Consider the following 337,169-nt stretch of genomic DNA (forward strand, 5'->3'; position numbering starts at 1 on the left):
AGCGTTCAATCTGAGCCATGATCAAACTCTTCAATTTAAGTTTGATGCTCGTGAATTAAACTTCGTAATGAATTACGTATGTTCACTCAGAGACTTGGTATTCATTTTTCGTCCGAGGACGTTAAGAATCCATGTCACTTTGAGTGCCCACACAGATTGTCTGATAAATTGTTAAAGAGCAGTGCAACGCGGCTTTCGCTCACCGTTGCGAGGTGGCGTATATTACGCTTTCCTCTTTCAGAGTCAACCCGTTATTTCAGGATTTTTTCTCTTCAACCGAACCGCTTGTTGTGTGAAGTGATTCACATCCGCCGTGTCGATGGAGGCGCATTATAGGGGGCCGCCGAGGAATGACAAGCGGAAAAATGCATTTTTATTTCAACCGCTCATCTTTTCACCAGAAAGGCTATTTTTGGTGCTTTTTAATCTCTTTTGGCAGCTCGGCCAGACTATTAATTACCCAATCCGCCGCATTCTCAGCTTCTGGCGTCACAGGCTTGCCGGTGCGTACTAATATTTTGGTCCCTACACCCGCTGCTGTGGCTGCCTGCATATCTTCCAGTTTATCGCCCACCATATAAGAAGCCGCCATATCAATGTGCAGGAACTCCTGCGCAGAGATGAACATCCCCGGATGCGGCTTACGGCAATCACAGGTCTGACGATACTCTTCTACGGTTCCCTGTGGGTGGTGTGGACAATAATAGATGCCATCGAGATCCACACCGCGGTCGGCCAGCGACCAGTCCATCCATTCCGTCAGCGTTTCGAACTGCGCTTCGGTGAATTTACCGCGTGCAATACCGGACTGGTTCGTCACGACCACCAGCGCATACCCCATCTCTTTCAGCTGGCGCATGGCATCTATTGCGCCCTCGATAAACTCGAACTCATCAATCTCATGGACATAACCGTGATCCACATTAATAGTGCCATCACGATCGAGAAAAATTGCGGGTACTGATTTTGCCACCGGTTTGCTCCTGAAAAAGGCATGTTCAACTAGTATCTCATGAATCGCAGCGCAATAAAGTGCTCATCGTGCATAGTTGGATTGATTTAGACGTCTGGATGCCTTAACATCCGTTTTGTTTACGGTCATCACCCGTATCTGGCAGAAGAAAATGCCACGGCTAACTTACATACGATAAAAATAATCTAATGATTAAACTTTCCAATATCACCAAAGTGTTCCAGCAGGGGAACCGAACCATTCAGGCGCTGAACAATGTCAGCCTGCATGTTCCTGCTGGTCAAATTTATGGCGTCATTGGCGCATCGGGTGCAGGTAAAAGCACGCTGATCCGTTGTGTTAACCTGCTTGAGCGTCCAACCCAGGGCAGCGTAGAAGTTGGCGGCCAGGAACTCACCGCCCTTTCAGAGAAAGAACTCACCAAAGCGCGTCGTCAGATTGGCATGATTTTCCAGCACTTTAACCTGCTGGCTTCCCGCACCGTGTTCGGCAACGTTGCCTTACCGCTTGAGCTGGATAACACGCCAAAAGAAGAAGTGAAGCGTCGCGTCACCGAGCTGCTCGACCTCGTGGGTCTGGGCGATAAACATGATAGCTACCCGGCAAATCTGTCCGGCGGGCAAAAACAACGTGTGGCCATCGCCCGCGCGCTGGCCAGCAATCCTAAGGTACTGCTGTGCGATGAGGCCACCAGCGCACTGGATCCCGCAACCACGCGTTCTATTCTGGAACTGCTGAAGGACATTAATCGTCGTCTGGGCCTGACGATCCTCCTTATTACGCACGAGATGGATGTGGTGAAACGCATCTGCGACTGCGTGGCGGTCATTAGCAACGGTGAACTGATCGAGCAGGACACGGTAAGTGAAGTGTTCTCGCATCCGAAAACCCCGCTGGCGCAGCAGTTCATCCAGTCCACCCTGCATCTGGATATCCCGGAAGACTATCTGGAGCGTTTGAAGACCGAACCCGCTGCTGACAGCGTCCCGATGCTGCGCATGGAGTTCACCGGTCAGTCCGTTGATGCTCCCCTGCTTTCCGAAACCGCGCGTCGCTTTAACGTGAACAACAACATCATCAGCGCGCAGATGGATTACGCCGGTGGCGTGAAGTTCGGCATCATGCTGACAGAAATGCACGGCACACAAGAAGAAACCCAGGCAGCTATTGCCTGGCTGCAAGAACATCACGTAAAAGTAGAGGTACTGGGTTATGTCTGAGCCGATGATGTGGCTGCTGGTTCGCGGCGTTTGGGAAACGCTGGCAATGACCTTTGTCTCTGGCTTCTTTGGTTTTGTGATTGGCCTGCCGGTCGGCGTGTTGCTGTACGTGACGCGTCCGGGTCAAATCATTGAGAACGCGAAGCTGTACCGTACGCTCTCTGCGCTGGTGAACATCTTCCGTTCTATCCCGTTCATTATTTTACTGGTGTGGATGATTCCGTTTACCCGCGTGATCGTCGGAACGTCTATCGGTCTGCAGGCGGCGATCGTTCCGCTGACCGTTGGCGCTGCTCCGTTTATCGCCCGTATGGTGGAGAACGCCTTGCTGGAGATCCCAACCGGTTTGATCGAAGCTTCCCGTGCGATGGGTGCCACGCCGATGCAGATCGTCCGCAAGGTTCTGTTGCCTGAGGCGCTGCCAGGGCTGGTGAATGCGGCAACTATTACGCTTATCACCCTGGTCGGTTATTCCGCGATGGGCGGTGCCGTTGGTGCCGGCGGTTTAGGTCAGATTGGTTACCAGTACGGCTATATTGGATATAACGCGACCGTGATGAATACCGTTCTGGTATTGCTGGTTGTTCTGGTTTACTTAATCCAGTTCTCTGGCGATCGCATCGTCCGGGCTGTTACGCACAAATAACGTTACACACAACACAAACTCTACGAGTTAAGGATAAAACATGGCGTTTAAATTAAAGACCTTCGCAGCAGTAGGCGCGCTGATCGGCTCTCTGGCACTGGTGGGTTGCGGTCAGGACGAAAAGGATCCAAACCACATTAAAGTGGGCGTTATCGTGGGTGCAGAACAGCAGGTTGCAGAAGTTGCTCAGAAAGTAGCAAAAGAGAAGTATGGCCTGGACGTAGAGCTGGTCACCTTCAACGATTACGTTCTGCCGAACGAAGCGCTGAGCAAAGGCGATATCGACGCGAATGCCTTCCAGCATAAGCCATACCTGGATCAGCAGATTAAAGATCGCGGCTATAAACTGGTGGGCGTGGGTAACACCTTCGTTTATCCGATTGCCGGTTACTCTAAGAAAATTAAATCACTGGACGAACTGCAGCCAGGCTCTCAGGTTGCCGTGCCTAACGACCCGACTAACCTTGGTCGTTCCCTGCTGCTGCTGCAGAAAGTGGGCCTGATCAAACTGAAAGACGGTGTTGGCCTGCTGCCAACCGTTCTGGACGTCACCGAGAACCCGAAAAATCTGAAAATCGTTGAACTGGAAGCACCGCAGCTGCCACGTTCTCTGGACGATGCACAGATTGCTCTGGCCGTTATCAACACCACGTACGCCAGCCAGATTGGCCTGACGCCAGCCAAAGACGGTATCTTCGTTGAAGATAAAGACTCCCCGTACGTTAACCTGATCGTGACTCGCGAAGACAACAAGGACGCGGAAAACGTGAAGAAATTCGTTCAGGCCTATCAGTCAGATGAAGTTTACCAGGAAGCCAACAAAGTGTTTAACGGCGGCGCTGTTAAAGGCTGGTAATCTCACCTCAGTGTAATATCATCAGGACGGGCTTATGCCCGTCTTGTCATTTGTGCAGTCAACTGATTCAATATCTGACGTTTTGATTATCCATTGAGGAAATATTATGCGTGCTTTACCGATCTGTCTTTTAGCACTCATGCTGAGCGGCTGTTCTATGCTAAGCAGATCTCCCGTTGAACCTGTTCAAAGCACGGCAACCCCGCCAAAGACCGAGCCTGCGAAACCGAAAGTGGTTCGCCCTGCGCCGGTTCGCATTATCACGAAAGCGGACGAACTCGTCGGTAAACCGTTCCGTGAGCTGGGCGAAGTGAGCGGCGAATCCTGTCAGGCGACCAATCAGGACTCACCACCAAATATTCCGACAGCGCGTAAACGCATGCAGATTAATGCCGCAAAAATGAAAGCTAACGCGGTTCTGCTGCACAGCTGTGAAGTCACCAGCGGCACGCCGGGCTGCTACCGTCAGGCGGTTTGCATCGGTTCTGCGCTGAACATCACGGCGAAATGAGTGCATTTCAGTTCGAGCAGATAGGCGTTATCCACTCTCCTTATAAAGAGAAGTTCGCCGTCCCTCGCCAGCCCGGTCTGGTCACCAGCGGAAGCGGTGAGCTTCACCTGATTGCGCCTTACAATCAGGCCGATGCGGTACGCGGGCTCGAGGCTTTCAGCCATTTATGGGTGGTGTTCGTGTTTCACCAGACGATGGAAGGCGGCTGGCGACCTACCGTGCGTCCTCCTCGTCTTGGCGGCAATGCGAGAATGGGCGTGTTTGCAACGCGCTCGACCTTCCGTCCAAACCCGGTTGGCATGTCGCTGGTTGAACTGAAAGGCATACGCTGCCAGAAAGATCGGGTGATACTGGAGTTAGGTAGCATGGACCTGGTCGACGGCACGCCGGTTATCGACATCAAGCCCTATTTGCCCTTCGCCGAAGCCCTCCCGAACGCGCGTGCAAGTTATGCTCAGGACGCACCACAGGCGGACATGCCGGTGTATTTTACGCCTGAGATAACCGCACAGCTCGGTCAGCTGGAGAAACGCTATCCTCGCTTACGGGATTTCATCACCGAAGTTCTGGCACAGGACCCGCGCCCGGCCTACCGTAAAGAAGAGGAAGCAGGAAAAACGTACGCCGTCTGGCTGATGGATTTTAACGTTCGCTGGCGCGTCACCGGGGCAGGTTTTGAAGTGTTTGCCCTTGAACCCAGGTAATTTTGTTCTCCTCTCTTTTGGCATCTTTACCACACTGGTAAACTAAACCACTTTTTTTGTGTCAGGCTGGTGTTTCAGCCTGTTCCAATCGTCGAAATGGAACCGTAACAACATGCGTACTAGCCAATATCTGCTCTCCACTCTGAAGGAGACGCCTGCCGACGCCGAAGTGATCAGCCATCAGCTGATGCTGCGCGCCGGGATGATCCGCAAGCTGGCCTCCGGGTTATATACCTGGCTGCCGACCGGCGTGCGCGTCCTGAAAAAAGTCGAAAACATCGTGCGTGAAGAGATGAACAACGCCGGTGCTATCGAGGTGTCCATGCCTGTGGTTCAGCCCGCTGACCTGTGGCAGGAGAGTGGCCGTTGGGAACAATATGGTCCTGAACTGCTGCGCTTCGTCGATCGCGGCGAGCGTCCGTTCGTTCTCGGCCCAACGCATGAAGAAGTTATTACCGACCTGATTCGTAATGAGCTGAGCTCTTACAAACAGCTGCCGCTGAACTTCTTCCAGATCCAGACCAAGTTCCGTGACGAAGTTCGCCCGCGTTTCGGCGTCATGCGCTCTCGCGAATTCCTGATGAAAGATGCCTACTCTTTCCATACCTCTCAGGAATCACTGCAAGAGACTTACGACGCAATGTACGCGGCATACAGCAAAATCTTTTCCCGCATGGGTCTGGATTTCCGTGCTGTGCAGGCTGATACCGGCTCCATCGGCGGTAGCGCATCCCATGAGTTCCAGGTTCTGGCGCAGAGCGGTGAAGACGATGTGATCTTCTCTGACTCTTCAGACTACGCGGCGAACATCGAATTTGCAGAAGCGCTGGCACCAAAAGAACCGCGTGCTGCGGCAACGCAAGAGATGACGCTGGTTGATACGCCAAACGCGAAAACCATCGCTGAGCTGGTTGAGCAGTTCAATCTGCCGATCGAAAAAACCGTGAAAACGCTGCTGGTGAAATCCACCGAAGGCAGCGCTTACCCGCTGGTTGCCCTGCTGGTGCGTGGCGATCACGAGCTGAACGAAGTGAAAGCCGAGAAGCTGCCGCAGGTAGCCAGCCCGCTGACGTTCGCCACGGAAGCGGAAATCCGCGCCGTGGTCAATGCGGGTCCAGGTTCACTGGGTCCAGTCAATCTGCCGGTGCCTGTTGTTATTGACCGCACGGTAGCCGCGATGAGCGACTTCTCCGCTGGTGCGAACATCGACGGTAAACACTACTTCGGCATCAACTGGGATCGCGACGTGGCGACGCCGGAAGTGGCTGACATCCGTAACGTGGTCGCAGGCGATCCAAGCCCGGACGGCCAGGGTACCCTGATGATTAAGCGCGGCATCGAGGTCGGTCACATCTTCCAGCTGGGCGATAAATACTCTCGTGCGCTGAACGCCGCCGTTCAGGGCGAAGATGGCCGTAACCAGATCCTGACCATGGGTTGCTACGGTATCGGGGTGACGCGCGTGGTGGCTGCGGCGATTGAGCAGAACTACGACGAGCGCGGCATCGTCTGGCCGGACAATATCGCGCCGTTCCAGGTCGCCATTCTGCCAATGAACATGCACAAGTCTTACCGCGTGCAGGAGCTGGCCGAGAAGCTGTATGCCGAGCTGCGCGCTCAGGGCATCGAAGTGCTGATGGATGACCGTAAAGAGCGTCCGGGCGTGATGTTCGCCGATATGGAACTGATCGGCATCCCACACACCGTCGTTATCGGCGACCGTAATCTCGACAGCGATGAGATTGAATACAAATACCGTCGCAGCGGCGAAAAACAGATGATCAAGACCGGCGACATCCTTGATTACCTGGTGAAAGCCATTAAAGGCTAAACAAAAAAACCCCGCTCAGGCGGGGTTTTTTAATGGTGCTACGTCAGCTTATTTACTGTTACAGTCTTTGCCCGCAATAAATTTCGCGCCTTTATCCGCCACCAGCGTTTTCACCATCTCTCCGCTATCCGGGTTTGGTTCAAGCGTAAAGTGACCGTCAACCGTCAGCAATACCGGCTTGCTGTCATTACCGCGTGCTACGGCGTAATCACGTTCAAGCTGCGCATTGTTTGCCACGCTAACCTTCCTGCCGGTTGCGCAGTCGGTAAAGATCGCCGCATCCGCCATATAGAAGTACATCCCCCGCATTGCCATAGGCGTGGCAGGCAGAGCCGCTTTTACCGGCGCAAGCGTGTAGTTGAACTGGGATTCAATCGGGTTGCCTTCGCGGTCAAGCATCTCCATCCCCTCGCCTTTGGCGCGGAAAAAGGTTTTCTCACCGGAGGTATCCGTCAGAACCAGCTTCTCAGCCGTACGCGCCCATGTTCCGTAAGTTGCAAATGACGAGGGTTCTTTAGCGCCCTGATAGCGCTGGTTCATTACCCAGGTGCCGTCTTTTTGCAGGAACAGAGACGTTTCAATGCCTTCGCAGTCTGCGCAAGGCAATACGCCGCGCCAGCTCTGCTGCATTGGTTTTAACTCTTCCGTTTGCGTGGGTTGTAACATCTGCGTTTCGGAGCGGTTGTTACAACCGAAAAGCGCAAACAGCGTGCTCACTGCCATCGCTGACCATAATGCTTTTTTCACAATGAATTCCTTATGAAAATTGTGTTCCCTTTCGTCACTCTGTTGGGCGACGAACTTTACCGCGTAGTGCTTTCACTGTGGATTTTTGGGCCTTCGAGGACAGCCGACGCTCTTTCGATGCGCGGGTTGGCCGCGTTGCCCGGCGGCTTTTTTGTACTGCCGTTAATTCTTTGATGACCGCCACCAGCCTGGCTATCGCCGCTTCCCGGTTGAGCTCCTGGCTGCGGTACTCCTGGGCTTTGATCACAATCACACCATCGCTGGTGATCAGGTGATGGCTGGCAGCAAGCAGGCTTTCTTTATAATACTCTGGCAGGCTCGAGGCCCGAATGTCAAAACGCAAATGGATAGCCGTCGACGCCTTGTTGACGTGCTGCCCACCGGCCCCCTGAGCACGGATGGCGGTAATCTCCAGCTCGTTGTCAGGAATGCTGACGTTACGGGACAAGACGATCATGACGCGGGCTGCCACGCCGTCAAATGAATTTCCAGATTATTCTGAGAATCAGAGAGCCAGATGGCGCCATCCTGAATCGTCGCCTGCAACACCATGGTCCGGCTGGCAAACTCGCTCAGCTGAGCCAGCTGCTCATCATCCAGATACCAAACCGTGAGATTTTTAAACTGTCCGCACTTGCTCTTGTTTTGCTGCCACCAAATCTCCGCAGCACGCTGATTATACGCGAATAAGGCCACTTCAGCGGACTGGGTGCAGGCCTTCTTAATTCTGCGCTCGTCAGGCAGGCCGAGTTCGATCCACAAGTCGATACCCAGATGATCGTTGCGCAGCCAGGCTTCAGGCTCGTCTTCTGCGCTTAACCCACGGGTAAACTGCAGACGCTCGTCGGCGTACTTAATCCACGCCAGCAGGCGCAGCATCATGCGCTCCTGGGTTTCGGAGGGATGGCGTGCCAGCGTAAGCGACGCGTCGAGGAACTGGTTGCGATCAAGATCGGCCACATTGACCACTGCTTTATAAATTGTCGCTTTCAGCGCCATGAGAGAACTCCATTCGAATCAGGCACTCATTGTAGCGAAAACCGCGGCAAAAGGCTGTTATGGGATGATAAATACACCGCTATCAAGGCGCTGATATTGCTTAAATGAGTATGGTATAGTCACCTTGCTAAACCGAGTTTATCTTCGTAGGCTTAATGATATCTCACAGTAAGTCAGTGCGCTGGCGGGAGGGGATGTGAATAATTATTGTGAGTTAATTCGCAAACGGTATGCGGAAATCGCCAGCGGAGATCTGGGGTATGTCCCGGACGCGTTGGGCTGTGTATTGAAAGTGCTTAATGAAGTGGCCTCTGATGAGAGCCTTTCAGAGTCAGTCAGGGAAAAAGCAGCATATGCTGCGGCGAATTTACTGGTGAGCGATTATGTCGATGAATGATACTTATCAACCCATCAATTGTGATGACTATGACAACCTCGAACTCGCCTGCCAGCATCATTTATTACTGACGCTGGAGCTAAAAGATGGCGAAGTGTTGAAGGCAAAAGCCAGCGATCTGGTTTCACGCAAGAATGTGGAATACCTGATAGTGGAAGATGCCGGTGCGACGCGTGAGCTGCGTCTGGACAAAATAGCCAGCTTCAGCCACCCGCAAATCGGCACCGTCGTGGTGAGCGAATCCTGATGACACTAACGGGCAGCCTGGCTGCCCGTTACGCTTTCTGCCACTCAAAACGGACACCCTCTTCTGTCCAACCCTCTTCCGTAATGAAAACCCCTGCCGCAGCAATCAACGTTTCACCATAGAACAGCAGCGGCGTGGTGTCGCGCAGCCACGGCGGCACGTTGCACTCCTGCCAGATTTTCTTCAGCTTGCGTCCCCCGTTGCGCCCGACAATATGCAGCACGCCGCCAGCCTTGAAGCGCACGGTGACCGGTTCACCGGGCTTCGGCAGCCGCACATGACCAGACGACAGGAGAGAAACGCGTCCTGCCTCACCGGGCAATACCAGCGGTGCGTCAGGAGAAAGCCAGTCGAGCACTACATCAGTCAGCGAGGGCATGGACTTTATCCACCAGAGTTCCCCTTTATAGCGTCTAACGTCAAAACCATTCAGGTGGACGCACGGGGAAGCATCATCCCGCGCCATGGCAACTTCGTCCCAGATACGGCTCAGCATCGCCCGCGATGGCATTGCCGCATGATGAGAGGCCAGCCAGCGGCGTAACAGCGCGGCGCGACGTACCGGGCTCATCGCTTGCATCGGGGCGATCGCCAGCCCTCCGTCGGCAGAAATCAGCCCAGCCAGCTCGCCGCTCAACAGCTCGTCCAGCAACGACTCCTGTTCGGCGCACAGCATGGCGCTTCTTGCCGTCGCGTCGGCGAAATGCGGCCAGCGCTCGCTTAAAAGCGGAAGGACGCGCAGACGAAGGAAGTTGCGGTCATAGCCGTCATCCCGGTTGCTCTCATCTTCAATCCAGTTCAGCTGATATTCTCGCGCCCAGGCTTCAAGCGAGGCGCGCGTCTCGCCAAGCAGCGGACGCAGTAACGTTGTACCGGCAAAGTCAGAACGCGCCGGCATGGCAGAAAGCCCCGCCGGCCCGCTGCCCCGCTTAAGCGCAAGTAGAAAGGTTTCACACTGATCGTCCAGGTGCTGGGCCGTGACCAGCGCTTCTCCGGTACGTAATGCCCCGGCAAACGCGGCATAGCGGGCTTTACGTGCCTGCGCCTCGATGCCCAGCCCTTCCTCCGCAAGCATGACGCGTTCAACGATGAGCGGGATCGCCCAGGCCGCACACAAGGCTTCGCAGTGCGCCACCCACTCCTCTGCGTGAGGACTTAATCCGTGATGAATATGCATCGCCCGGAGCTGGACGTCAGGTTCCCGATCGCGCCAGCGCTTAAGGCGATGGAGCAGAACGGTGGAATCCAGGCCACCGCTAAACCCCACCAGCAGCTGGCGGTACGGTGAAACGGCTTGTGCGATAGCGGGTAAGGTCATAGGGAATTACACATAAAAAATGCCCGAGCTGAGCGGGCATTATCACACAGGACGAACATTACTGCTGATAAAGCTCCAGCGGCAGGCCGTCCGGGTCGTTGAAAAAGGTAAAGCGCTTGTCGGTGAACGGATCGACGCGAATCGCTTCGCACGTCACGCCGTGTGCTTCCAGATGCTTAACTGCGCTATCCAGGTCATCGACGCTGAAGGCGAGATGGCGCAGGCCGCAGGCTTCCGGGCGGGACGGACGAGCAGGAGGAAAAGGAAAAGAGAACAGTTCAATCACATACTGCCCGTTTAACGCCAGGTCACCCTTCCAGGAGTCACGCTCCTCGCGGTAGGCCTCACTCATAAGCGTGAAGCCAAGGATGTCGCAGTAAAAGGCCTTACTTTTCGCGTAATCGGTCGCAATGATCGCAATATGATGAACAGCTTTTAAACCCAGCATAGCTTCTCCTTTTTATGATCCCTGAACGTTACAACCGAAAACCCGCACCATGCAAGCGGTCACCCTTATTTTAGGACTCGCACCCAGTAAACGCCGTTTTCGTCGCGCTTCGCACCGTGGATATCCGTCTCAAAACCGGGATAGTGACGCCCTACCGAACAAAGCATCAGCAGGAAATCGAGCACGGCCCGACTCTCTTCGGTAATCATCTCTCCCGGCATCAGGAGCGGTACGCCCGGTGGGTAGGGCAGGATCATGTTCGCCGATACGCGCCCGACCAGGTTTTCCAGCTCAACGGTTTCGACCTCCCCTTTCACCTGGCGCTGCCATGCCTTGTGCGGGGTAAACTTCATCTCCGGTAAGACATCGAACGCCTGAAGCATCAGACGCGGCAGATCGTGCTGACGGATCAGCCTGTGGATCCCCTGGGCCAGATCCTGAATGCGCATATTACGGTAGAAGTCAGGATCCTCCGCGTAGAGATCCGGCAGCATGTTCTTTACCCGCAGGTTGAGATCGTAGGCTCGCTTAAACTCCATCAGCCCGCGCAGCAATCCCATCGCCCGGGTTTTGTCGATCCCAATGCTGAACAGGAACAGCAGGTTATAGGGACCGGTTTTCTCCACCACCACGCCACGTTCATCAAGGAATTTCGCGACCAGCGCGGCCGGAATACCTTCATCGCTCATCCTGCCCTGCTCGTCCATGCCCGGCGTCAGGATCGTCACTTTTACCGGGTCGAGGAACATATGGTCGCTATCGGCATCCCGGAAACCATGCCAGTCTTCGCCGGGCGAGACGGGCCAGCATTCTGCCTCATCAATCTCTTCCGGCTGCCAGATATCAAAGAACCAGCCGTCGGCTTCATCTTTCAGCCGCTGCACCTCTTTACGGAAATGCAGCGCGCGCTCCACCGAACGGTTGATGAGACGTTTACCCGGGTTGCCGCGCAGCATCGCCGCGGCCGTTTCGATAGACGCCACCAGCGGATAGCTCGGCGAGGTGGTGGTATGCATCATAAAGGCTTCGTTAAAGGTCTCCTCGTCGTACTCGCCTTTAATGTGAATAAGCGAAGCCTGGGAAAACGCGGCCAGCATTTTGTGCGTCGACTGCGTTTCGAAGAATACTTTACCCGGCACGCGCTCGCCGCTCATGCCGCTTTTACCCGCGTAAATCGGGTGGAAATTAGTGTACGGTACCCACGCGGAATCGAAGTGGATCGACGGCACGTCCAGCGTCTTTTTGATCCAGTTTGTGTTGTACAGCAGACCGTCGTAGGTCGAGTTGGTGATGACCGCATGAACAGGCCAGCTTGCGCCAGGAATTGCCGCGACCTTACTTTCAATGGCTTCATGGGTAAACTCCCGGCGCGGAATGCCGCCAAGAATACCGAGCGCGTTACGCGTGGGCGACAGCCAGAGCGGTACGACGTCGCTCATCATCAGCAGGTGCGCCAGCGATTTATGGCAGTTACGGTCAATCAGCAGGGTGCTGCCGGCAGGCGCGGCGTACATCCCGACGATTTTGTTCGAGGTCGAGGTGCCGTTGGTCACCATATAGCTCTGCTCGGCCCCAAAGGTGCGGGCGATATACTCTTCGGCTTCCAGATGAGGGCCGGTGTGATCCAGCAGAGAGCCTAATTCGGTGACCGAAATTGACACGTCCGCTTTCAGCGTGTTGCCACCAAAGAAATCATAGAACAGGCAGCCCACCGGGCTTTTTTGGTAGGCCGTCCCCGCCATATGGCCTGGCGTACAGAAGGTATATTTCCCCTCCTTCACGTAGGTGAAGAGCGCGCGGGTAAACGGCGGAGTGATGTTATCGAGATATTCATTCGTGTATTGCTGAATTCGGGTCGCAATATCGTCCGCTACGCCGAGGGAATATTCAAAAAACCACAGCGCCATACGCATATCATTGGCGCTGACGTCCATGGTTGAGTGAGTATTAATAAATGCGTACAGCGGGAGGTATTCGTTCAGCTTGTTGATATCGCTGCACAGTTCGAGATCATATTCGTCCCAGTCGAAGATCACGCCGCAGATGCGCGGGTTGTGCTCGATGAACTTCAGCAGGTCGGCGCTGTTGTGCGGCCAGATTAGCTGATACCCGCGCGACTGCAGGGCTTGCTCCAGCTCCTTAATCGGCTCATCTTTATAAAAGACGCCGTGTGGCCCCATAATGGCAATGATATTCATGGGCTTCCTCCCTTAAAAACATTAGCTAAGCATAGCCCGGCTAAACCGCAGGTATAAAAAAAGCCGCAACAGTGTGCGGCTTTTCAGATAATTGTGAAGCTTACGCGTAACCGTAGGTCATCAGACGCTGGTAACGGCGGTTGAGCAGATCTTCTGTACTCAGCACGTCCAGGTCCGCCAGGTCTGCCAGCAGTTGCGCTTTCAGAGACGCTGCCATCACTTCCGGCTTACGATGTGCGCCACCCAGCGGTTCCGGGATGATGGAATCGATCAGCTTCAGCTCTTTCAGGCGTGGCGCAATGATGCCCATTGCTTCTGCAGCCAGCGGCGCTTTGTCGGCGCTTTTCCACAGAATGGATGCACAGCCTTCCGGGGAGATAACGGAATAGGTACTATACTGCAGCATATTCACTTTATCGCCCACGCCAATTGCCAGCGCACCGCCGGAGCCACCTTCACCGATAACTGTACAGATGACCGGCACCTTCAGACGAGACATCTCGCGCAGGTTGCGCGCGATGGCTTCAGACTGACCGCGCTCTTCCGCGCCCACGCCAGGGTATGCACCCGGTGTGTCGATGAAGGTGATGATTGGCATGTTGAAACGCTCAGCCATCTCCATGAGACGCAGGGCTTTACGGTAGCCTTCTGGTGCTGGCATACCGAAGTTACGACGGATTTTCTCTTTGGTTTCACGACCCTTCTGATGACCAATGATCATCACCGGGCGTCCGTCCAGACGCGCGATACCGCCAACGATAGCTTTGTCGTCAGCGTATGCGCGATCGCCTGCCAGTTCGTCAAATTCGTCAAACGCCAGGCGGACATAATCCAGGGTGTACGGACGCTGTGGATGGCGAGCCAGCTGGGCCACCTGCCATGCGCCAAGATCGGCAAAGATTTTGCGCGTCAGCTCTACGCTTTTCTCGCGCAGACGATGCACTTCTTCGTCGATGTTAATATCCAGTTTTTCATCCTGACGGCTTACCGCTGTCAGAGAATCGATTTTCGCTTCCAGCTCAGCAATCGGCTGTTCGAAATCAAGGAAATTCAGACTCATAGTATTCCTGTATTAGTCAAACTCCAGTTCCACCTGCTCCGAACCAATGAGGCCACGGAGATCGTTCAGTAAACGATCGCTCGGAGAGACACGCCACGTTGCACCAAAGCGCAACCGCGCACGTGCATCCGCCCTCTGATAGTAGAGATGTACTGGAATTGTCCCCGAGCGGTGGGGTTCCAGAGACTGACGGAGTCGGTTTAAAAGCTGGTCATCAATTTGCCTGTCCGTCAGCGAGATAGCAAGCCCGCGAGCATATTTTTCCCGGGCTTCGTCAATGTCCATCACTTCGCGGGCGGTCATTTTAAGCCCCCCACTGAAGTCATCAAAGCTGACCTGTCCGCTGACGATAAGTATGCGGTCTTTTTCCAGCAATTGCTGGTATTTATCCAACGCGTCGGTGAACAGCATCACCTCCAGACGCCCGGAACGGTCATCCAACGTACAGATGCCGATACGATTGCCGCGCTTGGTGACCATAACCCTTGCAGCAATCACGAGCCCCGCAGCCGTAGTGATTTTACCACGTTCTGTCGGATGCATGTCTTTAAGCCTGTGGCCGCCGACATAGCGCTCAATTTCTTTAATGTACTGGTTGATCGGGTGTCCCGTCAGGTACAAGCCTAACGTTTCACGCTCCCCATCCAGTACCACCTGTTCTGGCCACGGCTGGCAGTTGGAATAGGATTGCTCGATCTGCTCTGGCTCTTCCGCCAGCACACCGAACATATCTGCCTGACCAATGGCTTCCGCTTTTGCGTGCTGATCCGCCGCTTTCAGGGCGTCGCCGAGGGAATTCATCAGCGCGGCGCGGTGCGGCCCCAGCCTGTCAAACGCGCCGGACATGATCAGTTTTTCCAGCACGCGACGGTTCAGTTTTTTGGTATCGGTACGGGCGCAAAGATCGAACAGCTCGCGGAAATACCCGCCGTTGTTGCGCGCTTCGATGATCGCCTCGATCGGACCTTCGCCTACGCCTTTGATCGCGCCGATCCCGTAAACGATCTCTCCGTCATCGTTGACGTGGAAGTGGTAGAGCCCTGAGTTAATATCCGGCGGCAGGATCTTGAGTCCCATGCGCCAGCACTCGTCCACCAGGCCAACCACCTTCTCGGTGTTATCCATATCCGCGGTCATTACCGCCGCCATAAACTCAGCAGGATAGTGCGCCTTCAGCCACAGCGTTTGATACGACACCAAAGCATAGGCGGCGGAGTGAGATTTGTTAAATCCGTACCCGGCGAATTTCTCCACCAGGTCGAAGATTTTCATCGCCAGCTCGCCGTCAACGCCGTTTTTCTTCGCCCCATCTTCAAAAATGGAGCGCTGCTTGGCCATCTCTTCCGGCTTTTTCTTACCCATCGCACGACGCAGCATGTCCGCGCCGCCGAGCGTATAGCCGGAAAGCACCTGGGCAATCTGCATGACCTGTTCCTGATACAGGATGATGCCGTATGTTGGTTCCAGTACCGGCTTCAGGCTTTCATGCTGCCACTGAACGTCCGGGTAAGAAATCTCTTCGCGACCGTGCTTACGGTCGATAAAGTTATCTACCATCCCTGATTGCAGTGGGCCCGGACGGAACAGGGCTACCAGTGCGATCATATCTTCGAAGCAGTCAGGCTGCAGACGTTTAATCAGATCTTTCATGCCGCGGGATTCAAGCTGGAAGACGGCTGTCGTCTCCGAGCGCTGCAGCATGTCGAAACTTTTCTTGTCATCCAGCGGGATGGCGGCAATGTCTATCGGCTCAAGACCCTGCTTTTCCCGGCGCGGGTTGATCATCTTCAGCGCCCAGTCGATGATCGTCAGCGTACGCAGGCCGAGGAAGTCAAACTTCACCAGCCCGGCGTATTCCACGTCGTTCTTATCAAACTGAGTAACCGGATGCTCACCGGCTTCATCGCAGTAGAGCGGCGCGAAGTCGGTAATTTTGGTCGGCGCAATAACCACGCCCCCCGCATGCTTACCGGCGTTACGCGTGACGCCTTCAAGCTTGCGCGCCATGTCGATCAGCGCTTTGACCTCTTCGTCCGCCTCGTAGATTTCCGGCAGCTGCGGCTCGGCTTCAAACGCTTTTGCCAGCGTCATGCCCGGATCGGGCGGCACCAGCTTAGAAATGCGATCGACAAACCCGTACGGGTGACCCAGCACGCGGCCCACGTCGCGGATAACCGCTTTTGCCGCCATCGTACCGAACGTAATAATTTGCGATACCGCGTCACGGCCGTACATATCGGCCACGTGCTCAATCACCTGGTCGCGTTTCTCCATGCAGAAGTCGACGTCGAAGTCGGGCATCGAGACACGTTCCGGGTTGAGGAAACGTTCGAACAGCAGGTCGAATTCCAGCGGATCGAGGTCGGTAATTTTCAGCGCATACGCCACCAGCGAACCTGCACCGGAGCCACGCCCCGGCCCGACCGGCACGCCGTTATCTTTCGACCACTGGATAAACTCCATAACGATCAGGAAGTAGCCCGGGAAGCCCATCTGGTTGATCACCTGGAGTTCAATGTCCAGGCGTTCGTCATACTCAGGACGACGCTTTTTACGCTCTTCTTCATCCGGGAACAGGAATTCCAGACGCTCTTCCAGACCTTCTTTTGATTTCGCGACCAGGAAATCTTCCGTGGTCATGTCACCCGTCGGGAACTGCGGCAGGAAGTATTCGCCGAGGCGGACGGTAACGTTGCAGCGCTTGGCGATCTCTACGCTGTTTTCCAGCGCTTCGGGAATATCGGAGAAGAGTTCACACATCTCCTCCTCGCTGCGCATGTACTGTTGAGCGGAGTAATTACGCGGCCGCTTCGGATCGTCGAGCGTAAAGCCATCGTGGATCGCCACGCGAATTTCGTGCGCGTCAAAATCTCCCGGTTCGAGAAAGCGTACATCGTTTGTCGCGACGACGGGCAGACCGCGTTCTTCCGCAAGTGCGACCGCCGCATGAAGATAGCTCTCTTCGTCCTGGCGACCGGTGCGGATCAACTCCAGATAATAACGATCCGGGAAATACTCTTCGTAGAACGAGACGCATTGATCCACCAGCGCGCTGTTACCGCGCAGCAGTGATTTGCCGACGTCACCCATACGGCCACCGGAGATCAGCAGCAGCCCTTCGTTGAGCTCGGCCAGCCAGTCGCGGTCGATCCACGGGCCCAGCGCACCATATCCGCGCTGATAGGCTTTTGAGATAAGCAGCGTGAGGTTTTGGTAACCCGTGTTGTTCATCGCCAGCACGGAGATTTGCGTCAGTTCATCCCCGATGAGGTCGCTCTGCACGTGGAAATCCGCGCCGACGATGGGCTTTATCCCCGCGCCGTGCGCTGTTCCGTAGAACTTCACCAGGCCACACAGGTTGGTAAAATCGGTGATCGCCAGCGCAGGCATGCCAAGGGAGGCCGCCTTTTTTACCAGCGGCCCGGTCTTCGCCAGCCCATCGATCATGGAGTAGTCGCTATGCACCCGCAGGTGTACGAAACGTGGTTCAGCCATCTTCAGATTCCGCGTTACTTAATTGCTTGCGTATTGATTCAGGACACCCGTCCCAGCGCGCGTTTCACCGGGCCGAAACTGCGCCGGTGGTGTTCGGTTGCGCCATGTTCAGCCAGCCTCTCCAGGTGGAAAGGTGTGGGATACCCCTTGTGCTGGGCGAAACCGTACTGAGGGTAAGTGAGGTCCAGCGCGGCCATTTCAGCGTCGCGCGTCACTTTGGCAATAATAGAAGCTGCGCTAATTTCTGCGACCCGGCTATCGCCTTTGACTACCGCCATTGAAGGCATGGGCAATGCCGGACAGCGGTTGCCGTCAATCAGGACATATTCCGGGGAAATTTTCAGGCCCGCTACCGCACGCTGCATCGCCAGCATCGTGGCGTGCAAAATATTCAGTTCATCTATTTCATGCGGTTCAGCGCGCCCCAGGCTCCAGGCCAGCGCCTTCTCCTGAATCTCACTAAACAGCGCCAGCCGGCGCTTTTCAGACAATTTTTTAGAGTCGTTCAGCCCGACGATCGGCCGAGCCGGATCGAGGATCACCGCAGCGGTCACCACTGCCCCGACTAACGGACCACGACCCACTTCGTCCACGCCCGCCACAAGGTGGGTGTGAGGATAAACAAATTCCATCATTTCGCTAGCTCCAGCACCGCATCGGCCGCTTGCTCATCAGCATTACAGCGGATCAGTTGATGCAGTTCGCGGAAGGTATCGTGCATCTGGTGGCTGGTCTTGCCGTTGGCGAGCAGCGGCAGCAGCGCATCGGCAAGCGCCTGCGGCTGGCACTCATCCTGCAGCAGTTCTTTCACCAGCTCGCGCCCGGCAAGCAGGTTCGGCAGGGAGACATAATCCGTTTTCACCAGACGTTTTGCCAGCCAGAAAGTGAACGGCTTCATGCGATAACCGACCACCATCGGACATTTCGCCAGCATGCATTCCAGCGCCGCCGTGCCGGAGGCCAGCAGTGCGGCATCGCTCGCATACATCGCTTCCCGCCCTTTGCCGTCCAGAAGACGGACGTGGAGATCCGGGGCGACGTCAGCTTTGATGCGCTCAAACTGCTCGCGGCGTTTGGCATTCACCAGCGGCACTACAACTTCGAGATCGGGGTACGTCTGGCGAAGAATTTGCGCTGTCTTGAGGAAATCGGCGCTCAGCATCTCAACCTCTGCGCCACGGCTGCCCGGCAGCAAGGCCAGACAGTGCACATCATGGGGAATGCCCAGCACGTCGCGCGCCGCGTTTTTATCCGGATCCAAGGGCATCGCATCAGCCATGGTATGACCGATAAAACGGCACGGAACATTAAATCTGTCGTAAAACGCTTTTTCGAAAGGCAGAAAAGCCAGCACCAGGTTGGTGGACCGTCCGATTTTGAAAACGCGTTTCTGTCGCCACGCCCAGACGGACGGACTGACGTAGTGAATCGTTTTGATACCCTGCTTTTTCAGATTCCCTTCGAGGGTAATGTTGAAATCAGGTGCATCGATACCGACAAACACATCGGGTTTGAGTTCGGTAAAACGACGGGTGAGATCGGCGCGGATGTGCAGCAAACGGCGTAGCCGCCCCAGCACCTCAACGATGCCCATCACGGCGAGCTCTTCCATTTCATACCAGGCTTCACAGCCTTCGGCCTGCATTAGCGGGCCAGCAACGCCGATAAAGCGAGCATTGGGTACACGCGCCTTAAGCGCGCGGATGAGACCTGCACCAAGAATATCGCCGGAGGTTTCTCCGGCGACCAGGGCTATCGTAAGCGGACGACTGTCGACCATTAACGAATCAGACCCCTAGTAGAACGGTCAAAGAATTCCATGAACGCGTTCACTTCCGGGTGCTTATTCGCCAGCTCGGCAATTTCCGGCTTCGCCTCTTCCAGCGTTTTACCGCTACGGTACAGCAGTTTGTACGCGTTGCGGATGGCAGTAATCGCTTCGCGACTAAAACCACGACGCTTGAGGCCTTCGATGTTCACGCCAAACGGCGTGGCATGGTTGCCCTGCGCAATCACATACGGTGGGACGTCCTGCGCCACACCGGAGCATCCGCCAACCATCACGTGCGCACCAATGATGCAGAACTGATGGACTGCGGTCATGCCGCCAATAATTGCGAAGTCATCAACCGATACGTGTCCTGCCAGCGTTGCGTTGTTGGCAAGAATACAGCGGTCACCTACGGTACAGTCGTGCGCGATATGCGCATTAACCATAAACAGGTTATCGCTGCCCACCTTCGTCAACCCACCACCCTGTACTGTTCCACGATGAATGGTGACGCTTTCGCGAATACGGTTACGATCGCCAATTTCCAGACGGGTCGACTCACCAGCATATTTCAGATCCTGGTTAACTTCGCCGATGGAAGCGAACTGATAGATCTCGTTATTGCAGCCAATGGTCGTGTGACCGTTCACGACAACGTGAGATTTCAGTACTGTACCCTCACCAATTTCGACATGGGGTCCAACAATACAAAACGGGCCAATATGGACGTTAGCGCCAATGATGGCACCGGTTTCCACAATAGCGGTAGGATGAATAAAGGCGGATTTATCAATCACGTATCAGGACTCCCGGCTACGAGCACACATCATCGTCGCTTCGCAAACAACTTTGCCGTCAACCAGCGCTACGCCTTTGAAGCGAGTCAGGCCACGACGCGTTTTTTCAAAAGTGACTTCCATGATCATCTGATCACCAGGCACGACAGGGCGCTTAAAGCGCGCTTCATCAATACCCGCGAAGTAATACAGCTCACCTGGCTCCAGTTTACCGACGCTTTTAAACGCCAGAATACCGGTAGCCTGAGCCATCGCTTCCAGAATCAACACACCCGGGAAGATAGGCTTACCAGGGAAGTGCCCCTGGAAGAACGGCTCGTTCACGGAAACATTTTTCACTGCGCGCAGAAAACGACCTTCTTCAAAATCCAGCACACGGTCTACCAGCAGAAACGGGTAGCGGTGCGGCAGAAGTTCTAAAATCTCTTCAATATGCAGAGTATGAGTGTCAGTAGTCAAAATACTCTTCCTGTCAAAATGTACTGATAACAATAATAACACGGCCTGCCGGTTTATTAGAAAGCCGACAGGCCGGGAAAAATAGCGTTAAACGGATGACGCTTAATCTTGTTGATCGATCTTACGCTCAAGAGACTTGAGGCGCTTGTTCATATCATCAATGTTCATCACCAGAGCTGCTGTTTTACGCCATACCTTGTTGGGCTGAAGCGGAATGCCGGAGGAATAGACGCCAGGTTCAGTGATAGGACGCATTACCATGCCCATTCCCGTCACGGTGACCTTGTCGCATATTTCCATATGGCCATTAATCACGCTCGCGCCGCCAATCATGCAATAACGGCCAATTTTCAGGCTGCCTGCCATGATGACGCCACCCGCAACCGCGGTATTGTCGCCAATCACAACGTTATGCGCAATCTGGCACTGGTTATCGATGATAACACCATTGCCAATGATCGTGTCGTCAAGCGCGCCACGGTCAATGGTGGTACAGGCGCCGATCTCTACGCGATCGCCAATAATAACGCGACCAAGCTGCGGGATCTTAACCCAGTTACCGCGATCGTTAGCGTAACCAAAGCCATCGGAACCAATCACGGTGCTGGACTGGACGAGGCAATTTTCGCCAATTTCAACGTCATGATAAACGGACACGTTGGCCCATAAACGGGTCCCGGCGCCGATTTTCGTATTTTTCCCAACGAAGCAACCTGGGCCAATGACGACGTTATCGCCCAGCACAACGCCGGATTCGATAACCGCATTCGCGCCAACGGCGACGTTGTTACCCAGCCTGGCCGTCGCATCAATCGCTGCACTGGCAGCAATGTTCTGGGCCGGCTGCGGCGTGGTATCGAGAATTTGAGCCATGCGTGCATACGTCAGGTAGGGGTTTTTCACTACCAGCGCGCTTACAGTGGCAAATGGAAGATCGTCCTGCGTCAGTACAACAGCTGACGCCTGGCATTGAGCCAGTTGCTCACGGTACTTAGGGCTTACCATGAAGGTAATCGTGCCAGCTTTAGCAGATTGCATGGACGCAACAGCGGTGATGACGATATCGCCATCACCGTGTAATTCTGCATCCAACTGCTGAGCTAAATCAGCCAGTCGAATTGAAGGCATTACTTATTTAACCTGTTTCAGAACATCAGCAGTGATGTCTTTAACATCTTTGCTGTTGAAAGCAACGGCGTTCGCATCAACAACCAGATCGATGCTCTGATCGGCAGCCACTGCTTTAACAGCGGTCTGAATGCGAGTCACCAGCTTGCCGCGTTCTTCGTTAGAACGACGCTGACGATCCTGCTCGAAAGCCTGCGCTTTCTGGGAGAACGTCTGGCGCTGAGCCATTACGTCTTTTTCCAGCTTGCTGCGGTCGCTTGCTTTCATGGTAGAACCATCACGCTGCAGACGCTGCATTTTGGACTGAAGATCGTTTTCCATACCCTGCAGTTCGCTTGCACGGCCTTTGAATTCGTTTTCCAGAGTCGCAGAAACACCTGTTTTCTGTGCAACCTGCTGGAACAAATTACCCATGTTGACGATTGCAATTTTGTCTGCTGCCTGAGCAGAAGTTGCCATCGCTAAACCGAGACCTGCAGCTAATAACCACTTTTTCACAATTAACTCCTTACCATCCCATTGGCACCAGAAGGTACCGTTCTTTGCGTGGCAAGGCGACCGTGTTACCGATCGCCAGTTGTCAGCGCTACACTGCCAACGCATTCCTTTGCAGCGGATTATTACCAGGTTTTACCAATGTTAAACTGGAATTGCTCCGCTTTGTCTCCATCGTATTTCTTAAACGGCTGGGCGTAAGAGAAGACCAACGGCCCCAGCGGTGACATCCATTGTAATGCGATACCGGCAGACATGCGAATATTGCTCGGATCGCTGTAGTCTGGAACGCCCTCTGCGCGCATCTGGGCAGTATTCTGCCAGTTGGTATCCCACACGGTACCTGCATCCCAGAAGAAGGACGTACGGACCGAGTTCGCGTATTTATCACTGATAAACGGCGTTGGCGTGATGAACTCCAGGCTGGCAACGGCCATGGCGTTACCGCCCACCGCGTCATCAGAGCTACAGACTTCGGAAGAGGAAGACTTATTACAGTTATCTTTGTCGTTCCCGCCGTAGTAAACCGCTTTCGGACCAATGTTGTTGGACTGGAAACCACGAACGGTGCTGGAGCCACCCGCATAGAAGTTTTCATAGAACGGCAGTTCTTTGCCACCCAGACCATCGCCATAGCCCCAACGGGTACGACCCAGAACCACCCACTTATGATCGTCATCGATCGGGAAGTAGGATGCGGTATCAAGCGTGACCTTATAGAACTCGTTATCGGAACCCGGAACTGTAACTTTACCGTTCAGGTTGACGCGAGAACCTTCCGTTGGGAAGTAGCCGCGGTCGAGACGGTTATAGGTCCAACCGTAGTTAAAGGTGAAGTCATCCGCCGCGAAGCCATTGTCATGACCAGTTTTGCTGGTTGACTGGCCGATAGAGTCCAGATAACGCCACATCGCCACCTGAGGTTGCATGTTGGACAGGTCGTTATGCACGTAACCTAAGCCCGCACGCAGGGTGTTGTATTCGTTAACCGGGAAGCCAAGCGTACCGTCTACACCGTAACTCTTGTTGGTGTAAGAAGACAGATCCGCGTCGTCTGCTTTAAAGTCGTTATAGAAAATACGACCGCCCAGGCTCACACCGTCTACGGTGAAGTATGGGTTAGTTACAGAGAACTCAGAGTAGGTCTGGTAGTCGTTTTTGGTGCCGTTAATACCGACAGAGTAACCTGTACCCAGCCAGTTATCCTGCTGCACGCCGACCTGGAAGCTGACGCCGCTTTCAGTACCGTAGCCCACACCGAAGTTGAAGCTACCGGTGTTGCGCTCTTTCACTTTATAAACGACATCAACCTGATCCGGGCTGCCCGGTACGCGCTGGGTATCGGTATCCACCGTTTCAAAATAACCCAGACGGTTCAGACGCTCTTTACCCTGATCAACGAGGTCGCTACCCAACCATGCGCCTTCCATCTGACGCATTTCGCGACGCAGAACGGAATCTTTGGAGGTGTCGTTACCGACGAAGCGGATCTTACGCACGTAGAAACGGTTGCCCGCATCAACATTCACATGCAGCTTAACGGTTTTATCCGCATCATTGATTTCAGGCTGAGTCTGTACGCGCGGATAGGCATAACCATAGCGGCCGAGCAGCTTCTTGATGCTGTCTTCCATTTTGGTTACCTTGGAACCGCTATACAGGTCGCCTGGCTGAATTTTGGTCAGTGATTCGATTTCAGCAGAATGCCCCGCCAGATTACCACTCACTTCAACACCAGAAAGCTTGTACTGCTCGCCTTCAGTGATGTTAACCGTAATGTAGATGCCTTTCTTGTCCGGAGTCAGACTGACCTGAGTCGAGTCGATGTTGAAACGCGCATAGCCACGATCGAGATAGTAGCTGCGCAGGGTTTCAAGGTCGCCCGCCAGTTTCTGTTTCTGGTATTTGCGATCGCCTACCACGTTCCACCATGGCACTTCATCGCGCAGCTGGAAGGTGGAGATCAGTTCGTCGGTGCTGAACGCATGGTTGCCGACAATGTTGATCTGCTGGATCTTCGCAGAAACACCTTCCTGGAAGACCAGCTTCAGGTCAACACGGTTACGTGGCAGCGGAGTGACAACCGCTTTCACGCTGGCACTGTATTTACCGACGCTGTAGTAGAAGTCTTCCAGACCTTTTTCAATGTCTGAAAGGGTTGTGCGGTCCAGAGATTCACCCACACGAACACCCGATGCTTCAAGGTTCTGCTTGAGCATGTCATCTTTCACCGACTTGTTACCGGAGAAAGTGATACTGGCGATCGTTGGACGTTCTTTTACCTGTACCAGCAGCGTATCACCATCGCGCAGGACGCGAACGTCCTCAAAGTTGCCGGTGGCAAACAGAGCACGGATGGTGTTACTGATATCATCATCATTAACCGTATCGCCGGGGCGTACAGGCATACTGAGGAGGGCCGCACCAACGGCGACACGCTGGAGGCCTTCGAAATGAATGTCTTTCACTACGAACCCGTCAGCACCGTATACGGTGGCGCTGCTAAACAGCAGCGACGCTATGAGCAACTTTTTCATCGCCATCGTTATTATGCGTTCTTCCTAACACTCTCTTACAACCGAGAGAAATCATTGAAAAGTGCAAGCCCCATTAACAGCACCAGCAGAATCGAGCCAATGCGATAACTAAAGTCTTGAACTCGCTCGGATACCGGTCCGCCTTTTAGCTTTTCAATCGCTAAAAACAGCAGATGACCCCCGTCTAAAACGGGAAGCGGGAACAGGTTGATTATCCCAAGGTTCACGCTAATGAGCGCGAGGAACATGAGATAGTAAATCACCCCGAATTCCGCTGACATCCCAGCCCCCTGAGCAATCGAAATTGGCCCACTGAGGTTGTTCAGTTTCACATCACCGGTTATCAATTTCCCCAACATGTTGACCGTCAGCTTCATCAGTTGCCATGTTTTATCCGTGGCTTCAAGGATGGCGCTGAACGGCCCATACTGGCGTATTGTCTTGTACTCATCTGGCAGCGGGATCACTTTTGGCACAACGCCTGCAAACCCTTCTGCCTTTTTGCCGACCGACTTCGTATCCGGAATCAGCGTCAGCGAAAGCGGACTACCCTGCCTTTCAACTTCCAGCGCGAGAGACGTTCCCGGATTATCGCGCACCAGAGTAACAAAGGTCATCCACTCTGTTAATGGTTGACCATCGACTTTAACGATCCTGTCGCCCGCTTGCAAACCCGCTTTGCTCGCTGCCGAATTTGCCTGTACTTCGGCTAATACCGGCTCGATCTGCGGGCCGCGCGGACGAATGCCCAGCGCAGCGACGGGATCCTCTTTGTCTGGCTCGAAACGCCAGTGGCGTAAATCAAGTACTTTGTCCTGACGCGTATCAGAACCAAACGGCGATACGCTGATGGTGGTCTGCGGATCGCCAATTTTGGCTACCAGCTGCAGTCGCACGGCATCCCAATCAGGGGTTTCGATGCCATCAATCGCTTTAAGTTCCATCCCGGATGTAATTTGCGCACTCGCCGCAATGGAGTTGGGGGCAATTTCACCCACCACAGGACGTACGCCAGGAACGCCGATGATAAACACCAGCCAGTACGCAAAAATCGCAAAGATAAAGTTGGCTACCGGTCCGGCAGCAATGATGGCAGCGCGTTGTCCAACGGTTTTATTGTTGAATGCGCTGTGTCGCAGCTCGGGAGCGACAGGCTCGACGCGTTCGTCGAGCATTTTGACGTAGCCGCCCAGCGGAATAAGGGCGATGACAAACTCTGTGCCATGACGGTCTGTGCGCGTCCAGAGTGATTTACCAAAACCGATGGAAAACCGCTCTACGCGCACGCCACAGCGGCGAGCAACCCAGAAATGGCCAAATTCATGCACGGTAATCAGTACACCCAGTGCAACAATGAACGCCGCCAGATTCCAGAGAATGCTCAGCATAAAACCTTCCGTTAAATCGTCCCGAATACCAGTAAAAGCAAACACGCAAACACTGGAACAGCCGCTGTCAGGCTATCAATGCGATCCAGTATACCGCCATGCCCTGGAATCAGGTGTCCGCTATCCTTAATCCCTGCTTCGCGCTTAAACATACTTTCGGTCAAATCACCGAGCACGGAGGCAAGGGCAGCAAAAATCGAGCACACCAGCAGTATTGACGGTGCCACTTCAAGATTCGCCCAGACGCCGTAGCCCCAAGAGATGATCGCTGCCGTAAACAGGCCGCCGATGAATCCTTGCCAGGTTTTGCCCGGAGAAACCTTCGGTGCCAGCTTATGTTTACCAAACAGTTTACCAAACATATAGGCCCCGGAGTCAGCACCCCAGACCAGAATCATTACATAAAGCAGCCAGATCGCACCGCTATAGTGGTTTTCGTCGTAGTGCCAGGCTCGCAGCGCAACCATACCCCAGAAAAAAGGAATAATTGTGAGCAAACCAAAAATCAGTCGCAGCACTTTTGAATTACGCCATAATGCCGCAGAACCTGGATAAAAAAGAACCAGCAACAGCGCGGCAACCCACCAGGCCAACGATATCCACAAGGAACCGGCAACCAGTGGCTGATGAATATCATGGTGATATTCAGGCAACGTAAACAGCATTATGGCCAGGATAAAACCACAAAGTACCGCAAGCCATACTCGCTGAGTGCGCGAGGTAAAGCCGCTAAACTGTCCCCATTCCCACGCAGCGAGCATACACACCACCAGCGTGACAATAGCGAATCCCACCGGGGGCAGTAAAAACAGCGCCGCAATGACAATGGGTATTAATACAAAAGCGGAAATCAGGCGATACTTCAGCAAAAGCTACCCCCATCAGGCTTTGTCGCCACCAGGCTCGGTGCCGCCGAAACGACGCTCTCGATTGGCAAAGGCATGCAGCGCACCTTCAAAGTCTTGTTCATCAAAATCGGGCCAAAGAACATCCGTAAAGTAAAGTTCGGCATAGGCAATTTGCCATATCAAAAAGTTACTTATGCGATGTTCCCCCCCTGTCCTAATTACCAAATCCACGGGAGCCTGTTCATTCATGCAGATTTGCTTGCTCAGCGCCTCTTCATCAATTTGGTCGGGTCTCAACAGCCCTTCCTGAACCTGTTCGGCTAGATGCCGAACGCCCTGGATAATATCCCAGCGTCCGCCGTAATTCGCCGCAATATTCAGCGTAAGACCGGTATTATTTTCCGTCAGCGCTTCTGCTTTACGAATCCGTTCCTGCAAACGTGAGTTAAAACGACTGGTATCGCCAATGATACGCAGGCGGACGTTGTGGCGGTGCAGGCTTTTTACTTCGCTGTCTAGCGCCCACACAAACAATTCCATCAACGCAGTCACTTCCTGCAGAGGCCGATTCCAGTTTTCACTGCTAAAAGCATAGAGCGTTAACGCATCAATGCCGTTGTTGGCGGCAAAAGAAACGGCGCGGCGAACGGATTTCGCCCCCGCTTTATGCCCAAAGGCTCGTATCTTCCCTTGTCTTTTCGCCCAGCGGCCATTGCCATCCATAATGATTGCTACATGACGGCAGCCATGAGCTGGCAAATTTTCGCTTATTGGTTGATTCGCAGACAACATAACGCGTTTTTTGTCCCTGAAAAGGATTTAACGGTACTCAGGAATACTGAAGCCTATACATAAAAAAGCCGTGTCAAACCACGGCTCACCTGACCACATTAAGTCAAATACCTGCGATCAGGTGGCGCAGACTATATCACTGAAGCCCAACGCTAACAAATAGCACGACGACTAGTGCTTGCTTTATCACCAGCTTGCGAGACGTGTCACCTGTTGGCGCGCAATATTACGCGCAGCTGCATCCACCGCCAGCACCTCTTCCACGCTTTGTGGTTCGCGCAAATCCATCATCTCCAGTACCGATAAATTTAACGACGCGATATCGGTAAAACGAATTTGCTGATTCAGAAATGCCTCAACGGTAATTTCATTGGCTGCATTAAGTGCCGTTGTCGCCGCCTGCCCCTGGTCAAAGGCAGTCATCGCAAGCTTCAGACAAGGATAGCGATCGTAATCTGGTTCACTGAACGTCAGGGAACTTAGCTTGCAGAAATCAAGCGGCTTCACGCCGGATTTCACTCGATTTGGCCACGCCATTGAATGGGCAATCGGCGTACGCATGTCCGGCTCGCCCAGCTGCGCCAGCACGCTGCCATCCTGATAACGCACCATCGAATGAATGACCGATTGCGGGTGAATCAGTACTTCCATCTGTTTCGCTGACGCATTAAACAACCAGCGCGCTTCAATGTATTCCAGACCTTTGTTCATCATGGTGGCAGAGTCAACGGAGATTTTACGCCCCATCGACCAGTTCGGATGACGGCACGCCTGATCCGGCGTCATGGCGCGCAGTTCAGACAGTGGCGTTTCACGGAACGGGCCACCAGACCCGGTAAGCAGAATCGACACGACGCCATTCTGCTCCAGGTCAGCGTACCCCAGGTTCTGTTGAAAAGGTTGCGGTAAACTCTGAAAAATCGCGTTGTGCTCGCTGTCGACCGGTAGAAGACGCGCGCCGCGCTGCTTCACCGCGTCCATAAACAGGCGTCCGCAGGTGACTAGCGACTCTTTATTGGCCAGCAGAACGTCCTTACCGGCATCAATCGCGGCAAGCGTCGGCAATAATCCTGCCGCCCCGACAATGGCCGCCATCACCTGATCCACCTCATCCAGCGCCGCCATCTCGCAGGCCGCCTGTTGGCCACTCAGCACCTCGGTTCGGCTGCCCTGTTCAATCAGCCGTGCTCTGAGCAGACGCGCGCTCTCTTCGTCATCCATCACCGCATAGCGGGGCGTAAACTCCAGGCACTGCTCAACCATTCGCTGCACATTCTTACCGGCCACCAGCGCTGTCACGGTGTAAAGTTCAGGATTATGGCGAACAACGTCGAGAGTGCTGCAACCGATGGAACCAGTTGAGCCGAGGAGTGTTAAATGCTTCATGGGATGCCCGAAAAGTTAGACCAGATAAAAGCAAAACGCCGCCAGCAAGACCCGAAGTCCCTCTGAACGGCGTTTATCAGTGTACGACAGAAATCAGAACTGCATCAGTTCCGCTTCTTTATCTGCCAGCGCCGCATCAATTTTCTTGATGGCAGCGTCGGTCATTTTCTGAATGTCGTCCTGAGAACGACGATCGTCATCTTCACTGATCTCTTTTTCTTTCAGCAGCGCTTTTACTTTATCGTTCGCGTCGCGACGGACGTTACGCACGGATACACGACCCTGCTCAGCTTCGCCACGAACCACTTTGATCAGATCTTTACGACGCTCTTCGGTCAGCGGTGGCAGTGGAACGCGGATGTCAGCACCCGCAGAGCTTGGGTTCAGACCAAGGTCAGACGCCATGATCGCTTTCTCAACCGCCGGGCCCATAGAACGATCGAACACGTTGATTTTCAGCGTACGGGTATCTTCTACCGTTACGCTCGCCAGCTGACGCAGAGGAGTTGGCGTACCGTAGTACTCAACAATGATGCCATCCAGCAGGCTTGGAGAAGCACGGCCAGTACGGATTTTGCTGATTTGGGTTTTGAACGCTTCTACGCATTTTTCCATGCGTACTTCAGCATCTTTTCTGATGTCGTTAATCACGTTACGAATCCTTGAAAACTTGTCTCAGGCAGACTATCCGCCAGCACAGCGCTACAGGTGTGCTAAGTATAGTCGCGTTTAATTCATGACAACGCCAAAGGCGTGCCCGGGTAAGATACCACTACAAAATAAAGCGGAATCTTACCTGTATTTATCGTCGACGGAAATTATTCCGTGATCAAAGTGCCTTCTTTTTCGCCCATGACCACGCGACGCAGTGCGCCTGGTTTGTTCATGTTGAAGACACGGATCGGCAGTTTGTGGTCGCGAGCCAGCGTGAAGGCGGCAAGATCCATCACTTTCAGCTCTTTATCCAGCACTTCGCTGTAGCTCAGCTGATCGTACATGGTGGCAGAAGGATCTTTTGCCGGGTCGGCAGTAAACACGCCGTCAACTTTGGTCGCTTTCAGTACCACATCGGCTTCGATCTCGATACCGCGCAGGCAGGCAGCGGAATCGGTCGTAAAGAACGGGTTACCCGTACCGGCGGAGAGGATCACCACGCGGTTGTTGCGCAGCAGGCTGATGGCTTCTGCCCAGCTGTAATTATCGCATACGCCATTCAGTGGAATAGCGGACATCAGGCGGGCGTTCACATAGGCGCGATGGAGCGCATCACGCATCGCCAGGCCATTCATCACGGTTGCCAGCATACCCATGTGGTCGCCCACAACGCGGTTCATCCCCGCTTTCGCCAGACCAGCACCACGGAAAAGGTTGCCACCGCCAATGACCACGCCAACCTGGATACCCAGTTCGACCAGTTCTTTGATTTCCTGTGCCATGCGATCAAGGATGCTTGCGTCAATACCGAAGCCTTCCGATCCCTGCAGCGCTTCGCCACTCAGCTTAAGCAGAATGCGTTTGTACACGGGTTTTGCATTGGTAGCCATGTTTCTTTCCTGAGACTGTCAACGATTAAGATGGGGGTTAATTCTGGCGACATGATATGCCGCAAATCAGTACAGCGATACTGGAGCCTGTCTGATTTCCTGTGACGGGTGACAAAAAGAAGCCGCCCTCAGGCGGCTCCTTTTCAATCATTAAGACTGCTTGGACATTGCAGCAACTTCTGCTGCGAAGTCAGTCTCAACTTTCTCGATGCCTTCGCCCACTTCGAAGCGGATGAAGCCAGTTACGTCAGCGTTGTGCTCTTTCAGCAGCTGAGCAACAGACTTGCTTGGGTCCATTACGAATGGCTGGCCAGTCAGAGAAACTTCGCCGGTGAATTTCTTCATGCGGCCTTCAACCATTTTCTCTGCGATTTCTTTTGGTTTACCAGACTGCATCGCGATGTCCAGCTGAACCTGGTACTCTTTCTCAACCACTTCAGCAGACACGTCTTCTGGCTTAACGAATTCTGGCTTGCTTGCAGCGATGTGCATTGCCAGCTGTTTAACCAGCTCTTCGTCAGCGCCTTTAGCCGCAACCAGAACACCGATACGTGCACCGTGCTGGTAAGAGCCCAGAACGTCACCTTCCAGAGAAGATACGCGACGGATGTTGATGTTCTCACCGATTTTAGCAACCAGCGCAACACGTTCTTCTTCGAACTGTGCTTTCAGAACTTCAACGTCAGTGATTTTACCAGCAACAGCTGCGTCCAGAACTTTGTTAGCAAATGCCTGGAAACCGCCATCTTTAGCAACGAAGTCAGTCTGGCAGTTAACTTCCAGAATGATGCCGTAGTTGCCGTCGATCTTAGTGATGATCACGCCGTCAGCAGCAACGTTGCCTGCTTTTTTAGCTGCTTTGATCGCACCGGATTTACGCATGTTTTCGATTGCCAGCTCGATGTCGCCGTTCGCTTCAGTCAGCGCTTTTTTGCAATCCATCATGCCTGCGCCAGTACGCTCGCGCAGCTCTTTTACCAGGGATGCGGTAATTTCAGCCATTCTTAAATCCTCGGGAGATGTGAACTGCCCGGCCGGGGGCCAAACAGTGTAAATTGAAAAAAGGGGCCGGTAATGGGCCCCTATTCATACACGGTACTAATAAGGGGTAAAACCTTATTATTCAGCTTCTACGAAGCTTTCTTCCGCCTGAGAAGCCAGATCCTGGGAACGGCCTTCACGAACGGTAGCAGCTACAGCGCTCAGGTACAGGCTAACAGCACGGATTGCGTCGTCGTTACCCGGGATAACGAAGTCAACACCGTCCGGATCGGAGTTGGTATCAACGATAGCGAATACCGGGATACCCAGGTTGTTAGCTTCTTTGATAGCGATGTGCTCGTGGTCTGCATCGATTACGAACAGCGCGTCTGGCAGGCCGCCCATATCTTTGATACCGCCCAGGCTGTTTTCCAGCTTGTCCAGTTCACGAGTGCGCATCAGCGCTTCTTTCTTAGTCAGCTTGTCGAAAGTACCGTCCTGAGACTGGGTTTCCAGATCTTTCAGGCGCTTGATGGACTGACGAACAGTTTTCCAGTTGGTCAGCATGCCGCCCAACCAGCGATGGTTCACGAAGAACTGGTCGCAGCTGTTAGCAGCATCTTTCACAGCTTCGCTTGCAGCGCGCTTAGTACCAACGAACAGAATCTTACCTTTACGGGAAGAGATCTTGTTCAGCTCAGCCAGGGCTTCGTTGAACATTGGTACAGTTTTCTCAAGGTTGATGATGTGAACTTTGTTACGTGCGCCGAAGATGAAAGGCTTCATTTTCGGGTTCCAGTAACGGGTCTGGTGACCAAAGTGAACACCAGCCTTGAGCATGTCGCGCATGGAAACAGTTGCCATGTTTAAAACCTCTATATTGAAAGTTGGGGTTATGCCTCCACGTATCCCATATTACCGACCCCAAAGGGCACCCCGGAATATGTGCCGATACGTGTGTGTTGTTACACAAAGTGAGATTTGTCGCTTCCGTCCAGCCTGTGTATCTGAGATGGATCGGAAGTCCGGCGCGCTTTATACCACAAAACACGACCAGAAACCAACAGTTGTTGGCGGAGTGTGCTGTTAATGATTCTCAATTTGGCACGGAGCGTGCCTGACTGATACCATTGACGACACTTAGACTAGTATTGTCGAAAAAATCGACACCGATGGACAGATTACATGGCTATCTCTATTAAGACACCTGAAGAAATTGAAAAGATGCGCGTCGCCGGTCGTCTGGCCGCGGAAGTGCTGGAAATGATCGAGCCGTTCGTGAAGCCGGGCGTCAGCACCGGTGAACTGGACCGTATCTGTAACGACTATATCGTGAACGAGCAGCACGCGGTTTCCGCCTGCCTCGGCTACCACGGTTTCCCGAAATCCGTCTGCATCTCTATTAATGAAGTGGTGTGTCACGGTATTCCGGACGATGAGAAACTGCTGAAAGACGGCGACATCGTTAACATCGACGTGACCGTCATTAAAGACGAGTACCACGGTGACACCTCAAAAATGTTCATCGTTGGCAAGCCGACTATTCTTGGCGAGCGTCTGTGCAAAGTGACGCAAGAGAGCCTCTATCTGGCGCTGAAAATGGTTAAACCGGGTATTCGCCTGCGTACCATCGGTGCGGCAATCCAGAAGTTTGTGGAAGCAGAAGGTTTCTCCGTGGTGCGCGAGTACTGCGGTCACGGCATTGGTCGCGTCTTCCATGAAGAGCCGCAGGTTCTGCACTATGATGCAGACGACGGCGGCGTGGTGCTGCAAAAAGGCATGACCTTTACCATTGAGCCGATGGTCAACGCGGGTGATTACCGCATCCGTACCATGAAAGACGGCTGGACGGTGAAAACCAAAGACAGAAGCTTGTCTGCACAGTACGAGCATACTATTGTGGTAACAGACAACGGCTGCGAAATTATGACGTTGCGCAAGGATGACACCATCCCGGCGATACTGACGCACGACGAATGATAAAAAAGCCGGCAAATGCCGGCTTTTTTAATGGCTATAGCTTTTTCTTATGGGTGGCGCACGATGAGTAATCTTTTACCCGAACAGTATGCTAACACAGCACTTCCCACCCTCCCCGACCAGCCCGATAACCCGGGCGTCTGGCCGTCGCACGAGCTGACCTGCGCGCATATTAAAGCCCATATGGATGTTTTCCATCGCTGGCTGGGCAGCGCGTTCGACGCAGGCGTGTCGGCCGAGCAGCTCATTGAAGCGCGCACCGAATTTATCGACCAGCTGCTGCAGCGCCTGTGGATCGATTACGGGTTTGGGCAAATCAGTGATGTTGCGCTGGTTGCCGTCGGGGGCTATGGCCGCGGTGAGCTGCATCCGCTTTCCGATATCGATCTGCTGATCTTAAGCCGCAAAAAGCTGCCGGACGAACAGGCGCAAAAAATTGGCGAACTGCTGACGCTGCTCTGGGACGTGAAGCTGGAAGTCGGCCACAGCGTGCGCACCCTGGAAGAGTGCCTGCTGGAAGGGTTATCGGACCTGACCGTCGCTACCAACCTGATTGAAACCCGCCTGCTGATTGGTGATGTCGCCCTGTTCCTGGAGCTGCAAAAACACATCTTCAGCGACGGCTTCTGGCCGTCAGAAAAGTTCTTCGCCGCGAAGGTCGAGGAGCAAAACCAGCGCCACCAGCGCTATCACGGCACCAGCTATAATCTTGAACCGGATATAAAAAGCAGCCCCGGCGGCCTGCGCGACATCCACACTTTACAGTGGGTCGCCCGCCGCCATTTTGGCGCCACCTCGATGGACGAGATGGTCGGCTTCGGCTTCTTAACCGAGGCCGAGCGTAACGAGCTAAACGAGTGTCTGCATCTGCTCTGGCGCATCCGCTTTGCCCTGCATCTGGAAGTTACGCGCTACGATAACCGTCTGCTGTTTGACCGCCAGCTCAGCGTGGCTCAGCGCCTGAATTACCAGGGCGAAGGTAACGAGCCGGTTGAGCACATGATGAAGGATTTCTTCCGCGTCACCCGTCGGGTGACCGAGCTAAACCAGATGCTGTTGCAGCTGTTCGACGAGGCCATTTTGGCCCTGACGGCCGACGAAAAGCCGCGCCCGATTGATGACGAATTCCAGCTGCGCGGCACGCTTATCGATCTGCGCGACGAAACATTGTTCATCCGCGAGCCGGAAGCGATCCTGCGGATGTTCTATACCATGGTGCGCAACAGCACCATCACCGGGATCTATTCTACCACCCTGCGCCATCTGCGCCATGCGCGTCGTCATCTGACGCAGCCGCTGTGCTTTATCCCGGAAGCGCGTTCGCTGTTCCTGAGCATGCTCCGCCACCCGGGTGCCGTCAGTCGTGGGCTGCTGCCGATGCACCGTCACAGCGTGCTGTGGGCCTATATGCCGCAGTGGTCGCACATCGTCGGGCAGATGCAGTTCGATCTGTTCCACGCCTACACGGTGGATGAACACACGATCCGCGTGATGCTCAAGCTGGAGAGCTTTGCGAAAGAAGAGACGCGCTCCCGCCACCCGCTGTGCGTGGAGCTGTGGCCGCGCCTGACCCATCCGGAACTGATCCTGATTGCCGCCCTGTTCCACGATATCGCCAAAGGTCGCGGCGGTGACCATTCGGTGCTGGGCGCGCAGGACGTACTGAAATTTGCCGAACTGCACGGCCTGAACTCGCGTGAAACGCAGCTGGTGGCCTGGCTGGTTCGCCATCACCTGCTGATGTCGGTCACCGCCCAGCGTCGGGACATTCAGGACCCAGAAGTCATTAAGCAGTTCGCCGAAGAGGTTCAGACTGAAAACCGTCTGCGCTATCTGGTCTGCCTGACGGTGGCCGATATCTGCGCCACCAACGAGACCCTGTGGAACAGCTGGAAGCAGAGCCTGCTGCGCGAGCTGTACTTCGCCACAGAAAAACAGCTGCGCCGCGGGATGCAAAACACCCCGGATATGCGCGAACGCGTACGCCATCATCAGCTGCAGGCGCTGGCGCTGCTGCGGATGGATAACATTGATGAAGAGGCGCTGCATCAGATTTGGGCCCGCTGTCGCGCCAACTATTTTGTCCGCCACAGCCCAAACCAGCTGGCGTGGCACGCGCGGCATCTGCTCAAGCACGATCTGTCCCAGCCGATGATCCTGCTGAGCCCGCAGGCCACCCGCGGCGGGACGGAGATTTTCATCTGGAGCCCGGACCGCCCTTATCTGTTTGCTGCGGTCTGCGCCGAGCTGGACAGGCGTAATCTGAGCGTTCACGACGCGCAGATCTTCACCACCCGCGACGGTATGGCGATGGACACCTTTATCGTGCTTGAGCCGGACGGCAGCCCGCTCTCGGCGGACAGGCATGAAGGGATACGTTTTGGTCTGGAGCAGGCGATTACCCAGCGCAGCTGGCAGCCTCCGCAGCCGCGTCGCCAGCCTGCGAAATTGCGCCACTTTACCGTCGATACCGAGGTCAATTTCCTGCCGACCCACACCGACCGAAAATCGTTCCTGGAGCTGATCGCGCTCGACCAGCCAGGGCTGCTTGCCCGCGTCGGCCAGGTTTTTGCCGATCTGGGAATTTCGCTTCATGGGGCCCGAATTACAACGATTGGCGAGCGAGTAGAAGATTTATTTATAATCGCCACCGCCGACCGGCGTGCCCTTAATAATGACCTGCAGCTTGAAGTGCAACAACGGTTGACAGCAGCCCTCAATCCAAACGATAAAGGGTGATATGTTTTTTAGTGAAATGGAAAGAGTAAACAATGCAGCAGTTACAGAACGTTATTGAGTCCGCTTTTGAGCGTCGCGCCGAGATTACCCCGGCAAATGTGGATACCGTGACCCGTGAAGCGGTAAACCAGGTGATTTCCCTTCTGGATTCCGGCGCGCTGCGCGTGGCAGAAAAAATCGACGGTCAGTGGGTCACTCATCAATGGCTGAAGAAAGCCGTGCTGCTCTCTTTCCGCATCAACGATAACCAGGTTATCGACGGAGCAGAAAGCCGCTACTTCGATAAAGTGCCAATGAAATTCGCTGACTACGACGAAGCGCGTTTCAAGAAAGAAGGTTTCCGCGTGGTACCGCCTGCGGCTGTGCGTCAGGGCGCCTTCATCGCACGCAATACCGTGCTGATGCCATCCTACGTGAACATCGGTGCCTACGTTGACGAAGGCACGATGGTTGACACCTGGGCGACCGTCGGTTCCTGCGCGCAGATCGGTAAAAACGTTCACCTGTCCGGCGGCGTGGGCATCGGTGGTGTTCTGGAGCCACTGCAGGCTAACCCGACCATCATCGAAGACAACTGCTTCATCGGCGCGCGCTCTGAAGTGGTAGAAGGCGTGATCGTTGAAGAAGGCTCCGTGATCTCCATGGGCGTTTACATCGGTCAGAGCACCCGTATTTATGACCGTGAAACCGGCGAAGTTCACTACGGTCGCGTTCCGGCGGGCTCCGTAGTGGTTTCCGGTAACCTGCCGTCAAAAGATGGCAAATACAGCCTCTACTGTGCGGTTATCGTGAAGAAAGTGGATGCGAAAACGCGCGGTAAAGTGGGCATCAATGAATTGCTGCGCACCATCGATTAATCGGGTATAACAAAAAGCGGGGGCAACCCCGCTTTTTTTATATCTTAGGGTGGCGAAAATAGATTTTTTCGTTAATTATTCAAAGGTTATGTTGAGATCAAGGGTACCGCTATGTACGATAATCTGAAAAGTCTGGGCATTACCAATCCTGATGAAATTGATCGTTACAGCCTCCGCCAGGAAGCCAACAACGATATTTTGAAAATCTATTTTCACAAGGACAAAGGAGAGTTTTTCGCCAAAAGCGTGAAGTTTAAATACCCACGCCAGCGTAAAACCGTTGTTGCTGACGGCGTAGGTCAGGGATACAAAGAAGTACAGGAAATCAGCCCTAACCTGCGCTATGTGATCGATGAACTCGATCAGATCTGCCAGCGCGACCGTACCGAAGTCGATCTCAAGCGTAAGATCCTTGACGATCTGCGTCACCTTGAAAGCGTTGTAACTAACAAGATCAGCGAGATTGAAGCGGATCTTGAGAAATTAACCCGGAAATAAAAGCAAAACGGCAATCCTTGATTGCCGTTTTTAGTGTTTGCGCCCTCTCCCCGTGGGAGAGGGATGGGGTGAGGCCACCAGACCGCACTCAGTCATCTCTGCTCGTCCAGCTGCAGCGCCACATACAGCAGCAGCCTGTCGTCGAAATTCCCCAGGTCCAGCCCCGTCAGCTCCGAAATCCGGTTTAACCGATACTCCAGGGTATTGCGGTGAATAAACAGCGCCTTCGAGGTCGCCAGCGGCTGCACGTTATGGCGGAACCACGCCTGCAGCGTCCGGCGCAGCAGGCCATTGTTGTCCATGGCTTTCAGACGCGCTAATGGCCGCGCCAGCTCATTGGCCTGCCAGCCCCCGCGCAGGCTGTCGAGCAGCACCGGCAGCATCAGATCCTGATAGAAATAACTGCGGCTCTCCGGCATCCGCTGCTTGCCCACCATCATGGTGGTTCGCGCGGTACGCCAGGAGCGGGCAATACTGCCCGGCCCGGTAAAGTAGTTGCCCAGCGCAACGCGAAAACGCAGCTGACCATTCTCCTTCATACGGGAGATCAGCAGCTCCACGCGACGACGATGATCGTCCGCATCCCAGCGGCCAAACGCATTGAGCGCCGGTTTGAGCACCACCATTTCCGTCAGAGAAACGATCGCCACCAGGTTATCGCGTTCCGGCGTTGCCAGCGCATTTTGCAGCTGCTGCAGCTCGGCCATCGCGCTATCTACGCCCAGCTGGCCGCTATCGACCTCAATGACCGCCACCACGCGCGGCTGGTTCAGATCGATCCCCAGACGCTGGGCCCATTCACTCAGTGCAGGCGTATGCTCTTCCGCCTGAATAAGGTTCATCACCAGCTCTTCGCGCAGGCGGCTGTCCTGAGCGAGCAGGTGCATCAGGCGCGACTGCTCGAGCATCATCTCCGCCGTCATGCAGACCAGCTCACCGTATTTTCGCAGCGACTCGGGCTCGCCGGTGAGGCCGATGACCCCCACAATCTCACCTTCAAGGCGCAGCGGTAAATTGATGCCCTGACGGACGCCGTGCAGGTGTTTCGCTACCGCATCGTCGATATCCACTACCCGCCCCTGAGAAAGCACGAGCAGCGCACCTTCGTGCAATTCCCCAATACGCTCGCGATCGCCGCTGCCGATAATGCGCCCGCGAGCATCCATCACGTTGATATTGGTATCGATGATGCGCATGGTGCGCGCCACGATATCCTGCGCCATTTTGGTATCAAGATGCCAGCCAGCCATAGAACCCTCCCGTGAGCAGAGCTCAAGCATAGGGAAGTTCAGCGACGGCTGCATTGTGCGAATGCACAAAGAGAGAGGGAGAAGTATGGAGTTGTGGTTACAGTCACAGAAACGAGAAAGCCCCTGCGAACAGGGGCTTCAGAGGATTACTGCATCAGCAGATAAAGAGAGGTATCGCCACGCTGGATATTCAGCGCCAGCACGGAAGGCTTGCTGTCGAGAATTTTGCGCAGTTCAGCGATGTTTTTAACCGGCTGCTGGTTAGCGCCCATGATCACATCGCCTTTTTTCAGGCCGATACGGGCTGCCGGTGAATTCGCTTTCACGTTATTCACCACCACGCCTTTGTCTGCGCCTTTATTGCTCATCTCGGCACCTTCAATCCCGCTGAAGATGGTGCTGGAATCCACCTGATTCTGGCTGCTCTGCTGCAGCTCCAGGCTCACGTTAACCGGCTTACCGTCGCGCAGCAGGCCGAGGGTGATTTTACTGCCAACCGGCATGGAGCCCACTTCGGCACGCAGGGCGGCAAAGCTGCTGATCGGTTTACCGTTCAGGGAGGTGATCACATCCCCCGCTTTAATGCCCGCTTTCGCCGCAGAGGAATTCGGCATCACCTGGCTGACGAATGCCCCGCGCTGGGCGTCAACTTTCATCGCCTTCGCCAGCTCGGAGTTCAGCTCAGTCCCGAGGATACCCAGCTCACCGCGTTTCACCTGGCCATACTGCACCATCTGCGCGGTCAGGTTTTTCACCATGTTACTTGGGATAGCAAAGCCGATCCCGATGTTGCCGCCGTCCGGTGCCAGGATCGCGGTGTTGATACCGATCAGCTCACCGTTCAGGTTCACCAGCGCACCGCCGGAGTTACCGCGGTTGATCGCTGCATCCGTCTGGATGAAGTTTTCGTAGTTTTCCGCATTAAGGCCGCTACGGCCCAGTGCAGAGACGATACCGGATGTCACGGTTTCACCCAGACCAAACGGGTTACCGATCGCCACGGTGTAGTCACCCACGCGCAGCGCGTCGGAGTCGGCAATTTTAATCGCCGTCAGGTTTTTCGGATCCTGGATCTGGATCAGCGCGATGTCGGAGCGCGGGTCTTTACCCACCACTTTGGCGTCGAACTTGCGGCCATCGCTCAGCTGAACCTTAATGCTGTTAGCGTTATCGACAACGTGGTTGTTGGTAACGACGTAGCCTTTCGCCGCATCAATAATTACCCCCGAGCCAAGCGCCATGAACTTCTGCTGCTGGCCGCCGCCCTGGCTGTCATCCCCGGCACCTCCGCCCTGACAGAATGGAGAGCTCTGGAATGGCGAACCGTCCTGGCAGAACGGCGAGTTGTCGCCGAAGAACTGCTGGAAGTTACGCGGCATACGCGGCGTATTGACGGTCGTACTGCCCTCAACGTTAATACTCACCACCGATGGCATCACTTTTTCGAGCATCGGTGCCAGGCTTGGCATCTGCTGCGCGGTTGCTGCCGACGACGCGGTCTCGGCTGCAGTAGCAGTCAGAGGAGACAGCGCTAAACCTAAACTCAGAGCCAGTGCACTCATTGCTAATGTGGTTTTTTTCATGTTTCTCAATCTCGATTTACAGGTAACGCAAAATTGCTGTGTAACTCAGATTCGTTTTATACCGCTTAGTTCCGGCGATAAGTTTATGGAAAAGGTAAAAATTTATTGGCCGTCTTTACAAAACTCCGGGATTATTCCACCGCCATCAGCTTGCGGTATTCATCCCAGGCATACAAATCCGTCATGCCGCTGATATAGTCCTGGATAAGACGGCAGCGATAATAATATTCCATCACTGGCCATTCGGGAGAGTTGCGTTCCACCTTGCCAATCGCTTCGACATACGCCAGACGATGCCGGGTAGAGAGTTTTTGATAAAGCCGCGATTCGATGGGTATTCTGCGCACGCGCTCGTGTTCCACCAGCTCGCTGAATTCGTCGACAGAAAGCTGGAGCAATGGGGAATAAATTTCCAGTAACCCACTGATTACCCGATAGCCCTGCAGCTCTAGCTGCTCGACATCCGGATGGCTGAATACATGCCGCATCGCCACATGTTTATAAAGCTCAAGGAGCTGGCTGAAACTGCTGTCATCTTCCAGCAGCGCGTGGTTGAATTCCCCGCTGAAAATGAGCGGCAAATTATCAATAAAGCGCGACGCCGCGTATGGCACCAGTTTATTTAATGTATTGACCCGCAAATACATAAAGAACTGGTCTTCCGTACTGCGGCTTAATGTATTTGACCGCGATTTTTCCCAGGCATTTTCGACAACCTGCGCAAACAGCGAGCCTTTTTCGTGAGTACCCCAGGCCGCATAAAGATGCTGATAAAGCTCCTCGACGCTGAAAATTCTTTTCTCAACGGCATCTTCCAGATCGGCCACGCAATAGGAGATATCATCGGCGGCTTCCATAATCCAGGTCAATGGAAAACGACCGTTTGGCGTCAATGAAAGTTCTTTACGCAGTCGCTCAATATAGGCCTCTTCGGAAAGGTAATAGCCCGGTTTTTTCATTAAATAACTGTGGGACGCGGGGGGATCCCCCATCCACCACGCGGGGCGCGTATATTTTAGAATGCAGCCGACCTGTGCCCAGGTCAGGTTCATGCGCATCAGGGAGTGGACCAGACGGATCCCCTGCGCGTTGCCCTCAAAATGACAGAGATCCTGACGTACCTTGCGGCGCAGATCGTTCAGCCCCTCTTCGCCTTCACGCAGGCGTAAATCGCGTACGATGCAGCGATCGTCGCTCAGCGGCTGGCTCACCGCATCCGAAGGGTAAAGCCGTTGTTTAAACCAGTCATTGATAGCCGCCTCACCAAAGTGACCGAAAGGCGGGTTGCCGATGTCATGCATCAGGCAGGCCATCTCAACGATGCTCTCAAAAGGCCCCGTCAGCTCGTCCAGACCATAGGTTTCCAGTAAACGCTGCTCTTTAAGACGGCTCAAAACCTCCTTGGCAATGTAGCGCCCGACCTGCTGCACCTCCATGGAGTGGGTTAAACGCGTGCGCACCGCGGCGTTACGTTCCAGCGGAAAGACCTGGGTCTTTTGCTGTAGACGGCGGATGGCAGGCGAGTTAACGATCCGCCCGCGATCGCTTTCAAAGATACGCAGGATCTCATGTTCGCTCTTGTCGCCCTGCGGCGAACGGAAACGTCGGTGCCAGTTAATTTTGGTGCGAAAATCGATTGGTGACATGTGCTCCCCCGCGTGAGAATGCGTTTCCCCTTAACCGCATGATAGACTATGCATCTTAACAAGGCACATCGCGAGTAAATCTATGAAAATCGGCATTATTGGTGCAATGGAAGAAGAAGTTACGCTCCTGCGTGACAAAATTGAGAACCGTCAGACCCTCTCTCTGGGTGGTTGTGAGATCTATACCGGTCAGCTAAACGGTGTTGACGTGGCTCTGCTGAAATCAGGCATCGGTAAAGTCGCTGCGGCGCTGGGTGCCACCCTGCTGCTTGAGCGCTGCAAGCCGGACGTAATCATTAATACCGGCTCTGCGGGCGGCCTGGCGCCGACGCTGAAGGTGGGTGATATCGTTGTTTCCGACGAAGCGCGCTATCACGATGCGGACGTCACCGCGTTCGGTTACGAGTACGGCCAGCTTCCTGGCTGCCCGGCAGGATTTAAGGCTGACGACAAACTGATTGCGGCGGCAGAGACCTGCATTACAGAGCTCAACCTCAACGCGGTACGCGGTCTGATTGTCAGCGGTGATGCGTTCATCAATGGTTCCGTGGGTCTGGCGAAAATCCGTCATAACTTCCCTCAGGCGGTAGCCGTTGAGATGGAAGCGACCGCGATTGCTCACGTTTGCCATAACTTCAGCGTACCGTTTGTGGTGGTTCGCGCCATCTCTGACGTGGCAGACCAGCAGTCCCACATCAGCTTCGACGAGTTCCTGACCGTTGCGGCAAAACAGTCCACCGTGATGGTGGAACGCCTGGTGCAGAATCTGGCACGTGGCTAAACATACCCTCAGGGCGCTTGCCGCCCTGCTTCTTTTCGCACCGCTGTGGCTCTATGCGCTACCGCGCGTAATTACCCTCTCTCCCGCGAATACGGAACTGGCATTTGCCGCCGGGATCACCCCCGTTGGCGTGAGCAGCTTTTCGGATTACCCACCGCAGGCCGCGGGTATTGAACAAGTAGCAACCTGGCAGGGGATGAACCTTGAGCGCATCGTGGCGCTTAAACCGGATCTCGTGCTGGCCTGGCGTGGCGGCAACGCCGAGCGGCAGGTCAACCAGCTCACTTCCCTTGGCATAAAGGTGATGTGGATAGATGCCGTCAGCATTGAGCAGGTCGCTCAGGCGCTCCGCGCCCTGGCACCCTATAGCCCTACGCCCAAAAAAGCAGAGGCTGCGGCGAAACAGATGCTGAGCGACTATGCGGCGCTGAAATCCCGATACGATACCCCTGTTAAAAAGCGCATCTTCCTTCAGTTTGGCAGCCAGCCGCTGTTTACCACCGGGAAAGGGTCGATTCAGAACCAGGTGCTGGAAGTCTGTGGCGGTGAAAACATCTTTGCAGCCAGCCGGGTGCCGTGGCCTCAGGTAAGCCGTGAGCAGGTTCTGGCGCGCCAGCCACAGGCCATCGTCGTGGTCGGAAATGCGAGCGAAATTCCCAAAATTGAGCAATTCTGGCAAAGACAGCTAAAAATACCGGTGATCCCCCTCAACAGCGACTGGTTTGAACGCGCCAGCCCGCGTATTATCCTCGCCGCAAAACAGCTCTGTGCCGCACTGGCAGAGAGCCACTAACATAAGACCCTTTTCGAGGATTTAACGATGCTCGTTTATTGGCTGGATATTCTTGGCACAGCCGTTTTTGCTATCTCCGGCGTCCTGCTCGCCGGAAAACTACGCATGGATCCGTTTGGCGTGCTGGTGCTGGGCGTCGTGACCGCCGTCGGCGGCGGGACTATCCGCGATATGGCGCTGGCGAATGGGCCGGTGTTTTGGGTGAAAGATCCGACCGATCTGGTGGTCGCAATGGTCACCTGCCTGTTAACCATTGTGCTGGTTCGCCAGCCCCGCCGATTACCAAAATGGATATTGCCGGTACTGGATGCCGTCGGTCTGGCCGTGTTTGTCGGGATTGGCGTCAATAAGGCGTTTAATGCGGGCACCGGTCCGATGGTGGCAATCTGCATGGGCGTATTAACCGGCGTGGGCGGCGGCATCATTCGCGACATTCTGGCGCGTGAAGTGCCGATGATCCTGCGTACTGAAATTTACGCGACGGCCTGTATTGCGGGCGGCATTGTCCACGCGACCGCGTACTACACCTTTGCAATTCCGCTGGAAAACGCCGCAATGCTGGGGATGGTCGTGACGCTGGTGATACGTTTAGCGGCGATACGCTGGCACCTGAAGCTGCCGACGTTTGCGCTGGATGATAATGCAAGATAAAAGCAAAACGGTAACCGTCAGGTTACCGTTTTTAGTATTTATCCCCCTTCCTGTGAGAGAGGGCCGGAGTGAGGGCATCAGCCCGCACTCTCTTAGATGCTGAACGAAGACCCACACCCGCAGGTGCTTGTCGCGTTCGGGTTGGTCACCACAAAGCGCGAACCTTCCAGACCCTCGGTGTAATCCACCGAACCGCCCACCAGATATTGCAGGCTCATCGGGTCAACCACCAGCGCGACGCCCTGTTTCTCGATAGTCATATCGCCGTCGTTAACCTGGTCGTCAAAGGTAAAACCATACTGGAAGCCGCTGCAGCCACCACCGGTAATATAAACACGCAGTTTCAGATCCGGATTGTCTTCGTCGGCAATCAGGGTTTTCACTTTATTGGCTGCTGCTTCGGTAAATTCCAGCGGCACAGCTACGTCATCACTCATCTTATGCTCCCATGAATACTGCTGTTGGGTAAAATTCACCCAATTCTTTTCGTCATTATCTAATACCCTGGTAATTCATTCAAGTATTCTGCGTGGCGGCCCGCTCCGCCTCTTGTTTCGCCAGGGTACGCGCAAGGATGGTGGAGTATAACGGTTTTCCACCCAGGAACTGGGCTAATAGTGTCGCGCCGAGACAGGTAATGATCATTGGCAAAATGAGCTGGTAATTGTCCGTCATCTCCAGTACCAGCACGATCCCGGTCAACGGCGCACGAAGGGACGCGGCCAGCAGCGCCCCCATTCCGGCGATGGCAAACGTCCCGGCGTCAAGATGATAGGCGGGAAACCCCGCTTCAGCCGCCATACCAAACGCGGTCCCGAGCAGCGTACCCAGCGCCAGCATCGGGGCGAAAATCCCGCCGGGCGCGCCGGAGGAGAAGCACAGCACCGTCGTGATGACTCTTGAAATAAACATAAACAGCAGCAGGCCCACGCTGAAATTCCCCGCCGCCGCAATGGGAATCAGCCCGAACCCGCCGCCTGCGGCATTCGGCTCAATAAACCCGAGTACGCCACACATTCCCCCCAGCAGGCCGCCCATCAGCACCCATCTGGTGGTGTTCCCGCCGTGAATGCGCTGGAACATATCCTGAGCGCACAGGATAAAGGTGTTAAACAGCGGTCCCACCACGCCAAAAATCATGCCGAGGATCAGATAAAGCCACAGGGTGTTGACCGGCGCGTTGGTCAGTTTACCCACCTCAATAACCGCCCCTTCGCCATTAAAGATGCGAAACACGATGCTCGACATAATGACGCCGGTAAACACCGCTTTAATGGAGATCAGATTGTAGCGAAACTGCGCGCGCATCTCTTCGATGATGAACAAAATGCCCGCCAGCGGCGCGTTAAACGCGGCTGAAAGCCCCGCCGCAGCGCCGGTTGCCAGCAGCGTATGGCGCGCTTCGGCGCTTCGCATCCGAAACAGATCGCCTACCATGCGGCCGACGTTTCCCCCCAGCTGTACCGTGGGTCCTTCCCGCCCAAGCACCATGCCCGCGCCCAGGGTACCCATGCCGCCGATAAATTTAACCGGAATCACCCGCCACCAGCGCACCGGACGCAGCTCCTCCAGCGCACCTTCAATTTCCGGGATGCCCGATCCCCCGGCTTCCGGTGCGAATTTACGCACCAGAAAATACCCCACCATGGCAAACAGCGCAGACAGTCCGAATGCCCACACCCAGACCAGCCATTCGCTATTGGCGAAACCGGCCACGGTGCCCACTCGCCAGTTGAGCACGGCATTAACCGCTTTTTCAAAAGCCACGCCCACCAGCCCGGCGAGTGTTCCCACCACGGCAGCAGCCAGAAGGATCGCCAGCGGCGTTTTATCGCGGTTAAGCAGCCGCCGAATGCTGATTCGGTGCTGGGCGCGCGTAAACTGTTGTTCTTCAAAAGACGGAGAATCTGATTTCATGTCCTGCACTTATTCGTCATACAAAAGCCGCGTGGATTTTACCAGAGACTGCCCTACCGTCTCCTGAAAATTACTTAACAAATCTTAAAGCATTACCCGGCTAAAAATTTCATAACCATCCCCGAATCACTTAGAATAGTGGGCTTAACCATTTTATACGAACCAGGAACGACGCCATGAGCAAGTCTGAAAACCTCTACAGTGCAGCCCGCGAGCTTATTCCGGGTGGCGTGAACTCACCTGTGCGCGCCTTCACCGGCGTGGGCGGTACGCCGCTGTTTATCGAACGTGCTGACGGCGCGTATCTGTATGATGTCGATGGCAAAGCCTATATCGATTACGTCGGCTCCTGGGGCCCGATGGTGCTGGGTCACAACCACCCGGCTATTCGTAACGCGGTAATTGAAGCCGCCCAGCGCGGCCTGAGCTTCGGCGCGCCAACCGAAATGGAAGTGAAAATGGCGGAGCTGGTGACTGAACTGGTGCCTACCATGGACATGGTTCGTATGGTGAACTCCGGTACCGAAGCCACCATGAGCGCCATCCGCCTGGCGCGCGGTTTTACCGGCCGCGATAAAATCATCAAGTTTGAAGGCTGTTACCACGGTCATGCGGACTGCCTGCTGGTGAAAGCCGGTTCCGGCGCGCTGACGCTCGGCCAGCCGAACTCCCCGGGCGTACCGGCAGATTTCGCGAAGCATACCCTGACCTGCACCTACAACGATCTTGCTACCGTTCGCGCGGCGTTCGAGCAGTATCCGCAGGAGATCGCCTGCATCATCGTTGAGCCGGTTGCCGGCAACATGAACTGTATCCCACCGCAGCCTGACTTCCTGCCGGGCCTGCGTGCCCTGTGCGACGAGTTCGGCGCGCTGCTGATCATCGATGAAGTCATGACCGGCTTCCGCGTGGCGCTGGCGGGTGCCCAGTCTTACTACGACGTCGAGCCGGACCTGACCTGCCTCGGCAAAATCATCGGCGGCGGCATGCCGGTCGGCGCATTCGGTGGGCGTAAGGACGTGATGGAAGCTCTGGCGCCAACCGGCCCGGTTTACCAGGCGGGCACGCTCTCCGGTAACCCAATCGCCATGGCGGCGGGCTTTGCCTGCCTGACCGAAGTGGCTCAGCCAGGCATTCACGAAACCCTGACCGACCGTACCACGCAGCTGGCAAACGGCCTGCTGGAAGCGGCAGAAGAGGCCGGTATCCCTCTGGTGGTCAACCACGTGGGCGGGATGTTCGGGATTTTCTTCACCGACGCGAAAACCGTGACCTGCTATCAGGACGTGGTGAAGTGCGACGTTGAGCGCTTCAAGCGCTTCTTCCACCTGATGCTGGAAGAAGGCGTGTATCTGGCACCGTCAGCGTTCGAAGCGGGCTTTATGTCCGTGGCGCACAGCGAAGATGATATCAACAACACCATCGACGCCGCGCGTAAGGTGTTTGCGAAGCTGTAAGATGTGCGGCTTGATGCCCACACCCCACCCCTATCCCTCAGGGAGAGGGAGCAAACACTAAAACGGCAATCTAAGGATTGCCGTTTGCTTTTATTACCGACTCTGCTTTCTCAACAGATAAATAAAGTACGGCGCACCGATAAAGGTCGACAGCAGTCCCGCCGGGATCTGATACGGGAACAGCACCATTCTTCCGCACCAGTCCGCAAACACCAGCATCACCCCGCCCGTCAGGGCCGACATAACAATATGCGGCATCGTCCGGCGAAATCCCATCATTCTGGCAATGTGCGGCGCCATTAACCCGACAAAGCTCAGCGGTCCAATCGTCAGGGTTGCCGTCGCCGTCAGGCACGCCGCCAGCAGCAGCAAGGCCACACGCGCTGGCGTCAGCGCCATTCCCACCGCACGCGCGCTTTCGCCGCCGAGCGGCAGAATAGTCAGCCAGCGTCGGCACAGCGGCACCATCGCCAGCAGCACGACCATCACCATCCCGGACCAGATCACCTGGCTGCCGGTGGCGTTGTACGTTGAGCCGGAAATCCAGGTCAGGATCTTCGCCATACGCGGATCGCCGCTCGCCTGCAGCATCATCAGCAGCATCGTGAACGCGGTGCTGAGCGCCATCCCCGCCAGCAGCATGCGGTGCGGTGAAAACCCGCCGCGACCGGCGGCAATCAGGATAATCATCAGCGTAACTGCCGCACCGAGACTGCCGGCAGGCATCAGCCAGCCAAACGCATTCCCCGGCACAAAGAACAGCATCAGCACCACGCCAAAGGCGGCGCCGGAGCTGATCCCAAGCACTTCCGGGCTCGCCATCGGGTTGCCGGTAAGACGCTGAATAATGCACCCCGCTACCGCCAGCATTACCCCTGCGATCAGCGCAGCAAAGATACGCGGCCAGCGCCACTGCAGCAGGTCGTTGAGTAAATCGCCCGTTGCCCAGTGCCAGCCCGAGGCATCGCGTCCGAATGAGAGCGCCGCGAACGAGGCGATAATCAGCACCGCCAGACCGGCAAGGCTAAACCACAGCACCGACTGACGTTCAGCGTAGACTTTGTCGCCAGCGTCCATCGCCGGTGCGCTCATGCTGCGCAGGCGCGGGAGCAGCCACAGCAGCAGCGGCGCCCCGATAAGCGCGGTCACAGAGCCAGTAGACACTTCCCTCCATACCTGCGCCATCCAGAGAATGAGCTGATCGGAAAGCCAGAGGATCAGCGCCCCAATGAGCGGCGCCAGCATCAGACGCGCCAGCAGGCGACGCGCGCCGAGCATTTTCGCCAGCAGCGGCGCAAACAGGCCAATAAACCCGATAATGCCGACCGCGTTCACCAGCAGGGCGCTCAGTACGATCGCCAGCGTCAGCGCCGCCAGACGAGCCAGAGACAGGGCCAGACCGAGATTGCGCGCCACGCCATCATCCAGCCCCATGAGCGTCAGGGGACGCAGGAGCAGCAGCGTCAGCACGACACCGCCAGCCAGCTGCGGCCACAGGCGCAGCACAACGCTCCAGTCGGTCTGGGTGAGCGTGCCGGTACTCCACAGGAACATGCTTTGCAGCCGATCGTGATGGAACAACACCAGCAGCTGGTTAATCGCCCCGCAGTACAGGCTCACCACCAGCCCGGCCAGGATAAGCGTCACGGGAGAAAGGCGTTTGCCCCAGGCCACGCCAAAGACCAGCGCGCCCACCACGCACGCCCCCGCGAGTGCTGCAAACTGCGAGGTTAACGCTCCCGGCAGCGCCCACAGCGTGGTGATGGTGATCCCAAGCTGCGCGCCGGTCGCGACGCCGAGCGTGGTTGGCTCTGCCAGCGGGTTACGTAAAACCTGCTGGAACAGCACGCCCACCAGCCCTAAACCGGCACCGACTAACAGGGAGATTGCCAGACGCGGCAGCAGGCTGTAGTGGAACAGCATCTGCTGAATATTGTCGATATCCGGCGAGGCCAGCGCGGCTCCCCATTGCGCGCGCGGTAACGCGGCAGAGAGGTTGAACCCGGTTAACGCCAGCGCGGCAAGAAAAATCAGCATCAGCAGAAGCGCCGGGAAACGGGCGATACGCGTACTCATGCTTTACCTCCCAGAGCGTTATCAAGCACGCGGGCAAAATGCATGGCCGACAGCGTCGCGCCGTAGAACCAGACCGCCGGAGCGCGCTGGAAGCGCTTCTCGCGCACAAACGGCATCGCCTGCCAGAGCGGAGTCGCCATCAGGGTTTGCATGTCGCGTTCGTTGCCGTGGTCGAAACACAGCACGTCCACGTCGCGAAACGCCGCCAGACGGTCGATACCCACGGCGGTACTGCCCCAGAACGTCATCTCCCCTTCCCAGGCATTACGAATGCCGAAGCTGTCCAGCACCTCCTGGAACAGACAGTTTTTACCGAAGACCAGCATATGGCGGGCATCCAGCAGCGTCACCATCAGCAGCGGACGATCGCCCCGGTGAGCAAAGCGCGGCTTCAGGGAGTCGATCAGGGCATCAAATTCGTCGAGGTGTTTTTTGGCCTCCGCCTCGCGGTTGAGGAAATGCGCCATCTCGTTAATCGAATTTTTCGCTACGGCCAGCGGTTTTTTACCGTCGCTGAAAGCGAATCCGCGCCCGGGCGCAATGCGCGCCATGACCTCCTCTGAGGGACCGTAGCCCGCAGACCAGAACAGGAACGAGGGTTTCATCTGGGTGAGCAGTTCGAGATTTGGCTCAGTTCGCAGGCCGACGTCGATCACCGAGTCCGGCAGCTTCGGCTCGTTCACCCAGAGGTTATAGTTGGGAATGTCCGCGACGCCGTAGGGCGTGACGCCGAGCGCCATCATCAGTTCGACCGGCAGCCATTCCAGGGCCACAATACGGTGCGGATCGACGGTGGCAGCACGCGCCGTATTCATTTTTAACAGCAGCGGTGAAAGGGCCATCGCCGTCAGCAGGCGACGGCGGCTAATGCGTGTGTTATTCAGCATCAGTAGACAAAGCTCACCGGTGCAGCCCCGGCCGGGTGAGGCAGAATACCCATCGGAATACCGTAAATATGTTCCAGCGTTTCGCTGCGCATCAGATCGGATGGTGTACCCTGCGCAATCATTTCGCCACCGCGCAGCGCGACAAGGTAGTCACAGTAGCGCGCCGCCATGTTGATATCGTGCAGGACCGCAATGACCGTCAGACCACGCTCCTGGCTTAAGCGGTGCACCAGCGCCAGCACGTCGACCTGATGTGCGATATCCAGCGCCGAGGTTGGCTCATCCAGCAGCAGGCAGCGGCTGTCCTGCGCCACCAGCATCGCAATCCACGCGCGCTGACGTTCGCCGCCGGACAGGCTATCCACCAGACGGTGCGCCAGTGGTTTCAGCCCGACCAGCGCAATCGCCTCTTCCACTTTCTCTCTGTCAGCAACGCCAAAGCGCCCAAGCGCCCCGTGCCAGGGATAACGCCCAATTGCCACCAGCTCACGCACCGTCATCCCTTCCGCCTGCGGCAGCTGCTGCGGCAGATAGGCCACTTTGCGGGCAAACGCTTTGCTGCTCCAGCTCTCCAGCGGCTGGTCATCCAGCAGAATATCGCCTTCAGAAGGCGGCTGATGGCGCCCCAGCATCTTGAGCAGCGTAGATTTACCGGAACCGTTATGACCAATCAGGCCAGTGACTTTACCTGCGGGAAACGTCAAAGAGAGCGGATGCAGCAAGGTGCGCCCGGGTACGCGAAAGGAGAGATGGTTAAGCGTAAAGGTGGTGTCGGGTTGCGTTTGATTATCCTGCATATCAGCCAACTTAAATAAAAAGGGCACGGCGAACCGTGCCCGAAGAGAGATTAGAAGCGGAAGGTCGCGGTGGCAACAACCTGACGTTCAGCACCCCAGAAGCAGCCGTAAGTATTAAAGCAGCTGGCAACGTACTCACGATCGAACAGGTTGTTCACGTGTAGCGCGACGTTTGAGCCAGCCATGCCAACGCGTGCCAGATCGTATCTGACCAGCGCATCGACAACGGTGTAGCTGCCTACTTTGAAGGAGTTCGCCGGATCGCCATAGCTTGAACCCGTGTAACGGACGCCGGTACCCAGCGTCAGGCCAGACAGCGCACCGTCAAACAGCGTGTAATCACCCCACAGCGATGCCATGTGTTTTGGAACCTGAGCAGGCGTGTTGCCTTTATAAGTGGTGTCTGTGGTGTATTCGGCATCGGTATAGGTATAAGAACCTACCAGGTTAACGCTCGCAGACAGGGCCGCTTTCGCTTCCACCTCTACGCCACGCGCGCGGATTTCACCGCCCTGTACCGAGAAGAAGGAGCCCGCCGGGTCCGCCATCAGGTTGTTGGTTTTGGTCAACTGGTACAACGCACCGGTGACGACGATCGGACGATCGTTCGGCACGTATTTCACGCCCGCTTCGTACTGTTTGCCTTTAGACGGTGCAAAGACGTTGCCGTTCGCTCCGGTCTGAGAAGCCGGTTCAAACGACTCGCTATAGCTAAAGTACGGGGTTACACCGTTATCAAACAGGTAGTTAACGCCACCGCGCCAGGTGAACTGGGTATCATCACGTTTGGAGGTGGTGTTCGTCACGCGGTTGTAGGATTCCTGATCGGCCCAGTCATAACGACCGCCCAGGGTTACCAGGACTTTGTCCCACTCAATTTGATCCTGAGCGTAAACGCCGGTCTGTTTTTGCTTGTTCAACACCTGATAGGCACCTGACGGTCCAGGATGTGAACCGAAATCGAAATCGCTACGATCGAGGTTATAGATATCAGATGGCGCAACGGAACCGGCATAGCCGAACCACGAGTCGATGTCATTACGCATGCGCATGAAATCCACCCCAGTCAGCAGAGTATGATCGAGTGAACCTGTCGCGAACTTGCTCTGCAACTGCGTATCAACAGTGAAGTTTTCCAGCTTCTCATTATCGATCACATACTGGCGAGTCAGCGTATGACCCCACTGCGACTGAGGAACGCTCGCGCAAGGGCTGGATGCCGGATTACTCGAGTAGAGCGGATCGGAACACATGCCGTAGCCGTAGACGCTGTTTTGGGAAGTTTTATTCTGCGCATAGCGCAGGTTCTGACGCACGGTAAAGGTATCGTTGAACTCGTGGTCGAAGCTGTATCCCACCATTTTCTGGTTACGGGAATAGGTATTGTTCTTCGCGCCTTCGTTGAAGTTAGTCGGCAGACGATCGCCGTTCGGCAGCGGATCAACCGTTCCCTCTTTTGGCAGCCAGCCGTAGTAGCCCGTTTCAGGCTCGTTCTGGAAATAGGAGAGGAACGTGAAGGTGGTTTTATCATCCGGACGCCAGGAGAACGATGGCGCGATGGCGTAACGCTGCTCGCCCTTACCTTCCTGCTGGGAATTATTAGAACGCGCAACGCCCGTTAAACGGTAAGAGTAAACGCCGTCATCGTCGATTGCATCGCTAAAGTCGAACCCGGTCTGGAACAGGCTGTCCGTGCCGACTTTGAACTGGATCTCTTTCAGGGACTCGGTTGTTGGGCGCTTACTGACCATGTTCAGCAACCCGCCAGGGCTGCTTTTGCCGTACAGAACGGAAACCGGACCGCGCATGATCTCGGCGCGCTCCAGCATATACGGATCAATCACCGCGTCGTTATAGAAGTTCCCCTGCATTTTCATGCCGTCGAGGTAGTTATTCTGCGTCTGACCATCGGCTGCGAAGCCGCGAATAATCAGATAGTCATAGGTGTTAGACGCACCGCGCGTGCCTACCGCAACGCCCGGCGTATAGCTCAGGGCTTCTTTCACCGAGCGCGGCTGATGCAGCGCCATCTCTTCGGCAGTGACGACAGAAATAGACTGCGGAACCTTTTGAATAGGGGTATCCGTTTTGGTTCCGGTCGCGGATTGCCTTGCGGCGATGGTAGCAGCAGGACCCCAGGCACTTTCCTGTGCCGCAGGAGCTGCTGTTACCGTAATGGTTTCTTCTTTTTTCGGGGTTTCGGCAGCATGTGCATAAGTTGACATGCCAGCAACCGCTGTGGCGACGACGACCGCGAGTTTACGCAGCGACGTGTTCATTGGCTGAGCAGTATTGGAAAGCGCCATGTTGAATCTCTGATGTGAAAGTGAATGATAACGTAAACGAGAATTATTATTATGAGCGCCAGAATAATATGCGAAACGCTGGTTGCATAGCAAGCAGTAAGCGGCCCTATGAGAATTAAGGGTTTAAGAAATCATCAAGAGAAAACGAAGGGTTAATCAGAGTTAAAACGAGGGTTAACGAAATGAGGTCTACGGGTAAAAAAAGCCCCCTTCCGGGGAAGAGGGCTTTACAAGGTTAGTTACCGCCGAACATGTCTTTAATCCAGCCCGCAACACCGTCGCTGTCTTTCTTCTCATTCTGCTGCTGCGGCTGTTGCTGCTGCGGCTGCTGTGGCTGAGAAGACTGGTCGAACGGGTTACCGGTCGGCTGTTCAGGCTGGCTCTGCTGGCACAGGGAATCCGGGTTGGTTGTCCAGACCGGGAGCGTACGCATCCCGCCGCCGCAGACGAAGTTACCGGAGCTGTCCACGCCCATATCGACGATATCTTCCGGCGCGACAAGGTTCAGCGGCACCGGAGACTGATTTGCCAGATAGCGCTGGTAAATCGACATCGCCCCGCTCGCCCCGTACAGCTTGGTCGGCTGGTTGTTATCGCGGCCTACCCAGGTGATCACCACTTCACGGCCATCAATCCCGGCAAACCAGGTATCGACGTTATTGTTGGTGGTCCCGGTCTTACCTGCCAGATGCAGGCCCGGATACTTCGCACCCAGCTGACGCCCGGTACCGCGCTGCACTACCTGCTGCATCGTCCACAGCGTCATATAGGCGGCCTGAGCAGGAACTGCACGCTCCGCCTGAGGGAAGCTCTGATACAGTACGGAGCCATCTTCGGCAATCACCGAACGCAGGGCAGACAGCGGCGCGCGGTTACCCCCGCTGGCAATGGTCTGGAACGCCTGCGCCACTTCGATCGGCGTCAGGTTAAGCGCGCCCAGGATCATCGCCGGTACCGGGTGCAGCTGATCTTTCGCCACGCCAAGTTTTTGCCAGGTATCGACAATCGCTGGCAGTCCCAGCGACATGCCCAGGTTCACCGTTGGCACGTTCATGGAACGGGTCAACGCATCCACCAGCATGACCTGCCCGCTGAACTGTTTATCATCGTTCTGCGGTGACCAGACCTGGCCGTTGGGCTGGCGCAGGGAGATCGGCGCATCCGCAATCCAGGTATTCAGGCGATACTGATTTGGCTGACTCAGGGCAGTGAGATAGGTTGCTGGTTTTGCCAGAGAACCGATTGAGCGACGCGCCTGCATGGCGCGGTTATAGCCAGCAAACTGCGGCTCGGCACCGCCCACCATCGCGCGAACTTCGCCAGTGTTACGGTCAACCACCACCATCGCGGTTTCCAGATCGGAGAGCTTACGCTGTTTCTTCAGCGCCGGAATGCCTTCTACCGCTGCTTTTTCTGCCGCATCCTGCGCCACGGAGTCAAAGGTGGTGAAGATCTTCACGCCGGAGAGATCTTTGACCTTATCGCCAAGCTTGCTTTGCAGCTCCTGACGCACCAGCTGCATAAACGCAGGCTGAGGCGAGATCACCCCACCGCGCGGCTGAACCCCGAGTGGACGCGCGCTCAGCATGTCGTACAGCTCCTGGTCGATCACCTGCTGTTGTTGCAGCAGACGCAGCACCAGGTTACGACGCTCCAGCGCAAGTTTCGGGTTACGCCACGGGTTATAAATGGACGCCCCTTTCACCATGCCCACCAGCAGCGCCTGCTGGTCCAGGCTCAGCTCTTCCACCGGGCGACCAAAGTAGTACAGGCTCGCCAGCGGGAAGCCGCGGATTTCGTTATCGCCGCTCTGACCGAGGTAGACCTCGTTCATGTACAGCTCAAGGATACGATCCTTGCTGTAGCGCGCATCCATCAGCACGGCCATGTAGGCTTCGTTCGCTTTGCGCCAGTAAGAGCGTTCGCTGGAGAGGAACAGGTTCTTCACCAGCTGCTGGGTCAGCGTACTCGCCCCCTGCACGGTCCGACCGGCAGTCAGGTTAGCCAGCACCGCACGACCAATCGAGTAGAGGCTGATGCCATCGTGCTCGTAGAAGTGACGGTCTTCGGTTGCCAGCAGGGTATCGACCAGCAGATCCGGGAAGCCATTACGCGCCACGAAAAGACGCTGCTCGCCGTTTGCTGACGAAAGCATGGTGATCAGACGCGGATCGAGACGGAAGAAACCGAACTGACGGTTGTTATCCATGTTCTCGATGGTATCCAGACGATCGCCGTCAAAGGTCAGACGCGCTCGCACCTGTCCTTCTTTACTGTCCGGGAAATCAAACGGACGACGGATCATCTCAATGCTGTTGGACTGCACGGTAAATTCGCCAGGCCGCGTCATTTTTGACACCTGACGATACTGGGTGGCTTCCAGCAGTTTAACCATCTCGTTCTTAGTGATGGACATATCTGGCTCAAGGTTCACCATACGGCCATACACTGCCGCAGGTAGCTGCCAGACTTTACCGTCGATACGGCTGCGGATCTTCTGATCGAGATACACGCCGTAAATCGCCATCAGCACGACAAAAACAATAAACAGCTTCAGCAGCAGCCAGAACCAGCCGCGCTTGCCCCGAGGCTTACGCCCTTTGCCTTTTCCATTACGCGGCATCGGTTCTTCATCCTCATAATCGTCTTCATAGTCATCGTCATAGTCCTCATCTCTGAGGCGACGACGGCCTACCTTTTCTTTCGCCGGACGCGCTGGTTTTCCCTTACGTCCTATTGGCTCGCGGTCATTCCCCGCCATGCTTTTTCTCCGCAACTTTCAGGCGCAAAGGCCAGATTTTCTTTTCTTTCACAGGCCTGTGAAAGAAGAAATCTCTCAAAATGTGTTTTCTCCCTCTCCCCGCAGGAGAGGGGCGGGGTGAGGGCATCAGGCCGCACTCCCCTTTCACGAATATTTCTTTGTTCGCCGCGTCGGCGCCGTATTCGCCGGATCGTCCGGCCAGACATGTTTGGGGTATCGCCCCTTCATCTCTTTCTGCACTTCACGGTAGCTTCCCGCCCAGAACGCCCCCAAATCTCGGGTGATTTGCAATGGACGATGCGCAGGGGACAGCAGCTCAAGCACTAACGGCACGCGCCCTTCTGCAATGGACGGCGTGGCGGCCTCGCCAAACATCTCCTGCATCCGAACCGCCAGCGCCGGCGGATTATCCTCATGATAACGGATGGCAATCCGGCTTCCGGTCGGCACAGTGTAATGCCCTGGCAGTTCACTATCCAGACGTTGACGTAATGACCAGTCCAGTAAATTCTGTAACGCGGTCTTAACATCAAGCGCCTTAAGGGCTCGCAGAGAGTGTACGCCGCTCATTTGCGGCAGTAGCCAGCGCTCAAGCGTAGCGAGCAGCGTCTCGTCATCCACCGCAGGCCAACTATATTCCGGTAGCCACTTCGCGGCGCAGTGCAGACGAATGCGGTACTGATCCGCTTCCGGCGTCCAGTTCAGGGCACTCAACCCTTTTTCCCGAATACCGTTCAGCATCGCCTGATGCAGCTCTTCTTCCGACGGCTTCGCCAGCGGCTTCGTTCCAAGCGTCAGCTTTCCAATCTGGCTGCGACGAAACGCCTTAAGCGTGCCCTGGGCGTCATCCCACTCCACGGTATCAGATTGCTGAAGCAGCTGCGGACAGGTACGCGTCAGGGCGTCAATATCTACGGCTATCGCCTGCAGGATACGCGCATCCGGAGAATGGCTGCCCTGCAGCAGGAGCGGCGCAATCAGCCACTCATGACGCGTCAGGGCGTCATCGCTGTCCAGCATCGCACCCATGCCGTTTGCCAGCTGGTAGCGACCGTCCAGCCCGCGCCGACGCGCAATCCTGTCAGGGAAGCCCTGGGACAGCAGGAAGGCAATCTTATCGCTGTCAGGCGCTCCTCCCCGGCTATTCAGGCGTTTGCACAACTGCTGCGCCCGCTGCTGCCAGTTTCCCTGATTGCGCGAAAAAGCCTGCCCCAGATCGCTGTTGCCTCCACGCGGCGGCTCCTCAAGAATAGCCGCCAGTTTTGCCGCCGTGGCAATTTCATCTTCCCCTTGCGCAGCCACCAGCATCGCGGCCAGACGCGGATCGTTGCCCAGCGCTGCCATTTTCTGGCCGCGCGCCGTCAGACGCTCGCCTTCCAGCGCGCCAAGCTGGGTCAGCAACGTGCGCGCAGCGGTGAGGTTTACGACAGGGGGAGGATTGAGCCAGGTGAGCTGCTCAGGGTTCGGGCAGCCCCACTGGAGTAGATCCATTACCAGACCAGACAAATCACTTTGTAAAATTTCTGGCGTGCTTTGCTGTGCAGCACGTTCAGCCTGTTCCGCGCTGGTCAAATGCAGGCAGATACCCGGCTCAAGACGCCCCGCTCGGCCAGCGCGCTGCACCATCGACGCCTGGCTGATGCGCTGCGTCAGGAGTTTAGTCAGCCCGGTACGCGGGTCAAAGCTTGCTACCCGCTCCTGCGCGCTATCCACCACCAGGCGAATACCTTCAATGGTCAAACTGGTTTCAGCAATGTTGGTTGCCAGCACCACCTTGCGCTGCCCAACCGGAGCAGGAAGGATAGCTTTACGCTGATCCTGCAGCGACAGCGCGCCGTAAAGCGGGCAAAGCAGCACATCGCCGCCTACGCGGGTAGATAGGTGCTCCTGCACGCGCTGGATCTCACCGACACCCGGCAAAAACAGAAGCAGCGAGCCGGGTTCCTGACGCAGCAGTTCTGCGGTTGCGATGGCGACCGCTTCGTCAAAACGCTGGTGGGTCGGAAGCGGTTGATAGCGGCGTTCAACGGGATACGCCCGCCCTTCAGAGCTGATAACAGGCGCATCGGGTAGCGCCTGCCGTAGCCGCTCATTGTCCAGCGTGGCCGACATTATCAAAAGCCGGAGATCGTCGCGCAGCCCCTGCTGAACGTCCAGCAACAGCGCGAGGGCCAGATCCGCCTGCAGGCTGCGCTCGTGGAATTCATCCAGGATCACCAGCCCAACGCCGTTCAGCTCCGGATCGTTTTGCAGCATGCGGGTAAGAATGCCCTCGGTGACCACTTCAAGACGCGTGGTCGGGCCAACGCAGGTCTCGGCACGCATCCTGTAACCTACCGTTTCGCCCGGTTTTTCATTCAGCAGCTCCGCCAGACGCTGCGCCACGTTGCGCGCGGCCAGCCTGCGCGGCTCCAGCAGGATAATTTTCCCGCTGATGTTCCCGTCTTTCAGAATCTGCAGCGGAAGCCAGGTGGACTTACCCGCCCCCGTCGGGGCACTGAGCAAAACCTGCGGGGAATGGCGTAAGGCAGCGAGAAGGTCAGGAAGAACGACGGCGACCGGCAATGAGGACACTAACAGCTCCAGAGGGTTAACATTAGTCGGCGTACATTGTAGCATCGGCGCATATCATTACCGAGTCCTCCGTATGCCTGAGTCGAAACGGCTGTTTTTTGCCATTGAATTGCCCACCACGATACAGCGTCAAATTGTTCGCTGGCGTGCCGACAACTTCGCTCCGGAAGCAGGCCGTCCTGTTGCGGCGGCTAACCTGCACCTGACGCTGGCCTTTTTGGGCGACGTCAGCGCCGAAAAACAGCGGGCATTAGCCGCAATGGCCGGGCGTATTGCCCAGCCGGAATTTACGCTGCAACTTGACGACGCGGGTCAGTGGCTACGTTCGCGCGTGGTCTGGCTGGGAACGCGCCAGCCGCCGCGCGGATTATTACAGCTGGCGAACATGCTGCGCGCGCAGGCGGCGCGCAGCGGCTGTTATCAGAGCCCACAGCCGTTTCATCCGCATATCACGCTGCTGCGCGATGCCGGTCAGGCCGTTGCCATCCCGCCGCCGGGTTTTCACTGGGCGTTTCCGGTCAACACATTCGCGCTTTATGAATCCGTCTTTGCACAGGGACGCACCCGCTATACGCCACTACAGCGCTGGACGCTGGGCAACACCGAAAGGAATTCTGATGAAGTTTAGTCCTCCTCTGCAGCACGCCACGTTAATCCAACGCTACAAACGCTTCCTCGCCGACGTGATTACCCCCGAAGGGGTTCAGCTCACCCTGCACTGCCCCAATACCGGTGCCATGACGGGATGTGCGACGCCGGGTGACAGGGTCTGGTATTCCACATCAGAAAATAGTAAACGGAAATATGCCCATACCTGGGAAATGACCGAAACCCAAAACGGGGCATTTATTTGCGTTAATACCCAGCGCGCCAATCAGCTGGTTAAGGAAGCGCTGACCCTTGGCACAATTCCCGAACTGGTGGGATATGGCACGCATAAAAGTGAAGTGAAATATGGCGATGAGGGCAGCAGAATTGACTTCATGTTACAGGCGGAAGACAGGCCGGAGTGCTATATTGAAGTGAAATCAGTGACGTTAGCGGAACAGGAAAATGGCTACTTCCCGGATGCGGTAACGCTACGTGGCCAGAAGCATCTGCGAGAGCTAATGAGTGTTGCGGCGGCGGGCAAACGCGCCGTATTGCTGTTTGCGGTGTTGCATTCAGCCATTGAACGTTTCTCCCCTGCCCGCCATATTGACCCTAAATACGCGCAATTGTTGAATGAGGCACAAAAGCAGGGGGTAGAGGTTTTCGCTTATAAAGCGGAACTTTCTGCCGATAATATGACTCTGAGATCCTCTCTTCCCATTGTCTTGTAAGGGATTAGACGATTGACGAATAAGTGTTCTGGCCGCGTGCGCAAATACGCTTTTCCTCACAGGCTTGTCAAGTGTTACGTTTAGATAATTGCCATACGGAAAAGCATCTGCTATTTATAGCGACCTGATTTTTCCCCCAACACGGGGATCGATAGTGCGTGTTAAGGAGAAGCAACATGCAAGAAGGGCAAAACCGTAAAACATCGTCCCTGAGTATTCTCGCCATCGCTGGGGTGGAGCCGTATCAAGAGAAGCCGGGCGAAGAGTATATGAACGAAGCCCAGCTGTCGCACTTCAAGCGTATTCTTGAAGCATGGCGTAATCAACTCAGGGATGAAGTCGATCGCACCGTTACTCATATGCAGGATGAAGCTGCCAACTTCCCGGATCCGGTAGACCGTGCCGCTCAGGAAGAAGAGTTCAGCCTCGAACTGCGTAACCGTGACCGCGAACGCAAACTGATCAAAAAGATCGAGAAAACGCTGAAAAAAGTCGAAGACGAAGATTTTGGCTACTGCGAATCCTGCGGTGTTGAAATCGGTATTCGTCGCCTGGAAGCGCGTCCAACCGCCGATTTGTGCATCGACTGTAAAACGCTGGCCGAAATCCGCGAAAAACAGATGGCCGGTTAACACCAGCGCTGTTTACACACTCCAAAGGCGGGAGTCTCTCCCGCCTTGTTACTGTTGATATGTCTGAATCACACTATATTGGGCGCTTCGCGCCATCTCCTTCCGGTGAATTACACTTCGGCTCATTAATTGCCGCGCTCGGCAGCTACCTGCAGGCTCGCGCCCGCCTGGGAAAATGGCTTGTCCGCATTGAAGATATTGACCCTCCGCGTGAAGTTCCCGGTGCAGCAGAGACTATTCTGCGTCAGCTGGAACATTACGGTCTTCACTGGGATGACGAGGTTCTCTGGCAGTCAAAACGTCACGATGCTTATCGGGAACGTCTGGCCTGGCTTCGAGATCGGGGGCTTTCCTATAACTGCACCTGCACCCGCGCCCGTATCCAGAGCGTAGGAGGGGTCTATGATGGCCACTGTCGTACGCTCAACCTTCCCCCGGAAAATGCCGCCGTGCGCATCAAGCAGCGCTCCCCGGTGACGCGCTTTAACGATCTTCTCTCCGGTGAGATTCATGCCGATGAACGTCTGGCGCGTGAGGATTTTATTATTCACCGTCGTGACGGCCTTTTCGCCTACAACCTGGCCGTGGTCGTCGACGATCGTTTTCAGGGCGTGACGGAGATTGTGCGCGGGGCGGATCTGGTCGAGCCCACCGTGCGACAAATTTCGCTTTATCACCAGTTTGGCTGGACGGCGCCGGATTACATTCATCTGCCGCTGGCGGTTAATGCGCAGGGTTTAAAATTGTCAAAGCAGAACCACGCCCCGGCACTGCCAGAGGGCGATCCGCGCCCTGTTTTGATCGACGCGCTGCGGTTTCTCAACCAGAATGTAACCAACGAATGGCAGGATCTGCGTATTGACGAACTGCTGAAAATGGCCGTTGCCAACTGGACGCTCGCGGCAGTGCCAAAAATCCAGCATTCTCAAATGCGTTGCGCTGAGCTATGATTAGCCGCTTTTTTCATAACAAAACACACTACGAGGTGTACCATTTTTACCCGAGTCGCTAATTTTTGCCGTAAAGTGCTAAGCCGCGAAGAGAGCATGGCGAACGATGCTATTGCACAGCCACACATGTCGGTTATTCCGCGTGAGCAGCACACAATTTCCCGCAAAGATATCAGTGAAAATGCCCTCAAGGTGCTCTATCGTCTGAATAAAGCGGGCTACGAGGCCTATCTCGTAGGCGGTGGAGTGCGTGATTTACTGCTGGGCAAAAAACCGAAAGATTTCGACGTGACGACAAGCGCCACGCCTGAGCAGGTGCGCAAACTATTCCGTAACTGCCGTCTCGTTGGCCGCCGTTTCCGTCTGGCTCACGTGATGTTTGGCCCGGAAATTATCGAAGTGGCAACCTTCCGCGGCCACCACGAAGCCGGCGCGTCCGATCGCACCACGTCACAGCGCGGCCAGAACGGTATGCTACTGCGTGACAATATCTTCGGCTCTATCGAAGAAGATGCCCAGCGTCGCGACTTCACCATCAACAGCCTTTATTACAGCGTGGCGGATTTCACCGTGCGCGATTACGTCGGCGGCATGCAGGACCTGAAAGAAGGTCTGATCCGTCTGATCGGCACGCCGGAAACGCGCTATCGTGAAGATCCCGTGCGTATGCTGCGCGCCGTGCGTTTCGCCGCCAAGCTGAACATGCGCATCAGCCCGGAAACGGCAGAGCCTATTCCGCGTCTTGCGACGCTGATTAACGACGTGCCCCCTGCCCGCCTGTTCGAAGAGGCCCTGAAGCTGCTGCAGGCCGGCCACGGCTTTGAAACCTACAATCTGCTGCGCGAATACAACCTGTTCCAGCCGCTGTTCCCGACCATTACCCGCTACTTCACCGAAAACGGTGATAGCCCAATGGAGCGGATGATTGCGCAGGTGCTGAAAAATACCGATACCCGCATTCGCAACGACATGCGCGTGAACCCGGCGTTCCTGTTTGCCGCGATGTTCTGGTATCCGCTACTGGAAACGGCCCAGCGCATTACCCAGGAGAGCGGGCTCGCCTATTACGATGCTTTCGCGCTGGCCGCCAACGACGTGCTGGACGAAGGCTGCCGCACGCTCGCCATTCCGAAACGTATTACCACTCTGGTCCGCGACATCTGGCAGCTTCAGCTGCGCATGTCCCGTCGTCAGGGCAAACGCGCCTGGAAGCTGATGGAGCATCCTAAATTCCGCGCCGCCTTCGATCTCCTGTCGCTGCGCGCGGAAATTGAACGCAACCAGGAGCTGCAGCGTCTGGCACAGTGGTGGGCAGAATTCCAGGTTTCCGCCCCGCCAGAGCAAAAAGATATGCTCACCGGGCTGGATGAAGAGCCGGAACCGCGTCGCCGTCATCGTCGCCCGCGCAAACGCGCGCCGCGTCGTGAAGGGACAGCATGACCCTCGCCTGTATCGCCATCGGCAGCAATTTAGCCTCTCCGCTGGAGCAGGTGAATGCTGCCGTAAAGGCGCTGGGTGAGATCCCGCAAAGCAAGATTGTGGCTGTCTCCTCGTTCTACCGCACTCCGCCGCTGGGTCCGCAGGATCAGCCTGATTATCTGAACGCCGCCGTGATCCTTGAGACTGAACTGGGCCCAGAAGAGTTGCTGGACAATACCCAGCGCATCGAACTGCAGCAGGGCCGCGTTCGCAAAGCCGAGCGCTGGGGACCGCGCACGCTGGACCTCGACATTATGCTGTTTGGTCACGAGACCATTAACACTGAACGTCTCACCGTTCCGCATTACGACATGAAAAATCGCGGGTTTATGCTCTGGCCGCTGTTTGAAGTCGCCCCCGATCTTATCTTCCCGGATGGCACCCCACTTAAGTCCATTCTGGACAGCCTCAACGCGGAAAGACCCACTCGCTGGTGATCGGGTTCCCTTGCTGATTAGCCTCAAAATAATTGTGGCTAATCGGTTACCTAAAATCATTGTTCCCTCGAATGTTACTGTTAGAATGCGCAAAGATTCGCTTTGGGCTATCAGGAAACAGTATGAAACCAACCACCATCTCCTTACTGCAGAAATGCAAACAGGAAAAAAAACGCTTCGCCACCATCACCGCGTATGACTACAGCTTCGCCAAACTGTTTGCCGAAGAGGGGATCAACGTCATGCTGGTCGGAGATTCGTTAGGGATGACGGTACAAGGACATGATTCCACCCTGCCGGTGACGGTTGAGGATATCGCTTACCATACCCGCGCCGTGCGCCGTGGCGCCCCAGCCTGCCTGCTGCTTTCCGATCTGCCGTTTATGGCCTACGCCACGCCGGAGCAGGCATTTGAAAACGCGGCAGCGGTGATGCGTGCGGGCGCTAATATGGTCAAAGTTGAAGGCGGCGCATGGCTGGTGGATACGGTGAAGATGCTTACCGAGCGTGCCGTGCCGGTGTGCGGCCATTTGGGTTTGACGCCGCAATCCGTCAACATCTTTGGTGGATATAAAGTGCAGGGCCGTGGTGATGCAGCCCAGACGCTGCTGGATGATGCCCTGGCGCTGGAAGCCGCAGGTGCCCAACTGCTGGTGCTGGAGTGCGTGCCGGTTGAGCTGGCGAAGCGCATTACTGAAGCTCTGTCGATTCCGGTGATTGGTATTGGTGCGGGCAACGTGACTGACGGTCAGATTCTGGTGATGCACGACGCCTTTGGCATCACTGGCGGACATATTCCAAAATTTGCCAAAAATTTCCTCACCGAAGCGGGCGACATGCGCGCTGCGGTCAGGCAGTATATTGCCGACGTTGAATCCGGTGTTTACCCGGGTGAAGAACACAGTTTCCATTAAGGAGTCTCGTTGTGCTAATCATTGAAACCCTGCCGCTGCTTCGCCAGCATATCCGTCGTGCGCGTCAGGAAGGTAAACGTATCGCACTGGTCCCGACCATGGGCAACCTGCATGACGGTCATATGAAGCTGGTTGACGAAGCAAGAGCCCGTGCAGATATCGTGGTGGTCAGTATCTTCGTTAACCCAATGCAGTTTGACCGCGCCGACGATCTGGCACGCTATCCGCGTACCCTGCAGGAAGATTGCGAGAAGCTAAAAAAACGCCATGCGGATATCGTCTTCTCACCTGCACCGGCGGATGTTTACCCGCAGGGTACTGAAGAGGCAACCTACGTTGACGTCCCGGGCATTTCCACCATGCTCGAAGGCGCGAGCCGCCCGGGTCATTTCCGCGGCGTTTCCACTATCGTCAGCAAGCTGTTCAACCTTGTGCAGCCGGACGTTGCCTGCTTCGGTGAGAAAGATTTCCAACAGCTGGCGCTGATCCGCAAGATGGTTGCGGATATGGGTTACGATATCGAGATTGTCGGCGTACCGATTGTACGCGCCAAAGACGGTCTGGCGCTCAGCTCGCGAAATGGCTACCTGACCGCCGACCAGCGTAAAATCGCGCCTGGCTTAAGCAAGGTCATGAATACCATGGCAGAACAGCTTCTGGCGAAAGAGTTAACTGCCGAAGAGATTATTGCTCTGGCTGAACAGGCGCTGAACGATAAAGGCTTCCGCGCTGATGATATTCAAATTCGCGATGCCGACACGCTTCTGGAGCTTACACAGACCAGCAAACGTGCAGTCATTCTGGTGGCGGCATGGCTTGGTCAGGCCCGCCTAATCGACAACAAAGTGGTTGAACTGGCGTAGGTTTCTCTACCCGGAAGATGAAAGGTAAACATAATGATTCGCAAAATGCTGCAAGGTAAGCTTCACCGTGTGAAAGTCACCCAGGCCGACCTGCACTATGAAGGCTCCTGCGCCATCGACCAGGATTTCCTTGATGCCGCGGGCATCCTTGAAAACGAAGCGATTGATATCTGGAACGTTAACAACGGCAAACGTTTCTCAACCTATGCCATCGCCGCCGAGCGCGGGTCTAAAATCATCTCCGTTAACGGCGCGGCAGCGCACTGCGCGGACGTGGGCGATATTGTGATTATCGCCAGCTTCGTGATGATGTCTGATGAAGAGGCACGCCGCTGGCAGCCGAAAGTCGCCTATTTTGAAGGCGACAACGACATGAAACGTACCGCGAAGGCGATTCCGGTTCAGGTTGCTTAAGCATTATCCCTGCGGCTGATTGCTGATCAGCCGCGACATTGTTTCCAGCGAATCCGTTCTTAAGATGTACAGGCGTTTCAGTAAGAACGGATTATCCCCCGGCTTCACCTTCCCTTTCACCGTCGTCACTGCCAGATGGAAACCGGCATCATTTGCCGCCTTTATCGCTTTATTGTCGTAGCCGCCAAACGGATAGGAAAGATAGAGCACGCGCGGGTTAAACTGCGCCAGCGCGCGACGCGAGCGTTCAAAATCAAACAAAATCACGTGATAGCTGCGGCTCAGTAAAATCGGGTGCTTATACCCATCCACGCGGTGCAGGAAGTGGGTATGAGACTGAATATCAAACACATCCTGAATGCCCTTAATCTCCTGCACGCTCATAAACTGCAGCGATTTAGGATCCCATTTCTGCGGGTGGCCTTTAATGCGGGAAGAGATAATAAATGCGGTAGCGTTGAAGCCGTACTCTTTCAGCACAGGATAGGCATAGCGGCTGACAGATTTCAGGCCGTCGTCAAAGGTTATTACCACCGATTTTGCAGGCAGGTTCATTTTGTTACGCACGTACCCTTCCAACTGGTACATCGTCAGGGTGGTATAGCCTTGATCGCGTAACCAGGCCATCTGGTTGTTAAACGCACGTACGCTGGTCGTCGTGGACGTATGTCGAAAGCGCGTGTTTTCTTCATCACGCAAAATATGATGGTAGGTCAGAACCGGAAGTCCATTATCTTCCTGCGCATCCAGGCTGCTGATCCAAGCCAGACGATTGCCGATGCGGATCTGGAACCAGGTCTGATTCAGGCGGTCTTTCAGTTTGTTTAATATGGGATAGCGAAGATTGGCGCTTAATGTGCCGAACGGCGCGCTACCGCTCGACGGCGCGTTATAGACCGGCGTGTCTTTCCAGGTAATGAGATTCTGATTGCTCAGGGGTTTATTGAGATCCCCGAGGCTGTCCTCAACGCGCTGTTTCCCCTGAACCGGCTCCAGGTGCCCTTTATCGATAAAACCCGTGCCAAAACCGAAGCGAAATTCATAGTAGTCCGCCGCCGCGGGCACAACGGCGAGGATCTGCCCGGCGCGCACGTTACCGACGTTGATCACGCTGTTTCCCACCTGCGCCCAGATTGCCGCGTCTTCGGTGGTTTGCATGTACTGGGCAGGCAGCGTTTGCTGGCTGAGTAAACTGGCTGAGCTGACGCCGGAAATGAGCATCAATAGCAAGAAAAGAATGCGCGGTAGCATGGTGTCTTAATCGGTGCGGAAAACTGCCGCTATTGTAACAAATGAGACATCAATACCAACGTTTAATTCTTATACAAATCGTGGAGCAGGACGAAAGGAGGATTTTTTTGCTGCTGATGCCACAAGCTGCTGACGCCCGGAACGCCCTGCGCCACGATGGCCTGACGAAACTCAGCGCTGCTTAAGGCTTCACGCTGCGGATACATTAACGCCAGCAGGGAGAGGTTAATACCCGAGATCACTTCACAGCATGCATGCTTATGGCTGAGCAAAGCGGCTGCACGGTAAGGCGCCGCGCCCGATTTATCGGTAAGGAAAATCACACCATCACCGGTGTCCGTTTCATGCAGGGCATCGCACATCATGCGGCTAAGCATGTTGGTGCTCAATCCGCGCCAGTAGTTTACCGCCCGGCATTGCACCAGCGGGCCAAATCTGGCTTCAAGCTTATCCAGCATTTCCTGCGCCTGTTCATCGTGGCAGGTGATAACCCATCCCAGCATAACTCTCTCCTTAGCAGGCAAGTAGTTTAGCGAAGTGAAGGTTAGCTTTCGGTGATAACTGTCAAAGAAAGTGCCCGGCAAACTAAACGTCGCCGGGCAAAAGATTAGCTGCGCAGACCGCGTCCGCGCTGGATCAGATACCAGCAGAGCAGGTAAAAGGCGATGATAAACACCACCAGCACCGCAACCGTGGTAAACAGCGGCACATCGGTAATGCCGAGGAAGCCAAAGCGAAAACCGCTGATCATGTAGACAATCGGGTTCAGGTGCGACAGCGCCTGCCAGAACGGTGGCAGCAGCGTCAGGGAGTAGAACACCCCGCCGAGATAGGTCAGCGGCGTCAGCACGAAGGTCGGAATCAGGCTGATATCGTCAAACGTCTTAGCGAACACAGCGTTCAGTAATCCGGCCAGCGAGAAGAGGATTGCCGTCAGGAGCAGCGTCAGCGCGACGAACAGCCACGAGTGGACCTGGAACGGCACGAAGAACAGTGAAATCGCCGTGACCAGGATCCCCACGCACAGCCCGCGCGCTACGCCGCCGCCAACATAGCCCGCGATAATGACGTGCGTCGGCACAGGCGCAACCAGCAGCTCTTCAATATTGCGCTGGAACTTAGCGCTGAAGAATGACGACGCTACGTTGGCGTAGGCGTTAGTAATCACCGCCATCATGATCAGACCCGGCACGATAAACTGCATATAGGTAAAGCCGTGCATTTCACCAATCCGGGAACCAATCAGGTTACCGAAGATGATGAAATAGAGCGTCATCGTGATGACCGGTGGCACCAGGGTTTGCACCCAGATACGCATAAAGCGGTTAATCTCTTTCGCCCAGATACTTTTCAGCGCGACCCAGTAAAGATGCGTCATGCCTTGTCTCCTTGTTTGTCCTGTACCAGAGAGACAAACAGCTCTTCCAGTCGGTTCGCTTTGTTACGCATACTTAAGACCTGAATCCCCTGCGCGCTCAGCTGCGAGAACACGCTGTTAATCCCCTGCTCGCGCAGCACTTCCACTTCCAGCGTCGAGGTATCCACCAGACGATACTGATACCCTTCAAGCTTCGGCAGCGGGCTTTTAGCCGCCAGATCGAGAATGAAGGTTTCTGATTTCAGCTTGGAGAGCAGATTCTTCATCGAGGTGTTCTCCACCAGCTCACCGTGCTGGATGATGCCGATGTTGCGGCAGAGCATTTCAGCCTCTTCAAGGTAGTGGGTGGTCAGAATAATGGTGGTGCCTTTGTCGTTGAGATCCTTCAGGAAGCCCCACATGGAGCGTCGCAGCTCGATGTCTACGCCCGCCGTTGGCTCATCAAGAATCAGCAGTTTTGGCTCGTGCATAAGCGCACGGGCAATCATCAGCCGGCGCTTCATCCCGCCGGATAACATCCGTGCGCGTTCGTTACGCTTTTCCCACAGGTCGAGCTGCTTGAGGTATTTTTCGCTCCGTTCAAGGGCTTCTTTACGCTCGACGCCGTAATAACCCGCCTGGTTAACGACGATCTGCTGCACCGTCTCGAACGGGTTGAAGTTGAACTCCTGCGGTACCAGACCCAGTTGGCGCTTGGCGTTCACCACATCTTTTTGCAGGTCGTAACCAAAGACGCTCACCCGGCCGGACGTTTTGTTGACCAGCGAGCTGATAATCCCAATGGTGGTCGATTTCCCCGCGCCGTTCGGCCCCAGAAGCGCGTAAAAATCACCGGCCTCTACTTTAAGATCTATTCCGCGTAGCGCCTGAACGCCGCCCGGATAGGTTTTTTTAAGCTGTTCAAGCTCCAGTGCAATTGCCATGAAATTAACTTACCTTCAGTTCTGACACACGTTGTGTGGTTTCATTAAAAGTCGGGTTACCCTATAGTAGCGCAACGCAATTACTCGGTTACAGGTCGCTAACCTCCATGAACAACATAGATACACTCATCAGCAACAATGCACTATGGTCAAAAATGCTGGTGGAGGAAGACCCCGGATTTTTTGGAAAACTCGCGCAGGCGCAAAACCCACGCTTTCTCTGGATTGGATGCTCCGACAGCCGCGTACCGGCGGAGCGCCTGACAGGCCTTGAGCCCGGCGAACTGTTCGTTCACCGCAACGTTGCCAATCTGGTGATTCACACCGATCTCAACTGTCTTTCTGTTGTTCAGTATGCCGTTGACGTTCTGCAAGTCGAGCACATCATCATTTGCGGCCATTACGGCTGCGGCGGCGTGCAGGCGGCGGTTGAAAACACGGAACTGGGGCTCATTGATAACTGGCTACTGCACATCCGCGATATCTGGTTCAAACATAGCTCACTGCTGGGTGAAATGCCGCAGGAGCGTCGCATGGATACCCTTTGCGAACTCAACGTGATGGAGCAGGTGTATAACCTGGGCCACTCAACGATCATGCAATCAGCGTGGAAACGCGGGCAGAAGGTCTCTATCCACGGCTGGGCGTACGGAATTCACGATGGTCTGCTGCGCAATCTGGAAGTGACTGCCACCAACCGCGAAACGCTGGAGCAGCGTTACCGTTCTGGGATTGCCAACCTTCAGCTTAAGCATGTGAATCATAAATAAAGCCGGGGATGTTCTCCCTCTCCCTGCGGGAGAGGGCCGGGGTGAGGGCATCAGCCCGCAATTACTCGTCCAGCAATACCACTTTCCCAACATACGGCAGATGGCGATAACGCTGCGCGTAGTCAATGCCGTAACCGACGACGAATTCGTCAGGAATTGAGAAACCCACGAACTCTACCGGCACCTGCACTTCACGGCGGTCAGGCTTATCCAGCAGGGTGCAAATCGCCAGCGATTTTGGCTCACGCAGGCTCAGGATCTCGCGCACTTTTGACAGCGTGTTGCCGGAGTCGATAATGTCTTCAACGATCAACACATCTTTGCCACGAATATCTTCATCCAGGTCTTTCAGGATTTTCACATCACGGGTGGTGGACATGCCGCTGCCGTAGCTGGAGGCGGTCATAAAATCGACTTCGTGGGGCACATGCACTTCACGGCACAGGTCTGCCATGAACATGAAAGAGCCACGCAACAGACCGACCAGCACCATTTCGCTGCCGCTGTCCTTGTAATGTTCGGTGATTTGACGACCCAGTTCGGCGATACGCGCTTTGATCTCGGCTTCCGGGATCATCACTTCAACAGTATGTTTCATATTACTAACCAAATGATTTTAATGAAAATCTCTCAATACGGATGAGTTAATATCCAGCACTGATACGCAAGCCCCTCATTATATCAGCAAATGGATAAGCCTGGCGTATGAGTTATAAAAAGCAAATATTGTGATTCCGATCACACTTGTTAATACCTATAATTAGTTGCTAGCAAATTATTAACAAAAACTGACGAGTACACTTTCTATGGCTGAAACAAACTCTAAACAGCCGCGTCTACTGGTGACATTAACAGCAGCGTTCGCAGCCTTCTGCGCGCTGTATCTGTTAATCGGTGGCGTCTGGCTGGTCGCTTTAGGCGGCTCCTGGTACTACCCGATTGCGGGCCTGGTGATGGTTGCCGTAACCGTCCTGCTGTTGCGTAGAAAACAATCCGCACTGTGGCTGTATGCCGCATTCCTTCTTGCCACCATGATCTGGGGCGTCTGGGAAGTCGGCTTTGACTTCTGGGCGCTGACGCCGCGCAGCGATATTCTGGTCTTCTTCGGTATATGGCTGATCCTGCCGTTTGTCTGGCGTCGCCTGATCGTGCCGTCCAGCGGTGCCGTTGCGGCGCTGGTAGTAGCCCTGCTGATCAGCGGCGGTATCCTGACCTGGGCCGGCTTTAACGACCCGCAGGAGATCAACGGTACGCTGAACGCAGAATCGACGCCTGCGGCGGCGATCTCTCAGGTCGCTGACGGCGACTGGCCTGCCTATGGTCGTAACCAGGAAGGCCAGCGTTACTCCCCGCTGAAGCAGATCAACGCGGACAACGTTAAAAACCTGAAAGAAGCCTGGGTATTCCGTACCGGCGACCTGAAGATGCCGAACGATCCGGGTGAACTGACCAACGAAGTGACGCCAATTAAAGTCGGCGATATGCTTTATCTGTGTACGGCGCACCAGCGTCTGTTCGCGCTCGACGCGGCCACCGGTAAAGAGAAATGGCACTTCGACCCACAGCTGAACTCCAACCCGTCCTTCCAGCACGTGACCTGCCGTGGCGTCTCTTACCACGAAGCGCGCCCGGATAATGCGAGCCCGGAAGTCATTGCCGACTGTCCTCGCCGCATCATGCTGCCGGTCAACGATGGTCGCCTGTTCGCCATCAATGCCGAAACGGGCAAGCTGTGCGAAACCTTTGCCAACAAAGGTATCCTGAATCTGCAGACCAACATGCCTGACACCACGCCGGGTCTGTATGAGCCAACCTCACCGCCAATCATCACCGATAAAACCATCGTGATTGCCGGTTCGGTAACGGATAACTTCTCCACGCGTGAAACCTCCGGCGTTATCCGTGGTTTCGACGTGAATACCGGTAAACTGCTGTGGGCCTTCGACCCGGGCGCGAAAGATCCAAACGCGATCCCGTCTGACGAGCACACCTTTACCTTTAACTCGCCAAACTCCTGGGCACCAGCGGCGTATGACGCGAAGCTGGACCTGGTCTACCTGCCGATGGGCGTTACTACGCCAGATATCTGGGGCGGTAACCGCACGCCGGAGCAGGAACGTTATGCCAGCGCTATCGTGGCGTTGAACGCAACCACCGGTAAGCTGGCCTGGAGCTATCAGACCGTACACCACGATCTGTGGGATATGGATATGCCGTCCCAGCCAACGCTGGCGGACATTACCGTTAACGGCAAAACCGTGCCGGTGATTTACGCCCCGGCGAAAACCGGCAACATCTTCGTGCTGGATCGCAGCAACGGCAAGCTGGTTGTGCCTGCCCCGGAAAAACCGGTACCGCAGGGTGCGGCGAAAGGCGATTACGTCAGCAAAACCCAGCCGTTCTCCGACCTGAGCTTCCGTCCGAAGAAAGACCTCAGCGGGGCAGACATGTGGGGCGCCACAATGTTTGACCAGCTGGTGTGCCGCGTGATGTTCCATCAGCTGCGCTATGAAGGCATCTTCACCCCGCCTTCTGAGCAGGGCACGCTGGTCTTCCCGGGTAACCTGGGGATGTTCGAGTGGGGCGGGATCTCCGTTGATCCTAACCGTCAGGTGGCAATTGCCAACCCGATGGCGCTGCCGTTCGTTTCCCGTCTGATCCCACGCGGTCCGGGCAACCCAATGGAACAGCCGAAAGACGCGAAAGGCAGCGGTACCGAAGCCGGCATTCAGCCGCAGTACGGCGTACCGTTCGGCGTAACGCTGAACCCGTTCCTGTCTCCGTTTGGTCTGCCGTGTAAACAGCCTGCCTGGGGTTACATCTCCGGTCTGGATCTGAAAACTAACCAGATCGTGTGGAAAAAACGTATTGGTACGCCACAGGACAGCATGCCGTTCCCTATGCCGGTTCCGGTGCCGTTCAATATGGGTATGCCAATGCTGGGTGGCCCAATTTCCACCGCCGGTAACGTGCTGTTCATCGCGGCAACCGCAGATAACTACCTGCGCGCGTACAACATGACCAACGGTGAGAAACTGTGGCAAGGCCGTCTGCCAGCGGGTGGACAAGCCACGCCGATGACCTATGAAGTGAATGGCAAGCAGTACGTTGTCATCTCTGCGGGCGGTCACGGTTCGTTTGGCACGAAGATGGGCGACTATATTGTCGCGTATGCGCTGCCTGACGAAAACAAGTAACTGAAAAGCCCGGTGGCGCTTACGCTTACCGGGCCTATGGATACGCTATGTAGGCCGGGTAAGGCGAAGCCGCCACCCGGCTTTTTTTATACGGTAAAGCCCAGCATCATCCCCGTATCTTCATGTTCCAGCAGATGGCAGTGCGCCATGTAGGCAAACTCCCTCGGCGCGTCGTGGTCAAACTTCACCAGCACCTCGCTGACGCCGCCCTCCACCTTCACCGTATCCTTCCAGCCCGCGCGATGCGCGTCCGGCGCTTTACCGTTCTCAGAGAGAATGCGGAACTGGGTGCCGTGGATATGGAACGGATGCAGCATCATGTCCCCTTCGCCTGAAATCACCCAGCGCTCAAACTGGCCCTTTGTCGCAGCAAACATCGGCGTATTCATATCGAACGCCTTGCCGTTGATCATATTGGCGTTGTGGAAATCAAAGCCATGGTCGCCGTGATTCATGTTCCCCATGCCGCCCATTTTTCCATGGTCCATATTCATATGGCCCATCATCTGCCCGTGATGCATTCCCGCCATCGCCTTATCGCCATATTTCGCCATCAGCGCCTGCATGCCCATCATATCGAGCATCGGGTTCATAGAGAGCTGCAGCTTGCGTTGCGTAAGCCCATCAAGCGACGGAAGTGCTGGCATAGTGGTTAACGTATCAGGGAGCGTGCCGGAAGCGGTCACCGGTAAAGGCTGGATACGCAGCACCGGGTGCGGCTTGTCAAACGGCGCGACCGCCATCCCCATCTGGCTAACCGGCAGCGTCACGAGGTCAAACGCCTTGCCGTCGCTGATGTCCACCAGCACCTCAAAGCGTTCGCCCATCAGCATCGGCAGCTCACTCAATTTCACCGGCTCCGGTAGCAGGCCGCCGTCACTGGCGACCACGTACAGCGGACGCTTATCGCTGGTGGCGAAGTTGAGGGAACGCGCGTTACAGCCGTTAAGCAGACGCAGGCGCAGCCAGCCCTTCGGCGCGGCGTGCTGAGGATAAATGGCGCCGTTGGTCAGCAGCGTGTCGCCAAACCAGCCTACCGCCGCGCTCATCACGTCCAGCTGGTAGTCAATTTGCCCGTCAGCGGTGAATTTCTTGTCCTGCACAATCACCGGCACATCGTCGATGCCCCACTGCTTCGGCAAGCGCAGCAGGCGGCTTTCGTCGTCTTCAATCAGCACCAGCCCCGCCAGCCCCATCGCCACCTGATGGCCCGTTTTACCATGCTGATGCGGATGGAACCAGCAGGTCGCCGCGCGCTGGTCGGGCGTAAAGGTGACGATGCGCGAACCGCCCGCTTTGATGATGCCCTGCGGCCCGCCGTCCACCTCTCCCGGCACTTCCAGCCCGTGCCAGTGCAGCGTCGTCTCTTCAGCGAGCGTGTTGTGGATATCCACCGTCACCGCTTTCCCTTTACGCAGCTGAAGCGCCGGACCGAGCAAATTACCGTTATAGCCCCACGTCGTAGCGTTGTGCTCGCCGAACGTCGTGTTACCGGCCTGAACCACAAGCTGGATACGGCTTCGCGCATCAGCGGTCACTAAATCAGGAATGGGTAAGGCTGGCCTGTCGGCCGCGAAAACCGCGCGGCTCCAGAGAGGTAATGCGCTGGCAGCCCCCAGCACAGCGGAATATTTTAAAAAATCACGACGTTGCATGTTCATTTCCTTATTTCCAGCAGGCGATCTTTTGAGCATAAACCCTCCCCTTACCGGAAGGTCAAGTAAAGCGGCAATAATAAAGATCGTCGCACTGGCATCAAGTATGCTAACGTTAATTTTCCGTGAAGAAGTGGTAGAAGCAATGAAGACGTTTTTCAGGACAATTTTGTTCGGTAGCCTGATGGCAATGTGTGCGAACAGCTATGCGCTAAGTGAAAATGAAGCGGAAGATATGGCCGATTTAACGGCGGTTTTTGTATTCCTGAAAAATGATTGTGGCTACCAGAATTTACCCAACGGGCAGATTCGCCGCGCGCTGGTCTTTTTTGCCCAGCAGAACCAGTGGGATCTCAGCAACTACGACAGCTTCGACATGAAGGCGCTCGGCGAAGACAGCTACCGTGACTTAAGCGGTATTGGCATTCCCACTGCTAAAAAATGCAAAGCGCTGGCTCGCGACTCACTCAGCCTGCTCGCCTACGTTAAATAACCTTCCCGACGCCTCCTGTTGAACCTCTGGCCGTGCAACCACGGTTAGAGTTAGCTATCATGTTTCGCTCATTTTTTGCGAGCGTAACGGATGTTTACACAGGAGGAGTTCGCTATGGCCGACCACACGTTGTGGCATGAAACATTGCATGACCAGTTTGGTCAGTACTTTGCCGTTGATAACGTGCTCTATCATGAGAAAACCGATCACCAGGATCTGATCATCTTCGAAAATGCTGCCTTTGGCCGCGTGATGGCGCTGGACGGCGTGGTGCAAACCACCGAGCGCGACGAGTTTATTTATCATGAAATGATGACCCACGTCCCGCTCCTGGCGCACGGTCACGCGAAGCATGTTCTGATTATCGGCGGCGGCGACGGCGCAATGCTGCGTGAAGTGTCCCGCCATCGTTCCATTGAAACCATCACCATGGTGGAAATCGATGCGGGCGTCGTCTCTTTCTGCCGCCAGTACCTGCCCAACCACAATGCCGGCAGCTATGACGATCCCCGCTTTAGCCTGGTGATTGACGACGGCGTTAACTTTGTTAACCAGACCTCGCAGACCTTTGACGTGATTATCTCCGACTGCACCGACCCTATTGGCCCAGGCGCGTCGCTGTTCACTTCCTCGTTCTACGAAGGCTGCAAGCGCTGCCTGAACCCGGGCGGGATCTTCGTCGCACAAAACGGCGTCTGCTTCCTGCAGCAGGATGAAGCGCTGGACAGCCATCGCAAGCTCAGCACCTATTTCGAGGATGTCAGCTTCTATCAGGCGGCCATTCCGACGTACTACGGCGGGATCATGACCTTTGCCTGGGCAACGGATAACGACGTATTACGCCATCTCTCCACCGAAATTATTCAGGCCCGCTTCCATCAGGCAGGTCTTCAGTGCCGATACTACAATCCGGCTATTCATACCGCAGCGTTTGCTCTGCCGCAGTACCTGCAAGACGCATTATCCACTAAGGGGGTGAGCTAATTGAAAAAGCTTAAACTGCATGGCTTTAACAATCTGACCAAAAGCCTGAGTTTTTGTATTTACGATATCTGCTATGCCAAAACAGCGGAAGAACGCGATGGTTACATCGCCTATATCGACGAACTCTACAACGCCAACCGTCTGACCGAGATCCTGTCAGAAACCTGTTCCATTATCGGCGCAAATATCCTGAATATCGCCCGACAGGATTATGAACCCCAGGGCGCGAGCGTGACCATTCTGGTCAGCGAAGAGCCGGTTGACCCGAAGCTTATCGACAAAACGGAACATCCGGGCCCGCTGCCGGAAGTGGTTGTTGCCCACCTGGATAAAAGCCATATCTGCGTCCATACCTACCCGGAGAGTCACCCGGAAGGTGGGCTGTGTACGTTCCGCGCCGATATTGAAGTGTCGACCTGCGGCGTGATTTCCCCGCTGAACGCGCTGAACTATCTCATCCACCAGCTGGAATCGGATATCGTCACGATTGATTATCGCGTGCGCGGTTTTACTCGTGACGTCAACGGCATGAAGCACTTCATCGACCACGAGATCAACTCCATACAGAACTTTATGTCCGAGGACATGAAATCGCTGTACGACATGATGGACGTGAACGTGTATCAGGAAAACATCTTCCATACCAAGATGTTACTTAAGGAGTTCGACCTTAAGCACTATATGTTCCACACGAAGCCGGAAGATTTAAGCGAAGAAGAGCGTAAGGCGATTACTGACCTGCTCTGGAAAGAGATGCGCGAGATTTACTACGGCCGTAATATTCCGGCCGTGTAAGAACAAGCCGGAGCAGGGATGCTCCGGGCTGTTATTTCTGTTTCATGAAATCACGGTATGCGTTCACCACCTGAAGGAAGTCTTCTACGCCACACATCGACAGGCTCTCTTCGTCATAGTAGCTCATTCCCTCTTCCATCTCGTCACCTGAAAACTCGAGCTGGTTGGCACGCACCATGACCTCTTCACCATCCATCCACAGCGTATATTCATGCCCGGCGCGCTGCCAGGATCGTTCACTGCCTTTTACCGTATTTGCCGCCAGTTCAACCTCATCAAGAAGTGCGAGGTTTTCTTTCACCTCTTCGTTAAACCAGTGTCCAACGGCTTCGTGGCCCATCGACATACGCACTTTCACCACTCCGGTGATGTCGCGCAGAAATTCGTAATCCATAGTGTTTTCCTCTGCAAAGCCATTAAGGTAATTATCGCAGCAGCGAGGAAGAAAAAAAGCGTGAGAGGTGGGAGGAATGAAAATAAAAAGGTGAGAGCAAGACCCTGCGGCCTGATGCCCTCACCCCGCCCCTCTCCCGTGGGAGAGGGTGCAAACACTAAAAACCGTCTCGTGGAGACGGTTTTGCTGTTTATACTGCCGTCTGGAAGATAACCCCGTCAGCCTTCTCGGTGTACTGAGAGAGCTGGTCGAAGTTCAGATAGCGGTAGGTATCAACCGCAGTCTTATCCACCTGAGCCACGAAGGTCTGGTACTCTTCCGGCGTTGGCAGTTTGCCAATCAGCGCCGCAACCGCCGCCAGCTCAGCAGAAGCCAGGAATACGTTCGCACCGGTACCTAAACGGTTCGGGAAGTTACGGGTCGAGGTGGAGACCACCGTCGCGCCGTCGGCTACGCGCGCCTGGTTACCCATACACAGGGAACAGCCAGGAATTTCGATACGTGCACCGCTCTTACCAAACACGCTGTAGTATCCCTCTTCGGTCAGCTGAGCCGCGTCCATACGGGTCGGCGGCGCCACCCACAGACGGGTTGGCAGCTGTCCTTTGTGGGTATCCAGCAGCTTACCGGCTGCGCGGAAGTGACCAATGTTGGTCATGCACGAACCGATGAATACTTCGTCGATCTTCTCGCCCTGAACTTCAGACAGCGGACGCGCGTCGTCCGGATCGTTCGGTGCACACAGGATTGGCTCTTTGATATCCGCCAGATCGATGTCGATCACCGCCGCGTACTCTGCGTCGGCATCGGCTTCCAGCAGTTGCGGATCGGCCAGCCATTTTTCCATGCCCTGGATACGACGCTCCAGCGTACGACGGTCGCCGTAGCCTTCTGCAATCATCCACTTCAGCAGCACGATGTTAGAGTTCAGGTACTCAATGATCGGCTCTTTGTTCAGCTTGATGGTACAGCCCGCGGCTGAACGCTCGGCGGAGGCATCGGTCAGCTCGAACGCCTGCTCAACCTTCAGATCCGGCAGACCTTCAATTTCCAGGATACGGCCAGAGAAGATGTTTTTCTTCCCTTTCTTCTCAACGGTCAGCAGACCCTGTTTAATCGCATACAGCGGGATCGCGTGAACCAGGTCGCGCAGGGTGATACCCGGCTGCATTTTACCTTTGAAGCGCACCAGCACCGATTCCGGCATATCCAGCGGCATTACGCCGGTCGCCGCAGCAAACGCCACCAGACCGGAACCCGCCGGGAAGGAGATACCGATTGGGAAACGGGTATGGGAGTCACCGCCGGTACCCACGGTATCCGGCAGCAGCATACGGTTCAGCCAGGAGTGGATTACGCCGTCACCCGGACGCAGGGAAACACCGCCGCGGTTCATGATGAAGTCTGGCAGCGTGTGGTGCGTGGTCACGTCAACCGGCTTCGGATACGCCGCAGTGTGGCAGAAGGACTGCATCACCAGATCGGAAGAGAAGCCCAGGCACGCCAGGTCTTTCAGTTCGTCGCGGGTCATTGGGCCAGTGGTGTCCTGAGAACCTACGGAGGTCATCTTCGGCTCGCAGTATGCGCCAGGACGAACGCCGGCGACGCCGCAGGCGCGACCGACCATTTTCTGTGCCAGAGAGTAACCGCGATTGCTTTCCGCCACGTCTTTCGCGTGACGGAATACATCACTGTGCGGCAGACCCAGCGCTTCACGCGCTTTGGTGGTCAGGCCACGGCCGATGATCAGCGGAATACGACCACCGGCACGCACTTCGTCGATCAGCACGTCGGTTTTCAGTTCAAAGCTTGCCAGCAGATCGTTGGTTTCGTGGTTACGCACTTCACCTTTGTAAGGGTAAACGTCGATCACGTCGCCCATGTTCAGGTTAGAGACGTCCACTTCGATCGGCAGTGCGCCCGCATCTTCCATGGTGTTGAAGAAGATTGGCGCAATTTTACCGCCGAGGCACAGACCGCCGCCGCGCTTGTTTGGCACGTGCGGAATATCGTCGCCCATGAACCACAGCACGGAGTTGGTCGCGGACTTACGGGAAGAACCGGTACCCACAACGTCACCCACGTAGGCCAGCGGGAACCCTTTTTTCTGCAGGGCTTCGATCTGTTTGATCGGGCCAACGCTGCCCGGCTGATCCGGCTCAATGCCTTCACGGGCGTTTTTCAGCATCGCCAGGGCGTGCAGAGGGATATCCGGGCGAGACCACGCGTCCGGTGCCGGAGAGAGGTCATCGGTGTTGGTTTCACCGGTTACTTTGAAGACGGTAACGGTGATTTTTTCAGCCAGCGCTGGACGGTTCAGGAACCATTCGGCATCGGCCCAGGACTGCATCACCTGTTTCGCATAGACGTTGCCAGCTTTGGCTTTTTCTTCCACATCGTAGAAGTTATCGAACATCAGCAGCGTAGAAGAGAGCGCTTTAGCGGCAATCGGTGCCAGCTTGTCGTTATCCAGCGCGTCAATCAGCGGATGAATGTTGTAACCACCCTGCATGGTGCCGAGCAGTTCAATGGCTTTTTCAGGAGTAACCAGTGGGGAGGTGGCTTCGCCTTTGGCGATAGCAGCAAGGAATCCGGCTTTTACGTAGGCAGCTTCATCTACGCCAGGCGGTACGCGGTTGATCAACAGATCTAACAGAAATTCTTCTTCGCCCTTAGGCGGGTTCTTCAGCAGCTCGACGAGCGCGGCCATTTGGGTTGCATCTAAAGGTTTGGGTACAATTCCCTCGGCGGCACGTTCTGCTACGTGCTTACGGTATTCTTCTAGCACGACGGTTCTCCTCGCTCTCATTGTCATATGCGGCGGGCGTTCTCTTCACGCTCCTGTGAGACAGCAGTTTGTAGGGTAAATGCCCGATACCGCGTCGGGCAGCATAGCAGGATTTCTGCACAGTGTTAATCCGTTTACAAAAAAGCAACATTAAATAATTTGCTGAATCGTTAAGCATGGTGTAGCGGGGATTTAGGCCATCATTTGCGGTTTCTTCTGCACCGTGACGCTTCAGGTTTTCCTTCATCAGATATAATTGTGTAATAAATACTCACACTCTTTATCCGGACGTACCGGACGCTTCCCAATAAAAGTCAAAACGGTAAAAGGCGGGTGAATAATACTCACGCCAACCGTAACGCCTCACGGCACAGCGCTTGTCTCGTTGGAGTCATTTATGAAGTTGCCCTTTAAGCCACATCTGCTCGTCCTTCTGTGCAGTGCCGGGCTGTTTGCCGCCTCGGGCGTCATGTTTGTCAAAAGCCGCGCAACGGAACCCGCTGCGACAGCCCCCGTCGCACAACAACCGGCTGCATCGGACGCGCCTGCCGCAGCGCAGCCCGCCCCTGCTGTCGCGCCAACCTACACAGCCGCACAAATCGATCAGTGGGTTGCCCCCATTGCGCTCTACCCTGACGCCCTGCTGTCGCAAATTTTGATGGCGTCGACCTATCCGGCCAACGTGATTCAGGCGGCGCAGTGGTCCAAAGACAACCCTAAAATGGAAGGAGACGCCGCGATTCAGGCCGTTGCCAGCCAGCCCTGGGATCCGAGCGTGAAATCGCTGGTCGCGTTTCCTCAGCTTATGTCCCTGATGGGTGAAAACCCGCCGTGGGTACAAAATCTGGGCGATGCGTTTCTCGCGCAGCCTAAAGACGTAATGGATTCCGTTCAGCGCCTGCGCGCGCTGGCACAGAAGACCGGCGCTTTACAATCCACGCCTCAGCAGACGGTCACCACCGTGACAAAGCCAGCACCAGCGAAAACCATCGCCACCGAGGCAACAACAACCACGTCTGCGCCCGCCCCTACGGTTATCAAAATTGAATCTGCGGATCCGCAGGTCGTTTACGTCCCCACCTATAACCCCAATACGGTTTACGGTACCTGGCCAAATACCGCCTATCCGCCCACCTATCTCCCGCCCACGCCCGGAGAGCAGTTTGGCAACAGCTTCGTTAACGGCTTAGGTTTCAGCCTGGGCGTTGCCACAACCTATGCCATTTTCAGTAATATCGACTGGGATGACGATGACTGGGACCACCATCATGACGGTGACTGGGATAATCACGGCGGCTATAACCGCAACGGTGATAACAACATCAATATCAATGTTGAGAACTTCAATAAAATCAGCGGTCAGCGTCTGACGGACGCCAACCGTACCTGGCAGCACAACCCGGCCTATCGGGAAGGCGTGCCCTATCCGACTAACCAGCTCAACAGTCGCTTCCACTCCACCAGCACGGCGACAGGGCTCAGTTCAACGCAGCAAAAACCGGTTAACCGGGACAGCCAGCGTCAGGCGGCCCTGAGCCAGATGGAGAAATCCACGGGTAAAACCTTCCCCCAAACGGCGCGCACCGGCACGAAAGATGTTCAGCGTCAGGCCTCAAGTGAACAGCTGAAGCAGATTTCCCAGCGCAATAACTACCGTGGCTACGACACCAAACCGCAGACGACGAGGCGGAGCACCACGCAGCAGCGAGAAAATCGCCAGACCACCGCGCAGAGACAAGAGAAACGGGTTTCGCAGCCCGCGCAGCAACGCACTCTGCAGCAGCGAAACAGCCAGCCCCGGGCCAATGCGCTGAGCGGCAACGACAGCCGTTCCGCGAACTGGCAGGCGCAGCAGCAGCGTGGTGCGCAAAGCAGGCAGCTTGCCGCTCGCCAGCAGCAGCGTCAGGCGTCTGGTGGACGCGCTGAACGCCGTGAAATTCGACATCGCTAAGGGAACCGACATGAAAAGTAAACTACTCAGCGGAATGGTGTTGTTCATGCTTTCGGCCCCTGTGATGGCGCAGCAGTCCTTCAGCACGCCCGATCGGGCGACCGATGCGCTGGCCAACGCCATCAGTGAGCAAAATGAGAGCGCGATGAGCAATCTGCTTGGAGAGAACTGGCGCGATTTTCTGCCCCCTGAAGGCGTTGATCCTGATGCCGTCGATCGCTTCCTGCGCGACTGGAAAGTCCGTCATAAGACCGTTATCGAAGGGGATACGGCGCATCTGGTTGTCGGAGAGAGCGGCTGGCAGCTTCCCATCCCGGTGATCAAAACCACTGCAGGCTGGCAGTTCGATATTAAAGAAGGGGCTGAAGAAATCCTGACCCGAGAAATTGGGCGTAACGAACTCGCCGCCATTGAAGCCTTACATGCCTATGTTGATGCGCAGCAAAGCTACTTTGCAATGAACCAGAAATACGCGCAGAAGATTGTCAGCTCGAAGGGGAAAAAAGACGGTTTGTACTGGCCCGCCTCCCCCGGCGAAGCGCCCAGTCCGCTCGGACCGGCATTTAGCCCAAAAGAGTCGGGTACCGGCTATCACGGCTATCGCTTCCGCATCCTGCCGGATAATAACGGTTTCGCGATGGTGGCCTGGCCGGTCAGCTACGGCCAGACGGGCGTCATGAGCTTTTTGATAAACCAGGACGACAAGGTGTACCAGTCCGATCTCGGCAGCGATTCAGAGCAGAAAGCCCGTGCGCTAGCCGCCTATAGCCCTGATAAAACCTGGCAGCCTGTAGCACCCTGAACGCAGCGCATAAAAAAAGCGGCCATTGGCCGCTTTTTTCATCTGAAGAAACTTATTTCTTCTTCGCTTTCGCGTTTGGCAGGTCGGTGATGCTGCCTTCAAACACTTCTGCCGCCAGGCCCACGGACTCGTGCAGAGTCGGGTGAGCGTGGATGGTCAGCGCGATGTCTTCAGCGTCACAACCCATTTCGATAGCCAGACCGATTTCACCCAGCAGCTCGCCGCCGTTGGTACCGACAATCGCACCACCGATCACACGGTGAGTCTCTTTGTCGAAGATCAGTTTGGTCATACCGTCTGCGCAGTCGGATGCGATAGCACGACCAGAAGCAGCCCACGGGAAGGTGGCGGTTTCATAGCTGATGCCTTTCTCTTTCGCTTCTTTCTCAGTCAGACCAACCCATGCCACTTCTGGCTCGGTGTACGCGATAGATGGGATCACTTTCGGATCGAAGTAGTGCTTCATGCCGGCGATAACTTCAGCGGCAACGTGACCTTCGTGAACACCTTTGTGCGCCAGCATTGGCTGACCGACGATATCACCGATAGCAAAGATGTGCGGCACGTTAGTGCGCAGCTGCTTGTCAACGCGGATGAAGCCACGGTCGTCCACTTCCACGCCAGCTTTGCCCGCGTCGAGGTTTTTACCGTTCGGTACACGACCGATAGCCACCAGCACGGCGTCGTAACGCTGTGGTTCGGATGGGGCTTTTTTGCCTTCCATGGAAACGTAAATACCGTCTTCTTTCGCTTCAACGGCAGTCACTTTGGTTTCCAGCATCAGGTTGAATTTCTTGCTGATGCGTTTGGTGAAGACTTTAACGATGTCTTTGTCGGCAGCCGGGATAACCTGGTCGAACATTTCAACCACGTCGATCTCTGAACCCAGCGCGTGGTACACGGTACCCATTTCCAGACCGATGATACCGCCGCCCATAACCAGCAGACGCTTAGGAACGGTTTTCAGCTCCAGCGCATCGGTGGAATCCCACACGCGTGGATCTTCATGTGGAATGAATGGCAGTTCGATTGGGCGAGAGCCTGCCGCGATAATCGCGTTGTCGAAGTTGATCACGGTTTTGCCGTTTTCGCCTTCCACTTCCAGGGTGTTCGCACCGGTGAATTTACCCAGACCGTTTACCACTTTCACTTTACGGCCTTTGGCCATACCCGCCAGACCGCCGGTCAGCTGAGTGATAACTTTCTCTTTCCAGGTACGAATTTTGTCGATATCGGTTTTCGGCTCGCCGAAGACGATACCGTGTTCAGCCAGCGCTTTGGCTTCTTCGATAACTTTCGCTACGTGCAGCAGCGCTTTAGAAGGGATACAGCCGACGTTCAGACAAACACCGCCGAGGGTGCTGTAACGCTCTACGATGACGGTTTCCAGACCTAAATCCGCTGCGCGGAATGCTGCGGAGTAACCTGCCGGGCCTGCCCCAAGTACTACGACCTGAGTTTTGATTTCTGTGCTCATCATGACCTCTTAATTTATACCCGTCGTCCACCGGGTCGTTCTATCCGCCCGCAGTTTACAAAATTGTTAACAATTTTGAAACAACAAACGGCTCACGAATTGTCGCTTTCGCCAATAACCTCACAAACGCCATGAGATTATCAGAAAAAAGCCGGCCGACTGGCCGGCTTTTCGATTACATCACCAGGCGGCGAATGTCGCTCAGCATGTTGTTAATGATGGTGATGAAGCGCGCACCATCAGCACCGTCGATCACGCGGTGGTCGAAGGACAGAGAGATTGGCATCATCAGACGCGGTACGAACTCTTTGCCATTCCACACCGGCTCCATCGCGGACTTAGACACACCGAGGATAGCCACTTCCGGCGCGTTCACAATCGGCGCGAAGTGGGTGGTACCCAGGCCGCCGATGCTGGAGATAGTGAAGCAGCCGCCCTGCATTTCGCCGGCAGTCAGCTTACCATCGCGCGCTTTCTTGGAGATCACGGTCAGTTCACGGGACAGCTCAGTGATGCTCTTCTTGTTCACGTCTTTGAAGACCGGAACAACCAGACCATTTGGCGTATCAACCGCAACACCGATGTTGATGTATTTCTTCAGCGTCAGCTTCTGGCCGTCTTCGGACAGGGAGCTGTTGAAGCGTGGCATCTGTTCCAGAGCCGCAGCAACCGCTTTCATGATGAAGACCACTGGGGTGAATTTCACGTCCAGTTTACGCTTCTCAGCTTCGGCGTTCTGCTGTTTACGGAACGCTTCCAGATCGGTGATATCGGTTTTGTCGAAGTGCGTAACGTGCGGGATCATCACCCAGTTACGGCTCAGGTTCGCACCAGAGATTTTCTGGATACGGCCCAGTTCCACTTCTTCGATTTCGCCGAACTTGCTGAAGTCCACTTTCGGCCATGGCAGCATGCCCGGGATACCGCCGCCAGCGGCTGCAGCTGGTGCAGCTTCGGCGCGTTTCACCGCGTCTTTCACGTAGGTCTGAACGTCTTCGCGCAGGATACGACCCTTACGGCCGGTCCCTTTCACTTTCGCCAGGTTAACACCGAATTCGCGCGCCAGGCGACGAATCAGCGGCGTCGCGTGGACGTAAGCGTCGTTTTCAGCGAACTCTGATTTTTCTGCTTTTGCAGCAGGGGCAGCGGCTGGTTTAGCAGCTTGAGCCGGTGCAGCAGCCGGTGCTGGAGCAGCCGCGGCAGCCGGAGCTGCGGCAGGCGCAGCGCCTTCCACTTCGAAGACCATGATCAGAGAGCCGGTAGACACTTTGTCGCCGGTGCTGATTTTGATCTCTTTAACGGTACCCGCGAATGGCGCAGGGACTTCCATAGAAGCCTTGTCGCCTTCAACGGTGATCAGTGACTGTTCAGCGGCAACTTTGTCGCCCACTTTTACCATCACTTCGGTGACTTCAACTTCGTCACCGCCGATGTCCGGTACGTTAACGTCTTTCGCGCCGCCAGCAGCGGCCGGTGCTGCGGCAGGAGCCGGAGCAGCGGCCTGTGCAGGCGCGGCAGCAGGGGCAGCACCCGCCACTTCGAAGATCATGATCAGGGAGCCGGTAGACACTTTGTCGCCGGTGTTGATCTTGATCTCTTTAACGGTACCCGCGAACGGAGCCGGCACTTCCATAGAGGCTTTGTCGCCTTCTACAGTGATCAGTGACTGCTCGGCCGCAACGGTATCGCCCACTTTCACCAGGATCTCAGTGACTTCAACTTCGTCACCACCGATATCCGGCACGTTCACTTCTTTTGCAGCTGCGGCAGCTGCTGGAGCAGCGGCGGCCGGAGCGGCTTTCTTCTCTTCCTGCGCAGGTGCAGCAGCTGCTGCACCGTCGGCGGAATCGAAAATCATGATCAGTTTGCCAGTCTCGGTTTTATCGCCAACAGAGACTTTGATCTCTTTAACGATGCCAGCCTGAGGAGACGGGACTTCCATAGAGGCTTTGTCGCCTTCTACGGTGATCAGCGACTGTTCAGCTTCAACTTTGTCGCCTACTTTGACCAGGATCTCGGTGATTTCAACTTCATCAGCCCCGATGTCCGGTACATTGATTTCGATAGCCATTATTCTTTTACCTCTTACGCCAGACGCGGGTTAACTTTTTCTGCATCGATGTTGAATTTGGTGATTGCGTCTGCAACCACTTTCTTATCGATTTCGCCACGTTTAGCCAGTTCGCCCAGTGCTGCTACAACCACGTAAGAAGCATCAACTTCGAAGTGGTGACGCAGGTTTTCGCGGCTGTCAGAACGACCGAAGCCGTCAGTACCCAGTACGCGATAATCATCAGCTGGAACGTAAGTACGAACCTGCTCAGCGAACAGTTTCATATAGTCAGTAGACGCCACCGCTGGCGCGTCGTTCATCACCTGAGCGATGTAAGGAACGCGTGGGGTTTCCATTGGGTGCAGCATGTTCCAGCGCTCACAATCCTGGCCATCACGCGCCAGTTCAGTGAAGGAGGTAACAGAGTACACATCGGAACCGACACCGTAGTCTTTCGCCAGGATCTGCGCTGCTTCACGAACGTGACGCAGGATAGAACCGGAGCCCAGCAGCTGAACTTTACCTTTGCTACCTTCGATGGTTTCGAGTTTGTAGATACCTTTACGGATACCTTCCTCGGCACCTGCTGGCATTGCCGGCATGTGGTAGTTTTCGTTCAGGGTGGTGATGTAGTAGTAAATGTTCTCCTGCGCTTCACCGTACATGCGCTGCAGACCGTCATGCATGATGACAGCCACTTCGTACGCGTAAGACGGGTCGTAAGAGATACAGTTAGGGATAGTCAGAGACTGAATGTGGCTGTGACCATCTTCGTGCTGCAGACCTTCACCGTTCAGGGTCGTACGACCGGAAGTACCACCGATCAGGAAGCCGCGAGCCTGCTGGTCGCCTGCCTGCCAGCACAGGTCACCGATACGCTGGAACCCGAACATGGAGTAGTAAATGTAGAACGGGATCATCGGCAGGTTGTTGGTGCTGTAAGAGGTCGCAGCAGCCAGCCAGGATGCGCCTGCGCCCAGCTCGTTGATACCTTCCTGCAGGATCTGACCTTTCTCGTCTTCTTTGTAGTATGCAACCTGCTCACGGTCCTGCGGGGTGTACTGCTGGCCGTTCGGGCTGTAGATACCGATCTGACGGAACAGACCTTCCATACCGAAAGTACGCGCTTCGTCGGCGATGATTGGCACCAGGCGATCTTTGATCGACTTGTTCTTCAGCATCACGTTCAGGGCACGAACGAAAGCGATAGTGGTAGAGATCTCTTTGTTCTGCTCTTCCAGCAGCTGAGAGAAGTCTTCCAGCGCTGGCAGTTCCAGCTTCTCGGTGAAGTTAGGCTGACGAGCTGGCAGGTAGCCTTTCAGCGCCTGACGACGTTCGTGCAGGTACTTGTGCTCTTCAGAACCTTCCGGGAAGGTGATGTAAGACAGGTTTTCTACCTGCTCATCGGTGACTGGAACGTTGAAACGGTCGCGGATATAACGCACACCGTCCATGTTCATTTTCTTAACCTGGTGAGCGATGTTTTTACCTTCTGCGGTATCACCCATGCCGTAACCTTTGATGGTGTGGGCCAGGATTACAGTCGCTTTACCTTTGGTTTCACGCGCTTTTTTCAGTGCAGCGTAGATTTTCTTCGGATCGTGACCACCGCGGTTCAGGGCCCAGATCTGCTCATCAGTCCAGTCTGCAACCAGGGCTGCGGTTTCTGGATATTTGCCGAAGAAGTGCTCACGCACGTAGGCACCGTCTTTGGATTTGAAGGTCTGGTAGTCACCGTCAACGGTTTCGTTCATCAGCTGGATCAGTTTACCGCTGGTGTCTTTACGCAGCAGTTCGTCCCAACGGGAACCCCACATCACTTTGATCACGTTCCAGCCAGCACCTGCGAAGATGCCTTCCAGTTCGTTGATGATCTTGCCGTTACCGGTTACCGGACCATCCAGACGCTGCAGGTTACAGTTGATGATGAAGCACAGGTTGTCCAGCTTTTCACGGGTTGCGATGGTGATCGCACCTTTGGATTCTGGCTCATCCATTTCGCCGTCGCCCAGGAAGGCGTATACGGTCTGCTCAGAGGTGTCTTTCAGACCACGGTGTTCCAGATACTTCAGGAATTTCGCCTGGTAGATCGCACCGATTGGGCCCAGACCCATAGATACGGTTGGGAACTGCCAGAATTCAGGCATCAGTTTAGGGTGCGGGTAAGAAGACAGACCTTTACCGTGAACTTCCTGACGGAAGTTGTTCATCTGCTCTTCAGTCAGACGACCTTCCAGGAATGCACGTGCATAGATGCCCGGAGAGATGTGGCCCTGGAAGTACACCAGATCGCCGCCGTCTTTCTCGTTCGCTGCACGGAAGAAGTGGTTGAAGCACACTTCGTAAACGGTCGCAGAAGACTGGAAGGACGCCATGTGGCCACCCAGTTCCAGGTCTTTCTTGGATGCGCGCAGAACGGTCATAATGGCGTTCCAGCGAATTGCAGAACGGATACGACGTTCCAGATCCAGATTGCCCGGGTATTCCGGTTCGTCTTCGACGGCAATCGTGTTTACGTAGTTGCTAGCCCCTGCACCTGAAGCAACCTTCACACCGCCTTTGCGGGCTTCAGAAAGCAGCTGATCAATCAGATACTGAGCGCGCTCAACACCTTCTTCACGGATGACCGATTCGATCGCCTGTAGCCAGTCGCGAGTTTCGATCGGATCCACGTCATTTTGGAGACGTTCTGACATGGGGGTATTCCTTATCTATCTAATACGTTGATTTGTCTGGAACCTGTCCCATTGTGCTCTTGGGCAAGAACACAATAAGACAGGTTCTGCGTTTAGTTGCCGCGCTCTAAAAGTACCTGGCGCTTAATCCTTTCGTTGCTGTATGCGGCGTAATGAACGTTCGCGACGCGATTGTTCACGGCTGCGGTCCAGCAAGATTTCCTCAATGAAAGCCAGATGGCGGTGCGACGCTTCGCGCGCCTGCTCCGGTTCCCCGGCCATTATCGCCTCGAATACTCGGGTGCGATGGTTGCTTACCAGTGGGAGCATGTCCCGACGGGCATACAACAATTCAAAATTTTGACGAACGTTCTGGGCCAGCATCGGCTCCATGCAGCGTAGCAGATGGAGGAGCACCACGTTGTGGGCCGCTTCGGTGACGGCGATTTGATACTGGACGACGGCGCTGGACTCGGCGTCTAAATCGCCGGACTGCTGTGCCCGTTCAATGGCCTGATGCAGTTCGCGGATACGCACGCGATCTTCATCAGTGCTGCGAAGGGCGGCGTAATAGGCCGCAATACCTTCAAGCGCGTGACGGGTCTCAAGCAGGTCAAACTGGGATTCTGGGTGGTCAGAGAGAAGTTCTACCAGCGGATCGCTGAAGCTCTGCCACAGGCTGTTTTGCACAAAGGTTCCGCCGCCCTGACGACGAAGCAGCAAGCCCTTTGCTTCGAGACGTTGAATCGCCTCACGCAGAGAAGGACGTGAAACGTCGAACTGTTTTGCCAGCTCGCGTTCTGGCGGAAGTTTCTCACCCGGGCGCAGAGTCCCTTCGAGGATTAAAAACTCCAGCTGCTGCTCAATCACATCAGATAGTTTTGGTTGGCGAATTTTGCTGTAGGCCATATTCCCTGTCTTACGCCTTTTTGCCCGGAGTCAATTGGTCTTACCAATTTCTATTTCGTATCGCTAAAGTAACAAAGTATTCACCTTCTGTCCATATTGGTTTTGATTGAAATCAGTAAACCCTGCACATTTTAACAACCTTACAGAAATAACGTTTCAGAAATGTAACTTTGCACAAATGAGTTGATTACTCCCAAAGAGGGAGTTTTAACCATAATGAAACGAGGGTTTTTGCAATCTGAAGCGATTCAACAAGGCAAATAATGAAAATTCGCCCACTTACGGCGCATTTCTATTCTATAGGTTGGGAGAGGAACAACGAGCGGGCCGATTTACAAATGCTTTCTTTTTATTCAAGTCGTCATCACCCCTTCATAAAGCAGGTGCATTCGCAGGCACTTACCACTATTCTGGCGCTTACGGAAGTCATATCCGCTTTTTTCGGTCTCGTTAACCGTAAAGAAATAAATACAGAATATGGATTTTCATAATTACACACGCTCAGCGTGAACATAACAACCACACACGAGGTTTCAAATGGAAGCTCAACAGCACGGCGATCAGCTAAAGCGCGGGCTTAAAAACCGCCATATTCAGCTCATCGCACTGGGCGGTGCGATTGGTACCGGCCTGTTTCTGGGCAGCGCATCCGTTATCCAGTCTGCCGGTCCCGGCATTATTTTGGGTTACGCGATTGCGGGTTTCATTGCTTTTCTGATCATGCGCCAGCTGGGCGAAATGGTAGTGGAAGAGCCGGTCGCGGGCTCGTTCAGCCACTTTGCCTATAAATACTGGGGCAGCTTTGCCGGTTTCGCCTCGGGCTGGAACTACTGGGTGCTGTACGTTCTGGTTGCCATGGCCGAACTGACCGCCGTCGGGAAATACATTCAGTTCTGGTATCCCGAAATCCCAACCTGGGCTTCTGCTGCGGCCTTCTTCGTCATTATCAACGCCATTAACCTGACCAACGTTAAAGTGTTCGGGGAGATGGAGTTCTGGTTTGCCATCATCAAGGTCATTGCCGTGGTGGCGATGATTATCTTTGGCGGCTGGCTGCTGTTCAGCGGCAACGGCGGCCCGCAGGCCACCGTGCGCAACCTCTGGGAACAGGGCGGATTCCTGCCTCACGGTATGACCGGCCTGGTGATGATGATGGCCATCATTATGTTCTCCTTCGGCGGCCTGGAACTGGTGGGCATAACCGCCGCTGAAGCCGACAACCCGGAGCAGAGCATCCCGAAAGCCACTAACCAGGTTATCTACCGCATTCTGATCTTCTATGTGGGCTCATTGGCCGTGCTGCTCTCCCTGCTGCCGTGGACGCGCGTCACCGCCGACACTAGCCCGTTTGTGCTGATCTTCCACGAGCTGGGCGACACCTTTGTCGCCAACGCCCTGAACATCGTTGTACTCACCGCCGCGCTCTCCGTATACAACAGCTGCGTATACTGCAACAGCCGCATGCTGTTCGGCCTGGCCCAGCAGGGTAACGCGCCAAAAGCGCTGCTCAACGTCGATAAGCGCGGCGTGCCGGTAAACACGATTCTTGTTTCGGCGGTCGTAACCGCGCTGTGCGTGCTCATTAACTACATGGCACCGGAATCGGCGTTTGGCCTGCTGATGGCGCTGGTGGTCTCTGCCCTGGTCATCAACTGGGCGATGATCAGCCTGGCGCACATGAAGTTCCGCCGCGCAAAACAGCAGCAGGGCGTCACCACGCGCTTCCCTGCCCTGCTCTATCCGCTGGGTAACTGGATCTGCCTGCTGTTTATGGCAGCCGTGCTGGTGATTATGCTGATCACCCCGGGTATGGCGATTTCCGTCTACCTGATCCCGGTCTGGATTGCGATCCTTGGCGTGGGCTATCTCTTCAGTCAGAAAAGCCGTAATGCCATGAAGGCACACTAAGCCTCTCTTCGCGGCACCTGCTTTTGCGGGTGCCGCGCGTTGTTACCTCCTTCACACTTTCACGTCCACAGCGCATTTATCCATATCACCGCCCTGATACTGCAACGCATATATTCCTTTGCCAGCAAATAATTCTCTCCATACCGTAAACCGGAGAGCTGTCGATGGATAACAACAAACTGTCAGTAAAAGAAAAGATCGGCTATGGGATGGGCGACGCGGGATGCAACATCATCTTCGGCGCCATCATGCTGTTTGTTAACTATTTTTATACGGATATTTTTGGCCTCGCCCCTGCGCTGGTCGGCGTGCTGCTGCTTTCCGTGCGCGTGATTGACGCCGTAACGGACCCGATCATGGGCGCGATTGCTGACCGTACCCGCAGCAAATATGGCCGGTTTCGTCCATGGCTGCTGTGGATCGCCTTCCCCTACGCGCTGTTCAGCATCCTGATGTTCACCACGCCTGAGTGGAGCTATAACAGCAAAGTTATCTATGCGTTTGTCACCTATTTCCTGCTGTCGCTTACCTACACCGCCATCAACATCCCCTATTGCTCGCTGGGCGGGGTGATCACCAACGATCCAAAAGAACGTGTGGCCTGCCAGTCCTATCGCTTCGTGCTGGTCGGCATCGCCACGCTGCTGCTCTCATTAACGCTGCTGCCGATGGCCGACTGGTTTGGCGGGGACAACAAAGCCAAAGGCTACCAGATGGCGATGACCGTTCTGGCGCTGATTGGCACATGCATGTTCCTGTTCTGCTTCGCCACCGTGCGCGAGCGCGTGCGTCCGGCGGTGCAGACCAATGACCAGCTGAAAAATGACCTGAAAGACGTGTGGAAGAATGACCAGTGGGTGCGCATTCTGCTGCTGACGCTCTGCAACGTCTGCCCGGGCTTTATCCGCATGGCGGCCACCATGTATTACGTTACCTGGGTGATGGGTCAGAGCACTCATTTCGCCACGCTGTTTATCAGCCTGGGCGTCGTCGGCATGATGCTCGGCAGCGTGCTGGCAAAAGTGCTGACCGACCGCTGGTGCAAACTAAAGGTCTTCTTCTGGACCAATATCGTGCTGGCGATTTTCTCCTGCGCCTTTTATTTCTTCGACCCGAAAGCCACCGTCACCATCGTGGTGCTCTACTTCCTGCTGAACATCCTGCACCAGATCCCGTCTCCGCTGCACTGGTCGCTGATGGCCGACGTGGACGACTACGGTGAGTGGAAAACCGGGAAACGCATTACCGGGATCAGCTTCTCCGGCAACATCTTCTTCCTGAAGCTGGGGCTGGCGATTGCCGGGGCGATGGTCGGCTTCCTGCTCTCCTGGTACGGTTATGATGCGGGAGCAAAAGCGCAGAGCGCGGACGCCATTAACGGGATCGTGCTGCTCTTTACCGTCATTCCCGGCATTGGATACTTAATTACCGCTGGCGTGGTACGACTGCTGAAGGTGGATCGTGAAACCATGAAGCAGATCCAGTCCGATCTGGAAAAACGCCGCAACAACTATCAAGAGCTGAACGATTATCAGGAACTGAAAGCTGCTGAGACTAAATAAGGAAAGCCGAATGCAAACCTGGCCAAACCCGTTTATCGAACAACGCGCCGATCCGTACATTTTACATCACGAGGGGCAGTACTATTTTATCGCCTCCGTGCCGGAGTACGACAGGCTGGCGATCCGCCGCGCAGCGTCGCTGGAAGGCTTACGTCATGCCGAAGAAGTGGTGGTCTGGCGTAAACCCGAGACCGGACCAATGAGCCAGCTGATTTGGGCGCCGGAACTGCACCACATTGACGGGAAGTGGTACATCTATTTTGCTGCGGCGCACACCCAGGCGCTCGACGCGCTCGGGATGTTCCAGCACCGCATGTTTGCTATTGAATGTGCCGACAGCGATCCGCTTACCGGCACGTGGGTGGAAAAAGGGCAGATCAAAACGCCTTTCGATACCTTCGCCCTGGACGCCACCACCTTTTTGCATCAGGGGAAACGCTGGTATCTGTGGGCGCAAAAAGCGCCGGATATCACCGGGAACTCCAACCTTTATCTGTGTGAAATGGCGAACCCGTGGACGCTAAAAGGCGAGCCGGTGATGCTCAGCAAGCCGGAATACGACTGGGAGTGTCGCGGGTTTTGGGTCAACGAAGGCCCGGCGGTACTGGTTCACGGCGATAAGCTGTTTATCAGCTATTCCGCCAGCGCTACCGACGAGAACTACTGCATGGGGCTGCTGTGGATAGACCTGAACGCGGATCCGCAAAACCCACTGAACTGGCAAAAATCTCCGCATCCCGTATTCGTGACCAGCTACGAAAACCGCCAGTACGGCCCGGGCCATAACAGCTTTACGCAAACGCCGGAAGGGGGCGATGTGCTGGTGTATCACGCGCGGAATTACACCGAAATTGAGGGCGATCCGCTGTACGATCCGAATCGCCATACCCGCCTGAAGCTTGTCCGCTGGAATGAAAACGGGATGCCTGATTTCGGCATCCCGTCCGCGGATACGCTTTAGACTTTGCGGCGCGCTGGCTTACACCAGCGTGCCATAGATAGTCAGCAGCGCCACGATAACCACCACCACAAACGACGTCTTCTTCGCCATGGAGACAGCGGCTTTCGGCGTTTCAATCTTGTCGGTATGCGGCTCACGTGCCAGCGAGAACTGCGCCAGACGCGTTAGCACCTGATACTGCGACGTATGGCGATCGGCAAGAGAAGCGAACCATGCGGGCAACGCTTTTTCACCGTGGCCAATTAACGCATAAACCACGCCCACCAGACGCACCGGGAGCCAGTCGAGCACGTGCAGGATGGCATCGATGCCGGACAGCAGGCGCTCATGCGGCGTCAGATAGCGGGCAAGCCAGGTCTGCCAGGCGCGCAGGAACGCATACCCCATCAGCAGTACCGGCCCCCACGGGCCGCCCACTACGAACCAGAACAGCGGCGCCAGGTAGTAACGGAAGTTAATCCACAGCAGCGCGTTTTGCAGCTCGCGCAGAAACTCGCGCTCGTCGCAGTCAGGCGGCACGCCGTGGATCATAGTCAGCTCGCTCGCCATGGCACTGCGCGCATGGGCATCGTCACGGGAAGCGGCTTTCAGGTAGGCGTGATAGTGCAAACGCACCTTGCCCGCACCAATGCACAGCACGCCGAGCAGGATCCACACCACCAGCAGCGGCACGTTGAAAAACAGTCCGTACAGCGAGCGCAGGAGCAGGAACGTAATGACCATCATCCCTGCCATCATCAGCAGCGTGCGCAACATGGAAAAATGCTTAATCCGGCGGAAAAACACCTCCAGCCGGTGATCCAGATGCCAGTGCTCACCGAGCTTGAACAGGCGTTCAGCGATGATGACCAGCAGCATGGTAAACAACGTCATGGTATCTCCTTATTCTGACGACGCGGTAAGCATGGCGCGAAAGCGGGGCCAGTCGAATGCCGGGCCGGGATCGGTTTTTCTCGCCGGGGCAATATCGCTGTGTCCCGTAATATTGTCGGCAATGGTCGGGTAAAGTCCGATAAGCGTGCGGGTCACAGCCGCTAGCTGTTGATACTGTGAATCGGTGTAGGGCGTGGTATCCGTGCCTTCCAGTTCGATCCCGATAGAAAAATCATTGCACCGCTCGCGCCCGTGATACACCGACACCCCGGCATGCCAGGCGCGCTTATCAAAAGGAACATACTGAACCACTTCACCATCGCGACGAATCAGGCAGTGAGCCGATACGCGCAGATGTGCAATTTCAGCAAAGAAGGGATGAGCATCGGGATCAATCGTTCCCGTGAATAACGCATCAATCCACGGGCCGCCAAATTCACCCGGCGGGAGACTAATATTATGAACCACCAGCAGTGTGGGCTTTTCATCCTCCGGGCGGCAATCGTGGTGCGGCGAGGGCACACGCCGCGCATCCACCAGCCATCCGTTTTCTAACAACATGCTGGAACTCCTTCTGTATGGTGCAATGACTCGGTTCAGAGTAGCATGTTTCAATATTATGATTCGTTACCAATTTGGAGTTTTATCATGCCGCCTCGCCGCTACAACCCCGACCACCGACGTGAAGCGCTTCTGGAACGTATTAATATGGATATTCCGGCAAGCGTCTCCCATGCTTTGAAAGAAGATCTGGGCGGTGATGTTAATGCCGAAAAGGATATTACCGCACAATTGTTGCCGAAAGAGACGCGCTCCCACGCGGTCATTATCACCCGCGAAGAGGGTGTTTTTTGCGGCAAGCGCTGGGTTGAAGAGGTCTTTACTCAACTGGCGGGTGATGATGTGCAGATTATCTGGCACGTTGAAGACGGCGATGCGATTACGGCAAACCAGCCGCTGTTTGAACTGGACGGACCTTCCCGCGTCTTGCTGACTGGCGAACGTACCGCGCTCAACTTTGTACAAACGCTCTCTGGTGTCGCCAGTGAAGTACGTCGCTACGTTGACCTGCTGGCAGGCACCCGCACCCAGCTGCTGGATACCCGCAAAACGCTGCCGGGCCTGCGCACGGCGCTGAAGTATGCGGTGCTGTGCGGCGGTGGCGCAAACCATCGTCTGGGCCTGTCCGACGCCTTCCTGATTAAAGAAAACCATATTATTGCCTCTGGCTCCGTGCGTCAGGCAGTGGAGAAGGCCTTCTGGCTGCACCCTGATGTGCCGGTTGAAGTGGAAGTGGAAAACCTGGACGAGCTGGAGCAGGCGATTAAGGCCGGGGCCGATATCATCATGCTCGATAACTTCGAAACCGAGCAGATGCGCGAGGCGGTAAAATTGACTAACGGCCGGGCCCAGCTTGAAGTGTCCGGGAACGTCACCTTCGAAACGATCCGTGAATTCGCCGAAACCGGCGTGGATTACATCTCCGTCGGCGCGCTGACCAAACACGTTCGCGCCCTCGACCTCTCAATGCGCTTCAAATAATGCATTGTCCCCTCTCCGCCCGGAGAGGGGAAATTCAGCCCCGCTCGCAGATTCACTGTTCTTCGCTGCAACGCTGCATAAATTCTCTGAAGACCCCTTCCCGTTCCCTTTTTTGCCTCTCGTTTCTGCTCTTTCCCACTGACAAAGTAGCGCCACTTTGCATAAGGAGCAGATATGGACAGACAAAAAGGATTCACACTCATTGAACTGATGGTGGTCATTGGCATTATCGCGATTCTGAGCGCCATCGGCGTACCAGCCTATCAGAACTACCTGCGCAAAGCGGCGCTGACCGATATGCTGCAAACCTTCGTTCCTTACCGCACTGCCATTGAGCTTTGCGCACTGGATCACGGAGGCGTGGAGAGCTGCGATGCCGGCAGTAACGGTATTCCTTCCCCCACCACGACACGCTACGTTTCAGGAATGAGCGTGGCAAAAGGGACCGTGACCTTAACAGGACAGGAGAGTCTTAACGGGCTGACGGTAACCATGACGCCACGGTGGAACGACGGCAACGGTATGACGGGCTGGACGCGCGACTGTAAGATCGGTGCTGATAGCGCCCTGGAACAGGCCTGCGAAGACGTTTTCCGCTTCGACAACAACTGAGGAGCGGATAATGAATACCGAGCAACTCGTGGCGCTTTGTCTGCGCCACCGCGCGCTGCTGCTCACCAGCGACAGTGACATGGTCAGCATTGCCGTCGTGGGAAGCCCCGCGGCTGAACTCATGGAGGCGCTGCGCTTCGCGACCCAGAAACGAATTGATATTGAGTGCTGGAGCGCTGAGCGCATGGAAAAACACCGGCAGCTAACGTCCCAATCGCATCTGCCCGGCATTTCGCAAACATACTCAACAGTAGATGTCCTCAACCACACGCTGCTGCAGGCAATCAACCGGCGCGCCTCTGATATTCATATCGAACCGATGGAGCACGCGTGCCAGATTCGTTTACGTATCGACGGCGTACTTTGTCCTCAGCCTCCTCTTGCCGCTGAACTGGCAAGCCTGTTCAGCGCACGTTTAAAGGTGCTGGGTAACCTGGATATTGCAGAACGTCGTTTGCCCCAGGACGGTCAATTTACGATTGAGCTGGCAAACGAGCCGGTCTCATTTCGGATCGCGACGCTTCCCTGCAGCGGTGGTGAGAAAATTGTGCTGCGTCTCTTGCATCAGGTTCAGCAGGCCCTTGAGCCTGAAGCGCTTGGTATGAGTGCTGAACAACTGGCCCGTTTCAACGAGGTGCTCCACCAGCCGCAGGGGCTGATTCTGGTCACCGGCCCTACAGGCAGCGGCAAAACCGTGACCCTGTACAGCGCGCTGCAGGCGCGTAACACCCCTGACGTCAACATATGCAGCGTGGAGGATCCCATTGAGATCCCCCTTACGGGTTTAAACCAGACGCAGATTAATCCCCGGTCGGGTTTAACATTCCAGAGCGTGTTGAGGGCGCTGCTACGTCAGGATCCCGACATCATTATGGTCGGCGAAATCCGTGACGGTGAAACGGCAGCAATTGCCATTAATGCCGCCCAGACCGGTCATCTGGTACTGTCAACGCTTCACACCAACTCGACGACAGAAACCCTGATTCGCCTTGAGCAGATGGGCGTCGCGCGCTGGATGATATCTTCCGCGCTGTCGATGGTGATTGCCCAGCGACTGGTCAGGCGCCTGTGCCCACATTGTCGTCGGGAAGCCAGCGAGCATGCTGAATTACCGCGCGCCGTATGGCCCAGACCGCTTCCACGCTGGCAGCCCACCGGCTGCGAACGGTGTTATCACGGTTTTTATGGTCGCGTGGCCATTTTTGAAGTCCTGACGATCGACAATGCCCTGCGGCAGGCCATTGCCAGTGGAGCGGGAACAGAAGTGATAGAAGCGAGCGCCCGGCAGGCGGGAATGATTTCTCTTTACGAGCACGGTTGCATGGCCGTTGAACAAGGGTTGACCACGGTCGAAGAACTGGTGCGCGTGCTGGGAATGCCGGATGGCGGCTAATCAACTCTGGAGCTGGCGAGCGCTCACCAAAGAAGGAGAACCCCGAAGCGGGACACTCTGGGCCACAGACCGCAATGCCGCCTTCACCAGGCTAATGCGGAGCGATCTCCATCCTTTGACGCTGACCCGATGCACTCAGCGACACCGCTGGCGGCCACATCACTGCTACGAGATGTTTCGCCAGCTTGCAACGCTTTTGCAGGCCGGGCTGACGTTGTCCCACAGCCTGCAGATGCTGGCAGAGCAACATCCGTTAAAACCGTGGCAGGCACTGCTGCAAAGTATTGCCGATGAGCTCAGTGAGGGAGCCCCCTTTTCTGAGTCGCTAAAAAAGTGGCCAGCCGTTTTTAGCCCACTGCATGTCTCGATGGTGAAAACCGGTGAGCTCACAGGGAAACTGGAGGAGTGTTGTCGCCAGCTCGCGCAGCAGCAAAAAGCGCAGCAGGAGCTCAGAGCAAAGGTAAAAAAAGCCCTGCGCTATCCGGCGATTGTCCTGACGCTGGCCGTGCTCGTGGTGCTGGCGATGGTCATCCTGGTCTTGCCGGAGTTTGCCGCGATCTATAAAACGTTTAACGCTCCGCTTCCGCTGCTGACTCAGATGGTCATGGGGCTGGCCGCCTTTATCCAGTCCTATGCCCTCGCGTTGTTCGCCGCGTTATTAGCGCCCTTAGCCGCTGCCTGGGCTCTGCGGCAGAACCCTCGGTGGCAGCGCATGCTGATGTATACGCCCGTGATGGGCGCGCTGGCAAAAGGACAAAAACTGGGGCACATCTTTACCGTGCTGTCACTCACGCAGCAGTCCGGAATCCCCTTTCTACAGGGCCTGGAGAGTGCAGAGGAGACCGTTGAAAGTCGGTACTGGCAGGGAATACTCCGTGGCGTTCGGGAGGACATTGAAAAAGGTCTCCCCGTCTGGTCATCCTTTAATAAAGTGGACATCTTTACCCCGCTGTGTATTCAGCTTTTACGAACCGGCGAAATGTCAGGTGCGCTGGATATCATGCTGGCAAACCTCGCCCGGCATCACACGGAACAGACCTTTCAACGAGCAGATAATCTGGCGGCACTTCTCGAGCCAGTGCTTCTGATTGTGACAGGGGTCATCATCGGCACGCTGGTGGTGGCAATGTACCTGCCAATTTTCCATCTGGGGGATGCGTTGAGTGCGGGATAGTACAGTAGGGCTGGCGCACGGGCATGCGCCAGCGAAAGCCATTACAGGCTATTGAATACGCGGTTTTCTTGTTCCTGAACGCGAATAAACGTCGTACGCTTTGTCAGCTCTTTCAGACGGGATGCCCCAACGTAGGTGCAGGCAGAGCGCAGGCCGCCGAGGATATCGCGTGCAGTGTTTTCAACCGGGCCGCGCAAAGGCAGCTTCACGGTTTTGCCTTCTGCCGCACGGTATTTTGCCACGCCACCGACGTGACGGGTCATCGCAGACTCAGAGCTCATGCCGTAGAACAGCATGAATTTCTCGCCGTTCTCTTCAACTACGGTACCACCGCTCTCTTCGTGACCTGCCAGCATACCGCCGAGCATCACGAAGTCCGCGCCGCCGCCGAAAGCCTTTGCGACATCACCCGGCATGGTGCAACCGCCGTCGCTGATGATCTGTCCGCCCAGCCCGTGCGCCGCATCGGCACATTCAATGACGGCGGAGAGCTGCGGATAACCGACGCCGGTTTTGACGCGTGTCGTGCATACAGAGCCCGGACCAATGCCCACTTTCACGATATCGGCACCGGAGAGGATCAGCTCTTCACACATTTCACCGGTCACCACGTTGCCCGCGATGATGGTTTTCGTCGGCCAGGCCTCACGCGCCTTGCTGACGAACTGCACGAAGTGCTCGGAGTAACCGTTCGCCACGTCAATACAAACGAAGTTGAGCGCCGGGTTAGCGTTCAGGATCTGTTTGGTCTTCTCGAAATCCGCATCGGAGGTGCCGGTAGAAACCATCACATGCTTCACTACGTCAGCAGATGTGGACGCGACAAACGCATTCCACTCTTCAGGGCTGTAATGTTTGTGCACGGCGGTGAGAATATCAAACTGTGCCAGGGCGGTTGCCATCTCAAAGGTACCCACAGTATCCATATTGGCAGCAATGATCGGCACGCCAGACCAGGTCTGACCGGAATGCTTAAAGGTGAATTGACGTTCGAGTTCAACGTCTGAGCGACTTTTCAGTGTAGAGCGTTTAGGGCGGATAAGAACGTCTTTGAAACCTAACTTCAGATCTTCTTCGATACGCATGTGCGGATTCCTGGGGTTAGAGGCAAATATGTTAAAAGCACAACTCCAGTGACGCTATCATACGCACTAATACCTGCTCCGCAAGACTGCGAAATTCTCTTTTTTTACGCTACAATCCTATAAATTTACCTGGTCAAAAGCCGGTAAACAGGGCTAAACAGTTGCTGGCGCACCTGAGAGTTTTAATCCACTGATTTTAATAATGAATAATTCCCAGGATTTGATTTAATGGGGTATATCGTCGCATTAACCGGCGGCATCGGTAGTGGCAAAAGTACCGTTGCGGACGCGTTTTCTCGTTTGGGTATCACGATTATTGATGCCGATATCATTGCCCGCCAGGTGGTAGAGCCCAATACACCCGCGCTAAAGGCCATAGCAGAACATTTTGGTCAGGCAATCATCAATGCCGACGGCACACTGAATCGCCGTCAGCTTCGCGAATGGATTTTTTCTGATTCTGCGGAAAAAGCCTGGCTTAATGCCCTGCTCCACCCCATCATCCACCAGGAAACTCAGCGTCAGATAGCCGCAGCCCGCTCGCCCTATGTCCTGTGGGTGGTCCCGCTGCTGGTGGAAAATCAGCTGCATCAGAAAGCCGATCGGGTGCTGGTGATTGATGTTGAACCCGAAACGCAAATCCAGAGAACCATGACGCGCGATCGCGTTTCGCGGGAGCATGCTGAACAAATTCTTGCCGCTCAGGCTACGCGCGCTCAGCGTCTTGCCGTGGCGGATGATGTTATTGATAATAACGGCGCACCAGATGCCATTGCATCGGATGTTGCCCGTCTGCACGCGCAGTATCTGACGTTCGCCGCGCAGGCCGTTGCACAGGAAAAACCATAATGTCGACACACATCCTTTTTGAGCATCCGCTCAACGAAAAAATGCGCACCTGGCTGCGTATCGAATTTCTTATTCAACAACTTTCACAACATCTGCCGGTTAACGATCATGCCACCGCATTGCACTTCTTCCGCAACGTAGGCGATCTGCTGGATGTGATTGAACGCGGTGATGTCCGCACAGAATTACTCAAAGAGCTGGAGCGCCAGCAGCGTAAATTGCAGGCATGGACAGAAGTCCCCGGCGTAGATCAGAGCCGTATCGACGCGCTCCGCCAGCAGTTGAAAAGCAGTAGCGCCGTCCTGATGGCCGCGCCACGCGTCGGGCAGTTTTTGCGCGAAGACCGCCTGATTGGTCTGGTGCGCCAGCGCCTGAGCATCCCTGGCGGCTGCTGTAGCTTCGACCTGCCGACGCTGCATATGTGGCTACATATGCCACAGGCTCAGCGTGACGCGCAGGTGAACAGCTGGCTGGCAAGCCTGGAGCCTATGCACCAGACGCTGTCGCTGATCCTCGACCTGATACGTAACTCTGCGCCGTTCCGCAAGCAAACCAGCCTGAATGGTTTCTACCAGGATAACGGTGATGATGCCGATCTTCTGCGCCTGAATTTATCGCTTGGCGAACAGCTTTACCCGCAGATTTCCGGGCATAAGAGCCGTTTTGCGATTCGCTTTATGCCGCTGGACAGTGAAAATGGCACCGTGCCGGAACGTCTCGATTTTGAACTGGCCTGTTGTTAAGGAGTGCCGATGTCTGATGTCACCACCGTAAGCTGCCCGACCTGCGGCAAAACCGTTGTATGGGGCGAAGTGAGTCCGTTCCGCCCATTCTGCAGCAAGCGCTGCCAGCTCATTGATCTGGGCGAATGGGCGGCGGAAGAGAAACGCATTCCAAGTGAAGGCGGTCTCTCGGACAGCGACGACTGGAGCGAAACCCAGCAGTAATCAGTAACGCCTGCTGGCCTTCGCTTAGCAGGCCTACGATTGTGCGGCTAACCGGAGGATCACAGGCTCATTGGCTGGCGGGAATTTTTCGGCATCACTTGCCTGAAGTTCCACCCAGTTACCCGGCTGTCCCTCTTTTCCCCAGGGTTCACCCTCCCAGTTTTCCACCAGCCAAAACCACAGCGTGATGTGCCTGTCCGGAAACTGGTATTCAAGCTTATCAAACAGCGTTGCGCCATGCGGGGTGATCCCCACCTCTTCCTGAAGCTCGCGAACCAGCGCCTCTTCCGGCGTTTCACCTGACTCGATTTTACCGCCCGGAAACTCCCACTTGTTTGCCATGTGGGCGTCGGCAGCGCGCTGGGTGATGAAGATTTGGTTTTGCGGGTTGCGGATAATCCCGACGGCAATTTGCAGTATTTTCATAGTGTCGCTTCCATAAAAAAGGCGCAGAAATCTGCGCCTTTTTGTTTTTTTATGAACTTAGCTCAGACGGCCGTGGCACGCCTTGTACTTTTTACCGGAACCACACGGGCACGGATCGTTACGACCCACTTTACGATCGCCGGTCTGCGCGGCGATCGCCGCTGCAGCTTCGCTGTCGTCGGTTTGGTGGCTCAGCTGTTGCATTTGTGCCAGACGCTCGGCTTCTTCACGACGCTGCTGCTCCATCGCTTCTACCTCTTCCGGCATGCGCACCTGAACCTTGCTCAGGGTGCTAATCACTTCATACTTCAGTGACTCCAGCATAGACGCAAACATGGAGAAGGATTCACGCTTGTATTCCTGCTTCGGATCTTTCTGCGCATAGCCACGCAGGTGGATACCCTGACGCAGGTAGTCCATCGCCGCCAGGTGCTCTTTCCACAGGGAGTCCAGAGTCTGCAGCATCACGCCTTTTTCAAAGTGACGCATCATCTCAGCGCCAACAACCTCTTCCTTACGCTTGTATACGTCCAGCGCGGTTTCAAAGATACGTTCACGCAAGGTCTCTTCGTGCAGCTCAGGCTCTTTATCCAGCCACTCTTTGATTGGCAGATCGAGGTCAAAGTCGTTTTTCAGGCGTTCCTGCAGGCCTTCGATATCCCACATTTCTTCCAGAGACTGCGGTGGAATATGCGCGTCGATGGTGGCTTTAAACACATCTTCACGAATGCTATTGATGGTTTCGCTCACGTCGGAGACGTCCAGCAGTTCGTTACGCTGGGTGTAGATCGCACGACGCTGATCGTTAGCCACGTCATCATATTCCAGCAGTTGCTTACGAATATCAAAGTTGCGGCTTTCCACTTTACGCTGTGCGTTCGCGATCGCTTTGGTCACCCACGGGTGCTCAATGGCTTCGCCAGGTTTCATCCCCAGCTTACGCATCATGCCGGATACGCGGTCGGAAGCAAAAATACGCATCAGCGCATCTTCCATAGACAGGTAGAAGCGGGATGAACCGGCATCACCCTGACGACCCGCACGACCACGCAGCTGGTTATCAATACGACGCGATTCGTGACGCTCCGTACCGATGATGTGCAGACCGCCGGAAGCCAGAACGGCGTCATGACGAACCTGCCAGTCGGCTTTGATCTGCGCAATCTGTTCTGGCGTTGGGTTTTCCAGCTCAGCCACTTCAGCCTGCCAGCTACCGCCCAGCATAATATCGGTACCACGACCCGCCATGTTGGTGGCGATGGTGACGGCAGCCGGATAACCCGCCTGCGCAACAATGTCTGCCTCTTTAGCGTGGAACTTGGCGTTCAGAACGTTGTGCTTGATGCCTGCTTTGGTCAGCTCGTTGGAAACCACTTCGGATTTCTCGATGGAGATGGTCCCCACCAGAACCGGCTGGCCTTTTGCGGTACGTTCGCGAATGTCTTCAATGATTGCCTGGATTTTTTCCGCTTCGGTCATGTACACCAGATCCGGCATATCCTTACGGATCATCGGACGGTTGGTTGGAACAACCACGGTATCCAGCTTGTAGATGGAGCTGAATTCAAACGCTTCGGTATCGGCGGTACCGGTCATCCCTGCAAGCTTCTCGTACAGACGGAAGTAGTTCTGGAAGGTGATAGACGCCAGCGTCTGGTTTTCATTCTGAATATCCACACCTTCTTTGGCTTCCACAGCCTGGTGCAGACCGTCAGACCAGCGACGTCCCTGCATAGTACGGCCGGTGTGTTCATCGACGATGATCACTTCACCGTCTTTCACGATGTAATCGACGTCGCGGGTAAACAACGCGTGCGCACGCAGTGCAGCGGTCACGTGGTGCATCAACATAATGTTGCTTGGGGAGTACAGGGACTCACCCTCTTCCATGATGCCTTCAGCGACCAGCAGCTCTTCAATTTTCACCAGACCGCGTTCGGTCAGGTTTACCTGGCGCGCTTTTTCATCAACGGAGAAGTGGCCTTCACCCTGGAAGGTGTCGGAGTCCTCTTTCTCCTGACGCAGCAGGTGTGGAATGATTTTGTCGACTTTACGGTACATCTCGGAGCTGTCTTCAGCCGGGCCGGAGATGATAAGCGGAGTACGCGCTTCATCGATCAGGATGGAGTCCACCTCATCCACCAGCGCGTAGTGCAGCTTACGCTGGACGCGCTCTTCAGGGCTGAACGCCATGTTGTCACGCAGGTAGTCGAAGCCGTATTCGTTGTTGGTACCGTAGGTAATATCCGCGTTATACGCTTCACGCTTGGCTGGCGCAGGCAGGCCGGACATGTTGATGCCGACAGTCATACCGAGGAATTCGAAAAGTGGACGGTTGTTTTCGGCGTCACGCTGCGCCAGATAGTCGTTGACGGTAACGACGTGAACGCCTTTACCGGTCAGCGCGTTCAGGTAAGCCGGCAGCGTTGCGGTCAGGGTTTTACCTTCACCGGTACGCATTTCCGCGATGCAGCGCTCGTTGAGCACCATACCACCCAGCAGCTGAACGTCGAAGTGACGCATGCCGAATACACGCTTACTCGCTTCGCGCACGACAGCAAACGCTTCCGGGATCAGGCTTTCTAAGGTTTCACCTTTTTCCAGACGCGCACGAAATTCCGCTGTTTTCGCTTTAAGCTCGTCATCAGAGAGCTTCTCCATCGCCGGTTCCATACCGTTGATGACGGCAACTGCTTTGCGCATACGGCGCAGGGTACGATCGTTACGACTACCAAAAACTTTAGTTAACAATTTGATTAGCATAATAAATTCTCAAACGCCCCATTGTGGGCAGATAAATTAAGGTATTGAAAAAGTTAATTTAGCTGAGGCGTTGCGGCCCGGCGCGAATGCCGTGAGCCTGGCTAATCCAGGTTGAAACAGAGAATGAAACAGGTGAAACAAACTCACGTTGCGTCGACTGACGAGCTATGACCGGCGGCTGGCTGTCCTGCGTGAGCAGCGCGTTGAGCGTGTCCAGCAGGGCAAGATGCTGAGCCTGCACCGGCAGCGCCTCTTCCGCAACAGGCATGGCCTGCGGTGCCATCGCAAACGACAGATGGCGGATAACCGTGCGGATAGCGTGCTGGTGCCAGTAATCGACGGTGAAGTTTGGACGGCGGCTGGCTTCAAGCCACGCAAGATTAGTGAAGTTAACCCGCGTGTTGAAATCGTGTTTAGTCGTGGAGGTTTTTGCGGGCGTCGCCGCTTCGGCACTGTTGCTGAGCGCAGGCAAGCCAAAGCTCGCCGCGACCATCCCTAATAAGAGATGCGGCCAGAAGTAACGTCTGCCAAATTGTCGCCAGCGCGTCAGTATTCCGCTCACCTGCTCCACCCAATAAGCCAGCCTTGCAGAGGCTGAGTTCAGTTATTCTTTTAGCGCCCAGATAGTATCACTAAAGCCAATGCACATCAGCAGGAATGAGGTGCCGCCGCGGGGAAAAACGGTCAAGAATGCAGCTAACGCACACATTTTCTGCGAAAGACAAACAAGAGATAACGCTGGGGCAAACTAAGAAGGGTAAAAATAAAAACGACTGGTCTTCCTGGTCGGAGAGAGTACCAGGTTAACCAGTCGATTTTTTTACGAAACGGCGTGAACCGTTACGCCAGAACCATGCTCGGTGCTTTGAAAGCCAGCGGCAGCTCAGCTTCGTCTTCGAAGGTCACATATTCCCAGGCTTCCTGTTTTGCCAGGACGGCCTGCAACAGTTTGTTGTTCAGCGCATGACCGGATTTGAACGCGGTAAATGCACCAATGATGTTGTGACCACACATGAACAGGTCGCCGATAGCATCCAGCATTTTGTGACGAACGAATTCATCTTCGAAACGCAGGCCGTCTTCGTTCAGTACGCGATAATCGTCAACAACGATGGCACAATCGAAGCTGCCGCCCAGGCACAGGCCGCGGGACTGCAGATATTCGATATCACGCATGAAGCCAAACGTACGGGCTCGGCTTATCTGGCGCATAAACGCATCGGCAGAGAAGTTCATCGCATAGCGTTGGGTGCTGGAGTCAATCGCCGGATGGTTAAAGTCGATGGTAAAGTCCAACGAGAAACCATTGTACGGTTTGAATTCAGCCCATTTGTCGCCATCTTCGACGCGAACGGTCTCTTTGATGCGAACAAATTTCTTCGCGCAGTTCAGTTCTTCGATGCCAGCATCCAGCAACAGATAGACGAACGGTGCAGCACTGCCATCCATAATCGGGATTTCTGGCGCATCGACTTCAACAATAATGTTGTCGATACCCAGTCCCGCCAGGGCGGCGTTCAGGTGCTCAACGGTAGAAATCCGCACGTCATGCTCGTTAACCAGACAAGTACAGAGCATAGTATCACGCACAGATTTGGCATCGGCCGGAAAATCTACCGGTGGATTCAAGTCGGTGCGACGATAGATGACCCCGGTATTGGCCGGCGCAGGGCGTAACGTCAGCGTGACTTTCTTGCCGGTATGTAAACCGACACCCGTCGCCTGAACGATACGTTTAAGTGTCCTTTGTTTGATCATCGTATAATCTCGCCAAATTAACTATCCAACCGAGAGTGTATATCACTAACGGTGGGCCAGTTTAGCACAAAGAGCGCAAATCCCCAAATTCCAGCCAATTCTTAGTCAGCTTGCTTACGCAGGAACGCCGGGATATCCAGATAATCTGGCTCTTTCGCCGTTTGCGGCGTTGGGTCGTTCACCACTTTCGCGGCCGGTTTCTGCTCCTGAGTCAGAGGAGACATACCGTGCTGCTGGTAACGATCCATTACCGGTTGCTGAGTCTGCTTGTTAGTCACTAAGGTGATCTCAGGACGTTTATCCATGCCGATACCGGTAGCAACAACGGTAACACGCAGCTCGTCGTTCATTTCAGGGTCAAGAGAAGTACCGATTACCACGGTAGCGTTGTCAGAGGCGAACGCACGGATAGTGTTACCCACGGTTTCGAACTCATCCAGACGCAGGTCAAAGCCAGCGGTAATGTTGACCAGCACACCGCGCGCACCAGACAGATCGATATCTTCCAGCAGTGGAGAAGAAATGGCCATTTCAGCTGCTTCTTCTGCACGATCTTCACCGCTCGCCACGCCAGAGCCCATCATCGCGTAGCCCATTTCGGACATCACGGTGCGAACGTCTGCAAAGTCAACGTTCATCAGGCCAGGACGGGTAATCAGTTCAGCGATACCCTGGACCGCGCCTTTCAGCACGTCGTTTGCTGCACCGAATGCGTCAAGCAGGGAGATACCGCGCCCCAGAACCTTCAACAGCTTGTCGTTAGGGATGGTGATCAGCGAGTCCACATGCTTGGACAGCTCGGTGATACCCTGCTCCGCGAACGCCATACGCTTCTTGCCTTCAAAGTTGAAAGGCTTGGTCACGACAGCAACGGTCAGGATACCTAAATCTTTAGCTACTTCAGCCACAACAGGTGCTGCGCCGGTACCCGTACCGCCACCCATACCTGCTGCGATGAAGACCATGTCCGCACCTTCCAGTGCAGCGCGCAGCGCTTCACGATCTTCTTCAGCCGCATTGCGACCAACTTCCGGGTTAGCCCCTGCTCCCAGCCCTTTGGTGATACCACCGCCGATCTGGATAGTCTGGCCTACAGCCGTCTTACGCAGTGCCTGCGCATCGGTGTTAACTGCGAAGAATTCAACACCTTCAATGCGTTCACGCACCATATGCTCTACGGCGTTACCGCCGCCGCCACCGACGCCGATGACTTTAATCACCGCGTCGTTGGTCAGTTCCATAGGTTCAAACATAATTTCTCTCTCCGTTGTGCCTGTCGCCCGAGACCGCTAATTCTCTCCGGTCTCTTAAAAAAATTAAAACTCTTTTCGCAACCAGTTGTTCAGTCGTTTGACCCACGACCCCACTGAGACGCGTTTTTCCACTTCTGCTTCACCACTGAGATGAGATTCCTTCCCGTAGTGAAGCAGGCCCACAGCCGTTGAATAATACGGCTCCTGAGCATAATCCGTTAAACCGGTGATATTCAGCGGCGCACCAATACGCACCTGCGTATGGAACACGCGCTGAGCACAGGCCGCAAGACCTTCAATTTGCGCTGCACCGCCGGTTAATACAATCCCCGCCGCAAGATGATGCTTAACACCCTGCTGACGAAGCTGTTCCTGTAACTGTAAAATCTCTTCGTTGACCAGGTTGAGCAGCTCGGTATAGCGCGGCTCAATCACCTCTGCCAACGTCTGGCGCTGCAGGCTACGCGGTGGACGACCACCGACGCTCGGCACTTCAACGCTCTCATCTTTGCCAACGATAGACCCCAGCGCACAGCCGTGGCGCACTTTAATTGCTTCTGCATCGCTCGGCGGCGTACCAAAAGCGTAAGCAATATCGCTGGTCACAACGTTCCCGGCATAAGGGATCACTTTAGTGTGGCGCAACGCACCGCCGGTATAGACGGCGATATCCATTGTACCACCACCAATATCGACCACACAGACACCCAGTTCACGTTCATCTTCGGTCAGCACGGAATAACTTGCCGCCAGACCCGCGAAAATAAGTTGGTCAACTTTCAGGCCACAACGTTCAACGGCTTTTACAATGTTCTTCGCCATATCGTTGTGACATGTGATCAGGTGCACTTTTGCCTGCATACGTACGCCAGAAAGACCGACCGGGTTCTTGATCCCTTCCTGGTAGTCAATCGCATATTCCTGCGGAATGACATGCAGCACGCGATGTTCGTCGCGGACACGCACGGATTTCGCCGTGTGCACTACGTTTTCAACGTCTTCCTGCGTCACTTCTTCTTCGGAAATCGGCACCATACCAATTTCGTTCTGGCAGCTAATGTGCTTACCAGAAAGGGCCAGATAGACAGACGAAATCTGGCAATCTGCCATCAGTTCAGCCTGATCGATGGCGCGCTGAACGCATTTCACCACCGATTCAAGATCGTTTACCCCACCTTTATCCATACCACGGGACGGGCAACTGCCTACGCCAATGATATTGACCATACCGTCGGGCAGAACTTCCCCTACTAAAGCGGCAACCTTCGCGGTGCCAATCTCCAGTCCAACTACCAGTTTTCTGTCCGTCGCCTTGATCATTGTTGTTCTGCCTGTACCTGTGCCTGATTCTGTTGCTGATTAGGTTCCTCGACCGGAGCCGGTACCCAACCGACTGCTGCGCCTGAGTCATAGCGCAAATCAACGTAGCTTATCCGTTTGCCGTCAGTCTGTGCCTGCTGCTGTAAAACCGGGTAAAGTTCGACAAAACGCGCCAGACGCTTCATGGTGTCCCCGCGTCCCAGGTTGAGCTTAATGCCGTTCGTTAACGTCAGCTGCCAGGAACGGCGCGCCGTCATGGCAGCATCTTTTAACGTAAACCTGTCCTTCGCCAGCACCTGACCCATTTCGCGAAAACCCTGTAACACTTCGTTTTCGCTGCCTTCAGGGCCATACAACATCGGTAAATTTTGCTTGTTGACACGATCGGCCGGGACGCTGAAGGAATTTCCGTCTGCGTCAACCATGTGCTGATCATTCCAACGCGCAATGGGCACATATTCAACCAGATGAATCTTCAATTCATCAGGCCATTGCTTTCTTACGCTCGCCTGTTTTATCCATGGCAGACGTTCTATCTGACTCTGAATAATATTGACGTCCTGCGTCATAAAGGTGCCAGGCGAACCCAGCGCCAGTATTGACTGGCGAATATCGTCGTTACGCGTGTAGTGACGCTCACCGGTGACCACCAGCTTAGAGAGCGGCAACCGCTGCGCATCTTCCATCCAGCCCAGGACCATCCAGCCGCTGATAAACACGGTGCACAGCACCCCGAGCAGGAAAATGATGCCTGCAAGACGCGTTCCATTGCTGCGGCGTGAAGAGGTGTATTCGTCCTCGTCATCGCGGTTGCGCGTGTTCAATGCAGCCTGAGACATATCAGCCCGCCTGGTCCAGAATGCGTACGACTAACTGCGAGAAACTCATCTCCGCCTGACGCGCGGCCATCGGCACAAGGCTGTGGCTGGTCATTCCCGGAGAGGTATTGGCTTCCAGCAGATAAAATTGTCCATCACTATCCTGCATCACGTCGATGCGTCCCCAGCCCTGACAACCCAGAATATGCCAGGCTTTAAGCACCAGGGACTGTAAATCGGCTTCACGCTCAGCTTCAAGACCACTTGGGCAGAAATATTGCGTCTCATCAGAGAGATACTTCGCCTCATAATCATAGAAGACTCCAGCGGGTTGGATACGGATTGACGGTAAAATTTCTTCGCCAAGCATCGCGACGGTAAATTCCGGCCCGCTGAGCCATTTCTCTACCAAAACTTCATCATCATGTTGAAATGCCAGTGCTAAAGCGGACGAAAGATCTTCAGCTTTGTCGACTTTGGACATTCCCACGCTGGAGCCTTCCCGGCTTGGCTTTACAATAACCGGTAAGCCCAGTTCAGCAATGCGTGCATTAACGCTATCCGGCAGGCCCAATTCAAATTCGCGACGCGTCAGTGCCACCCATGGCGCAACAGGTAAACCTGCGCCCTGCCACAGCAGCTTGCTGCGCAGTTTGTCCATTGAGATAGCGGAAGCCATCACGCCGCTGCCGGTGTATGGCAGACCTATCAGATCCAGAAGCCCCTGCAGGGTGCCGTCTTCGCCGCCACGACCGTGTAAAGCGATAAAGACTTTATCGAAGCCCATGGCCTTTAACTGCGTCACGTCGACCTCTTTTGGATCGACCAGGTGCGCATTGACGCCACCTTCACGCAGGCCCGCCAGCACAGCCGCGCCGGAATTCAGGGAAACCTCACGTTCTGCCGAGGTGCCGCCAGACAGGACAGCAATCTTATCAGCCATGATGCTCATCCTCCTGGGTTTGCGGCTTCAGTTTGATTTCAGCTAAGGTACGGGCGATTTTGCCGATATTTCCCGCGCCCTGAATCAGAATCAAATCGTTACCCGTCAGGACCGGTGCCAGAATTTCCGCCACCTGTACAGGGTCAGAAACCAGAATAGGGTCAACCTTACCGCGTCCACGGATTGTACGGCACAGGGAGCGGCTGTCGGCCCCTGGAATCGGCGTCTCGCCTGCGGCGTATACGTCCAGCATTAACAGGGTGTCTACCTGTGACAGGACGCTGGCGAAATCGTCATACAGATCGCGCGTACGCGTGAAGCGGTGCGGCTGGAAGATCATCACCAGATTTTTGTCAGGCCAGCCCGCGCGTGCGGCTTTAATGGTGGCGTCCACTTCGGTCGGATGGTGGCCGTAGTCGTCCACCAGCATCGCTGAGCCGGCTTTACCGTTCACGGCATCCAGCGGGAATTCACCGAGGAAGTCGAAACGGCGACCGGTGCCCTGGAAGCTTTCCAGCGCGCGCAGAATTGCATCATCATCAATGCCTTCTTCCGTCGCGACGGCCACTGCCGCTGCGGCATTGAGGGCGTTATGGCGCCCTGGTGCATTCAGCGTGACGTGCAGCAGTTCTTTGTCCTGACGCGCCAGCGTGAAGTGTCCCTGCGCACCAATCTGTTTGTACTCCTCCACGCGAACGTCAGCGTCTTCGCTGAAGCCATAGGTGGTGATTTGACGACCCACGCGCGGCAGCAGCTCGCGGATCACCGGATCGTCTACGCACATTACCGCACGTCCATAGAACGGCAGGTTGTGCAGGAAGTTGATGAAGGTCTGCTTTAAGTTCTCGAAGTCGCCCTGGTAGGTATCCATATGGTCAGCTTCGATGTTAGTGACAATCGCCACCATCGGCTGCAGGTGCAGGAACGACGCGTCGCTCTCATCCGCTTCAGCTATCAGATAACGACTGTGGCCCAGACGTGCATGCACGCCCGCGGCTTTTACCAGACCGCCGTTGACGAACGTCGGATCGAGCCCCGCTTCCGCATAAATACTGGAAACCATCGCCGTGGTCGTGGTTTTACCGTGGGTCCCGGCAATGGCGATGCCGTGACGAAAACGCATCAGTTCCGCCAGCATTTCTGCACGGCGGATCACCGGAATGCGCGCTTCGTGCGCAGCAACGATTTCAGGGTTGTCAGAGGAGATGGCGCTTGAGACCACCACCACGCTCGCATCGCGCACGTTTTCCGGACGATGGTTGAAATAGATAGTCGCCCCAAGCGACGCCAGCTGCTGCGTAACAGGGTTTGGCGCCAGGTCAGACCCGCTGATCTGATAGCCTTCGTTAGCTAACACTTCGGCAATACCGCCCATGCCAGCACCACCGATGCCAACAAAGTGAATGTGCCGGACGCGACGCATCTCGGGCACGATTGAACGCAGTTTTGCCAGTTGTTGTGTATTCATTCTCTAAACGCCATCGACTACTTAAAATTCGTGCAGCGCAACACGCGCTGCGAGGGTTAAGCCTGGGCTGCCAGGCTCACTTCTTTTGCCACCCGTTCCGTCGCATCAGGGATAGCGGCCGCGCGCGCGCGTTGTGCCATCTCCAGCAGTGCGTCTCTGTCCCAGCCCGCCAGGGTGGTGGCGACCGCGTCGGCGGTAAATTGTGGCTGCTCAAAAATTTTCGCGGCACCGGCTTTCTCAAGCGGCAGCGCATTCCAGTACTGCTGTCTGTCTTTGTGCTGGAACGGCACAAACAGGGCCGGCAGACCCGCGGCGGCGATCTCGCTCACCGTCAGCGCGCCTGAGCGACAGACCACGACATCGGCCCACGCATACGCTGCCGCCATGTCGTCGATAAACTCTGTGACTTTATGCTGCGGCTGACCTTCGTCTGCGTAAGCCTGCTCAACGGTCTGCTGAGCGCCTTTCCCGCTCTGGTGCCAGATGGTCACGGTATCGCCCAGCTTTGCAGCTACCTGCGGCATCGTCTGGTTCAAGATACGCGCGCCCTGTGAGCCACCGACGACCAGCACACGAACCGGCCCTTCACGGCCCGTCAGGCGAGCATCCGGCAGCGGCAGCGCCAGCACGTCGACACGCACCGGATTACCCACTACGTCCGCTTTCGGGAACGCGCCGGGAAACGCCTGCATGACTTTAGTGGCGATTTTCGCCAGCCATTTGTTGGTCAGACCGGCAATACCGTTCTGCTCATGCAGAACGACGGGAATACCTAACGACCACGCCGCCAGCCCGCCGGGCCCCGAGACATAGCCGCCCATGCCCAGCACCACATCGGGCTTAAAGCGCTTCATGATGGTGCGCGCCTGACGCCAGGCGTTAAAAATACGCACCGGTGCCAGCAGCATTGCCTTGAGTCCTTTGCCCCGAAGGCCGGAAATACGAATAAAGTCGATCTCGATACCGTGTTTCGGCACCAGGTCGGCCTCCATGCGGTCTGCGGTTCCCAGCCAGCGTACCTGCCAGCCCTGATCCATTAAATGGTGCGCAACCGCAAGTCCCGGGAACACGTGTCCGCCGGTACCGCCTGCCATCACCATTAACCGCTTCGGTTGATTCATCGTGAACCTCGTGTAAACGCCTGGGCTTTCTCCAGACGCGTTTCATAATCTATGCGCAACAACAGCATGATGGCCGTCGACATAATCAACAGACTGGAACCACCATAACTGATCAACGGCAACGTCAGACCTTTGGTCGGCAGCATACCCGCTGCGGCCCCGACGTTAACCAATGCCTGGAAGCTAAACCAGATACCAATTGAGCAGGCCAGGAAGCCTGAGAAGCGGTGATCGATCTCCAGCGCTTTCCGGCCGATGGACATGGCGCGGAAAGCGACGAAGAATACCATTAATAGCGCTAATACCACACCGATATAACCCAGTTCTTCCGCAATAATGGAGAAGATGAAGTCAGTATGCGCTTCCGGTAAATACTCGAGTTTCTGTACCGAGTTCCCCAGCCCCTGTCCCCAGACTTCACCGCGACCAAAGGCCATCAGCGACTGCGTCAGCTGATAACCGCTACCGAACGGATCTTCCCAGGGGTTCCAGAACGAGGTCACACGGCGAATACGGTAAGGCTCGGCGAGGATCAGCAGCACAACCGCCGAAATCCCCATCCCGATAATAGCGATGAACTGCCACAGCTTCGCGCCCGCCAGGAACAGCATGGCCAGGGTGGTAACGAACAGCACGACAACGGTACCGAGGTCAGGCTGCGCCAGCAGTAATACCGCCAGCACCAGAATCACGCCCATCGGTTTTAAGAAGCCGCGCAGGTTGTTACGCACCTCATCTACCTTACGCACCAGGTAGTTAGCCAGGTAGCAGAACAGGGAGAGTTTGGTAAATTCCGCAGGCTGAATACGCAGCGGGCCGAAGGCGATCCAGCGGGATGCCCCGTTAACGGAGCTGCCCACCACCAGTACGATCAGCAGCATAATAATCGACGCGATCAGCATCGCCGTGCTGTGCCGCTGCCAGAACTCCATCGGCAGACGCAAGGTCACCAGCGCCAGACAGAACGCCAGGATGATGTAAAGACCATCACGTTTGGCAAACAGGAAAGGATCGTTCGCCAGACGCTGCCCGACGGGCATTGATGCCGACGTCACCATAATAAAGCCTACCGCCGCCAGCCCCATCGTGAGCCAGAACAGCGTGCGGTCGTACATGATCAGGCTGTCGTTATCTTTTTGACGAGAGCCCATCACCCAGCCTTTGAGCGCCGCAAACAGCCATGCCAGGATCCCAAATCCTGGCATGCGCGGCATTTTCAGGCGAGGGAGAGATAAACGCATCAGCCTAACTCCTTCGCCAGGCGGGTAAAGACATCACCACGCTGTTCGAAATTCTTGAATTGATCGAGGCTGGCACAGGCCGGAGAGAGCAGCACCATATCGCCTGGCTTCACGCGAGGGGCAATCAACCGCATCGCCTGTTCCATGGTTTCGGTTTGCTCGGCAACTTCAGGGCGCAGTTCAGCCAGTTCGCTGCCGTCACGGCCGAAGCAGTACAGGCGGATGTTATCGCCGGAGAGATAGGGCTTCAGCGAGGAAAAATCAGCTGATTTACCGTCGCCGCCCAGCAGTAAATGCAGGGTGCCGTCAACGTGCAGCCCGTTCAGCGCGGCCTCCGTGCTGCCCACGTTGGTGGCTTTGGAGTCGTTAATCCAGCGCACGCCGTTGTGCTCCAGCGCCAGCTGGAAACGGTGTGCCAGACCAGAAAAGGTGGTTAACGCTTTCAGGCTGGAGGAGCGCGGCAGCCCTACTGCATCCGCCAGCGCCAGCGCCGCCAGGGCATTGGTGTAGTTGTGCTGACCTGTGAGCTTCATCTCTTTCACGTTCAGCACTTTCTCACCCTTCACGCGCAGCCAGGTTTCGCCCAACTGGCGGTTCAGGTGGTAGTCCCCCATCGTAATACCAAAGCTAATACAGCGATCGTCTGCGCCACGCACCGGCATCGTCAGAGCGTCATCGGCATTAACAACGCAGACTTTGGCATTTTCATAAACGCGCAGCTTAGCGGCACGGTATTGCTGCAGGCCAAATGGATACCTGTCCATATGATCTTCAGTCACGTTGAGGATCGTCGCAGCCGCAGCATGCAGGCTGGAAGTCGTTTCCAGCTGGAAGCTGGAGAGTTCCAGCACGAACAGCTCGCAGCCTTTGTCCAGCAGCATCAGAGCAGGTAAACCAATGTTACCGCCAACGCCGACGTTCATGCCTGCCGCTTTCGCCATTTCACCCACCAGAGTGGTGACGGTGCTTTTACCGTTAGAACCGGTAATAGCGATAACGGGCGCCTGCGCTTCACGGCAGAACAGCTCGATATCGCCGACAATTTCCACACCCGCATCCGCGGCAGCGCTCAGCGAAGGGTGCGCCAGCGCCATACCCGGGCTGGCGACAATCAAATCGGCTGCCAGCAGCCAGTCATCATTCAGACCACCAAGGTGGCGTTCAACCTGTTCCGGCAGTTTGTCCAGACCCGGCGGAGAGACACGCGTATCCATCACGCGCGGCGTCACGCCGCGCGCGAGGAAAAAGTCCACGCAGGAGAGCCCCGTGAGGCCCAACCCGATGATAACGACTTTTTTGCCCTGGTAATCTGCCATGATTAACGTACCTTCAGCGTTGCCAGGCCAATCAGCACCAGCATCAGCGAAATAATCCAGAAGCGCACAATCACGCGCGGCTCCGGCCAGCCTTTCAGTTCATAGTGGTGGTGAATCGGCGCCATACGGAAGATGCGCTGACCGCGCAGCTTGAAGGAACCGACCTGCAAAATCACCGACAGGGTTTCCACCACAAACACGCCGCCCATGATCACCAGCAGGAACTCCTGACGCAGCAGTACGGCGATAATGCCGAGCGCACCGCCCAAAGCCAGAGAACCGACGTCACCCATAAAGACCTGCGCCGGATAGGTGTTGAACCACAGGAAGCCCAGCCCCGCGCCGACAATCGCCGTACAGACGATCACCAGCTCACCCGCGTGGCGCAGATAAGGGATGTGCAGGTAGTTCGCAAAGTTCATGTTACCGGTCGCCCACGCCACCAGCGCAAAACCGGCGGCCACAAAGACGGTTGGCATAATGGCCAGGCCATCCAGACCGTCGGTCAGGTTAACGGCGTTGCCCGTGCCGACAATCACAAAGTAGGCCAGCAGAATGTAGAACAGCCCCAGCTGTGGCATCACGTCTTTAAAGAACGGCACAACCAGCTCGGTGGCCGGAGTGTCTTTGCCTGCCAGATACAGAGCGAAGGCAACGCCCAGCGCGATGACCGACATCCAGAAATATTTCCAGCGCGCGATCAGGCCCTTAGTATCTTTACGAACGACTTTGCGGTAATCATCCACAAAACCGATGATCCCGTAACCCACCAGTACCGTCAGAACGCACCAGACGTACGGGTTGGAGGGGTACGCCCACAGCAGCACGGAAACAACGATGGCGGTCAGGATCATGATTCCGCCCATGGTTGGCGTGCCGCGCTTGCTGAAGTGCGACTCCGGACCGTCGTTACGCACAACCTGGCCGAAAGAGAGTTTTTGCAGACGGGCAATCATGCGCGGGCCCATCCACAACGAGATGAACAGCGCAGTCAGCAGGCTGACGATGGCGCGAAACGTCAGATATGAAAAGACGTTAAAGCCTGAATAATATTTGACCAAATGTTCGGCCAGCCAAACTAACATGTCCCGTTCTCCTGTAATGCGTGCACAACCTCTTCCATGGCGGCACTACGTGAACCTTTCACTAACACAGTCACAATTTGTTTTTCTGTAATCAACGCTTTAAGGCGCTCTATCAACGCGGCTTTATCAGCAAAATGCTCGCCAACGCCGCTGGCATGGCTAATCGCCTGACTCAGTTTTCCTGCGCTCAGCACGCAGTCCAGCCCCGCCGCTTTCGCCGCTTCACCGACCTGGTTATGACAGGCTTCGCTTTCGTCGCCCAGCTCTGCCATGTCGCCAACCACCATGATGCGGTAGCCCGGCATTTCGGATAACACCTGCACCGCCGCAGTCATTGAACCAACGTTCGCGTTGTAGGAGTCATCCAGCAGCAGTTTGTTTTCCGAAAGCTGAATCGGGAACAGACGACCAGGCACGGCTTTCAGGTTCGCCAGCCCAGTTTTGATCGCCTCATGTGAAGCGCCCACCGCCGTTGACAGCGCCGCCGCCGCAAGGGCATTGGCGATGTTATGGCGACCCGGCAGCGGCAGCAGAACCTCCACGCCCCCCGTTGGGGTCGTAAGGGTGAACTCGGTGCCGTGGGACGTCACATGGATATTAGTCGCCGTAAAATCACTGTTGGCCGCATTTGGCGAGAAGCGCCAGGTTTTACGCGAGCCAATGATGCTCTGCCAGTTCAGCCAGTCGTTGTTATCGGCGTTCAGAATAGCGATACCGTTATCCGGCAGGCCGGTATAAATCTCACCTTTCGCTTTCGCCACGCCTTCCAGCGAGCCAAAGCCTTCCAGGTGCGCAGCCGCGAGGTTATTCACCAGCGCAGCTTCCGGGCGAGTCAGGCTCACGGTCCAGGCGATTTCGCCCTGGTGGTTTGCTCCTAACTCGATCACCGCATAGTCATGTTCTTTGGTCAGGCGAAGCAATGTCATCGGCACGCCGATGTCATTATTGAGGTTGCCCGCGGTATAAAGCGTATTGCCGCACTGGCCGAGGATCGCCGCCGTCATCTCTTTCACCGACGTTTTGCCTGATGACCCGGTCAGCGCGACGACGCGAGCAGGCACCTGCTGACGCACCCAGGCGGCCAGCTCACCGAACGCGAGGCGCGTATCTTTCACCACAACCTGCGGCAGATCGATTTCGAGCTTGCGGCTGACCAGCAGCGCACCGGCGCAGTTCTCTTTGGCCTGTTCAGCAAAATCATGCGCGTCAAAACGTTCGCCTTTCAGCGCCACAAACAGACACCCCGCGGTGATTTTGCGGGTGTCCGTCGTCACGGCATCAATGGTCAGGTCTTGCCCGTGCAGGTCGCCCTTCAGGATTGCAGCGGCCTGACGTAACGTGATGCTAATCATGCCACGACTCCCAGCAGACGAGCTGCCGTTACGCGGTCCGAGTAGTCCAGACGGCGATTGCCAACGATCTGATAATCTTCATGCCCTTTGCCCGCTAACAGGACAACATCATTCTCCTGCGCCTGCATAATGGTATTGGTCACGGCTTCCACACGGCCTTCCACCACGCGAGCACGGCCCGCGTCCAGCATGCCCGCCAGAATGTCATTGATGATGGCGCGCGGCTCTTCCGTACGCGGGTTGTCATCGGTTACTACCGGAATATCTGCGAACTGCTCGGCAATAGCCCCCATCAGCGGGCGTTTGCCTTTATCGCGATCGCCGCCGCAGCCAAACACGCACCAGAGCTTCCCGGCGCAGTGCAGGCGCGCCGCTTCGAGCGCTTTTTCCAGCGCATCCGGCGTATGGGCATAATCAACCACAACGGTCGGTTTGCCCGGCGCGCTGAACACTTCCATACGGCCGCAAACCGGCTGCAGACGCGCTGAGGTTTTCAGCAGTTCAGCCATCGGATAACCCAGCGCCAGCAGCGTCACCAGCGCCAGCAGCAGGTTGCTGACGTTGAACGCGCCCATCAGGCGGCTTTCAATTTCGCCTTCACCCCAGGAAGAGGCAAAGCGGATTGTCGCCCCGCTGTCGTGGTAATTCACCTCAACCGCCTTCAGCCAGCGGCCGTGGCAGTTCGGATTGATATGGTCTTCCATCGACACCGCAACCGCATCCGGCAGCTTCGCCAGCCAGCGGCGGCCCACTTCGTCGTCGGCGTTGATGATGGCTTGTCCGTAATGGTGAGTGGAGAACAGCAGCCATTTCGCGGCTTCGTAATGCTCCATATCACCATGATAATCAAGATGATCGCGGCTCAGGTTAGTAAACACTGAAGCGGCAAATTTCAGCGCCGCAACCCGATGCTGTACCAGACCGTGCGAAGAGACTTCCATTGCAGCAAAGGTTGCCCCCTGCCCAGCCAGACCTGCAAGCACATGCTGTACGTCTACCGCCGAGCCGGTGGTGTTTTCCGTCGGGCTCACTTTGCCCAGCAGGCCGTTACCTACGGTACCCATCACTGCACCGGTTTCACCCAACAGCTGGGCCCACTGCGCCATCAGCTGCGTGGTGGTGGTTTTACCGTTCGTGCCCGTCACGCCGACCAGACGCAGCTGGTCGGAAGGTTCGTGATAAAAACGTCCCGCCAGCGCGGAGAGACGCTCGTTTAACTGGCTGAGATAGATAACCGGCACCCCGTGCATTTCACGGATCTCACCGTCGGTTGCCTCATCTTTGGCCTCAGCAATAATGGCAGCCACACCTTGCGCAATCGCCTGCGGGATATAACGACGCCCGTCCGCCTGATGACCGACCACCGCCACAAAAAGATCGCCAGAAGCAGCCACGCGGCTGTCCAGTACCATCTCTCGCAGTGCTCGCTCCGGTGCATTTGGCACCCACGGAGCGAGAAGGTCGCGCAAATTACGATCTGCCACCTGTACCCTCGCCTTGATTAATTACAAATTCACTTTTTTCGCCCGTCGCCAGCGCATCCGGTTCAATGTTCATGGTGCGTAACACGCCGCCCATGATAGCCCCGAACACAGGCGCGGAGACGGCGCCGCCGTAGTATTTACCCGCCTGTGGATCGTTTATTACGACCACCAGCGCAAAACGCGGATTGCTTGCAGGCGCAACGCCTGCGGTATAGGCAATATATTTGTTGATGTAGCGGCCGTCTGGCCCCACCTTTTTCGCTGTACCGGTCTTGATGGCAATGCGATAACCTTTGATCGCCGCCTTCACGCCGCCGCCGCCAGGCAGCGCCACGCTTTCCATCATGTGCACCACGGTACGAACGACAGATTCCGGGAAGATACGCTCGCCCGGAACCGGTGGATCAACTTTAGTAATCGACAGCGGACGATAGACGCCATAGCTGCCAATCGTTGCATAGACTCGCGCTAGCTGTAACGGAGTTACCATTAGCCCGTAGCCGAAAGAGAAGGTGGCCCTCTCTATGTCAGACCACCGTTGTTTTTGAGGATATAAGCCACTGCGTTCTCCGACCAACCCCAAATTGGTCGCCTTTCCAAGTCCAAAACGTGAGTAAGTCTCTACTAACGCTGAGGACGGCATCGCTAACGCCAGCTTTGAAACGCCGACGTTACTCGACTTCTGTAATACCCCGGTCAGGGTCAATTCGCTGTAGCGCGCCACGTCTTTGATTTCGTGACCGTTAATTCGGTATGGAATGGTATTCAGTACGGTGTTTTCGTTGACGATACCGCGCTGAAGTGCAGTCATGACCACCATCGGCTTAACCGTCGAACCCGGTTCGAACACGTCGGTGATGGTACGGTTACGCATAACATCCTTCTGCGTGCCGGTAAGATTATTAGGGTTGTAGGACGGGCTATTGGCCATCGCCAGCACTTCACCCGTGCTGACATCAACTAACACAGCACTGCCCGATTCCGCTTTGTTGAAGGCCACGGCATTGTTCAGTTCGCGGTAAACCAGCGCCTGTAATCGCTCATCAATACTCAGCGCAAGGTTGTGTGCGGCCTGGCTGTCCGTTGAGGAAATATCCTCGATCACGCGACCATAGCGGTCTTTACGCACAATGCGCTCGCCGGGCTGGCCGGTAAGCCATTTATCAAAGCTTTTTTCAACGCCTTCAATCCCCTGGCTATCGACGTTAGTAAAGCCAATGAGGTGAGCAGTCACTTCGCCGGATGGATAGTAACGACGGGATTCTTCACGCAGATGGATCCCCGGCAGCTTCAATTTTTTGATGTAGTCCGCCATGTCAGGGTTCACCTGACGTGCCAGATAGATAAAGCGCCCTCTCGGGTTCGTATTCACGCGTGAAGCTAACTGGTCCAACGGCATCTTCAGCGCATCCGCAAGGGCCTTCCAGCGGTTATCAAGCGTGATACCGCCAGCATCATGCAGTTCTTTAGGATCGGCCCAAATCGCCTTCACCGGCACGCTCACCGCTAGCGGACGACCCGAGCGATCGGTAATCATCCCACGGGATGTCGACACTTCCTGAACGCGCAGGGAACGCATGTCACCCTGGCGTACCAGCATGTCAGGAGCGATGATTTGTAGCCAGGCCACGCGTCCAAGCAGAAAACCCAGAGCGAGTAAAATGCAGCCGCAAAGCAACGCAAAACGCCAACTGATAAAGTTGGCCTGTTCTTCCTGACGTTTTGGTTTTAGCGTTTTTGCCGCTGCTTTCATGCGTCGCGTTTTCCCTTATTTTTGTACTACGATATTTTCCTGCGAAGGATCAACATGCTGCAATTGCAGCTTTTCCGTTGCGATCCGTTCAACCCGGCTGTGATCGCCGAGCGCGTTTTCTTCAAGGATCAGATTTCGCCATTCAATATCCAGCGCATCGCGTTCCAGTACCATCTGCTCGCGTTGCGCAGTCAATAAACGTGTATGGTGGGCGGTGGTCACCACCGTAACTGCCGTGACAATGATGCAAATGAACAGACAGAGTGGCAGTTTCCCAAACCGCAAAAGATCGTCGCCGATCACGCCAGGCAAGGCATGGCGCTCGTTGCTTCCTAACGAATCCTTAACTTTGCTTAGGGTCTCTGTCACTCTGCCGATCATGCGTTCGTCCTCTCTGCAACACGCAGCACTGAACTACGGGCGCGTGGATTCTCTGCCACTTCTTCTTCGCCCGGCATCAACTTGCCTAATGCTCGCAACTGACGGCCACCCAGCTTCCTGAGTTGTTCTTCCGTCATCGGCAGCCCCGCTGGCACCTGTGGACCGCGGCTTTGTTCACGCATAAAGCGTTTCACAATACGGTCTTCCAGCGAATGGAAGCTGATGATGGATAACCGCCCCCCCGGGGCCAGCACGTCGAGCGAGCTTTTTAGCGCCAGCTCTATTTCCTCCAGTTCACTGTTTACCCAGATGCGAACCGCCTGGAAGGTACGGGTCGCGGGATGTTTGTGCTTATCCTTCACCGGTGTCGCCGCCGCGATCACTTCGGCCAACTCTTTGGTGCGGGTCATTGGCTCAATGCGATTACGCTCAACGATGGCGCGCGCGATTCGTTTGCCAAAGCGCTCTTCGCCAAACGTTTTGATGACCCATGCAATATCGGCTTCGTCAGCGGTCTGTAACCACTCAGCGGCAGACTGACCGCGCGTTGGATCCATCCGCATATCCAGCGGACCATCACGCATAAAGGAGAAACCACGTTCGGCATCATCAAGTTGGGGTGAAGAGACGCCAAGATCGAGAAGAATCCCGTCGATCTTACCCGTCAGGCCGCGCTCAGCAACATAATCTGCAAGCGCAGAAAAAGGTCCATGCACGATGGAAAAGCGTGGGTCATTGATGGTCTGAGCAACCGCAATTGCCTGCGGATCGCGATCGATTGCCAGCAGGCGGCCTTCCTCTCCGAGCTGGGAGAGAATCAAACGCGAGTGACCACCGCGACCAAACGTGCCATCAATGTAGATGCCTTCCGGACGAATATTCAGACCGTTTACGGCCTCGTCCAGTAACACCGTTTTGTGTTTATAATTTTCCATCATATTTATAGAGACAAGTCCTGCAGCCGTTCCGATAATGTCGCGGAATCAGACTGCTCAGCGTCGATATCTTCCTTGACCTGTTGATACCAGGTCGTTTCATCCCACAGTTCAAATTTGTTGAACTGCCCGACCAGCATCACTTCTTTGGTCAGACCGGCATGTTGCCGTAACACAGGGGCAATCAGTAACCGCCCTGCGTTATCCATCTGACATTCACTGGCATGTCCCAATAACAGCCGCTGCACGCGGCGTTCCTGCGGGTTCATGCTCGACAGTCGCGACAGCTTTTGCTCAATAATTTCCCATTCAGGCAAGGGGTAAAGCAGCAGGCAGGGGGAGTTAATGTCAATGGTGCAAACCATTTGACCCGCAGCGTTCTCGATCAGCTGGTCGCGATATCGGGTTGGTACCGATAAACGCCCTTTGCTGTCGAGATTGACTAACGTTGCTCCACGGAACATGCCAGTCTCACCCCTCCTCACCACTTTAACCCACAAATTCCCACCTAAAGGAGTTTACGGAGCGAGGGAAAAGCTTGTCAAGCCAGGACTCTCCCTGTAAGGACTCGAACGCCCTCTATTTACAGAGATAAACAGTCCTGGTTAATAACTGCACAACTGGCGAGGCAAAATTAACGTTATGAATATTTGTAAGAAAAAAACCGAATATGCACACTAGCGTTAAAGCTCACTCAATATCATCGCAGATAAATATAAAGTGTCAGTTTGCGACGCGGGCAGCATTTTATGACAGATTCTCAGGGGATAACAGCGCCAGATTCACTCTGGCACCGGGTAAGCGCGGCAGTTGCCACGTAAGCAGCTACAGGAGGAGGAAAAACGTCTGAATATTCATCGGCCGAATAGGGTTTGTAACAAAATAATACAAAGATAGCTGTTTAAAATCGCTGAGATGTTCTTTAAAGGACAATTTAAAAGCCAAAATGAATTAAGAAAAATTGGCGATTATCATCTCACAAGAATTATCCTAATTTCTCTCCGGGAATTATCCGGACGATTTATCGCAGCAAAATGGGGCAGACTTTCCCGCCCCGGTCATTTCATTTTTGGCGGCTTAAAATTCCGCGATGATAGAGATTACGTTTGATACGCGTCAGGCCCGGCTTCGGTTTGCGCGGCTCATCCAGGCTTGCCAGCACAATCTCCAGCACGCGTTCAGCCACATCACGGTGACGCTGTGCTACCGCCAGCACCGGACACTGAAGGAAGTCGAGCAGCTCGTTATCCCCAAACGTGGCAATCGCCAGGTCAGAGGGAAGTTTACCTTCACGGCGTAAGGTTACATCCATGACACCCTGCAACAGCGCAAACGACGTGGTGAATAGCGCCTGCGGCATCGGGTGTGTCTCTAGCCATTTTTCGAACAGCTGCGCTGCGGCTTCACGTTCGTAACTGTTGGCATAGAGATAGTTAACCTCGCGCGGATCGTCTTTCCACGCGGTTCTGAACCCCTGCTCACGCAGGAAGCTAACGGAAAGCTCGGGCAGCGCGCCAAGATACAGCACAGTTTCTGCAGGAAAAGTTCGCAGCTCTGCGGCCAGCATTTCTGCATCATCCTGATCCGCACCCACGACGCTGGTGAAATGCTCGCGATCGAGCGCGCGATCCAGCGCAACGATTGGGAACGGGTCGTTCGCCCAGCGCTGGTAGAACGGATGTTCTGGCGGTAGGGAGGTCGAAACAATAATGGCATCCACCTGGCGCTGGAGAAGATGTTCAATGCAGCGCATCTCGTTGTCGGGCTGATCTTCAGAGCAGGCAATCAGCAGTTGATAGCCGCGCTGGCGCGCCTGACGTTCGAGATAGTTGGCGATACGGGTATAGCTGGTATTTTCCAGGTCAGGGATCACCAGACCAATAGAGCGGGTACGCCCGGCACGCAGACCGGCTGCGACAGCATTCGGATGGTAGTTATGCTCACGACCCACCGCCATAACTTTTTCAACGGTCTTGTCGCTGACACGGTACTGCTTTGCTTTACCGTTAATCACATAGCTGGCCGTTGTTCGTGACACGCCGGCTAGCCGGGCGATTTCATCCAGTTTCACAATTGCCCCTTAAAAAAAGAAAAGAATCCATGGCCCTGTCAAGGTTATGGTTAAATCTTTTAACATCTAAACGCAGAAAAGCCTTCGCGGCAACCGCTTTTATCTGCGTTGTCGGCTGATTACGCAAAAAAAAGCCCGGCTTTGGTGACCGGGCAGAAAGAGGCGAACCTTTTTGATAACTAACGCATGATTTTCTCGCCGCGTGACAGACCCACTACACCCGATCTCGCGACCTCGACAATTTTTGCAACATCCCGCACGGACGCGAGAAAAGCATCCAGCTTGTCGCTTGTCCCGACCAGCTGAACCGTATAAAGAGAAGGCGTGACGTCGATAATTTGTCCGCGGAAAATATCCGCATTGCGTTTAACTTCTTCACGCCCGTAGCCGCTGGCCTGGATTTTCACCAGCATGACCTCACGTTCAACGTAGGCCCCCTGCCCCAGCTCGCTCACGCGCAGCACATCAACCAGCTTATGCAGCTGTTTTTCAATTTGCTCAAGCACTTTCGCATCGCCGACGGTTTGGATCGTCATGCGCGACAGCGTTGGGTCTTCCGTCGGGGCAACGGTCAGGCTTTCAATGTTATAGCCGCGCTGCGCAAAAAGGCCAATGACGCGCGACAGTGCGCCAGACTCATTTTCCAGTAAAACCGATAATATCCGGCGCATATCAGGTTCTCTCCGTTTTGCTTAACCACATTTCATCCATACCACCTCCACGAATATGCATCGGATAAACGTGCTCGGTCCCATCAACAATCACATCCATAAAGACGAGGCGGTTGTTTTTAACGTGCTCAAGCGCTTGCGCGAGCTTTGTTTCCAGATCTGCCGGATCGGTCACCCGCATGCCAACATGGCCGTAAGCTTCAGCAAGGCGAACAAAATCTGGCAGCGATTTCATGTAGGATTGAGAGTGACGGCCAGAGTAGATCATATCCTGCCACTGCTTCACCATACCGAGATACCCGTTATTCAGGTTTAGCACCAGTACCGGCAATTCATATTGCAGCGCAGTAGACAGCTCCTGAATGTTCATCTGAATACTGCCGTCCCCCGTTACGCAGACGACGGTTTCATTCGGCAGCGCCAGCTTCACGCCCAACGCGGCAGGCAGACCAAAGCCCATTGTTCCTAAACCACCGGAGTTGATCCAGTGTCGCGGCTTATCAAACGGGTAATACAGGGCGGCAAACATCTGATGCTGCCCCACATCTGAGGTTACGTACGCCTCACCTTTCGTCAGTCGCCACACCGCTTCAATGACCGCCTGCGGCTTAATATTTTCACTTTGCGTGTCATATTTCAGGCACTGACGCGCGCGCCACTGTTCAATCTGCTGCCACCAGTCGCGGATCTCATCCAGCGGCTGGGTTGCACTCTCATGGGCCAGCAGATCCAGCATTTGCTCCAGAACCTGCCGGGCATCACCGACGATAGGCACATCAGCCGATACCGTTTTTGAAATTGACGTTGGATCGATATCAATATGCAGTACGGTGGCGTTAGGGCAGTACTTCGCCAGGTTATTGGTGGTGCGATCGTCAAACCGCACGCCGACGGCAAAAATCACATCGGAATGGTGCATCGTCATGTTGGCTTCATAGGTACCGTGCATGCCCAGCATACCCAGCGCCTGACGATGGGTTGCGGGGAACGCCCCCAGCCCCATCAGCGACGATGCAACGGGAAGGTTGAGTTTTTCAATCAGTTCACGAAGCTGGACTTCACAGGCAGCGTTGATCGCCCCGCCACCGACATAGACCACCGGTTTTTTGGCTGCCAGAAGCGTTTGCAACGCTCGCTTGATCTGACCTTTGTGCCCCTGCGTTGTGGGGTTATAAGAGCGCATGCTGACAGCTTCCGGCCAGACATAAGGCAGCTTGTTTGCCGGGTTGAGGATATCTTTAGGCAGATCGACCACCACTGGTCCCGGGCGTCCGCTCGCCGCCAGCCAGAAAGCTTTCTTCAGTACGCCAGGAATGTCTTCCGTTTGCTTGACCAGGAAGCTGTGCTTCACAACGGGACGCGAAATCCCGACCATGTCGCACTCCTGAAACGCATCGTAACCGATCAGTGAGGTTGCTACCTGCCCGGAGAGGATCACCAGCGGGATAGAGTCCATATACGCTGTCGCAATGCCGGTAATGGCGTTTGTCGCGCCGGGGCCGGAAGTGACTAACACCACGCCCACTTCACCCGTAGCCCGCGCCAGACCGTCAGCCATGTGTACCGCCGCCTGCTCGTGACGTACCAGAACATGGTCAATGCCCCCTACCGTGTGCAGCGCATCATAAATATCGAGAACTGCACCACCAGGGTAGCCGAACACTTGCTTTACGCCCTGATCGATCAGTGACCGAACGACCATTTCCGCGCCAGACAACATCTCCATGGTTTGCCTCCAGGCATATTGTTATAGACGGAATGCCGAATTCATTTCCGCACCGTCTTACGATTGGGAGAAACCAATCTTATATTTTGCAGAGTGTTCTTTACCTTAACCGCTCGTTATGAGGCAGGCAATTAGCAAACCCGGAGAGATAAACGGTGCGTAAAGCAGAAAAAGCAGCTGTTAGCAGAGGATATGGTTAATTCCTCTGGGAATAGAGGATGGGGTGATAAATCATCACTGAAAAGCGCGGCAATGCAGGAAATCATCTATTTTTGCGAGCCGGAGAGCAGCTCCAAAAAAAGAACAACAGAACAAAATATCAATTATCTAAAAAAAACCAGGATAAATCACACAATCCGATGCGATTTATCCTGATGCGTTTTACCGGCGGCAGATGCCCACCAGCAACTCTTCCATCCACTGATGTCCTTTATCTCGCCCCGCCGCTTCATGCCAGGAAAGATAACAGGTACGGCTATTTAGCTTGAGTGGCAGAGGCAAAATTTGCAGATTTAAAGGGTCAGAAAACTCTTCTGCCAGCCAGCGCGGCGCAATCGCCACCAGCTGGGTCTGGGACACCACGTTTAATACGCTGACCATCGCCATGCCCTGATAAGCCACGCTCGCCTGTTTATCCGCAGTGTCATACCACGGCAGGCTAAAAGAAGCATACCTGTCGAGTGCAACAACGGCATGCTGCTCGTTATAAACATCGTTTTCTCGCATCGGAGAATTCAGACGTGGGTGTTTTTTGCTGGCGACCAGAACCATTTCATCTTTAAACAGCGGCACACAGGAAAATTCCGGGCGACGGAACTCTTCATACCCCAGAACAAATTCGATCTCCTGATAGCGTAACTGATGTTCCGTGTTTTGATTCAAGGATGATTTAAAAACAAGATTGATATTTGGTGCGATTTCTTCAACTTTATTATAAATAATTGACGTTAAATAATTATCTAATGGGCTACAGACACAAAGATGGAATACGCGCTCGCTGCTTAAGGGTTCAAACCCCGATCCTGGCAGCTCATTTTGGACCAGTTGCAACGCCTGACGAATGGAGCCGAATAGCTGGAATGCGCGCGCCGTAGGCTGGATCCCCCTCCCGTAGCGAACAAATAATTCGTCGTTAAACATGAGCTTAAGCCTGGCAACGGCATTACTCACAGCAGGTTGTGACATCCCCAACGATTGGGCTGCACGGGTGATATTCTGTTCCTGCATGACCGCATCAAAAACCGTCAGAAGATTAAGATCCACCGTGCGTAACTGCGGTTTAATCCCATCAGCAACTTGAGGTTTTTTAATATTATTTTCTGGCACTTCTGACTCCACTGTCACGCTACACTCCTTTGCCAACGCACGATAATAACCTTAAAGGTGCATTATCATGCAAATACGATCAGCGAAAGAGAATTATTTAAAATTCAGAATATATAAAGACTTTATATTAACAAACATTAATCAGCGAAAATGATATGTTTGACTTCAGGAACTGAATGAAACCATAAACCAAACAAATATACAATTGCCGACAGGTTAATGATGACTTAAGTATGATTAAACTATTATTGCTATCACCCTACAGTTAGTTAACAATCTGTTATCTCAGCTCGTTTTTCAGTGTTCTGGAATAGATCCACTTCATTTATAACTTTATGATATTAAAAATCTTTAAGCTCTAAGCATCCTCTTCAACACATTTCACTCATTTTTAAAAAAATTAATTTATTTGTTTCTGCAACTCTTTTCTTAAGTCCAAAATTAGACAATTAGTCGGTTCGAAAAAGCTAAAACCAGCACAATTAGCTAAAGTGAATAGCCTATTGATTCAGTCTGTCGGGCCCGTTTTCATCATCAGGGGTTGACATGAACAGCCGTATCCAGTACCACTAAAAGTATATTGAATTTAACGGAGCACGATTCATGACACGCACCATTCGTTTCACCGGTCTACTACTACTAAACGCATCCACTGTGCGCGGTAGACTGGCGGGCGAAATTCAGCGTTGAATCGTCACCAGTAAGACTAAAAACCCGCGCCACTGCGCGGGTTTTTTTATGCTCGTAGCAAGGCGCCCTAAGACTGACAAGGACCAAACCCATGAGCCAGCAAGTCATTATTTTCGATACTACTTTACGTGACGGTGAACAGGCATTACAGGCAAGCCTGAGTGTTAAAGAGAAACTGCAGATCGCGCTGGCTCTCGAACGTATGGGTGTCGACGTGATGGAGGTCGGTTTCCCTGTCTCGTCTCCCGGTGATTTCGAATCCGTCCAGACTATCGCCCGCACCATTAAAAACAGCCGCGTGTGTGCCCTGGCGCGCTGCGTAGAGAAAGATATCGACGTTGCCGCTGAGTCATTGAAGGTGGCTGAAGCGTTCCGTATTCACACCTTCATTGCGACCTCTCCTATGCACATCGCAACCAAGCTGCGCAGCACGCTGGATGAGGTGATTGAGCGTGCTGTCTATATGGTTAAGCGCGCACGCAACTATACCGATGACGTTGAATTCTCCTGTGAAGATGCGGGTCGTACGCCAATCGAAGACCTGGCGCGCGTCGTCGAAGCCGCCATCAACGCGGGCGCGAAAACCATCAACATTCCGGACACCGTCGGCTACACCATGCCGTTTGAGTTCTCCAACATCATCACCGGCCTGTATGACCGCGTACCAAATATTGATAAGGCAATTATCTCCGTCCACACCCACGATGATTTGGGTCTGGCCGTGGGCAATGCCATCGCCGCCGTCCACGCCGGGGCACGTCAGGTTGAAGGCGCGATGAACGGCATCGGCGAACGTGCGGGCAACTGTTCTCTGGAAGAAGTGATCATGGCGATCAAAGTGCGCAAAGACATCATGGACGTGCACACCCGCATCAATCACAACGAAATCTGGCGCACCAGCCAGACCGTCAGCCAGATTTGCAACATGCCCATTCCGGCTAACAAAGCGATTGTCGGCACTGGCGCCTTCGCACACTCTTCCGGTATTCACCAGGATGGCGTGCTGAAGAACCGTGAAAACTACGAAATCATGACCCCGGAATCCATCGGTCTGAACCAGGTCCAGTTGAACCTGACCTCCCGTTCCGGCCGTGCGGCGGTTAAGCACCGTATGGAAGAGATGGGTTATAAGGACAGCGATTACAACATGGATCAGCTGTATGACGCGTTCCTGAAGCTGGCCGACAAAAAAGGCCAGGTCTTCGACTACGACCTGGAAGCACTGGCCTTTATCAACAAACAGCAGGAAGAGCCGGAGCACTTCCGTCTGGATTACTTTAACGTGCAGTCCGGCTCCAGCGACATCGCTACCGCCTCGGTCAAGCTGGCCTGCGGAGATGAAATTAAAGCAGAGGCAGCTAACGGTAACGGCCCTGTCGATGCGATTTACCAGGCGATTAATCGCGTCACCGAGTACGACGTTGAGCTGGTCAAATATGACCTGACGGCCAAGGGCCACGGCAAAGATGCGCTGGGTCAGGTAGATATCGTGGTCAATTACAACGGCCGCCGCTTCCATGGCGTGGGCCTGGCGACAGATATCGTTGAATCCTCCGCGAAGGCGATGGTGCATGTTCTGAACAACATCTGGCGCGCCGCCGAAGTCGAAAAAGAGTTGCAACGCAAAGCTCAGAATAAAGAGAACAACAAGGAAACCGTGTAATGTCGAAGAATTACCATATTGCTGTGTTGCCGGGTGACGGTATTGGCCCGGAAGTGATGGCACAGGCGCTGAAAGTACTGGAAGCCGTTCGCGCGCGTTTTGCGATGAAAATCACCACCAGCCACTACGACGTGGGCGGTATTGCAATTGATAACCACGGTACGCCACTGCCAAAAGCGACCGTGGAAGGCTGTGAAAATGCCGATGCCGTGCTGTTTGGTTCCGTCGGTGGCCCGAAATGGGAACACCTGCCGCCAGCAGAGCAGCCAGAGCGCGGCGCGCTGCTGCCGCTGCGTAAACACTTCAAGCTGTTCAGCAACCTGCGTCCGGCGAAGCTGTATCAGGGTCTGGAAGAGTTCTGCCCGCTGCGCGCGGATATCGCCGCCAACGGATTCGACATTCTGTGCGTGCGTGAACTGACCGGCGGGATCTATTTCGGTCAGCCAAAAGGACGCGAAGGCAGCGGACAACACGAAAAAGCGTTCGACACCGAGGTGTATCACCGTTTCGAAATTGAACGTATCGCCCATATCGCCTTTGAGTCTGCGCGTAAACGCCGCCATAAAGTGACCTCCATTGACAAAGCGAACGTGCTGCAATCTTCCATTCTGTGGCGCGAGATCGTCAGTGAAGTCGCTAAGCAGTATCCGGACGTCGCGCTGTCGCACATGTACATCGATAACGCGACCATGCAGCTGATTAAGGATCCGTCCCAGTTTGACGTGCTGCTGTGCTCCAACCTGTTCGGCGATATTCTCTCTGACGAGTGCGCAATGATCACCGGCTCCATGGGGATGCTGCCATCCGCAAGCCTGAATGAAGAAGGCTTTGGTCTGTATGAACCGGCTGGCGGTTCTGCACCGGATATCGCGGGTAAAAACATCGCTAACCCGATTGCGCAGATCCTCTCCCTGGCCCTGCTGCTGCGCTACAGCCTGGATGCAGACGATGCAGCAACCGCAATTGAACACGCCATTAACCGGGCGTTAGAAGAAGGCGTCCGTACCGGCGATTTAGCACGCGGCACGGCGGCAGTCAGTACCGATGAAATGGGCGACATCATTGCCCGCTATGTCGCTGAAGGGGTGTAATCATGGCTAAAACGTTATATGAAAAGTTGTTTGATGCGCACGTTGTTTACGAGGCACCAAACGAAACCCCGCTGCTGTACATTGACCGTCATCTGGTACACGAAGTGACCTCTCCTCAGGCATTTGACGGCCTGCGCGCGCACAAGCGTCCGGTACGTCAGCCGGGTAAAACCTTCGCGACGATGGATCACAACGTTTCCACCCAGACCAAAGACATTAATGCCTCGGGTGAGATGGCGCGTATCCAGATGCAGGAGCTGATTAAGAACTGTAAAGAATTTGGCGTTGAGCTGTACGACCTGAACCATCCTTATCAGGGCATCGTCCACGTGATGGGGCCTGAGCAAGGGATCACCCTGCCGGGCATGACCATCGTCTGCGGTGACTCCCATACCGCGACACACGGCGCGTTTGGCGCTCTGGCGTTCGGGATTGGCACTTCTGAGGTTGAACACGTTCTGGCGACGCAGACCCTGAAGCAGGGCCGTGCCAAAACGATGAAGATTGAAGTGAAGGGCAAAGCGGCACCTGGCATTACCGCGAAAGATATCGTGCTGGCGATTATCGGTAAAACCGGCAGCGCAGGCGGTACAGGCCACGTCGTTGAGTTCTGCGGAGACGCTATCCAGGCGCTGAGCATGGAGGGCCGCATGACCCTGTGCAATATGGCCATTGAGATGGGCGCCAAAGCCGGTCTGGTCGCGCCAGATGAAACGACCTTCAACTATGTGAAGGGCCGTCTGCACGCGCCGAAAGGTCAGGATTTTGACGACGCGGTAGCATACTGGAAAACCCTGAAAACCGACGATGGGGCGACGTTTGATACCGTTGTCACGCTGCAGGCAGAAGAGATTGCGCCGCAGGTGACCTGGGGGACCAACCCGGGTCAGGTGATTTCCGTCAACGACTCCATTCCAGATCCTGCTTCCTTTGCCGATCCGGTAGAGCGCGCCAGTGCGGAAAAAGCGCTGGCCTATATGGGGCTGAAGCCCGGCGTGCCGTTGACCGACGTGACCATTGATAAAGTCTTTATCGGTTCTTGCACTAACTCCCGTATCGAAGATTTGCGCGCGGCGGCAGAGATTGCCAAAGGCCGTAAAGTCGCGCCGGGCGTGCAGGCGCTGGTGGTTCCAGGCTCTGGTCCGGTGAAAGCCCAGGCGGAAGCCGAAGGTCTGGATAAGATCTTTATCGAAGCGGGCTTCGAGTGGCGCCTGCCTGGCTGCTCGATGTGTCTGGCCATGAATAACGATCGCCTGAATCCGGGTGAGCGCTGCGCCTCCACCAGCAACCGTAACTTTGAAGGCCGTCAGGGCCGCGGTGGGCGTACCCATCTGGTCAGCCCGGCAATGGCCGCCGCTGCGGCAGTCACCGGCCATTTCGCCGATATTCGCAGCCTGAAATAAGGAGACAATCATGGCAGAGAAATTTACCCAACATACGGGCCGGGTTGTCCCGCTGGACGCCGCTAACGTCGATACTGACGCTATTATTCCCAAACAGTTTCTGCAGAAGGTGACGCGTACCGGCTTTGGCGCGCACCTGTTCAACGACTGGCGTTTCCTGGACGACAAAGGCGAAGTGCCTAATCCGGAATTCGTTCTGAACTTCCCGGAGTACAAAGGCGCCTCCATTTTACTGGCCCGAGAAAACTTTGGCTGCGGCTCATCCCGCGAACACGCTCCGTGGGCGCTCACCGATTACGGCTTCAAAGTGGTCATCGCCCCAAGCTTCGCGGATATTTTTTACGGTAACAGCTTCAACAACCAGCTGCTGCCCGTCACGCTGAGCGATGAACAGATCGATGAGTTGTTCGCGCTGGTTAAGGCGAATCTGGGTATTTCGTTTGAAGTGGATCTGGAAGCGGAAGTGGTGAAAGCCGGGGATAAAACCTACAGCTTCAGCATTGATGCGTTCCGCCGTCACTGCATGCTGAACGGTCTGGACAGCATAGGTTTAACTCTCCAGCACGAAGCGGCGATTGCCACTTACGAAAACAAACAACCTGCATTTATGAAGTAATCCTCCGGCCTGCAGTGCACTCTGCAGGCCGCGTTTTATCCCGATACCCGCCCTCCTTCTGTAAATATTCCCAAACCCAGCCAATAATGACGTTATATTTAACGTCAATTTAATGTTCCCTGCGCAGAATAATCGCTCAATCAGTTGGTAGCGGAAATTATCATGAAAAAGAAAAATGGCAATGAGTCTCATATCCGTTCTCGGGAAATACATAAATGCACATTAGTAAGCGTGATAATAAATATTTTACTCACCTGCTTTCAGATAGTTGCAGGAATATTCTCCGGCTCACAGGGGTTAATTGCTGATGGGATTCATTCTCTTTCCGATTTATCTTCTGACTTTGTCGTTCTGATTGCGAATAAAAAGAGTCAGAAAGCCTCTGATATCGATCATCATTACGGTCATCTGCGTTTCGAAAACGGTGCAAAGCTTATTATTGGCGCTATTCTGCTGCTCGTGGGGGTCGGGATGCTCTGGTCCGCTGGCAATAAACTGCTTAATCCCGAGACGCATCAGATGGTGAAAGGGGCCGCTTTGTGGGTGGCGATACTGGCGCTGGTGGTGAAGGAGAGTCTGTTCAGATACATGTTTGCCACGGGAAAACGTATTCAGTCCTCGCTGCTGATAGCCAATGCCTGGCATGCCCGTTCTGACGCAGCGTCGTCAGTGGTTGTCGCTATCGGTATTGCCGGAAATTTAGTGGGTTTTCACGCGATGGACCTGATTGCGGCCCTGATTGTCGGAGTGTTCATCGCCCATATGGGTTACAAATTCTCTGCCGATGCCCTGCACGATCTGATGGACCGTTCGCTTGAACCCGAGCTGGAGCACGATATCAAAACGTGTCTTCTCTCAACCGAAGGCGTCACCGGACTCCATGATTTAAAAACCCGCAAGATGGGCGATTTAGCCCTTGTCGATGTCCATCTGGAAGTGAACGGCGAATTAAGCGTAAAAGAAGGGCATCAGATTGCCGTCAATGCCAGAAACAACGTGATGCAAAAATTCAATGTGCTGAACGTGATGACGCATATTGATCCTGCCCACTAATCGGAACGCATAAATACAGTGTGACGCTACTCATCGTTAAGGTTTCGTTAATTAATCTGCGTCACACTGCATCGCATCAGCTCTCTCATTATTGAGGTAAAAAGCGATGAACCCAACGCTACGTAATACGCTTCCCCATAAAGAAACGCCTTTTCTTCGCGTACTGCACATTCTTGTAGCCATACTGGTGCTAGCCCAAATTATCAATTCTAATTTCACCGAAAGCGAGGCCCTCCACGAATCCGGACTGAACGGAATTGTCACCTGGATCCATGTTATCTCAGGGTTTGGTTTAATTTTTTGTGGTATTGCCATGATGGCATGGATGTTAACCCAGCGCGGATTTAAGTATTACTTCGCCTGGCTGGCGCTGGATTTTCGTGGAATCGTTGAAGATATTCGCACCCTCACGCAGCGTCAGTTACCTGACGCGCATGCTGGCGGTATGGCGGCAACGGTGCAAGGTCTGGGTGTGCTGGCGCTGCTGGGCGTTGCACTCTGCGGCGCGGCCTGGTTCGTGCTGAACGCCACGCTTGGGCCGGTTTCGTCCGTCACGGAATCCATCTTAGACTTGCATAAATTCCTGACAGTTTTTATTGAGACATATTTCTGGGCACACGGCTTCATGGGACTCGTTCATATGTACCTGACGCTACGCGCGCAGCGTAAATATCAGTATTCCGAATAAAACGGTTCGCAGAGCCCGGTGCTCCCGGGCTCTGTTTCACTCATCCGATCACACGTCTTTTACGCGGCAGGTCAGCAGGAGCGTCACGACGGAGAGCGCCGCAATCATCCAGTAGACCGACGCATGGCCATAGCTTTGCGCCAGCGCCCCCTGAATCACACCCGCCAGGATCACGCCGGTTGAAATACTGTTGGTAAAAAGCGTCGTTGCCGAGCCTGCACGGCCGGGCATCAGATCCTGGAACCAGAGCATGCCGATCCCGGCAACAATTCCAATAAACACGGCGTTAAACAGCTGCAGCGCCAGCAACGCTTCACGCGAATGGAAAAGGATCAACCCTGCGTAGAACAGTACCCCGGCCGCCACGGCGACGATCATCATCCGACGCTTTCCAAAGCGCTTAACGTAATAGCCCGCCAGAATCATCGCCGGAATTTCCAGCCCGGCGGCGGTTCCCATTAAGATCCCCGCGAGCTTGTCCGGTAAGCCCAGATCGCTGCTGATCCACAGCGGCATATCAATAATGTACATGGTGTTGCAGGTCCACATCAGCGTCGAGGCAATAAACAACATGCGGACGTTCTTGTCCTGCCAGCCGCTCACCTGGGTAACAGGTTTATCCGTCGCCTGTTCGACGCGGGCCACGGACGGCAGTGCGAAGGCTATCAGCGCCAGGCTGATGACAAAAATCCCTGCCGCAATGGAGAACATGGTGGTAAAGCCATAGTTCAACGCCAGCATAAAGGCCAGCGGCGGACCAATGACCCACGCCAGCGAGAGTTGGGCACGCATCACCGAGCTGAACATCACCACTTCCCGCGCGGAGTTATCCGCATATTCACGGGCCAGGGCGAACAGCTGCGGCATAGCGGTGTTCGCTAGCGACGCCAGCAGCACGCCGCAGGTAATGAGCGTCAGATAATGACGATTGAAAGCAAAGAGCAGCGCGTTACCCACGGCCATGGCGCAGCAAAAGAGGATCAGCTTGCGGCGATCGCCCTGGCTGTCCGATCGTTTCGCCAGCGCGAGGCTGACCAGGATCCCGGCAATGGCATTGACGGTATAAAACAGGCCGACCCAAAACGGCTGAGCCCCCACCTCGCGGCTGAGAAACAGGCTCAGCGTCGGCGCCTGAAGCCCCCCCGCCACGCCCATCATAAAGGCCACCAGCATAAAAGCGGCATACACGCCGTTCAGGCGTCGCCCCATCGTCATCAACCACAGCATGCGCAAGTCCTTGTGAAAGCGAATCGAAATTGGGTGAATAGTAAACGAAAAAAGCCAGCAAAAACATTTTGCTGGCGGGTGATAAGCACCAATACTCAGTCACACATGATCGAGGCGAGTTAGCGGGAAGAGGTCGGTGTCGTAACGTCCCACTGCATCAATTCTTCTAACGTTTTCAGCCGTTGCTCTGCACACCGGCGGGCCAGCCAGGACGATCCTTTTGTCGCTGAAAAGTACTGCTGATAAAACTGACGTGCGGTAGACCTCTTCATAATTTACCTCCTCGCTTCATCGAGGAGAATTATTGGCCTAATATAGGGATAAATAAATTGCTGGTTTTTTGTCAGGAGTTCCCCTTTTATGCCTTCCGGTCGTCTGCAACAACAGTTTATCCGCCTCTGGCAGTGCTGCGAGGGACAATCGCAGGAGACCACGCTCAACGAGCTGGCGGACCTGCTTAGCTGTTCCCGCCGTCATATGCGCACGCTGCTCAACACCATGCAGCAGCAGGGGTGGTTAAGCTGGGAAGCGGAAGCGGGACGCGGCAAACGTTCGCGGCTGACCTTCCTGTATACCGGACTGGCGTTGCAGCAGCAGCGCGCAGAAGATCTGCTCGAACAGGACCGCATCGATCAGCTGGTCCAGCTGGTGGGCGACAAGGCCGCCGTGCGCCAGATGCTGGTCTCCCATCTCGGACGCAGCTTTCGTCAGGGCCGACACATTCTGCGGGTGCTCTATTACCGTCCGATGAAAAATCTGTTGCCCGGCACGGCGTTACGCCGCTCGGAAACCCACATGGCCCGACAAATCTTCAGCGGCCTGACGCGCATAAATGAGGAAAACGGGGAACTGGAGGCGGATATTGCGCACCACTGGCAGCAGCTTTCCCCGCGCCACTGGCGCTTCTTCTTACGCCCCGGCATCCACTTTCACCACGGCCGCGAGCTGGAGATGCACGACGTCATCGCCTCTCTGGAACGCGCCCGCAGGCTGCCGCTCTACTCGCATATTTCGCGCATCCATTCCCCCACGGCCTGGACGCTGGACATTGAGCTGTCGCAGCAGGACAAGTGGCTTCCCTGGCTGCTGGGCTATGTGCCGTCGATGATTTTGCCCGGCGAGTGGGAATCATTGAACAATTTTGCCAGCCTGCCGATTGGCACCGGGCCCTACTCCGTGTCCCGCAATAACAGCAACCAGCTGAAAATCCGCGCGTTCGATGACTACTTTGGCTATCGGGCGCTGATCGACGAAGTGAACGTGTGGGTATTGCCTGATCTCAATGAAGACCTGAGCTGCGGTCTGACGCTTGAAGGCCCCACCACCGGAGAAAAGGCCGTGGAGAGCCGCCTGGAGGAAGGATGCTACTATCTCCTGTTTGACCGCCGTACCCACCGCGGGGCAAACCAGGGCGTCCGCAAGTGGATCAGCCACGTGCTGTCCCCTTCCAATCTGATCTACCATGCGGAAGAGCAGTACCAGACATACTGGTTTCCGGCCTACGGCCTGCTTCCGCGCTGGCACCACGCCCGGCCGTCGCACTGCGACAAACCCGCAGGGCTGGAGTCCATCACCCTGACCTACTACCGCGAGCACGTGGAGCATCGTTTTATCGCGAGGATCATGACCCGCCTGCTGGCAGCCGAGGGGGTCAAGTTAGAGGTAAGAGAAGTGGACTATGACGAATGGCATCAGGGAGAGATCGCCAGCGATATCTGGCTCAACAGCGCTAATTTTACCCTGCCGCTCGATTTTTCATTATTTTCACATCTGTATGAAGTACCGCTGATCCAGCACTGCATCGATCGGGACTGGCAGCAGGACGCCGCCCTGTGGCGATCGGGCGAGATGAACCTTGCCGTTTGGTGCCAGCAGCTGCTGGCCGAGCAGGCGATCGTCCCGCTGATCCACCACTGGCTGATGATTCAGGGCCAGCGCAGCATGCGCGGCCTGCGGATGAACACTCTGGGCTGGTTTGATTTTAAATCCGCCTGGTTTGCGCCCCCGGAGCCATAACGCTTTCGTAATATTCACCAAATCATTACAATAGCGCCGTTCTCAACGGGGTGCTGCATCACAGATGTGCGCTGAGATAATACCCGTCGAACCTGATCCGGATAACGCCGGCGAAGGGATTTGAGGCTGTCGCTCAAAATCCTTTGCCACTCAACCCTGAGGTGCAAAGTGTTAAAAAAAGTTCTCCCCCTGCTGGCGCTGTTCGCGCTGCCTGCTTTTGCCAAGCCCGTCCTGACGGTCTACACCTACGACTCCTTCTCTGCCGACTGGGGTCCTGGCCCGGTTGTCAAAAAAGCCTTTGAAGCGGACTGCAACTGCGAGCTAAAGTTCGTGGCGCTTGAAGATGGCGTGTCGCTGCTCAACCGTCTGCGCATGGAAGGTAAAAACAGTAAAGCCGACGTGGTGCTCGGGCTGGATAACAACCTGCTGGAAGCCGCCTCGCAAACCAAACTGTTTGCCAAAAGCGGCGTCGCGGCAGATGCCGTTAACGTGCCGGGCGGCTGGAAGAACGACACCTTTGTGCCGTTCGACTATGGCTACTTTGCTTTTGTTTACGACAAAAATAAGCTGAAAAACCCGCCGAAGAGCCTGAAAGAGCTGGTCGAAAGCGATCAGAAGTGGCGCGTAATTTACGAAGATCCGCGGACCAGCACGCCGGGCCTGGGCCTGCTGCTATGGATGCAAAAGGTCTACGGGGATAAAGCACCGGAAGCATGGCAGAAGCTGGCCGCTAAAACCGTCACCGTGACCAAAGGCTGGAGCGAAGCCTACGGCCTGTTCCTCAAAGGCGAAAGCGACCTGGTGCTGAGCTACACCACCTCCCCGGCCTACCACATTATCGCCGAGAAGAAAGACAACTATGCAGCCGCAGATTTTGCAGAAGGGCACTATCTGCAGGTGGAAGTGGCCGCGCGTACCGCTGCCAGCAAACAGCCGGAGCTGGCCGAGAAGTTCCTGAAGTTTATGGTTTCACCGGCGTTCCAGAACGCCATTCCAGCGGGCAACTGGATGTATCCGGTTACTAACGTTGCGCTGCCTGCAGGTTTCGAGCAGTTGACCAAACCGAAAACCTCGCTGGAGTTTACGCCTCAGCAGGTCGCCGCGCAGCGTGCCGCATGGGTAAGCGAATGGCAACGCGCCGTCAGCCGTTGATTCCCGGCTGGTTACTTCCCGGGCTGCTCGCCGCCGCCGTGATGGTAGCGGTCAGCCTGGGGGCTTTTCTTGCATTGTGGTTTAACGCGCCAGGGAGCGACCTGCTCGCCCTCTGGCACGACAGCTACCTCTGGCACGTTATCCGGTTCTCCTTCTGGCAGGCGTCTCTTTCTGCCCTGCTGTCGGTGATCCCGGCTATTTTTCTGGCACGCGCTCTGTATCGACGGCGATTTCCCGGCAGGCAGGCCCTGCTGCGCCTGTGCGCCATGACGCTGATCCTGCCCGTGCTGGTGGCGGTATTTGGTATTCTAAGCGTTTACGGTCGCCAGGGCTGGCTGTCTTCACTGTTCGGTCAGCTTGGCCTGGAATGGTCATTCTCGCCTTACGGACTGCAGGGCATTCTGCTGGCGCACGTATTTTTCAATATGCCGATGGCAACGCGCCTCTTTTTGCAGGCGCTGGAAAATATTCCCGGCGAACAGCGTCAGATTGCCGCCCAGCTCGGCATGCGCGGCGTGTCGTTCTTCCGCTTTGTCGAATGGCCGTGGCTTCGCCGCCAGCTCCCGCCCGTGGCGGCGTTAATCTTTATGCTCTGCTTTGCCAGCTTTGCCACCGTGCTGTCACTCGGCGGCGGGCCGCAGGCCACCACCATTGAGCTGGCGATTTACCAGGCGCTGAGTTACGACTACGATCCCGGTCGCGCCGCGCTGCTGGCGATGGTGCAGATGGCGTGCTGTCTTGCGCTGGTGCTGTTGAGCCAGCGGCTGAGTAAAGCCATTCCCGCTGGCAGTCATCAAATAACCGGCTGGCGCGATCCGCAGGACAGCCTGCACAGCCGCGTCAGTGATTTTATCCTGATCGCGCTGGCGCTTCTGCTACTGCTGCCGCCGCTGATGGCCGTTATTGTTGACGGATTGAACCTCAATCTCGGGTCCGTCCTGCAACAGCCCGTTCTCTGGCAAGCCACCTGGACCTCGCTGCGTATCGCCCTCGCTGCCGGATTACTGTGCGTCCTCCTGACCATGATGCTGCTGTGGAGCAGCCGTGAGCTCTACGCCCGCCAGGCGCAAAAAGCCGGACAAATGCTGGAGCTGACGGGCATGCTGATCCTGGCGATGCCGGGCATCGTGCTGGCAACGGGCTTCTTTTTACTGTTTAACAGCACCTTCGGCCTGCCGGAAAGGGCAGATGGCATTGTGATTTTCACCAACGCCTTAATGGCCATCCCCTACGCGCTCAAGGTGCTGGAAAACCCGATGCGCGACGTCAACAGCCGCTACGGTTTGCTGTGCCAGTCGCTGGGGATGCAGGGCTGGCAGCGGCTGAAGGTAGTCGAACTGCGCGCGCTAAAACGCCCGCTGGCGCAGGCGCTGGCGTTTGCCTGCGTGCTCTCTATTGGAGACTTTGGCGTCGTGGCGCTGTTCGGCAATGACGATTTCCGCACGCTTCCGTACTGGCTTTATCAGCAAATCGGCTCTTACCGCAGTCAGGATGGCGCGGTTACCGCGCTGTTACTGCTGCTGCTGTGCTTTGCCTTATTTACCGTTATCGAAAAACTCCCGGGGCGTGATGTTAAAACTGACTGATGTAACCTGGCTCTATCAGCATCTGCCGATGCGCTTCACACTCTCCGTTCAGCAGGGCGAGCGGATTGCGGTGCTTGGCCCAAGCGGTGCCGGGAAAAGCACCTTGCTCAATTTGATCGCCGGCTTTCTGCAACCTGCCAGCGGGTCGATAGCCATCGATAATCGTGATTTCACCAACGCCCCTCCGGCTAAACGTCCTGTGTCGATGCTGTTTCAGGAAAACAACCTGTTTACCCATCTGACGGTGCGGCAAAACATCGCGCTGGGAATGCATCCGGGGCTCAGGCTGAACGATGCCCAACGCGAAAAACTTGAAGTGATTGCCGCACAGATGGGGATCGCTGAATTCATCGACAGGCTGCCGGGCGAGCTCTCCGGCGGCCAGCGTCAGCGCGTGGCGCTGGCGCGTTGTCTGGTGCGCGAGCAGCCGCTTCTGCTGCTGGATGAGCCCTTCTCGGCGCTCGATCCCGCGCTGCGTCAGGAGATGCTCGCCCTGGTGCAGGAGGTCTGCCAGCGTCAGCAGCTGACGATGCTGATGGTTTCGCACAGTATTGAGGATGCAGCACGGATTGCGCCGCGATCGGTGGTGGTTGCCGAAGGGCGAATTGCGTGGGATGGGAAGACGGAAGAGCTGCTGAGTGGTAAAGCGGGGGCGTCTTCACTGTTGGGCATTCGTGCCGTCTGATGCCCTCACCCTGACCCTCTCCCACAGGGAGAGGGAATAAACATTAACGGCTCACCACCTTCAGCAGAATTTCGCCGTACACCGGCATCAGCGGGTGACGAATCAGCGCGACCAGGGCTACCGCAGCCACACCCAGCGTCAGCGGAGCCAGCCAGAGCAGGCGAGTACGCGGGAGGTAGCGCGTCAGGCGATCGACACTGGCTTTAGCGCTGCGCCACAGTCGCCAGCAGAGCCAGACCGCCAGCCACAGCAGCAGCGCCGTGCCCAGCAGCAGCCACTTAAACTCACCGCTTTGCATCCCGTCCGGAATATCAATGGCAGCACCCGCGAGGATCCCCGGCAGGAAGTAGAACGGCGGCCAGAAGACGCAGCCGATAATGTTCGGCACCACGAATTTCGCGACGGGCAGATCCAGCATCCCGGCCACCATTGGCACCAGCGGACGCGTTGGCCCGACAAAGCGCCCGACGAGGATGGTAAACATGCTGTGCTGATGCAGCGCATGCTCGGTTTTATCCAGCAAGGCTTTGTTCTTTTTCATGAACGACCAGCGGTGCAGCGGCTTCTTAAAGCGCCAGCCCAGCCAGAAGGAGATCCAGTCGCCGAGCAGGCAGCCGATAATCCCGGCGAGCCACGCCTGCCAGAAATTAACCTCGCCGCTGCCAATCAGCGCACCAAGCCCTGCCATCATTACGGTGCCGGGCAGGATTAACCCGACGAGCGCCAGCGACTCCAGAAACGCCACCAGCGCCACGGCGATGAGCGAGTACATAACGGACTGGGTAATAAAGTGTTCCAGCAATGCCTGCATAACTATTCCGGTCAGAAAACGAATCAGCGATTCTGCTTAGCGCCCCGCACCGCGTCAAGGCAACAATTGTCTGAATAGTTTACAGGTTGCTTTCCGCATTCACCTGTTTGTTTATCTTTTTTTACCGTTTATTCACATCCCGCGCGGAATTCACTCGGGCTGGCACCGGTACATTTTTTAAATACGCGGGAGAAATAGAGCTGATCCTCAAAGCCTACGTTGCGTCCCACGGTGGCGATGGGCATCCGGGTGGTGCTGAGCAACAGTTTCGCCTGGCTGATGCGCTGATCTTCACGCCAGCTCAATACGCTGACGCCCAGCTGCTGGCGGAACAGATGCGACAGCCGCGACGGCGACAGGCAGACGTGCTGAGCAACGCTGGCGATATCAAACTGGCTATCGGCCAGGTGGTCGCTGATGTACTGGCAGGCGTCGCGCACGCGGTTATCCAGCGGCGGGTTAAGCGACTCGTTAATCGCCTCCATCCGTCGCAGCAGCAGCTGTTCAAGGAGGTTTATCGCCAGCAGTTCGGCATAGCGACCACCGGCCTGCCCTGCCTCGATAATCTGGGCAAAAAGCTCGCGAAACTGCGCAAGATGAACCTCGTCCGGGCGATAAAAACCGGTGTGCGCAAAAATTGCTGGCCAGGAAAGCCACTCCTGCCAGTAGGCGCGCGGACGGAAGTAAACCCACTGGTGATACCACTCTTTGGCCTCAGGATGACGGCCATAGTGGTGGATCTCACCCGGCGGGAACAGCAGGATATCCCCTGGGCGGCAGACAAACTGCTGGTCACCGTTCTTGATGATTCCTTCCCCTCGCACGGTGAGGTTGAGGATATACCCTTTCATCCCAAGCGGTCGGTCGACGTAAAAGTCGAGATATCCCTCAGCCTCGATAGGGGTCAGTCCCGCCACAAGGTGCGCGTTAAACGAGTATCCCGGCAGCAGGGGATCGTTTTGCGTTTCGGCCATAGATTCAGTTCTCCCAAGGGTCCTGAAGGAAACCAATTGTCCATATCACTAAAAGCAGCTTAAAAATGGCCCGCGTAAAGATCTAAAAAGCATCACGCCGCTTTTACGTCCGCCATGTTTCAGCCTTTCCCCCTGATTTCTTCGCCAGAGCAAGCAGATAACCAGTAACAAAAGTGTCTATAAGTGCGGCAGAAATGTCCACATTGAATATTTGCACGGCGTCACACTTTCCGTTGTAACAGCAATTTAGTCCATAAGATTAGCGGATCCTGCCTGACGACTTTTTCCCCCAGTCTCTAATGTTCTTCCATACCTGTTTTTTCGATGGAGCAACACCATGGCAATTGCGATTGGCCTCGATTTTGGCAGCGATTCGGTTCGCGCGCTGGCAGTGGACTGTACGTCCGGCCAGGAGATAGCAACCAGCGTTGAGTGGTACCCGCGCTGGCAAGAGGGGCGCTACTGTGATGCGCCGAACAACCAGTTCCGCCACCACCCGCGTGACTATATCGAGTCGATGGAAGCGGCGATCAAAACCGTCCTGGCCGAACTGACTGACGCCCAGCGAGCTGAGATTGTGGGGATTGGCGTCGACAGCACCGGCTCCACGCCAGCCCCTGTGGATGCCGAAGGACGCGTGCTGGCGCTGCGCCCGGAGTTTGCCGACAACCCGAACGCCATGTTCGTGCTGTGGAAAGACCACACCGCCGTGGAAGAGGCCGAAGCCATTACGCGCTTATGCCATCAGCCCGGCAAAACAGACTACTCGCGCTACATCGGCGGGATTTACTCCAGCGAATGGTTCTGGGCCAAGATCCTCCACGTCACCCGTGCCGACGACTCCGTTGCGCAGGCTGCCGCGTCATGGGTTGAACTGTGCGACTGGGTGCCTGCCCTGCTCTCCGGCACCACCCGCCCGCAGGATATCCGCCGCGGTCGCTGCAGCGCCGGGCATAAATCCCTGTGGCATGAAAGCTGGGGCGGCCTGCCGCCTGCCGCGTTCTTTGATGAACTCGACCCGATTATCAACAAGAGGCTGACATACCCGCTGTTTACCGACACCTTCACCGCCGATGTTCCCGTCGGCACCCTCTGCGAAGAGTGGGCAACGCGCCTCGGTCTGCCGCAGAACGTGGCGATCTCCGGCGGCGCCTTTGACTGCCATATGGGCGCCGTGGGCGCGGGCGCACAGCCAAACACGCTGGTCAAAGTCATCGGGACTTCCACCTGCGACATCCTGACGGCGGATAAAGCCACCGTCGGCGACCGCGCGGTGAAAGGCATCTGCGGACAGGTTGACGGCAGCGTGGTGCCGGACTTCATCGGCCTGGAAGCCGGTCAGTCCGCGTTTGGCGATATCTACGCCTGGTTTGGCCGCGTGCTGGGCTGGCCGTTGGACCAGCTGGCGGCGGCGCATCCTGAACTGAAAACACGGATAGCCGAGAGCAAAAAGCAGCTCCTGCCGCAGCTCACCGAAGCCTGGGCAAAAAATCCTTCTCTCGATCACCTCCCGGTGGTGCTGGACTGGTTTAACGGCCGTCGTACGCCGTTCGCCAACCAGCGTCTGAAAGGGGTGATTACCGATCTCAACCTGGCGACCGACGCGCCTGCGCTGTTCGGCGGCCTGATTGCCGCAACGGCCTTCGGCGCCCGCGCGATTATGGAGTGCTTCACCGGGCAGGGTATCGACGTGAATAACGTGATGGCGCTGGGTGGTATTGCCCGTAAAAACTCGGTGATCATGCAGGCCTGCTGCGACGTGCTGAACCGTCCGCTGCAGATTGTGGCCTCCGATCAGTGCTGCGCGCTGGGCGCGGCGATTTTCGCCGCCGTGGCCGCAGGCGTCCATGCGGATATCCCGACCGCTCAGCAGCATATGGCGAGCGCCGTCGAAAATACGCTCCAGCCGCGTGCCGAGCAGGCACAACGCTTTGAACAGCTTTATCAGCGCTACCAGCAATGGGCAAAAAGCGCCGAACTTCACTATCTCCCTGTCGCCGCCCCGGCCAAAAGCACCGCGGACACTACGGCAACCCTGACCCATTAAGGACACGATGATGACCATTTTTAATAACTATGAAGTGTGGTTTGTGATTGGCAGCCAGCATCTGTACGGACCGGAAGCGCTGCAGCAGGTGACAAAACACGCGGAGCACGTCGTTAACGCGCTGAATGCGGAAGCCAAGCTGCCGTGCAAACTGGTGCTGAAACCGCTGGGCACAACGCCGGACGAAATCACTCACATCTGCCGCGACGCCAACTACGACGATAAATGCGCCGGTCTGGTGGTGTGGCTGCACACCTTCTCCCCCGCAAAAATGTGGATCAACGGCCTGTCTATCCTCAACAAACCGCTGCTGCAGTTCCACACCCAGTTCAACGCCTCCCTGCCGTGGGACAGCATCGACATGGACTTTATGAACCTGAACCAGACCGCGCACGGCGGCCGCGAGTTTGGCTTCATCGGCGCGCGTATGCGTCAGCAGCATGCGGTCGTGACTGGCCACTGGCAGGATGGCAAAGCGCAACAACGTATCGGCTCCTGGATGCGCCAGGCAGTCTCTAAGCAGGATACCCGCCACCTGAAAGTGGTGCGTTTCGGCGACAACATGCGTGAAGTGGCGGTCACCGACGGCGACAAAGTGGCCGCGCAGATCAAGTTCGGCTTCTCCGTGAATACCTGGGCCGTGGGCGACCTGGTGCAGGTGGTGAATGAAATCAGCGATGGCGACGTGAGCGCGCTGGTGGACGAATACGAAAGCAGCTACCGCCTGACGCCTGCGGCACAAATCAACGGCGACAAGCGCCAGAACGTGCTGGACGCGGCGCGCATCGAGCTGGGCATGAAGCGCTTCCTGGAACAGGGCGGTTTCCACGCCTTTACCACCACCTTTGAAGATCTCCACGGTCTGAAACAGCTGCCGGGCCTGGCGGTACAACGCCTGATGCAGCAGGGCTACGGCTTTGCGGGCGAGGGCGACTGGAAAACTGCCGCTCTGCTTCGCATCATGAAGGTGATGTCGACCGGTCTGCAGGGCGGCACCTCCTTTATGGAGGACTACACCTACCACTTCGAAAACGGCAACGACCTGGTGCTCGGCTCGCACATGCTGGAAGTCTGCCCTTCCATCGCGGTAGAGGAAAAACCGATCCTGGACGTGCAGTACCTCGGTATTGGCGGTAAAGCCGATCCGGCGCGTCTGATCTTCAACACCCGCACGGGCCCGGCCATCAACGCCAGCCTGATCGATCTGGGCGATCGTTTCCGCCTGCTGGTGAACTGCGTCGATGCGGTTGAAACCCCACATTCTCTGCCGAAACTACCGGTCGCCAACGCCCTGTGGAAAGCACAGCCGGATCTGCCGACCGCTTCAGAAGCCTGGATCCTGGCCGGCGGCGCGCACCACACCGTCTTCAGCCACGCGCTGGATCTGAACGACATGCGTCAGTTTGCCGAGCTGCACGATATCGAGCTGACCGTCATTGATAACGATACCCGCCTGCCCGCCTTCAAGGACGCGCTGCGCTGGAACGAAGTCTATTACGGTTCAAAACGCTAAAGCACGTAATGCCCGGTGGCGCTGCGCTCGCCGGGCAGGGAGACAACCATGTTAGAAGATCTCAAACGTCAGGTACTTGAAGCCAACCTGGCGCTGCCAAAGCATAACCTGGTGACCCTGACCTGGGGCAACGTCAGCGCCGTTGACCGGGAAAAAGGGGTATTCGTGATCAAGCCTTCGGGCGTGGATTACACGGTGATGACCGCAGAGGATATGGTCGTGGTCAGCATCGAAACAGGTGAAGTGGTGGAAGGAAACAAAAAACCGTCCTCCGATACGCCGACCCACCGCCTGCTGTACCGCTCATTCCCGACCATCGGCGGTATCGTGCATACCCATTCACGCCATGCCACCATCTGGGCGCAGGCGGGCCAGTCCATCCCGGCGACAGGCACCACCCACGCGGACTACTTCTACGGCACCATTCCCTGCACTCGTCTGATGACCGATGCAGAAATCAACGGCGAGTATGAGTGGGAAACCGGCAACGTGATCGTTGAAACCTTCGAAAAACGGGGAATCGACGCGGCGCAAATGCCCGGCGTGCTGGTGCACTCCCACGGCCCGTTTGCCTGGGGGAAAAACGCAGAAGACGCGGTGCATAACGCCATCGTGCTTGAAGAGATCGCCTATATGGGGATCTTCTGTCGCCAGCTGGCGCCGCAGCTGCCGGATATGCAGCAAACCCTGCTGGATAAGCATTACCTGCGCAAGCACGGCGCGAAGGCCTACTACGGGCAGTAAACTGTATATAAACCCAGCATTAAAATCTTAACCAGGCTATAATCAGGCCTGGTTTTGTTTTCTGGGATAACGGCGTGGCGCAGGCGCAAGAAGGCTTTTTACTGACCCGACACTGGCGGGATACCCCTCAGGGCACCGAGGTCGCGTTCTGGCTGGCGACGGATAACGGTCCGCTGCACGTTACGCTCCCGCCGCAGGAATCCGTGGCTTTTATTCCGGAAGCGCACGTCGAAAAAGTGAAAGAGCTGCTGCGCGGCGAAAACGGCTGGCGTATCACTCCGCTTGAGCTGAAAGATTTCCACCGTCAGCCGGTTTATGGCCTCTACTGTCGCGCCCATCGTCAGCTGATGCGCTATGAAAAACTGCTGCGCGAAGCAGACGTGACGCTCTACGAAGCGGATATCCGCCCACCGGAACGCTTTCTGATGGAGCGGTTTATTACCGCGCCCGTCTGGGTGGACGGCATCGCGCATAACGGCAGCCTCGTTAACGCGCGGCTGAAGCCGAACCCGCACTACCGCCCGCCGCTGAAGTGGGTATCACTGGATATCGAAACCACCCGCCACGGCGAACTGTACTGCATTGGTCTGGAAGGCTGCGGCGATCGGGTTGTCTATATGCTCGGGCCGCCGAATGGTAATGCCTCCGCGCTGGATTTCCGGCTTGAGTACGTCAACAGCCGCCCGCAGCTGCTGGAGAAGCTTAACCAGTGGTTTGCCGACTACGATCCCGACGTCCTGATCGGCTGGAACGTGGTGCAGTTCGATCTGCGCGTGCTGCAAAAGCACGCCGAGCGTTACCGCATTCCGCTGATGCTCGGGCGCGGCAACAGCGAGCTGGAATGGCGCGAGCACGGTTTTAAGAACGGCGTCTTCTTCGCCCAGGCGAACGGTCGCCTGATTATCGACGGCATTGAGGCGCTGAAATCCGCCTTCTGGAACTTCTCTTCATTCTCCCTCGAGGCGGTGGCGCAGGAGCTGCTTGGTGAAGGTAAATCCATCGACAACCCCTGGGACAGAATGGACGAGATCGACCGGCGCTTTAACGAAGACAAGCCCGCGCTCGCCACCTATAACCTGAAAGACTGCGAGCTGGTCACGCAGATATTCCATAAAACCGAGATTATGCCGTTCCTGCTGGAGCGCGCGACGGTGAACGGCCTGGCAGCTGACAGACACGGCGGCTCCGTGGCGGCTTTCAGCCACCTCTATTTTCCGCGGATGCACCGGGCAGGATACGTCGCCCCCAACCTTGGGGACGTGCCGCCGCAGGCCAGCCCCGGCGGATATGTCATGGACTCCCGACCAGGATTGTATGACTCCGTTCTGGTGCTGGACTACAAAAGCCTCTACCCGTCGATAATTCGCACCTTCCTGATCGACCCCGTCGGGCTGGTGGAAGGCCTGGCCCAGCCGGATGATGAACACAGCACCGAAGGCTTCCTCGGCGCACGCTTCTCGCGGGAAAAGCACTGTCTGCCTGAGATAGTGGGAAACATCTGGCACGGCCGAGATGAGGCCAAGCGCCACGGCAACAAGCCGCTATCGCAGGCGCTGAAAATCATCATGAACGCCTTTTACGGCGTGCTGGGCACCAGCGCCTGCCGCTTCTTTGACCCGCGTCTGGCGTCGTCGATCACCATGCGCGGACACGAGATCATGCGCCAGACCAAAGCGCTGATTGAGTCCCGGGGCTATGACGTCATCTACGGCGACACGGACTCCACCTTTGTATGGCTTAAGGGTGCGCATTCCGAAGACGATGCCGCGCAAATCGGCAAAGCGCTGGTTACCTTCGTGAACGACTGGTGGCAGGAACATCTGCAGAAAGCGCGCTTAACCAGCGCGCTGGAGCTTGAATTTGAAACCCATTTTGCCCGCTTTTTAATGCCCACCATTCGCGGTACCGATCAGGGCAGCAAGAAGCGCTACGCCGGGCTAATTCAGGAAGGCGACGCGCAGCGGATGGTCTTTAAAGGGCTGGAGACGGTACGTACCGACTGGACGCCGCTGGCGCAGCAGTTCCAGCAGACGCTTTATCTGCGGGTGTTCCGCAATGAGCCGTATCAGGACTACGTGCGCGAGACGATAGCCAGCCTGATGGCGGGCGAACTTGACGCGCAGCTGGTGTACCGCAAGCGCCTGCGCCGTCCGCTGGCGGAGTACCAGCGTAACGTTCCTCCGCACGTCCGCGCCGCGCGTCTGGCAGATGAAGAAAACGTCCGCCGCGGCCGCGCGCCGCAGTATCAGAACCGGGGGACCATCAAATACGTCTGGACGATTAACGGCCCGGAACCGGTGGATTATCAGCACTCGCCTCTGGATTATGAACACTATCTGACGCGTCAGCTTCAGCCGGTTGCCGACGGAATTTTGCCCTTCATCGACGATGATTTTGCTACACTGGTTACAGGGCAACTTGGCCTATTTTGACGCGTGACGAAATGGCTGCCATCCAGTACCATAGCGCCCTTTCCATTCCCGGACCCATTTTTCGATGACCGTTTTTTCTGACGGTAGTCGAACTATTGCCTGCAATTAAAGATTAGAGCCGAACAACTATGCCTTTTACACTTGGTCAACGCTGGATCAGCGATACAGAAAGCGAACTTGGATTAGGAACCGTCGTAGCAATCGATACGCGTATGGTTACCCTCCTCTTCCCTGCCACCGGTGAAAACCGTCTGTACGCTCGCAATGACTCCCCTGTAACCCGCGTGATGTTTAATCCGGGTGACACCGTGACCAGCCATGACGGCTGGCAGCTCAAGATTGAAGACGTAAAAGAAGAGAATGGACTGCTCGCCTACATCGGGACTCGCCTGGACACCGACGAGTCAAATGTCATCCTGCGTGAAGTGCTGCTCGACAGCAAACTGGTGTTCAGCAAGCCGCAGGACCGCCTGTTTGCCGGGCAAATCGACCGTATGGATCGCTTCTCCCTGCGCTATCGCGCGCGTAAGTTCCAGAGTGAACAGTACCGCATGCCGTGGAGCGGCCTGCGCGGCCAGCGCACCAGCCTGATCCCCCACCAGCTGAACATCGCCCATGACGTGGGCCGTCGTCACGCGCCGCGCGTGCTGCTGGCAGATGAGGTGGGCCTGGGTAAAACCATTGAAGCAGGCATGATCCTGCATCAACAGCTGCTTTCCGGCGCTGCCGAACGTGTGCTGATTGTGGTGCCAGAAACCCTGCAGCACCAGTGGCTGGTTGAAATGCTGCGCCGCTTTAACCTGCGTTTCTCCCTGTTCGACGACGAACGCTATGCCGAAGCGCAGCATGATGCGGACAACCCTTTTGAAACCGAACAGCTGGTGATCTGTTCCCTGGACTTCGTGCGCCGCAGCAAGCAGCGTCTAGAGCACCTGTGCGATGCCGAGTGGGATTTGATGGTGGTCGACGAAGCGCACCACCTGGTCTGGAGTGAAGACGCGCCGAGCCGCGAATATATGGCTATCGAGCAGCTTGCCGAGCGCGTGCCTGGCGTCCTGCTGCTGACCGCAACGCCGGAACAGCTGGGTCTGGAAAGCCACTTCGCCCGTCTGCGCCTGCTCGATCCAAACCGTTTCCACGACTTCGGGCAGTTTGTGGAAGAACAGAATAACTACCGTCCGGTTGCGGATGCCGTCGCGCTGCTGCTGGCGGGCAAGCGTCTTTCTGATGATGAACTCAACACCCTGAGCGATCTGATTGGCGAGCAGGATATCGAGCCGCTGCTGCAGGCCGCTAACAGCGACAGCGAGAACGCGGAATCCGCGCGTAAAGAACTTATCGACATGCTGATGGATCGCCACGGCACCAGTCGCGTGCTGTTCCGTAACACCCGTAACGGCGTCAAAGGCTTCCCGAAACGCGAGCTGCACACCATCAAGCTGCCGCTGCCGACGCAATATCAGACGGCCATTAAAGTTTCCGGCATTATGGGCGCGCGCAAAACGCAGGAAGAGCGCGCTCGCGACATGCTCTACCCGGAACAAATCTACCAGGAATTTGAAGGCGATACCGGCACCTGGTGGAACTTCGATCCGCGCGTAGAGTGGCTGATGGGCTACCTGACCGCGCACCGTTCCCAGAAGGTGCTGGTGATCTGCGCCAAGGCGGCCACCGCGCTGCAGCTGGAGCAGGTCCTGCGCGAGCGCGAAGGCATTCGCGCCGCCGTGTTCCACGAAGGCATGTCCATCGTTGAACGCGACCGCGCCGCAGCGTGGTTTGCCGAAGAGGACAGCGGCGCTCAGGTTATGCTGTGCTCTGAAATCGGTTCTGAAGGCCGTAACTTCCAGTTCGCCAGCAACCTGGTGATGTTCGATCTGCCGTTTAACCCCGATCTGCTGGAGCAGCGTATCGGCCGTCTGGACCGTATCGGTCAGGCCCATGATATTCAGATCCACGTGCCATATCTGGAAAAAACGGCCCAGTCCGTGCTGGTGCGCTGGTTCCACGAAGGTCTGGACGCGTTTGAACATACCTGCCCGACGGGCCGCACCATTTACGATCAGGTGCATGGCGATCTGATCGGCTACCTGGCCGCGCCGGAAAACACCGACGGCTTTGACGAGCTGATTAAGTCCTGTCGTGAGAAGCACGACGCGCTAAAAGCGCAGCTGGAACAGGGCCGCGACCGCCTGCTTGAGATCCACTCCAACGGCGGTGAAAAAGCGCAGGCGCTTGCCGAAAGCATTGAAGAACAAGATGATGACACCAGTCTGATCAGCTTCTCCATGAACCTGTTCGACATCGTCGGCATCAACCAGGACGACCGCGGCGAGAACCTGATTGTCCTGACCCCGTCCGATCACATGCTGGTTCCGGATTTCCCGGGCCTGCCGGAAGATGGCTGTACCATCACCTTCGAGCGTGATGTGGCGCTGTCCCGCGAAGATGCCCAGTTTATCACCTGGGAACACCCGCTGATCCGTAACGGGCTGGACCTGATCCTCTCCGGCGATACCGGCAGCAGCACCATCTCCCTGTTGAAGAACAAGGCGCTGCCGGTGGGTACCCTGCTGCTGGAGCTGATCTACGTTGTGGAAGCGCAGGCGCCGAAACAGCTGCAGCTCAACCGCTTCCTGCCGCCAACGCCTGTCCGCCTGCTGCTGGACAAAAACGGTACGAACCTGGCGGGACAGGTTGAATTCGAGAGCTTCAACCGACAGCTGAGCGCGGTGAACCGCCATACCGGCAGCAAGCTGGTTAACGCGGTCCAGCAGGACGTGCACGCTATTCTGCAACAGGGCGAAACCCAGATCGAGAAAGCGGCCAGAGCGCTGATTGATGCCGCACGCGCGGAAGCCGACGAGAAACTTTCTGCTGAGCTGTCGCGTCTGGAAGCGTTGAAGGCCGTGAACCCTAACATCCGTGACGACGAACTGGCAGCGATTGAAAGCAACCGTCAGCAGGTGCTGGAAAGCCTCAACCAGGCTAGCTGGCGCCTGGATGCCCTGCGTCTTATCGTTGTGACGCATCAGTAACCGGAGCGCAAGATGGTGATGGAGCCGTACAATCCGCCGCAGGATCCCTGGCTGGTCATTCTGTATCAGGATGAACACATTATGGTGGTCAACAAGCCCAGCGGGCTGTTGTCCGTGCCGGGGCGTCTGGACGAGCACAAAGACAGCGTGATGACGCGCATTCAGCGTGATTATCCTCAGGCGGAGTCTGTCCATCGCCTGGACATGGCGACCAGCGGCGTGATTGTGGTGGCGCTGAACAAAGCGGCGGAACGCGAGCTGAAGCGCCAGTTCCGCGAGCGCGAGCCGAAGAAGCAGTATGTCGCCCGCGTCTGGGGTCACCCGGCGCAGGCCGAAGGGCTGGTGGATTTACCGCTGATCTGCGACTGGCCGAACCGGCCAAAGCAGAAGGTGTGTTATGAAACCGGCAAGGCCGCGCAGACCGAGTATGAAGTGCTTGAGTACGCGCCGGATAATACCGCGCGCGTCCTGCTAAAGCCGATTACCGGACGCTCGCATCAGCTGCGCGTGCATATGCTTGCGCTGGGTCATCCGATTCTGGGCGACAGGTTTTACGCGCCGCCTGAAGCGCTGGCCTTAGCGCCACGTCTGCAGCTGCACGCGCAGACGCTCACCATCACCCATCCGGCCTTCGGTAACGCAATGACGTTTAAAGCCCCGGTGGACTTCTAAAAAAAAGCCCGACATCGTCGGGCTTTTTTTATTTGAAACCTTTCTTCTCTTTAATCAGTTCGTACGCTTTCTGAATTTCCTGCGCTTTTTGCTTCGCCATCTCCATCATTTCTGGCGGTAAGCCTTTCGCGACCAGTTTATCCGGATGATGTTCGCTCATGAGCTTACGATAGGCACGTTTAATTGTGGTCTGATCGTCAGAGGGCTTAACGCCAAGCACATTGCAGGCATCTTCCAGCGTCGGACCACGCTGCGCCTGCTGCCAGGCACCGCCGGACGACTGCTGGTGATAGCCACCGCCAAACTGTGCCCCGCCCTGCATCATGCGCAGGAACTGGTCGAACTGCATACGGGAGATGCCCAGCTCTTCCGCAATGACGTACAGCACGTCACGTTCATTAGGGTGTAGTGAACCGTCCGCGAAGGCCGCCTGGATTTGAATTTCCAGAAACATCCGAATTAAATCAAAACGTCCAAAACAGATGCTGCGGAACTGACGCATTTTTTCGCGAAGCGGATAGTTATCGGATTTCCCGATGCGAAACGCATTTTGCGCTTCCAGACGGGAGTCGCCGTGCAGGTTCATGCGATCCATAAAAACGCTGGCAATCTGAATATCGGCTTCTGTGACACGCCCTTTGGATTTGGTTAAGTGCCCCATGACCTCAAAGGTGGTGGAGAAAAAGAGTGACTGACGCTCGCGCTGATTGGCAAACCAGGCCATTTTGCGGCTGCGCGCCTTATCAAACATATGGCCAATAATAAGCCCCAGCACAATTCCCCAGAACCCGGCACCCATGATGATGGCGAACGCAACGCCGATTATTTTACCCCAATACTGCATATACTCCCCGGATAGTCATATTCCTTGCCGACGCAACGTCATCATCACTGTGTTCAAGTCACGGTCAATTGAAGGACATCGCCTATAATTTGCTTTATCATACTCGTCATTCGATAGCGAGCCTAACACTCTGGCACGCAAACGGGCAGGATTAACGCTGGTACTGCGCAGATGAGTAAGATAGTCTCTGAGCGTTTATAAGCCGTAGCCACTGATGACGGAACAATAAAATACAACGTATGAAAAAACGTATCCCCACCCTCCTGGCCACAATGATTGGCTCCGCCCTGTACAGTCAACAGGGTCTGGCGGCCGATCTCGCCTCGCAGTGTATGCTTGGCGTCCCAAGTTATAATCGCCCACTGGTGAGTGGCGATACAAATAGCTTGCCGGTAACTATTACTGCCGACAGTTCAAAAGGGACTTACCCTGACAATGCCACGTTTACGGGCAATGTCGATATTAACCAGGGCAATAGCCGCCTGCAGGCAGATGAAGTGCAGCTGCACCAGAAACAACCGGAAGGTGCGGCCGAGCCGGTACGAACGGTGGATGCGCTGGGTAATGTGCACTATGACGACAATCAGGTCATCCTGAAAGGTCCGAAAGCCTGGTCAAACCTGAATACGAAAGATACCAACGTCTGGAAAGGTGATTACCAGATGGTGGGTCGCCAGGGGCGCGGTGACGCAGACCTGATGAAACAGCGCGGTGAAAACCGCTATACGATCCTGGAAAACGGTACGTTCACGTCATGTCTGCCGGGTTCAAATACCTGGAGCGTGGTCGGGAGCGAGGTTATCCATGACCGCGAAGAACAGGTCGCAGAGATCTGGAACGCCCGCTTCAAGCTGGGTCCGGTGCCCATATTCTATAGCCCTTATCTGCAGCTTCCCGTGGGTGACAAACGTCGCTCCGGTTTCCTGATCCCGAATGCCAAATACAGCACCACGAACTACTTTGAGTTCTACCTGCCGTATTACTGGAACATCGCGCCAAACATGGATGCGACGATCACGCCGCACTATATCCACAAGCGCGGCAACATCATGTGGGAGAACGAGTTCCGCTATCTGACCCAGGCTGGTGCGGGTCTGATGGAGCTGGATTATCTGCCGTCGGATAAAGTTTTCCAGGACGAGCATCCAACCGAAGGCGATAAGCACCGCTGGATGTATTTCTGGCAGCATTCCGGGGTGATGGACAAGGTCTGGCGTTTCAACGTCAACTACACCAAAGTCAGTGACCCGAACTACTTCAATGATTTCTCATCCAAATACGGTTCGAGTACCGATGGTTATGCCACACAGATTTTCAGCGTTGGCTACGCGGTTCAGAACTTCGATGCGACGGTAACCAACAAACAGTTCCAGGTATTCTCCAGCCAGACGGCAAGTACCTATGGCGCCGAACCTCAGCTGGACGTTAACTGGTACCAGAATGACGTGGGTCCGTTCGACACTCGTATTTATGGCCAGGCCGTGCATTTTGTGAACACCAATTCTAATATGCCGGAAGCCACCCGTGTTCACCTGGAGCCCGTTATCAACTTGCCATGGTCGAATGACTGGGCAAGCCTGAATACGGAAGCCAAGCTGATGGCGACCCATTATCAGCAAAAAAATATTGATGATTACAATACCAGCAACAACGCCCATCTTGAGGAATCCGTAAACCGTACGCTTCCGCAGTTCAAAATGGACGGTAAGCTGATCTTCGAACGCAATATGGCACTTCTGGCGGATGGCTATACCCAGACGCTGGAGCCACGTATGCAGTACCTGTACGTGCCTTATCGCGACCAGAGCAACATCAATAACTACGACTCCTCGTTACTGCAATCTGACTATAGCGGCCTGTTCCGCGATCGTACCTACGGCGGCCTTGACCGCATCGCCTCAGCGAACCAGTTAACGACCGGGGTCACATCGCGCGTTTATGATGACGCTGCCGTTGAACGTTTTAACGTTTCTGTTGGTCAAATCTACTATTTCACCGAGTCTCGCACGGGCGATGACAATATTAAGTGGGAGAAAGATAACAAGACAGGTTCGCTGATTTGGGCTGGTGACACCTACTGGCGTATGACCGATCGTTGGGGTCTGCGCGGCGGCGTCCAATATGACACCCGTCTCGACAATATCGCCAACAGTACGGCGGCGATTGAGTATCGCCGGGATGAAGATCGTATGGTGCAGTTGACCTATCGTTATGCCAGCCCGGAATATATTCAGGCGACGCTACCGAACTATGGTACTGCCGAGCAGTATAAAGACGGTATTTCGCAGGTGGGTGGCGCAGCGAGTTGGCCAATCGCCGACCGCTGGTCAATCGTAGGCGCTTACTACTTCGATACTAACGCCAATAAAGCTGCTGACCAGATGGTTGGTCTGCAATATAACTCCTGCTGTTACGCGCTGCGTCTCGGCTACGAACGTAAGCTTAACGGCTGGAACAGTGAAAACAATCAGAGCAAATACGATAACGTGATTGGCTTTAACTTCGAGTTACGCGGCCTGAGTTCCAACTACGGCCTGGGTACGCAGAAAATGCTGCGCTCGAATATTCTGCCGTACAGTAGCGCCTTGTAATGTGCTTGATTTGCAACGTAATCCGCTTTGCGGTTAATTGAAATGGAAAAAGTATGAAGAACTGGAAAACGCTGCTGCTCGGTGTCGCTATGGTTGCGAATACCAGCTTCGCCGCCCCCCAGGTTGTTGATAAAGTCGCTGCTGTGGTTAACAACGGCGTCGTGCTTGAAAGTGACGTTGACGGTCTGATGAAATCGGTGAAGCTCAATTCGGGTGAAGCCGGTCAACAGCTTCCGGATGACGCCACGCTGCGCCACCAGATCCTGGAGCGTCTGATCATGGATCAGATCGTTCTGCAGATGGGGCAGAAAATGGGTGTGAAGATCACTGACGAGCAGCTCGATCAGGCGATCGCTAACATCGCGAAGCAGAACAATATGTCTTTAGACCAGATGCGCAGCCGTCTAGCCTATGACGGCATCAGCTACGCCACCTACCGTAATCAGATCCGTAAAGAGATGCTGATTTCGGAAGTGCGTAACAACGAAGTGCGTCGCCGCGTGACTATCCTGCCTCAGGAAGTAGACGCGCTGGCAAAACAGGTGGGTAACCAGAACGATGCGAGCACAGAGCTGAACCTGAGCCACATCCTGATCCCACTGCCAGAGAACCCAACTTCCGATCAGGCTGCGGAAGCTGAAAGCCAGGCGCGTTCTATTGTCGAACAGGCGCGTAACGGCGGAGACTTTGGCAAGCTGGCTATCACCTACTCCGCTGACCAACAGGCGCTGAAAGGCGGCCAGATGGGCTGGGGACGTATTCAGGAGCTGCCATCCATCTTTGCCCAGGCCCTGAGCACGGCGAAGAAAGGGGATATCGTGGGTCCAATCCGTTCAGGCGTGGGCTTCCACATTCTGAAGGTGAACGATCTGCGTGGTCAGAGCCAAAATATCTCCGTCACCGAAGTTCACGCTCGCCACATTCTTCTGAAACCGTCACCGATCATGACTGACGATCAGGCGCGTGCGAAGCTGGAACAGATTGCAGCAGACATTAAGAGCGGTAAAACCTCTTTTGCGAAGGCAGCAAAAGAGTTCTCGCAGGATCCAGGCTCTGCTAACCAGGGCGGCGATCTGGGCTGGGCGGCTGCGGATATTTACGATCCTGCCTTCCGCGATGCGTTGATGAAGCTGAACAAAGGCCAGATCAGTTCGCCGGTCCACTCTTCGTTTGGCTGGCATCTGATCGAACTGATGGACACCCGTAACGTTGATAAAACGGATGCGGCACAGAAAGACAGAGCCTACCGTATGCTGTTTAACCGTAAGTTCTCTGAAGAAGCAGCCACCTGGATGCAGGAACAACGCGCCAGCGCATACGTGAAAATTCTGAGCAACTAATGAAACAGCATCGTGTTGTGATCACGCCCGGCGAACCCGCCGGGATTGGGCCTGACCTCGTTGTCCAGCTCGCCCAGCGCAGCTGGCCTGTAGAACTGGTTGTCTGCGCCGATGCAACACTGTTACAAGACCGGGCAACGCTGCTCGGTCTGCCTTTAACGCTTATCCCTTACGTTGAAGGCCAACAGCCTGCACCGCAGCAAGCCGGTACACTCACCCTTCTTTCTGTTCCCCTTCGTACGCCGGTTATTCCGGGCCAGCTCAGCACGGAAAACGGCCACTATGTCGTGGAAACCCTGGCGCGCGCCTGCGACGGTTGCCTGAAGGGCGAATTTGCCGCCCTGATTACCGGTCCCGTCCATAAAGGCGTCATCAACGAAGCGGGTATACCGTTTACGGGGCATACGGAGTTCTTCGAAGAGCGCTCACATAGCCCGAAAGTGGTGATGATGCTGGCGACGGAGGAAATGCGCGTTGCGCTGGTGACCACCCATCTGCCGATCAAAGCCATTCCGGATGCGATCACTCCTGAACTCCTGCGCGAAATCATCGGGATTTTGCACCACGATCTGCAGACAAAGTTTGGGATACCGCAGCCGCATGTGCTGGTCTGTGGCCTGAATCCGCACGCCGGCGAAGGCGGGCACATGGGCACCGAAGAGATCGACACCATTATTCCGGTGCTCAACGAAATGCGGGCGAAGGGGATGAACCTCAGCGGGCCGCTCCCTGCAGATACTCTTTTCCAGCCGAAATACCTGGATAATGCCGACGCCGTGCTCGCGATGTACCACGATCAGGGCCTGCCCGTGCTAAAATACCAGGGCTTTGGCCGCGGGGTGAATATCACCCTCGGTTTACCCTTTATTCGAACGTCCGTTGACCATGGTACTGCGCTGGATCTGGCAGGCCAGGGGAAAGCGGATGTCGGCAGTTTTATTACGGCGCTTAATCTCGCCATCAAAATGATTGTTAATACTCAATGACTAATCGAGTCCATCAGGGCCACTTAGCCCGTAAACGTTTCGGGCAAAACTTCCTTAACGATCAGTTCGTGATCGAAAGCATTGTCTCGGCTATTAATCCGCAAAAAGGTCAGGCGATGGTCGAAATCGGCCCGGGTCTTGCCGCGCTGACCGAGCCGGTAGGCGAACGCCTTGACGAGCTGACCGTCATCGAACTGGACCGCGATCTGGCCGCTCGCCTGCAAACGCACCCGTTCCTCGGGCCGAAGCTGACCATCTATCAGCAGGACGCCATGACCATGAACTTTGGCGAACTGTCGGAAAAAATGGGCCAGCCGCTGCGCGTCTTCGGCAACCTGCCGTACAACATCTCCACGCCGCTCATGTTCCACCTCTTTAGCTATACTGATGCCATTGCCGACATGCACTTCATGTTGCAAAAAGAGGTTGTTAACCGTCTGGTTGCAGGCCCGAACAGTAAAGCGTATGGTCGTTTAAGCGTGATGGCACAATATTACTGCAACGTGATCCCGGTACTCGAAGTACCACCGTCAGCGTTCACACCACCACCTAAAGTGGATTCAGCGGTTGTGCGCCTTGTACCGCACAAAACGAAACCGTATCCGGTTAAAGATCTGCGTGTACTGAGCCGCATTACCACTGAAGCCTTTAACCAGCGTCGTAAAACGATCCGTAACAGCCTCAGCAATTCCTTTACCGTTGAGGTGTTAGCCGAACTGGGAATCGACCCGGCAATGCGTGCGGAGAACATTTCCGTAGAGCAATACTGCAAGCTGGCTAATTACATCAGCGATAATGCGCCGCCGAAGGAGAGTTAAGCCATGATTGATTCGCCCCGCGTATGTGTCCATGTACAAAGCGTCTATGTTGAATCACAGTCATCACCAGACGAAGAACGTTTTGTCTTTGCTTACACCGTGACCATTCGCAATCTGGGGCGGACGCCCGTGCAGCTGCGCGGACGCTACTGGCTTATCACCAACGGCAATGGCCGCGAAATCGAAGTTCAGGGTGAAGGTGTGGTCGGTGAACAGCCCCACATCGCCCCTGGTGAAGAGTACCAGTACACCAGCGGCGCGGTGATTGAAACGCCGATGGGTACGATGCAGGGCCATTATGAAATGGTCGATGTCGATGGCAATGATTTCCGCGTTGCCATTCCCGTGTTCCGTCTCGCCGTAACCACACTTATTCATTAATCTAATGTCTACATATCTGATTGGCGACGTTCACGGTTGCTACGATGAACTGATCGCATTATTAAAACAGGTCGACTTTACGCCAGAGCAGGACACGCTCTGGCTGACGGGCGATTTAGTCGCGCGTGGCCCCGGCTCCCTTGAAGTATTACGTTTCGTCAAATCGCTGGGCGACAGCGTCCGCATGGTGCTGGGCAATCACGATCTGCATCTGCTGGCGGTATTCGCCGGGATCAGCCGCAACAAACCTAAAGATCGCCTCACTCCGCTGCTGGATGCCCCGGACGCGGACGATCTGATTAACTGGCTTCGCCGTCAGCCGCTGCTGCAGGTCGACGAGGAGAAAAAGCTGGTCATGGCGCATGCCGGGATCACCCCGCAATGGGATCTTGAGACGGCGAAGACCTGCGCGCGCGACGTTGAGGCGGTGCTGGCGAGCGACTCGTATCCTTTCTTCCTCGATGCCATGTACGGCGATATGCCGAACCACTGGAGCGAGGATCTCAGCGGTTTGGCCCGTCTACGCTTTATCACCAACGCCTATACCCGCATGCGCTTCTGCTTCCCGAACGGACAGCTGGACATGTATTCCAAAGAGACGCCGGAAAGTGCGCCCGCTCCGCTGAAACCGTGGTTTGCCATTCCGGGGCCGGTGACAAGCGAGTACAGCGTGGTATTTGGTCACTGGGCGGCACTGGAAGGAAAAGGAACGCCGGAAGGGATTTACGGTCTGGATACCGGATGCTGCTGGGGCGGAGAGTTAACCTGCTTGCGCTGGGAAGATAAAGCTTACTTTGTGCAGCCGTCCAACCGACAGCTGGACTTAGGAGAAGGCGAGGCCGTCGCCTCCTGATACGCTATTCCCTCTCCCGGCCGGGAGAGGGAAAATCACTTAACGACGTTCCAGAATCTCGAAGCAGTAGCTATGGGAGTTCTGTGCATCGGCGTCGTGGAATTCACTGAATACCGATTCCCACTCGTCCGGATCGTAGTCCGGGAAATGAGTATCCCCTTCCACTTCTGCATCAATGTGGGTCAAATACAGCTTCTGCGCTTTTGGCAGGAACTGCTCGTACACGCGCCCACCGCCGATCACCATGATCTCTTCGGCATTGCCGCATGCAGCAATCGCCTCGTCGACTGATTTTACCCATTCGACGCGATCGTCAGTGCCCGGCTGGCTGCTGATAACGATATTCTTACGGCCCGGCAATGGACGACCAATCGACTCCCAGGTCAGGCGGCCCATCACTACCGGCTTGTTTAACGTAGTACGTTTAAACCATGCGAGATCGGCAGGCAGGTTCCACGGCATGGCATTTTCCATACCGATAACGCGGTCCACCGCCAGCGCTGCAATCAGACTGATCATTGAAAATTTCCCGGATGCAAAAAATTGCCGCCACTATACGGAAAGCTTAATCTTTCGTCGACTGGCGGCAGAGTAAAGATAAAGAAATTTTTTAATATTGCTGGCAACTCCACTTCACGCGGAAGGTTTACTCTCCGGTTCGTCAGACGGATCGCCGGTATGCTTGCCCTCTTCCGTGCCCTGCCAGCCGTGACGCTGGATCAGCGACAGGTGATTACGGTCCTCGTTAATGATTTCCGTCAGCATGGCGCTGGTGCGTTTAAACACCGCCGCACGCTCGGTGACCGTACTCCCGGCCATCGCCGCCATCTCTTCGACCATCTCGGTGTTAAAGCGGCGGAACAGGTCCGCCCGCTCGCGCGCTTCATACGCGCCGAGCCCCAGATTTTCCAGCGCCATACGGCCAGATTTCAGCGCGCCTTCGAAGGTTTCACGCTCAGGGGCTTCTACACCCGCTTGCCTGAGACGGATATAATGATCCACATCGCGGGCACGGGAAATAATGGTCAGATCCGGGAAATGTTCTTTTGCCATTTCCACCATCTGCATGCTGGTCTCCGGATCGTCAATCGCGTTAATCAATACCTCCGCTTTGGCCGCACCGGCGGATTCCAATAGATCGACGCGGGTCGCATCGCCGTAAAATACCTTCATATCAAATTTACGCAGAGTATCGACATGGTCGGGGTCGTGATCGAGGATAACCATCTTCACCCCGCTGGACAGCAGCAGACGGCCAACGATCTGCCCGTAGCGGCCAAATCCGGCAATGATGACGCGCGGCTGTTCTTCGTCAATTTCATCGGCTTCGCGCTCCTGCTCGCTACCCGATTTTTCCAGACGCGTCAGCACCACCAGCAGAACGGGCGTTGCGGCCATCGACAGCGCGACCGCCAGCGTCAGAGCTTTCGCCCACTCGGGATCGAGCACGTTTGCCATCTGCGCAGCGCCAAAGACCACAAACGCAAATTCGCTCCCCTGCCCCAGCAGAACCGCAAACCAGCTGCGCTGCTTATTTGGAACCTTCAGCGGACGTGCAATCAGCCACAGCATTACCATTTTAATGATCAGGAAGCCGACGAGCAGGATGACGATCCGCAGCGGGTGAGTCACAAGCGTACCAAAGTCGACGGACATCCCCACGCCGATGAAAAACAGCCCCAGCAGCAACCCTTTGAACGGCTCGATATCGCTTTCCAGCGCGTGGCGGTATTCAGAGCTCGCCAGCAGGACGCCTGCGAGGAACGCCCCCATAGCCATCGACAGCCCGGCTTCTTCCAGCAGCAGACCAAAGCCAAACACCAGGAATAGCGCCACGGCGCTGAACACTTCGCGCAGGCCTGAACGGGCAACAAACCGCAGCAGCGGGCGGGTCACGTAACGGCCAAGCAGCACCACCAGCGCCAGCGCGCCCGCCACCTTCAGTGCCGACAGCGCGAAAGCGCCCAGCGTGGTAGAGGAACCGCTTGCTGCCAGCAGCGGGATCATCGCCACCAGCGGAATAGCGGCAATATCCTGGAACAGCAGCACCGAGAACGCGCTACGCCCCATCTGGGATACCGTCAGATTTCGCTCGTTCATCGCCTGCATGGCAATAGCCGTTGAGGAGAGCGCCAGCGTCATGCCGATGAGCTCTGCCACTTTCCAGTCCATGCCCAGCAGGATGCAGAACCCACCCAGCAGCAGGCCGCAGGCCACCATCTGCAGTGCCCCTCCGCCAAATACCGAGGCGCGAAGCTTCCACAACCTCTGGGGATCGAGCTCCAGGCCAATCACAAACAGCATCAGCACAACGCCGATTTCAGCAAAATGGAGAATCGCCTCGGCATCCGTGACCAGTCGAAAGCCCCACGGCCCAATGACGCAGCCCGCAATCAGATAGCCGAGAACAGAGCCCAGCCCCAGGCGTACCGCCACGGGCACAATCAGCGCCGCCGCGCCGAGGTAAATCAGCGCCTGTATCAGCGTATGGCTATCCATGGTGCGTCTCCTGCCACTCAAGTAAGCGTTGTTTATAATGGCGAGCCTGCGCCTGCAGCGTTTCATCGTCGCAAACAAACGTGCAGTGCATCGCAAAAGGCGGGAGCCAGTTCAAACCGCAATAGAGCGCTGTCGCCTGCAGCGGCTGCGCCAGGACGTCAAAACCCGGGAAGGAACCGATATCAAAATGGCTTTCCCCACCGCCGGTGGTGACCGCCCACATCAGGCTTTTCCCTTTTAGCGCATGGCCGTTGTGTCCATACGCCCAGCCGTGGGAGAAGACTTTATCAATCCACAGTTTCAGCAGCGGGGGCGTGCTGTACCACTGCATGGGGTGCTGCCAGATAATCAGATCGGCACGGGAGAGCGCCTCCTGTTCGGCGGCGATATCGATATTAAAATCGGGGTAGAGTTGATAGAGGGAACGTATCTCTACGTTATCAAGCGTCCTTACCTGCTCAAGCATCCGCTTATTCGCATGCGAGTGCTGCGGATAAGGATGGGCATAAATTATCAGAATCATTGATTAGCCTGTTGTTACTACTTTCTTTTAACAAAAGAGTGTAGTCAGTAATTCAACAGGCTAATAGTGAATATTATTGACGGGCTTACGTCAGAATTCTGAATTAGTTATCCAGCTCGCCCATGGATTTCACCTGGTCACGGTTAATCTGCTCGGTTTGACCGGTTTCGGCATTTTTGTACGACACCAGACCGGTATCGTCATCCACCTGCGGTTTGCCGTCGGTGACAATGGTTTTGCCATCGGTGGTTTTTACGGCCTGATTAGACGAACAGCCCGCAACGGTAAACATTGCCGTAGCAGCCAGAACGGAAGCGATCAGTAATTTATTTTGCATGGTGTTTTCCCCTGCTCTCAGTTGAATTTCGTTATCGACCTAACCATTTTAGGCTAACTGACTGAAACCGGATGAAAAACCAGAAGGTTCTGAAGATGGGGAGAATGCCCGGCAACCGAACGGCACCGGGCATTTTTACTTACTTGCTAATCTGCGCGTGCATTTCCTGCACTGAAATCACCTTCTCGGTGGCATCCGCGTTCAGCGCCATAGCCGTTGCGAAACCGCCGTTCAGGGTGGTGTCGTAGTGCACCTTGTACTGCAGCGCGCTGCGGCGAATCAGCTTGGAGTCTTCAATCGCCTGGCGGCCTGCGGTGGTGTTGATGATGTAGGTGTATTCGCCATTCTTGATACGGTCCTGAATGTGCGGACGACCTTCATGCACCTTGTTCACCAGACGCGGGTTAATACCGGCTTCACCCAGCACAATCGCCGTACCGTGGGTTGCGTCCAGCTCGAAGCCCTGTTTCAGCAGCTTGGCGGCCAGGTCAACCACGCGCTCTTTGTCGCCTTCGCGAACGGAGAGCAGCGCACGGCCTGATTTTCTCATGGTGGAGCTACTGCCCAGCTGCGCCTTCGCGAACGCTTCGGCGAAGGTGCGGCCCACGCCCATCACTTCCCCGGTAGAGCGCATTTCTGGCCCTAACAGCGGGTCAACGCCCGGGAATTTGTTGAACGGCAGCACGACTTCTTTCACCGAGTAGTACGGTGGAATGATCTCTTTGGTCACACCCTGCTGCGCCAGCGTCTGGCCCGCCATCACGCGCGCCGCCACTTTCGCCAGCGGTACGCCGGTGGCTTTGGAGACGAACGGTACGGTACGTGCCGCACGCGGGTTGACTTCAATCAGGTAGACTTCGTTGTCTTTCACCGCGAACTGGACGTTCATCAGGCCGCGAACTTGTAGCTCGAAGGCCAGCTTCTGCACCTGCTGGCGCATCACATCCTGAATCTCCTGGCTCAGGGTGTACGCTGGCAGAGAACAGGCGGAGTCGCCAGAGTGCACGCCCGCCTGCTCGATATGCTCCATGATGCCGCCAATCAGCACCATTTCGCCATCGCAGATGGCGTCAACATCCACTTCTACCGCATCGTCGAGGAAGCGGTCAAGCAGCACTGGCGCATCGTTGGAAACGCTCACTGCGGTCTGGAAGTAGCGACGCAGGTCGGCTTCGTCATAAACGATTTCCATCGCGCGGCCGCCCAGCACGTAGGAAGGACGCACCACCAGCGGGTAGCCAATCTCTTTCGCCTTCTCAACGGCCTGTTCGATAGCGGTCACGGTGGCGTTCGCCGGCTGTTTCAGCTTCAGACGGTCAACCGCCTGCTGGAAACGCTCGCGGTCTTCCGCGCGGTCAATCGCATCCGGGCTGGTACCGATAACCGGTACGCCTGCCGCTTCCAGCGCGCGCGCCAGCTTCAGCGGGGTCTGGCCACCGTACTGCACAATAACGCCTTTTGGCTTCTCGATGCGCACGATTTCCAGCACGTCTTCCAGGGTAACCGGCTCGAAGTAGAGGCGGTCAGAGGTGTCGTAGTCGGTAGAAACCGTTTCAGGGTTACAGTTGACCATGATGGTCTCGTAACCGTCTTCGCGCAGCGCCAGCGAGGCGTGTACGCAGCAGTAGTCGAACTCGATGCCCTGGCCGATACGGTTTGGACCGCCGCCCAGCACCATAATCTTGTCGCGGTCGACTGACGGGTTCGCTTCGCACTCGTCTTCATAGGTGGAGTACATGTACGCGGTGTCGGTCGAGAATTCAGCCGCACAGGTGTCCACGCGCTTGTAGACCGGGTGCAGGTTGTACTGGTCGCGCAGCTTGCGGATTTCTGCTTCACGCACGCCCGCCAGCTTAGCCAGACGCGCGTCGGCGAAGCCTTTACGCTTCAGCACGCGCAGGAAGTCAGCGTCCAGGCCGGTGATGCCCAGCTCGGCAACCTGTTCTTCCAGACGGACCAGCTCTTCAATCTGCACCAGGAACCAGCGGTCGATGTTGGTCAGGTTGAACACGCCGTCCACGGACAGGCCCGCACGGAAGGCATCGGCGATGTACCAGATACGCTCTGCGCCCGCGTCTTTCAGCTCGCGGCGAATTTTAGTCAGCGCTTCCGGGTCATCCAGGCTCACTTTCGGGTCAAAGCCGGTCGCGCCCACTTCCAGGCCGCGCAGCGCTTTCTGCAGGGATTCCTGCTGGGTGCGGCCAATCGCCATCACTTCACCGACAGATTTCATCTGGGTGGTCAGACGGTCGTTCGCACCCGCGAATTTCTCGAAGTTGAAGCGAGGAATTTTGGTCACAACGTAGTCGATGGACGGCTCGAAGGACGCAGGCGTGCGGCCACCGGTGATGTCGTTCATCAGCTCGTCGAGGGTGTAACCCACCGCCAGTTTCGCCGCCACTTTCGCAATCGGGAAGCCGGTCGCTTTAGACGCCAGCGCGGAGGAACGGGACACGCGCGGGTTCATTTCGATAACAATCAGGCGGCCTGTTTTCGGGTTAACCGAGAACTGCACGTTAGAACCGCCGGTTTCCACGCCGATTTCACGCAGTACCGCCATCGAGGCGTTACGCATGATTTGATACTCTTTGTCGGTCAGGGTCTGGGCTGGCGCAACGGTGATGGAGTCACCGGTGTGGATACCCATCGCATCGAAGTTTTCGATGGAGCAGACGATGATGCAGTTGTCGTTTTTATCACGCACCACTTCCATCTCGTACTCTTTCCAGCCAATCAGCGACTCGTCAATCAGCAGCTCTTTGGTTGGGGAGAGATCAAGACCGCGCTCACAAATCTCTTCGAACTCTTCACGGTTGTAGGCGATACCGCCGCCGGTGCCGCCCATGGTGAACGATGGACGGATGATGCACGGATAACCCACTTCAGCGGCAACGGCCAGCGCTTCTTCCATGTTATGTGCGATACCGGAACGCGCGGTGTCAAGGCCGATTTTCTTCATCGCCACGTCGAAGCGGCGACGATCTTCTGCTTTATCAATGGCGTCGGCGGTCGCGCCGATCATGGTCACGCCGAACTCTTCCAGCACGCCCTGACGCTCCAGCTCCAGCGCACAGTTCAGCGCCGTCTGGCCGCCCATGGTTGGCAGCACCGCGTCCGGACGCTCTTTCTCGATGATTTTACGCACGACTTCCCAGTGAATCGGCTCGATGTAGGTTGCATCTGCCATTTCCGGGTCGGTCATGATGGTTGCCGGGTTGGAGTTCACCAGGATAACGCGGTAACCCTCTTCGCGCAGGGCTTTACACGCCTGCGCGCCGGAGTAGTCGAATTCGCAGGCCTGGCCGATCACGATCGGGCCAGCGCCAAGGATCAGGATGCTTTTTATGTCTGTACGTTTTGGCATTGTCTTCTCGGCTCCTGATTATTTAGCTGTCTTACGGTATTGCTCGATAAGTTCGATGAAGTGATCGAACAGCGGCGCGGCGTCGTGTGGGCCCGGGCTGGCTTCAGGGTGGCCCTGGAAGCTGAATGCTGGCTTATCGGTACGGTGGATACCCTGCAGGGTGCCATCGAACAGCGACTTATGGGTCACGCGCAGGTTAGCCGGCATTGAGGCTTCGTCGACGGCAAAGCCGTGGTTCTGCGCGGTGATCATCACCGTGTTGTTATCGATGTCTTTCACCGGGTGGTTACCACCGTGGTGGCCGAACTTCATCTTAACGGTGTTCGCACCGCTCGCCAGCGCCAGCAGCTGATGGCCGAGGCAGATGCCGAATACCGGGATGTCGGTTTCCAGGAAGGACTTGATGGCGGCGATGGCGTAATCACACGGCGCCGGGTCGCCAGGACCGTTGGACAGGAAAATACCGTCCGGATTCATCTTCAGCACGTCTTCGGCAGACGTTTGTGCAGGAACCACCGTCAGGCGGCAGCCGCGGTCAACCAGCATGCGCAGGATGTTGCGCTTGGCGCCGAAATCGTAGGCCACCACGTGGAACGGCAGCTCGCTCTCTTTTTTCGCTTCCGGCAGGTCGCCTTCCAGCGTCCAGCTACCCTGAGTCCAGCTGTAGGCTTCAGCAGTAGTCACTTCTTTCGCCAGGTCCATGCCGTTCAGGCCAGGGAAGGCTTTCGCTTTTTCAAGCGCCAGCGTCGCATCGAGGTTATCACCCGCGATGATACAGCCGTTCTGTGCACCCTTCTCGCGCAGCAGACGCGTTAGCTTACGGGTATCGATATCGGCAATCGCCACGATGTTATGGCGCTTCAGGTAAGAAGAAAGATCTTCGGTATTGCGGAAGTTGCTGGCTATCAGCGGCAGGTCGCGGATGACCAGGCCTTGCGCATGTACCTGAGAGGATTCTTCGTCAGCCGCATTGGTGCCGACATTGCCGATATGAGGATAAGTAAGAGTAACGATTTGGCGAGAATAGGAAGGATCAGTGAGGATTTCTTGATAACCGGTCATTGAAGTATTGAAAACGACTTCCCCAACCGCCGAACCCGTTGCCCCTATGGCCCGACCGATAAACTGGGTTCCGTCTTCCAGAACCAATAGCGCTGACTTAATCAAAACACCCTCCAGAGAATATTCACTCACTTTATTTGCATATTAATTCATAACCATGTCATGAATCAATGCAAATGTGTTGCCAGCGGATTTTTGGCAAACGGCGGCATTCTGGAGATTTGGTGGGTAAAAGTCAACTTAAAACGGATATTTTGTTTAGTGTTTTGCAGCCCTAGCGAGAGTAATGCGGCTTAAGCGACAAAAAGATCAGGTAAATCACTGCGGAAAACGCTTGCGCGCCTGGTTTAATAAAAAATGTCGTGTTGGAGCATGAAAAAGTGGACCGGATGGTCAAAATTTACATTTCAGTAACGTTAAAACGCTACAAGATAAAGAAATTTAGAGGCTTAATTAAAAATAGCGCATGAAGCAGATAAAATAAAAGGGCAATAAAATATTGCCCTATGCAATCAAACAATTACGACTGCAATAACCACATCACGATGGGTAATAATGCTTACTAATTGTTGAGATCGAGCACATCTCGCATATCAAAAAGACCGTTTTTCTTACTTTTAAGCCACAAAGCGGAACGTACGGCGCCGTTGGCGAACGTCATTCGGCTTGAGGCTTTATGCGTAATTTCGACACGTTCGCCAATATCGGCGAACATCGCCGTGTGTTCGCCGACGATGTCACCCGCTCGCACGGTTGCGAAACCAATGGTGCCAGGCACGCGTTCGCCGGTGTAACCTTCGCGGGTATAGACCGCGCAGTCTTTTAAATCTTTATCAAGTGCATGAGCAATCGCTTCGCCCATCGCCAGCGCCGTGCCAGATGGCGCATCAACCTTGTAACGGTGGTGAGCTTCTACAATCTCGATATCGGTATAATTGCCCATCACCTTCGCGGCCTTCTCCAGCAGCTTCAGCATGACGTTAACGCCCACGCTGAAGTTTGCCGCGAAGACAATCGCAATCTCTTTTGATGCATCCTGGATAGCCTGCTTGCCCGCATCGTCAAAACCGGTGGTGCCGATCACCATCCCCTTGCCGTGCTGACGACAAAACGCCAGATGCGCGAGCGTCCCTTCCGGGCGGGTAAAATCGATGAATACATCGAAGTCCTCTTTTACCGCTTCCAGACTGCTTTGCACGGTAACGCCCGTGTGGCCAGCGCCCGCCAGCTCACCGGCATCGGTCCCCAGAAGCGAAGAACCTTCTCGCTCCAGTGCCGCGCCAAGCGCTACGCCATCCATCTGAAGTGCCGCCTGAATAAGCTGACGGCCCATACGTCCACCCGCGCCCGCAATGGCGACACGGATCTGTGCATCATGCATAGTTATTCTCTTACGTTAAAATGATGTAAACCGTTTTCAGATTAACCAGCCTTGAGAAGCACTGCCAACTGAAAACACCGATAATTAGAATTTAACGTGAAACCGACTTAAATATCAGTAAAAGACATGATTTTGTCGTCACGATAAAGTAACGGGTAAAAAAAAGGCCAGCACAGGAGGTGCTGGCCTTTCATCAGAAAAAGGACTATTCAACTTCGCGGGCGTCGATGCGCAGTTCTTTCGGGACCTCGAAAACGATGTTCTCTTCACGTCCTTCCAGCGGCACCGCTTCGCCACCGCCCAGCTCCTGCAGACGGGAAATGACGTTCTGAACCAGAATATCTGGCGCAGACGCCCCGGCCGTCACGCCGACACAGGCCGCGTCTTTAACCCACGCTTCCTGAATATCCGACGCGTCATCAATCAGGAAAGCCATTTTCCCCATGCGCTGCGCCAGTTCGGCCAGACGGTTGGAGTTAGATGAGTTTTTGGAGCCGACCACGAGCACCACATCCGCCTGTTCAGCCAGCGCGCGCACCGCTTCCTGACGGTTAGTGGTTGCGTAGCAGATATCATCCTTACGCGGGCCGACGATTTTCGGGAAGCGCTGACGCAGGGCGTCAATCACGTCTGAGGTATCGTCTACGGAGAGCGTCGTCTGGGTCATAAACGACAGACGCGCTTCGTTTTTCACGTTCAGCGTAAGGACATCTTCAGGCGACTCAACCAGATACATCCCCCCTTCCGGGTTGCTGTACTGGCCCATGGTGCCTTCGACTTCCGGATGACCGGCATGGCCAATCAAAATCGACTCTTCACCACGACGGCTGGCGCGCGCCACTTCCATATGCACTTTTGTCACCAGCGGACAGGTAGCATCGAATACGGTCAGATCGCGGCTTTTTGCTTCGTTACGGACCGCCTGCGAGACACCGTGCGCGGAGAAGATCAGAATCGCACCGTCCGGTACTTCGCTGATCTGCTCAATAAAAATTGCGCCGCGCTCGCGCAGGCTGTCGACCACATAGCGGTTATGCACCACTTCGTGACGCACATAAATCGGCGCGCCGTAAATCTCCAGCGCGTTTTCAACAATGCTGATAGCGCGGTCTACACCGGCGCAGAAGCCGCGCGGGTTAGCCAACAGGATCTGCATTTCAGGCCTCCAGCGCAGGATCGATTTCCAGCACTTCAACATCAAAATGAACGGTACGCCCGGCAAGCGGATGGTTGAAGTCAACGGTAATAGAGTCGCCGTTGATTTCGCGGATCACGCCAGGCATTTCGCTGCCGTCCATAGCGGTAAAGAGCATAATCGCGCCGATTTCCGGTTCACCTGCGTCCATAAACTCGCGGCGCGAGAAATACTGGATCAGATCCGGGCTCGGCACGCCAAACGCGGCATCCGGCTCCAGCGAAAAGGCTTTTTTCTCACCCTCTTTCAGACCGAGAAGCTGCTGCTCAAGACCTTCAGACAGGGAGGTATCACCAAGACGAAACAGGGCCGGTTTGCCGTTGTTGCGGCTGGATTCGGCCGTAGAGCCGTCATCCAGCTTCAGCGTGAAGTGAACGAGAACCGCGCTGTTGCTCTGTACGGATTTAGACATGCAAATTGCTCGCTTGTTTTGCCCGGTGGCATTACACCACCGGGCGAGTGTGTTACGCCTGCTCTTTCGCAGCCGGTTTAGGCAAGAAGCCTTCCAGCACGATTAACGCCGCACCGATACAAATTGCCGTATCGGCCAGGTTAAAGGTCGCGAAATGCCAGTCGCCGACGTAAAAGTCAATCATATCGACCACAAAGCCGTGCCACAGGCGGTCAAACAGGTTGCCCAGCGCGCCGCCAATGATTAGCGCGTAGGCGATGTTATTCAGCTTTTGCGTGGCCTTCGAGCGGTACATCAGCACCGCCAGGATCACGCAGATACCCAGAGCGATACCTGCAAAGAACCAGCGCTGCCAGCCACCGCTGTCGGCAAGGAAACTAAACGCTGCGCCGTAGTTACGCGCATAGTGCAGGTTAAGCGACGGGAACAGCGGGACCGTCTCCCCCAGAGCAAAATTCTGGAGGATCAGGAATTTGCTGCCCAGATCGATAATCAGCACCACCACAACCAGCCACAGCCAGCGCAGTCCTGTTGAACAGAGAGTTTTACTCATCAGGCAAACTTACGTTTTTCGCCGTCACCGGCGACGTTGCTTACACAGCGTCCGCAGATGTCTGCGTGTTCCGCCACCTGACCGACATCGGTGGTGTAATGCCAGCAACGCGGGCATTTCTCACCGTCGGCTTTGCTCAGCGCGACTTTCAGTCCTTTGAGCAGTTCGCTCTGCTGAGCATCAGCAGAAGCCTCGGCATAATCCGCAACTTTCGCACCGGAGGTCAACAGGACAAATCGTAATTCATCGCCCAGCGCGATCAGCTTCGCCGCCAGCTCCGGTTCGGCGTACAGCGTGACTGCCGCTTCCAGAGAGCCGCCGACTTTCTTGTCTGCGCGCGCCTGCTCGATAACCTTGTTCACTTCGCCACGCACTTTCAGCAGCTCGTCCCAGAAGGCATCGTTCATCGCTTCGGTGCTGGAGAGATCGAACAGACCTTCGTACCACTCACCCGTGAAGACATACTTATCACGGTCACCCGGCAGATAGCCCCAGATTTCATCCGCGGTGAAGGACATGATCGGCGCCATCCAGCGTACCAGCGCTTCTGCGATGTGGAACAGCGCGGTCTGGCAGCTACGACGCGCCACGCTGTCCGCTTTCGCGGTGTACTGGCGGTCTTTGATGATGTCGAGGTAGAACGAGCCCATCTCGATGGAGCAGAAGCGCATCAGGCGCTGCACCACTTCATGGAAGTCGTAAGACTCATAGGCTTTCAGGATATCGTCCTGCGCCGCTTTCGCGCAGCCTACCGCCCAGCGGTCCAGCACCACCATCTCTTCCGGTTTCACCATGTCTTTTGCCGGATCGAACCCGTTCAGGTTCGCCAGCAGGAAGCGCGCGGTGTTACGGATACGACGATAGCTGTCGGCAGCACGCTTCAGGATCTCGTCAGACACCGCCATTTCGCCGGTGTAGTCGGTCGAAGCCACCCACAGACGCAGGATGTCTGCGCCGAGCTTGTTCATCACATCCTGCGGAGAAACGGTGTTACCGATGGACTTGGACATCTTACGGCCCTGTCCATCCACGGTGAAGCCGTGAGTCAGTACCTGACGGTAAGGTGCTTTACCCTTCATGGCGGTGGAGATCATCAGAGATGACATGAACCAGCCGCGGTGTTGGTCCGACCCTTCCAGATACATATCGGCAGCGTGACCGGCGAATTCCGGACGCACGTCAACCACGGAGGAGTGGGTAGACCCGGAGTCGAACCACACGTCCAGGGTATCCGGCACTTTCTCGTAGTTATCTGCATCAGCGCCCAGGATGTCGCGGGCGTCGAGATCCCACCACGCCTGAATGCCGTCAACTTCGACGCGCTTCGCCACTTCTTCCATCAGTTCCAGGGTGTTCGGGTGCAGCTCCTGCGTCTCTTTGTGCACGAACAGAGACATCGGTACACCCCAGGTACGCTGACGGGAGATACACCAGTCAGGACGGTTAGCTACCATGGATTCGATACGCGCCTGGCCCCAGTCAGGGATCCACTGCACGCCTTTGATCTCTTTCAGAGACTGCTCGCGCAGGCCTTTCTGATCCATGCTGACGAACCACTGTGGGGTCGCACGGAAGATGATCGGGGTCTTGTGACGCCAGCAGCACGGATAGCTGTGCTGCATTTTTTCTACGTGCAGCAGCGCGCCGCTGGTACGCAGCATGTCGACGATAATGTCGTTCGCTTTGAAGACGTTGATACCATCCAGCGCCGGGTAGGTGCCAGGCAGATAAGAACCGTCCGGGCCGACCGGGTTAGCGATTTCCAGACCGTACTTCAGGCTGATGTTGTAGTCGTCAGGACCGTGGCCACCGGCGGTATGCACCGCACCGGTACCCGCTTCCAGCGTCACGTGATCGCCCAGGATCGCCGGAACGTCGAAGTCCAGGAACGGGTGCTTGAAGCGCATCAGCTCCAGGGCGTCACCTTTCACGGTGCCCAGCACGGTGTAGTCACTGATATGCGCGCGCTTCAGCACGCTCTCAACCAGATCTTTCGCCAGGATAACCGCCTGACCGTCAATCTGCACCAGTGCGTATTCGAACTCACCGGACAGGGAGATCGCACGGTTGGCAGGCAGAGTCCACGGGGTGGTGGTCCAGATCACCAGAGAGATCGGGCCGTTTACCGAGGAGACGCCAAATTTAGCCTTCACCGCATCCTGATCGACGGCATGGAACGCCACGTCGATAGATGGGGAAGTTTTGTCGTAATACTCCACTTCCGCTTCTGCCAGCGCAGAGCGGCAGTCCACGCACCAGTGCACCGGCTTAGCGCCTTTGTGCAGGTGACCGTTACCGATGATTTTGCCCAGCGCACGGATGATGTTGGCTTCAGTTTTGAAATCCATGGTCAGGTACGGGTGCGACCAGTCGCCCAGCACGCCCAGACGGATGAAGTCAGCGCGCTGACCGTCGACCTGCGTGGCTGCATATTCGCGGCATTTCGCACGGAACTCGGCGGCGGTGAACTTCTCACCCGGCTTGCCGAACTCTTGCTCCACTTTCAGCTCGATTGGCAGACCGTGGCAGTCCCAGCCTGGAACGTAAGGCGAGTCATAGCCCGTGAGCCCTTTGGACTTCACGATAATGTCTTTCAGAATCTTGTTAACCGAGTGACCAATATGAATGCTGCCATTCGCATATGGAGGGCCATCATGCAGAATGAAGGTTTTTTTGCCTTTTTTGGCTGCACGAATGATGCCGTACAGGTCATCATCGGTCCAACGCGCCAGCATTCCCGGTTCGCGCTTGGCGAGATCGCCGCGCATCGGGAACCCTGTTTCCGGCAAATTCAGGGTTGATTTATAGTCACTCATCAGATTCTCGGTTCCGTATTTATCACGTAGGCAGTTAAGCCGGGTTCAAAGCCCAAAAAACTCGCGGGCCGTCAATTCATCTCGCGCAATTTGCGCTTTTAGTTCATCCAGCGAACCAAATCGCTGCTCGTTGCGTATTTTTTTACGCAGTATCACATCTATATGGCGACCATACAGGTCCATTACAACGTCCAGCAGGTGCACTTCTAACTGTTGACGCACACCCGCGACGGTCGGACGCGTGCCAATGTTGGCGACGCCGTAGAACGGCTTATCGCCCAGTCCTGCCACTTCCACCGCATAAACCCCTTTAACCGGGGAAACCTGACGACGCAGCGGTATATTCGCCGTCGGGAAGCCTATCGTGCGGCCCAGCGCATCGCCATGGACCACGCGGCCAGAGATAGTAAACGGATGCCCCAGCAGGGTTTCAGCCGTATCCAGTTCATCATCGGCCAATGCCCGGCGAACCGCCGTGCTGCTGACGCGCACGCCGCCTTCGCAGAAGGTCATCGCGCTGGTGACGTCAAATCCGTACTCCAGACCAGCCTTCTGTAATAGCAAGAAATCGCCCTGACGACCAGCGCCAAAGCGGAAATCATCGCCCACGGCGAGAAACTGCACGCCAAGGCGCTTAACCAGCAGGTCGCTGACGAAATTTTGTGCTGTCAGCGCGGCAAAGCGGCGATCGAAACGTACACACAATACATAGTCCACGCCGGACTCCGCCAGATAGCGCAACTTCTCGCGCAGGCGAGTGAGGCGGGCGGGAGATTTATCGCCCGCGAACAGCTCCAGCGGCTGCGGCTCGAAAATCATCACTACAACAGGCAGGCCGCGGGCCTCCCCTTCTTTACGCAATCCCTGCAACAGCGCCTGATGACCACGATGCACGCCGTCGAAATTACCAATAGTCAGCACGCACCCGTGCGGTGCGCTGCTGAGATTATGTATGCCGCGTATCAGCTTCATGTCTGGCTCAAAACAGTGAAAATCGCCAAAGTATACCTTGTACAGCGGTTAAGGTTAACCGGCGATTGTTCGCGCAAAACAGAAAGCCGTAATGATTTCATCAGGCTGACCTTTCGCAGCGAAAAAATCTGCTCGTGAACTGCGATTTTTATGCCGAAAGGCTGTATTCAGGGAAGACAAGCTGGTAGAATCCTGCGCCATCACTACGTAACGTAGCGTCGCTAATTAACGGCGCTTATTTGCACAAATCCATTGACAAAAGAAGGCAAAGAGGGCATATTCCTCGGCCTTTGAATTGTCCACATAGAACATATTTGGGAGTTGGACTTGGCTAATATCAAATCAGCTAAGAAACGTGCCGTTCAGTCTGAAAAGGCTCGTAAGCACAACGCAAGCCGTCGCTCTATGATGCGTACTTTCATCAAGAAAGTATACGCAGCAATCGAAGCAGGCGACAAAGCTGCAGCGCAGAACGCATTTAACGAAATGCAACCAATCGTGGATCGTCAGGCTGCTAAAGGTCTGATCCACAAAAACAAAGCAGCGCGTCATAAAGCAAACCTGACCGCGCAGATCAACAAACTGGCTTAATCGCTACTTGTTGTTGCTTGTTTAAAGAACCCGCTTAACGCGGGTTTTTTTATGCCTTTAGATTGCCGGTGGCGTAAACAGCGCCGAGTAGTCACGGTTACAGATTCGCTGCACCGCCGGGTGCTGAATCATCCTTTCGGCAAATATGGCGTGATACTCCTCCATCACGTTATCCACTCTGCCTATCTCCGTAATCTTATCGTCCGAATAGAGATCGTGCGCATACAGCGTCGGCGCAACGAAGATGGCGTTATGCGCTTCGCCAAAGGCTTTCATCAGCGCCGCATCGTCGAACTCACCGAGGATTTCTACCTTTAGCCCCTGCGAGTTAAACCAGTTCAGCAGCTTGCGTCCCAGCATTGAGCGTCTTCCCGGCACCAGCAAGCGGCGCTCTTCAAGGCACGCGGGGAACGGTTTTTCCGGCGGCGGATTAATGCACCAGAAGCTCACGCCGCATTCGCCAATTTTTACTGAGAACAGCCCTTCCTGCTGGGTGGAATCAATCGGACAATCCGAGATAATCATATCCAGCTTGTGCTGGCTCAGCTGTTCGAGCAGCATCTCGTGGGTGGATTCAAAGCAGCGCAGATGGATTTGCTCATCTTCCACCACCGCCGCATCCAGCACGCCGCTCACCAGCCGTTTGGACAGCGCATCCGCCACGCCCACGTCAAAGAGCAGGTTCGACTCTTTGCGGTAGTTGACAATATCCAGCATCTCCTGGCTCAGGGTGAACATCTTGTCCGCGTAGCGAAACACCAGCTCGCCCAGTTCGCTGGGTTCAATCCCACGCCCCTTACGCTTGAACAGCTTACCCTGCAAACGCTCTTCCAGCGCCTTGATTTGCCCGGTGATGGTTTGCGGCGTCAGATAGAGCGCCTCTGCCGCTCCTACCACCGAGCCCTGCTTATAGACGTGCCAGAAGTAGTACAGATGGTTGTAATTTAAATGAGACATCGCGTCTTCTCTCCCTGAGTGTGTATCGGGAGAAGGATCGCCCTCCTCCCGGTGTTCCGTTATGCCCGGACGGCCTGTCCGGACAATTTAATCTTCAGCAAGGTATAACCGATTACCGCGGCCAGTAATGACCCGATAAGAATGCCGAGTTTCGCCCAGACGATCAGCTCAGGCGCATGCGCGCCAAACGCAAGGGTCGAGATAAAGATCGACATCGTAAACCCGATTCCACACAGCACGCCGACGGCCATAATTTGACCAAAGGATGTGCCGTGCGGCAATGACGCCAGCTTCAGCTTCGTCGCCAGCCAGCAGAAGAGGCTAATGCCCAGCGGCTTACCGATAAACAGCCCGGCAATGATGCCCAGCGGCAGTACGGACGTCAGCCCGTCCAGCGTCACGCCGCCCAGCGAAACCCCCGCGTTGGCAAACGCAAACAGCGGCAGGATCATAAAGGCGACCCACGGATGCAGCACATGCTCCAGCTGTTTGGCAGGCGACTTGCCGTCCTGCGGCTTGAGCGGCACGAGGAAGCCGACGATCACACCTGCCAGCGTAGCGTGCACGCCCGATTTCAGCACCGCCGTCCACAGCACCATCCCCACCAGGATATAGATTCCAATACGGCGCACATTAAAGATGTTCAGCAGCGCCAGCACCGCAATTGCCCCAGCGGCCACGCTCAGGGACAGGATCGACAGATCGCTGGTGTAGAACAGCGCGATAATCACAATGGCGCCCAGGTCATCAATGATCGCCAGCGCCATCAGGAAGATTTTCAGGGCCACCGGCACGCGGCTTCCCAGCAATGCCAGCACCCCGAGGGCAAAGGCGATATCCGTCGCAGCCGGGATCGCCCAGCCGTGACGTGCAATCGGATCCTGCCAGGTGAATGCCAGGAAGAGCAGCGCTGGCACCACCATCCCACCGAGCGCGGCAATCACCGGAAACGCCGCGCGCTGGCGGCTGGCAAGCGAGCCCAGTACCAGCTCACGCTTGACCTCAAGCCCCACCAGCAGGAAGAACACCGCCATTAGCGCATCGTTGATCCACAGCAGCATGTTCTTGTTAATTTCCAGCGCCCCGACCTTCAGCTCAACGGGCGTTTCCAGAAATGCATGGTAGAGATCCTGCGTGATGCCAAGGTTAGCCAGCACCATCGCGGCCGCTGCGGCAATAATCAGGATCACGCCACCGGACGCCTCACTGCTAAAGAAACGGTGTAGTAATTTCATTTAAGTTCTCTCTTTTACAACAATACCTCGATAAAACCATAATACCAAGCCAAATAGCTCGGCAAAAACAGATTAATATTGAGTATAGATTCAGTTTAACCGAGCAATACCTACAAAAAGAAAAAGCCCGGAATCGCTTCCGGGCTTTTGCGGATGAAAACCAGCTGATCGATTAGCGGGTCAAATCATCGAAGAATTTTTTGACGCCATCGAAGAAGCTTTTGGAGCGCGGGCTGTTTTTCTCACCCGTCGGGCCACCGAAGCTCTCCTGCAACTCTTTCAGCAGCTGTTTCTGCTTGTCGTTCAGGCCAACCGGCGTTTCCACGACGACGCGGCAAAGCAGGTCGCCCTGCGCACCACCACGAACGGATTTAACGCCTTTCCCGCGCATGCGGAACAGCTTACCGGTCTGGGTCTCGCCCGGGATCTTCAGATTGACGCGACCATCCAGCGTCGGTACTTCGATTTCACCGCCCAGTGCCGCCATCGCAAAGTTGATCGGCACTTCGCAGTACAGGTTGTTCCCTTCACGCTCAAAGATAGCGTGCTGTTTCACCTGCACCTGGACGTACAGATCGCCTGCCGGTGCGCCGTGCTCGCCTGCTTCGCCCTCACCTGCCAGACGGATGCGGTCGCCCGTATCCACGCCGGCCGGGATCTTAACGGACAGGGTCTTGGTTTTCTCAACGCGACCGTGGCCGTGGCATTTGGTGCACGGATCTTTGATCAGCGTACCGCGACCGTGACAGTGCGGACAGGCCTGCTGCACCGCAAAGAAGCCCTGACGCATCTGTACCTGACCCGAACCGTGACAGGTTGGACAGGTTTGTGGCTGCGTACCCGCTTTCGCACCGCTGCCGTGGCAAACGTCACACTCTTCCAGCGTTGGAATACGGATCTCTTTGGTTACGCCGCGAACGGCCTCTTCCAGCGTCAGCTCCATGTTGTAGCGCAGGTCCGCGCCGCGCGCCGCGCGCTGACGACCGCGGCCGCCGCCAAAGATATCGCCGAACACATCGCCAAAGATATCGCTGAAGTCAGCGCCGCCGCCAAAGCCGCCACCGCCGAATCCACCGCCGCCCATGCCGCCCTGTTCAAAGGCTGCGTGACCGTACTGGTCATAGGCCGCACGTTTTTGTGCATCGGTCAGGACTTCGTAGGCTTCTTTGATCTCTTTAAATTTGGCTTCAGCCTCTTTGTCACCCTGGTTACGGTCCGGGTGGAATTTCATGGCCAGGCGCTTATACGCCTTTTTGATTTCACGCTCTTCCGCAGTTTTCGGAACGCCTAAAATCTCGTAATAGTCTTGCTTTGCCATTGGTTTTTTTAAGCCCCTTAACATGCGAGCACGGGCGTGGAGAGTTCTCCTACGCCCGTGCCGATTAATTACCCTGCATCAGGGCGATTATTTTTTATCTTTAACTTCTTCGAACTCAGCGTCGACAACATCGTCGTCTTTCGCGTTGTTCGCCGAAGCGTCAGCGCCCGCCTGCTGTTGAGCGTGCTGCTGCTGAGCGATTTCCATCAGCTTCTGAGAAGCCTGTGCCAGTTCCTGCATCTTCGCTTCAATGTCCGCTTTATCTTCACCTTTCAGTGAGGATTCCAGCGCACTCAGTGCAGCTTCGATAGCAGTCTTGTCTTCCGCTGGCAGTTTATCGCCTGCTTCTTCAACCTGCTTACGGGTGCTGTGCAGCAGATGGTCACCCTGGTTACGGGTCTGAACCAGCTCTTCGAACTTACGGTCGGATTCCGCGTTAGCTTCGGCATCGCGAACCATTTTTTCGATTTCAGCTTCGTTCAGGCCAGAAGATGCCTTGATGGTGATCTTCTGCTCTTTACCGCTGTTTTTGTCTTTCGCAGACACGTGCAGGATACCGTCAGCATCGATGTCGAAGGTGACTTCGATCTGCGGCATGCCGCGCGGTGCCGGGTTAATACCGTCCAGGTTGAACTGACCCAGAGATTTGTTATCCGCCGCACGCTTACGCTCACCCTGCAGCACATGGATGGTTACCGCAGACTGGTTGTCTTCAGCGGTAGAGAACACCTGGCTGTGCTTGGTTGGGATGGTGGTGTTTTTGTTGATGAGCGCAGTCATCACACCGCCCATGGTTTCGATACCCAGAGACAGCGGGGTAACGTCCAGCAGCAGTACGTCTTTAACTTCACCGGTCAGTACGCCACCCTGAACCGCAGCACCGATAGCCACTGCTTCGTCCGGGTTAACGTCTTTACGTGGCTCTTTACCAAAGAACTCAGCCACTTTCTTCTGCACCATTGGCATACGGGTCTGGCCACCAACGAGGATAACGTCGTTGATATCAGACACGGACAGGCCAGCGTCCTGCAGAGCAACTTTCAGCGGTTCGATAGAACGGTTCACCAGGTCTTCTACCAGGCTTTCCAGTTTCGCACGGGTCACTTTGATGTTCATGTGTTTAGGACCGGTCGCGTCTGCAGTGATGTACGGCAGGTTAACGTCGGTCTGCTGAGCAGAAGACAGCTCGATCTTCGCTTTCTCAGCGGCTTCTTTCAGGCGCTGCATAGCCAGCGGGTCGTTACGCAGGTCAATGCCCTGATCTTTCTTGAACTCGTCAACGAGGTAGTTGATCAGACGGGTATCGAAGTCTTCACCACCCAGGTGGGTATCACCGTTGGTTGCCAGAACTTCGAAGGTTTTTTCGCCGTCAACTTCGTCGATTTCGATAATAGAGATATCGAAGGTACCACCACCCAGGTCGTAAACCGCGATAGTACGGTTGCCGACTTCTTTATCCAGACCGTAAGCCAGTGCAGCCGCGGTTGGTTCGTTGATGATACGTTTTACTTCCAGACCTGCGATACGGCCAGCATCTTTGGTTGCCTGACGCTGAGCATCGTTGAAGTAGGCAGGTACGGTGATAACAGCTTCAGTTACCGGCTCACCCAGGTAATCTTCCGCGGTTTTCTTCATTTTTTTCAGCACTTCAGCAGAAATCTGCGGTGGTGCAGTTTTGGTGCCTTTCACATCAAGCCATGCATCACCGTTATCTGCCGCGATGATTTTGTAAGGCATGATGGAAACGTCACGCTGAACTTCTTCGTCCTGGAAGCGGCGACCGATCAGGCGTTTAATCGCAAACAGGGTGTTTTGCGGGTTTGTCACTGCCTGACGTTTAGCCGGCTGACCAACCAGAGTTTCACCATCCTGGGTATAAGCAATGATAGAAGGCGTGGTGCGATCGCCCTCGGCGTTCTCCAGCACGCGTGCAGTAGTGCCATCCATAATCGCTACACAAGAGTTGGTAGTACCCAGGTCGATACCAATAATTTTACCCATCTAAACGTCTCCACTAAAAATTCAGTCAACATGTGGTTGTGTACCTGTAATAAGGGCAGAACGTGCTTTTTCAACTGCCCAGATTTGATTTTTTTCAGGTCCACACACTGCGGTTGACTACAAGATGGGGTCGCGACGGCATCCATCAAGGGGCAAGCATAAAAAAAATTTTAATTTCACCCTGATGAGATCATAGACGCCATTGATTGCGCCCATTATGATGCCGCGCCCAGTCAGGGAGAACTGACGCGGGTTTAACCATTTCACCATATTAATGATGATTTTTTTGAGGACTTATGGGCAACACTAAGTTGGCTAATCCGGCTCCGCTGGGCCTGATGGGTTTTGGCATGACCACTATTCTGCTGAACCTGCACAATATCGGGATGTTCCCGATGGATGGCATCATCCTGGCGATGGGCATTTTTTACGGCGGTATCGCACAAATCTTCGCGGGCCTGCTGGAATATAAGAAAGGCAATACCTTCGGCTTAACCGCCTTCACCTCTTACGGTTCTTTCTGGCTGACCCTGGTTGCCATTCTGCTGCTGCCTAAAATGGGCATGGCAGACGCCGCAAACGCCCACTTCCTGGGCGTTTACCTGGGTCTGTGGGGCGTTTTCACCCTGTTTATGTTCTTCGGTACCCTGAAGGGCAACCGTATGCTGCAGTTCGTTTTCCTGAGCCTGACCGTCCTGTTCGCCCTGCTGGCGATCGGTCACCTGGTGGATAACGAAGGCATCGTTCATGTTGCAGGCTGGATTGGTCTGGTTTGCGGCGCAAGCGCTATCTACCTTGCAATGGGTGAAGTGCTGAACGAGCAGTTTGAACGCACCGTTTTACCGATTGGTGAAAAACACTGATCCTTCTGTCGTGTCCGCCTCGCGGGCACGACATCCCCGCTTCTGCCCCAGCCAAATCCCTAATCCCAGCCCCATCACCGACAGCGACAGCACGTACCAGGCCGGAGCCATGGGAGACACGCCCATCAACACCGTCACCGCAATCGGCGTCAGCCCACCGAAAATGGCATACGACACGTTGTAGGAAAAAGAAATCCCGGTGAAGCGTACCTCTGGCGGGAACGCGCGCACCATCACGTACGGTACAGCCCCGACAACGCCCACGCACAGGCCTACCACGCCGTACAGCAGGAACAGCTGTTCAGGATGGCTGCCAGCCAGATGGTAAAACGCCCAGCTTGATGCGGCCAGTAACAGGCTCCCGACAACAAAGGTAACGCTGGCACCGAAACGATCCGCCGCCAGCCCGGCGGCAAGACAGCCAAAGCAGAGCATGATTGTCGCGATACTGTTCGCCTGTAACGTCACGGCAGGAGCGAAACCGTACTGCTTTTGCAGCCACACCGGGGACATCAATATCACCACCACGATGCCCGCCGAGAGCAGCCAGGTAAGCAGCATCGACACTACTACCGCTTTTTTATGGCGTACCACGACCGCCTTCACCGGCAGCTCCTGCGCCAGCGCCTTGCGCTGCTGCATTTCGAGGAAAATCGGGGTCTCCTGCAGCCAGCGACGCAGGTACATCGCGACCAGGCCAAACGCTCCGCCCAGCAGGAATGGAATACGCCAGCCCCAGTCGTGCACGGCCTGCTGCGTCATGCTGGTATTAACGATCGTTGCGACGACGGACCCGAGCAAAATCCCTACCGTTAAGCCCGCGGTTAAGGTTCCGCAGGCGATACCAATACGGCGCGCCGGAACATGTTCCGCGACAAACACCCACGCGCCCGGCACTTCACCGCCAATCGCCGCGCCCTGAAGAACGCGCATCAGCAACAGCAGCAACGGCGCAAGGATACCCATCGAGGCATAGGTGGGCAGCAGACCAATGGCCAGCGTCGGCACGGCCATCAGCAGGATGCTAAGGGTAAACATCTTCTTACGCCCGACCAGATCGCCAAAGTGGGCCATGATGATGCCGCCCAGCGGACGCGCCAGATACCCGGCGGCAAAAATGCCGAAGGTTTGCACCTGACGCAGCCATTCCGGAATATCCGCCGGGAAGAAGAGCTCTCCCACCACGGCGGCGAAGAAGACGAAGATAATGAAGTCGTAAAACTCCAGCGCGCCGCCTAAGGCCGCAAGCGTGAGGGTTTTGTAATCCTGTCGATTCAGAGGTCGGGTGTTATGTGACATAGCGAACCATTATGCGTGTATTGTAGAATTATTTTTACAGCAATCGTAAAGAAAAAATTACTATACCGTAAAACCTTGCCCACGCTATCGCCGCTTCAGCTTATGTCACATATTGATTAATTTCAGGAGATTGTTTCGCGACGCGCGTTTTTAGGACGAAAAGCTGCTACCACTTTCTCATCTGTTTCGACATACGGGCCGTCAAGCAGCTGTATACAATACGGTACACTTGCAAAGATACCGTGAACGATGACGCTGCCGTCTTCCGCTTTAAGCCCTTCCAGGGTCTCTTTGATCGACTTCGGCTGACCCGGCAGGTTCAGAATCAACGCCTGCTTGCGGATCACCCCCACCTGGCGGGAAAGAATGGCCGTCGGAACAAAGTGTAGACCGATCTGGCGCATCTGTTCACCGAAGCCCGGCATTTCGCGATCGGCGATAGCCAGCGTCGCGTCCGGCGTCACGTCACGGCGCGCGGGGCCGGTTCCGCCCGTCGTCAGAACAAGATGGCAGCTCATCTCATCCACCAGCTCGCAGAGCGTCTGCTCGATGATCGGCTGTTCGTCAGGAATCAGGCGGGTTTGAATCTCAAAGGGAGTGGTCAGCGCGCTGCTCAACCATTCTTCCAGAGCGGGGATGCCTTTATCCTGGTAAACACCGCTGGAGGCGCGGTCAGAAATCGACACTAAGCCGATGCGTAAGGTATTCATATCCATTCCATTCAAAGAGTACTGATTAAAGGGAATGATACACGCAGAGAGGAGATTCAGACAGGGGACGAAAGAAGTCGCGTGACCGGGAGCCCGGTCACGCAGAATGATTACAGCAGGTCGCCGATCATTTTTTCCAGTTTGCCCTGGTCAACAGCAAACTTACGGATACCGTCCGCCAGCTTGTCTACCGCCATTGGATCCTGGTTGTGCTGCCACAGGAACTCGGATTCAGTGATGCGCTCTGGACGTGCTTTCACTTCACCGGTGTAAGACAGTTTACGCTCAATGGTACCTTCACTTTCTGCCAGCTCTTTCAGCAGTGCAGGAGCGATGGTCAGGCGGTCACAGCCAGCCAGCTCGATGATTTCACCGACGTTACGGAAGCTTGCGCCCATAACCACAGTCTCATAACCGTGCTGTTTGTAGTATTCGTAGATTTCAGTAACAGAAACCACGCCTGGATCCTCAGCCGGTGCATACTCTTTCTTATCAGTGTTGGCTTTGTACCAGTCCAGAATACGGCCCACGAACGGAGAAATCAGGTATACGCCCGCTTCTGCACAAGCACGCGCCTGCGCGAAGGAGAACAGCAGGGTCAGGTTACAGTTGATACCGTCTTTTTCCAGCTGCTCTGCCGCGCGAATACCCTGCCAGGTGGAAGCCAGTTTGATCAGGATACGGTCGTTGCTGATGCCCGCGTCGTTGTACATTTTGATCAGACGTTTCGCTTTCGCGATAGACGCTTCGGTGTCGTAGGAGAGACGCGCATCCACTTCGGTAGAGATACGGCCAGGAACCAGTTTCAGGATTTCCAGACCGATGTTCACTGCCAGTTTGTCGGTGGCATCCACAACCTGCTGCGCGCGGTCGTTGCTCTGTGCTTTCGCCCAGGTCACTGCGTCGTCAATCAGTTTGCGATACTCAGGGATCTGTGCGGCGTTAAGGATCAGAGAAGGGTTAGTTGTGGCATCCTGCGGCTGGTACAGCTTCATTGCCGCGATATCTCCGGTGTCAGCTACGACAGTGGTGAACTGACGAAGGGAGGTCAATTTATCCGTCATGATAGTGTTTCTCTTTTAACGTGCCCTGGATAATTCACGCTACCGACAGCATGCCTGCAGCGGAAAAATGACAGGTTTACTTGTTAGGGGGATGTAACCGGTCTGCCCTGATGATAACACGACGGAGGGGTAGCGCAACCGCAGACAGTGCGCTTAGGTAGAGTATGGTAAACTCGGAATATTAACAGGCTGCTAAGCAACAGCATGCCCAATCAGTGGTAGCGCTTACATATTCACTTTGGCATCAACAAGAGGGACGTTAATGCCTGATTTCTTTTTCTTTATTAACGAAGTCCTGTGGGGTTCGATAATGATTTACCTGCTTCTGGGAGCAGGTATTTGGTTTACGCTACGCAGTGGGTTCATCCAGTTTCGTTATATTCGCAAGTTTGGCAGAAGTCTGAAAAACAGCGTCACGCCTCAGCCAGGCGGATTAACGTCGTTTCAGGCACTCTGTACCAGCCTGGCGGCACGCCTCGGCAGCGGGAATATGGCGGGCGTTGCGCTGGCCATCAGCGCCGGTGGGCCAGGCGCTATCTTCTGGATGTGGGTGACGGCGCTTCTCGGGATGGCCACCTCCTTTGCCGAAAGTTCGCTCGCCCAGCTTTATAAAGAGAAAGATAAAAACGGCCAGTTTCGCGGTGGTCCAGCCTGGTACATGGCGCGTGGCTTAGGGATGCGCTGGATGGGTGTCCTATTCTCGCTTTTTTTACTGCTCGCGTACGGCCTTATTTTTAATACCGTCCAGGCGAACTCGGTCGCCAACGCCCTGCGCTATGCCTTCTCCTGCCCCGAGTGGCTCGCGGGTCTCGCTTTAGCCGTCGTCGTTCTGCTTACCATCTCAGTCGGTCTCAAGGGCATCGCCCGTCTGATGCAGTGGCTGGTGCCCATTATGGCGCTGCTCTGGGTTGCCGCGAGCCTGTTCGTTGCCGCCCTGCATCTCGACCAGGTGCCGGGCGTGATTGCGACCATCGTCAAAAGCGCCTTTGGCTGGCGCGAAGTGGCCTCCGGGGCGCTGGGCTACACATTCAGTCAGGCGCTGATGGCGGGTTTTCAGCGAGGAATGTTCTCTAATGAGGCCGGTATGGGATCAACCCCCAATGCGGCTGCTGCCGCCTCTTCCTGGCCGCCGCACCCGGCCGCGCAAGGCATTGTGCAGATGATTGGTGTCTTTACCGATACCATTATTATCTGTTCCGCCAGCGCCATGATTTTGCTGCTGGCAGGCCCCGTACCGCATTCCTCAGGAACTGCCGGAATACAGCTTCTCCAGCAGGCGCTGGTAAACCTGACCGGCGGCTGGGGTTCAGGGTTTGTCTCGCTAATCCTGGTTTTGTTTGCCTTCAGCTCGATAGTGGTGAATTACCTTTACGCCGAAAATAACCTTATTTTCCTGAAGCTCGACTCCCGCGCCGCAATCGGAACTCTGCGTCTGGGGGTCATCCTGATGGTGATCGCAGGCTCCCTGCTCAGTATGCCGCTGGTCTGGCAGCTGGCCGATATCATTATGGCGCTGATGGCGATCACTAACCTCACGGCAATCCTGCTGCTCTCGCCCGTTGTGACCCTGATTGCCAGAGACTATCTGCGCCAGCGCAAACTCGGCGTTCCGCCGGTATTTGATCCCGCCCGCTATCCCGATATTAAGGCGCAGCTTGCCCCCGGCACGTGGGATGATTTGCCGCGGCAATAACAGCTATCGATCAATTCAGGGCGATTTTTTGCTAAAGTCGCTCTAAATTTCCTGCAAGGACTGGATATGCTGATTCTGATTTCACCTGCAAAAACGCTCGACTACCAGAGCCCGCTCGCTACAGAGCGCTATACTCAGCCTGAACTGCTGGACTACTCGCAACAGCTGATCCGCGATTTGCGTAAGCTCTCTGCGCCGCAAATCGCCTCGCTGATGAGCATCAGCGACAAGCTGGCAGACCTTAACGCGACCCGCTTTCACGAGTGGCACCCAGATTTCACCCCGGCTAACGCTCGCCAGGCGATTCTGGCATTTAAAGGCGATGTCTATACTGGCCTGCAGGCGGAAGATTTTAGCGAAGCCGACTTCGATTTTGCCCAGCAGCATCTGCGCATGCTGTCGGGTCTGTACGGCGTACTGAGACCGCTGGACCTCATGCAGCCGTATCGTCTGGAGATGGGGATTCGTCTGGAGAATGCCAGAGGCAAAGACCTGTACCATTTCTGGGGTGATATCATCACCGATAAGCTGAATGCGGCGCTGCGCGCGCAGGGCGATAACGTGGTGATTAACCTGGCATCCGATGAATACTACAAGTCGGTGAAGCCGAAAAAGCTGGATGCGGAGATTATCAAACCGGTGTTCCTCGACGAGAAGAACGGTAAGTTCAAAGTGATCAGCTTCTACGCCAAGAAAGCGCGCGGTCTGATGAGCCGCTACATTATCCAGAACCGCCTGACGAAGCCGGAGCAGCTAACCGCCTTCAACAGCGAAGGCTATTTCTTTGACGAAGAAGCGTCAGGGAGAGGCGAGCTGGTGTTTAAGCGCCACGAGCAGTAAAAACAACCCCCGCCGGCTGGCGGGGTTTTGCATTAGTGGTGTTTCCAGTCCGGGCCCGGACGATGATCGTCATGGCGACGGTCGTCATGATGGTGGTCACGCTCGCGATGCTCATCATGTGGACGCCAGTGGTTATCGCGCCAGTCATAATGCGCCTTCCACCACTCGTGGTCGCGCCAGCGGCCACCGTCCCAGTAGTGCCCGTTATTATCCCGATCGCCAATCTGCAGTTTGACCGCAGGTACGAGGGTGATTTCGGATGCCTGTACCGCCATGGGAGCGACCAGCATCAGTGAAAGCGCAATCAGCACAGGTTTCAGTGTAGACATCGGTGACTCCTTATTATCTTTGCCCAACGTGGGCCGATGTAAGGAGATTACGCGAGGGAAACGGGGGATGTTATTCTCTGCAATCCTAATCGCTAAGTGACCGCATTTATTGGGAATTTCTGCTTTTTCCCTGCTATTTTCCTCCTTAATTTCTCCATAAAAAAAGCCGGGTAGTGGCTACACCTTACCCGGCCTACGTTCTGAGCTGTTGTAGGTCGGGTAAGGCGAAGCCGCACCCGACAAAAATTATGCTCGGGACATCATCAGCTTACGCAGCGCGGCAAAGTCTGCCGGCAGTTCATGGGACAGCAGCGGCAGGTCGGCACGCTCGGCCAGCTCTTTCGGCAGCGGCAGCGTTTCGCCCAGGATTGCCTCCACGCTCTCTTTGAACTTCGCCGGATGCGCGGTGCCCAGGAACAGGCCATATTCACCCGGGTTAAGCTGGTCGCGCAGCGCGCGGTAGGCAATCGCCGCGTGCGGTTCAGAGGTATACCCGACCGCCTTCAGCTCGCGCATGGTGGATTTGGTAGTTTCATCCGTCACCGCGGCATAGCCCAGGTCGCCCAGACGCCAGATCTTACGGCGGAACAGCTCTTCCACGCGCGGCCAGTTGTTCGGCTGAGACACATCCATCGCATTGGAGAGGGTCGCCTGCGTGGCGTTCGGCGCCCACTTCCCGTCTTTCAGGAAGCGCGGCACGGTGTCGTTGGCGTTGGTCGCGGCGATAAAGCGTTTCACCGGCAGACCCAGGGATTTTGCCAGCAGGCCCGCCGTCAGGTCACCGAAGTTACCGCTCGGCACGGAGATCACCAGCTGGTTGCGCGCTTCCTGCGGCAGCTGCGCCACCGCTTCGAAGTAGTAGCAGATCTGCGCCAGCAGACGGCTGATGTTGATGGAGTTCGCAGAGTTAAGACCCAGAGCTACCTTCAGCTCTTCGTCGTCGAAGGCCTGCTTGACCAGCGCCTGGCAGGCATCGAAATCACCGTCAATTGCCACGGTTTCAATGTTGCCGCCGAGGGTGCAGAACAGTTTCTCCTGCAGCGGGCTGATTTTGCCTTTCGGATAGAGGATCACCACGCGTACGTTTTTCAGGCCGTAAAACGCGTGTGCCACCGCCGCGCCGGTATCGCCGGAGGTTGCGGTCAGGATGGTCACCGGTTTGTCACCGCTGATGTGCGTCAGCATCTGCGCCATAAAGCGGCCGCCGAAGTCTTTAAACGCCAGGGTTGGGCCGTGGAACAGCTCCAGACAGCCCACGTCAGGCTCAACCTGCTGAACCGGCGCCGGGAACGCGAATGCCGCACGCACGCGCTCTTCCAGCAGCTCCTGCGGAATTTCATCGCCGATAAACGCGGACAGAATTTTGGTGCTGCGGGTGACAAAATCCTGCTTCAGCAGGTCATCAATCTCGGTCAGCTGGAATTCCGGCAGGTCATGCGGGAAAAACAGCCCCTGATTTTTGCCCAGTCCCTGAGTCACCGCCTGCGCGAAGCTGACCTGCTCGTTATGATCTTTAAGGTTGTAGAGTTTCATTAATTATCCCAGTACTCGTGCGCCAGCCGTGTCCAGACGGCAAATATGAACAAAGCCTTCCTGATTTTGCAGGTAGTGTTTAGAGAGCCAGTCCGCCACGCGCTGCGCAGTGTCTGCCTTGTCGCACAGGGCGAACAGCGTCGGGCCGGAGCCGGAGATGCCGCACGCCTGCGCGCCGATATCCATTGATGCCTGTCGCGCCTCGTTAAAGCCGGGTAGCAGCTTCGTGCGGTACGGCTCGGCAATGACGTCCTTCATCAGTTTTGCCGCCAGCTGCGGCTGACGGGTGTAGCAGGCGTGGATAAAGCCCGCCAGATGACGCCCGTGGGCGATACAGTCCTGACGACGATATTGCGCGGGCAGGATCGCACGCGCTTCCGCGGTAGAGACCTTAATGCCCGGATAGGCCAGCACCCACAGCCACTCATCAAACCCTGGCACCTGCTGGCTGATGATGCCATTTTCTTCGATCATCAGCTGCATGCCGCCGAGGAAGCACGGCGCCACGTTGTCATAGTGAATGCTGCCGGAGATACGCCCTTCCAGCTCGCCCATTAAGCCCAGCAGGCGGTTGTTGTTCAGCGGCTTGCCGCAGTGCTCATTCATTGCCACCAGAGCAGCGACCACCGAACAGGCGCTGGAACCCAGCCCCGAGCCAATCGGCATACTTTTTTCCAGCGTCATAGCGACCGGCACGTTTTTACCGATCTCCTGACAGAAGCGTTCCCAGCACTGATAGACGATGTTCTCGCGCGGGTCGGACGGTAGCTTGCTGGCGAAGCGGCCCACGTTATTCAGGCTGAAGCTGTCTGCCGCTTCCACCGTAACCGTATCGCCCAGCAGCGAACCATCCACCGGCGTCACCGCCGCACCCAGCACGTCAAATCCGACGCTCATATTCGCGCTGGAAGCCGGGGCATAAACTTTGACCATGTTAAACTCCTAACTTCCATGACAGGGTACGCAGCAGATCGGCAAACACACCCGCCGCCGTAACATCGTTCCCTGCGCCATAGCCGCGAAGCACCAGCGGCAGTGGCTGATAATAGTGGCTGTAAAACGCGAGAGCGTTTTCGCCGTTTTTGACTTTGTACAGCGGGTCGTTGCCATCCACTTCGGCAATCTTCACCCGGCACACGCCATCTTCTTCAATGTTGCCAACATAGCGCAATACCTTACCTTCATCACGGGCTTTCGCAACGCGCGCGGCAAACGCGTCGTCAAGCTGCGGCAGTCTGGCCATAAAGGCGCTGACGTCACCGCTGCTGTCAAATTCTTCCGGCAGGACCGGTTCAATCACGATATCAGAAAGCTCAAGCTCCCGGCCCGTTTCACGGGCGAGGATCAGCAGCTTACGCGCCACATCCATACCGGAGAGATCGTCACGCGGATCCGGCTCGGTGTAGCCCAGCTCGCGCGCGGCGCGGGTGGCTTCGGAGAGGCTCATCCCTTCATCCAGCTTGCCGAAGATAAACGACAGCGAGCCGGAGAGAATGCCGGAGAAACGCTGCAGTTCATCACCCGCGTTAAGCAGGTTCTGCAGGTTTTCGATAACCGGCAGACCAGCCCCAACGTTGGTGTCGTAAAGGAACTTGCGGCGCGACTTGCTCGCCGCCAGACGCAGCTGGTGATAGTAATCCATCGACGAAGTGTTGGCCTTTTTGTTCGGCGTCACCACGTGGAAACCTTCGCGCAGGAAGTCGGCGTACTGGTCGGCGACCGCCTGGTTCGAGGTACAGTCGACGATGACCGGGTTAAGCAGATGGTACTCTTTCACCAGACGGATCAGGCGGCCCAGGTTGAACGGCTCTTTCGCCTCGTTCATCTCTGCCTGCCAGTTTTCCAGGTTAAGGCCGTGGACGTTGGTAAGCAGCGCTTTGGAATTCGCAATCCCGCAGACGCGCAGGTCGATGTGTTTCTTCTTAAGCCACGCCTGCTGACGCTTCACCTGCTCCAGCAGCGCGCCGCCTACGCCACCCACGCCAATCAGGAACAGCTCGATGACCTGATCGGTGTTGAACAGCATCTGGTGAACCACGCGAACGCCGGTGGTGGCGTCATCATTGTCCACGACAACAGAAATTGAACGCTCCGACGAGCCCTGGGCAATTGCCACGATGTTGATATTGGCGCGCGCCAGCGCGGCAAAGAACTTGGCTGAGATACCGCGCAGCGTGCGCATGCCGTCGCCTACCACGGAGATAATCGCCAGACGCTCCTGAATGGAGAGCGGCTCGAGCAATTCTTCTTTAAGCTCCAGATAGAACTCTTCCTCCAGCGCGCGGCGGGCGCGCAGGCAGTCAGCCTGCGGCACGCAGAAGCTGATGCTGTACTCGGAAGAGGATTGGGTGATCAGCACCACCGAAATACCGTTGCGGGACATGGCCGCAAATACGCGCGCTGCCATGCCGACCATCCCTTTCATCCCAGGGCCGGAGACGCTGAACATCGCCATATTGTTGAGGTTGGAGATGCCTTTCACCGGCAGACCGTCTTCATCGGTACTCGCGCCAATCAGCGTACCCGGCGCCTGCGGGTTACCGGTGTTTTTAATCAGGCAAGGGATCTGGAACTGGGCAATCGGGGAGATGGTACGCGGGTGAAGCACTTTGGCGCCGAAGTAGGAAAGCTCCATCGCTTCCTGGTACGACATCGACTTCAGCAGCCTGGCGTCCGGAACCTGGCGCGGGTCGCAGGTATAGACGCCGTCGACGTCAGTCCAGATCTCACAACAGTCCGCGCGTAAGCAGGCGGCCAGCACGGCGGCGGAGTAGTCGGAACCGTTACGGCCCAGCACCACCAGCTCGCCCTTCTCGTTACCGGCGGTAAAGCCTGCCATCAGGATCATGTGGTCAGCGGGAATTTTGCTGGCGGCGATACGGCGGGTTGATTCGGCAATATCAACGGTGGATTCGAGGTAGTGGCCCACCGCAAGCAGTTTTTCAACGGGATCGATCACGGTCACGCTATGGCCGCGCGCTTCCAGCACGCCGGCCATAATGGCGATAGAGAGTTTTTCACCGCGACAAATCAGCGCCGCGTTGATGCTGTCCGGACACTGGCCGAGGAGGCTGATGCCGTGCAGAACGTGTTTGATTTGCGCAAATTCCTGCTCAACGAAGGACTTCAGCTGAGCGTGCGGGAAGCCAGGCAGCGCCTCTGCCAGCCCTTGCAATAAGTCAGCGAAGATACGCTCTGCGTCGCTGATGTTCGGGAGTGCGTCCTGGCCACCGATGGTTTTTTCGATCATCGCCACCAGATGGTTCGTGATTTTTGCCGGGGCAGAGAGCACGGTCGCAACCTGCCCCTGCCTGGCGTTGCTTTCCAGGATATCGGCAACACGCAGAAAACGTTCTGCATTTGCCACTGATGTACCGCCGAACTTCAACACTCGCATGGTTCTACCTCGTTTCCTTTAGCCGAAAAAAAAGCCCGCACTGTCTAGGTGCGGGCTTTTTTTTGTTTTTCCTGTACGCGTCAGCCCGCATCGTTACCAGTGGTAATGATGATGGTTGTGGTAATGGTGGTGATGCTGATGCGTTTCATGGATGTTGTGTACTCTGTCATTATTATCTGTCTGTGCTGTATTCTTTTAGGGTTAAAGGATCGGGCTCGTTAAGTCAACGAATTTTTAATTTGATCACAATCCGGAAGACTCTCACGTCCCGCTGCGTGCAGATTTATTTTCATCCGATTCCCCCAGATGCAACCCATACAGACAGACTTATTCGCCATAGTAAAAACTTATGGCAGTATTTTACTCGGCCAATTTTTTTTCAATATCATGCAGCAAACGGTGCAGCATTGCGGTGTCCCGCTGCTCAAGACGTCCCAAACGCTGCTGCAGCCAGTCAGCCATTTTTTGATCGTCAGCTACTTCCAACTGCGTTAACAGTTGCTCAACGCGTGCGCGCAGCGCAGCCAGCTGATTTTCATCTGCCCTTTCAGCCTGAGGCTGGGGAATTTGTATTAGGGAGGCTAATTGATAGCAGTACACCATGACCGCCTGGCCCAAATTCAGGGAAGGATAATCGGCCACCATCGGCGCACCGGTGAGCACGTCCGCCAGTTCCAGCTCCTCGTTGGTTAATCCGGAATCTTCACGACCAAATACCAGCGCCGCTTTCTCCAGCCACTGGCTTTTCTCTTCCAGCATCGGCACCAGCTCCGCTGGCGTCGCATAGTAGTGGAACTTAGCCCGACTGCGCGCCGTGGTTGCAACGGTAAACGAAATGTCGTGCAACGCGTCGGCAAGCGTCGCGTAAGTAGTTATATTATCGAGAATATCTCCCGATCCGTGCGCCACCCAACGCGCGGCTGGCTCCAGATGGGCCGTGCTGTCCACAATGCGCAAATCGGTAAAACCCATGGTCTTCATGGCACGCGCCGCTGCGCCTATATTTTCTGCTCTGGCTGGGGCAACCAGTACAATCGACAGATGCATTTATGCTCTCTTTTTAATCAGTTAGCCGGTAAAAATGTGATGCACTTCAACATATTACGCAGCGCGAATTTACAAAATTGCAACACAAATCACCGAAATAGCGTTTCATAACAAATTAAAAACGCTAAACTATTCTGTGTCTGAACAATCAGTTAGAATGTTAATAGAACACCATTATCCCCATGTTTTATAATGATAATGGCAGCATGAATACCCTATTCTGATTGGATTCGCTTCGTTTATAAATCAATGTCCGCAACTAGTTGGTTTATTGAAAAATTGTGACAAAGGCTAGCATTCAGCTACGATGATTTCATCAAACTGTTAACGTGCTACAATTGAACTTGATATATGTCAACGAAGCGTAGTTTTATTGGGTGTCTGGTGTCACTTAGCCTGTTATGTTGCTGTTAAAATGGTTAGGATGACAGCCGTTTTTGACACTGTCGGGTCCAAAGGGAAAGTACCCAAGACCAAGCTAATGATGTTGTTGACGTTGATGGAAAGTGCATCAAGAACGCAATTACGTACTTTAGTCACGTTAAGCCGATCATGTTAATTTGCGACATGCATCAGGCAGGTCAGGGACTTTTGTACTTCCTGTTTCGATTTAGTTGGCAATTTAGGTAGCAAACATGCAGACCCCGCACATTCTTATCGTTGAAGACGAGTTGGTAACACGCAACACGTTAAAGAGCATTTTCGAAGCAGAAGGCTACGATGTCTTTGAAGCGACCGATGGCGCAGAGATGCATCAGATCCTTTCTGAAAATGATATCAACCTGGTGATCATGGATATTAACCTGCCGGGCAAAAACGGTCTTCTTCTGGCGCGCGAACTGCGCGAGCAGGCGAACGTCGCGTTAATGTTCCTGACGGGCCGTGATAACGAAGTTGATAAAATTCTTGGCCTGGAAATCGGTGCGGATGACTACATCACCAAGCCGTTCAACCCTCGCGAGTTAACCATTCGTGCACGCAACCTGCTGTCCCGCACCATGAACCTGGGTACTGTCAGCGAAGAGCGTCGTAGCGTAGATAGCTACAAATTCAACGGCTGGGAACTTGATATCAATAGCCGCTCGCTGATTAGCCCTAACGGTGAGCAGTATAAACTGCCGCGCAGTGAATTCCGCGCGATGCTGCACTTCTGCGAAAACCCGGGAAAAATTCAGTCCCGTGCAGAACTGCTGAAGAAAATGACCGGCCGTGAGCTGAAGCCGCACGACCGTACCGTAGACGTCACCATCCGTCGTATTCGTAAACATTTCGAATCTACGCCAGATACGCCGGAAATCATTGCCACCATTCACGGCGAAGGGTACCGTTTCTGCGGCGATTTGCAGGAATAATCCCGCAGTTAATGCATTAAAAAACGGCGCTTATGCGCCGTTTTTTTTATTCCCGCCAGGGCATAATCGGCACCGCGCTGATCGCGTTTTTCGGTGACCCTTCCACCACTTTGTCAGAATAGGCCAGGTAGGCCAGCGTATTGCGTTTGGCATCGTAGAAACGCACAACCTGCAGCTTTTTGAACACCAGCGAGGTCCGTTTCTGGAATACCACGTCGCCCTGCGCTTTGCCGTTTTTAATTTTGTCGCTCAATTCAACCGGGCCCACCTGCTGACATGAGATCGCCGCATCGGAGGTATCTTCCGCCAGCCCCAGTCCGCCTTTGATGCCGCCCGTTTTCGCGCGGCTGACATAGCAGGTGACGTTTTTCACGTCCGGATCGTCAAACGCCTCCACCACGATTTTGTGGTCCGGGCCAAACATTTTGAACACGGTATCGACGGAACCAATCTGTTCCGCCTGCGCGACGCGTCCAACCATCAACATCAGCGCGGTGAAGATCAAAGTCTTGTATTTCATATTGTTACCATTCTTTAAAATTACACTGAGCAATTATTCAACACTTTAGACAAAAATGTAGCAAGATCACAGGATTAGAATATATCTGCCTGTAATGTGCTCGAAAAAGCATGAATGCGCAAAAAAAACACTGAATGCTAAAACATCAAAAAATGCTATTATCCGCTAACCTGTTATCAGGCACCTGCTGTTTTAAGGATGAGGATAGTATATGGATCAGGCTGGAATTATTCGCGACCTGCTCACCTGGCTGGAAGGTCATCTCGACCAGCCTTTGTCACTGGATCATGTGGCGGCTAAAGCAGGCTATTCCAAGTGGCATCTGCAAAGGATGTTCAAGGATGTCACCGGTCATGCTATCGGGGCCTATATTCGCGCACGTCGTTTATCAAAATCTGCTGTAGCATTGCGCCTCACCGCGCGGCCGATTCTGGATATTGCCCTGCAATATCGTTTCGATTCACAGCAGACATTCACCCGCGCCTTTAAAAAACAGTTCTTGTTGACGCCAGCGCTTTATCGTCGCTCGCCTGACTGGAGCTCGTTTGGCATGCGTCCGCCGCTGCGTCTGGGCGAGTTCGCAATGCCGAAGTACGACATTATTACACTGCCGGAAACCCATCTGATCGGCACTACGCAGAGCTACTCCTGTTCACTGGAGCAGATTTCTGAGTTCCGACATCAGATGCGCGTCCAGTTCTGGCGCGACTTCCTGAGCCACGCGCCGGCGATCCCGCCTATCCTGTATGGCCTCAACGAAACGCACCCAAGCCAGGAAAAAGACGACGAGCAGGAGGTGTTCTACACCACCGCGCTGACGCCAGAGATGGCCAACGGGTATATTCAGGGTTCGAAGCCTGTCGTGCTGGAAGGCGGCGAGTATGTGATGTTCGCCTATGAAGGACTGGGAACGGGGGTACAGGAGTTTATCCTGACCGTTTACGGTACCTGCATGCCAATGCTGAATCTGAATCGCCGTAAAGGTCAGGACATTGAGCGCTACTACCCGGCGCAGGATGCCAAACCGGAAGAAGGCCCAATTAATCTGCGTATGGAATTTTTGATTCCAATACGTCGTTAACGCTGCAGTTCGTCAAGCGCAGGGGCATCGAGATGCGAAATGTCCCCTGCCATCTCCACGACCCAACCTGACGCCAGCCACGCGCTTTCCTGATAATCAATTCGGGAAATGGAGCAGTTACGCAGACGCAAACGGCGCTCAGCGTAAGCAGGTAATCCCAGAATGGTGCTCACCAGGCATCCCAACGCAATCCCATGACTCACCAGCAGCGGACGGCTTCCCGCCGGAAGCTTCAGGCATTCCGCCAGTGCGGCATGCATACGGACGCTGAGCTCCTGCATGGATTCGCCCTCAGGAATACGGCCATCTTCGGTACCGTTCACCAGCGTGCGGCGCCAGCCCTCTTCCGTTTCCGTCAGCGTATCGATATGGCGTTTTTCCAGCACGCCCATATCCAGCTCGCGCAGGCGCGGCTCCAGCATGACGTCACAGCCGCAGGCGTCTGCAATGATGCGCGCCGTCTGCTGTGTGCGACCTAAATCGCTGGTAATGACGTGGGTAATGCCCAGCGTTCGGGCGCGTTCTGCCACCTGCCACGCTTGCTGCACGCCCTTCTCTGTAAGAGGACTGTCTGACTGGCCTTGAATACGTCGCTCGGCGTTCCACTGCGTTTCACCGTGGCGAACAAGGTATACCTGTAACATGCTTTTTTTCCGTTATACTGCGATGAGTTTTTTTTGAATCGAGCTTAATTATGCACCATGTTGTCTCTGCTACCACTAATCCTGCCAAAATTCAGGCAATTCTAAGGGCATTTGAAGAGATCTTCGGCGCAGGATCCTGCCATATTGAAGCCATCGGCGTCGAGAGTGGCGTTCCTGAACAGCCGTTTGGCAGCGAGGAAACGCGCGCTGGAGCACGAAACCGCGTAGCAAATGCCAGGGCTGCGGCACCGGATGCGGACTTTTGGGTGGCAATTGAAGCCGGTATCGACGAAGGCGCAACCTTTAGCTGGGTGGTGATCGAAAGCCGTGAACAGCGCGGTGAAGCGCGTTCAGCCACCCTGCCGCTGCCGGAGATTATTCTGGAAAAAGTCCGCGCGGGTGAAGCGCTCGGGCCGGTGATGTCGCAGTACACCGGCATTGATGAGATTGGCCGTAAAGAAGGGGCGATTGGCGTCTTTACCGCAGGCGCGCTGACGCGTTCAGGCGTTTATCATCAGGCGGTGATCCTGGCGTTAAGCCCGTTCCATAACGCGATTTATCGCTAAGCGTTTTTCAATAGCACCGCTTCCAGCCACTGGCGCAGCTCAACGGGCGCCGACTTCAGGCTGTTCGATCCGCGGGTAATCGTTGCGATGCCCGCGCCGAGCTCATTTTTCAGTTCGCGCTGGCTCATCTCACCGCGCAGCAACTCTTCGATGATCCGCACGCGCGTGCCCAGCGCCTCGCGCTCGTCCGGCGTGAGCATCAGCTGCATAAGGGGTAAATGCAAATCCTGTTCGTAAGACTGGCGAAGCAGCTCCACAAAACGAAGCCACTCCTGATGACGTTGTTCGGCGATTGCCGAGGAATACGGGGAATGCTGGGTCATGTTATGCTGCCTCTTGTACTCTTTAGCGAGTACAGCATAACACAACCCGCGCCGATCAGTAACGTCTCTGCCACTCGGCATCGCTCATCAGGGTATCTTTCTGCCCCATGAAGTAGCGATAGTAGGCGTCATAGGCCAGCACGTTCTTCACATAGCCGCGCGTTTCCGAGAACGGGATACTCTCGACAAACGCCACGGCGTCAATGCGTCCGGCGCTGTTGCCGAGCCAGGTACGCACGCGACCCGGCCCCGCGTTATACGCCGCCGACGCGAAGATGCGGTTATTGCCGAACTGCTGATACACGTACTGCAGGTAGCTGGTACCGATGTTGATATTGGTATCCGGATCCAGGAGCTGTGACGGGCTGCTGTAGCCAGGAATATTAAACATCTTCACCGTGTGCGTCGCCGTGCCCGGCATAATCTGCATCAGGCCGCTGGCGCCCACCGGGGAACGGACTTTCGGGTTCCATGCGCTCTCCTGACGGGCAATTGCCATCGCGTAGCTTTGCGGGATATCTTTGCCGCTGGTGTAGCGATCGAACAGATCCTTGTAAGCCAGCGGGAAACGCTCTTCGAGATGATCCCAAAGCTTACCGGCGATCGTCGCCTGCACGCTCAGATCCCACCAGTGGTTATCAAAAGCATAGCGGGCAAGCTGGGCTTTCTCGTCGGTGCTGCGGCTGGTCACCAGATTCGCCCACTCGCTGCGCGCGGTATTATCCATATTCCAGTACATCAGCTCGCGCACGCGCGCCATTTCTGGCCCCTGCGTCAGCGCCGGGTTCGCGTTAGCGGGCGCTTTATCAATGCGGAAGGTGTACTCCTCGCCCAGGCGCTGCGCGGCTGCCATCGGGTAGAACCCACGCTGCTGCATCAGCGTATGGAGAATTTCTTTGGCCTCGTCATCACGACCGCGCTCCATCAGCAGATCGGCCTGCCAGTAGCGCCATTCGTCCTTCTCTTTGGCCTCCATAGGCAACCGCGCAAGCCAGGTATTCAGCCCACGGCGATCTCCCGTACCCAGCGCCATGCGCACGCGACGTTCCACCAGAGACGTGGAGTTCGAACGCATAATGGCATCGTCACGCCAGCGCGCCTGTTCATCGGTCACATCGGTGCCCATCAGTCGCCACGCCACGATATCGCGCAGCTCCTGGGTTTGTTCCTCATTAAGCTGCTGCGCCTGCACCAGCTGCGGGATCATCAGCCGCGCGTTTTCCACATCGTCACGCGCCACGCTGGCAAAGGCCACCGCCGCCATCTGGCGGGTAAAATCGGTCGCGCCCGTACTGCGGGCAAAGGTCAGCACGCTGTTGGGATCGTTAGCCAGCGAGATAACCGCGGTGGAGATCGTCTGGTAATCGGACGGCATCTGCCCCGCCAGCGTGGTCACCAGACGCGTGTTGCCGGCTTTCATCGCCAGACGGATGCGCTCAAGGTAGGACAGCGGATCCTGCTTGCCGGATGCGCGCCACGCGCCGAACAGGGAATCACAGGCGTTCGGCTGGTTTTTCCCGGTCAGCCAGAGCTCTTTCGCCCCGGCCCAGGCCTCTTCCTGCTGGCCGGTCGCCCATTTCGCGTAGTAATAGTTACACTGCGCTTCGGTGGTATTCGGCTTTTCAGGGCTAAACGCCAGCAGTCCGCGCCAGTCTTCCCGACGCGCCAGTTCATTCACAAATCGAGACTGAAGATTTCGGGCTGGCGGCAGGGTCGGGTTCGCCTGAATGAAGTTATTCACGGTAACGGTGGGTTGATTCATGAGATCGTCCGTAATTTGACGATACTCGAGATACGGATACAGCGGATAATCCTTTAGCGTCGGCATCAGCGCCTGCACGGTATCCATCTGCTTGTTGTCCCACGCCTGTTTAATCTGGGCGTAGCGGTTGCGTTGTTCATCCAGTGAATCGGCATGCACCGCCTGGCTTACCGCCATTACGCATACGCTGGCAGCCAGCAGACGCCAGACCACCCGTTTGGCTTTTTCCACAAGCTCTTCCTCATTGTTTTTTCGTCAATTGCAGCGTCTTGCCACGTCAAAGTCTAATTAACTTATGCTAACCAGGCATCCTTCAACGCGCCACGTCATGGACACTTTTTTACCTTTCTTGCGCGTTTTAACACTCCCGACGTTCCTGGCTGGGATTAGGACGTGAAAAAGGCTACACTTCGAGGCTGAAATTCCTTCTCAATTACGATAAAAGAGGCGAAGTCCAACGTGGCTCAATTCGTTTATACCATGCATCGTGTCGGTAAAGTTGTCCCGCCGAAACGTCATATTCTTAAAAATATCTCGCTGAGCTTCTTCCCGGGCGCAAAAATCGGTGTTCTGGGTCTCAACGGTGCCGGTAAGTCCACCCTGCTGCGCATCATGGCCGGCATTGATACAGACATCGAAGGTGAAGCCCGTCCGCAGCCTGGCATCAAGATTGGCTACCTGCCGCAGGAACCTCAGCTGAACCCGGAACACACCGTGCGCGAATCCGTTGAAGAAGCGGTATCCGAAGTGGTTAACGCCCTGAAAGGTCTCGATGAAGTGTATGCCAAATACGCCGAGCCGGATGCGGACTTCGACAAGCTGGCTGCACAGCAGGGCAAGTATGAAGAGATTATCCAGGCGCACGACGGTCACAACCTGAACGTGCAGCTGGAGCGCGCGGCGGATGCCCTGCGTCTGCCGGACTGGGATGCGAAAATCGCGAACCTCTCCGGTGGTGAACGCCGTCGCGTGGCGCTGTGCCGCCTGCTGCTGGAAAAACCAGACATGCTGCTGCTCGACGAACCGACTAACCACCTGGATGCAGAATCCGTGGCGTGGCTGGAGCGCTTCCTGCACGACTTCGAAGGCACCGTTGTGGCGATTACCCACGACCGTTACTTCCTCGACAACGTCGCTGGCTGGATCCTGGAGCTGGACCGCGGTGAAGGTATTCCGTGGGAAGGCAACTACTCCTCCTGGCTGGAGCAAAAAGATCAGCGTCTGGCGCAGGAAGCTTCTCAGGAAGCGGCGCGTCGTAAGTCTATCGAGAAAGAGCTGGAGTGGGTTCGTCAGGGCGCGAAAGGCCGTCAGTCTAAGGGCAAAGCCCGTCTGGCACGCTTTGAAGAGCTGAACAACACCGAATACCAGAAACGTAACGAAACCAACGAACTGTTTATTCCACCTGGAGCACGTCTGGGGGATAAAGTGGTTGAAGTGACCAACCTGCGTAAGTCTTACGGCGACCGCGTGCTGATCGACGACCTGACCTTCTCCGTACCGAAAGGCGCTATCGTGGGCATCATCGGTCCGAACGGCGCGGGTAAATCGACCCTGTTCCGCATGATGTCCGGTCAGGAACAGCCTGACAGCGGCTCTATCACCCTGGGTGAGACCGTGAAGCTGGCCTCCGTTGACCAGTTCCGTGACGCGATGGACAACAGCAAAACCGTGTGGGAAGAAGTGTCCGGCGGTCTGGATATTATGCGCATCGGCAACACCGAGATGCCAAGCCGCGCCTACGTTGGTCGCTTTAACTTCAAAGGCACCGATCAGGGCAAACGTGTAGGCGAGCTGTCCGGCGGTGAGCGCGGTCGTCTGCACCTGGCGAAGCTGCTGCAGGTGGGCGGTAACGTTCTGCTGCTCGATGAACCAACAAACGACCTGGATATCGAAACCCTGCGCGCGCTGGAAAACGCCCTGCTGGAGTTCCCGGGCTGCGCGATGGTTATCTCGCACGACCGCTGGTTCCTCGACCGTATCGCGACCCACATTCTGGACTACCAGGACGAAGGTAAGGTGGAGTTCTTCGAAGGTAACTTCACCGAATACGAAGAGTACAAGAAACGCACGCTGGGCGCCGACGCGCTGGAGCCGAAGCGTATTAAGTACAAGCGTATTGCTAAGTAAGTGCCCAAAAAGCCGGGTGGCGCTCACGCTTACCCGGCCTACGGTTCTGCGCTGTTTGTAGGCCGGGTAAGGCGAAGCCGCCACCCGGCTTTTTTATTTGCCCACGTAATACCGCTTCACCTCGTCAAACTGCATCGCAAACTCGATATAGCTCATCAGCGCGGGCGAATTCAGCTTGCGGCTCGGATAGGCCAGCCAGAGGTCGTTGCCTTCAACGTTCCACTCCGGCAGCACCTGCACCAGCGCGCCCTTTTCAACCTTATCTTCCAGCAAAAATGCAGGAAGCAGCGTGATCCCCGCCCCGGCCATCGCGCACTCGCGGGCGTACACCAGATTATCGGTCATATGCGCGTTATCCGGCAGGTAGCGGTAATCCTCATTCTCGCTTCGCAGAAGCCACTCCGACCAGGCTCTGTGCGTAATGCTGCGGTGCTCCACCAACTGACGGGGATGCGTTAGCGGCGCCCGGCGCGCCAGATAGTCCGGCGAGGCCAGCATGTAGCGCGGACAGTGCCCGATCATTCGGCCAATCAGAGAGGAGTCCTGCGGCTTGCCGGTACGCAGCGCCACGTCAAAGCCGGACTCGACCAGATCCACCACATCATCAGAGATCGACACGTCCAGCGAAACCTCAGGATAGCGAAGCTGGAACTCGGCATTCATATGCGCCAGCAGCGTCGCGCCAATCCCAGCCGGACAGGTGATGCGCAGCCGCCCGCTCGGGTTTTCGCGCAGGCGCTGAATGGCATACTCCGCCCGCTCGCTGGCCGCCAGCATTTCGCGGCAGTGCACCAGATAGTGCTCGCCCGCAAACGTCAGGTTCAGCCTGCGGGTGGTGCGGTTCAGCAGGCGGATACCCACCTGCTGCTCCAGCTGGCTAATTCGCTGGCTGACGCTGGATTTCGGCAGTTCGGCTTTCTGGGCTGCCGCGGTAAAGCTGCCCATCTCCGCCACCAGCGCGAAAAGCGCCATATCCTGCAGCTGTTTAAACATGATTGTTCATCCTGTACGAACGCTGAGTTCTTGATTGTCCATCTTATCATGCAGCTGGCCACTTAATAGACTAGCCTCAACAAAACGCATGCCATTGAGGAGCACACCATGTCAGTTAAAGCGATTGCCGTTAACCCAGAAAATCCCGCATCGTTCATTGAAATCACCCCGCCGATGCCGCATCCCGGCGAGCACGATCTGCTGGTGGAGGTGAAAGCCGTCTCCGTTAACCCGGTCGATACCAAAGTCCATGCGGGCATTGCCAAAAACGGACTGAACGAGCCGCGCATTCTCGGGTGGGATGCAAGCGGGATCGTCAAAGCCGTTGGGGCGGGCGTCACCGGATTCAAACCGGGAGATGAAGTGTGGTACGCGGGCGACATCACCCGCCCGGGCAGCAACACCACGCATCAGCTGATTGATGCGCGCATTGTCGGGCGCAAGCCTGCAAGCCTCGGCTGGGCGGCTGCCGCTGCACTGCCGTTGACCGCACTCACCGCGTGGGAAGGCCTGTTTGAACGACTGAACATTCAGGATGCCGGCGCGGACAAAACCCTGCTGATCATTGGCGGCGCGGGCGGGGTGGGATCGCTGGCGATCCCGTTTGCGAAGCACAACAGCAAGGTGAAGATCGTCGCAACCGCGTCCCGCGAAGATTCCGCCCGGTGGTGCCGCGATCGCGGTGCAGATGTGGTGGTGAACTACCGCGATCTGAAAGGCGAACTGGCGAAACACGGGCTCACCTTTGTGGATTACATTTTCATCCTCAACGACACCGACGGGCACTGGGATGCGGTCAGCGAACTGATTGCCCCACAGGGGCATATCTGTTCCATCGTGGAGAATGAACACCCGCTGAACCAGGACAAGCTGAAGTCGAAATCCGCCGCGCTGCACTGGGAATTTATGTACACCCGCAGCATGTACCAGACCGCGGATATGGCGCGTCAGGGAGAGATCCTCAATGAGGTGGCGAAGCTGGTAGATAATGGCGTAGTGGAAAGCTCACTGAGTGAAACGCTGCACGGGCTGAGCGTGGAGAGCATTACCGAGGCGCACCGTAAGGTGCTGGACGGGCATATGCGCGGGAAAGTGGTGGTTGAGTATTGAGCGGCCTGATGCCCTCACCCCGGCCCTCTCCCACAGGGAGAGGGAGGTTAACGCTTACCCCTGCTCCCCCATCATCTCCTTCACCAGCTCGACGCAGCGCAGGAAGCGGGAGTCATAATCCGACTCTTCCACGTGCACAAACTCAACGTTGTTTTCGTTGAGCATCTCCACCAGCATGGACTGGAATTCACGCCTGTCCACGGAGCTGCCGAGGCTGCGCATGCCGTCGGCCACCCACGGGGTGTTGTTTTCCAGCAGGATCACCAGGTCAAAGCGATATTCGTCAATCAGCGCCTGCACGAACGGGTGCTCGCGCCCTTCGTATTTTTTACAGAACGCCTGAGTGGTGACGAAATCGGTATCGATAAACGCCACCTTGTTGGCATATTTCACTGCGAAATCAATGTACTGAGCGTGACCGAGCGCGATTTTGTCATAGTCGGAATACTGCAGCGCCATCTCGTCGCCGCCCAGGTGCGAGAAGACATAATCGCGGCCGTACTCCCATGCGCTGGTGGTATTGAAGATATTCGCCAGCTTGTTGACCAGCGTTGATTTACCGCTCGACTCGCCGCCCAGGATCGCGACGGTGCGCACAAAGAACGGCTTCACCTCGGTTGGGATGTAGTCCCAGTAGCGGAACGGATTTTCGCGGATCTGCGCCCCGCTGATGTTCATGAAGGTGCGTTTCGGATCGATCAGCACCGTCTCAATGCCCAGATGTTCGCGGAACTGCGGCGCATCGGACTCTTCAGAGGTGTAGATCCAGTTAGGCGCAATGCCCTTCTCTTCCATAAACGCTTTGATGCCGTTGCTCCACACGTCCCAGCCGTGCGGATACGGCTCCATGCCCTCTTCGTTAAAGGCATGAATACGAATGTTTTTCTGGTATTTGAAGGTCTGAAGCAGCCAGCGCAGGCGGTCAGGCACGGTCGGCTGCTGCGACATGGCGCTGTCCTCAAACAGCTGGCGATCGCGAGTTTCATCGTAGCCCATGATGATGTGCAGCTCGTCAACCTGGCTACAGGCTCGCTGGATCAGATAGATATGCCCGGTATGCAGCGGGTAAAACTTGCCGAACACCACGCCGATGTTCTTTTGCATACGCGGGAATTCCAGCCCCAGAAAGCGGTGCAGCGCTTCCAGCTTCTGCGCGCTGGGGCTTTTGATTTTGGCGTTCAGCAGCTGGCTCAGGTAGCCCTTGGTCATGCCACTGGCGTCCGCCACCTGCTGCAGCGTGCAGCCCTTCTGGCGGATAGCGGTCTTGATGTAGTCAAATGATGACATAAATTACGGTGCCTCCTGCAAAATCGAATACGTAATTATAAGTCGTCAAAGACATTTAACGCATCTGCGAGTTTCTTCACGCCGAAAACCTGCATCCCTTCCGGGATTTTTTTCGGCACGTTAGCAGCGGGAACGATAGCCCGGCGGAAACCGTGTTTTGCCGCCTCGGAGATACGCTCCTGGCCGCTGGGCACCGGACGGATTTCCCCGGCAAGGCCCACCTCGCCGAAGACGACCAGATCCTGCGGCAGCGGTCTGTCGCGCAGGCTTGAGACCATCGCCAGCAGCAGCGCCAGGTCTGCGCTGGTCTCAGTGACTTTCACGCCACCCACCACGTTAACGAAAACGTCCTGATCCGCCATCTGCAGCCCACCGTGACGGTGCAGCACCGCCAGCAGGATCGCCAGACGGTTCTGTTCCAGACCGACCGCCACGCGCCGCGGGTTGCCCATCATCGACACGTCCACCAGCGCCTGAATTTCGACGAGCAGCGGGCGCGTGCCTTCCCACAGCACCATCACCGAACTGCCGGAGGTGATTTCATCTCCCCGACTCAGGAAGATCGCCGACGGGTTACTGACTTCGCGCAGCCCCTGCTCGGTCATGGCAAACACGCCTAACTCGTTCACCGCCCCAAAGCGGTTTTTATGGCTGCGCAGAGTACGGAAGCGGGAGTCCGCGTCGCCGTCGAGCATGACGGAGCAGTCGATACAGTGTTCAAGAACCTTCGGTCCCGCCAGCGAGCCGTCTTTGGTCACGTGGCCGACCATCACAATCGCCACGCCGCGCGTTTTGGCAAAGCGCGTCAGGTAGGCCGCCGTTTCACGCACCTGCGCCACGCTGCCCGGCGAGGACTGAATGTCAGCCATGTGCATCACCTGGATGGAGTCGATCACCATCAGCTTCGGCTGCTCTTCTTCGGCGATCATGCAGATCTGCTCGATGCTGGTTTCGGAGAGCATGTTCAGATTGCCGGTCGGCAGGCCCAGACGGTGCGCGCGCATCGCCACCTGCTGCAGTGATTCTTCGCCCGTAACGTACAGGGTTTTCATCTGTTCGGCGAGCTTGCAGAGCGTTTGCAGCAGCAGGGTCGATTTACCCGCGCCCGGGTTACCGCCGATCAAAATGGCGCTCCCCGGCACCACGCCGCCGCCGAGCACGCGGTCAAACTCTTTGAACCCGGTGGAGAAGCGCGGCAGCTCTTCGAGGCTGATGTCCGAAAGTTTTTGCACCTTCGCCACGCCCGCATTGCCCGCATATCCGCTCAGGCGTTCATTGCGCGCCACGCTCGGCGAAGCCGCCACACCACGCACTTCGGTGATGGTGTTCCAGGCATGACAGGCGCTGCATTGCCCCTGCCAGCGCGGATAATCCGCACCACATTCATTACAGACAAATGCGCGTTTTGGAGCTTTCGCCACGGTTTACCTCTTTATTTCTGATTAAGGCTGCCGGAGAGAATGCAGAACACCCCCATCAGGTCAGCGTGACGGATAGTGACTTCCGTCTTTTCATTCACTTTTGGCTTGGCGTGGTAGGCAATGCCCAGGCCGGCCGCTTTGATCATCGGCAGATCGTTCGCGCCGTCCCCGATAGCGACGGTCTGGATAACCGGAATTTCATATTTTTCCGCCAGACGCGTCAGCGTATTGGCTTTGTACTGGGCATCAACAATATCGCCGATCACCTGGCCGGTCAGCTTGCCGTCCATGATCTCCAGCTCATTGGCCACCACGGTGGTCAGATGCAGTTTCTCCCGCAGATAATCCGCGAAGAAGGTGAAGCCACCTGAGGCGATTGCCACCTTCCAGCCGAGGGACTGCAGCTTCAGCACCAGCTGCGTCAGCCCAGGCATCAGCGGCAGTACGTCGCGTACCTGGCGCAGAATGTTGGCATCGGCCCCTTTCAGGGTCGCCACGCGCTGGCGCAGGCTGGCGGTGAAGTCCAGCTCGCCGCGCATCGCACGCTCGGTGACTTCCGCCACCAGCTCGCCGCTGCCCGCCAGCTTCGCAATTTCGTCGATACACTCGATCTGAATGGCGGTTGAGTCCATGTCCATCACCAGCAGGCCCGGCGTTTTCAGGTGCGGAATTTTACCCAGCGGCGCGACGTCCAGCCCGGCGTCATGCGCCAGACGCGTGGCGCGCTGCGTCAAAGAGCCCGCCAGGCGAATGACCTGATAGTCTTCCACGCACCAGGCGGCGACGATGACCATCGCGGCCCCCAGTTTGGTTTGATACTGGGTCAGGCGTTGCTTATCCAGACCGCGTCCGTAGAGGAGCCAGCCGCTACGACCGGCATGGTAATCCAGAGGCATCACCTCATCGCCACTTAAAGAGAGCGGCAATCCTGGCCATAAAGAGACATCCGTTGGCAGGTCACACCAGGTAATGTTCGGCATTAAAGCTCCTGTAATTTCGTTCGCGCCGGAAGGTTGCAGAGGGAAAATAACGCATGAGGCTACCCTGTAACCATCACTTCTGGCAACATTAAGCCGTAAATTTTCAGCAGGTGGAATATGGCTCGCGCAAAACTGAAATTCCGGCTCCATCGCGCCGTGATCGTCCTTTCCTGTCTCGCACTCTTAGTGGTGCTGATGCAGGGGGCATCGTGGTTTAGCCAGAATCATCAACGGCAACGCAACCCGCAGTTTGAAGAGCTGGCCCGCACGCTGGCACGCCAGGTGACGCTCAACGTCGCACCGTCCATGCGTACCGAAACGCCGGACGATAAGCGGATAGGCCAGGTTTTACGCCTGCTCACGGAGAACAGCCGCATTCTTGATGCTGGCGTCTATGATGAGCAAGGCAACCTGATTGCCCGCGCGGGCGAGCACGTCGACGTGCGCGACAGGCTGGCGCTGGACGGGAAAAAAGCCGGGGGCTACTTTAACCAGCAGATTGTCGAACCTATTCAGGGGAAGAATGGCCCGCTGGGCTATCTGCGCCTGACCCTCGATACCCACACCCTGCCTACTGAAGCCAAACAGGTCGATAATACCACCAATATTCTGCGCCTGATGCTGCTGCTTTCACTCGCCATCGGCGTTGTGCTGGCGCGCACCCTGCTTCGCGGCAAGCGCTCGCGATGGCAGCAATCACCGTTCCTGCTGACCGCCAGCAGATCCGTTCCCGAAGACGAAGAGAGCGAGAAGAAAGAATAGTGATAAAGTAGGCGAACGATTCGGAAAAGGAACTTTGCCATGACGACGTTACGCCTGCTTATCTCTGACTCTTACGATCCCTGGTTTAATCTCGCGGTAGAAGAGTGCATTTTCCGCCAGATGCCTGCTACCCAGCGTGTCCTGTTTCTCTGGCGTAACGCCGATACGGTGGTCATTGGCCGTGCGCAAAACCCGTGGAAAGAGTGCAATACGCGGCGTATGGAAGAGGATAACGTCCGCCTCGCGCGCCGGAGCAGCGGCGGTGGCGCGGTCTTTCACGATCTGGGCAATACCTGCTTTACCTTTATGGCGGGAAAACCGGAATACGACAAAACCATCTCGACGTCCATCGTCCTCAACGCCCTTAACGCGCTCGGCGTGACGGCTGAAGCCTCAGGACGTAACGATCTGGTGGTGAAAACCCCCGACGGGGATCGCAAGGTGTCCGGCTCCGCCTACCGCGAAACGATGGATCGCGGGTTCCACCACGGCACCCTGCTGCTGAATGCCGATCTCAGCCGTCTGGCGAACTACCTTAATCCTGATAAGAAAAAGTTACAGGCTAAGGGCATTACGTCCGTACGCGGGCGCGTGGCAAATCTGGTGGAGCTGCTGCCGGGGATTACGCACGAGCAGATTTGCGACGCGATCCGTGAAGCGTTCTTTGAACATTACGGCGAGCGCGTGGAAGCAGAAGTGATCTCCCCAGACAAAACCCCGGATCTGCCCAACTTCGCCGACACCTTCGCCCGCCAGAGCAGCTGGGAGTGGAACTTCGGTCAGGCCCCTGCCTTTTCCCATCTGCTGGACGAGCGTTTTACCTGGGGCGGCGTGGAATTGCACTTTGACGTGGAGAAGGGCCACATTACCCGTACGCAGGTCTTTACGGATAGTCTCAATCCGGCACCGTTAGAGGCGCTGGCGGCACGTTTGCAGGGCTGTTTGTACAGGGCGGATATGCTGCAGCAGGAATGCGACGCGTTGATCGGAGATTTCCCTGAGCAGGAAAAAGAGCTGCGGGAGTTGTCGGCGTGGATTGCACAGGCCGTGCGCTAGGTGCGGTCTGGTGCCCTCACCCCGGCCCTCTCCCACAGGGAGAGGGAGGGAAGAGAAAGAATTACTCTTTATCGCCCAGCAGAACGGATTCCAGCGCGATTTTGATCATGTCGTTAAAGGTGGTCTGACGCTCGGCAGCGGTAGTCTGCTCGTGGGTACGGATGTGGTCAGACACGGTGCAGATGGTCAGCGCTTTCGCACCAAACTCAGCCGCGACGCCGTAGATACCCGCCGCTTCCATTTCCACGCCCAGAATGCCGTATTTTTCCATCACGTCGAACATCTCGCCGCCGTCCGGGGCATAGAACAGGTCAGCAGAGAAGATGTTACCCACACGCGCTTCAACGCCCAGCGCTTTTGCCGCGTCAACCGCGTCGCGCACCATGCCGAAGTCAGCAATCGCTGCGAAGTCATGGTCTTTGAAACGCATACGGTTAACTTTGGAATCGGTGCAGGCACCCATACCGATAACGATGTCGCGCAGTTTAACGTCCATGCGCACCGCGCCGCAGGAGCCAACGCGGATAATTTTCTTCACGCCGAAATCGGTGATCAGCTCTTTAGTGTAGATAGAGCAGGATGGGATACCCATACCGTGGCCCATAACGGAAATTTTGCGGCCTTTATAGGTACCGGTGAAGCCCAGCATGCCGCGAACGTTGTTCACTTCACGCACGTCTTCCAGGAAGGTTTCTGCAATGTGCTTCGCGCGCAGCGGGTCGCCCGGCATCAATACGACGTCAGCGAAATCACCCATTTCTGCATTAATGTGAGGAGTTGCCATCTTCAGTTCCTTTAACATTGTTTATTCTTTTCACCCTCTCCCTGTGGGAGAGGGCTGGGGTGAGGGCATAAGACTTCACCCTACATGATTCAGAACATGGCCTTGCCATATTCCATGTCAGACGTACCAAAGTATTTGGCGATAGTCTGGCCGATGTCCGCGAAGGTTTCACGGTGCCCCAGCGAGCCCGGCTTCACTTTCGGGCCGTACACCAGCACCGGAATGTGCTCGCGGGTGTGGTCGGTACCGGTCCAGGTTGGGTCACAGCCGTGGTCCGCGGTAAGGATCAGAATGTCATCTTCACCCACCAGCTCCATCAGCTCCGGCAGACGGCGGTCGAACAGCTCAAGACCCGCAGCATAACCCGCGACGTCGCGACGGTGACCCCAGGAGGAGTCGAAGTCCACGAAGTTGGTGAAGACAATGGTCTTGTCGCCCGCTTCTTTCATCTCTTTGATGGTGGCATCGAACAGCGCATCGAGACCGGTCGCTTTGACCTTTTTGGTAATGCCGCAGTTAGCGTAGATATCCGCGATTTTACCCACGGACACCACGTGACCGTCTTTCTCATCGACCAGCTTCTGCAGCACGGTTGGCGCCGGCGGCTCGACGGCCAGGTCGTGACGGTTACCGGTACGCTGGAAGTTACCCGCTTTGTCGCCGATAAACGGACGCGCGATCACGCGCCCAATGTTGTAGCCGCCTTCGGTCAGCTCTTCACGGGCGATTTCGCACAGCTCGTAGAGTTTATCCAGGCCAAACGTCTCTTCGTGGCAGGCAATCTGGAACACGGAGTCAGCAGAAGTGTAGAAAATCGGCTTGCCGGTTTTCATGTGCTCTTCGCCGAGCTGGTCCAGAATCACGGTACCGGAAGAGTGGCAGTTGCCGAGGTAACCCGGCAGGTTGGCACGCTTCACCAGCTTATCGAGCAGCTCCTGCGGGAAGCTGTTCTCGTGATCGGAGAAGTAACCCCAGTCGAACAGCACAGGCACACCTGCGATTTCCCAATGGCCAGACGGGGTGTCTTTACCGGAGGAGAGCTCGTGAGCCCAGGCGTAGGCGCCCACGACTTCCGCGTTGCCGTCCATTCCGGCTGCGATTTTACCGGTAGAGCCTTCATGCGCTTTCACCAGCCCGAGGCGGGTCAGGTTAGGTAGAGTCAGAGGGCCTTTACGACCGTTGTCCGCTTCGCCTTTTGCACAGGCTTCCGCGATGTGACCCATGGTATCGGAACCCACGTCACCAAAACGTTCTGCATCTTCGGTTGCGCCGATGCCGAATGAGTCCAGCACCATAATAAATGCACGTTTCATAATTGTTCTCCGTACGTAGTGCTTCAAAAATTATCGATCAGATCAGTATACCGCTATTCGGTGATACGGCGATAGACAGTCGGTGTGGTTTCCGGTGCTTTATTGTCAAGCGAGATGGCCGCCTTCACCGCTTTCGCCGCTTCCTGCCAGCTGGCTTCGTCTTTGGCGTGGATCACCGCCAGCGGACGTTGGCCGTCAACGCTGTCGCCCAGACGGGCCATATCGGTAAAGCCGACGCTGTAATCAATGGTGTCTGAGGCCTGACGACGGCCGCCGCCCATTGAGACCACCGCCATGCCGAGGGCACGGGTGTCCATGGCGGAGACAAACCCTTCGCTATCGGCATACACCGCTTTGCTGAGCGTCGCGGTTGGCAGGTACTTCGCGTAATTTTCGACGAAGTCTGTCGGGCCTTTTTGCGCCGCGACCATGCGGCCGAAGATCTCCGCCGCTTTGCCGTTATCCAGCACCGCCTGCAGTTTCGCGCGCGCTTCCGCATCGTCTTTGGCCAGCTTGCCGGAGATTAACATCTCAACGCACAGCGCCATGGTCACGTCAAACAGACGCGGGTTGCGGTATTCACCGGTCAGGAACTGCACCGCTTCACGCACTTCGACTGCGTTACCGGCGCTGGACGCCAGCACCTGGTTCATGTCGGTGAGCAGCGCGGTGGTGCGCACGCCCGCGCCGTTGGAGACGCCAACGATCGCTTCGGCAAGCGCAGCAGAAAGTTCATAGGTCGGCATAAACGCGCCGCTGCCGACCTTCACGTCCATCACCAGCGCGTCCAGCCCTTCCGCCAGCTTCTTCGCCAGGATAGAGGCGGTGATCAGCGGAATGGAGTCAACGGTCGCGGTGATGTCGCGGGTCGCGTAGAAACGCTTGTCTGCCGGAGCAAGAGAGCTGGTCTGGCCGATAATCGCCACACCAACGTCTTTAATTATGTCGCGGAAGCGGTTGTCATCCGGGAAGATATCGAAGCCCGGAATGGCTTCCAGTTTGTCGAGCGTACCGCCGGTGTGGCCCAGGCCGCGTCCGGAGATCATCGGGATGTAACCGCCACAGGCTGCCACCATAGGGCCGAGCATCAGGGAGGTCACGTCGCCCACGCCGCCGGTGGAGTGTTTATCCACAATCGGGCCATTAAGATTGAGGCTTTTCCAGTCCAGAACGGTTCCTGAATCTCGCATCGCCATGGTCAGCGACACGCGCTCAGGCATCGACATATCGTGGAAGAAAATGGTCATCGCCAGAGCCGCAATCTGCCCTTCTGAGACGGTGTTATCACGAATGCCGTTGATGAAGAAGCGGATCTCTTCGTCGCTTAATGCATGACCATCACGTTTTTTACGAATAATTTCTTGTGCGAGAAACACGGTAACCCCCATGAGGAATCGGGTGAATGGTGGCGGGTACGGTTTACCCGACCACGATCCGGGTAGGCCGGGTAAGCGTAGCGCCACCCGGCAATTCAAACTTAGTAGCTGCTTGCGCTCTTACCGTCGCCGTGACCCAGCGCTTTCAGCAGGCTGGCCAGCAGGCTGGAGGCGCCGAAGCGGTAGTGACGGGAATCGGCCCAGTCGGCACCAAACAGCTCGTCGGCAATCGCCAGGAACTGCTGCGCGTCTTCCGCGGTACGCACGCCGCCCGCAGGTTTGAAACCGACGGTTTTGGACACGCCCATGTCGCGGATAACTTCCATCATGATGCGCGCGCTTTCCGGGGTCGCATTCACCGGCACTTTACCGGTAGAGGTTTTAATGAAATCCGCACCGGCTTTGATGGAGATTTCAGACGCCTTACGAATCAGCGCCTCTTCTTTAAGCTCGCCGGTTTCGATGATCACTTTCAGCAGCACGTCTGCCGCCGCACACGCCTCTTTACAGGCTTTAACCAGGTCAAAACCGACCTGCTCGTTGCCAGCGATCAGCGCGCGGTACGGGAACACCACGTCAACTTCGTCTGCGCCGTAGGCAATCGCCGCGCGGGTTTCTGCCAGCGCAATGTCGATATCGTCGTTGCCGTGCGGGAAGTTAGTCACGGTTGCAATGCGCACGTCCGGGGTGCCCTGCTCTTTCAGCGTCTTACGGGCAATCGGGATAAAGCGCGGGTAGATACAAACGGCTGCGGTATTACCCACCGGCGTTTTCGCCTGATGGCACAGGGCGATGACTTTCTCATTGGTGTCGTCATCGTTCAGGGTGGTCAGGTCCATCAGTTTCAACGCGCGCAGGCTGCTTGCAGTTAAATCGGTCATAACATTCTCCAACGGCAGTGCCGTATAAATTTTACCTTGCGGGTCTGTGAGTATTCTAACATTCACCCGCATCCACACTTCGACATTCATCACAGTTAATGAAAACTGCGTACTAATTTGCATTACTGTAATGAGATCTTCTTCAAACTTTAGTGCGCAAATTGCCGACTAAAGCAGCAATACCCCCTGTGGGATCAAAAGCGCCAACAGGCAGGCTTTCTACAATCCGTTCATCATCCGCAGAACATTCAAGGAAGCGAATATGCCCCACTCCAGCCCCGACGCCCTGCAGCAACGTTGCCAGCAGATTGTGACAAGCCCGTTGTTAACCCCGGGACAAAAACGTCATTTTCTGGCGCTGGAAGCGGAAAACAACCTGCCGTATCCGGCACTCCCTGAAGCTGCGCGCGCCGCGCTGGACGAGGGGTTTATCTGCGACATGTTCGAAGGCCATGCGCCTTACAAACCCCGTTACGTTCTGCCGGATTACGCAAAATTTCTGGCTAATGGTTCAGAATGGCTTGAGCTGGAAGGGGCAAAAGATCTCGACGATGCCCTCTCGCTGTTAACCATCCTCTACCATCATGTTCCGTCCGTCACATCGATGCCGGTCTATCTCGGTCAGCTTGATGCGTTGCTGCAACCTTATGTTAGAATTCTAACACAAGAAGAGATCGATAGCCGAATAAAACGTTTCTGGCGCTATCTCGACCGTACGCTGCCGGATGCGTTTATGCACGCAAACATCGGGCCTGCTGACGGCCCCATCACCCGTGCCATTTTGCGGGCCGATGCAGAGCTGAAGCAGGTCGCGCCAAACCTGACCTTTATCTACGATCCCGATATCACCCCGGACGACTTGCTGCTTGAGGTAGCAAAAAACATATGTGAATGCAGCAAACCGCATATTTCTTATGGCCCGGTGAATGATAAAATTTTCACAAAAGGCCGTTACGGCGTGGTGAGCTGTTACAACTCCCTGCCGCTTGCAGGCGGTGGCAGCACCCTGGTGCGCCTTAACCTCAAAGCCATTGCTGAACGCAGCACATCCATTGAAGACTTCTTCACCCGCACGCTCCCGCACTACTGCCAGCAGCAAATGGCCATCATCGATGCACGCTGCGGTTTCCTGTACGAGCAATCTGGCTTCTTTGAGAATAGCTTCCTGGTGAAAGAGGGGCTGATTGATGCCGATCGGTTTGTGCCGATGTTTGGCATTTACGGCCTGGCGGAAGCGGTAAACTCGCTTTGTGAGAAAGCAGGAATAGCGGGACGCTACGGAAAAGATGAGCAGGCCAATGCGCTGGGCTATCGCATCAGCGAACAGCTTGCGGCGTTTGTCGAAAACACGCCGGTGAAGCACGCCTGGAAGCAGCGCGCGATGCTTCATGCCCAGTCGGGGATCAGCTCCGATTCGGGTACCACGCCAGGCGCGCGCCTGCCCTACGGCGACGAGCCGGATCCCATCAGCCACCTGCTGGCGGTGGCTCCCCATCACAAGCACTACTCTTCCGGGATAAGCGATATTCTGACGCTGGATGAAACAGTAAAACGCAACCCGCAGGCGGTGGTTCAGCTGTGCCTGGGCGCGTTCAGGGCGGGTATGCGTGAGTTTACCGCCAACGTAGCGGGTAACGATCTGGTGCGCGTAACCGGGTATATGGTACGGCTATCGGATCTGGAGAAATACCGCGAAGCAGGGTCGAGAACGAACACCACGTGGCTGGGTGAAGAAGCCGCACGTAATACCCGTATTCTGGAACGTCAGCCTCGCGTGATTAGCCATGAACAGCAGATGCGCTTTAGTTAGTCAGGTCATTCCTTTTTCCTGCGTAGACGGGCCGGGCAGCCGCCTGGCACTGTTCCTGCAGGGCTGCAACCTGCGCTGTAAAACCTGCCACAACCCGTGGACGATCGGCCGCTGCAACGACTGCGGGGACTGCGTGCCCCACTGCCCGCACGACGCGCTGATTATGCATGCGGGACGCGTCTGGTGGCAGGAGAGCGACTGCCACCAGTGCGACACCTGCCTGCGCCTGTGCCAGCAGCAGGCAACGCCTATGGCGCACCGCCTGAGCGTGGAGGAGATCCTCGCTCAGGTCCGCAAATCTGCACCGTTTATAGAGGGGATCACCGTAAGCGGTGGAGAAGCCACAACGCAACTGCCGTTTTTAGTAACGCTGTTCACCGCGATCAAAGCCGATCCCGCCCTGCATCATCTGACCTGCCTGGTAGACAGCAACGGCTTGTTAAGCGAAACCGGCTGGCAAAAGCTGCTGCCGGTACTGGATGGCGCGATGCTGGATCTCAAGGCGTGGGGTAACGCGCACCATCGCTTCCTGACCGGGCGCGACAATCCGCAGATCAAGCAGAGCATCCGCTGGCTGGCAGATCGTCGCCGTTTGACGGAGCTCCGCCTGCTGGTGATTCCGGGGCAGTGTGACTATCTGGAACACCTCAAGCCGCTGACGACGTTTATCCACGGGCTGGGAAACGTGCCGGTACGCCTCAATGCGTTTCATGCGCACGGCGTGTACGGTGAGGCGGCGTCATGGCGCAGCGCCACGCCCGAGGACGTTGAACCGCTGGCGCGGGCGCTGGAAAAACAGAAGATAACGGTGATCCGCCCGGCGCTTTATCTATAGCGTGATGCTAAATACCAAACGGGTATTTTCCAGCAGCGCGTCGGCAATCACCTCTTCTGGCTCCTTTCGCAGTTCACACAGGGTGGTAAACACGCGTGCCGCCTGCTCCGGACGATTCGGCTGGCCCTGAAAACCATTCAATGGCATGTCAGGCGCGTCGGTTTCCAGCAGAAGCGCCGACAGCGGCAACTGTGCCATTACGTCCCGGGTTTTACTGGCCCGGGGATAGGTGATGGTGCCACCTACACCAATTTTGTAGCCCAGTTCGATAAAGCGCTGCGCCTGCTGCAGGCTGCCGGAGAAACCGTGCACGACGCCCCTGCGCGGCAGATCGATGCGTTTCAGGTGCATCGCCAGCTTATCGTGCGTGCGTCTTGAGTGGAGGATCACCGGCAGATCGTGGCGCTTCGCCAGCCTGAGCTGCGCGTCGAGGATCGTCTGCTGGCGCTCAAACTGCGGATCCTCGCGATAAAGATCGAGGCCGATCTCACCGATGGCGACAAGCTTGTCGCCTGCGGTCTGCACGATCTCATCAAGTCTCTCAATGTGCTCATCCCGATGCCGCTCAATCACAATCGGATGCAGGCCGAGCGCGGCATAGAGCGCGGAATGCCGCATGGAAAGATCCAGCACGCGGGAAAAATAAGCCGCTTCCACTGAAGGCACAATGATGGCCTGAACGCCTGCCTCGGCCGCTTTCGCAATACTGCGTTCTTCATCCCCCGTAAACGGCGGGAAATCGAAGTGGCAATGGGTATCAATAAAGCGGTACATCACGCCAGATCCTCGTTATCCAGTAAAGCGTCATTCGCCTGCGGAATATCCACAAGCGGCATCGTCAGGGCATCGTTAGCGACAACCGCAGGCGGCGTAATAATGCGTTTATGGCGATGAAGCGGCGGTTGCTCTGCCAGCATTTTCCCCACCGTCGCCAGGAAGTAGCGTCCGCACAGCCGCCCCGTTTTATAATCCATGCGCAGCGCAGGGACGCGGCTGCCCAGCGCCATGCTCAGCAGCGGCTTAGGCGGATAAATTTCAAAAATACGCAGCTTACCCGGCGGCTTTTCAATGAATCGCTGCATCGCGCCGTAGGTTGTTTCATGCTGCTTCGCGATGTTCACCAGCGGCTGGAGGCTGCTGTCGCCCAGCCAGCGCTCCATCCGCTTAAACCACTGCGGGGTGTAATACATTTGCGACGGCACGGTACGGATCACCACGATGGTTTTCGCCCCGCGACGGGCGGCTTCCTGCACCGGCACCGCGTCACTGATCCCGCCGTCAAGATAGCTAATACCGTCCAGCAGGGCGCCGGTACGATAAAAGCCGGGGATCGCGCTGGAGGCGCGGATGATGTCCAGCCAGTTCTCCTTTTGAGGAGAAAAATAGCCCGGCGAATAGTCATCGCCCCGGCTGGCGCACATCCAGAATTCTTTGCCGCTATCAAACAGACGGGCGGCAGTATCCATGGCCAGCGGCATCTGGCTGGAGGTCGACTCCAGCAGCCAGTCGAGATCGATCAGGTTGCCGCCGCGCACAAAGCGCACCGGGTTAAAAAATTCTTTCGCCGTGGTGTAGCGCATAATGACCTTTCGCGCGTAGCCGGGCTGGTTACAGACATAGGCAGAGAGATTCTGCGCGCCGGCAGAGGTGCCGAAGTAAAGGTCAAACGGGTTGAACTGCGCGCGCATAAATTCATCCAGCACGCCGGCGGTGAAAATGCCGCGCTGTCCGCCACCCTCGCAGACCAGCGCGAGTTGACCTGCGCGAAACGGCTTTAACGTCAGCGGCGCAATATTGCCGAGCGTAACGGGAATTCGTTGCCCCACCTCTGCTTTCCTGTTTTGATTATTTTATAACACCACAGTAACGCACCCGACCTGTTCCGCAAATAAGAAAAAGCCAGTCACAGTGACTGGCTTTATTTTGTTGAAGGAATATTGCGTTTGCTATGGACGTCGACGTCCCGTAAACAGGCTGACCAGGAACAGAATAATACCCACAACGAAGACAATTTTAGCTGCCCATGCCGCTGTACCTGCCAGTCCACCAAAGCCCAATGCGGCGGCAATTAACGCGATAACCAGAAATATAATGCCCCAACGAAACATAAGCTTCTCCTTTACCATAGTTAATGTCGGCCGCTAAACGTGAGCGCTCAGGTCACTCACCGGCGTTTTTCCAGAGTCGTTCTTATTTCGCCCGCTGGTGTTAGCCAGACGGGCGAATGGTCAAGATTTACTTCGTTTTCAGATCGTTTTTAACGCTTTTCACACCGTCAATCGCTTTCGCGATGGACTCGGCACGTTCACTTTGCGCCTGCGAATCTACCGTACCGGAAAGCTGAACCACGCCATCGGTGGTTTCTACTTTCACCTTACGGGACGGCACGATGTCATCCGCTAAAAGTTTAGCTTTGATTTCGCTGGTGGTGGCAGCATCACCGGCATAACCTTTCACCGACGCGTTTTTGCCGTCACGGACGTGCAGCTTATCGCTGACGGAGGCGACACCTTCGACGCCCTTCGCCACTTTTACCGCCTGTTCAGCCTGAGCCTGGCTTTCGACAAAGCCGCTCAGCGTGACCACTTTCTTGTCGGTCTTAACGGAAATGTCGGTGCTCTTAATGGCTTCATCATCCACCAGTGCGGCTTTCACTTTTGCTGTGATTGAGCTGTCATCCATGAAATTGCCGACTTTATTCATAGAGCTATCGATTTTTTGCCCTGCGCTATCGGCCGTGGATTGTGCTTTATCCATGGTGCTGCTTTCCGCCAGGGCGGAGCCGCTCACCAGAACGCTACCCAGAGTTACAGCCAGCAGAGTTTTAGAAATCTTCAGTCTTGTCATATTCATCGATCTATTCCTGTGTTGACCCGTTATTCGGGCTGCATACTTCCTTAGTAGTTTTATATATTGCGAATAAACACGCGGGCAAAATGGATAACCTAAAGTCATGCATTGAACAGTTAATTTATCCACGCCCGGTGTTAAACACTGAGTTAAATATAGATCACTCTCACACAGCCGCTTTCAGAATTGGGCAAAAAACGCGCGAATAGCGTGAAATTGCGTTGAATTAAGAACATTCCGCAAGGGATTAATAAGACAGGAATTAAAGAAGAGCACGGCGGGAGCCGTGCTCAGAGAGGGGATTAGTGCTCGCGGGTTTTACGGAACTGAACGTCAGGGTAACGTTCCTGCGTCAGGTTCAGGTTCACCATCGTTGGCGCGATATAGGTCAGGTTATCGCCGCCATCCAGCGCCAGCTGGACTTCATTCTTACGCTTAAATTCTTCGAATTTCTTCACGTCAGAACACTCAACCCAGCGCGCGGTCGCGACGTTCACCGATTCGTAAATCGCCTCCACGTTGTACTCGCTCTTCAGACGCGCAACGACCACGTCAAACTGCAGCACGCCGACCGCGCCAACAATCAGATCGTTATTCGCGATTGGGCGGAACACCTGCACGGCACCCTCTTCAGAGAGTTGAACCAGGCCTTTCAGCAGCTGTTTCTGCTTAAGCGGATCGCGCAGACGAATACGACGGAACAGTTCTGGCGCGAAGTTCGGAATACCGGTGAACTTCATCATTTCGCCCTGGGTGAAGGTATCACCGATCTGGATGGTGCCGTGGTTGTGCAGCCCAATGATGTCGCCCGGATAGGCCTCTTCAACGTGCGAACGGTCACCCGCCATAAAGGTCAGCGCGTCGGAGATGACAACGTCTTTCCCGATACGCACCTGGCGCAGCTTCATGCCCTTTTCATATTTACCGGACACCACGCGCATAAAGGCCACGCGGTCACGGTGTTTCGGATCCATGTTGGCCTGAATCTTAAACACGAAGCCGGTGAACTTCTCTTCTTTTGCTTCCACTTCACGGGTGTCGGTTTTGCGCGGCATCGGCTGCGGCGCCCACTCCACCAGACCGTCGAGCATGTGGTCAACGCCGAAGTTACCCAGTGCGGTACCGAAGAAGACTGGGGTAATTTCGCCGCTCAGGAACAGCTCTTTGTCGAATTCGTGAGACGCGCCCTTCACCAGCTCCAGCTCGTCGCGCAGCTGCGCGGCCAGCTCTTCGCCAACCGCAGCGTCCAGATCCGGGTTGTCCAGACCTTTAACAATGCGCACTTCCTGAATGGTGTGGCCTTTACCGGTCTGATACAGGTAAGTTTCGTCTTTATAGAGGTGATAAACCCCTTTGAACAGCTTACCGCAGCCAATCGGCCAGGTGATTGGCGCACAGGCGATCTTCAGCTCGTTTTCCACTTCATCCATCAGCTCCATCGGATCGCGGATGTCACGGTCAAGCTTGTTCATAAAGGTGAGGATCGGCGTATCGCGCAGACGGGTGACTTCCATCAGCTTACGGGTCCTGTCTTCTACACCTTTCGCGGCGTCGATCACCATCAGGCAGCAGTCCACCGCCGTCAGGGTACGGTAGGTATCTTCGGAGAAGTCTTCGTGGCCCGGGGTGTCCAGCAGGTTCACCAGGCAGTCGTGATACGGGAACTGCATTACGGAGGTGGTAATCGAAATACCACGCTGTTTTTCCATCTCCATCCAGTCGGATTTTGCATGCTGGCTGGAACCACGGCCTTTAACGGTACCCGCAGTCTGGATCGCCTGTCCGAACAGCAACACCTTCTCGGTGATGGTCGTTTTACCGGCATCCGGGTGAGAGATAATGGCAAAAGTGCGGCGCTTGGCCACCTCTTGCAGATAAGGAGACAACGTCATAATTAAATCTTCTTTTATAAGCACGGCAGCACGCCACGCATCATGGAATATAAAATTGCGGCTATTTTACCCATCAACGGGGGGCAGGCAATCATTGTTTACACAGGAGTTGCTCCAGTTCGTTCAACGACGTCACGGTCCAGGTCGGCTCGATGCCTTCAGGCTTCACGCGGCCATGCGCGTTGAGCCACACGGTCGACAGACCTGACTTCATGCCGCCCAGGATATCTGACTCTGCCGTATCACCCACCATCAGGACGCGATCGCGGTCGGGATTTCCGGCCTGCGCCAGCGCATAATCGAAAATACGCGGATCCGGCTTCGGCACGCCAACCTCTTCCGAGATCACCAGCGCGTCGAAATGATCGCGCAGGCCGGTGCGCTCAAGGCGGATCTGCTGCAGGGCGGTAAAACCGTTGGTGATGATCCCCAGTTTCACCTTGCCTTTCAACGCATTCAGCAGGGAAACCGCGCCCGGCAGTGGCGCACAAATATCGGCCATCGCGTTCAGGAACGCATCGTTCAGCGTCCCCGGACTGACCTTTAAGCGTTCCGCCCAGACGTCAAAGCGCTGGTGCTGAAGCTGTAACGCGGTGATGGCACCGTTCTGGTAATCCACCCACAGCGGCTTATTTACCGCCTGATAGTCCTGAAAATCTTCAGCGGTGAAGGTCACGCTATAGTCGAGAAACATCCGCTGCAGGCCGCCGAACGAATCAAACGTAAACAGCGTTTCGTCGGCATCAAAGAAAATCCAGTCCCATTTCATCGTTACAACCTTATATTCGTTATCCAATCGGCAGAGCCATGATAATGGCGTCTTCACGTCCCTCTGCGGTGGGGTAGTAGTTACGGCGGATTGTCGCCTCGTTAAAGCCTAAGCTTTGATAGAGCGCGATGGCGGCGACATTCGACGCGCGCACCTCCAGCCACAGGGTGAAAACGTCACGGGTTTCGAGCTCACGGATGAGGTGCTCAAGCAGTTCTCTTCCCAGCCCACGGCGCTGAAACGCGGGATCAACCGCGATATTAAACAGCGTCGCTTCATCAAGAACAACCTGCGTGATCGCGAAAGCGGCCATGGTGCCGTCAACGTCCAGGCGGTAGTTCAGATACCGTTCGCCCTGATTACTGGCGAAGGTTTTTTCGCTCCATGGAAACGCATGGGCGCGTGTTTCAATCGCGAACGCTGTGGACAGGTCAGGCGTCGTGAGGGAAGAAATCGTGTTCATATTCGCAGATTTGTTGCCATAGCGCGCTGCGCGCTTTTGGGTTGGCTTTCAGTTCGTCCAGCGCTGGCGAGCAGATCTGGCTCCCCTGAAGAGAGATCTCATTTGCCTCTCCGATACGCCAGATGTTACAGCGGCTATCAGGAGGCAGCATCGCGACACGCTCTGGCGTCAGCGGTAAAACCTGGTCGGCCGTCAGCTTCAGGCAGCGAAGGACATCACCGATCAGGGGGTCATTCAGGGCAGGCAGTTCTTCTGCCACCATCACCAGACGAACGTGCGCCGGGATGGAGATGGCGATTTCGCCCTGCAACGCCGTCGGGCGACGCAAAGCCCACTGGGTAATGCCCAGCTGCTGCAACTGCCAGTCTCGTCGGGATGTCATAGGGAAAACTCCTGTCTCTCAGGCGCGCAAATATAGCAAATGTGTCGAAAGTGCGCCATCTACCTACTATAATCCCCGCCTGAGTTTATTGAGGAACAATTCATGTCTGCATTTACCCCGGCAAGTGAAGTCTTGCTGCGTCACAGTGATGATTTCGAAGAAAGCCGTATTCTTTTTGCCGGAGATATGCAGGATGACCTGCCTGCGCGTTTCGACTGTGCTGAAAGCCGTGCCCATACCCAATACTACCATCACTGGCAGGTGCTGAGCCGCCAGATGGGCGAGCGCGCGCGCTTTAGCCTGGTGGCAGAGCAGAGCGATATTGCCGACTGCGATACGCTGATCTACTACTGGCCGAAGAATAAACCTGAGGCCCAGTTCCAGCTGATGAACCTGCTCTCCCTGCTGCCGGTCGGCTGCGATATTTTCGTGGTCGGTGAAAACCGCAGCGGCGTGCGTAGCGCTGAACAGATGCTGGAAGGCTACGCGCCGTTGAATAAAGTCGACAGCGCTCGCCGCTGTGGTCTGTACCATGGCCGTCTGGAAAAACAGACAACGTTTGATCCCCAGGCTTACTGGGACGAGTACCAGCTTGACGGCCTGACCATCAAAACCCTGCCGGGCGTGTTCAGCCGCGACGCGCTGGATACGGGCAGCAAGCTGTTGCTCTCCACCCTGACGCCGCACACCAAAGGCAAAGTGCTGGACGTGGGATGCGGCGCGGGCGTGCTCTCTACCGTGCTCGCCAGCCATTCACCAAAAGTGCGCTTAACCCTGTGTGACGTGAGCGCTCCGGCGGTAGAAGCCAGCCGCGCAACGCTTGCCGCAAACGGTATTGAAGGCGAGGTGATTGCCAGCAACGTCTTCTCCGACGTCACCGGTCGCTTCGACATGATCATCTCTAACCCGCCGTTCCACGACGGCATGGAGACCAGCCTGGAAGCCGCGCAAACGCTGATCCGTGGCGCGGTCCGTCACCTCAACAGCGGCGGTGAGCTGCGTATTGTCGCGAACGCCTTCCTGGCGTACCCGAAAGTGCTGGACGAAACCTTCGGTTTCCACGAAGTGATCGCCCAGACCGGCCGCTTTAAGGTCTACCGTACCGTGATGACGCGTCAGGCCAAAAAGTAATCTCCACTCATGCAGGCCGGATAAGTTCAAGCACCATCCGGCTCCGCATGGCGCCTGCATCGGCCATTTTTGCAGCAATCAAGGCGTCGCGCGCACTTTTCTGTTGACGTAAAGCTGAAAACATCTAGAATGCGCCTCCGTGGTTACGATACTTTTACAGTATCGATGGTATGCGAAGGTGGCGGAATTGGTAGACGCGCTAGCTTCAGGTGTTAGTGTCCTTACGGATGTGGGGGTTCGAGTCCCCCCCCTCGCACCATAAATCACAATGATATTGCTCGCACTGGGCGAAGGTGGCGGAATTGGTAGACGCGCTAGCTTCAGGTGTTAGTGTCCTTACGGATGTGGGGGTTCGAGTCCCCCCCCTCGCACCATAAATCACAATGATATTGCTCGCACTGGGCGAAGGTGGCGGAATTGGTAGACGCGCTAGCTTCAGGTGTTAGTGTCCTTACGGATGTGGGGGTTCGAGTCCCCCCCCTCGCACCAACGAGGCGATATCAACAATAGTAAGATGACTGTGCGAAGGTGGCGGAATTGGTAGACGCGCTAGCTTCAGGTGTTAGTGTCCTTAGGATGTGGGGGTTCGAGTCCCCCCCCTCGCACCAATTATCTTACATCCCTTCTGTAGTTCCTCTTCTTTTCCCTGTTATTTCAAGCTCATCAGTATCACCAGAATTCCACTGACCAGTGCTACACATGATGGTAGTAAAACAAAGTGGCGCAGTTGCTTATGCCAGATCATGCCTGACGTGACTAACAGTCCTGACACAATGATCGCTTTCCATGTATCAAGGGAGAGATCGGCAAACATCAACCCGCCGAGAATGGCTCCCGGTAGCAATACCCCCCAACCACTGCCAAGCGCCCTGTTCAACATGCTCTGCCCTCTAAAAACGATAATGATAACCAATATCATATGACACGGATTATCATTTGTCAGCTGAATGAATCAAAATCCATCGTCCTTTACCTTTCCCGTAATGACAGGAATTGCCTAAGGTGATAAATTGCACACCTGTTAACAACATCTAAAGATTTTCTGATAATTACTCTTTGAGTTTTTTTCATATTTTATTGCGATACAGCACCTACTTATTTGTTTTAATTAAATTTTAATAAAAACGCACGACTATGACATCACAATCCTGGCGGTCTTTGGTTCACAGAAAATATCAATTGTCGTTACGTTTATTTTTATTTCTGAACGCAACCTCGGCAGTGTTCTCGGTAACAAATCCGCTCAATTCTGTACGCCTGTTATCAGCCCCACTTATTGCTATTTTCTCCATCAGCACCGGTCTGTTCGTCTGGCACTGGAGAAAGCGCGCGCGGAAGATAAATATTCCTGTTGTTTCAGGGATATTCGGTATTTTGTGGGCCTGGCAAATTGTGTCTAAATTCGCCTTAATTACCCACGATCACGCGACGTATTTGTTAATCGCCCTATTAACGGTGCTTTTTATCGGAACGCTGGCATTCGCCAGTAATATCAAAGCCTTTACGCTGCATTCACTGCCTACGTTTATTGTCTGCCTGTGGTTAAGCGATCATGATATATGGCTGAGAATGACCTATTCTTTCGCACTTCCTGTGGTGGCAATTGCTATTCATAACATTTTGCAAACACGTAACGACCGTTTTGCTCAGGAGCTGCTCTCACGTCTTCTGGAAGAGCGAGAAACTCTTACCGATCTCAGCATGATGGACCCGCTTACCGGGCTTTATAATCGTCGCGGTCTGCAAAGCCGTCTCGAGAATCTGCCGACGGTTGAAAATGGCGAACATTTTGTCCTGCTGATGGATATCGACCACTTCAAAGCCTATAACGATCATTATGGCCATATGATGGGCGACCAGGCGCTGAAGCGTGTCTCTGCGGCAATCCGCGATGCCGTGCGTTCCCGCGATATTGTGGCGCGTTTTGGCGGGGAAGAGTTTATGGTGCTGTTGACTAATATTTCTCTCGAACATGCTCGCCAGACGGCCGAGCGGATCCGTCAGAAAGTCTACGATTTGAAAATCCCGCATCTGTTTAACGAGAGCGTCGCGACAAACGTCACCATCAGCATTGGTATTGCCATTTTCGAGGATGAAGACGTAGAAGGCGCGCTGGAAAAAGCGGACAAAGCCCTCTATGAAGCCAAGCATATGGGGCGCAATAACATTCTGCTGAGTGAAGAGCTGCAGACGGCTTAAACATCACGACGATGTCACCCGGACAAAAGTCTTGCCATTGGTATAAGCAATAGTTAGGATTGGCAATCATTATCATTTAGATTTCTATCTATACTATGGCTACGCATACCGCACACATCGTCGAACCACTCCCCTGGCGAGCGCCCCTCACCAGCGGGAATGTTTCGCTTGCGGATGCCATACGGGATAAGATTGCGGAGACGCGCGCCCACCTGCTGGACTTCATCAGGCTTGATGAAGCGCACCCGAATCACGCCATGACGCTCTCAGAGTGGCGTCACCCGACAAAACTGCAGTCTCTGCTGGCTACCTATTCCGACCATATCTATCGCAATCAGCCCACCCTTACGCGGGAAAATAAACCCCTGCTCTCTCTCTGGGCGCAGTGGTATATCGGGCTGATGGTGCCACCGCTGATGCTGGCGCTGTTAACACAGAAGAGCATGCTGGAACTCTCGCCGGATAATTTCCACGTCGAGTTCCACGAAACCGGACGTGCGGCCTGTTTCTGGATTGATCTCCACGAAGACCAGAACGCTAAACGCCTGACGGCTCAGGAGCGTATGGAGCAGCTTATCATCCAGGCCCTGATTCCGGTGGTGGAAGTGCTTGAAGCGACGGGAGAGATTAACGCAAAGCTTATCTGGAGCAATACGGGCTATTTAATCCACTGGTATTTAACGGAAATGAAGCCTCTGCTTGGTGATGAGAACGTTGATGCCCTGCGTCAGTCCTGTTTCTTTGCAAAACAGCTTTCCGATGGCCGTGACAACCCGCTATTCCGCACCGTCGTGCTCCGTGATGGGCTTATGGTTCGCCGCACCTGCTGCCAGCGCTATCGCCTGCCGGACGTTAAGCAGTGCGGGGATTGCACGCTAAAGTAGAGCAGTGAATTGCCCGGTGGCGGTTCGCTTACCGGACCTAAAAACGGGCCCGGCCTGATGCCCTCACCCTGACCCTCTCCCACGGGAAGAAGGAACAAACACTAAAAACGGCAACGTGCGTTGCCGTTTTGCTTTTACCTATGCCACCTGCTGATTGTCCTCTTCCGCGTTACGCTGCGCTTCTTCCGCTTCCTGCTCCAGCAGCTGTTTCTCGTATACTTTGAAGAACGGGAAGTAGATGATTGCCGATACGCAGGCAAGAACAACAACCAGAATAGCCGCGCGGAAATCCCAGCCCAGAGCCCACGCTGCACCTATTGGCGCCGGTGCTGTCCAGGGGACTACTGAGATGACGCGGCCAATCAGATCAAACGTCATCGCCGCCCAGGCCAGCACGGCATTTACCATCGGTGCCAGCAGGAACGGAATAAAGAACACCGGGTTCATCACAATCGGCGTACCGAAAATGACAGGTTCATTGATGTTAAAGAAGCTGGGTACCACGCTCAAACGCCCGATAGAGCGTAAATGCGCTGAACGGCTACGCAGATAGCAAATCACCAGCCCCATCGTGGCGCCCGACCCGCCAATCACGATAAAGAACGTCCAGAACGCCTCCATAAAAATATGCGGCAGAGGCTGGCTGGCGGCCAGAGCGGTCTGGTTCGCGCCGAGGTTCGTGAGCCAGAACATCTGCAGCATCCCGGAGACGATGGCGGCTCCGTGGATCCCGGCGAACCACAACAGATGACCAATCAACACGGCCAGCAGGATCGCAGGCAGGGAATCCGCTGCGGAAACAAGAGGTTTAAAGACCGACATAATGGCCTGCGGGATCAGCATGCCGAACTGAGACTGAATGACCAGGCTCAGAGGGTAAAGCGTCAAGACCACCACCAGCACAGGGATGAGCAGATCAAAAGAGTTTTTGATCATCGGAGGTACCTGGTCTGGCAGGCGAATACCGATGTTGTGCACCTTGAGGAAACGCATCATCTCAACGCAGTAGATCGCCACCAGAATCGCGGTAAAAATCCCCGTTCCACCCAGGCTGTCGACAGGCAGCGTGCCTTTGGTTTTCGGTGCCGCGACCAGCAGAAATGCCATCAGCGACAGCATGGCGCACATAAACGGGTCTAACTGGTGCGATTTGACATAGTGTTTGCCAAGGTTATAGGCAATGGCCGCACAGATATAAATGGACATAATGCCCATCGTCATATCAAACGGCGTCAGGATCTGACCTTCAAACTGCTTCGCCATATCCAGCCAGGCGCGGGCGAAACTCCAGGTGGTATCAGGCGAAAACGGCGGGTATGCGAACACTAACAAAAATGAACCCACAATCATGAATGGCATCGCGGAGATGAACCCATCACGAATGGCCATCACATGACGCTGGGAAGAAATCCGCCCGGCAATCGGGCTGACGTAATTTTCAACAAAACGGAATATCAGGTTAAACGCAGCATGGTTGGCAGACATGGCAGATCTCCTGTCAGACGTTTGTTACGGGCACATTTGCGCCGCACGTTGTTCCATAAATCACCTTCACAACCTTGCTGGCTTGTGTACCAGTAGTACTGCTAAGACGGAATGGTTTCATAATTTGCTCTTATTATTAGATACAGGGGACGTTACGTACTCAGTATTAATCGACGCATCACGCTCTGCAACCGGTTACTGTAACCGGTTTCCGTGATTGTGAAGATGATCCAGAAATCAGCCGTTCGGTATATTTGTTACTGAAGAGATATTTACAGAGCATAAATTCTTATGACAGATTACGCAGGATATTTGTCAGGAGGAAACAATGAGTTTGCAGTCTGTACAGCAGTTTTTTGCCGACAACGCGCCGGATATAGACGTCATTGAACTTAACCAGAGTACCGCTACCGTTGCGTTGGCTGCTGCCGCCCACCGTGTGGAACCGGGGCAAATCGCCAAGACCTTGTCACTTAAGGTGAAAAATGAGGTGATTCTGGTGGTAGCGAAAGGCGATGCGCGCCTGGATAACAAAAAGCTAAAAGACACCTTTGGTGCAAAAGCGCGCATGCTCAGCAGTGATGAAGTGGTGACCATAACCGGTCACCCCGTTGGGGGCGTGTGCCCGTTCGGCCTGGAAAACCCGCTCGCGGTTTACTGCGATGTCTCGTTAAAGCAGTACGCCGAAGTGCTGCCCGCCGCAGGCGCAATTCACAGCGCTGTGCGTATCTCACCTGACAGAATGGCAGAGCTGACTTCCGCAAAATGGGTGGATGTTTGCATCTGATTGATGCGCCAGAGCCTGTCTGGCGCGCAACAGGCAGGTTATAAAAAGGTCGGCTTGCTAAGTGTCGAACTTCGCGGTTCTCTTGCCGAAAGGTGGGTAATAATATCTGCCGCATCAAGCAACCCTACGTCAGAGTTCACCCCCAGCTTCACCATCGCATTAAACTTATGCGCCCGGATGGTCTTAATATTGCGTTCAAGCCGTGCCGCGATTTGAGGAATGGAGTATCCGCAAGACATATACCGCAGTATTGCCCTTTCCGTTGGGCTTAACATTCTGCTTTGACTCCGGTACCAGTGATTCATCATATTGTCATTGATGCGCAAGGTTTCACTCAACAACACCATGAGTTCCTTCTGCAGGTGCTCAAGCGTCAGCGATTTACTAACCACACCGTGAAGGCGTGACGGGGAAAGATGGCTAATTAATCTTGCTTCCATCTCGTCTGCAACCAGGATGATGCGCTGGATATGACCATGCGTAAACGCAAAATCCCGCAGGTGCGCCAGGCAGCTACGACGCTTTTCCCGAGCATCGGAATAGGAATAGATCAGCGAGAAAAAATTGACGTGCTGAAGTGCTTTCTTAAAGCTGTCAAATTCACTAAACAGATGCAGTTGATAATGATTCAGGCCGGGCATCGCAAAAAGATGCTGTAGCCCAACAGCACTCATCGTGCAATTTTCGACGATGGCAATATGGCTTGTTGAATCGGTTTTTTCCATTCTTCGAACTCTCCATAGGCTGACATCAAACTCAGCTCTCGCATTCCCTGTGAACTGTTTATCCAGGCGTACATATCTGCATTACTACGTAATGAAAGTCGTCGCATCGCACTGTTTTTCTGCGCACTGATGGTTTTATTGCTCTTCTTGAGCAATGTAGCGATTTGGTTGATCCCCCATCCTTTACCTAAAAGTCTCAGTACCTTGCGTTCGGAGTGCGTGAGAGCGATAAGATGTTCGTTTTCCTCCTCTGAACTTAGAGGTTCCGGGGTTAACAACATCTGGCTTACCCGCTCTGCGCGTTCTCGTCCTGCCCGTACAGCGTTAACTAAGCCTTCAATAGGTTCCATATCAGAAAGCAACGTACTTTCAGGGCGCACAAGTAACTCAACGGCAATAGGGTTAAGTGGTCGCGAAACTAAAAAGATCCAGTGAATATCCCGGTATTGATTCATTAAACTGAAATACTCTTCGAGCGCGCCCCGAGGATTCCAGTATTCGCCTGAAATGTCTGCAATGATGACGTCAGCGCGGCGTAACTGGAGCAGAGTTAACTCCTGCAATGAGCTGCAATAGGTCAATTCAAAATCGGGGAAATTGCGAGTCATCACGCCCCCTAACCCGTTTTGCATCACAGGTATCCGGCTAATGATAACGCTATGCTTACCGTGCAATGACAACATAGACCCTCCGTGTCCATTCTTCGTTTGATGAGTGACATTAAAACGCATCAACGTATGAGTATTTTTGTCCCTGATTGAAATGCAGGTTAATACAAGCAGAAGATGAGATGTATTCTTAGTATAAGAAATGCCTAAACAGCAGTAATATCTCACAAAGCGAAACTAAATTTAATTGCAGTGCCATTAAAATAACTACAATATAAAATTAGAATAACTAAATATAAATAACTTATCTTTCAATATTAATTATTCATGAAAATGATAAATTAATCCCAACCTCCTCCGCACTAAGGGGCGGCAACTGTTTGCATAAACCTTGATCTGACCCACAGCAAGAGACACTGCACTTTGTGTTAAAAGTAATCGCTATGGGCCAACCGGCAACTTTCACCCTTTTTCAGGACAATACATGCAGGCAGATCGGTCAACGCAGCGTGCTATCACGCGGCTATGTATCCAGTGCGGTCTTTTTCTGCTCCAGCACGGCGCGGAAAGCGCGCTGGTTGAGGAGCTTTCCACCCGACTGGGACTGGCGCTGGGTATGGATAGCGTTGAAAGCGCTATTTCATCCAACGCCATTGTGCTGACCACGATCAAAGACGGTCAGTGCCTGACCTCCACCCGCAAAAACCATGACCGTGGCATTAACATGCACGTCGTGACCGAAGTGCAGCACATCGTCATCCTTGCTGAACATAAGCTTCTCGAACTTCGGGAGATTGAAAAAAGGTTCAGCCAAATTAAGCCATTACGTTATCCGCGCTGGCTTGTCGTGTTGATGGTAGGGTTGTCGTGCGCCTGCTTTTGTAAGCTCAATAAAGGCGGCTGGGACGGTGCGATCGTCACCTTTTTCGCCAGCAGCATCGCCATGTATGTTCGCCAGCTGCTGACGCACCGACAGCTGCATCCGCAAATTAACTTCTGTATTACCGCGTTTGTCGCCACCACGGTTTCCGGTCTGCTGCTGCGCCTGCCGCAGTTTGCCAGCACCCCGACGATTGCTATGGCCGCCAGCGTGCTTCTGTTGGTCCCGGGCTTTCCGTTGATAAACGCCGTCGCCGACATGTTTAAAGGGCACATCAATACAGGTCTGGCACGCTGGGCTATTGCCAGCCTGCTGACGCTGGCGACCTGCATCGGCGTGGTCATGGCCATGACACTCTGGGGGTTACGCGGATGGGCGTGATAGATTTTCTGCTGGCGCTGGCACAGGACATGCTTCTGGCCGCCATTCCTGCCGTCGGATTTGCGATGGTATTTAACGTTCCGCAACGCGCGTTGCCATGGTGTGCACTGCTGGGCGCGATTGGGCATGGCTCGCGAATGGTGATGATGACGGCGGGTTTTAACATCGAATGGTCAACATTTATGGCTTCCATGCTGGTTGGCAGTATCGGCATCCAGTGGTCGCGCTGGTATCTGGCGCATCCCAAAGTGTTCACCGTCGCCGCCGTTATCCCGATGTTCCCGGGCATATCTGCGTACACAGCGATGATTTCCGCGGTGAAAATCAGCCATTTTGGCTACACCGAACCTCAGATGATCCTCCTCCTGAGCAACTTTCTTAAGGCGTCGTCCATCGTTGGCGCGCTCTCTATCGGGCTGTCGATCCCCGGGCTGTGGCTGTACCGCAAACGCCCACGCGTTTGATATTTGTGTTATTTCGCTGCCGTGGAGATAATCCTTCTGGTCCGTTTGGTGAAAATAAGGAAAGGATGTGGCTAACCCTGGCAGCGAACACCCCGAGCACAGCGAAGAATCTAGCCTGAAAGAGAAAATCTTTCAGAGCGCCATCGCGCTTTTTGCCGAGTATGGATTGAACGGTGCCCGCATGGAGCAGATCGCGGAGAAAGCGGGTACGACCAAACGCATGGTGGTTTACCATTTTAAGAATAAAGAGAACCTCTATCTCCTGGTCCTGGAACATGTTTACACTCAGATTCGCGCCAGTGAAAAAGCGCTAAGCCTGGCGGGAATGCCTCCCGTCGAAGCGCTGGTCAATCTGGTTGAAGCTACCTTTGACTATCATGCCGACCATCCGGATTACATCCGTATTATCTGCATGGAAAACATGCAGCGCGGCCGCTTTATGCAGCAGTCGAACTATCTTCGTCAGGTCAACCGTAGCGCGCTCGACCTGCTGGAGGGCATCCTGCACCGGGGCAAAGAAAAACAGCTATTCAGCCAGACCGTTGACGCCCGCGATCTTCACCGCCTGATAAGCAGCTTCAGCTTTCACTACGTTGCCAACAGCTACACCTTTACGCTGTTGTTTGAAGATGGCGCAGACGAACAGGCTCAGCGCGAGCACTACCGCAAAATGGCCGTTCAGGTAGCGCTCCGTTACACCTGCCCATAAAATTGCTTGCAATTAAATCGCACACTATCTATATTCATCTCATGAACGCGAAAACGAACGACGCAACCGCTGCGCTCAAGCTGGATAACCAGCTCTGCTTTGCTCTCTATTCGGCAAATCTGGCGCTTAATAAGCTGTACCGGCAGCTGCTGGCACCGCTGAACCTGACTTACCCGCAATATCTGGTGATGCTGGTGCTGTGGGAGCAGGATGACATAACGGTGTCGGACATCGGCGAACGGCTGTTTCTGGACTCTGCGACGCTGACGCCGCTGTTGAAGCGGCTGGAAAGTGCCGGCCTAATCAACCGTCACCGTTCGCGTAAAGACGAACGTCAGGTCGCCGTCACCCTGAGTGAAGCGGGACGTGAGCTCCAGCAGCAGGCATTGGGTATTCCCGATGCGGTTGGTTGCGCAGCGCAGTGTGATACTGACACCCTGCTGGCGCTCAAACAGCAGCTCGAACTTTTGCGACAACAGCTACACCGCGCGTAACGCTATACTTTACGCGTTATTATTTACCCATATATATCGCACGCTATTTAATAGCACATATAAAAACAAGATGAGGAATCTGCCATGTCTTTAGAAAAAGTTGTTTATACCGCCAAAGCAAAAGCCACCGGTGGCCGTGACGGCCGTGCCACCTCCTCCGATGGCGTACTGGACGTCAAACTGGGTGTGCCAAAAGAGATGGGCGGCATGGGCGGAGAAGTGACTAACCCTGAGCAGCTGTTTGCTGCGGGCTACTCTGCCTGCTTCCTGGGCGCGATGAAGTTCGTGGCCGCACGCGACAAATTCACCCTGCCAAAAGATGCCTATATTGAAGGCGAAGTGGGGATTGGCCCGCTGCCAACCGGTTTTGGTATCGAAGCAAAGCTGAACATCCATGTTGAAGGTATGGATCCTGCGGAAGCTAAAAAGCTGGTCGATGCGGCACACATTGTTTGCCCGTACTCTAACGCGACCCGCGGCAACATCGACGTCACGCTGAACATCATTGCGTGATAACTGCCTGATGGCGCTGCGCTTATTCTGCCTACGACTGTAGCCCCGGTAAGCGCAGCGCTACCGGGGAAATCCCCTCCTTCCCTTTCCCCTCTCTGTGCTACCATAAGCCCATATCACGCCCGTAGTAATCAGTAGAGTAAGCGTTATGTCCTCCAGAATTCTGACCACCAGCATTGCTGGCATTGATGCCTTTATGCGCGACCCACGCGGTGTGTTGACCCACGCCGAAGGCGGCACGGTAGCCGTTTTTGCCGACAACGCGCCGGCGTTCTACGCAATCACGCCGGAACGCCTGGCACAGCTTCTGGAGATTGAAGCGCAACTGTCACGCCCGGCGAGCGATGTCACGCTGGACAACCAGTTCTTTGATGAACCGGTCAACGTTCCCGTGACCGTTCCAATGGGAAAATTTGCCCTGTACGCGGGCTGGCAGCCGGATGCGGATTTTCAGCGGCAGGCCGCGCTGTGGGGGATTGCGTTAACCCAACCGGCCACCGCGGAAGAGCTTGCCGCGTTTACTGCCTGGTGGCAGGCGGAAGGTAAAGTCTTCACCCATATTCAGTGGCAGCAAAAGCTCGCGCGTCATCTTCAAATCACCCGCGCTGGTAATGGTGGAAAGGCAAAATCTGACATTAACGAAATAGCCAAACCTAACTATACCGTTCCAAAAGGTTTTAGAGGTTGAAATGAAAAACGTTAGCAGTCTGATGAATAGGTTGAAAAAAATCATACCTGAAGGCATTGAGCCTCGCTTTAAAAACAGTGAGGAGTTGATGGCCTGGCAGCAAGAAGAAGGGCGAAAGCGTTCTGAATTTATTGCTCGCGAAAATATTGCCAAAAGCATGGAACGATCCTTTGGTCGTTCAGGAATAAGAACCTTACACCAGGGGTGTTCGTTCGAAAATTACAAGGCCAATACGACAAATCAAAAAATTGTCAGAGAAAAAGCGCGCTTGTATGCCGTTGATTTTGATAAATCGATGGGCGGGTTCATTTTTTGTGGTAATCCTGGTACTGGTAAAAACCATTTGGCCGCCGCCATATGTAACGATCTCCTGCGGCGAGGTAAAACGGTTCTTATAATTACCGTGGCAGATATCATGTCTTCCATGCGCGAAACCTTCAATGGCACATCAGCAGATTCAGAAGAAAAGCTGATTGATAAATTAAGCTCTGTTGACTTGCTTGTGATTGATGAAATTGGTGTTCAGAATGAATCGCGTTATGAGAAGGTTATCATCAACCAAATTATCGACAGAAGAACATCTTCTCGCCGGCCTACTGGGCTCCTGAGCAATCTTGATGAAGCAGGTTTGAACAAACAACTCGGAGAGAGGGTAATGGACAGAATGAAATTAGGCGGTACGCTTTGGTTGAACTTTGATTGGGAAAGTTACCGAGAGAATGTGAGATAACGTAATGACAAAAAGTCTTTTTGCAGTTTTAGTCTTCGCCCCACTCATACTGACATGTATGGCGCAAGCGGCGTCCTGGCAGGAGTCCCTGTCAAGCGCAGCAAATGAGCTGACCAAAGAGAGCAGCAGCTCTCAGGGTGGACTCTCCGCCTCTTCTCTTACCAGCCTGCTGGGCAACAGCTCCCAGAGTCTGAGTGCGGGCACGATGAACAACGCGGCGGGGATTCTGGAATATTGCGCGAAGCAAAAGCTGGCCTCCGTGACCGATGCGCAAAACGTGAAAAACCAGGTGTTGGGTAAACTGGGTCTGGATACCCAGGAGCAAAAAGCGAACACCAACTATATGGACGGCATTCAGGGCCTGCTTAACGCACAAAATGGGCAGCAGCTGAATCTGAGCACCCTCGGCAACTCTTCTCTGGCAAAACAGGTGAAAACCAAAGCCTGCGATCTGGTGCTGAAACAAGGCGTTAATTTCATCTCCTGATCCATCCCATTTTCTGCCACAACACGCCGCGTTTAATGCGATAGTCTTGCAGCGCGGCGCTAAATGAGCGTTTTCCCCACCTGCCACCGCCTCAGCGTCCGTTTGTCAGGATGTGCACATCTTCATAAAAACGATTTTCTAAACCAAATCCTAACAACAGCACACTTTCGTGACACTAAAATTGCAGCTTAGCGACATCGCAATTACATTGTATGACCCAAAAAATAAACAGTTAGCCAGCGAATTATCTGGCGTCACGAGGATATGCTGTTGTCTGAATTCATATCTCTTATCCTTTTTCTGGCTTCTGTCGGCGTTTACGCGTGGAAAGCCGGCCGTAACACCTGGTGGTTTATCGCCACGCTAGTGGTGCTCGGCATTTTTATTATTTTAAACATTACCTTATACGCCAGCGATTACTTTACCGGTGACGGTATTAACGATGCGGTACTCTACACGCTGACGAACAGCCTGACGGGCGCGGGTGTGGGCAAGTACATTCTGCCGGGGCTGGGCCTTATCGTCGCGCTGGTGACGATATTTGGCGCACTGGCCTGGGTGCTGCGTCGACGTCGCCATCATCCGCACCATCATGGCTACAGCCTGCTGGCGTTATTCCTGGCGCTGGCCTCCGTCGACGCCAGCCCGGCATTCCATCAGATCACCGAGCTGGTGAAATCGCAGTCGCGCGACGGCGATCCGGATTTCGTGGCTTACTACAAAGAACCGTCGAAAACGATCGCCAACCCGAAGCTCAACCTGGTCTATATCTACGGTGAAAGCCTGGAACGCACGTACTTTGATAACGATGCATTCCCGGAGCTGACGCCGGACCTGGGTGCGCTGAAAAATGAAGGGCTCGATTTCAGCCACACCATGCAGTTGCCCGGTACGGATTATACGATTGCCGGGATGGTTGCCTCCCAGTGCGGTATTCCGCTGTTCGCGCCTTTTGAAGGTAACGCCTCAGCCTCCATGTCGACCTTCTTCCCGCAGAATATTTGCCTCGGCGATATCCTGAAAAATTCCGGCTACGAAAACTATTTTGTGCAGGGGGCAAACCTGCGCTTTGCCGGAAAAGATGTGTTCCTGAAATCCCACGGTTTTGACCACCTGTATGGCTCAGAAGAGTTAAAAACGACGGTTGCCGATCCGAGTTACCGCAACGACTGGGGCTTCTATGACGATACGGTACTCGACGAAACCTGGAAGAAATTCGAGGAGCTGTCCCGTGCGGGCAAGCGTTTCTCTCTCTTCGCGCTGACGGTGGACACACATCATCCGGACGGATTTGTCTCACGCAGCTGCAAACGCAAAAGCTATGACGTGAACGGCAAAAGCAACAAATCTTTCAGCGCCGTCACCTGCAGTCAGGAACACATTGCCGCGCTGGTCGAGAAAATCAAAGCCTCGCCCTGGTTTAAAAACACCGTCATCGTCGTTTCGTCTGACCATCTGGCGATGAAAAACAGCGCGTGGGATCAGCTCAATAAGCAGGATCGCAGCAACCTGTTCTTCGTGCTGCGCGGTGACCAGCCGCAGCAGGAGGTGATCGCCACCAAACGCAATTCCATGGATAACGGCGCAACCGTGCTGGACATTCTGGGCGGCGACAACTTTATTGGCCTTGGTCGCAGCACGCTGTCGGGGCAGTCCCTGTCGGAAGTGTTCCTCAACATGAAGGATAAAATCCTCGCCTGGAAGCCAGACATTATCCGCCTGTGGAACTTCCCGAAAGAGATGAAGGACTTCACCGTCGATCGGGATAAAAACACGATTGCCTTCTCGGGCAGCAGCTTCCGTCTGCCGCTGCTGGTGCGCGTGTCGGAAGGGCGCGTTGAGCCGCTGCCGGAAAGCGAATATTCCGCGCCGCTGCGCTATCAGCTGGCCGATTTCGCGCCACGCGATAATTTTGTCTGGGTCGACCGATGCTACAAAATGGGCCAGCTCTGGTCGCAGCCGCTGGCGCTTTCTACCGACTGGTGCGTCTCTCAGGGTCAGCTCGGCGGGGAGCAAACCGTGCAGCACGTGGATAAGGCGCAGTGGAAGGGCAAAACCGCGTTCAACGATACGGTGATTGATACCGCGCGCTATCAGCACAACATCGACATGCTGAAAATTAGCGATAACGATATTCGCTACAAAGCGGATAGCTTTATCTTTAACGTGGCCGGCGCACCGGAAGAAGTGAAGCAGTTTAGCGGCATCTCGCGTCCGGAGTCCTGGGGGCGCTGGTCCAACGCGCAGCTGGGCAATGAGGTGAAAATTGAATACGCCCATCCGCTGCCGGAACAGTTCGACCTGGTGATCACCGCCAGAGCGTATGGCCCCAATGCTAACAAGCCCGTACCCGTGCGCGTGGGGGATCGGGAGCAGACGTTAACGCTTGGATACGACGTGAGCACGCACACGCTACATTTTGAGAATCCTTCGCGCAGCGATACCCTGGTGATCGTGCCACCGGACCCGCAGTCCACGAATGAGGGAAATATCCTTGGGCATTCACCGCGCGAGATCGGAATTGGCATGGTCGAAATCAAAATCATCAGCAAAGCGGGTTAATGCGCGTTGCGCCCGGCATTCTGTCGGGCGCTTATGAAAATAAATAATCCTTTATAATCCTTATAAATTAGATAAAAACACTTTATATAAGCCATTTTTATCTATAAATATCCCGCCAAAAACCAAATCAATAAAATGTGCAGCTCCTGAAATCACCACGGAGCGTTACGCACTTTTATCATGCTAACCGGCTATAAGTTCGAATCCATCCGGGCCCTGCGCAGCGAAAATGTGATTGCCTGGGAGGTATTGTCCACGGCAAAGCCACACGTCGATCTTGAAGATTACTTTGGCTCGATGTCCTCGACGCAGCGTAAGGCGCACTTCTTTGCGCAGCTTCGTCATGCCATGTTTTGCGAAGAGGGCGACAAGTATTACCTCAATGCGACATCGGATTTACTGCTGGAAACGGACTTCCTCGACAGGCTCAAAGAAGAAACACCCTGCCCGGAGAGACTTGCTATCGAGGTCACCGATCTCCATACGATGGTACAACTCGACGATACGCAAAGCCGGGCGCTGCGGAAATGCATCGCAACGCTACATCAGTGGGGAATAGAAGTGTGGGCAGACGATGTTTGCGAAGACCTTCTTCCCGAACTTTTGACCAGCCAGATCCGCTTCTGCGGCATCAAAATTGACAAACATACCTTCTGGAACGGACGGACCGAGCAGGCAAAGTTTCTGCATCTCACCCGCCAGTGCAAGCGCGTCGCCAGCAAGGTACTGATCGAAGGCATCGAAACCGCGGGTGATTTCGCGCTGGCCCGCGCCAGCGCGGCCGATTACGGCCAGGGCTATCTGTGGGGTAGAAAATGACCCCTTTCATTCTGAATGCTGGTTATCAGGTTATCGTTCTGAGCGGGAATACGTTTTTATGGCTTGGCCTCACTTCGCTGATCTCGACGGCCGTTACCCCTCGCCCGGAGATGTATTGGATCCATGACGTTAATCCGGAAGGGCTTTTGCGCCTGCAGGAACGGCTACTCAATACACACGTTGGAGAGAACTGGCTGGTATTTACGGATGCAGCGCGGGTCTGCGACGTTCACGCCTTCCTGCGCAACGAGCGGGTCCGAGTGGTCGCGGACAACCTCTCTTTTGCGCAGCTAAGCCACTGTTTTAGCGACACGACATTCGCCTTCGAAAACGCCGCCATGCTCTCGTATCAGGAGAGACGGGTTTGCATGTTGCTCCATAAAGGATTCAGTCCGGTTCGCATCGCAAAAATCATGAATAAGTCCCCTAAAACGATCTACACCCACAAGCGTAACGCGATGAACAAATTTTGCTGCCACAGCCTGGCGGAATTCCATCGAAAACTCTGCCTGCTGAACGCTCAGTCATTCGCTTTGTAATTCCACTGTTACTCACGTCAGGAAATAAAATCATGAAAATTTTTCCCACCGTTGCATGTTGTTCCGTTCTCCTGCTTCCTGCTGCTGCGATCGCCGCAGACAGTAGCGCAAGCGCGACGATGCACGTATCACTTGAGGTCGTAAAGTCATGCACCCTAAAAGCCAACGACCTCAACTTCTCACGTCACGGCTCCGATGAGTCGAGCGAAATCCAGGCCAAAACGCAGGTCGATATCGTCTGTACCAACGGTACGCCTTTCACCCTCACCGCCACCAGCAACGACGGGGAAAATGGAACCTTCTGGCTGAAGCCGGAGAACGGCGAAACGGGCGCACAGAAGATTGCGTGGAAACTCTTTGCCGACGAAGGCAAACAGACGCAAATCACCGGCACGAATGGCCTGGACGATACCGGCAACGGTGCGGAACAGGAGGAAACCCTGTATGGCGTCATTGAAGCCGGGGCGCTGACAACCGCCCAGGCAGGTACCTACAGCGACGATATCACGTTAAAACTGGAGTACTGATCGTGCGTCGCTACCTTCCCTGCTTCATTCTGTGGCTCATGATGCTGGCGCTGCTGTCACGCTACGCGCTGGCCGCCACGCTTCAGGTGGCCCCGGTAACGCTCGATCTGCAGAGCGACCAGCGGGCAGCGGCGGTCTATCTCACTAACAGTGGGAAAGCGGCCATCCATGCGCAGATTCGGGTGTACGAATGGACGCAAAAAAACGGTAAAGATGTTCTGGTGAACACCGGGGAGGTGGTCACCAGCCCGGCGATGACATCACTGGCGCCGGGCCAGCAGCAGCTGGTGCGCATTATCGTCATGCAGCCAGGCAACCGTGCAAAGGAGCAAAGTTACCGGCTGGTCATCGACGAACTGCCGGACGCCACGTCCCGCGCCGCCAATCCCACCGCGGTGCACTTCCTGCTGCGCTACTCGATTCCGGTGTTTATTGCCGGGAACCAGAGCGCGCCCGTCAGCCACGATGCCCTGAGCTGTGAGCAGGCAGACATACCGGCCACTCTCCGCTGCTTTAACGCCGGAAACCGCCATATCCGCCTGAGCCACCTTGAGGCCCTGACGGCCGATGGGCAGGTTGTAGGGTCGATTAATGGCCTGGCGGGCTATGTGCTCCCGGGACAAATCGCCCTTTTATCGCTCAAGCAGCCCTCACGACACGCGCTCAGCTCGCTGCGCGTCTATCTCAATGATGACCATCATGCCAGCCAGATACCCCTGCGCCCGCTCGCTTCTCGCGCTCCTGTTTTGGCTACCGCTCATGCTGTCAGCCCGGACTGAACCCGCCGACACCGTACAATGGCTGGCCATTACCGTGAACCACGCCCCGCGAGGCGAGCTGTGGGCCTGCCGGGTGGTGGATAATGCGCTATGGATAAGCCGCAGCGACATGAAAAAGCTGGGGCTTCACGCCCCGGACGATCGCGCAGAGTGGGTTGAGCTGACCTCCCTGCCGGGCCTGAAGGTCAATCTCGACGCGCTGTCCCAGCAGGTGTCGATTACCGCAGAGGCAGAGGCGCTCGAGAGCCAGCAGCATCTGACCGTCTCAAGGCCCACGCCGATGTACCGCTATCCTGATGCGCAGCCCGTCAGCGCCTATACGCTCGGATACGCGCTCTACGCCAGCGACGCGCAGGGGAAGCGCCAGCTTAACGCCCAGACCATGCTGACCGCCTCCGGAGGGCTGCCCGGAACGTTCAGCAGCAGTTTTTCAAGCCATGCCGGGGAGGAAAACAGCGCCGGTCGGCCTACCCACACCCGTCTCGAAACCCGCTGGCAGTGGGACAACACCGACTCGCTGACCACGCTGGCGCTGGGCGACAGCATCACCACCGGCACCCGCTGGAGCCGGCAGGTACGCTTTGGCGGGCTGCACTGGGCACGTAACTTTGAGCTTAATCCCCAGCTCAATACCGAACCGCGTAGCCGCTACAGCGACACGGCCGTGCTGCCTTCCACGGTCGATCTATATATCGACGGACTTAAGCAGAGCAGCCAGCGCGTCACGCCGGGAGACTTTCTGCTGGATACCCTGCCCTCCTTCACCGGCAGCGGGCAGGCGGAGGTGGTGATTACCGATATCAACGGCCAGCGTCGCACCGTACAGCTCGATCTCTACGGCGCGCCGGGCATGCTGGCGGAAGGGCTCAGCAGCGGTTCGCTGGACATCGGCTGGATGCGGGAAAACTACGCCCTGCACTCCGACGACTATGCCGCCTCGCCGCTGCTGGACGCGGGCTGGCGCTATGGGGTGAATAATCACCTGACGCTGGCGCTGCATACGGAGCAGCAGCGCAGGCTGCACAACGTGGGCACGGGCGCTGACTGGCTGGTCTCCCCCGCCGTAGGGGTGGTCAGCCAGCACGTTGCCGTGAGCGACAGCCCTTACGGTCAGGGCGTTCAGTGGGGCCTCGGCTGGCAGTGGAACGGCAGAGGAACGGGCATTTCTGCCAGCACCGTCCATACCGGGGCGGATTTCGCCGACAACGCCCGCATGAGCGGTGCCGCGCCCGTCAGACGCAGCGACAGCGTGTGGGTAAGCCAGTCCATCCCCCACTTTGGCACCGTGGGCGCGGGCTGGGTACAGCAGAACATTCAGGGCAGCACAGAGCGCTACCTCAACGCCTCCTGGTCGGTGTCGCTGCCGGCACACATCTCCACCACGCTGAGCTATACCCGCTCGTTTACGGACGCGTCGAGCCACGTTCAGCTGCTATTTTCCGTCCCATTGGGTCGCGAGGACACGCTCTCCGCTCAGGCCAGCCGGGATACGCCGCGCATGGATTACCGCCACCAGCCGGACGATGAGGCCGGCGGCTGGTCATGGGAGCTGGGCCAGGGCTTTGGCGAACGACGTGAAAGATATGCGGACGTAGGCTATCTGGGCCGAGCGGGCGAATGGCACGTTGGGCTGCAGCAGGGTGCCAGCCAGGGCAACCAGTACGCCTCAGCCGAAGGTAGCCTGACGCTGCTGGACGGCAGCCTGCACGCGCTACGCTACATCCAGCAGGGTATGGCGCTGGTGTCCACGCACGGTATTGGGCACGTACCGGTGATGCTGGAAAACCGCCCGGCCGGTGAAACGGATGAGGACGGTTATCTTCTGCTGACCGACCTGCCGCGCTACCACAACAGCAAAGTCAGCATTAACCCGCTCGATCTGCCCGCCGATGTGATCGCCCCCGTCACCGACATGCATGCCAGACCGGGCAACAGCAGCGCGGTCAAAGTCGATTTTAACGTCCATCACGCCGTCACGGTTCAGGCCCGGCTGGTCGACAGCCGCCGCAGGCCGCTCCCGCTGGGCAGCGTCGTGTCAACGCCGCAGGGTGCCACCATCGTGGGACGCGATGGCTTTATCTGGCTTGAAGATCCGCCCCTGCCGGGTGAACTGGTGGTGAAAACCGGTGAGGGAGAGTGCCGGGTCACGCTTCCGGCGCCGCGCACCGGGTCATCTATACAGAATATCGGAGAACAACTGTGTCATTAAGAGCACCGTTATTATTGCTGCTCGTCCTGTCCGTGAAGGCGATGGCGGCGGCCTGCTGGATAACCTCCATGCCCGCCATTAACTTTGGCAACGTCGTGGCGGGCAATACCACCTCCGTCAACACCGAGGTCAAATTTAGCTGCCAGGCCGACAATGAGGGCAGGACAGAATATCTCAACGTCTGCCTGAGCAGCGTAGACGCCCCGCCCTTTGAGATGATCTCGCCGGGGGATCAGGAGGGGAAACAGTACACCCTCCTCTTCCGCCTGCTGAACGGCGCAGCGCACTCTCAGGAGCTGGGGCCTGCCAGTAGCGGGAACCTGATTCAGCAGACTCTGGCCGCGCAAAGCAATGCCAACGTCAGCGGTACCTTTCCCCTTATCGCTACCATTCCGGCAGGGCAAAGCCAGCTTCCGGCCTACCACTATTACAACTACAACATGAATCTGCGTATCGCCTGGCACAGCGCCCTGCGTCAGGATGCCCTGCAAAACTGCTCGGACGGTTCCGCAGAGGGGGAGCAGGTGCAGGGCGGCACCAGCGCTCAGGCCGAGATCAGCCAGGGATGCTACATCGAGCGCGTGACGCCCCTTAACTTCGGCACCCTGACCAGCACCGCGACCCTGCGTCCGACGCGTTCCACCGCCACCCTCACCACGCGCTGTCCGGCCGGAACCGCGTTCACCCTTGCCATGGGCAAAGGCAACCATGCCAGCGGTAACCAGCGGCAGCTCTGCAACAGCGAGGGCCAGTGCCTGCGCTACGGGCTCTGGCAGGATGAGGCGGCCACGCAACGCTGGGGAGATCGAAGCAGCGGCGATGCGCTGCAGGTCACTAATCCCGCTGGCGGCACCCAGAACTACACCGTTTATGGCGAGGTCCCGGCACAGCCGCTAACCGGTACCGGGGAATTTATTGATGACGTGATTATCACGCTGACTTATTAAACCACCCAAAATCCTGTCTGGATCAATGTTATCGGTAACAGTGGCGTTAAAATAGCCAGCAATGCAGCCCGGAAGGCGTAGACCTTCTCTTTTTATTTTTTATCTCTGTTTTTATTACAACAACTTATGAAATACCTGCTTGCTGACGCCATCGTCTATAACGACGAGGACGGTTCTGTTTCTCTTATCAATGCGCCGGATGAGGATGCGCAGCTCCTCACCTGTACGGCCAATACCATCATGAAGCTGCTGGTTCAGCATCATGGGAACGTGGTTGAACGGGAAACCTTTCTCCAGGAAGTCTGGGATCGGCGAGGGCTCCAGGGATCTAACAACTCCTTAAACCAGTACATCAGCATTCTGCGCAAGATGCTGGCGACCCTGCTTCCCGACGCGCTGCTTATCGTTACCGTACCGAAAACGGGCTTTATGCTCAGCGCAGACGTCACGGTCACCCCGCTGGAGGAGGCCCCGCCGACCGCCGAAACGGCAAAACCTGCATGGCGCGTTCGCCCGGAATGGCTGTTCTGCGGCGCGCTCACGCTGGTCGTCGTTGCGCTATGCCTCTGGATCGCGCTGATCAAGCCAGAAAATTCACAGCGGGAGATCCATCTGCTGACGCATATCGGCACCTGCCCGGTCTACACCTTTACGCCGCTGGCGGATGTATTTCACGGGAAGGCAATAACGCTGGCGCAAACGCTTCAGAAGGACGGCCATCTTCCGTGCCTGAAAAATTCGATTTTCTACATGCACATTCAGAGAACGCTTTTCTACGGCCACGAAGGGCGGCTGGTGCTCTCCCAATGTTCCCTCACGCGGGGTAAAGCCAGCGCCTGTCGTACGCTTTACTATTACGAGTGGTGATATGAGACACAAAAAAGTTTGGCTAATCCTGTTCCTCAACCTGCTGCTGCTGGGCGCCGTGACGGCGTGGTACTTTCACACGCCCCCGCTGTCGGTGGCCTGCGATGGAAACCTGACCTTCTCCGACCGGCGCGGCAGTCACGATTTCACCTTTGACGGTGAGATCATTATGCGTTTTCATCCCGACAAAACGGGGTACATCACGGTTAACGGCAGCGTAGTGAATGCCCCGCGCAGCTGGGAGGTTTCCCGCCAGGAGATGTTTAAATGGCGTCACGTGGAGGGCGAACTGTATGAGATTGCTATTCAAAAAGTGGAGCGTTTTAGCCATGACGCCATGCCGCCCGGGGTCTTTGAAAAATACGTTGCCGGCCTGACGCTGGGCAATAAAAGGCTCCTGACAATAGAGCGCACGCCAGAAGACGCGCTGGTGATCAGCAATTTCTATTCGCCGGTGCTGATCTGCTCGGAATAATGTCGACGGGTCAGGCTATACTTGCCGCCATGACTATTCGCATTCGCCCTACCACCCGCAACGACGTTGCCGCCCTGTCCGCCATTGAACGCGCGGCGGGGGAGCGCTTTCGTGAAGACCCGGAACTCGCCTGGCTTGCCGATGGCGAGGTCATTTCCACTGACCAACACCTCGGCTATGTCGAACGCGGGCTAAGCTGGCTGGCGCTGGCAAACGACCAGCCCGTCGGGTTTATCCTCGCCGAAGCCCATCCGTCATCACTGTTTATTGTCGAACTCTCGGTCGATCTGCACTGGCAGGGAAAAGGGATCGGCAGGCAGCTCATCGCCTGCGTGGCAGACTATGCACGTAAAAGGGGGCTGACAGCGCTGACGTTGACGACGTTCAGGAACGTACCGTGGAATGCGCCGTTCTATGCTCGGCTGGGGTTTGAAAAAATGACGACGCTGACGCCTGAACTGCGTCGGAAAAGGGAAGAAGAGACAGCGCACGGCTTCGCGTATGAAACGCGCTGCGTCATGCGCCTGCCTCTGTAATATCGCCCGGTAGCGCTGCGCTTACCGGGCCTACAAAACCCTGAACCGTAGGCCGGGTAAGGCGCAGCCGCCACCCGGCACAACAAACGGCGTTAGAAGGTTTCCCAGTTATCACCTGCATCAGCGGTAACCGCTTTACGCGCCATCGCCGGTGCTGCAACGGTTTTCGCAGAAGCGAATTCGCGCGCTTTCATCTGCTCCTGCTGAATGCGGAACACCGCCACGGCCTGAGTCAGACGGCTCGCCTGCTCTTCCAGTGCGGCCGCCGCTGCGGCAGATTCCTCAACCAGCGAGGCGTTCTGCTGGGTCACGCGATCCATCTCGGCTACCGCCAGACCCACCTGGTCGATACCGCGGCTCTGCTCGTCAGACGCAGAGGCGATTTCACCCATGATGTCCGTGACGCGTGTTACCGCATTCACGATCTCACCCATGGTTTCACCGGCGCTTTCGACAAGCGTTGAGCCTACTTCCACGCGGCCCACGGAGTCTTCAATCAGGCTCTTGATCTCGCGTGCCGCCTGGGCGCTGCGCTGGGCCAGGTTACGTACTTCACCTGCCACCACCGCAAAACCACGGCCCTGCTCGCCCGCACGCGCCGCTTCTACCGCCGCGTTCAGTGCCAGAATGTTGGTCTGGAAAGCAATGCCGTCGATCACGCTGATAATGTCGGCAATTTTCTGCGAACTGCCCGCGATATCGCGCATGGTCTGCACCACGTTATCCACCACTTTGCCGCCTTTCTGCGCGGTTTCGGAGGCGCTCAGCGCAAGATGGCTTGCCTGACGAGCGTTCTCGGCGTTCTGCTTAACGGTCGCCGTCAGCTGCTCCATGCTGGCAGCGGTCTCTTCCAGGGAAGCGGCCTGCTGTTCAGTACGGGAGGAGAGGTCGTTGTTGCCCATCGCGATTTCACTCGCGCCGCTGTAGATCGCATTCGCGCCGTTACGCACGTCGCCAACGGTACGCACCAGTTCGCCCTGCATATGACGCAGCGAGTCGGCCAGTTCACCCATCTCGTTGGTGCCCTGAACCTCAATGCGCTTCACCAGGTCGCCGCTGGCGATATGGCGAATGTTGTCGATCAGACGATTCAGCGGAGAGATCAGCGTCTGCTTGATGTTCAGCCAGACGGCCACGATCACCACCAGCACGGCAATCAGGACGCTAATCAGCACCCAGATAGCCTGGCTGTAGGAGCTGTTGCTGTCTTCGACCGCCGTCTGATACAGCTTGTCGTTCTGCTGCAGGTAGCTCACATACTGCTTCTCAAAACCGTCCTGATAGCTCTGGGTCGGCTGGTCGAAGAAGGCGTTGATTTTGCCCGCGCCCAGCAGCTGAATCAGCTCCGCCAGCGCGCCGTGGTAAATATCATAGTTACGCTTGATCTCCATGGCATCCGCATCGCTTTGACGCGGATCGCGCGGCAGGGCTTCATAGGCAGCCCAGTTTTTTTCCGCCTGTTTCAGAGACGTAGACGCGATTTGCATCAAATCGTTAACGGTCGCGCCGCTGCCGATATTGCTCTGATCCATCATGTAGCGGATACCCGCACGGTTCAGGGTATTACGGGTTTGCAGCAATGCTACCCAGCTGGCGTTCAGCGTGGATTGTTGCTGGCGAATGGTTTGCAGGACGGTGAAATTCTCTTTGTCATTCTTAAGGGCATTAAAGAAAAGACCACCGGATGTGAGTTGTAAAAGGCCAAATATCGCTAAAACCAGCATTAAGCTGGTGACAATCTTGATACGGTTTAACATGTTTTCTCTTTCCTCAGACAGATACAGAATTTTCGGCCTGGAAAGGGAAAACTTTACGAAAATCATCCTGGAATTTGTGGTTTTTACTCTTCTTCCCGCGCTGCGTTATGCCGGTTTCCGAGTTCAATAAACTCTTCCAGCAGCGCCGTCAGCTGTTTCATCTTCTCCGGCGTGTATTCCGCCTCGATCTGCTGATACGCCTCTTCGACCTGCGCCTGGGCGTGTTCATACAGCGCATTTCCCTCTTTGGTCAGCGATACGTACAGCTTGCGCTGGTCGTTCACCGGCTTTAAGCGCAGCACCAGGCCGTCGCGCTCCATCCGCGTCAGGATGCCGGTCAGGCTGGGACGCAGGATGCAGGTGCGAAACGCCAGATCGTGAAAATCCATCGACGGATGTTCAGCCAGCACGCGCACAATCCGCCACTGCTGCTCGGTCAGGTTATGGCGCTTCACGATGGGGCGGAAATAGGACATCGCCGCTTCCCGCGCCTGCAGCAGCGCGATGGTTAATGAATCATGCATAGCGTCTCCCCCTCACATCATTAACAAGTAAACAATCACTAAAAGATGTTTTTATAAACAACGCGTTTTCCGTCAAAAAGTCTAACAGAAACCCGTCAATTTTATTAACTCTATGATTTAAATATTAATAAAGTCCAACATGTAAATTTATTGTTATTCATATCACAAATTTTTCACTTCTGATTGCGAAATAAACAGCAAAAGCATAAAACCAGATCATTAACATATTAATGAAATCCAAACCGGACATCCGGCCTGAGGAGTATGTGAATGAAAGGTACCGTTTTTGCCGTCGCCCTCAACCATCAAAGCCAGCGTGAAGCCTGGCGTGAGGCCTTTGAAAAAGTCCCCTACAACACGCCGCCGAAAACAGCGGTGTGGTTTATCAAACCGCATAACACGGTGATCCGCGCGGGCGAGCCGATCCCCTTCCCGCAGGGTGAAACGGTGCTGAGCGGTGCCACGGTGGCTCTGGTCGTGGGCAAAACCGCCAGCAAGGTGCGCGTGGAGGACGCCGCGGAGTACATCGCCGGATATGCGCTCGCCAACGAGGTGAGCCTGCCGGAAGAGAGCTTCTACCGCCCTGCCATCAAGGCGAAATGCCGTGACGGATTTTGCCCGCTCGGTGAGATGGTCGCCGTTGGTAACGTGGATAACCTGACCATCATCACCGAGATCAACGGCCGCGAAGCGGACCACTGGAACACGGCCGACCTTCAGCGTAACGCAGCCGAACTGCTGAGCGCCCTGAGCGAGTTCGCTACCCTCAATCCCGGCGATGCGATATTGCTCGGTACCCCGCAAAGCCGCGTTGAGATCCGTCCGGGCGATCGGGTGCGTATTCTGGCGGCAGGTTTTCCGCCGCTGGAAAACCCAGTGGTAGATGAACGCGACGTCGCTCACACGCACCGCACGCCGCCGCACGCCACGCTGTTTGCCCTCGGTCTGAACTATGCCGATCACGCCAGCGAGCTGGACTTCACGCCGCCAACCGAGCCGCTGGTATTTATCAAAGCGCCAAACACCTTCAACGGCGACGGCCAGACGTCGGTGCGCCCGAACAATATCGAATACATGCATTACGAAGCGGAGCTGGTGGTGGTCATCGGTAAAACCGCGCGTAAGGTCAACGAAGCCGAGGCGATGGACTATGTTGCGGGCTATACGGTCTGCAACGACTACGCCATCCGCGACTACCTGGAAAACTACTACCGCCCGAACCTGCGGGTAAAAAGCCGCGACGGGCTAACGCCCATTTCCCCCCACATCATGCCGAAAGCAGCGATTCCCGACCCGCACAATCTCGCCCTGCGCACCTTCGTCAACGGCGAGCTGCGCCAGGAAGGCACCACGGCGGATCTGATCTTCAGCATCCCGTACCTGATTGCGTACCTGAGCGATTTTATGACCCTGCAGCCTGGCGACATGATCGCCACCGGCACGCCGAAGGGGCTGTCCGACGTGGTGCCGGGCGATGAGGTGGTGGTGGAAGTGGAGGGCGTGGGACGCCTGGTGAACCGAATTGTCAGCGAGGAGACTGCAAAATGAAAAAGATTAACCACTGGATCAACGGTAAAAACGTTGCCGGAAGCGAGTACTTCCACACCACCAACCCGGCTTCCGGCGAGGTGCTGGCAGAAGTCGCCTCCGGCGGTGAAGCTGAAATTCACCAGGCCGTTGCCGCCGCCAAGGAGGCGTTTCCGAAGTGGGCCAACCTGCCGATGAAGGAGCGCGCGCGCCTGATGCGTCGTCTGGGCGATCTGATCGACCAGAACGTGCCGGAGATCGCCGCCATGGAAACCGCCGATACCGGGCTGCCGATCCACCAGACCAAAAACGTGCTCATTCCGCGCGCCTCGCACAACTTCGAGTTCTTCGCCGAGGTGTGCCAGCAGATGAACGGTAAAACCTACCCGGTCGACGACAAGATGCTCAACTACACCCTGGTGCAGCCGGTGGGCGTCTGCGCGCTGGTGTCGCCGTGGAACGTGCCGTTCATGACCGCCACCTGGAAGGTCGCGCCGTGCCTCGCCTTAGGTAATACCGCGGTGCTGAAGATGTCTGAACTCTCCCCGCTGACCGCTGACCGCTTGGGCGAGCTGGCCCTCGAAGCGGGCATTCCGGCGGGCGTTCTGAACGTGGTGCAGGGCTATGGCGCGACGGCAGGCGACGCGCTGGTGCGTCATCACGACGTGCGCGCGGTCTCCTTCACCGGCGGCACCGCCACCGGGCGCAACATCATGAAAAACGCAGGGCTGAAGAAGTACTCCATGGAGCTGGGCGGCAAATCCCCGGTGCTGATTTTTGAAGATGCCGACATCGAGCGCGCGCTGGACGCCGCCCTGTTCACCATCTTCTCGATCAACGGCGAGCGCTGCACCGCGGGCTCGCGCATCTTTATCCAGCAGAGCATCTACCCGGAATTCGTCAAGCGCTTTGCCGAGCGCGCCAACCGCCTGCGCGTGGGCGACCCGACCGATCCGAACACCCAGATTGGCGCGCTCATCAGCAAGCAGCACTGGGAAAAAGTCTCCGGCTATATCCGCCTCGGAATTGAAGAGGGCGCAACCCTGCTGGCGGGCGGCCCGGACAAACCGACCGACCTGCCTGCGCACCTGAAGGGCGGCAATTTCCTGCGCCCGACCGTGCTGGCGGACGTCGACAACCGCATGCGCGTGGCGCAGGAGGAGATCTTCGGGCCGGTGGCCTGCCTGCTGCCGTTCAAGGACGAAGCGGAAGGTCTGCGCCTGGCGAACGACGTGGAGTACGGCCTGGCGTCGTACATCTGGACCCAGGACGTCAGCAAGGTGCTGCGTCTGGCGCGCAGCATTGAAGCGGGCATGGTGTTCGTCAACACCCAGAACGTGCGCGACCTGCGCCAGCCGTTTGGCGGCGTGAAGGCCTCCGGCACCGGCCGCGAGGGCGGCGAGTACAGCTTCGAGGTATTCGCGGAGATGAAGAACGTCTGCATCTCTATGGGCGACCATCCGATTCCAAAGTGGGGGATCTGAGCATGGGTAAACTAGCGTTAGCGGCGAAAATCACCCACGTACCGTCGATGTATCTCTCCGAGCTGCCGGGCAAAAACCACGGCTGCCGTCAGGGCGCCATCGATGGGCATAAAGAAATTAGCAAGCGCTGCCGGGAGCTGGGCGTCGATACCATTATCGTCTTCGACACCCACTGGCTGGTGAACAGTGCGTATCACATCAACTGTGCGGACCATTTTTCGGGCGTCTACACCAGCAACGAGCTGCCGCACTTTATCCGCGACATGACCTACGACTACGACGGCAATCCGGAACTCGGCCAGCTCATCGCCGACGAGGCGGTGAAGCTTGGAGTGCGCGCCAAAGCGCACAACATTCCAAGCCTGAAGCTGGAGTACGGCACGCTGGTGCCGATGCGCTACATGAACGCGGATAAGCACTTCAAAGTGATCTCCATCTCGGCGTTTTGCACGGTTCACGACTTCGCCGACAGCCGCAGGCTGGGCGAGGCTATCGTCAGCGCCATCGAAAAATATGACGGCACCGTGGCGGTGCTCGCCAGCGGCTCGCTGTCGCACCGCTTTATCGACGACCAGCGCGCCGAGGAAGGGATGAACAGCTACACCCGCGAGTTCGACCGCCAGATGGACGAACGCGTGGTGAAGCTGTGGCGCGAGGGTCAGTTCAAAGAATTCTGCAGCATGCTGCCGGAGTACGCCGACTACTGCTACGGCGAGGGCAACATGCACGACACGGTGATGCTGCTGGGCATGCTCGGCTGGGACAAATACGACGGCAAGGTGGAGTTTCTCACCGAGCTGTTCGCCAGCTCCGGAACCGGCCAGGTCAACGCCGTTTTCCCGCTGCCCGCCTAAGGAGCCACCATGCCGCACTTTATTGCTGAATGTACCGACAACATCCGCGAGCAGGCCGACCTGCCGGGGCTGTTCGCCAAAGTGAACGAGGCGCTCGCCGCCACGGGCATCTTCCCCATCGGCGGTATCCGCAGCCGCGCCCACTGGCTGGACACCTGGCAGATGGCCGACGGCAGGCACGATTACGCCTTTGTGCATATGACGCTGAAAATCGGCGCCGGGCGCAGCCTGGAGAGCCGGGAAGCCGTGGGGGAGATGCTGTTTGGGCTTATCAAAGCGCACTTCGCGGAGCTGATGGCGAGCCGCTACCTGGCGCTGTCGTTTGAGCTCGACGAACTGCACCCGACGCTTAATTACAAACAGAACAACGTGCACGCGTTGTTTAAGTAATACCGGCACGGCCAGTCTCCTCGCCCCTTTAGGGAGAGGGAGAAAACAAACATAAAACAGGATATCGCCATGCTCGACAAACATACCCATACCCTGATCGCCCATCGTCTGCATCAGGCGGAACAGTCCCGGGAGCAGATCCGCGCGATCTCGCTGGACTACCCGGAGATTACCATTGAAGACGCCTACGCCGTCCAGCGCGAATGGGTCAGCCTGAAAATCGCCGAAGGCCGCGTGCTGAAGGGCCACAAGATCGGCCTGACCTCAAAAGCGATGCAGGCCAGCTCGCAGATTAGCGAGCCGGACTACGGCGCGCTGCTGGACGACATGTTCTTCCACGACGGCAGCGACATCCCGGTCGACCGCTTCATCGTCCCGCGAATTGAAGTGGAGCTGGCCTTCGTGCTGGCAAAACCGCTGCGCGGCCCGAACTGCACTATCTTCGACGTCTACAACGCCACGGATTACGTCATCCCCGCGCTGGAGCTGATCGACGCCCGCTGCCACAACGTCGACCCGGAGACCCAGCGCCCGCGCAAGGTGTTCGACACCATTTCGGATAACGCCGCCAACGCGGGCGTCATCCTCGGCGGCCGTCCGATTAAGCCCGACGAGCTGGACCTGCGCTGGATCTCCGCCCTGCTCTACCGCAACGGCGTGATCGAAGAGACCGGCGTGGCCGCAGGCGTCCTTAACCACCCGGCCAACGGCGTGGCGTGGCTGGCGAACAAGCTGGCGCCGTACGACGTGCAGCTTGAGCCGGGGCAAATCATCCTCGGCGGCTCGTTTACCCGCCCGGTGCCCGCCAGCAGAGGCGACACCTTCCACGTCGACTATGGCAGCATGGGCTCCATCAGCTGCCGTTTTGTCTAGGAGATAGTCATGCAAAATGCATTCAAAGCGGCGCTGCAGGCGGGCCGTCCGCAAATCGGGTTATGGCTGGGGCTGACCAGCAGCTACAGCGCCGAGCTGCTGGCGGGGGCAGGCTTCGACTGGCTGCTGATCGACGGCGAGCACGCGCCGAACAGCGTGCAGACCGTCTTAACCCAGCTGCAGGCTATCGCCCCTTATCCCAGCCAGCCGGTGGTGCGCCCGTCGTGGAACGACCCGGTGCAGATCAAACAGCTGCTGGACGTGGGTGCGCAAACCCTGCTGGTGCCGATGGTGCAAAACGCCGACGAAGCGCGGCTGGCGGTACGTTCCACCCGCTACCCGCCTGCAGGCATTCGCGGGGTGGGCAGCGCACTGGCGCGCGCCTCGCGCTGGAACCGAATCCCGGATTATCTGCAGCAGGCCAACGACGCCATGTGCGTGCTGGTGCAGATTGAAACCCGCGAGGCGCTGAAAAACCTGCCGCAAATCCTGGACGTGGAAGGCGTCGACGGCGTGTTTATCGGCCCGGCGGATCTTAGCGCAGACATGGGCTTTGCCGGCAATCCGCAGCACCCGGAGGTGCAGGCCGCCATCGAGCAGGCGATCGCACAGATACGCGCTGCCGGTAAAGCCCCCGGCATCCTGATGGCGAACGAGCAGCTGGCAAAACGCTATCTTGAACTCGGCGCGCTGTTTGTTGCCGTCGGCGTCGACACCACTCTGCTCGCCCGCGGCGCGGAAGCGCTGGCGGCACGTTTTATCGAAAAACCGGTTACGTCAGTTAATAACAATAAATCCGTCTACTAAACGTAAGATCTGGAGCGCACCATGACGACCTCTACCCTGCAAACCCATGATAATAAAGCTGTTGAACATCGCGTCATTCACAAGCTGTTCCGTCGCCTGATCGTTTTTCTTTTTATCCTGTTTGTCTTCTCGTTTCTCGATCGCATCAACATCGGCTTCGCCGGGCTAACGATGGGTAAAGATCTTGGCCTCACGTCAACCATGTTTGGCCTGGCCGCGACGCTGTTTTACGTCACCTACGTGCTGTGCGGCATTCCGAGCAACATCATGCTGGCGAAGATCGGCGCACGCCGCTGGATCGCCGGGATCATGGTGGTGTGGGGTATTGCCTCCACCTGCACCATGTTCGCCACCAGCCCCGAAACCCTCTACGTCCTGCGCATGCTGGTGGGCATTGCCGAAGCGGGTTTCCTGCCGGGGATTCTGGTCTATCTCACCTGGTGGTTCCCGGCCTATCACCGCGCCCGCGCCAACGCGCTGTTTATGATCGCCATGCCGGTAACCATGATGCTCGGCTCGATCCTCTCCGGGTACATTCTGGCGATGGACGGGCTGTGGAACCTCAAGGGCTGGCAGTGGCTGTTCCTGCTGGAGGGGCTGCCATCGGTGGTGCTCGGCGTGGTGACCTGGTTTTACCTCAACGACACGCCGGACCAGGCCACCTGGCTGGATGAGGACGAAAAGCAGGCGCTGAAAACGATGATCGCCCGCGAGCAGGAGGTCGCGATTGCCCAATCCGTCACGCCGCGTTCCACGCTGCGCGAGGTGCTCACGCCCGCCGTGCTGCTCTACACGCTGGCCTACTTCTGCCTGACCAATACGCTGAGTGCGATCAACATCTGGACGCCGCAGATCCTGCAGAGCTTCAACACGGGAAGCAGCAATATCGTCATCGGCCTGCTGGCGGCGATCCCGCAGTTTTGCACCATCCTCGGGATGATCTGGTGGAGCCGCCGCTCCGACAGGCTGAAAGAGCGAAAAAAGCACACCATCCTGCCGTACCTGTTCGCCGCGGCGGGATGGATGCTGGCCTCCGCGACGGATCACAGCCTGATCCAGCTGCTTGGCATCATCATGGCCTCAACCGGATCTTTTACCGCCATGGCGATATTCTGGACCACGCCGGATCGGGTTATTAGCCTGCAGTCCCGCGCGGTGGCGCTGGCGGTAATCAACGCCATCGGCAACGTCGGCTCCGCCGTCAGCCCGCTGCTGATTGGGATCCTGCGCGACGCGACCGGCAGCTTCAGCTCGGGGCTGTGGTTTGTGGCCGGGCTGCTGGTGGTCGGCGCGCTGGTGCTGACGCGCATTCCGATGACACAGCGGGATCAACAGAGGAACGATCATGTGCCAGAGCCCTATCGCCAACATTGATATCAGCAAGGAGTACGATGAAAGTCTGGGCACCGACGATGTGCACTACCAGTCGTTCGCCCGCATGGCGGCCTTTTTTGGCCGCGACATGCAGGCGCACCGTCACGACCAGTACTTTCAGATGCACTTTCTCGATACCGGACAGATTGAGCTCCAGCTCGACGATCACCGCTACTCGGTGCAGGCCCCGCTGTTCGTCCTCACGCCGCCGTCGGTGCCGCACGCGTTTATCACCGAATCCGATAGCGACGGTCACGTGCTGACGGTGCGTGAGGATCTGATCTGGCCGCTGCTGGAGGTGCTCTACCCCGGCACGCGGGAGGCGTTTGGCCTGCCGGGGATCTGCCTCTCGCTGGCGGATAAGCCGGACGAGCTGGCGGCGCTGAAGCACTACTGGCAGCTGATCGCCCGCGAATCCACGGAGCAGCTGCCCGGGCGCGAGCATACCCTGGTCCTGCTGGCGCAGGCGGTGTTTACCCTGCTGCTGCGCAACGCGAAGCTCGACGACCACGCCTCGGGCGGCATGCGCGGCGAGCTGAAGCTGTTCCAGCGCTTTACCCAGCTGATCGACACCCACTACCACCAGCACTGGACGGTGCCGGAATACGCCAGCGAGCTGCACCTGACCGAATCCCGCCTGACCGATATCTGCCGCCGCTTCGCCAACCGTCCGCCAAAACGGCTGATCTTCGACCGCCAGCTGCGGGAGGCCAGGCGCCTGCTGCTCTTCTCCGACAGCACCGTCAGTGAGATTGCCTGGCAACTGGGGTTCAAAGATCCGGCCTATTTCGCCCGCTTTTTTAACCGCTTAGTGGGATGCTCGCCCAGCGCGTATCGGGCTCAGAAAGTACCGGTTTCCCCTCACCCCGGCCCTCTCTCCAAAGGGGAGAGGGTGTAATTGTTCCCTCTCCCCTTTGGAGAGAGGGTTAGGGTGAGGGGACAACGATCACAAATCCCAATCCCACCCGAAAAGTACCCGTCGTTGTCCCAATCGTCCCTTCACGTTACGCCCCTCTCAGGCTTCAATTAAACAACAAAAACAAAACATAAATTTAACAACACAATTCCGATACGAGGTTCCCTATGAAGCCTGAAGAGTTCCGCGCAGACGCCAAACGCCCGTTAACCGGTGAAGAGTATTTAAAAAGCCTGCAGGACGGTCGTGAGATTTATATCTACGGCGAGCGCGTCAAAGACGTCACCACCCATCCGGCGTTTCGCAATGCGGCGGCCTCCATCGCGCAGATGTACGACGCGCTGCACAAGCCGGACATGCAGGACACGCTGTGCTGGGGCACCGACACCGGCAGCGGCGGCTATACCCACAAGTTCTTCCGCGTGGCGAAAAGCGCCGACGACCTGCGCCAGCAGCGCGACGCCATCGCCGAGTGGTCGCGCCTTAGCTACGGCTGGATGGGCCGCACGCCGGACTACAAGGCCGCGTTCGGCTGCGCGCTCGGCGCCAACCCGGCCTTCTACGGCCAGTTCGAGCAGAACGCCCGCAGCTGGTACACCCGCATTCAGGAAACCGGCCTGTACTTCAACCACGCCATCGTTAACCCGCCGATCGACCGCCACAAGCCGGCGGACGAGGTGAAAGACGTCTACATCAAGCTGGAGAAAGAGACCGACGCCGGGATTATCGTCAGCGGCGCGAAAGTGGTAGCCACCAACTCGGCGCTGACCCACTACAACATGATCGGCTTCGGCTCCGCGCAGGTGATGGGCGAAAACCCTGACTTCGCGCTGATGTTCGTCGCGCCGATGGATGCCGAGGGCGTGAAGCTGATCTCCCGCGCCTCCTACGAGATGGTGGCAGGCGCGACCGGCTCCCCTTTCGACTACCCGCTCTCCAGCCGCTTTGACGAGAACGACGCGATCCTGGTGATGGATCACGTGCTGATCCCGTGGGAAAACGTGCTGATCTACCGCGATTTCGACCGCTGCCGTCGCTGGACGATGGAAGGCGGTTTCGCCCGCATGTACCCGCTGCAGGCCTGCGTGCGTCTGGCGGTAAAACTCGACTTCATCACCGCCCTGCTGAAGAAATCCCTGGAATGTACCGGTACCCTGGAGTTCCGCGGCGTGCAGGCAGATCTCGGCGAAGTGGTGGCCTGGCGCAACATGTTCTGGGCGCTGAGCGACTCCATGTGTTCCGAAGCCACCCCGTGGGTTAACGGCGCGTATCTGCCGGATCATGCCGCGCTGCAAACCTACCGCGTGATGGCGCCGATGGCCTACGCCAAAATCAAGAACATCATCGAGCGTAACGTGACGTCCGGCCTGATTTACCTGCCGTCCAGCACCCGGGATCTGAACAATCCGCAGATCGACCAGTATCTGGCGAAATACGTGCGCGGCTCCAACGGCATGGATCACGTCGAACGCATCAAGATTTTGAAACTGATGTGGGACGCCATCGGCAGCGAGTTCGGCGGTCGTCACGAGCTTTACGAAATTAACTACTCCGGCAGCCAGGATGAAATTCGCCTGCAGTGTCTGCGCCAGGCGCAGAGCTCCGGCAACATGGACAAGATGATGGCGATGGTCGACCGCTGCATGTCCGAATACGACCAGCACGGCTGGACCGTACCGCACCTGCACAACAACAGCGATATCAACATGCTCGACAAGCTGCTGAAATAGCGCAGCGGGAGGTTGCAATGCATTCAGATGAACAACGCCTGCGTTTTCGCGACGCAATGAGTAGCCTGTCGGCGGCGGTAAATGTGGTCACCACCGAGGGCGAGGCGGGCCGCTGCGGCATTACCGCCACCGCCGTCTGTTCGGTCACAGATACCCCGCCGTCGGTCATGGTGTGCATCAACGCCAACAGCGCTATGAACCCGGTATTCCAGGGCAACGGCAGGCTGTGCGTTAACGTGCTGAACCACGAGCAGGAGATCATGGCTCGCCATTTCGCCGGGATGACCGGTATGACGATGGAAGAGCGCTTTGCACTCTCCTGCTGGCAGAAAGGGCCGCTGGCGCAGCCTGTGCTCAAGGGCGCGCTGGCCAGCCTTGAAGGTGAGATTAGCCAGGTGCAAACCATCGGCACGCATCTTGTCTACCTTGTTGAAGTTAAAAACATTATCCTGAGTGACGCGGGACACGGCCTGATCTACTTCAGGCGCCGTTTCCACCCGGTCATGCTGGAGGCAGAAGCCGCCTTGTGATGCCCCTTCGCGCTGGCCTTTTTTTCCGGCCAGCGCCGCTTTCTACAAAAACTCCTAAGGTTTCCCCTAAAACACGCCGTTATATAGCCATAAGAGAAATTTTCTGTGACTGAATACTGACACTACCTGTCAGTGCATCCGCATCATTCAGCGCATACCTAAATATACAGGATGACCTTATGGCTAAAACGACGCGTAGCCGCTCGGCTGAACGTCTGGTCGATATTCTGGTTGAGCTACATTTAAACGGTGTGGTAAACCGCAGTGCGCTAATGGAGAAATTTAAAATTACCGAGCGTACCGTCTACCGGGATTTAAATGCCCTCTCTCCCATTGTTGAACATTTCGGTAACGGGCTATATCGGCTGATCCATTCTGCACAATCGCCCGGCGGACAAGGCTTACATCACACCCTTGCTAACTTCCTGAATGCTGACAGCTTTTTCCCTGAAAGAAATACGGAATTCTGGCAGAAGCTTGAAGCGCGCGTTGACGAAAACCATATTCTTATTCTTGGCAATGAAGCAGAACACACGGTAGAACGTGATATTCGCCGTCATTTAACGAAAATCGAGAAATCGATTAAAAACCATAATGTTTGCCAGATCGTTTATAAGGGTAAAACCCGTCTGATTAATCCCTATAAACTCATTAACAAAAAAAATATATGGTATTTACAAGCCACCGAAAATAGCCGCCTGAAATCCTTCTCCTTGAGCCAGATTAGCTGGTTTGATATTCAGAAAACGACCTTCACCCCTGAAGAAAATGTCCTTGAGCTGCTGGAGAAAAGCCTCGACCCTTGGGTATCTGAAGATACTTTCGCAGTGAAAATATTTATTAAAGATAATATTTCACATTACTTCCTGCGCCGCGATCTTCTGCCGGAACAGGAGCTGCTGGAGGAGCAACAGGGCGGCGTCACGCTGCGCTGCCAGGCGGCCCACGAGAACCAGATCCTGCCGCTGCTGTTCTACTGGCTCCCCCATATTCAGATACTGGAACCGAGCTGGCTGAAGGAGAAGCTCATCAGGACGCTGGAAAGCTATCTGGCCGTGGAGCGTACCCCGAATAATCAAGTGATCTCAATCACATAATTTCGCCCACTGGCGGCGAGCCGAAACCGCTCGTCGCCTCCTTTGACCGCTCACCCGGCACTTTCAACCACTCATTCACTTACCGTCCTTTACGCGCGCGTTGATCTGGCACGATCGCTCCAGCATTAATCAATACCTCCTCACAACGAACCCTGACCCTTTTTTCTTTACATAAAAAACCAGGTCTTACTATGGATACTAAAAAACTACTGAAGCACGTGCCCTGGGCCTTACTCGGGATCCTCGGCGCTTTTTGTCTGGCGGTTGTCGCATTACGCCGGGGCGAACACGTAAGCGCCCTGTGGATCGTGGTCGCGTCCGTTTCCGTCTATCTTGTGGCTTATCGCTACTACAGCTTATACATCGCGCAGAAGGTCATGAAGCTCGACCCGACGCGCGCCACGCCGGCGGTCATTAACAATGACGGCCTGAACTACGTGCCAACCAACCGCTACGTGCTGTTTGGTCACCACTTTGCCGCTATCGCCGGGGCAGGCCCGCTGGTCGGCCCGGTACTGGCCGCGCAGATGGGCTACCTGCCGGGTACGCTCTGGCTGCTGGCGGGCGTGGTGCTGGCCGGTGCGGTGCAGGACTTTATGGTGCTGTTTATCTCTTCTCGCCGTAACGGCGCCTCTCTGGGTGAGATGGTCAAAGAGGAGATGGGCCGCGTGCCGGGGACTATCGCCCTGTTCGGCTGCTTCCTGATCATGATCATCATCCTCGCGGTGCTGGCCCTGATCGTGGTGAAAGCGCTGGCCGAAAGCCCGTGGGGCGTCTTCACCGTCTGCTCTACCGTACCGATTGCGCTGTTCATGGGGATCTACATGCGATTCCTGCGTCCGGGCCGCGTGGGTGAGGTGTCGGTGATTGGTATCGTGCTGCTGGTCGCCTCCATCTACTTCGGCGGCGTCATCGCGCACGACCCGTACTGGGGCCCGGCGCTGACCTTCAAGGACACCACCATCACCTTCGCGCTGATTGGCTATGCGTTTATCTCCGCGCTGCTGCCGGTCTGGCTGATTCTGGCCCCGCGCGACTACCTGGCGACCTTCCTGAAAATCGGCGTGATCGTCGGGCTGGCAATCGGGATTGTGATCATCAACCCTGAACTGAAAATGCCGGCGGTGACCCAGTACATCGACGGTACCGGTCCGCTGTGGAAAGGCGCCCTGTTCCCGTTCCTGTTTATCACCATCGCCTGCGGTGCGGTCTCCGGCTTCCACGCCCTGATCTCCTCCGGTACCACGCCTAAGCTGCTGGCAAACGAGAAAGACGCACGCCTGATCGGCTACGGCGCCATGCTGATGGAGTCCTTCGTGGCGATCATGGCGCTGGTTGCCGCGTCCATCATCGAACCGGGTCTGTACTTCGCAATGAACACCCCTCCGGCGGGTCTCGGTATTACCATGCCGAACCTGCACGAGATGGGCGGCGACAACGCGGCGCTGATTATGGCGCAGCTGAAAGACGCCAGCGCACACGCGGCGGCGACCGTCAGCTCCTGGGGCTTCGTGATTTCGCCTGAGCAGATCATGCAGACGGCGAAAGACATCGGCGAACCGTCCGTGCTGAACCGCGCCGGTGGCGCACCGACGCTGGCTGTCGGTATCGCACACGTGTTCCACAAAGTGCTGCCGTGGGCGGACATGGGCTTCTGGTACCACTTCGGTATTCTGTTCGAAGCGTTGTTCATCCTCACCGCGCTGGATGCAGGTACCCGTGCGGGTCGCTTCATGCTGCAGGATCTGCTGGGTAACTTCGTGCCGTTCCTGAAGAAAACCGACTCTCTGGTAGCGGGCATTCTGGGTACGGCGGGCTGCGTCGGCCTGTGGGGCTACCTGCTGTATCAGGGCGTTGTCGACCCGCTCGGCGGCGTGAAGAGCCTGTGGCCGCTGTTCGGTATCTCTAACCAGATGCTGGCGGCTGTAGCTCTGGTGCTCGGTACCGTTGTCCTCGTGAAGATGAAACGCACCAAATACATCTGGGTCACCGTAGTCCCTGCGCTGTGGCTGCTGCTCTGCACCACCTGGGCGCTTGGCCTGAAGCTGTTCAGCGCCAACCCGCAGCTGGAAGGCTTCTTCTTCATGGCTAACCAGTACAAAGAGAAGATTGCCGCTGGCGGCGCGGATCTGACCGCCCAGCAGATTGCCAACATGAACCATATCGTGGTGAACAACTACACCAACGCGGGTCTGAGCATTCTGTTCCTGGTGGTGGTGTACAGCATCATCTTCTACGGCATCAAAACCTGGCTGAAAGTGCGTAACGCCGACGGCCGTACGGACAAAGAAACCCCGTACGTGCCGGTGCCTGAAGGCGGCGTGAAGACCTCTTCACACCATTAATCCGCAATCCTCACCCTCTCCCTTGGGAGAGGGCTGGGGTGAGGGAAACACAAGCCCAGCGGACTCACATCGCCGGGCTTTTTCTGTCTGGAACCCACAATGTTTGGTAACTTAGGCGAAGCAAAAAAATACCTCGGTCAGGCGGCGAAAATGCTGATTGGCATTCCGGACTATGACAACTACGTTGAGCATATGAAGACCAACCATCCTGATAAGCCGTACATGACCTACACTGAATTCTTCCGCGAGCGTCAGGAAGCGCGCTACGGCGGAAGTGGAGAAGGCGGCGTCCGCTGCTGCTAAAGGAGAGACCATGACCCCGATTGCCGTTACCCTGCTGACCGGTTTCCTCGGCGCCGGTAAAACCACCCTGCTGCGCCACATTCTGAACGAGCAGCACGGCTTCAAAATCGCCGTCATCGAAAACGAATTTGGCGAAGTCTCCGTAGACGACCAGCTGATTGGCGATCGCGCCACGCAGATCAAAACTCTGACCAACGGCTGCATCTGCTGCACCCGCTCTAACGAATTAGAAGATGCCCTGCTGGACCTGCTCGACAGCCGCGATCGCGGGGAAATCGACTTTGACCGCCTGGTGATCGAGTGCACCGGCATGGCCGATCCCGGCCCGATTATTCAGACCTTTTTCTCCCATGAGATCCTTTGCCAGCGCTATCTGCTGGACGGCGTGATTGCCCTGGTTGATGCGGTCCACGCCGACGAACAGATGAACCAGTTCACCATCGCCCAGTCTCAGGTGGGCTACGCCGACCGCATCCTGCTGACCAAAACCGACGTGGCGGGCGAAAGCGAAAAGCTGCGCGAGCGCCTGACCCGCATTAACTCCCGCGCGCCGATTTTCACGGTGACGCACGGCGATATCGACCTGTCCCAGCTGTTCAACACCAACGGCTTTATGCTGGAGGAGAACGTCACCGCGAAACCGCGCTTCCACTTTATGGGAGATAAGCAAAACGACGTGGCGTCGATTGTGGTGGAGCTGGACTACCCGGTGGACATCGGCGAGGTTTCGCGCGTAATGGAAAACCTGCTGCTGTCGTTTGCCGACAGGCTGCTGCGCTACAAAGGAATGCTGTGGATTGACGGCGAACCCAACCGCCTGCTGTTCCAGGGCGTGCAGCGCCTGTACAGCGCCGACTGGGACCGACCGTGGGGCGATGAAGCGCCGCACAGCGTGATGGTGTTTATTGGCATCCAACTGCCGGAGGAAGAAATTCGGGCGGCATTTGCGGGGCTGAAAAAATAGCCTCCCCGCTTAACTATGCGCAGCGAACAATCCCCTCTCCCCTGAGGGGAGAGGGTTAGGGGTGAAGGGTAAGCCCTGGTATTATTTCACCGCCTCCGGAAGCGTCACAATCCACAGCTCGCTGTCGGACTCCGGCTTCTTCAGCGGCTTCACGCTGAGCGTGGTTTCAACCGGTTTATCATCCAGCGTCAGCTTGCCTTCCGCATTTACCCGGTAATCCTTGAGCTTCTTGCCCTCGACCGGATTTTGCATCGCTACCTTTACGCCAAAGTCGTTATCGTTCGCCACCGCAAGCGTTTTGCTGTCGATCAGCGCCAGCCCTTCGGCCTTCTCCTGCTGCCAGCCCAACGCGCGCAGATCGACGACCTGCGTTTTAGCCGCAAGGGTAATGCCGCGCTGCGCCAGGGTTTTCTCATCATCAAACTCAGGGTACTCGCCCGGCTTGTCAAAGGTAGTCAGGTCGCTCGCCTTGCTGAGGTCTACCTTGTAAATCAGGTTACGCATCCCGTCGTTTTTATCGCTTCCCTGCTCAATCAGCAGGATGTGCTGATTATCGAGCGCCACGATGTCGCCGATTTTGGCGTCGCTGTTTTTGTCATAGGCCGCGCTGTCAATGGGGTAACCGTACATCGCCGTTTTCCCGGTTGCCGGGTCGAAGCTCACCAGACGCGTAAACAGCGCCTGCTTTTTGCTCTTACCGTCGATGTCCAGCGTGCTTTGCACCGCAGCGATAATCCGTCCGTCCGGCATCCGGGTCAGGCCTTCAAAGCCCCGGTTCGGCTGGCGCCATTTGATGATGTTTGGCAGACCGCCCGCGATGGATTTCTCCCCTTCCGCGGCCTGCGGCCCGTGGATCGCAATGATTTTGCCTTTGCTGTCGACGTTAATCAGGAACGGGCCGTACTCGTCGCACAGCCAGTAGCCGCCTTTGCCGTCCGGCGTGATGCCTTCCGTATCCAGTCCGCGGTTGTCACCCCTGAGCGTCTTTAAGGTGTCGCTGAACGCCACTTCATTGGTGGAACCAATCACGCCGCTTTGCAGCGGCAGACCGTTAATCTCGCCTTTATCATCATGCAGCGGGCGGGCATCAACCGCCTCCGCTTTGCCGTTCTGGACGCGGATGGTCATCAGCAGCGGCGCGAAATCAGGCGTGACAAATATTTTGGCTTCGTTTTTACCCATTTTTGGCGCATCGGCGTTGGGACCGCGATCGGTCACGGTCGCAAAGGTCAGGGCGTCGCCCTGCTTGCCCGTAAACAGCAGGCCGGAGCCAATGCCCACCGGGAGCCCATTCGGAAACGCATCGGCAAACGCGCCGCTGTATTTTACATGTGAGCCGTCAGGGAAGCTGACGACATAGCGCTCAGCAGTGGGCTGCGCCGCCAGGCCAGAGAAAGAGAGCGCACAGCCGATTAGCACAGGAATAATTTTTCTTTTCATATTGTTAGCATCCAGTAAGTGAAGCCAACAACGTAAAGAATAAACGTGTCAGAAAAATGACATGGAAGGGAAACCGGCCTGCGCGATTGAACGTATATTCATCGCTCGAAATGTAAGGCTTTGTTGTTTTGTGTGACAGGCGAAACATTTTTGGAAATTATTAGAAACCCAATTAATTCATCTCAAATCACTATCCCCGCCTCGTTCAGTTTATGTTTAGTCAAAAAACTAAACGGTTCCTAAACGCTAAAAACATCCCCTGTTGACACCCCGACAATCAAACATCATTGCAACAACTTCAATAAAAAAGTTAACAATATCAGTATAAAACCGCGATTTATATCACATTTGCAGTCATTAACATCGCTTGTTAAGGTGCGCCCAGATGAATTTAATGACGAGGCATAAAACATGAAAAAACTGAATATCCTTCTTCTTTCTGCTCTGGCTGCCGTATCGGGTTCCGCACTGGCGATGGGCGGCACCGTTGAGCAGGGTAAAAACTTTACCAACCTCAATCTGGAAATGGGGAAATCCTCATCCGGTGTTTATCTGGAAAGTAACTGGCTGAAAAACACCGATGACGGTACCCAGACCGGCGGCGTGGGCGCAGGCTACAACCTGGATCTTGGCCCGGTCATGCTGAACGCGGGCGCAAAAGCCATCTACCTCGGCCCGAAAAAAGGCGATAACGGCGTGGCGTTCCCGATTGGCGGCGGCGTAAACGTTGCCCTGACCGACAGCATCCACGTGTACGGTGAAGGCTATGTGGCGCCTGAAGGGCTGAACAACAGCGTGAAAAACTACGTCGAAGCCAACGGCGGCGTAAGCTGGACGCCGATCGCGCCAGTGACGCTGAAAGTGGGCTATCGCCACGTGAGCGTGGACGGCAAAGACGGTCGTCCGAACCACACGCTGATTGACGGCGCATATGTAGGCGGTGGAGTCACCTTCTGATGAAACACCGCATGACCGCGCTTTGCGTTCTGAGCCTCACGCTGATGCTCACCGGCTGCGTCCAGTACAAATGGGTGAAACCGGGCGTCAGCGATACGGAAATGAATAAAAAGCTCACGGAATGCGAAGCGCAGGCGCTGATCGATCTGCCCCCGGATAACGTCGTGACCGGTTCGAGCTCGGAAAAAACGGACAAAAAGAACAAGAAAAAGGATATTTCCACGAGCTACACGGTTGAAGACGCGAATGAATATCGCCGGGATACGCTGGTTGACAGCTGCATGTTTAAAAGCGGCTGGGACAAGATCGAAGTGCAATAATCCCCTTAAAAAAACCTGCCGGCCGGCAGGTTTTTTATTACCTCTTACTGACGCACCACCACCAGCTTCTGGTTCACAAACTCTTTGATCCCCAGATCCGACAGCTCGCGTCCGTAGCCGGAGCGCTTCACGCCGCCGAACGGCAGCTCTGGCGCGGTATCGGTAAGCCAGTTGATGTACACCATCCCGGTCTCGATCCGCGACGCCATCTTCTTCGCGCGCTCGATATCCTGGCTGAATACCGCCCCGCCCAGGCCGTAGTGGGAGTCGTTCGCCAGCGCGACCGCTTCGTCGTCGCTTTTCACCACGTACATCTGCGCCACCGGGCCGAAGAACTCTTGGAAGTACGCCGGGTTGTCGCGCGAGATATTCGTCAGGATCGTCGGTTCAAAAAAGCTGCCGTCGCGCTGCACCGGCTTGCCGCCATAGTGCAGCGTCGCGCCGTTTTTCACCGCCTCGTTAACCTGTTTGGTCAACGTTTCTAGCGCATCTTTCGACGACAGCGGCCCCAGCGTAGTGCTTTCGTCCAGCGGATCGCCAATCTTCACCTGCTTAAACGCCTCGGTGAATTTGCTCAGGAAAGCGTCGGCGATCTTTTCATGCAGGATAAAGCGCTTCGCCGCGGTACAGACCTGCCCGGCGTTGTTGAGACGCGCATTCACGCCAATCTTGACGGCTTTGTCCAGGTCCGCATCGTCCAGCACCACGAATACGTCGTTACCGCCCAGCTCAAGCGTGGATTTCTTGATGTGCTTCGCCGCCTGTGCGGCCACCACGCTGCCGGCTTTTTCAGAGCCGGTTAATGCGGCGCCCTGCACGCGATCGTCGGCAATGATGTTCGCCACCTGCTCGGACGAAATAAACAGGTTAGTCCATGCGCCTTCCGGCGCGCCCGCCTCGCGGACCAGATTGGCAAAGGTCTCGGCGCAGTGCGGCACGATGCTGGCATGTTTGGCGATGACGGGGTTACCCGCCGCCAGGTTTGGCGCCAGAACGCGCATCAGCTGGTAATACGGGAAGTTCCACGGCTCAACGGCCATCAGCACGCCGATGGGATGATGCTCCACCCATGCTTCCCCGAGTTCGGATTGATACTTCACCGGGGCCAGAAACTGCTTCGCGTTGTCGGCGTAGTAGCGGGCGATCTGCGCGCACAGCTTCACCTCGCCGCGGCTCTGTTCGATGAGCTTACCCATCTCCTGGCTGGCGATTTTCGCCAGTTCCTCGGTACGCTCGTCGATCAGGTCGGCAAGCTTATGCAGCACCGGCAGGCGCTGGCTGATGTCGCCTTTCGCCCAGTCCGAATGATAAAGCGCATCGGCCGCCTTCAGCGCCGCTTCGATATCCGCGTCGGTATGCGAGGGGTATTCTTTGATGAGCTGGTTAGTGGCAGGGTTTACTGTCTGATAAGCCATGTCGAATCTCCTTGTTTTACCGCTTAGGGTATTAAGGGTAGTCAACATGACTGGCCGTGGGCGTAAAGTTGGGTATATCCGGAAGGTTCTTAATGAAGCGCTGCCAGACGGTTCGCTGACGTGGTATAAAAAACGTCCAGAAGGAGTACTTATGACCGATACCCGACACATCCGGCAGACTTTTCACCGCGCCTCAGGCCTTGAGCTGCGCAGCACGTGGCGGAGCACGCAGGCGTATAAACGCCATAGTCACCCTCAGCTCTCTATCGGCGCGATTATGGAAGGCCAGACCTGCTGCGTGTGCCATGACAGAGAATACATCCTTAACCCCGGGGACCTCATTGTGATCCCGGCCTCTGCGCCGCACAGCTGCAACCCCGTCGCCGGGCAACCGCGCAGCTACCATATGCTCTATATCGACACCGATCTTCCTCTGGCGCTCCAGGTGATTCGCGACCCTACGCTCTTTAAGCGCTACCTTGATATTGTTGAGACGATGTCGCCTGCATCCGTGGATACGCTGCTTTCAGCCCTTCCCCGATGCGAGGAAAACGCAGATGCGCTTCGCTCAACCAGCCAGCACGTGCGGCAGGCGTTTCTTGCCGACCTGGCCGCACCGCCTTCCCTCGATGAACTTGCCCAGCGATTCTCGCTGCGCAAGGAGACGCTGATCCGCACCTTCCGGCAGGATACAGGCCTGACGCCGGGCAGCTTCCTCAACATCTCCCGCGTGGAGTTCGCCAAAGCGCGGCTACGTGCCGGGGACGACATCGCCGACGTTGGCTACCAGAGCGGCTTTACCGATCAGAGCCATTTTCATAAGATCTTCGTCAGCTATACCGCCGCCACGCCGCGCCAGTACGCTACGGGCCGATCAATATCCGACAATAAATAGCGTTTGCAGCGCCGTAGTCTGACCGCAGATTTTTAAACTGAGGTTGCTATGGAACTGTTCTTCCCTTCCGCTTTTCTCGCCCTGGCGCTGGCGCACTTTGTCGCCCTGCTAAGCCCGGGCCCGGATTTCTTCCTGCTGGTGGGCTACGCCGCGCGCTATCGGCTGCGCGGCAGCGCCGGAGTGTGCGTCGGTATCGCCGCGGGCAACGGGCTGTATATCTTACTGGTGATTATCGGCTGGAGCGCGCTGCGCCAGTTTACGTGGCTGTTTACGCTTATCGAGCTTTGCGGGGCGCTGTACCTGCTGTGGATAGGCTCGCATCTGGTGCGCAGCCAACCGCAGGCACTGGCGCTGAATGAAACCCGACAGCATCGCCCCTCTCTGCGTAAGCAGATCCTGCTGGGGCTCGGCTCGGCGCTGTTAAACCCGAAGAACGCGCTGTTCTATCTGGCGCTGATGACGGCCTTGCTGGGTCCGGACGTCACGCTGCTTCAGCAGGCAACGTGCGGCGTCTGGATGGTGATGGTGGTGCTGGCATGGGATCTGGCGCTGGTGTCCCTGATGGGATTATCGTCAGTTCAACAGAAGCTCAGCCGTTCGCTGTGGTGGATTGAGCGCACGGCGGGGGCAGTGCTGATGGGGTTTGGCGGGTGGGTGCTGTGGCGGTTTTTGCACTTTCCCCCCGCTTACCTCTATCCTTAACCCATGGAAAAAATAGCTGAACTCAAACGCGCCAAGCTGCTGGCGCTGTCGCTGCTGCTGGTTGCCGCCGCGGCCTTTATCACCACCCTGTTCCTACCGCAGACCTTCTGGGTGCGCGGCGTCAAGGCCATTGCCGAGGCGGCAATGGTCGGCGCGCTGGCTGACTGGTTTGCGGTGGTTGCGCTGTTCCGCCGGGTGCCCATTCCGTTTATCTCGCGCCATACGGCGATTATCCCGCGCAATAAAGACCGGATCGGCGACAATCTCGGCCAGTTTGTGCAGGAGAAGTTTCTGGATACCCAGTCGCTGGTGGCGTTGATCCGTCGCTATGAACCTGCGCAGATGATCGGCGCCTGGTTCAGCAAGCCCGACAACGCTCAGCGCGTCGGGCTGCACTTGATGCAGGTGATGAGCGGTTTTCTCGAACTGACCGACGACGGGCGCATTCAGCGCCTGCTCAAACGCGCTGTGCATAAGGCCATTGATAAGGTCGATTTCACTGAAACCAGCGCCGTGATGCTGGAGAGCATGACCAAAAACAACCGCCATCAGGTGCTGCTCGACGCCATCATCAATCGCCTGATTACCCTGATTCAGCGGGAGAGCACGCGGGAGTTTATCTCTGACCAGATAGTCCACTGGCTGAAGACCGAACACCCGCGCAAGGCGATGGTGCTGCCCACCGAGTGGCTGGGCGATCAGAGCGCGGAGATGGTGTCGAACGCGGTGAACACGCTGCTGGACGATATCAGCCACGACCGCACGCACCAGATCCGTCAGGCGTTCGACCGCGCCACGCTGAAGCTTATCGACAACCTGAAAAACGATCCGGAGATGGCGGCAAAAGCCGACAACATCAAGCACTACCTGAAAAACGACGAGGCGTTTAACCGCTATCTGGGCGAGATGTGGGCCGATCTGCGCCAGTGGCTGAAGGCAGATATGCAGAGTGAAGATTCGCGCGTGAAGCAGCGCATCGCCAACGCCGGGCTGTGGTTTGGCGAAACGCTGTCTAACGACGCGAGCCTGCGGGCATCGCTGAACGAGCATCTGGAGCAGGCCGCGCACCGCCTCGCGCCGGACTTCGCGGCGTTTCTGACCCGCCACATCAGCGACACGGTGAAAAGCTGGGACGCCAAAGACATGTCACGCCAGATTGAGCTGAACATTGGCAAGGATCTGCAGTTTATCCGCGTCAACGGAACCCTGGTGGGCGGGACGATTGGCCTGATCCTGTTTTTACTCTCGCAGCTGCCTGCCGTGCTGGGGCATTAATCCGTTTTTGGCGGCGCGATGACGTAGCGGGTCGCCTCGAAGCGGTTCAGGATCAGGTGCACCAGAAAGACCATCGTCAGCGTCGCCACCAGCGAAAAGGTGACAGAGGTGATGCGGTACAGATCGCTGAACACCAGGTCAGTGTCGGGGTGCATGTTCTGCCCGAACATAATGCCGATGGTGGTGATGCTGGAAAAGCCCACGCCCGCCCCCACCTTTTCCATCACGTGGAGTCGCGCGCCAAACGCCAGGCCGAGGCCAATCAGCGGCATCATCAGCAGCATATGGCTGCTGTGATCGTAGAGTATTAGCTGCACCACCAGAATGTAGAGACAGCCCAGCACCACGCCGACCACGCGCCAGATCGAGCTCATCACCGAACCTCGGTAGTGCATCGGGAACAGGATCAAAATCCCCGCCATCAGCGCCGAAAGCGAATCGCTTAAGTCGCTAATCTGAAAAACCACAAAAATCAGCGTCGCGACGGTACCGGAGAGCAGCGACTCGTGGCGCACGCGGGCGTCGTCTTTCTCAATCAGCGGCGGCGGCTTGCGGGGCTCCACGTCCGGCAGCAGATAGTTCATCAGCGCGCTCAGGCACACCGCCATCACGCTGGCTTCGATGTTGGAGAACAAAAGCGTGTGCCAGTTGGTGGTGGGGTAGCTCATAAAGTTGAGCATCACGCTCTGGCACACCACGCCCATTGAGCCAAACAGGAACAGCGGCCCCTTGCTCATAAAGCGAAAACGCATCACGTACAGGGCAAAGACCACCAGCGTCATGATGACCGGCCATTGCGACAGGTAGCCGATGATAATCACCATTTCGACGCAGTTGAGCGATGCGCTGAAGATAAACTGCTTTGCCACGTGGCGATTAAACACCGGTACCAGCGACAGCAGCATGATCGGATAGACCACGAAAAACACGCCGTAGCTGGTGTTGTAAAAGCTGGAGATGCTGAGCGCAATCATCCCGGCAAAAACGATGCGCAGTGTCTGCCGGAAATCGTTTGCCGTATAGACGATGTTGCCGTGCGGGGTAAATACCCGCGCCAGGGTACTAATAGACATAGTGAAGCAGGCTCACCAGGTGGATCTGCATCCCGGAGAAAAAGCGCGCAAACGGCCCTTCGCTATTGTAGAGCTGCACGGTCGCGCGGGCGCCGGTCGGCAGATGCTTCGGCAGCGGCTCGTCCAGCGTCACGTGAATGCGCATGCGCTGGGCGTCGCGCACCCAGCGGTTGGAGGTTTCCGGCTCGGAAAGCTGGCCGTTAACGGCCTCCTGCCCCGCCAGGATCCCCGCGTCGCTGCTGGTGACGTGGGCGCGGAAAACGTGTCCCGGGAAGGCGTCAAACACCACGGCCGCATCGGTGCCCTGATGGGTATGGCGCAGGCTTTTTTCACGGAAATCGGCCACGATATCGGTCTGGTTGTTCACCAGCGCCAGCGCGGCGGAACCGGATGAGGCGTAGAAGCCAGGGCTCAGCTGCAAATTACTGACCGTGCCGTCCGCCAGGGCATAGACCTTCGTCCAGCCGAGGTTCAGCTCAGCTTCATCCAGCGCGTTGCGGTATTTTTGCAGCGTCACGTTGCGGTGTTCTTCGCGCTCACCACGCTGGATGCGCAGGTTCCGGATGTTGGCCTGAATCGTGCTGACGGACTGCTCGCTGCTCTGCCAGGTCGTGCGAACCTTATCCAGATCCGCCTGCGAGACGTTCTGCAGCGTGCTCAGCTTCTGGTAGCGGTCGAAGGTCACTTTGTCGTTACGCGCGGTCAGCACGGCGGTTTTCAGGCTGGCCTGCGCGGCGGCGATCTGCGCGTCCAGCTGTTCATTGGACAGGCGTGCCTGCTCGAGCGCGATTTGCGCCGCTTCCACCTTATTGCGAAACGGCGTGTCGTCGAGCTCAAACAGCAGATCGCCTTTCTTCACCTGGCTGTTGTTGTGGACATGTACCGCCGCCACGTAGCCGGAGACGCGCGGAGACACCGGCGTCACCACGCGCATTACGGTGGAGTCCGGTGTCAGCGGGATCCAGATATCCGCGACGATAAAGTAGACAAACATCAGCAGGAAAGAGGCAATACTCACCCTTACCCAGCGGGCAAACTTTTGTTCAGGGGTCATTATTTTTCGGTCTTGTTATCTTCTTCGCGGATTGTCCGCAAATTGCAGGCGATTTGATTCAACGTGGCGCTGAAAATGTCGAGATGTTCCGGCGCGATGTTTTGCGATACGCGCGCCTGATACGTCTCAATCACCTGAGTGAGCCTTTTTAATATGGCTTTTCCCTCAGGCGTCAGCGTCAGAAGCCGGATGCGCTTGTCATAAGGCGATGTGGTGCGCAGCAGGTAACCCTGTTTTTCCAGCTGTGTCAGGGTGCGCATCAGCGGCGGCAGTTCAATGCCCTGCACCTCCGCAAGCTCACTCATTGAGACGTTATCCCCGAGCTGATGAAGCTGCATCATCACCGTCCAGCTCGACTGGGTTAAACCGGTATCGAGAATGGCGTCGTCGATGACGGCACGCCACTGGCGCACGATCATCGCCATCCGCATGCCCATCGGCCTTCGACAGAACAGTTCTTCTTCTCTCATGGGGAAACCTCTCGTCACACGCGGTCAAGATAATAGTTATCAGGGTAAGTATCAAGAAACGAGAGGCAAAAGCGCAGGAATTGCGAAAGGTGTTACTGGAGGCGATGTACGCGTAGGCCCGGTAAGCGCAGCGCCACCGGGCGTTTTTAGCGGCTAAAAAGCCTCTTTAAAGCGGCCTTCCCCGACGCCGTCACCACCACCTCCCGATACCCCGCCACCCGCTGGATCCAGCCTTTGCTTTCCATGTGGATGAGCAGCGCAGCGCCCGCCTCACCGCCAAGATGAAACCGTCGCTCGCTCCAGTCCAGGCAGGCGCAGCAGGCCTTCCGGCGGGGATGCGCGCTTAACGGAATACCGAGCGCCAGGAACTGCTCCCGGCCATAGAGGGTCAATGCGGAACCGTCAGCCTCCAGCCAGCCTTCCGCCTGCATGAAATCATAGATCTGCACCGCCACGGCGCCTGCGAGATGGTCGTAGCAGGTCCGGGCTTCACGCATGGCTTTCGGCGCGCTGGTTTCCGGCGGGGTAATGCGGCCCCACGAAAGCCCCATCATCTGTTCCACCAGCGCCGCCACGTCGTGCCCGGCAAGACGATAATAGCGATGCCGCCCTTGCGACAGACAGATTATTAGCTGCCCTTCAACCAGCCGGGCAAGATGCCCGCTGGCGGTCGACGGGGCGACGTCTGCCGCGGCGCTCAGTTCGGTAGCGGTCCACGCCCGTCCGTCCATTAGCGCACAGAGCATCTTCACGCGCGACGGATCGGCCATGGCAGCCGCCACCGCGGCAATCGCCTTTTCCAGCATCGCGCTGTTGTCAGGAGGTAAACTCGTCTTAAGCATGGGCCGCCCAGGGTTCGGTGATCTCAGCGGCCAGCTTATCATCATCCGTCAGCAGAATAAGGTGATTCGCATGGTCGCTGTACTGAGTCAGGATAGACACGCCGCGTGCCGCCAGCGCCGCCGCGATCTCGCCCAACTCGCCTGGACGCTCCTGCTTAAGCTTTCTGATCACCGGCTGTCGCACCGCCTGTACGGTAAACCCGGCGTCGAGCAACACGCGTCGCGCTTTTTCCCCGTCTTCCACCAGGAAATGGGCATGTGTACCAAATACGCCACCGCCCTCCAGCCCCACGTCGTTGCGGCCCAGCAGCTGTCCAAACCGCGCCAGTTCACCGGGGGTATCGCGAAAAATGACATGAACGTCATACATCGGCATGCCCTCCGGTTTCGGAACTGTATTCCCGCACCAGCTGCGCCACCCGGATGCGGTAGTACGCAAAAATCGACTCCCGCCCTTCGGCCTGCGCCGCCTGATGAAAGACGTTCTGCTTCCAGCGGCGGACGGCCTCTTCATCCCGCCACCAGGAAAGGGACAGGATTTTGCCGTCGGTGGTCAGGCTCTGAAAACGTTCGATATCAATAAAGCCGTCGATGTCCGCCAGCAGCGGCTTAAGCTCTGCGGCAAGCTGAAGATAGCGCGCCTGATGGGCAGGCGCGGCTTTAGCTTCAAAAATGACTGCGATCATGGGGGTCTCTCCGTGGTGATGTTGAGGAGAGCATGCGGGATGGAAAAGCACAATGCTTCGGTAAATAGCGAAGTTTTAGCCCACAATCGACCTCGGCTCCATAAACGCCCGAATTCCCCACTCGCCCATCTCGCGCCCCAAACCGGAGTGCTTAAACCCGCCGAACGGCGCTTTCGGTTCATGAGCCAGGGTGTTCACCAGCACGCGACCGGAAACAATCTGCTGCGCCACGCGTCGCGCGCGGTTTACATCACCACCCAGCACCATCGCGCTCAGGCCGTAGTCGGTGTCGTTGGCAATGGCGATCGCCTCCGCCTCGTCACGATAGGGGATCACGCACAGCACCGGACCGAAAATCTCGTCGCGGGCAATCGTCATCCGGTTGTTCACGTCGGCAAACAGCGTCGGACGCACGAACCAGCCGTCCCGCGTGCCTTCCGGCCGTCCTTCACCGCCCGCCAGCAGGCGTGCCCCCTCTTCGATACCTTTACGGATATAGCCCTGCACCCTCTGCCACTGCTTTTCGCTTACCATGGGGCCGACGTCCGTCGCGCTATCGCGCGGGTCGCCGGATTTCACCGCCGCCACGGCCTGCGCCAGCGCGGTTTCGATCTCCTCCTTGCGCGCCTGCGGCACCAGAATGCGCGTTCCGGCCACGCACGCCTGCCCGCTGTTCATAAACCCGGCCTGGATCACCAGCGGGATCGCCTGCGCGAGATCCACATCATCCAGCAGGATCGTCGGCGATTTACCGCCTAACTCCAGCGTCACGCGCTTAAAGCTTTCCGCCGCGTTACGCAGGATCGCCTTGCCGGTATTCGTGGAGCCAGTGAACGAGATTTTCGCCACGTCCGGATGGCGGCTAAGGGTTTCGCCCACCGTCTCGCCGCGTCCGGTGACGATATTAAATACCCCTGGCGGTAATTCAGCATCGCGCAGCGCTTCAGTGACAATCTGCGTTTGCAGGGCGCTCATTTCGCTCGGCTTGATCACCGCCGTGCAGCCCGCAGCCAGCGCGGCCGCCAGTTTGCCGCAGATAAAGCCCGCGTCGCTGTTCCACGGCGTGATAAGCCCGGCCACCCCAAGCGGCGTCATCTGCACCGTCGCTGCACCTGCGGGGGTGACAAACTCAAACGCCTCCAGCGCCTCGATGGCCTGAGCAATCACCTCCGCCGGATAGCTGGCCATCCACGCCGATCGCGAGGCGGGCGCGCCGTACTCTTCAATGACCGCTTCCAGCAGATCGTCGTGGCGAGCGGCCACGGCGGCGTGCATACGTTTTAGGGCTGCGATGCGTTCCTGCTTTGTGGTTTGCGACCACGCCGGAAACGCCGCTTTTGCCGCCGCAATGGCGCGCTCAGCGTCAATCTCATCCGCCAGGCGAACCTGACCCATAACCTGCGCCGTCGCCGGGTTGTACAAGTTAAAACGTTCGGTACCGTGCGGGGTAACAAACTCGCCGTTAATAAAGATCTGTTCGATGGTGTGCATATAAACCTCCTCAGGCTTTGTGAGCCCAGTCTGTCACGACTTCTCCGTTGCGATAATCCACGCTATGCTGCAAGGGTTGTTTCGATTTTCAGGATAATCTATGCATCGTTCAGGTCTGACAGAGCTGGAAGTAGTGATGGCGGTGGTGCGGCGCGGCAGTTTTCGCGGTGCGGCGCAGGAGCTGGGGATGTCCGCCACGGCGGTAAGTAATGCCGTCGCCGGGCTGGAGAGCCGCCTTGAGACGCGACTTTTCAACCGCACCACCCGCAGCGTGGCCCTCACCGACGCCGGGCAACGGTACGTGGCGCGTATCGGCCCTGCCCTGCAGGAGATCCGTCTCGCCAGCGAGGAGATCCACAGCGAAACAGGGGAACCCGCCGGAACGCTACGGCTGAACGTGCCGAACCATATCGGCACGCTTTTTCTGGACCAGCTGCTGATCGACTTCATGATCCGCTACCCGAAGATGCGCGTAGAGACCGTCAGCGAAGCGCGAATGATCGACATCGTCGCGGAAGGCTATGATGCGGGGATCCGCCTCGAAGAGTCCGTCCCGCAGGACATGATCGCCGTACCGCTGACCGGTGAGATCCGCCAGCTCGTCACCGCCACGCCGGCCTATTTCGCCCGTCACGGCATACCCGAAACGCCGGACGATCTGCTTTCACACCAGGGGATCGGCATGCGCATGGCCCACGGCGGGATCTACCGCTGGGAGCTGGCGCGTCGGGGGGAAACGTACGCCCTTGCCGTGCCGCCGCGCTTTGCGACGTCCGATCTTTTTGCCTCGATCCGCGCCGTGAAAGCAGGATTAGGGGTGGGATTTTTGCCGGAACTCTATATTCAGGACGAGCTGAAAAGCGGGGAACTGGTGAGCGTCCTGAACGACTGGGCGCAGCCGTTTGCCGGGCTGCGCCTGTACTACCCCGGCCATCGCCACGTCCCGCCGGGACTGCGGACTCTGGTGGCGATGATCCGCGAGCGCGGAATTATTCCAGGTTAGCCTTGTTCAGCCCGTACGCCGCGTCCAGCGCGCCGGGCGCCATGCGGGAGGTGATCCCCAGACGGTTCCAGGCGTTGATCGCCACGATGGCGAAGTTCAGCTCTGAAATCTCGACGTCCGAGAAGTGCTCCGCCACGCTGCGGTACAGTGCATCGCTTACGCCGTGAACGCCAATCTGGGTCAGCGCTTCGGTGAACGCCAGCGCCGCTTTCTCGCGGGCGCTGAACAGCGGGGACTCGCGCCAGGCCGCCAGATGGTACAGGCGCAGCTCGCGCTCGCCGGCGATTTTGGCCTCTTTTGAGTGCATATCCAGACAGAACGTACAGCCGTTCAGCTGCGACACGCGAATGTCAATCAGGTGCTTCAGCGCCGGGTCGATGGAGGTTTTTGCCACCTCCATGCTCAGGGCAGACAGCGCGTTGGCGAGGGCAGGTGTAACTTTATGGTGGTTAACGCGAGTGCTCATTGTCTTTCCTCTTTTTGTGCGGCATGTGTCATGCGATGAGGCAAATCTACGCCGTTCATGACATAGTAAAAAGATACAAAAAGCGTGAAATGAGGTAGGACATGAAGCCGGGCTATCACGAGATTTATTCCCGCTATCGCGACAACATCATGCGCGGCGTGCTGAAGCCGGGCGATAAGGTGCCTGCCATCCGCGTGCTAGCCGAAGAGCTAAAGGTGGCGCGTAAAACCGTCGAAACGGCGTATGCCATTCTGACGGGCGAAGGGTATCTGGTGAGCCAGGGGGCGCGCGGCACGCGGGTTAACCCGGACTTACTGTTGCCGGACAAGACAGCCCCCGCGGAACAGCCCACCGGCACGCTTCCGGCATCGCTCATCAGCCAGCGCGAGCGGGCGGGGTTTCTGCGCCCCGGCATCCCGGCCCTCGACAGCTTTCCATATAAAAAATGGCTGCTGCTGGCGGGCCAGGCGACGCGGGCCATGCGTCAGGAGGAGATGCTCAACCCGCCCGTTCTGGGCTGGTATCCGCTCCGCCAGGCCATCGCCAGCTATCTCAACATTTCGCGCGGGCTGTCCTGCAGCGCCGAACAGGTGCTGATCACCAGCGGCTACAGCGGTAGCCTGCGGCTGATCCTCGACACCCTAGCCAGCCGCAGCGACAAGGTATTGTTTGAAGATCCGGGCTATTTTATGGGCCAGCAGCTGCTCAAGCGGATCGTGCCGCGCCTGCACACCGTGCCGGTCGATCGCTGCGGCATCGATACGGACTACCTGCTCCGCTACCATCGCGACGCACGTTTTGCTATCGTCACCCCGTCGCATCAGAGCCCGCTGGCGGTAACGCTCTCCCTGCCGCGCAAGCAGCAGCTGCTCGACTGGGCCAGCCAGAACGAGGCGTGGATTATCGAAGACGATTACGACGGGGAATTCCACTACACCCGCAAAGTGCTGCCGTCGCTGAAAAGCCTCGACCAGCACGACCGGGTGATTTTTATGGGCACCTTCAGTAAAACAATCATGCCGTCGCTGCGCATGGGCTACGTGGTCATGCCCGCCAGCACCGTCGGAGCCTTTACCGACTGCGCGGACATCACCACCAGCGGCCAGCCGGTGCTGACGCAAAAGATCCTCACCGCGTTTCTCAACGAAGGGCATTTTTTCCGTCATCTGAAAAAGATGCGCGCGCTGTATCAGACCCGCCGCGACTGGATGATTGCCGCCCTACAGAAGGTGTATGGCGATCTGTTTTTCACCGAGCAAAACGACGGCGGGATGCATATCGTGGCGTTCCTGACCAAAGGAAGCCGTGACCGGGAAGTGGCGCGCTGCTGGCAGGAACAGCAGCTGCAGGTCAATGCGCTCTCGGAGTGGTATCGCGGGTCGGGCAAACGCTACGGACTGGTGATGGGCTATAACAACGTGCGGTCGTATCATGAGGCGCTGGACTTGCTGGAAAGGCCGAAGCGGCAGACGTTCGAGCTGTTGCGCTGAACATCGCCGGGTGCGGCTGCGCCTTACCCGGCCTGGGGTTTAAATATCATTGCGGGATAAACCAACGTCCTTCAGCTGCTCGTCGCTCATCTGGCTCAGGATGCGGCGGGTACGGTTGATGCGATACCAGTTGCAGATCGTTTTTCCGATCCACACAAACACGACGAACGAACGTTTTGAACGATTCTCGTAGAATTCCATGATGCTCTCCTCACTGTGCCAGTGGGGTTATCATCCCTGAAATCCACCCGTGCAATACAGATGCAAAAACAGCTTTTGTTTAACATACAGATCCGCTAAAACAGTATCTGCATGCCAATTTTCGCAGCAATCTGTACTGGTTTTATAATCTGTATGGTGAAAACAAAGGATACAGCATGACGCGCTATCAACATCTCGCCAACCTTCTGGCAGAACGCATTCAACAAGGTCTGTATCGCAGCGGTGAACGTTTGCCGTCGGTGCGTGCGCTGAGCCAGGAGCACGGCGTGAGCATCAGCACCATACAGCAGGCCTACCAGATCCTCGAAAACCTCCAGTTGATAACCCCTCAGCCGCGCTCCGGCTATTTTGTCTCACCGCGAAAAGCCCAGCCGCCCGTCCCGGCGATGACGCGCCCGGTGCAGCGCCCCGTGGACGTTACCCAGTGGGATGAGGTGATGATGCTGCTGGACGCCCGCGCCGACAAAGAGATGATCTCCTTTGGCGGCGGTTCGCCGGACATTAACCAGCCGAGCCTGAAGCCCCTGTGGCGCGAGATGAGCCGCATCGCACAGCATAACCCCGGCGAGATGCTGAGCTATGACGTGCTCGACGGGCGCCTGGAGCTGCGCGAGCAGATCGCGCGCCTGATGCTGGACGGCGGCTCCACCGTCTCGGCAAGCGACATTGTGATTACCAACGGCTGCCACGGTGCGCTATCAATCGCCCTGCTCTCGGTATGCAAACCTGGAGATATCGTGGCGGTGGAATCGCCGTCGTTTCACGGCACCATGCAGATGCTGCGCGGGTTTGATATCAAGGCGATTGAAATTCCTACCGACTCTGAAACCGGGATCAGCATCGAAGCGTTGGAGCTGGCGCTGGAGCAGTGGCCGATCAAAGCAGTGATTCTGGTGCCCAACTGCAATAACCCGCTCGGGTTTATCATGCCCGAAGCGCGGAAAAAGCAGGTGCTGGCCCTCGCCCAGCGGCACGATATCGTGATTGTTGAGGATGACATTTACGGCGAGCTGGCGGCGGAGTACCCGCGCCCGCGCACCATTCATTCGATGGATATCGACGGACGCGTGATCCTCTGCAGCTCGTTTACCAAAACCGTGGCGCCGGGCCTGCGCGTCGGCTGGATTGTACCGGGACGCTACTACGACCGGGTGATGCACATGAAATACGCCGCCGGCGGGTTTAACGTGCCGGGCACGCAGATGGCGGTGGCGGCGTTTATTCGCGACGGTCATTACCATCGCCACGTGCGCCGCATGCGCCAGATTTATCAGCAGAATATGGAAACTTACACCTGCTGGGTACGGCAGTACTTTCCAGCAGAGATTTGCGTCACGCGCCCACAGGGCAGCTTCCTGCTGTGGATTGAGCTGCCGGAGAAGGTCGACATGGTGTGCGTCAGCAAGCAGCTGTGCCGGCTGAAGATCCAGGCCGCGGCCGGGTCGTTGTTTTCCGCCTCAGGGAAGTACCGCAACTGCCTGCGGATCAACGTGGCGCTGCCGCCGACGGAGAAAAACCGCGAGGCGCTGAAGAAGCTGGGTGAAGCGATTGTGATTGCGATGGAGGAGGGCTAGTGCGGCCTGATGCCCTCACCCCGCCCCTCTCCCACAGGGAGAGGGAGAAAATCGTGCCGCATTACTCGTCGAAGTACCAGTACCCCTGATTAATCAGCCCGGTGAGCTCTTCGACAAACGCCGGGTTATTCAGCGCATCGCCCAGCTCGGCCTGGCCGAGTTCGGTGTAGCGGCACAGCGCATCCGCCGCCTTCGCGTCTACCGTCTCCAGCTGTTCGCTGTTGATAAAGAAGCTGCCGTTGACGTTCAGCACGCGCAGGCCGCTCAGGCGAGACAGCGTTTCGCCGTCCTGCAGCGCGTCCAGCACCTCTTCCGGCGCGTAAGGCGGCTCGGCGGCGGCGATATCCAGCTCGTGGCGCGGGGTGGAGACAAAGCTGCCGAACCATTTTGTGAAATCTTCCGGCTGGCTAATCATGTCGATCATCATCTGACGAATGCGATCGAGCTCGTACTGCTCCACGCGGCCCGGGTGTTCGCGGCAGGTCAGATCCGGATCGCTGTAGTGCTCGCCGCCCAGATCGTTTTCCAGCGCGTAGTCGGCGAAGCTGCTGATCAGATCGCGGCCGTTCGGCCCGCGGAAGCCGACGGAGTAGTTAAGCGCCGTTTCATGGGTAAAGCCGTCGTGCGGGAATCCTGGCGGGATGTAGAGGATATCGCCCGGGGCCAGATCTTCGTCGATGATCGGCTCAAACGGATCGACATGCAGCAGCGCCGGATGCGGGCAGAACTGACGCATCGGCAGCTTGTCGCCCACGCGCCAGCGGCGGCTGCCCATCCCCTGAATGATGAAAACATCGTACTGATCGATATGCGGACCCACGCCGCCGCCCGGCACGGAGAAGGAGATCATCAGATCGTCCAGACGCCAGTCCGGCAAAACGCGGAACGGACGCACCAGCTCCGCGGCGGGCATATGCCAGTGGTTCACCGCCTGCGCCAGCAGCGACCAGCCGGTTTCGCCCAGATCGTCGAAGTGCTCAAACGGACCATTGCTGGCCTGCCATTTACCGTTGAAATGGCTCACCAGACGGCTATCGACCTCCGGCTCCATCGCCAGCCCTGCCAGCTCGTCCGGGGTAATCGGATCGACAAAATTCGGGAAGGCATTTTTCAGCACGACGGGTTGTTTTTGCCAGTATTTCTCAAGAAATTCCGGCCAGTTCAGGTTCAGTTGATACGCCATGGGTAGCACCAGTGAGAAGGGAAACAGGCGCGATTATGGAAGAGAGCAAGCGGAAGTGCTTTGTCGTGGGTCAAGCGCAGATGATTTGCCTGCCACGCGCGTGTTGGCAATGATAAACCTGGTCATTAGGTGAAGTGGTATTAAAGTAAAACTTAAATGATAATTTTTCCTGAACCTTTTCCCCTGTCCGATGTTTACTTTTACTCAAGACATCTTACCTCTTAAAACTGGTAGTTTTTTAATTTTAAGAACAAGATTAGTATTAGAGATTGTCATTTTTTATATTTAGCTCTAAGCTATTTTCTTTTGCATACCTGGCTCATTAAAGGCAATGATTAGAATCACAAGGACCGTTGAGAGCGAACATTGCTTACAAGAATATATTTCAACGTTTTCTGTCGTAAATAATCTTATTGACCGACACCTTTCTAAAACTTATCTAAATCTTTTTGCCCGCCCTCAGCAGGCTGAAGATGGTGCGGTTGAATGGTATAGCGAAATAAATGGTAAACCCCAACGCTTTAACGCTTTAAACGTCGTTGAGCGAGACAAAATCGCCATACTCCTCTCACAAAAGCTGGCGGCACTCACTCAACTTCATCAAACACTCTCGACTAGCGCGCAGACTTCTCCCGAAACACTGCAGTTACTGGCAAAAATAGCCAGACAGCCCTCACCAGAAAGAATATGGATCGTTGACGGTCAGCCTGTGATTACAGGCTGGGACATCATGCCGGCAACTAAGTTGCCGGCAGAACAGCTGCCTAAAAAGCGTGGGTGGTTATGGCTGGGGCTTTTAGCGCTGGCTCTGCTTCTGGCTCTTGTTCTCCTGCGCGGCTGCTGGCCGACTGTCAAAGTAGTCACTCCTGCCGTTTCTCCCGTCCAGCCAGCCCCTGAGCATCAGGTCAAAATGCTCTGCCCGGCACAGCGGACAAAACAGCAGGCACCTGAAATGGTTATTATTTTTGATGCTTCTGGCTCTATGGCCATGAGCATGGATGCCACACCAGAAGAGATAATGCGGTGGATGCAGGATAAACCTGTACCCGGTATCGATCGTGAACCTCGCCGCATTACGCTCGCGCATCAATCCGCTAAACACATTATCGATGACGTGCCAAATGACATGGACATTAGCCTTATTGCCGCAGCTAACTGCCACCAGGTGAGCGCAACTCCGGCTTTCCTGCCGGAACAACGCGCTGAGCTAAAAAAGTTAATTGATAAAATCCAGCCGGTGGGTAAAACCGCTCTGGCAGAGGCGTTAGAAGAGGCGGGGAAACGAGTTAATGGCGTTGACCGTGATGCCATAATTCTACTGGTGACGGATGGGGAAGAGACATGCGGAGGCTCGCCTTGCGATGTCGCGCTTGAGCTAAAAAAACGTAAGCCCCGATTACAGGTTAATGTTGTCGATATCATGAATACCGGCGCCGGAAACTGTATTGCCAGCAATACAGGTGGAAAGGTATTTGCTGTCAATAATACGCAGGAATTTAATAAGATGATGAACAACGCCGTGAAGGAATATATACCGCAGGGTTGTGACTAACACATTAGAGAAAATGAATACATTGCCAGAAATATAGTTTCACAGCGAAACTTTTTTTGCGGTAATCGGATATGCGCACGTCCCAATAATAAGTTTAGTTTAGGTCTAAACGTTTTCGGCCACTTGCCGATAATACTCAATATTTTGTTGCCATAAACAAATGACGCAGATTACCAGGCGTATTTGCGGCGTCCTTTTCCACAGTGGAACCAGCTTTCACTTGTTCGTTTAACAGCAAAGGCATGCAGCGTGAAAGAAATTTTTCTATGCAGTGACAAGCTCGATAAATATCAGTCGATGGGTGAGAATGGACAGGCAGTATATATTTCCGCATTACAGCTGCGTGAAACCCTACGACTTAGAAAACAAACGGCGGTTGCTGACACTTTAGCCATCCCGCAAATCAGCGAGCATGGCGATCGAATCGACTGGTATGCCCCGCTGGCCGGTGACGTTATTCCATGGACGGCCGCAACGGAAGCTGAGCGCCAGGCCGCGCTCGCGCAACTCGAAACCACCCATGCAGCGTTTCGCCAGATAAGTAATGAATTTGCCCAAAGCCAGCAGCCGGAACGCCGGCTCTTTGGGAAATTACTTGAAAAAGCGATGCAATTCCCCGATCAGCAGCACGTGTGGCTGGTAGGTGGAAAGCCGGTCATCAGTTTTTGGGGATTTGTGAACGCCACTAAACAGGCCCGCATCGAGCCGCTAGACTGTTTGCGTCCAATATCTACAGCCTTGCCTCCGCAATCAGCAAGTATTGAACCGGTGATACCAGAACGCACCTTTACGCATCAAAGGCCCGCCAAAAGACGCTGGTGGTTGCTCTTACCCGCATGGTTGCGTTGGCTACTGCCGCTACTTCTGTTACTCCTTTTAGCGCTACTGTTCTTACGGGGTTGCATGCCAGGCATAACGATCCCTGGTATTTCATCTTCTGTACCCGCTTTGCCCGCGCCCCACCTTCCAACAGCCGAATCTCTTGCGCCGTCGTCAAGGGCCATCATCAGCACAACAACGTCTAAGGCGAACCTGCATTCGACAACGGGCAGTGAGATTTTAAGCGCCACGGGCACTTCACTCACAACGTCACAAGAGCAATCAGCATTACAAACGCCGTCACAAAGCGCAGCAGCAACGGCATCTGCTGTGGATCCTGCGTCAGCCACGAATAGCCCTCATCCCGGCGGAACAGTACCTGCTCTCGAAGCGCCATCAGCCAATACCTCAGCTGGTGCTAAAGTCCCGTTGACCCTGCCTGCATCTTCACTGGCACAAGGAAATACCCGTTTTCTGGACGGGAACTGGCACGCAGGGGCTGGTATTCAGGATCAACGCACAGGAAAGCCCCTTAGTCTGAGTTACCAAATCAATGACGGTAAGGGCGAAGTACAGATGATCCGTGGCGACGGTGTGACCTGTCGTGGCGCGGTCAATGCGGCCATTCAGTCAGGTCATCTCGCCATTAACAATCAGGGAGAAGCACAGTGCTCCGATGGCTCACGCTACCAAATGCCAGAAATTCTGTGTGCTCCCGGCGCGCAAAACATTGCGAATTGCAAAGGCCGTTACGACGCCAAAACACTTTTCCCTATTTCGATGAAGCAGGAGGCAAGTCAGTAAATGCTCGCTGAACTCACTGATTTTAAAAAACAGGTCAAACTTATTCGCGACAGCGGGATCCAGTTCCTTGATTTCGCCTTTACCCTGCCAACGCGTAAAGAATATGGGGAATTTCTTCGTCAACAGGGTGACGAGGCTATTATGCGGCTTATCTATAATGAGAGGGAAGATAAGCTGCAGCTCCCTCTGCCTGACAGCGAACCTCCTCGCTACGCAGACTCCGACTACACATTGACGACCGAAGAGTCGCTACGCCTCTATCGCGGCCTCTGGTTACCGCTGCCATTTTTCCGCTTCAACCCGCCACGAGCCTTTGCTCATGGGCCCTATAACTGGTCACGCGTCCAGTTCCATGAGCTGCCTGAGCCGGATGAAAAGGGTAATACCTGGCGCGCTACTCTGATTTTTGATACCAAAATTTTCCCGGATCGCGAGAATACGCAGTATCTCGCACCGGGCGAGGATGATATCCGTTCAGGTGCGGGATTTGCTCTGGCACGCCATCCTCACGAGATGAGGGAGTTTCTCTCACTGCCATGGGTGGATGAATGGCTACGGGAAATTTTCAGTACTCAGGCTCGCGAAGTATTACGCCAACATATTGATGACATTGATGAAAAACTGCTGCAGAAGGAACATCAAGCGCATTATCTTAACCTGCTGCATGTCCTGGCGACGACGATTGTCGTTCCTGAAGTACAGGTCAATGACGTAAAAATCCGGGACTCAGCGATACCTGTAGACCTCGTACTGGACATTGGTAACTCACGTAGCTGCGGCATCCTGATCGAAGAACATCGTGACGACAATAAAGGGCTTTCTCAACTTTATCAGCTTCAGCTCCGCGATTTGAGCCAACCGCAATTTGTTTATAACGAGCCTTTTGACAGCCGTCTCGAGTTTGCCCAGGCCGAATTCGGCAAGCAGGATTTCTCGCTAAAAAGCGGGCGCAGCGATGCCTTCACATGGCCAACCATTGGACGCGTCGGCGGAGAAGCCTTCAGAATGGCGGCTCAACGCCTGGGTACCGAGGGCTCAACAGGGATCTCCAGCCCTAAACGCTACCTCTGGGACGATCAACCCTATTCACCGGGATGGCGCTTTAGCCAGGCCTTCGTGAAAAGTGACAGAGAGCCGTTAGCCACTGCAGCACCGCTGCTGTATATGGTCAACGATCAGGGGAAATTGCTCATTCGCCTGAAAAATGAAGAAGACCGTATGCCCGTCTTCACGCCGGTATACAGTCGTAGCTCGCTGATGACGATGATGTTGTCAGAGGTATTAAGCCAGGCTCTCATGCAAATCAACAGCCCTTCACAGCGGCTGAAGATGAACCACGCCAGCACACCGCGTCGTTTACGAAATGTCATTATGACTGTCCCTCCGGCGATGCCAAAGCCTGAGCGCGCTATCTTTGAGGAGAGCATGCATGACGCTATCCGCATGGTCTGGAAAGCGCTCGGCTGGGAAGAGATGGATTATGAAGGCGATGACCCGCAGTGCTTGAAGTACGCCCATCCTGGCGTACACGTGAAGTGGGACGAAGCCACCTGTGGGCAGTTGGTATATCTCTATAACGAAACGCAGAACTACTTTGGCGGTCGCACGGACGAATTTTTTGCAGCTACTCGCCGTCCCGATACTCAAAAAGACACCAGCGATACACGCTCATTAAAAATCGCGTCGATTGACATTGGCGGAGGAACGACCGACCTCGTCATTTCTCGCTACACGCTGGATGAAGGCCAGGGCATTAACGTCCGAATTACCCCGAAACAGCTTTTCCGTGAAGGGTTTAAGGTAGCAGGCGACGACATACTGCTGGATGTTATACGGCTTTTCCTCCAGCCAGCAGTAAAAGCGGCCATGACCAAAGTCGGCCACAGCGATCTTGCAGCCGAATCAATGATGTCACAACTCTTCGGTAGTGAATCTATCGAAGCCGGAAAACAGGTATTACGTCAGCAGCTTACATTGCAGATCTTCGCGCCTCTGGCGTTATCTATTTTGCATCGCTATGAAGAGTACTCCCCGGAAAATGGGCGGGAGATACTGAATTACACCTTCCGTGAGCTACTTGCCGATAATCTTCCAACCGAGAAAGTACAGGATTACGTAAACGACGTTGCCCGTTCCGGACAGCTTGCGAGCGAAGTACCGTTCTCCATTCTGGATGTACCGCTGGAATTGGATCTTGCGCGTCTGCACAATGAATTCATCGACCCTCGCAGCGGGCGAATGAACATTTGCCACAGCCTGCGCGCGTTGTGCGAAGTGCTTTGGCACTACAACTGCGATGTATTACTTTTAACCGGTCGTCCATCTCGCCTGCCGGGAATTCAAGCGCTCATTCGCCAGCTTCAACCTGTTCCCCCTTCTCGCATACTGCCACTGCACGGTTATGAAACCGGTGGCTGGTATCCGTTTAACAAGAAAGGATGCATTGACGATCCGAAATCGACAGCCGTTGTTGGGGCGATGCTCTGCCTGTTAGCGGAGAAATCCAGACTCAACAACTTCTTCTTCCGCACTGCGAACTTTAAGCCTTATTCAACCATCCGCTATGTCGGGATGCTTGATGGAAACAATGTGATTAAAGACAGCAATGTCGCCTATCGCGATGTTGATTTGGACTCCGCTGATTTCCAGTTACCGGAAGGGAAAGGCTTTGAAGCACGGGGGGAAGTACGTATCGGTTTCCGCCAGCTTGATAACGAACGCTGGCCATCGACCGCACTTTATACCCTAAAAATTACCAGTGCGAACCTGGCAAGCGAGCTGTCGGGTGATGCTGTAATAAGCATCGGTTTAACCGCAGAACAGGGACGTGGACGTAGTAGCGAAGAACCGGTCAGTCCGGAGCGCTTCCAGATTGGCTCGATGGAAATGGAAAACGCACAGCGCGGTTATGGCCGTAGAGATGTTGCATTCCAGTTGAACACAATGGTCGGTAACGGGCTGAGTGAAACCCATTACTGGCTGGATAGCGGGAGTATTAAAAGCTAATGAGCACTATTCATCCCAACACCATTATCCAGGGCTGGAATGGCGTCGAACAAGGTGCAGGCCGGGCCATTGACTGGATCGCAAGCGTTCGTCAGGACGCGCCGCGCCTGAACACTGAAGCCGATCGCCTGACCATGAACTTGCGCCGCAGCCGTAACAAAGCACGCAGGCTGGCGCAGGCCGCAGCGAAACCGATGACAATCGGCTTCTTTGGCTTGTCGCAGGCAGGCAAATCGTATCTCATTTCCGCGCTGGCTGCGGGTGAAAACGGAAAGCTGGAAACACGCCTCGGCGGCAATCAGCTCGATTTTCTGACCCACATCAACCCGCCTGGCGGCGGCAAAGAGGCGACGGGTCTTGTTACCCGGTTTAGCCGCAGTGATCAGAGCACGGACGACCGCTGGCCTGTCACGTTACAGCTCTTCAACGAAGTGGAAATGGGGAAGATCCTCGCCAACGCATTCATCCATGACTTCAACCAGGAAAAATTTGACTGGCAGTTCGATGAAAAACGTATCAGCGATCTGTTAACGTCCCTGTCGAAACGACGCCTGACCTCCCGCAGCCCTGGCGTGACCGAAGATGACGTAGTTTCTTTTTGGGATTACCTCATCCGCCATTCTGAGAAAACGCAAAGCCGTTTTGCCCTGACCTACTGGCCACAGGCAGTAAGCCTCGCACCATGGCTTTCTGTTGAAGATCGCGGCCAGCTTTTCTCCGTTTTATGGGGCGAAGTACCAGAACTAACCAATGCCTATATCCGTTTTGCCAACACGCTACAGCGTCTCGGTGGAGTGCAGGAGCTGCGTGCCCCACTGAGCACGCTGGTTCGTAACGAAAACGGCATGCTTATCCAGCGGGATAGCATCATGAACGTCGATATGCTGGAGCGGCTGAATACCCCGTCAGATCAGACTATTGAAGTCTGTCCTGTGGTAAATGGGCAAACGGGTGCGTCTATTTCGCTATCGCTGGCAGAGCTCACCGCGCTTACCGTTGAATTGCATATCCCGTTAATGGCTCCGCCTCGCGAAACAATCTTCGAAGCCGTCGACTTGCTTGATTTCCCGGGTTATCGCGGCCGTCTGGCGGTGGAGTCCATGGGTGATGTCACCCGCGAGGTTAAAAATGCAGAGAGCAACCCGCTAGCGCAGTTAATTTTGCGCGGAAAAGTGGCCTATCTTTTTGAACGTTATACCGAAAACCAGGAGATGAATGTCCTGGTGGTGTGTACGGCCTCAACAAAACAGTCTGATGTCAAAGAAGTGGGCGGCGTGCTGGACGAGTGGATCCGTTACACCCAGGGCGCCGATGCCGACGCGCGTGGTCGTCGCTTACCTGGCCTTGTCTGGGCATTAACCATGTTTGATCTGCGCATTAGCCAAAACCTTTCCCATGACGAAGCACTTCTTCGCCAGTCCTGGGGGCTTGGCGGGATGATCAAAATGGCGATGACAGAGCGTTTTGGCCAGTACGAATGGATGCAGGAATGGAGCCAGGGTCAGGCGTTCAATAACACGTTCCTGGTGCGCAAACCGCGCCAGCAAACGCCCTTTATCCGTATGAACGCAGGTAGTGAAGCGGCTTTCAACGACGACAATGGCGGGCAGCTTGCACTGATGCGGAAAACCTTCCTTGAAGATGAAGCTGTCGCTCGCTACATCGCGAACCCTGCTGAAGCCTGGGATGCGATGCTCACCCTCAACGACGGTGGTATGCGCCGAATGGCCGATTATCTGGCCCGCGTCGCCCGCCCTGAACTGAAACTGGAGCGGATCGCAGAACAGCTCGACGAGATCCGCCACGAACTGGTCGAAGGGGGACTGGGGAACTGGTACCAACCGGACGGCGAAGAAGAGCTGTCCAGAAAATCCCGAATTGCGCAAGAGATCCTTGCCACCCTGAAAAAACGCAGCGGCATGCACGGCGAACTGCTGGCGCGGTTGGTTCCGGCACGCCGCGATCTCCATGCACTTTACATGCAGCAAACGACCCTGTCTGCGCCTGAAGCAGAAGAAGATGCAGGATTCTTTGATATCGGTGTGGAAGATGCTTTCGAAAGCAGCGCAACTGCGGTGACGACGCACAGCCATGAGGTCGCTTTCGCGCACCAGAGCGTTCAGCTCTGGATTAACCATCTGCGCGGCCTGCCTGAAACCGCCGCCATGCTCAACTACATCAGTCTTCCGCGCCCGATTGCCGAAGCGCTGGTAGACGAATTGATCACGGGGTTATTGCGTTCACGTGTCGAGGACGCGCTGGTCAATGCAATGAAAAATACCGAGCAGGCTGGCGTTCGTCGTGAACGTATGGTCGAGCGTCAGGTTTCACGCGTGCTTCACGTGATGAGCGATTTCATCACCTGGCTGGGCTATCAAAATATGCCGGAATCGAAACGCCCGGCCCGTCTCAACCAGCCCGAACAGCCGATCTTTACCCGTCCACCAACGTGCGACAGTGTGGTCTGGAAAGGTGATGAACGCCTGGCACGCCTGACGCCGCAACAGCTGAACTACAGTGCCTTCTTTATCATCGACTGGCTGGTTGGCCTGGAAGCACTCATTACCGAAAACGCAGGTCATTCTGCCGGACGCGAGATTAGCGTCGCGCAGAACGAAAATCTGGGCGTCATTCTCCGCCAGATTAAATCGGCAAAGGAGTAACTGGACGTGATCAAACCTGAACTTAAGACGCTGACCCCTATACAACCAGGATTCGCATTACTCTTGTTGAAAGGCTGGAAAGGCGATGCCGAGGGCGTCACAATCTCGGTAGTACGTAATCAGGATCGCCTGTATCTGGACAGCCACGGTGATTGGGTCAGTGGCGAGATTTTCCTCGCCCTCCCTCCACTGATACAAAATGAGGAGACGCCCTGCGTTCAGGTCGGCCCTTCTCTGATCGATCCACTACTCGCTAACCGCCAGGCGGCCTATCGCATCGCCATCAAAGATGGAAGTAATAAGGATATGGGGATTCTGACCATCGCTGAAGGGCTACTTAGCTCCCAGGCCGGTGGTGAAAACCCACTCCCGGAAAATATACAGACGCTGAATGATACCCCCATCGTGCAGCCGATGTCCGTTCAAGAACCGGAACCTGTCGTTTTAGAACCTGTCGCAGAAAAGCCTGTATCTCAACAGCCGCAGAAGCCGAAAAGTAAGCTGCCGTTATTTGCGGGATTAGCCATTCTATTGCTCCTGCTAGCCGCTGCTGGGTGGTGGTTTACCCGTAAGCCAGAGCCTGCAATTCCAGCAGCACCTCCCGCACCCGTCGCGAAAACTACCGGGCCGTGTGGTGATGAACAAATGGCGAGCGGCAATCAAATGGCGTTCGTTAAAGGGTGCCTGCGTAGCCAGCCAAGTAGTGCACAACTGCTGGAAGTCATCGCAAAAGCGAAAGCGGCAAAACATTGCGATATCGCTCAGCGCCTTTACGCCTATAAAGCCCAGTCCGGCGATACGCAGATGGCCGTTCGTTATGCACAAGAATATGACCCTAAAACCGCAAAACCAGGGGGATGCTTCAATCCTGACGCAGAGACAGCGGCGTATTGGTATGAGTCGGTTGTAAATCAGGATCCGCAGAATAACGAGGCCAAAGCCCGTTTAGCTGAGCTGAAGAAATAGGATAAATAATGAAATACATGCATTGGTTCAGTAGCCTGGTGTGTGCCGCAACGCTGGCATCCCCCGCCTGTGCCGCGGGTAAACAGCCGCTTTTGCAGGAAGGTAAACATGCGTTATTCCAGCGGGTACTGACTTACCCAGGCTGCCAGCTGTCCGCCAAAGCAGGTGAAGCAGGTAAAGAGCAACCGGCCTTTAGTCGATTCTATGTTTACCAAAGGATAACGCAGGGTCAGGACACGTGGCTGCAGGTTGGGCCGGACAGCTTTGGTCATACCGCTGGCTGGATGAAATCCTCCTGCACCGTTGACTGGAAAATGCAGCTGACGCTGGCGTTTACCAATCCTGCTGGCCGTCACCCGATGCTGTTCTTTAAAGAGAAATCCGACGTTGAGTCTCTTCTGAACAGCAAAAACCCTGCGGCAACATTGCAACCAATGCTCAACAGTTTGAGCAGCCATAAACCGGTCCCGCAGGTTCTGGCACGCGAGCCTGATTACATGGTGGATCAGTTAAAAAACTTTTATCTCTTACCTGTTCTTGGCTCAGATGATGTGTTTACCGATACCGGCTTCCAGGTACGTGTACTCAACGTTGCCTCCGTCAGCGAAAAGTCGCCCGCAAAAAAGGCCGCGTCCGCTGCTGATGAAAAGAACATGATGAAAGGGTTCTCCGCCTCGGTTGTCTTTGTGATCGACTCCACCATCTCGATGGGGCCGTATATCGATCGCACCAAAGAGGCGATCGATAAGATCTACAAGAGGATCGAGAAGGAACACTTACAGGATCAGGTCAAGTTTGGCCTGGTAGCTTTCCGCTCCAGCGTGAAAGCGGTTCCGGGTCTTGAATACGACAGCAAGATGTATGTCGACCCCAATACCGTTAAAGATGGTAAAGACTTCCTCGCTAAAGTACATGACCTGAAGCAGGCTACCGTTTCCAGCAGCAAGGTTGATGAAGATGCTTACGGCGGGGTCATGACAGCGCTGGACAAAGTGGACTGGACGCAGTTTGGCGCCCGTTACGTTGTACTGATTACTGACGCAGGCGCGCTTGATGGCACAGATAAGCTCTCGTCAACCCATCTGGATGCCGCCCAGGTGCGTCAGGAAGCCGCCTATCGTGGCGTTGCGCTGTATGCGTTACATCTGAAAACCTCTGATGGTAAGAAAAATCACAGTTCTGCTGAAGCCCAGTATCAGGAGCTGACGTTAAATCCATTCCTGCACAAACCGCTCTACTATCCTATTGATTCAGGTGATGTAAATAGCTTCGGTAGTATGGTCGATAAGCTGGCGAATGCCATTACCGGCCAGATTAAAACAGCCTGGAGCGGCGAAGAAACGGCGGGGAGCGCGCTGGGGGCAAGCCCTAAATATGCCGGTAAGAAAGAAGATCCCCTGCTCAGTGATGCCGACAAGTTAAGTAAGGCAATGCGTCTTGCCTATCTGGGTGAAAAGCAAGGCACCACGGCACCACCGGTATTCAAGTCATGGATAAGCGACCGCGATCTGATTGACCAAAACATCCCGGCGACCGAGGTGCGCGTACTGCTCACGAAAAGCGAGCTCAGCGATCTGAGCGATGTCATGAAGAAGATCGTCAATGCCGCCAATGAGGGGATGATCTCTCCGGATGACATGTTTGCCAGCCTGCGTTCTCTGGCGGCAACCATGGGCAACGATCCAAACCAGGCGAAAGGGAAAAATGCGACCCGCCTCGGAGAGATGGGACTGCTCGGTGAATATATCGAGAGCTTACCTTACCTCAGTGAAGTATTGAGCCTGGATGAAGAAACCTGGAAAAGCTGGGATGGCCTTGAGCAGGAGCGTTTTATCCGCAGGCTGAACACCAAGCTTAATTACTATCAACGCTACAACCAGGATGTAGACCGTTGGGTGGCATTAGCGCCCGATAGCGACCCACGCGATAACGTTTATCCGGTACCTCTGGAGAACCTGCCCTGATGTTGAGGATCCGCGATATGGAGATCAGCCGGGGCGGGACGCATGGCTATAGCGTCGCCCTCCCGCACCTCTCGTTGAAAAAGGGAGAGGTGGTCGCTCTAACCGGGCCTAGCGGGTGCGGTAAAAGCACGCTTCTGGAGATGATAGGGGCGATCCTCCGCCCAGCGCATCTTGCCGAGTACCGGCTCGCCGGTCGCGATATTTCAATACCGCTCATGGCTGAAAACGAGCCTGCCCTGGCCGCGCTTCGCGCACGCGAGCTTGGGTTTATGCTACAGCACGGCGGCTTGTTGCCCTGGTTACCCGTGATAGAAAACATCACTCTGGTTCGCAGGCTGGCAGGACTTAGCCTACAGTCAGCCTGGCTCGATAAGGCCATCGACAGCCTGGGCGTGCGGCCGCTGCTGACAAGAATGCCTTCCCGGCTTTCTATCGGCGAGCGCCAGCGCGTTGCCTTCATCCGTGCGGTTGCCCACCAGCCACGCTTACTCCTTGCCGATGAACCGACTGCGGCGCTGGATCCTGATAATGCAGACCGGCTGTTTGACCTGATGATCGGTTTGGTGCGCTCACTGGATATGGCAGCCATTATTGTGAGCCACGACTGGCAGCGCGTGACGCATTTTGGGATTGACCGATATCAGGCCGTGATCGGAGAGGGAAAAAGTGTCTTCTTACCCAGCTGATATGCCAGCGTCAGGCACCCTGCTGTGCCGTATGGCTCTGCGCGATCTCATTCACGATCGCAAGGTCGCGCTGTGCATCATCTTCTCTTTGATTGCCGTTATCGCACCGTTATTGCTGCTTTTCGGATTGAAGAATGGCATTGTCAGCCAGCTTCGCCATCAGCTTCTCGACGACCCTCGCACCCGGGAAGTACGTATGACGGGTAATGGTAATTATGATTTTGCCTGGCTTGATAAGCTCGCCCGCCGTTCAGAAGTCGGATTTTCGATTCCGTTGACTCGTTCGCTGAACACTCAGGCCGATCTGGTCCGAGACGGGCAACACTTTGTCCCGGGTGCTGAAGTGATCCCGACGGCCAAAGGCGATCCTCTTTTGCAGGATGTCAGAGCACCGGTCAAAGACAGCGATACCGTACTCAGCGCCAGTGCGGCACGCCGCCTTGGCGTGCAGACAGGAGATATCCTGCGCCTGATGGTGAGCCGAAAAAGCGAAGGGAAAAACCAACGCGCCACGTTCGCTTTAACCGTTACCGGCGTGCTGGATGACGCAAAATTTTCACGTCAAGGTGCCTTTATTACATTGCCTTTGCTTGTTGCTCTGGAAGACTACCGCGATGGCTTTCAGGTTCCCTTGCTGGGGGTCAGCGATGGCAAGCCGTTCAGAGAGAGAACCCGCTATTCAAGAGCACGTATCTATGCCAGTTCGATAGATGACGTTTCACTCCTCGCGCGGTGGCTGGAGACGCAGAACATTGAGGCTATAACTCAGTCAGCTCAAATTGAGTCTGTGCGTGCCATCGACCGTGTGCTGGGTATTATCTTCGGCGTGATTGCCTGGATCTCTGCATCAGGGTGCATCGCCTCGTTAGTCGGTGCCTTCATCGCCAACATTGATCGTAAGCGCAAAGATATGGCCGTGCTGCGCCTTCTGGGTTTTCGCCGTCGCGCTGTGACGCTTTTTATTATTATTCAGGCGCTGTGTTTGACCGGCGTCTCATACGGACTGGGTGTGATCATCTACCTGCTGGGCAGTGCATTGTTCAACCATGTGTTGGGCAGTTCTTTACCGGACCAGGCATTCGTCTGTCACCTTGACCCCCTTCATTTTATCGCAGCATTGCTCTGTGTCCTTGCCGTGGCGTTAGGCGTGGCCGCTATCGGAGCACTGCGCGCACTGAAAATCGAACCTGCGGAGAGTTTACGTGAAATCTAAACTGGCGATGAGCCTGGCTATCATTGGACTCGGGTACGCCTGCGCGGCTAACGCCACCTGGGATGAAAAGTTCTGGAACCCAAAACCTCTGGCCGATGACGTGATATTGCCTATGCCGTGCGACGGTGCCATGGCATTTCGCAAAGTCGCTATCCCGCTGAATAAACCGCTGGAAGATTACAACATCACGCTGGGGCAAGAAGGCGACGACTGGGGATACGTTGAACAATCTCGCCAGGAACACATTGCAGGCAGTTTCCCGGAGAAGGGTGGTAAGGGCCGTTATTACCTGATGGCCAAATATGAACTGAGCGACCTGCAGTATCGCGCGCTTTCTGGGGAATGCCCGACGACGGATATTAAAGGACGTTTACCGAAGGTGAGTATTGGCTGGATGGATGCCATGGTATTCGCAAATCAATACAACCTGTGGTTACGAAAAGAAAAACTTTCTGCACTGCCTGAAGATGATGGTCAGGCGGGATTTTTACGGCTTCCGACAGAAACCGAGTGGGAGTTTGCCGCACGCGGCGGGCTCGCGGTTTCCCCCGCAGAGTTCCGCGATCGCCACTTCCCGATGCCTGAAGGATTAAACGGTTATGTCTGGTTTGCGGGGGCACAGTCTGCAAATGGAAAACTTCAGCTTACCGGCCTGCTGAAACCTAACCCGCTCGGATTGCACGACATACTGGGCAACGCAGCAGAGATGATGTTTGACCCGTTCCGCCTGAACAAGCTCGATCGCCTGCATGGTAAGGCTGGGGGCTATGTCGTTCGGGGGGGCAGTTATATGACTCCTCAGGCGGATATCCGCAGTTCACTGCGTGGAGAAGAGCCGTACTATGCCAATGCAGGCGAGAATACAACCAAAAGCACCGGTGTTCGTCTGGTTTTAGTTTCCACAACCCTGACATCACGCGAGCGGGTGAAAGAGATTGAAAAAGAGTGGCAATCATTAGGCACGGGTAAAAAGGAAACACCTGCAGGCAAAGCTGATGATTCGCTAAAAAACCTGAATGCTATCTCGGCAAAAGTCCAGGATGACGCACTGAAGAAACAACTTGAGCAACTGCGCGGTGAGCTGCGCGCAAATAGCCAGCTTAGGGATGAACAACGGGATCAGGCAATACGCACATCGTTACAGTTGGGCGCCTTTTTGTGCACAAAAATGAAAGATGACGGCGAGTTTTACGATCGTCTCAACCAGCTCTTCACCAAAACCTGTGCCGCAGGCAGCCAGCTTGATGCTAATTGCTCCCGCCGTCAGGAACAGCTTGGTCAACATCAAAAAGCCCTTGATTTTATTACCAGTTATTACGCTGACACACTGGTAGACATGGGCACAACCTATGACAAACCCCTCATCGAACCGCAGGTCGCTGTCGTATTGCAACAGATGGCTGCACGCGGAAAAACCAACCTTAACGGTTATCTCGATACCTACTGGAAGAACCTTCAGGGGTACTGGAAAGATGGAAAAGTTGCGCGCGAGGCGTGGCTTAGTTCATGTAAAAAAAATAATTAAATAGTTCAGGAGATTGGAATGTTAAAGGTTATTCGCACAGCAGTGATAGCAGGAATGATGGTATTTCTGGCGGGGTGCCAGAATGGCAGTACGGGAAGTAGTGGCGGCGTCGACCCGCGCCTTGCCAATAATCAGGATGTTGAGTTTTTCAATAAATCAGGCTGGCAGGCCTGTGCTGGCGGCGCGGTAATCGGCGCACTGGCCTGCGCTGTCAGTAACTCCAGCAACAAAGCAGTATGTATGGCCGCCGCCGCTATCGCCGGTTGCGGTGTGGGTATGGGGGCTAACGCCTATCTGGATAATCAGCGCAAAAAATACGCCTCCAAAGAGCTGCAGTTAAACGCAACGATTAAGGATGTTGAAGCCGAAAACAAACGCATTCAGAACGCAACCAGGGTTGCAAAATCGGTTATCGACTCTGATAAAAAGACCCTCGCTCAAATAGAAAAAGATATGGCTGCAAACACGGTGAAAAAAGACGCCGTACAGAAGCAAATTAAAGGAGTGGATGCCAACATTGCTTACCTTCGTGGCACCATCACCGACATGAAAAAACATGAGAAGCAGTGGCAGGACGTTTCTGCAGACATGAGCAAATCCGGCAGTGATACCCAAAATCTGGATAGCGAGATTGCGTTGATGCGCGACAAAATTGGCTCTCTGCAGGGCGAGCTCGATAGCCTCTATACCCAGCGCACCGCGCTGAAAGTCGGTTGAGGGGAATAGCAATGCGTTATATTTTTCTTGCACTCAGCGCCCTCATATTAGCCGGCTGTGCCACTAACGCGCGAGATTGTGACCCGACAACCGGTGATGTCAGCATTATTACCAAATTTAACTGCAACTACTCCGGCACCTGGGATAAGCGCGTTGAAGATAAACAAAAAACACTGCAATACGATCAGGAACTGAATAAAGAGTTCAAAGCGGTGAATGATGCGATTGAAAAAGAGAAAGCACTGAGCAATGCCAACGTAGCCAGTAAACAAAAATCGCAGCAAGAACTGCAAAAGTCGATGAACAATCTGCTCGCCCAGTTGAAGAAAAAAACAGCTGGCCGGGCTGATGCTCAAAAGCAAGTTGCAGACCTGGAAAAAAATATGAAGGAGGCGCAAAACAAACCAAGCGCTTCCGAATTGCAAAAACAGATGGAACTGCAGAAGCTGCAGGGACAGCTGAATGAATTACAAGAAACACTGGCTTCACAATAATAAAATAGCAGCCGGGTTACCGGCTGCTTTACCTGTTAAGGAAAAATAACGTTGAAATCTCAATTACTCTCTGCTGGATTATTGACCCTTCTGGCGACAATTCCAAGCGTTCATGCTGCACCGCCTGAGCCTGAGCTTATTTTCAACTGCGAACTCACGAACGAAAAATATGTTATCGTCCGTCTGGATCAAGATGTTCCTACTTATTATTACGGCTCACTTGAAAAAGTAGAAATGACGCTCCCCCAAAATAAGGGAGACAAAACGCAGGTTCGCCTGGGTGAAATGACGTTCTCGGGCGGAGGCGCTTATTATTATCGTTTCATCAATGGCAACTACAGCTATGTTGTTTATAGCGGTACCGGAAAAGGATGGGATTACACCGGCCTGAAAGTATATAAAAACCAAAAGCTCATCATGAAAAAAGAGTGCACTAATGGGGGGTTTTTACCTAATGAATATCGCGGTCAAGGCCTCGTAAAAGAAGCGGACACCGGTGATGATGCAACATACGGTTATGTTGATTAATACATCATTTTCAGGATGGTAAAATATGATGAGCCGTTACTTACACTGTAGCACAGTATTCGCATGTCTTTTATTCGCTGCTCCATCTCATGCGATTGAGATCTGGCACTCAAACACCGTCTGGGCAAATCAAGGGATGTGCAGCGCCACTTTCACGCTGGACAGTGGCATGGAAAGTGTTGGTTCGTTAGAGATAGGCTTTGACCTCGTTGATGCAAAAAATAACCTTGTAGCTCATGATACTTTGCAGGTAGAGCCATTCGGCGATTCTGATGCCACGCGATACCAAACGGCTTTCGCCGAAGGCGAGCATTATTGCGAAAGCAATCTCACGCTGCGCCTGACGTCACTGGCGTTAGTTAACGGAAAGACCAAACAGCCTTTACCTCTCAGTTTGCTTACACCAAGGCCATTTATTCCATTCCCTATCATTAACCCGCAGGCAGATCACTAATATGTCTATAGACGCTGAAGCAAACTCAACACCTGACAATAATGGGCCTGGCCTTTGCTTTTTGTTATTACTTATCTTTGGCGGGTTCGTTTTCTTTATACCTGCAAGCGTTGTGGTCGCCTTCCCGGCCGTTCTCGCCGGTTCCTTCCTGTATTTTAACTGGTATCTTATTTCGGAAGGGCATTTAGGCAATATTCTTGGCAGTATGATCGTCAGCATGATACTTATGGCTATCGCCGCAGCTATTCCTGTCATTGGCTGGATATTGTTACTTCTGTGGATCTTCTACAATATTGCAAAAGCCTTTGAGACGATAAAAACATTACTTCCCGATGCGCTCTTTAGCGCTGTTCTATATGGATGTTTGCTCTTTCCCGTTATCCAGGAAATGGCAATGGACGGGGAGAGCAACATGGCTGCCACTATCGCTTGTGGTGTCGTGTACGTGATAACTGCAGGGCTTTATTGTTCAAGGTTAACGCAGCTGGCTACCAACACTAAGCAAAGTATTTTCTATTTTTCAATTATGTGGCTTTCGGTCCCACTTATCGCACTTCTGATCGTCTCGATTGTGGCATCCCTACGCGCGGCATTCAGAACCGTGCTGACCCCGGTGCAGACCGTGGTCAAAACCCCGCAAAACGTATCAGCGCATATGCGAGGCGGGAGCCATGTCAACGCTTACACCCGAACTGTGACCACCATTCAACATAGCGTGACCTCCCAGACACTTCCGGGGATGGGAGCTGTTGGTGCCTCTATGGTTGGTTCCGTATCGGAGGCAACGATAACAACACCACAACAGCCACAGCAAACCTTGCCAGCGCTGGAGCACAAACCAGCCGGGGGTGAATTAACACAGTATGCGACGAACAAAGACCACAATTTTTACCGCTACGACAATCTCAACGCGAAAAAAATAAGCAATTTCGTCCAGGCGGCCAGTCATCGTCAATCGCTGCCTCCTCTCACGGAAGATGCGATCCTGTTCTACTACGACGAAACGGTTTTCGGCCAAGGGGATCATGGTGTGGTATTAACTGATGACGGTGTTTATTGCGTGTTGGGAAAATTGTATGAAACTTTCTACGCCCGCTTCAGAGAAGTCAGTAGCGTAGTCATAAAAGGATCCTTTAATAAAAAAATTGTCCTGCATATGAAGAATGGCCAGAAACATAATATTGAACTGACTCAATCAAATGCCGGGGCAAAAAAAATCTACGAACTTATCAGCATCGCAGCCCAGAATTAAGTAATCCTCCAGGCACCCGCTCAACGGGTGCCTTTCAGACTTCCGCATGACACATTCTGACAGTTTCACGCTTTATCGTGATCGCCATATTTACAGCGGCTTATATCGTTACGTTAAGAGAGAACTGTCATGAGGTCTAAAATGAGCGATTTCACTGAACTGCCGGTCACTGGCTCTGTTAAGACCACAACAGCGGTCTACACGCGTAAACAGAGCCCCTCGGTATTCTCGCCCGTGGCGTGTGAACTCTCTGCGGGAAGCCAACTGATGGTGCAGGCTGCGGTGATGGGGGATGCGGTGGAAGGCAACGCGCACTGGTATCGCATTGGTGAGGATACATACATCTGGGCGGGGGCATGCACACGGCTCGATCCTTACCCGGCGTTTCCGCCAGGCACGCGAACGAACTGGATGGTGGTGGTGTTCGAGGTACGCTAGGCCCGGCGTAGGTCGGGTAAGGCGAGGCCGTCACCCGACACAAACACGCCGCGAAAACTTAATCCAGCTTCAGCTCGTCATAATGGGTGATCAGCTTGCCCACGATGCCGTAGTCCAGCGCTTCTGCCGGAGACATCCAGAAGTTGCGGTCGGTGTCTTTTTTCACTTTTTCCAGCGGCTGGCCGGTGGCGTCAGCGATCAGCTTGTTCACGCGATCCAGCATGCGGATGATCTCGCGCGCTTCGATCTCAATATCCGTCGCCTGACCGCGCACGCCGCCCAGCGGCTGGTGGATCATAAAGCGGGTATTTGGCAGCGAGTAGCGGTGCTCTTTTTTCGCTGCCAGGAAGATGGTTATCCCGGCGCTCGCCACCCAGCCGGTGCCGATGACGTGCACTTCCGGGCGAATGAATTTGATGAAGTCGTGAATGGTGTCACCCGCTTCCACGTGGCCGCCCTGGCTGTTGATATACAGCTTGATCGGATCGTTGCTGACGCTTTGCAGCAGGATCATCTGGGTGATGACCTTCTGCGCCAGCTCCTGATTGATCTCACCGGAGATCACAATCGAACGAGACTCCAGCAGTTTTTGCTGCAGAGCGCCCGCGCCGTTTGACCCTTCAGCTTTATCCTTGTCGCTCTCTTTCAGTGTGTAGTGCATTGTTATGTCCTCAGCATTTAGCGCTCAAAACCAGAGTGTAGCCTGTTTTACCGATCAAAGTCCTCACCGACAAATAACGAGGGCGCTGGGGCATACTGCCCATGTTGCACGCGTTTCGTTCCTTCACCACTCCCGCCCCGGCTCGCTATACTTCATACGGTTATCATATTGTTAAATGATAATGATAGTTAATGTGTTAAGATGAAAGTCAGCATAAACAGTCTCTTACGTCGCCGTAGTGACTGTTTGCATCCTCGACATGTCAATCAGCACCGGGGCGGTGAATGGAACACATTGTGTATGTTGTAGATGACGATGACGCAGTCAGGCAGTCCGTGATTGGGCTGCTGGAATCGGCAGGCCTAAACGCCGTCGGCTTTTCATCGGCAGAAGCGTTTCTTCAGTACCGCTTTGAAGAGCTCCCGTCGTGCGTGGTACTTGATATGCAAATGCCCACCATCTCGGGTTTTGAGGTGGCTGACGCCCTTAAGGACAGCGGGCGCGAGATCCCGATTATTTTTCTCACCGGCCACGGCACCATCCCGATGTCGGTGCGCGCCATTAAAGGCGGCGCGTACGAATTCCTCACCAAGCCCGTCGAATCTAACGCGCTTATCGACGCCATTGAATCCGCGCTTCAGCTGGCGGAACACAACGCCGTGCGCAATAAAGAGCACTACGCCCTGAAGCAGCGCCATATGTCCCTCACCCCGCGCGAACACGAGGTGCTGACGCTGGCGATAAGCGGCATGCTGAACAAGCAAATTGCCGCCGAGCTGGGCGTTAGCGAGATCACGGTGAAGGTGCACCGCCGCCGAGTGATGGAGAAAATGCAGGTGCGTTCCGTGGCCGAGCTGGTCAGGGCCGTTGAGCGCCTGACCAAAAGCCAGCCGGCGGAGTAACGTTTACCCTTCCTGCGCCGCCAGCGGCAGCGCAAACGCAAACACAGTGCCGTACGGCTCCCGGCGGCGCGCGCTCAGCTTCCCGCAGTGGCGCTCGATGATGCTGGCGCTGATGGTCAGCCCCATCCCCATTCCCTGTGGCTTGGTGGAATAGAACGAGTCAAAAATCTGCTCCAGCCGCTCGGGCTCAATGCCGCTGCCGGTATCGGCAATCTCGACGATCGCTTTCCCGTCCGCGTTGGCGGTGCTAAGGGTAATGGTGCTGGCGCGATCCTTCACCTCGGCCATCGCCTCTACCGCGTTCATCACCAGATTCAACAGTACCTGCTGGATCTGCACGCTATCGCCGGTGATAAAGCTGTCGCTGGCGTTCAACAGATAATCAACGCTTATGTGTCGCTGCTCCAGCTCGCTGCGCGAAAGCGCGATGATATGGTGGATCAGATAGTGCAGATCGATGCGCGAGAAGGTGGGATCCTGCTTGCGCGTCAGGGACTGAATGCTGCGAATGATCTCCCCCGCCCGCGCGCCTTCCGCGGCGATCTCCTCCAGCCCTTCCCGCACTTTATCCAGCCGGGCGGGCTCGCGGCTGAGCCAGCGCAGGCTCGCTCCGGCGTTCGAGACGATCGACATCAGCGGCTGGTTGATCTCATGGGCGATGGAGGAGGTCAGCTGTCCGACGGTGGTGGCCCGGGACACCCGCGCCAGATCCGCCTGCGCCACCCGCATGGCATCCTCCGCGGCGCGCTGGCTGGTGATATCGGTGATAATGCCGTAGTACTCGTTCACCTCGCTGCCCACGCCCACCGGATCGCCAATTCCGAGGATGTAGCGCGTCGAGCCATCGGGACGCTTGACGCGAAACTCCGCGCGCATGGAGAGACCTTCGCGCACGCTTTGGGTGACGATGGCGCTGATGCGGGCGTAATCGTCCTCATGGACGAAGGTCAAAAACTCTGCCATGGAGATCATCTTTTGCTGCTCGGGCAGGCCGAGAATGCGGGCGTACTCTTCCGAGACATACATCAGATCCTGCTCCAGTTCCCAGCGCCAGCTGCCGGTGTGGCTGATCTGCTCGCCCAGCATCAGCGAGGTCTGGCTGGATCGCAGCTCTTTCTCCACCCGGCGGCGCTGGATGTTCTCCGCCAGCAGCTCGGCGTACAGCCGCGCCGTCTCCAGGGATACCGCTGCCTGCGCGCCCAGCAGGCTCACCACGCGCGAGTGCTCGGCGGTGAAGACCTCCGGCATCAGGCGGTTTTCGAGATAGAGCACGCCCACCAGCCGCGCCTGTTTGAACATCGGAACGCACATGACCGCCGCCCCCGAGGTCACAAGATAAGGGTCCTGGCTGAAGGGATGGAACTCCTCCGGCCTGCCGGTGCGGATCTCCTGCCCGGTGCGGATCACCGCCGCCAGCACCGACAGCGGCAGGTCGGTCGCCGTCGGCACGTCTTTCAGGATCCGCACCCGCACGCCCTCGGTGCTGGTCCAGGCGCTGGCCTCGATCTCAGGAATAAGGTTATCGCTCACGCGCAGCAGCAGGCCACGCTGCGCCCCGGCGCGTTCGAGCAGGATGGTCATCAGGTTTTCGATCAGGCGCTCAAGATTAATCTCTTCCGACAGCGCGCGGGAGGCTTTGATCACGCTTTGCAGATCGCGGATGGTCTCGTTCTGGGCGAACGCCACCGTGTCGTAGGCGCTGGCCTGCCCGGAGGCCAGCAGGTGCGGGAAATCCTGCTCCAGCTGGCGCACCTTGGCCTGCGCGCCCGCGCGCCCCCAGGCGGCAATAGAGCCGCGGAAGTGGGCGTCCGAGGCGGTCGGGTAGCCGCAGGCCAGCGCAAAGCGCCCCGCCAGCTCGTGGGCCAGGGCGTTGATCGGGTTAAACCCGCCCTCGCGGGAGAGCCGGACCGCCTTCTCATACTGCTCAAGCGCAATGCTGTTCATCCCGTCCAGACGCACGATTTCGGCGTAGATCAGCGCCTCTTTATCCGCGAACGTGCCGGGATTAACGCGCGCCCAGAGGGCGATTTTGTCATAGTGAGCGTGAATGCTGCGGCGGTGGTTCGCCGAGAAGGTCTCCGGCGTCAGCTGACGGGAAAGCGCCAGCGCGCTGTAAAGATGGTAATCCAGCAGATGGATGTGCCCCGGCGCAGACCACGCGTACCACCCCGCCATCTCCAGATCCGCCTGCGCGTCGGCATACTCCCCGCAGGTAAAGTGGGCCATACCGCGGTAGAGCCAGTACCAGAACAGCATGGTGGAGGTCTGCTCCGGCGCCTGCTCCGGCGACGCGGGCAGCAGCGCCTCCGGCAATACCTGCGACGCGGTCCAGGTGCCGATGACCGGCGTGCGCAGGAACTCAACGTAGCCGCGCTGCACCATCAAAATGGTCTCCACGTCCTGGAAGTGGGTTTTACGCACAAACGCCAGGCCGCGATCGATGCTGGTCAGCACCCCGTCCAGGTGATCGCCCCGCGAGAGGAAGTTAATCACCTGGTGGCAGGCCGCAAAGCAGGCCATCGTCATATCCCCGTGGGTCACCGCTGAGGTAAAACAGGCTTTCGCGCACTCGATGGTAAACGACAAAGGCTGGGTCCAGACGCTGAGCTGGTCGAGCGGCAGCAGGGTTTTGGCTTCGAACGCATCGTAGCCGTGGCGATTCACCAGCTCGCGGGCCAGCGTGCCGTACTGGAACCCGAGGCGATATTCGGCGTAGCGGTGGCCAATCAGCACGCCAAACCAGGCCATCGCCGTGGTGGAGGCGCCGGTAATACCGTGGTCGAGGGTCAGGTGCATCATGCGGCAGAGCAGTAAAAAGTGCAGGCGCGGGCAGATGAAGCTGGCGCAAATGCTGGCGCTGTAGAGCAGGTTCATCACCGCTTCGGTTTCAGGGTTATCCATCCGCGACAGCTGGGCAAACAGGTTTTGTGGCGCGTCATTCGCGCGGTTGCAGAAGTGTTCCCAGGCCTCGTCGCAGTCGGCATCCTCCGGATAGCGGCCGATCTGAATACCAAAGACCCCCAGCCAGCAGAGCGCCGCCTCCAGCGCCAGACGGCTGTCCGACTGGCGAATGTACACTTCCACCAGCAGATTGGCCGCCAGCGCCTTTTCGGTCAGCCCGCCGGGGCAGCCGAGGATCGCGTCACACAGCTCGCGGGTCCGCTCCAGGTGCCCCAGCGCAAACTCGCAGCCCGCCTCTTCAATATCGAGCATAAAGTCCGACACCGTCCCGGCGTTGCCCAGCGCTCTGGCGGTCTGGATATAGCTGAGTGCCGACGGGTAATCTCCCGAGCGCTTCGCGCGCCGCGCGGCCAGCAGGCTCAGCTCGCGGAACATCTGGCGCTGCGGCGCGGGCTGAATGCTGTCCAGCGCGGCCGTGACGTGGTGAACGGCGCGGAACAGCAGCTCGTTCCCGGCCGCCTGGCGCGCGGCGTCGGCCAGCAGGCTGGCAGTCGTCAGGTGAATATGGCTTTTCTCATGCCGATCCAGCAGCGCGAAGGCGGCCTCCTGTACCCGGTCGTGGGTGAAGGAATACGCTTTTTCCGTCAGCACGATGAGCTGGGCCATCACCGCCGGGTGCAGCGCATAGCGCATTTCCGCCATCGACATGCCGACAACGCGGCAGACCATCTCCATCTCGCCCGTGCCGCCAAGGCAGGCGATGCTGCCCAGCAGGTGACGCGTCTCGTCGGGCAGTTCTTCGAGCTGCTCCAGCACCAGGGTGACCACGTTTTCGGTGTAATGCCGGGCGCGGATCGCCTGCAGATCGTAATGCCACTTGTCCTGATATTTGTTGTGTACCACCAGCCCGTCATCAACGATACGGCGGAAAAACTCGTGCACAAAGAGCGGGTTACCCCCGGTCTTCTCGTGGATCAGCGTGGCGAGATCGGCCGTCGCCGTGCTGCGGGTGCGAAATACCGTCCCCAGCCAGCGGGACACGGCTTTGACAGAGAGCGCCTGCGGGACAATTTCGCTCGCGTGCTCTGCCGCCTCCGGCAGGCCCGCCAGCTGCTGTTGCAGTGCGGGGTCGGACAACGAACCGATGTCGCGGTGCGCCACAACCACCAGCAGCGGGATAGAGCCGCAGTTCATCAGCAGATATTTGAGCGTGTGCAGGCTGGCAGCGTCGCTCCACTGGAGATCGTCGAGCACCAGCACCAGCGGGCAGCCCTGCGAGGCAAAGGTCTTCACCAGCGCCAGCACCATATGGCTGAAGCGCGCCCGGGCATCAATGGAAAACGTATCCGTCGAGAAGCGCGGCTTGCTCTCAAGCAGCAGTCCCAGCTCGGGCACCAGGCTGACGGCCAGCGCCTCGTGTCCCTCCAGGGCGCGAGACAGGCGGATTTTCCACTTCGCCACGTCGTTTACGGGCAGCCCCAGCAGGTGCAGCGTCAGGGCGCGGAACGCAGAGCTTAATACGCCGTAAGGCAACGACGGTGAAAACTGATCGACTTTGCCCACCGCCAGCAGCACCGTACGCTGCTGCAGCGTTTTAAGCGCCGTCGCGATAATGGAGGATTTGCCGATCCCGGACGGCCCGCCGATCGTCACCAGCTCCGGTACCAGGCTCTGCCCCACCCGCTCAAACGCGGCAACGACATCATTCGCCTGCGGATGCGTCGCAAACAGGGAGTCCGCCAGATGGATCGCCGGAGTGCGGTCCTGCTGACCGGGGGTAAAGGCGACGATCTCGCCCTCGCAGGTCAACGTCGCCTGACAGCGGCGGAGGTCGGCAATCAGCCCGTCGACCGTCTGGTAGCGGTTATCAGGGTTCTTTTCCAGCAGCTTCAGGATGATGGTCGACAGCATTCCCGGCACGTCCGGGCGGATCGCATCCGGGGCCAGCGGCGCCGAGGCAATATGATAGTGCGCCCAGTTGGTCTGCTCGTCCTCTCCCAGCTCAAACGGCAGGCGTCCGGTCAGGAGTTCATACAGCACCATGCCGAGGCTGTAGAGATCGCTGCGGCTGTCGACGGGGCGCTGGGTGCGGGTGGTATGCTCTGGAGACATATAGGCGGGAGTGCCGCCGGACACGGCAAGCCGGGTCTGGGTGAAGGCTCCGGAGAGGCTACAGGAGAGGCCAAAGCTGCCCAGACGGCAGGTGGCATCGTGATGAACAAAAATCGTGCCGGGCTTGATATCGCCGTGGATCAGGTTTTGCAGATGCATCTGGCGCAGGGGAACGCAGATCTGAATCGCCATCTCGATAAAGCGCGTGATACCCGAGATCGCCCTGCCCGCGCGCCGCGCCAGCAGCTCAAACGCAAACGGCGCATACACCAGCGCGAAGCGCCCCCGGTACTGGGTGGATGCGACGGCGCGAATGGCCCAGCTGTCCTGCAGCGCGTCACGCAGCGCAAACTCGTTTTTCAGCAGCCGGGTGGCCCGCTCTTCCTCTTCATCGCTGACCGCGGTGGCGATAATAAATGAGCCGCCGGAATGAGGATGTCGCGCGTGCATCCAGGCGATTCCGCCCTCCTGCGCCAGCACGGTAAAAATCACATCCTCTTTAAGGACAAAAACCCGCCCCTGGTGAAGATTCCCCTGGGCGGGCCAGAATGCAGGCTGCTCGTGTTCGTTCATCCGCGATCCTTATTGTCGGCGGGCCAGCTCCCGCTGAATATGATCCAGCAGAATATCGATGTTAATGGGCTTACGCAAAAATGCAGCGGCGCCCAGACCGAGAGCGTACCGCTGCATATTTTCATCAGCATGACCGGAGATAAAGAGCACGGGCGGAGGCGGTACGGCCAGCAGGCGCAGCTTTTCAAACAGCTCCAGGCCGCTCATGCCCCGCAGCTTGATGTCGGTGATCACCAGCGCCGCGCCGGACAGGGCAAGCGGATGGCTCAGAAATACCTCTGCCGAATCAAACGTATCGGTCGAATACCCTTCCGACTCCAGGAGATTACTCAGCCCGCTGCGGACGGAACGTTCGTCATCAATGATGGCAATGCGCCACGGCAGCGTCATGCTGTCTTTCCTCTAAAAAATCATTATACGTCGCGATCGTCCTTCGCGGGCGCAGGGGGTGCCGAGCCGCTGATTTTCGGTACGCATTCGTGACGAAACCAGGCGAGGGTGAGCGGTTCGCGACTCAGTAAACGTCGTCCCACCGGGATGAGCTGTTCCCCCACCAGCATGCCGAACAGGCCAAGCAGGGCGACAACCGGCGGTGCCGGGGAATGAACGTCGAGCAGGGCGTAAATTACCCCAGCAACCACGCCGCACACCAGCGAAATTATCCATGCCTTCATGAGGACGCTCCCGTCTGCGATTTAGCCTGCGGCACGGTCACCTGAGGAGGAGTCGCGCCGTCCCGGGATAAGAGATGGCGCGTCGCCTGTTCACCCGCCAGCATCCCCAGCAGGCCAATCAACGCCAGTGCGGGCGGCGCGGGGGAGCGCACCTTCAGCACGGCATACATCAGGCCAATCAACACGCCTGCCGCAAGGGATATCAGCCCAGTACTCATTATGAACTCCAGAGAAAGAGGCAGCGGCGAGCCGGATGAGGGACCAGCCCGCCAGCGGAACTTAGCGAGCCGGGACCGGCGCTAAGGTGCGGTGCTCGCTCTTCTGGCGAGACGGCGCTTTATGCACCATGGTGTAGGCGTAATCCACGCCCATGCCGTACGCGCCGGAGTGCTCGCGCACGATGTCCATCACCGCGGTATAGGTCTCTTTACGCGCCCAGTCGCGCTGCCACTCCAGCATCACCTGCTGCCAGGTCACCGGGATCACGCCCGCCTGGATCATGCGCTGCATCGCGTAGTCGTGGGCTTCTTTGGAGGTGCCGCCGGACGCGTCCGCCACCATATAAATTTCGTAGTCGCCTTCGAGCATCGCGCAGAGAGCGAAGCTGTTATTGCACACTTCGGTCCACAGACCGGCAACCACCACCTTCTTCTTGCCGTTGGCCTTCAGCGCGTCACGCACCTTCTGGTCGTCCCAGGAGTTCATGGAGGTACGCTCCAGAATGTCCTGGCCCGGGAACACGTCCAGCAGTTCCGGATAGGTATTGCCGGAGAAGCTTTCGGTCTCAACGGTGGTGATGATGGTTGGAATGTTGAACACCTTAGCCGCTTTCGCCAGCGCCACGGTGTTGTTTTTCAGCACCTGACGGTCAATAGACTGCACGCCAAACGCCATCTGAGGCTGGTGATCGATAAAGATTACCTGACAGTTAGCAGGGGTTAACACTTCGAGCTTTGAAGAGGTCATAGCATTTTCCAGTGGTTAAGGGTAGAAATCGCCGCGAGCGCCGCGACGATAAAGTCACTCTCATCCTGCGGTTTTCCCTCTCCGCGCGTAATTATCTCTTCGTATAGTTAACCTTAGGTATAGTTATACTTTGGTATACCTATCCTATTGTATAACTGGATCTTTGCCGAAACCGGTTCCCATAATCCTGACCATTCCCCTCTCAGTCAGGAGCAGTTATGGTTACCCTCGGTAAAGCCGATCTCATTCTGGTTAACGGCCAGTTTCACACCGTCGATCGCGAGAACCCCGTCGCGGAAGCCGTTGCCGTGCGCGACGGAAAATTTCTGGAAGTGGGTACCGTCGCCGAGGTGATGCAACACCACTGCGAAGGCACCAAAGTGGTCGACTTAAAAAGCCACACCGCCATCCCCGGCCTGAACGACTCGCACCTGCACCTGATCCGCGGCGGGCTGAACTACAACCTCGAGCTGCGCTGGGAAGGCGTGCCCTCGCTGGCCGACGCCCTGCGGATGCTGAAAGAGCAGGCCCTGCGCACGCCGTCGCCCCAGTGGGTGCGCGTGGTGGGCGGCTGGACCGAGTTCCAGTTTGCCGAGCGCCGCATGCCGACCCTGGACGAAATTAACGACGCCGCGCCGGATACCCCGGTCTTCATCCTGCACCTGTATGACCGCGCCCTGCTCAACCGCGCCGCGCTGAAGGTGGTCGGCTACACCAAAGACACGCCAAACCCGCCGGGCGGCGAGATCCAGCGCGACGCCAACGGCAACCCGACCGGGATGCTGATTGCCCGTCCGAACGCCATGATCCTCTACGCCACGCTGGCCAAAGGGCCGAAGCTGCCGCTGGAGCAGCAGGTTAACTCCACCCGTCAGTTCATGCGCGAGCTGAACCGTCTGGGGCTGACCAGCGCCATCGACGCGGGCGGCGGCTTCCAGAACTACCCGGAAGATTACGAGGTGATTGCCGAGCTGCACGAGAAAAAGCAGATGACCATCCGCATCGCCTACAACCTCTTTACCCAGCGTCCGGGCCACGAGCTGGAAGACTTTGAAAAATGGACCGACATGCTCACGCCGGGCCAGGGCAGCGACTTCTTCCGCCACAACGGCGCGGGCGAGATGCTGGTCTTCTCCGCCGCCGATTTTGAAGACTTCCTCGAGCCGCGCCCGGACCTCGCGCCGGGCATGGAGGACGAGCTGGAGCGCGTGGTGCGCCATCTGGTGGAGCACCGCTGGCCGTTCCGCCTGCACGCTACCTATAACGAATCCATCAGCCGCATGCTGGACGTCTTCGAGAAGGTGAACCGCGACATTCCGTTCAACGGCCTGCACTGGTTCTTCGACCACGCGGAAACCGTTACCCAGGCCAACATCGACCGCATCAAAGCGCTCGGCGGCGGCATTGCCGTGCAGCACCGCATGGCCTTCCAGGGCGAGTACTTTGCCGAACGCTACGGCATTGAAGCCACCCGCCACACGCCGCCGGTAGCGAAAATGCTTGAGACCGGCGTGCCGGTGGGCTTAGGAACGGACGCCACCCGCGTGGCGAGCTACAACCCGTGGACCGCGCTCTACTGGCTGGTCTCCGGTCGCACCGTCGGCGGGATGCAGATGTACGATCACAGCGCCCGTCTGGATCGCGATACCGCCCTGATGCTCTGGACCCAGGGCAGCGCGTGGTTCTCCAGCGAGCAGAACCAGAAGGGGCAGATCAAGGTCGGCCAGCTCGCCGATCTGGCCGTTCTCAGCAAAGACTACTTCCGCGTGCCGGAAGAGGAGATCAAGGGCATCGAGTCCGTCCTGACGGTGGTGAACGGCGACATCGTTTACGCCGCAGGCAGCTTTGGTCCGCTCGCGCCGCCTGCTATTCCGGTTCTGCCCGAGTGGTCCCCGGTGGTGAAGGTGCCGGGCCACTACCGCAGCGCGCCGCCGCAGGCCGCACGCGTGGGCATGAGCGCCGTCCACCACTGCAGCGGCCCGTGCGGGGTTCACAGCCACCAGCATGATTTCGCCCGCACCTCAGAGATGCCGGTGTCAGACGATAACGCTTTCTGGGGGGCGCTGGGCTGCAGCTGCTTTGCTTTCTGATGAAAAACACCACTATGCCGCCCCGGATCGACCTGGGGCTGTTCTTCCTGCGCCTGACCGGCAGCCTGCTGCTGCTTTACGTGCACGGCCTGCCGAAGGTGCTGCACTTCAGCGAAGAGCTGACGCGCATTGAAGATCCGTTCGGCTTCGGGCCTTACGCCAGCCTGATCCCGGCGATTGTCGCCGAGGTGATTTGCCCGCTGTTTATCATTGCGGGCGTCTACACCCGCCTGGCGTGCCTGCCGATTATCGCCGTGCTGCTGGTGGCGATGCTGGCGGTCCACCCGAACTGGTCGATTGCCGAAGGGCAGTTTGGCTGGCTGCTGCTGATTATCTTCACCACCCTTGCCCTCACCGGGCCGGGCCAGTGGCGACTGCAGCGTAAGGCAGCGGAGAGGTTCGCATGACCCAGGTTAACGACGTTCGCGACGCACACGTCGAGACGACGCCCGCATCGACGGTTTCTCCCTGGCAGCCGCTGAGCCAGCCGGTGTTCCGCATGCTGTGGATCGCCACGGTGGTCTCTAACGTCGGCTCATGGATGAGCGACGTCGGCATCAACTGGAGCATGCTGACCCTGAGCGCCGACCCGCTGGATATCGCGCTGGTGCAGGCGGCCAGCAGCCTGCCGATGTTCCTCTTCGCCCTGCCGTCCGGGGTGATGGCGGACATCGTTGACCGGCGTAAATACCTGCTCTTCTCCCAGCTGTGGGTGTTCATCGCCGCCGCCGGGCTGACGGTGCTTTCCTTCACCGGACACGTCACCCCCGCCGTTCTGCTGGTGGCGACGTTTCTGCTGAGCGTGGGGGCGGCGATGAGCTCGCCGCCGTTCCAGGCCGTGGTGCCCGATCTGGTGAGCAAGCCGGAGCTGGGCGCCGCCGTGGCGCTGAACTCGCTCGGGGTGAACATCAGCCGGGCGATTGGCCCCGCGCTGGGCGGTTTCCTGCTGTCGCTCGCCGGGCCGTGGATGGTGTTCGCCCTGAACGCGCTGTCCGTGATTGGCGTGGCGTGGGTGCTGTGGCGCTGGCGTCCGGCCCCGCCCATTCAGCGTCTGCCGCCGGAGCACTTTTTCTCTGCGGTGCGCACCGGCATCCGCTACGTGCACGCCGCCCCGGTGCTGCGCAACGTGCTGGTGCGTACCGTGGCCTTCTTCGTTTTCGGAAGCGCGGGCTGGGCACTGCTGCCGCTGGTGGCGCGCCGCGAGCTGGGCTTAGGCCCGGCGGGTTACGGCGTGATGCTGGCGTGCATTGGCCTGGGCGCCATTGCCGGGGCCATTCTGCTGCCGCGCCTGCGCCAGCGGCTGAACGCCGACCGGCTGATGGTGGCCGCGAGCCTGGTCTTTGCCCTCACCATGCTGGCGCTGGCGTTTGTGCGCCACGTCTGGCTGCTCAACCTGTTTGAGTTCTTCACCGGCTTCGCGTGGATTGCGGTGCTCTCGACGCTGAACCTCGGCGCGCAGCGCAGCGCCGCCCGCTGGGTGAAGGCCCGTGCGCTGGCGGTTTACCTGACGGTGTTCTTCGGCTCAATGACCACGGGCAGCGCCATCTGGGGGCAGATTGCCTCCCGGTTCGGCACCCCGACCGCGCTGGTTGTCGCCACGCTGGGGATGGTGCTGGCAAGCGCCACCGTGTTCCGCTGGAAGCTTGAGAAAGACCCGGAATTAAACCTCGACCTGAGCGGACAGCCGCTGGACGGCGTGGAGATCGACCTGCCGAACGAGCGCGGCCCGGTGCTGGTCTCGCACGAGTACATCATCGACCCGCACAACGCGAAACCCTTCCTGGAGGCGGTCCACGAGCTGCGCAGGGTGCGACGCCGCGCAGGCGCGATGAGCTGGGCGGTATATGAGGATATTGAGCGCCCCGGCCTGTTTATTGAGACCTTCCTGATGGGCTCGTGGATAGAGCATCTGCGCCAGCAGGAGCGCCACACCATGAATGACCTCCTGCTGCAAAGCCGCGTTCTGGCTTTTCATCAGGGCACAACATCACCGGCAATTCGTTATCTGGTCGCGCCGGTATAACCATAACCATCACCTGCACAGGAACACACTATGGCAACGTTTAAGGCAAAAGACGGCACGCAGATTTACTACAAAGAAGGCGGCGCGGGCAAACCGATTCTCTTCAGCCACGGCTGGCCGCTGGACGGCGACATGTGGGACAGCCAGTTGAACTACCTGGCCGAGCGCGGTTTCCGCGCCATCGCCTTTGACCGTCGCGGGTTTGGCCGCTCGGATCAGCCGTGGAACGGCTACGACTACGACACCTTTGCGTCCGACATCAACGATCTGATCACCACCCTGGACCTGCGCGAAGTGACGCTGGTGGGCTTCTCCATGGGCGGCGGCGACGTGACGCGCTACATCAACAACTACGGCAGCGCGCGCGTGGCCGGTCTGGCGCTGCTGGGCGCGGTGACGCCAATATTCGGCAAATCCGACTCCTTCCCGCAGGGTGTGGATCAAAGCGTGTTCGACGGCATTCGCGACGGGCTGCGTAAAGATCGCGCCCAGTTCATCAGCGACTTCGCCACCCCGTTCTACGGCACCAACGCCGGGCAGACCGTCTCTGCCGGAGCCCTGACCCAGACGCTGAACATCGCCCTGCTGGCGTCCCTGAAGGGCACTATCGACTGCGTGACCGCGTTCGGCGAAACCGACTTCCGTCCGGATATGGCGAAAATCGACGTGCCGACGCTGGTGATCCACGGCAGCAACGACCAGATCGTGCCGTTTGAAAGCACCGGCAAGCTGGCGGCAGAGATGATTAAAAACGCCACGCTGAAGGTGTACGACAACGCGCCGCACGGCTTCGCGCTGACCCACCAGGACCAGCTCAACGAAGATCTGCTGGCGTTTGTGAAGTCGCTGTAATTTTCTGTAGGCCGGGTAAGGCGCAGCCGCCACCCGGCGCTTTCGCAGACGCGTTCCGCTCCGCCAGCAGCCGACAAATCTCCGTGTGCTTCTCCTCGGTAAAGGTAAAGCGCGACATAAAGCCCATGCGGATCAGCGAGCCTATCGCCGGCAGCAGGCAGATCCCGAAGAACAGCCCCGACAGCACGCTCTCGCTCTGAATTTGCGCCTGCGGCACGTAGCCGATCATCGTCAGAAACACGCCGATCAACCCGCCGCCCACCGCCACCGACATCTTGCCGGTGAAGGTCTGCCCGGAGAAGGTGATCGCCGCGCAGCGCTTGTGAGTGTGGTACTCCGCGTACTCAATGGTGTCGGCAATCATCGATGAGGTGAGGATGTTGGTCATCATCACGAACAGCGTGCTCAGGCCGAGCAGAATAAACAGCATCGTCACCTGCTGATAGCCGACAAACCACATCACCACGCGCACCGCCACGTCCAGCCCGCAGAGGATCATAAACAGCTTCCGCTTCTGCATCCGGCGCGTCAGCATTGGGGCGACCAGGCACAGCACCGCCGCGACTATCCCCATCACGCCAATCGCCATTTGCAGGCTGCCGTCGCCCAGGTTGTTGATAAAGAAGTAGATATAGAGCCCGCCCGCCACGTTGTGGAACACGCAGAAAAAGAACGACAGCAGGACGATAAACAGCGGCTTGTTCTGGCGCAGGTTGTGGAAGGTGTCGCGGATGGTCACCTTCTCCGGGCTCGGCGGCACGCGCTCTTTGATCTGCATAAAGCCGTTGAGCATCAGCGGCAGGCCCACCAGCATCATCACCAGCGCCGCCATAAAGTAGCCTTTGTCATTGCTGTACTGGGCGAAGTAGGCCGCCAGCTTCGGGAAGAAGATGTTGGCGCAGGCAATCCCGGCGTTCACCCCGAGCATCGCCGCCGTCACCGCGCGGGTGCGCTGCCCGGAGTCGTTGGTCATCACTGACGACATCGACCAGAACGGGATATCGGAGATGGCGTACAGCGTCCCCCACAGAATATAGGTCACCCCGGCGTAGAGGATTTTGGTGGTCATGTCCGCTTCGATTTTATAGAACGACAGCAGCGTGACGCCGGTGATCAGCAGCGGGGCGATCAGCAAGAAGTGGCGAAATTTGCCGAACCGGCTGTTAATGGTGTCCATGATGCTGGCAAACAGCGGATCGTGTACCGCGTCCCACGCGCGGGCAATCAGGAAGATGGTGCTCGCCGCCAGCGCCGAAATCCCCAGCACGTCGGTGTAAAAATAGTTAATAAACGAACCCACTAAACCAAAGCTAAAACACTGACCTAAACCATAACCAAAATAAGACCACAGCTCGCGAGACGGTATTTTCATTGTCGTTGCCATTGTTATATGCCTGCCTGGTTGCCCGGCGGTGGACCGCCGGGTCGATATTATTTGTCCTGCGCCTGAGGGGCGATCTTGCGCAGCTGCTGCATCAGGGCGATTTCACGGCGCGAGAACGGAATACCGTTTTCCTCAAACACGTCGTGGAACCAGAGGCGGCAGTAGTCCGTGGACTCTTTCATCACCACCGGCCACGGTAGCCAGGTCTGGGTTTTGCCGCGCACCAGCCCCCACTGGTACGGCGCGACCTTCGCCGCGTACATCAGCGGGAGCTGCTCTTCGATGGTGCTGCCCACGTGGCGCGCCAGCCATTCGGTGCAGAACAGCGGGCGACCGAGCGCCTGCAGCTGCTGGATAATTGCCGTCATGCGTCCCGTGTGGGTGTAGGCGTGGAAGCTCACCACGTCCGAGAGCGCCAGCGCGGTCTGGTCCAGCGGATGCCGGAAGAACGTCTCGCCCTCCTCTTCCGGCGGCAGACGCCAGGCGCAGACGGTGAGCGGCTGGGTCGGGTCTTCTTCTCGCACCCACTGGAACGCAAGCTTCATCAGCGCGTGGGCGCAGGTCTCCAGCTTCGCGTCGTATTGCACCTCCTGCGTGCCGGTCGCGAAAATGCCGCGGTTGCCCGGCTCGTTGTAGAGATCCCACAGCAGCACGCGCTTATCCTCGCGGAACTGGCGGACAACGTCGCGGATATAGCGTTCAATGTCTGCCCAACAGTCCGGATCGCACACCTTGTCGCGCCCCGGGCTCGCCGCCGCCTGGCTGTTGTGCTTGCCCGGCACCGGCGGCTTTTGCGGGCCGAGGTAAGGCTCGTCGCCGGAGAAGCCGCAGTCGTCCATCAGGGTCAGCATGGTGCTGAACCCGTGACCGTCGGCAATCGTCAAAAACCGGTCAATGCGCGCCATCAGCCCGTCGCGGTCGTGCTCCCAGACGATAAACGGCAGGTTGATGCGCAGGGTGTTGTAGCCCGCCTCCGCCGCCCAGCCCAGCTCGCGGTCAATCGTCCCGACATCGAAGGTCTCTGCCTGCCAGATATCGGTCCAGTTCACCGCCGTCGACGGCAGATAGTTAAACCCGCACAGCCAGCCCTTCTGCTGATACCACGCCTGTGCCTGCTCCCTGCTCCACTGCTCTTTCATTACGCGTCCTCTTACTGATAATATTTAGCTAATAAATATTAGCTGCGGGATAAATGCGCAATTTGCCGCACGAAGAAAAGCGATGCCTCTCACAAAGTTCACGCTTCGATGAATGAGAAACGTGATCGACGGCGCTAAAGCGTGCGGTTAGGGTATGATGCGAAATCGCGAAAGGGAGAGGACGGATGAAGCGAAAAACGAAAGTGACGATGAACGATATTGCGCGGGCGGCGGGCGTGTCGCAGGCGACGGTATCGCTGGTGCTTAACCAGTCCCGCAACATCAAGCTCAGCGATGACACCCGCCAGCGGGTGATTGGCGTCGCTACCGAGCTCGGCTACGACCGCCTCCCCGCCGTTCACGCCCCGCGCAACCAGGAAGAGATCGCCCTGCTGGTCAGCTCGCTGCAGAGCTTTGACCCGTTTATCGACGCCATCAGCCAGGCGCGGGAAGCGGCGTGGCGCAACGAGACCCTGCTCACCGTCTACGACTACGGCGACGACATCGAGCTAGCGCTGAACATCATCCGCCAGCTGGAGAAGCGCAACTGCATCGGGATTATCCTCGCCTCCCCGATCACCACGCTGGTGGACATGACGGCATTCCAGGACTGCACCCGCATCCCGCTGGTGCTGCTCAACCAGCGCGATCCCGGCTCGCCGCTGCTGCCGTCGTTTATCCCGGACGACTACGCCAACGCCTTTCAGGTCACTAAACACCTCATCGCCTGCGGGGCCACGCGCATCGCCCACATCACCGGCGAGAGCTGGATGGAGGCCTCACGCCAGCGTCTGGCAGGCTACCAGGCGGCATTGCAGCAGGCCGGACTCGCGTGCGACGACGGCCTGGTGCGCCAGACCAACTGGCAGTTCAGCGAGTCCTTTACCGCGACAGCTTCCCTACTGGAACTGGCCGAGCGCCCGGACGCCATCTTCTGCGCCAGCGACTGGCTGGCGATTGGCTGCTATCAGGCGCTGGCGGTGAATGGCGTGCGCATCCCGCAGGACATGCTGCTGGCGGGCTACGACGACCAGAAGATTTCCGAGCAGCTCACCCCGCCGCTGACCAGTATCCAGCTGCCCTACAGCGAGCTGGGACGGCTGGCGGTGGAGTACCTGTGCAATCAGGAAGATGCCGCCACGCACGTGACGCTGGCGGGCAGGCTGAAGGTGCGCGCCTCAAGCCTCGTCTGAGGTAAACACCATGCCCACATAGGGCTTCTCGCGGCACGCCGCCAGCCGCGCGGCGAGGCTGCCCACGTGCAGCTCCAGCTTGTGCCCGTCCGGGTCGAGAAAATAGAACGACGCCCCCTCGCTTTTGTTCTGCTTCCAGACGGTGACGCCCGCCTGCTCCAGCTTGTTCGAGAACGGTTCAAAATCAGCCTCCGCCACGGTAAACGCGTAGTGGGTATAGTCGCTCTCCTGCGGCGGCACGTAATAGCGCATCTCGTCGTACGACAGACAGACCCAAAGATCGCCGCAGGTGAGATAAGCACCGGTATTCCAGCGGGCGTGCAGCGTCAGGCCCAGCAGCTCGTGCCAGAAGGTGAGGCTTTTTTGCAGGTCGCTGACCGCGAGGGTCAGATGGTTGAGTGATTGCAGCATGACGTGCCCTTTTGTTTTTCGCGCCGGACGTGGTACGGTAAAGAGATGAACATAAACCACGCCGTGCTCACCGTAAACCGCTGGTGGCTGCCTTCTTAAAGGCGGCACGGAGTAGTTTTCCCCATTTTCAGATAGCCGCCGAAAGGCGGCTTTCTCACATCTAAGACCCCTTTCGGCAACTGCCCATTAAGGAGTCTTTATGAACAAGCAAACCATCCTCACCGGCGACCGCCCAACCGGTCCGCTGCACCTCGGCCACTTCGTCGGATCGCTGCGCCAGCGCGTGGCGCTGCAGCAGACGCACAACCAGTTTGTGCTGATTGCCGACCTGCAGGGGCTGACCGACAACGGCAGCAACCCACAGAAGATCCGCGACAACATCCCCGAAGTGCTGGCCGACTACCTCGCCGCGGGCATCGACCCGAACCTGACCACGATCTGCCTGCAATCTGCCCTGCCCGCCCTCGCCGAGCTGACGATGCTGTATATGAATATCGTCACCGTCGCCCGCGTGGAGCGTAACCCGACGGTGAAAAACGAGATTGCGCAGAAGGGCTTCGCCCGCTCGCTGCCGGTCGGGTTTATGGCGTACCCCATCAGCCAGGCGGCGGACATCACCGCGTTTAAGGCCGAGTGCGTGCCCGTCGGCGACGACCAGCTGCCGATGATTGAGCAGACCAACGAGATTGTGCACAAGATGAACAGCCTGCTGCCCGCCCCGGTGCTGCGCCACTGCAAGGCGATGCTGAGCGACACCAGCCGCCTGCCCGGCATCGACGGCAGCGCCAAGATGTCGAAATCGCTGGGCAACACGCTGCACCTTTCGGCCAGCGAAGAGACGATTCATCGTGCGGTGAGCGCCATGTACACCGACCCGAACCACCTGAAGGTGAGCGACCCGGGGCAGATTGAGGGGAACGTGGTGTTTACGTATCTCGACGCGTTTCATCCGGACAAGGAGAAAGTGGCGGCGATGAAGGCGCACTATCAGGCGGGCGGGCTGGGCGACCGGGCGTGCAAGAACGAGCTGGAGGCGTGTTTGCAGGAGCTGATTGCGCCGATGCGGGAGCGGAGGGCGATGTATATGCAGGATAAGGGCGAGCTGATGGCGATGCTGAAGCGCGGGACGGAGCGGGCGCAGGGAGTGACGCAGGAGACGTTGAAGGAGGTGAAGGTTGGGCTGGGGGTGCCGGTGTTTTGATTAGGTGAATTAATTGAGGTTGGGCGGTGAAGTGTGTAAGAATGGCACCGACAAAATGTTTTTAAGGGTTAATAGACATGATTTTATTAAACCTCCTGAGCACCCTGTGATTTATAAGGGTGCTCAGGCACTGTATATCTTTTTATAACTGACGCTGCTCAAGGCTGGAGTAAATCGTATTGATCTCTGCTCTTAAGCTATCGCCGCGATAGACCATCGACGTATCGTATCGCTGATATCTTTCCTCTCGCGAGGCGCTAAACCAGTTAAAGGAACCGATGCAAAGCAGCCCCTCATCACCAATCACAATCTTACTGTGAACACGGTTAACCAGCTTCGTTGTGATGCCCATTTCATTCAACCTTTCCAGGGCTTCATTTAGACGCTGATATTTCTCTTTTCGCTTTTCGAAATTGGCATGGTCTGTATTCAATGTTTTATCCGTTACTACAGTGATATCAATGCCGCGGGCGCGCGCCTGAGACATCGACGCCAGAAAACCGGTCTGTTCCAGCTTTTGCCAGGTGAGCCACGGGGAAACGATAGTAATGCTCTGATTAATCTCGTCAAAAGTCTGATTCAAAAACGCATCATGTTGATCCACCCCGTGCAGGGTTGAAATCTGTGTTTGTGAGGTATTTAAATCCTGGCGCTCCTGAAACTCGAACTGCAATGCATTATCGGTGGAAGCAAACAGGTATTTCGCCAGCAGTCCCCGAGGTGACGATCCGGGTTGGATCTCAAACAGGTCCATATCGCCAAAGACCAGGAAACTATCTTTAGCACGCGAAACGGCAACGTTCAGCATGCTGCTGTCGCTGTCGATAAATCCGCCATCTTCATGTTTCGAATACACCGGAGAGAACAGCACAATTGCTCGTTCGGCTCCCTGCAATGAGTGGACCGTACCTACTGTCAGTGAGCTTTCGTCACCATTGCAATTGATATCCAGCTTACGCAATGACGACTTAATCGCGCTGACCTGCGCCGAAAATGGGGTCACAACGCCGACTAATTCATGCAGAGGTTTATTGTAGTGCCGCTCAATCTCTTCTTTATGCGCGGCAAGCCAGGCTGCTATCGTCTTCGCTTCAAAGTCGTTATAGCGACTTCCACCACTTGCCTGCATACCTTTACCATCTATATGCAGATAACCCATTGCAGGAAATATTGTCTCTTTATCTTCTCCTCGTTTGGGCTGCAACTTACCGTGATAGCATAGGGTGTTACAGTAGCCAATGATGTTATCGAAGCAACGACGGTGTTCATAAAGGTACATCCCTCTCGCCAAATCCGGATCGTACTGGTAGCGCGAGTTGAACTGCGCAACCTTCATAACGCTGCCAGAGGCAGCGCTTTTTCCAGATTCACACACCAGGGTATACGCTTCAGTAAGTTCTTCCTGCGTACCTCCCGGAAGAATGTTTTCCTCAACCATGTTGCCGATATCAATACCAGGCAGGCTATTCCAGATAGGCGCAATCTGTTCTGTGTCTCCAATCACCAGGGCTTTCTTCGCCAGTGCGAAGGATGCAGCGGCAACCTCAGGAAGTACCTGCCCCGCTTCATCGACAATCAGCAAATCGGCGAAGTTATATAAATAACCATCATCAAACTTTTTACCGCCAATGTGTTCCCTGACGAGCATATGGTGAGGAAGCATAAAGCAGGTCATCACGACGCAAGGGGTGAGCTTCATTCTACGCAGCCAGCGGGCTTTAATGGTCTTCGCCCCTTTGAGACCTTTCTCTTTTTGAAGGTTATCGATAGCAGCCATATCCATCAGCCAACGACCTTCCCAGTAATGCGTCGCCACCAGAAACGCGGGGAAACGGAGCTGTGTATCGGCAAGTTCATCGGCTTCGCGCAGACTCAACTCTGCTTCGTCCTGATTTCCCAGTGAGCGAGTAATCTCGCGCCAGCGCAGTGCCGCTTCGCTTTCACGTCGGGAAATGTCCTCAGCAATAGCGATCTGCTGCTGATACCCGGTCTGTTCATTATGCGATTGTGCAATCAGGCCATCGATAAAAGCATCAATTCCATCAGGCAGAGTTCCCTGGAATGCAGTCATTCTTTCGCCAAACGTAGCCTCCAAAAACAGCTTCATTTGATAGTGACGCTTAGTACGAACGGCGGGAAGCCAGGAGAAGAGAGCAAACATGATCGACTCACCGGCTCGATATTGTTCCCACTGTTTTTTGCCCTGCGTTAATAGCGAGATTTCATTTGTGCTATTAAGCAGTGATGTTCTCTTATCCTCAATATACTGTTCGAGATCGTCGCTGACGGCGTTCCGCTCTTCGCGTATGGCGTTCAGGGCGTCCCACGCAGGTTCGATTTGCTCAAGCTCTGCAGAGAGTTCAACTAATCGCTGATGCAAGAGCTCCACAACCTGTTCAGGTGAATGACATGACACAGTCGGAAAAGCTGCGCTTGCCTTTTCAAGGAAAAAGAATCGGGCATCTTCTACGTATTCAAGTGATTCAACACGGTTAAAAAAGTCTTCCGTCTGGTATTTTTTTGCTGCCTCGACTTTTCGGCTTGAAGACGGGAAGTAGGCACCAAAGCTTTTTACATCAGGTAACCAACGGCCGGCCATAGGCCCGCTGCCGGTAGCAAAATCTTTACCGAAGGCCTCGATTATGTTGGTAACGGCCTGATTGTTTGTCGATGTCGCAATCACCATTGGCGGTTCAGTTTTGTTAAGCGCCGCCCTCGCCCACTCCGTGGCAATGATAGAGAGTACCAGCGTAGTTTTTCCGGTTCCCGGAGGACCGTTGACGGCAAGAATATCGCCCGGCTGCTGAGTTAGATAATGGCTAAGCGCATCGCGCTGTGCGACCGCCAGCGGAAACTTATCGCCGGAATGTCCCAGACGCTCACTGAACATGGCATGACTGGCAAGAAGCGGCTCAACAGGAGATTTATCCTTTGAAGCAAAGCGTGCCAGCAATGGCACCTCTTTTTTGCACGACAGTAGATGATCGTACATAGGCAGGATATGAATGCTTGCCCCTCCAGACTGGTTGGCTTTAATAATGTAGCCATGTCCAGCCTGCTCATATTGCTCTGGAGAATCAAGCCATTTCCCGGCCACACTTTTTAAAAGTTCATTTGTGTCTTTCAGGTACTTTTGCCACAACTGCTTATAGCGAGCATATCGTTCCGCCCGCTGTTCGTCTGTTTCCTCACGCTGCTGGTCATCGACATCAGGACCAAAAGTGAATGAATCATGCGTGGTTTTGTATTTGTCATATTCCGCCATCTCACCAACAGAAAAGGTACCTTTGGGGAGTGGTTCAAGCAGGTCGCGGGGAATGGTGGCAGGAGATGCGGGGAACAAAAAGCCTTCACGGTTCAACAGAGCAGAAGTCACCACTGGTGTAACGATACCAGGTGCCCCTGCCGTACGTTCCTTGCCATGCTTTAACAGGCGGATCCATACCTGCGGCCGTAACATTACCTCGACGGTTTTAACCTGCTCGTCTTCGCCCTCGAAGAACGACTGCACGATCTCTTCATCCAACCTGCCCCGATCGACATTCACCCACTGAGTAAATGAAGCTTCATCTTTACGCTCAAATGCCCCTTTTCCAGACTCGGCATCAGCTAAGGTATTACGCCAGTATGAAGTGAATCCCTGAGTGTTACTGTCCATTCCCCATCCCGTGACTTAAATGAAATTATTGATTTCGCTGCTATAAGTTCTCCGCATAATTAAGTATTGTCCACGTTGCGAGCGAGATCGCAATAAATTGTTCGTAACAAACATGTATTAAATTCCCGTGGTGGACGAATGCTAATAATTGGAATTGTCCTCCTGAATTTGCCCGTGGTTCCCCAAAACACCTTTTCAGTTCATTACCTGATACATTAATCCAGTAAAACCGGAGCTAATCCAATCTCGTTGAATGCTCTGCCATAGTTGGCGAAAACAAAACTCATCTGACGGAAAAAAACATTATCCCCAAATATATCCTGCCCGCCGTCAAGACCGCAGGCTGGGATGTCGCGTCACATACCCGTCAGAAAGTAAAACTTCGGAATGGTAAAATTTTAGCCTTGGCAAACTGGCCTCACCTATCAATGTGGAATCTGCCGATATCTTGCAGTACCGCATACCTAACTTGCCGCTGGCGGTTATCGAAACCAGGACCAATAAGCACGCCATCAGCACGCGATTCCCCCCTTTCGGTACGGCAATGGCCAACCTAACCGTACTAACCACAGAATCGGCTAGCTATGTTCACCTTAGGTTATATAAAGCTATTACCAGGCAGGAAGATCATCAGAAAGCCTAAAAATAGGTAGAACCGAATTTCTTAGACCTGACGTCGATTGAGGAATGCTACTGGCCGGCTGGATAAAACGACGAAGAGATTGAAGACCGAATCTATAGCCTGAAAGAATTTGATAGCATACTGGTATTTGATCAATGCAACATGTATCACCCAGGGCAAGTAAACCTATGCGATGTATTTCTAAAAAAGTATGCTCGTTCAATAAACATTCTCGCGAAATAACACTTGAATAATTATGAACCTCGTTTCAAACCCAAGATCACACAATTATACAAATATCATCCTTTATATTGCCAGGAATAAGCACCGCATATATAAATTTTAAATAGAATCCTATGGTTATTCTATTTAAAAATTATGACGATTAGTCTTTAAAGATAAAGTTGCAAACCATCTAATTCAGTTTTAATGCAAACCAACATGTAATTGATGTAAAGAACATGGAATTAGATGGTTAAAAAGAATAAAATTTCGCGCCACATACCTCACCGATTTACATTGTTAAGGGTAAGTAACTGTGAACTGAGCGGTTGCATTTGCAACACCAGGAGTTATCTGAGGGCGCGATACGAGAGCCTGATATTGCGCATTAAAACTTAATAGATTATCCCCGCCAATGAGAGCTATGGCCGCTGAGGGATTATTAAGTTTCAATTCAGTCGTAGTATCACCCTGGTTAATTCTAACCGCCACGCCAGTTGCCGCACCGGTAACACTATCTAATTCTAGTAGTGATGGGTCGGATGCTGCTGTGCCGCTAAAGGTCACGACTGCTTTTTTTGGTCCATTCTCAGGGCAGGTGACCGTAATCGAAAATGGTATCGCACGAGATACATCGCCTGCCTCAGCAAGATCAATTGTACTCACATCGCCAAGGGTTACTGTTTGATCTGCAATGCCTTTAATATCACATGTGGCAGCAAAAACTTCACCATGAAATTTAATTGGCACCCCCTCGAAAGCTGTATAAGCATAAACAAATTGCGGCAACAAAAAAAACATTGCAATAAGACGACTTCTATTAACAATACCCAATTTAGAGATATGCACGCAATTAAATAATACCTTATAGAATTTATTCATTTTAGCGATTCACTCCAGATTCATCATAACGGTAGCTGTCGCTGTAAATTTACCCGGTGCTGGCAACTTTCCTGACACATTAACCGGATAACTTTTAAACAAAGCATTACCTGTTTGTGTACTTGCATCAAATTCCGTGAGCAAGTCTCCACTATTGGGGGAAACAATCGCCCCGTTGCGATCTTCAATTCGCACCCCAATATCACTATTACTGGTTAAAAGTGAAGTGGAATCCCCAGCCGCGGCCTGACCATTAAAGCTAAACTTAACCTTAAGACCTTCTGCTATATTAGTACAACTATAGTTTACCGATGCAGTTTTTTCTTCATACCCGTCGGGTTTCGCTCCCTTAGTTTTTAGTGAGGCATCTACCAGTCGGCCCAAATCTATATCTATAATCTGCCCATCATTAATTTTACATGACTGTGGGACGCTTATAGTGCCACTGATATATACTTGAGATATAGGAGTAGATGAATAACTCCCCGACGTTCTTGATGAATACATTGATGCTACCAAAGTGGGGGGAATATCAAGTGAACCAATAAATCCTTTTTTGATATATAAAGAAAGAGTTCCTTTTGAGCCGGAGTTAGCATTATTAATTGGCGTATTACAGGCTCTGTCCGGTGAATTATTACTGATATTTTCAAATGGAACCGTATAATAACCATTCCCACCGACAAAGATCGTAGTTGCAAGAGCCATATTATCATTTAAATTATAATATGTTTTACTATTGTAAACTCCATACTGCGTAAGAGTTGAGCGCCCCGAAAACATTCTCGCTTTGGTTGTACCATCACAATCACATGTAATACTATACGTTGTTCCTAAATCCCACGAATCTACAGGATCTATAATCTTGCCTGGATTATCGAGAGAAGGATCGGTAATAGTAGATGTAAAATCGACATTGAACGTATATGGAGTACCGCTTGTAGGGGTACACCACCCCGTAGCTGCACTCGCATGATGTGAATATCCGAAAAATATTACAAGAAAAATAAATAACGGATAAGCATTGTACTTTATTTTAAAAAATGCCATAACGTTTCTCATTTACAGATAACATTGATTTGTTGCAAGCCGATATCTTTTCTTTTATTTTTACCAGTACTAGCTGGTAATACAAAATCAGCGTGACATTTCATTTCGTTATTTAAACCCCACTTTGCGGTTATGCTTCCACGCTCTGGAAGACCGCTCAGGTATACTTCGCCATTCTCATTCACAATACCGACATCCGGGTTTTCACTACCATCGACAGAAACCATTGCACCAAATGGCACTGCAAATTTATCCTGTTGAAATGTTATTAACACTCGATGTCCTACATTAGTCTTAAAGGCAGCAGCAACTACGGCACCTGCTGTTGGTACAACAGTTGTAACGTTATTTTTAATATCAACATCATCTTTCAATGTTGATGGTTCAAGGGCTATACGAGAACGTCTATAGGAATTTAAATAAGGTACAATAGTATAGCCACGCCAGTCAGTACTCAGCCCAGTGCCATTATTTACTTTAGCATTGTCCGCCCCTGGAGCTTCAACAAGTGCCAGCGCTGAAATATCGCCAACCAAAGGCTGACCAAAAGTGATACCATGTTGATGGACCACTACAGATCCTTGTGCACCATAATTTACCTGCCTGGAGTTATCACTATAGTTGTAACCTACATTTAATTCCCCATAGCTTCCCTTATAATCCATCCCCACCTGGCCATTATAATTTTGATTGTTATTTCCAGTACCCTGAGACATATAATAAGAAAGATTATTATCTTTAAGTGCAGTACCACTAATTCCAGCCTGACTATACATGCCACCATGAAGATCGCTATTCATACTAGTGGTAGCATAAGCACCTGGAAGCCATTTTCCTAATGGGATACTGACATTGATCGAAACTTGTTTGTTATTATTAGCATGCGTATTTGAACTTGTATTTGCACTTTTATTTGTATATTGCGTATACATATACATTAATGACCACGCAATGCCATTTACAAAAGAGTTGTTATAGCTTACCGAAAGATTACGCTCATAACCCTCTTCATTCCAATAATCTTGCTGGTACCCTGATATTGCTAAGGACCCCCAATCAAGTCCCACAAGATTTTGGGAGAAGGTTAATTGGAGCTTACTACGCTTGTTACCATGCCAGTTATTATTATATGTATCATCAGGCTGGTCGTAGTCCAGCGACTCCTGCAGAGTGTAAAACCCTTTAGTGGAATAACGATAACCAGCTAAGGTAATTGTCGAGTCAGTAGCGGCAATACTTTTTGAATACTGAAAGCGATATGACTGACCTTTTTTATTTATATCTCCTTCATTTGTCGTTAACGATGTATTGGCCTGAGTTGCATCCACTGAGAAGGCACCCCAATCACCTAAACCGACACCTAAACCTAATGCGGCTGATCGATAATTTGGCGAATGTTGAACCCCTCCATAGACCGTCATGTCATGAGGTAATCCATAAATTAATGTTGACTGTTCTATTAAAGAGTTATCATCGTGAGAACTAACAGGACGATACTTCCCTACCATTGCAGCATACTTGAGATTCCCTTCACGTTGCATTACAGCAACATTAGAAAAGGGTTGTATAAATGTATGCTCTGAACCGTCAGATTCTTTAACTATTATTTGTAACTCACCACTTGATGATGTCGGATACAAATCTTTAATCGAAAATGCTCCAGGAGAAACATAAGTTTGATAAATCACGTTTCCGTCTTGCTTTACCGTTACCTGAGCATTACTATTAGCAATGCCACGTATAGTTGGAGCAAATCCCCGTAGGCTGTCGGGCATCATATTGTCATCAGAGCCAATCTGCACACCACGAAAGGGGATACTATCGAAAACATCAGAAGGTGTATAGCTTTCACCCGCGATGAATTGCCCCTTTATTGAAGGGATATCATGTTGTATGTAGGTATCAATTGAATCCCAATTAAGGTGATTATTTTCATTCGATGCCTCGTTATTATTTCCAGTATTATCGCTGTTTTTATTAAGCATAGCAGTGCTGTAGTTACGCAGACGCCAACCACCGATGTTAAAACCGCTATGCAAATTAAGAAAATAATTGTCATTAACCCCCTGACTATGCCACTCTCTTGATCCACTCAAACCGTAACTCAGCAACAACGCAGTAACGCCTTCATCCCAATATTGGGGATCAATTGTTCCCTGAGCAGTTGTTCTCATCAACGCCTGTGGAACAGAAATTTTTAATATCTGATGTTGAAAATCGAATATTATTTTTGCTGAGGGAATATAGCTACTCAGATCTGTAATTACTTTATCCTCAGCCACATCTTTTAGCTCAGCAGCGGAGTCTATGGCAACACCCCATCGTCTATATTGCCCTAACGTGAGCTTTGGCATCAGTTTACCTGTCGTTCCCTCAACAAACTCTACATCACGGGTTTCTTGAAGCTCACTATTAATATAAATATCAACGCGATAAGTACCTGGAGCTTGGCCGCCCTTAGTTGAAAAGCGAGATAAATCGATCGGAGTTGTATTGGGATTATCAATTTCCAGAGCATTAGGATTGAAAAAAATCTCTTCCGCTAAACTTTGTTTCGCGAATAAAAATAAAGTTAATGTGACACCAACGTGTATTAAGCTTACTTTTGGATGAAATAGCAAAGGACGTTGGCAAACAAAACCAGAGAGACGATTTAATTTTCTTTTAAAGATTAAAGAAATCATACTTTATTTGCTCTAGAAAATTATAAATATTACCAAGATAATCTTCTAAAAACTTATCTCAGCTGGGACCAAATGACTTTACTATTTCCACCATAATCATTAATAAACTGCCAGGCGACCTTATCGCTTGAACTTTTGCCACCAGCATAGTTGTAAGTAGCACTAGCCTTTGGGGGAACCATTACATTAGTTGTGTCTAATAAAACCCCACCTACTTTTAAAGTATAAAAGCTTATGTAATAGGGTGTAGGGTTGATAACCTCAACCTTGCCCTGGCTTCGCTTAAATGATACTTTATTAAAATCATCTTCGGTTGGTGATTGTATTCCATCTGGACGATAAAATAGCTTAATCCGTGTTTTTACGGATATTTGCAATACATTCTTATCGTTATTACGTGCTACTGAAGGGATAGACTTTATGTTCATCCAATATACTGACTCGCGATCTTGAGGGAAATCTCCCCCAGTCCTGATTATACGAATCAAATTCTCTGTCCCTTCGTCAAGACGGAAAAGAGGTGGTGTTGCAACAAAAGGAGGTTTATTTGCTGATTTAACTTTACCATCAGCGCCATTGTCGTCAGCCCATGCCTGAATAAGGTAAGGGGATTTATCAGCGTTTTTTACCGATAGTGAAACTTCTCTTGCACTACCATTGTAGACAATGCGCGTTCCCCCAACGATTACCCCAGCTTGAACGCTAGCAGTAAAGAGGCCTAACGAAAATAATAGAGTAGTAATTCTCATATTCATAAAAGTGAGCCTCCTAAAAAACACTTTATTATCAAAAAACATTTAAAAACTATATGGGTATTTATTAGTAATAAATACCCATATCCTCATATCAGTTATAAATAACCGTAAACTGACTTGTCGCATTAGCAGTACCAGAGCCAACAGTCGCGCTGGTAGCCTGATAACGTGCAATAAAGTTCATGGTCGCTGTTTTATCCGTTGCAACTGTAACGGCTGAAAGTGAATTCGATTCGTGTAATTTAATCAGATTGTTCTGTGCATCTGTAATTTGGATTGCGACACCAGTAGCAGTTTGTCCTGTATCAAGTTTAAGCAAATCTAGATTCGCGGGATCGCTGACTCCATCAAATTTCACATTGACAGTACCAGTTGGACACGCAGTCAGCTTAATACTAAACTTAGTTGGTGCAGCAGTATCATCTTTTGCTTTAAAAGCTGCTTTCGCTACATCACCTAATGTTACTGTTTGATCTGCGCTTCCAGAATCAACTGTACATGCTGTATCAAGTATATTACCTTTAAACTTCACTGTTCCATCAGCCGCTAGAGCTGTATGTGTGATACCAGAAAAAGCTACCAGTAAAGTCAAAAGTTTCATGCCGCCATTAAATCTTGTTTTCATACAAAAATCCTTACTCGTGAAGACCAAAAAGTTAATCAATATAAGAACATTGATTAATCAATTCCTTTAACCGAGCATAATTATAATTTCGGTGAATGAAAAACAATACAAAACATATGTCCTTTTTTGTACAACATTCATATAGTGAAAAAATATAAAAAAATGTATAATTATTGAATTGTTAATTTTTTGAAAATATAAAATTACAATAGTTAGTTCATTTTTTGATAGCGACGCTGACAATATCCTGACGCTCTTCAATTAAGCGCACACGCTGGATAAGAAAGGTAAGACCGAGGGTGTCATCCCTGTTAATAAAGCGATAAAAAAGTAACAAGAACATTAGACCTGTTAACTGAATTGTAACTTAAACGCTTGAGAAATTGGTAACGCTGTTGCGGAGAAGGGAATAGAAAAAATAGTTTAATTATCTAAAAATAATACCCTTTCTAAGCTATAAGTTAATTTACCCCATAAACTGGGCTGTTCCCACGCGGTAGACGAATACTGTCCTCACGGCGAGGCGCGTTCAAAGTCCTCCGAATTGATACCACCGAGATAATTGTGGCGCCGGGCCCGGTTGTAGAACACGTCAACGTAATCGAAGATACCCGCCCGAGCCAGTTACCGGGTTTTGGAGATCCTCTTTCTGATGCGTTCTTTTTTCAGCGAACTGAAGAAAGATTCGGCCATCATATTATCCCAGCAATTGTCACGCTAGCTCATGCTCGGAGCTAGGTTTGAATCGCCACGGATAATCTAGACACTTCTGAGCTGTTAATAATATAGGTTTTCATATTCAGCCGGTGGCATCTGCTCGCTCGAACCATGCCGACGCTTACTGTTATAAAACATTT

302 protein-coding genes, 4 tRNA genes, 3 pseudogenes, 1 riboswitch and 1 other annotated feature are annotated in these 337,169 nt (G+C 55.6%); of the genes and pseudogenes, 150 read left to right on the forward strand and 159 right to left on the reverse strand.

Going from position 1 to position 337,169, the window contains the following annotated elements; all coding sequences use genetic code 11:
- Positions 1-406: 406 nt before the first annotated feature.
- Positions 407-973 (reverse strand): D-glycero-beta-D-manno-heptose 1,7-bisphosphate 7-phosphatase, encoded by a 567-nt coding sequence (gmhB, locus tag F0319_RS20685; protein WP_111963981.1) that lies wholly within the window; start codon positions 971-973, stop codon positions 407-409.
- A 188-nt stretch (positions 974-1,161) separates the two neighbouring features.
- On the opposite strand from gmhB, the gene metN reads away from it, so the two are divergent.
- From metN to proS, 6 genes are all read left to right on the forward strand, one after another.
- Positions 1,162-2,193, forward strand: coding sequence for a methionine ABC transporter ATP-binding protein MetN (gene metN / locus F0319_RS20690; protein ID WP_023310475.1), 1,032 nt, complete (start codon positions 1,162-1,164; stop codon positions 2,191-2,193).
- Positions 2,186-2,839: a methionine ABC transporter permease MetI gene (locus F0319_RS20695; RefSeq protein ID WP_003856130.1), complete on the forward strand. Its 654-nt coding sequence runs from the start codon at positions 2,186-2,188 to the stop codon at positions 2,837-2,839. The genes metN and F0319_RS20695 overlap by 8 nt, the downstream gene beginning before the upstream one ends.
- A 40-nt stretch (positions 2,840-2,879) precedes the next feature.
- On the forward strand, positions 2,880-3,695 hold the full coding sequence (gene metQ / locus F0319_RS20700) for a methionine ABC transporter substrate-binding lipoprotein MetQ (RefSeq protein WP_014168729.1): 816 nt from the start codon (positions 2,880-2,882) through the stop codon (positions 3,693-3,695).
- Between the two features lie 106 nt (positions 3,696-3,801).
- Complete coding sequence (gene rcsF, locus F0319_RS20705) at positions 3,802-4,206, forward strand: Rcs stress response system protein RcsF (protein ID WP_008501883.1); 405 nt, start codon at positions 3,802-3,804, stop codon at positions 4,204-4,206.
- Positions 4,203-4,910: a tRNA (N6-threonylcarbamoyladenosine(37)-N6)-methyltransferase TrmO gene (tsaA, locus tag F0319_RS20710; protein WP_149367687.1), complete on the forward strand. Its 708-nt coding sequence runs from the start codon at positions 4,203-4,205 to the stop codon at positions 4,908-4,910. Before rcsF ends, tsaA begins: the two co-directional genes overlap by 4 nt.
- 112 nt (positions 4,911-5,022) lie before the next feature.
- Entirely contained in the window at positions 5,023-6,741 is a 1,719-nt protein-coding gene (gene proS, locus F0319_RS20715; protein WP_111963984.1) for a proline--tRNA ligase, read from the forward strand.
- Between the two features lie 48 nt (positions 6,742-6,789).
- Here proS and nlpE read toward each other — a convergent pair whose 3' ends face one another.
- Genes nlpE through F0319_RS20730 form a run of 3 tightly spaced genes read right to left on the reverse strand, consistent with a single transcriptional unit; the run spans position 6,790 to position 8,487 of the window.
- Positions 6,790-7,488 (reverse strand): envelope stress response activation lipoprotein NlpE, encoded by a 699-nt coding sequence (gene nlpE / locus F0319_RS20720; protein ID WP_149367688.1) that lies wholly within the window; start codon positions 7,486-7,488, stop codon positions 6,790-6,792.
- A 34-nt stretch (positions 7,489-7,522) separates the two neighbouring features.
- Positions 7,523-7,945: an alternative ribosome rescue aminoacyl-tRNA hydrolase ArfB gene (arfB, locus tag F0319_RS20725; RefSeq protein ID WP_032649720.1), complete on the reverse strand. Its 423-nt coding sequence runs from the start codon at positions 7,943-7,945 to the stop codon at positions 7,523-7,525.
- A complete protein-coding gene (locus tag F0319_RS20730) occupies positions 7,942-8,487 on the reverse strand; it encodes a YaeQ family protein (RefSeq protein ID WP_023310470.1) in 546 nt (181 codons plus the stop codon). The genes arfB and F0319_RS20730 overlap by 4 nt, the downstream gene beginning before the upstream one ends.
- Positions 8,488-8,683: 196 nt before the next feature.
- Between F0319_RS20730 and F0319_RS20735 the strand changes: the two genes are divergently transcribed.
- Together F0319_RS20735 and rof are read left to right on the forward strand one after the other, a co-directional pair.
- Positions 8,684-8,884 (forward strand): YaeP family protein, encoded by a 201-nt coding sequence (locus F0319_RS20735; protein WP_008501889.1) that lies wholly within the window; start codon positions 8,684-8,686, stop codon positions 8,882-8,884.
- Positions 8,871-9,131, forward strand: coding sequence for a Rho-binding antiterminator (gene rof / locus F0319_RS20740; RefSeq protein ID WP_008501890.1), 261 nt, complete (start codon positions 8,871-8,873; stop codon positions 9,129-9,131). Before F0319_RS20735 ends, rof begins: the two co-directional genes overlap by 14 nt.
- 28 nt (positions 9,132-9,159) lie before the next feature.
- On the opposite strand, the gene tilS is transcribed toward rof, so the two are convergent.
- From tilS to rpsB, 20 genes are all read right to left on the reverse strand, one after another.
- Positions 9,160-10,449, reverse strand: a complete 1,290-nt coding sequence (gene tilS, locus F0319_RS20745) for a tRNA lysidine(34) synthetase TilS (RefSeq protein ID WP_149367689.1) — start codon at positions 10,447-10,449, stop codon at positions 9,160-9,162.
- A gap of 58 nt (positions 10,450-10,507) precedes the next feature.
- Complete coding sequence (locus F0319_RS20750; RefSeq protein WP_023334583.1) at positions 10,508-10,897, reverse strand: VOC family protein; 390 nt, start codon at positions 10,895-10,897, stop codon at positions 10,508-10,510.
- 65 nt (positions 10,898-10,962) lie between these two features.
- Positions 10,963-13,095 carry a lysine decarboxylase LdcC gene (locus F0319_RS20755; RefSeq protein ID WP_149367690.1) on the reverse strand — a complete coding sequence of 711 codons (2,133 nt, stop codon included), beginning with the start codon at positions 13,093-13,095 and terminating at the stop codon, positions 10,963-10,965.
- Positions 13,096-13,195: 100 nt separating this feature from the next.
- Positions 13,196-14,155: an acetyl-CoA carboxylase carboxyl transferase subunit alpha gene (gene accA / locus F0319_RS20760; RefSeq protein ID WP_111963988.1), complete on the reverse strand. Its 960-nt coding sequence runs from the start codon at positions 14,153-14,155 to the stop codon at positions 13,196-13,198.
- Positions 14,156-14,167: 12 nt separating this feature from the next.
- A complete protein-coding gene (dnaE, locus tag F0319_RS20765; protein WP_111963989.1) occupies positions 14,168-17,650 on the reverse strand; it encodes a DNA polymerase III subunit alpha in 3,483 nt (1,160 codons plus the stop codon).
- 38 nt (positions 17,651-17,688) lie between these two features.
- On the reverse strand, positions 17,689-18,285 hold the full coding sequence (gene rnhB, locus F0319_RS20770; RefSeq protein WP_008501897.1) for a ribonuclease HII: 597 nt from the start codon (positions 18,283-18,285) through the stop codon (positions 17,689-17,691).
- Complete coding sequence (lpxB, locus tag F0319_RS20775) at positions 18,282-19,430, reverse strand: lipid-A-disaccharide synthase (protein ID WP_111963990.1); 1,149 nt, start codon at positions 19,428-19,430, stop codon at positions 18,282-18,284. Before lpxB ends, rnhB begins: the two co-directional genes overlap by 4 nt.
- On the reverse strand, positions 19,430-20,218 hold the full coding sequence (lpxA, locus tag F0319_RS20780; RefSeq protein ID WP_023310462.1) for an acyl-ACP--UDP-N-acetylglucosamine O-acyltransferase: 789 nt from the start codon (positions 20,216-20,218) through the stop codon (positions 19,430-19,432). The genes lpxB and lpxA overlap by 1 nt, the downstream gene beginning before the upstream one ends.
- A 3-nt stretch (positions 20,219-20,221) precedes the next feature.
- A complete protein-coding gene (gene fabZ / locus F0319_RS20785; RefSeq protein ID WP_010426706.1) occupies positions 20,222-20,677 on the reverse strand; it encodes a 3-hydroxyacyl-ACP dehydratase FabZ in 456 nt (151 codons plus the stop codon).
- Between the two features lie 102 nt (positions 20,678-20,779).
- Positions 20,780-21,805, reverse strand: coding sequence for a UDP-3-O-(3-hydroxymyristoyl)glucosamine N-acyltransferase (lpxD, locus tag F0319_RS20790; RefSeq protein WP_111963991.1), 1,026 nt, complete (start codon positions 21,803-21,805; stop codon positions 20,780-20,782).
- Between the two features lie 3 nt (positions 21,806-21,808).
- A complete protein-coding gene (skp, locus tag F0319_RS20795) occupies positions 21,809-22,303 on the reverse strand; it encodes a molecular chaperone Skp (protein ID WP_045907838.1) in 495 nt (164 codons plus the stop codon).
- A 122-nt stretch (positions 22,304-22,425) separates the two neighbouring features.
- On the reverse strand, positions 22,426-24,843 hold the full coding sequence (bamA, locus tag F0319_RS20800) for an outer membrane protein assembly factor BamA (protein WP_111963993.1): 2,418 nt from the start codon (positions 24,841-24,843) through the stop codon (positions 22,426-22,428).
- Between the two features lie 29 nt (positions 24,844-24,872).
- Positions 24,873-26,225 carry a sigma E protease regulator RseP gene (gene rseP, locus F0319_RS20805; protein WP_111963994.1) on the reverse strand — a complete coding sequence of 451 codons (1,353 nt, stop codon included), beginning with the start codon at positions 26,223-26,225 and terminating at the stop codon, positions 24,873-24,875.
- An 11-nt stretch (positions 26,226-26,236) separates the two neighbouring features.
- Positions 26,237-27,094: a phosphatidate cytidylyltransferase gene (gene cdsA / locus F0319_RS20810; RefSeq protein ID WP_023310457.1), complete on the reverse strand. Its 858-nt coding sequence runs from the start codon at positions 27,092-27,094 to the stop codon at positions 26,237-26,239.
- Between the two features lie 12 nt (positions 27,095-27,106).
- Positions 27,107-27,865, reverse strand: a complete 759-nt coding sequence (ispU, locus tag F0319_RS20815; RefSeq protein WP_024907522.1) for a (2E,6E)-farnesyl-diphosphate-specific ditrans,polycis-undecaprenyl-diphosphate synthase — start codon at positions 27,863-27,865, stop codon at positions 27,107-27,109.
- Between the two features lie 186 nt (positions 27,866-28,051).
- Positions 28,052-29,251 carry a 1-deoxy-D-xylulose-5-phosphate reductoisomerase gene (ispC, locus tag F0319_RS20820; RefSeq protein WP_111963995.1) on the reverse strand — a complete coding sequence of 400 codons (1,200 nt, stop codon included), beginning with the start codon at positions 29,249-29,251 and terminating at the stop codon, positions 28,052-28,054.
- A 93-nt stretch (positions 29,252-29,344) separates the two neighbouring features.
- Positions 29,345-29,902, reverse strand: coding sequence for a ribosome recycling factor (gene frr, locus F0319_RS20825; RefSeq protein WP_008501909.1), 558 nt, complete (start codon positions 29,900-29,902; stop codon positions 29,345-29,347).
- Positions 29,903-30,069: 167 nt separating this feature from the next.
- Positions 30,070-30,795, reverse strand: coding sequence for a UMP kinase (gene pyrH, locus F0319_RS20830; RefSeq protein ID WP_008501910.1), 726 nt, complete (start codon positions 30,793-30,795; stop codon positions 30,070-30,072).
- A gap of 150 nt (positions 30,796-30,945) precedes the next feature.
- Positions 30,946-31,797, reverse strand: a complete 852-nt coding sequence (gene tsf, locus F0319_RS20835; protein WP_014882627.1) for a translation elongation factor Ts — start codon at positions 31,795-31,797, stop codon at positions 30,946-30,948.
- 117 nt (positions 31,798-31,914) lie between these two features.
- On the reverse strand, positions 31,915-32,640 hold the full coding sequence (gene rpsB, locus F0319_RS20840) for a 30S ribosomal protein S2 (RefSeq protein WP_003856207.1): 726 nt from the start codon (positions 32,638-32,640) through the stop codon (positions 31,915-31,917).
- Between the two features lie 321 nt (positions 32,641-32,961).
- On the opposite strand from rpsB, the gene map reads away from it, so the two are divergent.
- The 4 genes from map (at position 32,962) to F0319_RS20860 (ending at position 37,850) form a co-directional block, all read left to right on the forward strand.
- A complete protein-coding gene (map, locus tag F0319_RS20845) occupies positions 32,962-33,756 on the forward strand; it encodes a type I methionyl aminopeptidase (protein WP_023310454.1) in 795 nt (264 codons plus the stop codon).
- Positions 33,757-33,819: 63 nt separating this feature from the next.
- The gene (gene glnD, locus F0319_RS20850) at positions 33,820-36,495 is read left to right on the forward strand and encodes a bifunctional uridylyltransferase/uridylyl-removing protein GlnD (protein WP_149367691.1); all 2,676 of its coding nucleotides are present in this window, start codon (positions 33,820-33,822) and stop codon (positions 36,493-36,495) included.
- Positions 36,496-36,527: 32 nt separating this feature from the next.
- Positions 36,528-37,352 (forward strand): 2,3,4,5-tetrahydropyridine-2,6-dicarboxylate N-succinyltransferase, encoded by an 825-nt coding sequence (dapD, locus tag F0319_RS20855; RefSeq protein WP_149367692.1) that lies wholly within the window; start codon positions 36,528-36,530, stop codon positions 37,350-37,352.
- 111 nt (positions 37,353-37,463) lie between these two features.
- Positions 37,464-37,850, forward strand: coding sequence for a DUF3461 family protein (locus tag F0319_RS20860; protein WP_014168696.1), 387 nt, complete (start codon positions 37,464-37,466; stop codon positions 37,848-37,850).
- Between the two features lie 92 nt (positions 37,851-37,942).
- Here the strand turns inward: F0319_RS20860 and cdaR are convergent, their stop codons facing one another.
- The 3 genes from cdaR to dgt all read right to left on the reverse strand — a co-directional run bounded on the left by cdaR (position 37,943) and on the right by dgt (position 42,329).
- Positions 37,943-39,100 carry a DNA-binding transcriptional regulator CdaR gene (gene cdaR / locus F0319_RS20865; protein ID WP_045327810.1) on the reverse strand — a complete coding sequence of 386 codons (1,158 nt, stop codon included), beginning with the start codon at positions 39,098-39,100 and terminating at the stop codon, positions 37,943-37,945.
- Positions 39,101-39,246: 146 nt separating this feature from the next.
- Positions 39,247-40,683: a serine endoprotease DegP gene (gene degP, locus F0319_RS20870; RefSeq protein ID WP_111963996.1), complete on the reverse strand. Its 1,437-nt coding sequence runs from the start codon at positions 40,681-40,683 to the stop codon at positions 39,247-39,249.
- A gap of 131 nt (positions 40,684-40,814) precedes the next feature.
- A complete protein-coding gene (dgt, locus tag F0319_RS20875) occupies positions 40,815-42,329 on the reverse strand; it encodes a dGTPase (RefSeq protein WP_111963997.1) in 1,515 nt (504 codons plus the stop codon).
- A gap of 82 nt (positions 42,330-42,411) precedes the next feature.
- Between dgt and mtnN the strand changes: the two genes are divergently transcribed.
- The 3 genes from mtnN to F0319_RS20890 are packed head-to-tail and all read left to right on the forward strand — an operon-like array spanning position 42,412 to position 44,554.
- On the forward strand, positions 42,412-43,110 hold the full coding sequence (gene mtnN / locus F0319_RS20880) for a 5'-methylthioadenosine/S-adenosylhomocysteine nucleosidase (RefSeq protein WP_111963998.1): 699 nt from the start codon (positions 42,412-42,414) through the stop codon (positions 43,108-43,110).
- On the forward strand, positions 43,103-43,903 hold the full coding sequence (gene btuF, locus F0319_RS20885) for a vitamin B12 ABC transporter substrate-binding protein BtuF (RefSeq protein WP_111963999.1): 801 nt from the start codon (positions 43,103-43,105) through the stop codon (positions 43,901-43,903). The genes mtnN and btuF overlap by 8 nt, the downstream gene beginning before the upstream one ends.
- Before the next feature lie 27 nt (positions 43,904-43,930).
- Positions 43,931-44,554, forward strand: coding sequence for a TRIC cation channel family protein (locus F0319_RS20890; RefSeq protein WP_115876409.1), 624 nt, complete (start codon positions 43,931-43,933; stop codon positions 44,552-44,554).
- Positions 44,555-44,646: 92 nt separating this feature from the next.
- On the opposite strand, the gene erpA is transcribed toward F0319_RS20890, so the two are convergent.
- Both erpA and clcA read right to left on the reverse strand, forming a co-directional pair.
- Complete coding sequence (gene erpA, locus F0319_RS20895) at positions 44,647-44,991, reverse strand: iron-sulfur cluster insertion protein ErpA (protein WP_008501923.1); 345 nt, start codon at positions 44,989-44,991, stop codon at positions 44,647-44,649.
- 79 nt (positions 44,992-45,070) lie between these two features.
- Positions 45,071-46,471 (reverse strand): H(+)/Cl(-) exchange transporter ClcA, encoded by a 1,401-nt coding sequence (clcA, locus tag F0319_RS20900; RefSeq protein WP_149367693.1) that lies wholly within the window; start codon positions 46,469-46,471, stop codon positions 45,071-45,073.
- A 176-nt stretch (positions 46,472-46,647) separates the two neighbouring features.
- Here clcA and hemL point away from each other — a divergent pair, with 176 nt between their 5' ends.
- A complete protein-coding gene (gene hemL, locus F0319_RS20905) occupies positions 46,648-47,928 on the forward strand; it encodes a glutamate-1-semialdehyde 2,1-aminomutase (protein ID WP_149367694.1) in 1,281 nt (426 codons plus the stop codon).
- A gap of 93 nt (positions 47,929-48,021) precedes the next feature.
- Here hemL and fhuB read toward each other — a convergent pair whose 3' ends face one another.
- The 6 genes from fhuB to hrpB all read right to left on the reverse strand — a co-directional run bounded on the left by fhuB (position 48,022) and on the right by hrpB (position 59,329).
- Entirely contained in the window at positions 48,022-50,004 is a 1,983-nt protein-coding gene (gene fhuB / locus F0319_RS20910) for a Fe(3+)-hydroxamate ABC transporter permease FhuB (protein WP_149367695.1), read from the reverse strand.
- A complete protein-coding gene (gene fhuD, locus F0319_RS20915) occupies positions 50,001-50,891 on the reverse strand; it encodes a Fe(3+)-hydroxamate ABC transporter substrate-binding protein FhuD (protein WP_115876413.1) in 891 nt (296 codons plus the stop codon). The genes fhuB and fhuD overlap by 4 nt, the downstream gene beginning before the upstream one ends.
- Positions 50,891-51,688 (reverse strand): Fe3+-hydroxamate ABC transporter ATP-binding protein FhuC, encoded by a 798-nt coding sequence (fhuC, locus tag F0319_RS20920; RefSeq protein WP_115876414.1) that lies wholly within the window; start codon positions 51,686-51,688, stop codon positions 50,891-50,893. The genes fhuD and fhuC overlap by 1 nt, the downstream gene beginning before the upstream one ends.
- A 50-nt stretch (positions 51,689-51,738) precedes the next feature.
- Positions 51,739-53,994, reverse strand: coding sequence for a ferrichrome porin FhuA (gene fhuA / locus F0319_RS20925; protein WP_149367696.1), 2,256 nt, complete (start codon positions 53,992-53,994; stop codon positions 51,739-51,741).
- A gap of 235 nt (positions 53,995-54,229) precedes the next feature.
- Complete coding sequence (gene mrcB / locus F0319_RS20930; protein WP_149367697.1) at positions 54,230-56,755, reverse strand: bifunctional glycosyl transferase/transpeptidase; 2,526 nt, start codon at positions 56,753-56,755, stop codon at positions 54,230-54,232.
- A gap of 144 nt (positions 56,756-56,899) precedes the next feature.
- A complete protein-coding gene (gene hrpB / locus F0319_RS20935; RefSeq protein ID WP_149367698.1) occupies positions 56,900-59,329 on the reverse strand; it encodes an ATP-dependent helicase HrpB in 2,430 nt (809 codons plus the stop codon).
- 73 nt (positions 59,330-59,402) lie between these two features.
- Between hrpB and thpR the strand changes: the two genes are divergently transcribed.
- The 9 genes from thpR to panD all read left to right on the forward strand — a co-directional run bounded on the left by thpR (position 59,403) and on the right by panD (position 66,340).
- The gene (gene thpR / locus F0319_RS20940) at positions 59,403-59,957 is read left to right on the forward strand and encodes an RNA 2',3'-cyclic phosphodiesterase (RefSeq protein ID WP_115876418.1); all 555 of its coding nucleotides are present in this window, start codon (positions 59,403-59,405) and stop codon (positions 59,955-59,957) included.
- The gene (gene sfsA, locus F0319_RS20945) at positions 59,947-60,651 is read left to right on the forward strand and encodes a DNA/RNA nuclease SfsA (RefSeq protein WP_023310436.1); all 705 of its coding nucleotides are present in this window, start codon (positions 59,947-59,949) and stop codon (positions 60,649-60,651) included. Before thpR ends, sfsA begins: the two co-directional genes overlap by 11 nt.
- A gap of 176 nt (positions 60,652-60,827) precedes the next feature.
- Positions 60,828-61,283, forward strand: coding sequence for an RNA polymerase-binding protein DksA (dksA, locus tag F0319_RS20950; protein WP_001155232.1), 456 nt, complete (start codon positions 60,828-60,830; stop codon positions 61,281-61,283).
- A 59-nt stretch (positions 61,284-61,342) separates the two neighbouring features.
- Entirely contained in the window at positions 61,343-62,233 is an 891-nt protein-coding gene (gene gluQRS, locus F0319_RS20955) for a tRNA glutamyl-Q(34) synthetase GluQRS (RefSeq protein WP_149367699.1), read from the forward strand.
- Between the two features lie 42 nt (positions 62,234-62,275).
- Positions 62,276-63,673, forward strand: a complete 1,398-nt coding sequence (pcnB, locus tag F0319_RS20960) for a polynucleotide adenylyltransferase PcnB (protein ID WP_072254544.1) — start codon at positions 62,276-62,278, stop codon at positions 63,671-63,673.
- Entirely contained in the window at positions 63,670-64,149 is a 480-nt protein-coding gene (gene folK / locus F0319_RS20965; RefSeq protein WP_111964012.1) for a 2-amino-4-hydroxy-6-hydroxymethyldihydropteridine diphosphokinase, read from the forward strand. Before pcnB ends, folK begins: the two co-directional genes overlap by 4 nt.
- A 122-nt stretch (positions 64,150-64,271) precedes the next feature.
- Positions 64,272-65,063, forward strand: coding sequence for a 3-methyl-2-oxobutanoate hydroxymethyltransferase (gene panB, locus F0319_RS20970; protein WP_045401071.1), 792 nt, complete (start codon positions 64,272-64,274; stop codon positions 65,061-65,063).
- An 11-nt stretch (positions 65,064-65,074) separates the two neighbouring features.
- Positions 65,075-65,926, forward strand: coding sequence for a pantoate--beta-alanine ligase (panC, locus tag F0319_RS20975; RefSeq protein ID WP_111964013.1), 852 nt, complete (start codon positions 65,075-65,077; stop codon positions 65,924-65,926).
- A 33-nt stretch (positions 65,927-65,959) separates the two neighbouring features.
- Complete coding sequence (gene panD / locus F0319_RS20980) at positions 65,960-66,340, forward strand: aspartate 1-decarboxylase (protein WP_006810068.1); 381 nt, start codon at positions 65,960-65,962, stop codon at positions 66,338-66,340.
- Between the two features lie 3 nt (positions 66,341-66,343).
- On the opposite strand, the gene F0319_RS20985 is transcribed toward panD, so the two are convergent.
- From F0319_RS20985 to F0319_RS21000, 4 genes are all read right to left on the reverse strand, one after another.
- Entirely contained in the window at positions 66,344-67,591 is a 1,248-nt protein-coding gene (locus F0319_RS20985) for a polysaccharide deacetylase family protein (RefSeq protein ID WP_133293796.1), read from the reverse strand.
- A gap of 62 nt (positions 67,592-67,653) precedes the next feature.
- Complete coding sequence (locus F0319_RS20990; protein ID WP_149367700.1) at positions 67,654-68,094, reverse strand: PTS sugar transporter subunit IIA; 441 nt, start codon at positions 68,092-68,094, stop codon at positions 67,654-67,656.
- A gap of 104 nt (positions 68,095-68,198) precedes the next feature.
- Positions 68,199-68,969 carry an ABC transporter permease gene (locus tag F0319_RS20995; RefSeq protein ID WP_023334536.1) on the reverse strand — a complete coding sequence of 257 codons (771 nt, stop codon included), beginning with the start codon at positions 68,967-68,969 and terminating at the stop codon, positions 68,199-68,201.
- Positions 68,966-69,892 carry an ABC transporter ATP-binding protein gene (locus F0319_RS21000; RefSeq protein WP_008501946.1) on the reverse strand — a complete coding sequence of 309 codons (927 nt, stop codon included), beginning with the start codon at positions 69,890-69,892 and terminating at the stop codon, positions 68,966-68,968. Before F0319_RS21000 ends, F0319_RS20995 begins: the two co-directional genes overlap by 4 nt.
- Positions 69,893-69,999: 107 nt before the next feature.
- On the opposite strand from F0319_RS21000, the gene can reads away from it, so the two are divergent.
- Positions 70,000-70,662 carry a carbonate dehydratase gene (gene can / locus F0319_RS21005; protein ID WP_008501947.1) on the forward strand — a complete coding sequence of 221 codons (663 nt, stop codon included), beginning with the start codon at positions 70,000-70,002 and terminating at the stop codon, positions 70,660-70,662.
- A gap of 61 nt (positions 70,663-70,723) precedes the next feature.
- Here can and hpt read toward each other — a convergent pair whose 3' ends face one another.
- On the reverse strand, positions 70,724-71,260 hold the full coding sequence (gene hpt / locus F0319_RS21010) for a hypoxanthine phosphoribosyltransferase (RefSeq protein ID WP_008501948.1): 537 nt from the start codon (positions 71,258-71,260) through the stop codon (positions 70,724-70,726).
- Between the two features lie 208 nt (positions 71,261-71,468).
- Here hpt and F0319_RS21015 point away from each other — a divergent pair, with 208 nt between their 5' ends.
- Entirely contained in the window at positions 71,469-73,859 is a 2,391-nt protein-coding gene (locus tag F0319_RS21015) for a glucose/quinate/shikimate family membrane-bound PQQ-dependent dehydrogenase (RefSeq protein WP_115876424.1), read from the forward strand.
- A gap of 86 nt (positions 73,860-73,945) precedes the next feature.
- On the opposite strand, the gene cueO is transcribed toward F0319_RS21015, so the two are convergent.
- Complete coding sequence (cueO, locus tag F0319_RS21020) at positions 73,946-75,514, reverse strand: multicopper oxidase CueO (protein WP_149367701.1); 1,569 nt, start codon at positions 75,512-75,514, stop codon at positions 73,946-73,948.
- A gap of 145 nt (positions 75,515-75,659) precedes the next feature.
- Between cueO and F0319_RS21025 the strand changes: the two genes are divergently transcribed.
- The 3 genes from F0319_RS21025 to speD all read left to right on the forward strand — a co-directional run bounded on the left by F0319_RS21025 (position 75,660) and on the right by speD (position 77,786).
- Positions 75,660-76,007, forward strand: a complete 348-nt coding sequence (locus F0319_RS21025) for a YacC family pilotin-like protein (protein ID WP_014882582.1) — start codon at positions 75,660-75,662, stop codon at positions 76,005-76,007.
- 114 nt (positions 76,008-76,121) lie between these two features.
- Positions 76,122-76,991 carry a polyamine aminopropyltransferase gene (gene speE, locus F0319_RS21030; protein ID WP_039265690.1) on the forward strand — a complete coding sequence of 290 codons (870 nt, stop codon included), beginning with the start codon at positions 76,122-76,124 and terminating at the stop codon, positions 76,989-76,991.
- Positions 76,992-77,786 carry an adenosylmethionine decarboxylase gene (speD, locus tag F0319_RS21035; RefSeq protein WP_008501953.1) on the forward strand — a complete coding sequence of 265 codons (795 nt, stop codon included), beginning with the start codon at positions 76,992-76,994 and terminating at the stop codon, positions 77,784-77,786.
- A 31-nt stretch (positions 77,787-77,817) separates the two neighbouring features.
- Here speD and yacL read toward each other — a convergent pair whose 3' ends face one another.
- A complete protein-coding gene (gene yacL, locus F0319_RS21040; RefSeq protein ID WP_111964019.1) occupies positions 77,818-78,180 on the reverse strand; it encodes a protein YacL in 363 nt (120 codons plus the stop codon).
- Positions 78,181-78,370: 190 nt separating this feature from the next.
- On the reverse strand, positions 78,371-80,968 hold the full coding sequence (gene acnB, locus F0319_RS21045; protein WP_149367702.1) for a bifunctional aconitate hydratase 2/2-methylisocitrate dehydratase: 2,598 nt from the start codon (positions 80,966-80,968) through the stop codon (positions 78,371-78,373).
- Between the two features lie 397 nt (positions 80,969-81,365).
- On the opposite strand from acnB, the gene F0319_RS21050 reads away from it, so the two are divergent.
- Both F0319_RS21050 and F0319_RS21055 read left to right on the forward strand, forming a co-directional pair.
- Positions 81,366-82,919, forward strand: a complete 1,554-nt coding sequence (locus tag F0319_RS21050; protein WP_149367703.1) for a DUF3300 domain-containing protein — start codon at positions 81,366-81,368, stop codon at positions 82,917-82,919.
- A 10-nt stretch (positions 82,920-82,929) separates the two neighbouring features.
- Positions 82,930-83,721, forward strand: coding sequence for a DUF2950 family protein (locus F0319_RS21055; protein ID WP_149367704.1), 792 nt, complete (start codon positions 82,930-82,932; stop codon positions 83,719-83,721).
- A 52-nt stretch (positions 83,722-83,773) separates the two neighbouring features.
- Here the strand turns inward: F0319_RS21055 and lpdA are convergent, their stop codons facing one another.
- From lpdA to pdhR, 4 genes are all read right to left on the reverse strand, one after another.
- Positions 83,774-85,198, reverse strand: coding sequence for a dihydrolipoyl dehydrogenase (gene lpdA, locus F0319_RS21060; protein ID WP_003856313.1), 1,425 nt, complete (start codon positions 85,196-85,198; stop codon positions 83,774-83,776).
- Positions 85,199-85,373: 175 nt separating this feature from the next.
- Complete coding sequence (gene aceF / locus F0319_RS21065) at positions 85,374-87,269, reverse strand: pyruvate dehydrogenase complex dihydrolipoyllysine-residue acetyltransferase (RefSeq protein WP_111964021.1); 1,896 nt, start codon at positions 87,267-87,269, stop codon at positions 85,374-85,376.
- Positions 87,270-87,283: 14 nt separating this feature from the next.
- Positions 87,284-89,947, reverse strand: coding sequence for a pyruvate dehydrogenase (acetyl-transferring), homodimeric type (aceE, locus tag F0319_RS21070; protein ID WP_028015529.1), 2,664 nt, complete (start codon positions 89,945-89,947; stop codon positions 87,284-87,286).
- Between the two features lie 123 nt (positions 89,948-90,070).
- Complete coding sequence (gene pdhR / locus F0319_RS21075) at positions 90,071-90,835, reverse strand: pyruvate dehydrogenase complex transcriptional repressor PdhR (protein ID WP_008501960.1); 765 nt, start codon at positions 90,833-90,835, stop codon at positions 90,071-90,073.
- A 263-nt stretch (positions 90,836-91,098) separates the two neighbouring features.
- Here pdhR and F0319_RS21080 point away from each other — a divergent pair, with 263 nt between their 5' ends.
- From F0319_RS21080 to F0319_RS21095, 4 genes are all read left to right on the forward strand, one after another.
- Complete coding sequence (locus F0319_RS21080; RefSeq protein WP_111964022.1) at positions 91,099-91,326, forward strand: hypothetical protein; 228 nt, start codon at positions 91,099-91,101, stop codon at positions 91,324-91,326.
- A 46-nt stretch (positions 91,327-91,372) separates the two neighbouring features.
- Positions 91,373-92,743 (forward strand): aromatic amino acid transporter AroP, encoded by a 1,371-nt coding sequence (gene aroP / locus F0319_RS21085; protein WP_045355157.1) that lies wholly within the window; start codon positions 91,373-91,375, stop codon positions 92,741-92,743.
- A 164-nt stretch (positions 92,744-92,907) separates the two neighbouring features.
- On the forward strand, positions 92,908-94,305 hold the full coding sequence (locus tag F0319_RS21090) for a glycoside-pentoside-hexuronide (GPH):cation symporter (protein WP_115876428.1): 1,398 nt from the start codon (positions 92,908-92,910) through the stop codon (positions 94,303-94,305).
- 10 nt (positions 94,306-94,315) lie between these two features.
- Complete coding sequence (locus F0319_RS21095; protein ID WP_149367705.1) at positions 94,316-95,266, forward strand: glycoside hydrolase family 43 protein; 951 nt, start codon at positions 94,316-94,318, stop codon at positions 95,264-95,266.
- Positions 95,267-95,284: 18 nt separating this feature from the next.
- Here F0319_RS21095 and ampE read toward each other — a convergent pair whose 3' ends face one another.
- Positions 95,285-96,139 carry a beta-lactamase regulator AmpE gene (gene ampE / locus F0319_RS21100; RefSeq protein ID WP_149367706.1) on the reverse strand — a complete coding sequence of 285 codons (855 nt, stop codon included), beginning with the start codon at positions 96,137-96,139 and terminating at the stop codon, positions 95,285-95,287.
- A gap of 9 nt (positions 96,140-96,148) precedes the next feature.
- On the reverse strand, positions 96,149-96,700 hold the full coding sequence (ampD, locus tag F0319_RS21105) for a 1,6-anhydro-N-acetylmuramyl-L-alanine amidase AmpD (RefSeq protein WP_111964026.1): 552 nt from the start codon (positions 96,698-96,700) through the stop codon (positions 96,149-96,151).
- Between the two features lie 87 nt (positions 96,701-96,787).
- Between ampD and nadC the strand changes: the two genes are divergently transcribed.
- The 4 genes from nadC to hofC all read left to right on the forward strand — a co-directional run bounded on the left by nadC (position 96,788) and on the right by hofC (position 100,860).
- Positions 96,788-97,681, forward strand: a complete 894-nt coding sequence (gene nadC / locus F0319_RS21110) for a carboxylating nicotinate-nucleotide diphosphorylase (protein ID WP_115876431.1) — start codon at positions 96,788-96,790, stop codon at positions 97,679-97,681.
- Between the two features lie 174 nt (positions 97,682-97,855).
- A complete protein-coding gene (gene ppdD, locus F0319_RS21115; RefSeq protein ID WP_149367707.1) occupies positions 97,856-98,293 on the forward strand; it encodes a prepilin peptidase-dependent pilin in 438 nt (145 codons plus the stop codon).
- A gap of 10 nt (positions 98,294-98,303) precedes the next feature.
- Positions 98,304-99,686 carry a type II secretion system protein GspE gene (gene gspE, locus F0319_RS21120; protein WP_149367708.1) on the forward strand — a complete coding sequence of 461 codons (1,383 nt, stop codon included), beginning with the start codon at positions 98,304-98,306 and terminating at the stop codon, positions 99,684-99,686.
- Positions 99,676-100,860 carry a protein transport protein HofC gene (gene hofC / locus F0319_RS21125; protein WP_149367709.1) on the forward strand — a complete coding sequence of 395 codons (1,185 nt, stop codon included), beginning with the start codon at positions 99,676-99,678 and terminating at the stop codon, positions 100,858-100,860. The genes gspE and hofC overlap by 11 nt, the downstream gene beginning before the upstream one ends.
- 41 nt (positions 100,861-100,901) lie before the next feature.
- Here hofC and F0319_RS21130 read toward each other — a convergent pair whose 3' ends face one another.
- Positions 100,902-101,945 carry a GMP reductase gene (locus tag F0319_RS21130; protein ID WP_127729618.1) on the reverse strand — a complete coding sequence of 348 codons (1,044 nt, stop codon included), beginning with the start codon at positions 101,943-101,945 and terminating at the stop codon, positions 100,902-100,904.
- Positions 101,946-102,173: 228 nt separating this feature from the next.
- Between F0319_RS21130 and coaE the strand changes: the two genes are divergently transcribed.
- Genes coaE through yacG form a run of 3 tightly spaced genes read left to right on the forward strand, consistent with a single transcriptional unit; the run spans position 102,174 to position 103,741 of the window.
- Positions 102,174-102,794 (forward strand): dephospho-CoA kinase, encoded by a 621-nt coding sequence (gene coaE / locus F0319_RS21135; RefSeq protein WP_149367710.1) that lies wholly within the window; start codon positions 102,174-102,176, stop codon positions 102,792-102,794.
- On the forward strand, positions 102,794-103,537 hold the full coding sequence (gene zapD / locus F0319_RS21140) for a cell division protein ZapD (protein ID WP_047173318.1): 744 nt from the start codon (positions 102,794-102,796) through the stop codon (positions 103,535-103,537). The genes coaE and zapD overlap by 1 nt, the downstream gene beginning before the upstream one ends.
- Positions 103,538-103,546: 9 nt before the next feature.
- The gene (gene yacG / locus F0319_RS21145) at positions 103,547-103,741 is read left to right on the forward strand and encodes a DNA gyrase inhibitor YacG (protein WP_111964032.1); all 195 of its coding nucleotides are present in this window, start codon (positions 103,547-103,549) and stop codon (positions 103,739-103,741) included.
- Between the two features lie 33 nt (positions 103,742-103,774).
- Here the strand turns inward: yacG and mutT are convergent, their stop codons facing one another.
- From mutT to leuO, 23 genes are all read right to left on the reverse strand, one after another.
- The gene (gene mutT / locus F0319_RS21150; RefSeq protein ID WP_111964033.1) at positions 103,775-104,167 is read right to left on the reverse strand and encodes an 8-oxo-dGTP diphosphatase MutT; all 393 of its coding nucleotides are present in this window, start codon (positions 104,165-104,167) and stop codon (positions 103,775-103,777) included.
- Between the two features lie 57 nt (positions 104,168-104,224).
- Entirely contained in the window at positions 104,225-106,930 is a 2,706-nt protein-coding gene (secA, locus tag F0319_RS21155) for a preprotein translocase subunit SecA (protein ID WP_111964034.1), read from the reverse strand.
- Between the two features lie 58 nt (positions 106,931-106,988).
- Positions 106,989-107,492 carry a secA translation cis-regulator SecM gene (gene secM / locus F0319_RS21160; protein ID WP_188035116.1) on the reverse strand — a complete coding sequence of 168 codons (504 nt, stop codon included), beginning with the start codon at positions 107,490-107,492 and terminating at the stop codon, positions 106,989-106,991.
- A 278-nt stretch (positions 107,493-107,770) separates the two neighbouring features.
- Positions 107,771-108,688, reverse strand: coding sequence for a UDP-3-O-acyl-N-acetylglucosamine deacetylase (lpxC, locus tag F0319_RS21165; RefSeq protein WP_008501977.1), 918 nt, complete (start codon positions 108,686-108,688; stop codon positions 107,771-107,773).
- Between the two features lie 101 nt (positions 108,689-108,789).
- The gene (ftsZ, locus tag F0319_RS21170; protein ID WP_008501978.1) at positions 108,790-109,941 is read right to left on the reverse strand and encodes a cell division protein FtsZ; all 1,152 of its coding nucleotides are present in this window, start codon (positions 109,939-109,941) and stop codon (positions 108,790-108,792) included.
- 63 nt (positions 109,942-110,004) lie between these two features.
- Positions 110,005-111,261 carry a cell division protein FtsA gene (gene ftsA / locus F0319_RS21175; RefSeq protein ID WP_023334508.1) on the reverse strand — a complete coding sequence of 419 codons (1,257 nt, stop codon included), beginning with the start codon at positions 111,259-111,261 and terminating at the stop codon, positions 110,005-110,007.
- Entirely contained in the window at positions 111,258-112,100 is an 843-nt protein-coding gene (gene ftsQ, locus F0319_RS21180; protein WP_111964036.1) for a cell division protein FtsQ, read from the reverse strand. Before ftsQ ends, ftsA begins: the two co-directional genes overlap by 4 nt.
- 1 nt (position 112,101) lies before the next feature.
- Positions 112,102-113,022, reverse strand: coding sequence for a D-alanine--D-alanine ligase (locus tag F0319_RS21185; RefSeq protein WP_149367711.1), 921 nt, complete (start codon positions 113,020-113,022; stop codon positions 112,102-112,104).
- Positions 113,015-114,490: a UDP-N-acetylmuramate--L-alanine ligase gene (murC, locus tag F0319_RS21190; protein WP_149367712.1), complete on the reverse strand. Its 1,476-nt coding sequence runs from the start codon at positions 114,488-114,490 to the stop codon at positions 113,015-113,017. Before murC ends, F0319_RS21185 begins: the two co-directional genes overlap by 8 nt.
- A gap of 56 nt (positions 114,491-114,546) precedes the next feature.
- Positions 114,547-115,611, reverse strand: coding sequence for an undecaprenyldiphospho-muramoylpentapeptide beta-N-acetylglucosaminyltransferase (gene murG / locus F0319_RS21195; protein WP_149367713.1), 1,065 nt, complete (start codon positions 115,609-115,611; stop codon positions 114,547-114,549).
- The gene (gene ftsW, locus F0319_RS21200) at positions 115,608-116,852 is read right to left on the reverse strand and encodes a cell division protein FtsW (RefSeq protein ID WP_111964038.1); all 1,245 of its coding nucleotides are present in this window, start codon (positions 116,850-116,852) and stop codon (positions 115,608-115,610) included. The genes murG and ftsW overlap by 4 nt, the downstream gene beginning before the upstream one ends.
- Positions 116,852-118,168: a UDP-N-acetylmuramoyl-L-alanine--D-glutamate ligase gene (gene murD, locus F0319_RS21205; RefSeq protein WP_149367714.1), complete on the reverse strand. Its 1,317-nt coding sequence runs from the start codon at positions 118,166-118,168 to the stop codon at positions 116,852-116,854. Before murD ends, ftsW begins: the two co-directional genes overlap by 1 nt.
- A gap of 2 nt (positions 118,169-118,170) precedes the next feature.
- A complete protein-coding gene (gene mraY / locus F0319_RS21210; protein ID WP_008501985.1) occupies positions 118,171-119,253 on the reverse strand; it encodes a phospho-N-acetylmuramoyl-pentapeptide-transferase in 1,083 nt (360 codons plus the stop codon).
- Entirely contained in the window at positions 119,247-120,605 is a 1,359-nt protein-coding gene (murF, locus tag F0319_RS21215) for a UDP-N-acetylmuramoyl-tripeptide--D-alanyl-D-alanine ligase (RefSeq protein WP_149367715.1), read from the reverse strand. The genes mraY and murF overlap by 7 nt, the downstream gene beginning before the upstream one ends.
- Complete coding sequence (murE, locus tag F0319_RS21220) at positions 120,602-122,089, reverse strand: UDP-N-acetylmuramoyl-L-alanyl-D-glutamate--2,6-diaminopimelate ligase (RefSeq protein WP_149367716.1); 1,488 nt, start codon at positions 122,087-122,089, stop codon at positions 120,602-120,604. Before murE ends, murF begins: the two co-directional genes overlap by 4 nt.
- The gene (locus F0319_RS21225) at positions 122,076-123,842 is read right to left on the reverse strand and encodes a peptidoglycan glycosyltransferase FtsI (protein WP_111964042.1); all 1,767 of its coding nucleotides are present in this window, start codon (positions 123,840-123,842) and stop codon (positions 122,076-122,078) included. The genes murE and F0319_RS21225 overlap by 14 nt, the downstream gene beginning before the upstream one ends.
- A 15-nt stretch (positions 123,843-123,857) precedes the next feature.
- Positions 123,858-124,223, reverse strand: a complete 366-nt coding sequence (ftsL, locus tag F0319_RS21230; RefSeq protein WP_008501989.1) for a cell division protein FtsL — start codon at positions 124,221-124,223, stop codon at positions 123,858-123,860.
- Entirely contained in the window at positions 124,220-125,161 is a 942-nt protein-coding gene (gene rsmH / locus F0319_RS21235) for a 16S rRNA (cytosine(1402)-N(4))-methyltransferase RsmH (protein ID WP_111964043.1), read from the reverse strand. The genes ftsL and rsmH overlap by 4 nt, the downstream gene beginning before the upstream one ends.
- A 2-nt stretch (positions 125,162-125,163) precedes the next feature.
- Entirely contained in the window at positions 125,164-125,622 is a 459-nt protein-coding gene (gene mraZ, locus F0319_RS21240; RefSeq protein ID WP_021240528.1) for a division/cell wall cluster transcriptional repressor MraZ, read from the reverse strand.
- Between the two features lie 599 nt (positions 125,623-126,221).
- The gene (gene cra, locus F0319_RS21245; RefSeq protein WP_149367717.1) at positions 126,222-127,229 is read right to left on the reverse strand and encodes a catabolite repressor/activator; all 1,008 of its coding nucleotides are present in this window, start codon (positions 127,227-127,229) and stop codon (positions 126,222-126,224) included.
- Between the two features lie 179 nt (positions 127,230-127,408).
- A complete protein-coding gene (gene ilvN / locus F0319_RS21250; protein WP_008501994.1) occupies positions 127,409-127,900 on the reverse strand; it encodes an acetolactate synthase small subunit in 492 nt (163 codons plus the stop codon).
- Between the two features lies 1 nt (position 127,901).
- The gene (gene ilvI, locus F0319_RS21255) at positions 127,902-129,626 is read right to left on the reverse strand and encodes an acetolactate synthase 3 large subunit (RefSeq protein WP_149367718.1); all 1,725 of its coding nucleotides are present in this window, start codon (positions 129,624-129,626) and stop codon (positions 127,902-127,904) included.
- Between the two features lie 381 nt (positions 129,627-130,007).
- On the reverse strand, positions 130,008-130,952 hold the full coding sequence (gene leuO / locus F0319_RS21260; protein WP_149367805.1) for a transcriptional regulator LeuO: 945 nt from the start codon (positions 130,950-130,952) through the stop codon (positions 130,008-130,010).
- Between the two features lie 603 nt (positions 130,953-131,555).
- On the opposite strand from leuO, the gene leuL reads away from it, so the two are divergent.
- The 7 genes from leuL (at position 131,556) to F0319_RS21295 (ending at position 138,156) form a co-directional block, all read left to right on the forward strand.
- On the forward strand, positions 131,556-131,642 hold the full coding sequence (gene leuL, locus F0319_RS22600; protein WP_071786497.1) for a leu operon leader peptide: 87 nt from the start codon (positions 131,556-131,558) through the stop codon (positions 131,640-131,642).
- 91 nt (positions 131,643-131,733) lie between these two features.
- Positions 131,734-133,305, forward strand: a complete 1,572-nt coding sequence (leuA, locus tag F0319_RS21270; protein ID WP_023334495.1) for a 2-isopropylmalate synthase — start codon at positions 131,734-131,736, stop codon at positions 133,303-133,305.
- Entirely contained in the window at positions 133,305-134,396 is a 1,092-nt protein-coding gene (leuB, locus tag F0319_RS21275) for a 3-isopropylmalate dehydrogenase (RefSeq protein ID WP_111964047.1), read from the forward strand. The genes leuA and leuB overlap by 1 nt, the downstream gene beginning before the upstream one ends.
- Before the next feature lie 2 nt (positions 134,397-134,398).
- The gene (gene leuC, locus F0319_RS21280; RefSeq protein WP_111964048.1) at positions 134,399-135,799 is read left to right on the forward strand and encodes a 3-isopropylmalate dehydratase large subunit; all 1,401 of its coding nucleotides are present in this window, start codon (positions 134,399-134,401) and stop codon (positions 135,797-135,799) included.
- Between the two features lie 10 nt (positions 135,800-135,809).
- A complete protein-coding gene (leuD, locus tag F0319_RS21285; RefSeq protein ID WP_149367719.1) occupies positions 135,810-136,415 on the forward strand; it encodes a 3-isopropylmalate dehydratase small subunit in 606 nt (201 codons plus the stop codon).
- A 162-nt stretch (positions 136,416-136,577) separates the two neighbouring features.
- Positions 136,578-137,468 (forward strand): cation diffusion facilitator family transporter, encoded by an 891-nt coding sequence (locus F0319_RS21290; RefSeq protein WP_149367720.1) that lies wholly within the window; start codon positions 136,578-136,580, stop codon positions 137,466-137,468.
- A 106-nt stretch (positions 137,469-137,574) separates the two neighbouring features.
- Positions 137,575-138,156, forward strand: coding sequence for a cytochrome b/b6 domain-containing protein (locus F0319_RS21295; RefSeq protein ID WP_149367721.1), 582 nt, complete (start codon positions 137,575-137,577; stop codon positions 138,154-138,156).
- 48 nt (positions 138,157-138,204) lie between these two features.
- Here the strand turns inward: F0319_RS21295 and F0319_RS21300 are convergent, their stop codons facing one another.
- A complete protein-coding gene (locus F0319_RS21300; protein WP_149367722.1) occupies positions 138,205-139,383 on the reverse strand; it encodes a sugar efflux transporter in 1,179 nt (392 codons plus the stop codon).
- 119 nt (positions 139,384-139,502) lie between these two features.
- Positions 139,503-139,655: a glucose uptake inhibitor SgrT gene (gene sgrT, locus F0319_RS21305; protein WP_023334488.1), complete on the reverse strand. Its 153-nt coding sequence runs from the start codon at positions 139,653-139,655 to the stop codon at positions 139,503-139,505.
- A gap of 88 nt (positions 139,656-139,743) precedes the next feature.
- Between sgrT and sgrR the strand changes: the two genes are divergently transcribed.
- The 4 genes from sgrR to thiQ all read left to right on the forward strand — a co-directional run bounded on the left by sgrR (position 139,744) and on the right by thiQ (position 144,822).
- Positions 139,744-141,399, forward strand: a complete 1,656-nt coding sequence (gene sgrR / locus F0319_RS21310; RefSeq protein ID WP_111964052.1) for an HTH-type transcriptional regulator SgrR — start codon at positions 139,744-139,746, stop codon at positions 141,397-141,399.
- Between the two features lie 36 nt (positions 141,400-141,435).
- A riboswitch (TPP riboswitch) is annotated at positions 141,436-141,536 on the forward strand.
- 31 nt (positions 141,537-141,567) lie between these two features.
- Positions 141,568-142,551 carry a thiamine ABC transporter substrate binding subunit gene (gene thiB, locus F0319_RS21315; RefSeq protein ID WP_069303662.1) on the forward strand — a complete coding sequence of 328 codons (984 nt, stop codon included), beginning with the start codon at positions 141,568-141,570 and terminating at the stop codon, positions 142,549-142,551.
- Positions 142,527-144,137: a thiamine/thiamine pyrophosphate ABC transporter permease ThiP gene (thiP, locus tag F0319_RS21320; RefSeq protein WP_149367723.1), complete on the forward strand. Its 1,611-nt coding sequence runs from the start codon at positions 142,527-142,529 to the stop codon at positions 144,135-144,137. The genes thiB and thiP overlap by 25 nt, the downstream gene beginning before the upstream one ends.
- The gene (thiQ, locus tag F0319_RS21325) at positions 144,121-144,822 is read left to right on the forward strand and encodes a thiamine ABC transporter ATP-binding protein ThiQ (RefSeq protein WP_149367724.1); all 702 of its coding nucleotides are present in this window, start codon (positions 144,121-144,123) and stop codon (positions 144,820-144,822) included. The genes thiP and thiQ overlap by 17 nt, the downstream gene beginning before the upstream one ends.
- A gap of 43 nt (positions 144,823-144,865) precedes the next feature.
- Here the strand turns inward: thiQ and F0319_RS21330 are convergent, their stop codons facing one another.
- Both F0319_RS21330 and araC read right to left on the reverse strand, forming a co-directional pair.
- Positions 144,866-145,633 (reverse strand): DedA family protein, encoded by a 768-nt coding sequence (locus F0319_RS21330; RefSeq protein WP_111964056.1) that lies wholly within the window; start codon positions 145,631-145,633, stop codon positions 144,866-144,868.
- Between the two features lie 128 nt (positions 145,634-145,761).
- Positions 145,762-146,607 carry an arabinose operon transcriptional regulator AraC gene (gene araC, locus F0319_RS21335; RefSeq protein ID WP_149367725.1) on the reverse strand — a complete coding sequence of 282 codons (846 nt, stop codon included), beginning with the start codon at positions 146,605-146,607 and terminating at the stop codon, positions 145,762-145,764.
- Between the two features lie 337 nt (positions 146,608-146,944).
- On the opposite strand from araC, the gene araB reads away from it, so the two are divergent.
- The 6 genes from araB (at position 146,945) to rluA (ending at position 157,050) form a co-directional block, all read left to right on the forward strand.
- A complete protein-coding gene (gene araB, locus F0319_RS21340; RefSeq protein WP_149367726.1) occupies positions 146,945-148,654 on the forward strand; it encodes a ribulokinase in 1,710 nt (569 codons plus the stop codon).
- 10 nt (positions 148,655-148,664) lie between these two features.
- On the forward strand, positions 148,665-150,167 hold the full coding sequence (araA, locus tag F0319_RS21345) for an L-arabinose isomerase (RefSeq protein WP_032649842.1): 1,503 nt from the start codon (positions 148,665-148,667) through the stop codon (positions 150,165-150,167).
- A 48-nt stretch (positions 150,168-150,215) separates the two neighbouring features.
- Positions 150,216-150,911 carry an L-ribulose-5-phosphate 4-epimerase gene (gene araD / locus F0319_RS21350; RefSeq protein WP_111964059.1) on the forward strand — a complete coding sequence of 232 codons (696 nt, stop codon included), beginning with the start codon at positions 150,216-150,218 and terminating at the stop codon, positions 150,909-150,911.
- Positions 150,912-150,985: 74 nt separating this feature from the next.
- On the forward strand, positions 150,986-153,343 hold the full coding sequence (gene polB, locus F0319_RS21355; protein WP_149367727.1) for a DNA polymerase II: 2,358 nt from the start codon (positions 150,986-150,988) through the stop codon (positions 153,341-153,343).
- A gap of 128 nt (positions 153,344-153,471) precedes the next feature.
- On the forward strand, positions 153,472-156,378 hold the full coding sequence (gene rapA / locus F0319_RS21360; protein WP_149367728.1) for an RNA polymerase-associated protein RapA: 2,907 nt from the start codon (positions 153,472-153,474) through the stop codon (positions 156,376-156,378).
- A gap of 12 nt (positions 156,379-156,390) precedes the next feature.
- A complete protein-coding gene (gene rluA / locus F0319_RS21365) occupies positions 156,391-157,050 on the forward strand; it encodes a bifunctional tRNA pseudouridine(32) synthase/23S rRNA pseudouridine(746) synthase RluA (protein ID WP_008502014.1) in 660 nt (219 codons plus the stop codon).
- A gap of 28 nt (positions 157,051-157,078) precedes the next feature.
- Here rluA and djlA read toward each other — a convergent pair whose 3' ends face one another.
- Complete coding sequence (djlA, locus tag F0319_RS21370) at positions 157,079-157,894, reverse strand: co-chaperone DjlA (protein WP_008502016.1); 816 nt, start codon at positions 157,892-157,894, stop codon at positions 157,079-157,081.
- A gap of 239 nt (positions 157,895-158,133) precedes the next feature.
- On the opposite strand from djlA, the gene lptD reads away from it, so the two are divergent.
- Genes lptD through apaH form a run of 6 tightly spaced genes read left to right on the forward strand, consistent with a single transcriptional unit; the run spans position 158,134 to position 164,863 of the window.
- Positions 158,134-160,485, forward strand: a complete 2,352-nt coding sequence (gene lptD / locus F0319_RS21375; RefSeq protein WP_111964063.1) for an LPS assembly protein LptD — start codon at positions 158,134-158,136, stop codon at positions 160,483-160,485.
- Positions 160,486-160,538: 53 nt separating this feature from the next.
- Positions 160,539-161,825 carry a peptidylprolyl isomerase SurA gene (gene surA, locus F0319_RS21380; RefSeq protein ID WP_111964064.1) on the forward strand — a complete coding sequence of 429 codons (1,287 nt, stop codon included), beginning with the start codon at positions 160,539-160,541 and terminating at the stop codon, positions 161,823-161,825.
- Entirely contained in the window at positions 161,825-162,811 is a 987-nt protein-coding gene (gene pdxA / locus F0319_RS21385) for a 4-hydroxythreonine-4-phosphate dehydrogenase PdxA (RefSeq protein ID WP_029740873.1), read from the forward strand. Before surA ends, pdxA begins: the two co-directional genes overlap by 1 nt.
- Positions 162,808-163,629, forward strand: a complete 822-nt coding sequence (gene rsmA / locus F0319_RS21390; protein ID WP_023310362.1) for a 16S rRNA (adenine(1518)-N(6)/adenine(1519)-N(6))-dimethyltransferase RsmA — start codon at positions 162,808-162,810, stop codon at positions 163,627-163,629. Before pdxA ends, rsmA begins: the two co-directional genes overlap by 4 nt.
- Before the next feature lie 3 nt (positions 163,630-163,632).
- A complete protein-coding gene (gene apaG, locus F0319_RS21395) occupies positions 163,633-164,010 on the forward strand; it encodes a Co2+/Mg2+ efflux protein ApaG (RefSeq protein WP_008502021.1) in 378 nt (125 codons plus the stop codon).
- A 4-nt stretch (positions 164,011-164,014) separates the two neighbouring features.
- The gene (apaH, locus tag F0319_RS21400; protein WP_149367729.1) at positions 164,015-164,863 is read left to right on the forward strand and encodes a bis(5'-nucleosyl)-tetraphosphatase (symmetrical) ApaH; all 849 of its coding nucleotides are present in this window, start codon (positions 164,015-164,017) and stop codon (positions 164,861-164,863) included.
- Positions 164,864-164,902: 39 nt separating this feature from the next.
- Here apaH and folA read toward each other — a convergent pair whose 3' ends face one another.
- From folA to F0319_RS22455, 13 genes and pseudogenes are all read right to left on the reverse strand, one after another.
- On the reverse strand, positions 164,903-165,382 hold the full coding sequence (folA, locus tag F0319_RS21405; protein WP_008502023.1) for a type 3 dihydrofolate reductase: 480 nt from the start codon (positions 165,380-165,382) through the stop codon (positions 164,903-164,905).
- Between the two features lie 114 nt (positions 165,383-165,496).
- Entirely contained in the window at positions 165,497-167,362 is a 1,866-nt protein-coding gene (gene kefC / locus F0319_RS21410; protein WP_149367730.1) for a glutathione-regulated potassium-efflux system protein KefC, read from the reverse strand.
- On the reverse strand, positions 167,355-167,885 hold the full coding sequence (kefF, locus tag F0319_RS21415) for a glutathione-regulated potassium-efflux system oxidoreductase KefF (RefSeq protein ID WP_047173708.1): 531 nt from the start codon (positions 167,883-167,885) through the stop codon (positions 167,355-167,357). The genes kefC and kefF overlap by 8 nt, the downstream gene beginning before the upstream one ends.
- Positions 167,886-167,988: 103 nt before the next feature.
- Positions 167,989-168,222 carry a YgdI/YgdR family lipoprotein gene (locus F0319_RS21420; protein ID WP_003856439.1) on the reverse strand — a complete coding sequence of 78 codons (234 nt, stop codon included), beginning with the start codon at positions 168,220-168,222 and terminating at the stop codon, positions 167,989-167,991.
- 139 nt (positions 168,223-168,361) lie between these two features.
- On the reverse strand, positions 168,362-171,586 hold the full coding sequence (gene carB, locus F0319_RS21425) for a carbamoyl-phosphate synthase large subunit (protein WP_111964067.1): 3,225 nt from the start codon (positions 171,584-171,586) through the stop codon (positions 168,362-168,364).
- An 18-nt stretch (positions 171,587-171,604) separates the two neighbouring features.
- Entirely contained in the window at positions 171,605-172,753 is a 1,149-nt protein-coding gene (gene carA / locus F0319_RS21430; protein ID WP_010427050.1) for a glutamine-hydrolyzing carbamoyl-phosphate synthase small subunit, read from the reverse strand.
- 457 nt (positions 172,754-173,210) lie between these two features.
- Positions 173,211-174,029, reverse strand: coding sequence for a 4-hydroxy-tetrahydrodipicolinate reductase (gene dapB, locus F0319_RS21435; protein WP_149367731.1), 819 nt, complete (start codon positions 174,027-174,029; stop codon positions 173,211-173,213).
- A 205-nt stretch (positions 174,030-174,234) separates the two neighbouring features.
- Positions 174,235-175,185 (reverse strand): 4-hydroxy-3-methylbut-2-enyl diphosphate reductase, encoded by a 951-nt coding sequence (gene ispH, locus F0319_RS21440; protein WP_115876464.1) that lies wholly within the window; start codon positions 175,183-175,185, stop codon positions 174,235-174,237.
- Position 175,186: 1 nt separating this feature from the next.
- Complete coding sequence (gene fkpB / locus F0319_RS21445; protein ID WP_149367732.1) at positions 175,187-175,636, reverse strand: FKBP-type peptidyl-prolyl cis-trans isomerase; 450 nt, start codon at positions 175,634-175,636, stop codon at positions 175,187-175,189.
- 52 nt (positions 175,637-175,688) lie between these two features.
- Positions 175,689-176,189 (reverse strand): signal peptidase II, encoded by a 501-nt coding sequence (lspA, locus tag F0319_RS21450; RefSeq protein ID WP_033144602.1) that lies wholly within the window; start codon positions 176,187-176,189, stop codon positions 175,689-175,691.
- Positions 176,189-179,005, reverse strand: a complete 2,817-nt coding sequence (gene ileS, locus F0319_RS21455; RefSeq protein ID WP_149367733.1) for an isoleucine--tRNA ligase — start codon at positions 179,003-179,005, stop codon at positions 176,189-176,191. The genes lspA and ileS overlap by 1 nt, the downstream gene beginning before the upstream one ends.
- Before the next feature lie 45 nt (positions 179,006-179,050).
- Positions 179,051-179,977, reverse strand: a complete 927-nt coding sequence (ribF, locus tag F0319_RS21460) for a bifunctional riboflavin kinase/FAD synthetase (RefSeq protein WP_032644021.1) — start codon at positions 179,975-179,977, stop codon at positions 179,051-179,053.
- Positions 179,978-179,984: 7 nt separating this feature from the next.
- Positions 179,985-180,203 (reverse strand): annotated as a pseudogene (locus F0319_RS22455) (DUF2575 domain-containing protein).
- 101 nt (positions 180,204-180,304) lie between these two features.
- On the opposite strand from F0319_RS22455, the gene rpsT reads away from it, so the two are divergent.
- Positions 180,305-180,568 (forward strand): 30S ribosomal protein S20, encoded by a 264-nt coding sequence (gene rpsT, locus F0319_RS21470; RefSeq protein WP_003856458.1) that lies wholly within the window; start codon positions 180,305-180,307, stop codon positions 180,566-180,568.
- 57 nt (positions 180,569-180,625) lie between these two features.
- On the opposite strand, the gene nhaR is transcribed toward rpsT, so the two are convergent.
- From nhaR to dnaK, 4 genes are all read right to left on the reverse strand, one after another.
- Positions 180,626-181,525, reverse strand: coding sequence for a transcriptional activator NhaR (nhaR, locus tag F0319_RS21475; protein ID WP_032660752.1), 900 nt, complete (start codon positions 181,523-181,525; stop codon positions 180,626-180,628).
- A gap of 59 nt (positions 181,526-181,584) precedes the next feature.
- On the reverse strand, positions 181,585-182,760 hold the full coding sequence (gene nhaA, locus F0319_RS21480; protein ID WP_149367734.1) for a Na+/H+ antiporter NhaA: 1,176 nt from the start codon (positions 182,758-182,760) through the stop codon (positions 181,585-181,587).
- Between the two features lie 172 nt (positions 182,761-182,932).
- A complete protein-coding gene (dnaJ, locus tag F0319_RS21485; RefSeq protein WP_014830600.1) occupies positions 182,933-184,078 on the reverse strand; it encodes a molecular chaperone DnaJ in 1,146 nt (381 codons plus the stop codon).
- An 87-nt stretch (positions 184,079-184,165) separates the two neighbouring features.
- Entirely contained in the window at positions 184,166-186,079 is a 1,914-nt protein-coding gene (dnaK, locus tag F0319_RS21490; protein WP_008502041.1) for a molecular chaperone DnaK, read from the reverse strand.
- Positions 186,080-186,375: 296 nt separating this feature from the next.
- Between dnaK and satP the strand changes: the two genes are divergently transcribed.
- Positions 186,376-186,942, forward strand: a complete 567-nt coding sequence (satP, locus tag F0319_RS21495) for an acetate uptake transporter (RefSeq protein ID WP_032644017.1) — start codon at positions 186,376-186,378, stop codon at positions 186,940-186,942.
- Here the strand turns inward: satP and F0319_RS21500 are convergent.
- The 3 genes from F0319_RS21500 to tal all read right to left on the reverse strand — a co-directional run bounded on the left by F0319_RS21500 (position 186,919) and on the right by tal (position 190,015).
- The gene (locus tag F0319_RS21500) at positions 186,919-188,241 is read right to left on the reverse strand and encodes an MFS transporter (protein WP_149367735.1); all 1,323 of its coding nucleotides are present in this window, start codon (positions 188,239-188,241) and stop codon (positions 186,919-186,921) included. The genes satP and F0319_RS21500 overlap by 24 nt on opposite strands.
- 122 nt (positions 188,242-188,363) lie before the next feature.
- Positions 188,364-188,951: a molybdopterin adenylyltransferase gene (gene mog, locus F0319_RS21505; protein WP_111964074.1), complete on the reverse strand. Its 588-nt coding sequence runs from the start codon at positions 188,949-188,951 to the stop codon at positions 188,364-188,366.
- A gap of 110 nt (positions 188,952-189,061) precedes the next feature.
- The gene (gene tal / locus F0319_RS21510; RefSeq protein WP_023310342.1) at positions 189,062-190,015 is read right to left on the reverse strand and encodes a transaldolase; all 954 of its coding nucleotides are present in this window, start codon (positions 190,013-190,015) and stop codon (positions 189,062-189,064) included.
- A 262-nt stretch (positions 190,016-190,277) separates the two neighbouring features.
- Between tal and F0319_RS21515 the strand changes: the two genes are divergently transcribed.
- Complete coding sequence (locus F0319_RS21515; protein ID WP_149367736.1) at positions 190,278-191,708, forward strand: alanine/glycine:cation symporter family protein; 1,431 nt, start codon at positions 190,278-190,280, stop codon at positions 191,706-191,708.
- Positions 191,709-191,774: 66 nt separating this feature from the next.
- Positions 191,775-192,548 (forward strand): peroxide stress protein YaaA, encoded by a 774-nt coding sequence (gene yaaA, locus F0319_RS21520; protein ID WP_149367737.1) that lies wholly within the window; start codon positions 191,775-191,777, stop codon positions 192,546-192,548.
- A gap of 32 nt (positions 192,549-192,580) precedes the next feature.
- Here the strand turns inward: yaaA and F0319_RS21525 are convergent, their stop codons facing one another.
- From F0319_RS21525 to yjjY, 7 genes are all read right to left on the reverse strand, one after another.
- A complete protein-coding gene (locus F0319_RS21525; protein WP_149367738.1) occupies positions 192,581-192,877 on the reverse strand; it encodes a DUF2502 domain-containing protein in 297 nt (98 codons plus the stop codon).
- A gap of 246 nt (positions 192,878-193,123) precedes the next feature.
- Entirely contained in the window at positions 193,124-194,410 is a 1,287-nt protein-coding gene (gene thrC, locus F0319_RS21530; protein WP_069720140.1) for a threonine synthase, read from the reverse strand.
- A 3-nt stretch (positions 194,411-194,413) separates the two neighbouring features.
- Complete coding sequence (thrB, locus tag F0319_RS21535; RefSeq protein ID WP_048225593.1) at positions 194,414-195,343, reverse strand: homoserine kinase; 930 nt, start codon at positions 195,341-195,343, stop codon at positions 194,414-194,416.
- A gap of 1 nt (position 195,344) precedes the next feature.
- Positions 195,345-197,807 (reverse strand): bifunctional aspartate kinase/homoserine dehydrogenase I, encoded by a 2,463-nt coding sequence (gene thrA, locus F0319_RS21540; RefSeq protein ID WP_149367739.1) that lies wholly within the window; start codon positions 197,805-197,807, stop codon positions 195,345-195,347.
- Positions 197,808-197,831: 24 nt separating this feature from the next.
- Positions 197,832-197,949, reverse strand: a sequence feature (Thr leader region).
- Positions 197,888-197,956 carry a thr operon leader peptide gene (gene thrL, locus F0319_RS21545; protein WP_015572623.1) on the reverse strand — a complete coding sequence of 23 codons (69 nt, stop codon included), beginning with the start codon at positions 197,954-197,956 and terminating at the stop codon, positions 197,888-197,890. (Overlaps the previous feature by 62 nt.)
- A gap of 211 nt (positions 197,957-198,167) precedes the next feature.
- Positions 198,168-198,854, reverse strand: a complete 687-nt coding sequence (locus tag F0319_RS21550) for a tRNA/rRNA methyltransferase (protein WP_111964081.1) — start codon at positions 198,852-198,854, stop codon at positions 198,168-198,170.
- Between the two features lie 399 nt (positions 198,855-199,253).
- The gene (gene yjjY, locus F0319_RS21555; protein ID WP_085928893.1) at positions 199,254-199,394 is read right to left on the reverse strand and encodes a YjjY family protein; all 141 of its coding nucleotides are present in this window, start codon (positions 199,392-199,394) and stop codon (positions 199,254-199,256) included.
- Positions 199,395-199,489: 95 nt separating this feature from the next.
- Between yjjY and arcA the strand changes: the two genes are divergently transcribed.
- Positions 199,490-200,206: a two-component system response regulator ArcA gene (arcA, locus tag F0319_RS21560; protein WP_003856501.1), complete on the forward strand. Its 717-nt coding sequence runs from the start codon at positions 199,490-199,492 to the stop codon at positions 200,204-200,206.
- Between the two features lie 46 nt (positions 200,207-200,252).
- On the opposite strand, the gene creA is transcribed toward arcA, so the two are convergent.
- The gene (creA, locus tag F0319_RS21565) at positions 200,253-200,726 is read right to left on the reverse strand and encodes a protein CreA (protein ID WP_032660778.1); all 474 of its coding nucleotides are present in this window, start codon (positions 200,724-200,726) and stop codon (positions 200,253-200,255) included.
- Between the two features lie 211 nt (positions 200,727-200,937).
- On the opposite strand from creA, the gene robA reads away from it, so the two are divergent.
- Entirely contained in the window at positions 200,938-201,807 is an 870-nt protein-coding gene (gene robA / locus F0319_RS21570) for an MDR efflux pump AcrAB transcriptional activator RobA (RefSeq protein ID WP_111964082.1), read from the forward strand.
- Here the strand turns inward: robA and gpmB are convergent.
- Positions 201,804-202,451 carry a 2,3-diphosphoglycerate-dependent phosphoglycerate mutase GpmB gene (gene gpmB, locus F0319_RS21575; RefSeq protein WP_008502057.1) on the reverse strand — a complete coding sequence of 216 codons (648 nt, stop codon included), beginning with the start codon at positions 202,449-202,451 and terminating at the stop codon, positions 201,804-201,806. The genes robA and gpmB overlap by 4 nt on opposite strands.
- A 50-nt stretch (positions 202,452-202,501) precedes the next feature.
- Here gpmB and yjjX point away from each other — a divergent pair, with 50 nt between their 5' ends.
- Positions 202,502-203,017, forward strand: coding sequence for an inosine/xanthosine triphosphatase (gene yjjX, locus F0319_RS21580; RefSeq protein ID WP_048961786.1), 516 nt, complete (start codon positions 202,502-202,504; stop codon positions 203,015-203,017).
- Here yjjX and trpR read toward each other — a convergent pair.
- Both trpR and sltY read right to left on the reverse strand, forming a co-directional pair.
- Positions 203,014-203,340 carry a trp operon repressor gene (gene trpR, locus F0319_RS21585; protein ID WP_126501107.1) on the reverse strand — a complete coding sequence of 109 codons (327 nt, stop codon included), beginning with the start codon at positions 203,338-203,340 and terminating at the stop codon, positions 203,014-203,016. The two genes, yjjX and trpR, sit on opposite strands and share 4 nt — an antisense overlap.
- Positions 203,341-203,395: 55 nt before the next feature.
- Positions 203,396-205,333, reverse strand: coding sequence for a murein transglycosylase (sltY, locus tag F0319_RS21590; protein WP_115876482.1), 1,938 nt, complete (start codon positions 205,331-205,333; stop codon positions 203,396-203,398).
- A gap of 228 nt (positions 205,334-205,561) precedes the next feature.
- Between sltY and ettA the strand changes: the two genes are divergently transcribed.
- The gene (ettA, locus tag F0319_RS21595) at positions 205,562-207,229 is read left to right on the forward strand and encodes an energy-dependent translational throttle protein EttA (protein ID WP_003856515.1); all 1,668 of its coding nucleotides are present in this window, start codon (positions 205,562-205,564) and stop codon (positions 207,227-207,229) included.
- 93 nt (positions 207,230-207,322) lie between these two features.
- Here ettA and F0319_RS21600 read toward each other — a convergent pair whose 3' ends face one another.
- A complete protein-coding gene (locus F0319_RS21600) occupies positions 207,323-208,222 on the reverse strand; it encodes a LysR family transcriptional regulator (protein ID WP_111964085.1) in 900 nt (299 codons plus the stop codon).
- 108 nt (positions 208,223-208,330) lie between these two features.
- Here F0319_RS21600 and F0319_RS21605 point away from each other — a divergent pair, with 108 nt between their 5' ends.
- Positions 208,331-209,332, forward strand: coding sequence for a zinc-binding alcohol dehydrogenase family protein (locus F0319_RS21605; RefSeq protein ID WP_149367740.1), 1,002 nt, complete (start codon positions 208,331-208,333; stop codon positions 209,330-209,332).
- 54 nt (positions 209,333-209,386) lie between these two features.
- On the opposite strand, the gene nadR is transcribed toward F0319_RS21605, so the two are convergent.
- The 3 genes from nadR to serB are packed head-to-tail and all read right to left on the reverse strand — an operon-like array spanning position 209,387 to position 213,020.
- Positions 209,387-210,619: a multifunctional transcriptional regulator/nicotinamide-nucleotide adenylyltransferase/ribosylnicotinamide kinase NadR gene (gene nadR / locus F0319_RS21610; protein ID WP_006810194.1), complete on the reverse strand. Its 1,233-nt coding sequence runs from the start codon at positions 210,617-210,619 to the stop codon at positions 209,387-209,389.
- 35 nt (positions 210,620-210,654) lie between these two features.
- A complete protein-coding gene (radA, locus tag F0319_RS21615; protein WP_014068810.1) occupies positions 210,655-212,040 on the reverse strand; it encodes a DNA repair protein RadA in 1,386 nt (461 codons plus the stop codon).
- A gap of 11 nt (positions 212,041-212,051) precedes the next feature.
- Entirely contained in the window at positions 212,052-213,020 is a 969-nt protein-coding gene (gene serB, locus F0319_RS21620; RefSeq protein ID WP_136195634.1) for a phosphoserine phosphatase, read from the reverse strand.
- A gap of 117 nt (positions 213,021-213,137) precedes the next feature.
- Between serB and F0319_RS21625 the strand changes: the two genes are divergently transcribed.
- Together F0319_RS21625 and lplA are read left to right on the forward strand one after the other, a co-directional pair.
- Positions 213,138-213,782 (forward strand): YtjB family periplasmic protein, encoded by a 645-nt coding sequence (locus F0319_RS21625; RefSeq protein WP_032643995.1) that lies wholly within the window; start codon positions 213,138-213,140, stop codon positions 213,780-213,782.
- Between the two features lie 39 nt (positions 213,783-213,821).
- Positions 213,822-214,838: a lipoate--protein ligase gene (gene lplA / locus F0319_RS21630; RefSeq protein ID WP_149367741.1), complete on the forward strand. Its 1,017-nt coding sequence runs from the start codon at positions 213,822-213,824 to the stop codon at positions 214,836-214,838.
- Between the two features lie 61 nt (positions 214,839-214,899).
- Here the strand turns inward: lplA and deoD are convergent, their stop codons facing one another.
- The 4 genes from deoD to deoC form a co-directional block, all read right to left on the reverse strand.
- Positions 214,900-215,622, reverse strand: a complete 723-nt coding sequence (gene deoD / locus F0319_RS21635; protein WP_010427122.1) for a purine-nucleoside phosphorylase — start codon at positions 215,620-215,622, stop codon at positions 214,900-214,902.
- An 89-nt stretch (positions 215,623-215,711) separates the two neighbouring features.
- Entirely contained in the window at positions 215,712-216,935 is a 1,224-nt protein-coding gene (gene deoB, locus F0319_RS21640; RefSeq protein ID WP_048991061.1) for a phosphopentomutase, read from the reverse strand.
- A gap of 53 nt (positions 216,936-216,988) precedes the next feature.
- Entirely contained in the window at positions 216,989-218,311 is a 1,323-nt protein-coding gene (gene deoA, locus F0319_RS21645) for a thymidine phosphorylase (protein WP_149367742.1), read from the reverse strand.
- Positions 218,312-218,412: 101 nt separating this feature from the next.
- Complete coding sequence (deoC, locus tag F0319_RS21650; RefSeq protein WP_240168125.1) at positions 218,413-219,192, reverse strand: deoxyribose-phosphate aldolase; 780 nt, start codon at positions 219,190-219,192, stop codon at positions 218,413-218,415.
- Positions 219,193-219,454: 262 nt separating this feature from the next.
- Between deoC and F0319_RS21655 the strand changes: the two genes are divergently transcribed.
- Complete coding sequence (locus F0319_RS21655) at positions 219,455-221,002, forward strand: YjjI family glycine radical enzyme (RefSeq protein ID WP_149367743.1); 1,548 nt, start codon at positions 219,455-219,457, stop codon at positions 221,000-221,002.
- On the forward strand, positions 220,977-221,837 hold the full coding sequence (locus F0319_RS21660; protein WP_149367744.1) for a YjjW family glycine radical enzyme activase: 861 nt from the start codon (positions 220,977-220,979) through the stop codon (positions 221,835-221,837). Before F0319_RS21655 ends, F0319_RS21660 begins: the two co-directional genes overlap by 26 nt.
- Here F0319_RS21660 and F0319_RS21665 read toward each other — a convergent pair.
- The 8 genes from F0319_RS21665 to F0319_RS21700 form a co-directional block, all read right to left on the reverse strand.
- On the reverse strand, positions 221,832-222,614 hold the full coding sequence (locus tag F0319_RS21665) for a TatD family hydrolase (RefSeq protein ID WP_149367745.1): 783 nt from the start codon (positions 222,612-222,614) through the stop codon (positions 221,832-221,834). The genes F0319_RS21660 and F0319_RS21665 overlap by 6 nt on opposite strands.
- Positions 222,611-223,663 (reverse strand): patatin-like phospholipase family protein, encoded by a 1,053-nt coding sequence (locus tag F0319_RS21670; RefSeq protein ID WP_149367746.1) that lies wholly within the window; start codon positions 223,661-223,663, stop codon positions 222,611-222,613. Before F0319_RS21670 ends, F0319_RS21665 begins: the two co-directional genes overlap by 4 nt.
- A 120-nt stretch (positions 223,664-223,783) precedes the next feature.
- A complete protein-coding gene (locus tag F0319_RS21675; protein WP_003856556.1) occupies positions 223,784-223,945 on the reverse strand; it encodes a DUF1328 domain-containing protein in 162 nt (53 codons plus the stop codon).
- Positions 223,946-224,072: 127 nt separating this feature from the next.
- The gene (gene osmY, locus F0319_RS21680) at positions 224,073-224,690 is read right to left on the reverse strand and encodes a molecular chaperone OsmY (protein ID WP_008502075.1); all 618 of its coding nucleotides are present in this window, start codon (positions 224,688-224,690) and stop codon (positions 224,073-224,075) included.
- A 299-nt stretch (positions 224,691-224,989) separates the two neighbouring features.
- Positions 224,990-226,579 (reverse strand): peptide chain release factor 3, encoded by a 1,590-nt coding sequence (prfC, locus tag F0319_RS21685; protein WP_008502076.1) that lies wholly within the window; start codon positions 226,577-226,579, stop codon positions 224,990-224,992.
- A 91-nt stretch (positions 226,580-226,670) separates the two neighbouring features.
- Complete coding sequence (gene yjjG / locus F0319_RS21690) at positions 226,671-227,348, reverse strand: pyrimidine 5'-nucleotidase (protein ID WP_023310313.1); 678 nt, start codon at positions 227,346-227,348, stop codon at positions 226,671-226,673.
- 19 nt (positions 227,349-227,367) lie between these two features.
- Entirely contained in the window at positions 227,368-227,811 is a 444-nt protein-coding gene (gene rimI, locus F0319_RS21695; RefSeq protein ID WP_111964094.1) for a ribosomal protein S18-alanine N-acetyltransferase, read from the reverse strand.
- Positions 227,780-228,193, reverse strand: a complete 414-nt coding sequence (locus F0319_RS21700; RefSeq protein WP_149367747.1) for a DNA polymerase III subunit psi — start codon at positions 228,191-228,193, stop codon at positions 227,780-227,782. The genes rimI and F0319_RS21700 overlap by 32 nt, the downstream gene beginning before the upstream one ends.
- Before the next feature lie 102 nt (positions 228,194-228,295).
- On the opposite strand from F0319_RS21700, the gene rsmC reads away from it, so the two are divergent.
- The 5 genes from rsmC (at position 228,296) to F0319_RS21725 (ending at position 229,932) form a co-directional block, all read left to right on the forward strand.
- Positions 228,296-229,324: a 16S rRNA (guanine(1207)-N(2))-methyltransferase RsmC gene (gene rsmC, locus F0319_RS21705; protein WP_111964095.1), complete on the forward strand. Its 1,029-nt coding sequence runs from the start codon at positions 228,296-228,298 to the stop codon at positions 229,322-229,324.
- A gap of 172 nt (positions 229,325-229,496) precedes the next feature.
- Positions 229,497-229,583 (forward strand) — tRNA-Leu (locus F0319_RS21710).
- Between the two features lie 28 nt (positions 229,584-229,611).
- Positions 229,612-229,698, forward strand: a tRNA-Leu gene (locus F0319_RS21715).
- A 28-nt stretch (positions 229,699-229,726) separates the two neighbouring features.
- Positions 229,727-229,813 (forward strand) — tRNA-Leu (locus F0319_RS21720).
- Between the two features lie 33 nt (positions 229,814-229,846).
- Positions 229,847-229,932: transfer RNA gene (locus F0319_RS21725), tRNA-Leu, on the forward strand.
- Between the two features lie 41 nt (positions 229,933-229,973).
- Here the strand turns inward: F0319_RS21725 and F0319_RS21730 are convergent.
- Positions 229,974-230,243 carry a DUF1435 domain-containing protein gene (locus F0319_RS21730; protein WP_188035117.1) on the reverse strand — a complete coding sequence of 90 codons (270 nt, stop codon included), beginning with the start codon at positions 230,241-230,243 and terminating at the stop codon, positions 229,974-229,976.
- A gap of 215 nt (positions 230,244-230,458) precedes the next feature.
- On the opposite strand from F0319_RS21730, the gene F0319_RS21735 reads away from it, so the two are divergent.
- Both F0319_RS21735 and fhuF read left to right on the forward strand, forming a co-directional pair.
- Positions 230,459-231,523, forward strand: a complete 1,065-nt coding sequence (locus F0319_RS21735) for a GGDEF domain-containing protein (protein WP_029740020.1) — start codon at positions 230,459-230,461, stop codon at positions 231,521-231,523.
- 95 nt (positions 231,524-231,618) lie between these two features.
- Complete coding sequence (gene fhuF, locus F0319_RS21740; protein ID WP_149367748.1) at positions 231,619-232,407, forward strand: siderophore-iron reductase FhuF; 789 nt, start codon at positions 231,619-231,621, stop codon at positions 232,405-232,407.
- Between the two features lie 138 nt (positions 232,408-232,545).
- On the opposite strand, the gene F0319_RS21745 is transcribed toward fhuF, so the two are convergent.
- Positions 232,546-233,892, reverse strand: a complete 1,347-nt coding sequence (locus F0319_RS21745; RefSeq protein ID WP_133293741.1) for a PTS sugar transporter subunit IIC — start codon at positions 233,890-233,892, stop codon at positions 232,546-232,548.
- 328 nt (positions 233,893-234,220) lie between these two features.
- On the opposite strand from F0319_RS21745, the gene F0319_RS21750 reads away from it, so the two are divergent.
- Positions 234,221-234,679, forward strand: a complete 459-nt coding sequence (locus F0319_RS21750) for a YbaK/EbsC family protein (protein WP_149367749.1) — start codon at positions 234,221-234,223, stop codon at positions 234,677-234,679.
- 38 nt (positions 234,680-234,717) lie between these two features.
- Here the strand turns inward: F0319_RS21750 and bglJ are convergent, their stop codons facing one another.
- Both bglJ and F0319_RS21760 read right to left on the reverse strand, forming a co-directional pair.
- Entirely contained in the window at positions 234,718-235,353 is a 636-nt protein-coding gene (gene bglJ, locus F0319_RS21755) for a DNA-binding transcriptional activator BglJ (protein ID WP_149367807.1), read from the reverse strand.
- Positions 235,350-236,087 carry a helix-turn-helix transcriptional regulator gene (locus F0319_RS21760; RefSeq protein ID WP_111964101.1) on the reverse strand — a complete coding sequence of 246 codons (738 nt, stop codon included), beginning with the start codon at positions 236,085-236,087 and terminating at the stop codon, positions 235,350-235,352. The genes bglJ and F0319_RS21760 overlap by 4 nt, the downstream gene beginning before the upstream one ends.
- 409 nt (positions 236,088-236,496) lie before the next feature.
- On the opposite strand from F0319_RS21760, the gene F0319_RS21765 reads away from it, so the two are divergent.
- From F0319_RS21765 to F0319_RS21850, 18 genes are all read left to right on the forward strand, one after another.
- Positions 236,497-237,273, forward strand: a complete 777-nt coding sequence (locus tag F0319_RS21765; protein ID WP_115876516.1) for a threonine/serine exporter family protein — start codon at positions 236,497-236,499, stop codon at positions 237,271-237,273.
- A complete protein-coding gene (locus F0319_RS21770) occupies positions 237,264-237,737 on the forward strand; it encodes a threonine/serine exporter (RefSeq protein WP_020885295.1) in 474 nt (157 codons plus the stop codon). Before F0319_RS21765 ends, F0319_RS21770 begins: the two co-directional genes overlap by 10 nt.
- A 67-nt stretch (positions 237,738-237,804) precedes the next feature.
- Positions 237,805-238,446 (forward strand): TetR/AcrR family transcriptional regulator, encoded by a 642-nt coding sequence (locus F0319_RS21775; RefSeq protein WP_111964103.1) that lies wholly within the window; start codon positions 237,805-237,807, stop codon positions 238,444-238,446.
- Between the two features lie 41 nt (positions 238,447-238,487).
- Entirely contained in the window at positions 238,488-238,940 is a 453-nt protein-coding gene (locus F0319_RS21780) for a MarR family winged helix-turn-helix transcriptional regulator (RefSeq protein ID WP_111964164.1), read from the forward strand.
- A gap of 84 nt (positions 238,941-239,024) precedes the next feature.
- Positions 239,025-239,453, forward strand: a complete 429-nt coding sequence (locus F0319_RS21785) for an organic hydroperoxide resistance protein (protein WP_111964104.1) — start codon at positions 239,025-239,027, stop codon at positions 239,451-239,453.
- 148 nt (positions 239,454-239,601) lie between these two features.
- On the forward strand, positions 239,602-240,141 hold the full coding sequence (gene dnaT, locus F0319_RS21790) for a primosomal protein DnaT (RefSeq protein WP_149367750.1): 540 nt from the start codon (positions 239,602-239,604) through the stop codon (positions 240,139-240,141).
- Position 240,142: 1 nt separating this feature from the next.
- A complete protein-coding gene (gene dnaC / locus F0319_RS21795; RefSeq protein ID WP_115876521.1) occupies positions 240,143-240,871 on the forward strand; it encodes a replicative helicase loader DnaC in 729 nt (242 codons plus the stop codon).
- Positions 240,872-240,875: 4 nt separating this feature from the next.
- Positions 240,876-241,358 carry a YjjA family protein gene (locus F0319_RS21800; protein ID WP_149367751.1) on the forward strand — a complete coding sequence of 161 codons (483 nt, stop codon included), beginning with the start codon at positions 240,876-240,878 and terminating at the stop codon, positions 241,356-241,358.
- A gap of 270 nt (positions 241,359-241,628) precedes the next feature.
- Positions 241,629-243,920, forward strand: coding sequence for a phosphatidylglycerol--membrane-oligosaccharide glycerophosphotransferase (gene opgB / locus F0319_RS21805; protein ID WP_149367752.1), 2,292 nt, complete (start codon positions 241,629-241,631; stop codon positions 243,918-243,920).
- 180 nt (positions 243,921-244,100) lie between these two features.
- Complete coding sequence (locus F0319_RS21810; RefSeq protein WP_149367753.1) at positions 244,101-244,739, forward strand: EAL domain-containing protein; 639 nt, start codon at positions 244,101-244,103, stop codon at positions 244,737-244,739.
- Positions 244,736-245,278: a helix-turn-helix transcriptional regulator gene (locus tag F0319_RS21815; RefSeq protein WP_149367754.1), complete on the forward strand. Its 543-nt coding sequence runs from the start codon at positions 244,736-244,738 to the stop codon at positions 245,276-245,278. Before F0319_RS21810 ends, F0319_RS21815 begins: the two co-directional genes overlap by 4 nt.
- Positions 245,279-245,310: 32 nt before the next feature.
- Positions 245,311-245,805 (forward strand): Csu type fimbrial protein, encoded by a 495-nt coding sequence (locus F0319_RS21820; protein WP_149367755.1) that lies wholly within the window; start codon positions 245,311-245,313, stop codon positions 245,803-245,805.
- Between the two features lie 2 nt (positions 245,806-245,807).
- Positions 245,808-246,584: a fimbrial biogenesis chaperone gene (locus tag F0319_RS21825; RefSeq protein ID WP_149367756.1), complete on the forward strand. Its 777-nt coding sequence runs from the start codon at positions 245,808-245,810 to the stop codon at positions 246,582-246,584.
- Positions 246,505-248,793, forward strand: coding sequence for a fimbria/pilus outer membrane usher protein (locus F0319_RS21830; RefSeq protein WP_240168127.1), 2,289 nt, complete (start codon positions 246,505-246,507; stop codon positions 248,791-248,793). Before F0319_RS21825 ends, F0319_RS21830 begins: the two co-directional genes overlap by 80 nt.
- The gene (locus F0319_RS21835; RefSeq protein ID WP_115876530.1) at positions 248,784-249,740 is read left to right on the forward strand and encodes a Csu type fimbrial protein; all 957 of its coding nucleotides are present in this window, start codon (positions 248,784-248,786) and stop codon (positions 249,738-249,740) included. The genes F0319_RS21830 and F0319_RS21835 overlap by 10 nt, the downstream gene beginning before the upstream one ends.
- 126 nt (positions 249,741-249,866) lie before the next feature.
- Complete coding sequence (locus tag F0319_RS21840; protein ID WP_149367757.1) at positions 249,867-250,607, forward strand: winged helix-turn-helix domain-containing protein; 741 nt, start codon at positions 249,867-249,869, stop codon at positions 250,605-250,607.
- 1 nt (position 250,608) lies between these two features.
- Complete coding sequence (locus tag F0319_RS21845) at positions 250,609-251,082, forward strand: hypothetical protein (protein WP_149367758.1); 474 nt, start codon at positions 250,609-250,611, stop codon at positions 251,080-251,082.
- A gap of 29 nt (positions 251,083-251,111) precedes the next feature.
- Positions 251,112-251,618: a GNAT family N-acetyltransferase gene (locus tag F0319_RS21850; protein WP_149367759.1), complete on the forward strand. Its 507-nt coding sequence runs from the start codon at positions 251,112-251,114 to the stop codon at positions 251,616-251,618.
- 92 nt (positions 251,619-251,710) lie between these two features.
- Here F0319_RS21850 and tsr read toward each other — a convergent pair whose 3' ends face one another.
- Both tsr and hpaR read right to left on the reverse strand, forming a co-directional pair.
- Positions 251,711-253,375, reverse strand: a complete 1,665-nt coding sequence (gene tsr / locus F0319_RS21855) for a methyl-accepting chemotaxis protein (protein WP_149367760.1) — start codon at positions 253,373-253,375, stop codon at positions 251,711-251,713.
- Between the two features lie 83 nt (positions 253,376-253,458).
- Positions 253,459-253,899 carry a homoprotocatechuate degradation operon regulator HpaR gene (hpaR, locus tag F0319_RS21860; RefSeq protein ID WP_023334396.1) on the reverse strand — a complete coding sequence of 147 codons (441 nt, stop codon included), beginning with the start codon at positions 253,897-253,899 and terminating at the stop codon, positions 253,459-253,461.
- Positions 253,900-254,169: 270 nt separating this feature from the next.
- On the opposite strand from hpaR, the gene hpaG reads away from it, so the two are divergent.
- From hpaG to yjiA, 14 genes are all read left to right on the forward strand, one after another.
- On the forward strand, positions 254,170-255,447 hold the full coding sequence (hpaG, locus tag F0319_RS21865) for a 4-hydroxyphenylacetate degradation bifunctional isomerase/decarboxylase (protein ID WP_149367761.1): 1,278 nt from the start codon (positions 254,170-254,172) through the stop codon (positions 255,445-255,447).
- On the forward strand, positions 255,444-256,910 hold the full coding sequence (gene hpaE / locus F0319_RS21870) for a 5-carboxymethyl-2-hydroxymuconate semialdehyde dehydrogenase (RefSeq protein WP_149367762.1): 1,467 nt from the start codon (positions 255,444-255,446) through the stop codon (positions 256,908-256,910). The genes hpaG and hpaE overlap by 4 nt, the downstream gene beginning before the upstream one ends.
- A 2-nt stretch (positions 256,911-256,912) precedes the next feature.
- Positions 256,913-257,764, forward strand: coding sequence for a 3,4-dihydroxyphenylacetate 2,3-dioxygenase (gene hpaD, locus F0319_RS21875; protein ID WP_149367763.1), 852 nt, complete (start codon positions 256,913-256,915; stop codon positions 257,762-257,764).
- A 9-nt stretch (positions 257,765-257,773) separates the two neighbouring features.
- Complete coding sequence (locus F0319_RS21880; protein ID WP_115876536.1) at positions 257,774-258,154, forward strand: 5-carboxymethyl-2-hydroxymuconate Delta-isomerase; 381 nt, start codon at positions 257,774-257,776, stop codon at positions 258,152-258,154.
- 69 nt (positions 258,155-258,223) lie between these two features.
- Positions 258,224-259,027 carry a 2-oxo-hept-4-ene-1,7-dioate hydratase gene (hpaH, locus tag F0319_RS21885; RefSeq protein ID WP_032660883.1) on the forward strand — a complete coding sequence of 268 codons (804 nt, stop codon included), beginning with the start codon at positions 258,224-258,226 and terminating at the stop codon, positions 259,025-259,027.
- A 9-nt stretch (positions 259,028-259,036) separates the two neighbouring features.
- Positions 259,037-259,834: a 4-hydroxy-2-oxoheptanedioate aldolase gene (gene hpaI / locus F0319_RS21890; protein ID WP_149367764.1), complete on the forward strand. Its 798-nt coding sequence runs from the start codon at positions 259,037-259,039 to the stop codon at positions 259,832-259,834.
- A gap of 21 nt (positions 259,835-259,855) precedes the next feature.
- Complete coding sequence (gene hpaX, locus F0319_RS21895) at positions 259,856-261,208, forward strand: 4-hydroxyphenylacetate permease (RefSeq protein ID WP_063622611.1); 1,353 nt, start codon at positions 259,856-259,858, stop codon at positions 261,206-261,208.
- Positions 261,180-262,106 carry a 4-hydroxyphenylacetate catabolism regulatory protein HpaA gene (gene hpaA / locus F0319_RS21900; RefSeq protein WP_149367765.1) on the forward strand — a complete coding sequence of 309 codons (927 nt, stop codon included), beginning with the start codon at positions 261,180-261,182 and terminating at the stop codon, positions 262,104-262,106. Before hpaX ends, hpaA begins: the two co-directional genes overlap by 29 nt.
- 185 nt (positions 262,107-262,291) lie before the next feature.
- Positions 262,292-263,854, forward strand: coding sequence for a 4-hydroxyphenylacetate 3-monooxygenase, oxygenase component (hpaB, locus tag F0319_RS21905; protein ID WP_149367766.1), 1,563 nt, complete (start codon positions 262,292-262,294; stop codon positions 263,852-263,854).
- Positions 263,855-263,871: 17 nt separating this feature from the next.
- Entirely contained in the window at positions 263,872-264,384 is a 513-nt protein-coding gene (locus tag F0319_RS21910; protein WP_111964122.1) for a 4-hydroxyphenylacetate 3-monooxygenase reductase subunit, read from the forward strand.
- Between the two features lie 179 nt (positions 264,385-264,563).
- Entirely contained in the window at positions 264,564-265,481 is a 918-nt protein-coding gene (locus F0319_RS21915; protein ID WP_149367767.1) for a helix-turn-helix transcriptional regulator, read from the forward strand.
- 191 nt (positions 265,482-265,672) lie between these two features.
- On the forward strand, positions 265,673-267,826 hold the full coding sequence (locus tag F0319_RS21920) for a carbon starvation CstA family protein (RefSeq protein WP_111964124.1): 2,154 nt from the start codon (positions 265,673-265,675) through the stop codon (positions 267,824-267,826).
- Between the two features lie 99 nt (positions 267,827-267,925).
- Positions 267,926-268,129: a YbdD/YjiX family protein gene (locus tag F0319_RS21925; protein ID WP_003856610.1), complete on the forward strand. Its 204-nt coding sequence runs from the start codon at positions 267,926-267,928 to the stop codon at positions 268,127-268,129.
- A gap of 10 nt (positions 268,130-268,139) precedes the next feature.
- Positions 268,140-269,093, forward strand: a complete 954-nt coding sequence (gene yjiA / locus F0319_RS21930; RefSeq protein WP_149367768.1) for a GTPase — start codon at positions 268,140-268,142, stop codon at positions 269,091-269,093.
- Between the two features lie 81 nt (positions 269,094-269,174).
- Here the strand turns inward: yjiA and F0319_RS21935 are convergent, their stop codons facing one another.
- Positions 269,175-270,533: an esterase-like activity of phytase family protein gene (locus tag F0319_RS21935; protein WP_149367769.1), complete on the reverse strand. Its 1,359-nt coding sequence runs from the start codon at positions 270,531-270,533 to the stop codon at positions 269,175-269,177.
- Positions 270,534-270,944: 411 nt separating this feature from the next.
- Between F0319_RS21935 and F0319_RS21940 the strand changes: the two genes are divergently transcribed.
- Entirely contained in the window at positions 270,945-271,490 is a 546-nt protein-coding gene (locus tag F0319_RS21940; protein WP_111964127.1) for a YfaZ family outer membrane protein, read from the forward strand.
- Positions 271,490-271,810 carry a hypothetical protein gene (locus tag F0319_RS21945; RefSeq protein ID WP_111964128.1) on the forward strand — a complete coding sequence of 107 codons (321 nt, stop codon included), beginning with the start codon at positions 271,490-271,492 and terminating at the stop codon, positions 271,808-271,810. The genes F0319_RS21940 and F0319_RS21945 overlap by 1 nt, the downstream gene beginning before the upstream one ends.
- Before the next feature lie 44 nt (positions 271,811-271,854).
- Here F0319_RS21945 and F0319_RS21950 read toward each other — a convergent pair whose 3' ends face one another.
- Positions 271,855-273,225, reverse strand: a complete 1,371-nt coding sequence (locus tag F0319_RS21950) for an NAD-dependent succinate-semialdehyde dehydrogenase (protein WP_149367770.1) — start codon at positions 273,223-273,225, stop codon at positions 271,855-271,857.
- 151 nt (positions 273,226-273,376) lie between these two features.
- Here F0319_RS21950 and F0319_RS21955 point away from each other — a divergent pair, with 151 nt between their 5' ends.
- From F0319_RS21955 to F0319_RS21965, 3 genes are read left to right on the forward strand one after another with little or no spacing between them, the layout of a single operon-like run.
- Positions 273,377-274,120 carry an AraC family transcriptional regulator gene (locus F0319_RS21955; protein ID WP_149367771.1) on the forward strand — a complete coding sequence of 248 codons (744 nt, stop codon included), beginning with the start codon at positions 273,377-273,379 and terminating at the stop codon, positions 274,118-274,120.
- Between the two features lie 48 nt (positions 274,121-274,168).
- Positions 274,169-274,822: a LysE family translocator gene (locus F0319_RS21960; protein WP_149367772.1), complete on the forward strand. Its 654-nt coding sequence runs from the start codon at positions 274,169-274,171 to the stop codon at positions 274,820-274,822.
- A gap of 3 nt (positions 274,823-274,825) precedes the next feature.
- Complete coding sequence (locus tag F0319_RS21965) at positions 274,826-276,097, forward strand: DUF445 domain-containing protein (RefSeq protein WP_111964132.1); 1,272 nt, start codon at positions 274,826-274,828, stop codon at positions 276,095-276,097.
- On the opposite strand, the gene F0319_RS21970 is transcribed toward F0319_RS21965, so the two are convergent.
- The 7 genes from F0319_RS21970 to F0319_RS22000 form a co-directional block, all read right to left on the reverse strand.
- The gene (locus tag F0319_RS21970) at positions 276,094-277,170 is read right to left on the reverse strand and encodes a DUF2955 domain-containing protein (protein WP_149367773.1); all 1,077 of its coding nucleotides are present in this window, start codon (positions 277,168-277,170) and stop codon (positions 276,094-276,096) included. The two genes, F0319_RS21965 and F0319_RS21970, sit on opposite strands and share 4 nt — an antisense overlap.
- Entirely contained in the window at positions 277,160-278,227 is a 1,068-nt protein-coding gene (locus tag F0319_RS21975) for an HlyD family secretion protein (RefSeq protein ID WP_111964134.1), read from the reverse strand. The genes F0319_RS21970 and F0319_RS21975 overlap by 11 nt, the downstream gene beginning before the upstream one ends.
- The gene (locus F0319_RS21980) at positions 278,224-278,694 is read right to left on the reverse strand and encodes a MarR family winged helix-turn-helix transcriptional regulator (RefSeq protein WP_149367774.1); all 471 of its coding nucleotides are present in this window, start codon (positions 278,692-278,694) and stop codon (positions 278,224-278,226) included. The genes F0319_RS21975 and F0319_RS21980 overlap by 4 nt, the downstream gene beginning before the upstream one ends.
- A 146-nt stretch (positions 278,695-278,840) precedes the next feature.
- A complete protein-coding gene (locus F0319_RS21985) occupies positions 278,841-279,536 on the reverse strand; it encodes an ArsR/SmtB family transcription factor (RefSeq protein ID WP_149367775.1) in 696 nt (231 codons plus the stop codon).
- The gene (locus F0319_RS21990) at positions 279,529-279,906 is read right to left on the reverse strand and encodes an amino acid-binding protein (RefSeq protein WP_149367776.1); all 378 of its coding nucleotides are present in this window, start codon (positions 279,904-279,906) and stop codon (positions 279,529-279,531) included. The genes F0319_RS21985 and F0319_RS21990 overlap by 8 nt, the downstream gene beginning before the upstream one ends.
- Entirely contained in the window at positions 279,899-280,222 is a 324-nt protein-coding gene (locus tag F0319_RS21995) for an antibiotic biosynthesis monooxygenase family protein (protein WP_033144543.1), read from the reverse strand. The genes F0319_RS21990 and F0319_RS21995 overlap by 8 nt, the downstream gene beginning before the upstream one ends.
- A 75-nt stretch (positions 280,223-280,297) precedes the next feature.
- On the reverse strand, positions 280,298-281,713 hold the full coding sequence (locus F0319_RS22000) for an aldehyde dehydrogenase family protein (RefSeq protein WP_149367777.1): 1,416 nt from the start codon (positions 281,711-281,713) through the stop codon (positions 280,298-280,300).
- A 100-nt stretch (positions 281,714-281,813) separates the two neighbouring features.
- Here F0319_RS22000 and F0319_RS22005 point away from each other — a divergent pair, with 100 nt between their 5' ends.
- On the forward strand, positions 281,814-282,716 hold the full coding sequence (locus F0319_RS22005) for a LysR family transcriptional regulator (RefSeq protein WP_149367778.1): 903 nt from the start codon (positions 281,814-281,816) through the stop codon (positions 282,714-282,716).
- Here the strand turns inward: F0319_RS22005 and F0319_RS22010 are convergent.
- On the reverse strand, positions 282,703-283,182 hold the full coding sequence (locus F0319_RS22010; RefSeq protein WP_023310248.1) for a carboxymuconolactone decarboxylase family protein: 480 nt from the start codon (positions 283,180-283,182) through the stop codon (positions 282,703-282,705). The genes F0319_RS22005 and F0319_RS22010 overlap by 14 nt on opposite strands.
- 101 nt (positions 283,183-283,283) lie before the next feature.
- Between F0319_RS22010 and pdxR the strand changes: the two genes are divergently transcribed.
- Complete coding sequence (pdxR, locus tag F0319_RS22015; RefSeq protein ID WP_149367779.1) at positions 283,284-284,672, forward strand: MocR-like pyridoxine biosynthesis transcription factor PdxR; 1,389 nt, start codon at positions 283,284-283,286, stop codon at positions 284,670-284,672.
- 39 nt (positions 284,673-284,711) lie between these two features.
- Here pdxR and F0319_RS22020 read toward each other — a convergent pair whose 3' ends face one another.
- On the reverse strand, positions 284,712-284,873 hold the full coding sequence (locus F0319_RS22020; protein WP_149367780.1) for a DUF1127 domain-containing protein: 162 nt from the start codon (positions 284,871-284,873) through the stop codon (positions 284,712-284,714).
- A gap of 176 nt (positions 284,874-285,049) precedes the next feature.
- Here F0319_RS22020 and F0319_RS22025 point away from each other — a divergent pair, with 176 nt between their 5' ends.
- On the forward strand, positions 285,050-286,468 hold the full coding sequence (locus F0319_RS22025; RefSeq protein WP_133293710.1) for an aminotransferase-like domain-containing protein: 1,419 nt from the start codon (positions 285,050-285,052) through the stop codon (positions 286,466-286,468).
- A 61-nt stretch (positions 286,469-286,529) separates the two neighbouring features.
- Here the strand turns inward: F0319_RS22025 and F0319_RS22030 are convergent, their stop codons facing one another.
- On the reverse strand, positions 286,530-287,651 hold the full coding sequence (locus F0319_RS22030) for a ribosomal protein uL16 3-hydroxylase (protein WP_149367781.1): 1,122 nt from the start codon (positions 287,649-287,651) through the stop codon (positions 286,530-286,532).
- A 331-nt stretch (positions 287,652-287,982) separates the two neighbouring features.
- Here F0319_RS22030 and F0319_RS22035 point away from each other — a divergent pair, with 331 nt between their 5' ends.
- From F0319_RS22035 to F0319_RS22105, 15 genes are all read left to right on the forward strand, one after another.
- Positions 287,983-289,203: a VWA domain-containing protein gene (locus F0319_RS22035; RefSeq protein ID WP_127729467.1), complete on the forward strand. Its 1,221-nt coding sequence runs from the start codon at positions 287,983-287,985 to the stop codon at positions 289,201-289,203.
- Positions 289,204-289,452: 249 nt separating this feature from the next.
- Positions 289,453-290,826 carry an SrfA family protein gene (locus F0319_RS22040; RefSeq protein ID WP_149367782.1) on the forward strand — a complete coding sequence of 458 codons (1,374 nt, stop codon included), beginning with the start codon at positions 289,453-289,455 and terminating at the stop codon, positions 290,824-290,826.
- Positions 290,827-293,832 carry a virulence factor SrfB gene (locus F0319_RS22045; RefSeq protein ID WP_149367783.1) on the forward strand — a complete coding sequence of 1,002 codons (3,006 nt, stop codon included), beginning with the start codon at positions 290,827-290,829 and terminating at the stop codon, positions 293,830-293,832.
- Positions 293,832-296,495 (forward strand): putative virulence factor, encoded by a 2,664-nt coding sequence (locus F0319_RS22050; RefSeq protein ID WP_149367784.1) that lies wholly within the window; start codon positions 293,832-293,834, stop codon positions 296,493-296,495. Before F0319_RS22045 ends, F0319_RS22050 begins: the two co-directional genes overlap by 1 nt.
- 6 nt (positions 296,496-296,501) lie before the next feature.
- A complete protein-coding gene (locus tag F0319_RS22055) occupies positions 296,502-297,461 on the forward strand; it encodes a hypothetical protein (protein WP_149367785.1) in 960 nt (319 codons plus the stop codon).
- Positions 297,462-297,469: 8 nt separating this feature from the next.
- Positions 297,470-299,425: a vWA domain-containing protein gene (locus tag F0319_RS22060; protein WP_149367786.1), complete on the forward strand. Its 1,956-nt coding sequence runs from the start codon at positions 297,470-297,472 to the stop codon at positions 299,423-299,425.
- Entirely contained in the window at positions 299,425-300,111 is a 687-nt protein-coding gene (locus F0319_RS22065) for an ABC transporter ATP-binding protein (protein WP_149367787.1), read from the forward strand. Before F0319_RS22060 ends, F0319_RS22065 begins: the two co-directional genes overlap by 1 nt.
- Positions 300,112-300,142: 31 nt before the next feature.
- On the forward strand, positions 300,143-301,324 hold the full coding sequence (locus tag F0319_RS22070) for an ABC transporter permease (RefSeq protein ID WP_240168128.1): 1,182 nt from the start codon (positions 300,143-300,145) through the stop codon (positions 301,322-301,324).
- Entirely contained in the window at positions 301,314-302,849 is a 1,536-nt protein-coding gene (locus F0319_RS22075; RefSeq protein WP_149367788.1) for an SUMF1/EgtB/PvdO family nonheme iron enzyme, read from the forward strand. Before F0319_RS22070 ends, F0319_RS22075 begins: the two co-directional genes overlap by 11 nt.
- An 18-nt stretch (positions 302,850-302,867) precedes the next feature.
- Entirely contained in the window at positions 302,868-303,566 is a 699-nt protein-coding gene (locus F0319_RS22080; protein ID WP_240168129.1) for a hypothetical protein, read from the forward strand.
- A gap of 11 nt (positions 303,567-303,577) precedes the next feature.
- Positions 303,578-304,060 carry a coiled-coil domain-containing protein gene (locus F0319_RS22085; RefSeq protein WP_115876568.1) on the forward strand — a complete coding sequence of 161 codons (483 nt, stop codon included), beginning with the start codon at positions 303,578-303,580 and terminating at the stop codon, positions 304,058-304,060.
- Between the two features lie 51 nt (positions 304,061-304,111).
- Positions 304,112-304,588: a hypothetical protein gene (locus F0319_RS22090; RefSeq protein WP_188035118.1), complete on the forward strand. Its 477-nt coding sequence runs from the start codon at positions 304,112-304,114 to the stop codon at positions 304,586-304,588.
- A gap of 25 nt (positions 304,589-304,613) precedes the next feature.
- Complete coding sequence (locus tag F0319_RS22095; RefSeq protein WP_127729460.1) at positions 304,614-305,042, forward strand: IrmA family protein; 429 nt, start codon at positions 304,614-304,616, stop codon at positions 305,040-305,042.
- A gap of 1 nt (position 305,043) precedes the next feature.
- Complete coding sequence (locus tag F0319_RS22100; protein ID WP_149367790.1) at positions 305,044-306,294, forward strand: hypothetical protein; 1,251 nt, start codon at positions 305,044-305,046, stop codon at positions 306,292-306,294.
- 141 nt (positions 306,295-306,435) lie between these two features.
- Positions 306,436-306,732, forward strand: a complete 297-nt coding sequence (locus F0319_RS22105; protein ID WP_149367791.1) for an SH3 domain-containing protein — start codon at positions 306,436-306,438, stop codon at positions 306,730-306,732.
- 58 nt (positions 306,733-306,790) lie between these two features.
- On the opposite strand, the gene F0319_RS22110 is transcribed toward F0319_RS22105, so the two are convergent.
- The gene (locus F0319_RS22110) at positions 306,791-307,393 is read right to left on the reverse strand and encodes an ATP-dependent Clp protease proteolytic subunit (RefSeq protein WP_008501342.1); all 603 of its coding nucleotides are present in this window, start codon (positions 307,391-307,393) and stop codon (positions 306,791-306,793) included.
- A 284-nt stretch (positions 307,394-307,677) separates the two neighbouring features.
- Between F0319_RS22110 and F0319_RS22115 the strand changes: the two genes are divergently transcribed.
- Positions 307,678-308,295 (forward strand): response regulator transcription factor, encoded by a 618-nt coding sequence (locus tag F0319_RS22115; protein WP_111964143.1) that lies wholly within the window; start codon positions 307,678-307,680, stop codon positions 308,293-308,295.
- Positions 308,296-308,298: 3 nt separating this feature from the next.
- Here the strand turns inward: F0319_RS22115 and F0319_RS22120 are convergent, their stop codons facing one another.
- The 5 genes from F0319_RS22120 to F0319_RS22140 all read right to left on the reverse strand — a co-directional run bounded on the left by F0319_RS22120 (position 308,299) and on the right by F0319_RS22140 (position 315,521).
- Positions 308,299-313,881 carry a trifunctional serine/threonine-protein kinase/ATP-binding protein/sensor histidine kinase gene (locus F0319_RS22120; RefSeq protein WP_149367792.1) on the reverse strand — a complete coding sequence of 1,861 codons (5,583 nt, stop codon included), beginning with the start codon at positions 313,879-313,881 and terminating at the stop codon, positions 308,299-308,301.
- Between the two features lie 9 nt (positions 313,882-313,890).
- Entirely contained in the window at positions 313,891-314,271 is a 381-nt protein-coding gene (locus tag F0319_RS22125; RefSeq protein ID WP_111964145.1) for a response regulator transcription factor, read from the reverse strand.
- Positions 314,272-314,294: 23 nt separating this feature from the next.
- Positions 314,295-314,555, reverse strand: a complete 261-nt coding sequence (locus F0319_RS22130) for a XapX domain-containing protein (RefSeq protein WP_111964146.1) — start codon at positions 314,553-314,555, stop codon at positions 314,295-314,297.
- Positions 314,552-314,773, reverse strand: coding sequence for a DUF1427 family protein (locus F0319_RS22135; RefSeq protein WP_115876575.1), 222 nt, complete (start codon positions 314,771-314,773; stop codon positions 314,552-314,554). Before F0319_RS22135 ends, F0319_RS22130 begins: the two co-directional genes overlap by 4 nt.
- A gap of 61 nt (positions 314,774-314,834) precedes the next feature.
- A complete protein-coding gene (locus tag F0319_RS22140; protein ID WP_047059056.1) occupies positions 314,835-315,521 on the reverse strand; it encodes a hydrolase in 687 nt (228 codons plus the stop codon).
- Between the two features lie 218 nt (positions 315,522-315,739).
- Between F0319_RS22140 and F0319_RS22145 the strand changes: the two genes are divergently transcribed.
- Genes F0319_RS22145 through F0319_RS22160 form a run of 4 tightly spaced genes read left to right on the forward strand, consistent with a single transcriptional unit; the run spans position 315,740 to position 320,486 of the window.
- Positions 315,740-317,611, forward strand: a complete 1,872-nt coding sequence (locus tag F0319_RS22145; RefSeq protein WP_149367793.1) for an amidohydrolase — start codon at positions 315,740-315,742, stop codon at positions 317,609-317,611.
- Positions 317,611-318,018 (forward strand): DoxX family protein, encoded by a 408-nt coding sequence (locus F0319_RS22150; RefSeq protein ID WP_058648446.1) that lies wholly within the window; start codon positions 317,611-317,613, stop codon positions 318,016-318,018. Before F0319_RS22145 ends, F0319_RS22150 begins: the two co-directional genes overlap by 1 nt.
- Positions 318,015-319,634, forward strand: a complete 1,620-nt coding sequence (locus tag F0319_RS22155) for an MFS transporter (RefSeq protein WP_149367794.1) — start codon at positions 318,015-318,017, stop codon at positions 319,632-319,634. Before F0319_RS22150 ends, F0319_RS22155 begins: the two co-directional genes overlap by 4 nt.
- Positions 319,635-319,664: 30 nt before the next feature.
- Positions 319,665-320,486: an alpha/beta fold hydrolase gene (locus F0319_RS22160; RefSeq protein ID WP_127729446.1), complete on the forward strand. Its 822-nt coding sequence runs from the start codon at positions 319,665-319,667 to the stop codon at positions 320,484-320,486.
- Here the strand turns inward: F0319_RS22160 and F0319_RS22165 are convergent.
- Positions 320,449-321,870 carry an MFS transporter gene (locus tag F0319_RS22165; RefSeq protein WP_149367795.1) on the reverse strand — a complete coding sequence of 474 codons (1,422 nt, stop codon included), beginning with the start codon at positions 321,868-321,870 and terminating at the stop codon, positions 320,449-320,451. The two genes, F0319_RS22160 and F0319_RS22165, sit on opposite strands and share 38 nt — an antisense overlap.
- Positions 321,871-321,917: 47 nt before the next feature.
- Positions 321,918-323,009: a cellulase family glycosylhydrolase gene (locus F0319_RS22170; protein WP_149367796.1), complete on the reverse strand. Its 1,092-nt coding sequence runs from the start codon at positions 323,007-323,009 to the stop codon at positions 321,918-321,920.
- A 185-nt stretch (positions 323,010-323,194) separates the two neighbouring features.
- On the opposite strand from F0319_RS22170, the gene F0319_RS22175 reads away from it, so the two are divergent.
- Positions 323,195-324,202 carry a LacI family DNA-binding transcriptional regulator gene (locus tag F0319_RS22175; RefSeq protein ID WP_149367797.1) on the forward strand — a complete coding sequence of 336 codons (1,008 nt, stop codon included), beginning with the start codon at positions 323,195-323,197 and terminating at the stop codon, positions 324,200-324,202.
- Here F0319_RS22175 and fosA read toward each other — a convergent pair.
- Complete coding sequence (gene fosA / locus F0319_RS22180) at positions 324,188-324,613, reverse strand: FosA/FosA2 family fosfomycin resistance glutathione transferase (RefSeq protein ID WP_149367798.1); 426 nt, start codon at positions 324,611-324,613, stop codon at positions 324,188-324,190. The genes F0319_RS22175 and fosA overlap by 15 nt on opposite strands.
- Positions 324,614-324,812: 199 nt before the next feature.
- Between fosA and trpS the strand changes: the two genes are divergently transcribed.
- Complete coding sequence (gene trpS / locus F0319_RS22185) at positions 324,813-325,814, forward strand: tryptophan--tRNA ligase (protein ID WP_149367799.1); 1,002 nt, start codon at positions 324,813-324,815, stop codon at positions 325,812-325,814.
- 142 nt (positions 325,815-325,956) lie between these two features.
- Here trpS and F0319_RS22190 read toward each other — a convergent pair whose 3' ends face one another.
- The gene (locus tag F0319_RS22190; protein WP_149367800.1) at positions 325,957-329,472 is read right to left on the reverse strand and encodes an AAA domain-containing protein; all 3,516 of its coding nucleotides are present in this window, start codon (positions 329,470-329,472) and stop codon (positions 325,957-325,959) included.
- 263 nt (positions 329,473-329,735) lie between these two features.
- On the opposite strand from F0319_RS22190, the pseudogene F0319_RS22605 reads away from it, so the two are divergent.
- Positions 329,736-329,989 (forward strand): annotated as a pseudogene (locus F0319_RS22605) (EcoAI/FtnUII family type I restriction enzme subunit R); the annotation flags it as partial.
- Between the two features lie 627 nt (positions 329,990-330,616).
- Here the strand turns inward: F0319_RS22605 and F0319_RS22195 are convergent.
- The 6 genes and pseudogenes from F0319_RS22195 to F0319_RS22220 all read right to left on the reverse strand — a co-directional run.
- Positions 330,617-331,198: a fimbrial protein gene (locus F0319_RS22195; protein WP_149367801.1), complete on the reverse strand. Its 582-nt coding sequence runs from the start codon at positions 331,196-331,198 to the stop codon at positions 330,617-330,619.
- Positions 331,199-331,207: 9 nt separating this feature from the next.
- Positions 331,208-332,248 (reverse strand): fimbrial protein, encoded by a 1,041-nt coding sequence (locus tag F0319_RS22200; RefSeq protein WP_188035119.1) that lies wholly within the window; start codon positions 332,246-332,248, stop codon positions 331,208-331,210.
- A gap of 8 nt (positions 332,249-332,256) precedes the next feature.
- Positions 332,257-334,932, reverse strand: coding sequence for a fimbria/pilus outer membrane usher protein (locus tag F0319_RS22205; protein WP_149367803.1), 2,676 nt, complete (start codon positions 334,930-334,932; stop codon positions 332,257-332,259).
- A 53-nt stretch (positions 334,933-334,985) separates the two neighbouring features.
- Positions 334,986-335,687, reverse strand: coding sequence for a fimbrial biogenesis chaperone (locus F0319_RS22210; RefSeq protein ID WP_111965520.1), 702 nt, complete (start codon positions 335,685-335,687; stop codon positions 334,986-334,988).
- A gap of 91 nt (positions 335,688-335,778) precedes the next feature.
- Positions 335,779-336,312 carry a fimbrial protein gene (locus tag F0319_RS22215; RefSeq protein ID WP_240168130.1) on the reverse strand — a complete coding sequence of 178 codons (534 nt, stop codon included), beginning with the start codon at positions 336,310-336,312 and terminating at the stop codon, positions 335,779-335,781.
- Between the two features lie 513 nt (positions 336,313-336,825).
- Positions 336,826-337,056 (reverse strand): annotated as a pseudogene (locus tag F0319_RS22220) (IS3 family transposase); the annotation flags it as partial.
- Positions 337,057-337,169 lie beyond the last annotated feature (113 nt).

It is taken from the genome of Enterobacter vonholyi (genome assembly GCF_008364555.1).
In the GTDB taxonomy this organism is placed as follows: domain Bacteria; phylum Pseudomonadota; class Gammaproteobacteria; order Enterobacterales; family Enterobacteriaceae; genus Enterobacter; species Enterobacter vonholyi.

What these genes read in the sequence shown, in the direction of transcription:
- metN (WP_023310475.1), top strand. Translation starts at nt 1,162, where the DNA reads ATGATTAAACTTTCCAATATCACCAAAGTGTTCCAGCAGGGGAACCGA.
- F0319_RS20695 (WP_003856130.1), top strand. Translation starts at nt 2,186, where the DNA reads ATGTCTGAGCCGATGATGTGGCTGCTGGTTCGCGGCGTTTGGGAAACG.
- metQ (WP_014168729.1), top strand. Translation starts at nt 2,880, where the DNA reads ATGGCGTTTAAATTAAAGACCTTCGCAGCAGTAGGCGCGCTGATCGGC.
- rcsF (WP_008501883.1), top strand. Translation starts at nt 3,802, where the DNA reads ATGCGTGCTTTACCGATCTGTCTTTTAGCACTCATGCTGAGCGGCTGT.
- tsaA (WP_149367687.1), top strand. Translation starts at nt 4,203, where the DNA reads ATGAGTGCATTTCAGTTCGAGCAGATAGGCGTTATCCACTCTCCTTAT.
- proS (WP_111963984.1), top strand. Translation starts at nt 5,023, where the DNA reads ATGCGTACTAGCCAATATCTGCTCTCCACTCTGAAGGAGACGCCTGCC.
- arfB (WP_032649720.1), bottom strand. Translation starts at nt 7,945, where the DNA reads ATGATCGTCTTGTCCCGTAACGTCAGCATTCCTGACAACGAGCTGGAG.
- F0319_RS20730 (WP_023310470.1), bottom strand. Translation starts at nt 8,487, where the DNA reads ATGGCGCTGAAAGCGACAATTTATAAAGCAGTGGTCAATGTGGCCGAT.
- rof (WP_008501890.1), top strand. Translation starts at nt 8,871, where the DNA reads ATGTCGATGAATGATACTTATCAACCCATCAATTGTGATGACTATGAC.
- tilS (WP_149367689.1), bottom strand. Translation starts at nt 10,449, where the DNA reads ATGACCTTACCCGCTATCGCACAAGCCGTTTCACCGTACCGCCAGCTG.
- F0319_RS20750 (WP_023334583.1), bottom strand. Translation starts at nt 10,897, where the DNA reads ATGCTGGGTTTAAAAGCTGTTCATCATATTGCGATCATTGCGACCGAT.
- F0319_RS20755 (WP_149367690.1), bottom strand. Translation starts at nt 13,095, where the DNA reads ATGAATATCATTGCCATTATGGGGCCACACGGCGTCTTTTATAAAGAT.
- accA (WP_111963988.1), bottom strand. Translation starts at nt 14,155, where the DNA reads ATGAGTCTGAATTTCCTTGATTTCGAACAGCCGATTGCTGAGCTGGAA.
- dnaE (WP_111963989.1), bottom strand. Translation starts at nt 17,650, where the DNA reads ATGGCTGAACCACGTTTCGTACACCTGCGGGTGCATAGCGACTACTCC.
- rnhB (WP_008501897.1), bottom strand. Translation starts at nt 18,285, where the DNA reads ATGATGGAATTTGTTTATCCTCACACCCACCTTGTGGCGGGCGTGGAC.
- lpxB (WP_111963990.1), bottom strand. Translation starts at nt 19,430, where the DNA reads ATGGTCGACAGTCGTCCGCTTACGATAGCCCTGGTCGCCGGAGAAACC.
- lpxD (WP_111963991.1), bottom strand. Translation starts at nt 21,805, where the DNA reads ATGCCTTCAATTCGACTGGCTGATTTAGCTCAGCAGTTGGATGCAGAA.
- bamA (WP_111963993.1), bottom strand. Translation starts at nt 24,843, where the DNA reads ATGGCGATGAAAAAGTTGCTCATAGCGTCGCTGCTGTTTAGCAGCGCC.
- rseP (WP_111963994.1), bottom strand. Translation starts at nt 26,225, where the DNA reads ATGCTGAGCATTCTCTGGAATCTGGCGGCGTTCATTGTTGCACTGGGT.
- ispU (WP_024907522.1), bottom strand. Translation starts at nt 27,865, where the DNA reads ATGTTGTCTGCGAATCAACCAATAAGCGAAAATTTGCCAGCTCATGGC.
- ispC (WP_111963995.1), bottom strand. Translation starts at nt 29,251, where the DNA reads ATGAAGCATTTAACACTCCTCGGCTCAACTGGTTCCATCGGTTGCAGC.
- pyrH (WP_008501910.1), bottom strand. Translation starts at nt 30,795, where the DNA reads ATGGCTACCAATGCAAAACCCGTGTACAAACGCATTCTGCTTAAGCTG.
- tsf (WP_014882627.1), bottom strand. Translation starts at nt 31,797, where the DNA reads ATGGCTGAAATTACCGCATCCCTGGTAAAAGAGCTGCGCGAGCGTACT.
- rpsB (WP_003856207.1), bottom strand. Translation starts at nt 32,640, where the DNA reads ATGGCAACTGTTTCCATGCGCGACATGCTCAAGGCTGGTGTTCACTTT.
- map (WP_023310454.1), top strand. Translation starts at nt 32,962, where the DNA reads ATGGCTATCTCTATTAAGACACCTGAAGAAATTGAAAAGATGCGCGTC.
- glnD (WP_149367691.1), top strand. Translation starts at nt 33,820, where the DNA reads ATGAGTAATCTTTTACCCGAACAGTATGCTAACACAGCACTTCCCACC.
- dapD (WP_149367692.1), top strand. Translation starts at nt 36,528, where the DNA reads ATGCAGCAGTTACAGAACGTTATTGAGTCCGCTTTTGAGCGTCGCGCC.
- F0319_RS20860 (WP_014168696.1), top strand. Translation starts at nt 37,464, where the DNA reads ATGTACGATAATCTGAAAAGTCTGGGCATTACCAATCCTGATGAAATT.
- cdaR (WP_045327810.1), bottom strand. Translation starts at nt 39,100, where the DNA reads ATGGCTGGCTGGCATCTTGATACCAAAATGGCGCAGGATATCGTGGCG.
- degP (WP_111963996.1), bottom strand. Translation starts at nt 40,683, where the DNA reads ATGAAAAAAACCACATTAGCAATGAGTGCACTGGCTCTGAGTTTAGGT.
- dgt (WP_111963997.1), bottom strand. Translation starts at nt 42,329, where the DNA reads ATGTCACCAATCGATTTTCGCACCAAAATTAACTGGCACCGACGTTTC.
- mtnN (WP_111963998.1), top strand. Translation starts at nt 42,412, where the DNA reads ATGAAAATCGGCATTATTGGTGCAATGGAAGAAGAAGTTACGCTCCTG.
- F0319_RS20890 (WP_115876409.1), top strand. Translation starts at nt 43,931, where the DNA reads ATGCTCGTTTATTGGCTGGATATTCTTGGCACAGCCGTTTTTGCTATC.
- erpA (WP_008501923.1), bottom strand. Translation starts at nt 44,991, where the DNA reads ATGAGTGATGACGTAGCTGTGCCGCTGGAATTTACCGAAGCAGCAGCC.
- clcA (WP_149367693.1), bottom strand. Translation starts at nt 46,471, where the DNA reads ATGAAATCAGATTCTCCGTCTTTTGAAGAACAACAGTTTACGCGCGCC.
- hemL (WP_149367694.1), top strand. Translation starts at nt 46,648, where the DNA reads ATGAGCAAGTCTGAAAACCTCTACAGTGCAGCCCGCGAGCTTATTCCG.
- fhuB (WP_149367695.1), bottom strand. Translation starts at nt 50,004, where the DNA reads ATGAGTACGCGTATCGCCCGTTTCCCGGCGCTTCTGCTGATGCTGATT.
- fhuD (WP_115876413.1), bottom strand. Translation starts at nt 50,891, where the DNA reads ATGCTGAATAACACACGCATTAGCCGCCGTCGCCTGCTGACGGCGATG.
- fhuC (WP_115876414.1), bottom strand. Translation starts at nt 51,688, where the DNA reads ATGCAGGATAATCAAACGCAACCCGACACCACCTTTACGCTTAACCAT.
- fhuA (WP_149367696.1), bottom strand. Translation starts at nt 53,994, where the DNA reads ATGGCGCTTTCCAATACTGCTCAGCCAATGAACACGTCGCTGCGTAAA.
- mrcB (WP_149367697.1), bottom strand. Translation starts at nt 56,755, where the DNA reads ATGGCGGGGAATGACCGCGAGCCAATAGGACGTAAGGGAAAACCAGCG.
- thpR (WP_115876418.1), top strand. Translation starts at nt 59,403, where the DNA reads ATGCCTGAGTCGAAACGGCTGTTTTTTGCCATTGAATTGCCCACCACG.
- sfsA (WP_023310436.1), top strand. Translation starts at nt 59,947, where the DNA reads ATGAAGTTTAGTCCTCCTCTGCAGCACGCCACGTTAATCCAACGCTAC.
- dksA (WP_001155232.1), top strand. Translation starts at nt 60,828, where the DNA reads ATGCAAGAAGGGCAAAACCGTAAAACATCGTCCCTGAGTATTCTCGCC.
- gluQRS (WP_149367699.1), top strand. Translation starts at nt 61,343, where the DNA reads ATGTCTGAATCACACTATATTGGGCGCTTCGCGCCATCTCCTTCCGGT.
- folK (WP_111964012.1), top strand. Translation starts at nt 63,670, where the DNA reads ATGACCCTCGCCTGTATCGCCATCGGCAGCAATTTAGCCTCTCCGCTG.
- panB (WP_045401071.1), top strand. Translation starts at nt 64,272, where the DNA reads ATGAAACCAACCACCATCTCCTTACTGCAGAAATGCAAACAGGAAAAA.
- panD (WP_006810068.1), top strand. Translation starts at nt 65,960, where the DNA reads ATGATTCGCAAAATGCTGCAAGGTAAGCTTCACCGTGTGAAAGTCACC.
- F0319_RS20985 (WP_133293796.1), bottom strand. Translation starts at nt 67,591, where the DNA reads ATGCTACCGCGCATTCTTTTCTTGCTATTGATGCTCATTTCCGGCGTC.
- F0319_RS20990 (WP_149367700.1), bottom strand. Translation starts at nt 68,094, where the DNA reads ATGCTGGGATGGGTTATCACCTGCCACGATGAACAGGCGCAGGAAATG.
- F0319_RS20995 (WP_023334536.1), bottom strand. Translation starts at nt 68,969, where the DNA reads ATGACGCATCTTTACTGGGTCGCGCTGAAAAGTATCTGGGCGAAAGAG.
- F0319_RS21000 (WP_008501946.1), bottom strand. Translation starts at nt 69,892, where the DNA reads ATGGCAATTGCACTGGAGCTTGAACAGCTTAAAAAAACCTATCCGGGC.
- can (WP_008501947.1), top strand. Translation starts at nt 70,000, where the DNA reads ATGAACAACATAGATACACTCATCAGCAACAATGCACTATGGTCAAAA.
- hpt (WP_008501948.1), bottom strand. Translation starts at nt 71,260, where the DNA reads ATGAAACATACTGTTGAAGTGATGATCCCGGAAGCCGAGATCAAAGCG.
- F0319_RS21015 (WP_115876424.1), top strand. Translation starts at nt 71,469, where the DNA reads ATGGCTGAAACAAACTCTAAACAGCCGCGTCTACTGGTGACATTAACA.
- cueO (WP_149367701.1), bottom strand. Translation starts at nt 75,514, where the DNA reads ATGCAACGTCGTGATTTTTTAAAATATTCCGCTGTGCTGGGGGCTGCC.
- F0319_RS21025 (WP_014882582.1), top strand. Translation starts at nt 75,660, where the DNA reads ATGAAGACGTTTTTCAGGACAATTTTGTTCGGTAGCCTGATGGCAATG.
- speE (WP_039265690.1), top strand. Translation starts at nt 76,122, where the DNA reads ATGGCCGACCACACGTTGTGGCATGAAACATTGCATGACCAGTTTGGT.
- yacL (WP_111964019.1), bottom strand. Translation starts at nt 78,180, where the DNA reads ATGGATTACGAATTTCTGCGCGACATCACCGGAGTGGTGAAAGTGCGT.
- F0319_RS21050 (WP_149367703.1), top strand. Translation starts at nt 81,366, where the DNA reads ATGAAGTTGCCCTTTAAGCCACATCTGCTCGTCCTTCTGTGCAGTGCC.
- F0319_RS21055 (WP_149367704.1), top strand. Translation starts at nt 82,930, where the DNA reads ATGAAAAGTAAACTACTCAGCGGAATGGTGTTGTTCATGCTTTCGGCC.
- lpdA (WP_003856313.1), bottom strand. Translation starts at nt 85,198, where the DNA reads ATGAGCACAGAAATCAAAACTCAGGTCGTAGTACTTGGGGCAGGCCCG.
- aceF (WP_111964021.1), bottom strand. Translation starts at nt 87,269, where the DNA reads ATGGCTATCGAAATCAATGTACCGGACATCGGGGCTGATGAAGTTGAA.
- aceE (WP_028015529.1), bottom strand. Translation starts at nt 89,947, where the DNA reads ATGTCAGAACGTCTCCAAAATGACGTGGATCCGATCGAAACTCGCGAC.
- pdhR (WP_008501960.1), bottom strand. Translation starts at nt 90,835, where the DNA reads ATGGCCTACAGCAAAATTCGCCAACCAAAACTATCTGATGTGATTGAG.
- F0319_RS21080 (WP_111964022.1), top strand. Translation starts at nt 91,099, where the DNA reads ATGAAAATTCGCCCACTTACGGCGCATTTCTATTCTATAGGTTGGGAG.
- aroP (WP_045355157.1), top strand. Translation starts at nt 91,373, where the DNA reads ATGGAAGCTCAACAGCACGGCGATCAGCTAAAGCGCGGGCTTAAAAAC.
- F0319_RS21090 (WP_115876428.1), top strand. Translation starts at nt 92,908, where the DNA reads ATGGATAACAACAAACTGTCAGTAAAAGAAAAGATCGGCTATGGGATG.
- F0319_RS21095 (WP_149367705.1), top strand. Translation starts at nt 94,316, where the DNA reads ATGCAAACCTGGCCAAACCCGTTTATCGAACAACGCGCCGATCCGTAC.
- ampE (WP_149367706.1), bottom strand. Translation starts at nt 96,139, where the DNA reads ATGACGTTGTTTACCATGCTGCTGGTCATCATCGCTGAACGCCTGTTC.
- ampD (WP_111964026.1), bottom strand. Translation starts at nt 96,700, where the DNA reads ATGTTGTTAGAAAACGGATGGCTGGTGGATGCGCGGCGTGTGCCCTCG.
- nadC (WP_115876431.1), top strand. Translation starts at nt 96,788, where the DNA reads ATGCCGCCTCGCCGCTACAACCCCGACCACCGACGTGAAGCGCTTCTG.
- ppdD (WP_149367707.1), top strand. Translation starts at nt 97,856, where the DNA reads ATGGACAGACAAAAAGGATTCACACTCATTGAACTGATGGTGGTCATT.
- gspE (WP_149367708.1), top strand. Translation starts at nt 98,304, where the DNA reads ATGAATACCGAGCAACTCGTGGCGCTTTGTCTGCGCCACCGCGCGCTG.
- hofC (WP_149367709.1), top strand. Translation starts at nt 99,676, where the DNA reads ATGGCGGCTAATCAACTCTGGAGCTGGCGAGCGCTCACCAAAGAAGGA.
- F0319_RS21130 (WP_127729618.1), bottom strand. Translation starts at nt 101,945, where the DNA reads ATGCGTATCGAAGAAGATCTGAAGTTAGGTTTCAAAGACGTTCTTATC.
- coaE (WP_149367710.1), top strand. Translation starts at nt 102,174, where the DNA reads ATGGGGTATATCGTCGCATTAACCGGCGGCATCGGTAGTGGCAAAAGT.
- zapD (WP_047173318.1), top strand. Translation starts at nt 102,794, where the DNA reads ATGTCGACACACATCCTTTTTGAGCATCCGCTCAACGAAAAAATGCGC.
- yacG (WP_111964032.1), top strand. Translation starts at nt 103,547, where the DNA reads ATGTCTGATGTCACCACCGTAAGCTGCCCGACCTGCGGCAAAACCGTT.
- mutT (WP_111964033.1), bottom strand. Translation starts at nt 104,167, where the DNA reads ATGAAAATACTGCAAATTGCCGTCGGGATTATCCGCAACCCGCAAAAC.
- secA (WP_111964034.1), bottom strand. Translation starts at nt 106,930, where the DNA reads ATGCTAATCAAATTGTTAACTAAAGTTTTTGGTAGTCGTAACGATCGT.
- lpxC (WP_008501977.1), bottom strand. Translation starts at nt 108,688, where the DNA reads ATGATCAAACAAAGGACACTTAAACGTATCGTTCAGGCGACGGGTGTC.
- ftsZ (WP_008501978.1), bottom strand. Translation starts at nt 109,941, where the DNA reads ATGTTTGAACCTATGGAACTGACCAACGACGCGGTGATTAAAGTCATC.
- ftsA (WP_023334508.1), bottom strand. Translation starts at nt 111,261, where the DNA reads ATGATCAAGGCGACGGACAGAAAACTGGTAGTTGGACTGGAGATTGGC.
- ftsQ (WP_111964036.1), bottom strand. Translation starts at nt 112,100, where the DNA reads ATGTCTCAGGCTGCATTGAACACGCGCAACCGCGATGACGAGGACGAA.
- F0319_RS21185 (WP_149367711.1), bottom strand. Translation starts at nt 113,022, where the DNA reads ATGGCTGATAAGATTGCTGTCCTGTCTGGCGGCACCTCGGCAGAACGT.
- murC (WP_149367712.1), bottom strand. Translation starts at nt 114,490, where the DNA reads ATGAATACACAACAACTGGCAAAACTGCGTTCAATCGTGCCCGAGATG.
- murG (WP_149367713.1), bottom strand. Translation starts at nt 115,611, where the DNA reads ATGAATCAACCGAAGCGGTTAATGGTGATGGCAGGCGGTACCGGCGGA.
- ftsW (WP_111964038.1), bottom strand. Translation starts at nt 116,852, where the DNA reads ATGCGTTTATCTCTCCCTCGCCTGAAAATGCCGCGCATGCCAGGATTT.
- murD (WP_149367714.1), bottom strand. Translation starts at nt 118,168, where the DNA reads ATGGCAGATTACCAGGGCAAAAAAGTCGTTATCATCGGGTTGGGCCTC.
- mraY (WP_008501985.1), bottom strand. Translation starts at nt 119,253, where the DNA reads ATGTTAGTTTGGCTGGCCGAACATTTGGTCAAATATTATTCAGGCTTT.
- murF (WP_149367715.1), bottom strand. Translation starts at nt 120,605, where the DNA reads ATGATTAGCATCACGTTACGTCAGGCCGCTGCAATCCTGAAGGGCGAC.
- F0319_RS21225 (WP_111964042.1), bottom strand. Translation starts at nt 123,842, where the DNA reads ATGAAAGCAGCGGCAAAAACGCTAAAACCAAAACGTCAGGAAGAACAG.
- ftsL (WP_008501989.1), bottom strand. Translation starts at nt 124,223, where the DNA reads ATGATCGGCAGAGTGACAGAGACCCTAAGCAAAGTTAAGGATTCGTTA.
- rsmH (WP_111964043.1), bottom strand. Translation starts at nt 125,161, where the DNA reads ATGATGGAAAATTATAAACACAAAACGGTGTTACTGGACGAGGCCGTA.
- mraZ (WP_021240528.1), bottom strand. Translation starts at nt 125,622, where the DNA reads ATGTTCCGTGGAGCAACGTTAGTCAATCTCGACAGCAAAGGGCGTTTA.
- ilvN (WP_008501994.1), bottom strand. Translation starts at nt 127,900, where the DNA reads ATGCGCCGGATATTATCGGTTTTACTGGAAAATGAGTCTGGCGCACTG.
- ilvI (WP_149367718.1), bottom strand. Translation starts at nt 129,626, where the DNA reads ATGGAGATGTTGTCTGGCGCGGAAATGGTCGTTCGGTCACTGATCGAT.
- leuL (WP_071786497.1), top strand. Translation starts at nt 131,556, where the DNA reads ATGACACGCACCATTCGTTTCACCGGTCTACTACTACTAAACGCATCC.
- leuA (WP_023334495.1), top strand. Translation starts at nt 131,734, where the DNA reads ATGAGCCAGCAAGTCATTATTTTCGATACTACTTTACGTGACGGTGAA.
- leuB (WP_111964047.1), top strand. Translation starts at nt 133,305, where the DNA reads ATGTCGAAGAATTACCATATTGCTGTGTTGCCGGGTGACGGTATTGGC.
- leuC (WP_111964048.1), top strand. Translation starts at nt 134,399, where the DNA reads ATGGCTAAAACGTTATATGAAAAGTTGTTTGATGCGCACGTTGTTTAC.
- leuD (WP_149367719.1), top strand. Translation starts at nt 135,810, where the DNA reads ATGGCAGAGAAATTTACCCAACATACGGGCCGGGTTGTCCCGCTGGAC.
- F0319_RS21290 (WP_149367720.1), top strand. Translation starts at nt 136,578, where the DNA reads ATGAAAAAGAAAAATGGCAATGAGTCTCATATCCGTTCTCGGGAAATA.
- F0319_RS21295 (WP_149367721.1), top strand. Translation starts at nt 137,575, where the DNA reads ATGAACCCAACGCTACGTAATACGCTTCCCCATAAAGAAACGCCTTTT.
- F0319_RS21300 (WP_149367722.1), bottom strand. Translation starts at nt 139,383, where the DNA reads ATGCTGTGGTTGATGACGATGGGGCGACGCCTGAACGGCGTGTATGCC.
- sgrT (WP_023334488.1), bottom strand. Translation starts at nt 139,655, where the DNA reads ATGAAGAGGTCTACCGCACGTCAGTTTTATCAGCAGTACTTTTCAGCG.
- sgrR (WP_111964052.1), top strand. Translation starts at nt 139,744, where the DNA reads ATGCCTTCCGGTCGTCTGCAACAACAGTTTATCCGCCTCTGGCAGTGC.
- thiP (WP_149367723.1), top strand. Translation starts at nt 142,527, where the DNA reads ATGGCAACGCGCCGTCAGCCGTTGATTCCCGGCTGGTTACTTCCCGGG.
- thiQ (WP_149367724.1), top strand. Translation starts at nt 144,121, where the DNA reads ATGTTAAAACTGACTGATGTAACCTGGCTCTATCAGCATCTGCCGATG.
- F0319_RS21330 (WP_111964056.1), bottom strand. Translation starts at nt 145,633, where the DNA reads ATGCAGGCATTGCTGGAACACTTTATTACCCAGTCCGTTATGTACTCG.
- araC (WP_149367725.1), bottom strand. Translation starts at nt 146,607, where the DNA reads ATGGCCGAAACGCAAAACGATCCCCTGCTGCCGGGATACTCGTTTAAC.
- araB (WP_149367726.1), top strand. Translation starts at nt 146,945, where the DNA reads ATGGCAATTGCGATTGGCCTCGATTTTGGCAGCGATTCGGTTCGCGCG.
- araA (WP_032649842.1), top strand. Translation starts at nt 148,665, where the DNA reads ATGACCATTTTTAATAACTATGAAGTGTGGTTTGTGATTGGCAGCCAG.
- araD (WP_111964059.1), top strand. Translation starts at nt 150,216, where the DNA reads ATGTTAGAAGATCTCAAACGTCAGGTACTTGAAGCCAACCTGGCGCTG.
- rapA (WP_149367728.1), top strand. Translation starts at nt 153,472, where the DNA reads ATGCCTTTTACACTTGGTCAACGCTGGATCAGCGATACAGAAAGCGAA.
- rluA (WP_008502014.1), top strand. Translation starts at nt 156,391, where the DNA reads ATGGTGATGGAGCCGTACAATCCGCCGCAGGATCCCTGGCTGGTCATT.
- djlA (WP_008502016.1), bottom strand. Translation starts at nt 157,894, where the DNA reads ATGCAGTATTGGGGTAAAATAATCGGCGTTGCGTTCGCCATCATCATG.
- lptD (WP_111964063.1), top strand. Translation starts at nt 158,134, where the DNA reads ATGAAAAAACGTATCCCCACCCTCCTGGCCACAATGATTGGCTCCGCC.
- surA (WP_111964064.1), top strand. Translation starts at nt 160,539, where the DNA reads ATGAAGAACTGGAAAACGCTGCTGCTCGGTGTCGCTATGGTTGCGAAT.
- pdxA (WP_029740873.1), top strand. Translation starts at nt 161,825, where the DNA reads ATGAAACAGCATCGTGTTGTGATCACGCCCGGCGAACCCGCCGGGATT.
- rsmA (WP_023310362.1), top strand. Translation starts at nt 162,808, where the DNA reads ATGACTAATCGAGTCCATCAGGGCCACTTAGCCCGTAAACGTTTCGGG.
- apaG (WP_008502021.1), top strand. Translation starts at nt 163,633, where the DNA reads ATGATTGATTCGCCCCGCGTATGTGTCCATGTACAAAGCGTCTATGTT.
- apaH (WP_149367729.1), top strand. Translation starts at nt 164,015, where the DNA reads ATGTCTACATATCTGATTGGCGACGTTCACGGTTGCTACGATGAACTG.
- folA (WP_008502023.1), bottom strand. Translation starts at nt 165,382, where the DNA reads ATGATCAGTCTGATTGCAGCGCTGGCGGTGGACCGCGTTATCGGTATG.
- kefC (WP_149367730.1), bottom strand. Translation starts at nt 167,362, where the DNA reads ATGGATAGCCATACGCTGATACAGGCGCTGATTTACCTCGGCGCGGCG.
- kefF (WP_047173708.1), bottom strand. Translation starts at nt 167,885, where the DNA reads ATGATTCTGATAATTTATGCCCATCCTTATCCGCAGCACTCGCATGCG.
- F0319_RS21420 (WP_003856439.1), bottom strand. Translation starts at nt 168,222, where the DNA reads ATGCAAAATAAATTACTGATCGCTTCCGTTCTGGCTGCTACGGCAATG.
- carB (WP_111964067.1), bottom strand. Translation starts at nt 171,586, where the DNA reads ATGCCAAAACGTACAGACATAAAAAGCATCCTGATCCTTGGCGCTGGC.
- dapB (WP_149367731.1), bottom strand. Translation starts at nt 174,029, where the DNA reads ATGCATGATGCACAGATCCGTGTCGCCATTGCGGGCGCGGGTGGACGT.
- ispH (WP_115876464.1), bottom strand. Translation starts at nt 175,185, where the DNA reads ATGCAGATCCTGTTGGCTAACCCGCGCGGCTTCTGCGCCGGTGTAGAC.
- fkpB (WP_149367732.1), bottom strand. Translation starts at nt 175,636, where the DNA reads ATGTCTAAATCCGTACAGAGCAACAGCGCGGTTCTCGTTCACTTCACG.
- lspA (WP_033144602.1), bottom strand. Translation starts at nt 176,189, where the DNA reads ATGAGTAAAACTCTCTGTTCAACAGGACTGCGCTGGCTGTGGCTGGTT.
- ileS (WP_149367733.1), bottom strand. Translation starts at nt 179,005, where the DNA reads ATGAGTGACTATAAATCAACCCTGAATTTGCCGGAAACAGGGTTCCCG.
- ribF (WP_032644021.1), bottom strand. Translation starts at nt 179,977, where the DNA reads ATGAAGCTGATACGCGGCATACATAATCTCAGCAGCGCACCGCACGGG.
- nhaR (WP_032660752.1), bottom strand. Translation starts at nt 181,525, where the DNA reads ATGTCTCATTTAAATTACAACCATCTGTACTACTTCTGGCACGTCTAT.
- nhaA (WP_149367734.1), bottom strand. Translation starts at nt 182,760, where the DNA reads ATGAAATTACTACACCGTTTCTTTAGCAGTGAGGCGTCCGGTGGCGTG.
- dnaJ (WP_014830600.1), bottom strand. Translation starts at nt 184,078, where the DNA reads ATGGCAAAGCAAGACTATTACGAGATTTTAGGCGTTCCGAAAACTGCG.
- dnaK (WP_008502041.1), bottom strand. Translation starts at nt 186,079, where the DNA reads ATGGGTAAAATTATTGGTATCGACCTGGGTACTACCAACTCTTGTGTA.
- satP (WP_032644017.1), top strand. Translation starts at nt 186,376, where the DNA reads ATGGGCAACACTAAGTTGGCTAATCCGGCTCCGCTGGGCCTGATGGGT.
- F0319_RS21500 (WP_149367735.1), bottom strand. Translation starts at nt 188,241, where the DNA reads ATGTCACATAACACCCGACCTCTGAATCGACAGGATTACAAAACCCTC.
- mog (WP_111964074.1), bottom strand. Translation starts at nt 188,951, where the DNA reads ATGAATACCTTACGCATCGGCTTAGTGTCGATTTCTGACCGCGCCTCC.
- tal (WP_023310342.1), bottom strand. Translation starts at nt 190,015, where the DNA reads ATGACGGATAAATTGACCTCCCTTCGTCAGTTCACCACTGTCGTAGCT.
- F0319_RS21515 (WP_149367736.1), top strand. Translation starts at nt 190,278, where the DNA reads ATGCCTGATTTCTTTTTCTTTATTAACGAAGTCCTGTGGGGTTCGATA.
- yaaA (WP_149367737.1), top strand. Translation starts at nt 191,775, where the DNA reads ATGCTGATTCTGATTTCACCTGCAAAAACGCTCGACTACCAGAGCCCG.
- F0319_RS21525 (WP_149367738.1), bottom strand. Translation starts at nt 192,877, where the DNA reads ATGTCTACACTGAAACCTGTGCTGATTGCGCTTTCACTGATGCTGGTC.
- thrC (WP_069720140.1), bottom strand. Translation starts at nt 194,410, where the DNA reads ATGAAACTCTACAACCTTAAAGATCATAACGAGCAGGTCAGCTTCGCG.
- thrB (WP_048225593.1), bottom strand. Translation starts at nt 195,343, where the DNA reads ATGGTCAAAGTTTATGCCCCGGCTTCCAGCGCGAATATGAGCGTCGGA.
- thrA (WP_149367739.1), bottom strand. Translation starts at nt 197,807, where the DNA reads ATGCGAGTGTTGAAGTTCGGCGGTACATCAGTGGCAAATGCAGAACGT.
- F0319_RS21550 (WP_111964081.1), bottom strand. Translation starts at nt 198,854, where the DNA reads ATGCATCTGTCGATTGTACTGGTTGCCCCAGCCAGAGCAGAAAATATA.
- arcA (WP_003856501.1), top strand. Translation starts at nt 199,490, where the DNA reads ATGCAGACCCCGCACATTCTTATCGTTGAAGACGAGTTGGTAACACGC.
- creA (WP_032660778.1), bottom strand. Translation starts at nt 200,726, where the DNA reads ATGAAATACAAGACTTTGATCTTCACCGCGCTGATGTTGATGGTTGGA.
- robA (WP_111964082.1), top strand. Translation starts at nt 200,938, where the DNA reads ATGGATCAGGCTGGAATTATTCGCGACCTGCTCACCTGGCTGGAAGGT.
- gpmB (WP_008502057.1), bottom strand. Translation starts at nt 202,451, where the DNA reads ATGTTACAGGTATACCTTGTTCGCCACGGTGAAACGCAGTGGAACGCC.
- yjjX (WP_048961786.1), top strand. Translation starts at nt 202,502, where the DNA reads ATGCACCATGTTGTCTCTGCTACCACTAATCCTGCCAAAATTCAGGCA.
- trpR (WP_126501107.1), bottom strand. Translation starts at nt 203,340, where the DNA reads ATGACCCAGCATTCCCCGTATTCCTCGGCAATCGCCGAACAACGTCAT.
- F0319_RS21600 (WP_111964085.1), bottom strand. Translation starts at nt 208,222, where the DNA reads ATGTTTAAACAGCTGCAGGATATGGCGCTTTTCGCGCTGGTGGCGGAG.
- F0319_RS21605 (WP_149367740.1), top strand. Translation starts at nt 208,331, where the DNA reads ATGTCAGTTAAAGCGATTGCCGTTAACCCAGAAAATCCCGCATCGTTC.
- nadR (WP_006810194.1), bottom strand. Translation starts at nt 210,619, where the DNA reads ATGTCATCATTTGACTACATCAAGACCGCTATCCGCCAGAAGGGCTGC.
- serB (WP_136195634.1), bottom strand. Translation starts at nt 213,020, where the DNA reads ATGCCGAACATTACCTGGTGTGACCTGCCAACGGATGTCTCTTTATGG.
- F0319_RS21625 (WP_032643995.1), top strand. Translation starts at nt 213,138, where the DNA reads ATGGCTCGCGCAAAACTGAAATTCCGGCTCCATCGCGCCGTGATCGTC.
- lplA (WP_149367741.1), top strand. Translation starts at nt 213,822, where the DNA reads ATGACGACGTTACGCCTGCTTATCTCTGACTCTTACGATCCCTGGTTT.
- deoD (WP_010427122.1), bottom strand. Translation starts at nt 215,622, where the DNA reads ATGGCAACTCCTCACATTAATGCAGAAATGGGTGATTTCGCTGACGTC.
- deoB (WP_048991061.1), bottom strand. Translation starts at nt 216,935, where the DNA reads ATGAAACGTGCATTTATTATGGTGCTGGACTCATTCGGCATCGGCGCA.
- deoC (WP_240168125.1), bottom strand. Translation starts at nt 219,192, where the DNA reads ATGACCGATTTAACTGCAAGCAGCCTGCGCGCGTTGAAACTGATGGAC.
- F0319_RS21655 (WP_149367743.1), top strand. Translation starts at nt 219,455, where the DNA reads ATGCCCCACTCCAGCCCCGACGCCCTGCAGCAACGTTGCCAGCAGATT.
- F0319_RS21660 (WP_149367744.1), top strand. Translation starts at nt 220,977, where the DNA reads ATGAACAGCAGATGCGCTTTAGTTAGTCAGGTCATTCCTTTTTCCTGC.
- F0319_RS21675 (WP_003856556.1), bottom strand. Translation starts at nt 223,945, where the DNA reads ATGTTTCGTTGGGGCATTATATTTCTGGTTATCGCGTTAATTGCCGCC.
- osmY (WP_008502075.1), bottom strand. Translation starts at nt 224,690, where the DNA reads ATGAATATGACAAGACTGAAGATTTCTAAAACTCTGCTGGCTGTAACT.
- prfC (WP_008502076.1), bottom strand. Translation starts at nt 226,579, where the DNA reads ATGACGTTGTCTCCTTATCTGCAAGAGGTGGCCAAGCGCCGCACTTTT.
- yjjG (WP_023310313.1), bottom strand. Translation starts at nt 227,348, where the DNA reads ATGAAATGGGACTGGATTTTCTTTGATGCCGACGAAACGCTGTTTACG.
- rimI (WP_111964094.1), bottom strand. Translation starts at nt 227,811, where the DNA reads ATGAACACGATTTCTTCCCTCACGACGCCTGACCTGTCCACAGCGTTC.
- F0319_RS21700 (WP_149367747.1), bottom strand. Translation starts at nt 228,193, where the DNA reads ATGACATCCCGACGAGACTGGCAGTTGCAGCAGCTGGGCATTACCCAG.
- rsmC (WP_111964095.1), top strand. Translation starts at nt 228,296, where the DNA reads ATGTCTGCATTTACCCCGGCAAGTGAAGTCTTGCTGCGTCACAGTGAT.
- F0319_RS21730 (WP_188035117.1), bottom strand. Translation starts at nt 230,243, where the DNA reads ATGATATTGGTTATCATTATCGTTTTTAGAGGGCAGAGCATGTTGAAC.
- F0319_RS21735 (WP_029740020.1), top strand. Translation starts at nt 230,459, where the DNA reads ATGACATCACAATCCTGGCGGTCTTTGGTTCACAGAAAATATCAATTG.
- fhuF (WP_149367748.1), top strand. Translation starts at nt 231,619, where the DNA reads ATGGCTACGCATACCGCACACATCGTCGAACCACTCCCCTGGCGAGCG.
- F0319_RS21745 (WP_133293741.1), bottom strand. Translation starts at nt 233,892, where the DNA reads ATGTCTGCCAACCATGCTGCGTTTAACCTGATATTCCGTTTTGTTGAA.
- F0319_RS21750 (WP_149367749.1), top strand. Translation starts at nt 234,221, where the DNA reads ATGAGTTTGCAGTCTGTACAGCAGTTTTTTGCCGACAACGCGCCGGAT.
- bglJ (WP_149367807.1), bottom strand. Translation starts at nt 235,353, where the DNA reads ATGAGTGCTGTTGGGCTACAGCATCTTTTTGCGATGCCCGGCCTGAAT.
- F0319_RS21760 (WP_111964101.1), bottom strand. Translation starts at nt 236,087, where the DNA reads ATGTTGTCATTGCACGGTAAGCATAGCGTTATCATTAGCCGGATACCT.
- F0319_RS21765 (WP_115876516.1), top strand. Translation starts at nt 236,497, where the DNA reads ATGCAGGCAGATCGGTCAACGCAGCGTGCTATCACGCGGCTATGTATC.
- F0319_RS21770 (WP_020885295.1), top strand. Translation starts at nt 237,264, where the DNA reads ATGGGCGTGATAGATTTTCTGCTGGCGCTGGCACAGGACATGCTTCTG.
- F0319_RS21780 (WP_111964164.1), top strand. Translation starts at nt 238,488, where the DNA reads ATGAACGCGAAAACGAACGACGCAACCGCTGCGCTCAAGCTGGATAAC.
- F0319_RS21785 (WP_111964104.1), top strand. Translation starts at nt 239,025, where the DNA reads ATGTCTTTAGAAAAAGTTGTTTATACCGCCAAAGCAAAAGCCACCGGT.
- dnaT (WP_149367750.1), top strand. Translation starts at nt 239,602, where the DNA reads ATGTCCTCCAGAATTCTGACCACCAGCATTGCTGGCATTGATGCCTTT.
- dnaC (WP_115876521.1), top strand. Translation starts at nt 240,143, where the DNA reads ATGAAAAACGTTAGCAGTCTGATGAATAGGTTGAAAAAAATCATACCT.
- F0319_RS21800 (WP_149367751.1), top strand. Translation starts at nt 240,876, where the DNA reads ATGACAAAAAGTCTTTTTGCAGTTTTAGTCTTCGCCCCACTCATACTG.
- F0319_RS21810 (WP_149367753.1), top strand. Translation starts at nt 244,101, where the DNA reads ATGCTAACCGGCTATAAGTTCGAATCCATCCGGGCCCTGCGCAGCGAA.
- F0319_RS21815 (WP_149367754.1), top strand. Translation starts at nt 244,736, where the DNA reads ATGACCCCTTTCATTCTGAATGCTGGTTATCAGGTTATCGTTCTGAGC.
- F0319_RS21820 (WP_149367755.1), top strand. Translation starts at nt 245,311, where the DNA reads ATGAAAATTTTTCCCACCGTTGCATGTTGTTCCGTTCTCCTGCTTCCT.
- F0319_RS21830 (WP_240168127.1), top strand. Translation starts at nt 246,505, where the DNA reads ATGCCAGCCAGATACCCCTGCGCCCGCTCGCTTCTCGCGCTCCTGTTT.
- F0319_RS21840 (WP_149367757.1), top strand. Translation starts at nt 249,867, where the DNA reads ATGAAATACCTGCTTGCTGACGCCATCGTCTATAACGACGAGGACGGT.
- F0319_RS21845 (WP_149367758.1), top strand. Translation starts at nt 250,609, where the DNA reads ATGAGACACAAAAAAGTTTGGCTAATCCTGTTCCTCAACCTGCTGCTG.
- F0319_RS21850 (WP_149367759.1), top strand. Translation starts at nt 251,112, where the DNA reads ATGACTATTCGCATTCGCCCTACCACCCGCAACGACGTTGCCGCCCTG.
- tsr (WP_149367760.1), bottom strand. Translation starts at nt 253,375, where the DNA reads ATGTTAAACCGTATCAAGATTGTCACCAGCTTAATGCTGGTTTTAGCG.
- hpaR (WP_023334396.1), bottom strand. Translation starts at nt 253,899, where the DNA reads ATGCATGATTCATTAACCATCGCGCTGCTGCAGGCGCGGGAAGCGGCG.
- hpaG (WP_149367761.1), top strand. Translation starts at nt 254,170, where the DNA reads ATGAAAGGTACCGTTTTTGCCGTCGCCCTCAACCATCAAAGCCAGCGT.
- hpaE (WP_149367762.1), top strand. Translation starts at nt 255,444, where the DNA reads ATGAAAAAGATTAACCACTGGATCAACGGTAAAAACGTTGCCGGAAGC.
- hpaD (WP_149367763.1), top strand. Translation starts at nt 256,913, where the DNA reads ATGGGTAAACTAGCGTTAGCGGCGAAAATCACCCACGTACCGTCGATG.
- F0319_RS21880 (WP_115876536.1), top strand. Translation starts at nt 257,774, where the DNA reads ATGCCGCACTTTATTGCTGAATGTACCGACAACATCCGCGAGCAGGCC.
- hpaH (WP_032660883.1), top strand. Translation starts at nt 258,224, where the DNA reads ATGCTCGACAAACATACCCATACCCTGATCGCCCATCGTCTGCATCAG.
- hpaI (WP_149367764.1), top strand. Translation starts at nt 259,037, where the DNA reads ATGCAAAATGCATTCAAAGCGGCGCTGCAGGCGGGCCGTCCGCAAATC.
- hpaX (WP_063622611.1), top strand. Translation starts at nt 259,856, where the DNA reads ATGACGACCTCTACCCTGCAAACCCATGATAATAAAGCTGTTGAACAT.
- hpaA (WP_149367765.1), top strand. Translation starts at nt 261,180, where the DNA reads ATGTGCCAGAGCCCTATCGCCAACATTGATATCAGCAAGGAGTACGAT.
- hpaB (WP_149367766.1), top strand. Translation starts at nt 262,292, where the DNA reads ATGAAGCCTGAAGAGTTCCGCGCAGACGCCAAACGCCCGTTAACCGGT.
- F0319_RS21910 (WP_111964122.1), top strand. Translation starts at nt 263,872, where the DNA reads ATGCATTCAGATGAACAACGCCTGCGTTTTCGCGACGCAATGAGTAGC.
- F0319_RS21915 (WP_149367767.1), top strand. Translation starts at nt 264,564, where the DNA reads ATGGCTAAAACGACGCGTAGCCGCTCGGCTGAACGTCTGGTCGATATT.
- F0319_RS21920 (WP_111964124.1), top strand. Translation starts at nt 265,673, where the DNA reads ATGGATACTAAAAAACTACTGAAGCACGTGCCCTGGGCCTTACTCGGG.
- F0319_RS21925 (WP_003856610.1), top strand. Translation starts at nt 267,926, where the DNA reads ATGTTTGGTAACTTAGGCGAAGCAAAAAAATACCTCGGTCAGGCGGCG.
- yjiA (WP_149367768.1), top strand. Translation starts at nt 268,140, where the DNA reads ATGACCCCGATTGCCGTTACCCTGCTGACCGGTTTCCTCGGCGCCGGT.
- F0319_RS21935 (WP_149367769.1), bottom strand. Translation starts at nt 270,533, where the DNA reads ATGAAAAGAAAAATTATTCCTGTGCTAATCGGCTGTGCGCTCTCTTTC.
- F0319_RS21940 (WP_111964127.1), top strand. Translation starts at nt 270,945, where the DNA reads ATGAAAAAACTGAATATCCTTCTTCTTTCTGCTCTGGCTGCCGTATCG.
- F0319_RS21945 (WP_111964128.1), top strand. Translation starts at nt 271,490, where the DNA reads ATGAAACACCGCATGACCGCGCTTTGCGTTCTGAGCCTCACGCTGATG.
- F0319_RS21950 (WP_149367770.1), bottom strand. Translation starts at nt 273,225, where the DNA reads ATGGCTTATCAGACAGTAAACCCTGCCACTAACCAGCTCATCAAAGAA.
- F0319_RS21955 (WP_149367771.1), top strand. Translation starts at nt 273,377, where the DNA reads ATGACCGATACCCGACACATCCGGCAGACTTTTCACCGCGCCTCAGGC.
- F0319_RS21960 (WP_149367772.1), top strand. Translation starts at nt 274,169, where the DNA reads ATGGAACTGTTCTTCCCTTCCGCTTTTCTCGCCCTGGCGCTGGCGCAC.
- F0319_RS21965 (WP_111964132.1), top strand. Translation starts at nt 274,826, where the DNA reads ATGGAAAAAATAGCTGAACTCAAACGCGCCAAGCTGCTGGCGCTGTCG.
- F0319_RS21970 (WP_149367773.1), bottom strand. Translation starts at nt 277,170, where the DNA reads ATGTCTATTAGTACCCTGGCGCGGGTATTTACCCCGCACGGCAACATC.
- F0319_RS21980 (WP_149367774.1), bottom strand. Translation starts at nt 278,694, where the DNA reads ATGAGAGAAGAAGAACTGTTCTGTCGAAGGCCGATGGGCATGCGGATG.
- F0319_RS21985 (WP_149367775.1), bottom strand. Translation starts at nt 279,536, where the DNA reads ATGCTTAAGACGAGTTTACCTCCTGACAACAGCGCGATGCTGGAAAAG.
- F0319_RS21990 (WP_149367776.1), bottom strand. Translation starts at nt 279,906, where the DNA reads ATGTATGACGTTCATGTCATTTTTCGCGATACCCCCGGTGAACTGGCG.
- F0319_RS21995 (WP_033144543.1), bottom strand. Translation starts at nt 280,222, where the DNA reads ATGATCGCAGTCATTTTTGAAGCTAAAGCCGCGCCTGCCCATCAGGCG.
- F0319_RS22000 (WP_149367777.1), bottom strand. Translation starts at nt 281,713, where the DNA reads ATGCACACCATCGAACAGATCTTTATTAACGGCGAGTTTGTTACCCCG.
- F0319_RS22005 (WP_149367778.1), top strand. Translation starts at nt 281,814, where the DNA reads ATGCATCGTTCAGGTCTGACAGAGCTGGAAGTAGTGATGGCGGTGGTG.
- F0319_RS22010 (WP_023310248.1), bottom strand. Translation starts at nt 283,182, where the DNA reads ATGAGCACTCGCGTTAACCACCATAAAGTTACACCTGCCCTCGCCAAC.
- pdxR (WP_149367779.1), top strand. Translation starts at nt 283,284, where the DNA reads ATGAAGCCGGGCTATCACGAGATTTATTCCCGCTATCGCGACAACATC.
- F0319_RS22020 (WP_149367780.1), bottom strand. Translation starts at nt 284,873, where the DNA reads ATGGAATTCTACGAGAATCGTTCAAAACGTTCGTTCGTCGTGTTTGTG.
- F0319_RS22025 (WP_133293710.1), top strand. Translation starts at nt 285,050, where the DNA reads ATGACGCGCTATCAACATCTCGCCAACCTTCTGGCAGAACGCATTCAA.
- F0319_RS22030 (WP_149367781.1), bottom strand. Translation starts at nt 287,651, where the DNA reads ATGGCGTATCAACTGAACCTGAACTGGCCGGAATTTCTTGAGAAATAC.
- F0319_RS22035 (WP_127729467.1), top strand. Translation starts at nt 287,983, where the DNA reads ATGATTAGAATCACAAGGACCGTTGAGAGCGAACATTGCTTACAAGAA.
- F0319_RS22045 (WP_149367783.1), top strand. Translation starts at nt 290,827, where the DNA reads ATGCTCGCTGAACTCACTGATTTTAAAAAACAGGTCAAACTTATTCGC.
- F0319_RS22050 (WP_149367784.1), top strand. Translation starts at nt 293,832, where the DNA reads ATGAGCACTATTCATCCCAACACCATTATCCAGGGCTGGAATGGCGTC.
- F0319_RS22060 (WP_149367786.1), top strand. Translation starts at nt 297,470, where the DNA reads ATGAAATACATGCATTGGTTCAGTAGCCTGGTGTGTGCCGCAACGCTG.
- F0319_RS22065 (WP_149367787.1), top strand. Translation starts at nt 299,425, where the DNA reads ATGTTGAGGATCCGCGATATGGAGATCAGCCGGGGCGGGACGCATGGC.
- F0319_RS22070 (WP_240168128.1), top strand. Translation starts at nt 300,143, where the DNA reads ATGGCTCTGCGCGATCTCATTCACGATCGCAAGGTCGCGCTGTGCATC.
- F0319_RS22080 (WP_240168129.1), top strand. Translation starts at nt 302,868, where the DNA reads ATGTTAAAGGTTATTCGCACAGCAGTGATAGCAGGAATGATGGTATTT.
- F0319_RS22085 (WP_115876568.1), top strand. Translation starts at nt 303,578, where the DNA reads ATGCGTTATATTTTTCTTGCACTCAGCGCCCTCATATTAGCCGGCTGT.
- F0319_RS22095 (WP_127729460.1), top strand. Translation starts at nt 304,614, where the DNA reads ATGATGAGCCGTTACTTACACTGTAGCACAGTATTCGCATGTCTTTTA.
- F0319_RS22100 (WP_149367790.1), top strand. Translation starts at nt 305,044, where the DNA reads ATGTCTATAGACGCTGAAGCAAACTCAACACCTGACAATAATGGGCCT.
- F0319_RS22105 (WP_149367791.1), top strand. Translation starts at nt 306,436, where the DNA reads ATGAGCGATTTCACTGAACTGCCGGTCACTGGCTCTGTTAAGACCACA.
- F0319_RS22110 (WP_008501342.1), bottom strand. Translation starts at nt 307,393, where the DNA reads ATGCACTACACACTGAAAGAGAGCGACAAGGATAAAGCTGAAGGGTCA.
- F0319_RS22115 (WP_111964143.1), top strand. Translation starts at nt 307,678, where the DNA reads ATGGAACACATTGTGTATGTTGTAGATGACGATGACGCAGTCAGGCAG.
- F0319_RS22120 (WP_149367792.1), bottom strand. Translation starts at nt 313,881, where the DNA reads ATGAACGAACACGAGCAGCCTGCATTCTGGCCCGCCCAGGGGAATCTT.
- F0319_RS22125 (WP_111964145.1), bottom strand. Translation starts at nt 314,271, where the DNA reads ATGACGCTGCCGTGGCGCATTGCCATCATTGATGACGAACGTTCCGTC.
- F0319_RS22130 (WP_111964146.1), bottom strand. Translation starts at nt 314,555, where the DNA reads ATGAAGGCATGGATAATTTCGCTGGTGTGCGGCGTGGTTGCTGGGGTA.
- F0319_RS22135 (WP_115876575.1), bottom strand. Translation starts at nt 314,773, where the DNA reads ATGAGTACTGGGCTGATATCCCTTGCGGCAGGCGTGTTGATTGGCCTG.
- F0319_RS22140 (WP_047059056.1), bottom strand. Translation starts at nt 315,521, where the DNA reads ATGACCTCTTCAAAGCTCGAAGTGTTAACCCCTGCTAACTGTCAGGTA.
- F0319_RS22145 (WP_149367793.1), top strand. Translation starts at nt 315,740, where the DNA reads ATGGTTACCCTCGGTAAAGCCGATCTCATTCTGGTTAACGGCCAGTTT.
- F0319_RS22150 (WP_058648446.1), top strand. Translation starts at nt 317,611, where the DNA reads ATGAAAAACACCACTATGCCGCCCCGGATCGACCTGGGGCTGTTCTTC.
- F0319_RS22155 (WP_149367794.1), top strand. Translation starts at nt 318,015, where the DNA reads ATGACCCAGGTTAACGACGTTCGCGACGCACACGTCGAGACGACGCCC.
- F0319_RS22160 (WP_127729446.1), top strand. Translation starts at nt 319,665, where the DNA reads ATGGCAACGTTTAAGGCAAAAGACGGCACGCAGATTTACTACAAAGAA.
- F0319_RS22165 (WP_149367795.1), bottom strand. Translation starts at nt 321,870, where the DNA reads ATGGCAACGACAATGAAAATACCGTCTCGCGAGCTGTGGTCTTATTTT.
- F0319_RS22170 (WP_149367796.1), bottom strand. Translation starts at nt 323,009, where the DNA reads ATGAAAGAGCAGTGGAGCAGGGAGCAGGCACAGGCGTGGTATCAGCAG.
- F0319_RS22175 (WP_149367797.1), top strand. Translation starts at nt 323,195, where the DNA reads ATGAAGCGAAAAACGAAAGTGACGATGAACGATATTGCGCGGGCGGCG.
- fosA (WP_149367798.1), bottom strand. Translation starts at nt 324,613, where the DNA reads ATGCTGCAATCACTCAACCATCTGACCCTCGCGGTCAGCGACCTGCAA.
- trpS (WP_149367799.1), top strand. Translation starts at nt 324,813, where the DNA reads ATGAACAAGCAAACCATCCTCACCGGCGACCGCCCAACCGGTCCGCTG.
- F0319_RS22190 (WP_149367800.1), bottom strand. Translation starts at nt 329,472, where the DNA reads ATGGACAGTAACACTCAGGGATTCACTTCATACTGGCGTAATACCTTA.
- F0319_RS22195 (WP_149367801.1), bottom strand. Translation starts at nt 331,198, where the DNA reads ATGAATAAATTCTATAAGGTATTATTTAATTGCGTGCATATCTCTAAA.
- F0319_RS22200 (WP_188035119.1), bottom strand. Translation starts at nt 332,248, where the DNA reads ATGGCATTTTTTAAAATAAAGTACAATGCTTATCCGTTATTTATTTTT.
- F0319_RS22205 (WP_149367803.1), bottom strand. Translation starts at nt 334,932, where the DNA reads ATGATTTCTTTAATCTTTAAAAGAAAATTAAATCGTCTCTCTGGTTTT.
- F0319_RS22210 (WP_111965520.1), bottom strand. Translation starts at nt 335,687, where the DNA reads ATGAATATGAGAATTACTACTCTATTATTTTCGTTAGGCCTCTTTACT.
- F0319_RS22215 (WP_240168130.1), bottom strand. Translation starts at nt 336,312, where the DNA reads ATGAAAACAAGATTTAATGGCGGCATGAAACTTTTGACTTTACTGGTA.